We start from the raw sequence: 461,373 nt of genomic DNA on the forward strand, positions 1-461,373 counted from the left end.
AGCCACGGAAGAAGACATCACCTGCCACGACATGACGCTGGACGCGTTCGAAGCCATGATCCGAGACGGCGAGCTGAAATGCATGGTCTCGCTGGCGGCTTTCGCCCTGATCCGGGCAAAAGGCCTGATCTGAGGGGTTTTCCCCCGACCTCACGGAACCGGAGATGTGTCTGGGGCGCTAGCTGTTCTCCAGCACATCATGAAGGTCCCGATGGTCGAAACCGCATCGCCGTCTCCCGATACCAGCCAGATCATCGCGCGCGGCCATCCGACCGATAATGAGCTGCTGGCGTTTTATCGCTCGGAAATCCGGTTCGAGACGGAAGTCGTGAACGGCCGCCTTCAGGCGCTTCTGGGGTCGCAGGCCTTCCTCGTCATCGCCTATGCGACGGCCATGACCGGCTCTACAAAAAGATGGGGCGACAGCATGGTTCTCCTGCTGCCGCCCTTGTTTTCCATGCTGGGATTTGTCCTCGCCCTGATGGCGCTGCCAGGCATCCGCGCGGCTTATGCCGCAATCGGAAAATGGGAGGGCAAACAGCGCAATCTGCACACCCGCAGCCCGGACCTGACCGATTTCACACTGGCGCCGAACGAGGACGAAACCCGCGACATGATGCGCCGCGCCCAGCGTGGCGCACTCTTCGCCCATCAGGCCCCGTTCATCTTCATGATTGCCTGGGCAATTTTCGGGATCATCCCGTTCTATCTGTACCTGAAATAGCGTCAGATCACGGCGTCAAGAAAGACGACTTCCGATCCGCCTCCTTCAACCAGAGGCGTAATCGTCTGGTTGAATACCCTGCCGTGCTCCGTTGCCATGTGAGCCTCGAAGGCCGCATCATCCCGGTAGGTTTCTTCCACATGAAACAGGTGGGGGTCCGAGGCGAGCGTATAGACCATGAAGCGCTCACAGCCGGGTTCGGCGCGAACGTTCCCCGCCAGTTTCGTCAGCAGATCGCGCAGGGTTTCGCGCTTTCCGGGCAGCGCTTTGAGCGTGGCGTAAAGGGACTTGGCCATGACGCGGAACCTCGTGCTGTTGGAAGATCCATTATCATTGAGCCGTTAAGACCGATCCGCAACGGCACAGCTGCGTGAGGCTAGGATTTCTCCAGCAGAGCCTTGCAGCGCATCCACGACATACGGTCGCGGAAGATGAACAGGACGTAGTAGTCCAGTTCGCGGCTGCGGGTTTTCGTGGTGCGGGTATAGAAGGGATAGACGTCGAACGGCCCCTGAAGTCCGGCAGGGGCGGGTTCGGACGGCAGGATGCAGTTCACCCGGAACAGCGGCATATAGACTGCATCATCGCCGGGATTGCGCCGCACATGCCACAAGTTGCGTCGGAACTTCTTCAGCCGTTCAGGCAGAAGAAAGACCATCGATTTCTCGATGAATCCTTCTCCGAAATGCTCGGGCCGGTAATACCGCATGTCCTCGGGCATGTTGCAGAAATGGGGATGGTCCTGAACGATCATGGACCATCCTTTACGGCATTGTGCCGGCCGTTGGGAGAGGTACGCCGGTGTTCCTGCCTTATTCGGCCGAAGTCTTTTCGGCAGACGCCTCGTCAGCAGCCGGACCGCCGATTTCCGCAGCGGCACGGCGCAGGATCGCCACGATGCGACGCAGTTCGTCCGCATCCGCGCCACGGCGGGACTTCAGAGCAGCTTTCAGAGCGAATCTTGCGTCATGAAATTCCTGCCCCAGCGTCGGATCGAGGTCGTTGATGCCGGTAAAGGCTTCGCGGACATCGGCCATACGGGCGCCGATCCGGCTCATGATATCGAGGATGCGGGCTGCTTCCTCTTTATTGGCCTCGTGATGCGCCTTTCCTTCATCCGTCAGGCTGTAGAGCTTGCGATTGCCTTCCTGGGTGACGGCGGCAAGGCCGGTCTCTTCCAGATAGGTAAGGGACGGGTAAATCACGCCGGGGCTGGGCTTGTAGAAGCCGCCGGACCGCTCTTCGAGGCGCCGGATCAGCTCATAGCCGTGGGCCGGGGCCTCTGCGAGCAGGGCGAGGATGACGAGCTGAAGCTCATCGGCCGTCAGCTTGCGGCCGCGTGTGAAGCCTTCGCCCCCCAGATCACCGCCAAAGCCCTTGCCGAAGCGGCCACCGCCCATTCCTCCGCCACGTCCGCCATGCCGACGGCCGAAACCGCGTTCACCGCGTTCCATGCCCCGATGGCGCCCGCCGCGCCCTTCGCCGCGCGTGCGGTCTTTGTTGGGGCCATCTCCCCGCTCTGCGCCTTCTGCGATGGGACCTCCCATGCGGAAGAAACCGCGGCGATGGCCGCGATGGGAGCGCTGTCCGGCATCCGTACGGTCGGTGTTGAAGCGGTCAGTTTTGTGTTTGAACATTGTGTTCTCCTATTCGATATATCGAACGATATAGTATCTTAAGATATATCTTCAAGAGAAAAAGATGGCGGGTCGATTTTTTCTCCCGTCCCTGTTCCGGCGCCCGGGGTGCAGGCATGAAATGCTGTTTACGGTCCGGGCCGTAGCCGAAGGGCGCTCCGGCTGGTATCGGGCAGGGATGGGTAGCCCGATTTCTCTTCCCCCCGATCCGGAACTGCGTCGCACGCTGCGACAGCTTGTCCCCTGGCGCGCGGCCCTGACGATCGGCGCGATGCTGGTGCTGGTGGCGGCGCTCCAGCGCCTGCCGTTCATCCATCACCTTCTGGAAAACGCGCCGCACTGGCACGAGACGCCGGGCGCGCCGCTGTGGTTCCTGCTGCTGGCCGTGCCCTACAGCGCGTGCGGACTGCCGCGACAGGCGCTCTGCGTGGCGGCCGGGCTGGCCTTCGGACTATGGGGCGGCCTTGTTCTGTGTTCGCTGGCCTATATGCTGGGGGCGGTTCTGGCCTATGGATGGGCGCGCGCACTCGCGCCTGCCGCGTTTCGGGCGCGGCTGCATGACAGGCTGCAGGCGGATTACGCCGCCTTGGCCCGGACGCTCCACGCCAAGCCCTTCCGGGCGGTCCTGACGCTGCGCCTGATGCCGGTGGGATCCGCCCTGCTGGTCTCGACGGCGGCGGGACTGTTCGAACTCCCGCTGCTGCCGTTTTCGGTCGCGACATTCCTGGGAGGGCTCCCGCAGACCCTGATCTTCGTGCTGGTCGGCTCCGGGACGCGGATCGGGCATGTCCTTCAGTTGGGGCTTGCGGGAATCCTGTTCGTCGTGTCGGGTGTGCTGGGCGCTGTTCTGCTCCGGCAGCATGGCCAGACCGTCCCGAAGGACAACGCAGACCCCCCGGCTTCCTGAAAAAAGCTGCATACCACGCAACCTGAATTGAACAGGCAGACGCGCATGACAGATCAGAACATGACATTCAGACGGGGAGATCCCCTGCCCGCATGGCTGCCGGTTCTGCTGGGAATCTTTACGGCTGTCGGGCCGGTCTCGACGGATGTCTATCTGCCGGCCCTGCCTGAAATGGAGCGTCAGCTCCACACGGCGGCGGGGTCGGGCAGTGCCACGATGGCAGCCTGGGTGATCGGGCTGGCCATCGGGCAGATCACCATCGGCCCGATCTCGGACCGCTTCGGCCGTCGCTGGCCGCTGCTGCTCGGCATGCTTGGCTATACGCTGGGCGAGATCGGCTGTGCGCTGGCGCCGAGCATGACGTTCCTGTGCATCTGCCGTGTCTTCTCCGCCATCATGGCCTCGGCCGGACTCGTGGTGCCGAACGCCTGCATTCGCGACCTGACGGAAGGCGATGCCTCGTCGAAAATGATGTCCCGTCTGATCGTCATCCAGGGCACGGTGCCGATCCTGGCTCCCATGCTGGGGGGATTTGCGCTGAAATTCGTGGACTGGCGCGTCATCTTCTGGGCCACGGCCGTCTATGGCGGACTCTGTACCTTCCTGCTGATGACGATCTTCCCCGAGACGCTCGCTCCGGAAGACCGGCGGGACCTGCGTCCCGTCTCCATCATCGAACGTTACATCTATATCCTGCGCACCCGCAGCTTCGTCACGAACGGTCTGGTCTGGAGCTTTCTGGGCTTCGTGACCTTCACCTATCTGACGGCGGCGCCCATGCTGTTCGAGGACGTGTTCGGCATGTCGCCGTTCCATTATGGCATGCTGTTCGGCCTGTTCGCGATCTGCATGATCGGCGCGTCAGCCATCAATGGGCAACTCGTCGGGCGCGTCAGTACCGCGAAAATGCTGTTCTCCGCGTTGGGCATCAGTCTGGCGGGCTGTGCCATCCTGCTGCTGCTGGCACTGGTCTCGAACTATGATCTCGATCCGCAGGGACACATCAAGGCGATGTTCCTGTGGCCGCTCATCATCGCGCTCATCATCACGATGGGCCCGACTGGCATTATCGGTCCTAACTCCATGGTGGGCGTTCTCTCCGAACAGTCCGACCGCGCCGGTTCGGCCTCGGCTCTGGCGGGAACGATGCAGTATCTTTTCGGCGCCGTGGCGAGCGCCCTGTTCGGACTGATGCCGTCCGGAACGGCCGTTCCGATGGCAATCTTCATGTCCTTTGCCTTCGCCGCGGCCATGGGGTTCGCCCTGCTGCGCCCCAACCTGCCTGCCGTGGCAGAGCCGTCGAACCACTCCTGAGGAAATATCCATCATGAAGGCACTTCTGGTTGAAGACGACGCCGCCATCGCCCTGGTGGTCGAGACGGTTCTCCAGCGTGAGGGCTGGACGGTGCGGCATGTCACGGACGGGACTTCCGCACTGGAGGAGGAGGCTCCGGATCTTCTGGTGACGGACCTCAACCTGCCCGGCGCGCGGAACGGACTGGAGATTGCGCATCTGCTGCGCGAGCACCGCCCTCAGATGGCGGTCGTGCTCATGTCCGGCGACTACGAAGAGAGCGATATGGCCCCGCAGGGCATGGCCGTATTGCCTAAACCGTTCCGCAGGGCAGGGCTTCTCGCCGCCATCGCACAGGTCATTGGTCAGGTCCGGGATTAGGCCTGCCATTGGCCGCCCGGCGCAATCCGGGCTTGAGGACAGGGGTTGAGTTGGGGGGGAGACTCCCCTACATGCCGCGCTGTTTGCCATGACCAGATGAAAGCAGTGCCGCCATGTCGTTTCAGGATCCCCAGCCGCTCGATCTCAAGAACTACATTCGCGAGATTCCGGATTTTCCGAAGCCGGGCATCCTGTTCTACGACATCTCGACCCTGATCCGCTCGCCCGACGCCTGGCAGGTCGCCACCGCCCGTCTGGCCCGCGTGATCGCCGCCTGGCAGCCGGATATTCTGGCTGGTATCGAGAGCCGCGGCTTCCTGACGGCCGCGCCGCTCGCCCTGCGTCTGGGCTGCGGCTTCACGATGCTCCGCAAGCCGGGCAAGCTGCCGGGCAAGACCATTTCCCTGAAATACGGTCTCGAATACGGCGAGGACGAGCTGCACATCCAGGCCGACGCCATCAAGCCGGGCCAGCGCGTCGTGGTGCTGGACGATCTGCTGGCAACGGGCGGTACGCTTGCGGCCTCCATCGACCTTCTCCGCAAGGTCGGGGCCGAAGTCGTGGGTGCCTCCGTGCTCATCGAACTGGCAGACCTGAAGGGCCGTGAGAAACTGGATGTTCCCCTGAACGCTCTGATGACATACGACGAATAAAGCGACGAACAAGGAACGCGACATGTCGGGCACCTCTTCTGAACGGATTTCCACGCTGTGGCAGACACGGTACCGCACACCGGCACCGAAAATCCTGCCGGACAACGCGGTGCTCGACCTGCTGCTGTCGCATCATTCGGTCCGCGCCTATCTGCCTGACGACTTGCCGGAAGGCACGCTGGAAGCCGGCATCGCCGCAGCCTCCTCGGCCGCCACGTCCAGCAATCTTCAAGTCTGGTCCGTCGTAGCCGTTGAAAACCCGGAAACGCGCGCCCGACTGGCGGAACTCTGCGGCAACCAGAAGCATATCGAGGTTGCGCCGCTGTTTTTGGCCTGGATCGTCGATCTGGCCCGGCTGGAGCGGATCGCCGAGCGGGCGGGGATGGGGCATGAGGCGCTCGACTATCAGGAGACGTTCCTCATGGCGACGCTCGATACCGGGATCGCCGCCCAGAACGCCGTGACCGCGTTTGAATCCCTCGGTCTGGGCACGGTCTATATCGGCGGCCTGCGCAATCATCCCGAAGAAGTCGCCAACCTCCTGTCCCTTCCGCCGCGCTCGGTCGCGGTCGTGGGGCTTTGTGTCGGCAAACCTGATCCGGCAGCCCAGAACGGTCACAAGCCGCGTCTGGGACAGGAGGTCGTTCTGCACCGGGAGCGTTACAGCACGGACAACGAGGCCGAAGGCATCGCGGCCTATGACCGTATCGCGGACGATTACCAGAAGGAACAGGGCCTGACATCGCGGGCATGGTCGGAAACGGTCGCCAAGAGGGTCGACAACTTCAGGGGCCTGAGCGGTCGGCACGTCATGCGCACAGTGCTGCACAGGCTCGGCTTTCCGCTCCGCTAAAAGTGAATTGCAGGGATGCGGAAGAAATTATCCCTGACCTATAAAGTTCTTAAAGAGATTAAAGATTTCGTTTGTCAGGGCTTTGGCGCAGTTACTGGAACCGAAAAATAAACCTTTTTGATAAAATCTTCCCTGATGAAATATGCGGGGAGAGTTTTATTTTGAACTTGCTTCCTTCTGGATATTGCAGGCATATTCAAGTGCAGCTGTTTTTCCGGCTGGAGAATATCGCCCTGCGTTTATCCGCACAGGCGCACCTTTCCCCTCTGAAAAAACTGATTACGTGAATGTTTGCGCGTAAAGCTGCGTTATCAAAGGAGACCTGCGATGGCGACAGGTACAGTAAAGTGGTTCAACGCCACGAAGGGCTTCGGTTTCATCCAGCCCAGCGACGGCACCACAGACGTTTTCGTTCACATTTCTGCTCTCGAAAAAGCCGGGTTGCAGAACCTGAATGAAGGCCAGCAGGTCTCTTACGAGATTGAAGACGGCCGCAACGGACGCAAGTCCGCAGGAAGCCTCAAGGCGCTCTGACAAAATGGTGGCTTCGGCCACCATTTTTCGTTTCAGACACTTTTCCGCGCCATCGCTTTCGCGCAGACGCACGGTATAACAGAGGCTCTGACCTGCTGTGCCGGAGCCGCGCCCTGACTTTTACCTTCCCTCCCGAACTCCCCGTCACAGCCATCCTGCCGGAGCTTCTGGCAACATTGGAGACGCAGCCCAACGCCGTCCTCGTCGCCCCGCCCGGTGCGGGTAAAACGACGCTGACGCCGCTCGCGCTTCTGGATGCACCCTGGCTCGGAACGCAGCGCCTCATTCTCGTGGAGCCCCGTCGCGTAGCAGTCCGTGGCGCGGCCTCGCGCATGGCGTCGTCGATGGGTGAAAAGCCGGGCGGCATCGTGGGCTTCCGTACCCGCACCGACTCCGCCATGTCTGCCAGAACACGCATCGAGGTGGTGACCGAAGGTCTGCTTCTGCGTCGCCTGCTGACCGACCCGCTGCTGGACGGCGTGGGCGCGGTGCTGTTCGATGAAGTGCATGAACGCTCACTGGATCTGGATGCGGCGCTGGCGTTCTGTCTGGACATGCAGCGTGAAATGCGGCCGGATCTGCGGATTCTGGCCATGTCCGCCACGCCGGATGGCCGCGCTTTCACGACGCTGATGAACGCCCCGCTGATCGAGAGCGAAGGCCGCCAGTACTCCATCGACATCCGTCACACCCGCGACATTCCCCACATGCGGGACCTGCCCGAAGCCTGTGCCCGCGCGATCCGTCAGGCTCTGGCGGAAGAAGAGGGCGATATCCTCGCCTTCCTGCCCGGCGTGGGCGAAATCCGCCGTACACAGGCGCTTCTGGAGGGCACGGTTCCGGTCTTTCCGCTGCATGGCGAACAGACGACCGAGGATCAGGACCGTGCCATCGCCCCGTCCGACACGCGCCGCGTCGTGCTGGCGACATCCATTGCCGAGACCTCCGTCACTGTCTCGGGCGTGCGGATCGTCGTGGATGGCGGCCTGCGCCGGGCCCCGCGCCTTGATCCGAATACCGGCCTGTCGCGTCTGGAAACGCTGAAAATATCCCGCGCCACCGCGACCCAGCGTGCAGGCCGTGCGGGACGGCAGTCGCCGGGTATCGCCATCCGCCTGTGGTCGGAAATGACGCAGCGCAGCCTGCGCCCGCAGGACGCCCCGGAAATCCTCGTCGCCGATCTGACGGATTTTGCGCTCGTGACAGCGGCATGGCAGGAGGTCATGGGAACGGCTCCGGACAGTCTGCCGCTGCTGGACACGCCGCCGACGGGTGTTCTGGCGGGCGGCCGCGAACTGCTTCGAGAACTCGGCGCGCTCGATGACGCCAACCGCATCACTGTGCTTGGCAAGCGCATGGCGTCCCTCGGCACGCATCCGCGTCTGGCCGCCATGCTCTGCGCCGCCCGCACGCTGCCGGAGCGTGTGACGGCGGCCTGTCTGGCGGCTCTGCTGGAAGAGCGTGACCCGCTTCGCCCACGCCCGAACCGCCCGTCCGGTCCTGCCCAAGGAAATACGTCAGGAGCCGATATCCGCGTTCGCTTCGCCCTGTTCGAACGCGATGATCCGCGCGCGGATCGCGCCAGCCTGTTTCATATGCGTCAGTCCGCCAAACGCTTCCTGCGCCGTATGGGCGAGCGGGACGTGCCCCTGATGCCGCTGCCGGATCATGCAGGTGCGCTGCTGGCCGCCGGTTTCCCGGACCGTGTCGCGCAGGCGGCGGGTGAGTTGGGGCGTTTCCGTCTGGCGGGCGGGGGGAGTGCCCGCGTTTCCGCCAATGATCCGCTGGCGCGTGAAAAGCTGCTGGCCGGGGCAGCGTTCCATACCCGGACCTCAACGGAAATCACGCTTGCCGCCCCATTGGATGCTGAAAACCTGCCCCGGACCCTTCTGGACCGGACCCGCGAGCAGGTGGAAACGACACTGGACGGCACATCCGGCCGCATCATCGCCCGTCGCAGGCTCCGTCTGGGTGCGCTGGTCCTGCGGGATCGCAACGGCGAAATCAGCCCAGAGGAAGCGCAGACGCTCCTGATTCAGCAGGTCGCCGCGAATCTGGCGCAGGCCCTGACCTGGACGGAGGCCGGGCGTCAGTTCCAGGCCCGCGTGGCCCATGCCCGCGCGACCTATGCGCCGCATCTGCCGGACCTGTCCGATGACGGACTGGCGGCCTCGCTCGACTGGCTGGAGCCGTATCTTGCCGGATGCGACCGTCTGTCTCAGGTCAAAGCACTGGACCTGCTGTCCATTCTCCGTGCCCGTCTGGACTATTCCGATCTTGCCGCACTGGACCGCAAGCTTCCGCCGCGCCTGACGCTGAAGGCCAGCACGCACGACATCGACTATACCGGCGCGGTCCCTACGGTCTCCGCCCGTGCGCAGGCTTTTTACGGCACGGCCCAGACGCCGCAGCTTGCGGACGGACAGCTTGCCCTGCAATGCGCGCTGCTGTCCCCGGCGGGACGGCCGCAGGCGATCACGGCCGATCTCGCAGGATTCTGGAAAGGAAGCTGGGCCGACATGCGCCGGGACATGCGCGGGCGCTATCCCCGCCACGACTGGCCCGAAGATCCTGCGACCGCCGAGCCTCCCAAACCCCGTCCGAGACGTTGAATCGCCATGATCTTAGGATGTGGAACAATTCTGTGTTAGCAGCAGGGATATGACGATGTTCCTGTCCTGTTTCCCATGAAACGCGCCCTGCAGGCTGCTGCGATCGGTGCCGGAACAGCCACTGTCGTGACGGTGGGGCTGATGCTGGCTTTGCGCGGCCATGGGAATACTGCGCAGCCGGTCCCGCATCCTGCCGAACAGCCGCAGAAGCCGCTGGTCATGCAGGCCCCCGCGCCGAAAATGCTCCCGACGATCATTCCCGATCGCACGGTTGCGGGCGAAAACACGGACGCACAGGGCATCCCGACACAGCCGGCCGTCGTCCCGGCACCCGCGCCGGCTCTGCCACCGCTTCTGGTCAAATACGGCCCGCTGAGCTTCGCCCCGCTGGTGCGGCAGGTGATTCCGGCCGTCGTCAACATCGCCATTACGCAGAACAGCCCGGACGGGCACGACCACATCCCGCCCCAGATTCGCGGAACCCCGTTGGAAAAGCGCTACCGGGACCGGATGAAGCGTCAGCAGGAAGAAATGGTTGGCGCCGGATCGGGCTTCATCGTCGATCCGTCCGGCATCATCGTCACGAACCGCCATGTCGTGGGCGGCGCGGACAAGGTCGTGGTCTCGCTCTCCAACGGGCATGAAATGCCGGCGCGCCTGCTGGGGGCCGATCCGTTGACGGATATCGCCGTCATCAAGGTCGACAGCCCCGAGCCGCTTCCGCACGTCACCTGGGGTGACAGCCAGCAGACCGATATCGGGGACTGGATTCTCGTTGCGGGCAATCCGTTCGGGTTCGGATCATCCGTGACGGCGGGCATCGTCTCGGCGGTCGGGCGCGATCTGGGGATCGGCTCGCTCGATGATTTCATCCAGCTCGACGCCCCGATCAATCCCGGCAATTCGGGCGGTCCGGCCTTCAATATGCGCGGGCAGGTCGTGGCCGTGAACGCCGCCATCGTAACTCCGGCGGGCGGTTCGGTCGGGATCGGGTTTGGCATCCCATCCGAAATCGTTGCCCCGATCGTCGCGGAAATCGAGGCGACCGGCCATGCCGAACATGGCTGGCTCGGCATCACGCTTGATGACAGCGATACCGATATCGGTATCGCCGGCGTCGATAATGGTGGTCCGGGACAGAAGGGTGGTCTGCGGCGTGGCGATATCGTGACGCAGGTGGACAATGTGCCCGTTACCAGTGCGCGAATGCTCCTGCGCAGTATTGCTGCGGCCCGCCCAGGCATGACCCTGACGTTCCGGATCCAGCGCGGCAAGCAGTCCCTGACGCTGCCCATTCATATCGGCCCGCGCCCGCAGGATGCGGATGACTGAGCCGCTCCCCGGCAGAACGATCCGCCTCGGCCGGTGCGGTGTTCTGCTGCTGGGCGCTCTTGCCGGATGCAGTCCTGTCCCGCCTTCGCCGGGGCAGAACGGCTATCGGGACGGGCTTTCGGAAGCGTCTCCATTCTCATGGGGACCGATCAGTGCATCCTCCCTGCGTGATGCCCAGCAGGACGATTTTGACAACGCAATCCCCCGCTAGACGCGCCTTTCTGTAACAAGCGCCTTTGACGGCTTCTCTCAAGCCGGTATTCTTCCTCACAGGAACGGCAAGACTGCGTTCGGAAGGAAGAAAGACAACGATGCGTATCCTGCTGGTCGAGGACGATCCGACTGTCCGTGCTTTCGTGCTCAAGGGCCTGCGGGAGGCCGGGCATGTTGTGGATGAGGCGGATAATGGCAAGGACGGCCTGTTTCTGGCCGTCAGCGAGAATTATGACGTCGTGATCCTGGACCGGATGCTGCCGGGCGGCATCGACGGTCTGCGGATTCTGGAAACCCTGCGCGGGCAGAAGAACGCAACGCCGGTCCTGCTGCTTTCGGCGCTGGCGGATGTGGACGAGCGCGTGGCCGGCCTCAAGGCCGGCGGCGACGACTACATGACTAAGCCCTTCGCCTTCTCCGAGCTTCTGGCGCGTGTCGAGGCGCTGGGCCGGCGTGGCCGCCCCGAAAGTGCGCCGCAGACGCGTCTTGTTGTGGGCGATCTGGAAATGGATCTGCTGTCCCGCACCGTCAAACGCGGCGGCGAGAAGATCGACCTTCAGCCCCGCGAGTTCCGCCTGCTGGAGTTCCTGATCCGCCATGCCGGGCAGGTCGTGACCCGCACCATGCTGCTCGAGCGCGTGTGGGACTATCATTTCGACCCGCAGACCAACGTGATCGACGTGCATGTCTCGCGCCTGCGCCAGAAAGTGGACAAGCCGTTCGACAAGCCCATGATCCACACGATCCGCAACGCCGGCTACATCCTGCGGGCGGACTGAGGCCTGATGTTCCGGCGCAAGGTCCGCCGTCTCGGACTGTTCCTGAAACGGCGCCTGCGCTGGCCGATCCGCTCGGCCGGGCTGAACTTCGCCCTGGCTTACGGCCTCGTCTTCGTGATTTCGGCCGGAGCGTTCCTGTCCTTCATTTGGTGGAACACCACCGGCCAGCTTGACCATCAGGTCGAGGTCGCGGTGCAGGTCGATGCCCTCGATCTGTCCCATCGCTGGGCGCAGGGCGGCCCATCCGCCCTCAGCCTCGCCATTCAGGACCGGCTGGACCAGAACGTCGATGACGACGAGCTGTATCTTCTGGTTGACCCGGACGGCCGTAAATTCGCCGGCAATCTGCCAGGCTGGCCCGTCGTCATCACCCGGCTGGATACGTTTTACGAACTGGCCATCAAGCGCGATGGTTTCCGTACCAATGCCAAGATGCACGCCTATCCTCTGACGCATGGCTTCCGGATGATCGTCGGGCGTGACGTCCGTGGGCGACAGCTCGTCCGCCACGTCCTGACCGATACGCTGATCTGGGCCTGGATCATGGTGACATTGCTGGCAGCCGGTGGGGCGCTGGCGATCCGGCGCATTTTCCGGCAGGTCGTCCGCTCCATCGCCCGCACCACGGCGGCCGTGGCGCAGGGTGATCTGAGCCAGCGCATCCCGCTGACGGGCAACGAGACGGATCTGGTGGGCCAGACCGTCAACACCATGCTCGAGCGGATCAACCGCCTGATGGATGGCGTCAAACAGGTCTCCAATGCCATCGCCCACGACCTCCGTACCCCGATCGCCCGCGCCCGCGCCCGTCTTGAGGATGCCAACCGTACTGCCACCTCCGCCGAGGAGCTTCATGCGGCGATTGACCGCGCAGTCATGGATCTCGACCGGGTCACGTCGATTTTCGAGGCCCTGCTGAGAATCGCCCAGCTCGAAGCCGGGGCCAGACGCGCTGCCTTCACGGTGCTGGACATCCGCCCACTGCTGGAAGGACTGAGCGAACTTTACGAGGCTTCGGTCGAGGATGCCGGCCTGCATCTGGATTTCAAGGCAGGGACGGTCCAGCCGGTCAACGGCGATCCGCATCTACTGCAACAGGCCGTCGCCAATCTGCTGGACAACGCCATCAAGTTCGCGCCCCCCGGAACCACCATCACCCTGTCGGTGGACATGCAGGGCGAGCGTCTGGCCATCACCGTCGCCGATCAGGGGCCGGGCATGAGCGAAGACGATCTGAGCCGTGCTTCGGAGCGCTTTTTCCGTGCCGAAACGGCCCGCAACACACCCGGAGCCGGGCTTGGCCTCTCGCTGGTGCAGGCTGTGATGAGCCTGCATGGCGGCGCGCTGGAACTTAAGGCCGGCGAACTGCAAACCGGACAGCCCGGCCTGTCCGCGACGCTCCTGCTCCCGGTCGTGCCAGCCGTGTCCCGAAAGGGATGACGGAAGTTTCATCCGCGCCCCACTCTGCGCTTAGCTGGAATGAGCTACACAATCCGTGATGCGCTTCTCCCTGCCTTCACCGACCGTTCTTCCGGCCTTCTGTCTGCTCGGCTGTCTGGCCGCGTCGCCGGTCCTGCGTCCGGTGCAGCACCTGCCGGCAGGACATTCGGACGATGCCATCCCGGTAACGTCCGAAAACGCGGAATACTGCGCCCGCCTGCGCAGAAACGTGGATACCCGGCTGGCCGCTCCTCCCGCCGCCATCCCGCTGGGAATCATGGAAGACGCCCGCCATCTGCGCGCGCAGGGGGACCTTCTCTGCTCGCAGGGTCATGTCCGCGCGGGGATCGAACGCCTGCGCCGGGCGTTGGTCCTGCTGAAACACGCTCCGGAACCGCGCTGACGATATTCCGGACGTCCCCCGACCCCTGTTTTTCAGGAGATCCGATGACCCGTTTTTCCCTGCCCCGGTCCAAGGCGCGCCCTGGCCCGCTTCTGGCCGTCGCTCTGGCCGTTTCTCCCGTTGCTCTGTCTTGCACGGGAGCCTTTTCCACCGCACAGGCAGCCGACATGCAGCAGGATACGACGACCCAGCTCGATTTCAGCGTCATGGGCACCGCCCATGCGGTCCCAACGGAACTGACGGTGCGCCTTTCCGTCCGGTCCGACAGTCCGTCTGCGGCGGCGGCCCAGAAGGACGTGAACACCCGGATGGCTGCTGCCATGAAGCTGGCGGGCGGTCAGGACGGAATCGTGGCGAAGGCGGGCGGATACTCCATCTACGAAAACACGCCCGAACATGGCCCCAAAAGCTGGACGGCCCGGCAGGAGCTTGAACTCAGCGGGCAGGATTCCGTGCGGCTGCTCGGTCTGGCCGGACAGCTTCAGTCACAGTCCCTGATGCTGGAAGGACTCGACTGGTCGCTCGACGATGCCACCCGCGAGCGTCTGCTCCAGGAAGCCCGGACGGAAGCTCTCAAAAAGGTCCGCTCCCAGGCCGAACAGAGTGCGCAGACCTTGGGCCTGCGCCTTGCGCGCCTCAAGGAAGTCCGCATTTCCTATCAGGAGCCGGGTCCCCGCCCCGTGATGCTCATGGCGGCCCGCATGGCCGATTCTGCCCCGCCCCAGCGTAGCCCGGACGAGCAGACCCTTCGCGTGAATGTCTCCGTGCAGGCCGAACTGTCGCCATGATCCTCCCCCAGCCGGGACTTTGCGGATCATGGTGACGGTCTGGTTCGATGGTGCATGTCCGCTCTGCCGGCGCGAGATCGCGCTGATGAAACGGCTGGACCGGCGCGGTGCCATCCGCTTCATCAATCTGGAGTCGGCCCAGGGCTGTCCGCTGGACCGGGCCACCCTGCTGGCCCGGTTCCATGCCGAGGAAGACGGGCATCTTTATGAAGGTGCCGCTGCCTTCGCCGCCATGTGGCGCGCCATTCCCCTGCTGCGTCCTGTGGGTCTTGCGGCCCGCAATCCGGTCGTTCTGGCCGTTCTGCAATGGGGATATGGCAAATTCCTGCGCATCCGCCCGTTTCTGCAGCGCCTGACCCGCAGACTGGAAGGCTGAACCGCACAGCCGGACAGGAAAACGGAGGATTTTAAGGGTTTCTTAGGAGGCGTCCGCTACGACGGGAAAAAAAGGAGCCTTCATGCCCAACTCTTTCCGTTTGCTGGCGCAGGACATTCTCGCTCTTGGTGAGGCAGGTGACATCCCGTCTGCGCTCGAAAAGCTGCATGAAGGCATCCAGACCCTCCCTCAGGATCCCCATTCCACGTTTCTGGCAGGATGTCTTTATGAACGCTTCCGGGACTGGCCGCAGGCGCGGAGCTTCTATCTCCAGAGCCTGCACATGAACGTGCACGCCCCGAGAATCTGGCATCGTCTGGGCATCGTCTGTCTGGAGGCCGGCGATCTGGATGGTGCGGAGAGGGCGCTGAAAGTCGCGATCCAGCAGAAGCCGTCCGAGGCCCCCTATTACATCGATCTCAGTCTGGTTCAGGCCCGCAAAGGTCTTTTTGAGGAGGCCCTTGAGAACGCCGTAACCGGCGACGCCCTTTTCCCCGACCATGTCCCGGCCATCAACAATATTGCTCACGCCCTGCAGTGCCTTGGCCGAAGCGAAGAGTCCCTGCCGTATTATGACACGGCCATCGCGCTTGCCCCCGAAAATGGCGTCTGTCGTTTCGGACGCGCTGTCAGTCTTCTGAAAACCGGCAATTTCGATGCCGGATGGCGGGAATATGAATGGCGCTGGCGCTGCTGCCAGACCCCGCGCACAGACCTTACTGTCCCGCAGTGGGAAGGCGAAGACCTGAGCGGCAAGACCATCCTGGTCCATCACGAACAGGGCTATGGCGACACACTCCAGTTCATCCGCTTCGTGCCCCTCCTCAAGGCGCGCGGCGCCACGGTCGTGGTGCAGGTTCCCATCCCACTGGTCAGGCTTCTGGAACGGGTGGAAGGGATCGATCAGATCGTCTCGGTGCTCGACCCCGCGCTGCATCTGGACCTGCACTGCCCGATGGTCGGCCTGCCATTCCGTCTGAAGATGACGCCGTCCACAGCGCCCGGCTGTCCGTACCTGTCCGTTCCCGTCGAAGAGCAGGTCAGGGAAGGGGGCGCGCTTCGTCAGAGCCTGACAGAAGACACGGAGCGGCCCGATCTGATTGTGGGGCTCGTCTGGAACGGCGATCCACGGTCGCATGATCCTGTCGCCACACAGGTTGATCGCCGGCGGAGCGTGCCTCTGGAGAAACTCGCGCCCCTGATGGAAGTGGACGGCATCCGTTTCGTCAGTTTCCAGTTGGGCATGCCCAAAAACCAGATTGCCGAAACGGGCCTGCCCGTGACCGACATGACGGACGGGATTACCGATTTCGCCGATACGGCAGCCCGGCTTTACGGGATAGACCTGCTGATCAGCGTGGACACGTCCATCGTCCATCTGGCTGGTGGACTCGGCCTGCCAGTCTGGATGATCTCACGCAGCGATGCGTGCTGGCGCTGGGGCGAAACCGCTACGACGACGCCCTGGTATCCGAGCATGCGGATTTTCCGCCAGCCCCGCTCGGGGGACTGGGAAACCCCGGTCGCTGAGATCGCAGGAATGCTGCGGCAGTTCGTTGCGCTCTATCGGACGAATCTTGAAGCCGAGGCCGCCTGACGGACAGGCCATAAAAAAACCGGCCGATCCCGAAAGGGCGGCCGGTTTTTTTTATGTGCGGGCTGAAAGCGCCCCTTAGCGGGGTGCGATCACCATCAGCATCTGGCGGTTTTCAAGGCGGGGCATCTGCTCCACCTTCGCCTTTTCCTCGACTTCCTGGCGGATACGCTCAAGCATCTTGATGCCGAGCTCCTGATGGGCCATTTCGCGGCCCTTGAAGCGCAGGGAAATCTTGACCTTGTCGCCCTCGTCAAGAAAGCTGTGAATGGCCTTGAGCTTCGTCTGGAAGTCATGCTCGCCCGTACCGGGACGAACCTTCACTTCCTTGATCTCAATGACCTTCTGCTTCTTGCGGGCTTCGTTCTTCTTCTTCTGCTGCTCATACTTGAACTTGCCGTAGTCGAGAATCTTCACGACAGGAGGAACAGCGGTCGGGCTGATTTCCAGAAGGTCGAGACCCACCGAAAAAGCGCGCATCAGGGCATCCCGGGTCGTCATAACGCCCTGCATTTCGCCTTCTTCGTCAATCAGACGAACCTGCGGAACACGGATTTCCTCGTTGACGCGCGGTCCTTCACGGGTGGGCGCGGCCTGCATCGGCGGTCTAGCTATGGTCAGCTCCTGTCATCAGTTTCTCTCGGGCCCGGTCAGCAGCATCCGCCTTCACGAAGAAAGGCGGGATACGGCCATTTCCGATCCCGTTCCTTCTGCACATAGTCCTGCCTTACGCCCGGTGCAAGGGGATTACGTTCAATCCTTTGCAAAGCGCGCGATGTCGGGGGCCTGAGCCTCTTTCGCCAGCGCTGCAACGGCGTCGTCGAGCGACAGGATCTCCTGTGCCGCGCCGCCCAGACGCCGCATGGCGACCTTGCGCTCTTCGGCTTCGCGGCGACCCACGACCAGGATGACCGGAACGCGTGCAAGGCTGTGTTCGCGGATCTTGGCGTTGATCTTGTCGCTGCGGGTGTCGGTCTCGACCTGGAGTCCCGCGGCCTTGAGCGTAGCCGCGACTTCATTGGCGTAGTCGGCGGCGTCGGAGACGATGGACGCCACGACAACCTGCGTCGGTGCCAGCCAGAGCGGGAACTTGCCAGCATACTGCTCGATCAGGATACCGATGAAGCGCTCGAAGCTGCCGAGAATCGCGCGATGCAGCATGACCGGGCGATGACGGTTGCTGTCCTCGCCGATATAGGACGCATCCAGACGCTCCGGCAGGACATAGTCCACCTGAAGCGTGCCGCACTGCCAGTCACGGCCGATGGCATCGGTCAGCACGAATTCCAGCTTCGGGCCGTAGAACGCGCCTTCGCCCGGATTGTACTCGTATTCGACGCCTGCGATCTCGCAGGCCTTCTTGAGCGAGCCTTCCGCACGGTCCCAGACCTCGTCCGAACCCGCACGCGTTTCCGGACGGTCCGAGAACTTCACCCGGAAGCTCTCAAATCCGAGGTCGGAATAGACCTCCGCCAGCATCTTCACGAACTTCGCGGTCTCGTCTGCAATCTGGTCGTCCGTGCAGAAGATATGGGCATCGTCCTGCGTGAAGCCGCGAACGCGCATGATGCCGTGCAGCGCGCCCGACGGTTCGTAACGGTGGCATGCGCCGAATTCAGCCATCCGCAACGGCAGCTCACGATAGGAGCGCAGGCCGTGGCGGAAGATCTGCACGTGGCACGGGCAGTTCATCGGCTTCAGCGCAAGCGTCTTGTCCTCGTCCTCGACGGTCGCGATGAACATGTTCTCGCGATACTTGTCCCAGTGACCCGATGCTTCCCAGAGCGCACGGTCCACGAGCTGCGGGGTGCGGACTTCCTCGTAGCCGTTCCGCTCCTGCGCACGGCGCATGTAGTCCTGCAGGACCGTGTACAGGCGCCAGCCCTTGCGGTGCCAGAAGATCTGGCCGACGGCTTCTTCCTGAATATGGAAAAGATCCATCTCGCGCCCGATGCGGCGATGGTCGCGCTTCTCGGCTTCTTCAAGGCGCAGGAGATGGGCATCCAGCTCCTTCTTGTCGCGCCATGCGGTGCCGTAGATGCGGGTCAGCATGGGGTTGCGGTGGTCGCCGCGCCAGTAGGCCCCGGCCACGCGCATCAGCTTGAATGCCGTGCCGACATCGCCGGTGGTGCGCAGATGCGGGCCACGGCACAGATCGAGCCATTCGCCCTGACGGTAGATGGAGATCTGCTCGTCTTCGGGCAGGTCCTGGATCAGCTGCGCCTTGAAGTCCTCGCCCTTCTCCTCGAAGAATCGGATGGCGTCGTCACGGTCCCAGACCTCGCGGACGAACGGCGTATTGGCCGCTACGATCTCGCGCATTTTGGCTTCGATGGCCGGGAAGTCTTCCGGGGTGAACGGCTTCTCGCGGGAGAAATCGTAATAGAAGCCGTCCTTGATGCTCGGCCCGATCGTGACCTGCGTTTCAGGCCACAGGGACTGCACGGCCTCGGCCAGAACATGCGCCGCGTCATGACGGATCATTTCCAGCGCGTCCTCATCCTTGCGGGTGATGAACTTCACGGACGCATCGCTGCTGATTTCGGTGCCGATATCGACGGGCTTGCCGTCCACTTCCATCGCCATGGCGGCCTTGGCGAGACCCGGCCCGATGGAGGCCGCGATCGTCGTGCCCGTCACCGTCCCGTCGAATGTGCGGACGCTTCCGTCGGGGAGTGTGATGGCGGGCATGGAGATCGCTCCTGTGCGAGTGGGGACGGCAGAGTGCTCTGCCGAAAAACGAACCGGTAAATGGCCTCAATCCCCGCCGCGCTGCAACCCCCAGACGGACAGACAGGCCGTTTTCAGGTCGCTTTGTCCATCTGAAGCACAAGCGGCGGGACATTGCCGGGATCGGACTGCCGGCCTTCATCCCATCCACAGGTGAGATAATGGACGAGCGGCCAGATCCCGTAATAGGCATCCTGCGCCACATCCGGGTTGTTCGCGGCATAGAAAACCGGATCGAACACCCGGTATTCTTGCTGCTGCCCGTCCTCCCGTGCCCGATGCGCGAGAAAGCCGGAGGGAATGTTGAGGGACGGATGCGGAATGGTATCGCCGGTTCCAAGCAGGATATCCGGATCAATCCCCAGTTCCCGCAGGCGCTGTGCGATCACGGGAGCATAGATGTTCGGAACAGGCCGATACCCGGCGGCAAAATCCTCGGAGCCGGTTTCGAAATAGAAGTGAAGATGCGTTCCGTCCTGAGGGTGCTCCAGCGTCTCGCCGGTTTCCGAAGCTGCCAGTTTCTGCCGCGCGAAACGGCGGATTTCTTCATAGTCCGGGCGATTGTGCAGATGGAGATGCACGAACGGCGTGCGGACATAGCGCTCGGGATAGATGCTCTGCGGGTTGTGAAACCCGCGGTCCAGACTGACGATCGTCTGCGCGCGGAACAGTCCGCGCCTTACGATCTGGGGAAGATAGTAATCCGGAGCTTCCGGCACATTCAGCAGAAGCCGGTCCGTAATGAACGTGGCGTTTTCCTGCACCAGATAATCGAACTGCCGCCGGATGACCTCCGGATCGAGCGAAAGCTGGTCCAGAAAGACCGTCAGGAACTCGTCGCAATCCAGTGGCACGGCGAAATCGCAGGCATCGTCCGCGTCCCACTGCCGGATGATCCCGGCAATGACGTCTCCCTTGTGCAGAAAATCCGTGGGAGATGCATGATCCCGGACGATGTGGACACCTTTGCCTTCATACCGCGTCTGGATGTCCAGAACGGCCGGATCGGTCGAGCCGTTATCGATGACGGTCAGGTTTGAAAAACCGAAGATCGCCGCGTGCCACAGAATCCAGGGCTCCAGCAGCGTCGCCTCGTTCTTCTGCATCACAACGCAGCGGACCCGGGTCATCGGGAGAGCATCGCCTCCATGCAGGTCTCGACCCGGGAAGAGGGCAGCATCGCCAGATCAGGCACCACGATCAGATCCGTCCGGCCTGCCGTGGGGGTGAGGGGGGCCGTCAGGCGCGGGTCGCTGTCATGGCCGAAGAGCGTAATGCAGGGCGTGTCCATCGCGGCAGCCAGATGCATCGGTCCGGTGTCGTTCCCGATCACGATCTCCGCCCGGTCCAGTACGCCAGCCAGTTCCAGAAGCGTGGTCCGGCCCGTCAGGTCGAGGGCGGTGGGGCAGAGGCGCAGGATGTCCTGAGCCAGCGGCGCCTCGGCCTGCGTTCCCACGATGACCGGGCGAATGCCTTTGGCCACGAGGGCCTTGGCGATCTCGGCAAAGCGCGATGTAGGCCAGCGTTTCTGCGGGCGGTGGAACGCCGCACCCGGCACCAGAACGGCGTAGGGCGCGGTGATTTCAGGCCCAGGCCCCTGAAGCCAGCGCGGAACACTGCGGGGCAGGGGCGTGACACCGGCGTCATGAAGCTGGTCATCCAGTCGGGCCAGCGTATGCATGTCGTTGCGCGACGGATTGCCGTGCGGATGGCAGCAGCCGCCCGAGATGCCCGACCAGTTTGCGGGCTGCCCCGCGAGACGGAAATAGGTTTTCGAGCGCCCCGAGGTCTGAAGATCGAAGACCCGGTCATAGCCACGCAGTTTCCGCGACAGCCGCCACAGTCCCGGCAGGTTGCCCATCGACGGGCGGTCATCCGTCAGAACCTCATCAAACCAAGGCGCAGCACGGGCCAGATCCGCGAAGGGCGCGGTGGTCAGGAGGGTCAGTGTGGCGTGGGGAAAAGCGGCCCGGATGGACGCGAAAGCTCCGAAGGCCTGAACGAAATCGCCCAGGGCGCCGAGCTTTATGACAAGAATGCGACTCATGGGCCGACTTTAGCAGGGTGTTGCGGAACGCCAACCATTCACGATCGCCGTTCCGCAAAGAAATCCCGGACGTGGGATTTCGGTCCTTCGCCCCTCTGCTTGGGAGGGAGGGATCAGACCGTCTTGTCGACGCCCTGCGGAGCAGCCGAGGAACTCCCTTGGGCGCCACCCTTGGCCACAACAACCATGGCCGGCTTCAGCAGACGGCCCTTGAGCAGCCATGCGGGCGTCCAGGACTGCATGACATGGCCCGACGGATGCTGGTCGGACGGCTGTTCTGCCATGGCCTGGTGCAGGTTGGCGTCGAACGGCTTGCCGGTCGGGTCTTCGCAGGTGATGCCGTGGCGTTCGAGAATGTTGATGAAGGACCGCTCGGTTCCTTCGATTCCCTCACGCAGCTTGGTGATGAGGACGTCCTCGCCTTCGGTCTTTGCTGGCAGGGACGCCAGGCCGCGCTGAAGGTTCTCGGCAGCCTCGACCACGTCACGGGCGAATTTCTGGATGGCGTACTGGCGCGCATCCTCGATGTCGCGCTTGGCACGGGCGCGGATGTTCTGGCTTTCGGCTTCGGAACGGACCCAGCGGTCCTTGAGTTCCGCAACCTGTGCTTCAAGAGCCTCGATCCGGGCTTCGGGAGTCGTCTCTTCCAGCGTTTCACCGCCGGTTTCGTTCATGCCCGGCGTTTCGTGGCCGGAGGTCTCGACGCCCTGTTCAGGCACGTCGTGGGCCGTTTCCGGCGAGGCGTTGTGGTCTGTCATGTCACGACCTTCTTCTATGGGACGGGCCATCATGCGGCCCCGTTCTTCTTCAGGAGATAACGCTGATTGTCTCAAAGACAAGGGTTGCGCTGTCGCATAGCGACGCATCATGTCACTGAAAAGCCTATTTTCCGCCATCATGGATCATGGGTTATAGGTAAAAGGCCGCAACAGTTCTTAGCAGACGGACCCCTCATGGAGACGCCCCGAACCCCCTACGCGCCGCCCGCTTCTGCCTCGCAGACGCCGACCGGAGCCTCCGCCGCGCCGATCATCGCGCTGGTGGACGATGACCGGAACATTCTCGCCTCCGTCCAGATGACGCTCGAAGCCGAAGGATTTACCGTCCACACCTATACCGATGGCGAAAGCGCGCTGCAGGGCATCACCTCGCGCCCCGTCAGCCTCGCGGTTCTGGATGTGAAGATGCCGCGCATGGACGGCATGGAACTGCTCCAGCGCCTGCGCGCTCGCTCGAACCTGCCGGTGATTTTCCTGACGTCCAAGGACGAGGAACTGGACCAGCTCATGGGCCTGCGCCTGGGGGCTGACGACTACATCACCAAGCCGTTCTCCCAGCGCCTGCTGATCGAACGCATCCGCGCCCTGCTGCGCCGTCAGGATGCCAGCCGGGCCGAGGCCACGGGTGTTGCCGCCGTCGGTTCCGCCATCGTGCGCGGCCAGCTCTCTTTGGACGAGACGCGCCACCAGTGCCTGTGGGGCGGTCAGGACATTGCGCTGACGGTCACGGAGTTCCTGCTGGTCAAGGCGCTCGCTTTGCGTCCGGGCATGGTGAAGTCCCGCGATCAGCTCATCGACGCCGCCTATGGCGACAACATCTATGTCGATGACCGCACGATCGACAGCCATATCAAGCGCGTACGCAAGAAGTTCCGTCAGGTGGACGATGAGTTCAACCAGATCGAGACGCTCTACGGCATCGGCTACCGTTACCGGGACGAGTAAGCGCGCGTGGATGATGACTCCGCCTCCTTCCCGACAGGTCACGCGCTCGACGTCGACCGGCTCGAACAGGGCCGCGACCGGCGCCGTGCCGAATCGGCCCGTGCGGGGCTGGGCGAGTCCCTGCGGAGTGTCGGCGCAAAGATCCTGAGGCGTCTGCGCCCCCGCCGGGCGTCGGAGATCTCTCTGTCGCGCCGGCGTCTGGCTTCGCCGCTTCTGGTGCGGATCCTGCTGCTCAATGCCCTGCCGCTTGCGCTTCTGGCCGTCACGCTGCTGTTTCTGGACCAGTTCCAGAACGGCCTGCTGGAAACCGACGTCAACGCCCTGCGCGAGCAGGCCCATATCTATGCCGGAGCCCTCGGCCAGTCCGCCGTCCGGGTCAGCGCCCATGCGCCCGGCCATCCGGCGCCCGGCGGCAATCTGGAGCTGGACGTCGCGCAGGCCCGCCCCCTGTTGGCCCGTCTGACCGAGCCGAGCCCCAACGCCCATGCCCTGCTGTTCGATCCGGACGGCAAGCTTGTCGTGGACAGTCGCACCGCCTCGCGTGGCAAACAGGATCATGCCGCTCCCGACCCTGCCGATGGAGGATCGTGGCAGCCGCCACGGCATAATGTCCTCGAAAGTTTCTACGACTGGCTGCTGTCGCTTCTGCCGCTGACCTCCAGCGAGGAAGTGACGCTCGACACCAACGACACCGCCATGGATGGCCCGCATGATGCCCAGCCGTTCCATTCCCAGGCGGAGCTGCCGCCCTTCATCCGGCGCACCAAAGACCATCAGCTTGTCGTAACGGTCGTAGAGCCTGTCGTGCGCGATGGCGTGACGGTGGGCGAAATCCAGCTCACCCGCCATGCGCCGGAAGTGGACCGCACGCTCTTTGCCGTCCGCTCCTCGATCCTGTCGCTGGTTCTGGCGGCCCTCGTCGTGACGGTGCTGCTGTCCTGGTACCTGTCGCTCACGATCGCCCGGCCTCTGCTGACGCTGGCGCGTGCGTCCAACGACATGCGCGAGACGGATGGCCGCAAGGACCTCGTGCCCGAGCGGCTTCTGGCCCGGCGTGACGAAATTGGCGTGCTGGCCCGCTCGCTCCGTGGCAGTGCGCTGGCGCTGTGGGCACGGATGGACGACATCGAACGCTTTGCTGCCGATGTCAGTCACGAGATCAAGAATCCGCTCTCTTCCATCCGCTCGGCCATCGAGACGCTTCCGCGCATCCAGATCGCGGAGCGGCGCGAGAGACTGCTCGGCATCATCAACAGCGACGTCAAACGGCTCGACCGCCTGATTACGGATATTTCCGATGCCAGCCGCATCGACGCGGAACTCTCCCGTGTGCGCCCTGAACCCGTTTCGGTCGTGGCCCTTCTGTCCATTCTGGCGGAAATGCATCAGACGACGCGCCGGGAAAACGATCCCGTGCTCCGGCTCGATGTCCGCGATCAGGACCCGCCGCTGAAGGCGCTGGCCGTGGAAGACCGGCTGGTGCAGGTCCTGCGCAATCTGATCGGCAATGCAGTGTCGTTCTCGCCGCCAAAGGGCATCATCGCCCTGCATGCCAGCGCGCGTGACATTGCCGGGGAAGGGCCCGGGACCGGCAGCGTGGTGGAAATCACCATTACCGATCAGGGCCCCGGTATTCCTCCCGGAAAGCTCGACAGCATTTTTGACCGTTTCTATTCAGAGCGGCCCCAGACCGAAAACTTCGGCCAGCATTCCGGACTCGGCCTCGCGATCAGCCGGCAGATCATTCACGCCCTGCGCGGCAGTCTGTTTGCCGAGAACCGCATGGATACGTCCGGGGCGATCCGCGGCGCCTGCTTCGTGGTGCGGCTGCCCCGCGCGCCCTGAGGCTGACAGCCGAACCGGGGCCTGAACGGTGATGGCTGGCCCCGAGGACAGCCCGTCGATCACGCCCGGCACGAGCGTCGCCGCAAAAGGCAGGGCCAGGACCAGCAGCGGGAGGAGATGTCGGGCCATGACCGTTACTTCCTGGCGGACAGGGCGAGGAAGACATGCCCGTTCCTGCGGCTGGCCCGCTGCTGGTCGCGCAGGTCATACAGGCTGGTCCGGGCATCGGAGAGGGCGTCCTGTTCGCAGTCAGTCACGTCGGTTGCGAGCAACCAGTCTTCCTCCTGAAGCTGGTGGCAGACGGCGTGGGAGGCCTGGGTGACCTGCTGTGTTGCCGTTTTCCAGTCCTTCAGGGACGTGAGATCCAGCGAGGACAGATCAACTGTCATGCTGACCCTGCCAGTGCTGGCAGGCGTGGTGCTGGCCGAAGTGGTCCCGGCGGATGTCGGGATAGCCCGAGCGGCCTGAAGCGGCAGGATGACGCTGGCAGACAGGGCGCAAATCAGAAGGGAAGAAAAGCGGATCATGGCATGAAGCTCCTGAAGAGGAATCCGACGCTCGTGGCGTCTGGAAATCTTCAATGCAGGAAGCGTGCCAGTTTCTGTTTTCCACGCTTTAAATCCGTTCGGAAACGCTACCTAAAGCCCTAAAACCGTAAAAGCGGGCCGTTACGCCACAAAATGGCGTATTTTGCTGTTATTTATCCGGTGTGGCGGTCAGGCTGAGGGCAATGCGCTGCTCGGGCAGGGGAAAACGCTGCACGATCCGCAGGGTCAGCGCGGGTTTTGCCGCCGCCAGGGCCTCGTTCAGAGCAGCCTGACACTGGGCGAAGGTCTGGCCTTCGCGAATCATGGCGGCGACGTGCCGGGTGTGGCCCAGGGTGAGGCCATGATCGGCCAGAGCTTCGGAAATGGCGGAAAGTGCTGCCTGACATTCATCCGAAAGCCGGCCGGGACGGTCCCCGTCCGGACCGAAGCCGCTGAAATCGGTGCAGGTGACTTCGTCTCCATGTACGGTGACGGTCTGGTGAGGGGAGGATGCGCCCATGGGTTCGTGGTCCTGCTCCATGTCAGGGATCCGTCATGCCCCTGTCCGACCCAAGGTCTTAGTCCGCTCCCATGGAGGTCACAATCCCTCATGTCCGTCCTGTCATTTCTGCCTGAAGGCTCGGTCCATGCCTGCTGCGTGGCGTGTAACGGAGACGGCGTGCTGATTTCCGGCCCTCCCGGCTCGGGGAAATCCGAGCTGGCTCTGCGGCTGATGGACGTGGGTTTCGATCTCGTGGCGGATGACCGGGTCCTGCTGGACGGCGCCGTGGCGTCCGCCCCCGAACGCCTTGCGGGGCTGATCGAGGTCCGGGGGGTTGGAATCCTTAGGACATCTTTTGTCACAAATGCGACGGTGCGTCTGCGGGTCTGTCTGGGCGAGGGGCAGCCCCGTCTGCCGGAGCCCTGCCGGGACCCGTGGACGGGAGCGGTCATGCTACGTCTGGAGCCCGGTTTTCCGGGAACGGTGGCGCGGATCAGGGCGGCCCTGAAGGCCTGCTGCGGCACCTATGAATGGGTGGCCGGAGCAGGCGAAAATGTTGCGGAAACGTGAAGGTGCGAAATAGTTCCGCACAAAGGGAAAAACGGCTAGAGTGTGGCGCATGGCATCGGCGAACCATCCCGAGTCTGGCTCCATATCCGGATATGATCATGGTTCCCGCCGGATCCTGATCGTGACGGGTCTGTCCGGGGCGGGAAAATCATCCATATTGCGGGTTCTGGAAGATCTGGGTCATGAGGTCGTGGACAACCCACCCCTGAACCTGATCCAGGCGCTCGCCTCACGGGCCGGGCAGAATCTGGCCATCGGGATCGACGTCCGCAGTCGCGGGTTCGAGGCCTCCCGCGTGCTGGAAGAGCTTGAACGCCTGCGACTTCTGCCCGACTGCTCGGTCCAGCTCCTTTACGCCACCGCCGAACCCGAAATCCTTCTGCGTCGCTTCACTGCCACGCGCCGCCGCCATCCACTGGTCACCAGCGGCACCATTCTTCCCGGAATTGAACAGGAAACCGCCCTTCTGGCCCCGCTGCGGGCCAATGCGGATCTCGTCATCGACACCTCCGACCTGCCATCGCCGGAACTGCGCCAGCTGATCGAGACGCGCTTTGGCAGCACGGGCGGGGAAGGGCTGACGGTTGCACTGATGTCCTTTGCCTATCCGTCCGGTCTGCCCCGCGAGGCGGACATGGTTTTTGATGCACGTTTCCTGCGCAATCCCCATTATGATCCTGCCCTCCAGCCCATGACCGGACTGGATGAGGCAGTGGTGCAGTATGTGAAGTCGGACCCGGCCTATCCCGCATTTTTCGGCCATATCCAGAGCCTTCTGGAGCTTGTGCTTCCCCGCTTCGTGGCGGAGGGCAAGAAATACGCGACCATTGCCATCGGGTGCAGTGGCGGCCGCCACCGCTCGGTGACGATCGTGGAAGAACTGGCCCGTATTCTCCCGAAAACCGTACCGGTCGGACCGATGATGGTCCTGCACCGCGAACTCGCCCGCAAGGGTCTGGCGTCCTGGCGCTGGGCCGTTCCTCCCCAGGATCCCTCACAGGACACAACGGTATGATCGGACTGATGCTGGTAACGCACGGGCGCCTTGGGGATGTCCTGCTGGAAACGCTGGTTCATGTTGTGGGGCCCCAGACCCAGGTCGGCGTGGTGGGCGTGGCGGATGATGACGATCCGGCGATGCTCCGCCCGGCCGCCGAGCGTCTGCTCCAGCGCCTCGATACCGGGGACGGGGTGCTTCTTCTGACGGACATTTTCGGCAGCTCGCCGTCCAATCTGGCGCTCTCGCTGCGGGAGCCGGGGCATGTCGAGGTCGTGTCGGGCGTGAATGTGCCCATGCTGGTCAAGCTGGCGAAAACGCGGCGGGATCTGGACCTTGCAGGCTGCGTGGAAAAGGCCACAATGGCCGGGCGGAAGTATATCGCCGTGGCGTCACAGCTTCCCGACCCCTGTCTCCATGGCGGGCCGCGTGCCTGTACGCTGCCGGTTCATTGAATTGAGTTCACTGAATGAGCGACACGACCCTTTCTCCCGGTACAGTTGCCCCCCGCACCGTCACCATCGTCAATCATCTGGGCCTTCATGCCCGTCCCGCCGCCAAGATCGTCACCACAGCCGAGCGTTTTGACGCCGAGACCACGATCGCCCATGGCACCAATGTCGTCTCCGCCCTGTCGATCATGGGGCTGATGATGCTGGGCGCGGGAGAAGGGCAGGACGTCACGCTGCGCGCCCACGGCCCGCAGGCCGCCGAAGCGCTAGATGCACTGGCAGCCCTGATCGCGGACGGGTTTGGCGAGCGTGACTGAAGCCTCAGGGCGACCGACCCGCAGCCGTTCCGCCCGCTCCTCCCGCCGCAGCCCGCGCTCCGGCGTTTTCCTTCAGGGCAAGGCCATCACGCCGGGTATGGGGCTTGGCCCGGCAGGGCGTGTCGAGGAACTTCCCCTTCCCGACATTACCGAGCGCTACAGCGCGATCGGGCCGGAAGCCGAGGGCGTCCGGCTGGATGAGGCGATCGCACGGGCGCTTCATCAGATCGAAAAGATGCGGGACCGGCTGGTCGGGCTGCCGGAAGAGGGCCGCGAGGAAATCGCCTCCCTTCTGATGGTCTATGAGCGGATGCTCGGCCCGTCGCGGCTGCTGCGTCAGGTCCGCAGCCGGATTGCCGATGACGGACTGTGCGCCGAGGCCGCGGTTTCAGAAGTGACGCATGAGCTTGCCTTGCAGGTCTCGCGCATGGCCGAAGCCGTGGCGCGCGAGAACAACACGCAGGAAGCCGATGCCAATCTGCGTCTGGCGGGTGAGTTCGAGGAAATCGGCCGCCGTCTTGTGCGGAACCTGACCGGCATTTCCTATCGCGCATTTTCCAGCCTGCCTCCGGGGTCCGTTCTGGTCGCCGAGCAGCTTCGCCCGGCGGATGTCGCGATGATCGACCCGGCCCGGATCGCGGCCGTCGTGACACAGGGCGGCGGCGGTGCGGATCACACGGCGATCCTGCTGCGTGCGCTCGACATTCCCGCCATCCTCGCCGTGCCGAACCTCATGGCGCAGGTGCAGGAAGGCGAGATGCTGGTCGTGGACGGGCATCTCGGCACCGTCACGCTTTCCCCCAACGAGACCGAACTGCGTCTGGCGGCGGAATCCGCACAGCGTGAAGTCAAGGAAAAGCGGGCTTTCGGGCGCCTTAAGCGTCTGCCTGCCCAGCTTCAGAGCGGCGAGGACATCGAGCTTTCGGCCAATCTGGAACTTCCGGCGGAAATGCCGATGCTGATGCGCAATGGCGCAAAGGGCATTGGCCTGCTGCGCAGCGAATTTCTGTTCGGTGAACGCGAGGACCTGCCGGACGAAGACGGCCAGACGGAGGCCTATCGCGCCATCGTTCAGGCCATGGATGGACGGCCCGTGACGATCCGCGTGCTGGACTGGGGCGGAGAAAAAGGCCGTGCCTGCATGCGCAGACTGGGGCTGGCGGAGCAGGTCGCGGACGGAGACAATCCCGCGCTGGGTCTGCGGGGCGTGCGGCTCCTGCTCCGGGTGCCGGAGGTCCTGGAAACGCAGTTCGCGGCCATCCTGCGCGCCGCTGAGCCTGCGGAGGGCGTTCCCCCCGGTCGGGTGCGGATCCTGCTGCCGATGGTCACATCATCGGACGAAATCGTGGACGCCCGCGAGATTTACGATCGCGTCGTGCGCCGCCTCAAGCGCAAGGGACACAAGCTTCCCGATCCGCTGCCTCCGCTGGGGATCATGGTCGAGACCCCGGCGGCGGCGCTCACGGTGGACACGCTGGCCCGACACGCCGATTTCATGGCGCTCGGCACCAACGACCTGACGATGTACACGCTCGCGGTGGACCGTGCAGATTCCATGGTGGCGGACCGCTACAGCCCGCTGCATCCCGGCGTGCTGCGCCTGATTGCAGCATCTGCGGATTCGGCACTGCGGGCGCGGCGTCCGATTTCGGTCTGTGGCGAAATGGCGTCCGATCCCCGGGTGGTGGCGCTGCTGATTGGCCTGGGTCTGCGGTCCTTTTCCATGAACTCCGCGTCTCTGCCACGCGTGAAGAGGCTGATCCGCACCCTTACGCTCGAAGACTGCGACCAGCTGCGCCGTCAGGTCATGCTGGAAACCGATCCGGTCGTGATCCGCGATCTGGTGCGGCAGTTCGCGACCTGAGAGCTGTTTGTGGCGGGGTCTCTCGGCAAAGCGCGACGGGAATGCCATATTGACCCTCATGCCGGATTCTTCTGCCATTGCTGACACGCTCACCTTTTCGCCCGAGGTCACGGAACGCCTCGATCGCACGGCCGAATGGTGCCAGCGCAACGGACAACGCCTGACGGAAACCCGCCGACTGGTACTGGGTCTGATTCTGTCGAGCGAGAAGCCCTCCGGCGCCTATGACCTTCTGGCCAGGCTGCGCCCCGCCCATCCGAAAGCCGCGCCGCCCACGGTTTACCGCGCGCTGGAGTTCCTGCTGGAGAACAGCCTGATCCACCGTCTGGAGCGGCTGAGCGCCTTTGTCGGTTGTTCGCACGCCGTGGAATGTCCGCATGGCTGCAATCACCATGACGAAGGCGGGATGCACCGTGCGCAGTTTCTGATCTGCCGCGGCTGCGACCGGGCCTGGGAACTGGAACAGGACGCCATTGCCCCGGTCCTGACCCGCGCGGCGCAAAGCATGGGATTCCGTGCCGAAGCCGCCACCGTTGAAATCGAGGGCCTGTGCGCGGCCTGCCAGAAAGCCGGCGTTACACCGGTGCGGCGTCCCAAAACCGCAGCGGGCTGAGACATCATGGGCCGCCGTTCCCCGCCCCCGGCGTCCCTGTTTGAAAAGCTGCCGAAGTCTCGCCGCCCCCGGTCTTCCAGTGCGCCACTCCCCGTTCCCGCGCCTGTGACGGAGCAGCCGGACCTTCTGGACTGGAGCCCACCGCTCACGCATCTGGCCGCTGCGGATGTTGAAGCCTGTTTTCTGGATCCCGCCGGTTTCCGCCCCCCTGCGGGAGAGGCATTCGTGTATCACCTGACGGATGCCGGAACTGCCCGGAGCCTCGTGCGGGATGGCCTGCCGCTGGCGGACGGCCTCATGTTCCGCACGGCCGTCAATCTGGCGGAAGACCTCGCGGATGTTTCTGCCGCAGGCGAGATGGGCGTGGTGCGGGTGCGTCGCCGCCTGATCCAGCCCTGGCTGACAGAGGATCGCCAGGACGGCCGTCCGTGCTATGTGCTCGGACCACAAACGTCATCACAGACACCATGAGAGGCAGGGAGAGAAATTCATTATGGCAGCACAGTCGGGCCTTCTGGCCGAGGTCACGCGCGGTGGACGTGTGGAATCCCACCATCTGGGCCGGGCCGTCGTCGTGGATGCCGATGGTGGCGTGGTCTGGTCCTGCGGTGACGTGGATGCCGCTGTCTTCCCGCGCTCAACCGTCAAATCCCTGCTGGCGATCGAACTGGTGGAAAGTGGCGCGGCCGACCGGCTTGGCCTGAGCAGTGACGCGCTGGCTCTGGCCTGCGCCTCGCATGGTGGCGAGCAGGCCCATGCCGAAATGGCCGCTACGATGCTGGCTTCCGTGGGCCGGGATGTCGGGTCCCTGGAATGTGGAACGCACTGGCCGACCTATGAACCCGCGGGCCGCGCTCTGGCCGCTGCCCATCAGAACGCCTGCCCGCTGCACAATAACTGCTCCGGTAAACATGCGGGCATGGTGTGCCTGTCCTGCGATCAGGGTGTCGACCCAACCGGCTATATCGATCCGTCCCACGAGATCCAGCGCCGCGTGACGGATGTGCTGGCTGTAATGATGGATACGCCGCATGACGACAGCAATCGCGGCATGGATGGCTGCTCCATGCCGACCTATGCCGTTCCGCTGAAAGCGCTGGCGAAAGGCTTTGCAAGATTTGGCGCGGGAACCGGACTGTCCGAAGGGCGTTTCCGTGCGGCTACACGACTTCGTGAGGCCGTGGCGGCCAATCCGTTCATGGTGGCCGGGACGGGACGCTACGACACGAAAATCATGGATCGCTTCGGCACAAGGGCTTTCGTGAAGATGGGCGCGGAAGGCGTGATGATCGCCTCCCTGCCGGAGTTGGGCCTCGGTCTGGCGATCAAGACCGATGACGGCGCCAATCGTGCGGCGGAGGTTGCGATGTCCGCCCTGCTGCGTCGCTTCGGCGGGGAAACCCTGTGTGCGGACGCAGCAGACCGCGACATTCTGGACACGACATCCGTCCAGATGCTGCGGAACTGGAACGGCTTCACGGTCGGCGAAATCCGCAGTGCCCTGCCGCTGTAAAGGGTTTTGTGTTACAGATTACGGATATGGCATCCCGGCAACAGGGGGTGTCACTTTATGACTGAGTGAAAGGAACGCGCTACCAGATGAATGATCAGGTCGGAACGACAGAGACCCTGTTGCCGCAGGATGACAGCAGCACATCCATTTTCGATGCAACACGCTTCAAGATCATCGCCATCGGCGTGATCGCGGCGCTGGCGGGCCTCATGTCCGGACTTGATATCGGGGTCGTCGCGGGCGCACTGGATCTTTTCGGCAAGGAATATCACGCGTCCACCGTCGCGCTGGAATGGGTCGTCAGCTCCATGATGGCCGGTGCGGCGGCGGGTGCGCTGAGTGCGGGCTGGATGTCCAAGGCGCTTGGCCGCAAGCATTCCCTGATCGTGGGTGGCGCGATTTTCGTCATCGGGACGATCGGCTGTGCGATGAGCTGGTCAGTCGCCTCCATGATTTCCTTCCGGGTGGTCATGGGGATCGCGGTCGGTATTTCCGCCTTCACGGCGCCGCTCTACCTGTCTGAAATCGCCAGCGAGGACGCGCGCGGGGCGATGGTCTCGACCTATCAGCTTATGGTGACGATCGGCATTTTCATTGCGTTCCTGTCCGACACGTATTTTTCCTATAGCGGCAACTGGCGCTGGATGTTCGGCGTCGCCGGCATCCCGGCCGTGCTGTTCCTGATCGGCGTCCTGTTCCTGCCCTACAGCCCGCGCTGGCTGATGGCGCAGGGACGGCAGAAAGAAGCCAAGCAGATCCTCCTGGACCTGCGGGATGATCCGCTGGAAGCCGCCAAGGAAATCCGCGCCATCCGCGAGCAGCTGGAGACGAAACAGGAAGGCTTCAAACTCTTCCTGACCAACTCCAATTTCCGTCGTTCCGTGGCGCTGGGCGTGATGCTGCAGATGATGCAGCAGCTCGCAGGCATCAACATCGTCATGTATTACGCGCCCAACATCCTCGCGGCCGCGCATTTCGATGCACAGTCGCAGATGTGGTGCACGGCCATCATCGGTCTGGTGAACATGCTCGCGACCTTCGTGGCGCTGGGCCTGGTCGATCGCTGGGGCCGCAAGCCGATCCTCTATGCTGGCTTTACGGTCATGGCGCTCGGCATGGGCGTTCTGGCCATGCTGCTCCAGACCGGCATGACCACGCAGTCCTCGCAGATCGCGGCTGTCTTCCTGCTGATGATCTTCTGCGCTGGTTTCGCCATGTCGGCGGGACCCCTGACATGGGTCCTGTGTTCCGAAATCCAGCCGCTGGCCGGACGTGATTTCGGGATTGCCATTTCGACCTTCACCAACTGGATGACCAATCTTCTGGTCGGCGTGAGCTTCCTGACCCTCATGCAGACGCTGGGAACGGCGGGCACGTTCTGGCTCTTCGCCGGACTGAACGCGCTGTTCCTGCTGCTGACGATCCTCTTCGTCCCCGAGACCCGGGGCATGTCTCTCGCCGTCATCGAAAAACGGCTCATGCAGGGTGTGAAACTCCGCAAACTGGGCCGCTAGAGTTTTCCGGGCATCACCATCGAGTGACCATGCGCCCGGCCCCTCTGGCCGGGCGTTTTCATGTCAACCTTCACCAAGGAAACGCGCTTGAGCGAATTTTCCCCATCTTCCCGTGACATCAGCCGCGGCGGCGTCCTGCTCGTCTATGCGCTTTATATCGCCCGGTTTTTTACCGGAATCAGCCTGCTGGCGGGTGTCATTCTCGCCTATCTTCTGCGTCGTTCGAGCGTCGGGGTGGAGCGGATGCATCTGAACTGGCTGGTACGCCTGTTCTGGTACGATGTGGCTTTCATCATCGGCACAGCCGCCCTGTTCCTGGCCTGCTTCATGACGGAACCACCGGGAAGTTCAGGCCCCGGTCAGCTTCTCTTTCTGCTGCCGATCGGCATTTTCGTTGTCTGGAACATCGTCCTTTTGGTCGCGCTCATTGTGGGGCTGCGGGGCTTTCTGGCCGGACGTGGCCCACTACCGGAGCGCTTCCGGGCTTTGGCCGAGTAGGTTTCGTGGTCGAACTGGCGTAATTCGCCAGTTTTCCGGCTTTCAGACTGACCGCTCTTGCCAGAACATCGGTAAATCCGGTTTTGGCACGGTTCATGCATCTAGGTTGCTGTCGAGTTTTTCTCAGAGGAGCTTTCCCTCATGTACGCATCCTACGCCCCGTATGAACCCGCAAACCGCTACAGCCGCGGAGACGACGCCGAAACCGGGCGCGATCTGGTCCTGCTGGTTTATGCCCTGTACATCGCCGGCTTCTTCACGGGCGTGACCGCCCTGATCGGGGTGATGATCGCGCATTTAGGCCGCCGCTCCGCGACGGGTTTGAAGCGTGCGCAGCTGGACTGGCAGATCCGGATGTTCTGGTACGGCGTTCTGGCCCTGACGGTCATCGGGATGATCCATCTCATGGTCGCGGGTCTGGGCGCCATCACGGGCGGCCTCGGACTGGTGTTCATGGTGGTGCCATGGGGGCTCACGCTCGCCTGGGGAATCCTTACGGCCTGGGCGATTGCGCGCGGCGTTCATGCCGCGCTGCTCAACCGCCCCGTTGCTACTGCACAGTTCTGAAGCCGGAAAGATCCCATCCCATGAACCGTTTTATGCTCTCTCTTCCCGTCCTCGCCCTCGGGACCGCACTGGCCTTTCCGGTCTGTGCCGCGCCGCTGAGCCAGTCCTCAATTTCGGACGACATTTCCCAGTCCACCCTGCCCGAAGGCGGAAAGTTCTCCACCGTCAGCGGAGATGTCACCGTCGGGACATCGGACGGCCCCCTGTCCGTCCGGACCGTCAGCGGCGACATCCATGTCACGCAGTCCCACGGCCCGCTCGATGTTCATACGGTCAGCGGTACGCTGGATGTGGATCACGCTGCCGGAGCCGTCGAGGTCCGCAGCGCGAGTGGAAACGTCACGCTGGATCACGCGGACGGCGCCGTCTCCATCCGCACCATGAGCGGCGAGAGCACTCTCGATCACGCCGGCCGGGATATCATGATCCGCAGTATCAGCGGGGACATGACCCTGATGCTCGACGCTGCCTCCCAGATGCGCACGATCGATATTGGCACGATCAGCGGCGATATGACGATCCATCTGCCGCATGGTTTCGGCGGAACATTCGACATCCGCCTGAAACAGCGCCGTTCAGAGACGACGCTCCCTCTCCAGCAGTCCCTCGGCCTCACGGTGCAGATGGGGAACTGGGAAAAAGAATCCGGAAATTCGGAAGAGGTCCGGACGATTACAGCCACTGGCAAGGTCGGCGATGGCCGCGATCACATCATCGTCCGCAGCGTGGCCGGGTCCCTGAAGCTCGTTCAGGACTGAGCGTTGCTTTCAAAGCCCATCGCCCGCAGGCTCGCTGCCATGAACTCTGGTGGCGGGGCCTGTGCGCTGAGCGTGTCGGACGGCAGGCTCAGTTCCAGACTGCGGGCCAGAAGATGCAGCCCCGGCAGGGCTGAGCCGTCCGGAGCAGGCATTCCGTAAACCGGATCGCCAAGGATCGGCGTGCCCAGTTCCGCGCAATGGATGCGCGCCTGATGCGTGCGCCCCGTAAGCAGTTCCAGTTCCACCCAGCACAGACCCTTGCCACGCCCCAGAACCCGCCAGCGCGTGCGGGCTTCGTCGCCCTTCGCATCGACGACTATCCGCCAGCCCGAGGCATCAGACTGACGCAGAAGCGGCGCGTCGATCTCGCCGCTATCCTGCGGAAGATCACCCACCACAACGGCCCAGTACAGCTTGCGGACCTGCCGCTCCTGAAACGCCTTCTGCGCCTCGATCAGCGCCGTCTTGCGCCGTGCGACCAGCAGACAGCCGGACGTGTCCGCGTCCAGCCGATGCGCCAGCCACGGTCCCCCGCGTGGATGCGGGAGCAGCCGTGTCTCAACGGAATCCTGCGTGGAGGGACCGGGATGAACTGCCAGCCCAGCCGGTTTACTCAAGATAAGAAAGCGGGGTGTTTCCAGCAGGACGGGAATGTCCATGCCGGGGTGAAATGGGGTGCGCGGCCCTTCCGGGGCAGGGGAGGCGGCCTGTTGAGGCAGGCGCCGTGGTTTGTGTGCGTTGCGCGCGGCTTTTGCGCGCCGGATCCGGTCTTTCCGGTCAGTCTTCATGCTCTTCCTTGCGGCGGATCAGGATCTCGCGTTTGCCCACATGGTTGGCCGCACCGATGATGCCTTCCTTTTCCATCTGGTCGATCAGCTTGGCCGCGCGGTTATAGCCGATGGAGAGATGACGCTGGATGAAGCTGGTGGAGGCGCGGCCTTCACGCATGACGATGTCCACCGCCTGATCGAACAGGCTGCCTTCCCCGTCACCGCCCGAGCCGGACCCGGCCGTCAGGCCGCCCGCACTGTCGTCGTCCTGTCCGGAGACCACGTCGTCGTTATAGATCGGGTCGCCCTTGGAGCGCAGATCCGCCACCACGGCCTCAACCTCGTCATCCGCCACGAACGGGCCGTGGACACGCGTGATGCGCCCGCCGCCCTGCATGAACAGCATGTCACCCTGGCCCAGAAGCTGCTCGGCGCCCTGTTCCTGAAGGATGGTGCGGCTGTCGAATTTGCTGATGACCTGGAAGGAAATACGGGTCGGGAAGTTGGCTTTAATCGTGCCGGTGATGACGTCAACGGAAGGCCGCTGCGTCGCCATGATGACGTGAATGCCGGCCGCACGGGCCTTTTGGGCCAGACGCTGCACCGCCGTCTCGATTTCCTTGCCTGCGACCATCATCAGATCGGCCATTTCATCGATGACGACGACGATATAGGGCAGGTTTTCCGTCGCGACCTGCTGTTCGTCGAACACCGGGCGGCCCGTCTCGGGATCGAAGCCGGTCTGCACCCGCTTGGTGACCATTTCGCCCGTGGCGCGAAGCTGGTTTACGCGCTCGTTGTAGCCGTTGATGTTGCGGACCTGAAGCTGCGCCATCAGGCGATAGCGGCGGTCCATTTCCTGCACGGTCCATTTCAGCGCGCTGACGGCCTTGGCAGGTTCTGTCACGACCGGCGTCAGGAGATGCGGGATGCCATCATAGATTGAGAGTTCGAGGATCTTGGGATCGATCATGATCAGGCGGCACTCTTCCGGGCTGAGCCGGTAGAGCAGCGACAGGATCATGGCGTTCACGCCGACCGACTTACCCGAACCCGTCGTACCCGCGACGAGCAGATGCGGCATTTTCGCGAGGTCCGTATAGACCGGCACGCCGGCAATATCCTTGCCGAGCGCGATCTGCAGACGCCCGGTGCCGTTCAGCCATTCCGGCGTGCGCAGCAGTTCGGAGAAATAGACCGTCTCGCGCTTGGCGTTCGGGACTTCGATACCGATCACATTCCGCCCCGGCACGGTCGCGATACGCACGCTCAGCACCGAAAGCGAGCGCGCCACATCGTCGGCCAGTCCGATCACGCGGGACGAGCGGATGCCCGGTGCGGGCTCCAGTTCGTACAGCGTGACGACCGGACCGGCATGGATATCGCCGATCGTGCCCTGCACGCCATAATCGGCCAGAACGCTTTCCAGCAGACGCGCATTGGACTGAAGCGTCTCCTGCGACGGACCGGTTACGGCATGCGGCGGCGGCGGGTTCAGCAAGGCGAGGGGCGGCAGTTCCCAGCCGGTCGTCACGGCATTGCGCGGCGGGGCAGGGCGGGCCGGTGCGGGCTCGGGCGGGCGTTCGGGACGGCGCATCCCGAACAGGCCGCGCTTCTGCGGCTCGGGCTCGGGTGGCGTGTCGATGCTGCTCTGCGGCAGGTCCTCGTCCATCTCGTCGTCGATCTGGCGCCGCACGGGCGGCAACGGCGTGTCGCGCTGGCGGGCGATCTGGGCCAGACGCTCGGCATAGGGGTTGGACGGGACATCCTCTTCTTCGGGGGCGGCGGTCTGGCGTGCGCGGGCGGCCGCGGCTTCCGTCTGGCTGACCGCGCGCGTTTCCGCAGCAGGCTGGCTGTAGGGATCGTCCTGCGTTTCCATCGGCGGCTGCATCCAGCCGGTATTCTGCGGCACGAAGGGCGCGGGACGCGAGCGCGGATCGCTCTTGCCGAAGCTGCGGCGCAGGAAGGAGAGGGGGGCCGCATCCGCAGCCGGAGCGCCACCGGCGGGGCTCGGCTGGAATTCATACATCCGCGGATCCGGAGCCGGGCGATCGGTTGTCTGCGGACCGTTCATGCGTTTTGCGAGCGAGAATGGCTGGCGGCCCAGAAGCATGAGCGTCTGGCCCAGCGCGCGCCATTCGCGGGCTTCAAGACCCATGGCCAGCGGGAGCAGAAGCCCCATCAGCAGCAGGACCAGAATGACAGCAATCGCGTTCCCGGCGGCTCCGGCTTCCGCATGGGCCGCGTCCAGCAGGCGATGCGCGCAGGACACGCCCATTTCGCCGCCCAGACCGCTGGCGGTCGGCCAAGCGACCTCCAGTCCGGGAATGAGAAGCTGGAGCGTGCCGATAAACGTGGCGCTGGCGGGCAGGAGGGCGAGGGCGGCCACGATCCGCAGGATCGGCAGGCTCATGCCGTGATGACGGACCATGCGCCAGGCCCAGGCCAGAAGGATGACGATCGGCATGCCGCTGCCGAGGCCGAGCCACTGGATCAGCCCGTCCGAAATGGTCGCACCCGTGCGGCCCAGCAGGTTTGTCGGCTGTGTTCCGGTCGAGGTGTTGAAGGACGGATCGTGCGGATTGAAGCTCCACAGGGCGATCCCGACTGCCACGGCGAAGATCAGCAGGACAAGCCCGAGCAGCTCCATGCAGCGTGCGCGCAGGGCACTGCGCAGTTTTGGTGTCATGTGCCGGTCATGCGCGTCGCGGACGATGTTGCGCACTGTACTGGTCGATCGGCTGAACGCGGCCAAGTCTCGTCACCCCGTCGGTTTTCTGGATTAGCGGCTTGTAAAATTCACTCTGAACTATAGCCGACAGGGTACTGAATACAGAGGGAAAATTAAGGAAAAGTGGAGGAATGCTTCCAGATCGTCACCTTCGCGGCGCCGAAACGACGCTCGCAGAGGATTTCTGGCGTCAATGTGGGCATAAAGTGTTCGGAAGGTGGCACGATGGGCGTGAATTCTTCTGTGGCCCCCGTCTCGGCCACGATCAGCGCGCCTTCCGCCAGCCAGCCGGTCCGCGCCAGCGCCCGCAGACCCGACTCGACCAGCCCCTTGCCATAGGGCGGGTCCAGAAAAACCAGCGTGTACGGTTCGCTGGCTTTGGGCGGATGCGTGACGCTGCAACTCAGGACACGGGAGCGGTCCCGGGCCTTGCAGATGTCCAGATTGGCACGCAGGGCCGCCAGCGCGTTCCGGTCGCGTTCGATGAAGGCGGCTTTCTGGGCCCCACGCGACAGGGCTTCGAGGCCCAGTGCGCCGGTTCCGGCATAGCAGTCCAGCACGAGGGCCTGTTCCAGCTCGTCCTGCCCGTACCAGGGCGCATGGGCGAGCATGTCGAAAATCGCCTGTCGCGTGCGGTCCGATGTAGGGCGCGTGCTGGTTCCGGACGGCGCGGTCAGGGCGCGGCCCTTGTTGTCTCCTCCAACAATCCGCATGGATCAGCGCGTCCGGTGACGCTTCGGCGCGGGAAGGTCCGGCACCTGTTCACGCAGCGTCTTGCCCGGCACTTCCTCAAGCTCGCGCGCTTTCAGCGAACCAAGCTGGAACGGCCCGTAGGACAGGCGGATCAGGCGGCTGACATGCAGATTCAGCCCTTCCATGACGCGCCGGATTTCGCGGTTCTTGCCTTCGCGCAGACTGACCGTCAGCCAGGAATTGTCGCCTTTTGTGGAGTCCAGCGCGGCCTCGATGGAGCCGTAGCGCACGCCTTCATATTCAAAACCGTCGATCAGCGAGGCCAGACGCTTCTCGTCCACGACACCGAAGACGCGCACGCGGTAACGGCGAACCCAGGAATTGCCCGGTAGCTCAAGGCGGCGGGCCAGTTCGCCGTCATTGGTCAACAGCAGCAGACCTTCGGAATTGATGTCCAGACGCCCGACACTGATAACGCGCGGCATGCCCTCAGGCAGCGTGTCGAACACGGTCTGGCGGCCCTGCGGGTCCTTGTGCGTCGTCATCAGGCCATCGGGCTTGTGATACCGCCACAGGCGCGTGCGCTCGGGGGAGTCCACGGGCTTGCCGTCCACCAGCACGATGTCGCCCGGCTGCACGAAGGTCGCCGGATGCGTGACGATCTGTCCGCCCAGCTTGATGCGGCCATCCTCGATCATGCGTTCGATATCGCGGCGGCTGGCCACGCCGGCGCGGGCCAGTGCCTTGGCGATGCGCTCGCCTTTCGGGCCGGAGGTTTCCATCTCGGGGGCGGTGTTTTCGGTATTGTCGTCGGTCATCGTGCAGTCTCCACAAGCGCCGCATACAGGCGACGGTCGCCGGGGTCGAGGGAGAATTCGGGATGCCACTGCACGCCAATGGCAAAACCGGGGCCTTCAAGCTCGATGGCCTCGATCGTTCCATCCGGTGCGCGGGCGCAGATTCTGGCCGCTCCGGGGTCGCGCACGGCCTGATGATGCGAGGAGTTCACCGCCATACGGTCCGTTCCCACGATCTGCGCAAGTTTCGTGCCGGGAACGATTTCGACGTCATGTCCCGGTTCGTGGCGCGGGTTGGGCTGTTCGTGTTGCAGGTCCCCCGGTTGCTCTTCCGGCAGATGCTGGATCAGCGTGCCGCCGGCTTCCACGGCCAGAAGCTGCATCCCGCCGCAGATGCCCAGCACCGGCTTGCCCTGCGCCAGTGCAGCCCGCAGGAGCGCCAGTTCGGCGGACGTCCGGGCCGGGCGAGGGCTGGTCAGCGGATGGGGTGCCTCACCATACAGCGCCGGATCGACGTCAAACGCGCCCCCCGTGACGATCAGCCCGTCCAGCCGCGCCATCAGGGCTTCGGCATCGCAGTCATAGCCCAGACAGACCGGCATCCCGCCCGCATCGCTCACGGCCGTCAGGTAATTTTCCCGCAGCGCGTGGAACGGATAACGCGAGAACTGCCCCGGCCCACCGGCTTCATGATCCAGCGTCAGACCGATCAGGGGGGCGCGGCGCGAAGGGGATGGACGGGGAAGGGTCATGCGCTGCATCATCGCATCATGATTCAGGGTGAGACAAGGATTCAGACGGATATCGGCCCGGCCATGCAGACCGCGTTGCAGGCCGCACGCGAGGCGGCATCGTGTGGTGAAGTGCCGGTGGGCGCGGTCGTGCTCGCGCCGGACGGAAGCGTTCTGGCGGTTGCGCGCAATCATGTGGAAGGGGCACATGACGCTTCCGCCCATGCCGAACTTCTGGCCATGCGCGAGGCGGCCGCGCGATTGAAAAGCCCGCGCCTGACGGACTGCACGCTGGTCGTGACACTGGAGCCATGCCCGATGTGTGCGGCGGCGATTGTGCATTTCCGGATCGGGCGTGTCGTGTTCGGGGCCTATGATCCCAAGGGTGGCGGCGTGGAACATGGGCCACGTATTTTTGAGCGTCCGTCCTGTCTGCACCGTCCTGAAGTGATCGGTGGCGTGTGCGAGCGGGAGGCATCGGAGATGCTGAAAGCGTTTTTCCGCAGGCTGCGCGTCGCGTCGCAGAAGAGCCTTCCGGACGCCTGAATTCACAGTCCGTCATGAACTTACGGATGTTTCACACGCCGGTCAGCTTGCGGAACGGGAACGGGGTCCATAGTTCAACGCTATAGCCATGATGTTTTCGTAACCAGTCGGGATTGACATGACCTCACGTTTTCGCGCGTCCCTCTCCGCCCTTGCTGCCACCACCATGCTGGTTTCGGCGCCGTTCGCTTTCGCGGACACGCCCTCGGCCGCCCCCCAGGCCGGTGCCACGACAGCCGCCAGCGGAGCCATCAAGCCGCAGACGGGCGTTCAGACGCTTCCCAACTTCGTCAATCTCGTCAAACAGGTGAAGCCGGCCGTCGTCTCCATCACGTCCCACATCAAGGCGGATGTGGCCGATGAGGAGGAAAACGGTCCGGGCGGCGGTGGCGGCGGACAGGGTGGCGGCATGCCGTTCCCGTTTCCATTCCCGTTCCAGATGATGCCGCAGCAGCAGCCCAACCGCACGGTCGAGGCCCGCGGCTCGGGGTTCATCATCTCGTCTGACGGCTATGTCGTAACGAACAACCATGTCGTGAACGGTGCGACCAAGGTCACGGTCACGCTCGATGACGGCACGACGCTGCCCGCCAAGATCATCGGCCGCGACCCGAAGACGGATGTTGCCCTGCTGCGCGTCAAGCCGACCGGCAAGCTGCCGTTCATCGAACTGGGCGATTCCGATGAGGTCCAGCCGGGTGAGTGGGTCATCGCCGTTGGCAATCCCTACGGTCTGGGCGGCACGGTGACGGCGGGTATCGTTTCCGCGCTGGGGCGTGACCTGCATTCCGGCGCCTATAACGACTTCATCCAGGTCGATGCGCCGATCAATCACGGTAACTCCGGTGGTCCGCTGTTCACACAGGACGGCAAGGTCGTGGGCATCAACTCCATGATCATCTCGCCCAATGGTGGTGGGTCGATCGGCATTGGTTTTGCGATCCCGTCCGACACTGTGAAATCCGTCGTGAGCCAGCTTGAAAAGACCGGCCATGTCACGCGCGGCTATCTTGGTATTGAAGGGCAGGACATCTCGCCGACCATGGCGCAGGCTCTGAACCTCCAGTCCCCGGAACCGGGTGCTCCGCCGCGTGGAACGCTGGTGGCTTCCGTCTCCAAGGGCAGTCCGGCCGAGAAGGCGGGTATCAAGAGCGGCGACGTTGTCACCACACTGAACGGCAAGCCGATCAAGAATGGTCACGATCTGGCGGTGAAGGTCGTCTCCATCGCACCGGGAACCGCTGCGACGCTGGGACTGCTGCGTGACAGCAAGCCGATGACGGTGAACTTCACGGTCGGCAACCTGTCCGCCCAGGATCATTCCTCGGGTGATGCCACTGACAGTTCGCAGTCCGGTGCGGGCAAGCTGGGCGTGTCCCTGGCATCGCTGACACCGCGGGCGCGTCAGGAACTGGGTCTCGATGACAGCGTGCAGGGTGCAGTCGTGGCCGATGTCGTGCAGGGCTCCCCGGCCGATCAGTCCGGTATCCGTCCGGGCGACATCATCGTGGCGGTCGGCAACCACGTCACGCCGTCGCCCAAGGCCGTTGTGGCGCAGGTGCATGAGGCGCTGGGCCGCAAGCAGCCGCCGCTCCTGCGGATCCTGCGTGACGGACAGCAGCTCTTCGTCGCCGTCTCCCCGAATGGTTCGGACGACGACAGCTCCGACGACGGCCAGTAAGTCAGGCGTCCGGGCAGCAGTCCTGAAAGGCGGGAAGGGTCAGACCTTCCCGCCTTTTTCATGTTTGTATTCCATATCGAATCCGGAATATGTTCATCGTTCCGGATGGAATGGGATGTCACGCAATGGATCTGGCTACGGTCGCCGGCGGCTCTGTGCGATTGCATGGGCCGCGACCGGAGATGATGCGAAGATCAAGACCCGTTTCAGGGCGCTCTCAACACGCAAAAAGATCCTGCTCGCTCTGGAATTGATTTTCGTGGAAGCGGCGGTGACGGGTTATGCCGTCTTCCATCATGCCTCCCATGCCGGGCATCTCCCGCACTGATCCCAGCCTGGAATTCAGCGCTCCGTCTTGCCAATCCGGTCATAGAAGAACCACACGCCCAGCATCTGCGAGAGCAGGATCGTCGCATTACACGCCGCCGTCGACAGACAGGCGCCCGCCAGCCCGAAATGCCGGGTCAGGACGTAAAGCGCGGGGAAATAGACCGCCATGATGGCCGTGCGGTTGGTCATGAGGAACTTCACATGCCCTACGACGATCAGCAGCGGCTCCAGTGGGATGACCAGCAGGCTGAACACCGCCGCTAGCAGCATGATGGAAATATAAAGCGACGTGTGATGCACATGGACATGCAGTAGGAAGCGGAAAATCGTCGAGCCAAAGAACGCCGAGAGCAGCAGAAGCGCGACTGAAAGCCCGCTCAGAACGCCGAACATCTTCCAGGTCACGCGCTTGAGGCCGCGCCAGTCCTGCCGGTCCCGCATCCGGACCAGTTCGGGATAAAGGACCGGAGAGATGAGCTGCGCGGGGGTGACGATCCCGTCGGCGATCTGGCGGCAGACGCGGAACACGGCTGCCTCGGCCGGGCCCAGACCGTTGCCGACCAGTAGGGTTGCGACATGGCCGGACATGTTGCCCAGCGTCTGGTTGACGCTGGCGGCGCGCGTGAACTGCCACATGCCCGGAAGCTGCCAGCGCCAGTGCCGGAAGGCCCGGAAATACCGGAACTGGAATTTCCGGCGCAGGATATCCAGCGCGTAATGGATGTAGAAGCCGTAATCGATGACGATCGTCATTGCCCAGACGAACAGGAAATATCCGAGCTTGAGATGCAGCACATAGCCCAGCAGGACGCCGAACGTCTTCGCAAGGGCCGCACAGCTGTCGATGATCGGGACGAGATGGAATTTCCCCGCCATCCGCAGGATGCCGTTCGCCCAGCCTGAATACATCAGCGGGCTGACGAAGACATACAGGTCTGCCAGAAGCCGGACATGGGCGGACCAGTGTGCGGTGTGTCCGTAGATCTGCACGCCCACCAGGCCGAACATGATGGCGAACGCGGCCGAGAGCGTGTCGAGGCGGATGCAGAAATGGATCACCCGGTGCAGAAGGTCCGTATCGCCATTGCCGAAGCTCTCGCTGCCGAAACGGATCAGCGTCTGCCAGGACTGCATCCGCGACAGGACCGAACTGGTCGAGGCCAGCGAATGGATCAGGATCAGCAACCCGAAATCGGACAGGCCCAGCGCCCGGACAGCCAGGGCGATATAGATGAAGCTGCACAGCGCATTGGCGATGCGGCCGAGGGTGAGCACGCTGACGTTTCGGAAAATGGATCTGAAAACGGAGCGCTCGCCGGACATGCGGGCCTTACTGACCACAAAGCCCCGAAACTGTCCATGCTGCGTGTCCGTCCCACAGAGGAATGTTGCGGAAGGCGGATGCTTCTTGACAGCGAACGGTCAGGGATTATGAAGAAATTATTACACATCTCGTTGCCAGGGTTCCTGCAGACGGGATCTGGCAGCGATCCGTTTTTTCCTGAAGGCCACACCACGAAAAAATGCAGGTTTCAGCCTGTTTTTTCAGGCAGGACGCATCTCATCAGCCATGAAAATCGCCTTCATCTACATCGCTGAACCGTATCAGTGCTACCACACGGCTTCGGTCGCCAGTGCCCTTGCCGCAATTCCCGGTCATGACGTGGTGGAGTATTACAGCTTTCCGGAAACGGTAGAGCATCTCTCCCGCATCCGCCAGGCGCTGGACGTTCCGGCTCCACCGCTGAAGGCTTTTCCAAAGTCTCTCAAGGCCCGTCTACTGAAGCGCGCAAGACGCCTCGATCAGGAGCGCCTCGTGGTGCTGCGCGAGAACATTGCCGAGCTGAACCAGTACGATGCGGTGGTGGCGACGGAATACACGGGCGGTGTCCTGAAGGAGATGGGGCTTGCCGGCCCGAAACTCATCCTGCTCATGCACGGGGCCGGAGACCGCTACGTCAATGACGAGCATCTGGTGCGCGAGTTCGATCTGACGCTCGTGCCCGGTCCGAAAGTTGAGAGCTATTTTCAGGATAGGGGTCTGCTGCGTCCGGAGACCACCCGGGTTGTCGGCTATCCGAAATTCGACGTGTTCGAGGCCGTGCAGCGGGAAAACACGGTCTCATTCGCCAATGGACGGCCGTTCGCGCTGTACAATCCGCACTACCAGCGCAAACTGACCTCGGCCTCAGGCTGGATGATGCCGCTGATCCGGGGCTTCAAGGCCCAGAGCGACTACAATCTTGTAGTGGCCCCCCATATCAAGACCTTCCACAGGGGCTTCGGCATCCGCGAGCGTCAGCTCAAACGCCAGCGCAGTCCGGAAGTACTGGTCGATACAGGGTCGTCCGCCATGCTGGACATGACCTACACGTCCCAGGCCGCGCTCTATATCGGCGACGTCAGCAGTCAGGTTTACGAGTTCCTGGCTATCCCGCGCCCCTGCGTCTTTCTGAATCCGCGAAAGCTCCCCTGGCAGGACGATCCGTATTTCCTGCACTGGACGCTCGGGGAGGTGGTGGAGGATCTCGACGATCTCATGCCCGCCATCGCCCGCGCACAGGAGCGTCATGCGTTCTATCGCCCGGCGCAGGAAAAGCTGTTTCGCGAAACCTTTGGCGAGCCGCTTCTGGGGGCGTCCCAGCGTGCGGCCGATGCCATCGCCCAGTTCATGATTGCGGCCTGAGCGCCCTCAACATTCGGGAAAATTGACTGCCAGACCGCCGAGTGATGTTTCCTTGTAGCGGTGGTTCATGTCGCGGCCCGTTTCGGCCATCGTGCGAATGACCTGATCGAGCGACACATGATGCGCGCCATCGCCGTGCATGGCGAGGGACGCTGCATTGACGGCCTTGATCGCCCCGAAGGCATTGCGCTCAATGCACGGGATCTGCACCAGTCCGGCCACCGGGTCGCAGGTCATGCCCAGATGGTGCTCCATCCCGATCTCGGCCGCGTTTTCCACCTGAAGCGGCGTGGCATCCAAAGCCGCAGCAAGTCCGGCAGCGGCCATTGAAGATGCAACGCCGACTTCGCCCTGACAGCCGACTTCCGCGCCTGAAATCGACGCATTCAGCTTGAACAGTCCGCCAATGGCTGCGGCTGTCAGCAGGAACCGGCGCTGCCCGTCGAGCGAATATTCGGGGCAGAACTCGCGGTAATAGCGCAGTACGGCCGGGATCACGCCCGCAGCCCCATTGGTCGGTGCCGTAACGACGCGCCCGCCAGCGGCGTTTTCTTCATTCACGGCAATGGCGAACAGGCTGATCCAGTCCATGATCCCATGCGCGGAGGGCTGGTTGCTGCGGCTCTGTTCCTGAAGCCGTTCGTATAGCGCAGCAGCCCGCCGGCGTACGTTCAGCCGCCCCGGCAGTGTGCCGGAACGGTGCAGCCCGGCCTCCACGCAGTCCATCATCACGGAGACGATCCGGTCCAGATACGCCTCGACCTCGGCGCGCGGGCGCAGCACGCTCTCATTGGCCAGAACCACACCCGCGATATCGAGCCCCGTTTCCTGCGTGCGGGTCAGGAGTTCCGCGCCGCTGGTGAAGTCATATGGCATGTCGGGCTGGGCATAGGTCGCGGTTTCGGTCGCCTGTTCGGGGACGATGAACCCGCCACCCACCGAACAGAACCGCGCACAGGCCAGCAGGCGGTCTTCGGCATCGAACGCCTCGAACTGGAGCGTGTTGGGATGAACCGGCGGGATGGTCTTCGTATCGAGGACGATGTCTGTTTCCGGATCGAAGGACGTGGGATGTCCTCTGAACGGGATCAGATGCGTCTGGTTCACGGAGGTCACGATGCTGTCCGCCAGCATCGGGTCCATCGTGTCGGGCTTTTCTCCTGCCAGCCCTAGAATGACGGCGCGGTCCGTCGCATGGCCCCGCGCCGTCCAGGCGAGCGAGCCGTAAAGCGTGACGCGCAGACGCGCCACATCCGCCGCATGGGGCAGGGTGTCTGCGAAACGTGCTGCAGCGCGCATGGGGCCGACAGTGTGCGAAGAAGACGGACCGATACCGATTTTGAACAGGTTGAACAGGCTGATCATTCAGGCGGCAATCTCTGCAAGCAGTGCGTCAACGTCCTGCTCGCGGGTGTAAAAACTTGGCACAAGGCGGATGAGCGTGCCTGACACACCCTCGGGCGTCGGCCAGCGATAGAAGGCGTAGCCCGCGGCTTCCAGGTCCTTGACGAGAAGGTCCGGCAGGATGACGAAGACCTCGTTGCCCTGCGTCTCGAACGGAAGCTGCGCTCCGGCATGACGGCGCAGACCCTCGACGATCCGCTGCGCCATGGCATTGGCATGCGCGCTGTTCTTCAGCCATAGCCCGTCTTCCAGCAGGGCCAGAAGCTGTGCGCTCAGGAACCGCGCCTTGGACCACAGATGGCCGCTGCGCTTGATGCGCCGCTCGAAATCCTTCAGCGCCGGGCGCGTGCGCTCATTGACGAAGAACACGACCGCTTCCGCCGCCAGCGCTCCGCATTTAGTCCCTCCAAAAGACAGGACATCGATCCCGGCCTTCCATGTCGCTTCCGCCGGGGTGCAGCCCAGATGCGCGATGGCGTTGCTCAGCCGCGAGCCGTCCAGATGCACGGGCAGGTCCTGCTCATGGGCGATGCCGCACAGCGCCGCCAGATCCTTCAGGGCATAGACCGTGCCCCATTCGGTCGCCTGCGTCAGGGACAGCGCCTGGATAGGGGGCTTGAGAATCCCGCCCTGCGCATTGGCCCGCAGACCCGTCCGCAGGGCCTCAGGGCTCATCCGGCCATCGGCGGAAGGCAGCGTGACGAGCTTGGCGCCATGCATGAAGAATTCCGGCGCCCCGCCCTCGTCATTGCTGATATGCGCGCTCTGGTCGCACAGCACCGCGCCATAGGGCGCCACGAGCGCGGAGAGCGCCAGACTGTTGGCCGCAGTCCCCGTCACGACGGGGAAAACCGCGACTTCTGCCTCGAAGACCTCGCCGAACCGCGCATTCAGGGATCGGCTGAGGATATCATCGCCATAGGATCCGACGCTGCCTTCATTGGCGCGCATCATGGCCTCCATCACGGCGGGGCAGGCGGGGGAAACATTGTCACTGGCGAAGTTCTTGCGTATTTCGTCGGTCACGAGACCATCCTCAGTTCCTGCGGCCGTCACGGCCTGTTCGTCAGCGTAACTGAAATGACTGCCAGTTGTCATCCGGAGTGCCCATGAGCATGTTGTCCCCTGAGAAGCCTTCCGAACCGGCGAAGATCATTGACGGCAAAGGCATTGCCCGCGCCCTGACCGATCAGGTGGGCCGCGAAGTGGCAAAGTTCGTCGAGCAGGGCAATACCATTCCGGGCCTTGCCGTCGTTCTGGTGGGCAATGATCCGGCCTCTGAAGTCTATGTGAAAAACAAGGCGATCCAGACCCATCGCGTGGGCATGCGCTCCTTCATGCACATGCTCCCGCAGAGCACGTCGCAGGACGAACTGCTGGACCTGATCGCCCAGCTCAACGCCAACCCGAAAATCCACGGCATTCTGGTGCAGCTTCCGCTCCCCGCCCAGATCGATCCGGTTGCAGTGACGAACGCCATTGCCCCGCACAAGGATGTGGACGGTCTGGGCGAGGTCAATGCCGGACGCCTGTCGCTCGGGATCGACGGGATCGTACCCTGCACCCCGCTGGGCTGCCTGATGCTGCTCCAGTCCGTGCACAAGGACATGACCGGCATGCACGCCGTGGTGATCGGCGCGTCCAACCTTGTGGGCAAGCCGATGGCGCAGCTCCTGCTCAAGGAGAACTGCACGGTCACGGTCGCGCATATCCATACGCGCAACACGAAGGAACTGGCCCGGGAAGCGGACATTCTGGTCGTGGCGACGGGCAAGAGCGGTCTGGTCCGCGGCGACTGGATCAAACCGGGTGCGACCGTGATCGATGTCGGCATTACCCGCGTCCCGGCCGAGAACGGTAAGACCCGCCTGGTGGGTGACGTGGCATTCGACGAGGCGCTCCCGATCGCCGGTCACATCACGCCGGTTCCGGGTGGTGTTGGTCCGATGACGATCGCCTGCCTGCTGCACAACACGCTTCAGGCCGCCCGTGCGACGCAGGCGGTCGTGGACGCGTCTTCATGACCCGCGTTTCGGTCGAGCTGGTTCCGCGCTCCCCCGAGGCCCTGCTGACGGATGTGCAGACCGTCCGCGACGTTCTGCCGCAGGTCAGCACGCTGAATGTTCCGGATCTGATGCGCTTCGACCTGCGCAGCTACGACGCCGCTTCGCTGATCACAAAACAGGCGCCGTTCGAGGTCATACCGCATATCCGCGCCGTCGATATCGCGCCGGGCGCACCGCTGCCGGGTGCGGACCGTCCGGAGCTGACGTCCATCCTTGTGGTCGCCGGGGATCCTCCGCCGGCCGGAAGTGACTGGAAGGTCTATCCCAACACATCCGCCCAGATCATCGAGCGCTACCGTCGTGAAGCGCCGCATCTGAAGGTCTATGCGGTGTTCGACCCCTATCGCCGCGCCCCGTATCAGGAACTCGAGGATATCGCCCGCAAGCGCGACGCCGGGGCCTGCGGGTTCTTCACGCAGCCGCTGTTTGACATTCCGATGCTCGAATACTGCATGGACTGGCTGCGGGACGACACGGTGTTCTGGGGCATTTCTCCCGTTCTGGGCGATAAATCCCGCCGTTACTGGGAGCGCGTTAACCATGTGGTATTCCCCCGCGACTATGACGGAACGCTGGAGGGCAACATCGCTTTTGCGCGCCGGATACTGGATGTTATCCGCAGGAAAAACGACAATGCCTATCTGATGCCCCTGAAAGTTGACCTGGCATCCTATCTGGGAGCGCTCAGCGATATTATAACGGGATAACATCGAACCACGAATGGAGGGTCCGTCCCGGATGTCTGTGCGCCTTTTTCTGCTTCCCCTGCTGGGAGGCGTGCTCGTTCCCGCGGCCCTGCTGCCCGAGACCGTTACTGCAAAAACACTCGCCGATCCGGCAGCCGTCTTCGCGCCCCTGACCCTCCCCGATGCTCCGAACGCTTATCGCTCAGGGTCGGGTCTTCCGGGTCCGCAATACTGGCAGAACCGCACGGATTACGTCATCCATTCGCGGATCGACACACAGGCCCATGTCCTGCACGGCTCCGAGACCGTGACCTACAGCAACAACAGCCCCGAGGCGCTGGACGTCCTGTGGCTCCAGCTTGACCAGAACATCTATCGCTCCGATACGCGCTCTGCGATCGGTGCGGTCGCCACCAGTCATAATCTGGCCGGCAACCATACGGATGGCATGGCGATCGAGCGCGTTTCGGTCGTGCAGGGCGGGCGCGAAGTGGATGTGACGCCCCTGATCTCCGACACGCGGATGCAGCTCAAGCTGCCGCGCACGATCGATCCGCATGGTGTGGCTTTCGTGAAGATCGACTGGCACTACACGCTGCCCGGGCCGTGGGGCGGCCGCACGGCGGTCACGCCGACACGCGAAGGCGATATCTATGAAGTCGCACAGTGGTACCCGCGGCTGAGCGTTTATGATGACCGTCGCGGCTGGAACACGCTGCCCTATCTGGGGCAGGAGTTCTTCCTGGAATATGGCAGCTTCGATTACAGCGTCACCGTGCCCTGGAACTACACGCTCGTGGGCTCCGGCGCGCTACTCAATCCCGAACAGGTCCTGACTCCCGTCGAGCGCAACCGGCTGGCACAGGCGGCGCAGAGCGACACACGCGTCATGATCCGCACGCTCGATGACATTACCGACCCGAAAAGCCACCTGAAGCAGAGCGGCGAAGTTACCTGGCATTACGGCATGCGCAATACGCGCGACGTGGCATTCGCGGCCTCACCCGCCTTCGTCTGGGACGCTGCGCGGATCAACCTGCCGCCGATCGCGCCCTGGGCGAACTATCACCCCGTGCCCCGGCTTGCGATGTCGGTCTATCCGCGTGAAGGGATCGGGCCGCATGGCTGGGATCGTTCGACAGATTACGTCAAACACGCCATCGAATATTTCTCGTCACAGTGGTTCGAATACCCTTGGCCGAACGCCGTCAATCTGGGCGGTCATGGCGCGGGCATGGAATATCCGGGCATCGTCTTCGACGGCATGAGTGACCGCGATCCGGAACTGTTCTGGATCACGACGCATGAACTGGGCCATGGCTGGTTCCCGATGATCGTCGGCACGGACGAACGTCGCAACGCCTTCATGGACGAGGGCTTCAACACGTTCATCGACGTCTATGCGTCCGACCACTTCAACAATGGCGAGTTTGCTCCCAAACGGGATTCCGAATTCGCGCCCAAAACCGGCAATCCCGCGCAGGACATCGTCCCGGTTCTGACCGATCCGGACGCGCCCGTGCTTATGACGGCTGCGGACAGCGTGTCCGAAAAATACCGCCATAGCGTGACCTATTTCAAAGGCGCTTACGGCCTGAAGCTGTTGCGTGAACAGATCCTCGGCCCGGTCCGGTTCGACGCCGCTTTCCGGCGCTATATTTCCGAATGGTCGTTCAAACACCCATCACCGTCCGACTTCTTCCGTCTGATGAGCAGCGAAGCAGGTGAGGATCTGGGCTGGTTCTGGCGTGGCTGGTACTTCACCAATGCCGCCCCTGACTATGCGCTGGGCGATATCCATCACGATGCCGGAAAGCCCGCGACTGTGCAGATCCGTAATTACGGCGCGCTCCCGCTTCCTGTTCTTCTGCGGGCGGACTATGCGGATGGTAAATCCGAGGAAATCCGCATTCCGACAGAGGCCTGGCGCCAGAGCAGCGACATCGTTGTCTCGCTGCCGGTGCATGATGGGCTCAAAGCCGTCACGCTGGACCCCGATCACGTCATCCCGGATATTGACCGTTCGGACAACCGGATTGCCGTCACTCCCTGAGGTTACGGAAAAGTGCGGGGCACAAAATGCCTCGCACTTCTGTCGCGAATAGGGCACGAAAAAGGGCGCCTGGCTGAGCCGGCGCCCGGAAACAGCATATCAGAACCGAAAATGGCAGGACCAGACAGTCCTGCCGGATTTCAGCCCACGAGTTCCAGTGAGGATTTCGTCGGGCTCGTGGAATAGGCGCCGGGCATGGCGGGTGCCACGTTTTGCGGCGCCGGCGCTGTGGCCAGGCCCTCGATCATGTCGTTATTGATGTCGATGAGGGGCTTCAGATCCTTCGGCGCGTTGAAAGCGGAATTGGAATAACGCATCGACCAGGATCCGACCTTGATCAGATCGTCGCGCAGAACAGGCGGTAGCGGGCAGTCGACCCGCTCGACGCTCAGGGACAGCAGGCTCCAGAGCTTCAGATTGGCCGCCAGAGCCGCAACCTTTGCCGCGTGATCGGAAGCCTGCGTCAGCAGGGTATTGACGTGCCGGAACGCCATGACTTCGACTTCCCGGGAAGAAAGGTAGCTTCCGGACTGTTTCTGATACTGTGAGGATGCGTAAGTCACGAAGGCAAACTCCTTTCGGGAAAGACTGTTTCAGAAGCCGCTGCGGGATGAGGCAGCAGGTTTCTGAAGCAGTCCTGCGTATGGCGAGGGGGCTGAAGGGTGCCGGATAAACCGGCTCCCTTCAGAAACCTGATCAGCCGCGGAAGAGGCTGAGCAGGGTGGAAGACTGCGAGTTCGCAATCGACAGCGACTGAACGGCCAGCTGCTGCTTCGTCTGAAGCGAGGTCAGCTTGGCGCTCTCTGCTGCCAGATCGGCGTCCGTCAGGGCGCCAACACCCGTCGTCAGGGCGTCGGACAGGCTGGACGTCGTGGTCTGGAGGTTGGAGATCGTCGAGCTGGAGTAACCGATCGTGGAGGCCATCCGCGTGACGCTCGAAATTGCGGCCTGAACAACCGCACTGACGACCGAGGCGCCGGTGACTGCGGTTGCTGTTACGCCGGTTGTGGTGGTCGGAGTTGCAAACACACCTGCTGAGACTGTGCTCAGCTGGGTGCTTGTTGCGTCGATGGAGTTGCCGGCAATCGTCAGGTTGTTGCTGGAATCGCGGGACACGCCGAAGCCCTGGTATTCCATGGCTTGGGTTACCAGATCGACCTGTTCGACGCTCTGTGCGCTCGACGTGCCACCCGTGGTGCTCAGGGAAGATGCGGAAGATGTATTGACGTCCGTGATGACGGACTGGGTCGTCACGTTTCCGTTGGCGTCGAATGCCGTGTTGGCGGTGTAGACGGAGTTGCCGTTGCCGTCCGTGGACTGGACGATGCTCTCTCCGTTTTTCAGCGAGTAGGTAATCGATCCATCTGATGCCGTCGTCTGGGAAACGATCGCATCAGTCGAACCTGAAGAAGTCAGCTTGCCATCTGTACCGAGCGTGAAATCACCACTGGTTCCGCCAACCGCCAGGCTGACCATATCCAGAGCAGTGCCCTGTCCAGCGGTGCTCTGGTCATCCGCTATGAAGTCGTAGGTGACAGACGGGCTGGCCGCGGTAGCGGTCGCAGTGCTCGAAGCGGCTGTGGTATTCTTCAGCTGGAGGACGTTATTCGTCGCCAGTGCATTGTCGGTCGTGCTGCTGCCAAGAGCCAGGGAGGAGCCGGACATGTCCATGCTCAGGTTCGTCAGGCCGAGACCCGCAGACGTCGCATTGAAGCCGTTCTGCGTGAACATCGTGCCCTGGGAGTCCATGGCGGTCGACAGGCTCGTATAGGTCGTGCCGTTGCCCGTCGCGCCGGACAGCAGGTTCACGCCCTCGAACTTGGAACCCGAGGCGGCGGAATCGATGGAGGCCAGCGTCTGGGTGATGGCGGCATTCAGCGTTGAGTTGTCAACGCCCGTCGTGTTCGTGCCGAGTGTGGTTGCGAGGGACTGCAGGGAAGCTGCGATGCTCGACAGGCCTGTCGTCGCCGTGTTCAGCACCTGAGCGGAGAACTGAAGGCCCGTCGAAACGCCCGACAGGGTCGAGAGCTGGGCGGTCATGTTCTGGGCAATGGAATACATTGCGGGATTGTCGGACGCCGTGTTGACCGACTTGCCCGTGGAGACCGCGTTTTCGGTCGCGGTCAGGTCAGCCGTCGTCTGGTTGAGGCTCTGGAGTGCGGCCATTGCCGCAGTGTTCGTATTGATTGACAATGACATTGAATCTGTTCTCCGTCGGTGCAGGTTTGCGGAGTCAGGATAGGGGGGAGTGGTTAACGGAAGCTGAATCCGTACCGTTAAAAAAAGCCCCCCGGAAATAAGGGAAAACTGGGAAACAACTGGTTAAATTCACGATTTTTCTTGCGATTCATATTCTGGAACGAAATAAGAACACGCAATGAAGAAATCCCTCTCCCAGCGCCTGGCGATTCTGTCCGATGCGGCGAAATACGATGCGTCCTGCGCGTCGAGCGGATCGGGGCGCAGGGACTCGGCAAAAAGTGGCGGTCTCGGCTCCACGACGGGAAACGGCATCTGTCACGCCTTCACGCCAGACGGGCGCTGCGTGTCGCTGCTCAAGATCCTGCTGACCAATTTCTGCGTCTATGACTGCGCCTACTGCATCAACCGCTCGTCCTCGAATGTGGAGCGCGCCCGCTTCACGCCGGAGGAGGTCGTGTGGCTCACGCTGGAGTTCTACCGGCGCAACTGCATCGAGGGGCTGTTCCTGTCCTCGGGCATCATCCGCTCGTCCGATCACACGATGGAACAGCTCGTTCAGGTGGCACGGGATCTGCGGCTGAAGCACGGGTTCCGGGGCTACATCCATCTCAAGACCATCCCCGATGCGTCGCCGCGCCTGCTGGAAGAAGCGGGGCGTTATGCGGACCGTCTGTCGATTAATGTGGAAATGCCGACCGTGGCCGGGCTGGAGCAGTACGCACCGCAGAAAAAGGCGGCCGGTATCCGGCAGGCGATGGGCGAGATGCGCCTGAAAATCGACGCGGGCAGGGAGCGCAGCCATACCGGCCGCCGGGCCGAGCGCTTCTCGCCGGGCGGGCAGAGCACGCAGATGATCGTGGGGGCGGATGCGGCGTCCGATCAGGATATCCTTGCCAGCAGCGCCAATCTTTACGGCTCCTACGGACTGCGGCGGGTCTATTATTCGGCTTTCAGCCCTATTCCCGATGCTTCCGCACTGTTGCCGGCGAAAAGCCCGCCGCTTCAGCGGGAACACAGGCTCTATCAGGCGGACTGGCTGTTCCGGTTCTATGGGTTCGCCTTCGGGGAGCTGACGGCCGGGCGTGCGGATGGGATGCTCGATCTGGAGCTGGATCCCAAGCTGGCTTGGGCGCTGGACAACCGGGCGCTGTTCCCGGTTGATCTGAACCGGGCATCGAAGGAAATGCTGCTGCGGGTGCCGGGGCTGGGGGTCAAGGCCGTCGCTGCCATTCTCAGGGCACGGCGGCATCAGGCGGTGCGGCTGGAGGATCTGGCGCGGCTGAATGTCTCCATCCGCAAGGTGCGCCCGTTCGTGCAGACGCCGGGCTGGAGCCCCGCCCGCCTGACCGACCGGCAGGATCTGCGCAGCCTGTTCAGCCCCGCGCCACAGCAGATGAGCCTTCTGTGACCCGTTATGTCCTGACGCTTGAGGATAGTGCGGCCTTTGAACCTTGGCGGGAGATGGCGCGGGCAGCCTTGCAGCGCGCGATCCCGCCTGAGGCCATCGACTGGCGCATCCGGGGTGGCGAGACGGATCTTTTCGGCCAGATCACCGATGATGGCGATGGACTGGAAGCGCTGACGGCCCTGCCTGTCGTGAAAACCGTGACCTTGCGGGCATCCTGCATCGCGCTGCTGCGGGACCTGTTGTGCCATTCCGATCCCGGTCGGTTCGCGCTCGCCTACCGGATCGCCTGGCGGGTGCAGGGCAATCCGCATCTGCTGGAAGTGGTGACGGATGCCGACATCACCAGGGCGCGGATCATGGTGCGGCAGAACCGGGAGGACTGCCACAAGATGGCGTCTTTCCTCCGCTTCCGGGAAGAGCCGCTCCAGCAGGGCGAAGAGCAGGACGGGAGACGGAGGCGCTTCCTCGCCTGGTTCGAGCCGCAGCATCATATTCTCGAACGCATCGCCCCGTTCTTCTCCAGGCGCTTTACGGACATGGACTGGGTGATCCTTACCCCGCGCGGATCGATCCGCTGGGACGGGAAAGGGCTGGTCTGCAGTCCGGAACCCTGCAAGCGACCGGAACTGGACGACGGGTTCGGGGAACTGTGGGACACCTACTATGCCTCGACCTTCAATCCGGCCCGTGTGCGCACGAAAGCGATGCGCCGTGAAATGCCCGGCCGTTACTGGAAGAACCTGCCGGAAACCCGCCTGATCCCGCAGCTCGTCGCCGGAGCCGAGGCGCGGGTGCGGACGATGGCGGAACAGGAACTCCGGCCCGCACCGGCCTTTCATGAGCGTCTGCGGGCCCGGGAGCAGCTTCCGGCCGAACTGATGCCGGATGTGGCGGAGAACCTTGAGGATCTGGCCGCTCGGGTCCGGACCTGCACGGCCTGTCCGCTGCACTGCTCGGCGACGCAGGCGGTTGTGGGAGAGGGGCCGGCAGATGCGCGCATCATGGTCGTCGGAGAGCAGCCGGGCGATCAGGAGGATCTGGCAGGGCGGCCATTCGTCGGTCCGGCAGGGCAGCTCCTGCATGAGGCACTCGGAGAGGCCGGGGTCGATCGCGGCGCGCTGTATCTGACGAACGCCGTCAAGCATTTCCGCTTCCGCCTTCAGGGACGGCGACGCATCCATCAGAACCCGGAGGCAGGGCATGTGGCGGCCTGCCGTCCCTGGCTGGAGCAGGAAATCGCGCTGATCCGTCCGAAACTCATCGTCTCGCTGGGGGCCACGCCGCTCAGGGCGCTGGACGGACCGGGCATGGCGATGTCGGATGTGCGCGGAACGTCATGGACGGTGGGGCGTGGCGAAAATGCTGTCTGGCGTCTGGCACTTGCCCATCCGTCCTGGTTGCTGCGGCTGGGAGAGGGTGCGCAGGGAGACAGCGAGCGACAGCGCTTCGTCGAGGGGCTCGCCCGTCTGCGGGACTTTACGGATCAATCGGGGTCGTAAGCGACAGGACAGGGGACGCTGCCGGGAGAATGGAAACGGATCAGTTTTTTCCCGCTTGAAGCCCGTGAGACGATATGTCATGGATGACCGAACCGATCGGTCAGTAGAGGGTTTCCAGGCCCCGCACAGCACATCCGGTCACGATCTGACAGACCTGTTTTCAAAGCGAGACAAACATTATGGCGCAAGGCGATCAGGCCGATCACGCGCAGGGTGACACGACATCCGACAAGAACGGAAAGCCGCAGAAAAAGCGTCATCCCCTTGTCCGGATCGCGCTGATCCTGCTGGTGGTTCTGGTTCTCGTGGGTATCGGGGCCTATCTTTTCCTGACCCGCAACAACATCGAGACGGATGACGCCTATACGGCTGGTCGCAAGATCGCCATTGCGCCCCACGTCAACGGTTACGTCACGCAGCTTCTGGTGAACGACAACCAGTTCGTCCATGCGGGTGACCTGCTCGTGCGGATTGACAGCCGGGACTATGCGGCGTCTCTGAACAAGGCCGAAGCCGCCGTGTCGCAGGCGAAAGCCAATATCGACGCGTATCAGCTGCTGCTGGCCGTGGCGCACAAGAACTTCCCGGGACAGCTTGTCACGGCACAGGGCAATCTTGCCGCCGCCCAGGCGCAGCTCGTCAAGGCCGAAGCCGATTACCGCCGCCAGCGCTCGGTGGCCCGCGCCGCCACCTCGCAGCAGGATATCGACTATGCCCGCGCCGCGCTGGATCAGGCGAAAGCCCGCGTCCTTCAGGCCCAGGGCCAGCTGACGCAGGCCGAGCCGGTCAAGGAAAACGTGGCCAACGCCGATGCCCGCGTCACGCAGGAACAGGCTGCCCTGGCCTCGGCCAATGCCGATCTGACGCAGGCGCGCCTGAACCTCGAATGGACGGAAGTCCGCGCCCCGCACGACGGCTGGATTTCCCAGCGTAACGTCGAGCGCGGCAACTTCGTGCAGACCGGCCAGCAGATGTTCTCCATCGTCGAGCCGGAAGTCTGGATCGTGGCGAACTACAAGGAAACGCAGCTCACCCATATGCGTCCGGGCCAGAAGGTGGACATCGAGGTCGATGCCTATCCGCAGCTCGAACTGCATGGCCACGTGGACTCCATCCAGCTCGGCTCGGGTGAGTCCTTCAGTGCCTTCCCGCCGGAGAATGCGACCGGCAACTTCGTGAAGACGGTGCAGCGTATCCCGGTGAAAATCGTGCTGGACAGCGGTCTTGATCCGAACATTCCGCTGGCCCTTGGTCTGTCTGTCGTGCCGACGGTCTATGTGAAATGAGCGATACTGCCGGGCATCAGGACTGGAAACCCAGTCACAATCCGTGGCTTGTGGCCGTCACGGTCACGCTGGCGGCCTTCATGGAGGTGCTGGACACCACCATCGTCAACGTGGCGCTGCCGCATATCGCGGGATCGCTCGGCAGTTCGTATGATGACGCCACCTGGGCGCTCACGTCCTATCTGGTGGCGAACGGAATCGTCCTGACGATTTCGGGCTGGCTGTCGCGACTGTTCGGCCGCAAGCGCTACTTCCTGATCTGCATCACGATGTTCACCGTCTCGTCCTTCCTGTGCGGACTGGCGACGTCGCTGCCGATGCTCGTGGTGTTCCGGCTCATGCAGGGCTTCTTCGGCGGCGGCCTGCAACCCAGCCAGCAATCGATCATTCTCGACACGTTCCCGCCCGAAAAGCGCGGTGCAGCGTTCGGCCTGACGGCCATCGCCACCATCGTCGGCCCGGTTCTGGGCCCAATGCTGGGCGGCTACCTGACGGATAATTTCTCCTGGCGCTGGATCTTCTTCGTCAACGTGCCCTTCGGCATCATCACGGTCATGGCCGTGACGGCCTTCGTCGAGGACCCGCCCTGGGAGCGCCAGAAGCGCGAGAAGGTGGATGTGGTCGGTATCAGCCTGATCACGCTGGGTCTCGGCTGTCTCGAAGTCATGTGTGACCGTGGCGAGGATGACGACTGGTTCGGTTCGCCCTTCATCGTCACCATGGCCGTGCTGGGTGCGATCGGCGTCATCGGGGCGATCCTGTGGCTGTGCTATGCGAAGAACCCGCTGGTCCGTCTGTCCGTTCTCAAGGATCGCAACTTCGCGACCGGCATGCTGCTGATCTCGATGGTTGGCGCCACGCTGTATGCGTCCGCCATCATCGTTCCGCAGTTCGCGCAGCAGGTGCTTGGCTATACCGCGACGAATTCGGGCCTGCTTCTTGCCCCCGGTGGCGTGGCGGTGATCTGCCTGATCCCGATCGTGGGCCGGCTGATGAAGTTCATCCAGATGCGCTATCTCATCGCCTTCGGGTTCTTCGCGATGGGCATGGCCATGTTCCAGGCCTCGAACCTCTATGCCGGGACGGATTTCCGGCACCTGATGTTCTACCGCATCAGCCAGACGGCCTCGCTGGCCTTCCTGTTCGTGCCGATCTCGACGATCGCCTATTCGACCCTGCCGCGCGAGCTGAACTCGGATGCGTCGGCCCTGTTCTCGATGGCCCGGAACTATGTCGGCTCGCTGGCGATTTCGCTCGCCACGGCGGCCATTATCGAGACCCGGCAGCGGCATCAGACCTATGTGACGGACCACATGACCCCGGCCAACCCGGAGTTCAACAGCTATATCGCGACTGTCCAGCAGGCTGCGCAGGCGCATGGTATGGCTCCCGCGCAGGCGCATAACTTCGCCATTTACCGGCTTTTTCAGGAGTTTACCTCACAGGTCTCCATGCTGGCCTATAACGAGGTGTTCGACTGGATTGGCGTGATCGCGCTGTTCGTCGTGCCGCTGTGCTTCCTGCTGTCACCCAACGGCAAGAAGGCGGCCCAGGCCTCGGGCGGCGGTCACTGATGGCGCGGTTCGTAGATCTTCAGGAAGCTGTCGGCCGTGAAGGCGGCGAATTCCGCGATTGCGGCGTCGCTGTCATCGACCGGCAGCCCGAAACGGCGGCGCTGCACGATGCGGGCCTGGCACATGAGCATGAACTGCTCGGCCGACAGGCGCGGATCGGCAATGTCCAGCTCGCCGCGGGCCACGATGCGCGTCAGATATTCCGTGAGGTTGCTGAGCTTTCGGTCGAAGCCATAGCGCCAGAACGTGTCGGCCAGATTGGGGAATTTCTCGACCTCGCCCACGATGATGCGATACAGCCCCAGCGCCATTGGGGAAATCAGCATATGGACCGCCATTTCCGCAAACCGGATCAACGTGAGGCGGACGGACTGTTCATCGTTGCGCGACAGCGCCTCGATGGGCGCAAGACGGCAGCGGGCCTGCTCCTCGAAGAACGCGGAGAACAGGGACGCCTTGCCATCGAAGTGGTTGTACAGCGTCCCCTTGGACACACCTGCCATCTGCGCGATGCGGGACATGGACGCCCCTTCGTATCCGTTTGCCAGAAAAACCGTTCCGGCACCTTTCAGGATCTGTTCGCGCTTGGCGCACCCCGCAGGCTCGGCGCTGGCAGCCCCGTCGGCTCCGGCGGAAGGGCCCGCGCTGCCGTCGTCCATGATGCCCGTCATGTGAGCGAGAGATCCTTCTGTCCGTCAGGTCGAGTTCCTGACATGCTGACCGAACCGGTCGGTCACCGCAAGATCATTTCCGCCTCAGGAGTTTCTTTGTGAGCGCAGCCTTCACTTCCCGCGCGCTGCTTTGCGGCTGCGCCCTGTTCACCCTGTCCGGCTGCCTCATGGTGGGGCCTGAATACCACGCGCCCAAGCCCTGGTCGCCGGCGCATTACGCCGATCATATGGCGGGCGCGCCCGACAGCATCGTCAGCGAGATGAAGGCTGACAGTCACTGGTGGCAGGTCTTCCACGATCCCGAACTGACATCACTGGAAGACCGTCTGGTCAACCAGAACCTGTCCTTCCGCCTTGCGACCGCCAATCTGGCGCAGAGCCGCGCACAGCTCATCATGGCGGGCGCCGAGCGCTTTCCGGCCCTGAGTGCTTCAGGCTCCTACCAGCGCAGCCAGTACAGCACCAAGCAGTTGCAGGAAATCATCGGCCATGTCGCAGGCGGCATCGCGCAGTCCGAGGGCGGTTCGATCGGCAGCACCGTCGGTCCGATGCTTCAGGACGCCGCCGGTGGCGCCACCATTCCGCTGCTGAACCAGTGGCGCAGTGCGATCGACGCGACCTACGAGATCGACCTGTGGGGCCGCGTGGCGCATCAGTACGATGCCGCCAAGGCCGACCTTCAGGCGACGGATGAGGAGCGTCGCTCCGTCCTCATCGCCCAGCAGGCCGACATGGCGCATGGCTATATGAGCCTGCGCGGCGACCAGCAGCGCCTGAAGATCCTGCGCGACAACATCAAGGTCCTGACCCAGATCGCCACCATCGCACAGGACCGTTATCGCGGCGGTCTGGTGACGGAACTCGACGTGGATTCCGCACAGGCCCGCCTGCATGACACGCAGGGTCAGGAAGCGCAGCTTGAACAGGCTGTCGCGCAGGAAGAGAACGCGCTCGCCCTGCTTCTGGGTGCCCCGCCGGGCAGCCTGAACACCGAGCTGGAAAAGAATGCCGGTATCCCGGTCGTTCCGCCGGTCGTGCCCGTGGGTATCCCGTCCGAACTGGCCCATCGTCGTCCGGACATCCGCGAGGCCGAAGCCCGTCTGCGCGGTGCGGTCGCCGAAGTGGGCGAGGCCACGGCGGATTTCTATCCGAAGGTCACGATCAACGCCGATTTCGGCTTCCAGACCCTGTCCTTCCGTGATCTGGGCTTCTGGAACGCGCGCGCCTGGAACGTAGGTCCGTCCATCTCCCTGCCGATCTTCCAGGGCGGACGTCTGTACGGCCAGCTCGAACTGAAGAAATATGAGCAGAAGGCGGCGGCGATTTCCTATCAGCAGACGGTCATCAAGGCCTGGCATGACGTGGACAACGCCCTGATCGCCTATCGCGACGAACAACTGCACCGTCAGGGGCTTCAGAACGCCGTCAACGATAACAGCAAGGCGCTCATGCTGGCCCAGAGCCAGTATCGCAGCGGCCTGACGAATTATCTGAACGTCCTGAACGCTCAGGCGCAGCTCCAGTCCGCCCAGCTTGATCTCGCCAACAGTGACGCCATGCTGGCGACCAACCTGACGCGGCTTTACAACGCGCTCGGCGGCGGCTGGGAAGACGCCCTTCCCGACAGCCGCGATGTGGCCAAGGCACAGCTCGCTTCCGCCACGCCCGGCCCCTGAAATCCGGCAAACCCGTTCAGGAGGCCGGGGCCTCCTGAACGCTGGTCCCGTCAGGATTTGCGGGCGATGGACCGGCCCCTGGAGCCCAGGGTCTCGAAAGACTCGGTCAGGCGTTCGACGACGGATTTCTCGCCTTCGCGCAGCCATTTGCGGGGGTCGTAGAGTGATTTCAGGGGTTTTCCGGTTTCAGGCTCGATCTGATGCTGGAAGGCTGCCGGATGAGAGAGAACATAGCGGCCCGCACCATGGGCGAAGGCGAACTGGATATCGGTATCCAGATTCATCTTGAAGACGCCGTAAGAGACGGCTTCGCGGATTTCCTCCAGGGTCGAGCCGGATCCTCCATGGAAGACCAGCGGAAGAGGCTTGGGACCGCTCTGCGTTGCTTTCTGAACGGCATCCTGCGAGTTTTTCAGGATTTCGGGACGAAGCTGCACATTGCCCGGCTTGTAGACGCCGTGGACATTGCCGAAAGACGCGGCGATCGACACCGTCCCGATCGGGGAGAGCAGCTCCCACGCCTTCAGCACGTCCTCGGGCTGCGTGTAGAGATGCGCGTTATCCGCACCCTCTTCGAGGTCATGGCCGATGCCGTCTTCCTCGCCGCCCGTAACGCCCAGCTCGATTTCCAGCCCCATGCCCAGCGGTGCCAGCCGCTTCAGCATTGAGGCCGAGGTTGCAAGGTTCTCTTCCAGCGGCTCCGTGGAAAGATCGAGCATGTGGGATGTGAACAACGGCTTGCCAGTCGCCCTGAACTCGTCCTCGCTCATCGTGATGAGATCATCGAGCCAGGGAATCAGCTTGCGGTCGGCATGATCGGTATGGAGAATGACGGCGATGCCATATTCTTTCGCCAGAAGATGGACATGACGCGCCATGGACGCCGCGCCGAGCACACGGGCCCGAGCGGCATCGGGCAGACCTTCGCCGGCATAGAAACGTGCGCCACCATTGGAGATCTGGATGATGACGTCCGATCCGTTGCGGGCAGCCGCCTCCAGAACCGCGTTGACGCTGTCGGTGCCGACGACGTTGATGGCGGGAAGGGCATAGCCCCCTTCGTGGCAGGCCCTGATCAGGGCAAGATAACTGGCGCCACTGACGACGCCGGGAGAAACTTGTGACATTGGCGACTCCAACACAACGCATGAAACGGGCCAGCAGAACGGGCATGGCCGTGATGCGTTGTACTGTACGATGCTAATCTGTTTTCGTCATGAGCGCTAAAGTATCGGGAACAGTTGTTGTCAGGATTTGTTGCTTGTGATCCCTACCCTGTGGAGACTATGGAAAAGACATGGTGCCAAATCTTTCCGACCCCGATCTTCCCGCCCGTATCCTCGTCGTCGAAGATGACGCGGGCATGCGGACCCTCATTCTCCGCGCCCTCCAGGGCGGCGGTTTCCGTGCCCGTGGCGTGGCCTGCGGGGATGAGATGTGGGCTGCACTCGAAGTGGCGCCCGTCGATCTCATCATCATGGACATCATGTTGCCGGGCAAAAGCGGCATCGAACTGTGCCGGGCGCTGCGCAGCGGACAGGGTGCCACGCATGAGAACGAAACCCCGCCGGCCCAGGTGCCGATCATCATGGTCTCGGCCCGTGGCGAGGAGCGCGATCGCGTAAACGGTCTCGAATCGGGCGCGGACGACTATGTCCCCAAGCCCTTCGGCCAGCGCGAACTTCTGGCGCGCGTGCGTGCGGTCCTCCGCCGTGGCATCGCAACCGGCGCTCCGCAGGAGCGCGTGCGTCGTGAGACCCTGCGTTTCGCGGGCTGGACGCTCGACCTGCGCCGCCGCGAACTGACGGACCCGTCCGGGGCCACCGTCGATATTTCCGGCGCGGAACACGATCTGCTGACGAGCTTTCTGGACAATCCACAGCGGGTCATCGCCCGTGACCGGCTTCTGGAACTGTCGCGGACCCGTCTGGGTGATGTGTCGGACCGCAGCATCGACGTGCTCGTCAGCCGCCTGCGCCGCAAACTGGGCTCTGACGCCGATCAGCTGATCCGCACCGTGCGCGGTCTGGGCTACATCTTCGTGGCCGAGGTTGAACGGGTCTGAACATCCAGAATCGCATTCTGCTGTGGCCGCTGGGGCTGGTCGGGCGCGTCTGCGTTGTCCTGACCGTCGCAGTGACACTGGTGTTCCTGACGAACGCCATTTTCTACGGTCAGGCAGAGACCTACATCGTCGATGACGTGCGCATCGCCCAGCTGGGCGAGGCGCTGAGTACGGATTTGCGCGTTCTCGCCGCAGCCCCCGTCGGCCAGAGATCCTTTCTGGCCGTCATGCTCTCGGGTAGCGAACTCAGCGTGGCGTGGCAGCCCGCCTCGATCACGCCCGCGCTGCCGGGGCACCATCCGGTCGCGCTCACGCAGCTTGTCAGGCGCCTGACCGCTGACGATCCCATTCTCGAACAGGCCCATCTGGACCTCTACACGCTCGGCCCGGGAAGTGCCGACGTGCTGGGGTCCCAGCGCCTGCCGGACGGGAGCTACATCCATTTTCGCGTGCCCGGCATGCTGGGTCATCATCGCGTCACGCGCGGTCTGGCCTCGGCGGCCATTGCGGCGGGCGCGGTGGCCATTGCCGCGGCCATGCTGATCCGTGGCCTCAGTATGCCGCTCCGCGCGCTGGTCTCGGTCGCGGACCGCATCGGCTCCAGCGAGAAATGGGTGCCGCTGGCCGAACGCGGACCGCCCGAAGTCCGCGGTCTGGCCCACGCCATCAACGCCATGCAGGACCGTATCCAGAGCCTCATCAATGACCGGACGCAGGCTCTGGCAGCCGTGTCGCACGATCTGCGCACACCACTGACCCGCCTGCGCCTGCGCTGCGGCTTCCTCAGTGACGGAGAGGCACAGGCTGCCATCGAGGCCGATCTGGACGAGATGGAAGCCATGGTGAACGGCATCCTCGCCTATCTCGCCGGCGCGGATGATCCGGAAGTGCCCCGCACCATCAATATCGTCGCCACGCTTGAAACCCTCGTGGACGATCATGTCGATCGCGGGCACGAGGCCCGTTACGAAGGGCCGGACCGCGCGCTGGTCCATGTCCGTCCGCTCGCCATGAAACGCGTGCTGTCGAACCTGATCGAAAACGCCATCAATTATGGCGGCAATGTCCTCGCCACCCTCCGCACCCGCGAGGACGGCGCGCTCGAAATCGCCATCAGCGACAGCGGCCCCGGCATTCCCGAGAGCGAGTACCAGCGTGTGCTGACCCCGTTCTACCGTCTGGAAGGCTCGCGCTCGCGGGCCACGGGGGGAATCGGGCTGGGGCTTGCGATCGTCCAGCGCGAAATCGCGCGCGAGGGCGGCTCTCTGGTTCTGGGGCGCGGGGATGCTTCCAAGGGCTATGGCGGCCTGCGTGCGACCATCATCCTGCCCAAGGGACTCCCTTCTCCGGCAAGGAAAACCGAGGGGCAGGGCGAACAGGTCTGAAAACACCCGGCCTGCCGTTAAAAATACGGGAAGTCGGACCAATGCAGTCCCGACACTTGCACCTTGGGGAGAAGTGGCACATGTCAGGGCGGACTGGAACGCAAGGACATGACCACGATGTTCATCGAGACCGAAGACACTCCCAACCCCGCTACCCTGAAATTCCTGCCCGGCCGCAGCGTGACCGGTGATGCCCGTCCCGTCGATTTCGGCGATGCGGATGTCGCCGCCGGACGGTCCGAACTGGCGAGCGCCCTGTTCGACCAGCCGAACGTGCGCCGCGTCTTCCTCGGCGGCGATTTCGTCTCCGTCACCAAGTCCGACGACATCAGCTGGGGCGACCTCAAGCCCGTCGTCTTGGGCACGATCACGACCTTCTTCGAAAGCGGCCGCCCGGTCCTGTCGGGAACGCAGTCCGCTCCGGAGCATGACGTCTCCCCCGAAGACGCCGAAGTCGTCAGCCGTATCCAGGACCTGCTCGACACCCGCGTGCGTCCGGCCGTCGCCGGTGACGGCGGCGACATCGCCTTCCGCGGCTACAAGGACGGCGTGGTCTATCTGGCCATGCAGGGCGCCTGCTCCGGCTGCCCGTCCTCCCGCGCGACCCTGAAGCACGGCGTCGAGAACATGCTGCGGCACTATGTTCCCGAAGTCGCCTCGGTCGAACAGGTCGAGGACTGAACCATGGACGGCCAGACATATCCTGATTGCGGCCCGGTTCCGGGCGCAGAAGCCCTGTTCACGCAGGCCCGGACCCCGCGCAGCTTCTCGCCGCGCCCGGTCGGGGAGGATGTCCTGCGCCGTCTGTATGATCTGGTGAAGCTGGGGCCGACCTCCGGCAACTGCTCACCGGGCCGCTTCGTCTTCCTCACGACACAGGACGCCCGCGAGCGCATCCGCCCCGCCCTGTCCCCGGGAAACGTCGCCCGCGCCATGGCGGCCCCGGTTCTGGCAGTCGTCTGTCATGATCCACTGTTTTTCGAAGCACTCCCCCGGCTGAACCCGCAGCAAGGCCTGCGCGACTGGTTCGCGGCCGATGTGGGCCTGTCCGATGAGACAGCGTTCCGCAACGGCACGCTGGAAGGCGCCTATCTCATCATGGCCGCCCGGATGCTCGGCCTGTCCGCCATGCCGATGTCCGGCTTCGACAGCTTCATGGTCGAGGACACGCTGCTGAACGCCACCGGCTGGCGCGTGAACTTCCTCGTGGGTCTCGGCTACCCGGCGGAAAACGAACCCGCCCCCGATCACGCCGAGCCCCGCGCGCCCCGCCTGGACTTCGGAGAAGCGTGTCTGTGTCTGTAAAGGCGGGGTCTGTAAGGACAGTCGTTTTCAACGGGGCAGGGGCCGGCACCGGCCTGACCAGTCTGGTGGCGCTCGTTGAGGACGGGCATGTCGTCGCGGAAAAACTGATGGCCGGTCGCGGGGCCTCCGAACATTTCGCGCCCGCTATCCGAGAACTCCTGACGCAGAACAACTGGACCACGCCCCCTGACCGCGTCGTCGCCGTCATCGGTCCGGGTTCCTTTACGGGCCTGCGCTCGTCCCTGTCGCTGGCAGCGGGGCTGGCGGCAGGCTGGAACTGCCCCACGATCGGCGTCACGCTCGGTGCGGCCATCCGCGCCACGCTGGGTCGCCCGGATGCCGTCTGTGTCAGCATCGCCCGTCGCGGCCGGGTTTTCGTGGACCCGCCGCACGGTCCCGTCACAGCCAGCCAGACCGCCGATCTTGATGCCACAGGCTGGGCCTGCGTGACGGGCGACGCCGTTTCCGAAAAGACCGACTGGCCCTGTCCGGTGCTTCCCTGCGAGGCACCTTATGCGCTGGGCATCATACAGGCCGCGCAGGGCGTCACGCCCGGTCCGCTGATGCCGCTCTATGTCGATCCCCCCGAAGCGAAGCCCCCCGCCGCCGGTCTGAGGCCTGCGCCACTGTGAACAGTCCTGAAAAGGATTTCCAGTTAAGGGTCATGGGGATCGAATGTGCGCCGCTTCTTGCCGCGCTGCATGAAGTCACGTTTCGCGGCGGAGAAGTCTGGGACGCAACTTCATTTGCCTCCCTGCTTTCAGGTCACGGGACTGAAGCCACGCTTGCCGTGATCGACACTGTTCCCGTCGGCTTCATTCTTGCGCGGACAATTCTGGACGAAACGGAAATCCTGACCCTGGCCGTGCACCCGGATTTCCGGCGCCGCGGGATTGGAAAGGCTCTGGTGCAGAATGTTCTGGGCAAAGGGAAAGTATTTCTGGAGGTAGCAGTCTGTAACAATCGGGCCGCTGCTCTGTATGAGGCATGCGGTTTTGTAAAAGCGGGGCTCCGTCGCGGTTATTACAAAGATGGAAGCGACGCCCAGGTGCTTGTTTCTAGCGATGTTTAACGCTTAGGCAATAAAGATCCGGGCTGTCAGTAACAGGTGAATCCGCCAGAATTGCGTGACCGAGTGCCTTTACGGACGCGCCGACGTTCTTCCGTGTCTCTGTTCCGCGAAGCCGTACTTCAAGTGTCTGTCCGGAAGTCATGGTGTCGAGTTTTGCCCGGACATATACTGTGGTCATGGGGCATTTTTTTTCAGTTATATCTATGAAAAATGTTTCATTTTCTGTCACGCACATGTTTCTTTCTTTTTATGCTTGAACCGAGCAATTTATGACTGCTACATGCTCACTCGCTCAAGGATGAAGGACTTAACTACAATGTCGCAAGAGACAAATGCTTCCGAACTGCATCAGCTGACCGCGCAGATCGTTACGGCCTATGTATCGAACAACGATATTCCGGCTGACGCTCTTCCGGCCCTGATCCGGTCCGTCCATGACTCTCTTGCAACGGTGAACGTTCCGGAAGAGGCTCCTGTTGAAAAGCCGGTGCCGGCCGTTTCGCCGCGCAAGTCGGTTTTCCCGGACTACATCATCTGCCTTGAGGACGGAAAGAAGCTGAAGCTGCTGCGCCGTCACCTCAAGACCGCCTACAACATGACGCCGCAGGAATACCGCGAGCGCTGGGGGCTGCCGCCGGAATATCCGATGGTTGCGCCGAACTACGCGAACCACCGCTCGTCTCTGGCCCGCAAGATCGGCCTCGGCCGTCGTCGCGAAGACTGAGAGCCTCTTTTCCCTGCCGCCGGTTTCTTCATCCCGATGGCAGGGAAAGCCTGACAGGTTCCACAAAGTGGACAAGACGCCTGTTTTTCGGCTAGGCCGCAGATATGGTCGCAGATACGAAAACCGCTGAGAGACGCGTCGGCCCAGGGAATCGGAAGCTCCCGTCTTCCCCTGTGCCGGATGATTCGCACATTGCCCGCCTGTGTGTGGAAAGCGGCCTGAAGATGACTGGGCAGAGGCGAGTGATCGCCCATGTCCTGTCCGTGGCTGACGATCACCCGGACGTCGAGGAGCTGTATCGCCGCGCCTCCGAGATCGACAGCCGCATTTCCGTGGCAACGGTCTACCGCACAGTCCGTCTTCTGGAAGAAAAAGGCATCCTCGAACGCCGTGATTTCGGCGGCGGTCGTGCCCGTTACGAAGCCAGTGACAGCGGCAACCACTATCATCTGATCGATGTGGACAGTGGCCGCGTCATCGAGTTCGAGGACGAGGAGCCGGTCCGTCTTCTGGCCCAGCTTGCCCAGCGTCTGGGATTTGATCTTGTCTCGCATCGGATCGAACTGTTCGGCCGCCGCGCCGAACCCGATGACAGGAAAAAATCTCCTTCAGAAAACAGGAACAAGAGCGGATCATGACCACCAAACCGGCTGGCACACCTCTTTCCGTTCTGGATGACGCAAACGTCGCTTCAGTCTCGGCCCCGGCATCAGCTCCGGCAGCCCATACGCTCGCCAGCAGCGAAGAAACGCTGCGCCAGATGGAGACGCTCTCCACGCTTTCCCTGAACCGCGAAGGCGGCTTTCAGGAACTGCGGGGCGGCACGCTGGGTGTGCGTATTGCCGAAACGGCCGAGGAGCGCGACGCCGCACAGGCCCTGCGTTATCGTGTTTTCTTCGAAGAACTCGGTGCCCGCCCCGACGAACGTGCCTTCCGCACCAAGCGTGACGTGGATGAATTCGACGAGGCCGCCGATCACCTTCTGGTCATCGATCACGCCAAAGGCCCCGGTGCGGCTGGCGTCGTCGGCACCTACCGTCTGCTGCGCTCCGACGCCGCCGAGAAGGTCGGACGTTTCTACACGTCCTCCGAATACGACATCTCGACCTTGACGGAATTCCCCGGTCGCCTGCTTGAAGTCGGGCGTTCCTGCGTTGCCAAGGAATATCGCGGCCGGTCCGCGATGCAGCTCCTGTGGCGCGGTATTGCGTCCTACATCTTCCTGCACCGGATCGACGTGCTGTTCGGCTGTGGCAGCCTTCCGGGCACAAACCCGGACGCCCTGGCCGACCAGCTCACCTACATGCACCACAACCACCTGGCCCCGCCGGCCCTGCGCATCCGCGCGCTTCCGGACCGCTATGTGGAAATGCAGCGGACTGACCCGCATGTGCTGGACTACCGCGCCTGCCTCAACAAGCTACCCCCGCTGATCAAAGGCTATCTGCGACTGGGTGGCTATGTCGGTGACGGCGCGGTTGTGGACGAGCAGTTCAACACCACGGATGTGGCCGTTCTGGTGAAGAGCGAACTTCTGGCGGACAAGTATTACCGCCATTACGAACGTCGCCTGCGCGACGCTCTCGACTGACAGTTTTTTCGCAGCCGGATCTTCGAGGTCCGGCTGTTTCCTGTTTCAGCCTTTTCGTCAGCCGGACGGTTCCTTCATGATTTCGACGCTCCCTGTCCGTGGCTGGCGCCTGGCCGGACTGATGCTGCTCGCCGGTGGGCTGGCAGCTCTGTCCCTGCCACCGGTGCACGCCCTGTTCCTGCTGCCCGTGGGGCTGATGATCCTCTATCGCGTGTCCGAAGACGCGCGGTCGTGGAAACAGGCGGCCTGGTGCGGCTTCCTGTTTGGCATGGGCTTTCACACGGTCGGGCTTTACTGGCTGACCAACGCCATCCTCACCCGTGTCCATGAATTCTGGTGGGTCGTCCCCTTCGCATCCCCCGGCGTGGCGCTGCTGATCGCCCCCTTCATCTGCGTCCCGGCGATCCTGTGCCGCGTGGTGCGCCCCGGCTGGCGGCGCGTGCTGATGTTCGCGGGAAGCTGGACGGTCATGGATATGGGCCGCGTCTTCATGTTTTCGGGCTTTCCGTGGAACCCGCTGGGAAGTGACCTGGAGCTCCCGGGGTTCGCCGGAGACGTCATGATCCAGCCGGCTTCGGTTCTGGGCGTGGACGGCCTGTCGCTCGCTTTGGTCCTCGGCTCTCTCGCCCTGTTCCGGGGCAGACGCGCGGCTGTAGCCGTGCTGGCCGTATCCGTGCTGTGGATCGCCGCCGGAACCTGGCGCCTGTCCTCCGCCACGCCCCTGAACATCACCAATCCCCGCGCCGTTCTGGTGCAGGGCAACGTGCCCGAAGCCGAAGTCATCAGCCATGCGGACGCGGTCGGCAATTTCCGCCGCTATCTGAGCCTGACCGCACAGGGCGCACAGAAAGCCTTCGCGGAGGGCGGTCGTCCGCCCGTGGTGATCTGGCCGGAATCCGGCTTCCCCGGCCTGCTGGACGAGGACACACTGGCCCGGCAGATGATCGCCCGCGCCGCCGAGGGCGCACCGGCGCTGGTTGGCTCGGACCGTGAATCCGGCAAGGACTGGTTCAACAGCCTGATCGCCGTCGCCCCCGATGGCAGCATCGCGGCGATCTATGACAAGAGCCGTCTGGTCCCGTTTGGCGAATACCAGCCGTGGATCCTGCCCTTCAACGTCCTGCCAGGCGTCCTGACCCCGGGACCCGGCCTGAAGACATGGGACCTGCCGGGATTGGGCCGCGTCGGTCCGATGGTCTGCTATGAGATTATTTTCTCAGGCTCCGTCACGGCCCGCAATGATCGTCCGGACTGGCTCGTCACGATCTCGAATGACGCCTGGTACGGCAACAGCGCCGGCCCCCGCCAGCATCTCGCCACGGGACGGATGCGGGCAGTAGAAGAGGGGCTGCCGGTCGTTTTCGCCAACAATACCGGCATTTCCGCGATCTATGATGCCACCGGGCATGAAACCGCCCGTCTGGGCTGGGGCCGGGCGGACGTGCTGGTCAGCGACATCCCGTCACCGCTCCCGCCGACCTTCTTTTCCCGCTTCGGCCGCGCCACGCCGCTTGCGCTTTCGATCCTGTGCATGGTTCTGGCGCTTGTCCCCACGCAGCGGAAGAAGCGCGACTGGGACCTGGGGGTGTATAAAGGTTAACATTGACAATCCAGGGTTGTCTTATTAACCATTTACATGTGTCAGAAAAAGAATCCTCCCCGGATCGCGCCCGCCCTGAATCCCGCAGTTCTGCTGCGGCCGGACCGGTGGACGTCCATGTCGGCAACCGTATCCGGCTGCGTCGCACACTTATGGGGCTGTCGCAGGAAAAACTGGGCGAGGCTCTGGGACTGACCTTCCAGCAGATCCAGAAATACGAGCGCGGCGCCAACCGCGTGGGCGCCAGCCGCCTGTACGATCTGGCGCAGGTTCTGGACGTGCCGATCGGCTTCTTCTTCGATGACATGCAGGAGGTGCGCCCGTCCGCGCCGTCCAGCGCGCCACGGCCGTTTCCCGGTTCCGCTCCGACATTCAATCCGGCTTTCGGCCAGACGCCCGCCGCGCAGGCACCTGTCACGGGGTTCGCCGAAACGCAGTCGGCATTCGGTGCCCCACCGCCCCGTCCGGCTGCACCGCCGCCGCGTCTGTTCGATCTTCCGGTAGACGAGGCTGCTCTGTTCAGCCGCCGCGAGACGGTCGATCTGGTGCGCTCCTATTACCGTATTCCGGATCCTGCGGTCCGTAAGCGGATGCTGGACCTGATCCGCTCCCTCGGCCCGGCAGACGTCAAGCCGGATTGAGGCTTACTCCCGGCGCAGGATGCTGTCGTTCACAAAGGAGGCCAGCTTCCCGGCCTTGAAATCGGCCCGCAGACGGTCCTCGTCATACTCGTCCCGGACCCAGTCCAGAAACGGCAGACGCCCTTCGGCTTCCTTCTGATAGCGCAGGAAAAACGCATCCAGAATGCCGGTGCGCGAGCGGTTGAAATGCCCGAACCGCCAGTGCAGTTGCCCCAGCGCGTCCTGCGCCGTGCCGCCTTCAAACATCAGCACCAGACCTGACGCCAGACCCGCCCGGTCCGCACCGGACTTGCAGTGCATGAGCATGGGGAAGGCGAGCGTCTGGTACATGTCGTAAAAGCGCAGGATACGGTCCCGGTGCGGCGCCCCCCGGCTCTCGAAAGCCATGTCCAGATGCGTCAGCCCCAGCTTGGCGCTGGCGCCGCGGGACAGCGCGTCCGAGCCGCATTTGCGATGCCCGCGCAGGTTCACGAGCGTCTTCAGATGCAGGCGCCGCGTCAGGCTGCGCAGGCGTGCGGGCGTGGGATGGTTGCAGCGCCAGACCTTGCCCGGCACGACAGGCGCAAGATTGGTCCAGCCCAGCCGGAAGATGGAGTGGTCCACGAACAGACTGTCCCACCAGGCGCGGCGCCGCGCGGCGGGAGACGTGATCCGGCCTTCGAACATGGTGAATGCATCCTTGCTGGACATGCCGCTCGGGAGGGGCGGGCGGCGGGAAGAACGCGCTGTGTCCCATCCCGCAAAGGGATGCGTCAACCGCCGAAAAGTGCTATATTGCGTCTCATGCGCTTCGTTTCCCCTTTCCTCATGCTCTCGTTTCTCGCCACGGCGGGATGCGGGTCCATGTTCAGTGGGCCCGCGCCAGACATGGCCGCCCTCCCGCCGCCAGGCGCAGCCCCTGGCCACCATTCCCACAGCAGCACCCATCACCGTCAGGCCAGCGGCATGTCCTATGCCGACGACGCTCCGGTCATGCCGATGCCGCCGGGTGCGGAAAGCCCGTCCTCGGCCTCCCATGATACGGCCAGCAGTTCGTCCCCGGGCGGCATGTCCTTTGGCGGCGGTCAGGGCAACAGCGTCAATATCGCGCCTCAGCCCGCAACCCCCGATACCGAAGTCTCCTACGGACAGAACAGCGCGTCCAACTGACCCCGGGATCGTCGACCGTTCTTCATGATTGCGTAACTCTTGGTGTGTTACGGGCATTGCCCTGAACACGCGCCAAATCCACGCTCTGGAGACTCCGACTATGACTGAGCAGGTCAAGGCAGACATTGCCGAGCGGCTGCTGTTTCTTGGCATCGGCGCAGCTGAGAAAGCCCATCTGGCCAGAATCCGCCCTCAGGCGCTGGGGGTGCTCGGGCCTGCGCTGGACCGCTTCTATGGCCGGATTCACAAGACTCCGGCCCTGAACCGCTTTTTTGCCAACGAGCAGCATCGCATCGGTGCACGCAACCAGCAGGAAAAGCACTGGAAGCGGATTCTTCAAGGTGACTTCGGCGCCGATTACGTCGAGAGCACCCGCGCCATCGGCAATACCCATGCCCGGATCGGCCTCAAACCGCAGTGGTATGTCGGCGGTTATGCCCTGCTGATCGAAGGCATGGTGACGGACCTGCTTCGTCAGTACTGGCCGCAACCGCGCCGCAGTTTTCTGGATCGCCTCCTGCGACGTCCGGCCCGGGGAACCTCCGCCGAGGAGGCTGCCGCGCAGATCGGCCTACTGATCCGCTGCGGTCTTCTGGACATGGAACTCGGGCTGGAAACCTACACGCAGAATCTGGATGTCCGTGAGCGTTCACGCGCGGAAAGCGAGCGGATCCAGAGCCTCGCCGCCCTGTCGGACGCGCTGGCGGATGCGCTCGATCGCATGGCGGGCGGCGACCTGGTCCAGCAGATCGACCCGGCGCTGGAAAACGGCTCGTCCCGCATGAGTGGCGCCTTCCACCGGGCCTGCGAAGGGCTGGGGCGTATCGTCCATGCCGTCCGCGAGACCTCCGGGGTCGTGGAGCAGCGCGCCCGCGAAATCAGCGGTTCTACCGAGAACATCACCTGCCGCATCGCCGAACAGGTCGACGCCCTGGCGGCCGTGGCGCGCAACATCACGGAACTGACGTCCTCGGTGAAGGAAGTCGCCGACGAGGCCCGTCAGGCCGATACGACCGTGGCCGACTGCTGTCAGGAAACCGAGCAGGGTCGCGATATCGTGGGCAAAACCGTCGAGGCCATGGCGAAGATCTCCTCATCGTCCAACCGGATCGTGCAGATCATCGGCGTGATTGACGAGATCGCGTTCCAGACCAATCTTCTGGCGCTCAATGCCGGCGTCGAAGCCGCCCATGCCGGAGACGCGGGGCGTGGTTTTGCAGTTGTCGCACAGGAAATCCGGGCTCTGGCGCAGCGTTCCGCCACGGCCGCCAAGGAAATCAAATCCCTGATCGCCAGCAGCATGGAAGACGTCCAGCGCGGCGTGCAGATGGTCGACGAAACCGGCACGGCCCTGGGCAATATCAGCACATCGGTCGAGCGTCTGGGAACGGCAGTGGGGCAGATCGCCTCGGGGGCCGAGGCACAGGCCCGGCGCATCATGGATATTAACGCCAGTACGACGCAGCTCGAGGGCGTGACCAAGAGCAACGCCGCGATCGTTCACCAGACCAGCGGCGCCAGCCAGAAACTGGTCGGCGATGCTGGCGAGCTGACGCGTGTCGTGCGGAACTTCAAGATCCGCAAAGGCCAGCCGCGTCCGTCACAGCGGGCGCCGGAGGTCCGGAAAATGCCTGCGCCGACCGGCACCAAGGAAAAAGCCTGATCTTCCCGCGGGAATCAGGCGTCGATCTGGCGCGCCTCTTCAGGCAGCATGATCGGAATCCCGTCCCGGATCGGGAAGGCCAGCTTCGCCCGGGGGCTGATAAGCTCCTGGGTTTCGCGGTCATAGGTCAGCGGCCCTTTGGTCACCGGGCAGACCAGAAGGGACAGGAGGCGGGGATCGAGTTCTGTAGTCATGACTATTCCATGCCCCTCTCAAGCAGATCCAGCAAGAGCCCCGCGCGCTCATCCAGCGTCATGGCTTCCAGAAGCGACTGTTTTTCCACCGGCGTGAATGGTACGAGCATCGGCAGGACAACCAGCAGCGTTTCATCGTCCATATCCTCAATCAGCGGCCAGCTTGCCTGCAGGTCGCGGGATTCGAGATAGGTTTTCAGACCGTTCAGCAGAAGATCGCGGTTGATCGGTAGCGGATCTTCCTCGACGAGGTCTGCCGCGAAGGGCGTGGCATCTATGATGCCTTCGCGCCAGCCCTGGTCCGTCGGCGTCTCGCGGATCAGGCGGAAACGGGAAATGCCGAGCAGGGTTACGGAAAACGTGCCATCGACATGTTCGGTAAATTCCGTGATGCGGCCCAGCGTTCCGGTCCGGTAGAGCAGGGGGTGCTCGTCCGTGTCCGGGTCCATGAGGGGCTGGATCACGCCGATCATCCGCCGGCCGGCCAGTGCATCCTCAAGCAGGGCCACATAAGGCGGCTCAAAGACCAGAAGCGGCAGATGCCCGCCCGGCAGCAGCAGCGCGCCCGAAAGCGGGAACAGGCCGACGCGCGGCGGAATATCCGCGAGCGTCAGTTCCGTCAGAGGGGGCGCGCGGCGGGGGCGTTCGTCGGATGGAAGGTCGGGCGTTTCGGTCATCGGCTCACGAAAACAGAAGGGAAGAGAGTTTGCGTCGTGCCGCCAGCGTATCAGGATCCGTATGTCCCCACGCCTCGAAAAAGCGCAGAAGCTCGGTTTTTGCGGCGCCGTCGTTCCAGTTGCGGTCCTTGCGGAGGATATCGAGCAGGGTATTGGCGGCTTCCGCCCGCTCGCCTGCGCCGTTGAGGGCGGCGGCCAGTTTGAGGCGCAGGTCGAAATCGTCCGGTGCGGCAGCGCTCTGCTGGCGAAGCGTTTCAAGCTCCGAGGCGGCCTTTGCGCCTTCGGCATGGAGCGCCAACGCGGCCCGGGCGCCAGTGATCTCGGGATGGCTGTCCAGCTTTGCGGGCACCTGCGCGGAAGCGTCCTGGGCGGCTTCGGGTTCGTTCAGGGCAATGAGCGCCCGGATCATGCCGCCCCAGGCTTCAGGGCTTTCAGGCTCGGCTTCCAGAAGCTGCGAGAACAGACCGGCGGCCTGATCCGCGTGTCCGTCGGCCAGCGCCTGACGGGCTGCGGCCAGGATTTCCGTGGCGGGCATGACGTCACCGGCCAGTTTCAGAAGGGACTCCACGAAGCGGCGGACTTCGCTTTCCGGCTGGGCACCCTGGAAAAGATCCAGCACCTGACCTTTCCAGAAAGCCACGACAAGCGGGATGGACTGGAGCGGCAGACCCAGCTGGCCGAGCTGTGCGGCGAGGGCCTGATTGGCTTCCACATCGACCTTGACGAGTCTGACCCGCCCGCCAGCCGCACGGACGATTTTTTCGAGCACGGGTGTGAGCTGTTTGCACGGACCGCACCAAGGCGCCCAGAAATCGACCAGAACCGGGATTTCCCGGCTGGCTTCCACGACATCCGCCATGAAGTTCGTCTGATCGGCGTCAATGATGGTGGCGGCTGTGCCTGCCGGGGCCTTGTTGGAAGACTGACCAATCAGGTGTTCGTCGAATGTGCTGCTCATGGGGGCGGGAACCGTTCGCTGGAAAGACAAGTTCCCTGAAAGATCGGATGTGCGTGCCCCGTGTGCAAGTCCTGGGTGCAAGTCCCGGGTGCAGGGCTGGGACGTGGGGTGTTGTGCCGGAAAGAGGATATTGCTCCTGAATTGAAAAATCCCTCTTGCGCTGTGGCGTTGATTCGGTCATAAGCCCCACCACGGAGTGCGGGCGTAGCTCAGGGGTAGAGCACAACCTTGCCAAGGTTGGGGTCGTGGGTTCGAATCCCATCGCCCGCTCCAGAAGATTTCCAGAACATTGAAAATTACGGACTATTCCCTTCTGGGCAGGCTTTCTGATGCCCTGTTGAGCGGTTTTCGAGAACGTCTGTTACGAAACGTCCCGCTCAGTTTCCATTGTTTCAGCCATGCTCCGTTTCGCAGACGATCCTGTGGAGAAAAACGGCAGCATGTCTTCTTCAGACCGGCCTCTCATTGCCATCATCGGGGGCGGGGCCAGCGGAACGCTGCTGGCCTGGAACCTGCGCAGGCTGCATGTTCAGGCGCGGATCGTCGTAATTGATCCTGCGGAACGCCCTGCGGTCGGGCTGGCCTATTCCACGCTGTCTCCCTGCCATTTCCTCAATGTTCCAGCGGGCGGCATGAGTGCTGATCCCGATGATCCGGAGCATTTCCTGCGCTGGCTCCGCGCGCATCACGATCCGGACGTCACGCCCGGCCAGTTCATGCCGAGGGCCGTATTCGGGCAGTATCTGTCCAGCCTCTGGGCGGAGGCGCGTCCTGAGTGGCGGCAGACCAGCGTCCTGTCCTGCCAGCGCGTCGCGGGGCGGCTGGAACTGGCACTTGGGGATGGAGAGAGGCTCCAGGCAGATCAGATTGTGCTCGCGACCGGCAATTTCGGCCCCGCGCCTGTCGCCCGGGTCGACCCCGAGCTGGCCCGGAGTGGGCAGTATCATCCCTCAGGCTGGGATAACGGATTCTATGACCGGATTGCGCCCGATGCGGCCGTTGTCCTGATTGGAACGGGGCTGACCTCCCTCGACGTGCTGATGCGCTTGCGCGAAAACGGCCATCGGGGGCGGGTTGTGGCCCTGTCCCGTCACGGCTGGTGTCCCGAGCGTCATGCGCCTTCCGCTCCTGCAAAAACGGATATCATCCCTCCGGAAACGCCTGCGACGGCGCGGGCGTATTTCCGGGCGTTCCGGGACAGTCTGTCCGAAGGGATCGGCTGGCGCAGTGCGGTCGATGCGCTGCGTCCGCGGATCAATCCGCTGTGGCAGGCTCTGGATCTGGCGGAGAAAAAGCGCTTTCGGCGACATCTTCAGCGACGCTGGGACATCGTGCGGCATCGCGTCGCGCCGGAGGTGGCGGAGTTCATGGTTGCGGAACTGGAAAACGGCACGCTGGACTGTCGGCGCGGGCAGGTGACTCATCTGGGTCTTGAGGCCGGACAGGTGAAGGTTCAGGCGCGTGACAGGACGGGTCCGTTTACGCTGTCCGCCGATCATGTCGTGAACTGTACGGGACCAAGCCGGGCTTACCGGCAGATGGCGGACACTCTTCCTCACGGGCTTCTTGAGGCCGGGATGGTGCGGGAGACCGCTCTGGGCGGATTGCACTGCTGCGAGAATGGCGCGCTGACCGATGCGGCCGGGCGGTGTTCCGGAGATCTGTTCGCGCTGGGGCCGATGCGCTGGGGCACGTTGTTTGAGACGACGGCCATTCCGGAAATTCGCAGGCAGGCGGCGGATCTGGCCACCTTGCTGAAAGAACGTTGTGGCCGGAACGTCCGGGAAGCGTCGTGCGAGACGGTGCTTCCCGGATAGGGGCTCAGAAGAACTGGATGTGGCTCTTGAAGCCGAGCATCGCGGCGTCCTTGAGGGCCTTCTGGGCGCCCGGTCGGAAGAAATACTGGAAGTCCGGCGCGAAGGTGACACCGCGCATGACATGGATGCGGTAGGTCGCTTCGAGAACTTCGCCGAATGTCTGAGGTGTCAGGGATCCTGCCATGAGTGGCATGCCGTACAGGGCCTGAAGCCGCTCGGTTTCGGTGGCGCTCTTGGAGACGCGGACGTAGGTAAAGTTGATGCCGATCGTATCCAGCGGGCGCGATGCCCAGAATCCGGTATCGATCAGGCCCGCGAAATACTGCTGTCCACGAAGCTGCGTCCGCGGGCTGTTGGCGTACATGCCTCCCAGCAGGATCAGGCCTGCATCGGGATTGCCCTTGACGTGATGCCGCAGCACCATCTGGTCCGCAAGCGCCCAGGCCGACCATGAATAGTGCAGGATGCGGGCAGGCAGGCCACTGATGACATAGGGCTGCCCGTTGATGTCATAGTAGTTGTCCTTGTGCGGCGCGTTGTCGATGGAATAGCCGAGCTTGTAGTGTCCCGGCAGCTTGTCCTTGCCGAACAGCGGCTCCCAGCCAGCTTCGACGGGGATCGCCTCGCCATGGATATCGGCGCCGTTGAACTTGAAGCCCGTGCGGTACTGCGTGTTGGCGTAAATGCCGGCCTGCGCGAAATATACGCCGGTCTGGATATAGGTGCTGGTGGTCGGACGGGTCCGGACACGGAAGGCCCAGCTTGCATCCGGGTAGGACGAGTGTGTCGTGTTGTCGGAAGACGCTTTCGGGTTTCCGCAGAACGCATTGTTCTGGAAAGTGCAGTAGAGCGGGTTGGACGAGAAATCGTTCAGGAACGGAATACGCCCTCCCGCCAGGTCCACACGGCCCTTGGCGATCGTCTCTTCCGCATAGACGTAGACGAGATGGACGACCACATTGCCGCCGGCGCCGTAGATTTCGGAGCTCGGGTTGAGGTTGTCGCCGAACATGCGACTGCCGGGGATGCCGTACCGGCCCACGACGAGCGCATGGGTCGAGAAGCCGCGGACATTGGCGAGCTTTTCCCAGTCGATATCGTTCTCAAGGCTGTACTGGCCGGCATTGCTGCTGCCCTGCTTCAGGCCATAGCCCTTGGTCGGACTGGTGATGGCGCCGGAAAATTCGTTGGTCGTGTCCATCGTCAGGGCGACGCCACGATCGCGCAGCCATGTGTTCCAGCCGAACGGGTTGGTCAGGAGCGCTTCCGGGTTCGGGAGGGGCGGCACCCATTCATTGCCGAAATAGATCTGGTTCAGCGGCGTGTTGACGCGTTCGCTCGGGAGTTCCGAGTTTTCGGACGGCCAGATGACGGGTGGAATGATCTGCTGGGGCGCCGTGACCTGGATCTGGGTCACTTTTGCGTTGGGACTGTAGCTCTGGACGGTCGATGGCGTTGGGCTGGAAGCTGCTCCCGTGCTGGAGGGGGGAGAGTGCCGTGCAGTGCCATCCTGAGCTGTGGCGCTTGTGGCTCCAAGGCTCTGGGCGATTGCGCAGGACGGAAGAAATGTGACCAGGCAGAAAGCTGCGTGGAGATGGACTCGAGACAAGCCGCTGATTCCTTGGAAAGCAGGTTAGCATTGGCGAGATAACACACATTTACCGCTAAAGATCATAAAATAATGTTACTTGTATCATAAATAATCACAAATTCATGTGATATTGGGCAAGAAAAAACCCCTGCCTCCGGGGGGAGGCAGGGGTTTTTTGCAAAAGCATCAGACAGGGCCGTGAGCGGGGCGTATCCGCCCCGCCTGTGCCTGACTTGCCTGTTTACTTGGCGGCGGCGAGCGCTTCCATGATGACCTTGCCGGCTTCGGCCTTGTCAGCCCAGCCCGTGACCTTGACCCATTTGTTGGGTTCCAGATCCTTGTAGCGCTCGAAGAAATGCGTGATCGCCTTCTTCGTGATTTCCGGCAGGTCGTCCACGGAGTGCACGTTGGTGAACTGGGGATGCACCTTGTCGTGCGGGACGCAGATGATCTTCTCGTCCTGTCCGCTCTCGTCTTCCATCTTCAGCATGCCGATCGGACGGGCGCGGATCACGGAGCCCGGAACAACGGCAGCCGGCGTCAGGACAAGGGCGTCGGCCGGATCGCCGTCGGCGGCCAGTGTGCCCGGAATGAAGCCATAGGCGGCCGGATAGGCCATCGGCGTGAAGAGGAAACGGTCAACGACGAGCGCGCCGCTGTCCTTGTCCACTTCGTACTTCACCTGCGAGCCCTGCGGGATTTCGATAACGACATTGATGTCGTTGGGCAGGTCCTTGCCGGGCGAGATCTTGGAAACGTCCATGATGTCCATGTCCTGAACTGTTTGGAGAGGCGGGGATACTACCGGCGCCCGGAGCCTCTGCCCAGAGTGGAAAGGCAGAAGTCCGGTCCGGTGCGGGGAAGCAGACATAAAAAAGCTCCCCGTGCCTTCGGGCAGGGGAGCTTCTGGAGATACGGTCCTTGCGGAAAGGGCCTCAGAGCATCGGCTGTGCGGCCTTGACGGCGGCGTGACAGGCGGCGCGGCGATCGTCTTCGTTCGTGTAGGCCACGAGGTAGAAGCGCTTGCCGTTGCTGTCGAAATAGCCGGCGGTGCCGAGCGCATAGTCGAAGTTGCCGACCGTCTGTTCGGTGGCCTTGTACTTCTCGCTCAGCCCGTAGAGGACCGGGTTGCCTTCATCGTAGGAGACGTACTGCTGCTCGACGCAGTAGTTCATGATGCCTGCAAGGTTGGAGGGCGAAACGCCCGTGAAGTCCTTGCCAGGCGTACCCTGGACGGCCGGCGGGGGCGGGGGGGACTGTTCCTGTGCCATGGCAGCCTGGGAAGCCAGACCCAGCCCGAGGGCGAGGCCGAGGACGGGCACGATACGACGAAACATCACGGTATCCTTAGTTCTGAAACCCAGTAGGTCTTAAACCTGTCGTCCGCGGTTACCCGCGGCTGAAATCGAACAATTCTCCTGTTTCCCGGAAAAGGGAAGTGTGTTGCAGAACATTTCTTCGTGATCAGTTCGTGAGGATTGTATCAGCCGGGGAAATTTTCCGGGATCAGCCGGTGGACTCCAGCTCAGCGGGTGTAAGCGCAGGGTCGAAATACGGGCTGCGGGCATCGAAGAAGATGCGGTTCGTGTCCAGTTCCGTGGCGATGACGTCCAGACTGGTCAGGGCTGCGATGAGGACAAAGCGCTCCCGGGGGCGGTCTTCGTTGCGCTCGCAGGTGCGCAGACGGAGAATCGCGAGCTTGGTCGCCCGCAGGGTGCGACCGTAATGTCCGTGATAGCGGCCACTGAAATGGCTCATGCGTCCCATGACCAGTGCCAGCGCCTGTCCGGCTTCCGGATTCAGACGCGTGTCACGCCGGATGGCCTGAAGCCGCAGCAGGTTGAGCATGACGCGCATGCCCGACAGGATTCCCGTCAGATAGGCCTGGATGACCGGCGACGGTGTCGAGCCCGAATTGGTCATGAGCCGGACGAAACGGTCCACGTTGCGCGACACCACGCTGTCCACCGTTTCCTGCGCCCGGCCATCGGCGATGCGGTGCAGGTCCCGCAGGATGTGTTCGCGCATGGTCCAGCGCTGGTGTGCGGGATCGTAGGGCAGGAAGACGCGGTACATCCACGAGGCGTAAAGCAGGCCCAGAACCAGGGGCAGGGCCGTGTTGAAATAGACGATTTCGTCCGTCTTCGCCTGATTGGACGGCCCGATGAGGATGGGCAGGAACAGGTTGTAGGACACGGCCGGAAGGGTCAGGGGCGGGTAAGCGAAGGCCAGGCCGCCGATCATCATCGCCAGTCCGGACCACATGCCGAGCATCTCGAACGTCGTCGATTTGCCCATCAGCGCGAGATTGAGCACGCCGGCCGCGACGACCGCACAGCATGCGCCCCGCAGGAAGGCCTGTGTGGCCAGTGCCGGCCGCTCGAGCGTGGAGAACAGGCTGCACACGATGCAGACGAACATGATGAAGGTCAGTCCGCTGGGCCAGGCCGTGCAGATCCAGATCAGGCCCGCGCCGAAGACCGTGACGGAAGAGCGCAGGCTGTTGGTGATGGCCTGCTGCCAGTCGCGATAGGACCGGATGGGCGAATGGAAATGGTCATGGGGTCCCGGATGGCGGCTGGCTTCGAACTGGGTCAGCGCCATGCGCAGCGCGTCAATCAGCTCGACGAGGGCCTGCTGGAGCATGCCGTGGCGCAGGACGGCCTCGCGGGCCGCATCGTCCGGCTGTGCGGTGCTGAAATCCGAGACGACCTTCTGGCGGCACTGACGGCGCAGGGTCAGCAGGTCGGCCAGGATGGAGGCCATGCTCTCCGTCCCTTCGAGCCGCGCGGGCAGCTTCAGGAACATGTCGCGGATGGCTTCGGCTTCCTGGCGGAACATGTCGTCCTGACTGAGCGGCAGGCGCATGAGGGTCGCAAGATCGAGCGCGCGGGCAAGAAGCACCGCGATGTCGGCCAAGGCCGCGCGGGCGTGGTCTCCGGCATGGTCGTGACGGCCGAGCTCGACCTCCGCGAACTCCACCTGATCGCCGAGCGTCGTGATCTGGGTGAAGATGGCCTGCACGTTCTGCATGGCCCCTTTATTGCCGACCAGAATGCCTGCAATGGCGGTCAGGGCGGGCTTGAGCGTGTCCTCGAACGTGCTGGCGAGCTGGTGGCGCGTGCGTTTGGTCAGGCCGAGCTGGAACAGGCCCGAAATCGAGGCTTCGAGCACGATCCCCAGCAGGATGTAGGTGGCGCGCGACATCGAGATGGCGAAAATGTGGTGCGGGTCCGCGATGCCGTCGAGCGAGACGATGGCGTAGGTGAAGCCCGAGGCGCGCATGCCGTGGATGCGGTAGTTCGTCATCGATGCCGGACCGGGCATGAATGTGCCGATCATGCAGAACGTGCCGATCCCGACCGCCAGCAGGAGGATGAACATCAGCGGCGCCTGGGGGAAGGCCGCGACCAGCGTAATACCGCTGATGACGCCGACCACCATGCCGAACAGATGCCACTTGGCCTTTGCAAGGCTGCGTCCGCGCGTGCCCTGCGCGACCATCCAGACGGTCAGGGCGGCCCATTGCGGGCTGCCGAGCTCCATCCAAAGCGCGATGCCGAGGGCGAGCAGGGACGTGCAGGTGGTCCGGAGCGCATATCCGGCCATGACCGGATCGGGGGCGTAAAGCCATCGCAGTTTGCGGATGAGCGCGACCGGCCCGGCCTGTATCATGTCAGATGGGCACCGCTGTGCAGTTTTGCAGTATGTGCAGGCATCGGACATTCCTTCGGGCAATACGGACCACTGGCGCCATCTCGCAACGGCAGCAAAGGTCGCCTGAACGGCCTTTCAGGAACGGGAAGGCGTGACACACTAACTTAAAAAGACATGTTCCACCATGTCGGCCCTTGCAAAAAGACCCGAGTTGGGCGATTTCGGACTGCACCCGCGCGCCTGTAGCTCAATTGGTTAGAGCCGGCCGCTCATAACGGCTTGGTTGGGGGTTCGAGTCCCTCCGGGCGCACGGTGTGTCGACCTGATTCATGCGGGACGGATGTTCCGCTTCTTCCCCGCCCATCCACCGATTGAGGAGACCTCCCATGGCCGCCTACCAGTACGTCTATGTCATGAAGGACCTCACCAAGTCCTATCCGGGTGGGCGTGAAGTCTTCAAGGGCATTACCCTGTCCTTCCTGCCGGGCGTGAAGATCGGTGTCCTTGGTGTGAACGGCGCGGGTAAGTCCACGCTGCTCAAGATCATGGCCGGCATCGAGAAGGAATATGGCGGTGAAGCCTGGGCCGCCGAGGGCGCGCGCATCGGCTATCTGGAGCAGGAGCCGAAGCTCGACGAGAGCCTGACGGTTGGCGAGAACGTCGCCCTGGGTTTCGGTGAGCTGAAGAAGGCCGTGGACCGCTTCAACGAGATCTCGATGAAGTTCGCCGAGCCGATGTCCGACGACGAGATGACGGCGCTTCTGGCCGAGCAGGCCGATCTTCAGGAGAAGATCGACGCCGGCGATGGCTGGGAGCTGGACCGCAAGCTCGAGATCGCGCTCGATGCCCTGCGCTGCCCGTCCGCCGACAGCCCGGTGACGAACCTCTCCGGTGGTGAGAAGCGCCGCGTGGCCCTGTGCCGCCTGCTGCTCGAAAAGCCCGACATCCTGCTGCTCGATGAGCCGACCAACCATCTCGACGCCGAGAGCGTGAGCTGGCTCGAAAAGACGCTGCGTGACTATGCCGGCACCGTCATGGTCATCACCCATGACCGTTACTTCCTCGACAACGTCACCAACTGGATCCTCGAAATCGAGCGTGGCCGCGGCTATCCGTTCGAAGGCAACTACTCCTCCTGGCTGACCCAGAAGCGCAAGCGTCTGGCCCAGGAAGAGAAGGAAGAAAGCTCCCGCCAGCGTGCCCTTGCCGCCGAGCAGGAGTGGATTTCCAGCTCGCCCAAGGCCCGTCAGGCCAAGAGCAAGGCCCGTATCACGAAGTACGAGGAAATGCTGGCCGCCAACGCCGAGAAGGCTGGTGGTACGGCAGACATCGTCATCACGCCGGGCCCGCGCCTGGGTGGTACGGTCATCGAGGCCGAGAACCTCACGAAGGGCTTCGGCGACCGTCTGCTGATCGACAATCTCAGCTTCAAGCTGCCGCCGGGCGGCATCGTGGGTGTGATCGGGCCGAACGGCGCGGGCAAGTCCACGCTGTTCAAGATGATCACCGGCGACGACAAGCCCGACAGCGGCTCGCTGAAGATCGGTGAGACTGTGAAGCTGGGTTACGTCGACCAGTCCCGCAACACGCTCGATGACAGCAAGACCGTCTGGGAAGAGATTTCCGGCGGTACGGACGTCATCCAGCTTGGCAAGCGCACGGTTCCGTCCCGCGCTTATGTGGGGGCGTTCAACTTCAAGGGCTCCGACCAGCAGAAGCGCGTGGGCGTCCTGTCCGGTGGTGAGCGCAACCGCGTCCATCTCGCCAAGATGCTCAAGCAGGACAGCAACGTCATCCTGCTCGATGAGCCGACCAACGATCTTGACGTCGATACGCTGCGTGCCCTTGAAGACGCTCTGGCGGAATTCGCCGGCTGCGCCGTGATCATTACCCATGACCGCTGGTTCCTTGACCGTCTGGCCACGCATATCCTCGCCTTCGAGGGTGACAGCCATGTCGAGTGGTTCGAGGGCAACTTCCAGGACTACGAAGCCGACAAGCGTCGCCGTCTGGGCCCGGATGCGACCGAGCCCGGCCGTATCAAGTATCGCCCGCTGGCCCGCTGATCCGGCGTTTTCCCCTCGGCGGGCGGGATCTCCCGTTCGCCGAGGGTCTATGCTGAAGGGCTAGGGAGAGCTGCGTGCTGGGGCGTGAAATCCGTACCGCCCGGCTTGTCCTGACTCCGGTCAACTGGCCGGATCTCGAAGACATGGTGGCGCTCAAGGGCAATGCCGGAGCGTTCGCGCGGATGCTGGGCGGTGTCCGCAACCGCACCACGACCGAACAGGAAATGGCGGAAGACGTCAGTTTCTGGGCCAGACGGGGTGTCGGGATCTTTGCCATCCGCGAGAACGGTCGCTTCGTCGGCATTACGGGCGTGCATGAACGCCCTGACGGACGCGGTCTCGGACTGCGCTTTGCCCTGTTCCCCTGGGCCACAGGGCGTGGCATCGCCCGCGAAGCCGCAGCGGCCGCCCTACGCTATGTGCTCGACTGTGGCGAGAAACGGATCGTGGCGGTTGCGCGGGAAGACAATCTCGCGTCCCGCACGGTTCTGGGCAGTCTCGGCCTGCACCACACCCAGACCTTCGATCGCAACGGCGACACCATGCTGCTGTACGAAATCACGGCGGACTGACGTCCGGGCGCCCTATCGGGGGCGCAGGACGTGCAGGGACGGGAACCCCTCGACCGGCATGTAAAGGCTGGCCAGTCTTTCCCTGACGCAGGCGAAAAACGGCCGGACTGTCAGCGACGCGGGATCGGTCTCGGGTGTGTAGACGATCAGGGGCGGCGGGTCCTTCAGCAGGCTCTGGCACAGATCATGCGGATAGCCCGGGATGGAGTGTTGGGCATAAACCCAGTCCCAGGGTAGATACTCGTAATAGCCATAAGGCGGCCGCCGGTCGGCCATCCAGTAGAATTCGGGCATGTAGGGCAGCATCAGGATGGGCTGTCCCGGTGGGACGAGGGCGCGGACCTTCTGGCTGATGGCATCATTGAGCGGCTGATAGAGCGTGTAAGGGGGCCTGTGGGTGGTGTCCCGGTAGGTCCAGCCGAAGGGAGTGTTGGTGGCCAGGTGGCTGCTGCCCCAGAACGCCAGCACTATCAGGATGGCGCAGGGCAAAGCACTGCCGACCGTTCTGCCCGGATTCCCGCGCTGCCCGAAAAACGCCATGAGCCCCAGTCCTGCCAGCGCGAACGCCACGATCAGGGTCTGCCCGTCCTTGAAGCCCACGGCGGCACGGGCGTTGAGGAGGATAATGCCTGCGAAGCCGATCAGGATGGCGATCCTGTTCCGTCCCGGTCGCCGGTAGAGCAGCAGGAAAAGCGAGCCGATGAGCAGGGTGTGGGCGAGGGTGGGGTAAAACGCCTCACCCTGAAAAGAGGGCAGAAGCGAGAGCAAGAAGGTGCCCGGTCCGAAATGGATGAACGGGGCATAGGCGATCTGGTTGAAGAGGATATGGAAAACCACGAAACTTCCGAGATCCGCATATCTCAGGAACCACAGACCCAGCAGGAACACGCCAAGAAGGACACCCCCTGCGAAGGCCCGGATGGCCCGGTAGTTCTTCTGTCCGGCCAGAAGCCAGATGGCGGACGCCACGATCAGGAGGGCCCCCGGACCATAGGCGTAGGCGCATGCCAGGATCAGGATCAGGCACAGACCCGCAAGCGCTGAAGGCAGGGCAGGCGGAGTTCTGCCGAGCCACGCCGGGACGACGAACAGGGCCAGCAGTGCCACGGTCAGAAACCCGGCCACGGCGTAGAAACTGACCATGTAGAACGCGTCCATCAGCCAGTAGGACGCAAGCCCACCGACGAAGACCAGACTGGCGAGAAGACGCTGGCGGTGGCCGGGCAGGGCGGATGTGGCGCAGAGGGACGCGGTCGCCATGAGTGCCAGAACAGGCAGGAACAGCCGGGCACCCTGTGGGAAATGCCATCCGAAGAGGGCGCCATAGAGCTGGGACAGCATGAAGATGACCGGCCCGTGCGTATCTACATAGGACACATACAGCCTGCCACCCTCGTTCAGCATCCGGCCGCCCAGAAGATGTTCGCCCTCGTCGCAGAACGAGAGGAACCACAGACCTTTCCAGCAGGCCCACCCGAAAAACGTCAGACAGGCGAGCGTGAAGACCGCCAGAATGACGCCCTGAAGCCCGAAACCGGGAAAACCCTTTCTCCGTGCGGTTGTTCCGGCTTCTGGAAACGTCGGGTCTGTCATCCGGTCTTGTCTCATGGGGCGCTGGATAGCAGAACGGACGGCCTCCCGCTGGAAAGCCGTCCGTTTCAGGAGTTCACAACCGCCGAAGCAGTGCCTGGAGCGGTATCTTACTGGTGATGGATCAGCTGGCGCTCAAGGGCGGCGTTCAGCGCATCGACGTCGCCGTTATGGCGGGCCAGATAGGAGCTGTAATCGCCGCGCTGGTTCATGCGCAGGCTGGCACCTTCGCCATACATGTCCACGACCTTGGGCGGGTTACCGCCGATGATGAGCTGCATGTTGACTTCCGGCTGGCCCGGACGGTCGATCAGCGCGTTGACGCGCTCGCCTTCCGGTGTCGTGCTGGTCGTCGTGACGCGGAAGCTCACGCCCTGATAGTTGCCGATCTGGTCCGTGATGGTGTTGACCAGCACCTGATCGAACAGAGAGATGTACTTGTCACGCTGGGCGGGAGTGGCAGTCCGCCAGTATTTGCCGAGGCAGTAGCGGCCGATCCCGGTGATGTCGACGTTCTCTTTGAGCAGCGGGAGAACTTCTTTTTTCTTCTCGTCCAGTGACTTGCCCGAATTGACCACAGCAGCCAGACGGCCACCGAAGGAGTTCACGAAATCCGTCGCCGTGCTGGCGTGAGCGGCCCCCGTTGCAACGGCGAGGGAGACGACGGCACCAAGGATAGTGCGGCGCGAAAATACGTTGAACATGTCGTTCTCCTCAGTTGTACCAGTCAGGGGTTGTTGCGCGATCGTCGCCCTTGATGGTGTCGATCTGGCTCTGACGGTTCTGCTGCCAGGCACTCCGGATATAGGAGTACGGGTCCAGGCTGTCCTGTTCGAGATGGTCGATCTGGTCGATGGAGCTGGCATAGCCTTCCATCGTCCCGGCCACGTTGTAAGCCCAGTTGAAGGTTAGCAGATCATAGCCGCGAGGCACATAGTTGATCGGCGTGAGGCCCTGACTGATGCCGTAGCCGATGCCGTCGCGGATGTTGGTCGGGCCGACAAACGGAACGAACAGGTATGGCCCGCTGGCCACGCCCCAGGTTCCCAGCGTCAGGCCGGGATCGGTCTCATGCTGTTTGTAGCCGACGAGACCCGCGACGTCGAAGAAGCCGGCCACACCGGCACTCATATTGATGGCAAAGCGCATGAAGGCGTCTCCGGCGCGGCGCGGCTTGCCTGCGCCGACGTCGGAGAAGAACACTGCAGGCTCGCGCCAGGTTTCATTCACGTTTGCAATGGAATGACGCACGGGTTTGGGAACCGCCCAGATCCAGGCCTTGCCTACCGGACGCAGGACCTTGTGGTAGGCCCACATCTGGAGGTTGTACATCTTGCGGTTTGCAGGTTCGTAGGGGTCGTTGGCGGCCTTGTAGTCCGCCAGGTCGTCCGGATCCTTCGGCGGCGGGTTGCGCAGCGAGCCACAGGCTCCGAGCGTCAGCAGGGCGAGGGCCCCTGCGAGCGCCCTGCCGCGGCGTGACACACGACGTGAGCGCGTCTCCCGGATTTCGTTTTCGTCCTGCCGAAAGTCCATAACCATCCCCAAAATGCCCTTCCCGGCCCTGTGCTCACGAAGAAGTCACAGGAAAACGGAAATTTTCATAATCCGTTCCCTGCAGGACTCCATGAACCCCCATGGGCCACACGCCATCCGTCGCGGAAAACTGCGGAGGGGCGTAGTCATAACGTATCCTCCGATAGCGTGCATCCCTGTATGTCTGCAAATGCTGGTCGTTTGAAGAGGGGATCTGCTTTAACGATCCAGATGCTCTTCCGCCACTTTCCGGGCTTTGACCCCTCAGGGTTTTTGGGACCACTGTGGCCCCAACTCAACACCCGGGAGGTTTTCAATGTCCAGATTCTTCGGCTCCAGAAGCGCGCTTCTCGCGACAGTCGCGGCCCTCTCCGTGGGCGCTGGCGTGGCGCAGGCGCATCCCACCGTTGCAAGCCAGCCCTGGGGTAGCACGCCGGACGGCAAGCCCGTGCGGATCGTGACCCTGAAGAACGGCCTCGGCACGACTGCCCGTATCATCACCTATGGCGGCATCATCCAGTCCGTCGAGACGCCGGACCGTGAGGGGTATGTCCAGGACGTGGTTCTCGGGTTCGACAACCTGAAGGGTTACACGGTCGACAGCGCGAAGGGCGGCCTGTTCTTCGGCGCCATCATCGGCCGCTACGCCAACCGTCTCGCGGGCGGCAATTTCCCCGTTGAAGGCAAGGTCTACCACACCGACATCACGGCTCCGCCCAATGCGCTGCATGGTGGCAAGAAGGGTTTCGACAAGAACGTCTGGACGATTGAAAAGACCGGCACCAATGCCAGTGGCGCGTATCTGACGCTCAAGCTCGTCAGCCATGACGGCGATCAGGGCTTCCCCGGCACGCTGACGACGCATGTGACTTATACGCTTGGTACGGATAATGCCCTGTCGCTGCATTATGTCGCCACGACCGATGCGCCGACGGTTCTGAACCTGACGAACCACAGCTACTGGAACCTGAACGGCGAGGGCTCGGGCTCCATCGAGCCGGAAGTGCTTCAGATCAACGCGGATGGCTTCACGCCGACGGACGCAACGTCCATCCCGACCGGCCAGATCGCGCCTGTTGCCGGCACGCCGCTTGATTTCAGCAAGCCGACCGTCATCGGGGACCGTCTGCGCAGCAACGATCCGCAGATGATGTATGCGCGTGGCTATGACATGAACTGGGTCGTCAACGGGCCTTATGGCCAGGCACCGCGTCTGGCCGGCAAGGTCTATGATCCGCGTTCGGGCCGCAGCATGGAAATCCTGACGAACCAGCCGGGACTTCAGGTTTATACGTCCAATTCGCTGGATGGCGGTTATGCCGGTGTGTCCGGTCATGCCTATCGTCAGGGTGATGCGATCGCGTTCGAGGCCGAGCACTATCCCGACAGCCCGAACCACCCGTCTTTCCCGACGACCGAGCTGAAGCCGGGCCAGACCTTCGATTACACGACGACGTTCAGGTTCTCGAACAAGTAACAGCTCTCAGGGTCCGGGGCGCTGGCTCCGGACCCTGAAATGCACATCAGGCCGGCCGAGGCACGGTTCCGACGATCCGGGCCGGGTTGCCGACCGCGGTGGAATAGGCCGGGATGTCTTCTAGCACCACCGAGGCTGCGCCGATCCGGGCATATTCCCCAATGACGAGACGGCCCAGGACCTTGGCCCCCGATCCGATCATGACGCCGCGGCGCACGATGGGATGACGGTTGCCGGTCAGCTTGCCGGTTCCGCCCAGCGTGACTTCCTGGAACAGCGAGACGTCGTCCTCGACGATGCTGGTCTCGCCAATGACGATCCCCGTTCCATGATCGATGCTCAGCCGCCGTCCGAGACGGGCAGCGGGGTGGATGTCGATGGCGAAGAGTTCGTTGATCCGGCTCTGGAAATGATGCGCCAGATGCTGTCGCCCCTTCGTCCAGAGATGGTGCGAAATCCGGTAGGCCTGAAGCGCCTGCCATCCCTTGAAGAACAGAAACGGCGTGACGAGGTCCGGGCAGGCCGGATCGCGGTCATAGGTCGCGAGAATATCTGCCGCCGCTGCTTCCGCGATGTCGGGCTCGGCGCTCAGGATCGAGGCGACGAGGCGTGTGATCGTCGTTGCCGGGATGGAGCGGTCCGCCAGTTTCGTGCCCAGCAGGGAGGCCAGTGCAGACGCAAAATCCGGATGGTCGCCGATATTGGTGGAAAAAACATCCTGGATCAGCGGGTCATGGCAGCTGCATGCCTGGGACTGCATGTCCTTCCAGAAGGCCACGAGGTCCGATGATCTGTCGGTAATGGAGGTCTCCTCGGCCGCTCCCGTCATACGCCCATGGCCTTTCGCACGAAGGCCCGGCGCAGGGCGGGAAAGCGCTGGACGCCCGCGATGCCGATATCGCGCAGACGGCGCAGGACGGGGTTATCGTTGCCGAACAGGCGCTCAAGTGCATCCGTTGCGGCGAGCATGGCCATGTTGCCGGGGCGGGTGTTGCGCTGATAGCGGACCAACAGTTCGCGGCTTCCCATGTCCTTGCGGTTCCGGTGGGCCTCGATCAGCAGGTCTGCCAGCGAAATCACGTCCCGGAAGCCGATGTTCAGGCCTTGCCCTGCGATCGGATGGATGCCGTGCGCGGCGTCACCGGCCAGTGCCAGACGGGGGCCGATATAGCTCTGGGCGTACTGGGCGGAGAGCGGATAAATCCAGCGGCGTCCGACGGGCGTTATCTCGCCTAGATCCTCATCTGCCATGCGGGCCTTGATCTCCCGTCCGAAGATTTCGTCCGGCAGGGCATGGAAACGCTGGGCGCGGCCTTCGCCTTCGGCCCAGACAATGGCGGAGCGGTGCGGATGTTCGGCCGTGCCGGGCATGGGCAGACGCGCGAACGGACCTTCCGGTAGGAAATGTTCGAGCGCCACGCCGTGATGCGGCTTTTCATGCGCGATGGTCGCGACGATGCCGTACTCATTATAGGGGATCTTGGTCAGGCCGATCCGTGCCTGCCGACGCAGCGGGGAGCGCCGACCTTCCGCCGCCACGGCGAGCTTTGCCGTCACGGTTCTGCCCGACGCTAGACGGATGGAGACATGATCCGGATGGAACGTGAAGCTCCCCAGATCCGGCGCATGGACATCGAGGCTGTCATACTGCGTCAGCGTCCGGTTGATCGCCAGACGCAGATCCCGCGCCTCGACCATCCAGCCAAAGCTCTGGCCTTCGGGGGCGTCTTCGGGGCCGAAATGCAGCGTCAGCGGGGACGGTGCCTCATGCGGGCGCCCGTCCGCCACGAGGATCTCATGGATCGGCTGGGCCACGTTGGGCAGATTGTCCCAGATCCCGGCATCGGCCAGCATCCGGCGGGAGCCTTCCGCGATGGCATAGGCCCGGCCGTCCAGCGCAGGGTCTTCCATGCCGGGCAGGGCGCTACGGTCGATGAGCAGGACGCGCACGCCCTCTGCCGCCAGACGACACGCCAGCGTGGCGCCCACAGGTCCGGCACCGTTGATGCAGAGGTCGTAATGGGTTTTTTTCATCGTACTCATCTCCCTGCCCCTGTCCTACTCCTGCGGCGGTTTGAGCGGAAGGGGGCGCGCGTTACGACCCGCAGCGCGCCAGCCGCAACTGCAGTAATGCCAGAGCGGCCCGATGAAACAGCCGCTCCGGATGCTCCTGACAGTATTGCGCGAGAAAAATCTGATCTTCCCTGATGAATTCGGGTGTCAGGGGAAACGTCATGACCGATTTTCCGTCCTCGTATCGCATGGCATTCACGGCTGTGATCAGGCCAAGATACCACTGGTAGAACATGAGACCGTCCGGTGTTTTGGAAGCTGCCACGGCCTTTGTGAATTTTTCGCAGGGATTGCAGCCAATGCCATAAGTGACCGGTCTCGGAGACGGAGGAGGGGCACTTTCGTCATGGACGACCAGCTTCCCGTTTTCATCCAGATCATAGCGTTCGCCGTTGTCGCCTATGACGATCGCGTTCAGCTTGCGGCTGATCCGGACCATTTTGATCATCTGGTGTTCGTCCGGATATTTGCAGATGACGTCGCCTCCGCCCCACACGAAAAACGTACCATGCGGTGCCTCTTCAGGTTTGGGGTGGGCAAGCCACTCGGCATCACAGGACGGGTACTTCCGGGGTTCCGAGGAGAGGGCGAAGCAGAGTTCGTCATCGCGCTGGATGACGTTAAACCATTCTTCCAGTGTCAGGCTGCGGCCCGGACGTCCTGTCCAGATGGGGTCGCGGGTAATACTGAGGTCATAACCCATGAGTGTTCCTGAAATCCGCAAACTATAGCGTTAAAGAGGGGCGACGGAACGCATAATTTTCGAAGTCAATCATGATGCCGAGAGCATCTACGCTGAGAAAATTTCACTCAGGCTGCCATTGCTGTGCTTCACTGTCATCCTGCGGGAGAGATTTTTCTTCCGGTAATTTCGTATGAGGGCCGGACGGCAGGGAACAATTCATTCTCCCTGATGTTCTGTTCTGCGTCATCATGACCGTTCGCGGAAGAAAGGCCTGAGCCTCTGCCGCACATCTCCTTTTCCTGACAGCGTACCGGGAAGGGACAGATTTTGAATATGCAGAGGAAAGGGAACCGCACAGCGCATGATCGAACATTCCTACGTCAATTCCATGAGCCGGGTCGGGCATCTTCTGAGCTGGCTTCCCGCTCCGCTGGGTTCGATCCTGCTGCTGCTTCTGGCGGCGGGAATTGCGCTGCTGTTCAGCCGCGTCATTACGGAGGCCCTGCCTCGGCTGCCGGGCCTGCGTCGCATCCAGTTCATTCATGCGATCATTGCGCGTCTGCGGACGACCATCCGCAACTTCCTGATGATCATCGCCGCCAGTGCCGCCCTGCAGGCCACGACCGGATTCACGTCCTCGACGATGACCTTTCTGGAACAGGCGTTCCTGTGCCTGTTCATCCTTAATCTTGGCTTCGGCATCATCAAGACGTTTCGCCTGCTGACGGACCAGTATCTCAACCGCATCACGGCCAAGGAACATACAGACGACATCACCGCGCGCTCGCACCAGACGCAGATCCGCGTCCTGCGTCGTCTGATCGAAATCTCGTTCGGCGTGCTGACGGTCGCGTCCTCGCTGATGGTCTTCCATTCGGTACAGAAATTCGGCGTCTCGCTGTTTGCGTCTGCCGGTGCGGCCTCCCTGATCGTCGGTCTGTCCGCCCGTCCGGCCCTGTCGAACCTGATTGCCGGTATCCAGATCGCCGTCACCCAACCGATCCGCATGGAGGACATGCTGATCCTGAACGGGGACTGGGCCTGGGTTGAGGAAATCAACGCGACCTATGTCGTCCTGCGCACCTGGGACCGCCGCCGCTATATCGTGCCGATTTCGTATTTCCTGGAAAATCCGTTTCAGAACTGGACGCACAGCTCGCCGTCTCTGATCTGTTCGCTGTTCCTGTGGCTGGACTACCAGACGCCGGTCGAGCGCCTGCGGGAGATCTATTTCGAGGAACTGGCCAAGTGCCCGGACTGGGATCAGGACAAGACCTCCATCGGCTGTCAGATCGCGGATACCAACGCGCAGGTCATTTCCATCCGTCTGATCGCGGGTGCGGCCGATGCGAACGGGATGTGGAATTTGGGCTGCGACATCCGCGAGCGCATGCTGCGTCGCCTGCGCACCGAAATGCCGGAATGTCTGCCGCGTGGCCGCACCGCCATCGTCTCCGGGACGCCGGACCAGAGCCCCTGGCCGGACAATCTGGTCGCCCCGCCGGTCAACCGCCCGCAGGATGGCCCCTATCGCGGCCCGGACATGCCGGCTTCTCCGCCCGCAGCGATGCCCGGGCGCTCCTGAGGAGCAGCGTTTGGGCAACAGGCTCATTCGTTCAGGGAAAATTCACTGAAAACGGCACGGCCGGACTGCCAATATCATTATGAGACTGGCATGATCTGGGGCATACTCTGATACAGATTGCCAGACCGCAACGAGGATATGCCGTTCGTGAAGCTCGTTACTGCCATCATCAAACCGTTCAAGCTTGATGACGTCCGCGAAGCCCTGACCCCGCTTGGGGTGCAGGGTCTCACTGTTACCGAGGTCAAGGGTTTTGGCCGCCAGAAAGGCCAGACGGAGATCTATCGCGGCGCCGAGTATCACGTCAGCTTCCTGCCCAAGCTCAAGATCGAGGTCGCCGTTTCCGACACGATCGCCGAGGACGTGATCGAGGCCATCATGACCGCAGCCCGTACCGGCAAGATCGGTGACGGCAAGATCATGGTCTCCAGCCTCGACCAGCTCATCCGCATCCGTACGGGAGAAACCGGCGAGGGCGCTCTCTGATGGCCGCCCCTGCGCTGAGGCGCTCCGTACTTTCCCTTGCAGCCGGTGCCGTTGCGCTGCCCGCCATCGCCCATGCCGCTCCGGCTTCTGCCCCCATTGATACGGGTGACACGGCCTGGATGCTCGTCAGCACGGCCTTTGTCCTGATGATGACCATCCCCGGCCTGGCGCTGTTCTATGGCGGTATGGTCCGCAAGAAGAACGTGCTGGCGACGCTGATCCAGTCCTTCATGATCTGCTGCATCGGCAGTCTGGTCTGGATGGTCGCCGGGTACAGTCTGGCGTTCTCGACCGGATCGCCCTGGATCGGGGACCTGTCCCGCGCGATGCTGCGTGGCGTTGCGGACAATTTCCATGAGGGCGTCGATTCCGCCTTCACGCTTGGTGCCGGAACCCCTGCTGCCGTCACGATGACGATCCCCGAGAGCGTCTTCATGATGTTCCAGATGACGTTCGCCGTCATCACCCCGGCCCTCATCACGGGGGCCTATGCCGAGCGCATGAAGTTCTCCTCCATGTGCCTCTTCACGGTCGCCTGGCTGCTGCTCGTCTATGCCCCGGTCGCGCACTGGGTCTGGAGCCCGACCGGCTGGGTCGCGGGGCTTGGCGCGGTGGATTTCGCCGGTGGCACGGTCGTGCATATCAATTCCGGTGTGGCGGGTCTGGTCTGTGCGATCATTCTGGGACGCCGCAAGGGGTTCGGGACGGAAGACCTGTCTCCGTTCAACCTGACCTACGCCATTATCGGTGCGTCGCTGCTCTGGGTCGGCTGGTTCGGCTTCAATGCCGGTTCCGCGCTGGGGGCCAATGGCCGCGCGGGCATGGCCATGCTGACGACGCAGGTCGCTGCCGCTGCGGGCGGCGTGGCCTGGATGGTCGTTGAATGGGCGCGCACGGGCAAGCCAACGGCGCTGGGGATCATCTCGGGGGCGGTCGCCGGTCTGGTCGCCATCACGCCGGCCGCAGGGTTCGTCCTGCCGGGCAGCGCGGTCCTTATCGGTCTGATCGCTGGTGCTGGATGCTTCTGGAGCGCCACCTGGCTCAAGCACCGCTTCAATTATGATGACAGCCTTGATGCGTTCGGCGTCCACGGTACGGGCGGCATCATCGGCGCCATTCTCACCGGCGCGTTTGCCTATGGCCCGCTTTCGGCCACGGCGTCCAACCCGGAAGGGACGGTCGCCAGTGTCCATCAGGTCGTGGCGCAGGCCGAGGCCGTGGGTGTGACGGTGGTGTGGTGTGTTATCATGACGACGCTGATCCTGAAGGTTCTGGATCTGGTGATGGGCCTGCGGGTCTCGCCGGAAGAGGAGCTTGAAGGTCTCGACATGGTTCTGCATGGTGAGCGCATCAACTGACTGCGCCCATCCGGCGGTTATGCTGCGGGGGCTGTTTTCTCCCGCCGATTTCAGAATGAAGGTTCTTTCTGCATGACGTTTACAAAAGCCTTTTCCGGCCTCTCCCTCGCGGCGCTTCTGGCCGCCGGTCTGAGCGCTGCTCCCGCGCATGCCATGACGGCCAAGGAATGCCACGCCGCATTCAAGACGGCCAAGCAGAATGGTTCCCTGAACGGCCAGTCCTACAAGGCCTTCAAGGCCGCCAGCTGTGGTGAAACGACCAAGGCTGCCGCTGCTCCGGCCGCCGCGGCTGAAACTGCCCCGACCGCTGCTGCAACCCCCGCTGCTTCCACCAGCGCCGCAGCGCCGGACTCTTCTCCTGCCGCGACAAAGGCCCCGATCGCGCCCAAGGCAGCGGTTGCTTCGTCGGGCAATGTCGTGTTCCCGACGGCCATCTCTCCGGAGTTCAGCAAGCTCTCTGCCGGCAAGGCCCGTCAGAAGACCTGCGTGGCCCAGTACAACGCCAACAAGGCGAATGGCGGCAACGGTTCGCTGAAATGGATCCAGAAGGGCGGCGGCTACTGGTCGGAGTGCAATTCGCGTCTCAAAGGTGAATGAGCACCGCTTTCCAAAAAAGGCTCCTTCCTTCGGGAAGGGGTCTTTTTTATTTGATCATACGTCTCATAAGCACGGCTGTTTTGGGGGGGCGGAAAGCCCGCTAGCGGCATTGGGCGATCAGAAGCAGACACCGACACATCATTGAGATCCTCCTGACCATAAAGGTCTGAAGGAAGGCTTCATCTATCTTTCTGTTCGCTGCCGATCAGTTTCAGGCCTTCTTCATAGGTCGTGACAGAAAACTCCGGAAAATGACGCTTGAATTTCGCTGAATCAAAAAGATTGCCCTGTTCATAACGCGGGAGCAGTTCCCTGATCTCCCGGACCTGTTTTGAAAAAATGCCTGCGATGATCAGCGGCCACTTTCCAATGACGGAATAAGCAGGCGTCCGTCCGAAAACCCTGCTTGCCATGGTGACAAATGTCTTATAGGTCGGCCGGTCATCACAGCATGGCAGATGCCAGCTCTGCCCGAAAGCAACTGGTGTATTGCCCAGGGTTGCCAGCGCACGGCTCGCATCCGGCGTCCAGATGAGGGTGCGGCTCGTATCGTCGCGGACAGGAACCAGAGGCCTTTTGCCAGCCTTCAGCCTGTCGATAATCAGGGCATTGGTGAAGCTCTGTGTTTTCGCCGGGCCATAGAATTCCGGAGCGCGGGCGATGAGCACGGGAATGTCTCCCCGCGCCATTTCTTCCAGGACCATGGATGCCATTGCGGCGCGGACCCGGCCTTTCCGGCCAACGGGAGCAAAGCGGGTTTCCTCTGTCTGAAGCTGACTGTTCTGCGGATACATGTAAGTATTGTCGAAATAGGCAAAGCTGGCGCCAGAAGTCCGGCAGGCCTGCAAAGCATTCTTCAGCATGACGGGAAACCGGTCTTCCCAGAGTTTGCTGTCCGGAGGCAGACCGGCTGTAAAATAGACGATGTCGCTGCCTTTCACCGCTTCGGTTGTCTGTCGGACGTCCATCAGGTCCGCAGCCATAAGAGTGTCGTCTTCATTGACCTTGCGGGGATTGCGGCTCACCAGGCGCAGATCAGGCGTATGGTGATGATGCAGGCTCCGCGCCAGTTCGGTGGCGATCTGACCGTTCGCGCCAAGAATTGTCTGCATGTGTCTTAGTCTCTGCGTTGTCTGACAGATGAGGGACATGCAGCTTAACGTGCGAGTCAGATTTAAGGTCAAACAGGAGATTGACCTTCAGCCAGGCTCGAACGTTACAGGATGGGTGTTTGAGTACCCTGCCCCATGAAAGGGACCCGTCATGAACCGCCGTATCCTTCACGTTGCCACCAACGTCGCCCATTTCGACAATCCTGCTCATCCTACCGGATTGTGGCTGTCGGAACTGACACATGCCTGGGATGTGTTTGCCGACAAGGGTTTTGAACAGCATATTGTCAGCCCTCGGGGCGGGAAAATTCCGCTCGAGCCCAAGGCTTTGAAGTGGCCCATGTGCGATCAGTCGGCCAGGGCCTGGCTCAACGATCCGGCGAAAATGGCTTTACTGGACTCTACACTGAGCCCCGATGACGTTCGGCCCGAAAATTATGATGCGATCTACTTCACCGGTGGTCACGGGGTGATGTGGGATTTTCCGGACAGTGAAGGTCTTCAGGCCATCACCGGCGCGATCTGGGAGAAAGGCGGCATCGTATCCGCCGTCTGTCATGGATATTGCGGACTTCTGAATATCCGGTGTGCGGATGGTTCTTTTCTGGTCTCCGGTCGAAAGATCACCGGTTTTTCATGGACCGAGGAGAAACTGGCAGGTGTTGCGCGCGAAGTTCCTTATAATGCGGAAGCACAGGTGAAAGCACGGGGGGCGATTTACGAAAAGGCACTCCTGCCATTCATGTCCCATGTTGTGAGCGATGGCCGACTGGTAACAGGGCAGAACCTCTTTTCCGCCAGGGCGACGGCAAGGAAAGTCGTGGCGCTTCTGGATGGGGCTTAACGGGATGCCGTCTTTTTACGGTGGCCAGGGCTGACCGACTGACGGCGGTCCTTCGTATCCAGAAGGCGGATATCGCCTGATGTGACGTCGAGGGCTTCGGATTGGTCCGCAAGCATGTTCGTCAGGACACGATGCGCATTGGCTGCACAGTCCATGTCGTCGGGGCGCTCCTGAATATCCTCAATCAGACGGAGCAGATGCGCTCTGCTCTGGGCCAGGCGCGCCTGCAGCGCTTCGATATCCGCAATCTTGCGGGCCAGGGCCTCCATCAGCGCAGCATGATCCCAGTGTGTCAGATCAGAGGGCAGCAGGGTGCGGATTTCGTCCAGTGTAAACCCGGCCCGCTGCGCCGTTGTGATAAGACCCAGGATCATCACGGCCTGCTGCGGATAGGTCCTGTATCCGTTGGGACGACGCTCGACCGTCTTCAGGAGTCCGATGCGCTCATAGAAGCGGATGCGCGAGGGCGTAAGTCCGCTTTGCTGTGCCAGTTCTCCAATCTTCACGATTTACCTCCGGTCATGAACGCAGCTTGACCTTGAAGTTAGCTTCAAGGTTAGGCTCTGACCAGTATCCCGTTATTGATCGGCCAGGAGGCGTATCATGTCCTTTGTCACCACATCGGACGGTGTAGAGATTTTCTATAAGGACTGGGGATCGAAGGATGCCCAGCCGATTGTTTTCCATCATGGCTGGCCGCTGAGCGCCGATGACTGGGACGCGCAGATGCTGTTCTTCCTGAACAAGGGATTTCGCGTCATCGCGCATGACCGTCGCGGTCACGGACGATCGGCACAGGTGAGCGATGGTCATGACATGGACCATTACGCAGCCGATGCGTCGGCCGTTGTGGAACATCTCGATCTGCGAAATGCCATCCATATCGGACATTCAACAGGCGGCGGACAGGTGGCCCGCTATGTCGCAAAATATGGCCAGCCTCAGGGGCGTGTGGCCAAAGCTGTGCTCATCAGTGCAGTGCCACCTCTGATGGTGCAGACGGACCGCAGTCCTGAGGGTGCTCCGATCGAAGTTCTTGATGGACTGCGGGCCGGACTGGCAGCCAATCGGGCACAGTTCTTTCTCGATGTTCCCATAGGGCCATTCTACGGTTTTAACCGTTCCGGTGCTGAGGTTTCCGAAGGCACGATCCGCAACTGGTGGCGTCAGGGCATGATGGGCAGCGCCAAGGCCCATTACGAGGGTATCCGGGCCTTCTCCGAAACGGATCAGACCGAGGATCTGAAGGCCATCACAGTGCCGGTGCTTGTGCTGCAGGGCGATGATGATCAGGTCGTGCCTTACAAGAACGCTGCGGTCCTGCAGGACAGGCTGCTTCAGGACAGCACGCTGAAAATCTATCCCGGTTATCCGCATGGCATGCACACGACACATGCAGACGTCATCAATGCCGATATTCTGGCGTTTATCACCCGATAAAGCCTGTACCTCAGGCAGGTGAAGACTTTGTGGCTTTACCTGCCTGATGACCGTTGGGGAAATTTTCCCGGGATGGTCGGCATTTACCGGAAGAAGAGCTGCTGCGTGGCGTAGGACAGCCAGATCTCGTGATGGGCGAACCAGTCCGAGCCCAGCAGCATGTCTGCCTGATCGTGAACCGGGGCGACTGTCAGGACCGGTCGCGTCCAGACGGTGCCTCCCAGTTCAAGGCGCCCGAAATGGTGCCAGTGGTACTCGCGTTCCTTCATGTCCACGCCCGCTGTCAGGCCACCCGGGTCGAGCGCGAGCTGGTCGTCGGTCAGGCCCAGGCGATGGGCGAAATCCGTACTCACGATATGTGAGCGTGCGCCGCTGTCCAGAAGAGCCGTGCCACTCAGGCCGTCCAGCGCGAAGGCCACGGTCAGGCGTCCGGATTGCCGGTGTACGGGCGTGGTCGTCCAGTGTCCGGTCCAGGCGGGGGGCTGCTGACACAGGCGGGAGCCCAGGCGGATGGTCCACAAGGTCAGGAGCTGATGCGGGACATCGAATTCCAGATCGTAATCCGCCAGCACATCCGCGCCGAGCAGGCCCAGAACGGGGGGCGTGATCATGGGCGAACCCGGGAGCATCCCGACGGCCATTGTTCCGGGGCCAAGGGGAAGTTCGGCCGCAGGGTGCGTACCAAGCCGGAGATCCTGAATCCGGGCGTTCGGTACCAGGCGCGGGCTGCCATTTGGACCCTGCATCATAGTCCGGTGTTCGGGATCGGTCGGCAGGCGCAGGGCGGAAACTCCGGCCGGCGTTATGAGGCTGCCTTCGGAGCCCGTATCCACGATCATCGAGGCCGCCCGTCCGTTCACCGTCACGGACACGCTCAGATACCCCCCGTCATCGCGAAGCGGCAGCATGACGGCGCGGCTCATCTCGCAGACAGGGGCGGCATGAACTGTTGTTGCGTACAGCGCCATGCCCAGGATCAGGGCGGCTGGCAGAAGGCGTCTCATGACTCCTGACCCGCCCGCGGGTGGGCTTTGCGCCAGACATCAAGCAGGTGCTTCTCGTCCGCCAGCGTATAGGCCTGCGTGGTGGAGAGGCTGGCATGGCCCATCAGTTCCTGAATGGTGCGCAGGTCGGCCCCGCCTTCCATCAGATGCGTCGCGAAGGAATGGCGCAGGGCATGGGGCGTGGCGGAATCGGGCAGACCTTCGCCCTTGCGCCACGTCCGCATGGCGCGCTGGGCCACGCCGGGATTGAGACGCCCGCCGCGCACCCCGCAGAACAGGGGCGCATCAGGAGTCGGAGAGGGATGGGCCGCTTTCCAGCTTTCCAGCGCCTCGATCACAGCCGGAAGCAGGGGCACGAGCCGTTCCTTGCCCCCCTTACCGACGACCCGGAGCATGTTGTGCCCTGCATTGGTCAGATCGCGGATGTCGAGCGAGAGCGCCTCGCCGATCCGCAGCCCGGTGCCATAGAGCAGCGTGAACAGCGCGCGGTCCCGCAAGGCCGCCAGACTGGTTTCCGCATCATCGGAAATACCTTCTGCCGCCGCCCGGGCAGCGTCTTCCCCGAGAGGGCGGGGCAGGCGCTTTTTCGTGCGCGGCGTGGCGAGCAGTGAGGGGGCGGGATTGGAGAGATCGTGCCGCAGGCCCAGATACCGGAAGAACGACCGCAATGCGGAGACATGCCGCGCCCGTGAGCGTGCCCGCGAGTCGGCGCTGGTGGTGCGGCGGGTAGGCTGTTCGCTGCGGGCCGTTTCATGGGCGAGCCAGGCGCGCAGGTCCGCCAGCGAGAGTTTTCCCAGGTCCGCCAGCGTCACCTCGGCGCCCAGATGCTGCTGGAAAAACGTCAGCGCCAGCAGGATGTCGTGCCGGTAGGCTTCGACCGTGCGCGGGCTTGAACGCCTCTCGTGAGTCAGCCATTCGGTCCAGTCCCGCAGGGCATCGAGCGCCATTAATGTGGCCGTCATGGCATTTCGGAGCGTGGGAGGTTAGATACGGTCATGGCATCCAGCAGCCTATCCAAGCCTGATCCCCGGCGAAAGCCACCTTCCACCGGAACGCGCGTTTCGGTGCTCGTGCCGCTGCCGTTTCCGGGGCCGCTCGATTACCTCGCGCCCATGCCGCTTGAGCCCGGAGACCTCGTCACGGTCCCGCTGGGCCGGCGGGAAACCGTGGGCTGTGTCTGGGAAACCGATCGCACCCTGCCTGCCGATTTTGCGTTGCCAGTCGGCCGTGAAGTTCCGCTTGCGCGTCTGCGTCCCGTGGCGGGAAAGCTGGATGTCCGTCCCCTGCCGCAGAGCCTGCGCCGCTTCATCGACTGGGTCGCGGCCTATACGCTCACCCCGCCGGGTCTGGTGCTGGCGATGGCGACGCGGATTCATCTGAAGGACGCGCCGAAACCTGCTCTGGGCTGGGTGCGGACGGAAATGCCGGAGGGCGATCTGCGCATTACGCCGGCCCGTCGCTCTGTCCTCAATTTTGCCTCGTCCGTGCCCATGACGACTGCCGAACTGGGCTCCCAAAGCGGAGCAAGCGCCGCCGTGATCCGCGGCCTTGCTACGGCCGGTCTGCTGCGCGAGGCAGTTATTGCTGTGGCGGCCCCGTTCGCAACGCCGGACCCGAGCCATGGCGCGCCAAAGCTTTCCGAAGAACAGGCCGAAGTCGCGCAGGAACTCTGCGGGCCTGTCGAGGCGGGTCGGTTTCAGGTCACACTGCTGGAAGGCGTGACCGGGTCAGGCAAGACGGAGGTTTATTTCGAGGCCGTGGCAGCCTGTCTGGCCAAGGGAAAGCAGGTTCTGGTCCTGCTGCCGGAAATTGCGCTGTCCGCCCAGTGGACGGACCGTTTCATCCGGCGTTTCGGAGCCGAACCCGCCATCTGGCACTCCGATCTCGGGGCCAAGCGGCGGCGCGAGACATGGCGTGCGGTGGCGGAAGGCAGCGCCCGCGTTGTGGTGGGTGCCCGCTCGGCGCTGTTCCTGCCCTTTGCCGATCTGGGCCTCGTCGTGGTGGACGAGGAGCATGAGAGCGCCTTCAAGCAGGAAGAGGGCGTGATGTATCACGGCCGGGACATGGCGGTTGTGCGCGCGCGTCTGGCGGATGCGCCGGCCATTCTCGTCTCCGCCACGCCATCACTCGAAACACTCGCGAATGTGGAAAGCGGCCGCTATCGGCATGAACTCCTGACCGCGCGGCATGGCGGGGCCACCCTGCCGGATGTTTCACTCGTGGATATGCGGGCCGATCCGCCGGAACGCGGCCTGTTCCTGTCGCCCAAGCTCTGCACCGCCATTGACGAGACGTTGGAGAAGGGGGAGCAGGCCATGCTGTTCCTCAACCGGCGCGGCTATGCGCCTCTGACGCTGTGTCGGGCGTGCGGACATCGGATGCAGTGTCCGAACTGCTCTGCCTGGCTGGTGGAGCATCGGGCGCGCGGCCTCCTGACGTGCCATCACTGTGGCCATACCGAGCGGATTCCGAAGGACTGTCCGGAATGTCACGCCGAGAACTCGCTCGTGCCCATCGGGCCGGGAATCGAGCGCATTACCGAAGAGGCGAAGCTACGCTTTCCGGAAGCGAAACTGCTGGTGATGTCCTCCGATACGCTCGGCTCCCCCGCGGCTACGGCGGAGGCGGTCCGGAAGATTTCGGACGGGGAGGTCAACCTCATCATCGGCACGCAGATCGTCGCTAAGGGCTGGCATTTCCCGAAGCTGACGCTCGTGGGTGTCGTCGATGCCGATCTGGGGCTGGGAGGTGGCGATCTGCGGGCGGCGGAGCGGACCGTGCAGCTTCTGCACCAGGTGGCGGGGCGTGCAGGCCGTGCCGAGCATCGCGGGCGCGTGCTCCTACAGAGCTATGTCGGCGAGCATCCGGTCATGACGGCGCTGGTGTCCAACGATTTCCAGACCTTCATGGAACAGGAAGCCGAACAGAGACGCCCATCCTTCTGGCCGCCTTATGGACGGCTGGCCGCCCTGATCGTGAGCGCGCCGAGTGCCGAAGCTGCGGATGCACTGGCGCGGGAGATCGCGCTTTCCGCGCCGGAGCGGGAAGGGGTGCAGGTTCTGGGACCGGCTCCGGCACCGCTCGCCGTCCTGCGCGGACGGCATCGCAGGCGCCTGCTGCTGCGGACGATGCGGGGCATCGCCGTGCAGCCGATCCTGCGTCAGTGGCTTGGGGATATCAAACCCACCGGCGGAGCAAAGGTCGATATTGATATCGACCCCATTTCCTTCCTTTAGGGTTGGAAAATCAACCCTTGCGCTTGCGGAAGAACTCGACCGTGGCGGTGACGACCGCAATGACGGCAAGGATCTGCTGGAAGTAGGGGCGGAAGCGCTTGGGCCCGAAGGTTGCCATGGCCGTCATGCCGGCAAGGCCGATTTCGCGAGCACGCGTGGCCTTCTGACAGCAGGTCTTCATCTTGGAGCAGCAGCTCTTCTTGGCTTCAGCCTGGGGGATGGCGGTTGCATGGGCGGGGGACTGCTTTGTCATATAAAATCTCCTGAAAAAAGGAATCAGGGGATGAGCACCCGGCAATACAAGGGGGTGCCAGAGCAACAGGTGGGCAGCACCGCCTGGAGCGTCAGTCCTGCTGGCCGTCCCGGGCCTGTTCCAGCGTCTTGAGCTGCTTGTCGGAATCGGGCGATTTGGGATTCAGCAGCAGCATCTGATGGAACGCCTTGAGAGCAGCCTCGGGCTCATGCCGCTCATGCTCCGCTTCCGCGAGCATGCCCCAGGCTGTCGGATCACCGGGATCAGCCTGAAGCTCGACGCCCAGATCGGCGATGGCCCCGTTGCTGTCGCCTGCAGCCAGCCGGATGGCGGCGCGCTGGCGGTAAAGCACGGACTGGTCAGGCTGGATCGTGATTGCGGCCGTCAGATCGTCCTGCGCCTGCTGGAAATCATGTTTCTCCAGCGCATCATGCGAATCGCTGATGAGCATCTGCACGCTGCCGGTCAGGGCGCGGCTGCGGAGGGCCTCGGCACGTTCGGAAATTTCGCCGGCCTGCTTTTCATTCCCCGCCATGGCGAGAGCCTTTTCCGCATCCACAAGGCGGTCATGGAGCGTTTTGCGTGGCGGACGGGGGGAGGAAGCAGGGGGCGTGGCCTTTGCGGTTCCTGCCTGGGGGGCGGGAACGGCAGGCTGTGCAGCGGAAGGCGCTGCGGGGCCGGACGCGGCAGGATCTGCGGCGCGTGCAGCCTGAACTGGCAGAAAAGTCAGGGCCGGGCTACAAAGCAGAACGGCGCCAGCCATCAGCCAGCGCCGCCCGTCCGTTATCCGGCAGACCAAGGGGTTCAGCCCTGGCGAGCCTTCATGCGCGGGTTCTTCTTGTTGATGATGTAAACGCGGCCGCGGCGGCGGACAACGCGGCAGTCCTTGTCGCGGACCTTGGCGGACTTCAGGCTGTTGCGGATCTTCATGGTGACAGGCTCTCGACGGGTAAGGCCCTTGCGGACCGGACAGCGGGCCGGAACGCCCGCGAAAGAATGGCCCCGATTACCCATCCCGCCCTGCAGAGTCAAGCTGGCAAGCCACGCAGGCGGCGGAATTCCTCGCTGCGGTCTGTTTGCAACAACCTGCAACAGCCTCGTTCTGGGTCTTTGTCCGCTCCGGATTTTCTCCTAACGTAAGAGTCATGATCAAGCGCCATTCCCGTCCCGCCCTGCTGCTGGCTCTTCTTCCTCTCGCTGTCGCCCTTGCCAGCCCTGTCGCGGCCCGGGCCGATGACGACGAGGCCAAGACCAATGACGACGATCCCACGATCAACCAGCAGGGTTTTGCCATTAACAAGATTCTGCGGGTGCTGCAGACCAACCCGGACGCGGCGGGCGATTCCTGCATCAATGCGCTCAAGGAAATGCATCAGGCCCAGACGGCGCTGGGCAAGGAAGAGGGCGTCGATCCGGAACACAATCAGGATATCGGCGTCGCGCGTGATGTTCTTTCCTCGGAAATGGAGGATGTCACGAATATGTGTGGTGCCGATGCCCGAACCTATTGCCGCACGGCCACAGCCCATTCGGATCCCAAGCTGACTGCGGCCTGCAACGCTCTCCCGCCCGAGGAAGACTAGTCTCCCGGACGGCGCAGATCCGAAAACACCGTCTGTCAAAACGTGTCCAGAGGATTCGAGGACTAACTTTTCCGGGCAAGCGCTCCTAAGGTTGGACGTCTGATTCTGGTAATGAGGGCCGTGGGACTGTTTCTGATGAAGTCTGTGCCGGGTAAGGGGTATCGCTCTTGACCGCGGCACTACAGTCAGTTCTTCGCCCGGGGTGGCTCCAGTTCAGTCTCAGGACCTGGTTTGCACTTGTCCTGGCGCTCGGAACAGCCTTCTGGTCGCAGCTTGACTCTCCGGCCAGTGCGGGCGTGACCGTCATGATCCTGGCGCAGCCCCTGCGTGGTCAGGCGCTGTCCAAGGCGTTCTACCGCCTTGCCGGCACCGTGCTGGGTGTCAGCGTCTCCATCATTCTCGTCGCGATGTTCAACGAGGAACGCGCCCTGTCCCTCGGTGGCGCGGCCCTGTGGATTGCGGCCTGCGCGTTCGTAGGATCGCTGGAGCGCGACTTCCGCTCCTACGGGGCGCTTCTGGCGGGCTATACGGTCGCGCTGGTGGCCATCCCCACGATGGACGATCCGCAGAACATCTATCCCGTCAGCATCGCGCGTGCCTCTGACATCGCCATCGGCGTTGCGTCCATCGCGGTCGTCAATATCCTCTCGGGCTCTCCGGAAGCCTGGCGCAGACTGTCCACGGCGATGGAGACGCTGTCCCATCGTGTGCGGCAGACCGGCAAGTCCGCCATCATGGGCGAGCCGATCGCAACGCCGGAAGAGATGATCGGGCTGAGCGGCGAGATCCTCGCGCTCATGACCCAGATTTCCTATGCGCGGACCGAAGTCGAGCGCGGACGCCTGCGGATGGCGGGTGCGAGGCTCGGCATCATCGGCATGCTGACAGTCCTGACCACGAGCCGCGCCATTGCGTGGCTGCTGGAAACCGGCGGCATTTCCGATATCCTGATTCGTCATGTCCGGGCCTGGCATGAGCGCTCCGAGGACGGCACGACCCGCCTTGAGACGATGGACACGATTCTGGACGAAATCCGCGCGGAAGATCCGGATTTCGTTCCTTCGGCCCGTGAGGCCTGGTTTTTCGAGCGCTGCTCGACGCTTCTCAGTAACCGTCTGCATATCCGTACCGGCATGAACACGCTCCTGCGTGCGACACCCGCGGGCGATGCGCTCAAACTGGCGCAGCTCGAGAGCAATCCGGACTATGTGACGGCGTTCATCAATGCGATGCGTGTCCTGCTCGGTTTCAGTGTCGCGGCCGGATTGTGTCTGGGATCCAGTATTCCGGCTTCCGTCACGGCCCTGTCCCAGACTGCGCTGGTCCTGACGCTGGCGTCCACGGCCATCGATACGGCACAGTTCGGCAAGGGCGCGATCATCGGCATGCCCGCGGGCATTCTCGTGGCGGCGTGGTTGGACTTCATGATTCTGCCGCATGTGGAAAGCATGCTTAGTCTGGCACTGGTGCTCCTGCCGCAGACCATCATTTCCTGCCTGCTGTTGATGAACCCGAAAACGAGCGCCATCGGCTTCAATTACGGCGTGTTCTTTCTGGTGTTCATCGGGCTCGGCAATCACCACAACTACGACCCCCTGGCCTTCATCACGCGAAATACCTTCTATGCGATGGCGGCCGTCCTGTCCTTCGTGCTGCTGGTCCTGCTCTGGCCGCCCACGGCACGGCGGCATCGGTTCCGGCTGGCGGTGTCCATCGCTTATGATCTGGAAACGCAGCTTGCCGGGCATGGCGAGCGGATGGGGCCGCCGCTTCTCAGCCGGAAATACGAACGCCTGAGCCAGTTCCTGATGTGGACGGACCGGATGCATGATTCTGGCCTGCGCTCGCGGCGTGTCTTCAACCGCTTTGTGGCCCTGGAAGATTTTTCCAGTACGATCGCGCGGGTGCGGCACTATCTGGATCAGGCGGGACATCTTCACGGACTCAGACCCATGGTCCGTCATGTCCGCCGCCTGCTGGCCCATGACAGGCTCGGTCTGCTGGAAGCCGAAATCCCCGAACTTCAGGCCATGTTCTTCGAGCGTCTGTCCGACGGTATCCGCGAAGAGCAGTCCATGATCATCAACTGTATTGGCGGTCTTGAGGCCGTGCGGACCATGGTGCGCCTGAACCGCTCGGCGGTGCATCATTATGGGATAGGACGCAAACGATGGTGACGAGACAGGTCGTTGACCTCGATGGCGTGCTGGTTTCGGCGTTCGTCATCAATCTGGCGCTGGCGCTTCTGACACTGGCCATCCTGCGCTGGATCATGGGCTGGTTCGATCTGTGGCGTTTCGTCTGGGATCCGCCGCTGGCGCAGTTCGGCATCCTGATCTGCCTGATCGGCCTCTACACCCTGCTTCTCTGACCCTTTCCCCGAACCGAAAACCAAGGTGACCGTCCCGTGCTTGCCAGTGCCCATCGCCTGATCCGCTTGACCATCACGCTCTGCATTCTCGTGGTGGCGGCTCTCGTGGTCGTCATTCTGTGGGATTACTACACGGCCTCTCCCTGGACCCGGAACGGGCAGGTGCGTGCGCAGGTCGCCAATATCGCACCCCGCGTCTCGGGACAGATCCTCGAAGTGCGGGTGAAGGACAACCAGTTCGTCCACAAGGGGGACGTGCTGTACGTGATCGACCCGTTCGACTTCAGGGTGGCGCTCGATACCGCCAAGGCGCGTGTGGCCGAACGCAAGGCCGATCTGGAATTCCGTGTCGTTCAGGCCCAGTGGCGCAAGGCCATCCCCGGCACGGCTGTCTCGGTCGAGGAAAAGCGGCAGTACGAGGCCCTGTCCCAGCAGATGCAGGCCCAGTACGATGCAGCGCAGGCTGCCGAACGTCAGGCCGCGATCAATCTGGAGCGAACGGAAGTCCGCAGCTCCATCGACGGCATTGTGACCAACCTCATCATGCGTCCCGGTGACTTCGCAACGGCCGGCGTGGTCAACATCCACATCATTGACACCAGTTCCTACTGGGTGGACGGCTATTTCGAGGAAACCAAGGTTCATGACCTCGACGAAGGCGATCTCGTCCGCATGGATCTGATGGGCTATCACGATCCGCTCTTCGGCCATGTCGAGAGCATCACCCGTGGTATCGCCAGCAACAACGCCCTGGTGAACAAGCAGGGCCTGCCGGAAGTGGACCCCGTCTATACCTGGGTGCGTCTGGCGCAGCGTATCCCGGTCCGCGTGAAGATCGACAAGATCCCTGATGACCTGACGCTTGCCGCTGGCATGACAGCCACCGTGACGGTCGTGTCAGAAGAAGGCAACCGCCGCCACCGTTCCACCCATGCCGCCTTCCAGCACTTTGGCGACGACATCCGCCATCTGTTCGGTCACAGATAAGTATTTTGGAATAAAAGTTTTTGGTGAAGCTTTTTCCAAAAAGCTTTGAGGCTCTCCGCCTTTTTGGAAAAAGGCGGAACCCAAAAACTTTTATTCACTGGGTCTTTTCAGGCCCGGTCGATTGCCCAAATCGCAAAGGCCTGAACCAGAGCGACTTCTTCCAGACGTTTAAAACGGCCGGACGAGCCACCGTGGCCGGCTTCCATGTTGATGCGGCACAGGAACGGGCCGCCGGACGTGACTTCCCGCAGTTTGGCGATCCATTTCGCGGGTTCCCAGTAGGTCACGCGTGGATCGGACAGGCCGCCCATCGCGAGAACCGGGGGATAGGCCTTTGCCGCGATGTTGTCATAGGGCGAATAGCTGGCGATCAGGTCGTAGGCGGCGGGATCTTCCAGCGGATTGCCCCATTCCGGCCATTCCGGCGGCGTCAGCGGCAGGGACACGTCGGACATGGTGTTGAGCATGTCCACGAACGGCACCTGCGCAGCGATCCCCGCGAAAAGCTCGGGCGCCATGTTCGTGATCGCCCCCATCAGCAATCCGCCAGCCGAGCCACCCTGTGCGACGATGCGTCCCGCCGACCCATAGCCTTCCGCGACGAGGTGCCGGGCGCTGGCGATGAAATCGATGAACGTGTTGGGCTTCTTCGTCCCGCGCCCGTCCAGGAACCAGTTCCAGCCCTTTTCGGACCCGCCGCGCACATGGGCGATGGCATGGATCCAGCCCCGGTCCACCAGACTGAACACGGTCGTGGAGAAATCGGCGTCCATGGCAATGCCGTAGGAGCCGTATCCATACAGAAGCAGCGGTGCCGAGCCGTCCAGAACCTGCCCTTTGCGCATCAGGACTGTGATGGGCACCTGTGCACCATCGGGGGATGTCGCAAACAGACGCCGCGTTTCGTAGCGGCTGGCATCATGGCCGGACGGGACTTCACGGATCTTGCGCAGAACGCGCTCGCCGCTTGCCATGTCGTAATCGTACCAGTGCGCCGGATTGGTGGGCGACTGATAGATGTAGCGCAGGATCGGGGCGTTATATTCCAGCGTACCCAGCATCGTCAGGTCATAGGCGGGCTCGTCCATGCCGATGGCTTTGGCCTGCGCACGGATATCGCCTTCCGTGCCTTCGGGGACAACGAGAATATGGATGTTGCCGTCCCGACGCTCGGCCCAGGCGAGATGCCCGCGCGAGGCGCTGGCGCCCAGAAGATAATGCCCCTCACGATACGGCACGAAGGGTTTCCAGTTCTCGCGTCCCGTGGCTGTGTCGGGTGTCTGCATGAACTGGAAGTCCACGGCCCCGCCTGCATTGGTCAGGATGATGAAGCGGTTGTTCCAGTGCGTCAGGGAGTAGCGCTCGCCCCGCACCAGAGGGGCCGCCACGACGGGCAGGGCCGTCGGATTGGAAGCCGGGATGAGCAGCGTTTCGTTGGTATCATGGTCGCCGCGCTCGATGTTGATCCATTTGCGGGATGCGCTGACGCCGATGCTGAGGAAGAACCCCGGATCGGTCTCGTCAAAGACCAGAACATCCTCGCCACCCGTCAGCGGACGGCGATAGATCTTCGACGGGCGGCCATTGTCATCCCGGTAGATCCAGAACAGCCACTGGCTGTCGGGAGAAATGGCGAAGCTGCCCGTCGTGCTCGGCACTGGTGGGGCGCAGAGTTCGCCCGTCTCCAGATCCTCGACCTGAATGCGATAGACCTCGGAACCCTGAACGTCCTCGGCATAGACGAAATAACGGTGATCGGGGGAATGATCGGTCTGCGATAGCGCATAATAGTCGTGCTGCTTCGCCAGAGCATCGGCATCGAGCAGAACCTGTTCCTCACCCCCCTCGCGCGGACGGCGGACCCGTAGCGGATGCTGCGCTCCGTCCTCGAAGCGGACATAATACTCCCACGGTCCATCAGGAACGGGGACCGAGGATTCCGCTGGCGGAATACGGCCGATCATTTCCTGAAGCAGTGTCTCGCGCAGCGGCTCCATGTCTGCCAGCACGGCCTCCGCATAGGCGTTCTCCGCCTTCAGATGCGTGGCGATGTCCTCGCGCAGAACGGACGGGTCTCGCAGGACCTGCTGCCAGTTCTCATCCTTCATCCAGGCATAGGAATCCGTGCGTGTCCGGCCAAGCTGCGTTGTGGTCAGCGGCTCACGGCGGGCGATGGGAGGAACGGGTGCGGCGGAGGGAGCATCGGGGGTCTGTGACATGGGCAAACTGTGACGCAGAAACCGTCGCCGTTCAATCCGCTCCTGCGGGGGAAACAGAGGTCCCTGATGCATTCGGTAAAACGTGATGATCCGAAAGTTCCCACATGACGGCCATGAGGAAAAAGGACAGCTCTCAAGAAACCACGTCTGGCTTCAAGTGTTACTCAAGGCAACGGAGCATCCTTCAAGATGTTCCAGACCGGATGATTTCTGTATCTCCTTCGCAGGGATAAGCAGGACATTCTGTATATGGAAAGAAGAGTGCCATGATTTCGAACAAGTATTTCTCTGTTCTTGCTGCTGCCGGCCTGACCATTTCGGGTGCAGCCTTTGCCCAGACAGTGCCGCCGATCCCGCAGAGCAGCCCCGTCCCGACGATTCCGGCCGGAACGCAGGCAACCCTGCCGTCCGCCAATCTCCAGGCCGTTGCCGGTGGCAAGAACATCCTGACCGCCGCATCGCCGGGTACGCTGGGCGCGGATGGCCTTCCGTCCATCGGGAACGCCCAGGCCGGCAACGTCGCGGGATTGAGCTACTACTGTGTGCACCAGAAGCTGGTGCTCGGCACATCGCCGATCGTGGCATCCCGCACGCTGGCAAAACGTCCGGATGTCCAGAACGACCAGTTCTATTCGCTCGGTGGAAAGGGCCTGCTCCAGACGGCTGGCGGCAATGTGTTCGACATCAGCACCCTGCCCAAAGACAAACGCGTCATGACGTGTAACGACATTATCAAGAAGGCCCAGTCCCTCGGAGATTCCTCTGTCGTCGGACACTGAGGTCTCATCGCTTCAACGAAAAACGCCCCGGCTGTCATGGCCGGGGCGTTTTTTTTATGCCGTAAAGCGCTGGCGGTTTCAGGCCTTGAGCTGCTCCATGAGCTGGATGCCTTCGGGATTTCCCAGCACAGCGGCCTTCTCCTGACGGGAGAGGCGTTCCAGTGCGACCTGCAGGGATGGTGCCTCCCTCAGCTTGACCAGCCCGACGAGCAGATTGGCATCGATCGGGCTGCCCGGCTTCCGGGCAGGGGGCAGGGCGCTCTCATGCGCGGCACGCAGCGCAGCACTTTGGCGGAGTGCGGCAAAAGCCTCTTCCGGCGGAGCATTCGGCGCATGGGCCGCGCGTTCCCGCGCCGCGTCATTGGCCGCAGCGAGCTGAAGGATCGGCGGAGGTGCCGTTTCCTCTTCGATCAGCAGCAGACCGGCCCGGCGCAGGCCCAGCCCGACATCCCGGCTCGCTGTCAGCGCTGCCAGCGGAATGGCAAGGACCAGCCCCAGCAGCACGGGCGTCATCCACAGGAACAGCGCCTGCGAGACTGACCAGGCTGCGACCGCCAGAAGCAGCCCGAACACTGTGTAGATCCAGTAGCCGTGCGCCACTTCCTTCAGCGACACCCGGCCATCGTCACGGTTTTGAGCGTTCCAGCCGGAATCCCGGCCCAGCAGGATCGAGATGACGCCCGATGTCTGGATCAGCATGGCAATCGGCGCGATCAGGCCGCCGATCAGCGTCTCCAACACGATGGAAACCGCCAGCCGGAAAATCCCGCCAGATCCCCGCAGAGCCGCGCGGTCGAACATCATAGCGATGAATGCGAGAGCCTTCGGGGCCAGCAGAATCCCCATCGTCCCGATGAAGACGAGCTTCGCCTGAACCGGATCAACCCGCGGCCAGTGCGGATAAAGCGTGGGTTTCGTGCCGAAATATTCGGGATGATAGAAATGGGACTGAAGCGAGATCAGGATGCCGAACAGCAGGAACAGCAACCAGAGCGGCGACATGATGTATGACCCAATGCCGGTCAACATGTGCACGCGGCTGACCCAGTGCAGGCCTTTCGTGCCAAGGATCTTGCTGTGCTGCAGATTGCCCTGGCACCAGCGACGGTCACGGATGGCGACATCCGTCAGGGACGGCGGGCTTTCCTCATAAGAACCGAACAGACCCGGCACCATGTGAATGGCCCAGCCCCCGCGACGCATCAGCGCGGCTTCCACGAAGTCATGGCTCAGGATGTGTCCGCCGAATGGCGCACGGCCCTTCAGATGCGGCAGACCGGCCTGTTCCGCGAAAGCCTGCGTGCGGATGACGGCGTTATGGCCCCAGTAATTGCCTTCCGAGCCGTGCCACCAGGCAATGCCATGTGCGATCAGCGGTCCATAGACGCGGCCTGCGAACTGCTGCATCCGGGCAAAAAGCGTGCGGCCGCCCACGATGACCGGCAGGGTCTGGATCAGGCCCACACCGTCATGCTGCTCCATGGCTGCCGTAATACGCACGATCAGGCTGCCATCCATGACGCTGTCCGCATCGAGCGTGAGCATCTGCTGATAGGACGAGCCAAACCGCGTCACCCAGTCACCCAGATTGCCGGCCTTGCGGTCGATGTTCTTGTGACGGCGGCGGTAGAAGATCCGTTTGTCGCCGTTCGTGGCCTTGCGGAACTCCAGAAAAGCCCGCTCTTCCTGCACCCAGACATCCGGATTGGTCGTGTCGGACAGGATGAAGAAATCGAAGGCGTCGATCTGCCCGGTTGCGAGAATGCTGTCGTGAATGGCGCGCAGACCGGCGAGCACGCGCGTCGGGTCCTCGTTATAGGTCGGCATCAGGACGGCGGTGCGGCTTTTCAGCTCTGGCAGCGGTCCCGTGCGATGAATGCCAAGTCCCAGTCCGCCCCGCCGGATCAGCGACACGAAACCGCCCAGACAGGACGTGAAAGACAGGGCGATCCAGAAAGCCAGAATGGCGAACAGGATCAGGATGATGACGCCCAGTGCCGAAACACCGAGCGAGTTGAAGACCTGGTTGATCCTGTACATGCCGTAGCCCGTCAGCAGCAGCGCGCCACCAAAAACGAACAGGCGCCGCAGCCACAGGAAGGACGGCGTCGTTGGCAGGATACGGAAAGGTCTGCCGTGCCGGTCCGGCTGCTGGTGAAGATTCTGTGCCTTCATGGCCAGCGGGGCTTCCGGCGGCAGGAACGGCGCTGGGACCGGCCCGGCGGAAGGGGAGAATTCGGTCACGGCGTCCAACGATACATCCATTTTTCTGAAATCGGACCCTGATCGCCGGCGAGCTGGGCCTGGAGTTCACACATCTTCGCATCGCCCGGCACGAACTCGAATGTCGTGCGCCAGCCCTGGATTTCGGGGTTCGGCTCGACCACGACGTTCCGGATCGTGCCGGGTGTGGTCTGCGAGATCAGATGGAAAGTCGTGCCCTGCGGCACGTTCTGGAACGGAGCCCCCGTGAAATCGATCACGAAAAAGCGCGCATCCGCATGGTCGGTCAGTCCCCCGATCCGGGTCGCCGCGACGCGGGCCATCTGGGTCGGCCACGGCGTGTCCCAGCCCCAGTACATCCGGTAGATGTAGCTGTATTCCTGCCCGCCCTTCATGGGCTGCTTGGGGCGCCAGAAGGAGACGATGTTGTCGTTGACTTCGTTGGGCGTCGGGATCTCCACGAGATCGACCGCACCATCGCCCCAGTTGCCGATGGGCTCGATCCAGAGCGAGGGGCGCTTCTGGTAGTTGAGCGCCAGATCCTCGTAGTCGTGGAAGGACCGCTTGCGCTGCATCAGGCCGAAACCGTGCGGGCTGCTGTCCTCGAAGGCCGAGAACTGGAGATCGGTCGGGTTGATGAGCGGCCGGTAAAGCTGCTGCCCCGCCCCCGTCCAGATCTGGAGCGCCTCGCTGTCATGTGCGGCCGGACGCCAGTCATCGACGTGATTGCGCTCGTTGGCGTCGAAATAGAACATGCCCGTGAGCGGCGCGATCCCGGATTCCGTGATGTCCTGACGCGGGAATAGCGAGGACTGGACGTCGAAGACGGTCGTATCGCCCGGACGGATGGTGAAGCGGAAGGCCCCGGTCAGGGACGGGCTGTCGAGCAGCGCGTGAATGACGATGGACTCCACGCCAGGCTCTGGCTTTTCAAGCCAGAACTCGCGGAACAGGGCGAATTCCTCGCCCTTCGGATTGCCGGTGCCATCCGCGAACGCACGGGCGGACAGTCCGTAATTCTGGCCCTTGGCCACGGCGCGGAAATAGGACGCGCCAAGGAAGACGGCGCATTCTTCCATGACACCCGGCGTGTTGATCGCATAGCGCAGACGCAGGCCCGAGAAGCCGAGATCATCCGTGACGCGCAGGACGGGGTTGGAATAGGTGAAGAGATCGGGATCGTAGGGAATGGGCGTGGACTGCCCGCCCGTGACCTCGTTCATGCCGATCCGCGGCTTGTACAGGAAGCCGCGCGGGAAGAACTCCACGTCGAACGCCAGGTTCTGACCGTGCCACAGCGCCTTCTCGGGATTGAAGGCAATGCTGCGGAACTGGTCGAAATCCATGTTTGCAACGGCATTCGGCAGCGTCGGAGACGGCGGGGAATAGGGCTTCTTCGACAGGCGCTGCGCCAGAAGACGAACCGTGTCGTTGTCAAAAGGCGTCGATTCCGGCGTGGGGGCTACGGTCGGTGGAGAAGTGGCTGTGGACTGGGCATGGGCCATACGGGAGGCTGTTCCCAGAAGGGTCAGTCCGGCCCCAAGCTTGACCAGATCACGGCGCAGGATACTCATACTCTTCCCAATATCCCAGTTTCTGTCGGCATCTCCGAAACGAAGTCCGATCTTCCAGCGATACGCCGGAAGCCCTTCGTTGCGAAGTGCCCTTCTATGATGAGGATGCCATTTCACAAGGTCTGGCGCGGTCTTTTTATGGCATGCGCCCCGGATGACACATTATTGTGAAATCTGTTGCTGCAAGACATCAAGTAACGGAACATTGCCAGACAATTCGGCAACAGATGTTTCCGTTATTGCGTCGAGTTGCGGAACCCGGAACAGGATCTGTGTTTTGCCAAAGCGCGCCATGTCCCGCTCATTGCCGGAATTCGGCGGCCCGACAGGCACCACGCCAGCCACGGGAATGCCGCGCCGCCGCAGCGCCTCAAGGCTCAGAAGCGTGTGGTTGATCGTCCCCAGTCCGCTGCGCGTCACCAGCACGACCGGCAGGCCCAGACTTTCGATCAGGTCCACGATCATCATGTCTTCACGCACCGGCACCATCAGGCCGCCCGCGCCTTCCACGACCAGCGGCCCCTGCACCTGCGGCAGGACGAGCCGTCCCGGATTGACGGTCACGTTCTCCAGATCGCCCGCCGCCAGTGGGGCAAGCGGGGCCTGAAACGCATAGGCGGGGGGGATGATCCGCGCAGGAGACAGCCCCGCAAGGTCTCGGACCGTCAGCGTATCACCTTCCTCATCCGCAAGCCCGGTCTGAAGCGGTTTCCAGTAGGTGGCGTTCCAGGCGCGGCACAGAATGGCGCTGACCAGTGTCTTGCCGATCCCGGTATCCGTTCCCGTGACGAAAACCCCGCGTTGCCAGTGTGTCGAGATGTCCCTCATGGCCGTGTTTCCTCTCCGGATTTTACAAACGTCCCGATGCCGATCTGATAGGTCACGCTGGAATGCGTGCGGTCAAAATGCCGCATGGCCCGGCGCAGGGCCGCGGTACTGGCAGGCGTGCTGCCGGCGCGTGGAACCGATGCTCCGATCTGCCGCAGGCCCCGCAGGAAGTCCCGCGCACTGCCGACGGGATCCTGCAGCGTCAGGACATCCCATGTTCCCAGGCCGCCCGTGGGCCACTCGGTTTGAACCTTCTGCGCGGATGGATAATCCGGCACGCCACACGGCGCCCCTTCCGCCAGACAGGCCTGTTTCCATTCGTCCAGACTGCCCTGTAGCAGCGTCGTGACCATCAGACTCCCCTGTGGCGCCAGCAGATCGCAAAGGCGCCGCAAGCCGTCGCTCCGGTTCGAGAACCATTGCAGGCACAGGCTGGAGGCAATCAGATCGAACGGTCCGGATACGTCCGGATGTTCGGCGTCCATGACGTGAAAGCGGATGGTCTTACCCGAAAGCCGCTGACGTGCCCGGGCGATCATGCCGGGCGCCAGATCGGTTGCGAGGAGGCTGGCCTGCGAGAAATGATCCGCCAGCCGGGCTGTCAGGAAGCCGGTACCGCAGCCGAATTCCAGAATGGAGGCAGGGGCGTGGGCCGCTGTTGCGACCCGGATGCGGTCCATCAGCGCCGTGGCGCAGCGGCGTTGGATATGAGCGGCGGCGTCATAGTCCTCGGCCGCGTCAAATCGCGCGGCGATGCTGTTTCGGCGCAGGATGTCTTCGGGAGTATCAGCGCAGGTCATCAAGCCTCCGCCGGATAAAGGCCGCGCAGATTTTGGGTTGGGTCAACGGCAGAAGATGGCCCCCTTCAACCTTTTCTCCGGGTATCGCGAAACCCGCCTTCGCCGCGCCGAACGGATCGTCCGTGCCCGTCATCCAGTGCAGCCGGTCATTCCAATTTGCAGCCTGTGGGCGATGATCCAGAGTCTGAAGCGCTTCCAGCCCCCGATCCAGTGCATCCACATCCGGTGTGCCGGGAAGCGGCGCATCCGTTCCACAGAGAGCGCGGAAATCATGCAAAACGGCGGCAGAATCACGTTTCAGGCGTGCCCGCATCCGGGTCAGAACCCGCTCGGGTGTTCCATCCGGGAAATCTGGTGCGGCCGTGAAACGCGGAAAGCCGTTGAAGAACACCAGCCCCTCACATCCCGGTAGATCCTGTCCCAACAAGGCCAGTGATCCCGCTGAATGCCCCACTGCCAGATAAGGCGTATCTGGCAGGGCAGGGCGATGTTCCGAGCCGAAATACCCGCAATCCACGACCTGTGTGCTCACATCCGGCAGATGCGCCAGCATTGGCGTCCAGAAGGAGGGGTCAAATCCCCAGCCATGCACAAGATAAAGCGCCCGTGTCATGCGATGTCTCTTGTCAGCGCGATGACGGCCTGCCCCAGACGGTCGATTTCCGCATCGCTCAGCCCGGCATGGAGCGCCAGACGCAGCCGCGCGGTTCCGGTTGGCACTGTCGGCGGCCGGATTGCCACCGTCAGGAACCCGGCCTCTTCAAGCCCGGCAGCTACGGCCATGGCACGTTCGGACTCTCCGATCAGGACAGGAACGATCTGCGTTGTGGAGTCAGCCGTGGACAGCCCCGCTCCATGCAGCATGGTCCGAAGGCGTTCCGCCTGTCCGAGCAGCAGGGCGCGTTCCTCATCCAGACCCGGCACGACATCCAGTGCTGCGTCGATTGCGCCCAGAACCGCAGGGGGCAGGGCCGTGCTGTAAATGAAGCCCGACGCATGGTTCACGAGATAGTCGCAGAGTGGCTTTGAGCCCGCGACATAAGCGCCCATCCCGCCCAGTCCCTTGCTGCACGTCCCCATCGTCAGATCGGCCATCCCACAGGACAGTCCGCGACCCTTCGGTCCAAGCACGCCGGTCGCATGGGCCTCGTCCACATAAAGGAACGCTCCCGCCCGGTCCGCCAGCGCGCGCAGGGCCGGAATATCGGCGCGGTCTCCGTCCATGGAGAACACGCTTTCCGTCACGATCATCCGCAGGCCGGGTTTTTCGGCCTCGCGGGCCAGCAGAGTTTCCAGATGGGACAGATCATTGTGTCGGAACCGGATCTGCCGCACGCCTGCCGCCGCGCAGCCATGATGCAGGCTGGCATGGTTCAGCCGGTCCGAAAATACCAGCATTGGTGCGCCCGTCCGGGCCACGGACAGCGCACAGAGTGCAGGCATGACGGATGCATTAGCCTGCCAGCCCGAGGCGAACAGGATCGCGTCCTCACAGCCCTTGAAGGCCGCCATTTTCGTCTCGACCTGCCGGTGCAGGTCCAGTGTTCCGCTGACCAGCCGCGAGGCCCGCGCACCTGTCCCGAAGCGCAGCGCCCAGTCCGCTGCCCGTTCCCGCAGCAGCGGATGATCCGCCAGCCCCAGATAGTCGTTGGACGACACATCCAGCATCCGCCGCCCGTCGCGGACGATCATGCCGTCCTGCCGGACCACAGGGCGCAGGCTTCGACGTGTTCCGGCCGCCTCGCGTTCAGTCAGGGTGGCCGTGAAATGGCTGTCGAACAGGCTCATGCGTGCTCCCGCAGCACGTCCACGATGGCCGTTGTCAGGCAGGTGAGCTCTTCGGGGGTGATCGTGAAGGCAGGCGTCAGATAGACGATGTTGCGGAAGGGCCGGATCCAGACGCTACGTTCCACGAAGGCCCGGCGGAGCGCATCGGGATCGTTCAGCGTCTCAAGTTCCACCACGCCGATTGCACCAAGGACGCGTACATCCTTGACGCCGGGCAGCGTGCGGCAGGGCTCCAGCTCCCGCGCAAGCTGGACCGAGATGGCTGCGACCTGCTCCAGTCGTGGCTCGGTCTCGAACAGGTCCAGCGAGGCATTGGCGACCGCACAGGCCAGCGGATTGGCCATGAAAGTCGGCCCGTGCATCAGGGCGTGCCCGGCACTGTCGGACAGGAACGCTTCAAAGACACCCCGCCGGGCTACAGTAGCGGCCAGTGCCATGGTGCCGCCCGTCAGGGCTTTGGAGAGAGCCACGATATCCGGCACGATCCCCGCCTGCTCACAGGCGAACATCGTCCCCGTGCGGCCGAAACCGGTGAAGATCTCGTCCAGGATCAGCAGGATTCCGTGTCGGTCGCACAGTTCGCGCAGACGCCGCAGGACCTCGGGGTCATGGAACAGCATGCCCCCAGCCCCCTGAACCAGAGGCTCCGTGACCATGGCTGCGATGCTGTCGCCGCGTTCCGCCAGCAGGACTTCAAGCCGCGCCAGACTGTCCGTATCTACGGGCAGATCGGCCAGAACCTGCTCGGGCAGCACGCCGGCGAACAGGCTATGCATGCCTTCTTCGGGGTCGCAGATGGACATCATGCCCAGCGTGTCCCCGTGATAGCCGCCCCGGAAGGACAGGATTTTCGTTCGCCCCGAGATGCCGCGGTTGATGTGGTACTGCACTGCCATCTTGATCGCGACTTCCATCGCGACCGATCCGGAATCGGTGAAGAACACCCGTTCCAGATCGCCCGGCAGCATCGCCGCCAGCCGCGCGGCCAGACGGATCGCCGGTTCATGCACCATGCCGCCAAACATCACATGCGGCATCCGCTCCGCCTGCCGGAGCAGTGCCTCACGGATATGTGGATGGCTGTAGCCATGACAGGCCGTCCACCAGGCCGCCACGCCGTCCACAAGCTCGCGTCCGTCCGCAAGCGTGATCCGGCTTCCCGAAGTGCTGACGGCTTCCACGGGGAAAGGTGCGGTCTGCATCTGGGTATAAGGCAGCCACAGATTCGGCTGGTCAGCGGCGGTCAGGTGAGGGGCGGAAGGAGCGTTGCGAGACATGGTTTGCGTTTTCCCGCATGGTTTGGGGTGAGTCCATCCCCCCGCTCTCTGTGGCGCCATAGGGAAAGGGCGGGATCGTTCCGCAGACGGCACGCCCTATCATAAAAAGGTCACGTTCCATTAAGCAACGATGTGGCATGAGCCCCGTTAGTGACGCGTTCCAGATCGGTGGAGCCCTGAGGAGGGGCTCGTGTGGAACGTGGAAACATTCTGTGCTCCCGACGCGGGAGTCATGACGAGGTTGAAGACCAATGCTGAGTTCCAAGGTCATTCATGTTGATGGCGTCTTTCTGGGAACGGCCATCATGTGTGGAAGCCTGAACACCCTGCGTTTCTATGCCACGCATGAAAGCGTGCGTGCGCTGCACAATGCCTGCATGCCGGATTTCGGCGCGCTGTATGCCCAGGTCAGAAGCCTGTTCAATCGCAGCCGTCTGCTGACACCGAAAGTCGCCTGATCCGGCTGTTCTGATCCTTTTTTCTGCGGCGGCGTCAGGTGCCGCAGAATGTATTCATGACCCTTTCATGAGGCGCCGGGGGCGCCTCGAACCCGTCTGCTGCATCATCAAACGGGTGTGACAGCCCCTCAACCAGACGGTGGAACGGCGCGTAATCGCCCGCCACCGCTGACTGGATCATCTCTTCGATCCTGTGATTGCGCGGAATGATCCGGGGATTCGTGGCCTGCATGTCCATGTAACTGGCTTCGGCCGGACGCTCTTCCCGACCCAGCCGCGCCTGCCAGTCCCCGATCCAGTCTTCAATCCCCGCCCCCGGCCCGAACAGCGCCACGAGACTGTCCGTCTGTCCGGTCCGAACCACGTCGCCAAGCCGTCGGAATGTCAGCGTGAAATCTGCTTCACCGCGATGCATGGCGGTCAGCAGACGTCCCGTCAGCCGGGCATCACCGTTTTCTTCCTGCGCCAGACCCAGCTTCCGCCGCCAGCCGCCGAGATAGGTGTCGTTGAACACGTCATCAAAGCGCATCAGCGCGTCCCTGGCCTGTTCGATCGCCTTCTTGCGATCGCTGTTCAGCAGGGGCAGCAGCGTCTCCGCCAGGCGCCCAAGATTCCACAGCGCCATGTCCGGCTGGCTCCCGTAGGCATAGCGTCCGTTCTGGTCGATGAAGCTGAAGACCTTCGCCGGGTCATAGGCGTCCAGAAATGCGCAGGGACCGAAATCGATGGTCTCGCCCGCGATGGACATGTTGTCGGTGTTCATGACGCCATGAATGAAGCCGACCAGCATCCAGCGCGCCACCAGATCCGCCTGCTGTTCCGTCACGGCTTCCAGAAGCGCCAGATACGGATTTTCAGTCTCGGCCAGTTCCGGATACAGGCGCCCGATCACATGATCCGCAAGAATGCGCACCCCTTCGATATCGCCCTGCGCTGCGAAATACTGGAACGTCCCGACCCGAACATGGCTGGAGGCGACCCGCACGATAACGCCGCCGGGCTGCATCGTCTCGCGGGCAACGCTCTCGCCCGTCGTCAGGGCGGCAAGGGCGCGTGTCGTGGGAATGCCAAGCGCATGCATGGCTTCACTGACCACATATTCGCGCAGAACCGGCCCCAGAGCTGCCCGCCCGTCGCCACGCCGCGAAAACGGCGTCGGCCCGGAGCCCTTGAGATGGAGGTCCCACAGGCATCCGGACTGGTCCATTATTTCACCGATCAGCATCGCCCGCCCGTCGCCAAGACTGGGGACGAAATGCCCGAACTGATGCCCGGCATAGGCCATGGCCACTGGCAAGGCTCCATCTGGCCGCAGGCCTTGGCTCAGAAAGGCGATCCCCGCCGGGCTGTGCAGCCAGCTCGGGTCCATTCCGAGTTCACGCGCCAGAGGTTCGTTCAGCGCCACGATCTGGGGATTGCGAAACGGCGTCGGGCTGAGGGGGGCAGAGAAACGCTCGGGCAGGGAGGCATAGATGCGGGAGAATTGCATCAGGGGTCCAATCGGGACTTGTGGAGTCTGTCTTCACATGGGCCAGAGAGGCGCAAAAGGGAAGAGTCGCAGTCGGTTTGCGTGTTCAGGTTTCGGCGTCTCTGGGGAAACAGTGCGCGTCCAGAAGCCCGGTCAGCCACTCCGTAAAGACTTCCAGCCTCCGGGAGAGATGCGTTCGGTGCGGGTATAACAGCGTCATCGGAAGCGGGGCAGGCCGCCATTGCGGCAGGATATCAACAAGTTCGCCCCGGCGGATGTGAGGGAGCACGTCATAGGCAGGAAGCTGCGCCAGCCCGAGCCCCGCCAGGCAGCAGGCCACGGCCCCTTCCGCGCTGTTGACCGTCACGCGCCCCCGGACCGGTCTGCTGTCTTCCCGGCCATCGCGCTCCCATTCCCAGTCTTCGATACGGCCCGTGGTGGGCGAGGCGTAGAGCACGGCCTGATGCGCCGACAGATCGGCGGGACTCTGCGGGGTACCATGCTGCGCCAGATAGGACGGGCTCGCGACATTGAAGACCGGCAGCAGCCCCAGTTTTCGGCCGATCAGGCTCGAATCCTGCAAAGGCCCGACCCGCAGCACACAGTCCGTCCCGTCTTCAGCCAGGTTGATGCTGCGATCCGTCATGCCCAGCTCGATGTCCAGTCCCGGATAACGGTCCAGAAACTCAGGCAGGGCGGGCGCGACGATCAGCCGTCCGATGCGGCTGGGAAGATTGACCTTCACATGCCCGCGCGTCTGGGAACTGTGGAGCCGGAACCGGTTTTCAGCGTCTTCGAAGTCCCCCAGCAACCGCAGGGCAGTCTGCTGGAACATCCGGCCATCGTCCGTCAGCCGGACCGATCGCGTGGTACGGGCCAGTAGCCGGGTGCCAAGCCGGTTTTCCAGCTCCTGCACAGCGGTCGAAACCGTGGAGCGGGGCATCTGGAGCGTATCGGCCGCATGCGTGAAGCTGCCACTTTCCGCGACCCTGATGAAAATGCGGAGCAGGTCGATGCGATCCATGATGTCTCCGGCAGAAGAGGAGAATTTGTTCGCCCATCCTGACAGATGATGTCAGGTTTTCATGCTTTTTCCGGATTGTCTGACAAATCATAGTTCCTGTCATCATCCATACAGCGCTAGGGAATCCTCATCATGGTCGATCATAGCATCAAGGGAAAAACCGCTCTCATTACGGGGGGCGCCAAGAATCTCGGGGGGCTGATCGCTCTCGATCTCGCCGCTCAGGGCGCGACCGCCATCGCCATTCATTATAACAGCGCCGGCACGCGCTCCGATGCCGATGCCACGGTCGCGGCCCTGAAAATGCAGGGTGTGCGGGCGCAGGCCTTCCAGGCTGACCTGACGACGGCCGCTGCGAACGAAAAACTCTTCACTGACGTCGTCGCAGCGTTGGGAAAGCCGGATATTGCCATCAATACGGCCGGAAAGGTTCTCAAGAAGCCGATTCTGGAAACGTCCGAAGACGAGTATGACGCAATGTTCGCCGTCAACTCCAAGGCTGCCTATTTTTTCATCAAGGAAGCCGGACGTCACCTGAACGACAACGGTAAACTCCTGACTATCGTGACGTCCCTGCTCGGCGCTTATACGCCGTTCTATTCGACCTATGCCGGATCCAAGGCCGCCGTCGAGCATGTGACGCGTGCGGCGTCAAAGGAATTCGGAGCGCGGGGTATCTCCGTCAATGCGATCGGTCCGGGCCCGATGGACACGCCGTTCTTCTATGGTCAGGAGGCTCCGGAAGCCGTGGCCTATCACAAGACGGCCGCCGCTCTTTCGTCCCTGAGCAAGACGGGCCTGACCGATATCGAGGACATCGTACCCATCGTTCGATGCCTGGTTTCGGACGGCTGGTGGATGACCGGACAGACCATCCTCGTCAACGGAGGGTACACGACGAAGTAACGGTCCCTGAGGGTTCCGGCAGGAAAGCCAACGCTTTTCGAAAAGCTGGAACCCCCATGACGAAAAGGGAAAAGACAAAAACGTCTGCTCGGGAATAACAGGACACGGGATATGGTTTTCTCTGATCATATCCCGTGTTTTCAATAAAACGCTCTCGCGACGAGGGCGTCTATGCTTGAAGGCGTTAATGAGTTTTTGATCTGTCTGGACTATGCTGGCGTCAGGTATTTTTCAGTTCCTGCCTGCAGGGGTGGTGACGGAAAAGAGAGTCTTCTCTATTCATGAGAAGATGAACTGGCGTTCCTGCCTTTGGTGCCGCCCTTTGGTCCGCCTTGGCGCGACAACAGCATAGAGGACATTTCGTGGAGCATACCCAGAGCTTGTCAGGCCCCGACGGAAGAGTCAGTCCGACCGTCATCCGGCTTTACGCTGTCCTGGCCGCAGCCCGCTATCACGGCCTGGAACTGGATATCCGCGATTTTGCGGCGGAACCAGGTGAGGATTCGCCGTCTCCCGCCACTCTTGCACGCTGGCTGAACGAGCAGGGCGCCGTTGCCAAGGGCATGCGCCTGCGGTGGCGTTATCTCGTCAAGATCCGCAATTCCCCGCCTGTCGTGCTGATGTTCAAGGATGGCTCGGCCGGTCTGATGGTCCGCGCCGACGCCGAAAAGGGCGTGGTGTGGCTCCGTGACCCGATGGGTGGCGAGGGTGACACCCCGGTCCCCGTCGACGAACTGCGCCTCATGCAGGTCTGGACCGGCGATGTGCTGCTGGTCAAACGCCGGCGCGACGAATCCGAAGCCGACGCCAAGTTCGATCTGCTCTGGTTCGCGAAGATGGTGCTTCGCGAAAAGAAGGTGATGCGGGACATCGCCTTTGCCTCGCTGATTCTCAGTATCCTTCAGATCTTCCCTGCCCTGATCGTCATGCAGGTCGTCGATCGCGTGGTGAACTACCACTCCATGGCGACGCTGATTTCGCTGAGCGGCTTTGTCATCATCCTTTCGTTCTACGAAATCCTGCTGACCTATGCCCGGCGCGAGTTGTCCCTGATCCTTTCCACCCGGCTGGACGCCCGTATCTCGCTGCATGCCTTCAACAGGCTTCTCGCCCTTCCGCTTGAATTTTATGAGCGCGAACAGACGGGCGAAATCCTGGGGCGGTTCATGGCCGTCTTCAAGGTGAGGGATTTTCTCACCGGGCAGCTGATGAGCACTCTGCTGGATCTCTTCACCTTGATCGTGATCCTGCCCGTCCTGTTCGTGATGAGCCCGACCCTCGCATGGATGACGCTGGCTGGGGCCGGGTGCATCGGTCTGATTGTGGTGATGTTCCTGCCCTCGGTCACGCGTGTCATTGGGCGGCAGGTTCTCGCGGAAATGAAACGTGGCTCCATTCTTTATGAGACGGTTGCCGGTATCCGGACGGTCAAGACCCTGGCCCTGGAAACGACGCGGCGTGAGCTGTGGGATGAGCGAACGGCGGATGTCGTACGCTGGAAGCTTGCGGCTGGTCGCATGGCCAGCTGGCCGCAGACCCTGGTCATGCCGTTCGAAATCTTCATCAACCGGGGTATCATTCTGGTCGGGGCCTATCTGATCCTGACGAATGCCAGTTCCATGCAAGCTGGCGCTCTCATGGGCTTCATGATGCTCGGTGGACGTGTCGCCAGTCCGCTCGTCAATCTTGCCAAGCTGATGGAAGCCTTCAACGAGGTCAGTGTTTCCCTGAGCGAAGCCGGGATGGTGCTGAACCAGCCGACGGAAACCAAGGCCCTGACAACGGGCATGCGGCCCGTCGTCAAGGGCGCGCTGTCGTTCAGCCATGTCGATTTCTGCTATCCCGGCTCGACGACCAAGGCTCTCAATGACGTCACGTTCGACATTCCCGCTGGAACGATGCTGGGTCTCGTCGGGCGTTCAGGATCCGGCAAATCGACGATCACCCGCCTTCTGCAGGGCGTGAGCCGGAACTATACGGGGTATCTGCGGCTCGATGGCGTGGATCTGCGTGAAATCAACCTGACCCATCTGCGCCGCTCCTTCGGCGTGGTGCTTCAGGACAACTTCCTGTTCCGTGGAACGATCCGCGACAACATCACGGCGGGCCGTCCAGGACTGACGATTGATGATGCGATCCGCGCCGCGCGTCTTGCCGGTGCGGAAGAGTTCATCGAACGCATGCCTGCGGGCTATGACACCTGGATCGAAGAAGGCTCGACCAATATCTCGGGTGGCCAGCGGCAGCGGCTTGCCATTGCCCGTGCGGTAATCAGTGATCCGAAGCTGATGATCCTGGATGAGGCCACATCGGCGCTGGATCCGGAGTCCGAAGCGCTCGTGAACGCCAATCTGCAACGGATCGGCAAGGGCCGGACGATGGTCATCGTTTCCCACCGTCTGTCGTCTCTTGTAAACTGTCACCAGATCGCTGTCATGGACCAGGGCAAGCTGGTCGATATCGCGCCTCACCGGATCCTTCTGGAGCGCTGTGAAATCTACCGCATGCTCTGGCTGCAGCAGAACCGGCACATGACAGATAATGACGTTCCCGGTTCTGCCGGGCAGCTGACGGAAGGAGAGTAATCATGAGCTCTTCCGACATGATTCCCAATGAGGGCCAGCCTTCCGGCCAGTCCGATGAAGATTTCAACCAGCATGTTCCGCGGACGGCCACCGATCCTTTTGCGCCCAACGACATGCCGCTGGCGCTGCTTGAATTTCATTCGCCGACGGCAGGGCTGGTCAATCTTCCGGCCACGCCGGCAGCACGTTACATCATCCTGCTGATCGGTGGTCTGGTCGTGGCCTGTATCGCTGCCATGGCCCTGTTCCCGATCAATCGCGTTGTCTCGACGCCGGGCCGGCTGATTTCAACGCAGCCGACCATTGTCGTGCAGCCTCTTGAAACAGCTATCATCCGTTCCATTGATGTCCATGTCGGCGATTTCGTGAAGAAGGGCGATGTGCTCGCCCATCTCGATCCCACCATCACCAAGGCCGACATCACGAACATGCGCCTGCAGCGTGATGCCTATCAGGCAGAATATGATCGTCTGAAATCGGAAGCTGCGGGGCAGGACTATCATGTCAATCTGAACGATCCTGCGTCGGTCGAGCAGGGCGCAGCATTCCTGCGTCGTAAGACCGAATACCAGGCGCATGTCGAGAATTACGCCCAGCAGATCGCAGGACTCGAAAGTGATATTCAGGGCTACAGGGCCAATGCGGCCATGTATGGCAGCAAGATGCGTGTTGCATCCGAGGTCCTGCAGATGCGTCAGCGGGAACAGGCTGATCAGGTCGGTTCCCGTCTGTCGACCCTTGGTGCCCAGACGGAACTGATGGAAGCCGAGCGTGCGGAGATATCTGCCCAGCAGAGCGCCAACTCAGCAGAGAAGAAGCTGGCTGCCATGAAGGCCGAGCGCGACGGATATATCGGGAACTGGCAGGCCAAGATCTATTCGGATCTGACCGAAGCCGGGCACCATCTGGCCGAATACCGCAGCTCCTTTGAAAAAGCGCGTCTTCGTCAGGATCTTGTTCTGCTGCGCGCTCCGGAAGACGGTATTGTCCTGACCATTGCGCAGGGCTCCGTCGGCTCTGTTCTTCAGTCCGCTGGGCAGTTCATCACTCTCGTTCCCACAGGCTACGGTCTTGAAATGGAAGCCGTCCTGCGCTCGCAGGATGTAGGCTTTGTTCAGGTCGGCGATCATGCGCTGCTGAAATTCGCGACATTCCCGTACGATCAGTATGGCGGCGCGGAAGCGACGGTTCGCGTCATCAGTGCTGATGCTTTCACGCCGCAGTCACAGAATACCGGTGGTGGTGGCAACGGAAATGCACCGTCGGACGATGCCACCGCTTCGGGGGTCTATCGTGTCCGTCTGCGGATCGACCGTTACACCCTGCACGGCCAGCCTTCGTTCTTCCATCCGATGCCTGGCATGTCCCTGACGGCTGATATTGATGTCGGAAAACGGACCGTGCTGCAGTATCTGTTCAACAAAATTACGCCTGCCCTCACCAATGGTATGAGGGAGCCATAATAAAAGCATGGAGCGTCCCTAGAAGCGCTCAAAGAAACGCCCGGCGCAGACCGGGCGTTCTTGTATGACAGTTATTCAGGACCCGTGTCGCTCATGTCGTTCAAACGCCGCGTTGCCGCCCTTCTTTCCTCCAGGGGAAAGCTGGAATATGCGATCCATCTCACGGAAACCGGTCAGGCTGTTCAGGGCTTCGCGCTTCTCAGCCGTCTTGCCGCCGCAGGAGACACAGAGGCCTCATTCCGGGTTGGTCGCGCCTATCTGAACGGGCTTGGTGCACCACCCAGTCTCGAGGATGGCGCCCGGTGGATCTATCAGGCCGCCGAGGCAGGGCATATCGAAGCGGCCTTCGTTCTGGCCACGCTGTATACGGTAGGTCTGCCCGAGGGATTTGAAATCCGCACAGCCAGCGCAGGGCTGGATCTCTCGCACATGCCGCAGGTGGGCCCAAGACATCCGGATTTTCATCTTGGTCTGCGCTGGGCCAAAATTGCGGCGGAAGCCGGCTCTCCGGACGCACAGGCCCTTCTGGGATATATCCTGACCAATGGACCGGAAGACCTGCGCGACCTGACGCAGGCCCGGTCCTGGTACGACCGTTCCGCGGCCGCAGGGTGTTCGCAGGGCCATCTTGGCGTGGCGCTTTCTATCCTCCATGAAGCCCATACTGACGAGGACCTGTCCGCCGCGGCCCGGCATCTGACCGAAGCGACAAAAGGCGGCCTCGGCACGGCTTTCGATATCCTGGGCAGGATGTACGAGTCAGGCTCGGGTGTGCCCCGGGATCTCGGAAAAGCCGCCAGTTATTTCCACGAGGCGGCGGAACGCAATATTGTAACGGCCCAGGCGCGCTACGGGCTGATGCTGCTGGAAGGAACGGGCACGCCCCGGCATTACGGCCGGGCTGAAACCTGGCTCAAGCGCGCCGCCGCGAATGGTGACACGCAGTCCGCGGCCCTGCTGGGTGATCTGTGTGCCAATGGCGGCGATCTGCCCCCCAATCTGGTGGAAGCCGCCAAATGGTACCGTCTGGCGGCCGAGCAGAAACATGCCGGCGCAGCACGGGCCCTCGGGTTGCTCTATCTGACAGGAAATGGTGTTCATCAGGACCCCGACGTCGCGGCGCACTGGTTCAAGGTTGCGTCGGAAGCGGGAGACGCCCATGCGGATGCGGATTTCGGGAACCTCATTCTCGCCGGGGCGTCCGCAACTCCTGATGAAAAACAGGCCCTCCACGCCCGTTTCGAAAAAGCCGCCGAAAAAGGCGATCTGGTCGGGGCTTATAATCTGGGCGTGTGCTTTGCCGAAGGCGTAACCGGAACGAAGGACGGACGTGAAGCGGCCCGCTGGATGCAGAAAGCTGCCGATGGTGTTGTCAACGCGCAGTACTGGTACGGCAGGATGCTGCTGGAAGGACGCGGTGTGCAGCCCGATCCCACGCAGGCGCTCTACTGGATGGAAAAGGCCGCTGATGCGGGCATGGCCGAGGCACAGGTCACTGTGGCGGGGCTGCTCGTGGACGGGAGCATCAACGGTCGTCAGGACCACGAGAAAGCCCTGACGCTGTACCGGAAGGCCGCCGAGAGCGGCAATGTGGACGCCATGTTCTCGCTGGCCGCGATGTATGGCGGCGGTCATGACGTCCCCGAGAACCGCCCGCAGGCGCAGATGTGGTTCCGCAAGGCCGCCCAGCGTGGAAACGGCCTCGCCCAGATGATGCTCGGCCGCTATCTCGTGCGTGGACTGGCCGGCATGACGGACCCGGTGGAAGGCCGCATCTGGCTGGAGCGGGCAAAGGCGCAGAATATCAGGGACGCTGAAGCGGAACTCGCCCTTCTGGATGAAGCGCAGCCGGACGATGATGACTGATCTCCGTGTCTGCTGATCGTCCTCCCCCCGGTCCGAAGGCCCCTCGCGCAGCGTTTGCCGGGTTCGGATGGACTGTCAGCGACGAGGACCGTGCCCTGTGGCGTGAGGCCATGAGCCGCAGAGCGCAGGAAGCCTTTGCCCGGGGGCAGGCCGCCTTTCAGGCCGGCAACACATCGCTTAGCTTGTTCTGGCTGGAGCGGGCCGAACGGATGTCGCGGCATAATCCCAATCTGAAATGGTCCGTCGGGCTGGCCTGCCTTTCCGCGGGCAGACTCATAGACTGCCTGGTCCGCATGGAAGATCTGCGTCAGGATTTCGGGCTGCGGGAAGCAGCGTTTCTGGAAGTCGTCTGTCTTGCGCGGCTGCAGCGCATGGAAGAGGCCACCATCCGGATGCAGGCGGCCCTGTCCGCATTTCATGCGACCCCGGAAACCTATCCTCTGGCGGAGCAGATCGCAGTTTCCGCAGAGCTGCCGGGATGGATGACGGCGTCCAATGCGGGCACCGTCCATATCGGGACGTCGTGTCCGGTCCGTCTGTTTCTTGATGGACGGGAAATCGCACGAGGTATCACGGGCGGCACCTATGATCTTCCGGAAGGCTGGCGCGCAGCCCGGCATCTGTCGGTCCGCGTCGGTCGGCGGCATGTTCTTGGCAGCCCACTGGATATCGCTGCGCTGACCCGGTGCGAGTCCTTTGTCGAGGCAACGGCGGATGGCCTGAGGGGCTGGATCTGGACACCGGCCGAACCCGAGCATGTCCCGGTGATCACACTCTGGAACGGATCCACCCTCTGGGCTGAGGCTTTCGCGCAGGATGTGGACAGCGACGTCCCCCTGGCGCGCTACCGGGTGTTTCATGTTCCGGCCAGAGAGTGCCCCGAACGCGATGAGGGTCCCCTCGATCTGTGGAACGAAAACGGCCGTCTTCTGACGGGTGCTCCCGTTGATCCTCTGGTGGGGAAACTGGTTTCGGGACAGACACGGGGTCTGCCGGCACGCTTACGTCCTGTGAAGATCCAGCCGGGCAGGATGCGTCCGCATCTTCCGCGCCGGAGCCCAGGCTGTGCGGTCGTGATCCCGGTCTATGCCGACCGGGTCCGGACCATGGCCTGCCTGCGGAGCGTTCTTGCGACCTGCCCGGCAGATGTGCCGGTGATTGTCGTAGATGATGCGACCCCGGAGCCCTCTCTCGCACAGGCGCTCGATCAACTGGCGGAGGACGGACGGATTATCCTGATCCGTCATGAGCGCAACCGGGGCTTTCCGATATCCGCCAATGACGGAATGCGTGCGGCGGCTGGCCGGGACATCCTGCTTCTCAACAGCGACACGCTCGTGCCTGCAGGCTGGGTCGAGCGGTTGCGGGCAAGGCTTGCAGAATCGGATGTCGGCACGGTCACGCCGCTTTCCAACGATGCGACCATCCTGTCCTACCCGTCCACGGACCGTCCCAACCCGGTTCCGTCTCTTGCGGAAATGCGCGCGATGGACCGGCTGTGCCAGAAGAATGTCGCCGTCTCTAAGGAGATCGACCTGCCCACTGCCCACGGGTTCTGCATGGCGATTTCCGCTGACTGTCTGGCTGAAACGGGTCTGTTCTGTGAAGACCTGTTTGCCCAGGGCTATGGCGAGGAAAATGATTTCTGCCTCCGTGCGACGGCTAGGGGATTCCGGCATCTGGCCGCGCCGGAGCTTTACGTCGCCCATGTCGGATCCGCGTCATTCGGAACAGCCAGGAACGCGCTCGGGGTGCGAAATCTGGACATCCTCAATGCCCTGCACCCCGGCTATCATGCCCTCGTAGCGCGTTTCATCGCTGCCGATCCCCTGCACGAAACGCGGCGCAGACTGGATGCCGCACGGCTGCTCCAGCAGGGGGCGGGCCGGCCTGCCATTCTCATGGTCCAGCACGATGCCGGCGGCGGCGTCGGACGGGTCGTGCGCGAGCGATCGGAGGCTTTCGAGGCGGATGGCGTGCTTGCCCTAGCGCTTCGCCCGCATGAAAGCGGCTGTCTGCTCGAATACGCCCTTGATGGAAAACGCTTTCCCAACCTGAAATACCGTCTCCCGGATGAACTGCCGTCCCTGCTGGACCTGCTCGCCGCCCTGCGTGTCCAGGCGGTGGAGTGGCACCATCTGATCGGTCATGCGCCCTGCATCCGGACCCTGCATGAGGGGCTCGGCGTTCCGTATGACGTCTTCATCCATGATCATGTCTGGTTCTGCCCGCGAATCTCGCTCTGTGACGGGGCAGGGCGTTACTGCGGCGAACCGGACCCGGCGGGATGTGAACTTTGTGTGGCACGATGGGGAAGCTATCTCGGCGAAGACCTCTCCATTGCCGATCTTCTGGCCCGCTCCACCCGGGAGCTATCCGGCGCGCGCAGGCTCATGGCGCCTTCCGATGATACGGTCCGGCGCATCTGCCGGCATTTTCCCGGTCTGACTATCGAGGCCCTGCCGCTGGAAGATGACGCGGCGCTTCACAAAGACATCATGCCCCATCGTCACGCGACCCGGGGGCAGCCGCTCAGGGTCTGTGTCGTGGGGGGAATCAGCCAGTGGAAAGGCTATGACGTCCTGCTGGCGCTGGCGACCGAGATCCAGACCCATCGCCTGCCCATCGTGCTGTCCCTGGTGGGCCATACGCATGACGACGAGGCCCTGATCTCGCGGGGTGTCCGGGTAACGGGGGAATATCGCGAAGACGAGGTCCAGGCTCTGATCCGCCAGCAGCAGCCGGATGTGGGACTGATTCCCTCCATCGCGCCCGAAACATGGTGCTACGCCCTGGGCCAGGTCTGGCGCAGCGGGCTGGAAGCAGTCTGCTTTGATCTGGGCGCGCAGGGCGAACGGGTCAGAAGAAGCATGACCGGTCTTGCGGTGCCACTCGGTGTCGCACCCTACCAGCTTGCCATGATTCTGTTGGGGCGATGGGGGGCAGTATGATGACGGGTGATTTACCTTTTTTATCGAAACAGGCCCCTATAATGCCGAAACGGAAGCCGGTATTTATGAAAACTGGTGCAACGCATCGTCGGGCTGCTGCTTGCAACTGTCATGACCACTCGCGACAGTTTATGAAACATGCCAGTATTATTGCCCGCAAGAACGGACGCAATTGGGAGTAGGGAATGTCTAACGCCGCCGAAGCACCACGACAGAACCGGGTCATCGACCTCAAGGCCGGTGCACATATGATGGTTCTGGATGCAGGAATTTTCTGCATCTTCCATGCTGCCGGTCAGGCGCCCGCGGGACCAGCCGGACTGCCGGGAGTCCGGATTTCGCGCGCTCCCGGGACGCCGCCGGGAATCGTGACGATCAGCACCTTTGAGGAAGATGGCTGGATTGGCGGTTCGAACGGTGCTGCCCTGGTCCGGGTGATGCGGGGCCCGGCCGCGGTTCTCGTGACGACCTATCAGGAGCCGGGTAGTCCCCATGCGGCACCGCGTCTACAGGTGGCCCAGCTTGCCGGCCCCTTAACTTCGGCTCCCGCACAGCCTGCGCCCCAGCCGGCGGGGGTGCAGGCTCCTGTGGCCGCGTCGGCTGCCTCGGAAGCAGTTGAGACCGTTGCGGAAGAGATCTCGAAGGATATTTCCGCCCATATCCAGCGCCGTGGCGATGTCACGAGCGGTATCGGACACTGGATGGGTGTCCCCGGTAGCCAGAGCTGGATCGAGGGCTTCAGCGTCGCTCCCGAAGAGAGCATTCCGGCGTCGGACATCGAATATCAGGCTGTTCTCGGCAAGGGCTGGCTGTCTCCGTGGGCTGAAGGTGGCCAGTACTGTGGTTCACGGGGCATGGCGCTCCCGATTCTGGGTCTGCGCGTCCGCCTGAAGGGCAAGTCCGCCGAGACGCACCGGATCCGCCTGACGGCGACGTTCACGGACGGCACGCGTCTTGGGCCCGTGGACGGTTCCGAGGCGCTGGAAGCCGAAAGCCTGGCGCCGCTGGAAGCCTTCCTGCTGGAAATCCTGCCCGAGAGTGAGGAAACTGCAGAGCCCAAGGCTGCTCCCAAAGTAACCCGCGCCAAGGCAGCGACGAAGCCCCGCGCTCCGAAAGCCGCTGCAGCACCTGCCAAGGCGGCATCTCCCAGAAAGCGCAAGTCCACCCCGGCATCCTGATCCGTCGCTGATGCCCGACCAAGTGACCGGCGAGGGAACTTTCCCTTTCCGGTCGTCTTTGAAAACCGCTGTCATCTGCTGTCCTCTCCGTGTGCGAACAGGAAACCGCAGAGGCGTCCTGTCGCTCCGGAGAAGACGTGCGTTATCTATTCGTCCACCAGAATTTCCCAGGGCAGTTCCTGCATTTTGTCCGCCATCTTCTGGCTCAGGGCCATGAGATCGTCTTCATTTCCGAAGCGAACAGCAATCATATTCCCGGTGTCCGCCGCGCCATTTACCGGGTGCCGCGCCTGCCTTCGATGGAAACCCATCGCAGTCTGAGGGAGTTCGAATACGGCCTGCTCCGTGCCGAAGCCGTCGCAACGGCCGCCCGGACGCTCAAGGGACTGGGGTATGAGCCCGATATCATCATCGGCCATCACGGCTGGGGTGAACTGCTCAATCTGGTCGATGTCTTTCCGGACTGCCCAATTCTCGGATATTTCGAATTCTTCTATCACGCCGACCAGAACGACGTGGGGTTCGACCCGGAATTTCCGCCTTCACCGGAGCTCGCCGCTTCCGTGCGTGTCAAGAACGCGATCAATCTGCAGGCGCTCTGCCTTGCGAACGGATATGGTCAGTGCCCCACGCAGTTCCAGCTCGGAACCTATCCCGTCTGGGCGCAGGAGAAGATTTCCCTGTTGCGCGAAGGCGTCAATCTGGAGTTGTGCTCTCCCGAGCCGCAGGCCAGGCGCCGCAACCTTGTCATCAAGGACGCCCGGATCACGCCCAAAACGCCGCTCGTCACCTATGTGGCCCGTGATCTTGAACCCTATCGCGGCTTTCACGTTGTCATGCGCGCGCTCCCGCGCATTCTTTCCGAACGCAAGGACGCGCATGTCATTCTCGTCGGCGGAGACAGGGTCAGCTATGGCACGCTGCCGCCAGATGGCGGAAGCTGGCGCGAAGTCATGCTCCGCGAACTGGGAGATAGTCTGGATCTCGACCGCGTGCATTTTGTCGGCAAGGTCGAATACGATGATTTCCGTGCCCTTCTGCGGCGTTCGGATGCCCATCTGTATCTGACCTATCCGTTCGTCGCCTCCTGGTCCCTGCGCGAAGCCATGGCCACAGGCTGCCCGATCATCGGAAGCGACACGGCGCCGGTGCGGGAGTTCCTCACGGATGACGTTACGGGCCGGCTGGTGCCGTTTCTGGAGCCCGAAAAGATCGCCGAAGCCACGCTTGCGCTTCTGGACGACCGCAGGGCGGCCCGTCGTCTGGGGCAGGAAGCCCGGCGTTATGCCGAGGCTGAGCTCTGCCTGAACGACTATCTGCAGCGTTACGACGATCTGGTTGACCGGATCACGAAAACGCACCGGTCCTGAGAGAGGCGACAGGACAGTTCAGGCCGTCCTGTCGCCTCAGGCACTATGCCAGCTTGAGCCGAGATGTTTGTATGAGACTTCATATTCCTCGATCGTCTCATGGAACCGGTGCTGGTCGTCGATCTGAAGGTCGCAGAGCGGTCTGTGGCTCTGCAGCGCATTGTAGATCGCACGGCTGACAGCCCTGTTGAGGACGCCGGGGCCGGTCTTGAAAGCAATATATAGTCCGCAATGTTCAAAGGTGTTGACCAGCGCCATCATGGCGGCGTTGGAAACGATGGCATTGCTCGGGGCGGCACCGAAAAAATCATTATGCAGCACGTAATTATGCGTCGTGAAAAGATGACACTCCTTGATGCTGCCGGTGGTGAGCTTCTTCCAGGCGTCCAGCGACCGGATCCGCAGATCGGCATCAAGCCACCAGCCGCCATTGGCCATGATGACATAGAGGCGGAGCAGATCGGCGCCTTCGGCAGGATGGCGGACCTTCCGAAAGATCTCGGAAATTTCTCTGCCGTAATGATCGTAAAGCCATTTTGCGGCGGAGTCGCGATCGAAGATCGTAAACCGGGTGCCGAGCAGTTCCTGATGGTAACGGATATTGTCCCTGATTTCTTCCGGCGGGTTACAATCCCAGTACATGTAAAGATGAGAGGGGATCGGGTTCGTGCTGGCGATATCTTCCCCGGTCCTGAGGCCAACAGGCGGGTATCGCAGGGCCAGTTCCAGATAAAGCCTGTCTATTTCTTCTCCGGAATGAAATATCTCGAAGGCATTTCCGATGAGATCAAGCCCCTGTCCGACTTTCCCATCCTGCCATGCGGTCTGGATGCCACGGATGTAATCGGCGAGAGCCTGAGAATACGTCTCCAGTTCCCCAAGTTCTTCCGGTGGCGGCACATTGGAAGATTTCAGGAGGCACAGCAGTCTGACCTGAAGAAGTGACTGGGGCAGGGGGAATTCCGTCTGAGTTTTGCCGTGCATATCGAAAGCCACCCTGTAGAAATAGGAGGCTTCGAGAACGTTGCTGTGAATATGAAGGATATTAGCGATGGCAAAGGCATGCTCGACTGTCGATGCGCCATGTTTCTCGTAATAGGCAACCGCCTGATGGTCATGGCAGGAATGAAGTATATTGACATATGTCGAATTTTCTGAGCTTATATCTTCTGAATTAATCATTTAATAACCATTTATACTGTAATATCTAGGATTGTGATGTTGATCATAATGTAACGCCACTGTATCTATCAATGGTTTTGGTATGATTTCGTATATTCCCCGTCTTTTTCAGGATTTTTCTGTATCCCGAAGGTCCGACTGACTGACATCCGGGCAGGGAATCGGGCAAAATGAGGACAGGGAGAAGTTACAATGGCGAATGATGTCGTATCGCTTTTGAAAAGCGCGCTGGGCCGCTGGGTGTGCAGAAAAGACGTGTCATCCCATCCATCCCTGCTTACGGAACCGGATCTGCATGCTCTTGCCGTGGCGACCCAGGCAGGGCTATCGAGCCCGCCCTCGCCGGAGGGAGAACGGGAATGGGGCAATCTGAGGGAACTGACGAAGGACTGGATCGTACAGCAGAAACCAGGCGTCGCGCCGGGGCCGTTGCAGACCCATGATTTCGAACATCTTGCGGCCCTGATCACACCGGTACTTCCAGATGAGTCAACGCCTCAGGCGGTCTTGGAACCTGCCGTGTCACAACAGGAGCCGCCACAGACCGATATTCAGCCGAAGGTGGTGGTACGCTGGACGCGCGAGGCCCCGGAACTGGTGTTTGCCCGCGAGCATCTCGAACGCTGTCTCTGAACAGAAAAACGCCCCGCAGGAGACCTGCAGGGCGCTGGAAGGCTCAGTCGGTACCGGGGGTGATCAGCTCCGGCTTCCCTTATGATCGCCATCGCGCATCTGGCCCGTCGGCTCCTGAACATGGGCCTCAAGGAACCAGAGATGCTTGTCGAGGCCACGGGACACTTCCGTGAACACATCGGCCGTATCGTCGTCGCCAGCCTCGTCCGTCACCTTGATGGACTCACGCATGTTGTTGGCAACCGTCGCGTAACGGTCGATCAGTGCCGCCAGATGGTCGGCCACGCGATAGATGTTGTTCGGATAAGGCTTGCAGGCGCTGTTCTTGGCAACATCCTGCACGGTCCCCAGTGCCGTCCCGCCAAGCTGGACAGCGCGTTCGGCGACCGTGTCGGAGAAGCCATCGATGCTGGAGCGGAAGCCATCGAGCATTTCATGGACGCCGATGAACTGCGGTCCCTTGAGGTTCCAGTGGGCCTGCTTGGTGATCAGCGCCAGGTCGATCAGGTCGGAAAGACGGGCGTTCAGCGTCTCGATGGAAACATTCTTGGTGTTGTCCGCCGTGTTGTTCTGCGTCACGTGGCGGTCGGTTCTGGAAACCATGGGAATACTCCTGAACATCGAAATGCAACCCGAAGCTTGGATTCAGGTCGTGAAAATCTTCTCGCGCCCCTTAGCGTTTCGGGGCCGGCGTTCATTCAAACGTGTCATCCGTGCCACGGTTGCCTTGCGAATTCAGGTTTGGACCGGCAATTTCATGATCTGCCGTCGGACGCGGTTTTCGGCGCGGGTGCCTGCCCGTTCCATTGACCGTTCAGGGCGGTTTGTAACGGCCATGGCCTGCGGGGATGACATAAATCTTTCATCCCGTGTCGTTCCTGTTCCGGTTGTTCTTCCATGACAGGACGGCTAATGCACTGGTGTGGTGGCTGTAGCTGCCGGATAATGCCCGTTTTTCAAGTCAGAGCTCCTCACGCATGACCCTTGCCACAGCCACGCAGCCCGAAGAGGCCCGCGACAAGGCCGGTGTTTCCCACAGTGGAAGCCGCCGCAGCGGGCCCGATACCGTATTTCACCTTCTGGTCGCCGCTTCGGCGCTTCTGGTTCTGGTGGTGCTGGGTGGTCTCGTGGTCCTCATGGGCCTGGGGGGCAGTCAGGCTTTCCGGACCTTTGGCCTTGGATTTGCCTTTCATGATGTCTGGAACCCGGTTGCCGACGTGTACGGGGCGTGGGCGCCCCTGTTCGGTACGATCGTCAGCACCCTGATCGGCGTGGCGATTGCCCTGCCGCTGGCGTTCGGGACGGCGTTCTGGCTGACGGCGATGGCGCCTCCCAGGGTTGCCGCGATCGTTGGAACGGCTGTGCAACTTCTGGCTGCCGTACCCTCGATTATTTTCGGCATGTGGGGCTTTTTCACGATCGTCCCCTTCATGGCCCGGACGGTTCAGCCCTTTCTGACCCATCATTTCAGGCATGTTCCGGGGATCAGGTTCATCATTCATGGCGCGCCCTTTGGTACGGGGCTCATGACGGCCGGTCTGGTGCTGGCGGTCATGATCGCCCCCTTTATGACCGCCGTGATGCGCGACGTGTTCGCGGCCATGCCCAACATGCTGCGTGAAAGCGCCTATGGCTTGGGCGCCACGCGATGGGATGTGATGTGGAAGGTCGTGGTGCCATGGTCCCGTTCGGGCATGATCGGTGCGATCGTCCTCGGGATGGGGCGTGCCTTGGGTGAAACCATGGCCGTGACCTTCGTGATCGGAAACGTGACGGCGGTCGGCTGGTCGCTGTTTGCGCCCCGCAGCACGGTGGCGTCCCTGATCGCCCTTCAGTTCCCGGAAAGTCCAGCCGGGTCGCTGCGTCTGTCCGCGCTGCTGGCGCTGGGTTTCATCCTGATGCTGCTGTCCTTTGCCAGCCTGGCGCTGGCGCGGATGCTGCGGGGAGATACGAAATGAGCGGAACCGTCGTCTCCACAACCGGCTGGAAGCCCAATCCACGCGCGGCCCGCCGGCGCCGCGCCGATCATCTGGCGACCGCTTTTGGCATGGTGATGGCCGGCATTCTGGTGCTGGTGCTGGCGTCCATTCTGTGGACGCTGCTATCACGCGGCCTTGCCGGCCTGTCCGCTACCGCGATCATGAAGCCGATGGGACCGCCTGGCTCCTCCTCAGGGCTGGCGAACGCGATCGTGGGCAGTCTGATCCAGACCTTCATGGCGCTGCTGATGGCGACGCCGCTCGGTCTTGGATGCGGGATCTATCTTTCGGAATACGGGACAGAAACCAATAAATTCGCGTCCTGCGTCCGCTTTGTGTCCGACGTGCTGATGTCGGTGCCGTCCATTCTGGTGGGCCTGTTCGTCTATCAGGTCCTGGTGGCGCCGTTTGGCCACTTTTCCGCGCTTGCGGGCTCCGTTGCGCTGGCGATTCTGGCGGTGCCGATTATCGTGCGTACGACCGAGGATATGCTGCGGCTTGTCCCGACGTCCATGCGCGAGGCCGGAGCGGCTCTGGGCGCGACGCGCTGGCGGGTAACGCTTTCTCTGTGCCTGCGTTCCGCCAAGACGGGCGTTCTGACGGGTATTCTTCTGGCTCTGGCCCGGGTGAGCGGTGAAACGGCGCCGCTGCTGTTCACGTCGCTCGGCAACCAGAACTGGTCTTTCAGCCTCAACCGGCCGATGGCGAGCCTGCCGGTGACGATCTACCAGTATGCCGGTGCATCCTATGAAGACTGGGTACAGCTGGCCTGGGCCGGCGCGCTGCTGGTGACGATGGGTGTGCTGGCCATCAACATTGCCGTCCGCGTTTCGGCGCGACGCGGATGACCCCGGGAACAAGGCAGGGGATGATACAGGATTCCATGATGACCGAGACTGATCCGCAGGTGGCGAAAAGCCCTGAAGTGGCGCTGGCTGTCCGCAACCTGAACTTCTACTACGGCGAAAATCACGCCCTGCACGACATTTCGATCGACTTCCCGGCCCGTCGGGTCACGGCCATGATCGGGCCGAGCGGATGTGGCAAATCGACGCTGTTGCGGGTCTTCAACCGCATGTACGACCTGTATCCCGGCCAGCGCGCGACGGGCGAGGTGATTTTCGACGGGCGCAATGTTCTGGAGCGCGATCTGGATCTGAACATCCTGCGTGCCCGCGTGGGCATGGTGTTCCAGAAGCCGACACCGTTTCCGATGTCGATCTATGACAATATCGCCTTCGGCGTGCGGCTGCATGAGAAGCTGAACAAGGCGGAGATGGACGCGCGTGTTCAGGACGTTCTGACCCGCGTGGCGCTGTGGAACGAAGTCCGGGACCGTCTGCATGCGCCGGCTTCCGGTCTTTCGGGTGGCCAGCAGCAGCGCCTGTGCATCGCACGTTCGATTGCGACGCGGCCGGAAGTGCTGCTGCTTGATGAGCCGACCTCGGCACTGGATCCGATTTCCACGGCACGCATCGAGGAACTTCTCGATGAGCTTAAGGAAGAGTTCACGATCGCGATCGTGACCCACAACATGCAGCAGGCTGCGCGCTGCGCGGACCAGGTGGCATTCTTCTACATGGGACGGCTGATCGAAGTGGACAGCGCGGACCGGATGTTCACCAATCCGAAGCAGCAGCAGACCCAGGACTACATCACAGGCAGGTTTGGATAACGCGTCATGGCTGACAGATCTCACATCGTCAAAAGCTACGAGCAGGAGCTGGGCCAACTCCGGTCCATGATGGCGCAGATGGGCGGCATCGTGGAAAACCAGGTGGCCCTCGCGCTTTCCGCCATCGCGGATCGCAATGAGGAAGCCGCCGATGCGGCTGCGCGGCAGGACCCGGAAGTGGACCAGCTCGAACGCGAGGTCGAAAGCCTTGCGATCCGCCTGCTGGCGCTCCGAAGCCCCATGGCCGGCGATCTGCGCGAGATCGTGGCAGCCCTGAAGATTACCGGCGATCTGGAGCGGATCGGTGATTACGCTTCGTCTATCGCACGGCGTTCCCTGCGGATCAGGATGCCGGAAAACCAGATTTCGCTCTCGGGCCTGCGCAGCATGGGCCGTCTGGTGCAGGAAAACCTGCGCCGGTCGATCGATGCCATCACGCAGCAGGATTCCAACCGCGCCATGGAAGTCTGGCATTCGGACCGTGCCGTGGACGAGTATTACACGGCGCTGTTCCGTGAACTCGTGACGTACATGATGGAAGATGCCCGCAATATCCGCGCCTGCACGGAACTGCTGTTCATCGCCAAGAACCTTGAGCGGATCGGCGATCATGCGACCAACATCGCCGAACGCGTCTTCTATGCCGTGACGGGCGACAACCTGCCGTCCCTGCGTCCGCGCGGGGCTCCGGCGTCGGCCCTGACGGTAGCAGAGACGATGCAGGAGCCTGACGTCCGGTGAAGGGACCATCGTCTGCGCGCGCCAAGGGGCTTGTTCTTCTGGTCGAGGATGATCCGGCCCTGCTTCTGATGACCTGCTACAATCTCGAGCAGCGTGGATACCGCGTCGAGACGGCGGAGGACGGAGAAGCCGCCCTTCTGGCGCTGGAAACGTCCCGTCCGGACGCCGTAGTGCTGGACTGGATGCTTCCGGGACTGTCCGGGCTGGATGTGTGTCGCCGGATCCGCGCCAATCCCGCATTGCGTGATGTGCCGGTCCTGCTCCTGACTGCGCGTTCGGCCGAGCAGGATGCGATCCGCGGGCTCGATACGGGTGCGGACGACTATCTGATGAAGCCGTGTAGCATCGATACGCTCGATGCGCGTCTTCGGGCGTTGCTGCGCCGGCATCAGTCTTCCTATGACCGCCTGTCCTTTGCGGACATCACGCTGGACCCGGAAACGCATCGCGTGGAGCGGGCCGGGCGGATGCTCTCGCTCGGGCCGAGGGAATACCGCCTGCTGGACTTGCTGATCCGTAATCCGCGCAAGGTGTTCTCCCGCGAGGATCTGCTGCGCCGGATCTGGGGCCAGAACATCCATGTCGAGATCCGGACGATCGACGTCCATATCCGGCGTCTGCGCAAGGCCATCAACGGTCCGGGAGAGGTCGATCTGGTGCGGACCGTGCGTGCGGCCGGTTATGCCCTGGATGACGGCCCGACGACGGACGGCGGCTGAAGGTGCCGTCGGGGGGATTGCCGCCTGCAGCAGATACGCTGCCATTACAGGTTGGCATGGTCCTCGTCTGCGTGGCGCTGGCCGGGTGGGTGCTGGCAGTCTGGCTCCTGCTGCGCCAGCCCCGGGTTCCGACGTCTCCGCCTGACGATTATCTGAAACCCGTGTCTCCGGCCGACCTGCCGGTCGATCCGCTGCCAGCCTGCGCCGTGGTACTGGACGGGCTTGGAGCGATCGTACAGGTCAACGAGGAAGCCGCGTCGCAGTTCGGGGAGACGGTTGGCGCCATCCTGCGTCACCCCGCAGCGCGCGCTGCACTTTCCGCGGCGTTGCGGGCACCGGTTCCGGCCAGTCCATCGGGCAGCAGCAATCGGGGGGATCTGCCGCCGGTCTGCTCCACGACCTTTACGCTCGATGTGCCGGTTCCGCGCACGCTTCACCTGATGCTGCGCCGGCTCCCGGGCGGGAAGGGGCAGGACAGGCGTGTTCTGGTGGTGCTGACCGACCGGAGCGAGGCGCAGGCTGCGGACAGGATGCGTATGGATTTCGTAGCCCATGCCAGCCACGAGCTGCGCACGCCGCTTGCCTCGCTGAGCGGGTTCATCGATGCGTTGCAGGGGGCGGCAGGGGAAAACCCGGTCATGCGGCATCAGTTTCTCGACATCATGCGCCAGCAGTCCGAGCGGCTGAAACGGCTGATCGATCGTCTGTTGTACCTGTCGCGCGTGCAGGCGCATGAGCATCAGCGCCCCCGGGACGTGGTGGACGTGGCCGATCTCATGGCCGTGGTGCTCGGGGAAGTTGCGCCGCGTTTCGAGCAGGAAGGGCGTACCCTGAAGCTGGAGATCGAGGACGACCTGCTGGTCCGTGCTGACGAAGATGAGATGGTGCAGGTCCTGCTCAACCTGATCGAAAATGCCTTGCGTTATGGCGCGCAGGAGGGCGATCCGCTGACCATCACCCTGTCCGCGCGCCGTGCGGCCAGTCCGGATGATCGCTGGCCCGCGGATGGAGGCGTCATTCTCGGGATCGAGGACAATGGCTGCGGGATGGAAGCGCATCATCTGCCGCGCCTGACCGAGCGTTTCTATCGCGTGGGGGCGCCGACTGACGGGGCCGGGCAGGGGACGGGGCTGGGTCTGTCCATCGTGCGCCATATTCTGGACCGGCATGGCGGGCGATTGCGGATTGCGAGTGCGCCGGGAAAAGGGACGACCTGTCTGGTCTGGCTGCCGCCTGCGGGGGCGACACTTGCGGTTTCGCTGGTGGAATGACAGTTTCCTTCTGAAACAATCAGAAGGTGTTGCGACAGTGAGAGTTCTCCGCAGTTTCCGCCGTGTCGGTCTGGCCGCTCTGCTGACGGGCAGCATGTTCACGCCGCTTCATGCGGCCGATGCCCCCGACACCATCCCCGCCTGGCTGAGCGATATCAATGGCGCGCAGGCCATGTCCTGGGTGAAGGCACAGAACGACCGGACCCTGCGTCTTCTGGGTCATGGGCCGCTTTATCAGGGGCTGTATGATAAATCCCTGAAATTGCTTCAGACGCATGACCGTCTGGCCTCGCCGATCCAGATTGACGGGATGATCTATAATTTCTGGCGTGATGACCGGCACCTGCGGGGCATCCTACGTCGGACCACGCCGGACTCCTATGCGACCGAGCATCCGGAATGGACGGTGGCGCTGGATCTCGATGCGCTGGCGGCGAAGGAAAAGCGCAACTGGGTCTATGGAGGCGTGGACTGCCTGCACAGTCAGCAGAATCTCTGCCTGCTTTACCTTTCCGACGGTGGCGAGGACGCCAAGACCGTCCGGGAGTTCGATCTCCGGACTGGAAAGTTTGTCGAAGGCGGGTTCAGCCTGCCCCATGCCAAGCAGGATTCCAGCTGGCTGGACCGGGATACGCTTCTGGTCAGCTATCCCTGGACGGATGCCGATCTCACGGAATCGTCCTATCCGTATATCGTGAAGCTTCTCAAGCGCGGGCAGTCTCTGGCCGAAGCGCAGGCGGTCTTTACCGGCAACCGCAAGGACGTCGAGGTCGGGCCGGAAGTCCTGCATGATGGAGCCGGGCATCAGGTCACGCTGATCCGCGAAGGTCTGGATGCGTTTTCGTCGAAACTGTTCCTGTATCGCGATGGTCAGGTGACGCCGGTCGCCATTCCCCTGAAGGCGGACGTGGCGGGGCTGTTCAATGGCCGGCTGGTGGTACAGTTGAAGGAAGATTGGAAGGTCGGGACGCAGACTTTTCCGCAGGGGAGTGTGGTGCTGGTCGATCCGGTAGCCGCAACCGTCGCACCCCAGCTTCTGCTGGCACCGACCGGGAAGCAGATGATCGAGGAAGTGTCCACGAGCCACGGCCATCTGATCGTCACGCTTTACGATAACGTGCGGGGCCGGATCTCGATCTATACGCCGTCCGGTACGGGCTTCACGCACCGGGACCTGCCGCTGCCGCAGAACATGTCGGTGGATCTGGCCAGCGTCGACGAGGACAGCCCGTTGGCCTATGCCGTTTCGACCGGATTTCTGAGCCCGACCACCTTGTGGGAAATCAACAGCGATACGGCTTCGGTGCAGAAGATCCATACGCTGCCGGCACAGTTCGATGCTTCGGACATGACGGTGGAACAGCAGGAAGTACGCTCGACGGATGGAACCAGCGTTCCGTATTTCATCGTGCATCGTCGGGACATGAAGCTGGATGGCACCAATCCGACGCTGCTTTATGCGTATGGCGGGTTTGAAGTGCCGCTTTTCCCGTTCTATTCGGCCGGGATTGGCAATAACTGGCTGTCGCGCGGTGGTGTCTATGTTCTGGCGAATATCCGCGGTGGCGGGGAATTTGGACCGGCCTGGCATGATGCGGGACTGAAGACGCATCGCCAGCAGATTTATGACGATTTTGCTTCCGTGGCGAAGGACCTGATGGACCGCAAGGTGACGTCCCCGCAGCATCTGGCGATTCAGGGCGGCTCCAATGGTGGCCTGCTGATGGGCGTTGAGTTCACGCAGCATCCGGATTTCTGGAAGGCTGTTGATATCGAGGTGCCGCTGCTCGACATGATGAATTACGAGCACATGTCGGCGGGTGCGTCCTGGGTCGGTGAATATGGAACGGTCTCCATCCCGGAGCAGAAGGCGTTCCTGCGCGGGATTTCGCCGCTTCAGAACCTGAAGCCGGATGTGAAATATCCCGTGCCGTTCATTGAAACGACCACCAAGGACGATCGCGTTGGTCCCGTTCATGCCCGCCGTTTTGCGTGGCGCATGAGTGAGCTGAAGCTGCCGTATTATTACTGGGAGCAGGTGGCAGGCGGTCATGGTTTTGGCGCCAGCCAGAAGGAAATCGCCCAGACTCAGGCGCTGAGCTATGCCTATCTGTGGTCCGAACTCGGTCGGACGCATTGAGGTTTCGCCTCATGCGGATATGAAAAAGGGCGCTCCGAGGAGCGCCCTTTTTTGTGTGGGAAAAGAGGATCAGCCGTGGCGGCGACCGCGATCCAGCAGGCACCAGCCGCCAATCAGGATGGCGCCGATCAGGGGGATGGCGCCGATCGTGATCGTGCCGTCGGGGTAGTCGAAGGCCATCATGATCAGGACGAAGCCCAGAAAGCCCAGGGTAGCCCAGGTTGTGTAAGGCGCGCCGGGCATGTTGAAGCCTGTCGGCGCAATGTCCCCGCGGTTGATCGCAGCCCGGAGGCGGAGCTGGCACAGCAGGATGAAGCCCCAGGTGCTGATGATGCCCAGCGCCGAGAAGTTCAGGACGATTTCAAACACGCGCGACGGGATGAGGTAGTTCAGCATCACGCCGACCAGATAGACGGCCAGCGTGGTAAGGATGCCGACATAGGGCACGGAACTGCGGTTCAGCTTGCCCAGGGCCTTCGGGCCGGAGCCGCCAAGGGACAGTGCGCGCAGGACGCGGCCGGTGGAATACAGGCCGGAATTGAGGCTGGAAAGGGCGGCCGTCAGCACCACGATGTTCATGATGGTGCCGATGCCCGGGATGCCGAGCGCCTGAAAGAACGTCACGAACGGACTGGTCCCGGCATGGTATTCCGTCCAGGGCAGCAGGCAGACTAGCAGGATGACGGAGCCCACATAGAACAGGGCGATACGCCAGATGACGCTGTTGATGGCGCGCGGAAGGATCTCACGCGCGTCCTCGCACTCGCCTGCGGCCGTGCCCAGCAGTTCGATGCCCGAATAGGCGAAAACCACGCCCTGAAGCAGCATGAGGGCCGAAAACAGGCCATGCGGGAAAATACCGCCGTTTTCGGTAATCAGGTGAAAGCCGGTCGTATGGCCCGCCACCGGCATGCGTGTCCCGAGGATGACGGCACCGGCAATGAGAAAGAGCGCCAGTGCCACGACCTTGATGAGGGAGAACCAGAACTCCATTTCGCCGAAATAGCGCACGCCGATCATGTTCATGGTGCCGACGATCGCCAGGGCCGCGAGTGCGAAGGCCCATTGTGGAACCGGCAGGAACACCGCCCAGTAATGCATGTAGAGCGCCACGGCCGTGATATCGACGATGCCGGTCATGGCCCAGTTCAGGAAGGACAGCCAGCCCGCCATATAGGCGGCCCGCTCGCCAAGGAACTCACGCGCATAGGTCACGAAGCTGCCGCTGGTCGGGCGGTACATGACCAGTTCGCCCAGCGCACGCAGGATCAGGAACGAGAAGACGCCGCAGATCGCATAGATGATCGCAAGGGACGGTCCGGCCACCTGAAGGCGTGAGCCCGCGCCCAGAAACAGTCCTGTTCCGATGGCGCCACCGATGGCGATCATCTGCACATGACGGCGTCCGAGGTCCTTGTGATAGCCTTCCTCACTGATGGCCCCTGCATGGGTCGGGGTGTGATCGGGAGCCGGGCTTGTCGTCATCTGCGCGTCCTGGGAAGTCGTCGTAAAAGGTGTCGGTAAAGCTGTATGGGGCATGACGAGAGGCCGGGCCGTGAGGGCCTACGCTTCATGCGCGTCAGCTATGTGTGGCATGCATGGGAACATAGGCGAAAGTGACCGCATTGCCAACGCGGATTGCTTCTGAGGCCGAAACTGTTCCCCGGACTGTGCTTTCAATGTCCCGGCGGGACAGCCATGCAGGCCATTCCCTGTCCGGAAAGAGTCGAGCAGGCCTGCGCCGCTCCGACACGGCTGATCCCCGTCAGACGGGCCCGCCAGACCGTGGTGCCATGGCTGGGGGTGGGATGAACTTCGATTCGGGCGGACTGAAGCGATGTAAACGCGGCCTGTCGCGCCATGGTGGCCGCAAACTTCGCCTGTCCGATGCTGCCGAAGGCCCCCACCTGAACCGCCCAGGGGCCATAGCTTCCGGGACGCCTGTAGCCGACAACCATGGTGGTCGATTCTGTTGGTTGTGTCGGCAGCGTATGGGGCGTCGGAATGGCGGGGGCGGGCGGGAGCGGGCGTGAAGAGACCGGCTCCTGAATGGTCAGCGTATCGCCAGCAGGCCTGGAAACAAAGGTCGGGGACGGTGCGGCGAGGGGAGGCGTGCTGACGGGCTGGACGGCACACGGCACATCGGGATCGTAGGCATCGTCCGGGTTGCACGGAACGGCGCTGGGGGCTGCGATGGGTGTCTGGGCGGCGGCACTCGTGACATGCCGGCTGGCCCAGACCTGCCCCACACTGCGGGCTGACGCCGTCATGACCGGCGCAGGCGCTGTCTGGGCCGGGGCCAGACCTGCGAGGGCCATGCCGGACTGCGAGGCGTTCAGCTGATCGGCGGTGGCATAGGCCGCCAGCGGACCCGTCATGGCGACCTGCGTGCCGAGATGCGGCGTGATGCTCGCAACGTAATTGACGGTTTCGTTGGGCAGTTGCCGCCCTTCGTAGAGATAGTCCTCAAGCCGCTGCGGACCGGCATTGTAAGCGGCCAGAAAGGCCGGAGCCCCGTATTTCCGGGCGAGGATGCTGATATAGCCCGTGCCTGCCATGATATTGTCATGCGGCTCGTAAGGATCCGAACGCAGACCGTAGCGCGAGCGCATGTCGGCATAGGTCTGGGGCATGAGCTGCATCAGGCCCATTGCCCCGGAATGGGACGTGATGGGCCGCCCGTCCAGAAACTGGTGACCGCCCGATTCCTGATGGATCACGGCACGGATCCAGTCCTGGGGAATCGAGAAGCGGTTTGCGGCCTGAAGGATGTACGGGCCCCACGGATCGCTGGCCGGACCGGGCGCGCGATAAGCATTGCTTGAGGAATAGTACCGGTCGTACGGAGAACGCTGGGACGCGCAGCCTGCAAGGGCCGCAAGGCTCAGGATGATGGTTCCAGTCTGAAGGAAGACTCGCCTTTTCCTGAGCATCATAAACCCACTGTTAATCTTTTATGCCGATGATGAGCGCTGTCCGAAAGAGAAGGCAGACAAACGGTGACGACGGAGACTCCGGAAAACGAAACCCCGGTCAAGAAGGGGGGTAAGCGCAAGATCATCATCCTTGCAGTGCTGGCATGCCTGCTTCTGGCTGGTGGTGGAGCCTTTGCATGGAAGCATTTTCATCATGCGGCAACCCCGGTCGCCAAGACTGCCCCTCAGCCGGTGAAGTGGACCACCATCACCATTCCGACCATTCTGTCCAATCTCGACTCCGGTATGGATCGCACGCGATACGCCCGGATCGGTGCCCGGCTTGAGGTCGAGGACGGCAAGGACGCCGCCAATATCGCGGCCCTGATGCCGCAGATCCAGGATGCGTTCCAGACCTGTCTGCACGGAATGCAGCCTTCGGAGCTTTCCGGCAGCGGTATCTACCGGCTGCGCGAAACAATGCTGGCACAGATCACCAATATCGTGGCGCCCCTGCGTGTGAGGGATCTCTTTTTCGTAGAGGTGCTGGTGCAGTGAGTGACGACCGACAGGCTGATACCGCTTTCGCGGACCAGGGCACGGACATACCCGCCGCCGCCTTTCCCCTGTCTGGACAGGGCATGGCAGGGCTGGGCCATGACAGCGATGAAGACCATGTTCTCAGCCAGGCCGAGATCGACAGCTTTTTCGGCAAGGATTCTGTGGTCACGGGTGCTGCTGACAGCAGCGGTATCGAGCGCGTGGTCAGCACATCGGGTGTCTCGTCCGAGCGGCTGCCGATGCTTGAAGTGGTCTTCGACCGTTTTACCAGAATCCTGACGACCAGCCTGCGCAATTTCACCAGCGATAATGTCGAGGCGTCCATGGACCGCCTGGGCTCCCAGCGTTTTGGAGATTATCTCGAAAACGTGCCGGGACAGGCCATGTTCGCGGTCTTCAAGGCGGAAGAGTGGGACAATTACGGCGTCGTCGTACTGAGTTCCTCCCTGATCTACAGCATCGTCGATGCCCTTCTCGGGGGGCATATCCGTGGCGACAGTGCTCTCACCGCTCCGGCCAGCCGCCAGACCGGACGGCATCATACCGCCATTGAGCGCGCGCTGATCGAGCCGATGGTCAGGATTATCCTTGATGATCTGGAAACGAGTTTCAGCCCGCTCTGCGCCGTCAATTTTCATTTCGAGCGACTGGAGATGAATTCACGTTTCGCGATGATCTGCCGGGCCGGAAACGGGGTGGTTACCGCACGGTTCGGCATCGATATGGAAGGCCGCGGCGGAGACGTGGATATCGTACTCCCCCACGCTACGCTCGAGCCTGTGAGAGACATTCTGCTGCAGCAGTTCATGGGCGAGAAATTCGGTCATGACGGCATCTGGGAAAACCATCTCGCCCGAGAGCTCTGGCAGACGGATCTGACCCTGGATGCCGTTCTGGAAGAGCAGACCATGAATCTGAAAGATATCATGAAGCTCGCTCCGGGGGATCAGCTTGTCCTGCGCCGCAAACCGGATGCGTCCGTCAGTCTGCGGTGTGGCGAACATGTCCTTTTTACGGGACGTGTCGGGCGAAAGCAGGGGCAGGTCGCCGTCAAGATCGAAGACGTTCTTAACCAGAAACCCGGCACGGATCGTGCCACATCCTATAGCTGAGCGGAGCATATTTCATGGACAGATTTCAGCTTGGGATCGAGATCGCCCTGTCAGTGCTGCTGCTGGTGACGATTTTCTACAGTCTCTATCTGGGGCGTGCCCTCTCCGTCCTGCGGCGTGACCGCGGACAGCTTGATGCCCTGATCGCCAGTCTCCAGTCCAGCAGTGCTCAGGCGCAGTCGGGCATTGATCATCTGCGCCAGACGACGGAACTCGTCGGGCGTGCCCTGGGGAAAACCGTTGAGTCCGGCAAGAGCCTGAAGCGGGATCTGGCCATGCTGTGCGAACGCTCCGAGACGCTCGCCCAGCAACTGGAATCTCTCCTTCCCGCCGGGCGTGTCGCCACCGCAGGCATGAAGGCGTCTCCCCGTGTCGAGGAACGGCCCGAGGAAGCCCCGTTCCGCTCTGCGCTGCGCCTGAAGCCGGACGAAGTGCGGACCATGAAGCCCAGTGGCAGCAAGAGTGCTGCCGAGCGTGAACTTCTGCGCGCTCTTCGGCAGAAGCAGGGATAAGACGTCATGTTTTTCCGTATCCTGCATCTTGCCTGCGGTCTCATGATCGTTCTTCTCGGGGTCAAGATCTACGCGATCGCGGGTGATCTGATGGGCGACGCGGATTCTCCGTCTTCATCTCTGACAACTGTTGCGATGGCCCAGCCGCAGCCGCAGCCGCAGCCGCAGCCGCAGCCGCAGCCGCAGCCGCAGCCGCAGCCGCAAGTCCAGCCCGCTGCGCCGACAGAAGCTCTACCGGCGGCTCCTAAGCCCGCGGGAACTGCCCCCACCCTGGCGACGGCTGTTCCGAAAACGGATGATCTGTGCGCGCACGGGGGTTGCAAGGGACCCGTGCCAGCTGCGCCTGCACTAACGGTGCAGCCAGCAGATCCCACACTCGTGGAACAGCTCGCTGCCAGGGAAAAGGATCTGGATCGGCGTGATGCAGCACTGAATGATCGCCAGCGCCTTGTTGATGCGGCTGAGGAAGAGTTGCAGCGACGGATGACAGCGCTGGAAAATTCCCGGACTGCCCTTGAGAACAGCGAACAGCATACGGACCAGCTGCGGAATGATGATGCTGACAGGCTGGTCAAGATCTATCAGGCGATGAAACCCGAAGATGCCGCAGCAATCTTCAATATCCTTGATCTGCGGGTTGGCGTAGCGCTGCTCAACAGGATGAATCCGCGCAAGGCATCCGCAATCATGGAGGCCATGTCCCCCCAGCGCGCCATTCTCGCCACGCAGCTCCTTGTGAACTCTCATGCGCGGCCTGCCACGCGGATCGGTGGTAACGGATGAAACGGGCGTTTCTGGCCACTGCACTGAGCCTGTCGCTGCTCGAAACGGCTGTGGCTGCGCCTGCGCCTAAAGTTGTCAGCGCCAAGCCGGAAAAAGTAGAAACTGGGCCTGCAAAAGCCCCTGATGAGAAGCTGTTGCCTGCGGGCTGGGCTTTCCTGAACGATCCGTCGCCGCTTTTTCCGCATCCTGAAAAAGCAGTACAGGAAAAACGGGTTTCTGCAGGGCCGGCCTCAGTCACCGGAACTCAGTCACAGGTGACGATAGATCCCACTTATGGAACGTCCGTGCAGGTCCCGGGCGCAACCGGACTGTGGCTGCCTCTGGGTGAGCTGACGCCTGTCGCGGCGTTCCGCAATGGGCAGAATATCGTGCTCTTGGCAGCGGGGCGGCATGTCCTGGATACGGCGGGCCTGGCCGGGATCGGACCTTTCAAATCTGTTTCCAGCCGGATCCTGTCAGATGTGACAGTCATTACCGTAACGTTGTCCGACGAGCGCGATCCTGTTCTTCGTCCTGTCGGGGCCGGGTGGACGCTGTCAGTTGCGGCGGACGTAAAGCCTCAGGCCGATATGCTGCTCGGGCAGGATGCAAACGCCTTGACGTTCACGCCGCCGGTTGCGGAAGGTCTGCCCCAGGTTGTCGCGCTGGATGATCCTGATTCAGGGCGAAGGCTGCTGCTTGGAATGACGCGCTCAGGCCGCATTCAGCAGTCCATGCGGCGTCTGGGAACCGGGTTCGCGGTCCGGAGCAGTCTGATCGGTGTCGTGGTTGCGGCTGATTCCGACACCATAGAGCTGCGTCAGGCGGGTGGGAAACTGATCCTGGATACGATGGGGCCGGACAGTTTTCCGCTGATGGCATCCAACCGGCTTCAACCCTATGGCTCGTCCCTGAGCGGTGTCAGTCTGGGGCCGGGAACCCCAGAAGAACTGCGGGAAGCGCTCAGGCGGAGTGTGGCCTCTGCTGCCATGGCGTCTTCGGGGGATCGTTTTGGTGCCCGGATGCGGGTTGCGCAGGCGGCAGCACGGGCTGGCAATGGTCCACTTTTGGGCGAAGTCATGGACGTGGCTTTGCAGGACTGGCCTGAGGGTGTGGAAAAGCCCGAAGCACGCCGGCTGCAACAGATATCGGCGGTGCTCAATGCCCGGCCGGGTTCTTCCTCGCTGGCAGAAGATGGTGGGAGTACGCCGGAAGACCAGCTCTGGCGCGGAATGATGCGGATGCTTCTGCCATCTTCCCGTCGGGTTGGACAAAGCGCATCAGGGTCTCCGGAAAGCGACCGTCTTCAGACGGCAGATCTGATTGCGACAGGACTTCCTGTTCTTCAGGCCTATGCAGCTCCGCTGAAGGAGCGGCTATTGCCTTTGGCGACCCAGTGGATCGCGCGTTATGGAAGTGATGGCGCCACGAAAGTGCTCGATCAGTTTCCCAACGGACCGCAGGTGGCTCTGGCGAAGGCTCTGCTGGCAGCGCGACGGAATATGCCGGATGCAGAAGCGAAACTTTCTATTCTTGCACATGACCCATCGCCGCTGATCTGGCCGGTGGCTCGGGAAGCTTCGCTCCGGCGGGCATTGGAAAAAAAGACACTTCCCCCGCAGGCTGTTGCGGATCAGGTGGATGGCATCCTGCCTGCTCTTCGGATTGCGGAACGCGAGAAGGATGGGCGTCTTCTACAGATCAAAGCCCTGATGGAAGGCGGAAACCTCGAAGGGGCCGCTGCGGCAGTGCAGGAATGGGGGCGTCTGTATCCGGATGATGCTGCCCAGGTCGCTGTGCAGGAAACGGACATTATCCGGCAGATGGCCAGGGCTGCGTCTTCGGGCGCGCGGCAGAATATGAACGAGGTTGCCTTTCTGAAAGATGCGCTGCTCAAAGCGTCAGACAGTGCCTTGCGTGATGACATTCTCGATGGTCTGGCGCGCCGCTACGAGGCACTTGGTTTGCCGGATCAGGAGCGTGAGGCCCTGCGGGATCTTCTGGCGTCCGGGAGTAATACCCAGGAGATGAATGTTCGGATCCGGCTGGCGACGCTTGAGCTGAATATGGGAGACCTCAAGGCGGCACGACAGGATCTTGGGGGTTTTGCCGAGGGATCTCCGGATGCTGCCCTGGCGCTTCCGGGTGGAAGCAGCAGCCAGTCCGTGGAGGTGGCGCTTCTGAAAGCGCGTATTGCACTGGCGGATCATCGTCCGGAAGAAGCGGTGTCAGAGCTGGCGACCATTCGCGATCCGCGGGCCTGGACCTTGCGGGCACAGATGGCTGAAAAGGCCGGGGACTGGCCTTATGCGGTTGAGGCGCTTGTGCCCATGCTGGACAGTCTCCCGCGAGCCGGTGGCGCTTCGAAAGAAACGCTTTCGCCAGAACAGCAGGCTCTCGTCCTGCGAATCGGGGGGGATGCGTCGAGAGCGCAGGATCAGCAGACGCTTAAAAACCTGCAGATCCGGTTTGGGGCACTGATGAAAGGGACGCCGTCTGAAGGTGTTTTCCGTCTGCTGACAGGGGGGCGTGAGGATGCCTCGCCGCCGGTTTCCGCAGGGGGGTAAGTTTTTGTCAGGTCGGAGTGACCGGACGATGGCCTTCGAGGAAAACCCTGATGCCATACGCCATGAATTTTTCGAGGTTTTCTTTTGAACGGTGGGGTTTGCAGTGGGTGAGCCGTCCCAGCATGGGGCCGCCTAGCGTCATGCCGAAGAGCAGATCCGAAGCTTCGGTAATGTCGGGAATATCCAGTCTGCCGGCTTCGGACTGGGCAGCCAGCCAGTTCTGGATGGGCAGGACACGGCCCGAAAGCTGGAAGAGATCTGCGACGAGTTGGCGGACGGCCGGGTTGCGGCTGGTTTCCGTAATGACGGAGCGGAGCAGGCTCAGGCGCTCGTCGCAGAACATGCAGGCTGCGATGCTGGTCATCAGGCCCAGAAGCTGTTTCTCCATGGGATCTGTGGGCAGCGGCGTATAATCTATGGGGGCGAAAAGCCGTTCCAGAATCAGGGTCTCGAAAAGAACTTTCTTGGAGTCGAAAAACTGATAGAGGGTTTTTTTGGACATCCCCGAGCAGGCTGCGATGCTGTCCATCGACGCGGCATGATAGCCGTGGGTGGTGAGAACCGCACTGGCCGCATCCAGGATCCGGATGCGTCTTTCGGCTTCATCGAGCTGCGCTGGACGGCCACAGCAGGGCTGTTTCCGGTCTTCGGACTGGCTGCTCGACGGACTGTTCAAGATCAACTCCGATATTATTTCACAGACTGAATTGACGTCTGTCAAAGAAACCCGCTAGTTTCCGTCCTCGCGGGAAACTAGCGGGTTTCTGTATCACAGGATAGCGGCCGTATCATGCCTTCTTTTCAGAAAATGTCTTTGAATTCTTCTGCCGCCCTGTCTCCGGTCGGTCCGTGGGGTGGGAAGGGAACTTTTCTGGTGCCGCTTCTGGCACTGCCGCTGCTGGTGGCGGGATGTCAGAAAAAAACTCCCCCTCCCCAGATGCCGCCGCAGCCTGTCGATGTGGTGACGCTGAAGACGCAGCCTGTTACGCTTGAGACGTCCCTGCCGGGTCGGACGGATGCCTATGAGCAGGCACAGATCCGGCCGCAGGTGAATGGTGTCATCGTCTCGCGTGATTTCGAGCAGGGTGCGGACGTCAAGGCGGGGCAGCAGCTCTTCCAGATCTATATTGCACCGTATCAGGCAGCTTACGATCAGGCGAAGGCGCAGCTTCTCAACGCACAGGCCGCGGCTGCCCGGGCAAATGGTCAGCTGAAGCGGTATCGTCCGCTGGTGGCTGCCCATGCCGTGAGTTCGCAGGATTTCGACAACACGCTGGCGACGGCGCGTGAGGCTGAAGCCCAGGTGGCCCAGGCCCAGGCTGCCGTGGAAGCAGCGGCCGTCAATCTGAACTACACGCATGTTCGTGCACCCATCAGCGGCCGGATCGGCCGCACGCTCTATACGCCGGGCGCGCTGCTGACGGCGGGTCAGAGCCAGGCGATTGCAGTCGTGACGCGGCTTGATCCGATCTATGTGGACGTCAATCTTGCGGCGGCCGATATGCTGCGCCTCAAGCGGGAGCTGGCGAACGGGCAGGTCGAACGCAGTGGTGCGGATGCGGCTGCCGTCAGCCTGAAGCTGGAAGACAGCTCCGATTATCCGACGCGCGGCAAGCTCCAGCTTTCCGAAGTCACGGTTGACCCGTCGACCGGAACGCTTGTCATGCGCGCGGTTTTCCCGAACCCCGATCATCTGCTGCTGCCCGGAATGTTCGTTCATGCGCATATTCAGGAAGGCATTGATCCGAATGGTCTTCTGGTGCCGCAGGTTGCGGTCGCGCGTGACGCCAAGGGCAATCCTTACGTCATGATCGTGGATGGTGAGAACAAGGTCACCCAGCGTTCCATTCAGGTCTCGCGGACGGTGGGGGATTTCTGGCTTGTTTCGGACGGGCTGAAGGCAGGTGAGAAGGTGATCGTCAACGGTCTGCAGAAGGTGCAGCCAGGTGCGAAAGTCACGCCTCACGATGTCCCGGCTGACGCCCCAGCGGGAAAGGCGGAGTAACCCCGCATGTCATTGTCCCGCTTCTTCATTGACCGGCCCATCTTTGCTTGGGTCATCGGTCTGATCATCATGCTCGTCGGTGCCGTGTCGATCACGCGCATGCCGATCGCGCAGTATCCGAACATCGCGCCGCCGCAGATCGCCATTTCGGTCATGTATCCGGGTGCGTCTGCCGAGACGGTGAACAACACGGTTGTGCGCCCGATCCTGCAGCAGATGTACGGTCTGGATCATCTCGAATACCTGTCGGCCTCGTCCTATGCGAGCGGGCAGATGGAGATCGACCTGACGTTCGAGCAGGGCACAAACCCTGACATCGCGCAGGTTCAGGTCCAGAACAAGCTCCAGCTGGCCCAGCCGCGTCTGCCGTCGGAAGTGACGGCTCAGGGTCTGAGCATCACGAAGGCTACCAAGAACTTCATGATGGTTCTGGCCTTCATTTCCGAAGACGGCAGCATGTCCGGGCAGGACATCGCGGACTATGTGGCGTCCAACATCTCCGATCCGCTGTCGCGTGTGTCGGGCGTGGGCGATCACACGCTGTTCGGCTCCGAATATGCGATGCGCGTCTGGCTGGATCCGTCCAAGCTGTACAATTTCGGCCTGACGGTCGGGGATGTTCAGGCGGCGATCTCGGCGCAGAACATTCAGGTCTCGTCTGGTGAACTCGGCGGTCTGCCGGCCAAGAAGGGCATTGGTTTCGATGCCACGATCATTGGTCCGACACGTTTGAGCACGCCGGATCAGTTTAAAGAGATCCTGCTCAAGGTGCAGCAGGATGGCAGCCAGGTGCGTCTGAAGGACGTGGCACGGGTTGAACTCGGCGCGCAAAGCTATGCGTTGGGCTCGGTCTATAACGGCCATCCCGCGTCCGCGATGGCGCTCAAGCTGGCGCCAGGTGCGAACCAGCTCAAGACCGAGGCCGCTGTGCGGGCGCGTCTGGGTGAGCTGAGCCGGTATTTCCCCCCGGGGCTGAAGCTTGTCTACCCGCTCGACACCGAGCCGTTCATCACGCTCTCCATTCATGAGGTGGTCGAGACGCTGATCGAGGCCATTGTCCTCGTATTCATCGTCATGCTGATCTTCCTGCAGAATTTCCGTGCGACGTTGATCCCGACAATCGCGGTGCCGGTGGTGCTGCTGGGGACGTTCGGACTGATGTCCATCCTGGGCTACAGCATCAATACCCTGACGATGCTGGCCATGGTTCTGGCAGTGGGTCTGCTGGTCGATGACGCGATCGTTGTGGTCGAGAACGTCGAACGAGTGATGACGGACAAGGGGCTGTCTCCTAAGGAAGCGGCCCGTGTCTCCATGGATGAGATCTCGGGCGCGCTTGTGGGCATCGTACTGGTGCTGACGGCGGTGTTCCTGCCGATGGCGGCCTTTGGTGGTTCGACGGGTGTGATCTATCGTCAGTTCTCCATCACGATCGTTGCGGCCATGTGGCTGTCGGTTCTGGTGGCGATGGTCATGACGCCTGCGCTTTGCGCGTCCATGCTCAAGCCGACGCACAAGGGCAGTGAGCGTGGTCCCGCGGCCTGGTTCAACCGGACGTTCGATCGCCTGACGAACGGTTATATCGGTGGTGTGAAGTGGATGATCCGCGTACCGGCGATCAGCATGATCGGGTTCGTGCTGCTGACGGGGCTTGTCGCGTTTCTGTTCATTCGGGTGCCTGGCGGCTTCCTGCCGGATGAGGATCAGGGGATCATCTTCGGCCAGGTGACGATGCGTAACGGGGCGACCCAGGAGCAGACGGCGGCCGTCAACCAGAAGATCACCGATTACGTGCTCAAGACCTATGGCCAGTATGTGGAATCCGTCTTTACCATGTCGGGCTTCAGCTTCGCGGGTCAGGGGCAGAGTGCGGGTGCGTTCTTCATCCGCATGAAACCCTGGGATCAGCGGCCGGGATCGGCACATACGACCATGACCGTGTCGCGCGAGATCATGATGCATTTCTGGATGGACCCGGAAGCACAGATCTTCGCCGTCAATCCGCCGGCCGTGATGGAGCTGGGCAATGCGACCGGCTTCGACCTTGAACTTGAGGACACCGGGCATCTGGGGCATGACGCCCTGCTGGCGGCGCGAAACCAGATCCTGCGTGAAGCGGCACAGAACCCGCTCCTTCAGGCGGTTCGCCCGCTGGGTATGGAGGATGCGCCGCAGTTCAGTCTGGACATCAACCGCGAGCGTGCCAATGCGCTTGGTCTGACCAATGCGGACATCAACACGACCCTCGAAGGGGCTCTGGGCTCGATCTACGTCAACCAGTTCATGCGCAATGACCGCGTCAAGCAGGTCTATATCCAGGGCGAACCCTGGGCACGCATGACGCCGGAGGATCTGAACCGCTGGTATGTCCGCAACGCGATCGGGACGATGGTGCCATTCAACGCCTTCGCCTCAGGACACTGGGTCAATGGTCCGCAGAAGGTCGAGGACTATAACGGTCTGAACTCTTACGAAATTCAGGGCCAGCCAGCCGTGGGGGCGAGCTCGGGGCAGGCCATGGCGGAAATGGAGAAACTGCTGGCCAAGCTGCCGCGCGGTATCGGCTATGAATGGACGGGACTGTCCTTCGAACAGCTTGCTTCGGGGGGATCAACGGCGCCGCTTTATGCGCTGGCCACGGTGGTCATCCTGTTCTGTCTGGCGGCGCTGTATGAAAGCTGGGCCATCCCGTTCGCAGTGCTGCTGGTGCTGCCTCTGGGTGTGCTCGGGGCCATCGTGGCGACGCTGGGCCGCGGGTTGTCCAACGACGTCTATTTCCAGGTGGGGCTGCTGACGACGGTTGGTCTGTCAGTGAAGAACGCGATCCTGATCGTGGAGTTCGCCAAGGCCTTCTTCGAAAGCGGCGAAACTCTGGAAGACTCGGTTCTGGAAGCCGGGCGCGAGCGTCTGCGTCCGATCCTCATGACTTCGATCGCCTTCGTCTGCGGTGTGTTTCCGCTGGCGATTGCGACGGGTGCGGGATCGGCGGCGCGTGTGGCCATCGGCACCTGCGTGGTGGGGGGCATGCTCTCCGCGACGCTGCTGGCGATCTACTTCGTGCCGGTCTTCTTCGTGGTGGTGCTGCGTCTGTTCCGGGTCACGCGGGTGCGTGACCGCCAGGACCCATATGCCCATCTGGACAACAAGGCGGCGCCTGTCGCCGAAGGGGAGCACGGCGCATGAAGGCCCGTCTCGGACTTACTCTCGGGGTTCCCGGCCTGCTGCTGGTGTCGGGGTGCAATCTGGCCCCTACCTATCATCAGCCGACGCAGGCGACTCAAAACAGCTATCCTGCCGATACGGGCGCGAAGAACGTGGCGTCCGCGGCCAAGGTGGCTGATCTGGGATGGGAGGATTTCTATACCGATCCGCGTCTGAAGGCGCTGGTGCAGCTTGCGCTACGGAACAACCGCGATATTGCGGCGCAGGCGGCGGCCGTCACGGTGTCGCGTGGTCAGTACGAGATCCAGAACGCATCCCTTTTTCCGATCATTTCGACGGCTGGGCAAGGCATGTTCCTCGGCCCGTCCGATACGGCGGGTTTCTCCTTTGCGCCGGGTCTGGGCACGAACATTTCAACGCTGCGTCTGTATCAGACGTCGATCGGGTTTTCGTCTTACGAGGTCGATCTGTGGGGGCGTATCCGGAACCTGACGCAGCAGCAGAAAGAGACCGTCCTCAACAGCGTCGAGAACACCCGCAATGTTCTGCTCACGACGGTTTCACAGATCGGTACGACCTACATCCAGTGGCTTGCGGACCGTGAAGAACTTCGGGTGACGCGTGACACGCTGAAATCCGAAACCGACACGCTGCGTCTGACACAGCTTGCGTATGACAACGGGGAAGCGGATGCGCTGACGCTGGCGCAGGTCAAGACGCAGGTCGAGCAGGCCTCGGCCTATGAGGCACAATATGTCCGGGCAGTGGCGGATGACGAACATGCGTTGCAGCTTCTGGTGGGCACACCCCTGCCCGCCAATCTGCCGGCCCCGGCTCCGTTCGGTGCGCAGACCATGATCAGCGACCTGCCCGAAGGCCTGCCGTCGGATCTGCTGGCCCAGCGCCCGGATATCCGGGCGGCCGAGCATACGCTGATCGGTGCGAACGCCAATGTAGGTGCGGCCCGTGCAGCGTTTTTCCCGCGCGTGACGCTGACGGCATCGGAAGGTACGAGTTCGCTCCAGTTCCGCAAACTCTTCACGCCGGGCGCGGAAACCTGGACCGTCTCGCCATCCATCAGTCTGCCGATCTTCACCTGGGGGCAGAGCGAGGGAAACCTCATGATGGCGAAAGGGCAGAAGCTGCAATATGCCGCACAGTACGAAAAGGCGGTGCAGACGGCGTTCCGCGAAGTGTCCGACGCCCTGACGGCGCGGGAAACCTATACGGCGCAGGACCGTCATATGGTGGCACTGGTCGAGCAGTCCCAGAAGGCGTTCGATCTGGCCATGATGCGGTATCGGGCCGGAATCGACAGCTATCTGACGACCCTGACGCAGCAGCGCACGCTGTTTCAGGCGCAGCAGAACGCCATCACGGTCAAGGCCGCGCGGTTCCAGAACATTGTGACATTGTATCGCGCGCTCGGAGGTGGGTGGAGCCAGAAGACGGTTTCGCCTAAGGTGCCCTCATAAACGCACTGACCGGAGAGCCTCATGCGCAGGTTGATTGTCCCAGTACTGGCCGCCCTTGCCGTTTCCGGCGCGGCCCTTGGCACGGCTGTGGCGCAGGATGCGGATGACGGTCCCAAGAAGCCGAGCATGAACGACCTGTATCACAACTCGTCGCTGCCCAAGAGCCATGCCGACTTCAGCCGCTATCGGTATCGTCCGCCTGGGGACAGGGTGATCGAGCAGCCGGACGCGTTCCGGCTGCTGTTCCAGACGAAGGACGGGCAGCCCGACGGCTATGCCGAGCGGCGCGGAACTTCGGTTTTCTACTATGACCGCTACGGGAAGCTGCGTCAGATCCAGCCCTTGCCGGAAGATCCGGCTGTCGATTGATGATCTGACGCCCCGTTCCTGAAGCCCGGAAGCGGATTTTAGGAACGGGTCTCGGTTTCGGCCCGGGACGCGGCTTTTCCCGGCCGACTGCTTTCCCGGGGACTTTCATGAAAAATCAGCTCCTGCTCTTCCCGCTCCGCGCACTGGCATCATGTGCTGTTGTGGCGGATCCATCATGAGCATGGCTTCCGTGCGGGAGTTTCTGGAGACGCGTCAGATCGCGTTGTATTTCCTTGCCGTTCTTCTGGGCGGGGTAACGGCCTTTCTGGTGGCGGGAACGGCCTCGTGGGAAGCGGTTATCAACCCCGCGCTGGGCATGATGCTGTTTGTGACCTTCCTTCAGATCCCGCTTGCGGAACTGGGGCAGGCTTTCCGGAAAGTCCGGTTCCTTGCAGCCCTTCTGGTCACGAATTTCGTGGCCATTCCTGCAATGGTGGCACTGCTGCTCCCGTTTGCGCCTGCCGACGACATGATCCGGCTGGGTATTCTGATGGTCCTGCTCTGCCCGTGTATCGACTGGGTGGTGACGTTCGCCCAGATGGGGCGGGCAGATGCTGCACTCCTCCTGGCGTCTACGCCCGTCCTTCTGGCCGTGCAGATAGTGCTGCTTCCGGTCTGGCTGCGTCTCTTTCTGGGTGAGGGCATGTCCCGGCTGGTTCAGGCCGGGCCTTTCCTGCATGCTTTTCTATGGCTGATCGTCATTCCGCTTCTGCTGGCATGGCTGGTCCAGTTCTGGGCACATCGGGCTTCAACGGGCGAACGCGTTGCTTCGGCGCTGGGTTTGTTGCCGGTGCCGGTGACGGCGCTCGTCCTGTACATCGTTATTGCAGCCATGCTGCCACATCTGGGCCATGAGACGACTATCGTGCTGCATGTCGTGCCGGTGTATGTGGCCTTCGCTCTGCTCGCGCCATTTCTGGGCTGGGGAGTCTCGAAACTGTTCGGGCTGGAGGCGCCCTCAGGCCGGGCGCTCGCCTTCAGCGGAGCAACGCGCAACTCGCTGGTCGTGCTGCCGTTGGCGCTCGCCGTGCCCGGGGCTGCGCCTCTGCTGCCCGCCGTGATTGTCACCCAGACGCTGGTCGAACTGGCAGCAGAACTGCTTTTCATCCGGGTGATGCCCCGGCTGGGAGCACGCCGCGCCTAGTCTGCCTGGCTCGAAAATCCTGCTCGCATCTGCGCCATCAGGTCGGATAATGTGATCCTGTCCTGCGGACGGTCCCTGTCGCCGAAAATGTCCGGATTCGTCTGCGGTTTTTCTACAGATGCAGAGCGACACATCATGCCGAATATTCATTCCGTGTCCCGCTGGGCCTTTGCGGGCGCCAGCGCACTCCTGATCCTGCTGGCGAGCTTTCTGATCCTCTCGGGCGGCATTGGCCTGGTGGCCGCCTTCGTGGCGTCTCTGAGCGAAGGTCGGGAGGAAATCCTTCAGGCCATCAGCTATGTCGTGATCTCGATTGCTGTCTTCGACGTGGCGAAATACTTCATCGAGGAAGAAGTCCTGCGGCCAAAGGGCAAACAGTCCATCGCCGAGGCACGCGTCAGCCTGACCAAATTCATGACCACCGTCATCATCGCCGTCTTCATCGAAGGGCTGGTCGGTGTGTTCGAGCGCAGTGGTAAAGCGCCCAGCGATATTCTCTATCCCGCCGCCCTTCTCGTGGTGGCGACGGGTATGGTCGTTGCCCTGGGGATCTATCAGAAGCTCAGCATCGGGGCGGAGCGTGAAAAGAAGGAAAAGGACATGATCGGCTAAGGGTATCAGCCGAAGCCTGTTCCCTCAGTCGTGCTGGAGGCGACGGGGAAACGCGGCGGGATTGAAGGCCGCCAGCAGGATGCCGCCCAGCGCGATCACGACGGAAGCCGGGCACAGCACTGCAAATCCCAGTGTGCTCAGAAGATGTCCACCAATCGCAGATCCCAGGAGGATGCCAAAATTGCTGCTGCTGTTGATGGCCGCGCCCGCCACATCCGCGCTGGTTGCACGGGCGCGGATGGCGCCGGACATGACGAAGGGGATGATGGCGGCATAGCCCATGCACCACAGCCCGACGGCGCCGACGCTCGGCCATGCGGAAATCAGATGTCCGTAAACCAGGATCATGCCCGTGAGCATGGCCAGGCCGCCGCCGAACAGTCCGGCCGCCGGCCAGCGGTCCACCACCTGTCCCGCTCCCCACAGACCGAAAATGCTGACGCCGCCGGTAATAAGCAGCGCGACACTCAGCAGATGCTCCGGCAGGCCATGCACCAGAAGAAGCGGGGAGACATAGGTGTAGAGCAGGTTATGCGCGAAGAAAAACACGGCGTTCACACAGATTACCACGCCGAAAATGCGTGCGGCCTGTGGAGAGCGGATGGTCGGAACTTTGAGCGCCTTGGTATCGGCCCCGCGAACGGGCGGAAGATACAGCGCGATGAAGATCGTCAGGAGTGCCGCCAGTCCGGCAATGACGTAAAGCGCCACGCGCCAGCTTGCGAAATGGCTGATCGCCGCTGCGCCCGGAACGCCCAGAACCGATCCCAGCGACGTGCCGCCGAAGACAAAGGAAATCGCCCGTCCCGTCATGCGTTCGGGCACCAGATGGGCAGCATAGGCGGCCGCAATGGACATCAGCAGCGCGTGGGACAATCCGCCAAGGGCGCGTCCCGCGCAGACGATGACGAAGCTCGGCGCCAGGGCGGAAATCAGGTTGGAGATGACGTATCCGGCCAGGCAGAGCAGCATGAGCATCTTGCGGTCCATGCGGCTTGTGGCGATCGTGATGGGCACGGCTCCGAATGCGACGAGCAACGCATAGGCGCTGACGGCCAGCCCGGCGTGACCTTCCGTAATGTTGAAGGACTTGGCCATGTCGATCAGCAGACCAACCGGCGCGACCTCGGTTGTCACCGCAATGAAGGTCGAGGCGAACAGGGCGCAGAGGCCTGCGATCGCCGGACCGGAGAGCGTTTTGAACACGACGGACTTCCTGACTGGAACGGCGACCTGAGCGTCCCGAACGCGAGGGCTTTTGGCACTTTGGTCGCATCACGGAAACCCAAAAATTCAGGTCAGGACGATCATCGCTTCCAAAGAGGCGGAATGCTCCGGGAAAGTCTGTTTTTCAGGGAGTTACGAACATAATAATTTTCATTTTTCTGCCTGATATCACGGATTCGGGAAGTCGCCTCAGGCTCCCTCCAGAATGTCGTTTCGCCGTCCCAGCTCACTCGAAATGATGATGAGACATCCCGTAATGCTGGAGAGGAGCAGGCGGAGATTTCTGTTGGTCTCCACCGTCTCCATCGTGGAAAAACTTTCCAGGGCATCGCGGGACTGGAGTTCCAGAGCCTCGGGGCCGGTAAAGGGGCTGGCAAAGCTCTGGCACAGGCGCGAGAGGATGGCCCGTGCATTCTCGGGCAGGCTGTTCTGGCCGCGATAGGCCTGAATCTGGAGCAGGTTGCGCCCGACCGTCATCATCGAAAAAGCAGCGTGAAGCCATCGGTCGTTGGAGCCGGAACTGGTGGTTTTGGTGTGGGCGATCAGCTGCTCCATGCCGAGGACGATCCGCCCGACCCAGACGGCCTCAGTCATGGACCTGCGGTTCTTGCCGATCAGCCGCAGGTCGGACAGCAGGTCTAGCCGGAAATTCCGGTAAAACCGTGTCAGCTGGAACGGAAAGACATAGCGGAACACGAGAACGCCGAAGCCGAGCCCGCTCAGCAGTGCGAACACCGTGTTGAACCACTCGGCCTCGTTGATGCGGCTGTGGTTGTCCAGACCGATCAGATACGGGAAAAAGTTGCTGAAGGATGCCGCCCGCGCGGCGAGGGCGGGCGTGCGCGTTGCGAGCCCTCCGATCAGCATCGGAACCGAAATCGTCAGGCACAACATCGCATAAGACGCTGTGGCCGGCATGACCAGAAAGACGGGAATGATTGCCGCGACCGCGGCCCAGACCGCACCTGAAAAGAACGCGCTGCTCGCCAGCACGGTGTTGCTGAAGGACGCGAAACGCGCACAGACCACAGAGACGAACGTGATGAACAGCGGTCCGTCCGGCCATGCCGTCACTTCCCACACATAGGCCGCCATCAGGACTGCGGCGCAGGAGCGCAGCCCGTTATGGATGGCGGCGTACCAGTTGCGGGGACGGGCGAGCCTGTAGCTTTCGGCCCTGGGGTTTTCGCCGGGATCGCCCGCTAGGCAGCCCAGAAGATGCTGAAGCTCCGTCAGCGTCAGTTGCAGCCCCTGGATCAGGATGCGGTCGTTGAAAACGGTGCCGCTGTCACTCTCCTCGCGGGGCAGGCTCACGGTCTGTTCGACGTCCTCCTGACATCGTCCGATCAGGGCAAGAACCGCTTGGCGCAGGGTCTGAAGTGCCTTTTCGTCATCAATATCCGCACGCAATCGATCCAGAATCCCGGCCGCGTCATGCAGCAGGGTCTGGGTCCGTTCGGAACGCTGGGTCACGGCGCCCAGACGGCTGCGCATGCCAAGGGCCCGCGACATCAGGCGGGAGGCAAGGCCGAGCGTGGCCCGGGCGTAATCAACGATGCCCTTTGTGCGGCCGACCTCGATGGCGCTGAACTCGATCCGGTCGCTCAGGCTGAGGGACAGCGAGAAGATATTGTGCAGATCGCTCTCGGGTGTGCCGTGTTCGAGCAGGATATCGCGCGAGGCATTGGCCGCTTCGAGAACGATCTGTTGAAGCTGGCTGCGGATGGCGGCGCGGGCCTTGCCGGGAACATTGCTCCGGCATGCCATATCCGCCACCGTGCCACAGATCACGCCCAGAAGAATGTAGGTGCCCCGTGCCATCGCGATGCTGAACACCTGATCAGGCTGCGCCTGTGCGCTCAGGGAGACGATGGAGCAGGTATAGGCCGTCAGCACGAACGCGTAGCTGCGGAAGTTATGGACCAGCGTTCCCAGCGCCGTGCACAGCCCGATCCACACGGCCAAAGCCGGAAAGAACAGCCAGGGCGCCTGCGGAAAGGCCGAGGCCAGAACGATCGCCGAGACGATCCCGCCCAGTGTTCCGGCCACGCGCCAGCGCGCCTTGGAAAGACTTTCGCCCAGGGTGCCCTGCGCCACGATCCAGACCGTCATGGGCGCCCATTGGGGCTGCCCCAGTTCCATCCATAATGCGATGGCCAGGGCCACCAGGGCAGCAATTGTCGTGCGGATCGAAAAACCGAGAGCGGAAAGACGAGGGGCATATAACCAGGACAAATCACGAAAAAACACAGTAAATGATGACTGTATTTCCTGTGCCGCCCGGTTGAAGAATGGCCCCATGAAACCCCGCTTCCAGTAAAACAGATTGGACGGGCTGATATGTGTCCTTCGAGGACAGGAAAATCAATTGTAATAATTATTCATATTTCTGAACACATTTCTCCGGACCACTACCGCGGGCGTCCGGTTTCATGTCTGGTTTTCAGGCCTGATGAGCGGTCCTGTCGGCCAGGGGGATATGCTGGGCCGGGGCCGGCGTTTCGTCCCATGGGGCGTGAACCACACGGTTCCGGCCGGACTGCTTGGCGGTGTAGAGCGCATGATCGGCCTGGGCCAGAAGCTCCGTGCGCGGGATTCCCCGGCCGGGACACAGGGCTGCGCCGATACTGAGCGTTGCCGTAACGGCTCCGCCCCCGATCAGGCGCGTTTCCGTCGAAAAGGCTTTTCTGAGGCGCTGTGCGGTCGCGAGCATTTCATCAAGGCTGTCACACTGGAACACCACCACGAATTCATCGCCGCCGATGCGAAACAGGACCGTCTGGGGATAAAGGATGTCCGTACAGACACGGCCCATGGCGATGATGATCTGGTCCCCGACCGCATGGCCATGGATGTCATTGATGGATTTGAAATGATCGATATCGACCATGAGTAGGGCTTCGTGCGCGCAGATCTTGCCACCGTTTTCCAGCCAGGCCTGGAACGCCCTGCGGTTGCTGCCGCCTGACAGGGGATCCTGCAGGATCAGTTCCTGCTGCCGGAACGCCAGCTGTTCCCAGGGAATGGCAATCATCGCCAGTGCAAACAGCGCCACTTCAATGATAACCAGGAAATTGTAGGTCGCCACGGCCCAGATGGTGGCCGGCGCCGCACCGAGGGGGGCCGGCATCCAGAAGACCAAGGGCACCAGAAGGAGATGGAAGGCGGCATAAAAGTGAAGCAGCCTCAGCAGGCTGCGTCTTGCCGGGGTTCTGATCGGGGCCTTCTGCTGGAGGTCACGGGCCGCCAGAGCGTGAAAGGCCGCGATGATCGCCAGACGAAAGGCCGTACTGATCACATGGAACAGGCCAGTCGATCCAGCCAGCACCGAGAGTATGAAAGACAGCCCGCAGCCAGATACCAGCAGCACAAGGCGCGCCTGACAGCCCAGCATGACGCGCAGCGCCTGCCATGCGGCTCCATAGGCCATGATCATGCACAGGGCGCCCAGCCGCAATGGCCACAAGCCGGGAAGCATGGTCGGGACAATGAAAAACAGACCGGAAGCCGATCCCAGAAGAAACGGGGCCGCGTACCAGGCCATACGCGACCATCTTCCGCTGGAGAATTCAGACAGGATGAAATGAACGCCCAGAAGCAGGAAAATAACCGCGCTGCATCCAAGCAGGGTAGGTGGATCAGGAGTCATTGATGGCGCATAGGCTATTGAACAGGCTGTACAGGCCACTCCCGTTAAAGGCAGGCAGACGCTCGTCGACTCCCTGAACCGTAATAAACACAGCCCGACCTTACCTCCGGGTTAATGGCATTTTTCGGGCTGCCTCTGTCCTGCGCTCTCCATTGGAAGGGATGACGGGCCGGCTGTTGCCCGGCATAAGGGCATTTCTGTCATCTTCACCAAGATGAGTCGAATGTCTCCTGAAAAATACCTTTTTCCCTCGGTTCCGTCCCGATGATGACACGCCTGTTTCCCTTCTGGGCCATTCTGGTGTCCGGCCTGGCTCTTCTTCTGCCCGGACCGTTCCTGACGCTGGTCCCTGTCATCACGCCGCTTCTGGCCTTCGTCATGTTCACGATGGGCGTATCGCTGACGCCCGCCGATTTCGGCCGGATCCTGCGCCGTCCCGCGCCGGTTCTGGCGGGCGTGGGGCTGCATTATCTCGTCATGCCGCTCGCTGCCTGGGGGATTGCGCATCTGCTGTCGATGCCGCCCGCACTGGCCACAGGCATGGTGCTGGTCGGCTGCGTGTCGAGCGGGACAGCCTCGAACGTGATGATCTATCTGTCGCGGGGGGATGTTGCGCTCTCCGTCAGCATCAGCGCGTTCTCTACGCTTGTGGGGATCGTCGCGACGCCGCTTCTGGTGCGGTTCTATGTTTCGGCAGGGGTTGCGGTGGATAGCTGGGCGCTGTTTCGCAGTATCCTGACGATGGTGGCGCTTCCCGTGCTGGCGGGTGTCGTTCTCAATACTTTCTGCCACCGTGCGGTCCGCCGGGTCGAGCCTGCGCTCCCCCTGGTAGCCATGGTGTCGATCCTGCTTATCATCGGGGCTATCGTCGCGGGGGTGGGGCCCTCCCTAAAAGAGGCCGGTCCGGTCATGCTGCTGGCGGTCATCCTGCATAACGGGATCGGGCTTCTGGGAGGTTATTGGGGCGGCCGGCTGCTCGGATTTGACGAGACGGTCTGCCGCACGCTTGCGCTGGAAGTCGGGATGCAGAATTCGGGCCTCGCCGCCACGCTGGGGCGGCTTTATTTCTCGCCATTGGCCGCGTTGCCCGGAGCGGTTTTTTCCATCTGGCACAACGTCTCGGGGTCCATTCTGGCGTCGCTATGGGCGTCGCGGCCTATCGCGCGGAAAGACCGGTCGTGTTGACGAGGAACACCATGTCGGTGGCGCGCGTCACCGCCACATAGCAGAGCTGCTGCGTCTCCAGCGGGTTCTGCCGGGCGCGGCGGCCGATATCGCCGAGATCCACGAACACGTTTTTAAACGTGCTGCCCTGCGCCGTATGGACGGTCATGGCATAGATCGCCTGAAGCTGGAGCAGGGCATTATGAAACGCGAAACGATGGCTCCAGCGGCGGTGCTGCTGCTTCGCTTCCTGCACCAGACGCCGCTCCACGGCGTCCAGATCCTTCTGGTTCTGCACGATATGGCCGGTGATTTCCTCGCCCGCCATCGTCAGCAGCGTCACTTCCCATGATGCGAGATCCGCGACCCAGGCCGGAACGTCCTTGCAGAGCTCGAACTTGTAGGAAAGCCGCCCGGGTTTGATGTCCATGACGAGGACTTCCTCGTTCGTGGCGATGGCCTGACGCGGTCCGCCTTCTTCCTGCTGGACGGAGAAGGGCGCGCGGGACACGACACGCTCTCCGGGCATAAAGGGCGTCGGCGTTTCACCGCCATAACGCCAAAGGCGAACCATCCGGTTGATCTGATGCACGCGCGCATTCGTCCAGCACAGATAGCGGCACCAGTCGTTGTCTTCGGCGAAAGCGTCGGACAGGAACGCCTTGCGCACCCAGTTTTCCACGTCCTTGGGCAGGAAAAGCCCCGTTTGCTCCTGACGCGCATCGCGGACCCAGCTCCAGTCGGCTTCACCGCCCTGGCTCTGGCGGATGATGGTCGCGGCTTCGAGGATCGGATTGCCCGCCGCCTGCCGCACGACGGTCTCCAGATGGGAGCGTGACGGCACGGAAAAGGACGGGGACGCAGTTTCTCCCACGGGTGGAAGCTGGGCCGGATCACCCACGAACAGCACGAAGCAGTAACGCAGCAGATCGCGGATCCAGTTCATCAGCTCCGCGGAGAGCATCGAGCACTCATCGACGATCACAATGCCATCGGCAATCGTCTGCGGCCGCTTGGAGCGCACGAGGGTGGTCGTCGTGCCCTGCGAGGACGGCTGAAGGCTCAGCAGGCTCTGGATGGTCCGGCAGTCAACGTCCCGATCGACCTTTGAACGCAAAACGGCGGTGGCCTTGTGGGTGGGCGCCGTGATGACGACCACCTTCTTTTCAGCCATGAAATGGCGGGCGACGGCCTGCATTAGTGTCGTCTTGCCGCTGCCCGCATATCCCGTCAGAAGATGCGTCGGCCGTCCTGCGGCATGTGCGGCAATGATTTCATCAAGCGCCTGCCGCTGGGAGGGGGTGAGCATGACCATGAGCGGCTTTTCTCACATTTTCCCGACACATGCCATTGCCTCGCCAGCAGAACCCGGCACAGTCTCAGCCGGGAAAAGCAGGAAGAAAGCCGGACTTATGGATACAGCGTCGAATGCCGTTTTCTGGCAGGAAAAATGGGAACGCGGTGAGACGGGCTTTCATGAGCCACAGGCCAATCCTCTCCTGACCCGTCATATTGCGGCTCTGGATCTTGCGGCGGGAGCGCGGATTTTCGTGCCTCTGTGCGGCATGAGCCAGGACATGGTCTGGCTCGCGGGGCAGGGCTATCACGTGACCGGATGTGAGCTGAGCGATATCGCCGTGCACCGGTTCTTCAGCGACCTCGACCTCACGCCCGACATTGTGGAAGCCGGGCGATTACGCTGTTTTTCCGCCGGGACCATCCGTATTTTCGCAGGTAATATTTTCGACCTGATACCGGATCTGCTCGGCCCGATGGACGCCATCTATGACCGCGCCGCATTGATCGCCCTGCCGGAAGACCTGCGCTGGGCCTATGCGGCGCATCTCCTGTCCCTGACCGGCCCGGTGCCTGAGCTCCTTGTGACGCTCGACTACGACCAGTCCTGCCTGAAGGGACCGCCTTTCTCCGTCAGCGAGGCGTCCCTGCGCTCGTATTACGGGAAGGCTTACACGCTGACGCTTCTGGAAAGCCGGGCGGTCGAAGGCGGGCTGAAAGGCCGATGCCCGGCGTCCGAAAACGTCTGGCGCCTCAGCCCGCTCCCGCCATTGTCCTGACCGTTACTCCGCGGCTGCGGCTTCCGCTCCCATGCGGGTCTTGTCCACGAAGCCTTCTGTCGCATCGTCGAGTGCGCGCGTCCGGCGTCCGCCGGGGCCATGGACGTAAAGCGCCTTGCGGTCGATCTTGTCCACCACGTCCGGTTGGACCGGCATTTCGTAGCGCGGTTTGCGCATATGATCGGACAACTGGAGCTTCGGATCGAAGACCGAATTGAACTTCCACAGCATTTTCACGAAGTTCGTCTGCCCGTGCATCAGAAGACGCGTCGCAATGCCGACCGTACCCTTCAGCGCTTCCCAGCCCATATGCTTGGTGTTGAGCACCTGCTGCGTCTTGACCAGTTCCTTGTAGAACTCGGGCAGGGGCAGGGTGGTCGGCAGGACGGCGTGCTGGATATCGAACAGGCGATAGTCGCGCGTCGTCAGGCGACGGGCCTCGCGATGCCAGATCTCGGTGCCGGGATAGGGCGTCGTGACGGAAATATTCACGATATCCGGGATTTCGAGGCACCACTGACGCACGGCTTCAAAGCGTTCGCGGGTCCAGGACGGATCGGCGATGATATTGATCGCAACCGTCAGACCAAGCGAACGGGCATAGTCCAGTGCTTCGAAATTGGCATCCAGCGACACGCGCTTGCGGAACTGCTTGAGCCCTTCCTCATCCACGGCCTCAAGCCCGATGAAGATGTAGGTCAGGCCGATTTCGCTCCAGGTCTTGAAGACTTCCTTGTTGCGCAGCAGCACGTCCGCGCGGGTTTCAAGATAGTATTCCTTCTTGATGCCGCGCTTCTTGATTTCATTGGCGATGGCCATGCCGTGTTCTTCATGAACAAAGGCGACATCATCAACAATAAAGATCCCCGGTTCCTTCAGGGCTTCAAGCTCATCGGCAATGACCTGCGGGCTGACGGTCCGGTAGGAGCGGCCATAGAAGGTCCAGGCGCTACAGAACGTGCAGTCCCACGGACAGCCACGGGCGAATTCGATTGAAGCCGCCGGGTCCAGCGTGCCGATGAAATACTTGTTGCGATGGCGCAGCAGATCACGCGCCGGGCGCACGGTATCGAGGCTTTTCACGAAGATCGGTGGCGGTCCTTCGCCATCCACTGTGATGGCACCGGGGACCTTCAGCAGGTCCGTCTTCTTTTCGATGGCTTCCAGCAGCAGGCCGACGGTCGCATCGCCTTCACCCTTCAGGATGCAGTCGATGGCGCCTTCGGAAAGCTGGAGTACGTCGGGTGCAATGAACGAAACCGAATGACCGCCCACGAAGATGAACTTCCCGGGCATCCGCTGTTTCGTTTCCTTGCACAGGTCGAGGATCTCGGGAATGTTCGCAAGATAGCTTCCTGAAAAACAGATCGCATCCGGTTTGAAGTCAGCAAGACGCTTCCAGTAGTCTTCATGCGTCTCGACCTGGAGATCGATGATCTGAACGTCATGTCCTTCATTGCGCGCGGCACCTGCCACAAGTTCAAGACCAAGTGGTTCAAGCCTCAGGAACACGCGCGTGTACATCAGGGCACTTGGGTGAACGGCCAGAAGTTTCATGAAGTCATCCCATTCTCTTGTGGCGTGTCGCGTCACAACTTCGACACAGGGAGACATAGGCGCTCAATTTGCTGCAATCAAATGACACACTTCCGTGATGGCATCCTGTTGCGCTGATATGGGACGGAGAATGCACGCTTCTTCAAAAGAGCGAGATGTCCGCAGGCCCCGGCAAACCTGCATTCTTCAGACCGCCCTCGGGTTCAGAGGACAGCGGGAAAATTTCTGGCTTCACGACTGCGTGATCTTAGGTGTTCAGCAGGGGTGAACGGCGGGACTCTTGCCAGCATGAAAAAACCTCTCCCCCCACAGCGGGAGGCTGTGCTGGGAGAGGCTCTGGGCTTGATACGGGTAAAGTGCCGGGTTCAGAAGGCTGCGGAGACCGTTCCGAAGAACATGCGCGGTGCTGTCGGATAGCCGGTATAGGTGCTGGCATCGCCTGCGGAGATCGAGGACCACGACCGCGCATTCGTCAGGTTGCTGGCGTTGAACTGGAGCTTGAGGCTGTTCATGTGCGGGATCTGGCGGAATGTGTAGCTGGAGCTGAAGGCGAGCTGCACGCGGGGAGGCACCATAACGCTGTTGGTGATCGTGCCCGGACGGACACCCATATAACTGCCGCTGAACTGGGCATTGAAGCCGCCCTGATTGTAGTTGACGGCGAACTTGTCGGACCAGGCCGGAATGGCCGGAACCTTCTTGCCCTGCGTGGCATAGAGTGTCGCGCCATCCATGAAGTCGTTGCCGTAGATGCTGCTGACATAGGACACGGCATCATAGATCGAGAAATGCGGGCCAAAGCGCAGCGTGAAGGACAGGTCCATGCCGTTCGTCGAGACGCTGCCGAGGTTCGCCACCGTATTGCCGACGCCCGAAATGCCCTGACCCGGCGGGGAGATGGTGCCGAGACGGTTGTAGAAATCGACGTGATAATATTCGAGCTGTCCGCTGATCCCGGTCAGAATGCGCGTGTTGATCGGATGGCTGGTGCGGATGCCGGTTTCATACGTCCATGAGGACTCAGGCTTGCCGCTGCGCTTGAACTTCTCGAAATCCGCCTGACTGGAAACGGCCCAGGGAGAAGTCGAGCCGTATCCGGTGGACGCAAAGGAGTCCATGTTCTCCTGGATATTGGCAAAAAGCTGCTCGTGCTGCGTGAAGTTCCACAGCGCGCCGAAGGCTGGCAGGAACGGATTGTAGGACGGGATCGTGCCGCCTGCGATGGTCTGGGTGCTGGTATCGACGATCGTCTTCGCGCCCTTCACCGACGAAGCCAGGGACTGCGGCAGGGCAGCAATCGGCAGCGTGCCGTTCGTATAGACCAGTTCGGACTTGAAACCCGCCGTCAGGGTCAGGCGCGGCGTCACCTTCCAGCTGTCCTGCAGATGGGTGACGAACGTGTTGGTGTAGAAATTGTTCTGCCACTGCGTGAAAAGCGGGTTGGTGGGGCGTTCGTAGGGCGTCAGGGTATTGGTGGCGGTCAGCGGATACCAGCGACGGGCCTGCATGTTGTTGTTGCGCTCATACCAGCCGCCCAGCTCGATATTGTGATGGCCGAGGCGGTAGTGCAGCGTGCTGGTCAGGCCGCCGCGATAATCGCTGTATTCCGTGGTGCGGACAGCAAAACCCGTGCCCCCGGTGGCGTTCCAGACCTTCGGGTCGATCCCCGCGACACTGTAGGTGAACTGGCCGTTCTTGATGTATTTCGTGCCGGTCGGGTCGAGATAGCTTCCAAGGATCGTCAGGATCGCATTCGTGCGGATGGACGTCGCCACCACGCCTGCGCCGTCGTCGTAATGGAAGTAAAGCTGGTTGTCCCAGGTCAGGTTCGGGCTGAACCGGTGGGAAATTTTCAGATAGGTCAGGTAATCGGTCCGCTGTGCGGCGGAGAAGTAATATTTGTTGTTCGGCGTTGCCGGTCCGGCTTTGGTCGAGCTTTCAGCCGGATATCCCGCCATGGCGGCGTTCAGGTCCGGGTAGAAGGCGCCGCGGGCATAGAGATCCGTCGGAGCCGTCAGACCCTGCGTGTTCGGCTCGGCCTTGTTCTGCCAGTCGAAATAGGCGGTGATGGTGGTGTCCTCGCCCTTGTGGACGAATTTCCCGTTGACCTGATATCCGCCCTGACGGTTGGCGTTCCCGAGGTTCCACGGACGCGCATCCTGACGGGCGAACGCCATATAGGCCGAATTGCCGTTGCCGAAATTGCCCGTATCAACGCGCGCGAATGTTCTGAACGTGGAATAACTGCCGAAGGTCTGATTGATCGTGGCGCCAGCCTTCTGCTTCGGATCACGCGTGGTGAACTCGATCGTCCCACCCAGATTGCTGGTCGAGGCCGTGCCCAGCGCACCGGCGCCAGAGGACAGGGACGTCGATCCGATGTCTTCACTGATGGCCGCGCGCTGCGGGGACAGGCCGTTATAGTTGCCGTAAGCCCCGGCGCCGAGCGGCACGCCGTCCATCGTGTAGCCGAGCTGGTTCTGGTTGAAGCCGTGGACATAGATGCTGGAGTTTTGCTCGTTATTGCCCCAGGGATCGACGTTGGTGAACGTGACACCTGGCAGAAGATCCAGCGCCTGCATCGGGCTCTGACCCGGCATGAGCGTCTGCATTTCGTCACCGCTGACACTCATGACCGAACGTGTGCGGTGGCCGGTTGCGACGATCTGCTCGATCTCATGCGCCTGCGTCTCACGCAGGCGCTGCGGCTTTGGGCGGGGGGACGTGCCCTTGCGGATGATGACGCCGCCATCAGGCATGGCCTCGGCCTTCAGGCCGCTGCCGCGCAGCAGGCGCTTGACGGCCTCATCCGGCGACAGGGTGCCATCCACGGCCGGGGCGCGGAGATTGGCCACCGCATCGGACGTGAAGATGATGTTGCGACCGGTCTGCTGCCCCAGTGTCACGAGGGCCTGCCCCATGGGCTGCGATGCGATATGCACGCTGGATGCGGGGGCAGCGAAGGCGCTGGAGAGCGTCTGCGTCAGAATGGTCGCGCCTGCCGACAGAAGCAGGACGGTGCGGCGGGGGTAACGGGTGGGCGGGGTCATGGGGCTCGTTTCCTGTCGTCGGGCCTGAATGCGGTCTCGACAGGAAGACAGATGAAAAACCGGAACCCTCAGCGTGGTGTGACGGTTTTCATCGAAACGTCACAAAGCAATGATTTCGTAAGCGTTATGGGCGGGTCGGATGCGCAGTGGCAGCAGATAGGGAAGCATCTGCAAAAACGCATCGCCCTGCCGCACATGATAAACGCCGCTCAGACGCTGCGAAGCCAGACGCGGCGCGGAGAGTACGATCTGGCGCGAGGCATAGCGGTTGATTTCCTGGATCACGTCCGCCAGCGGCTGGTTGCGGAACACCAGTTCTCCGCCCTGCCAGGACAAAAGCGTTTCCAGATCGGGATAATCGATGTTCCATCCGCCATTGCGGTACATCCGCAGGCGCTGCCCCGGCATGACCCAGCGCCCCGCCGCCCGCAGAGCCGCGGCACTCAGGAACACCTTGCCCCGGACGGCCGTGATTTCCGTATCGCCGCTGTTGATCCGGATATCGGCGGCCGTCTGCCCGTGAAGCTGCACCGTCATGCCATCGGCGGACAGATGGAACGCATCCGGCCCCGACGTCGAAAGCATGACCTGCCCATGACACAGCCGCGCCTGCTGCCCGCTGCGCCCAACTACAAGGCGGGTCTGGGTGTCGAGGCGACAACGAGTGCGAGGTGTGATGTGGATATCGCGGATGCTGCCGGTTCCCGTTTCCTCGATCCGGCTGGCATGCGCACCTTCCCAGGGCGGCACTGCCAGAAAAACCGTCGCGACCAGCCCGGCCAGCGCATGGCGCCGGCTGAACGCACGACGACGATGTGCTGTCTGGTGCGCAATTGTAACGGATGGTTCTGCGACGCCACCTGCCAGTTCCCACAGTTCGGTCAGATGTTCGAAGACCGGACCGTTCCGGGGATCGCTCGCCAGCCAGTCCCGGAACCTGTCATGATCGAGTTCCGTGCAGTCCTCGGCATGCAGACGCGCAATCCATTCTGCCGCACGGGTTTTGGTGACATCCATCAGATCGGTATTTCAATGATCCATCCATGTTGAAAGGAAGACCAGCGCCTTTGCGATATGTTTTTCAACACTGCTTTCACTGATCGCCAGTGATTTCGCAATATGGCTGTACTTCATTTTTTCAACACGGTTCATCAGAAAGATCTGACGGGTCCTGTCCGGAAGCTGTTCGCAGCCCGCACGGAAATGCGCCAGTTTCTGACCCGATTCATAGATATCTTCCTGCGACGGCGCAGGGTCCGGGGTCTCGAGGAGCGTCTCGAACCCTTCCGCCGCCTGGACGTATCCCTGCTGCTCGCGACGGATCGCATTGAGCGAGGAATTGATGGCGCTGCGGGTGATATAGGCTTCCTGATGCTGCACGCTGCCTTCAGGCCGCTCGAAATAATTCACGAGCGCATTCTGAAGGTGATCATCCGCATCCTCCCGGCGGGTCCGGGAACGTACCCTGCGATAAAGACGCAACCATTCCTGCTGACAGCGCATCCATGTTCCCGTTGCTGGACGTTTCCGAATCACAGCCGCGCCGAGGAGCTTGTCCGAGCGGCGGCGGATCAGCGTTTAGGGAATTCATGCGCGCTCATTCGTGACAGTTTCATGAAATGCCGTTTCGGGGAGTGGGCAAAACCTTCTGCCATGTGTCCACAGAGCGGAGGGCGTGTGTCCCAAGACCTCTGGGAGCCCGGTTCCGCTGCGGACCGGGCTCTGTTGGAAAGAAGTGCTGCATGGTGTTCATGAAACGTAGAAGCTTGCTGACCGGCCTTGGCGCGGGTCTCCTCCTGTCCACGCGCGTCCGCGCCCTGCGGGCCGCCGTTCCGCGCGATCTGGAAAAAAATCCGAGCTTCAAAACGTCTCCGTTCCAGCTCGGCGTGGCCTCGGGCGATCCTGCGTCGGACGGGCTGGTGCTCTGGACGCGACTGGCGCCGAACCCGCTGGAAGAAGCGGGTGGGATGGAAGTTCTCAAGCCGGTTCTGGTGAACTGGGAGGTCAGCGAGGACGGGAGTTTCTCGAAACCCGTGCAGAGCGGACAGACGCTGGCGCATCCTGAGCTGGGCCATTCGGTTCATGTCGAGGTGGCAGGTCTGAAGCCGGACCGTCCGTACTGGTACCGCTTCTATATCGCGGGCTATGAAAGCCCCACTGGCCGGGGCCGGACACTGCCACTGCCGGGTGCGCCCCTGTCGCGCGTTCGCTTTGCCGCGGCTGGCTGTCAGCATTACGAATATGGCTACTACACCGCCTGGCGCGCCATCGCGAACGAGCCGATCGACTTCGTGTTCCACTATGGCGATTACATTTATGAAGGCCCGGACAGCGGCGATCATCTGCGCGAGATCGACGGTCACAAGGCCCATGTCCTGCGCCGCCATGTCGGTCCGGAATGTTATTCGCTGGACGAATATCGCCGCCGTTATGCCCAGTACAAAATGGACCCGGATCTTCAGGCCGCGCATGCGGCGACGTCCTGGATCGTCAGCTTCGACGACCACGAGATCGACAACAACTGGGCCGGAGATACGGATCAGGACGGCACGCCGCCGGAGATTTTCCGTCTGCGCCGGGCGTCGGGGCTGCAGGCCTATTACGAGAACATGCCGCTGCGGGCGACGTCCATTCCCGATGGCTGCCACATGCAGCTTTATCGCAGCTTCCGCTTCGGCGACCTGATGAACATGTTCGTGCTGGATACGCGCCAGTATCGCAGCGATCAGGCTTACGGCGACACGAATGCGCCGCAGGGCAAGGATGTCTGGTCGCCCGAGCGCACCATGATGGGCGCGCAGCAGGAGCAGTGGCTGTTCGATGGTCTGGGCCGGTCGGATGCGAAGTGGAACCTGCTGGCGCATCAGGTCATGGTCATGGATCTGGCGCATCGCAAATCCGCCCATTCCGAACTGACCTACAGCATGGATCAGTGGTCGGGCTATCTCTACAGCCGCAAACGCCTGCTGGATTTCATTGGCACGCACTGTCCCGGCAACGTGGTCAACGTGACCGGAGACGCGCACCGCCATTTCGCCGGGGATCTGCTTGTCGAACCGGGACGGGGCAAGCCGGTCTCGGTCGAGTTTCTGGCGACGTCTATTTCATCCGGCGCGGATGGGCTGGGCGATGATGATCATTTCAGCCGGATCGTCCGTAGCGAGAACCCGCATCTGAAGGTCACGACGGACAAGCGCGGTTATGTGCTGTGCGATGTGGGGCCGGATGTGTGGCATGCCGATCTGAAAATCATCGACCGGGTCATGGTGCGGGACGGCGCGCTGTCCACCTATGCCAGCTTTGCCGTCGAGCGCGGTAATCCGGGCCTTCAGAAAGCCTGAGGCCTGGAGGTGACTGCCCTAATGGCAGCCGCCCTTGCCGGAGCGGTCACAGCCCGTGCACCCGCCGCAGCCCTTGCCGATGGTAGGTTGCGGCGCGGGGGCGAAGCCCACGGCCGTGCGCAGGCGGCCCCAGCCCTGGGGGAAGAGGCGCGCATACCAGTAAATCGCGGCAACGCAGACAATCAGCAGGGCAACAGCAACTTCGATCATCAGGGAACTCCCGTAATGGCGCGGGTGATGTGATAGGTCAGGAACGCCGCCAGATAGGCCAGTCCGAACAGATACGCCGCAGCCCATAGAACGGTTTTGATGGACCCGGTTTCCCGCCGCATGACAGCCAGCGTGGAAATGCATTGCGGCGCATAAACATACCAGGCCAGCAGCGAAAATGCGGTGGCCATGCTCCACTGCGTCGAGAGCAGCGGCAGGAGCTTGTCGGCCGCGCCATCATCAGTGGCTCCGATGGCATAGACGGTGGCCAGTGAACTGACGGCCACTTCACGCGCTGCAAGACCGGGGATCAGCGAGACGCAGATCTGCCAGTTGAAGCCTATGGGCGCGAACACCCACTGCATCAGATGGCCAATTCGTCCGGCCAGACTGTAATCGATGGCGGCACCCGGAGCGCCTGCGGGCGGCAGCGGGAAGCTCGACAGCGCCCAGAGCAGCACGTTCAGCGAGACGATGATCGTCCCCACGCGGGAGAGGAACATCACCGCGCGCTGCCACAGACCGAGTGCCAGGCTCTTGAGGTTCGGGCGGCGATAAGGCGGCAGTTCGAGCAGCAGCGGGTGTTCTTCGGACTTCACACCCCGCGTCATGACACGGGCGGCAATCACGCCGCTGACGATGGCCACGGCATAGAGCCCGAACAGCACCAGCCCCTGAAGCCCGAAAATTCCTAGAATGGTCCGGTGCGGCACGAACGCGCCGATCAGCAGCGTATAGACCGGCAGGCGCGCCGAGCATGTCATGAGCGGCGCGATCAGGATCGTGACCAGACGGTCGCGCGGGTTCTGGATGGTCCGGGCTGCCATGATGCCCGGAATGGCGCAGGCGAAGCTCGACAGCAGGGGAATGAAGGATCGGCCGCTCAGCCCAGCCAGTGCCATCAGTCGGTCCAGCAGGAACGCCGCACGGGGCAGATAGCCGGATTCCTCAAGGGCAAGGATCCACAGGAACAGGATGAGGATCTGCGGCAGGAACACGATGACCGTGCCCGCACCAGCAATCACGCCATCGGCCAGCAGGCTGTGCAGGATGCCGTCCGGCAATGGCTTGAGGACGATTTGCCCGAACGTCGAGATCCCACTGTCCAGCCCGTCCATGAGCGGTTGTGCCCAGGCGAAAACCGTCTGGAACATGACGAACAGCACGACCAGAAGAATGACCGGTCCCCACACAGGATGCAGGAAGACGCGGTCCAGCCGGTCGGTCAGGCGATCCATGCCTGCGGAGGGGTCGACGACATACGCCGCCAGAAGCCGTCGCACTTCCATGTGGGGATCGATCCCCGCCGGGAGCGGGTCCGGTGGCGCGGGAAGGGGCAGATCGAGGGCCTGAAGAAGCGGCACGACACCCGCGCGGTTGAGACTGACGATGGGGATGATGGGCATGCCCAGATCGGCCTGCAATCCAGCGACGTCAATCTGAAGGCCGTTGCGCCGGGCCTCGTCCATCATGTTCAGCGCCACGATGACGGGCAGGCCGAGCTGCTTCAGTTCCAGCAGGAAGCGCAGATGCAGCCGCAGATTGGTCGCCGAAATGACGGCCACCAGCATTTCGGGCTGTGGTTCGGAGCGGTGGCGGCCCAGACAGACATCACGCGTGACGTCTTCGTCGGGGCTGGTTGAATCAAGGCTGTAGGCGCCCGGCAGATCCAGTACGCGGATCGCGCGACCGTTAGGCGTCGTGAAGAACCCTTCCTTGCGCTCGACCGTCACGCCCGCATAGTTCGCAACCTTCTGCCGGCTTCCCGTCAACTGGTTGAACAGGGACGTCTTGCCGCAGTTCGGATTTCCGACGAGGGCGATATGCAGGCTGGGGGCGGGCGTCTGCGTCGAGGCTGTCGAACTCATGGAGATCAGGCGGCAGGCCGCAGACCCACGCGGGCGGCTTCGCCCCGGCGCAGGGCAAAGCGCGACGTTCCCAGACGCACGGCGATCGGATCCCTGCCCATCGGTCCGGTCGCGACCACCTGAACGGCCTCGCCGGGGACGAAACCCAGCTCTTCCAGTCGTGTGGCGATCGGGTCCAGAGGCGCGCGCTGCTCGATCTTCTCGATTACGGCATGAGCGCCCTTGGGCAGTGTATCCAGATACAGCATCAGTTCGGTACCCCGGTAATATGGCGCGGGCTCAGCGGCCCGGACCTTTACCCTAGATAGGCGCATCCTGTCCGTCCGGGAAGGGGAGTGAGAATGATTTGCATCAAGAGCGCTCAAGACTGAACGAAATCGCCGGTTTTATAATAAATTTTATGAAAATCGGTGCCGGGTGGACAGGGAACGGCAGAAGCACCCCGAATAACAGGAAAGACCTGACTGTTCGGGCATGAGGGGGTATGTTTTTCCCGTCGGCAGACTCGGTTTTTTCCGATCCCGAAACACGAGCGGGTATCGTTGGACTGGAAATTCCGGACGCAGAGGGGCATACACCGGCCTGTGGGCGCCGGATTGGGCGGGCATGAACCCATGATGTTACGTTCGGAATGTCTGGCAGAGGGCGGATCCTGGAATGGCACTATCCCATAAAGAACATGCAGTGGATGTCTGCGAGAGCTGCGCGCCGCTGGACGATGACGGCCGGCGTGTCGAGCAGCCCCGCAAGAAGGCCCTGACGAACCGGGTCCGCCGGATCGAGGGGCAGGTTGGCGGTGTTCTCAACATGATCGAGAATGATCGCTACTGCGTCGATATCCTGACCCAGATCTCCGCGATCAAGTCGGCGCTGGATGGGGTGTCCATCCAGATCCTGTCGTCCCACGCCAATGGCTGTGTGCGCCGCGCGGTGCAGGAAGACGGTGGAGAAGACGCCATCGACGAACTTCTCCAGGTCGTTCGCCGGATGATGCGCTGAGAGAACCCTGCGCGCTCAGCGGTCCAGCGTTTCGCCGGGAGCGGACTGGCTCGTCATGCCCATGTCCATTTTCTGACAGGCGGCGAGTTGCTGCTTCATCTTCGGGGTCAGGGTGCTTTTCTGGCGGCTGAGCGTCTGCAGATGCGAGCACAGGACCATCTGCTGATCCATGCTCAGCCCGGCCAGCGGATTCTGGGTGCTGGATGACGGCATGGACATCTTGCCGCCGCTCATGTCCATGTGGCTCATATCCATGCCGGGCATCGACGGGTCGGCGGCGTGCGCCATGCCGGTGGCGAGAAGGACGGTCAGTGCGAGGAAAGTCTTGCGCATGATGTTGGGCTTTCGTTGTGATTGAACAGGGATGATCAGAACCAGCTTCGGACGCCGAGGCTGAAGCGGACGGAACCGGTGTCGTCGTGCTGGTCACGGGCGATCCGGCGGGCCTGGGTGAGATATCCGGAGTAGGTCACGGCCACGTAGGGCGCGAATTTCCGCCAGAGCTCGTATCGCAGGCGCAGACCTGCATCGACATCCGACAGACCGGCGCCAGCCTGCCGTCCCGCATCGGATTTCGTGTACAGGTTGAACTCGGCCTGGGGCTGGAGGATCAGGCGGTTGGTGAGGAGGAAGTCGTACGATCCCTCCACACGGGCGGCGAAACGCCCGCGATCGCTGACATAGCCCGTAGCCTCGAATTCGAATTCGTAAAGCGCCAGACCCTGCACACCGAACGCGCCCCAGGTACGGGTTGGACCGTCATCAAGATCCATGCGTACGCCGCCCTGAAGGTTCCAGTAGGGCGAGATCGAGCGGGTATAGAGCAGTTCGTGGTCGCCATCGCTCAGGCGGCCCTTTTCAAGCGTGCCTTCGGATTTGAGCCAGATCTTGTTGTAATCGCCACCGAACCAGGCCTCTCCATCCCAGCGGAAATCGGTGCCGCCGGGTGAATAGCGGCCTTCAAGCTCATTGAAGATGCCGTGCAGCCAGGTCCCCTGATCCATTGAAGGCTTGATGTTGCCGATATAGACGACGGGGGTCGCTTCCGGTGCATCGGCGGCGTGATAGACCGTCTGGTCGGCGCGGGCCGTGCCGGACGACACGACGAGGGCGGACAGGGTTGCGAGGGCCAGAACCGCGCGGGAAAGGGCGTGTTTCATGCCACGATCACCGTGCGGAACATGCCCAGATCCATGTGATACATCAGATGGCAGTGATACGCCCACATACCGGGGGTATCTGCCGTCACGAGATAGCTCAGCTTCGAGCCCGGCTGGGAAATGATGGTGTGTTTGTAGGGACGGTAGTCGCCCTGACCGTTTTCCAGTTCGCTCCACAGACCGTGCAGATGGATCGGGTGTTCCATCATGGTGTCGTTGATGAGTGTGAAGCGCACGCGCTCGCCGAGTTTGAGGCGGATCGGACCGGATTCCGAGAACTTCCGGCCATTCATGCCCCAGATATAGCGTTCCATGTTGCCGGTCAGGTGCAGGATGATCTCCCGCGTCGGTGGCCTCAGGTCCGCTCCGGGGCGCGTGGCACGGAGCTGTTTGTAGTTCAGGACGCGGCGGCCGTTGTTCTCCAGCCCGTCGCCGGGGCTGCCAGTGCGGTCGATGGGCATCATGGCGCGCATCTGGTTTTCGACATTGATGGGCGGCGGGCCGGGATCGTCCACTTCCATTTTCGGCATGGCCATGTGGCTCATATCCATGCCTTTCATGTCCATGCCGTGCATGTCCATTCCGGCCATGTCGCCATCCATCTTCATGCCGGACATATCGCCGGACATGTCCATGTCCTTCATGCTTTCGCCGGGCTTCATGTTCCCCATGCCCATATCCACCATGGTGCGGACGGGGCGCGGGTCCATCGGGGGCAGGGGGGCGATCATGCCCTCGCGCGGGGCGAGGGTGCCGCGGGCGTAGCCGGTGCGATCCTCGCTCTGGGCGAAAATGGCATAGGCGCGCTCGTCCTTCGGCTGGACGATGACGTCATAGGTTTCCGCTACGCCGATGCGGAACTCATCCACGGGGACGGGTTCGATATCGTTGCCGTCGGCCTGCACGACCAGCATTTCGAGGCCCGGAATCCGGACGTCGAAGAACGTCATGGTCGAGCCGTTGATGAAGCGCAGGCGCACTTTCTCGCCGGGCCGGAACAGGCCGCTCCAGTTCATGTCTGGCGCATGACCGTTCAGCGTGTAGGTGTAGATCGCGCCCGAGACATCCGCGATGTCGGTCGCGGCCATGCGCATTTTGGACCAGGCCAGACGGTCCGAGAGCGCAGCACCCGCGCTTCCGGCCTCGCGCGCTTCTTTCGGGAAGGAGGCTGCCGTGCGCTGGCGGAAGACGTAATAGTCGTCCTGCATCTTGAGGTTGCTGACGATGTCATCGGGCATGACATCCGTCCATTCGCCCAGGAAAATGACGTAATCGCGGTCGCAGGCGTTCGGGTCCGGGCGGCGTGGGTCGATGACCAGCGCGCCATACAGGCCCATCGCTTCCTGCATCCCGGAATGGCTGTGATACCAGTAGGTGCCGCTCTGATGGAGCTTGAAGCGGTAGGTGAAGGTCTCGCCTGGTGCGATGCCGCCAAAACTTAGCCCCGGTACGCCGTCCATGTTCGAGGGCGTGCGGATGCCGTGCCAATGGATCGAAGTGGGTTCGTTCAGCGTGTTGGTGACGTTGATGCTGACGGTATCGCCCTGTTTCCAGCGCAGGATCGGACCCGGCACCGTGCCTCCGGCGGTCGGCGCGTGCATGGTCTTGCCATCGAGCGAGATGCGCGTGTGGCCGATTTTCAGATCCCACCGGTCGGACGGCATGGGGGGTATGATGCCGGAAGAGGCCTTGGACGAGAATGCGTGCGAGGTGCGGGGCAGGGAAGCCAGAAGGCCCCCTGCGCCAAGACCCGTTACGAAACGTCGTCGTGTCAGGCCGCCCCGGATGCGGGACGGAAAAGTCATGAGGAAAATCCGCGAAAATGACAGAGGATCAGGCCCTGTCTGCCCCTTGAGCGCAGCAGGACGGGTCCACGCCTGTCAGGCGTGCGTCAGATTGCGCGGAATTTCGGCGGGGGAGAGGCGGGGATCCAGTCGGTGCCGTTGAAACGGTCGTGCCGTCCGGACGCAAAGGCCCGTGCAACGAGACTGACGGGACCGGAAGGCTGGATGGACGCCACGGTCAGCATGGGTTCGGTCGAGACCGCATGCGTATGGCAGCAGCCTTCGGAAGACTGCTGGGGATGGGGGATCGCATGGAACGCCGACGTGCTGCAGCAGTCCGTGTTGTCGGGCTTCTGGTGATGGGCCATGTGCTGCATCGCCATGGTCATGTGATGGGGTGCTTCAGTCCGGGCCTGCGCGGTGGACGTGCCAAGCAGCAGACCGACCTGCATCAGCAGGCAGGCCAGCAGGCCGATCCAGATCCGGGCATGTGTCCTGACCATCAGAAGTCCCCGCAGGAGGGTAAGAAACAGAGCGATCCATCGTTCGAATCTGATATGATCCTATACCCGCCGGGGGGATGGGGAAAGATTATTTTTCGAGACGCAGAAAAAATGACTTGTCGAATCTGTTTCGTAGGCAATATGAAAATTGCATACCCCAGTACGGTATATAAAACATAAACAAATGGTGGAATAAGGGATATTGCTAGAATCATTTATTGTGAATAGTTATATATACCCTACCCCCGTACCGTATTCTAATGTGCCATTGCAGGGGTGTGGCTCTCTATCTGAAGGATTTCATGACATGACAGAAACAGCGCACATGACGGTCGAGGGAATGTCCTGCAATGGCTGTTCCGGCAAGCTCCAGCGCGCCCTTGAGGCCGTAAACGGCGTGAAGGCCGTCGACATCGTGCTCGATGGCGGAAAGGTCACGGTGTCCTATGACCCCGCCCAGGTTTCGCCCGTCGCTTTCAGGGACGTTGTCGAAGACACGGGATTTGACGTCGTTTCCTGAGGCGCGACATGCCTCCTCCTGAAAAGATGGTGCGGCCAGGTCTGCCAGATTCGGAACAGGAGCGTTTCATTACCGGTCCCATGCCACGCGACGTCCCTTTCGGAACGCAGGATGTTGCATGGCGCCGGCATGTCTCTCTAGGACAGACACTATGACACAGCATGGCACTTCAGTTCGTCGTCGGCTCAGCCTTTCTGCCATTTCTCACAATGCCCTGATCTGGGGCAGCCTGATGGCAGGCGTCTGCCCTGCGGCCATGGCCGATACGGTCGCGGCGCGGACGAAAAATCACCCGCCCGTTTGCCATGCCACACACAGGACGCTGCATCCGGTGCGCTGTACTTCGCATCAGGCTGCGGCTCCGAACGTCCAGCAGTCTGCAAAGGCGCCTGTCGCCGGTTCCGTAGCAGCCGCTGCTTCTGCCACGGCCGTTGCGCAGTCCTCTGCCGATATGGACGGAACAGAGGCGGAAAATATCCAGGTTCTGGGGACCAACCACACCTATACGGCACCCGCCGTTGAAGCCTGGGGCAAGAGCCCCGTGGCGCTCAAGGACGTGCCGCAGTCTGTTTCCGTTATCACCCAGCAGCGCATGGAAGATTCCAACATGCTGACGATGGCGGATGCCATGCGCCAGATCAACGGAATCCGCGTTCTGCCCGGCTCGACGGCCAATTCGAATTACTATTCCCGTGGCTATCAGCTCACGACATCCGTGGACGGCACGCCCGATGCGTCCGGCACGCTGAACAACGCGGCTTTTGACCTGTCCATGTATGACAGGATCGAGGTGCTGCGCGGGTCGTCGGGTCTGTTGCAGGGCGGCGGTGGCGCGGGTGGTGTCGTCAATGAAGTCACGAAGAAGCCGGGTCGGGATTTCGCGGTCGATGGTTCCGCCATGGTCGGGAGCTTCAACAATTACCGTGCCGATGTGGATATGACCATTCCGCTGAACAGGTCGAAGACGCTCCGCTTCCGGACCGCCGATCTGTTCCAGGACAACGATTATTTCTACAAATACTCCCATTCGCGCAAATGGCAGGCCTATGGCGCGCTGGAATGGGACGTTACGCCGACCACGACGTTCCTCGTCTCCCATGCGGCCCAGCAGCAGGACATCACGGCACCGTATTACGGTCTGCCGGTCACGACGCAAAAGACGCTGTGGTATGGTGGGCGCGACGCCAATCCAAGCCAGGACTGGGGCTACAGCAATTACATGACGCAGCAGACGATCGCGTCCATCACCCAGAAGCTCTGGGGCGACTGGACGGCGACCGCGCGCGCCACGTTCTATGACCAGAGCTACAACACGCTGTATAACGAGCCCTGGACGACGATCGATGCCAATACGGGCCTGCTGCAGTATCAGGATGCCGGTATCGTGGGGATGCGGGGCAAGAACACGTCGCGTTCAGCGGATGTGTATGCCCAGGGCAGTTTCCGTCTTCTGAACCGGACGCATCACGCGCTGTTCGGCTTCAACTACAACTCCTACGAACAGCTGACGCAGTATGCGAATGTCAACTGCGATGCCATCTACAATAATGTCAGTATCAACAACACGGGCGTCGTGAAAGCACCGGCTGCGAACTGTATCGACTACAAGCAGAACGATGATGGTTACGGCACGGACGACTACGCCTATCAGTGGGGTTTTTACGGACAGCTCCGCCTTGAAGTGATCCGGCATCTCTCGCTGATCCTTGGCGGACGTGTATCGCGGTTCTACGAGAAGCTCCAGTATGTCTCGCCCGGTCCGAAGAGCGAATGGACGACGACCTCCGACATTCATGGCCAGCTCACCCCGTATCTGGGCACGGTCTATCAGATCACGCCGAACATCTCCTGGTATGCCAGCTATTCCAGTATCTTCACGCCGTCGGTCGGCCGGCAGACCTATCGGGGGGGCGGGCTGAAGCCGCAGGAAGGCAATCAGGTCGAGACCGGTTTCAAGGCGGAATATTTTCATGGCCGCCTGAACATTTCCTCCGCGCTGTTCCGGATGGAGAGCGTGAACCAGCCGGTTCAGGATCCGGAGCACTCGCAGTTCTACATGACCACGGGACCAATCCGGCGTCAGGGCTGGGAAGCGCAGATCGATGGCGAGATCCTGCCGGGGCTCGATGTCTCGATCGGCTATACCTATCTGGATACGAAGGTCTCGAACTCGAAGGTCAGCGATTTCGGCGGTGTCTATTCCCCGCACCATATGTTCAAGTCCTGGGTGCATTACAACGTGCCGAGCGGACGTCTGAAAGGGCTCAATTTCGGTGCGGGCATCGATGCCAACAGCAATCTGCGCGGCAGTTATGCGACGACCGTTCAGGGCGGCTACATGACGCTGGACAGCATGATCGGCTACCGGATCAACAAGCATCTGAAGCTGCAGCTCAACGCGACAAACCTGACCAACCGCTATTACTATGAGCGCGCCAGCGGCGTCTGGCAGTTCAACTTCCCCGCCGCTCCCCGCAGCTTCATGGCCACACTTCGTGCAAACTACTGACGAAACGACCCCGCCACATTCGCTTTCGGACTGGAAAGTCCTTTTTCCCTACTGGAAATCCGAAGAGAAGTGGTGGGCCTGGTCCCTTCTGGGAGGGACCATCGGACTGTCCGTGCTTTACGTTCAGTCCGCCGTCTGGTTCGGGGCCTGGTATCACCGGTTTTTCGATGCGTTCTTTGCCGGTCAGGTGGGGCATTGTCTCGGAATGCTGCCGCTTTACCTGCTGGTGACGGTCGGCTCTGTTGCGGTGCATGTGACGCAGACCTATCTGACGCAGGTCCTGTCCATGCGCTGGCGTCTGTGGAACACGCGGGTCTATCTGCGGCAGTACCTGTCGGAAGAGGCGTATTACCGGCTCGAACACGGTCCGAACCGGGCGGACAACCCGGATCAGCGTATCGCGGATGACCTGTCGCAGATGACGGTCCAGACGCTCAAACTCGGTCTGGATGCGATTGATGCCGTGACCACGCTGTTCTCCTTTGCGGTCGTTCTGTGGAACATCGGGGGGGTATTTTCTTTCAATTGGCATGGCCATCATTTCCACATTCCCGGCTATCTTTTTCTGGGCGCCGCGATCACGACCCTGACGGCCTCGGGGATTCTGGAGCGGTTCGGCTCGCCTCTGATCGGGGCGAATTACCGGCAGCAGCATTTCGACGCGGATCTGCGTGCGGGGCTGATGGATATCCGGCGCAACTCCGAACAGATCGCCTTTTATGGTGGCGAGGATGCCGAGCATCTGCGTCTGTCCGGCTATCTGGCGCATATCGCCACCAACTGGCGCAGCGTCGTGCGTTACACCTGGCGGGTCAATTTCATCGGTGAAATCTATACCGGAATCGCAACGGTGCCGTTGTGGCTGATGCTGGCTCCCAAAGCTATGGCCCATGCCCTGACCTTCGGGCTCTATTCCCAGATCAACTCCGCTTACACACAGGTCCGGATCAGTCTGGAATGGTTCATTTTCAATTATGCGGATCTGGCGACGCTGCGTTCGGTGCTCCAGCGTCTGGGTGAGTTCGAGCGGACGGTCAGCCAGCAGCCCGAGACAGGAATTGAACGTTTCGCATCGGAAATCCCTTCGGTGCAGATCCGCGATCTCACGCTCTGCCTTCCGGATACGAAACCGATTGCCCGGATCGGCAACCTGACGCTGGAAAGCGGGGAGCGCTGGCTGGTTCGTGGGCCGTCAGGTTCGGGGAAAAGCACGTTCCTGCGCGCGCTGGCCGGATTGTGGCGTCACGGGAGTGGGGCGGTGTCCTTCAACATGCGTCAGGCCATGTTCCTGCCCCAGCGCAGCTATGTGCCGTCCGGAACCCTGCGTCAGGCCCTGAGCTATCCCGCAACGCCGGACCGTTATGAAACAGCGTCCTGTCAGCAGGCTCTGGAAGCCGTGAATCTGGCGGGATACAGCCATAGACTGGATGAAATCGCCGACTGGGGAGAGGTATTGTCTCCCGGAGAGCAGCAGCGGCTGGCTGTGGCCAGAGCGCTCCTGTTCCGGCCGGCGATCCTCTTTCTGGACGAGGCGACATCCGCGCTGGACGAAGGCAATGAACGCCGTCTTTACGAGGCCCTTCTTTTCGCGCTGCCAGGCACCACCTTCATCAGTGTGGCGCATCGCGATGCGCTGTGCCGCTTCCACGATCACGAGATTGTTCTTGGCGATGGAAATGCCGTCTTTTCCGTGCTTGAAAAATAGGGTGGTGGGGTATATTTCTCACGAACCCTTTGCAGAATCCTCCTAGCCGACAGGACCCTTTCCAGATGTCAGAAACGATCAGTTTCCCCGTCGGTGGCATGACCTGCGCCGCCTGTGCCGCGCGGATTGAAAAAGTCCTCAACCGTCAGGACGGTGTGAAGGCGACCGTGAACTTTGCGTCCGAGCGCGCGCAGGTCGCTTTTGAAAACGCCTCGTCCTCCGTTGAAAGCGTCGTGGCGGCCGTGCGTCGTGCGGGCTTCTCCGTGGACGAGCAGAGCCTTGACCTGTCGCTGTCGGGCATGACCTGCGCGGCCTGTGCGGCCCGGATTGAAAAGATCCTGAACCGCCAGCCTTCCGTACAGGCCAGCGTGAATTTCGCGGCCGAACGGGCGCATATCAATTACATTCCCGGCGTAGTCGAGCCGGCTTTCCTGATCGGGAAGATCGAGAAGGCCGGATTTGGAGCGCAGCGTCTGGACGAAGGCACCCGTGAAGACCCGAAGGCCAAGCGGGCCGCCATCTGGAAGCGTGAGCGCAACCGCTTCATCCTGACGCTCATCCTGTCCCTGCCGCTCTTTGCCGAGATGATCGGCATGTTCTTCGGCCGCATGATCGTGCCGGTTCCGGTGCAGTTCCTGTTCGCCACCATCGTGCAGTTCGTCTGTGGCGCGCATCTGTATCGCAGGGCCTGGAATGCCGTGCGGGGTGGTTCCGCCAACATGGATGTGCTGGTTGTGCTCGGAACGTCCATCGCCTGGCTGTTCAGTGCGGTTGTCGTGGTGTTCGGACTGCACCAGCATGTTTATTTCGAAGCCAGCGCATCCATCATCACGCTGATTTCGCTCGGCAAGCTCATGGAGACCCGCGCCAAGAACAAGACGAGCGCGGGGATCGAAAGCCTGCTCCAGCTTCAGCCGCAGATCGCGCATGTCGAGCGTGATGGTGCGATCGTGGACCGTGCGGTTGCGGACATGCATGTCGGGGACATCTTCGTCGTGCGTCCGGGCGAAAGCGTGCCTGTGGATGGCGAGATCATCGAGGGGTCTTCCGAAGTCAACGAGTCCATGCTGACGGGTGAGAGCGTCCCGGTTCTCAAGGAAGTCGGGCAGGACGTCTTTGGTGGCACGATGAACGCCAACGGTGCGCTGCGTGTCCGGGCGACCGGCGTGGGTGCGGATACGGCGCTGGCGCGGATCGTGAAGATGGTCGAGCAGGCACAGGGCTCGAAGGCCAATGTGCAGCGTCTGGCCGATAAGGTTTCGGGCATTTTCGTGCCCACGGTTATCGGGATCGCCGTCCTTACCTTCCTGATCGGCTGGGCCGTAACCGGCTCCGCGACATGGAGTCTCGTTTCTGCCGTGTCCGTTCTGGTCATTGCCTGCCCATGCTCGCTGGGTCTGGCGACGCCGACGGCCATCATGGTCGGGACGGGGCGTGGCGCACAGTCTGGCATCCTGTTCCGTAATGCCGATGCGCTGGAGCGGGCCGAGAAGCTCAAGACCATCATCGTGGATAAGACCGGCACCCTGACACAGGGCCGTCCCACGGTGGCCGCCGTTCATCCGGCTGTGGGCATTCCGGTGGATACGCTTCTGAGCGTCGCCCATGCCCTTGAGCACAACTCCGAGCATCCGCTGGCCCGTGCCATCGTGGACTATACGGAAAGTCACGGTGTCAGGGCCGCTGTTGCCGCGGAAGGCTTTCAGGCGGTTCCGGGCAAGGGCGTGGTGGCGCAGGTTGGGGGACAGGAAACGCGTCTGGGCTCGCCAGCCTTCATGCAGGCGAGCGGACTGGACCTGTCATTCCTGCCGGTCGCGGCGCTGGAAAGCGAGGGCAATACCGTCATCGCCGTGGCGCAGGGCAGTCAGGTTCTGGGAATCATCGCATTGGCGGATGAACTGCGGGTAGATGCCGTGGCGACCGTGAAGGCCCTGAAGGCGCGGGGCATCCGGGTCGTGATGCTGACCGGCGACAACGAACGCGCGGCGTCGGTCGTGGCGCGACAGGTTGGCGTGGACGACTATCTGGCTGGCGTGCTGCCCGAGCACAAGGCGGATGGTGTTGCGAAATACCGGGCGCAGGGGGGGCTGGTCGGCATGGTGGGTGACGGCATCAACGACGCGCCGGCGCTGGCGGCCGCCGATGTCGGCTTCGCCATCGGCGCAGGCTCTGCCGTCGCTCTCGATACGGCCGATGTCGTGCTGATGAAGAGCGAGATGACAGGCGTTCTGGATGCGATTTCGCTGTCCAATGCCACCCTGTCCAAAATCCGGCAGAACCTGTTCTTCGCCTTCATCTATAACATTCTGGGTCTGCCGCTGGCGGCTTTCGGAATGCTGAACCCGATCGTGGCAGGCGCTGCCATGGCCATGAGTTCCGTCTCGGTGGTCAGCAACTCCCTGCTGCTCAACCGCTGGAAACCGATCTCCGGCAAGTCCTGAGGCAGACTCTTCCGGGTGCGGTTACTGCACCCGGAACGGGAGTTTCCTGCGGGCGAAATCGAGCATGGCCGTCGCACCATGCTCCCACAGGCCCAGCGGTTCGCTGCTGCCGATATGGCCGACAGCGCCCGCTTCCAGAAAATCCGACTGCCACTGACCAGCAAGTTCCCGCGCACGTGGCAGGGACAGCCAGGGATCGTTGCTGCTCGCCATGATCGCGGTGGGGACGGGCAGGGGCACGTGGGGAAGCGGCCCGAAAGCGCGGATGCGTTCGACCTCCGGATGGGCCGTCTGGTCGATATCCGCAGGCGCCACCAGAAACGCCCCGGCCACCTTCTGGCCACCATGCCGACTCAGCCATTTCGCACTCAGCACGGCGCCGAGACTGTGAGCGATCAGGAAAACCGGACGGGATGAAGCCTCGACCGCAGCGGTGAGTGCTGCTTCCCAGTCTGCGGGGCTGGGCGTTTCCCAGTCCGTCTGGTGCAGACGTTTCAGGCCATAAGCCTGTTCCCAGTGGGACTGCCAGTGATCCGGACCCGAACCGAAGAGGCCGGGAACCAGCAGCAACTCGACCTGCTGGCCAAGGCGCTGGAACGCGCCGGCGATCTGCTGGCGGCCCGTATCAGGCAGGCCATGCGTGGCCCAGGCGGGATCGAAGGATGTCGGACGGCCGGAAAACAGGTTCATGACGTTATCTCCTCTCAGCCGTCCCGACTCTTCTGCAGAAGAGCGGAACAGGACTTCGCGTTAATAACGAACACAAACGATTATTAAATAAAACAACTTTTGTTTGTGGTTGTTTTATTGACTCTCAGGCCAGCCCGTCGAAGAGCTGTGTGGAGAGGTAGCGTTCCGCAAAGGACGGGACGATGGCCACGATCGTCTTGCCACGATTTGAGGGCTTGCGGGCCAGTTCCATTCCCGCAAACAGCGCGGCCCCCGAGGAAATTCCGATGGGAATCCCTTCAACGGCTGCACAGAGCCGTGCGGTTGCCACAGCTTCCTGCTCGGAGACCTCGAACACGCCGTCCAGCGCCTTGAGATCCAGCGTGTCAGGTTCAAAACCCGGGCCGATGCCCTGAATGCCATGCGGTCCGGGCTCGTCGCCATGCAGCACGGCACTTTCGCGCGGTTCCACACCATAGATCTTGATGGATTTACGATGTTTCTTGAGCCCGTGGGCAATGCCGGACGCCGTACCGCCTGTTCCCAGACCGGCCACGACCATATCGACCTTGCCTGCCGTATCTTCCCAGATTTCCCGGGCCGTCGTGGCTTCATGGACTGCCGGATTGGCGTCGTTTTCGAACTGGCTCGGCATCCAGGCATCGGGCAGGGTGCGGTTGAGCTGTTCGGCGCGTTCGATGGCGCCGGCCATGCCGCGGGATGCAGGCGTCAGTTCGGTATCTGCACCCATCAGGCGCAGCATTTTCCGACGCTCGGTCGAGGCATTTTCCGGCATGGTGACGATCAGGCGGTATCCCAGCGCCACGGCCGCAAAAGCAAGCGAAATGCCGGTATTGCCCGAGGTCGGTTCGATCAGGACCGTGCGGCCCGGCGTAATCAGGCCGCGCGCTTCAGCATCCCGCAGCATGGCCACGCCGATCCGGTCCTTGACGGAGCCGAGCGGGTTGAAAAATTCCAGCTTGAGGAGCAGCCGCCCGTTGAGATGCTCACGCTGGGTCAGGTGTGGCAGCGCGACCAGCGGTGTGCCTCCCACCGTCTCCAGAAAGGAGTTGAAAACGCGGCCCCGGGGGGCGGCATAACCTTCGAACGGGGCGGGGGACAGCGGAACCTTCTTGCTCATGGCCTCACTTAACACGGGAAATGGGGGAAAGGGCAGACGGTAAATGATGATTTCCGTTACAACGAATTAATAACGTTGTTATGTGTTCTGCGTCGATATCACATCATGTTCATGCGTTATTTATTGACGGTGCCGTGTATGGTGTCGTATGTGATCCGCTCCAGTGGCATCCACAACAACAGGACCAGTCGGTCAATGATGTGTCGAATGTGTAGCTCGCAGCGCAAACGCTGCTCCGCTTCAGGTCCGGAGGCAAGTGTCTCCGGCGTGTCATAACGCCCGACAACTGGACTGTCGGGCTCTTTCTTCAGGGTCCGGCATCATGCTTGGTTCAACAGTCATCGAAATTAACGGCGTCTTCCTCGGCGCGGCCATTCTGGTCAGCGCGAGCGGGACGAGACGCTTCTATGCCGCGCATGACAGCGTGCGCGCGCTCCATAACGAACTCCTTCCCGATCTGGTCGCGCTTCAGCAGCGCATCCGTCAGCATGTGCGCAAACCTGGCCGTCAGATGGTCTGATTGACGAAGAGCCTCTTCTGTCCGGACGTATTCGTGCTGTAGAACGAAAAAAGATCACGAACCGGAACGGAATGGAGCAGGCGTGGAAGGAAGTTATCGGCGGATTATCCGCGCTGTTCTGACGCGCCGTGACGGCGCTTTCGCGGCCCTGCTTCTGGCTTCCATCATTCTCGCCTGTCTGTCTGCCCCGCTTTATGCGGCGCTCAACGGGATTGATCCGTTTTCTTCCGACATCGCGGGGACGACGATCCGGAACGGACAGCGCGTTGATCTCATGCAGCCCAACGACAATCCGCTGCATCTGGGGCTTAGTCCAATCGGGCCGGACTGGCGGCCGGGACCGTATGCGCTCGGGGCGGACTCGCAGGGGCGGGATGTGGCGGCGCGCGTCCTGTATGGGGGGCGCAATTCCCTGCTGATTGCGGCGGCGTCCGCGACGTTCTGCCTGTGTCTGGCGGCCTGTATCGGGATTTGTGCGGGGTATTTCGGCGGTTGGATTGATCTGATCCTGTCCCGCATTCTGGATATGCTCTGGGCGATCCCGGTCTATCTGTTTGCGATTTCGCTGTCCGTCGTCACGGTGGGGCATGGTATCCGGCTTGGACCTGTGACCATCGGGGCGGATAATCTGCTGATCCCGATCGGGATTATCGCGCTGGTTTATGTGCCCTATGCGGCGCGGCCGTTGCGGGCGCGGGCGCTGAGCCTGTCGCAGGCGGGGTTCGTGATGGCGGCGCGGGGAATGGGAGCGTCGGACTGGCGCATCCTGTGGCGGGAAATCCTGCCGGGGCTGACGCCGACCATGGCGGTTCTGGCACCGCTTGTGATGGCGCTGTGCATGCTGGCAGAATCCGCACTGTCCTTCCTGTCGCTCGGGGTGCAGGCCCCGGCGGCGTCTTGGGGGACGATCATTCAGGACGGGGAAGGGCTGCTCTATACGCGGCCCATCGTGGCCATTGCGCCGGGCGTTGCGATTGTTCTGACCGTTCTGGCACTGAATGTTCTGGGCAATGCGCTGCGGGATCATCTTGATCCGAAAGGCGGGGCCTGATGATCCGTAGCCTTGCGTCCCGGACCGGGCAGATGCTGCTGGTCATTTTCGGGATTTCCGTTCTGGTGTTCTGCATTTTCTTTGCGACACCGGGGGCAGACCCGACAGCGCGGATTGCAGGGCGGGGTGCCAGTCCGCAGGTCGTGGAACGTATCCGCGCGGAGTATGGGTTCGATCGCCCCTTACCCGTTCAGTACGTAAAAATGATGGAAAAGCTGTTCGTCAGCCGGGACCTGACGTCTTTCGTCAATCACGGGCAGCGTGTCGTGCCGGAAGTGTTGCAGGCAGCACCCGTGACGCTCTCGCTGGTGCTGTGGGCGGCATTTTTCTGGGTCAGCGGATCGCTGGTGTTCGGGATTGCCTCGGCCGTTCTGCGTGATAGCTGGGTGGACCGGCTGCTGATGGTTCTGGGGCTGATCGGGCTGTCCATGCCGGTGTTCTGGCTCGGCGAGGTCGTCAATCTCGTCACACAGAGCCGCTGGCATGACACGTTCCTGTTCCGCTGGGTGCCGCCGCTTGGATATGTGCCGTTTTCGCAAAGTCCGTGGGGCTGGGCGAAGGCGCTGTTCCTGCCGTCCCTGACGCTTGCGGTGTGTTTTATCGGTCTGTATGCGCGGGTCCTGCGGTCCGAACTGCTGACCGCTATGGGTGAGGACTCCATCCGCACGGCGCGCGCCAAGGGCGCGGGACCGGTGCGCGTGTGGCTGTGGCATGGTCTGCGGCTGTCCTGGCTGAGCTATATTTCGCTGTTCGGCTTGGATTTCGCGCAGCTTCTGGGCGGTGGCGCGCTTCTGACGGAAGTCGTGTTCGCCATGCCGGGCGTGGGACGGCTGACCTATCAGGCACTGGCGACGCTCGACCTGCCGCTCATCATGGCGACGGTCATGTATGCCGCCGTGTTCGTCGTCATCGCCAATGCGCTGGTGGACGGGCTGTATGCCCTGCTGGACCCGCGGATCATGGAGGGACGGCATGGGCGCTGAGGCTCTTTTAAAGCTGCATCACCTGCATCTGGAACTGCCGACCGGGACGGCACTGCTGGAAGATGTGTCCCTCACCGTAAAGCGTGGCGATGCACTGGGCGTGGTCGGAGAGTCGGGATCTGGAAAGAGCCTGACGGCCATGAGCGTCATGGGCCTGCTGCCGGGGCTGAAGGCTTCAGGGTCTATCCGTTTCGAGGGGCGCGAATTGCTGGGGATGAAGGATCGGGAGTGGCGGCGTCTGCGTGGTGCGGGCATGGCCATGATCTTTCAGGATCCGATGACGGCGTTCCTGCCGGTCCGCTCCATCGGTGCGCAGATCGACGAGCAGATCCGACTGCATGAGCCCGTCAGCCGCCGTGAAGCGCGAGCGCGGACGGTGGCTTTGTTGGGACGGATGGGTGTGCCTGATCCGGAAGCGGCGGCGAAGCGCTATCCACACCAGCTTTCCGGCGGTCTGCGCCAGCGCGCCATGATCGCAATGGCGCTGTCCTGTGGCCCCGCACTTCTGATCGCGGATGAGCCGACCACGGCGCTCGATGTCACGGTGCAGGCACAGATCCTGACATTGCTGTGCGAAATTCGCGACAGCGGGGCCGGTGTGATGCTGATTACGCATGACATGGGCGTGGTGGCGCAGACCTGCACGCATGTGGCGGTTGTCTATTCCGGGCTTGTGGTAGAGCAGGGGCCGGTTGCGGCGGTCATGGCGCTGCCGCTGCATCCCTATACGCAGGCCCTGTTGGAAGCGATCCCACCGCTGGATGGTCCGAGGCCGGATGCGCTGCCGACCATTCCGGGGCGTCCGCCAACTCCGGATGCGCGGCCGGAAGGCTGTGTTTTCGCGCCGCGCTGCCGGTACGTGCGACCGGACTGTGCCGTGCGTCCTGCGCTGCGGGAACCGGAAGAAGGGCGGCGCGTGGCCTGCGTGCTGTACAACGCATGACCATCCTGCTTGAAGCGAAAAATCTCAGCAAACACTACCGCCTGTCGCATGGGGAAACCCTGCGCGCCGTGAGCAATGTGTCGCTGGTCGTGCATCGTGGGGAGGCTCTGGCGCTGGTCGGGGAGTCCGGCTGTGGCAAGTCCACGCTGGGCCGGACGCTGATCGGGCTGGGGTCGCCGAGTTCGGGCGACGTGTTCTTTGAAGGTGAGCGGATTTCCGGCCTGTCGGACCGGGCACTACGGCGCTGGCGGCCCCGGATGCAGATGGTCTTTCAGGACTCGTCCTCGACGTTCAATCCGCGCCGCACCATCGGCGAGACGTTGGCGGAACCGATGCGGATCCATGGACGGACCGGCATTGCCGAACGGATCGCAACGCTGCTGGAACAGGTCGGGTTATCGTCTTCCATCCTGTCCCGTTATCCGCATGAGTTCTCGGGCGGGCAGCGGCAGCGTCTGAACATTGCGCGAGCCCTGATGCTGGGGCCGGATCTTCTGGTCGCGGACGAGCCGACATCCGCGCTCGATGTGTCGGTGCAGGCGCAGATCGTGAATCTGCTGCGGGATCTGCGCAATTCGCTGGGTGTGGCGTGTGTGTTCATCTCCCATGATCTGGCGGTCGTGCGGCAGATGGCGGACCGGATTGCTGTCATGTATCTGGGGCGGATCGTGGAGGAAGGGGACGTCCTGGCGGTTCTGGACGCCCCGGCCCATCCCTATACGCGGGCACTTCTGGACGCAGTGCCCCGTCCAGACCGGCCTTTGCCGCCGCCGCTTAAAGGCGATGTGCCAAGCCCGATCCATCCGCCGCAGGGCTGTGCGTTCCATACGCGATGTCCACTGGCCCAGCCGCGCTGCTCGCAGGAACGACCGCAACTGCGGCAGGTTGGGGAAGGACGCACGGTCGCCTGCCATTATCCGCTGCTCTAAAAAAGGCAACGGTTTGTTCCGATCTTGGATATAGACGGCAACGCCTGCCGTGAGGCACAGAGGGCTGCACACCCCTTAGTATTCCTTGCCCGAGATCCCGCCCGATGCGCCAGACTATCCGTTTTTATCTGGGGGAAGACCTCTGCACGCTCAGGGATGTGTCTCCGACGCTGACCCTGCTGGATTGGCTGCGTGAGGGCGGCCGGACCGGTACCAAGGAAGGCTGCAATGAAGGCGATTGCGGGGCCTGTACGGTGCTGGTCGTCCGGCTTGAGGACGGGCGGCTGAACTGGCGGGCGGTCAATGCCTGCATCCAGTTTGTCAGCATGCTGGACGGCGCACAGATCTACACGATCGAGGATCTCGGCACGCCGGATGCGCCGCATCCCGTGCAGAGCGCCATGGTCGAGCAGCATGGCTCGCAATGCGGGTTCTGCACGCCGGGTTTCGTCATGTCGATGGCGGCCTATCGCAAGACCGAAGGGGCCAAGGCGGACGATCAGGCTATTGATGATGCGCTGGCTGGCAATTTGTGCCGCTGCACCGGCTATGCGCCGATTGTGCGGGCCATGAAACAGGCGATGACAGCCGGGCCGGACCGTTTTGATGCGCAGGTGGAGGCGATTGCCGGGCGTCTGACGGCGTTGCAGGACGGCGAGAGCGTGCGGCTTGAAGGGGCTGAGGGCACGCTCAGTATTCCGGCATCTGCGGATGATCTGGCGGAGATCCTGCTGGTCGATCCGGAGGCGACCATCGTTGCGGGCGCCACGGACGTGGGGCTGTGGGTGACGAAGGGGATGCGTCGTCTGAAGCATGTCGTGCCCATCGGGCGTGTTCCGGAACTGCGTGCCCTGACCAGAACGCCCGAGGGACTGCGGATCGGAGCTGCGGTGACGTATCAGGACGCACGTTCCGCCATTGCGGAGCTGTTGCCGGATGCGGGGGAAATGATCCGCCGTCTGGGCTCCACGCAGGTGCGGAACAGCGCCACGGTTTGTGGAAATATCGCCAATGGCTCCCCGATCGGGGACGGACCGCCGATGTTCATTGCGGCCAATGCGACGCTGCATCTGCGGCGCGGGGCAGAGCGTCGATCCATCGCGTTGGAAGACTATTTTATTGCTTACGGAAAGCAGGATCGGCAGCCCGGCGAGTTCGTGGAGGCCCTGACCATTCCGACACCGGCACAGAATGCGCAGTTCCGGGCCTACAAGATTTCCAAGCGCTTCGATCAGGATATTTCCGCCGTTCTGGGAGCTTTCATGATCGAGACGGACGATCAGGGCCGGATTACTGCGGTCCGGCTGGCCTATGGCGGCATGGCGGCTACGCCCAAGCGGGCATCGGGTGCGGAAGCGGCGCTGCTTGGAAAGGTTTGGGACGAGAACGCGCTTGAGGCTGCGCGGTCAGCGGTTCTGAAAGATTTCGCCCCGCTGACCGATATGCGGGCGAGTGCGTGGTATCGGCAGACCGTGGCCGCCAATCTGCTGACGCGGTTTTTTGAGGAAACGACGGGATCGGGGCAGGCGCGTCTCGTCCGGACGGGAGGGCTGGCGCATGTCTGATCTCGTTCCGGGGGCTGCTTCGACCAGCATGAAGCATGAAAGCGCGCTGCTGCATGTGACGGGGCGGGCAACCTATATCGACGATATGCCCGAACCACGCGGGACGCTGCATCTCGTGCCGGGGCTGAGCACGAAGGCCCATGCGCGGATCGTATCGATGGATCTGGACGCCGTGCGCGCCGCGCCGGGTGTCGTGTGCGTACTGACGGCGCAGGATGTGCCGGGTGAAAACCAGATCAGCCCGGTCCATCGGGAAGACGAGCCGCTTCTGGCGACGGATCATGTCCATTTCTGGGGGCAGGTGATGTTCGCCGTGGTGGCGACGTCGCGTCAGGCGGCGCGTCAGGCCGTTCGGCTGGCGAAGATTGAGTATGAGGAAAAGCCTGCGATCCTGAACATCGCGCAGGCGCGGGAGAATGGCAGTCCGATGGTCTGGCGGTCCCTGACCATGCAGCGCGGCGATGTGGAGCGTGGCCTGAAAGCCGCGCCGCGCCGTCTGTCGGGGCAGATCGAGATTGGCGGGCAGGAGCATTTTTATCTGGAAGGGCAGGCCGCGCTCGCCCAGCCCGGAGAGGCCGGGGAAATGCGGATCTGGTCCTCCACGCAGCACCCGTCCGAGACGCAGCATCTGGTCGCGGCCGTGCTCGGGCGGCCGCATCATCTGGTTACGACGGAAGTGCGGCGTATGGGCGGGGCGTTCGGCGGAAAGGAGACGCAGGCCAATGCTTGGGCCTGTCTGGCCGCCATCGCTGCCGACCTGACGGGACAGGCCGTCAAGGCACGTCTGGACCGTGATGACGACATGATGGTCACGGGAAAACGGCATGATTTCCTGATCGATTACGACGTCGGCTTTACCGATGAGGGCGATATTCTCGCCGTGGATATGGTGCTGGCCGCGCGGTGCGGTTGGGCGGCGGATCTGTCCGGACCTGTGACGGATCGGGCGCTGTTTCACGCCGATAACGCCTATTTCTATCCCGATGTACGGCTGAAATCCGAGCCGTTGCGGACCAACACCCAGTCCAACACGGCCTATCGCGGTTTTGGCGGACCGCAGGGGATTGTCGCGGCCGAACGTGTGATTGAGGAAGTCGCGTTTGCGACCGGTCTTGATCCTGTAACGGTCCGACTGCGCAATGTTTACGGGACGGGAACGCGCAATCTCACGCCGTATCACATGACGGTTGAGGACTCGATTACGGCTGAGATCATTACGAAGCTGGTCGAGCGCTGTGACTATCAGGCGCGCAAGGCGGAGATCCGGGCGTTCAACCGTACCAGCCGCATCATCCGTCGCGGCATTGCGCTGACGCCGGTGAAGTTCGGAATTTCCTTCACCGCCACCCATTACAATCAGGCCGGTGCGCTGGTGCATGTCTATACGGACGGCTCGGTTCAGGTGAACCATGGCGGGACGGAAATGGGGCAGGGGCTGCACACCAAGATGGTGCAGATCGTCCTGCGCGAGTTCGGCCTGACGGCGGATCGCGTCCGCATCACGGCCACGACGACCGGGAAAGTTCCGAACACGTCCGCCACGGCGGCGTCTTCGGGGGCGGATCTGAACGGCATGGCGGTGCTGGACGCCGTTCGGAAGATCAAGGATCGGATGATCACGTTTGCGGCTGAAAAATGGGGTGTGGCGGCCGAAGACATCCATTTCCGGCCCGATGGCGTGCATGTTGGCGCGGAGGTCATGACCTTCCAGCAGATTGCCTGGCAGGCCTATTTCGCGCGGGTGTCGCTGTCTTCGAACGGGTTTTACAAGACGCCGAAGATTTCCTGGAATCCTGAGACCGGGCGCGGGCGGCCGTTCTTCTATTTCGCCTATGGCGCGGCCTGTGCGGAAGTGTCGGTCGATCTGCTGACGGGGGAGCACAGCATCGACCGCGTGGACATCCTGCATGATGCCGGGCAGTCCCTGAATCCGGACATTGATATCGGGCAGATCGAGGGCGGGTTCGTGCAGGGGGCGGGCTGGCTGACGACAGAGGAACTGGTCTGGGATTCGGCTGGCCGTCTGCGGACCCATGCACCCAGCACTTACAAAATTCCGGCCTGTTCTGATCGGCCGCGGATTTTCAACGTGGAACTGCTGGAAAACGCACCCAACCGGGAGGAGACCATCTTCCGCTCTAAAGCCGTTGGGGAGCCGCCTTTCGTGCATGGGGTTGCGGTCCTTCAGGCCATATCGGACGCGATCGCCAGTCTGGACGACTACCGCACCTGTCCGAAGCTGGACGCGCCGGCCACGCCTGAGCGGGTACTGAAAACCCTCATGGCGCTGCGGGCACAGGCCGGCTGACCATGCTGGCGGATGTTCTGCGCTGGCTGCGGGAGGGGCAGGAGATCGTGCGCCTGACCGTCATCCGCGCCCGGGGTTCGACGCCACGGGAAGAAGGCGCGTTCATGCTCCTGACCCATACTGAACAGACTGGCACGATCGGCGGAGGACGTCTGGAATGGGACTGCATGGCGGAGGGGCGTGCGCTTCTCGTATCGGGAGGTGCATCTGTAGAGTGCCATATTCCGCTGGGCCCGGCCATCAACCAGTGCTGCGGCGGCGCCGTGACGGTTCGCATTGAGCGTGTGGAAGACCCCGAGGCCCTTGAGGCGGAAATTCGTGCGGAATGGGAGAGACTGCCGCAACTGCTGCTGTTTGGGGCCGGACATGTGGGGCGCGCTCTGGCGCGTTCGCTGGCACTTTTGCCGCTGCGGCTGGTCTGGGTGGATGCGCGCGAGGAGGAGTTCGGGACCGTGCCGCCAGGCGTGGAGGCACATGTCACCGAGCAATGGGAGCCGCTTGTTCAGGGTGCTCCCGCCGGATCGGGCGTGCTGGTCCTGACCCAGAGCCATACGTTGGATGCGCTCATTACGGGGGCTGCGCTGGAGCGCGGGGACCTGCGCTATGTCGGCATGATTGGATCGCGGACGAAGCGCAAACGGTTCGAGAGCGCCTTCCGTCAGATCGATATTCCGCAGGAGCAGATCGACCGTCTTGTCTGCCCGATCGGGGATTTCGGGGTGCGCGACAAGCGGCCGGAGGTCATTGCGACCTTCGTGACGGCGGAAATTGCGGCCCGGATGCTGTGCCAGACAGAGTCGTGCAGGGGGGATGTGGTTTCGGATACGAGTATTTCAGATATCGGTGATGTTACATTCGCCCCAATCCTGTCATAAAGCATGACCCTACAAGGACGGAGTTCCTTCACTTTCCGGGTGTCACGGAAAGTTGATGTAACGGTGGGTGCGTCGGTGTCACTCCTTCTGCTTATCCTCCCCCGCATGAGCATGCAGCACCGGACGCAGCGGACTTCCGAAGTCCTGACTTTCTCTCCAGCTACCGGGAGTGGTCGAAGGAAAAAATCCCGGATTTCCTGCCTCTGTCAGATCGGTCTTGCACTGGGGGCTCTGGCGGGAACGTTTGGCATCGCACAGGCCGAGCCAACGGTCAGCACCGCGCTGACGCCGGCGCTTCAGCCTGCAAGCCTGCCTGCGGCCGATGCGGCTTTCGTTGATGATCTTGAAAAGCGCACGTTCAACTGGTTCTGGGAAACCGCCAATCCGAAGAACGGTCTCGTGCCGGACCGTGCGCCGCTTCCCAATGGCGCGGCGAGCATTGCCAGCGTCGGCTTCGGGCTGACGGCTTACGGCATTGGCGTGGAGCGGCACTACATCACCCGCCAGCAGGCCGTGGACCGGACCCTGACGACGCTGCGCTTCCTGGCCAGCCTGCCGCAGAACGATCACGTCTCGGGCGCTGCGGGGTATAAGGGTTTCTTCTACCATTTCCTTGATCCCAACACCGGCCTGCGTGTTGCCGACTGGTCCGAGCTGTCCAGCGTTGATACGGCGCTGCTGATGGGGGGCGTGCTGTTCTCGCAGTCCTATTTCGATCATGACACGCCGCAGGAAAAGGAAATCCGCGACGTTGCGGACAAGCTGTATCGCCGGATCGACTGGACCTGGATGAAGGCGCGTGGTCCCTGGCTCAGCATGGGCTGGATGCCGCCCCATACGTTCCTGCCGAGCGACTGGAAGGGCTATAACGAGGGTCTGATTATCTATCTTCAGGCTCTGGGTTCGCCGACGCATCCTCTCCCGGCCGAGACCTGGAAGGCATGGACCGCGACCTATGAGAACCAGTGGGGCGATTTCCAGGGGCACAAGCTGCTGAATTTCGCGCCGATGTTCGGCCATCAGTACAGCGAATCCTGGATTGATTTCCGGGGCGTTCAGGATGCCTGGGATCGGGCCCATAACGTCGATTATTTCCAGAACGGGCGTGAAGCCGCCTATGCCCAGCGGGCCTATGCCCAAGCCAATCCGGGCGACTGGAAGGATTACGGGCCCAATATCTGGGGTCTGACCGCCTGTGACGGTCCGGGCGATGCGCAGCAGGTCTATGACGGCAAGAAGCGCCATTATCTGGCCTATAGCGCGCGCGGTGCGGGTCGCGATTACATTCTGGATGACGGCACGATTGCGCCGACGGCCGTGGGTGGATCCATCGCCTTTGCGCCGGAAATCGCCCTGCCGGCGCTCAAGGAAATGCGCGCCCGTTACGGGGACCGGATTTACAACAAATACGGCTTCCTCGACGCCTTCAATCCGTCTTTTGCGGATCAGAAAAGCTACTGGGTTGATGGGCAGCAGTTGGGCATCGATCAGGGGCCGATCCTGCTGATGCTGGAAAACTGGCGCAGCGGCCTCGTGTGGAACACGATGAAGAAGAACGTCTATCTGCGGACCGGGCTGGAGCGTGCGGGTTTTCAGGGCGGATGGATGCGGACCAAGACGGCGACGTCCAAGTCGGTTGGCCAGTCGCTCTGAACTGTCGCTCCAGGCGTGCGGGGGCCTGCGTTTGCGGGTGCCCTCATGAACCGGAGTTGCATCCCGAGCGTTTCTCACCGATCACTGATGTCAGAGCATCTTTGTGAAAGGAGAGCACCATGCGTCTCATTCTTGCCCTGCTTCTGCCCTGGCTGCAGTTCTTCACCATCGGCCGCCCGTTTGCCGGGCTGGTGTGCCTGATCCTTCAGATCACGGTGATCGGCTGGATCCCGGCTGCCATCTGGTCGGTCTATGCGCTGAGCCAGTACAATACCGATCGCAAGATCGCCGCTGGTCGCGGCTGACGTAAAAAAAGCCCCCGTTCCGGCAAGGAACGGGGGCTTTTTTGTGCTGTAAGGGCCCGATTGAAGAGCCGGGTTCAGCGGCCGATATTGCGCAGGCTTACGCCCTGGTTGAGGCGGGTTTCGATGGCTTCAAGGGACACGCCCTTGGTCTCGGGAACGAAGAACAGCACTACGAAAATGAACACCGCATTCAGTCCGGCATAGAGCCAGAAGGTGTGCGAAGCCCCGAGCGTCGTGAGTAGCCCAAGGAACGTCGCACCGACCACCATGTTTGTGATCCAGTTGGTGACGGTCGAGCAGGTGATGCCGAAATCACGTCCCTGCAGCGGCATGACTTCCGAGCACAGCACCCAGACCAGTGGACCGGCCGAGAAGGCGAAGCCTGCGATGAAGCACAGCAGGACCGAGATCGCGAGGTAATGCGACAGGTCCGTATTGCCGACGGCACCCGACATGATGGTCGCCAGAACAGCAAGGCCGGCCGACATGATGGCAAATCCCGTGACCAGCATCGGACGACGACCCCAGCTGTCGGCGAAAGCAATGGCGATGAACGTGGCGAGCCAGTTGACTACGCCCACAATCGCCGTGCCCCACATCTGGCCGCTCGACCCGAAGCCGACCTCCTGGAAGATACGCGGCGCGTAGTACATGACCACATTGATGCCGGTGAGCTGCTGCATGACCTGAAGCACGATGCCGAGGAGGACGGCGCGGCGGAAGTTGCGGTTCTCCAGGAACATCGCCAGACCGCGCTGACGGTCATGGATCTGCCCTTCGATGTCGCGGATTTCCTGATGGGCGTGTTCGGGGTTGTGACGCAGTTCCTTCATGATCGACAGGGCTTCTTCATGACGGCCACGCAGCATCAGCCAGCGCGGGCTGTCAGGCAGGAAGAACGAACCGATCAGGAAGAACGTGCCGGGAATGGCCATGATTCCCAGCATCCAGCGCCATGAGCCGCTATAGGACAGGATGGCGTTGGACACGAAGGCCAGCAGGATGCCCAGCGTGATCATCAGCTGGTACATCGACACCAGACTGCCGCGCCGCGAAATGTCCGAGACTTCGGAAATGTAGAGCGGGGCCACGAAGCTTCCGATACCGATCGCCAGACCCAGCATCGTGCGTCCGATGATCAGTTCGGACACAGAGGACGCCAGGGCGCAGACGAGCCCACCCGCTACGAACAGGAAGGCGCTGAAGATCAGGGAGCGGCGGCGTCCGAACGCATAGGACATGCGGCCTGCGCCCACGGCACCGACGGCCGCGCCGAACATCATGGACGATACGATCCAGGACTGCTCGAAATCGGTGGCGTGGAACTCGTCACGGATGAAGCCGAGCGCACCGGAGATGACACCCACATCCAGCCCGAACATCAGGCCGGCAATGGCAGCCAGGACGACGGCGAACATCATGCGCCCGACCATGGGCGTTTTGACGGCGCCAGAAGAGTGGGCGCCAGCGGAAGCTTCGGAGGGGGCGGGGGAGGGGTTGAGCACTGTGTCGCTCATGACGGGAAAACTCCGGCGACCCGCAGGGCAGACCTGTCAGGGGAAAGGCAGAAAAAACCGGCCAGAACAGCCTGTGCCGGGGATCGAGGGGAAGGCTCTTCTGTGACAGGCACGATGATTCGCCATCTTGAGCCCTAAAGTATAACGCATAATTGGGAAAATATTCAAAACTATATGTGATAATCGGCTGGATTTTCTGTCCTGATGCAATCAGGTCACAGATGAGGAGGCAGGGACGCGCTTCCGCGCGGCCTGACGGATTGCCACGGACGGATCAGGGCGACACACTTCCTGCCCTTTCCGTGTTCATGGACAAGCCCTCGTGTTCCTGCGTCAGCTGACCTATCTCATCGCTCTCGACCAGTACCGGCATTTTTCCCGGGCCGCGGAGCACTGCAACGTGTCGCAGCCCGCGCTGTCAATGGCGATCCGTCAGCTCGAGCATGAACTTGGCGTGCCCATCGTCCGGCGCAACCGGCGTGTCCTGGGGCTGACGCCGGAAGGCGAGCGCGTACTGGCCTGGGCGCGGCAGACGATGGCGGCTCTGGATGGTCTGCGTCAGGAAGCCGATTTCGCGCATGAAGTCGCAGGCGGCACACTTTCGATCGGCACCATCCCGCCCGCCATCCAGATCATGCCGCTGCTGATGGAAAGCCTCAGGGCCGCGGTGCCGGCGCTCCATATCGAGCTGACGGTGTCTGCCAACACTGACATCCTGCATGACCTGACCGAACAGCGCCTTCAGATGGGGCTGATCTATCTGGATCAGGTTCCCGAAGACGGGAGTTTCGAGACGCACCAGCTTTATGCGGAACAGTATGTCTTCGTGGCGGGCTCCCGGATGGAATTGCCGTCCCGCAAGACGTTCAGCTGGGCGGATGCGGCCGAACATCCGCTGGGCCTTCTGGGCCATTCCATGCGGACCCGGCAGATCGTGGATGAGTGCTTTGCCAAGGCCGGGGTCAGGCCCAATGTCCTGCTGGAGACCAACGCGCTCGAACTGCTGTATGTGGAGCTGCTCGCCGGGCGTCTGGCGACGATCCTGCCCGTCGCGGCCCTGCCGGACCAGCGCGATCCGGCCAACCCGCTCCAGATCCGCCGGCTTGCATCCTGTCCTTCCCCGGGGGTCGGTCTGGTCCGGCTGAAACAGCCCGTGCAGACGGCCCTGATGTCCCGAAGCTGGGAAGTGGCGACGCAGCTTGTTCTGGAGGACGCCCTGACAGTCTGACGCGCATCATAAGCATGACTTATGATACAATCATGACAATGTCTTGGACAGGTCCGGCCCGTTCTCCGCAGATTGCGGCTTTTCGGACGGAAAAGTGCCAGGTTTGGGCGGGAGAGCGGCCGGTCTCGCGGTGTCGGGATCAACATTCGGATCGGAACTGCGGGATGTCCTGACCGAACGCTGGGGATGGCTGTTTGCGCCATCCGCGAAGGATCTGGGTTTTGCGGTCCGCACGTCGGTCGCGGCGATCCTGTCCCTGCTCATCGCCATGTGGATGGAGCTGGACAGCCCGCAATGGGCGCCGCTGACCGTCTGGGTCGTGGCGACGGCCTCGCGCGGGGAGAGCCTGTCCAAGGCGCGCTGGCGGTTTGCGGGCACGATCATCGGGGGCTGCATGGGCGTGGCCCTGATCGCAGCGTTCCCCCAGCAGGCGGGACTGTTCTTCATCGCGCTGGCGCTCTGGATCGGGCTGTGCTGCGGTTGGGCGACGTTTCTGGACGGCTATCGGCGCTACGGGTTTCTCGTCATCAGTTTCACCTCCGCCATCGTGGCGACCGGCGCGATCAGCCAGCCCGACGACGTTTTCAACGTTGCCATGGCGCGCGGCACCTACATCATGCTGGGCACGGTCTGCGAAGCGGGGCTGGCGGTCCTGTTCCTGCCGAATGTGCAGAAAGAAGCCCGCGCGCGGCTGCTTGGCAAGCTCCAGCAGGTCACGGCAAAGGTGGCGTCCCATGCGGATGTGCTGCGGGCGGGGCGGTTCGATCCCGAAACCGAAGGCCGCCTGCTGGCCGAACTGGTGGACGCCAATACCCGCATCGAGTTCGACGTTCTTGAAATGGGATCCGGCACCCGGCGCAGCGCGGATCATGCGAGGGCGGTTCTGGCGCGTCTGCTTGCCGTTCTGGCCCGGGCGCAGGGAGGGGCGACCGGCATTGATGTGGACCGGGACCTTGAGGCCGCGCGGAATCATATCCATGCCATCATCGCGCCCCCGCCTCATGACCGCTTCACGTTCCGCACGCGATCCCCGCGCCATATCCTCGAAGCGGTCCTGAACGGGCTGCGGGCCGCGACGGGCATCATGGGAGCCTGGCTTTTATGGGAAGTCACGGCCTGGCCTTCCGGGCCGGCCTTCGTGTCTTTCGTGGCGCTGGTTTATGGACTTCTGGCGACCCGCGAGATCCCCGCGCTGGCGTCGTCCGGTTTCTATCGTGGTGCGGTGTGGTGCGCGGGTGTGGCGGGGATCTATGCGTTTTTCGTCGTGCCCGCCGTCACGGCGCCGGAATATCTGGCGCTGCTCCTGCTGATCCCGATGGTGATCGGCGGCTTGGCTGCCCGGGCGCCGAAGCTCGTGAACCATGCGTTTTCGTTCAACATGTTTCTGCCCGTCCTGATCGGCCCGTCAAATCTCATGCGCTATGACGAGGTGTCGTTCCTCAACGGCGCCAGCGCTTTTCTGGGGGCAGTCATCTTCACGCGCGTCACGTTCGGCGTGGTGTTTCCGTTCCGCGCTGACAGCCATTTGCGGCGTACATCGGCCTGGGTCGAGCAGCAGCTCCGTTTCATCGCGCGGGGCGGCGGGCAGACGGTTCACCAGTGGCTGGCGATCAACGCCGCCAGCATGGTGCGCGCCGTGCGGAGCTGTCAGGGCGTCCCGCGGGATGTGATGCTGGCCTATATGGCGCGGCATCTCAATGCGATGGCGCTGGGCCTGTGGGTGATTGAACTGCGCGATGCCGCCGCACGGGAAACCACGCCCGTATCCATCCGCAGGCGCCTGCAGGTCTTTCTGCGGGCGTGGTTCCGCAAGGGCGATGGTGCGGCTCCGCTCGCACAGACCGTTTTCCTGTCCCTGCGCAGGGATCCGGCCGTCGAACCCGATGTCCGGACCGCGCTGCAGCGGCTTGCGGGGGACGTGCCCCCGTCTGCCTGATCAGCCGTCTTGATCAGATAGTGTCGACGGTGCCGCCATCGACGCGCAGGGCCGCGCCCGTTGTGGCGGACGCCAGAGGCGAGGCGGCATAGACCACAAGATTGGCCACTTCATCGACCGTGGCCATGCGGCGGAGGATGTTGCTCGGGCGGTGCTTCTGCACGAATTCCGCCGCCAGTTCCGCGACCGGGCGGGTGCTGCCGGGGTTCTGGGCCTTGAGCATGTCCTCGACACCTTCGGACAGCGTGGGGCCGGGCAGGACCGAATTGACCGTCACGTTCGTGCCGGCCATCAGCTTGGCCAGTCCGCGGGCCAGACCCAGCATGGCGGTCTTGCTGACACCGTAATCGACCATTTCGACTGGAATGTTCAGCGCGGATTCCGATGCAATGAACAGCACGCGGCCCCAGTTGCGCTCCTTCATGCCCGGCATATAGGCCCGGGACAGGCGTACGCCGGAGAACAGGTTGACCTCGAACAGATGCTGCCAGCTCTCATCCGTCGTCTGGAAGAAATCGTTCGGTGCGAAAATGCCGGCATTGTTGACGAGGACATCCACGCTGCTTTCGGCCTCAAAGAGCGCCTTGCAGCCCTCGGCGGTTCCGACATCGGCGACGACACTGCGGAAGGCGCCGCCCGGGACGGCCTTGGCCAGCTTCTCAAGGGCGCTATCGACGCCTTCCTGCTTGCGGCCGTTGATGATGACGGTGGCGCCCGCCTCGCCCAGCTTCCGGGCGATGGCAAGACCGATCCCGCCGGTCGAGCCGGTGACGAGGGCGGTGCGGCCGCTCAGATCGAGGTTCAGCATGGCAGACTCCTGAAAATGTGATCGCGTCCCGACAGGAACGTCAGGGATGCGGGAAAGTGGCACATTCTTTTGTAGAGGTTTCGTGACAGGATGCGAGACATACGGGATCTGCTATTGCTGTGACACACTTCCGAAACAGGATGTGTCAGGATACCGGCGCTGAGAGGGAGGAATGATGGATCTTGTGGAGGGCACTGAAGAGGCCTCCGGAGCGCTGATGCTGCCTCCGGCGTCTGCTGTCGGCCGTGCGTCCATCCTGTGTGTCCATCTTCTGGCCCTGGCCGCCGCTGAAGGCGGGGGAGAGGCTGCGCTTCTGCTGCGCGACGCCGATGGCGTGCGTATTCTTGGCGGTGAGGGAGGTGCGATCGCCGCGGAAGGCGCGGCCTGCCTCATGGATGGTCAGTCCCTTGATGCCTGCACCGTGCGGCTCCTGCCGGTGCGCTCCGGCGCGGTCGAGGTCTGGCTGTGCGTGCGGCGCAATGCGCCTGCGCTCGAGCATGTTCTGGCCCTGTGCGCCCTGCAGGTGGACGATCTGCTCCGTGAGCGTGCCGCGGCCCCGCAATCGGGGGAGCATGCGCTTGTGGAACGCATGCAGCTGCGGATGCAGCGGATGGCGGACACGGCGGATGTCGCGTTCTACCGCTGCGATTTTGCAACCCGCGTGGTGACGGGGGATGCGCGTTTCGCGAGCCTCTGGGGACTGCCTCCCGAGCGGCTGGCCGTGGGTGTGCCGATCGACGAGCTGCTGATGTTCCTGCATCCCGATGACCGGCTGGTCTATGACGGCAGTCTTGAGGACGAACTGCGGGACGAGGGCTGCTACGAGCTGCGGTTCCGGATTCTGGTCTCATCCCCGTCCATGCCCGGTTCCGGACAGGCGCAGTCACGCTCCCCCCGCAGTTCCAGGCTGCGGCATGTTCTGCTGCGCGGGTGGCGGGAAGATGAAAGCCGGCCCGACAGCCGCCGCAGCGTCGGCCTCGCGATGGACGTCTCTTCCGCCTCCATGACGGCGGAAGCCCTGCGGTCCAGCGAGGCATTCACGCGGCTGCTGCTGTCCAGTCTGCCGGACTGTATCCATATTCTCGACTGCGAAGGTTGCATCCGCTTCGTCAATGAAGGCGGCATCAGGTCCATGGAAATGGACAGCCCGATCATCATGCACGGCCTGCCCTGGGTCGATCTGTGGCGGGGGCAGCCACGCCGCCGGGCCGCCCTGGCGGTGCAGACCGCTCTGGCTGGCGAGACAGCGCGGTTTCAGGGTTATGCCATGACCATGCGGGGGCAGCGCCGCTTCTGGGACGTGGCTGTGACGCCGGTTTTTGGCGAGGACGGCGATGTGCGGCGTCTGCTGGCGATCGGGCGTGACCTGACGGAAGCCAACCAGTCCGCCGAGCGGCTCCAGCTTGCCCTTGATGCAGGTGCGATCGCCGGGACATGGATGTGGGATGACAGCGCGTCCCGGATGACGGGGGATGCCAGGCTGGCGCAGACACTCGGGCTGGACCCGGCCCGTCTGCGCGAAGGCGTCATGCCGAATGTTATTTATGATTCGGTGGACCCGCGGGACCGGTTCGCCGTGGTGCAGGCCGTCACGGCGGCGACGCGGCGGGGCGGGAAATGCCGGTTCGAGTTCCGGGTGGACACGCCGGAGGGGCAGCGCTGGTTCGAGGGTAACGGACGCTGCGATCTGGGGGACGAAGGGCGCGTGGTCCGCTTCCCCGGCATCGTCTTTGATATCGACCGGAGCAAGCGGCAGGCCCTGCGTCAGGCTGCGCTGGTCGAGCTGGGAGACCAGCTTCGCGCGCTGGATGATACCGGCATGATGGAAGAGGTCGCCGCCCGCATTATCTGCCGTGAACTGGATGCGAGTGGTGCGGGCTATGGCGTCGTCAACGATGACTGGACCGGCATGACCGTTGGCGGCACGCCTGAGGTCACGCGTCCGCTGGTGGGCGTGCGGATGTTCGCGGATTACGGCGCGTTCAGGCCGATCCTGGGACGGGGCGAACCCGTGGCCATCGCCGATGTCCATACCGACGCCCTGACGGCAGGTTATGACGCCCGCTATGACGCCGAGGGCATCGTGGCGATCCTCTGCGTTCCGATCTTCAAGTTCGGGCGTTTCGTGGGGCTGATGTTCGTCTGCCACGATGCGCCTCATACCTGGACGGACGAGGAAATCGTCTTCACCCGCGCCGTGGCGGACCGCACCCATGCGTCCATGCGTCAGGCCCGCACGCAGCAGCAGATCCGCGATCTCAACGTCATGCTCGAAGAGCGGATTCTGCAACGGACCCGCGAGCGCGACCGGTTGTGGAACATTGCCCGCGATCTGTTCATCATCATCGACCGGCGCGGTTATTACGTTGCGGTCAGCCCGAGCTGGGAAGAGACGCAGGGTTACAGGGCCGAGGAACTCGCAGGGCTGCGGCTGGATGCGCTGTGCCATCCCGATGACAGGCGCATGGTGCTGGACACGTTCGAGCGTCTGTTGGCGGGGACGCCCTGGCCGACGGCGGGGCTGGATGTCCGGATGCGGCGGTCGGACGGCAGCTGGCGGACCTATAACTGGAGCTGCAACGACGAGGGCGATGCGATCTATGCGGTCGGGCGTGACCTGACCGAGCGCAACGAACTGGAAGAGCAGCTCCGCCAGGCCCAGAAAATGGAGGCTGTCGGGCAGCTCACGGGTGGTCTGGCGCATGATTTCAACAATCTGCTCGCCGGAATCGGGGGCGGGCTGGAACTGATCGGGCTGCGTCTGGCGCAGGGGCGGACAGACGGGCTGGGACGTTACATCGCGGCCTCGCAGGATGCGGTCCGCCGGGCTGCGTCGCTGACCCATCGTCTTCTGGCTTTCTCGCGGCGTCAGACCCTCGATCCCACGCCCACGGACATGAATGCGCTCGTTCTCGGGCTGGAAAGTCTGCTGCGGGGGACGGTCGGGCCGGGCATAGAGCTCGTTTTCGATCTGGAGCCCGGCCTGTGGCTGACGCGCGTGGATGCCAACCAGCTTGAGAACGCGATCCTGAACCTGTGCATCAATGCCCGCGACGCCATGCATGATCGCGGGACGATGCTGCGGCTTGAGAGTGCCAACAGGGTTCTGGCGGCTGATGTTGCCTCAGACATGTCCATCCGGGCGGGCGATTATGTGGTCCTGACGGTGCAGGATGAAGGCTGCGGCATGGCGCCCGAGATCGTGCAGCGCGCCTTTGACCCGTTCTTCACGACAAAGCCGCTAGGGGAGGGAACGGGGCTGGGGCTGAGCATGATCTACGGCTTTACCCAGCAGTCAGGGGGGCAGGTGGAGATCCACTCCGCGCCGGGGCAGGGGACAGCCGTGTCGCTCTGGCTGCCGCGCTATCAGGGGCAGAAAACCATCCGTCCCGAACCGCCGCCTTTGCCTGTCGCGTCCCAGCCTCGCCTTCTGGAAGGGCAGCGGGTCCTCGTCGTGGATGACGAAGAGGCCGTGCGGATGATCGTGTCGGACATGGTGACGGATCTGGGCGGGATCGTGCTGACCGCGGCTGATGGGCCGTCAGCGGAGGCGCTGGCTGCGGAGAAAGGTGCGCCGGCGGTTCTCATCAGCGATATCGGGATGCCGGGTGGCATGAACGGCCGGGAACTGGGCGAGCAGATGCTCGGACGCTGGCCGGGGCTGAAGGTGCTGTTCATCACGGGCTATGCCGAGCAGAGCATTCTGGGCGATCAGGCCCTGGCGCCGGGTTGCGCACTGCTGGTCAAACCGTTCACGGTTGCGGCATTCAGCCGGAAACTGGCCGTTCTGCTGAGCCGGGACTGAACCCGGCCTTTACGATGGGCGTTGGTCAGTCAGCAGGCTTTGTACCCGTGGATTTTTTCATCTTTGCAGGGAGACAGACATGTCGTCACAGGTTCCATCCGCCGAGGCCCAGACCGTGATTTCCTTTCATGACGGTCACACCATGCCCCAGATCGGGCTGGGTGTGTGGGAAACACCGCCGGATGAGACGGCCGAGGTCGTGAAGGAAGCCGTGAAGCTCGGTTACCGGTCTGTCGATACGGCGCGTCTGTACAAGAACGAGGAAGGTGTCGGCAAAGGTCTGGAAGACCATCCGGATATCTTCCTGACGACCAAGCTCTGGAATGACGAGCAGGGCTATGACAGTACCCTGCGGGCTTATGACGAAAGTGCCCGCCTGCTGCGTCGCCCGGTACTGGACCTGTATCTGATCCACTGGCCGATGCCGGCTCAGGGCCAGTATGTCGAGACCTGGAAGGCACTCGTCGAGCTAAAGAAATCCGGCCGCGTGAAGTCCATCGGCGTTTCCAACTTTGAGCCGGAGCACCTGGAGCGGATCATGGATGCCACGGGTGTCGTGCCGGTCGTCAACCAGATCGAGCTGCATCCCGATTTCCAGCAGCGCGCCCTGCGGGAATTCCATGAGAAGCACAACATCCGCACCGAGTCCTGGCGCCCGCTGGGCAAGGGGCGCGTCCTGAGTAACGAGCGGATCGGGAAGATTGCTGAAAAGCACAGCCGCACTCCGGCGCAGGTCGTGATCCGCTGGCATCTTCAGAACGGGCTGATCGTCATTCCGAAATCGGTCAATCCCAAGCGTCTGGCTGAAAATCTGGATGTGTTCGGCTTCGTGCTGGATGCGGATGACATGCAGGCCATCGAACAGATGGATCGCAAGGATGGCCGGATGGGCGCTGATCCGAATACGGCCAAATTCTGAGGAATATTCCCCTTTAGCAACATTAAGTAAAAAATCAGGCCTGTGCTATGGGCTGCCTCATGCAACCGGAAGGTGGATGGCATGAGGCAGCGTTTCAGTCGGGGTTTTGGGGCGATACTGGCGGTTCTTGCGGGGCTCGGAGTCTCCGCTGCCGGCGCCCAGACCGTGGGGGAGCAGACCGCGACCGGGCAGGGCAAGGCCTGGATGGACCAGTGGTTTTCCGACGTCACCTTTGGCGCCCAGATCGAAGGTGGCGTGATGGGCAGTTCCAGCCATCCCGCCAGCAATCTCAATTTTGGCCAGCTCCTCTCCCCCTATGCCGATCAGGCAACGCTGAACCAGCTCACATTCACGCTCACCAAACCGGTCGATCCGATCGGCGGCGGATATGGTCTGGGGATAAATCTGCGGATGCTCTATGGCTCCGACGCACGCAGCTACACGATTGCCGGTGTTTCAGACCGCTGGATCAATGGCCGCTATCAGGCCATGCCGGTTTTCGCCAATGTCGCGATTCACATGCCCTGGTTCACGGCCAAAGGGCTGGACGGGCAGATCGGTATCCTGACCTCCCCCATGGGTGTGGAGGCGCTCGATCCCTCGACCCGCGCTTTCTATACGCTGGCCTATACGACGGAATATTCCACGCCGTTCGAGCATGTGGGCGGCATGTTCCAGCTCCATCTGGACGATCATTTCGATCTTCAGTTCGGGGCGGATACCGGCAACCAGACGTCTTTCGGGCGCGGCGACAACAATGGCCGTCCCGCCGGCTATATCGGTGTGACGGGCATCAATCTGGCGGACGGGCATCTGTCCTTCACCTATCTGCTGCGGGTCGGGCCGGAAAATGCCGTGCGGTCGCTTGGGCCGCGCGCAAATGGCGCCATGCGGTACTGGAACGATCTGAACGGGACCTGGACGTTCTCGAAAAAATGGAGCGTCACGGCGGAGCTGAACCAGCTTCATGACGAAGGCCTGCGTGCGGATACGTGGAGCGCGGTCGTGTGGGGCGGGTGGCACATTCACCCGAATTTGACCGTCAACGCTCGGGCAGAGCTGTATCGGGACAATACGGGCAGTTTTGTCGCCAGCTTTGCCGAGAACGAGGGCTATGCGCAGGCCATGCTCGGCAATCCGACGCGTTCGGAAACCGCGCCCGCCACGACTTATGGCGCGCTGACGCTCAACACGGTCTGGCGGCCGGATGTAGGGCATCACGTCAAGCTGCTCCAGTTCCGGCCGGAACTGCGCTTTGACCGTTCGCTCAATGGCACGCGCCCGTTCGATGACCAGCACCACATGGGGCGTATCCTGTTCGGGGCGGACATGACGCTGGGGTTCTGAGGAGCGCAATCCCTGCCATAGTTCGTTTCGGCAGGGGGAGGTGCGCTTGGCGTCGGATTATGGCAAGGAGATTGTCATGACGACTCCGAACGAAACCGATTTCCGCAAAGCCATGTCCCATTTCGCCACGGGTGTGGCTGTGGTGACGGCCAAAGGCAGCGAAGGCGAGCAGGGCGCGACCATCAGCGCCCTGACGTCCGTGTCCCTCGATCCGCTCCTGCTGCTGATCTGTCTTAACCGGGCCAGCGCGACCTATCGTGCGATTGCGGAAGCCGGGGTGTTCGGCCTCAGCATTCTGGGCAACGACCACAAGGACGTGGCGATGCTGTTCGCCAGCCGCACGGCCGACAAGTTCGGGTCGGACGTGATCGAGCGCGCGGCGGATGGCACGGCCTTCGTGCGCGACTCACTGGTCAAGATGCACTGCGAACTGGTCGAGACGTTCCAGGGCGGCACCCATGCCCTGTTCATGGCGCGTCCCGTTGCGCTGGAGCTCGATGAGAACCGCTCGCCCCTGCTGTATTTCCAGGGGCAGCTCGGCATCAGCCTTTAAGCTGCTTCGCTTCCCGTCCATCGGTCCGTGGCCATTTGGATGGCCGGAGCAAGGGGAAAGAGGCGTGAAGGTGCCGCGCCGACATGGCCGTGCCGGAGCAAGGCATTGCCATCCAGAGTGGCGCCGAAAGGCTGGAAACGCTCCGTGTCCGTCACGGGCAGGCAGAGCCGGATCCACCGGCGCTCTCCATCCACAGTGATGCAGGTTCCATCCTGAAAGGTCGGCCCCTCCGGCTGGGCCAGACGTTCGGCCAGATGCAGCGCCGTACAGGTTTCCCATCCCGTTCCGATCATCAGGACCTGCGCCTCCCTGTCCGACAGGGCGGCGAGGGGGGACTGGGGGCCGAACGGATCTTCCATTGGCTGACGCGCCAGAATATCCGCTGCCTGTGGTCCCAGAGCACTGAACGAGACCTGTGGATGCGTACTGCGCTGCACGCCGGTCCATGTCCTGAAGGTTTCGGCAATCTGCCCCATGCCGCGCGTGGGGGTGAGCTGCGGGTCATAGGGCGGCATGGTCGCACGGATCGTCTCCCACCAGCTTTCCGGTACCGGCGGATCGCACCAGCCTGACGGATCGCTCAGTTCGGAAGACTGCGCGGGCATGACGATCGTGCCTTCCGGCCCGACCGCCTGGAGCAGGCTCCCGATCACGGCAGGTGCCCCGCCGCAGACCCATCCGATCCGGCTCAGCGACGCATGGACCAGCAGCGTCATGCCGGGCGTGATCCCGAGACGCTGGAAGTCCACCACAAGTCGGGCCTGCGTGACGGGTCCGCTGGAGCGGGCGATGGCGGCGGCTTCGGTCATGGGCTGGTTCAGCCGCGGCCGCGATAGCCGGGAACGTCCTGCGCGGGAATCCACACGCCCTTCGGCGGTTCACCCGTCTGCCAGAATACGTCGATCGGAATGCCGCCGCGCGGATACCAGTAGGCGCCGATGCGCAGCCATTGCGGGTCGAGCAGGGCGACCAGACGTTCGGCAATGGCGATGGAGCAGTCTTCATGGAAGGCACCATGATTGCGGAAGCTGGTCAGGAAGAGCTTAAGGGACTTGCTCTCCACGATCCATTCGCCGGGGATGTAGTCGATGACGATATGCGCGAAATCCGGCTGTCCCGTGACCGGGCAGAGCGACGTGAACTCCGGTGCCGTGAAGCGCACGACATACTGCCGGCCCTGATGCGGGGAAGGGACGCGCTCGAGGATGGCTTCCTCGGGACTCTGCGGCGTGGTGGTGGCGCGGCCGAGCTGGCTGAGAGCGTCGGTACCGGGTGCGGACGGGCCGGTCGGGTGATGGTCGGACATGATCGGAATTCCTCAAAGGGGCAGTGTTTTGTGTGATGTGGCCCAGCTTTCCCGGAGGCTCAAGGCATCTTCAGGACGAAAAGACAGTGACAGAGTTTGCATATTGGCGGGATTCGGTGCAGAAGACGGCGCAAATCCTCTCTTCGATGCCTCCCGTCTGGAAGACCAAATGGAACTCCGTAATATCGCCATCATCGCGCACGTCGATCATGGCAAAACCACGCTGGTTGACGCGCTTCTCAAACAGTCCGGTTCTTTCCGTGACAACCAGCATGTTGCCGACCGCGCCATGGACAGCAACGACCTCGAGCGCGAGCGTGGCATCACCATTCTCGCCAAGTGCACGTCCGTTGTGTGGAAAGAAACCCGCATTAACATCATCGATACCCCGGGCCACGCCGATTTCGGTGGTGAGGTCGAGCGTATCCTGAGCATGGTGGATGGCGCGATCATCCTCGTCGATGCCGCTGAAGGCGCGCTGCCGCAGACCAAGTTCGTGCTTGGCAAGGCGCTGGCCCGTGGCATCCGTCCGATCGTTGTCGTCAACAAGATCGACCGTTCCGACGCCCGTCCGGACGAAGTGCACGAAGAGATCTTCGACCTGTTCGCGTCCCTCGGCGCCGACGAGCATCAGCTCGACTTCCCGATGCTTTATGCTTCGGGCCGTCAGGGTTGGGCCGATCTGGAGCTTGACGGACCGAAGAAGGATCTGGCTCCGCTGTTCGACCTGGTGCTGCGCCATGTGCCGACGCCGAACGTGGACAAGGACGCACCGTTCGGAATGGTTGCTACCATTCTTGAGAGCGACAACTTCCTGGGCCGCATCCTGACGGGTCGTATCGATCAGGGCCGCGCGAAGGTGAACATGCCGGTGCGCGTGCTGCGTCCGGACGGCACGATCGTTGAGACCGGCCGTCTGACGAAGCTGCTGTCGTTCCGTGGCCTTGATCGCGTTCCTGTGGAAGAAGCCGAAGCCGGTGACATCGTGGCTGTGGCCGGTCTGTCCGACGCGACGATTCCCGACACGATCGCCGATCCGTCCATCGACGTGCCGCTGCCGTCGCGTCCGGTTGATCCGCCAACGCTGTCCATGACCTTCCGCATCAACGATGGCCCGCTCGGCGGTCGTGAAGGCAAGAAGGTGACGTCGCGCCAGATCCGTGACCGTCTCTTCAAGGAAACCGAAGGCAACGTGGCCATCAAGGTCACGGAAAGCCCGGAAAGCGAAGCCTTCGAAGTCGCCGGTCGTGGCGAGCTTCAGCTCGGCGTTCTCATCGAGCAGATGCGTCGCGAAGGTTTCGAGCTGACGATCGGTCGTCCGCGCGTTCTCTTCCGTGAAAACGAAGAGACCGGTGAGCGTGAAGAGCCGTTCGAAGAAGTTCTGGTGGACGTGGACGAGCCGTATTCGGGCGTTGTCGTCGAGAAGATGTCCCTGCGTAAGGGCGTCATGCAGGATATGCGTCCGTCCGGTGGCGGAAAAGTCCGTCTGACGTTCCTGATCCCGTCGCGCGGCCTGATCGGCTATCACGGCGAGTTCCTGACCGACACGCGCGGCACGGGCCTCATGAACCGTCTGTTCCATGGCTATCTGCCGTATGTCGGTCCGATCGAAGGTCGTCGCAACGGTTCGCTGATCTCGGCTGAAGATGGTCAGACAACGCAGTATGCGCTGTTTGCCCTTCAGGATCGTGGTACGATGTTCGTCGATGCCGGTGAGAAGATCTACACAGGCATGATCCTGGGTGAGCATTCCCGCGAGAACGACCTCGACATCAACGCGGTTCGTGAAAAGAAGCTGACCAACATGCGTGCATCAGGCAAGGACGAAGCCCTGCTTCTGACGCCGCCGCGCCGCATGAGCCTTGAGCAGGCCATCGCCTATATCGAAGACGATGAGCTGGTCGAAGTCACGCCGTCTGCCATCCGGATCCGCAAGCGTTACCTGGATCCGCACGAGCGCAAGCGTGCTTCCAAGTCCCGCGAAGGCTGATCCGTCCTTTTCAGGGCCGGTTTGAAGGAAAAGGCGTGTCCCGGAGTTCCGGAACACGCCTTTTTTCATGGGCGCATAATGGAGTTTGTCTGAATTGAGGCGTCTTTGTGTATTGCACGGATACGGGACTGAAATTTCATAAAGTTAATGCGCGACCCTGCCAGACAGGAATGATAATGTTGCAGTCAAGGCCACTTCGGGGAAACTGAACGCTGGCTTGTCTTTATTCTGTTGTGGAGCTCCGTTTCCAGATGCGTCTTTTCAACCTCTCCCTGATCGCTGCCGTTTCCGCCCTGGCCCTGACGGCTGCTCCGGCGTTCGCCGATCCCACCACGACTGCTGCTCCCGCTGCGCCTGCCGCTGAAGCTCCCGCGGCTCCGGCTGCCGAAGCTGCACCTGCCGCCGAGTCCGATGCTGCCACGGAGACGGGCACGAAGAAGCATCACGGCAAGAAGCACCACCACAAGCACAAGCACCACAAGAAGACCTCCGCTGCCACGGATGCCGCTCCGACCGAAGCTGCTCCGTCCAACTGAGGATATGTTTTCCGGCCTTTCACAGGGCCACAGGACACGGAACGGGGTCTGCTCAGGCAGGCCCCGTTTTTTTTTATGACTCCGTCAGATTTCGGGGCGGGTTTTGCAGGCATTTGCATGTGCTCTCGCCCCTCACTACGCTGCTGGCATGACGTCCTGTCTTCTGAGCTTCCATGGGTCGATTGTCGCGCGGCGCGGGTTCTCGCTGTCTCTGGCGTCTTTGCCCGATGTGATCGCGGGGGTGGTGGATCCCGTCCCGCTGACCGGGAATGGCGGTCTCATGGAGCTTCTGCCGATCGATCCATCCGGGGGGCGTCTCCTGTATGCGGTGCGTGCCGGGAATGTCTTTCTGACAGCGGCGCCGGAGCGTGGATGTGGCACCGCATCGCAGATCCAGGGTTGGGAGCAGTTCCTCGCTCTGCCGGTCGCGCGCCTGCCGGAACTGCAGCGGCTGGTATCGCGTCCCTGGCATGTTGCTGCTGAACCCTTTTCGGTTCTGCGCCCTGCGATACAGGATTTCCAGCTCCGGGTCGGGGACTGGGCGGTTGCTCTGGAAACGCTCAATGTGCAGGCGCAGGAAGACGGGTCCGTTCTTCTGGCAGGCAAAAATGCGTCTCCCCTTCGGCTGGAGCCCTGTCCGTCACCTGAGGTGGTGGCTCTTCTGGAAGACGTCCGCAACGTTGTGCGGCGCGGAGATCAGGCGCCCTGGGCCCGTATCCGGGATTCGTTTGCGAGTCTTCAGTCGGAGACCTCCAAGGTTGCCCTGTATCCCGAGGATCTGTCCCGCCTGCGATATCTGGCGCTGATCTGTGTGGACTGCGGCGAGCTGGCGCTGGCGGAACGTGCGCTGGAACTGGCGCGTCGGGCCGATGATGGCGCGGACATGCTGTATTTCTTGGCTCTTCTGGCAATGCGCTGCGGTCATCACGTCCGGGCGGCTGACCTGCTGCATGGTGCCCTGCTGAAGCGCTTCCCGGAGGGCAACATTCCGCAGCGGACGCAGGATCTCGATGCACGGCTGCGTCAGGGTGAAAACGCCCTGTTCCTGGTGCCGGGTCTTCTGCGGCATCTCCGTCTGACGCCCTTTGACGTGCTGTTCGAACGGGTTCTGACGCCTATGCCACTTGCGGAACGGGACGGGTGGGACATTCGGCAGACTTATGGACATCGCTTCGAGGAGACGTCCCTGCGTCTTGGGGAAAAACCCCGCCAGGCCCTGCTGGAACTGGACCGGCGTTTTAACGGGGACAGTTACTGGAATGCTCTTTGCAGCGGGCATCAGTTTTGGCTCGCGGGCAATGCGGATGCGGCCGACAGCCAGTATGCGGTGGCCAAAGCCTTGGCCATTCGGACCGGGCTCATGCCGATCCACTATAACTGTGGCGTGCTGTCCTGGCTGGGTGGGGCCGCGCGTGAGGGTATGGAGCAGCCGGTTCCTGACCGTCTGGGCATGGGGGAATGGCACTGGGAGGCCAGTGTTGCTCCCGGCGATGTCCCGGGTGCTCAGCCGCCAGCGCTCTGTCTCGTTTTCGGATGCGATGCCGGGTATGTCCGCTTTCTCCCCAAGCTCCTGCTGTCGCTGCTCAGGGTTTGTGCTACTCGCCTGGACCCGGCATTCCGGATCCGGCTGTGTCTGGGGATCGATACGCCGACGCCGGAGCAGCTTGCGTTCATGCGCGAACTGGTCGATGCCCTCGCGCAAAGGGATTTCGGTCTCGATATCACTCTGGCGCATGGACAGCTTACATGGCGCGATGCCGCGACCTATACGGCGATCCGCTATCTGATGTTGCCCGAAGTAGTACGGCGCTATGCCTGCCCGGTCATCACCGCGGATTGTGACGGTTATTTCCCCGATGACTTCCTGGCGCTGTTTGATGATCTCAGGAATACCGCTGATTACGGTTTCCGGCTTTATGCCTATAACCATGAAGGACGCCAGACTTTTGGCGAGCCCTGGGGGTTTGGCGCGGGGATTTCATGGTTCGGGGAAGCTGACAGGCTGCCGGAGATCGCGGCGTTCCTGCATGATTATCTGCAGGTCGCCTATGACCCTGCCAATCCGACGAACTGGTGCATTGACCAGTGCGCGCTCGTCCAGTCTTTCCGGCGGTTCGTGGTGCCGCACTGGAGTGATCTGGGGATCAGGTTCATGGATGAAGGCACGCCGCTGATGGTCATGCCGCATCATGTGGGCGGCAAGGACGAACTCCTGCGCCGGGACGGGACCGTCTCGATGCAGGATGTCCAGGCGTTCCTCTCCCGTCCGTAAGACCCAACGGACGGGAGCGTGTCTCAGACGCCGTAGCGGTCTAGCGACAGGTCGAGGGACGGAATGGCCGTCTGGCGGCTGGAGATCTGGTCCGCGACGATCTGGCCGGAGCCTGCCGCCATCGTCCAGCCCAGCGTGCCATGGCCGGTGTTGAGCCACAGATTGCCGTAGCGCGGGGAGGGGCCGACGATCGGCGTGCCGTCCGGGGTGCAGGGACGCAGGCCCGTCCAGTATTTCGCGGACGACAGGTCGCCGCCGCCATACATCTCGCTGAAGGACAGCTCCAGCGTCTCGCGACGGTCCGGGCTGAGGCGCAGGTTGAAGCCGTTCAGCTCGGCCGTGCCGCCGATGCGGATGCGGTCGCCAAGGCGCGTGATGGCGACCTTGTACGTCTCGTCATTGACGGTCGAGACCGGGGCGCGGCTTTCATCCGTGATCGGCATGGTCAGGGAGTAGCCCTTGACCGGATAGATCGGCAGACGCAGTTCCAGCGGCTTGAGGAAGCGCGGTGAATAGCTGCCGAGCGCCAGAACATAGCGATCGGCGGTCATACGGCCGGCGCTGGTGCGGATGCTGACGATGGCATCGCTGGCAGCTTCCAGAGCCTCGATATTGACGCCGAGATGGAACTTCACGCCCTTCTCTTCGGCCATCTTGGCCAGACGGCGCGTGAAGAGATGCGCATCGCCCGTCTGGTCACCCGGCAGCAGCAGGCCGCCCTTGAGCAGGTGCCGCGCATGGGCAAGGCCGGGCTCGCGGGCAAGGATCTCGTCCACGGTCAGCAGCTTGTGCTCGACGCCGCTTTCGGCCAGCAGGCGCATGTCTTCGGCGGCGTATTCGATCTGGCTGTCGGTGCGGAACAGCTGGATCAGACCCTTCTGCGCACCGTCATAGGTGATGCCGGTGTCCGCACGTAGGGCGTCCAGACGGTCACGCGCATATTCCGCGATCCGCAGCATCCGGCCCTTGTTGATGTCATAGGCCTTTTCGGTGCAGTTCATGAGCAGTTCGCCCATGAAGCGGAACATGGCCGTATCGAAGCGCGGACGGATCACGAGCGGGCTGTGCTTCTCGAACATCCACTTCGCGGCCTTGAACGGCAGTCCCGGCATGGCCCAGGGGGTGGAATAGCCCGGAGAGACCTGACCCGCATTGGCAAAGGACGTTTCCAGGCCCACACCCGGCTGGCGGTCGATAACTTCGACTTCGTGGCCTTCCTGAGCGAGATACCAGGCCGTTGTCACGCCGATGACGCCGGCGCCCATAACGATGACTTTCATATCTGTCCTGCTGTGTTGTCGTTCGTGAAACCGCCCTGAAGCCATGAAAGTCAGCTCAGCGCTGCGAAAAAACTGTCCCGTCTTGCTCCGTCAGCCCGGCACGCCCTTGCTCGTCGAATATTCGAAATGCAGGGCCGTGTCGGGATGGACGATGGTATGGATGGCATGGGCCGCCATGGCGCCTTCGGAGAAGCCCTGAAGGATCAGCTTCAGCTTGCCCGGATAGGTCGCCACGTCCCCGATCGCGAAAATGCCCGGCGTGCTGCTCTCGAGCGTGGCCGGGGTGACAGGGACGGTGTTGCGATGCGTGTCCAGCCCCCAGAGCGCGATCGGCCCCAGATCGGTGGACAGGCCATAGAACGGCAGAAGCGCATCGGCCTCGATATGCCGGGACGTGCCTTCAAGTGTCGTGACTTCCACGGTCGAGAGCACACCGTCCATGCCGTGCAGGGCATGGAGCTGATAGGGCACGACCTTCTCGATCTTGCCAGCCGCAATCTGCTGTTCGATGCGCGAAAGCGTCTCGGGCGCCCCACGGAAGCGGTCCCGGCGATGCAGCAGATAGACCTGAGCAGCCACTTCGGAGAGGGACAGCGCCCAGTCCAGCGCGGAATCGCCACCGCCTGCGACCACGACGCGCTTGCCCGCAAAATCAACGCGTTTCTTGACGTAATACTGCACGGCCCCCGTGCGCTCATAGGCTTCAAGCCCGTCGAGCGGCGGACGGTTCGGCCCGAATGCACCTGCACCGGCTGCGATGATGATGGCCCTGGCGGTGATGACGTCGCCCCGTGCGGTCTTCAATGTGAACGCCCCGCGCTGGCCTTCCAGCGTCTCGACCCGCGAGCCCAGCAGGCGCGGCACGTCGAACGGTGCGATCTGCTGTTCGAGCGCCTCGATCAGGGCGCCGCCTTCGATGGCGGGATGGGCCGGGATGTCGTAGATCGGTTTTTCCGGGTAGAGCGCCGCACATTGTCCGCCTACGCTGTCGAGCGCGTCGATCAGGACGCAGGACAGCTTGAGCATGCCACATTCGAATGCGGCGAAGAGGGCGGTCGGACCGGCGCCGACAATCGCGACATCGGTGTTGAGGGTTTGAGGTGCAGTCGTCATGACCTGTTTCATAATCGGTTTGAAGAGGTTGGGGTAGGGCATTGAAGGCACGATATGCGTTTGTAATTCAGGATCTCAAAGGCCTCGGCGGCACTGAACGCTCGGCCTGTGCCGTCATGAACGGGCTGGTCCGTCAGGGCTGTGAGGTGCGGCTGGTGGAACTCGTCGGGGCGGGGGCTCCGGCCTTTCCGCTGTCGCCCGAAATCGCCGTCTCGTCCCTGTTCGACCGGCCGGTGAAGATCTTCAATTCCTGGTTCCGCATCGTCTGGCGGCTGTCCCGTCTGCTGAAACGGGAGAAGATCGACACGCTGGTGGTGGTGGAGTCCACTCATGCGCTCTACGGCGTGGCGGCCGCACGGCTTGCGGGCGTGCGCTGTGTCGTGTGGGAGCATTTCAACTTCAACGTGACGCTGAACCGCCGCAAACGCGTCTGGGGACGGCAGATCGCCGCGCGCTGGGCCGATGATGTCGTTGTCCTGACCCAGCGGGACACGGCGCTGTGGCGTGAAGGCACGACGGTCCGGGCGCGCCTGACCGCCATTCCGAACATGGCGCCGCCCGTGACGGACAGACCGTATCCTCAAGCGTCCCGTCTGGTTCTGGCGGCGGGGCGGCTGACCGAACAGAAGGGCTACGACCTGCTGCTTCAGGCCTGGCGGATCGTGGAGCAGGATCCGCGAAGTGCCGGCTGGGAGCTTCTGATCCGGGGGGACGGACCCGACCGTGAGGCCCTGCTTCAGCAGACGCTGGGACTGCATCATGTGACGATTGCGCCCGCAACCGGGGGCATCGATGCTGACTATGCCCGGGCCGCTCTGTTCGTGGCGTCCTCGCGTTATGAGGGTCTGCCGATGGTGCTGCTCGAAGCCATGGCGGCCGGGGTGCCGGTCGTGGCGTTTGACTGTGAGACCGGGCCAGCGGAAATCGTGCGCGATGGCGAGACCGGGTTTCTGGTTCCGCCCGAAGAGCCCGAGGCTCTCGCGGTTGCCCTGCTGGAACTGATGGGCGCTTCTGAGCAACGCCTAAGCATGTCGGACAAGGCGCGGCAGCGGGCGGCGGAGTTTCAGGAACGCTCCGTCATGGCGCGGTGGAAGACGCTGCTTCAGCACATGTCTGGCTGAACGGGCGCCGATGTTCCCCAAACGTGCTTGCTGGCACACGGCAGTCGGGCCACATTGGGCTCCATGCAGATACGCCTTGATGACCAGCTTGCAACCGAAACTCTGGCGGCCCTGATCGCCGATCGCTGCGGGCCCGGAGACTGCCTCGCGCTTTCGGGGGGCTTAGGTGCTGGGAAAAGCACGTTCGCCCGGGCCTTCCTGCGCCATCTGGCACAGGACCTGCAGATGGAAGTGCCGAGCCCCAGTTTCGCGCTCGTGCAGCCTTACGAGACGCCGAAAGGGTCGGTGCATCACTATGATCTGTGGCGTCTGGACGGCCCGGATGCGTTGTACGAGCTGGCCTGGGACGAGGCATGCGAGGGCATTATGCTGGTCGAATGGCCGGAACGGGCCGGGGACCTGCTACCCGAAGGCGCGTTGCATCTCACATTCGTCCCCGGTGACAGTGAGGATTCCCGCCTTGTGGAGCTGACGGGCTGGCCTGAAGAGCGCCTGACAGGACTGACCCCATGAGCGGCGTCGTCACCATTGCGGGCACGGAGCCGTTTCTGGACCGTGTGGCGCAGGAATGGCTTGAGCAGGACCCGGCAGCCGGAACGGATGGTCCCGGCCTGATCCTCGTTCCCAGCCGTCGCGCGGGCCGCGCGCTCATGGAAGCGTTCCTGCGGGTTCTGGACACGCAGGCCGCACTCCTGCCGCGCATCGTTGCGATCAATGACGTGGATGAGGATGCGCTGGCATCCATCGGGATCGATGTTGTTCTCCCGCCTGCCGTGGAGCCGCAACGCCGTCTGGCCGTGCTCTCGATGCTGATCCTTCAGACGCCGCTCGTGAGCGTCGGTGTGGACAGCACCAAGGGGATCGACCGCGCCTGGCCGCTGGCCAAGGCGCTGGCGGACCTGATGGACGAGGCCGAGCGCAGCGGCGTCGATCTGGCCGAGCGCCTGCCGGATGCGGTGGAGGAGCGCTTTTCCGATCACTGGCAGCAGACGCTGAAATTTCTGGAAATCGTGACCGCCGTCTGGCCAAAATGGCTGGAGGAAGAAGGGCTCTCCAATCCCGTGGCGCGGCAGATCGCGCGTCTGAAAGCGCAGGCGCAGGCCTGGGCGGAAAAGCCGCCGCTGACGCCGGTCTGGGGCGTGGGGTTCGCGGATGGCTCTGCGGCAGTGTCGGATGTGCTGGCCGTGGTGGCGCGACTTCCCGCCGGGCTCGTGATTTTGCCGGGTGTGGATCTGGGTATGGCGGGCGAGATCTGGGCCGATCTGCCGCCATCGCATCCGCAGGCAGGCCTGAAGGAAATCCTGACAGATCTGGGCCTGTCCCGCGAGGAACTGACGGACTGGGATGGCGGCCGGGATCGTGGGCGCGAACTGATGCTGCGCGAGGTCCTGCTTCCGGAACACGGAATCGAGCACTGGGGGCAGGACAGCCGTCCCAGGGATATCGACGGCCTCTCCATCCTGCCCGCGCAGGACCAGCAGCAGGAGGCACAGGCCATCGCCCTGATCCTGCGCGATGTCGTTTCCGAAGCCGGGAAAACCTGCGCGCTCGTCACACCCGACCGTGCTCTGGCGCAGCGTGTGGGTACCGAGCTTCTGCGCTTCGGCATCCATGCTGATGACAGTGCGGGCGAGTCCTTGTCCCAGACTCCGGCCGCCGTCTTCCTGCGCCTGATCGCGACCGCCGCTGAAGCCCGTCTGTCCCCGGTGGCGCTGCTCTCCGTTCTGAAGCACCCGCTCGCCGCTCTGGGCCGTACGCCGGGCGACTGCCATGCCTCTGCCCGGCGGCTGGAACGGCTGCTGCTGCGCGGGCCTGCCCCTGCGCCGGGCATCGCGGGTCTGAAAGCCGCGCTGCACGACTACACGCAGAAGAAACATGCCCCCGATCACGGCGCCAGCGCCGACGCCCCGGATGAGCCGGAAGGCCCCGCCGCTTTCATCGCACGCATCGAGCAGGCCTTTGATCCGCTCCTGTCCATCGAAGGTGCCATTCCGCTTCCGGAGCTGCTCGAACGCCTGATCCACACGGCGGAAGCTCTTGCGGCCACGGCCGAAGAGCTGGATTCACCGGAAGACGAACCGCGCCATCCGGGCGCGCGTCTGTGGCTGGGCGAGGACGGTGAGGCCCTGTCGCGGCATCTGGCAGCGCTGATCGTCAATACCGGCATTCTTCCGCCACAGCGCCTGACGCATCTGGACTCGTTCCTCAACACGTCCATGGCCGGGCAGATGCTCACCGGTCTGCGCGCGCATCGTGGCGGTGTGGAACTGGCGCATCCGCGTGTCTCGATCCTTGGCGTGCTGGAAGCGCGGCTTCTGGCGTTCGATGTCGTGGTGCTGGGCGGACTGAACGAAGGCGTCTGGCCACCCGCGACCGATCCGGGCCCCTGGCTGAGCCGCCCGATGCGCGTGCGGGTGGGGCTGCCCTCTCCGGAGCGGCAGACGGGTGTGAGCGCGCATGATTTCGTCTCGACCATTCTGGCGTCAAAGGAAGCCGTATTCGCCAGTTCGGCCCGGCGTGAGGGCGCGCCCGGCGTTCCGGCGCGCTGGATGGTGCGGATGGAGGCGTTTCTTGGCGGCCGCTCCCAGAGCCTGCCGCTGCATCCGGCGCTGGACTGGCAGCGCTGTCTGGATCAGCCGCTCGCAGGCGCCGAAGCTGTTGCGCCGCCCGAACCGCGGCCGCCCGTTGCCCTGCGTCCACGCGGCCTCAGCATCACCGAAATCGAAACCTGGATGCACGATCCGTATGCGATCTATGCCAAGCATGTCCTGAAGATCCGGGCGCTCAAGCCGCTGGAGGAAGGCGCGGAACATGCCGATTTCGGCATGATCGTGCATGATGCGATGGAACGCGTCCTTCACGACTTCCCCGAGCGCTGGCCCGCCAATGCCAGCGCCATCCTGCGTCGCGTTTTTGCCGAGGAACTGGCCAAGGCCAATATGCGCCCGGCCCTTGTGAACTGGTGGGGGCCGCGTCTGGCCCGGATCGCGGACTGGGTGGCGGAAAAGGAAGCGGCCTACCGTCTGGAGATGGAGGAAAGCGGCCCGGCACAGGGGCGGTTCGTGGAGGTCACGGCCTCTTTCAGTCTCAAAGCGGCTTTCGCACCGTTCGAACTGCGTGGCCGGGCGGACCGGATTGATATCGGAGCAGACGGTCTGGCGACGGTCTTTGATTACAAGACCGGGCAGCCGCCCAGCGGAAAGAATGTGGCGGAAGGCTGGTCCGTCCAGCTCGTGCTCGAAGGCGCTCTGCTGGCAAAAGGGGCGTTCAAAGATGTTCCGGCCGTGGAGACGAAGAAGCTGCTCTACTGGCACCTGACCGGCGGGGACGATCCGGGCAAGGAAAGCGAAGTGCCGGGCTCACGCTCCGGCACAGATGCGCCCACCCTGATCGGTGAGGCCATGGAAAAACTCCGGACCCTCGTGGACGAATACGACAACCCCGACCAGCCCTACCGCTCTCAGCCCTGGGCCGGGCATCTCCCGCGCTACACCGATTACGCCCAGCTTGCCCGCGTGGATGAATGGCGCGCGGCCTATGCGGAAGGAGAGGGCGAATGAACGACATGCCGCCTGTGACCCGCCCCGTTACCCGCGACGAAGTTATCGCCGCCGCCGATCGCACGCAGCGTCAGGCCTCCGATCCGCGCGCTTCGGTGTTTGTCTCGGCCTCGGCGGGTTCGGGCAAGACCAAGCTGCTGATCGACCGCCTGCTGCGCCTCATGCTGCCGCTCTATGTGCAGACCGATGATGGGAACACCATTCTGGCCGATGGCGCGCATCCTTCGCGCATCCTGTGCCTGACCTATACCAAGGCCGCTGCTGCCGAGATGGCCAACCGGCTTCAGCAGAAACTGGGAAGCTGGGTCTCGCTGCCGGATGCGAAGCTGGGTGCGGAGCTTGAAAGCCTCGACGTTCCCAACACGGACGAAACCCGCCGCCGCGCCCGTGCCCTGTTCCTGTGTGTGCTCGATCTGCCGGGCGGCCTGCGGATCGAGACGATCCACGCCTTCTGCCAGTCCCTGCTGCGGCGTTTCCCGCTGGAAGCCTCAGTCGATCCGCATTTCACGCTGATGGAAGACACCGACACCACATTGGCCCTGCGCGAGGCGATGGAAGACGGTCTGGCCCGTTCGCCTGAGCTTGCAGCCGATGTCGCGGGGACGGTGGGGCTGGACCGCTTTTTCCAGCGCATCCGCACGCTCAACATGGAGGAGAGCCGCGCCCGGCCATTGCTGGAGCGCTGGGCCACTTTGCCGGACAGTGTGGTCAGTGCGTATCGCAAGGCCCTGAAAGCCGGGCAGCAAAGTCTTGAAGACCTTGAAAGCCTCGCCTGCCAGCCGTCGAAGGAAGATGATCTGCGGGCTGGACTGCGGGATGTGCTTGGTTCTGTAACCGCATCTGGGCGTGTTTTCGTCGAGCAGATGCTGGCCTGGCTCGGGACGGAACCGGATGAACGTGTGCCCGCAGTCTGGGCAAAATGTCTGCTGACGGACAAGGGGACCGTGCGGCAGATGAACCGGATCGTCGCCAAAAAAGCGCAGGAAGCCGTTCCGGGCATTGTGCCTTTGCTGGAAGACGAGGCGCAGCGTCTTCTCGATCTTCAGGCCAACCTTAAAAGCGCGCGCCTTGTCCTGCTAAACCGCGCCCTTCTGGGTCTCGCCGCGCCGATGCTGACGGCGTTTCAGGACGGTAAGTCGGCTCGCGGTCTGGTCGATTACAACGACCTCATTCAGGAAACCCGCAATCTTCTGCGCGATCCGGGTGCGGCCTGGGTGCTCTACAAGCTCGATGGTGGCATTGATCATCTGCTGCTTGATGAGGTGCAGGATAATTCCGGTCTGCAATGGGAAATCGCCGGCGCGCTCACATCCGAGTTCTTCGCCGGAGAGGGCGCGTGGGACATGGGGCCGCGTCCGCGCACCATCTTCGCGGTCGGCGATTACAAGCAGTCGATCTACGGCTTCCAGGGTGCTCAGCCGGAAGAGTTTCACCGCTGGCGTCACGAATTTGCCAGCCGGGTGCGCAATGCCGGTCTGCTGTGGCGCGATCCGGAACTGAACGTTTCCTTCCGCTCGGTCCCGCCCGTTTTGTCGTTCGTGGACGCGGTGTTCTCCCAGCCTCTCGCGGCGCATGGCCTGCTTCAGGATGACGAGAAGACGCTCCGCCCGCATGTTTCGGCCCGTCCGGGGCAGGGCGGACGTGTGGAACTCTGGCCGCTCGTCCCCGTGGTGCAGGGCGAGGATGACGATGAAGGTCTCACGCCTTGGCGTGCGCCCTCCGCCAATACGGGACAGCGCAGCGCCCCCCAGCGTCTGGCCGAAGCGCTCGCGGAATGGATCGACCAGCAGATCGGTCGTCCGCCTCAGCCCGGACAGGCGCCTCTGACGGCAGGGGACGTGCTGATCCTCGTGCCCCGGCGCTCGCCGTTCCTGCGTTCGCTGATCCGGGCTCTCAAATCGCGTAATGTGCCGGTCGCAACGCTGGTCCGGGTCGGGCTGACACAGCAGGTCGCGGTCCGTGATCTCATGACACTCTGCGCGGCCCTGCTCCTGCCGCAGGATGATCTGACGCTGGCTTCGGTCCTGACATCCCCGCTGGGAGGGCTGACGGACGACTCGCTGATGGCGCTCGCCACCCGCAATGGCACGACCCATGCCCTCGGACCGAAAGGTCAGCCGCTCTGGACGGTTCTGCGCGAACGGCACCGGGAGCGCGAGGACTGGCGTGCCGCTTGGGAGATGCTGTCCACACTCTATGCGCGTGTCGATTATGCGTCTCCGTACCGTCTGCTTGCCGAGACGCTGGGCCAGCATGGCGGCCGGACGCGACTGCTGCGGCGTCTGGGGCCGGAAGCGGCTGAACCGGTGGATGAACTGCTGACGGCGGCACTGCGCTATGAAGGGCTGCACCCGCCGTCGCTTCAGGGCTTCCTGCACTGGCTCGAAGCCAGCGAGATCACCAGCAAGCGCGAGGCTGAAAGTGAACTCGGTGCCGTCCGCGTCATGACCGTGCACGGTTCCAAGGGGCTTCAGGCGCGTCTGGTCGTGATGCCGGACACGACGTCCAAGCCGCCGCCGGGTAGCGATTTCCTGTGGGAAGAGGCGGGCGCGCTCGAACTTCCGCTCTGGGTTCCGAAAAAGGACATGGGGACCGACGTCACGACCGCCTTGTCCGAACGGGACGCCGAAAAAGCCCGCGCCGAAAACAACCGCCTGCTTTATGTCGCCCTGACCCGCGCCAGTGACTGGCTGGTGATCTGTGGGGCCGGGGCCAAGCGCGAGCCTGCGGATACAAGCTGGTATCAGCAGTGCGAGGCCGGATTCCGGCAACTGGCCAATGCGCGTTCCGAACCGATGGATCTTGGCTGGGAAGGCGAACGGCTCGTGCTGGAAGAAGCGCGCACACTTGCCCCCGTTGTTTTCCAGCCCGGATCTGCCGAACCGCCCTGCGCGACGTTGCCGGACTGGATGGGCCGCGCGCCGGACTGGACGCCCGTCATCACGCCGCATGAGGACGCCATGACGCGCCCGCTCGCGCCCAGCCGTCCGGATGGGGCGGAGTTCGGCGAACTTCCGGCCGCGCGTTCACCACTGGAGCTTCTGGCCGGTCGTCCAACGCCGGTCCGTGAACAGGCCATGCGGCGCGGCACGATGATCCATCGTCTGCTCCAGCTTCTGCCCGAAACGCCGGCCGCCGAGCGTGAGGCCGTGGCCCGGCGCTGGCTGTCCCGCCGGGCTCTGGGCCTGACGGAAGCGGAAATCGATCGTCTGGCCCAGCAGGTTCTGGGCGTGCTGTCCCATCCTGATCTTGCGCCGCTTTTTGCGCCCGGAAGCCGCGCGGAGCAGCCGATTTCCGGTGTCAGCGCGGGTCGCGTGGTGCTCGGGCAGGTGGATCGTCTGCGGATCGGGGACGGGCAGATCTGGGTCTGTGACTACAAGACGAATCGCAATCCCCCTCTGCGGGCCGGGCGCACCCCCGTCGCCTATCTGCGGCAGATGGCGGCCTATCGCGCGGTGCTGGCGCAACTTCATCCGGGCTACGACATTCACTGTTCTCTGGTCTGGACGGAAGGACCCGCCGTTGTCACACTTCCGTCTTCGCTGCTGGATCAAGCTCTTCCCGGAGTTTGATGCAGATCAAAAGCCCCTTGCAGTGAGGGGCAGGGCAGCCGATATCCGTTCTCAGAAACATCATTCGCCACAAGGAACACCCTCATGAGCGCAAACACCGTCGCCGTCAGCGACAGCAGCTTCGAAGCCGACGTCCTGAAGTCCGAAGGTCCGGTTCTGGTCGATTTCTGGGCGGAATGGTGCGGCCCGTGCAAGATGATCGCACCGGCACTTGAGGAAATCGGCGCCGAGTATCAGGGCCGCCTGAAGGTCGCCAAGGTCAACATCGACTCCAATCCCGAAGCCCCGACCAAGTATGGCGTGCGCAGCATTCCGACGCTGATCGTCTTCAAGGACGGCAAGCCGGTTGCCCAGCAGATGGGGGCTCTGCCGAAGAGCCAGCTCAAGGCCTGGATCGACCAGTCTCTCTGATCGACCCGGAACGGGAGAGGGAAGGACGTTCAGAGGGCGTGGTCACGATCCGGCGCTTTGTGTAGGATCGTTTCATGCGCTCGAAAGCTCCGACCTTCCCGACCCCCGTTCTCCTGACCTCCAGTGAAGAGCTGGCCCGTATCTGCGAGAAACTGCAGAACGAGCCTTTCGTGACCATTGACACGGAATTCGTCCGGGAACGGACCTACTGGCCCGAGCTCTGCCTCGTGCAGCTCGCCGGAACCGAAGATGTCGTCCTGATCGACACTCTGGCGCCCGGTATTGATCTCGCCCCCCTCGGCGCCCTTCTGGCCAAACCGGACTGCACCAAGGTCTTCCATGCCGCCCGGCAGGATCTTGAGATCTTTCTCCATATTTTCGATCGCCTTCCGGTCTCGGTTTTTGACACGCAGGTCGCCGCCATGGTGGCGGGCTTCGGCGATCAGGTCGGATATGACAGTCTGGTCGGCGCAATCACCGGCCGCAGCATCGACAAGGCGCATCGCTTCAGTGACTGGTCGGCCCGTCCGCTCAGCGCGGCGCAACTGGCCTATGCCGCCGCTGACGTCACCCATCTGCGAACCGTCTATGCGGCTCTGCGCAAGCAGCTTGCCGAGCAGGACCGTCTGCACTGGGCCGACTCCGAACAGGCAATCCTGACGGAAGAAAAAACGTTTCGTCCCGATCCCCGTCGCCTGTGGGAAAAGCTCAAAGCCCGCACCAGCAACCGCCGGATGCTCGGCATCCTGCGTGAAGTCACGGCATGGCGCGAGCAGGAAGCCCAGAACGCCGATATCCCCCGCCAGCGCGTCATCCGTGATGAAAGCCTGCTGGAAATCGCGGCCGTTCATCCCGATACGGTCGAGGCTCTCTCCCGCATCCGGGGCGTGACCCGAGGTTTTGCCGAAGGAAAGATGGGCAAAGGCCTGCTCGAAGCGATCCGTATCGCCCAGGAGCTTCCGGAATCCGAACTCCCCAAGGCTCCTTCAAAATCCGATCGCCCACGGCCGTCCACAGCCCTCGTGGCGCTTCTACGGGTCCTGCTGGCCGCCAAGTGCGAGCAGCACAAGGTGGCGCCCCGTCTGGTGGCCTCTTCGGACGATCTGGACCTGATTGCTCTTGGCGAAACCGATGTCGGCGCACTGAAGGGCTGGCGTCGCGAACTTTTCGGTCTGGATGCCCAGGCGCTGGTCCGTGGCGAAATCGCTCTGGCCGTCGTGAACGGCCTTGTGGAGCTTCAGCGCGTCGCCGAACCGGTCGCATAAGAACCGCCTTCGACGTGGCGGGGAGTTTCTGGTAAGAAACGTCCCGAAGATGTTCCGGGTCCGGTGGGCCGGGATTGAAAATCAACAGGATATCGGGCCGGCTCAGGCACCGAAGCGGGACAGGGAAACGAACATATGGAGTGGACGGACGAGACGATCGCCAGACTTCGCGATCTGTGGAGTCAGGGACTTTCGACCGCCGAAATCGGCCGCCAGCTCTCCATCACCAAAAATGCCGTCGTCGGCAAGGCGCACCGTCTGGGCCTGCCGCCCCGCCCGTCTCCCATCCGCAACCGCAAGGTCAAGGACGGTGAAACGGGTACGACGGAAGCCACCCCCCGTCGTAAAAGCCCCTCTCGCGCCAAGGCTGCCGAACCTGCGGCAGCGGACCTGTTTACGGATAAGGAGGCAGCTTCCGCCAAGATGTCTGTGGGTGTTGCGGAAAAGGTGGCAGAAAAGCCTGCTGCTCCGCTCCATAAAGCACCGTCTATCGCCCCTGAAGCCGCGAAACCGACGCCCCAGCCGGCCGCTGTCTCACGTCCCCACTCGGCGGCCGCCAAGGAGGCCGTCACAGCCCGTCGGGAGCCTGCTGTAGCCCCCAAGCCGGAACCTCGCGTCGCTCCCGCGCCGCGTCCGGCCATGCCGCCCCGCTTTTCGACCGCTGGCATCGACCGCCCGACCCGCCGTGGCCCGTCCTGCTGTTGGCCCATCGGCGATCCTGGTACACCGGGTTTTCATTTCTGCGGCGCGACACCGCTTCCCGGAAAGCCTTACTGCGCTGAGCATGCGGCTATTGCGTATGTAAAGATCCGCGACCGTCGCGATTAAAAGGCGCACTAGCCGGAAAAGGCCGTCCTCTCCCTCGGAGAGGCGGCTTTTTTAATGCCTGTACTTCTGCACGGGCATCATTCATCGGATTGTGGGAAGTTTTGCAGAAGGCTGTAGTCAAGATGATCCACATCCCGCTTGCGGAAGTGATCCATGACAGCCATGTGCTACGGTCTGCGATAATAGGGGATCTGAGACTGCCCGAACTGCCAAGTCTCTGAAAAGAAGGAAAAATGGTGCTGCTGGACAGGATTGAACTGTCGACCTCTCCCTTACCAAGGGAGTGCTCTACCACTGAGCTACAGCAGCATACCGTTGCCTTGGCGCGCTTCGTAACGGGTCAGCGCGCCAAGCGCAAGCCTTAATCGTCCCGATGGACCTTTTCCATGCGCTCGTGGCGTTCCTGCGCGTCGATGGACAGGGTCGCGATCGGGCGTGCTTCAAGGCGTTTCAGGCCAATCGGCTCTCCCGTCTCTTCGCAGAAACCGTAGCTTCCGTCGTCGATGCGTTCGAGGGCCATGTTGATCTTGGTGATCAGCTTGCGCGCCCGGTCACGGGTGCGGAGCTCAAAGGCCCGGTCCGTTTCGACGCTGGCACGGTCGGTGATGTCTGATTCATGAATTCCGCCTTCCGAGAGACTCGCAAGGGTTCCATCCGCCTCTTTCAGCAGATCCAGACGCCAGCGCAGAAGCTTCTGTCTGAAGTACTCGACCTGAAGCGGGTTCATGAACTCTTCATTGTCGGAGGGTCTATAATCCGGCGGCAGCGTAATCATGCGCATCCAATCCCTGGCTGATCTGCCAACGTCCGCTTCCAACAGCCGCAGGCGATAACGCGCGGCTTATAGCCACCCCAGCCGCATCCGCCAACCCCGAACATGCTTTGCCCGTTTGTCGGAAAGCGCGGAAATCTGCGTCTCTGTTAGGGGTTTCTTTACCCTGTACGACCATCCTCAACACCTGAGACCCCCAGACCTGTCTTGCAGGCATCAGGATACACCCCGCCGCCCATGCGCTTTTTCACGCAATCTCCGTTCCCCCTCCAGACCCTGACGCAGCGACTGACTGCGTTTGTCTGTGTCGGACTGCTCCTCCTGCCGGGCTTTACGCTGGCAGCCAGCGTCCGCATCAAGGACATCACGGACATGGAAGGTGTCCGGAGCAACCAGTTGATCGGATACGGTCTGGTGGTGGGCCTGAATGGCACGGGCGATCGCCTGACGAACACGATTTTCACCCGCGAAACCCTCATTTCTATGCTGAACCGGCTGGGTGTGAATATCCGCGATCAGGAAACCCAGCTTCAGACGCATGACGTTGCCGCTGTCATGGTCACGGCCGATCTTCCGGCGTTTGTGCACGGAGGCAACCGGATCGATGTCACGGTCTCGGCGGCGGGCGATGCGTCTTCCCTGACAGGCGGAACGCTTCTCGTAACGCCGCTGATGGCTGCTGACGGTGAGGTCTATGCCGTTGCGCAGGGGTCTCTGGCGACCAATGCCTTTTCGGCCCGTGGTGCGGCTGCGTCCATTACCCGCAACGTGCCGACCAGCGGACATATCGCCAATGGCGGTATCGTCGAACGCGAAGTCCCCTTTGACCTCAGTCATCGTGCGAACCTGCATCTGAGCCTGCGTAACCCCGATTTCACGACGGCGAGTCGGATTGCGGCCATCATCAACCGGACCTTCGGGCCGATTGCGATCGTTCAGGATCCACGGACAGTCCTGCTGGATCTGAGCAATCATGATCCTGTCTCCACGCTCTCCCGAATCGGAGACCTTCTGGTCACTCCGGATACGCCGGCCAAGGTGGTCGTAGACGAAGCCAGTGGCACCATCATCATGGGGGCAGACGTCCGGATCAGCACGGTTGCCGTGGCGCAGGGCAACCTGACGGTTCAGGTGACGGAGACGCCCCAGGTCTCCCAGCCAGGGCCATTCTCCGGCGGCCAGACGGCCGTCGTGCCCCGTACGAACGTCAAGGTGGACACGGGCAAGACCCATCATCTTGCGGTCGTTCCGGGGGGCACCACGCTTCGGGAGCTTGTTTCAGGGCTGAACGTGCTGGGAGTGGGGCCAAGAGACATGATCAGCATTCTGCAGGCCATCAAGGCCGATGGCGCCCTGCAGGCAGAACTGGAGATGCGTTGATGACAGTATCCTCGACCACCGCCACGGTATCGCAGGGATTGCCACTGCACGGGCAGAAGGCAGATCCGGCCAAGACCCTGAAGTCAGCTCAGAGTTTCGAGTCGATGGCCATCAACCAGATGCTTCAGCCCATGTTCGCCACGGCTGAAGAGAGCGACAGCATGTTCAGTGGCGGGGCAGGGGAAAAACAGTTCCGGCCCATGCTGGTGGAACAGATCGCCAAGCAGATGGAAAATAACGGTGGAATAGGCCTGACGGACGCGATTGACCGTCAGATGCTGGCCATGCAGGAGCAGAAATGAGCGCTTCCATTATTCCGGCCATGCAGCGGCTGATCGCTATTCTCGAAGCGGAAAACTCTGCACTGGAAGAGGCGCGGATTCCGGACGCTCTGGCGCTTCTTCCGGAAAAGCAGGATGCAGCCAGAACGCTGGAGCAGGAAGTTTCTGCGGCTAATGACCGCAGGGAGAATCTTTGCCCGTGCTGCCCGGAGGAGGATGAGGCTGTTGCGCGGGGTGACTCGCCGGCCTTCCCCTATCGCGACCTGCTGGAACAGATGACGGAACTGGGCAATCGCAATGGCGAGCTTCTGCAAAGAGCCATTACAGCCCAGAAGCGCGTTATCGAACTGCTGACATCCACGCCGATGACGGCTCAGCCGCAGAACTACGGCAATCAGGGGGGATATGCCCCGGTGACTGACAGGCCGGCCCTGTTTGTCAGCAAGGTCTGAGCTGCAGGGTCAGTCTTCGGCGAGAACCTGATGACTGACCTTGACCCTTCCGACGCGTCGGCGATCCATTTCCAGAACCTCGAACAGCCAGCCCCCGAACGCCACCTTGTCTCCCCGGGCCGGAACGCGCCGCAAAAGCGCCAGCATCACGCCGCCGAGGGTATGATAACCGCCGGCGCCTGGTAGTTCCGGCAGGTCGAGACGGGAACGCAGTTCGTCCGCCGGCATGAAGCCATCGAAAATATATTCGTCTTCACCTTCGGCCGCCTGAAGTTCCGAAGACGAGGATTCGGTCTTTTCCTCGCCGACAATGGCTTCGAAAACGTCCGAGGGCGTCACGATGCCCTCGAAGGAGCCGTATTCGTCCAGGACGAAAGTAATGCCAAGATTGACGCCGCGCATGCGCTCAATCATGTCCTGGGCGCTGAGGCTGTCTGGAATGACCGGCGGCTCACGCAGGACCGCATCGACGGAAACCGGAAGCTTCAGCAGCAGCCGGTCCATGATGTCCTTGGCCAGAATCACACCGACGGGATGATCGACATCGCCCTCACAGACGACAATCCGGGCGTAAGAAGACTGGCGCAGTTTGCGGACCAGCGTTTCCTGATCCGCATGTCGGTCGATCCAGAAAAGCTCGTTGCGGGGAGTCATGATGGCGCGGACGGGGCGATCTGCCAGACGCAGAAGGCGTTCGATCATGGCCTGTTCGTCGGTTTCGAGAACGCCTGCGCGGGCACCTTCGGCCAGAACGGCTTTCAGTTCCTCTTCCGTTACCGCTGCGCGTGTCAGGGGGCCGACACGGAGCAGGCGGAGCACCAGCGAGGACGTGCCGCTGAGCAGCCAGACAATGGGCTGTGCGATCCGGGCCACGCCGACCAGCAGCCATGCCAGCCGCGAGGCAATGGCTTCTGGTTGCTGCAACGCGATCTGTTTGGGGATGAGTTCACCGAAAACCAGCATGGCGAAGGTGATCATCGCTACGACCAGCACGATCGAGACTTCGCTCGCAATCGGACGGAGCGAGGGAATATTGGCGATCCATGCCGTGACGGTACTTTCCATCTGGCTGCCGCCAAACGTACCTTCAAGGATGGAGACCAGCGTCATGCCCACCTGAACGGTCGGCAGGAAGCTGTGCGGATCTTCTGCCAGCCGGATTGCGGTCGTAGCCCCCCGGACTCCCTGCTTGGCCAGTACGTCCAGCCGTGGCCGCTTTGCCGAGATGAGTGCCATTTCTCCCATGGCAAACACGGCATTGAGGAAAATGAGCAGACAGATAACGAGGATAGGGGTCAGCATGATCCGGCCAGAATAATGAAGACACAATCATAACAGGACGACTGGCGGATGCCATGCCCTTGATTGCGCCCCCGCAGCGGAAAGACTTTCCCCATAAAAAAACCGGCTCGCGAAGAGCCGGTTTTCTGTTTCGTACCAAGGAGGAAGCGCGTCTTCAGTCTGCTGCGTCAGCCACATCCGAGACCGTGTTGGCCGGACGGCCATTCACGCGGACGCGGGGACCGCGGGCCGGCTTGGCGCCCGTGGAGATCCGCTCCATCTGCTGCTGGACCTGCTCCTCGTAGCCGTATTCGGCCGGGCGCTGGTTGGCGAGCGAGATTTCCGGGACCATCGGCTTTTCGGTTTCCGGTCCGAACAGGGCCACCTTGGCGATATGCCAAGGACGCGCGACGGCATCCATGACGGCCGTGGACTCGTAGCCGGAATGCACCATGCAGTCGGCGCATTTTTCGTAAGCGCCGGTGCCGTACTGCTCCCAGGCCGTATCGTCCATCAGTTCCTTGAAGGTCTTGGCATAACCTTCGCCGAGCAGATAGCACGGACGCTGCCAGCCGAAGACCGTGCGAAGCGGCTTGCCCCACGGCGTGCAGTGATAGTTCTCGTTGCCTGCCAGGAAGTTCAGGAACAGCGGAGACTGCGTGAAGCGCCACTTCTTGCCCTTGCCGAGGCGGAAGATGTCGCGGAACAACTGCTTCGTCTTCTGGCGGTTCAGGAAGTGTGCCTGGTCCGGTGCGCGCTCATAGGCATAGCCCGGAGCGGTCATGATGCCGTCCACGCCCATCGCCATGACTTCGTCGAAGAAGGCCGCAACGCGTTCCGGAACTGCGCCGTCGAACAGGGTGCAGTTGATGGAGACGCGGAAACCACGGGACTTCGCAAGACGGATCGCTGCGGTCGCACGCTCGAAAACGCCTTCCTGACAGACGGAGGCGTCATGCATGAGCTGGTCGCCATCCAGATGCACGTCCCAGGAGAAGAACGGGGAGGGCTCGTAATCGTCGAGCTTCTTCTCCAGCAGCAGGCCGTTCGTGCACAGGTAGACGTATTTTTTCCGCCCGATCAAACCTTTGACGATCTGGGGCATTTCCTTGTGCAGGAGAGGCTCACCACCGGCGATGGCGATGACGGGGGCACCGGCTTCCGTGTCGGCATCCAGGCATTCCTGAAGGCTGAGACGCTGGTTCAGGATCTGCGCAGGGTAGTCGATCTTGCCACAACCGGCGCACGCCAGGTTGCAGCGGAACAGCGGTTCGAGCATCAGGACCAGCGGATAGCGCTTGCGGCCCGTGAGGTGCTGCTTGACAACGTACCGTCCGACTCGGACAGCCTGCATCAAAGGAACGGCCATTATAATCCTCTGGTTCTAGCCGCCGGAAGGTGCGTCCATAGGGCGCCCGGGGCCTTGCACATCGTGGATGGCCCGTGGCTGTCTTCCTTGTCCCGGCTCCGGAAAGTCGGGAAACATGAAGGACCATCGAGCATTAGATTGACTGCCTATAGACCCATTGTCGTGTTCGCCTCAATGTCAGGCTGCATAATTCGCATCAGGGCTGTGGCTAATCGAGCACAGATCGATCTATGGATGCCAGAACTTGTTACAGGGAACTTGATACAGTGTGTCATGAACCTGATCTCTACGCACGGAACTGTCTACAGGACGAAAGCACGATCATGATTTGCCGTTTTTCCCCGAAAGTGACCCTGTCCCTTCTGTCAGCCTGTCTCCTGACGGGGCCTGTCGCCATGACGGCGCTCTCCTCCCCTGCCCTGGCCCAGACGGCCGGCGCGGCCGCACCGGCTGATGCGACATCTGCGGTGGCGCCGATCTCGGCCCTGTATGACGCCCTGAAAACCGCCCAGAAGACGGGAAAGACCGCCCAGCAGCGCGCGACGATGATCGCCCCGGCCGTGGATCGTGCCTTTGACCTCGAAGCGATTCTCCGTCGCTCGGTCGGCGTGCGTTACAACAGCCTGAGCCCTGCAGACCGGACCCGTCTGCTGGGATCTTTCCGCCAGTTCACGATTGCGCGCTATGCTTCTTCGTTCAAACCCGAAGCCCCGGCCGCCTTCACGGTCAACCCGCAGACGCGCCCCAACCCGACTGGCGGCCTGATTATCGATACGACGATCGGTGGCACGGATGGGGGTGATGTCACCCCGATCGACTACATCATGACGAATGGAGTGTCCGGCTGGCGGATCACTGACGTCCTGCTCAACGCCCATATCAGCCAGGTGGCCGCCCAGCGCGCCGATTTCGGCGGAGCTCTGAGCCAGGGGGGCGCCAGCGGTCTGGCTGATCATCTGGACAGCAAGACTGCCCATTTCCTGCATGACTGAGTCCGCCCCCGCGACGGCACCCTTTCCCAAAAACGTTCGGGAAGGCTAGAAGACCGTCGTGCCCTTACCTCTTACGATCGCGGCCGGTTTCTGCGCCTTTGTTTCCGCCGCCGGCAATCTGCAGGCGCTGGCGGGCGCAACCCTGCTCGCACGGTTCCGCCGGACGGAGCGAAGAGCGGACGAAGCCCTGCGCCTGTCGGACCGGACCTGGCCGTCAGTCACGGTTCTCAAGCCACTGCATGGCAATGAGCCGCTGCTGGAGGATGCGCTGGAAAGCGTGTTCACCCAGGACTATCCGGATTTCCAGATCGTCTTCGGCGTTCAGGACAGGGAAGATACCGCCCTGGCCGTCATTGAGCGCCTCCGGGCGCGTCATCCGCGGATTCCGGTCAGCGTGGTGATCGATCCGCAGGAACACGGTCCGAACCGCAAGGTCGGCAATCTGATGAACATGTACGGTGAAGCCCGTCATGACATTATCGTGATTTCCGACTCCGATATTCACGCCAGCCCCAACTACCTGCGTCACGTCGTGACGAGTCTGGAAGAGCAGGGGACGGGCCTGGTTACGACATTGTATGCAGGGCGTCCTGCCGCAGGCACGCTCGTGCAGCAGCTCGGCGCCTGCCAGATCAATCATAACTTCCTGCCTGGCGTCATGATGTCCCGCTTTCTGGGGCGTCAGGACTGTCTCGGGGCCACAATGGCCCTGCGGCGTCAGACCCTTGAGGAGATCGGTGGCCTTGAGGCGCTGGTCGATCATGTGGCCGATGATGCCGAACTGGGTCAGCTTATCCGGGCGCGGGGTGAGAACATCGCCATTGCGCCTACCCTGACCCATACCACCGTGGGCGAGCATTCCATCAGCGACCTGCTGGCCCATGAGCTTCGCTGGGGACGGACCGTCAAGAACGTCGCGCCTGTCGGCTATGGACTGTCCGCCATCCAGCTTCCCCTGTTCTGGGCCGTGACGGCTGTCCTGTTCCGTCCGAACGCCTGGTGGACATGGTTCATGCTGCTTCTGACATGGCTGGTGCGCGCCATCGGAAGTCGTATCATGGACCGTGCCACAGACTGTCCGCTTCCGGCCGCAATCCAGCTTCTGGTGGTCCGTGACTGGCTGTCTGCGGCCATTATGGTGGGCAGTGCGCGCGGATCACGCGTTGCATGGCGGGGCAGAACGGTCCATATCGCCCGAAGAAAACGAAATTCCGCGTCCTGCGCCACCTCGCTCCAGGCCGGCGCCACCCACAGGAGTGTCCGATCATGATGAGAACCCTTTTTCTCCAGCCTCCTTCCTTCGACGGCTTCGATGGTGGCGCTGGCTCCCGCTACCAGGCGAAGCGTGAGATCAAGTCCTTCTGGTATCCGACCTGGCTGGCGCAGCCTGCCGCGCTCGTTCCCGGATCGCGCCTGATCGATGCTCCGCCGGCCAAGATGGGCATGGATCCCATTCTCGAAGACGTGAAGAACCGTGACCTCGTCGTCATGCACACCTCCACGCCGTCCTTTGCGTCCGACGTCCGCGTTGCCCAGATGCTCAAGGATGCGAATCCCAAGCTGATGATCGGCATGGTGGGCGCGAAGGTTGCCGTCCAGCCGAACGAGAGCATGGAGAAGGGTGGTCCGATCGACTTCGTGGCCCGCAACGAGTTCGATTTCACCATCAAGGAAATCGCCGAGGGCAAGCCGCTCGCAGAAGTGGACGGCATCACCTGGCGCAATGAGAAGGGTGAGATCATCGCGAACAAGGATCGCGCGATGATCGAGGACATGGACAGCCTGCCGTTCGTGACCGAGGTTTATAAGCGCGACCTCAACATCAACGACTACTTCATCGGCTACCTGAAGCACCCGTACATCTCGATCTATACGGGCCGTGGCTGCAAGTCGCGCTGCACGTTCTGCCTGTGGCCGCAGACGGTTGGCGGTCATCGCTACCGGACCCGCAGTCCCGAGCATGTGGCCGCCGAAGTGCGTCTGGCCAAGCAGTACTTCCCCGAAGTGCAGGAATTCATGTTCGATGATGATACCTTCACGGACGACCTGCCGCGCGCGGAAGCTATCGCCCGTGAAATGGGCAAGCTCGGTGTCACCTGGTCCTGCAACGCCAAGGCGAATGTTCCTTACGAGACCCTGAAAGTTCTCAAGGAAAATGGCCTGCGCCTGCTGCTGGTCGGCTATGAGAGCGGCAACCAGCAGATCCTGCACAACATCAAGAAGGGCATGCGCGTCGAGACCGCCAAGGAATTCACGCGCAACTGCCACAAACTGGGCATCAAGATCCACGGAACCTTCATCGTCGGCCTGCCGGGCGAGACGAAGGAGACCATCCAGGAGACGATCAAGTTCGCCAAGGAAATCAACCCGCACACCCTGCAGGTTTCCCTTGCCGCGCCCTATCCCGGCACGTTCCTGCACAAGCAGGCCACGGAAAATGGCTGGCTGAACGAGGCGGAAGCCGAACTGATCGATGAGAGCGGCGTGCAGATCGCCCCGCTGCATTACCCACACCTGTCGCACACGGAAATCTTCGAGAGCGTCGAGGAATTCTATCGCAAGTTCTACTTCCGCGGCTCCAAGATCGCCTCGATCGTCAACGAGATGGTCCGCAGCCCGCAGATGATGAAGCGCCGCCTGCGTGAGGGTGTGGAGTTCTTCCAGTTCCTCAAGGACCGTCACGCCGCCTGAACGGTGCGCGCCTGACCGAAAACTACCCAGGGGTCATGGCAGATGTCATGGCCCCTTTTTCGTGAGACCTGCCATGACATCCAGCACCCTTCGCCGTGCCATCGTATCCGCCGATGATTTTGGCATGAGCCTCGAAGTCAACGAGGCCATCGAACAGGCCCATCGCAATGGAATCCTGTCCACGACCAGCCTGATGGTCGCAGGCGATGCCGCCGAAGACGCCATCCGGCGGGCGAAGACCATGCCGGATCTGAAGGTTGGGCTGCATGTCGTGGCGATCGAGGGCAAGTCCGTCCTTGATCTTCCCGCCATCACGGATGAGCAGGGCTGGTTCGGCCGCAACCAGTTGCGTCTGGGTGTGGAGTATTTCTTCTGCCCGGCCGCGCGTCATGCCCTGCGCCGTGAGATCGAGGCCCAGTTCCGGGCTTTTGCCGCGACCGGGCTCACGCTCGATCATGCCAACGCCCACAAGCACATGCATCTGCATCCGACCGTGGGGCGCTTCCTGATCGAGTCCGGGCTGGAGCATGGATTGCAGGCTGTCCGCTCGCCATTTGAGCCGCCCGAGCCGGTCGAGGCCAACGACACGCTCGGAGACCGTGCCCTGCGTCACTGGATTAGCGTCCTACGTCACCAGATCCGCAAGGCCGGTCTGAAAACCAATGACTGGTGTTTCGGTCTGCGCTGGTCCGGCCATATGACGCCGGACCATATCCGCGGCCTCATTCCGCGCCTGCCAGCGGGCACGAGCGAAATCTACTTCCACCCCGCCACGGCCCAGAACGCCATGATGAAGCGCTTCATGCCGGGCTATGAGCAGGAAAGCGAACTGGCCGCCCTTCTGGACCCGGCCGTCCGGGCGTCATTCGATCGGTATGGTGTCGCCCGCATCGGCTGGGCCGATCTGTAAGACCGGCCCTGACCGACGGGGGAGGGCGAGGCTCAGGCCGTCAGCGTAAACGCCTCGGTCGGGCGTGCGCCGTAACGGATGATGATCTCACCGGCGGCCTGGTTGCCCAGCTTCGCGCAGGTCACGAGGTCATGCTTCTTGCTCAGACCGGCAAGGAAGCCCGCGGCGAATGCGTCACCCGCGCCCGTGGTGTCCACGACCTTCACTTCGGTCGTCGGCACATCATGGCGCTCTCCGTCGCCGATGACGACCGCGCCCTTCTCGCCACGCGTGATGACGGCCAGCTTCGTCTCGGCGGAGACCTGCGTGATGGCTTCTTCGAAATCCGTGACTTCGTACAGCGCCAGAAGTTCGGCCTCGTTGGCGAACAGGATGTCCACATGACCGGCCACGAGTTCGTGGAAGGCGGCGCGGTGACGCTCCACGCAGAACGTGTCGGACAGCGTCAGGGCGACCTGACGGCCGGCCTTGCGGGCCAGACGGGCAGCGTGTTCGAACGCCTCCTGGGCATGCGGCTTGTCGTACAGATAGCCTTCCAGATAGGTGATCGCTGCATCGGCCACGACGGATTCATGCACGTCCTCGGGCGTGAATTCCGTGCAGGCGCCGAGATAGGTGAACATCGTGCGCTGGCCTTCCGGCGTGACCAGAACGATGCAGCGTGCGGTCGGGGTGCCATCGGCGGCCGGCAGCGGCTTGGACGGGAAGGTGATGCCCTGCTCGCGGATGTCGCGTGTGAAGTGGTCGCCGGCTTCGTCAGCCGTCACCTTGCCGAGATACGCAACCTTTGCGCCCATGCGGGCCGCCACGACGGCCGTATTCGCGCCGGACCCGCCGCCGGTCACGTTTTCGATATCGACGCGGCTTTCGATGGCATGCGCCGTGGGAGCGTCAATCAGGGTCATGCTCCCGGCAGCGGCGCCAAGCCCGTCGATCAGATCCTGACCCACAGGGGCGAGGACGTCGACGATGGCATTGCCGATACACAGAAGGTCATGCTGGGGTGCAGACATTGGAACTCCGGTCAGGTCGCTGAAAACTTCGGAAAAAAAACATCTAACGGGCAGACTGCGCCATTAAATCAACACGATCATAGGTCCCCTCTGGGTTCACGCCAACTCCCGGTCCGTCCGGCGCCGTTTTCATGCGTGGCCCTTCGCCACATTTATGGAAATGCGCGTCTTGTCCCGCCGGGTGGTGAGCGTGTAGCGTTGTCGAAAGGCCCGACCTGACTGTTCCGCCTTCGCGAGGGAGCATACGGGAGACGCCCTAGACAGAGAGTGTTCTTTACCAGATCCGCAGCGGGGTTTCCTTGTTCAGAAGACGCAAACCGGAAGATGACTCCAAACCTGCAGAGAACAGCAAACTCGCAGGGCAGCCCATTTTCCCCAACCGGCCGGACGCTCCCAGCCAGACGGCTCCCGCGTCAGGATCCGGATCGCCCACCAGTCCCCAGCAGCCCAACCAGCAGAAGGACCCCGCTCCCATGGGTCGTACCCCTTTCCCGGCGCCGCCGTCCCCCAACTCTCCGACGGGCGCGATGCCGGCAGGGGCTCCGCGCCCCGGTGCGGCCGCTGTTCCGGGCGCCCCGCGCCAGACCGGGCCGGAGCGCCGCACGCTCGTCGTGGGCCGCGGCATCAGCGTCCAGGGTTCGGTGCAGGATGCCGAGCGTCTCGTGGTTGAAGGAACCGTCGAGTCCAGCATGATCCAGGCGACCGAGCTTCAGGTCACGCATGGCGGTGTCTTCCGTGGTGGTGTTGAAGTCGAGGACGCGGAACTCGCCGGCACGATTGACGGGACCCTGACCGTCAATGGCAGCCTGACGATCCGCTCCACCGGCCGTCTGATCGGTAAGGTGAAGTGCCGTCGCCTGCAGGTCGAGGACGGTGGCCAGATCACCGGTCAGCTCGAAATGATCACGGATGGTGCGCCCGCGCGTCCGGCTGCCAGCGACGCCGCCAAGGCCGAGCCGGCTGCTGGTGAAGGCTCCAGCGAAGCACCCTGATCCGTTTTCCCGGACCAGCAGGAAAGCCCGTTCCCGTGCCGGGGCGGGCTTTTTTTGTGTCCGGGTCCTTTCCGCTGGCGGCAGAACATCGCACAGGGCCGCCCAGACAGGAGAAACTCCATGATATTCCGTCTGCTCCCCGCAGTTGCCGCAGCCCTGCTGTGCGCCCCGTTCGCCGCGTCCGCGCAGGGTCTTTTCGGTCAGGCCCTGACGGGCCAGGTCACCCACGACATGCCTGCTTCCTGCGATAATGCCCGCTTCCTTGCGGACCAGCAGGGGCTTGAGCAGTCCGGCCCCACCCGCATCGATCTTCCCGAGCATCTGTGCGGACAGGTTCTCGCCATTTCACCAAAGGCCAGACGGACCCGCAGCGGCTGGCATGGCTACTTTTATGTGTCGGTCGGGCAGGGTGTTTCCATCCGGATCGTCTCCGATCTCGATGAAATGAACGCTCCCCAATGGCCCTGGGTCAACAAGGGCGATCAGGTCGAGGTGCAGGGCCGTTACTATTACGACAGCCTGCGCCGTCAGGGCGTGGACTGGACCCATCATGGTACGAGCCGCAAATGGCGCTGGCCGGGCTATGTCGTCGTGAATGGTACCCGGTACCAGTAACGAAAAAGGCCCGGCGAGACAGTGTCTCACCGGGCCTTTTTCTTGTTGGAAAGGGCTTCAGTTTGTCGCTTCGTCTTTCTTCGAAGCGCCATCCTCGCCCTTGGCGCTGTCCCGGCCTTCGATGATGTCGAAGTCGAGCGCGCCGTTTTTCATGCCGATCTTCACGGCGCCGCCCTGAGCCAGCCGTCCGAAGAGCAGCTCTTCCGCCAGCGGCTTCTTGATGTGCTCCTGAATGACGCGGCCCAGAGGACGCGCGCCATACAGGCGGTCATACCCGCGCTCGGCCAGCCATTCCTTCGCGCCCGACGAGATCTCGATCGTGACGTGACGGTCAGCCAGCTGGGCCTCAAGCTGGAGCACGAACTTCTCAACCACGCGGCCCACCGTTTCCGGCGTGAGGTTGGCGAACGGAATGATCGCATCCAGACGGTTGCGGAATTCCGGCGTGAACAGGCGCTTGATCGCCTCTGCATCCTCGCCGCTGCGCACGGTCCGGCCAAACCCGATCGTCTCCTTGGACAGGTCCGCCGCACCCGCATTCGTGGTCATGATCAGGATCACGTTGCGGAAATCAACGACCTTGCCGTTGTGATCCGTCAGGCGACCATGGTCCATGACTTGAAGCAGGACGTTGAACAGGTCCGGATGGGCCTTCTCGATTTCGTCCAGCAGCAGGACCGCATGCGGATGCTGGTCGATGGCATCCGTCAGCAGGCCGCCCTGATCGAACCCGACATAACCCGGAGGTGCACCGATCAGGCGGGAGATCGAATGACGCTCCATGTATTCGGACATGTCGAAGCGGATCAGCTCAATCCCGAGCGAGTTGGCAAGCTGCTTGGCGACTTCCGTCTTGCCGACGCCCGTGGGGCCGGAGAACAGGTAGTTGCCAATCGGCTTTTCCGCATCGCGCAGTCCGGCACGGGACAGCTTGATCGCAGCGGCCAGCGCGTCGATCGCCTTGTCCTGCCCGAAGACCATGTTTCGCAGATCCCGCTCCAGATGGCGCAGGGTCTCGCGGTCATCGGCCGAGACGCTCTTGGGCGGGATGCGGGCGATCTTGGCGATGGCCTCTTCCACGTCCTTCAGCGTCACCGTCTTGCGGCGCTTGTTCTCGGGCACCAGCATCCGCGCGGCACCGACTTCGTCGATCACGTCGATCGCCTTGTCCGGCAGCTTGCGGTCATGGACATACTTGGCCGCCAGTTCGACGGCGCCACGCAGGGCCTCGTCAGTGTAGCGGACCTTGTGATGCTTCTCGTAGCTGCCCTTCAGGCCGCGCAGGATCTTGATCGCATCCTCGATCGAAGGCTCCGGCACGTCGATTTTCTGGAACCGGCGGACAAGCGCCCGATCCTTCTCGAAATGCTGGCGGAACTCCTTGTAGGTCGTGGAGCCGATGCAGCGCAGCGTTCCGGCAGCCAGCGCGGGCTTGAGCAGGTTGGACGCATCCATCGCCCCGCCCGACGTCGCACCGGCACCGATCACGGTGTGGATCTCGTCGATGAACAGGATGGCGCCAGGGGTCTGGTCCATTTCCGTCACGACGGCCTTCAGCCGCTCTTCGAAATCGCCGCGATAGCGCGTGCCGGCCAGAAGCGAACCCATGTCGAGCGAATAGATCGTGCTGTTCAGCAGCACTTCCGGCACGTCGCCTTCCACGATCCGCTTGGCCAGACCTTCAGCAATGGCCGTCTTGCCCACACCTGGATCGCCCACATAGAGCGGGTTGTTCTTGGTGCGGCGGCACAGGATCTGGATCGTGCGTTCGATTTCCTGATCGCGGCCGATGAGCGGATCGATCCGTCCCTCACGCGCACGTTCGTTCAGATCGACGCAATAGGTCGCCAATGCGCCTTCCTTGGCACTTTCCTTGCGCTCTTCACGCTCGGACGTGTCCTTGGAAGCCGCGGCCGGACGCCGTCCCGCGCCACGGTCCGGAGCCTTGGCAATGCCGTGAGAGATGAAATTGACCGCGTCGAGTCGCGTCATGTCCTGCAACTGCAGGAAATAGACGGCATGGCTCTCGCGTTCGGCGAACAGGGCCACCAGAACGTTCGCCCCCGTGACTTCGTCGCGACCCGTGCTCTGGACGTGAATCGCTGCACGCTGGATCACGCGCTGGAAAGCCGCGGTCGGCTTGGGTTCTGTCGGGCGTTCTGCCGCCAGTCCCGCCAGATCCTTGTCCAGGAAGTCCGTCAGGTCGGAGCGCAGCTTGTCGAGGTCGATGCCGCAGGCCCGGAAGACCGTCAGGGCATCGTCGTCCTCTGTCAGCGCGAGCAGAAGATGTTCGAGGGTTGCATATTCGTGACGCCGGTCACCTGCGAATGTCAGGGCGCGGTGGAGCGTCTGTTCGAGCGTACGGGACAGCATGTGATGGCGCTCCTCTCGACCTCTCGTAGGAAAGGTATCTTGTCGCGGAGTAACGTGTAACGCCAGCCAGAAACGCAGATGGAAACAAGAAAATATCCTGCGTCCGCGCTTTTCTGTCTGTCAGACGGATCAGTCTTTCTCGATCGTGCACTGAAGGGGGTGCTGGTTCTGGCGCGCCAGGTCCATCACCTGTGTCACCTTGCTCTCGGCCACTTCATACGTGAACACACCGCAGATTCCGACGCCACGCTGATGGACCTGAAGCATGATGGACGTCGCCTCATCGCGCGTCTTGGCAAAGAAGCGCTCCAGGACATGCACCACGAACTCCATCGGCGTGTAGTCGTCATTGAGCATCAGGACCTTGTACATGGAAGGCTTGCGCGTCCGGGTTCGCGGCCGCACCACCACCCCGATGTCAAGGTCCTGATCCCCGTCTCCGTCCCCAGGTCCGTTCCCGGGCCCATGGGGCGGAATGGAGTCGGGAGACTCCGGCCCCATGCGGGATGCGAGCCGCGGGAATACGGCACGGGGAAGGCCATTCAGACAGGGGGGAAGATCATAAGAAGACATGACTGGTATGATATGGTGCGAATTTCGGTCTTGAGAAGGGCCGCGCGCCTCTGAAATGAGGTTTTTATGCGCCCTCTGCCATGATGCTGCCGCGTTTGCCTCCTGCTTACGAAAAATTAAGGAAAGTCCTTCAAAGCTGGTGGACGGGAAGTTTTCAATGCGCCTAGAGTACCTGCAACGCCGGTGGCTTTAGAGCCCGAAACCCTTCCCGCGACGATGTTCCGTTCAGAGGCTGTCAGACAAATGCGTTTTCCGTTCCAGAAAGCTTTTCTGTTGTGCGCCATGACAGCCATGGGTCTGGGATCTGCCAAAGCGCAGTATGCCGGACATATCTCCAGCTATGTGATGGATGCCCGCACGGGTGCGGTTCTCTCGGCAACGGATGCCGAGCTTCAGCGCTATCCGGCCTCCCTGACCAAGCTCATGACCCTGTATCTGACCTTCCGCGCCCTTGAGGCCCATCAGATCACGCTTGACGATCAGGTTCCGGTCTCCATTCACGCATCCGTCCAGGCGCCTTCCAAGCTTGGGCTCGTGCCGGGGACGCGTCTGACGGTGGAACAGGGTATTCTGGGACTCGTCACCAAATCCGCCAATGACGCCGCCTGCGCCCTTGGTGAGTTTCTCGGCGGGGGGGACGAGGTCCGTTTCGCGCAGCTTATGACGCAGCAGGCCCGCGCCCTCGGCATGACCAACACGACCTTCCGTAATGCGTCCGGCCTGCCGGATCCGGATCAGGTCACCACGGCCCATGATCTTGCCCTGCTGTCACAGCATCTGATTTCGGATTTCCCGCAGTATTATCACTATTTCAACGTACCTTCGTTCTACTTCCATCGCCGCATGGTCCCGAACCATGACCCGATGCTGAAGATCTATGCGGGCGCGGATGGTCTCAAGACCGGCTATACCGATCTTGCAGGCCACAATCTCATCACGTCCGCCCAGCGCGGCAATGTCCGCCTGATCGGTGTGGTCATGGGGGCGTCGAACAATACCCGTCGTTCGATGGAAATGGTGTCGCTGCTCGACAAGGGCTTCGCGGATGAGGGCGTCGCGCCCCAGCCGCTCCTTCACCCGGTGGCACCGTCCGGTGTGCTGATGGCTTCTGCCCGTCGTCGCGGTCATTTCCGTCACTCTGTCCTGCTCGCGTCGTCGCGGCCGATGGAAGTGGCCGATGCCCCGACTGCTCCACGCCGTTATGGGCGGATTTCCCATCATGGCGCGGCCGTCCGGATGGTCAGCGCGCGTCATGTCGTCGCCCACAAAAAGCGTTCCCGGCACAGCTGATGCCGAAAATCTGACCTGCCGCCTTGCGATCCCGCCCGGACAGACGCATTTTGTCCGGGCTTTTTGAAGATTGAAGGATCGGGCAGCAGATATGGACAAGGCACGGGGCATCGTTCTCTACGATCAGGACGATTTCAAACATCTGCATCGCGTCGGTCGTCTGACGGCAGAGGCGCTGGACATGATCACCCCCCATGTTCAGCCTGGCGTCACCACGGAAGAGCTTAACCAGCTTATCCATGATTTCACGATCGCTCATGGCGCCACGCCGGCCCCGCTGAACTATCGCGGCTATCCGAAATCCTGCTGCATCTCGATCAATCACGTCGTGTGTCACGGCATTCCGGGCTCCAAGAAGTTGTCCAACGGGGACATCGTCAATATCGACGTCACCTCCATTCTGGATGGCTGGTATGGCGACAGTTCGCGCATGTATGTCGTGGGCAAGGCGCCCAAGAAGGCCGAGAAGCTGGTCGATGTGACCTATGACGCGATGATGCGGGGCATTGCCCAGGTTCGTCCCGGCAACACGCTTGGCGATATCGGCCATGCCATCCAGGAATATGCAGAGGCCAACCGCTTCTCCATCGTGCGGGATTTCTGCGGCCATGGCATCGGCCGCGATTTCCACTCCGAGCCGAACATCCTGCACTACGGCAGGCCGGGTGAGGGCGTGAAGCTCGTGGAAGGCATGGTCTTCACGATCGAGCCCATGCTGAACATCGGCCGCCCGGACGTGAAGATCCTTGATGATGGCTGGACAGCTGTCACCCGTGACCGCACCCTGTCCGCCCAGTTTGAGCATCAGGTCGGCGTGACGGCCGATGGCTGCGAAATCTTCACCCTGTCCCCCAAAGGCTACACCAAGCCACCCTACGGAGAGACTGCATGAGAGCGTTTCCGCTTCTTCTCGCCACGCTCCTGATCAGCAGCACGACGCTCGCCAATGCCGCGCCTCAGGCGCTCAGCTCCGCCCATGATCCGCTGGCCTTCGGTCCGGATCATGTCAGTGCCGGTGTTCTGGCTTCGGGGCGTCACGGCATGGTGGTCTCGGCCCAGCATCTCGCCTCCGATGCGGGCGCGAAGATTCTGGCGCAGGGCGGGAATGCGGTCGATGCGGCTGTGGCTGTCGGATATGCGCTGGCCGTGGTTTACCCCGCAGCTGGCAATATTGGCGGTGGGGGTTTCATGACCCTGCGCCTGAAGACCGGCCAGACTGTCTTCATCGATTTCCGCGAGCATGCGCCGGGTGCCGCAACGGCGACGATGTATCAGGACGCTTCGGGCAAGGTTATTCCGGGCCTGTCCACCGAGGGCTGGAAAGCCGTTGCCATCCCCGGCACGGTGGCGGGTCTGGACGCCATTCTTCAGAAATGGGGCCGTCTGTCCCGGGAAAAGGTCATGGCGCCTGCCATTGCGCTGGCCCGTGACGGCTTCATCCTGAATCAGGGCGATGCGGATCTCCTGCACACCTCCACGCGCTATTTCCAGAAGGACCCGTATGCCCGGGCGTTCTATCTGCGCCCCGATGGCACGCCGCTTCAGGCCGGTGACCGTCTGGTGCAGAAGGATCTGGCCAACTCCCTCGAACTGGTCGCGAAGGAAGGCCCCAAAGCTTTCTATGAAGGTCCGATCGCGAAAGAAATCGTGCGTGCCAGCACGGAAGGCGGCGGTCTGCTTCAGCCTGCCGATTTCACGTCCTATCACATCCGCCATCTCGAACCGATCCGCTGCACCTATCGCGGCTATACGATCGATACCGCCCCGCCACCGAGCGGTGGCGGCGTTGCGCTGTGCGAGATCCTGAACATCCTGTCCGGCTACGACATGCATGCGCTTGGCCTCCACACGGCGCCGTCCGTGCAGCGTGAAGTCGAGGCCATGCGTCATGCCTATTCGGACCGCCGGGACCTGGGCGATCCGGATTTCGTGCACAACCCTGTCGAGCACCTGATCGATCCGGCCTATGCCTACCAGATCCGTCAGGGCATCCCGACCGATCATGCCCTGTCGTCCAGTACGCTGAGGGCAGGGGAGCCGCTTCCCGCTCCCGTGGCGCAGGCGGCGCCTGACACGCAGGAAAAGCACGAGACGACGCAGTTCTCCGTTCTCGATCATGATGGCATGGCCGTTTCCGCGACCTATACCCTCAATGGATGGTTCGGTGCGGGTGTGATGGGCGGTCATACCGGCATCTGGATGAATGACGAAATGGACGATTTCTCGTCCAAGCCGGGTGCGCCCAACATGTTCGGCATTGTCGGTTCGGAAGCGAATGCGATTGCGCCGGGCAAGACGCCCCTGTCGTCGATGTCACCGTCCATCGTCTCGCGTGATGGTAAAACCGTCATGGTGATCGGTAGCCCGGGTGGCTCGCGGATTCCGACCATCACGCTCTCCGTCATTCTTGGTGTGATCGATTACGGGCTGGATATCCGGCAGGCCGTGGATCTGCCGCGAATCCACGAGCAGTGGGAGCCTTCGGCCGTCGAGCTGGAGCCGGGTGCGTTGTCTGACGAGACCATGCAGACCCTCAAAGCCGAAGGTTATGCCCTGTCGCCGCATCGCCCCTGGGGTGTGGCCGAAGGCATTCTTGCGGACCGCCCGAGCCTGTCTGCCGCAAAGACCGGCCTGATCTATGGCGCGGCTGATCCGCGGCACATGGGCGGGGCGGCTGTCGGAGAATAAGACGGGACAATGAGGGCGCACTCTGATGATTGGGGGTTGTCAGACACCCCTCTCTCCGTGTTAGGAGAGCGCCGGGAGGTCGGCTTTGGACGGATACCTTGCCAACCCGGTCAGGTCCGGAAGGAAGCAGCCGCAGTGAGTTTTATCCGGGTTGAATGTCCGGCCTCCTACCTCACACAGATCACCGGACGCTCCGGTTTGTTAAACGCAGCGTCCCGACCGTTCCTCCACGGTCCCATCCTCAGTGCTGAGGGTCAGACAATTCCATGACTGATGAAAACGACGATCTCCCCCTGCCGCCCGAAAATGGCGGCGGCTTCTTTGGAGACGCGCCAGAGCCGGAAATGTCTGCGCCTCCGGCTGCCGAGGCCACGCCCTATCGCGTTCTGGCCCGCAAATACCGCCCGCAGACTTTCGATGACCTGATCGGTCAGGATTCCCTCGTCCGCATCCTGCGTCGCGCTTTCGAGCTCAAGCGGGTGGCGCATGCTTTCATGCTGACCGGCGTGCGGGGCGTAGGCAAAACGACGACCGCCCGCATCATCGCCCGCGCCCTGAACTGCGTTGGCCCGGACGGCAAGGGCGGCCCGACGGCCGATCCCTGCGGCGTCTGCCCCAATTGCACGGCCATTCTCGCGGACCGTCATCCCGACGTTCTGGAAATGGATGCTGCCTCCCGTACGGGCGTGGATGATGTGCGCGAAATCATCGAGGCCACGCGCTTTCGACCGATGCAAGCGCGGATGAAGGTCTTCATCATCGATGAAGTCCACATGCTCTCTCGCAACGCTTTCAACGCGCTGCTCAAGACGCTTGAAGAACCGCCGCCGCAGGTCACGTTCATTTTCGCCACGACCGAGCTGCGCAAGGTCCCGGTGACGGTGCTGTCGCGTTGCCAGCGTTTCGACCTGCGCCGCGTTCCGCAGTCCCTTCTTGCCGGGCATTTCCACAATATCGCCGTCAGGGAAGGGGCAACCCTTTCCGAAGACGCGCTTGCCCTGATTGCCCGCGCGGCAGACGGTTCCGTGCGTGACGGGCTTTCGCTGCTCGATCAGGCCATTGCCCAGGGGGCCAGCGATGCCGATGCCGTGGCCGACATGCTCGGCCTGGCGGATCGCGGACTGGTCTTCGATCTTCTGGATGCCCTGATGGCAGGCAAGCCCGCCGACGCGCTGGACCTGACCGATCAGGCCTATGCCCGCGGTGCCGATCTCGGCGTTCTGCTGGCGGATCTGCTGGATCTGCTGCACCTGATTTCGCGCCTCAAGGCCATTCCGTCGTTGCGGGAAGGCCGGGATCTGCCGGAAGCCGAGCGCACACGAGGCGCGGCTCTGGCCGACCGGCTGTCCAATGCCGTGCTCGGTCGTGCCTGGCAGATCCTGCTCAAGGGCGTGCAGGAAGTCGAAACCGCTCCGGATCGCCGTCAGGCCGCCGAGATGGTGCTGATCCGTCTGTGCCATGCCAGCCTGCTGCCCACGCCGGATCGCCTGATCCGCCAGTTGACCGAAGGGGGGCAGGATCTGTCCCTCCCGGCTGGTCCATCCGGCACGACGGGTGGTACGTCTTCCGCAGCGCCATCCGGGCCGGTCAGCGGCATCGCGTCCAGCAGTGTCAGTGAAACCTCTGGCGGCCCCGCGCCCCGGGCCCATGTCCGGCTGGTCGCCAATGGTGGCGAGATCATCGAGCCCGGCATCGGTTACGCCGAACCTGTTCCGGAGCCAGAGCCCGAACCCGAGCTTCCGCCCCCGCCGCGCACATGGCGCGAAATGGTGGCGATGGTGGCACGTGAGCGCGAACCCGTGCTGCACGGTATGCTCCGCAATGCCGTCCATCTCGTGCGCTTTTCGCCGCCGGACGTGCAGATCCGCGCCGAAGAGCCGCAGGCCCGCATCGAACGCCAGCTTCAGAAACTGCTGGATCGCGTCTATCCCGGCCAGTGGCGCGTCAGTGCTTCCACCGCTCCGGGTGAGCCGACGCTGGATGAGCAGGGTGCTGAAGTCGTGGCCCTCAATCAGGCTTCGGTGGAGCAGCATCCGCTGGTGCAGGCCATCCTGAAGACTTTCCCGGGCGCGAAGATCGGGGAAGTGCAGGATCATTCCCTTGATGAATACGGTCTGCCGCCGGAAATCACCGTGCCGTTGACCGATGACGAACCGCCCGATCTGGAATTCGCGCCCCTGGATGCCGATTTCCTTGATGAAGACGATCTGAACCTGAACCGATAGGACGATACTGATGAAGAACCTTGCCGGACTGATGAAGCAGGCCAGCCAGATGCAGGCCAAGATGGAAGCCGCCCAGAGCAATCTGGCGTCCCTCATTGTTGAAGGCTCAGCCGGTGCCGGTCTGGTGACGGTCAAGCTGACGGGGAAGGGCGAGATGCGCGATCTGAAGATCGACCCGCAGCTTGCCGATCCGACCGATATTGAAACGCTGCAGGACCTGATTGTTGCCGCCTATACGGACGCCAAGACCAAGGCTGAAGCTGCAAGCGCCGAAGCCATGCGCGATGTGACGGGTGGTCTCGATCTCCCGGCCGGTCTGAAGCTGCCGTTCTGATCCGGCTGACAGGGACTGCACGCCCATGATGGGCCATGGCGATATCGACCAGTTGATCACCATGCTCGCGCGCCTGCCGGGGCTCGGGCCACGCTCCGCCCGTCGGGCCGCGCTGGCCCTTCTGCGTCAGCCGGAAAGCCGGATGCTGCCACTCGCCCATCTGATGGAGCGCGCCGCCACGAGCGTGAAGACCTGCAGCCTGTGCGGTAATCTCGATACGGTCGATCCGTGCCATATCTGCACGGATGCAGGGCGTGACCGGGGCCTGATCTGCGTGGTCGAAACCGTGGGCGATCTCTGGGCGCTGGAACGCGCGGGCGTCCATCGGGGGGGCTATCAGGTTCTGGGCGGCACCCTGTCCGCGCTGGCCGGGCTTGGCCCCGATGACCTGAATGTCCGCCCGCTGTTCGAGCGGATCGAGGAAGGTGGGGTGCGGGAAGTCATTCTTGCTCTCAGCGCCACTGTCGAAGGGGCGACGACCGCGCACTGGCTGCAGGAACGTCTGCTGCCTACAGGCGTGGCTGTGACGCGCGTGGGGCATGGCGTCCCCATGGGCGGCGCGCTGGATGTGCTGGATGACGGCACGCTGGCCGCGGCTCTCACGGCCCGTCGGTCTCTCTGACCATGGTTGCGCCTTTCCGGATTTCGCCGCGCGTCCCCCGTGTCGCACTCGTCACGGGAAGCGCGCGCCGTATTGGTGCGGCTCTCGTGGAGATGCTGGCGGAGCAGGGATTCGCGGTCGCCATTCACTGCCGTGACAGCACGAATGATGCTGAAGCCCTGCTGGAGCGGATCGGAGGCAAAGGCTGCGTCCTGCAAGCCGATCTGCAATGCGAAGAGGATGTGGAAGCGCTTCTGCCCCGCGCCAGTGCCGCGCTTGGCCCGGTTGGAATCCTCATCAACAACGCCTCCGCCTTTATCCGCGACGAAATGGGCAGTGTGACCCGCGAAAGCTGGGACCTCCATCTGGAAACCAATCTCCGTGCACCATTCGTGCTCTCGCAGGCGATGGCACAGGCGCTTCCCGAAGGTGCCGAGGGTCTGATCCTGAACATGCTGGACCAGCGTGTCTGGAACCTGACCCCGCATTTCGTCAGCTATACCCTGTCGCGCACGGGATTATGGACCCTGACGCAGACCATGGCTCTCGCACTCGCGCCCCGGGTGCGGGTGAATGCGATCGGTCCCGGTCCGGTCCTGCCGGCCGTGCGTCAGAGCCAGGAGCATTTTGACAACATGTGTGCGCGAACTCCGCTGCAACACGGCTCCTCGCCCGAGGAAATCGCTCAGGCCGCGCTCGCGCTGTTCGCGCTCCCGTCCGTAACAGGCCAGATGCTGGCGCTCGACGGCGGGCAGCATCTGAACTGGTCGCCCGCGTCCTGAAGTCTCAGGGGCGGATCGCGGCCGGAAGGTAATCTTCCACGACGAGTGAAATCGGCGCGTCATCGACCCCACGCCGCAGCAGCGCCCGGTTTTCCAGAACGATTCCCGATGCCTGGCCCGGAAAACGTGTTTCGAGTCTCTGACGCCTGAAAGCCGTCTGCTGCACAACGCGTCCGAACGGCGTGTCCGTCTGTTCCAGCAGGGTATTCATGGCGGGGGAGAGGCGCTCTGGCACATACCAGTTCCAGGCGTCTGATAGCACGGTCTCGCCGCACAGCAGCCGGACATGCCGTGTCATGACCTGATGCGTCTCGCTGACCTGCAGCAGGGTCAGGATTTCTTCCGTCACCGGCCGGTCCACGCTCAGGCGCAGTACCCGGATCGGGTTGGCGCAGCGGGCCTGAAGCACCGCCGTGGCACTGGACTGGCTGTCAAGCCGGGCCCTGAATGCGCGAACGGCTGCGCTGTCCGGGGCAAATACACCTTCCGGATCAGAACAGCCGCTCATCAGCGCCGCCAGAAAAACAGCGCAGAGGACTCTGGAGACAACCTTAGTTGTCGTCGCGGTCATCCTTGTCGTTCGGGACTTCGATGTCATTGCTGAGATCATCGTCATCGTCCAGATCGTCGTCCGGGGCGATCACATCATCATCGTCCTCGTCTTCGGCGACTTCCAGATCCACATCATCCTCATGCTCGTTGGCCTGGGGCTTGGGATCCTTCTCTTCCGGCAGCGGAACCTCGCTGCGCTTGAGACGGGAATCGTCCGGCTGCGTCGTGCCGCATTTCGGGCACACCGCAGGGACGCGGTTGAGGTCATAGAAGCGGGCGCTGCATTCAACGCATGTCCGTTTCAGACCGAGTTCGGGTTTTGCCATTGTGCGGAGCCTGCTAATGCCTCGAATAAGGAACGCGGCCATGCCATCTTGCGCGCGCCCTGTCAAATCCCGAAGCATGATTCCTGACAGTTTTCAGGCGCATGACTGTGCCACCCCGGCATGATTCACGAGGTGATTGACAGGCGAGGGGAGCCCCAGCAAGAACATTGCCATGCAAGTCTCGCGCCCCCTGACCGTCTCCGCGTCCCCCAAGGGACTTTCCGGCCGCACCCGTGTCCCGGGTGACAAATCCATCAGCCACCGCTCGCTGATGTTCGCCGCTCTCGCCTCAGGCCGGACCTATGTGACCGGCCTGCTCGAAGGCGAGGATGTGCTGCGGACCGCGGACGCCATGCGTGCGCTGGGCGCAACCATTACGCGTGAAGGCGCGGACTGGGTGATCGAGGGGCGCGGCGTGGGTGCCCTGACCGAGCCGGCGGATGTGCTGGACATGGGCAATTCCGGCACGGCCGCGCGTCTGCTCTCCGGAATCCTGTCTTCCCACGCCTTTAACAGCATCATGACGGGCGATGCGTCCCTGCGCTCGCGTCCCATGCGCCGCGTGACAGTCCCGCTGGCGGCCAACGGCTCCGAGTTCCTGACCCGCGAGGGCGGTCGACTGCCGATGGCGATCCGCGGTACGGGGGAGGCGAAGTCGATCGAATACCGCCTTCCCGTCGCATCCGCCCAGGTCAAGTCCGCCATCCTGCTGGCCGGTCTGAACGCCCACGGCACCACGGTTGTGGAAGAGCCCGTCGCGACCCGCGACCACACCGAGAACATGCTCCGCCATTTCGGAGTTGAGGTCGATGTCTCCCGCTTCGGTGCCGGCGGACGCCGAATCGCCCTGAAGGGGCCGGTGCGCATGACCGCCCGTGACGTGACCGTCCCCGGCGATCCGTCCTCCGCGGCTTTTCCGATCGTCGCGGCCCTGCTGGTTCCGGGTTCGGATATCTGGATCGAAGGCGTGGGGCTTAACCCGCTGCGTACGGGCCTGTTCACGACCCTGATCGAAATGGGCGCCAGCCTCTCCATCGAAAACGAACGCGTCGAAGGCGGTGAGCCGGTCGGTGATCTGCATGTGCGTTACAGCAAGCTTAGGGGCGTGGATGTTCCGCCTGAGCGCGCGCCGTCCATGATCGACGAATACCCGGTTCTCGCCGTGGCCTGCGCCTTTGCCGAGGGCGCGTCCCGTCTGCGCGGTCTGGAAGAGCTGCGCGTGAAGGAAAGCGACCGTCTGGCGTCCACGGTTGCGCTGCTGAACGTGAACGGCGCTGAAACCGAAGTGATCGGCGACGATCTCATCGTGAAGGGCTATCACGGCCCGCTCGGCGGCGGCACGGTCCAGACCCACATGGATCATCGTCTCGCCATGAGCGCCGTCGTGCTTGGCCTTGCCGCCCAGAAGCCCGTGAACGTGGACGACACCGCCTTTATTGAAACCAGCTTCCCCGGTTTCGTGGACCTGATGAACGCTCTCGGCGCAGGGCTGACGCCGTGACATCGCGCCCGCTTGTCATTGCCGTTGACGGTCCCGCTGCGGCCGGGAAGGGCACGCTCGCCAAGGCGCTCGCTGTGAAGCTGGGGCTGCCCTATCTCGATACCGGTCTGCTCTATCGCGCCGTCGCCCGCCGGATGGTGAATGCCGGGCTGGACCCGGCTGGCGATGCGTCGGCGGAGGCACAGGCCCTGCAACAGGCCGATCTGGCGCGCACGGATCTACGCGTTCCCGAGATCGACCGGGGCGCTTCCCTCGTGGCGGCCCAGCCCGCCGTCCGCGCGGCCCTGCTCGAACGCCAGCGTGTCTTTGCGTCCGAAACGGGCGCGGTCGTGGATGGCCGTGACATCGGCACCGTTGTCTTTCCGGATGCGGATGTGAAGTTCTTCATCACGGCCTCCCCACGCACCCGTGCGCTGCGCCGGCATCATCAGGTCCATGGCGGGACTCCGCTGGGCGAGGCCGCCCTGGAGGCTGCCGTGGCCGAGATCGTGGCGCGGGACGAGCGCGACTCATCGCGTGAAACCGCTCCGCTGGTGCAGGCTCCCGACGCCATCCTGATCGAGACCGACACGCTCTCTGCCGCCGAGGTCCTTGATAAGGCCTGCGAAACCGTTGCCCTGCGTTGCGCGCGAAACTGACCTGACGACGCAGCGCCCGAAAAAGCGCCTTTTTTTATTGACACCGCGCCCCCGCAGGGTGTTGGTGCACCGTATCACCCGGCCGCAAGGGCAGGGAGATGGTCTGTTCTGCGTCTGGCAGGCAGGTCAAACAACCAACAACCCGATCTGACCGTTCAGCGGCAGCGGGGAGACGTCCGGTCCGTCATGGATCTGGCGCAGACGTGGATATCCGCTCCGCCAAGGGAACGGGCATCCGGGAATATAGTATCTACATGGCTTCAGCCACTCAGACCCCCACGGCCGATCACGGCGTTGAGGATTTTGCAGCCCTTCTCGAAGAGACCCTGGGCCGTGACACCGGCTTTGACGGCTCCGTCGTCACGGGCCGCGTTGTCCGCCTGACCGACGAATTCGCAATCGTCGATGTCGGCCTCAAGAGCGAAGGCCGCGTGTCCCTCAAGGAATTCGGTCCGGCCGGCGTTGCTCCGGACGTGAAGCCGGGCGATGTCGTCGAGCTTTATGTCGAGCGTTACGAAGACCGTGACGGCTCCATCGTCCTGTCGCGCGAGAAGGCTCGCCGCGAAGAGGCATGGACCGCCCTGGAGCGTGCGTTCGCCAACAACCAGCGCGTCAACGGCACGATCTACGGTCGCGTCAAGGGCGGCTTCACGGTTGATCTCGGCGGCGCCATGGCGTTCCTTCCAGGCAGCCAGGTTGATATCCGTCCGGTTCGTGACGTCGGACCGCTGATGGGTCAGCCGCAGCCGTTCCAGATCCTGAAGATGGACCGCGCCCGTGGCAACATCGTTGTCTCGCGTCGTGCCGTTCTCGAAGAGACCCGTGCGGAACAGCGCTCCGAGCTGATCCAGGGCCTGAAGGAAGGCATGATCCTTGACGGCGTCGTCAAGAACATCACCGACTACGGTGCGTTCGTTGACCTCGGCGGCGTTGACGGCCTCCTGCATGTCACCGACATCGCCTGGAAGCGCATCAACCACCCGTCCGAGGCTCTGCAGATCGGTCAGCCGGTCCGCGTGCAGGTCATCCGCTTCAACCCGGACACGCAGCGTATCTCCCTCGGCATGAAGCAGCTTGAAGCTGATCCGTGGGAAAACGTCGCCATCAAGTATCCGGCTGGTGCACGCTTCACGGGCCGCGTCACGAACATCACCGACTACGGTGCATTCGTGGAGCTGGAGCCGGGCGTCGAAGGTCTGGTGCACGTTTCCGAGATGTCCTGGACGAAGAAGAACGTCCATCCGGGCAAGATCGTCGCCACTTCGCAGGAAGTCGACGTCATGGTTCTGGATGTGGACAGCGCCAAGCGCCGCATCTCCCTCGGCCTCAAGCAGGTTCAGCGCAACCCGTGGGAGCAGTTCGAGGAAGAGCACAAGGTCGGTTCGATCATCGAAGGCGAGATCCGCAACATCACCGAGTTCGGTCTGTTCGTTGGTCTTTCCGCAGATATCGACGGCATGGTTCACATGTCCGACCTGTCCTGGGACGAGCCGGGCGAAACTGCCATGTCGCACTACGAGAAGGGCCAGGTCGTCAAGGCCAAGGTTCTCGACGTGGATCCCGAGAAGGAGCGTATCTCCCTGGGCATCAAGCAGCTTCAGGAAGATCCGGCAGCTGACACCCTGTCCCGCGTCCAGAAGGGTGCTGTCGTCACCTGCGTCGTGACAGCTGTTCAGAGCAACGGCATCGAAGTGAAGGTCGACGACGTTCTGACCGGCTTCATCCGTCGCGCCGAGCTGGCTCGTGACAAGGCCGAGCAGCGTCCGGAGCGTTTCGCAGTCGGTGAGAAGGTTGACGCCAAGGTCGTCTCCGTTGACCGTGCGTCCCGCAAGCTGGCCCTGACGATCCGCGGCCGTGAGGTCGAGGAAGACAAGCAGGCCATCAACGAGTACGGGTCTTCTGACTCGGGTGCGTCCCTGGGTGATATCCTGGGTGCCGCCATCCGCCGCCGTAACACGGACGCCTGAGCTCCCGCTTTGGTGAACCGGGAGAGGATTTCCTCTCCCGGTCGGATATGAAAAGGGTCGCTTCGGCGGCCCTTTTTTTATTGAAAATTCATTCTTTCAGAGTGGGCTTTTTCTTAACGGCGCCATCCGCTACACAAGAGAATGCGCTGAGACGGAAATGTCGTGAACGGAAGGGCATGCCCTGCTGGAATCCGGACGACTGGCCAATATTGAATATGGGAGTGGGCATCCGAGCCCAAGAGATTGATGGCGGTCATTTACAACACAAACTATACCCACAATCCCAATTCCTATCTGACGCTTGCTGTTCAGCGGGCAGCCCAGACGCTCTTTGGCAAGGAGCATGTTGTTGTTGCGGACAACATGAGCCTGGCCGGTATCGCGGCATCAGGTGAGCATGATGTCCTGATCTGCCTGGATGCGCAGCGCATCAATTTGCCCCTGATCCGTCGTGTGCGCCCTGCGTTCAGGACCATGATTCTCTGGACTTTCGAAGACCCCTTCATGCGGGACTTCAATGTCGAGAATGCCGAACTCTTCGATTATGTCTTCACGAATGATCCGTCCTGTGCCGAATATTATCACGGCAAGGGGCATTATCTTCCACTGGCCGCGAGTCCGTCGATTCACGAGCGCGCTGTGCTTCCCGCAGCCGAACTGGAATATGATATTTTCTTTGCCGGTACGATGTGGCCCAATCGCGTCCATACCCTGCGCAAGGTCATCGCGGCGTTCCCCGATGCCCGTCTCAAGCTCGTCTGCCCGACCAACGAATTCCTGCCACCTCTCCCGGCCGATCTGGCTGCGCTGGCCATCCAGCGCCCGATCAGCCACGAAGCCTTCATTGATTTCGCAAATGTCAGCGCCGTCACCCTGACCATGTTCCGTGACTATGCCAGTCACGGGGATGTCAGCCAGGCTACGGCCCCTGGCCCACGTTTTTTTGAACTCGCGCTGGCGGGTGCCGCACAGGTTGTCGAAGCTCCGGAAAGCATGGCGGCTGAACATTTTGAGACGGTGAATGGTATTTCCCTTGCCCGGGATGCCAATCAGGTCGTCAATGCCATTGCCCGGCTGCTCCAGCAGAAGGGTGCACGTCGCAATGCGGCTCTGGCTGCGCAGAAATCCGTCGTATCGCAGCATCTGTACGAGCACCGTCTCGAAAAGATGCGCGATATTACCGGGGCCGATTTCGGGCGTCGGACCCAGGCTCTTGGGCCCCTGCGTCGTCGCCGGCGTCTGCGTGTGCTGATGTGCACGCATTCCACGATTCACGAGCAGGCATGGGGTGGTGTTGAAGTCTATCAGCAGGGCCTGTGCGCGCTTCTGTCGCGTGATGTGGAATATTTCTACTGGTTGCGTCGCGGCGGTTTCTGCCGTCTGACCACGGCCAATGGCCATGAACTGGAGCGCTTCGACGTGCCGGAAGTGGGCTGGCAGGACGCGATGTGTGATTCGCCGGAAGAAATGGCGTTTTCCAGCGTTATCAGCCAGTACAATATTGATCTCGTTCACTTCCAGCATCTGGGGCATCACGCCCTGTCGCTACCGATCATTGCGAAGGCCAATGGCGCGGGCGTGATTTTCTCCGCCCATGATTTCTGGCTGGTTTCTGCCCGTTACAATCTGCTGAATCACGAGCTCCGCTACGTCGAGGACGAGGTCCGCTCCGTTCTGGCCGCCGATATCACCCTCAAGGCCTCCGAAAATGTGGATCATGGCGGTGAGCAGACCCGTCGTGCCTTCGTGGCCAAGATGCTGCATTCCGTCGATGCCATCCTGTTCGGCACAGTCCATTCCCGGAACCTGACGCACGAAATCTATCCGGTGCTTGATACCAAGCGCAGCCTTGTGATGGGCATTCCCAGCCCGGACAACACCGTTCCGGTCGTGATGAAGCCCTACGAGCCTCTGGGGGACCGTCCTCTTGGCGTTGCGATCGTCGGGAACTTCCTGCGGACCAAGGGTGCCGATACGATCCTCAACCTGATCGATATCGCTCATCCGGACCATTTCGTCTTCCATATCTTTGGCTATGTGCATCCGGAATATGAAGCGGTCCTGACTGCGGTTCCGCGTCCGAATGTCAAGATTTACGGCCGTTATGAGATGGGAGACATCGAGGCGCTGAAGGTGGCCGATGTTGCGCTGAACCTGTCGATCTGGCCCGAGACCTACTGCATCTCCCTGTCCGAGGCCTGGCAGAATGGTCTCATCCCCATCGTGACCGATGTGGGCGCTCTGGGAGATCGCGTCGAAGACGGCGTCAACGGTTTCAAGGTTCCCATCAGCCGCCCGAGCATGGTGCTCGAGCGGCTGGAACTGCTGCGTTCGTCCGAACCCCTGCGGCGTCAGATCATGCAGAACATCACGCCTGCGCTCTGGACCCATGCCCGGGACTATGCTGATGAACTGCTGGCGCTCTATCACGATACGGCGCCGCGTCGCGAAATGGGTGTGTCGGAACTTCGTCTGGATGCCGGGCAGGTTCATCTTCTGGCCCATCCCACCTGGCGCCATCAGGCACCGCCGCGGCACATCTTCGATCCGCCGACCGCGCGCGATCTGTCCGTGGAAATGCCGGTCCCCGTTTCAGACTGGTTCTCGGTGCAGGGTGCCGAATGTTATATCGATGACATCTGTCACCATGTCTTCTCCGGTGTGGAAGAGAAGCCCTTCCCGGGAGCACTCGAGTTCCATATCCGCGGATGGATGATCCTTCCCGGAATCAGTTCTGCGGGGCAGATGTTCACGGTCCTGCTGGGCGAAGACCCCGACAGCGCCATGATCTTCCTGGAATGCCAGCGCGAGATCCGGGCGGATATCGCAGAGCTTTTCGTCAATGCTCCGCGTCGTGCCGGCTTCTCCGGTAAGGTTGCGCTGCGTGGGAAATGGTGTGAGGGACGTTTCCGCATCGGTTTGATCAACGTGGTCAACGGTCAGGGGGCGTTCCAGCTGACGTCCATGCAGATCGAAGTCGAAGGTGGCCAGATCCGGAAGATCATCCGCTCTGCTCCTTCCAATGACCTTATCCTGTCCGACTTCCGCCGTGTCTCCCATAGTGACGGTCTGATGCGTGGTGTGAAGCTGTCCGGTGTCGGCAAGCACCAGATGCATCCTTACACGTCCGGGGCACTGGATTATTCCATCGATGATTTCACGGGGCTGGCTGGCGATCCCCCCGCTGAGCTGACTCCGGATGGTCCTCTGGCAGTCCGGGGGTGGATGTTCTTTCGCAATCTGTCCCGTGCCGGCCAGGTCTATGGCGGGCTGGTTTCGGAAAGCCGTGATGAGATCGTATTCTTCGCGCTGGAACGTGTGCTCCGTGCCGATGTCGGGACAGCGCATCGCGATGCACCGATCTGTGCCGGATTCTGTGGTACGTTCATGCCGCGCGAAGGCTATGCCCGCCCGCTTGATGGCGTCTATCGTTTCATTCTGGTGAACGTCGTGGGAGACCTCTACGGATCGAGGATGACGAATATTGCCGTGACATTCGATAATGGTGCGATCCTGTCTGCGGAATATGTCGACCTGCACACCGAGAACGTCGAACGCGGGGAACGTCTTCTCGCGGGAAAAATCGTTTCCTGACCTGCGAGCAGGAGGCTTGCCCTGATGTCCGAAACTGTTTCAGCCCCGTTATCCGAGACGCGGGAACCCCGGTGGGCCCGCTTTGATACGCAGTGGTATCTGCTGCGCTATCCCGAGGTGCGGGACTGGATGCGGGAAGAAGGACAGGACGATCCGTATGCGTTCTATCTTCAGACAGGCCAGCGTTACGGACATTCCCCGAACCGGTATTTTGATGAGATCTGGTATCGTGACGCGCACAAGGATGTGCGTCAGGGACTGATCCGGGAAGAATGGGCGTCGGGTTTCGAGCATTATACTGCAACCGGATACAGAACCCATTCTCCGCACTGGCTGTTTGACGAACCGGGATACCGCCGCCGTTATCCGGAGCTCACGCAGCGTTTTCTGAGCGAGAACGGTTTTCGCAACGGCTACGACCATTATCTTGAGATCGGAGAGAGCCACTATTACCGAGGGCATCATTTCTTCGATGATGAACTCTGCCGCGAGCTTTCCCTGATATTTCCGGACTGTTTTGACAGCCGGATCGGGCTGTTCGGGTCATGGCTCGGACTGCCGGCCCATGTTGCAGATGCCGGACGCGTCTCGTGGTATTTCGACCCGGTCTGGTATCTGACGCGCTATCCCGAGGTCCGGCAGGAAATTGCCGCAGGTCATTATTCGAGCGCCCTGCATCATTACCTCACTAACGAAACACCGCGTCTTTTCGATCCCCAGGAGTTCTTCTCCGAAGAGTTTTATCGGCAGGCCCATCCGGATATGGTGCCGTCGCTGGAACATGGATATTTCCGCAACGGTTACGATCATTTCGTCCGTTACGGCGCGCTCGAAGGGCGTGCGCCGCAGGAAAACGTGGATCTTGCCGCCCACATGGCGCAGGCGCAGGTCCGCAATGACGTGCGCAATCGCCTGTATGACAGCGCCTTCGCCCATCTTGTCGCCGGCCGGACGGGGCTGGGCGAGGGGCGTATGGCGGCGCTTGCGGCTGTGTCCGAGATTCACGAGGAACAGTCCCGGGTACTGTTCGAGCGGGAAGCGGAGGCCATCCTGCCGTCACTGGTCCGGCATCCGCTGGACTTCACGGTTCACGGTGTTCCTGAAGTCAGCGTCCTCATGGTCGTCTATGACCGGATTGCCCTGACAGCGCAGGCCCTGGCTTCGCTGCGCGCCAACTACGCCGGTGCCGTCCAGCTCATACTTGTGGACTCGGGCTCGCATGACCAGACCCGCCATATCGGGCGGATGGTGCGGGGCGCCACGATCCTGCGGTACCGCTACAATATCGGGTACCTCCAGGCGTGTAATCTTGCGCTGGAAAAAGCGGAAGCGCCGTTTGTCCTGTATCTGAACAACGATATCCGCCTGTATCCCGATGCTATCGTCAACGCGCTGAAGCGTCTGCGCTCCGAGGCCGCGATCGGGGCGGTGGGCGGCAAGCTGATCCGCACGAACATGCGCCTGCAGGAAGCCGGATCGATCATCTGGCGGGATGGTGCGACTTACGGCTATCTGCGCGAGGATGATCCGAACCTGACGACGGCCAATTTCGTCCGGGACGTCGATTATTGTTCGGCCGCTTTCCTGATGGTCCGTACGACATTGCTGCGCCGTCTGGGCGGGTATGATCCGCGGTATACGCCAGCCTATTTCGAGGATGCCGATCTATGCGTGCGGATTCTCAAGGCGGGAATGCGCATTATCTATGATCCGGACGTGGTCATCGAACATCTGGAGTTCGGAAGCTCCGGTGCAGCCGGATCCCATGCCCTGATCCGGGGCAATCTCAAGACATTTGCCCGTCTGCAGCAGGATTTCCTGCGTCATCAGCAGCCGGCTCACATTCGCAACGCCGTTCTGGCGCGCGAACACCGGATCAGCCAGCGCAAACGGGTCCTTTTCATCGAGGACCGTCTGCCTCTGCGGCGTCTGGGGTCCGGCTATGTCCGCTCGAATGACATCATTCATGAGATGACGGCGCTGGGATATCAGGTCACGGTTTTCCCAGTGCTGCCCAGGGATCAGACGGCCATCGACCTGTTCGGGGACTTTCCGGAGACGGTGGAGCTGATCGTGGATCGGGATCTGTCCAGTTTCGCCGACTTCATTCAGGAGCGGGTCGGATATTACGATCTGGTCTGGATCGGTCGCACGCATAATCTGGCGCGCCTCCTGCCCCTGCTCAATGAATCGAGCCGCTATCTGCCTTCCGCCGGTCCGATCCTGGACACGGAAGTGATCGCCACGCCCCGCACGCTGGAGCGCATCCGCGTTCTGGACCTTCCGGAGCCGGATATCAGCTTCGATGATATGCTTCAGCAGGAACTGGACTGTGCCCGGTTCTGCCAGCAGATCATCGCGGTGACGTCCCATGACGCGGATCTGGTGCGTCGTGCGGGCTATGAGAATGTCTCGGTGCTCGGGCATGAACTGCAGCTCCAGCCGACGCCCGCACCGTTCGAGACCCGGCACAGCATCCTCTTTTTCGGCGCGATCCATGATGAGGGCGCTCCTAACCACGACAGTCTTGTCTGGTTTGTGGACAGTGTGCTGCCGATCCTCGACAGGGTTCTGCCGCCGGATGTCCATTTCACGATCGCCGGTTATGTGGGGCCGGATGTGGATATGACGGTTTTTTCGACGAACAGCCGGGTGGAAATCGTGGGGCCTGTGGGGGATCCGCGGGAACTGTTTGACCGGCACCGGGTGTTTGTGGCGCCGACGCGGTTTGCGGGCGGGATTCCGTTCAAGGTTCATGAAGCGGCGTCCTATGGTTTGCCGCAGGTCGTGACGACGCTGCTTCAGGAAGAAGTCGGCTGGACGGATGGTGCGGAGATCCTGGCGGCTCCGTCGGACGATCCCGAGGCGTTCGCGGCTGCCGTGGAGCGGCTTTATCAGGACGCGGAACTGTGGGAGACTCTGAGGGCTGGCGCGCTCGCGGCTGTTGAGCGGGACTGTTCTCCGGTCCATTTCCGGCAGGCGCTGTCAGGGATTGTTCAGGGCTGCATTGCATGACGTGCCGGGGAACTCCGGTTTGAAAAGTTTGGGAGAGCAGGGAAGGTTATGGACGCAGTGAATGAAACGATCGTGGAAGCCGGAAGCGCCAGCAGCGGGACGGCCAGCGGGATGAGTGGCCTGACAGGGCGCGTTCTTGTCTGCAGTGGTGGCCGGTATGAAAGCCAGGCCAATGCGCAGATCCGTGAGTCCATCATGGATGGCTGGGCGGACTGTTTTGGCGAGGACAACGTCACGGCCGTCCATATTTCGGCCGCGGCCAGTTCCATCCGGATCCTGAAGCCGACGATCGTATTCGCCATCGGCTCCTATCTTCCGGAAAGCACGTATTTCGGCGAGGTCTGCCGCGAGGCGAAGAAGATCGGCGCGGTGACGGTGTTCTGGGCGACGGAAGATCCCTACGAGCAGGACGCGAACTATCGCATCGCCGATGATTTCGACGTGATCTTCTCCTGCGATCGCTGGGGACATAATTTCTATCAGCGCGAACGGGTGTTCCATCTGCCGCTGGCCGCCAGCCCCAAGCTGCATTACGGCGAGATCGAAGCGGATTCCGAAAAGACGATCGACGTCCTGTTCTGCGGCGTGGCGTTCACGAACCGCAAGGACATCGTCCGCAACCTGCTGCCTGTTCTGCGGGACCTGAACATCAAGATCGTTGGTCCGGGCTGGGGTGAGCTTGGGATCGGGTTCTCCGATGCGCGGATCGAGAAGTCCCAGCTTGTGGAGCTGTATCGTCGCTCCAAGCTGGTGCTGAATCTTGGCCGTTCGCTGAGCTTCGAGAACAAGCGCTTCGTGATTGCGCCGTCCACACCGGGGCCGCGGACATTCGAGGCTGCTCTGGCCGGGGCGTTCCAGGTGTTCCACGAGGATACGCATGAGATCCGCCGCTATTACTCCGCCGACGAGATCCCGGTGTTCTCCAACCGCGTGGATTTCGAGCGGCTGGTGACGACGTATCTCGACAACAATGATCTGCGCGTGAAGATGGCCCGCAAGGCCCAGGCGCGGACGCAGGCCGAGCATCTGTACAAGCATCGCATCCAGTATGCGCTGCGCGTGCTCAAGGATGAGGGGCTGATCGGTTGAGGGCCGGTCTGACCTGACGCTCTTTCCTGCCTGATCCTGAAAAAGCCGGAGCGTGTCTCCGGCTTTTTTTGTGTCCGGGGTTCGAAGGACAGGTATGAAAAAAGGCCACGGAGCAGTCCGTGGCCTTTTTGCTGTTGTGTCGGAAGGGAAAGATCAGTTCGGCTGCGGGCCCATGACGATCTGGGCCAGGTCGGTCGGGCGGACCCATTTGCGGAAAGCGGCCTGCACCTGCTCGGGCTTCATGTCATAGATCGCCTGAGCGGCCTTGGCCGGGCTGTCGAGCGGCAGGTCCAGGGCGATCAGGGACAGGTAGCTTCCGGCCAGCGCGCTGAAGCTGGCGCGGGACATGGGCTGGCTGCGCAGCAGTGACGCCTTGGCGAGATCGAGGCTCTCCTGCGAGACGGGGGTGTTGCGCATGTCCTCGACATCCTTGACGGCGAGGGCACGGGCTTTGCCGACCTTGTCCGGATCGGCGCCGAAGGTGATGCCGAAGCCGCTGCGGGTGCGGGAATAGGTAAAGCCGCTTCCGGCGCCATAGACATAGCCCGTCTTTACGCGCAGGTCCTGCATCAGGCGCGAGGAGAAGCCATCTCCGAGGATCGTATTGCCGACGGCCAGGGCATGGCGGTCGGGGTCGGTGACTTTCATGCCGATGGTCTCGACGAGTTTGACCTCATCCTGCGAGCGGCCTGGATCGGCGACCACGGCCTGCGACGTGCGGCTCAGCGGGATTGCCGGCAGGTCGACGACGGGCTTGGGGCCCACGGCCTTCCAGATGCCGAACGCCTTTTCCACGTCCGCTTTCGCGGCTTCGGGGCTGATGTCACCGACGATGACGATGGTCGTCAGGTCCGGGCGGTAGGCATGGGCGTAATAGGCCTGCACGTCCGCAAGCGTGAGCTTGCCGATTGTGGCGGGAGTCGCTTCACGCAGGGTGGGATCCTGCGGCGGGACCAGCGCCTTGCGGGCGGCACGGCCGAAGCGGTAGCCGGGGGACTGGAGTTCGCCGGCCTGCGCCTGCGCGGCCTGCATCTGGGTGATGCGGAACGCCTTTTCCGGGAAGGCCGGGTTCAGCTCATGATCGGCCAGCAGGGCGAGGCCCTTCTCGAAGTTCGGTGTCAGGGTGCTGAGCGAGAAGGACGGGCCGGCTTCCTCGTCCGCCGAGATGTCGTCGAGGGCGCGGGCGAGGGCCAGACGGTCATGCGTCTTGCTGCCGTAGAGGAACATCTGCTCGGTCACATCCGCCACGCCTTCCTGACCGGCGGGCTGTTCGAGGTCCGCGTTCTGGCGGATGCGGCCGATCAGTTCGACGGTGTGGCTGACATGCTCGGGCTGGACCAGAAGATGGAGGCCGTTCGACAGCGTATAGGCGGCCGGGAGCGGGGCTGCGGCCGGGATGGTCAGGCGGGCGAGGGCCTGCTGTGCCCAGTCGGGCAGGGCGACCTTGCCGGAGGGCGGCGTGTTGAAGGATTCCGCGCCGCCAAAGCCTTTCTGCCCAACCGGCTTGCCCGAGGGGCTCGGCGTCAGGGTGGCGGTGATGGCGTGGGCAGGGTCGAGCAGCTTTTTCGCCAGAGCGTCAACCTGCTCCTTGGTCACGTTGCGGAAGGCGGCCAGCATGTCCTGCGGGTCGTTCAGGTGCTGAATGGCAACGGCCTGCGACCAGCTTTCCGCGAGGCCGGAAATGCTGTTGGCGTTGAATTCAAGCGAGGCGATTTCCTTGCGGCGGGCGGCTTCGATCAGCTCGGCCGGGATGCCGTGGGTGCGGAAATTTTCCATAATAGTGGCGACACTGGTCCGCAGGGCGTCCGGGTTCGCATCCTTGGGGAAGCCGGCATACACGACGCCCAGACCGGCCTGCGCTTCGGGGTCATACATGAAGCCGGTATCCAGCGCCTTGCCCGACGGCACGAGATCAAACAGGGCGGCGCGCTGGCTGCTGATGGCGTCGGCGAGCAGGGTGGTTGCGGCGTAGTCGGGGTCGCGCTGGCCGGGCATGCGCCATGCCATGGTGACGAGGCCGATCGGCAGGTCGGTGTCGAGCGCGATGCTCTGGGCCTTGGCCGGGGTGGGGGAGACGGTGCCGCGCTCCGGCAGGGTGGAGGCGGGGATAGTGCCGAAAGCGGCCTGAACCTTCTTCAGCGTATCCTGCGGGTCCACATCGCCGGTGATGACCAGCACGGCATTGTTGGGCGCGTACCAGGACTCATAGAACTTCTTCAGCAGGGGCGCGGTCGTGGCGTCGAAAGATGGGCGGGTGCCGAGGGCGTCCTGCTCGTAGGGCGTTCCGGCATAAAGGGCGGCGCGGATCTGCGAGAGATAGCGATAGATCGGGCTGGAAAGATCGCGCGAGACTTCCTGCTCGATCGCGCCTTTCTCATGCGCCCATTCGGCCTCGGTGATGTTCAGGTCGCGCATGCGTCCGGCCTCGATCCGCAGCAGGACGTCGAGGTCGCTGGCGGGGGCCTTGAAGTAATACTGGGTGACGTCTGACGTCGTGTCGGCGTTGTCGTTGTTGCCGAGCTGCGCGCTGATGGTGGAAAGCTGGTCGCGCGACAGGGTCTGCGAGCCGTTGAACATCATGTGCTCAAGCGCATGCGCCGTACCCGGAAAGCCTTTCGGTGCGTTCACCGAGCCCGTCTCATAGTTCAGCATCGTCTGCACCACCGGAGCGAGGGTATCGCGCACCACGATGACCCGCAGCCCGTTGGAGAGGGTCGCCCGCGTGACCGTCGCGGGGGCGGCACTCGTTGCTGCCGCATTCGTCGTGGAGGCCGTAGCCGGTGCGGCCTGGGCGCCCGCAAGGACCGGAGGCGCCAGCATGGTGGCTGCCAGCAGGGACAGGCGGGACAGACGGGAGAGTGCGGACATGTGTTCAGAACTTTCCAGAGGAGAAATGCATCTTCACAAAAGAGTAAACCGGTTGTGCTGGTCCCTGTCCAGCATGTGTAGCCTGTGTTGATCGGGCTGTATCTGACGGTCGGATGAAGAAAAAATTATGTGCAGGGGGACGTCTGGCCGGATAAAGTGTGTGTGATGACTTTACCTGAACGCATTGCCCATGTGGATGACTGGCTGCTCGACCGGCTGTTCCAGCCTGTGGCGGATCGCCTTCCCGCGCGTCTGACGGCGCTACAGCTTGGCCTGAGCTGTCAGCTCGGCGCGCTGATGCTGGACGGGCTGTCTCTCGTGCTGCCGATGCTGCTGTTCGGGGCCAGTCTGGCCAATATGATCGACAGCGCGCTGATCTGGTGCATCAGTCTGGCGTTCTTCCTCGGCATGAAACGTTCGGCGCCGCTGGTGCGTCCCGGGATGCTCAATCCGCTGCGGCCGCTGCTGCGGGCCATGCGCCTGCTGTCTCTGGCATTTCTGGTCTACCAGCTGTTCCGGGGCATGGGGGCGCCGGGCTTCATCTGGCTGCTGACCCAGATGACCACGATTTCCCAGCTCCTGTTCACGGTGGGCCTCTATCTCGTGGCCTGCCAGCCGCGCCCGCCGTATCAGCGCATGTCCACCCGCAGCGGCCCGATCATCGAGGGCGTCTGGGGCACCGGGGGCCGGATCAACTCCTGACGCCAGGTTCCCTCGCTACGCCCATCAAGGAAAAAGCGCGTGACTTCCCGACTGAGAATTCTGCATTGCCTCTCGACCCGGGAATTCGCGGGGACGGAGCGTCATCTTGCGGAACTCTCCGCCATTCAGGCACGGACCCATGACGTCACGCTCCTTCTGGACCGCAATACGGTCGATCCGCTGACGGGCGGAGACATCAGCGGGTTTCTCTGCCCCGAAGTGAAGGTCGTGCGGGCCGGGGTGGCAGGATATCTTCCCGCTCTGGCCTCCGAACTGCGCAGCGGCCGTCATGATATCGTCCATACTCATCTCGGCCGTGCCTCCGCCCGGGCGAGCTGGCTGCGCCGGGCTGGGCTTGCGGGGTCGGTTCCGGTTGTAGCCACGCTGCATACCTCCTATCGCAGCCGCAGCTATGGCGCGCATGACGGGCTGGTCTGCATCGCCTCATGGCAGCAGGAGACCCTTCCGGCAAAACAGCGTGAAACCTCCGCGCTGATCCCCAACTGGACGGTTCCGCCCGGATCAACCTTCGCAGCGCGCGCGGCTCTGCGGGAGCGGATGCGGCGGGAGTGGGAGATTCCGGATGGAGGCGTCGTGATTGGCGCGGCGGGACGGATGGTTGAGGAAAAGAATTTCGGGCTTCTGATCCAGGCCTGGAAGCAGGCGGAGCTGAAGCCCGGGACCCGTCTCGTTATGGTGGGCGACGGGCCGGAGCGTGGTGCACTGCAACAGGCTGCACAGGGGCGGCCGGACATCATCTTCACCGGGTATCGCACGGACATGCCCGATCTTCTGGCGGCGTTCGATGCGTTTATCGTGCCCTCACGTCATGAGCCGTTCGGGCTGGTGCTGCTGGAGGCCATGGAAGCCGGATTGCCGGTCTGCGCTACGGCCGCCGGTGGTGTGAAAGATATTCTGGCGGATGCGCCGGATTGTCTGGTAGCGCCGGACAGTCTGGGGGCTTTGATGGAAGGGCTGCGGCGTCTGGAAGGGGCCACGCCGCGCCAGTGGGACATGTCGCGCTACAGGATCGGTGTGGCGGCCAGCAAGGTCGAAGCGTTTTACCGCCGGTTTCGCTGAGAGCTTACAGCTCGTAGTAGCGGCGGGAGACGTAGCTGGAGAGGCCTTCGTCCGGCATGATGTGCCAGCCGTTGGTGATGGCGGGAATGAACTCGCACAGGAACACCAGCACCGACAGGAAAAAGAGCAGCATGCCGTGTCCCACGATCTGGATGCGGCGCCAGAAATAGAGCGGGGGCAGGAGGATCCACAGGATCGTGCCGGGACGGAAGCCCGCCGCCAGCAGGCTGCGGCGGTCCATGATCAGCGCGCAGTAGAAAATCCCGACACTGACGATCATGGATCCGATATTGCTCGCAAACTCCGGAACGAGACCGAATCCTTCCAGGATTCCGACCGCCATGCTGCCGAAGAACGGGCCGATCAGGCTGAGCCACAGCCAGCGGTTGGAGATCAGGCTGGCGGGAAGGGCCGGGGGAACGCCTTCGGGCTGGGGCGGCCAGAACACGCAGCTTCCGGCCGGGTGCCATTCACCGCCGAAATCTTCGGTCCAGCACAGGGTGGAATGCCCGATGATTCCTTCCGTGACGAGGGCTTTCATCCCGTCTGCGGATACAGGCCCCTTGCGGGTGCCATGTTCTTCGTAAAACCAGCTCACAGTTCGTCCTTATTTCCGGCGGCGCATCGTCGTTCCGGCTCCTGCTGGTTCCTGAACGGCTCAGTCTCTCACGACTTTTGGGGTTTTTGGCAAGACCTATCCCGTCCTGATTATGAGGTGCGGCCCTGTCGCCATGTATGAAAAAGGCCGCAGGTCCGTGTGGAGCTGCGGCCTTGTTTCATGATGTCCAGGCTGGATCAGCTTGTGTGCTGTTTCAGCTCGCGGCGGACATCGGCGGGGCGCATCGGCATGTGACGCAGGCGGACGCCGACGGCGTTGAAAAGCGCGTTGCCAATGGCGGGAGCGACGACCGTAACACCCGGCTCACCGAGACCCGTGGGCTTTTCGGTGTTCTGGATGAACTCGATGTCGATGTCCGGCACATCGGGGATGCGCAGCGGGGTGTAGGTGTTGAGGTTGCGGTCCTTGATCGTACCATTGACGATCTCGGTGCCTTCGAACATCGCCATGCTGAAGCCCCACAGTGCCGCGCCTTCAGTCTGGGCGAGCGCGCCGCCCGGATCGACGATGGTGCCGGCATCGAGCACGAGCCAGAGCTTCTGGCAGGTGATGACGCCCGTCTTGCGATCGACATGGACCTGCGCCGCACCGGCCGTCCAGGTCGGCATGCCGCGTTCCTGGCCGAAGCTGGTGGCGATGCCGATGCCGGTATCGGCCGGAAGCTGCTTGTTGGCGTAACCGATCTTGTCGGCCAGACGCTGGAGCACGGCGGCCTGACGTTTCGCGCCACCCACGGAGTTCGGAGCCTGACCGGCGTTACGGCCTTCAGCCGTGAACATGGACAAGCGGAACGCCAGCGGGTCCTGCTTGGTGGAATGAGCTAGCTCGTCGAGGAAGCATTCCAGAGCCCAGGGCGTCCAGCCCGCACTGACCGAGCGCAGCCAGCCGGGACGGAAGGTTGCGTTAGCCAGATCGTTGCTGATGGCGCGGACGCGGGTCGGCCCGGTTTCGTACCAGTGATCCGCACCGGCAATGGCGAACGGATCGTATTTCTTGCCGTCTTCGCCGGTGGCGAGGAAGGCCGGAGCCATGACCTGCGTCGGCCAGCCTGCGACCGCCACATAATCCATGCCCACGATCTTCTTGCGGTCGTTGTCGAGTGCGACCTTGATCGTCTGGATGGACGGCGAGCGGATCGAGTCCAGTTCCATATCGTCGGAACGGGTCAGGATCAGCTTGACCGGTGCGCCGCCGATGGCCTTGGAGGCGAGGGCCGCCGGAATGCAGTAATCGCCGTTCAGACGACGTCCGAAGCCGCCGCCGAGCATGTAGGTGCGCATGACGACCTGCTCTTCAGGGACCTGAAGCGCCTTGGCGAGCTGCGGCAGGATCAGGGACTGCCACTGGTTGCCGGTGTGGATTTCCCACATGCCATCAATGTGGCGCGCCACGGCGTTGACCGGCTCAAGCTGGTAATGCGCGACGGAGGCACAGGTATAGCTGCGCTCGAAAACCTGACCGGGGTGGATGGTCAGGGCTTCGTCCACGCCCTTGTCGTTGAAGACGCGGGTGCCGTTCTTCGGGTCGGCGGCCAGCTTGCGGCCATGCTCGATGATGTCCGCCTCGGAGACGTTGATCGTCGGACCGGGAGTCCACTGGACCTTCAGGGCATCGGCGGCGCGGATCGCGGCCGGATAGGTCTTGGCGAGCGCCACGACCCAGCCCGGAACGATGCCCGAGGGATCGTCCAGAACCACATAGCGCACATAGCCCGGGATCTTCTTCGCGGCGCTGTCATCCACGGAGATGACCTTGGCGGCGTAGCGGGTCGGCGGCATTTTCGGGCGGCCATAGACCATGCCGTCGAGTTTGACGTCGATGCCGTAGATCGCCTTGCCGGTCGTCTTGTCGGGGATGTCGAGGGCCGGAACCTGCTTGCTGATGAGGCGGCGGTTGGTCGTCGGCTTGAGCGGCAGCTTGGCCATCTCGTCCGGCGTGAAGGTCCGGGTCGGCTTGGCACGGGCAACGATGTCACCGAAGGAGACGCTCCTGCCACCAGCGGAGACGACGCTTTCACTGACCGTGCAGCGTTCCGGCGTGGTGCCGAGGAGCTTCGCGCCCTCGGTTACCATCACGCTGCGGGCGGCTGCACCGGCCTGACGGAATGTGTCCCAGGTATCCCAGACAGACCAGGAACCGCCGGTGACGTATTTACCGGCCCATTTCGGGGCGGTGTCGACCTGCGTGATCTTGATCTTGTCCCAGTCGGCGTCCATTTCGTCAGCGATGATGCGGGCAAGGGCGGTGCCGACATGCTGGCCCATTTCGGCGCGGACGATGTTGACGTTGATCGATCCGTCCGGGGCGATGGCGCACCAGATATTGGGCTCGAACGCGGCTTCCGGCGGCATGGCGGAGGGCAGGGTCGTTGCGGCGCCGGCCTTGCGGGCGAAACCGAACATCAGCCCGGCGCCAGTCGCCGTCATCAGGAAGTTGCGGCGGGAGAGGCGCGTGGCGTCGCTCTTTTTCGCAATCTGTTCGATTTTAGCCATTGTTGGCGCCTTCCTGCTGCCTTGAGGCAGCTTCCTTGATGGCCTTGCGGATGCGGATATAGGTCATGCAGCGGCAGAGGCTGCCACCCATCACGCCATCGATCTGGTCATCCGTCGGGTTCGGATAGTCTTTCAGGAGGCTCGCGGCCTGCATGATCTGACCGGACTGGCAGTAACCGCACTGCGGCACCTGCTGGTCACGCCAGGCGACCTGCACGACGTGGTTGCCTTCTGGGTCGAGGCCTTCGATTGTGGTGATCGAGGCGCCTTCGACGGCGGAAAGCGGCGTGATGCACGAACGCGTGGCGCGGCCGCCCACATGGACGGTGCAGGCGCCGCATTCACCGATGCCGCAGCCGAACTTGGTGCCGGTCAGGTTCAGGTCGTCACGGATGACCCAGAGCAGGGGGGTGTCTGCCGGGGCGTCGACCGTAACGGGCTGTCCGTTGAGTTCAAATTTCGTGGTCATGTCCTGTTTTCCCAGTCCTGCCCGGATCAGTGCGAAGCGTTGACGGGCGGAGCTTCGAGCGTGGCGCGCGCGCTGGCGGCCTTCTTCTCCAGATCCGTCCAGGGGGGCAGCGTGGTGCGTGTGCGACGCAGATACGCGGCGATGCGGGCCATGTCATGATCGGACAGGCCGGAATAGAAGCTCGGCATCGAGATGTGGTCCTGACCTTCCTCCGCGGTGATGCCATGCAGCATGACCTGATAGAGGTTGTTCGGCTCATCCAGCCACAGCGCGTTGTTCAGGGCCAGTTCCGGGCGACCCAGAACAGGGTTCGGGCCGGAATTGTAATGGCAGGCGCCACAGGCGCCCTGATACAGGCGTGCATCTTCGTCGAGCGGCTGCGGACCCGTCAGGTCACGGCCGGACATCTGCATGGCGCGGGAGATCGCGGCCTGATCGCCAGCGCTGCGCTGGGCGGCCTTGTCCACGTCCGCATAATAATGTGCGATGGCGTGCACGTCTTCCTCGGGGATCTTGGAGAGGAAGCGGTGCGGAACGGGCGACATCGGGCCTGCGGCGGAACCGTGCAGCGGAGCCACGCCAAAGCGCAGGTACTGGAACAGCTCGTCTTCGGTCCAGACGACGGGCGTCGGGTTATGCTCGTTCAGCGGCGGGGCGATCCAGCCGTCGATGACCGCACCGTCATAGACATTGCTCATCTTCTCGGCGCCGAGAAGGTTACGCGGCGTATGGCAGGCGCCACAGTGCTCGTTGCCCTCGGCGAGATAGGCGCCGCGGTTCCACTGTGCGTCGTGCTTCGGGTCGTTCTGGTAGCGGCCCGGTGTGAAGAACAGCAGCTTCCAGAAGCCCTGACCCGTCAGGCGGATGTTGATCGGGAAGGGGACCGTGTTGTCACGCGGCTTCATGTGGACGGCCGGGCGCGTCATCAGATAGGCGTACAGGTCCGAGACGTCCTGATCGCTGACCTTCGTGAAGTGGTCGAACGGGAAAGCCGGATAGAGCTGGGAGCCGTCGCGGGCGATGCCCTTGTTCATGGCGCGCTTGAACGCGGCCAGCGACCAGTTGCCGATTCCCCATTCTTCATCAGGTGTGATGTTGGACGAGAAGATGTCACCGAAGGGGGTGGCCATCTTGAAGTCGCCGGCCAGTTCGGGGCCGGGCTTGCCATCCACGCGGGTATGACATTCCGCACAGTAGCCGCCATTCGCCACGAGTTCGCCACGGCTGATGGCGTCTGCGGAGAATGACGATGCGGCGGGCCGCGGAATCGGGGCAATGGCGGGGTACCAGGCATAGGCAAGAAAGCCGATGCCTCCCACTGCGCCAAGGCCAATGACGGCGGCAGCTATCCGTTTGAGCATGCTTGAACTGTCCCGGCAGGTTTGAAATCATTTGCCACAAAAGGCGGCTGTTGCGTGCAACCTAGTGCACGGAGCCGTGAAAGGAAAGATTGCGTTATCTCAAAACGGTGTGTTTCCGGAAATAAATGCGGCCTTTGTCATGAAAATAACACAGGTTTCGCGATGTTTCAGCGTTAATACGGGATATTTTCGGTCCTGATTGCAGTATTCCCCGAGATGGACTCTCCATGGATATGGGAAGGATATTGACTGTAGGTCGCGAGAGTCTGTTACATTGTTTCCGGGAGCAAGTATGCCTCCTGATGAATATTTTGACACCGAGTGTCAAAAACCTCCTATGCTTCTGACGGACTTCCAGAGCCAGTTCCGAGGGGGGCGGCCTTCGGTTTCTCCCTTGGCCTATCCCCCGGTGGGGTTCTGGTGATGCGGGAAGGCTTGGCTTATGATTTCCCTGCGGCAGATTGGCCGTTCTGCCGAGAGGAAGCGCTATTTCCGCCCGTCCTGCCCTGATCCGGTCTCTCGCATTGGCCTGTGTCATGCTGAGCGTTCTGTGCGCGCTCTGCCTGGGGCGGTATCCGCTGTCGCCACTGCGCGTGGCGAGGGTGTTCGGGTCTCTGCTGCATCTGTCTCCCGCGAGTGATCCCGTGGCGCAGGTTGTCGTCATGCAGGCGCGGCTGCCGCGTATTCTGGCGGCGCTGCTGGTCGGAAGTGCGCTGTCCTGCGGGGGCGCGACCTATCAGGCGGTATTCCGCAATCCGCTGGTCTCGCCCGATCTGCTGGGGGTTCTGAGCGGGGCGGCGTTTGGCGCGGCGCTCAGTATCGTCAGTGGCGGCTCTGCGGTCATGGTGCAGATGGGCGCGTTTGGCGGCGGTCTGCTGGCGGTCGGGACGGGACTGCTGATCAGCAGGACGCTGCCGGGCGGGGGGATTCTGACGCTGCTGCTGGGTGGGCTGATCGGAAATGCGATCTTCACGGCGTTGCTGTCTTTAGTGAAATATCTGGCCGATCCGATGGATCAGCTTCCGGCCATCGTGAACTGGCTTCTGGGCAGTCTGGCGCCGAGCGGATGGCAGGAACTGGCCTGGATGTCGGGGCCGCTGATTGTTCTGACGGTGGCGCTTGTGCTGTGCGCGCCGGTGCTTGATGTGCTGTCGCTCGGGGATGACGAGGCGCGCAGTCTGGGCGTGTCGGTACGGGTTATGCGGCCGGCGCTGATCGTTCTGGCGACGCTGGCCTGTGCGATGACGATTTCGATGGCGGGCATCATTGGCTGGATCGGGCTTCTGGTGCCGCATGTCGCGCGGCTTCTGGCCGGAGCGGAGCATCGGAGCATGATGCCGGTGACGGCACTGCTGGGGGCGGCCGGGCTGGTGCTGGCCGATACCTGCGCGCGCAGTCTGACGACGGGGGAGGTTCCGCTCGGGATCGTCACGCAGCTTTTCGGGGCGCTGGCCTTCGTGCTGGTGCTGCGGCGTCTGCGGAGTGGGGTGGCATGACGCTGCTGTCGTGCCGGAACCTGGGATTTCGTCAGCCGCTGGGGAATGCTCCCGTGCTGGAGGGCATCGATCTCTCGCTGGAGAAGGGAGAGCTGGTCGGGCTGCTGGGGCTGAACGGGGCGGGCAAGAGTACGCTGCTGCGGTTGCTGATGGGGTTTCTGACGCCTTCGGTCGGGGATGTTTTCCTGGAAGGGCGCTCTTTGCGGGAGCGGTCGGCCTCCGCCATTGCGCGGCATCTGGCCTATGTGCCGCAAAGTCATGTCGCGACCTTTCCCTATACGGTGCGGCGGATGGTCGAGCTGGGGCGTGTGCCTTATTCCGGGCTGACGGGACGGCTGTCTTTGGAAGATCGGCTGGCCGTTGATGCCGCGCTGGAGCGGATGGGGCTGGCGGGATTTGCGGATCGGCCGGTGACGGAGCTTTCCGGCGGGGAGCGCCAGCGGGTCGTGCTGGCGCGGGCCATTGCGCAGGACGCGCAGGGCCTGCTGCTGGATGAGCCGATGACCGGGCTGGATTACGGGTATCAGCTGCGTCTGATGGCGCTGCTGGCGGATCTTGCGCGGGAAGGCCGGCTTGTTATGCTCACCTCGCACCGGCCGGAAGAACTGTATGTCCGCGCAAGCCGGGTTCTGGTCCTCGATCACGGCCGGATTGACGCGGACGGGCCGCCACAGGATGTTGTGACGGCGCAACGGATGTCAGCGCTTTACGGTGTGCCTCTGACCCAGACGGATCATGCCGGAAACCGCTTTTTCCATCATGGAAGGGACGAGACATGACACTCTCACAACTCTTGAAGCGGTTTTCGGTCCTGACGCTCCCGGTGGCCCTGCTGGGCGGGGCGCTGGCCATATCCCTGCCGGCCCCTGCGGCTCATGCCGCTCCGCCCGCGCGGATCGTGGAAGGCTGGTACGCGCATAATGCGACGCTCATCATGCTAGGTGCGCAGGACCGGATCGTGGGCACCGTGGCGCGTCCGGCGATGCTGCCCTGGATGTTCCGCCTGGTGCCGGAACTGGCAAAGGCCGAGACGCTGGACCCGGGCAATCTGAATGCGGAAGAACTGCTGGCGCTGCATCCCGATCTGGTGTTTGTCACCAACTCGGGCCATTCCGCCGAAGCCCTGACACGGGCAGGGCTGAATGTGGCGCCCGAAGGGTTCGACCGGTTCGATGCCATGCTTGACTGCGTGGACGGGACCGCGACCCTCCTTCAGACGCCGATTGCCGCCAAGCGGGCGCAGGCCTATCGCTCGGCGTTCCTTCAGGTCGTCTCGCAGGCCCCGACCAACCCGCAGGGACCGCGTGTGTTGCATGTGGAGTCCCTCAAGCCGCTGCGGGTGGATGGTGATGACAGCATCATCGACCAGTGGATCCGCAGTGCAGGCGGGCAGAACGCGGCGGACGGGATTCATGGCAACAAACAGCCCGTCTCCATCGAGCAGGTTCTGGCCTGGAACCCGGATATTCTGATCATCGCCGCCAATGCCGGTGATCCGGCAGCCCTGAAAAAGGACCCCGTCTGGTCGAAGATCAAGGCCGTGCAGTCGGGGCGGGTCTATCGCAATCCGACGGGTCTTTTCCCCTGGGACCGCTATGGGCCGGAGCTGATGCTCCAGGTGATCTGGGCCCGGCAGATCGTCCAGACCGGGCAGGTGGATGTCCCGGCGATGATCCGGTCGATCCGGTCTTTCTATCATGATTTCTATGGCATTGCGCTCTCGGCTGATGATGCGCAGCTGATGCTCGATGCGCTGCCGCCCGCCACCGATACGCACTGATCTTCCGATTTTCCAAGGAAAGCTCCGTATGACGCATACCGCCCCGCCTCGCGGCCTGAGTTCTTCCCGCAGGTCTGCCCGCGCGGCGTGGCTGCTTCTTGCGGGAAGTGTGCTGGTCGGGGGGCTGGGGAGTGTTGCGCGGGCGGAAGAGATCCTCCTGCCCGTGCCGCAGACCGTTTCGGTCTCCAATGGCGTGGCGTCGATCGGGGGCGGGATTCAGGTCGTGTGGGACACGCGGCCCTCGCCTCTGCTGTTGCGGGCGGTGGCGCGGTTTACGACACGTCTGACCGCGATCGCCGGGCCTGCGGGCCGGGGGGCGCCTTATGTGCTGCATATCTCGGCCGGGCAGGACCGGGCCTATCTGAGTGTGGACGAAAAGGAGCGTTATGCGCTCACGACGTCCGCCACTGGTGCGCGGCTGGAGGCGGATGGGCCGGCGGGGGTGATCCACGGGCTGGCGACGCTGCTTCAGCTTGTCCGGGTGACGCCGCAGGGGGCTCTGGTCGAGCGGGTGCATGTTGAGGATGCGCCCCGGTTTGCCTGGCGCGGTCTGCTGATGGATGTGTCACGGCACTTCGATACGGTCGAAACCATCGAGCGGCAGCTCGATGCGATGGAGCTGGTCAAGCTCAACGTCCTGCACTGGCATCTGAGCGACGGCGCGGGCTTCCGCGTCGAGAGCCGGATGTTCCCGAAACTTCAGACCGTAGCGTCGCACGGCCAGTATTACACGCAGGCGCAGATCCGCGAGGTTGTGGCCTATGCGGCGGATCGCGGCATCCGTGTCGTGCCGGAAATCGACGTGCCCGGCCATGCGCTGGCGATCGTTCAGGCCTATCCCGAGCTGGCGGCCCAGCCTCTGCCGGATGTGACCGCCAAGGGTCTGAACCTCAACAATGCCGCGCTGGACCCGACCAATCCGCAGACATTGCGCTTTGTGCGCGTGCTGTACGGAGAGATGGGCGGACTTTTCCCGGACCGGTATGTGCATACCGGGGGCGATGAGGTCGTCTCCTCCCAGTGGACGAAGAATCCGGCTATTGCGGCCTATATGAAGGCGCATGGCTTCGAGACGGCTGCTGCGCTTCAGGCGGCTTTTACGGGAGAGGTCGCGAAGATCGTTTCCGCTCAGGGTCATGTCATGATGGGCTGGGACGAGGTCAGCGAAGCGCCGATCCCGAAGAATGTCGTTGTCGAGCCCTGGCGGGCCTCGAAATGGACCGGGACGGCGACGCAGGCCGGCCATCCGGTTGTGGTGTCGGCGGGGTATTATCTGGATCTGCTGCGTCCGTCCGCCATGCATTATGCGATCGATCCGTTCGATACGAAGGCTGAGGGAATTACGGCGGAGCAGCTGGCGGAATATCCGCCCAAACATCCTGAATTTTCGGTGCCGTTCGCGATGGACGAGCATGCTCTGCCGCTGGATGACGGACAGAAGGCGCTGGTCATGGGGGCGGAAGGCACGCTCTGGGCGGAAATGGTGTCCGAGCCGATGCTGGATGGGCGGCTGTGGCCCCGGATGGCGGCGCTGGCCGAGCGGTTCTGGTCTGCGCAGGATGTACGCGACGTTCCCGATCTGGAACGGCGTCTGCCGCTTGTGATGGCGGAGCTTGAGGCGACCGGACTGCAGGCAACGCAGCATCGGGAGGCCATGCGTGAGGCGATGGCGCCGGGACATTCGGAGGCGCTGAAGATCCTGACCGAAGTGACGGTCCCGGTCCGCAACTACGCTCTCAACCATCTTGCTGCGCCCAGCGGGGATGCGATGCTGTCAGCGCCTGTTGCGGTGACGGACCCGGATGCGTTCGTAGCATTGCGGTTCAATGCGATGGCCGCGCGGTACGTCCGGGGCGAGCACGCGCTTGCTGCCCCGCTGCGGCAGATGCTGCAGCGCTGGTCGGACAATGACGCGGCGTTTGTGACAAGCGCGAAGGGTGTTCCGGTGCTTGAGGCTGTCGTGCCGGTGTCGCATGCCGTCGCTCTGCTGTCGCGGGCGGGGCTCGGGGTTCTGGACGGGCGGGATGGCTCGGCCTGGCGGATGGATGCGAACCGGCTGCTTCAGGAACAGCAGGCGGCCTTTGAAAACTCGGCCAGCATGCTGGCATCCGCCCATAGCCCGCAGCCGCCAGGGGGATTGCTGATTGCAATTCTGCCGGGACTCCGGGCGCTCCTGACGGGTGTGGCAGAGCGCGCGGAGTAAGACATCGGCCTGTTGTTGTGCAGGGGGATGGATTTCCGGCGCCGGGCAGGGGAAAAGGGGATATGACACGTTTTCCGATCCTTCTCCTCGACTATGACGGCACTCTGGCGGAGACGCAGCCAGCCATTCTGCGCAGCCTGAAAGAGGCCTTTGATGCGGTGGGTGTGACAGCACCTTCCGCGGACGTCCTCAAACAGGAACTGACGCGGGGCGGGACGCTCCAGACCCTGTTCCAGGCGATCGCACCCAAAAGCGACGAACGCGATGCCGCCTCATTCGTGCGGCACTACCGCGCGTTCTATCCGGCGGCCGACGAGGAAGAGACGGTCCTGTTCGACGGCGTGGTGGAGACGCTCACGGCCCTGAAGGAGCAGGGGAAAACCCTGGCCATTCTCAGCAACAAGCATGCGCCCACGGTCCATGCGAGCATGGCGCGATTTGGTCTGGAACCATTTTTCAGCGGTGTTGTGGCGTCAGAGCCGAATTTTCCGCACAAGCCCGATCCGCGCGTGATGGAAGAGCGCGTGCTTCCGCTTTTTCCCGATCTGCCGCGCTCGGCTTTCCTGATGGTGGGCGATACCGTGGCTGACCTCCAGTTCGCCCGTAATGCCGGGATCGCCTCATGCTGGGCCAGTTACGGTCATGGTTCAGCTATCCAGTGCGCGGCGCTGCAACCTGATATGCAGATCGATATTTTCAGCAACATCTTGGCCCAGGCCGTCTGACGGTAGGTTTCTGTCAGTTAGTTGCTTTCTGAGTTATCTGTGGACCAGCCCTCAAATGGTATCTGGTCACGGATTGACTGCATATAACTTGACATGGCTCGTGTTCGATCAGGTGTGCCCCAGAAATGGACAAAGCCAGTATAGAGCATCTTCGGTCGTTCCGATAGGTGGGAATCATTCATTCTTATAGCGTTATTCCAGTAATATGAAACTTTTTCTGTTAAAAATTTCAGATCTACTGATTGGGTTATTGTACATATATAGTTTGCAATACTTTGGTCAAAATGGCTTAGACTTTTCCTGTTTTGCATTTTTTCAGAAAATCGGTAGATGCAAGAGTGAATGATCTTCAAAATAAAATCAAAATCCTCAATGCGAGGAATTGAGATGATACCAGAATTAAAGCCAGGTTTATCGAGATCAAAATCCATGCTTCTCGGATCCATTTTAAATAGTTCTGATCCGACAGATGTGCCTTCTTGAATTGTGGAAAATGCTTCCATTTGTGCAGAGATGGAGTTGCTTTTGAATATAGTTTCAAAAGATGTGTTGATATCTTTGTCTACGACGATATCCGTGTCCATATAGAGCAGGGGACTAAACTGGTAGAGTGGCTTCCATTCTGTGATCCGGAAACGTGCGGCATAAAAATCCAGATTGGCCTGCCCGTGCAGATTCCAGATATGACACTTGAAAAATGCGGTGGAAGGGCAGTGCGCTCTTAGGGTGTCTTCCGTCAGGTCTGTGACAATGAGGATATCGCCGTCATATTTTCCGAATTCGGAAAGCGACTGCAGACTGAGTTCAAGAGTGTTCATATAGAACTCTCCGAACGAGCAGAAGTAGACAAGGGGCCGGAACAGGCGGTAGCGGTGTGGCATCCACCGGTCATGCCACAGAACAATTTCGCAAGGCTGGCCTTCCCGTGTTCTTACAACGGGGCTTCCGCTATCGGATGTGAAGCTTTCGGAAATACTGAAGATATTATCGCCGACTTGAATTTGGAAATCTTCGAGGATACGGATGTCAGTCCGTCCGATTTTTCGGCCTGTCTCGTCGATCCAGTCGTTTGTGATGAAAAGGTGAAGTTTTTCAAGCTCGGTTTGCCTCAGAACCAGGAAGCGTTCCCATGGATTGCTGTGTTCCTGAAAGATGCGGACGGTGCCGTCAAGATGAGCGGTTAGATAGCCGTCCCGATCTTTGAGATAGGTGTATTCTGGCTCATGGCGCGGAAGGAAAGGGCCGAAACCCTCGACGCCCGTCTGAATGCGAAGCCCGGTTGCGTAAAAAGAGCAGCAGTCATCAGGGGTTGCTAAAGATTCCAGCCTGACATGCTTCATGATACCAGGGACAGGGCCTCTGATGACGACAGTTCCCCATCTTGTGAGAAGGCCACAATACTCCAGCTCGTCAGGCATGCTCTTGTCTCTTCTTGTGCGTTCGGGTGAATGATATTCATCCACATTTTCAGGAATTATCAGACTCCCGGAGTAATGTCGATATACCGCCTCAAAAGCAAAGGAAGTCCGTGTGTCCAGTTTTGGAGGGGCGCAATATAGAATTTTCGGTTCTTATGGATTTATTGCGTTGAAGCCTTACTGATGCTGCCGCGCAGCACCAGTTCTGTGTCGAGGATGACGTTTTCGCTGCCTGTGGCGGCGCTCAGCAGGCGGACGGCTTCCGTGCCCTTGCGTTCGTGGGGCTGGCGGATCGTGCTCAGATCCTCGCGTGCGGCTTCGGGGATGTCGTCGAAGCCGAAGATCGACACATCCTGCGGGATGTTCAGGCCTAGGCCGCGGATGGTCTGCATGGCGCCGATGGCCACGCGGTCACTCATCGCGAGAATGGCGGTCGGGCACTGGGCGCGGTTGAGGAGATGGCGGACGCCTTCGGCCCCCATCTCCTCGGAATTGATCGGAATTTCCCAGGTCGGAACGTCTTCGGGAGCGATCCCGGCTTCCTGCAACGCGCGTACATAGCCTTCAAGGCGCATGGCGATGGTGCTGTGGGCGATATTGGCCCGGCGTTTGGCAGTCAGCGGGCCGAAATAGCCGTCATGGGCCGTCTTGAGTGACAGGATGCCGAAATGCCGGTGCCCGAGATCGAGAAGCGTCTTGGCCGCGCGGTAGGCGGAGCCGCGATCGTCGATTCCGACATAGGGTACGCCGTTGAGGCGGGGCTGATCCACCACCACAAGGGGGACATTGCGCTGCTGGGCCATCATGACGCAGCGGCTGTCGGGGGCGACGGAATAGAGGATGTAACCGTCCACGGCGGCGTTGCCGAGCGAGACGGGGGCCGTGCGGTTTCGCAGGTTGCTGCCCGCGGAAATCAGGGCGAGATCGGTTTCCAGCTCGTCGCAGGAGCGGGCGACGCCGTTGAGGACGCTGAGGATCGCGGGATCGGTGAAGGCATAGGGCAGGTCCTCGCTGAAGAGGAAGCCCAGTGCGCCGGCGCGACCGGTGGCGAGCTGCTTGGCGGCCGGATCGGGGCCGGTATAGCCGAGCTCCTGAGCGGCAGCGAGGATCCTCTCGCGCAAAGCGGCCGAGAGCTGGCCTGGACGGATATAGGCGTTTGAGACTGTTGTATGGGAGACGCCGACCTGCGCTGCCACATCCTTGAGGGTTACTTTGCGGCGGTCATGCTGTCTGGTCATGGGTATGGTCTGTCCAGTAACGACACCAGACCCGTCATGCCAGATCCTGACGCTCGCAGTATGGTGTCAGTGCTCTTCGAAAAATCACTGGCAACACCATACCCATTCTGCCGGACAGAAACCAGTCACGGGCGCGGGAGGATTTACGAAAATTGAAAATTTCCTATTCGCCTTTGCCCACAGTCTCCCTCGGGTCTCTCCGCAAGTGGCCCGCACCGGTCAGTCCGGAGGTCAGCCCTGTTTCGGCTTTGGCGCGGGTGCTTTCTTGGCCTGTGGCACCGGGGTGAACATCGCACGGCATTTCGGAGAAAGCTGGTCGATCTTCTTTTTCATGCAGGCGGTGATCTTGGCTTCGTTGGGAATGGCCAGGGTACAAAGGCGGATGGCGTCGCCCTGGCAGGCCTGCTTCTGTTCTTCGCGGGTGGCAGCGCCTGCGGCCTGCGTCAGTGCAAATGTCAGGCCGGTCAGAGCGATGAAATAACGGATCATATTCTTTCTCCTTACCTACAGGTAAGCGTATGGGACTTTTTACGGTTTCAGTCCCGAATAACTTTATCGCAACTATAGTTCCCTTAATGTCTTCAATAAGGACCAGACAATTCCTGATTAAGGACTGTCAGGGGTGAAGAATACGGGCGAAACGCGCTGAGGCTGCTGGTCCGGGTGTGGTTTCAGGTGCGGGAGAGGGCAGTTCTGGCGGCAGTGCGCCGGGTTGCAGGCTCATCAGCAGGGCACGGGCGCGGCGGGCGTCCGGCGTGTCGGTCCAGCAGTAATGAATGGCGCGGGATTCGCGCTGGGATTCGATCAATCCGGCGCGTCTGAGCGCGCCCAGATGCTGGCTTAGCGTGGGTTGTCCGATGCCGGTCATGGTTTCGATCTCGCTGACGGCATGGGTGCTGTCGAGCAGGGCCGAGAGGATCATGAGGCGCTGGGGCTGGGCGAGAATGCGAAGCCATTCCGCCAGTTCGCGGCTTTTCTCAAGGGGAAGCAGGACGGTCATGAACGCTCCCGGACCATGGGCTGGAAGAACCATTTCGCACCGGCCTTTTCCACGGCGGCCTGTGTCTGGAGCGGCGGCGCGACGGTTCGCTGTCCCGGCTGCCAGCTTTCAGGTGTCAGCGCGCCAGCGCGGTCCACTTCCTGAAGCGCGCAGAGCAGGCGCAGCAGTTCGGGGACGGAGCGCCCGACCGTGGCCGGATAGTTCAGGATGGCGCGGATGGTGCCGGTGGGGTCGATCACGAAGACCGAGCGCACGGTGGCGCTGTCCTGTGCGGCGCAGTCCAGCATGCCATAGGCGCGGGCGACGGCGAGGGACGGGTCTTCGATGATGGGGAAGGGGATCTGGATCCCGAACTGCGTTTTGATGGCCTCGACCCAGGCGAGATGAGCCGGGAGGCTGTCTGCCGAGATGCCGAGCAGGGCGCAGTCCCGCTTCTGGAATTCGTCCGCGCTGCGGGCCAGGGCAATGAACTCGCTGGTGCAGACCGGTGTGAAGTCGGCCGGGTGGGCGAAAAGCAGCACCCAGTGTCCGCGAAGGGCGCTCATGATGAATTCGCCATGCGTGGTCCGGGCGCTGAAATCCGGAGCCCGATCGCCAATGCGCAGGAGCGGAAGAGGGGATTCAGCAGAAGAGGATACGTTCATGATCCGGTTCCAAAAGCATCAGGGCGCTTGACATGCAACACTTACAATATTAACTTAACAGTTAATGAAAGTGTCGTAAAGGCATTCCACAGCCAGAAGGTGAACGCCATGCATGATGCAGCAGTCCAGGCCGCAACCGCGCAGATCCGGCGAACCGAGGAAGGCACGGCGCCCGCTCCCGTTGTCTGTACGTTTTTCGACGAAGCCACGAATACCGCGAGCCACGTTGTCCATTGTCCCGTCACGAAGCGCGCAGCCGTCATCGACTCTGTGCTTGATTATGACGCGGCCGCCGGTCGCACGTCCCATGGATCGGCGCAGGCGATTGTCGATTACGTGGAGCGCGAAGGCCTGACCGTCGACTGGCAGCTTGAGACGCATGCCCATGCCGATCACCTCTCCGCCGCCCCCTGGCTGCAGGAAAAGATCGGCGGGAAGCTCGGGATCGGCGCGGATATCACGCGGGTTCAGGCGGTGTTCGGCAAGATCTTCAATGCCGGGACGCGGTTTGCGCGGGACGGATCGCAGTTCGATCATCTGTTCACCGACGGCGAGACGTTCCGGATCGGGGACCTCCCCGTCACGGTGCTGCATGTTCCAGGCCATACGCCGGCCGACATGGCCTTCGTGATCGGCAATGCGGCATTCGTGGGCGATACGATCTTCATGCCGGATTTCGGCACGGCGCGGGCGGATTTCCCGGGTGGTGATCCGCGCCAGCTTTTCCGCTCCATCCGCCGTCTGCTGTCGCTTCCGGCCGAGACGCGGCTGTTCCTGTGCCACGATTACAAGGCGCCCGGCCGGGATGAGTATGCGTGGCTGACGACTGTCGGGCATGAGCGGGATTACAACATCCATGTTCATGATGGCGTGAGCGAAGAGGAATTCGTGAAGATGCGGACGGAGCGCGATGCCACGCTGGCGATGCCGCGTCTGCTGATGCCGTCCGTGCAGGTCAATATGCGCGGGGGGCATCTGCCCGAGCCCGAAGCTGATGGCGTGAGCTACATCAAGATCCCTGTCAATCGCGTCTGACCTGGGCGCGCCTGTACCTTATTCCCCGAGATTTTAGCCGTTTCTGGAGTTCCCATGCCAACCCGTCATCTGACCGACAGCTACGCCGTTTCCCCCCAGATTGCCGTGCAGGATATTGCGGATTTGAAGGCGGAGGGTTTTCGCACGATCCTGTGTTTCCGTCCTGACGGAGAAGCCCCGGACCAGCCGGAAATGACGGTGATTGAAGAAGCTGCCAAAGAGGCTGGACTGGCATTCGCCGCAATTCCCGTGAAGGCTGGAACAGTGCCGGATGAGGCGCAGGTCGCGCAGACGCGGACGGCTCTGGCCACGCTTCCGGGCCCGGTTGTCGGTTATTGCCGTTCCGGGACCCGGGCGGCGCAGATCTGGGCTCTGGCCGAGGCAGGCAAGCGTCCGGCTGCGGAGATTTTCGCGGCGGCGGCCAAGGCCGGGGTGGATATCAGCGGTCTGCGGGGAAGGATAGAGAGTGTTGCGGCACCGTCCGCCGCTCCGCGCAAGGGGGCGGCGCATTTTCAGGTTCTGATCATTGGCGGCGGCGCGGGTGGCCTGTCGGTTGCCGGCAGCCTGCTCAAGCGCAACAGCCACCTGTCCATCGGTGTGGTCGAGCCGTCGAACGAGCATTTCTACCAGCCGGGCTGGACGCTTGTGGGCGGGGGCGTCTTTCAGGCGGCCCAGACGCGCCGCAAGGAAGCGGATGTCATGCCGAAAGATGTCGTCTGGGTGCGTCAGGCGGCGAAGCTGTTCCGGCCGGATGTGCGTGAGGTCGTTCTGGGGGACGGGTCTGTCGTCTCTTATGATGCGCTGATCGTGGCGACGGGCATCACGCTGAACTGGAATGCCATTCCGGGTCTGGTGGAGACGCTGGGCAAGAACGGTGTGACGTCGAATTACCGCTTCGACCTGGCGCCCTATACCTGGCAGCTCGTGCAGCAGCTCAAGAGCGGGACGGCGATCTTCACGCAGCCGCCCATGCCGATTAAATGTGCCGGTGCACCGCAGAAGGCCGTGTATCTGTCCTGTGACGCCTGGAAGCGCCGTGGCGTGCTGGACAGCATTTCGGTTGAGTTCGACACCGCCACGCCGGGGCTGTTTGGCGTGAAAGAATTTGTGCCGCCGCTGATGGAATACATCAAGCGTTATCACGTCGGGCTGCACACCGGATCGAAGCTTGTGGAAGTGGATGGTCCGAACCGGACCGCCGTGTTCGAGCGCAAGGTTGGGGACGGTGTGGAGCGGGTCGAGCGGAAGTTCGACATGCTGCATGTCGTGCCGCCGCAGAGCGCGCCGCAGGTGATCCGCGAGAGTGTGCTGGCAGGTTCGGACGGGTTCGTCGAGGTCAATCCGGCGACGTTGCAGCATGTGCGTTTTCCGGATGTGTTCGCCATTGGTGACGTGATCGGCACGTCTTCGGCCAAGACGGCTGCGGCGGTCCGTGTGCAGGCGCCTGTGGTGGCGACCAATGTGCTGGCATTCCTGAAGCATCAGGCTCCGGTTTCGGAATATGAGGGCTATGGCGCCTGTCCGCTGACGGTGGAAAACGGGCGGATCGTGCTGGCCGAGTTCCGTTATGGCGGCAAGCTGGCGCCGACGCTGCCGAAATGGCTGCTTAACGGGCAGAAGCCGACGCGGCTGGCCTGGTGGCTCAAGAAATATGTCATGCCGCTGATGTACTGGGACGGGATGCTCAAGGGGCGCGAACTCATGGTTGCGCCAAAGCCGTTGAACGCGAAGAAGGGCGACTGAACCGGTTGTGCAGATTGCGCTTGAACTGGCCTGCGGTGTCCTGATCGGGTTCACGCTGGGCTTGATCGGCGGTGGCGGCTCCATCCTTGCCGTTCCCCTGATGGTCTATGTGGTGGGGGTGAAAAATCCCCATGTCGCGATCGGGACGAGTGCGATGGCCGTGGCGGTCAACGCGCTGACCGGACTGGTCAGCCATGCCCGGGCGGGGACGGTCAAATGGAAATGCGCGGCCATTTTCGCGCCCTGCGGTGTGGTGGGTGCGCTCATCGGGGCGGCGTTCGGCAAGGCGGTGAACGGGCAGAAGCTGCTGCTCTGTTTTGCGCTGCTGATGGTCGTGGTGGGCGTCCTCATGTTGCGGGGACGGCGCAACAAGGGTGAGGCGGGGGCAGCGTGCAATCGCCAGAACATGCCGCGCGTCATGATGGCCGGGGCCGGGACGGGTGTGCTGTCCGGGTTTTTCGGGATTGGCGGCGGATTTCTGATCGTGCCCGCACTTATTGCCTGCACGCGGATGCCCATTCTCAATGCGGTGGGGACGTCGCTTGTGGCGGTGGCGGCGCTGGGAGCAAGTACGGCGCTGAGTTACATGCTTTCGGGTTATGTGGACTGGGTGATGGGTGCGCTGTTCGTGGCGGGGGGAATTGTGGGGAGTTTCCTTGGAACCCGGGCGGCGAAGCGTCTGTCGGGTTCCGGCGCGGCGCTGACGACCTTCTTTGCCTGCGTCATCTTCACGGTCGCGGCCTATATGATCTGGAAGAGCCTTGCGGCCCTTTAAGAGCGGTTAGTCGAGGCCGAAATTCGGGAAAATCGTGAAGCAGACCATCGAGAAATAGAACATCACCGCCAGCAGGATGTGACACATATAGAGCGGCGCGATCATGGCACCACGCCTGCGGAAGAAGGCCATCAGCACACCGAAGGCCGCGATGGCCACGGCAAGCGCCACATTCAGCATGAGGCGGCTGTCGCCATTGCTGATGGCGATGACCAGAAAGACCGAGCCCACAATAGCCGAGCCGACATGCACGGGCGTTAGGAAGCTGAAGGGGCGTTTGTACCGGGCCGCGAAAATGGCGAGCCAGACGCCCATGATCACCGTGAGAGTGAAGCACCCCGTCGAAGCGTACAGCATCTGTAATCCACCCTGTTCCTGATGTCCCTGCGCAGATTCTCGGAGCCGTGACCAGAATATTCGGAAGTCTCCGTGTTCTTCGGGTCTTGCAGAACACGTTGCTCCGACTGCGTATTTACTCCAGAACGGCCTTTTGGGCCAGACGTTCCCGGATGCAGGGCGCTTTCTCCCCTGGGCGGCGCAGAAAAATTGTACCACCCCCCGGTATTCTGATTTTCAAGGTTTCCTTTCTGTTTCGATATGACATACTGGTGACACGCAAGAGGCCGGGGAGGATACAAAGGGATGGATCTGGGAGCACGCCTGCGATTTGTGCGGACGGCACGGAACCTGTCCCAGCGCGAACTGGCCAAGCGGACCGGTGTGACCAATTCCACGATTTCCCTCATCGAATCAGGCGACATGAACCCGTCCGTTGGGACGCTCAAGCGTATTCTGGACGGCATTCCCGTCACGCTCGGGGAGTTTTTCAGCCTTGCTCCGGAGGGAGGGGAAAAGACCTTTTACCGGGCGGACGAACTGATGACGTTCGAGCAGGGTGGTGTGATCTTCCGTCAGGTGGGTGCCCCTCTGTTTGGCCGGAGCCTTCAGATCCTGCGCGAGACCTATGCGTCCGGTGCGGATACCGGGGCTGCGGTCTATGCCCATGAGGGTGAAGAGGGCGGGTTCGTCCTGCACGGGCAGGTGGAAATCACGGTGGGAGACAGGCGCGAGATCCTGGGCCCTGGGGATGCCTATCATTTCGACAGCCGCCAGCCACATCGCTTCCGCTGTCTCAGTTCCGAGGGCTGCGAGATCATCAGCGCCTGTACGCCGCCGACGTTCTAGGGCTTCCGTTCCAGGTTTCCCGCCGAATTTTTCGTACCTTACATAAGCCCCGCGTTCAAAAGAACGGGAGGGGCGTGCTTTCCTGCGGGCTGCGGCGTTGTGTCAGGGGACGATGCCTGTCCGTATTGTGGTCCAGGGCGGGCGTGCCCAGCGGAGAACCACGGACATGCCAGACCGTCCGTACCCAGAAAGGAATGCGATGTTTCGCGCGCTTATCGCCTCTTTTTGCAAGAGGCTGGGCGCGGGGGCCATGGTCTGCGTCCTGTTGCTGAACGGGCCGGCTGCGGCAGAGAGCGTGACGCGGACGCGGGACATCTGCCCGGTTCAGCGGGCGATGCTTCAGATCGAAACGAAGACGCTTGCGGCCGCCGTGGCGGAACTGGCCCGCAAGACGAAATGCCCCGTGCTGATGGATGAAGGGCTTCTGCGCGGCGGCAACAGCATTGCCGTCGCCGGAGTTTATACGCCGCGCGAGGCTCTGATCCGGCTTCTGGGTAATGCCGAACTGGATGTGATCGAGACGGTTCAGGGGCTGGCCGTCATGCCGCTGAGCTATCGGGCCGCGCATCGCATGGATCATGCTGAACGGATGTAGTTCAGGACGGCGCGGTCAGCGGTGCCCTTTCCAGATGCGGCGTTGCAGCAGGAAGGTCAGGAGCGCCATCAGGGCGAGATAGGCGAGAACATAGACGCCGATCCGTCTGCGTTCGGCTTGATGGGGATGGGCAATCCCGTCGAGAAAGGCCGAGACGTCGCCGGCCATCTGTGCGGAGGTCGCAGGCGTGCCGTCGGGATAGGTCAGCATGCCGTCCTGAAGGGGCGGGGGCATGCCGATATGCTTCCATTTCAGGGCGGTGTTGTAATAGCGCCCTTCGTCGAGCGTCACGCCCGCAGGGGTGGGGGCATAAGAGAGCAGGATCTGCCGGATTTCTTCGGCGCCCCCGGGCAGCGTCAGGGCCAGCCGGGAGAGATCGGGCGGGAGCAGTCCGTGATTGGCGAGGCGCCCCATAGCCTCGTTGGGGTAAGGCGACAGGATGGGATCGGTGGCTGTGGCGGGGCGGGTTTTCGGATCGCCATTATCGTCCGTGCCGTTGGGCATCTGCTGGTCGGCGGCCCATTTGCGGATCTCATCCGGCGAGAGGCCGAGGCTGCCCATATCGCCATAAGTGACGTGTTCCATGCCATGGCAGGCGCTGCAGACCTGCTGGAAAACCATCCGGCCGCGCTGGGCGGGCGTGCTCGCACAGGCAGGTAGGGTTGTCAGGCTGGCGGCGAGTATGAGGTTCCGGGTCCAGCGCGTCATGACGACATCTCCCGTTCGGAAGTCAGCGGCATGACGAGCAGGAAATGGATGAACCACCAGGCCATCGCCACGCGGCTGACGAGCAGCCATGCCGGGGTGGGCGCGTGCATTCCGGCAATGCCGAGCAGAATGAAGGCCGCGAAGGCGAGGGGCAGCGACAGGCGCACCATCGGTCGCCGTGTTGCGGGGCGGATGGGGGAACGGTCCAGCCAGGGGAGCACGAACAGGACGGCGAGGCTCCCCGAGGCGAGGAGAAGACCACCGAGGCGTGAGGGTACTGCACGGAGGATCGCGTAGAACGGGGCGAAATACCATTCCGGCCGGATGTCGCGCGGTGTGACGAGCGGGTTGGCCTGAACGTAGTTGTCGGCCAGCGTCAGCAGGTCGGGCAGGAAAAAGACCAGCCCGGCATAGACCATCAGGAACAGGCAGAGCGCGAAGCCGTCCCGGCTGGTGTAATAGGGGTGGAACGGCAGGGTCTGGCTCGGGCTGACGGGGTCAATGCCCGAAGGATTGTTCGATTTCACGACATGCAGCGCCGCGATATGCAGGGCGATGACGCCGAGGATCGCAAAGGCCATCGTGAAATGCAGCACGAAAAGCCGATGCAGCGCCACGTTTCCCAAAGTGTCCCCGCCCAGCAGGAGTTCGGACAGCGGCTGTCCGATCAGGGGAATGGCATGGACGGCGTTCAGGATCACCGTGGCCCCCCAGTAGGACATCTGCCCCCAGGGCAGGACGTAACCGGCAAAGGCCGTGACCATCACCATCAGCATCAGGCCAAGCCCGGTCAGCCAGAGCAGTTCGCGCGGGGCCTTGTAGGAGCCGTACCACAGGCTGCGTCCGATATGGATGTAAAGGCAGGCGAACAGCATGGTCACGCCGCCCATATGCAGGCTGCGAATGAACCAGCCGGAAGGGATCTGCCGGTCGATGGCCTCGACGCTGGCAAAGGCCTGGGTGATGTCGGGCGTGTAGTTGATCGCGAGGAACAGGCCGCTGGCGATCATGAAGGCCATCGTGACGATCAGGAATGCGCCAAAGCTCCACAGGGCGTTGAGATTGCGGGGCATCGGGAAGGCAACGTACTGGCGGCGCAGCAGGCTCATGACCGGCAAGCGGCGTTCGAGCCAGCCAGGCGGATCTGTGTCGGGCGTTTTCAGGGGCGAAGTCATGCGGGCCGGTCTTCAGATCTGCTGGATGTCGGACATGCTGAAGCCCGGATCACCCGCGCTGTGGCCGATGCGGAGTTTCGTGTCGGAAAGGAACGTCACGGGCGGGACCGGCAGATTGCAGGGCGCGGGCGCGCGGCGTGCGACACGCCCCGCAGCGTCGAAGTGTGATCCGTGGCAGGGGCAGAAATATCCCCCCTTTGCTTCGGGCGTGGAGCCGGGTTTTTCGAAAGAGGGCACGCAGCCAAGATGGGTGCAGACCCCGATCAGCACGCCATACTCCGGGCGGACTGAACGGTGCCAGTTCGTCGCGTCCTTTGGCTGCTGGAGGACTTTCGAGTCTGCGTCCCGCAGGGTGGCCAGATGGTCCGGAGCCTGAAGCGCGGCCAGCATCTGAGGTGTGCGGCGCTGGATGAAAACAGGCCAGTCCCGCCAGCGCACGGTCATGTCCTGCCCGGGCGCGAGAGACGACAGATCGACGTCCAGCAGCCGGTCGGAGAGGGAAGTTGCTGTCGGGTTTTTCAGGCTCTCGACAAAGGGGACGGCCAGAGCGCAGGCCCCCGCACAGCCGAGCACCACGGTCCCGGTGGCCAGCAGATCCCGCCGTCTGGTGCCGTCCGGGGACGGGGGTGTCTCGCTCTGGGTCATGCGGAACCTCTGCCGACTGCGCCGGACACCCGGCAGGAAAGATGTTGGCAGGATAGGCGTCTTTGCGCTTTCGAGAAAGGCGGCGGCGGTAGCTTTCGGGGCGTTTGGGAGTTAGTGTTTTTCTGAACTGATGTAACGACGCGCCCCTCGAAAGGACCCGGACATGACAACGAAATCCCGCTTCAGGATCATGCTTGCGGCTTTTCTGGGAATGACGCCGTTGCTGGTGTCCCTAGGCCTGGCGTCCAGGGCCATGGCGGCGGACGGAGCAGCGCTGTATCGGGGAAAATGCGCGATGTGTCATGGACCTGCGGGCGCGGGGCATCCGGGGACTTTTCCCCCGCTTGCGGGACGGGTCGGGCAGATTGCGGGCAATCCGGATGGGAAAGCGTATCTGGCGGCGGTGCTGGTGAACGGGCTGCATGGCCCGATCACGGTGGACGGACAGTCCTATAAGGGATTCATGCCCTCATTCAGGGCGCTGTCGGACGAGGATATCGCAGCCGTCCTAGCCTATGTCAGCACTCTGGGTAACAGCGCGGCGCCCGCGGGGATATCCGCCCAGGATGTGGCCTCCGTCAGGGCCGCGCCGATGGATGCGGCTACGGTTCAGGCGAAAAGGGCTGCCCTTCAGACGGCTCACGTGATCCCCTGACAAAAGGTGACATATTTTGTCACCAAACAAACGTAAATGCGTCTTGTAACGGCGGGTCCATATCTGACTAGCTGCGTTCATTCAGGATGATACCAGCCGGTGAAATGGCCAAAGAGGGGAACGACCATGTCACAGACCATAGTGCCGCATACTTTACCGCTAAAGAACGTCCATGTTCCCGTTCGGGACCGGACCGCCGCCCGGGCACCGGGCCGGCCGGTTAATCTGAGGCTCAAGGACAATATTCTTGCGGCGATCGCGCAGGTTCTGGTGGACGAGGGCTATCAGGGCCTCACTATCAGCCGTGTTGCCAAGGCCGCCGGGGTGTCGACCGCGACGGTTTATCGCCGCTGGCCGACGAAACAGGCCATGTTCTTCGATGCGATGCGTCTGTGGCGTGACGATCTGACCCCGCAGATCGATACGGGCAGCTTCGCCGGGGATGTGGATGAACTCATCGCGGCACGCATCCGGTTTCTGGCTACTCCTCTGGGCCGCACTTACGGAACCCTGCTGGGTGAGGCCGTGCATGATCCGGAATTCGGTCAGGTCCTGTGGGAGGTGAGCGTGGTGCCGGCGCGCGCGCAGATGACGCTTTTCCTTGAGCGCGCAAGCCAGCGCGGCGAAAAGGTTTTCTGCCAGCATCCCGACACGGTCCTGGACATGCTGCTCAGCACGATCCATTTCCGCGCCATGAATCTTCTGGGGCGTGAGCCCATGGATGCGGAGAGCACCCTGCAGGAAATCCGGTCTCTGGCACACAGCCTGATTTCCGGCTGATCGTTACGCCGATCAGAAGCCGTACGACACGCGGCCGCCGATGAAACGGGGCGGTCCGGGGATGTAGAAATAGGTTGTCGTCGCCATGCCGCCGCTTTCGAAAAAGCTGCGGTTGAGCAGGTTGGACGCATAAACCGTAGCTTCCCACTTCCCCGATGAGGGACGCAGGGTCGCATGGGCGCCGAGCAGGAAATAGGGCGGCAGGCGATAGAAGCCGGTGCCGCCGACCGCGATGGCCTGACTGCCGCGATACGACCAGTCCGGCCCGATATCGAAACCCAGCCCCGGCGTCAGCGCCTGCCGCCATTCGGCCTGACCGTTGAGGGTCAGCTTGGGCTGGCCGTTATCCACGCCCGCGAAATTGCTGTTCACGGCCTGCCAGACGCCCGTCTTGGCATAGGCGGCATTGGTCGCAGCACGATTGACGTTCAGGAAGTCCTGATAATTGCCGCGCTGCCAGCCGATATTCTGCGTCACGAAGACATGGCGCACCGGGTGCAGTTCGATCGTGCCCTCGAAGCCCCAGCTCTCGGATTTGGGGACGTTTGTGATTTCGCTCAGCGGACCATAATTCGGGATCAGCACCGTGCCCACGACCTGCTGGTTATGGAAGTCATTATAGAAAGCGGCCCCGTTGAGGCGCAGGACGTTGGGGATCGGATCGCTCTTGAAGCCGAGTTCGTAGGTCAACACCGTCTCGGGGCCGAACGGGTCGAGCTGGGCCTGGATCTGGGTGTTGTTGGCGCTGAAGCCGCCGGGTTTGAAGCCTTTGCTCATCTTGTAATAGACGAGGGTGCTTTTCGTGGCTTGCCATGAGACGCCGACCTGTCCGGCGAACTGGGCCGAAGCGGTGCTTTCACCCTGAAAGGTCGTTGTTTTGCCGCCGAAGATTTCCGACGTGAGGCCGGGCAGGCTGCGATCGTCGATTTCGTGTAGCAGGCCCGCGAACAACGTCACGTTATGGGGCAGGCGGTAGCTGATATGGCCGAATTCGGACGTGCTTTCCTGGTTCATGGAAAAGGACGTAGCCATCATGTAACCGCGGGCCGCATAGTCGGTGTAATCGAAGAAGAAGCGCTGTTTCATGCGGCTGCGCTGGTAGAACGCGCCGATCACCCATTGCAGGCGGCTGTCAGGATTGCTGGAGCTCAGGCGCAGTTCCTGCGTGAAGGCATTGGCGCTGATGGTGCGATAGGTGTCTGCTTCGGAGCGGGACGTGCCGTCCTGATCGGTATATTCGCCCTGCCGTTCGGTTTCGAAGGCGGAGATGGAGGTGAGTTTCGCGAACCCGAAATCATGGTCCATATGCAGGTCCCAGCCCCAGAACTGGTTGTGTTCGCTGGGCTTGAGACTTTCCGGGCGTCCGATCAGGTTGGCAAATTGCGGGCGGACGGACCATTCGGCCTGTGTCTGGCCAAGCCTGGGCAGGCCGGTCGTGCCGATCAGGCGGTAGACAGCCTGGCTTGTCACGACCTGGCTGTTGTCCTGCACGAAATGGCCGGAGAGCAGGATCGTGGTGCGGTTGTCATCCGAATGCCAGCGCAGCTTGCCGCGCAGGGCGTAGGAATCCGCGTCTCCGAGATGGGCGCCGTTCTGCGGATCGGTCTGCCAGCCGCCACCCTGCCGGATCTGTCCGGCAAGACGGAAATCCAGCCCTTTGGCGATCGGGCCTGAAATATAGGCCTCGCTGCGGCTGCGGGCGTAGGAAGCGATGTCCTGACTGGCGCCGTAATGCAGGGTGCTGGTCGGGTCGGCCGTGCGGAGGCGGACTTCGCCGCCCGTATCGGATTGCCCATGCGTGGTGCCAACCGGGCCCGGGGTAACGGTCGCGTCCGCCAGATCGAACATCAGGCCGCTCGACATGGTCGATAACGCGAAGGGCACGTCATCGAAATAGGTCATGACAGTGGGGATGTTGTTCATGGTGAAGTCGTTGAAGCCGACGCCACGCAGATAGAAATTGGTCGAGGCCGTGCCGTTGATGGACTGGATTGTCAGGTTGGGCGCCACGCGCTCCAGATCACGCAGGGTGACGACACCGCGCTGGATCAGGCGGTCTGCGGTCAGGCGCGTGTCGGCGTCCGGGCTGTGCTGGGCTGCTGCAAAGGCGAAGTCCGTCCGGCGCGCGGTGACGGCAATTGTCTCGGTGTCACGGGCCTGGATGGACTGCGGTGCGGTCTTGCGAGGTGCTGCCTTTGCGGTCGGATGATGGGCGCTGGCGTGAGGGGACGCTCCGGCCTTGCCTGCCAGAGGCTTCGCCTTCTCCGACGGGGCCGCAAGGGCGAGGGACGGGCCAAGGAAGCCGGCGCTGAGACTGGCGCTCAGGAGAAGGGCCTTGCGAAGCGTCATGGAAAGGGCGGTTCTCCTGAAGAGGGGGCTTTGCGAGGGGGTAGCCTGCCTGAAAAAGGACAGCAAAGCCCGAAAAAACACCGTGCTTATATTGTACTCATGCAACACAGCCAACGCTCTATGCACAATGGTGCACAGGGGCGCAGATTTTGCTTGAACTGTTATGATATAACATAATAAGCATTCCGCTCTGACAATCTTTCGTCTCTGCCGTATCCCCCTGTCCGGAGGCTTCATGCCGTCTATCGTGTCTGCCCGTTCCTTTCTTCTGCTTCTGGGCTGCACTACCGCCCTTGCGGATTCCGCGTTTGCCCAGTCGGTGACTCCGTCCGTAACGTCTTCCCAGGCAGCTGCGGCCACCGCTGAAACCCAGACGGACGATGAGGCCACGACCGCCCGCGCCAGCTTCGGTCATGCCGACGACCAGCATGGTACGACAACGACGGAGAGCAGTCGCACGGGCGAAGATGACATTACCGTCAACGCCCATCTCGAACGGGCCCGGGCGGCCCTTCAGCCTTCGACGGGCGCGACGACCTACAATTTCTCGCGGCAGGCCATCGAGACGAATCCCGGCGGCGACAATGCAGGTCTGAACACGCTGCTGCTGCAGGCCCCGGGTGTGGCGCAGGACAGCTACGGACAGATCCATATCCGTGGCGATCATAACGAAGTGCAGTTCCGTCTGGACGGTGTGGCGCTACCGGAAGGCATGAGCGTGTTCGGACAGACGCTCATGACGCGCTTTGCCCATTCCATGTCGCTGACGACCGGCGCGCTGCCCAGTGAGTACGGCTTCCTTCAGGCCGGTGTGATCGATATCAACACCAAGAATGGCTATTCGGACGCCGGTGGTGATGTCTCGATCTATGGCGGCGCGCGCGACTATTTCTTCCCGTCCGCGCAGTTTGGCGGCCATCATGGCAAGTGGGACTGGTTTGCGACGGGTGATTTCGTTCACAACCGTGTCGGCATCGAAAACACCACGCCGAGCTTCAACGCGATCCACGATCTAACGAACCAGTATCACTTTCTGGGTCATGCCCGTTACACGGTGGATGAGAACACGCGGATCAGCCTGACCGCCGGTGTGTCCAATGCGGAATACCAGCTTCCCAACAATCCGGGACAGCAGCGCCAGTTCGCCAATCCGTCCTTTGCCAATAGTGACCTGTCGCAGAAGCTCTATGGCAATGGCGACAGCTCGAGCCTGACCGAACATCAGAAGGAAATCACGGATTTCGGCATCCTGTCCCTGCAGAAGGACATGGGCAAGCTGAGCTTCCAGACCTCCGCCGTGCTGCGTTACAGCTCGCTGCGCTACTCGCCCGATCCGCTGGGCGATCTGGTCTATAACGGTATTGCCCAGCGTGCGGCACGTTCGGTCTTCTCGACGGGAACGCAGTCCGACGCCACGTGGCAGGCAGCCAAGGATCATACCGTCCGTTTTGGATATCAGATATATGTGGAACGAAACGTTTCCAAATCGGATTCGACGGTCTATCCGCAGACTGGCGAGGATGCTGACGGTAATGCGGTCTATTCCGATAATCCGCTGACCATCCATGACGGCACGGGCCGGACGGGCTGGATGTACGGACTCTATGCGCAGGACGAGTGGCGTCCACTGAAGAACCTGACGATCAATTATGGTCTTCGGTTTGACGGTGTGGATGAATATACTCACGCCAAGCAGGTCAGCCCGCGCCTGAACATTGTCTACAAGCCCTGGCACGGTGGCACGTTCCATGCGGGATATTCGCGTTACTTCACGCCGCCGCCGTTCGAACTCGTGGGTGGTACGTCGCTCAACAAGTTCGCCAATACGTCAGCGGCTCCTGGGACGTTCCTGAACAGCAACGTGAAGGCCGAGCGTGATCATTACTTCGACGCCGGCTTCTCACAGACGATCCTGCCGGGCTGGCATGCGTCCTTCGATGCGTATGTGAAGCTCGCCAAGAACATGATTGATGAAGGGCAGTTCGGCTCCCCGGTCATCCTGTCGGCGTTCAACTACCGTCGCGGGCAGGTCAATGGCTACGAGTTCGCCACTGACTACACCCGTGGCGCCTTCAGCGTGTACGGCAATTTCTCCTGGTCGCGCGCCATCGGCAAGGACATCGTCACGGCCCAGTGGAACTTTGATCCGGATGATCTGGCTTATACCGCCAAGCACTGGATCCATCTGGATCATGACCAGCGCTGGACCGCGTCTGCCGGGGCAAGTTACTCGTTCTTCCACAAAACCGGCCATCCGCTGCGCCTGTCCGCCACGATGGTCTATGGCAGCGGTCTGCGGGCCGATGGCGCGACGCCAAACGGGGATTCCGTGCCTCAGTATGCGACGTTCAACCTGTCGCTGGTCCAGTCCTTCAAGGATCTGTTCCAGGTGCCGTTCCTCAAGCGCACGCAGCTGCGTCTGGACGTGACCAACCTGTTCGACCGGACCTATCTGCTGCGTGACGGCAGCGGCATCGGTGTGGGTGCGCCGCAGTATGGTCTGCGCCGGACGATCCTCACCGGTATTGACCAGCGTTTCTGACGCTGGTTCCTGACGGGTCGGACGATCCGTCAGGCTGATCCGGTTACCGGGGGCAGAAGCGCCTGGTAACGGATCTTTTCAAGGGCGGCCGGGATATCCATGACCGGCACGGCCTCGCACAGAAAATCTCCCTGCACGAAATCGCATTCCATTCCCAGAAGCGCGCGGACCTGCGTGGCGTTTCCGATCCCCTCGGCCACGACCTTGCGCCCGAGGCTGTGGACGATATCGATCACACCCCTGATGATCGCGGCATCCGTTCCATGGCGTTCCAGACCGGCCACAAATGCCCGGTTGATCTTCACCGCATCGAACGTGATGGTCTTGAGATGCGTCAGGGACGCAAATCCCGTCCCGAAATCATCGAGGGAAATCTGGATCCCTTTCCGGTGAAGAGTGTCGAGTTCCTGTTCGATCTGCCTGTGGTGTGGGCGCGAGAAGATGTTCTCGGTGATTTCGAGAGCCAGGGAAGTGAGCGGGATATTCATTTCCTCGGCAAGGAGAGCGACTTTCCGGAAGAAATCGCTGCCCTCGAAATCGCAGGACGTGATGTTGATGGCGATGCGTTCGAAGCGGATGTTCTGCTCGCGAAGTTTGCGCATGTCCTGCATGACCTGCCGCGTGACGAAGGTGTTCAGGGCCAGTGTCAGTCTGGGGTCTTCGAAGACTTCGGGGAAATGCTGCGGTGAGAGGACGCGGTGCTGCGGATGGTCCCAGTGCAGGAGCGCCTCGAAGGAAATGTTGCCGGGCATGCTCAGGGAAAAGATGGGCTGGTAAAAGAGCGCGATGCTCTGGTCGCGCAGGCCGGTCTGGACGCGCCTGCGCAGGCGGGCGGCATGGTCCAGTTTCTCTTCCATGACGGGATGATATTCCCTGATACGGTTCCGACCGCTGGTTTTGGCGGCATAGAGCGCGAGATCGGCGCATTTAAGCAGGGCTTTTTCCCTCGCATCGATCAGCGGGACGCGCACATAGCCGATGCTGACGGTACAGGCATGGGTCATGGTGCGGTTGCGGAAGCTGAAGCGCATCTGCTCGAGAATTTCGAGAAGGATCTTCTCGAACAGCGCAGGGCAGTCGCCCGTCATGAGGATAGCAAATTCGTCACCACCGATACGGGCGATGAAACAGCTGTCGTTCTGGAAAGACTGGAGCTTCTCGGCGACCTTGCGCAGTAGCCGGTCTCCGGAATCGTGCCCGGACGTATCGTTGATCGTCTTGAACGTGTCGATGTCGAGCAGGGCCAGGCAGATATAGCCTGCGGTACTTAAGCGCAGGGTTTTGCGCAGGGTGTGGGAAAAGTGCAGGCGGTTGGAAATCTTGGTCAGGAAGTCCGTATTGACGGCGTGCTGGAGCTTCTGACGGCTGGATTTCAGGTGGTTTTCCGCCTGTTTGCGCGCCGTAATGTCAAAGCGGATGGCCACATAACTGGTGACCTTTCCGCTTTCCGAAATATGGGGAACGATGGTGGTGTCCACCCAGTAAAGGGAACCGTCGCGCCGGCGGTTGCAGATCTCGCCGTGCCAGACATGGCCTGAGGCGATCGTCCGGTACATCTGCCGGAAGAACTTCCGGTCATGCTGGCCCGAACGCAGCATCCGGTGGTCGTTGCCGATGAGCTCATCCCGTGTATAGCCGCTGATTTCCTCGAACCGGCTGTTGACGGAAAGAATGCGGCCGCGGGTGTCTGTAATGGCGACAATGGCGGAACAGTCCAAGGCATGAAGAACGAAATCGTCGCGGGGGCCCTGAGGCCAGTTCTTCACATAATCCAGGCTTCTCCTGAAATCATCCTCTTGCTTTTCCATCACCCAGGCTGGCTCTCTCGATAGGAGATCTGGGTAATATCATAGAATAATTAAACGTTCGTTAAAAGGTATCCGGCTTTTTTTAGGTACATTTCCAGATCTGTTGCAGAGTTTTTCTTCCTTCCTGCTGGCGATGTCAGTTTTATTTTGACATGTAGAAATAAGGTTTCTTCACCAGGCTGAGGGGACTGTCCTTTAAGAGCCCTTAATGACATGCGTTTTGAGTTATAATTCGGCCCATTGGCGCAACAGGTTGTGATAGGTCGATGTGAGGCCGAGGACAGCGGGATGACTGTCGGGAAGCATCTTGCGGGTTTCGATGATGGAGCGGTCGAATTCATAGAGGAGGGTACGCTTCGTGTCGTCGCGGACCATGGACTGGGACCAGAAGAACGAGGCCCAGCGGCTGCCGCGTGTGATGCGGTTGACGCTGTGCAGGCTGGTCGAGGGATAGAGCACCATGTCTCCGGCGGGGAGTTTCACGCTCTGGGTGCCGTAGGTGTCCTGGATGACGAGTTCGCCGCCATCATACTCGTCCGGACCGGTAAGGAAGAGCGTGGAGGAGACGTCCGTGCGGATGCGCATTCCTGCCTCGGGGATGGGGCGGATGGCGTTGTCCACATGGGCGTTGAAATGCATGCCGGTGTCGTAACGGTTGAAGAGGGGCGGGTAGACGCGCAGGGGGAGGGCGGCACTATTGAAGGTCGGGTTCCGGCCCAGGGCGCGCAGGACGATCTCGCCGAGTTCGCGGCATTCGGGGGAGTCCTGGGGGATCTGGAGGTTCAGTTTGGCTTTGGCGGACTGTTCCCCCGCGGTGACGCGACCGTCCGTCCACTCGGCGGCTTCAAGTTTTTCGCGGCAGTAGCGGACTTCTTCGGGGGACAGGACGTTCGGAATGTGAAGCAGCACGGGATTTGGCCTCCAGAGCAAGTATGGCGCGGTATTGTAAATGATAATTACTCTTATATTGACCTTCATAGAACTGATCTGCAGGTTGCGCAATTGGGAAATGGCACGGAGCCTTTTGTAAAAGACGTGATTATTCTTACGAAAAAAACATGAGTTGTCGTATTTCCTTGCATTGACAGGGCGGGGGCGAGAGGGAATTAAACGGATATGGCATTTCATTTCATTTCCGTTGCGCGGTGTCTGGGGCTGCGGCGTGTCCGTCTGGCGCGTGTCTTCGGAATCGTGGTGGTGGGATGGATCGCGGGGGTGGGGCAGACTTTCGCTGCAGGGGGAATGGTGGCTCCGCTATCTGTTCATGATGCAATCGCCGCTGCCTGGAAGATCGATCCCGTGCGTGCAGAGCTTGAGACCAATCAGGATTCCGCCGATGCGCGGGCGAAGGCGGCGCAGTCCTGGTTTGCGGGCGGGCCGACGCTGACGGGTGACTACTATGATGACCGCATCAGCGGCTCTAATCATGGCTACATCACCTGGCAGGGCGGGGTTTCGGTGCCGCTCTGGCTGCCGGGGCAGGGGACAGCGACCGAGAACGTGGCCAAGGCCGAGGCGAAAACGGCAACCGTTCGTCTTGATGTAGAGCGGATGTCGGTTGCGGTACGGGTCGTGGATGCGACGGGGGCCGCGATCATGGCCATGCGTCGGCAGACGGCGGCGCTGGCGACGGTGGCCGCATTGCGGCGGATCGAAGCGGATGTGCAGCGTGCCGGGCATGTCGGCGAAATCGCAGTGTCGGATCAGCAGGCCGTGGAGGCGCAGCTGGCGCAGGCCCGCAGCGAAGCCGACATGGCGGCCGAGGAAATCGAGACCACGGCGAGTCAGTTGCGGACGCTGACGGGGCTGCCGGGGGTGCCGGATATCACGCAGGCGGACGAGCACTGGCTGGCGCTGACGCGGGCCAATGATGCGCGCTGGGTCGAGGACATTGACCCCCGGGTGCGGGCGACGCATCAGGCGGTGATTGCGGCGCAGAACCAGATGAAGCTGGTGCGAAAGAGCTTCATGCCCAATCCGGAAATTGGCGTCGATGCGATCGATCAGGGGCAGTATCAGAGTCCCTGGGATACACAGGTAGGGGTTAATCTGCGGGTGCCGCTGCCCAGTGCGGTGACGAATACGCCGCAGGAATCCGCCGCCCGCGACCGGATGGCAGCGGCGACGCGACAGGAAATCGAGGCGCGGCGGGCCGTGCGCAACGAGATGGCGCAGGTGCGGGCGCATTTGGTTGCGGCGACGGGATCGCTGTCCAATTCGCGCGTTGAGGCGAGTTCCATGCTGCGCCGGGCGGACGGGATGGAGCGGTCCTGGCGGGTGGGTGAGACGCCGCTGATCGAGGCTTTGCGCGCCCGGATGGATGCATATCGGGCGCTGCTGGATCTGAACCGTGCGGAAATCGCCTGGCATGCGGCGATCATCCGGATGGGCATTGCGACGGGGACCATTCCATGAGCCGGTTTGTGCGTTTTCTGGTCTGTGGAGTGGCGCTGTGCGCGCTTGGGCGTGCGGTTGCGGCGGATGCGCCGGGCTGGATGCAGCCGCTGACGCTCGGGGTCGAGGCGCGGGAGGATGAGCATCTCCAGACCGCAGTGGTGCGGCAGGGGGCGCTGCATGACACGGTGTCGGCGCTGGCGCGGGTGAGCGCGGATCTGTCGCGGACGGTGGTGATCCGCACGAGCGGGGACGGGAAGGTCACGGCTGTGCGGGTGACGCCGGGGCAGACGGTGGTGCCCGGGCAGGCGCTTATTGATTACACGGATCATTCACTTCACGTGTTGCATCTTCAGTTGGAGCAGGACGAGGCAGCCCTGGCGTCTGCGAAGGCAACGCTGGGGGAGGCCGAGCTGGCATATCGGCGCGGGCAGTCGCTTGTGGGCAGCACGGTGTCCGCCGGGGAAGTCCGGCGGCGTCAGGCGGCGGTGCAGCAGGCGCGCAGTACGGTCGTGGCGCGGGAAGCGGATATCGGGCTGATCCAGCATCGTCTGACAGAGGAGTTCACCTCCGTGACGGAAAAGATCGTGCAGGACGAGGCGTCCACGCTGATTTCGCCGGTGCGGGGTGTGGTGCAGTCCATTCAGACTTCCGTGGCGTCGGATGTGACGCCGGGGCTGGCTGTGGCGACGGTCGTGGATCTGTCGGGAGTGTGGATTGTTGCGGATCTGCGGCCGGATGAGGTGTCGCGGCTGGTGCCCGGCGGTGTCGTGACGGTGCGGCCGTCGGGGAATGCGCGGGCCAAGCCGTTCCGGGCGAAGATCACGACGATTGATGGTGTGGCCGATCCGGTAACGGGGCTGGTGCGGGTGGTCTGTGTCGTGGACCAGCCGGTGGCGTTCCTGCGGCCGGGAATCATGCTGGATGCGGCGCTTGAAACCAGTGAGGCCGTGGACGGCATGATCGTGCCGTCGAGCGCGGTGCAGACGATCGAAGGGCATGACCTTGTCTATGTGCAGACGGCCGAGGGGCAGTATGCGCCGCGCGAGGTGCGGGTGCGGCTGGCGACGGATGAGAGTGTCGTTGTGCAGGGTAATCTGAAGGCCGGGGACCGTGTGGTGACGGAAGGCAGCTTTGCCCTGAAATCCATGTCGCTCGTCAGCGGGCTGGATACGGACTGACCGGGTTTCATGCTGCATTTTTTCCAGTCCAACCGTTTTGTCCTGCTGGGCCTGCTTGTCGCGCTGATGATCGGCGGGGTGATGACCGTGCCCGGCCTGCCGGTCGAGCCGGTGCCGGATATCTCTCCTAAACAGGTCATGGTTTCAGTGACGGCGCCAGGGCTGGCGACCGAAGAGGTCGAGAAGCTCATCACCTTCCCGGTTGAGGCCAGTCTGACGGGTATTCCGGGCGTGACGGATCTGCGTTCCGTGTCGCGGACGGGGGTGTCGGCAGTCTATCTCCAGTTCGATGACGCGACGGATATTGATCTGGACCGGACGCGGGTTTCGGAGCGGTTGCAGGCAGCGCGGGACAGCATCACCATGCCGGGTGTGAGCGTCTCGATGGGGCCGCTGGCGACGGGCATGGGCGAGATCATGCAGCTCCAGATCCGTGGGGCCGGGCTCTCGCTGATGGAGCTGAACCGGCTCATGACCTGGACGGTCGTGCCGCAGCTCCGGCTGGTGCCGGGTGTTGTGGACGTCAACGTCAATGGCGGGGCGGTCGAGACGTATCAGGTGGCGGTCGATCCGGCGCGGATGCGGGCGTTCGGGGTCTCGGTTGGCGAGATCGTGCAGGCTGTCGATATGAACAATGCGTCCTCCGGCGGCGGCTGGATTGCGCATCATGCCGAGCAGAATGTCGTGGTTGGCCGCGCGCTCGTGGGCAGTCTGGCAGATTTCGGTGCCATTCCCGTGAAGATGGGGCTGAATGGGGATGTGATCCGGCTGCGGGACATGGGCGTTGTCTCCGCCGGGCCGAGGACGCGGCTTGGGGCCGTAACGCGGGACGGGCAGGGCGAGGCAGTCATCGGTGTCGTGATGATGCAGACCGGGGCGAGCTCGAATGCGACGCTGGCGGCGATCGGGCGGGCGCTGCCGGCGATCCGGCAGTCCCTGCCGCCGGGCGTGACGCTGGAGCCGTTCTACAGCCGGGCGAGCCTGACGGGACAGACCATCCATACGGTCAAGGAGAACCTGATGATCGGCGCGGCGCTGGTGCTGTTCGTGCTGGTCGTCGTGCTAGGGGACTGGCGGGCGGCGCTGGTGATCGTGTCCGTCATTCCGGCGTCTCTGGTGGCGGCGATGGCGGGGATGCGGCTGTTTGGCGTGTCGGCCAATCTGCTGAGTCTGGGCGCGATCGATTTCGGGATGATCGTGGACAGTTCGCTCGTCGTGGTGGAGCACATCATGGTCGAGCGTGGGGCTGTTCGCGGTGCGGGGCGAGGAACGCAGTCCTTTTCCGGGCTGACAGTGGATGCTGCGCGGGCCGTGGTGCGGCCGGTCAGCTTTGCGATTTTCGTCATCATCATGGTCTATCTGCCGGTGCTCACGCTTCAGGGCATCGAGGGCAAGATGTTCCGGCCGATGGCACAGACAGTCATCATGGCGCTGCTGGCCTCGCTGGCTTACTGCTTCGTGTGTGTGCCGGTTCTGGCAGCGATGCTGATGCGCAATGTCCAAGCGGATCGGGAGACCGCCTTTGTGCGGGTGGTGCGGCGGTATTATGAGCCGGCATTGCGCTGGACGGAGCATCATAGCGGGCGGCTTCTTGTCGTGACCGTGGCGGCGTTTCTGCTGGCAGTGGTAATCGGCGGCCGTCTGGGTGGGGAGTTCGTGCCGCAGCTTGAGGAGGGCTCGCTGGTTGTGACCTCGACGCGTCTGCCGGGAGCGTCTCTCGATACGGTGCTGCAAGGGGTGACGGCGGAAGAGAAAATCCTGCGGTCTTTCCCGGAAGTGCAGACGGTTGTCAGCAGCACGGGGACGGCGGCGATTCCGACCGATCCGATGGGGACGAACGAGACCGATACGTTCATTTTCCTCCGCCCGCATGAGGAATGGAAAACAGCGTCCACTCAGGCCGGGCTGGTTACGAAGATCAATGACGTGTTGCAGAAAACACGCCCGGATGCAGCGTATTCCTGGTCGCAGCCGATTCAGATGCGGATGGATGATCTGCTGGCCGGTGTGCGCACACAGCTTGCGATTTCGGTCTATGGCGATGATCTGTCGGAGCTGAACCGAATTGCCGGGCAGGTGGTCGAGACGCTGCGGACCGTGCGCGGCGCGGCAGATGTGGCGTTGCAGGGGAGCGGGACGGTGCCGTTCCTGCATATCGACGTGAACCGGGATGCGGCGGCGCGGCTGGGTGTGTCGGTGGCGGATATTCTGGCGGTCGTGGAAGCCGTGGGTGGGCATGTTGGCAAGCCGGTGACGGTGCAGGGCGCGATCATTCCGACGCAGGTGCGTCTGCGGGAGGATGCGGTCAGTTCGGCGGATCGGATCGGGCATCTTCAGGTGCGCCGGGCGGACGGGCAGGGCTGGGTCCTGCTGTCGCAGGTGGCGGATATCGTGCTTTCGGATGGGGTATCGCGGATTGACCGGGACAATATCCACCGCCGGGTAATCGTGCAGGCCAATATCCGTGGGCGGGATGTGAGTTCGTTCGTGGCGGCGGCGCAGCAGGCTGTGGCGCGGAACGTGAAGATGCCGCAGGGTTACCGGATGGTCTGGGCCGGACAGTTTCGCAATCTTCAGTCCGCGCTGCATCGGCTGTTCATTGTCGTGCCGATTGCACTGGCGCTGATTTTTCTGCTTCTGGTGGCGGCTCTGGGGTCGTTCGGTGCGGCGGCGCTGGTCTTTGCCAATCTGCCGATGGCGGCGACGGGTGGGATTTTCGTACTCGCGCTGCGGGGGCTGCCGTTCAGCATTGCGGCCGGGATCGGGTTCATTGCACTGTTCGGCGTGGCGATCCTGAATGGTGTGGTGTTGCTGAGCCAGATCCGGGTGTTTCGGCAGGAAGGGCTCGCGGCGGCGGATGCGGCGTTTCAGGCGGCCCGGAGCCGCTTGCGGCCGGTTCTGGCGACGGCCTCCGTAGCCAGTCTGGGGTTCTTTCCCATGGCGTTTTCGAGCGGGTCGGGCGCGGAAGTGGAGCGCCCCCTAGCGTCTGTCGTGATCGGAGGGCTGGTGTCCTCGACGCTGCTAACGCTGTTTGTATTGCCGACGCTCTATGCGCGGTTCTTTGGTCGCGAAGACGAAAGCACCCCGGACAAGGCATGAGCCTGTCCGGGGTCCGCGCCCTTACTGGAAGGGCAGGTAGCGGAAGTCGAAGAAGATCTGGCTCATGCTGGTATGCGGATCGCCGCCGATGCCGGCCCAGATCTGCCGCCGCGAATAGGCAAGCTGCGTGCCCGCTTCCACGGTGCCGAACTTGCCCTTGAAGAAGCGCCACCAGCCGCCGATCGTGATCTCCGAAACACTGCGGGTATTGGCGGTGCAGGACAGGGTGGAGAGTTCCTGCAGACAGCCCGCATTGGAATAGCCCGGGTTGCCGTAGCCGTAGGAATTGCCGTTTTCGTTGAAATAGGAATGGCCGACGCGCTGCGTGCCGAAATAGCCGTAGACGTCGATGCGCGGGTTGGGATGCGCGATGACACCGGCCTGGGCCTGGACGCCGAAGAGCGGATCGGGGCTGCCATTGGCCTTGAGCGTGGCATCGGGCAGCAGGACGGAGCCGTAGCGGTTGATGCCCCAGCCTGCGAGGCCGGCCATGCGCAGTTCCACCTTGCCGGGAATGAGCGGCAGGATCATCGAACCGCCCGCGCCGCCGCCGATGGCGGTGTTGTTATGGCCGGTATTGCCCATGGTTACGCGGTCATGCGGGAAGTGCAGGATGCCTTCCATTTCGTAATGGCCCCAGACGGGATCGTAGGCGACCTTGCCGATGACATCGGGCGCGATCTCGTTGGAGAACGTCGCCGTATCGTTGGTCAGGCCGACACCGTTCTCGCCGATCGTGACGGTGGAGCCGTTGGGCATCGATACGGTACCGTTGCTGGCGGAAAAGCCGGTCGTGTCATACAGCGTGGCGGGGTTTTCGATCGAAAGACCGGTCCACAGACGGTGATGGAAGAAATCCTTCACGATGCGGACCTGCCACTGGCGGGACCAGGTCTGGCCCGCCAGCATCGAGGCTTCGATCGTTTCCGGAAGGCTTTCCTGTCGTGCGACGATACCCGCACGGCCTGGCGTCAGAAGGCTCCAGGCCTGACCGCCGAGGAAATGCCAGCCTTCCTTGTTGTCGTCATAGGCCAGATAGGCCTGACGCAGACGGAAGGAGTAGCTGTTGCTTTCGTAAGGATCGGTCGTGACGGCGCCGGCACCGAAATCGGATTCAAAGAAGCCCGAGATCGTGGCTTCGGAATTGATGTTGCCGCGTGCGAGCAGGGACAGGCGGCTGTAGCGGGCGCCGCCGTCAAAATTGTTGGTGTGATAGCGCGGCTCGTTCGGATACGGCATGTCCTGCCAGTAGTTGAACGTATCGGATGCGACATGACGGTTCTCGAGCACGGCGGCCGTATCGACGAAACCGCCGAGCATGAGCGTGACCGGGCCGAGATGGAACACGCCGTGATCGCCGACGGCACCTGCGGCCTGTGCGCCCAGCGTTTCGCGTGGATGGGGGCCGACGCCGTTTTCGGCGAAATGGACGAGCACGTCTTCGGCGCGGTGGCCGACGACAGCGAGTTCCGACCCCTTGTCGGTATCGATCAGGCCGCGTCCGGTGGGGGAGAGGGAAACGCGGTCACGTCGTGCCACGGCTCCGCGGAGGGGTTCAGCTCCCCTGGCGGCGGTCATTTCGCCAGGGGTAGCCGTGAACTGGGGAGCTTCGGCGGTTTTGAGGCCATGACGGCGGGCGGATGCGGTGGTGATCCGTTCGCCATGGTCTGCGTGGACATCACTGCGTCCGTCCGGGCGGGCGGCGGCGAGTTGTCCGTCATGGGAAGGAGATGCGTGGGAGGCAGAGGTGCCCGAGGCGTGGTGTCGGGCGATTTCCGCTTTCAGCACGGCCATGTCGTGATTGATGGCGCGCTGTTCTTCCTGCACATGGGCCTGAGCTGCCTGAAGACGGCTCATTTCCTGTTCCATTCTTGAAACGATATCATCATCGGCCCGCGCCGTTGTGCCCAGTACAAGGGCGCTTAGTGTCGTGCCGAGAAACAGATATCCGCGTCCCGATAACCGCAGGGAGCGCAGCGTGCGGAAGGTGAGCAGTTTCAACTAATTCCCCCATGTCAAAAGATGTCCCGAACATGTGCATGAAGTCGTAAAGGATGGCTTTTAAAAAGATTTTCAGGTCGCCCCTGGCACCCTATAGACCGCAGAAAATCCCGGAGAATGCGCAATATTTCCACCCGGATTTTCGATAAAATGACGAAATCGTGAAGTTATTTTCCGAAAAGGGAGTGTTGCCATTTCAAGAAAAAGAAAAGGGATCGGGAAAATCGAATGTAAATATCTCAAGATATTTCTGAATATATTTTTGATTAATTATATTTTTATATTTATAACTTACATATCTTGATTTATTATATAATGAAAATTTTAGTTATTGTTTTATTTTATTCAATGGTATTGATTTTCTTTCTGTAAAAAAGCGTATCAGAGATGTTTTGCGGGCTGGAAGTGTACATCTTCCTCTGCAGGAAGACTGCATTCCATCTTCACCCCATCCTGCCGCTCAGGCATGCTGCCGACGGGCATGATGGTCCATGCGGCTTTTTGGAAATGGAATGCGGTGATGAGAGTTGCTCTGGGACAGTTTGCTGTTGCGCCGGACTGGGAAACCAACCAGCGGCAATGCCTCGATCTGATCGCACGGGCGCGGGAGGGAGGGGCCGAGCTTCTGGTTCTGCCCGAAGGGATTCTGGCGCAGGACATCAACAATCCGGAACTCCTGCCGCAGACGGCGCAGCCGCTGGATGGTCCATTCATGGAGGGACTGCGCAAGGCCAGTCAGGGCATTGCCGTGGCGGGATGTGTGAATGTGCCGGACGGGAATGGGCGGTTTTACAACACGCAGTTCGTGCTGCGCGACGAAGCCTTCATCGCAACATACCGCAAACTGCACCTGTATGACGCGTTCAGCATGAAGGAATCCCAGCGCACCTCGCCTGGGATGGAGCTGCCGCCCGTGGTGCAGATCGGGGACATGAAGGTGGGTCTGATGACCTGCTACGATGTGCGTTTTCCGGAACTGGCGCGTCATCTGGCACTGGCGGGGGCGGAAGTTCTGCTGCTGCCGGCTGCCTGGGTGCGCGGGCCTGGCAAGGAACGCCACTGGGAAATCATGTCTGTGGCGCGGGCGCTGGAAAATACCTGCTATGTCGTGGCGGTTGGGGAATGTGGCGCGCGCAATACCGGGTTCAGCATGGTGGTCGATCCGCTGGGCGTCGTGACGCTGGCTCTGGGCGAGGCGCCGGCTCTCGGTTTCGCCACGCTGGACCGGGAGCGGATCGCTCATGCCCGTCAGGTTCTGCCGGTGCTGGAAAACCGGCGGTTTGCGGCTCCTGTTCTGGCCAGTTTGAAAAACTGAAACGCGTCAGGGCCGAGGATCTATCTTCTGCGATCAGATATGTTACGGTAAGTTTCTACTGAACATTACTTCGTGGGAACAATGAAAAACGGTATCGCGTGGGGTGTAGGGGCCGGTGCTCTCATCATGGGGCTCGGCGTGCTTGGGCTGAGCCTGCGGAATCCACAGGGAATGCAGGCTGCGGCCACACGTCCTGATCCGTGCACTTCTGCGACCGCGCAGGCCCAGCGCCCCCAGAACTGTCCGGATTCCGGCCATTCCTCGGGCGCTGTGTATGTTCCAACATCCACCAGAAGGTCCGACGATAAGATTGGCGGCCGTGGAGGGGGAGACGAGAGTTCGGCGGGCCATGCCGGCTTTGGCGAAAGCGCGGGCGCCCACGCGGGCGGGGGCGAATAGTTTTCGCGCATGGTTCAGCTCCACCGCCTGACGTCTTCCGCAAGACCGGACTGGCAGGCTGAGGCGGACCGGCTCGGCTACCATTATTACCGCAACGCCGATGGCAGCTTCGCCTGGCGCGAGGACGTCCGTTACGAGTTCGATGCGGCCGCGGTCACATGGATCCGCGATGTCTCCGAAACGCTGCACCGGCTCTGCCTGTCGGTCGTGGACGAGGCCGTCAGGCAATCGGGCGGGCTGGATGCGTTTCACATTCCGCCTGCCGTGCAGGACGTGGTGCGCCAGTCCTGGGCGCGGCGTGATCCGTTCCTGATCGGCCGCTTCGATCTCGCCTGGTGCGACGGCCAGCCCCGGCTGATCGAATATAATGCCGATACGCCCGCGACCCTGCCCGAAAGCACGCGGATGCAGACCTCATGGCATCGGCAGAGAGGGCACCCGCATACTCATGTACCTCTGGATGCGCAGGCCATTGTAAATCGGCTGGCGGACCTGCGACGGAAGGGGCGGATTGATCGCACAATTCACATCGTGCCCTATCCGGACAATCTCGAAGACACGACCCATGCCGTCTATTACCGGCAATGGGCCGAACAGGCCGGACTTGAAGCGATCCATTGCGAATTGCGCGATCTGGAAATCACGCATGGCGGCCAGCTTCTGCATTGCGGGCGGATCGTCCGGAGCATGATCCGCATGTATCCATGGGAGTTGATGTTCCGCGATTCCGGCGCCCGGCACCTTCAGCACTGTGGCTGCACGTTCCTGAACCCACCCTGGACGGCGCTGCTGTCCAACAAGGCGCTCCTGCCTGCCCTGTGGAAGCGTTATCCGGGGCATCCCAATCTGCTGGCCGCCGGATATGCACCGCAGGACGTAACCGGCAGGCACGGGCAATCTTCTCCCCGCGCCTATGTGGAAAAGCCAATCCATGCCCGTGGCGGCGAGAATGTGCGCATCCTGCGCGACGGCCGCGTCCTTTGCGCCGAAAGCGGGACCTATGGCGCGTATCCGAAAATCTATCAGGAATTCGCCGATCATCGCGTTGACGGGGTGACGGCCTCGGTCGGGGCCTGGATTGTCGGGGACAGCTTTGCCGGTCTGACCATGCGGGAGAGCCAGGACCCGATCGTGCGGCACACGTCGCCGATCGTGCCGCATCTGGTCCGCAGGCGGGGCTTCATGCGCAGACTGCTGCGCTCGGGGTGAATGATCGCGGAGGATGTCTGAAAGCTTCACACAACACCGCCCCGGTTTTGCCACATGATGGGATCAGCGTCCTTTAGGGTGCCGACTTCCGTCATCGTGGGGATGCCATGCGACCTGTCAGTGCAATCAACAGATTTGGATGGGGCCAGCGGGACGGTGCTCGGGAGGGCGCGGGCCTGTCGCTGCATGACTGGCTCGCCCATCAGCTGACCGGGCCTGACACCGCTACGTTCAGAGGCGTGTCTTCCTGTGCGGATGGCCTGATTGCACTGCGGGAACAGCGCCGCACGAAGGTTCAGGGTGACCCGCTGGTCAAACCGATCTTCCAGGCGGAAGTCGCCACGCAGATGGACATCCTGCTGCTGACGGATCAGCCCTTCCGGGAGCGTCTGGCGTGGTTCTGGTTCAACCACTTCACGGTCAGTCTACGGCAGGGCAGCACGCGGGCTGTCATCGGCGCCTATATGCGCGAGGCCATCCGCCCGCATGTGACCGGGCGCTTTTCGGACATGCTTCTGGCGGTCATGCGGCATCCGGCCATGCTATTGTATCTGGACAATGCGTCCTCCATCGGGCCGGACAGCGCGGCCGGCCGCAGGAGCCATCACGGGCCGAACGAGAACCTAGCCCGCGAATGTCTGGAACTGCACACCGTCTCGCCCGCCGCCGGATACAGCCAGGGAGATGTGACGTCCTTCGCCGCGATCCTGACAGGCTGGGGCGTGGACATGAAGGCCGACCGGCCGGGTTTCGTGTTCCGGGAGAAGGCGCACGAACCGGGACCGAAAACGCTCATGAGCCATATTTTTCCGGAAGGCGAGGATGGCGGCGTGCAGGCCCTGCACTTTCTTGGCACGCATCCCGCGACCTACCGCCACATCGCCACCCAGATGGTCCGGCATTTCGTATCGGACACGCCAGCACCCGCTTCCGTACGGCATGTCGAGACCGTTCTGCGGGACAGTGAAGGCGATCTGCAGGCGGCCTCCCTCGCGCTGGCGGATTTGCCCGATCCGGGGCCGGGCGGCGGCAAGTTCCGCTCGCCCATGGACTACGCCACGGCCGTGCTCCGCGCATTATCCATCGGTGGAGAGCCCAGCCGGCCCGACGATCCACATTCCCCCGCCCATCAGCTGGCTTCGGCTTTCAGCACACTGGGGCAGCCGCTATGGACCGCACCGCTGCCCAATGGCTGGAGCGACAATGCCGCCGACTGGTGCGCGCCCGCGGACATGCTGGCCCGTGCGGACTGGGCGTGGCGGGTGGCCGCGCATGTCCGAAGCGGCGATCCGATGGACATCGCCGATATCGCCCTTGGCCCCGCCCTGCGTCCGCAGACCCGCACGGCCATGCATCACGCCGGGTCGCGTCAGGATGCGCTGGCCCTGCTGTTTTCTTCCCCCGAATTCCAGAGGCGCTGAGTCATGATGATCCCCCGTCGTACCGCTCTGCTCGGTCTGGCTGCCAGCTGGACACTGGGACGTTCCTCCCTGGCCTTTGCGGGCTCTTCCGGTGGGCCGGATGATCCGCGTCTGGTCGTCGTGATCCTTCGCGGCGCGCTGGATGGCCTGTCCGCCGTCACGCCTTATGGTGACCCCGATCTCGTGACGTATCGCCGGGCGCTCGTTCTCCCCGAACCGGGACAGGAGGGCGGATTGCTCGATCTGGGCGGCTTCTACGGTCTGCACCCGTCGCTTGCGACCCTGCACGGGCTGTACGGAGAAGGCCAGATGCTGCCGATCCACGCGGTGGCCGGGCATTATCGCAGCCGGTCGCATTTCGAGGCCCAGGATTATCTTGAGAGCGGCGCGGATGAACGTCTGGACAGCGGGTGGCTGAACCGGGCCGTTTCCGTGCTTCAGGGGAAGGCGAACCGGCCGGACGGATACGGGCTGGCCATGGGGCTGACAGTGCCGCTTCTGCTGCGGGGAGCGGCGCGGGTAGGCAGCTATGCCCCTGCCGGAAGCCAGCATCCGGACGCCGATCTTTACAGTCAGATCCTCGCCCTGAACGCCTCGGACCCCGTGACTGGCCCTGCTTTCCGGAGCGCGCTGAAGGCCCGGGGCTTTTCGGAAGCATCGCGGATGGACATGGGAGCCACCATCACCGCTGAAAAATCCCGCAAGCCCGATGCCTTCACTCGGCTCTCCACAGCGGCCGGGCAGATGCTGGCCACGCCGCATGGGCCGCGGATCGCCGCTTTGGAAATTGGGGGATGGGACACGCATGCCGGGCAGCTCGGACGGCTCGGCGGCCCGCTGGCACAGCTCGATCGCGGCATCGGGGCGCTGCGTCAGGGGCTTGGGGAAAGCTGGAAGCGCACGGTGGTTCTGGCGATGACGGAGTTCGGACGCACCGTGCGGATCAACGGCACGGGTGGGACGGATCACGGAACGGGCACGGTCGCCTTTCTGGCCGGTGGGGCTGTGGCGGGCGGGAAAGTCGGGGGAACCTGGCCGGGTCTGCGGAGCAGCCAGTTGTTCGAGAACCGGGATCTTGCCCCCACGACGGATCTGCGGGCGGTGGCGGCAGGCGTTCTCTGCGACCACCTGCATTTGCCGTCGCGTGCGGTTGCAACGGTCTTCCCGGGCCCGGCCGTGGACCCCGTGAAGGGGCTGGTCGTCCCGGTCTGAACGCGTTTCAGAACTCCGAAACAACCGCGAAGAACGTGCCCCGGCGCTGACCGTATTGCGCCTGATAAATGCCGACCCCGCTGCCATCCCGAAGCTGGTAGCGTTTGTCGAACAGGTTTACGACATCGGCACGGACTTTGATGTCATGTCCGAACGGTACATTTGTGAAACTATGCTGGTAGCCGATATTGAAGACGTCGTATTGCGGCTCCTTCTCCAGATTGGCAAAGCCGCTGCGCAGCCCATAGCCATAGACGAAATCGGCATAGGCCATGTCGTGTTTCGTGGTCCACGAGGCCCCGGCTGTAGCGGTGAATTCGCCTTGATGGTCAAGCTGGATCGCGTGATTGCGGATATAGGCCAGTTCGGCCGGATCGAACTGGTACTGCGCCGAATTGATGTCGCGGGCCGAGGTTTTGACGTAGGAAAAATTACCGAAAAGCGACCATGGCCCATGACGCCAGGAACTGCCGAATTCGGCGCCATAAACACGCCCGCGCCTGTAGCTGAAGGGGGCCAGAATGACCGCACGGCCGAACTGCCCGAGATCGGTAAGGTCATGCGCCCATTTGGCATAGGCATCGAGCGTGATCTGAAATTCGGGCGTGATGCGCTGAAGGATGCCGCCATCCACATAATGCGATTTCTCGACCTTCGTGGCGCTGTCGATCGTATTGGCCGCCGCGTTCGTCGTCCCGGCAAAGCGGGCCAGCGTGGACGGGTAGACATATTGCGGGGAAGGCGGGGCGAAATAGCGCGAATAGCCGAGATGCAGCGTCGTGCTGCGCGTCGGCTTCCAGACCATGTTCGCACGCGGGCTCAACTGGCCTTCATTGTCGAAAGATGAGGCGAAACGGTCGTAGCGGATGCCATAATTGAAGGTCAGGTTCCGGGTGATTTTGTACTCGTCCTGAATATAGGCCCCGGCCTCGACCGACCAGTTCCCGGTATTGTCGATCAGGCGCACAGGCGTGTTCACGGTCTGGTTGCCCAGGTCATCCACAGGGAAAGCGAGCGTATCGGTATCGAGACGTTCGGACGTGTACTGTCCCAGCAGTCCGGCCCGTAACGTGTGATGGCGTGCGATGTCATAGGACAGGTCAGCCTGCATGCCACCGGTCGTGAAATCGTTGACCTCATGTTCGGATACGCCCTGATAGATCAGGTCCCGGTCACGGTCCGGCGTGTAGTCGATCCGGCCGTAGCGGAAATAGGGGGAGACCTGAAGGTTCATTTTGTCCGTCGTGCGCTGATACGACAGGACGGCGTAGTAGTTCTGTTCGGTCTGGCTGTCGTTCAGGCTGGCCCAGTTCATGGCCGGATCCTGCGGGTTTACGCCTGCAACATCATAAAGCGTCGTGTAATCCGGGCTGTTCGTATCGAAGGTTTTGAAGGAGTTGGGGATCTCGAAATCTGCATAAGAGGCGCTGGTCAACAGCGTGAGGCGGCTCGTCTCGTCGAGATGCCAGGACAGATAAGAAAACGCCTTTTCCTGTTCCGTCACATCATGGATCGCGCGGAATGTGTTGCTCGGATTTTCAATGCCGATGTTGTTGCGGGTGAAGGACAGCGTGGTGAAATAATCCAGCTTTCCACGCTGCCCCCCAATCTGCACGGACGGGACAAACGTGTTGTAGCTCCCCCCGTAAAGCGAGACCTGATTGTGTTTGAGGCTGTCACCGGTCTTGGTGGTCACATCCACCACGCCAGCGGTACGAAAGCCGAACTGGGCGGGGAGCGTACCGGTCAGCAGGTCCACGGACTGGATGATGCGGGTGTCGAGTTCCTGGCCGAAACCGTTCAGCCCTTCAGGCAGCAGCACCCCGTTGACCCGATAGGTCAGCCCGCCATGCTCACCCCGCACATGCACCTCGCCATAGCTGTCGAGAACGACACCGGGGACGCGCAGGAGGATCTGGTTGAAGGCCGCGTTCTGGCCACCCGGTGTGGTCGTGATCTGGTGCTGGTCGATGGTGTAATCCACCGCGCCAAGGCCCGGGAAAATGCGGGCCCGTTCGCGGTTGAGATGCCCTGTGACGCTGATCTGCTCGGGGGCAGGGGGCTTTTCGGACGAGGCGGCTTTCCTGACAGTCTGCGGTTCTGTTTCGGGCACTGTTGGGTCTGCGAGCGCCGTCCCGAGAACGGTCAGACTGACGGTCATCCACGCACAGGAGCGCTTATTTCGCGATAGTAAACTGACTATTATATAGCTTATGCTATATCTGGTGGTGTGCATGGAAGGCGGCCTGCGAACGGGGTTTGGGGCATCACGGGTGATGGAAGTCCGTCAGGAGTAAAGCATCTGCGTTATGATATGCAATATGCTATATTGATTGGCATAGGGTTTTCTGGGCAGGGCGCTGATCGATGGGGCATTTCCTATCGGGGGGAGTGTCTGTAAGAGGGAACCTCGTTCCGGACTGTTTTTCGTCAGGGAATTTTCCTCAGGCCTATGACTGTTTCATCCCCTCCCGCTCCTGTGGTCGTCCGTCGTCGGACACAGGCTGATCGCAGTGCGGAGACGCGCGGCAAGGTCATTCAGGCAACCGTCATGCTGCTGCAGACGCAGGGCTATGCCGCAACGACCGTCCAGCGCATCGCCAAAACGGCGGGCGTCAGTCTGGGGGCGTTGCAGCACCAGTTTCCAACCAAGGCGCAGGTCATGGCGATGGTGCTGCGGCATTATGCAGTCAAGCGCGCGCGGCTGTACCGGCGGGCGCTGAGCATGAAAGGCAGTCCCGAAGCGCGCGTGGATGCCATGCTGGACACGATGTGGCGGCTGGTGACGGATGGCCCGGAATTCCTGGCGACCGTGGAGATCGAACTGGCACGGCGGAGCGATCCGGATCTGGAAGCAGTGACGGCACCGGTTCTGGCGCGGATCGATCAGTTCATGACTCACTGGCTTTCAGGGCGGCGCATGGCCCCGCCGGATCCGCGCTTCGTCGAGTTGCGGCTGCTCAATTCGGCGCTGTTGCGCGGGCTGGCGGTCGAGCGCGCGCGTGGTGTTCCGCTGGAGGATCTGGCGCGGTCCTTTGAAGTCTGGCGGCGCTTCTCCAGGGCGGAATTTCTCAGGATTGCGGACCCGTCAGCCTGAAGCCGTATGGTTCGGGAACGGAGGCTGCGGAGCCTCGGTGATCATTGCATTTTTAGAATAATTTTCTTGACGCTCATAAAACAAGTAGGTTGTATTGCTTTTATATTGGATTCACGAACGGCCTGCCCCGTAAGGGAAAAGGCGCTTGTTCCGGACAGATAAGGTCAAACATGACGATGCCGCCTCTGACTGCCGCACAGGTTTCCCCACCCGAGATCGCCGAACGTCATCGGAAGGTTCGTGAGAAAATGGAGAAGGCCGGGCTTTCGGCCTATGTCTCCTTTGATCCGAACAATGTCTATTACCTGACGAATTTTGCGAATTTCGTGCATGAGCGGCCGTTTGTGCTCGTGCTGACGATGACCGAGACGTTCTTTGTCGTGCCCGTGCTCGAAGTGCCGCATGTGCTGCGCCACAAGGTCGGGGACTTCAGACTGCTGAGCTATGCGGAGTTCCCGGCAGTCGTGGGATCACGCTGGTCCGACCGGTTTGCCGAGGCGCTGCCGAAGCAGGGAACAATCGGGATCGAGGGCGCCTGTCCGGCCTATCTGCAGGCGCAGATCCCCAATCCGGTGAAGATGCTGAACATCATTGACGAGGTCCGTGAGATCAAGTCGGCGCATGAGATTTCGCGCATCGCCTGGACGAGCGATGTGATGACGAAGGCGCTGGCGATGATGCTGGGCAAGGTGCAGCCCGGTGTGATGGTCGCGCATGCCATTGGTGACGTGACGCCGTATTTCTATCAGCGCTGCCTGACGGAATCCCCGCAGTACAACGTCATGTCGACCCATGCCGCCGGCCTGATCCAGCCGCCGGCCTATACGGATGATCCGCATAATTTCTCGTGCCTGACGGCGACCTGTGAGCCGGGCGGCCCGTTCCTCGGGCTCGTGGCTGGCAAGATCAACGGCTATGGGGCGGAAATAGAGCGCACGTTTTTCCTCCAGACGATCCCTGAAGAGGCGAAGCGGCCTTTCGATACGATGATGGAGATGCGTTACAAGGCCTACGACATGCTCAAACCCGGCGCGATCGGTTCGGAAATCGATGCCGCCTGTCAGGCGATCGCGCATGGGGCCGGCTATGAAACGCCGCTGCACCGGACGGGTCACAGCTTTGGCGTCACGAGCCATGAAGCGCCGTTCCTGGCGCTGGGTGAGGATAATGTCATCCAGCCGGGCATGATCTTCAGCATCGAGCCGGGGATCTACATCAAAGGAACGGCTGGATACCGTCATTCCGACACGGTTCTGGTGACGGAGACCGGCTACGAGATCCTCACGCAATATCCTGATAGAAAAGAAGATCTGATCGTCGGGTAAAGCCCTTCCGGCCTTGCGCCTCCTGCCGTGAAAGGTGGGGGGCGAAAGAACTGCCGGAAGAAATTGCATTCCTCTGCTGCCTTTCGTTCCGGGATAGAAACCTATGTCCATTGCAGATCGACTGGAGCGTCTTCCGTTCTCCGGATTTCACTACCGGCTCCTGTTGCTCGGGGGCGCGGGATACTGTTTTGACGGGCTGGATGGCGCCATCCTCGCCTTTGTGATGCCCGCCCTGCAGCATCTGTGGGGGCTGTCGATGACCCAGCTTGGTCTGCTGGGGAGCGGGGCGTTTTTCGGATATTTCATCGGTGCACTGTCAGCGGGGCTGGTAGCGGACCGGTGGGGCCGGCGGTCCGTGATGATGTGGGCGCTGGCGTGTTACTGCGTGGGCTCTCTCGTCTCGGCGCTCTGTATGAACTGGCATGGTTTTGTGCTGGCGCGTGTGCTGGCGGGGCTTGGGACGGGCGCTGAATCCGCGATTATTGCGCCGTATCTGTCGGAATTCGTGCCGCGGCGGTATCGTGGGGTGTTTACGGGGGCGCTGGCGGGGTTTTTCTCCTTCGGGTTCGTGGGGGCATCGCTGCTGGGATATGCGCTGGTGCCGGGTTCTGCGAATGGCTGGCGCTGGGCGGTGGGACTGACGGCGTGCCCGGTGGTCATGCTGCTGTGGTGGCGTCGGGCTTTGCCGGAATCTCCGCGCTGGCTTGAAGGCGTGGGCCGGGGTGAGGCCGCACATTCCGTTCTTTGCGATATCGAAAAGAGCGTTGGCGTTGTGTCGCCGGCTTATGAAGCGCGTGCGGTGGTGCTGGAACGCCCGTCGGTGGGCGGGCAGTTCGCGCGGCTGTGGGGCAGTGGGCTGCGGCGGGTGACGGCCATGAGCTGGGTTCTGTGGCTGTCGGTCACGTTCAGCTATTACGCGTTTTTTTCCTGGCTTCCCACGCTTCTGATCGCGCGCGGGTTCACCATCACGCACAGTTTCGGGTTTTCGATCGCCATCTATGTGGCGCAGATCCCCGGCTATTTCAGTGCGGGATTCTGCAACGAATATTTCGGCCGCAAGGCAACGGTCGTGACGTATCTCGCTGCTGCCATGCTCAGTGCAGTCGCGATGGCGCTCGTGTCGTCATCCGGAGGGATTCTTGCGGCAGGAATGCTGCTGTCCTTCTTCATGAACGGCGCTTTTGCCGGACTTTATGCCTACACACCCGAAATTTTCCCGACCATCCTGCGGGCGACGGGAATGGGAAGCGCCTCAGCTATCGGACGGACCGGCGCGATCGCCGCTCCCCTGCTGATCGGGGCGCTGTATCCGCGGGCCGGGTTTGCCGGGGTGTTCGGACTGACGGCGCTGATCCTGCTGGCTGGCGCGCTGAGCATCCTGATCTTCGGACCATCAACCGTGAACCGGTCTCTGGAAGAGATCGGGGACGCGTACTGAGTTTTTCCATGCTTTCCGCATGACTGCCACATCTTCTGAAACCGGAGTTGTCCCGGGGAGACCTGAAATGTTCCGACTTAACAATATTCTCCTGTGTACGAGTGCGCTGGTTCTGACACTGCCGGCTGTTGCGGCAACGACGTCGGGCAAGGCTGTGCATGGAACGAAAGGTCACCCTGCTGCCCCGCCTTCGGTTGTGCGGGTGCGGCATGTCGCGCCGTCTTCGGATCCGGAATCGATCCAGGTGTACCGCAGGAAAAATGCGTTCGGACAGATGGTAATGCAGCATCAGGGCGTGTCGGTCACGCATATCGATTCAACCGAACTGGCGCGGCATCAGGTGACGGATGTGAAGGGGCTGATGAACCTTGCGCCAAACCTGACAGTGCAGCCGCAGGGCTCGAGTTCGGCAGTGAACTTCACGCTGCGCGGTGTGGGGCTGAACGACTTTACGGCGAACAATACGCCGTCGGTCATGACCTATGTGGATGGGGTGGCGCTGCCGATCGGCTATATGGCGGGGGCTGCGATGTTCGACATGGCCGGGGTTGATGTGAGTACCGGGCCATCGGGCTTTACGCATGGTCAGACGGTGACGGCCGGTGAGATCAACATCAAGACCGCCGATCCGACGAAGACATTCCATTACGGGGCATCGGAAGACATCGCGACCTATGATCGCAGCATTACGAACCTGTATGTGTCGGGACCGCTGTCGTCGAATGTGCAGTACCGCATTGCGGGTTTTACGCAGCAGGGCGGGGGCTTTCAGAAGAACATCAATACCGGGCAGTCGCTGGGAAATGCGAACAAGGGCGGGCTGCGGGCCAAGGTCGCCTGGCAGCCGGATGACAGGACGAATATCGTCTTCAGCGGCAACTGGATGCAGGATGATTCCCAGGCGATGGGCGCCTACAATATCCAGGATCTGGCGCGCAATACGCCAACCTATCAGAACAACCGCAACACGGGCTGGGGCTTTACGCCGGACTTCCTGAAGATCACGGGCAATTCCGCGGGGACGAAGCCGTCCTACAACAACACGTTCTGGGGGGCGGGCGTCAATTTCACGCGCAATCTGGGCTTTGCCGATCTGAGCACCATCAGCGCGTTCCAGCAGATGTATGTGCATAATCTGATGGATCTGGATGGCACGCGCTATGCGATCTATGACGACGACGTCAATACGGATGCGAACCTGTTTTCGCAGGAAGTGAAGCTGGCGTCGCGTAATCCGCATGACCGGCTGCAATGGAATGTCGGCATGTACTATGATCGCACGCAGATGCATTCGGTCATTTACAACGACTATACCGGCTCGGGCTCGCGACCCTATATCCAGCGGACGAGCTACAATCAGGATCAGCAGGCGTTCAGCCAGTACGGGCATCTGCGCCTGACGGTCACGAAGCGTCTGCATCTTCTGGCGGGGATCACGCATGAATCCGATGACCGTGATCTCTATAACATGCAGACGATGCGCTATAATACGGCCGTCTATCCCACACCGTTTGACAACCATTACGGGCGTCGCGGGGCGCTGACGAACCAGTTTTCAGGAATGGGCGGGATCGAGTATCAGGCGCTCGACAACCTGATGTTCTATGGCTCCATCCGCAAGGGCTTCAAGCCGGGCGGCTTTACGGCGAACAATACGGTCGTGGCCTCACAGCTCAATCCGACCAAGCCGGAATCCCTGCTGGCCTATGAGGTCGGTTTCAAGTCCGATTACTGGAACCACAAAATCCGCCTTAATGGCGATGCGTTCTGGTACGATTATCACGGGCAGCAGGTGGCCGGGCTTGCCGTGGTGTCGAACTATGGTGTGGTCGGGCAGTACGTCAACATTCCCAAGAGCCGGATCTGGGGTGTGGAAATGGAGATCGACGCCAATCCCATTCCGGGGCTGCTGCTGCATCAGCACTTCGGGTATGAGCGCGGAAATTACGAGGATTACAGCGCGATCGACTCTACGGCTGTTGCGGCGACCTATATCAGGACGGGCAAGCTGGTGGCGCTGTATCGCAGCTATGCCGGAGTGGATATGGGGATCCCGAAACTGACGCTGGAGGGTTCGGCATCCTACAGGGCGAAGCTCGGGACGCGCTGGACGCTCACGCCGTATCTTGACTACAGCTATCGCGGATCGCAGCTTGATGTGCCGGGGAACAATCTGTACCGGATGCCTGCGTATTTCCTGATGGATGTCGGCCTGACTTTCGCGCCGAAAAGCGGAAAATGGTCTCTCGGGGCCTATGTCAACAACATCCTGGACCGGCGCTATGACGTGACGCGCCAGACCGGGCTGAACGGGATTTTCGGCATTCCGGGAACGCCGCGGATGGTGGGCGGACGGCTGCGGGTGGATTTCTGAACCTGCGTTCTGGCTGACAAGAAACCCGGTACAAAGATCGATCGTGCCAATCTCGAACAGGCGCGTCGTGCGGCTTCCATCGTAACCGTTCGCGGGATTCAGCGAGCGAAGGCGTTTTCCGGCAAGCGAACGCATAGTCTAAAAAGCCGACCCCGCCGATGGACTGTCGCAGGCTGGTCGTCATCCCGTCATTGCCTCTCGCCGGAGCCGACGATTCGGTCTGTCAGGGATGCCGGTCTGGCGATGGAGTTCTGAGCTCAAGGTCCGGTAAAGGGGCGTGGCAAAGCGCGATCCGCCCTCCTGTGAGGCTGGCGGAATGGACTGTCCCGGAGGCCATGACGGCAACAGTGCCCGCAAGGCCGTGCGTGATGGACCCCACACGATGAAACAGGCCTGATCAGGCTCCGTTCTGATACTCCGGTTGTCCTGTCCGTATCACTGTCGGAGGCGCCATGACCATTCCTGTTCCTGCCGTCTGGCGGTGTCCGGTGTGGCTGCGCGGCCACAGGATGACCATTACACAATATTGCTATTGAGAATCATTCGCATTAACATCTGGAATGCGGGAAACAGACCCCAGTCAGAACGTCGCGGCGGTTTCGCCTGACGCGTGGTCCCATCCGGATCAGGCGGAACCCGTCGGAAGATCTGTGAAGTTTCCAGAGTTCAGGTGCTGCATGCCTTCAGAAAACGATTTTTCGATCCCATCGCCATCGGGCGCATCTTTCAGGTCATCCCGCGACGGTTCGGGCCAGAAATGGTCGGCCCTCGTTATGCTGGCGCTCGGCGCAGGACTGGGTGTCGCAGAAACCGGGGACGCCGAGGCACAGGACGGAAGCGATACGGGCACGACCGCGACCGACAGCACGATCAACCTCTCCGCCGTGCGCGTTCACGGTCAGGTGGACGCTGACAGCAGCAATACGAACAACACGTCTCTCGATATCGGCCGGATGCCGGGCACGGTTCGTGATACGCCACAGACCATCAGTGTCGTGCCGAAAGATCTGATCATCCAGCAGCGCCTGTTCACGCTGGACCAGGCGCTCGCCAATGTTCCGGGCATCACCATGTCCACAGGCGAGGGCAATGGCGGCCTGAATGGCGATCAGTTCCGCATCCGCGGCCAGCAGGCGCGTGGCGACATCTATGAAGATGGCCTGCGGGACTTCGGAACCTATGTGCGTGACACGTTCAATACCGAGAGCGTCGAGGTCATCAAGGGGCCGAGCGGCGAGTATTTCGGCGCGGGCAATGTGGGTGGTGTGATCAACCAGACGCTCAAGAAGGCGCATCTGGGCAATCATTACGATCTGGACCAGACCTTCGCCAGCGGCATGCAGTACCGCGGCACGGCGGATGTGAACTACCAGCTTGGCAAGCATACCGCCCTGCGCGTGAACGGCATGTATAACAAGCAGGACGTGGCCGACCGCGACAATATCCGCACGGACCGTTATGGCGTGGCGGCGGATCTTGGTTTCGGTCTGGGGACGAAAACGACCTATCACCTGAATTACCAGTGGCTCGGCAGCCGTGGCACGCCGGATTACGGTGTTCCGATGATCCAGATCGGCGGCATCTATTCCCCGATCACAAGCCATGGACTGGCCCGTGATACGAGCTATGCGCGCAGCTTCAACATGGACAATTCGAACATCCACATGGTGACGTCGAAGTTCTCGTCGGAAATCGCGCGCTGGCTGACGTTCAACAACGATACGCGCTTTACGCACTACCATCGCGACTATTCCGCAACGACCCCGAATGCCTGTACCGGAACCTGTGTTACGTCGTTCCTGTCAGGCGGCAACCCGACGCTGCCTTACGGCGCTGGCGGTGGCGTGGCCTATCAGCAGGATGGCTGGGGCATCCAGAACGTCATGATGGCACGGGCGAAGTTCAACACGGGCTTCCTGCATCACGACCTCAGCGCGGGTGTGGACATCAACTACACCAAGGACGACCGGATCATGGGCACGTATGTGAACCGGGTGAACGACCAGACGATCCGCAACCCGTCCTATTCTTCGCCAGGCACTTATATCACCTGGCCCTCCAGCGGGCACCGGACGGCGGATTTCCGAGACCTGGGTCTCTTCCTGGCAGACAAGATCCATATCACCAAGCGTCTGTCCCTCTTCGGAACGTTGCGCTGGGACAGCTTCGAGAGCACATACTGGAGTGCGGCGGCAGCCTCCTCGGGCGTGCAGTCCCAATCGTCCAACAAGTTCAGCCCGTCCGCGAGTCTGATGTATGACGTGGACGACAACAAGACCGTCTATTTCACGTTCTCCCGCTCCTACAAGCCGGTCGGGACGGATGCGTCGTCTGAAATCACCAACCAGGCGAGCGTTGGAGACGTCCCGGTCAACGGCACCAACCTCAAACCGCAGCGCAGCGACCTGTTTGAAGTCGGCACCAAGATGGACTTCCTCAACAAGCATCTGGGCATGACGGCGGCGCTGTATCAGATCGAGCAGAATAACTCGTACACCTATGACGAGAGCGGCAATATCATCACCGGCTTCCAGGATGCGGGAACCGGCCGTGAGATCCGCGGTGCGGAACTGAGCCTGACGGGCAAGATCACGAAGGAATGGGAAATCTATGCCGCGTATTCCTACATGGGCGGCAAGGTAACGAATTCCACCACGACGGATGGCAAGCAGGCCCCGCAGCTCCCGCACAACAACTTCTCGGTCTGGACGTCCTATGATCTGTCGCCGGTGCTGCTCAAGCCGGGTCAGGGCAAGCTGAGTGTCGGCGGTGGCGCGCAGTATAGCTCCGGCTACTGGGCGAACGAGGCGAACACGGCCCGCATGCCGTATAACTTCTCGCTGAACACCATGATTTCCTACCAGTACGGCCGGTATCATGTGCAGTTCAACGCCAACAACCTGTCCGATCACCTGAACTATGCCTCGGCCTTCAGTACGGGCCGTGCCGTGCCGCAGTCCGGCCGGACCTTCATGGGCAATTTCGGCATCGGTTTCTGATCCGGGCCATTTCCCTGTCCTGCAGAACCCCCGGTTTTTCACCCCGCGTGAAAGACCGGACCAGAAAGGAACGCGATGTCATCAGTGTCAGGAGCGCATCAGGATAACGGGATTTCCCGGCCTGCGCCTTTGCCTGTTCCCGAACAGGTGAAGGCACAGCTGATTCTGGCGCAGACCCATCTGGATGCAGGGCGTCGGGAAGACGCCTTTTCCTGTTTCGGGATCGCCGCCCGCAGCGGACATCCCGTAGCGCTGAACATGCTCGGTCGTGCTTACGAGCGCGGCTGGGGCGTGAAGCGCAACCCGGCCATGGCGGCGCGATGCTTTGAAACCGCGATCGAGGGTGGAGACGGCTGGGCTATGTTCAATCTGGCCGATCTGTTTCTGGCCGGGGACGGGGTGCCGAAGAATACACAGCGGGCTTACCGGCTCTATGTGGATGCCGCCCGGACCGGTAACGCCAAGGCCCTGAACATGCTGGGGATCATGCACGAGGATGGCTCCGTCCCGGCGGGGGAGCCTGATCCGGATACGGCCCATCAGTTCTATCAGGCTGCGGCCGAGGGCGGGGACTGCTGGGCCTGGCTCAATCTGGCGCGTCTTGCTCTGGAGCGGGGCGTCTGGTCCGAGGCAGCGCTGGGGCTTGAAAAAGCGCTGGATTGCGCGATCGTCGGCGTGCCCGACGCCGTGCTGGCCCTGATCCGTCCCCATGCGCAGGAGCGGGTGTTTCAGGCTGTCATGATCCGCTGCCTGGCGCTGCTGGAGGCCCAGGCGGCGAGGGGTGTTTCCCATGCGGCCTGAGCTGAAACATCGCATTACAGACCGTGCGTTTTTCATACAGAATGGTGAGGTGACAGCGCCTGAAACCATGACAGGATATGGTTCCCAGGGAAGGATCGCGTTGCATGGATGATCGTGTCGCACAGGTTCTGGAGCTTTATCACGAGCGGATTCAGGCCGAGCGCGAAGAGCGTAACGCCGGGATCCATCGTCCCAATTCCGAACGGTTTCTGGCTGTGGGCCGCCGGACCGGACAGCTCATCAGCATTCTCGCGCGGGTGCTGGAAAAGCCGACCATTCTCGAACTGGGAACGTCCTACGGCTATTCCACAATCTGGCTGGCAGAGGCGGCACGGACTGCGGGCGGACGGCTCGTGACGATGGAGCTTGAGACTCACAAGATCGCCTATGCCCGCGACATGGCGGAGCGGGCCGGGCTGACTGGTTATGTCGATTTCCGCCACGGCAATGCGCTGGACCTGATCGGCCAGATGGACGACGGCATCGACTTCGTCCTGATGGATCTGTGGAAAGACCTCTATGTGCCCTGCCTTGAGGCCGTCCTGCCGAAACTCAACCCAGGTGCCATTATCGTTGCGGACAACATGCGCGTTCCCGGTGGCGAAGACGCGCGAAAGTACCAGCAGGCCGTCCGCGCCATCCCGCACATGCTGAGCGTGCCGCTGCCCGTGGGGACAGGGCTCGAAGTCAGCCGGTATCTCCCCGCTTAAATCCCTGTTTTTCTGACATCAACCTGCGGCCGGCGCTGTGCCGGCACAAGAAAGCAACATGTTCAAGACATTCATGAACCGATACGGAACCCCACTGACGACCGGGTTCTTCATTGTCTCCGGCGTCACGGGCGTGGCGCTGTTCTTCCACTGGGGGCCGACAGCGTTTCATCCCATCCATGAATGGCTGAGCATGGTGCTTCTCGCACCCTTCATCCTTCATCTGGTGAAGAACTGGACATCGCTGGTCAATTACGCCCGTCGCAAGACGCTGTATGTGCCGCTGATCATCGCGTTCGCGGGCTGCATCCCGTTCTTCTTTCAGGCGCCCAGCGGACATGCGGGCAACCGGCAGACGGCATTTATGGCGCTGCCGGTTCTGGAACACGCGCCGCTCACGCTGCTGGCACCACTGGTCCATACGGATGCGGACGCTCTCGTGCACCGCCTTCAGGCACAGGGCTATACGGTCAGCTCGGCGGATCAGACGCTCGACGATATCGCAAAGGCGTCCGGACATCCCGTCAATGATACGGTGGTCGCAGTCCTTCAGCGCCCGCATGACCATGCCGGTCCGGGTGACGGATCAGGCCATGGGGGCCATCACCAGCACCCCGAACAGCATCAGGACTGAGATACAAAAGCCCCGGTCTGACCGGGGCTTTTTCATATTCACCTGAAATCCGGCCCTTGGACACGAAACGACATGCAGGAGGATACGAATCATCCTTGATAGTGAGAATGACTCTCATTATCGTCGATTCAGTATTCCCGCAGTTCCAACAGGTGCCGTGATGTCCCTTAGCTTTTCCCCCTGGCAGATGTTTCTCGACGCCGGCCCGGTCGTGCGGGGCGTCATGACAATCCTTGCGATGGCCTCGCTGGTGACCTGGACGATCTTCATTGCCAAAACCATAGAACTGCAGCGCCTTCGCGCACGGCTGAAGAAATCGGAAATCACGCTCGAAGACGCCGAGACGCTGGATATCGGCGAGGAATGGACGCGCACCGGATCGGGCTCCGGCATCGCACATGCCATGGTCATGGCGGCCGAAGTGGAGCGTCAGCGCTCGCAGGACATTCCTGGGGACCGCGAAGGCATCAAGGAACGTATCGTCCTGCATCTCGAAAGGCTGGAAGCCGCCGAGGGCCGCCGCCTGATGCGGGGGACGGGCGTGCTGGCGACCATCGGCGCGACGTCTCCGTTTGTCGGGCTGTTCGGCACGGTCTGGGGCATCATGTCGTCCTTCACGGGCATTGCGGCCGCCCATGCCACCAGCCTTGCCGTCGTGGCGCCGGGCATTGCCGAAGCACTTCTGGCAACCGCACTCGGCCTCGTCGCCGCCATTCCGGCCGTGGTGATCTACAACCATCTCGCCCGCCAGACGGCAGCCTGCCGAGCCTGTGTCGCGGATCTGACGTCGCTCGTGATGCGCCTCGTCTCGCGGGATCTGGCGCGCGGGATCAGCGGCGGCAAGGTGCTCCGCTTCGGGCGCGATACGCTGGCTGCGGCAGAGTAAGCTTCCATGGCCATCCGGATCCGCCATGCGGACGAAACCGTGCTCGAAGCGCACGAAATCAACGTCACGCCGTTCATTGACGTCATGCTGGTGCTGCTCGTGATCTTCATGGTCACGGCCCCGCTCACCACCGTCAACGTCCCCGTCGATCTTCCGTCCTCCACGCAGCAGACGGCCCCCCGGCCGGACGAACCCGTCTTCCTGACCGTCAAGGCAGACCACAATCTGGCTCTTGGCGAAAATGACGTGCCCGCCGCGCAACTGACGGAAGCGCTCGCCGCCGCGACCAAGGGCAACCGCGACGAACGCATCTTCCTGCGCGCCGACAAGACCGTGGATTACGGCACGCTCATGGACGTCATGGATCATCTGCGCAGCGCGGGCTATCTCAAGGTGGCGCTCGTGACGCTGCAGGGCCAGACGACCGGAACAACGCCCTGATGTCGGACGGGCTGATCTCCGCGCAAGCGACGCTGCCGAGTTTTCGGGAATGGTACGCCGCAACATGCCGTCTGGAAGACCGCCGGAGCGCATGGCTCTGGGGCGGCTCGGCGTTGGGTGTTGTCGTCCTCACGGGTGCTGTCCTGTTCTGGGCGGTCACGTCTGCCCATCCCCAGCCCATTCTGGCGGCGGAACCGCCTCCGGCTGCGATTAGCATCGATCTTGCGCCTGTCCCCGCGCCGGTTCCGGCCCCGCAGCAGGATGTCGATCCCGGCCCGCAGCAGGCCGTGGCCTCCACGGAGCCGCAGCCGGAAGATCCGCCCAAGGTCGAAGCGCCGCCAAGCCCCGCGCCCAACCCGCCGGTCCCGGTGCCCAAGACGGAAAAGATCAGGCCGCACAAACCAAGTGTGCACAAGCCGCTCCCGCCCGTTCCGGTCAAAGCGCCGCCTGCGGAAAAGACCACGGCTCCGCGCAACGTGGAAGCGCCGCCCACGACCAGCCCGAGCGCCGCTTCGGCCACCACCTCCAGCCATGCATCGCATGATCCCGTGACCTGGCAGGGCGAACTCCTGGCGCGTCTGGAACGGTTCAAGCGCTATCCGCAGGAAGCCCAGTCCACGCATCAGGAGGGAACGTCCCTGCTGCATTTCGTCATGGACCGCAAAGGCCATGTCCTGAGCGCCAGCCTCAAGCGCAGCGCGGGGCATGACCTGCTGGATGCGGAGACGCTGGCCCTGATCCACCGTGCCGAACCGCTGCCCATCCCGCCCGACAGTGTGCAGGGCGATCCGCTATCCCTGACGGTTCCCATCGAGTTCTATCTGGAACACTGATCCACTTTACCCCTAAACAGCGTGCAGGGGGAAATGACATGGATATCGTTCTCGGCGCCTCAGGGCATGTGGGCGGCACGGTCGCCAGACGTCTTCTGGAACAGGGGCGGCCGGTTACGGTTGTTCTGCATCGTCCGGAACAGGACTCTGAGTGGTCTGCCCGTGGGGCCAGCGTGGCCGTGCTCGATGTTCACGACACGGCGGCCCTGACGGCAGCTTTTTGCAAAGCCCGGCGCGCATTTCTGCTGAACCCGCCTGCCAGCCCAACGCTGGATGTGGACCACGAAGAACGCCGCACGGTTCATTCCATCATCGAAGCCGTCCGGGGAGCGTCTCTGGAAAAGATCGTCGTGCAGTCAACCTATGGCGCGCAGGACAACCCGCATTGCGGGGATCTGGGGAGTCTGTACACTTTCGAGCAGGGCGCACGGGAAACGGGAGTACCGCTCTGTGTCGTGAGGGCGGCGTATTTCATGAGCAACTGGTACGGCGCCCTGTCCACTGCGCGGCAGTCAGGGGTATTTCCCAGCCTGCTGCCAAAGGATTTCAAAGCCCCGATGGTCGCGCCGCAGGATGTGGGCGAACTGGCGGCCCGTCTTCTGGTCGCGCCAGTGGAAGAGACGGGCACTTACAGCATCGAAGGCCCCGAAACCTATACGCCGGAAGACGTCGCGACCGCACTCGGCGCCGTGCTGGAGCGGGATGTGACAGTCGACGAAATCCCGCGTTCGCAATGGCTGAAGTTCTATCGCAGTCACGGCTTCTGCCCCGAAGCCGCGCAGTCCTATGCCACCATGACGGGGATTTTCGTGGACGGGCTGTATGACCGTCCGCGCACGCCCTTGCGGGGTGCGACGGACCTTCAGACCTGCCTGCGCGATCAGGCGTCGATATCGTCCAGATAATCGGCTGACGGGACGAAGAACAGCGTGCCCGTAACAGGGCGGCTGTAATCCAGCAGGCGGTCGTAATTCCCTTCCGGCTTGCCGACGAACATGTTGTGCAGCATTTCCTCGGTCACGGACGGGGAGCGGGCATAGCCGATGAAATAGGTGCCGAATTCACCCTTGCCGGCTTCACCGAACGGCATGTTGTCCCGCAGGATGTCGACCTGCTTTCCGTTGCGGGTCACGACATTCAGCGCGTTATGGGCGTAAGCGGGCTTTGTTTTGTCATCAAGCTCGACATTGGAGAGCTTTCTGCGGCCGATGATCTTTTCCTGCATCTCGATCGGCAGGGTGTTCCAGGCATCGAGATCGTGGAAGTATTTCTGGGTGATGACGTAGCTGCCGCCTTTGAAAGCCGGATCTTCATCGCCGATGATCGCGGCTTCGCATGCTGCGGCGTTTTCCGGGTTTTCCGTGCCGTCCACGAAGCCGATCAGGTCCCGGTCATCGAAATACTTGAAGCCGTGCACTTCATCGACAACCGTGCACACGCTGCGCAGGCGGTCCATGATCAGCTTGGCCATCTCGAAACACATGTCCATGCGCGTGGCGCGGATGTGAAAGAGCATGTCGCCGGGCGTGGAGACGGCGTGATGGACGCCTTTGATTTCCTGAAACGGATGCAGTTCCTTCGGGCGCGGACCGGGAAAGAGACGGTCCCAGGCGGCAGAGCCAAAACCCAGAACACAGGAAAGCTGCCCCTTCAGGTCCCGGAAACCGACCGTACGGCGCAGGCCTGAGAGGTCCGCGCAGAGGCCGCGGATGGTCTTTTCCGCATCCGTGCCGAGGTTGATGTTCAGGACCAGAAAAATGGCGGCCCGGGTCAGGGGGGCGGCAACGGGTTGGGGCGTGGTGTCGGACATCGGAACAGTCTTTCCATCAGCGTGGCAATATATGTCTGCCCCGTTGATAGCGCGCTCCATGTCGAACGAACAGATTACGAAAACGGGTGAGCTCCGTTTTGAAATACGGACTGCGTGCAGTAGTGTCCGGCCACAAACGGAAAAAGGTCATCATGGACAGTAATCTGAAATGCCCGGTCTGCGGGTGCGAACACGTTTATCCGGATGGTGCGCTGTGGATGTGCCCGGAATGCGCGCATGAGTGGAACCCGGCCGAGACGGCAGCGGAGAGCAGCGAGGCTTCTGCTGAAATCCGCGATGCCAATGGCAATGTCCTGGCGGATGGCGACAGCGTGACGGTCATCAAGGATCTGAAGATCAAGGGCTCGTCCATGGTCGTCAAGGGCGGCACCAAGGTGAAGAACATCCGCCTTTCGGACGGTGGCGACGGGCATGACATCGCCTGCAAGATCCCCGGGATCGGTGCGATGAACCTCAAGTCCGAGTTCGTCAGGAAGGCCTAACGGGCGACGGGGGCACAGCAATGTCCCCAAGGATCTGGTGGGCGGCTTTCAGCGCCGTATGCAGTTCGGCGTAGATATTGCCGTCCCCGAGCGCCGGAGTGATGTGGTGCCGGTCCATATCGGCGCGCAGATAGACGCTCACCCGCCCGAAGAGCAGCGCAATACCGCGCTGGTGCAGTTGCGCGATCAGGTCCCGCAGGTCGGCGGCAGCGGAATAATCGATGTCGGTGACGGGGCTCGCATCCAGCACGACACAGCGGACAGGATGGGGCGCATGCTCCACTAGATCCAGCAGATCCTGCCGAAAGCGCGTCGAATTGGCGTAGAACAGATCCGCGCAGAAGCGGAAGACGATCAATCCGGGTGCGCTTTCCAGCCCGTCCTTCGCGGGCAGGGCTTCCAGAACTCCGGCCGTCGGGGACTGTTGCAGCACCATCGTATGTGGCTCGTAGCTGTGCCGGACATGGCGGAACAGCGAGAGCGCGATGGCAAGGAAAATGCCTTCCTCGACGCCAACCCCCACAACGACAGCCGCTGTCGTGACGGCCAGCCAGAACTCGCCGGGGCTTTCCTGCCGGATCGCACGCAGGCTTTTCAGATCGATCATGCCGACCGCCACGGTAAAGACGATCCCCGCCAGAACGCAGCGGGGCAGGGCTTCGAGCGGTCGCGTGAGGAACAGCAGTACCAGGAGCGTCACGCAGGCGAAGGTGACCTGCGCCAACTGCGTGCGGGCACCGGATCGGACGGCCATGGCCGTCTGGGTCGGGCTGCCATTGACGGTGAAGGTCCCGCTTAGTCCCGCGGCAACATTGGCCGCCGACAGGCCCAGAAGATCACGGTCCTCATCAACGGTTTCATGAAACCGCTCCCCGAAGACGCGGGACGTGGCGGCGCTCTGCGCAATGATGACGAACACGCAGGACGCCGCGACGGGGAGCAGGGCGAGAAGCTCGTTCCACGAAACATCTGGCAGGCCGAAATGCGGCAACCCGCCCGCGACATGCCCCAATGTCGGGACACCGTGATGGGACAGGTTCAGCCCCATGCTCAGCGCAATACTGCCGATCACGACGCAGAGCCCGGCGGGCAGATGCGGGGCAAGGCGCTGCCCGGTCATGAGAATGCCGACCGTCACCGCCGAGAGACCCGCGACCATCAGGTTCCCATGCGGGATCTGGCGGAAGGTCTCATAGGCCTGCACCAGCGGATTATGCGCGCTGACCGAAACGCCCAGCATGTCATGCAGCATCGCGATGCAGACTTGCACGCCCACCCCGGCCAGAAATCCCGTCAGCACGGTGCGCGACAGGAAATCCGCCAGAAAGCCCAGTCGAAAGACCCGCGCCACCAGCAGAAGCGCCGCGCAGAGGAGTGCGGTCATGCTGACGAGCGCGATGTAATGCGCGCTTTCGGGCGGTGCCATCTTGCCGATGGCACTTGAGAAAATGGCAGCCGTCGCGGAATCAGCGGCCACAACCAGATGCCGGGACGAACCGAACGCTGCAAAGGCCACAAGTGGCAGCAGGACCGTATAAAGCCCCGTGACCGCTGGCATGGCCGCAATACGCGTATAACCCAGAACCTGCGGAATATTCACCGAGGCAAGGGAAAGACCTGCGACAATATCCGTCCACCCGCGACGGGGTCCGGTGGGGTTCTGCTGTTCCGACATGAGATGTGTTCTAGGCCTTTGCGGGAAGGATGTCTTCACAATGTCCAACAGGTGGTTGGGTCCGGCCCGAAAATGCCTCATGATCTGGCAGCTCAAAGACGGATCTTTCGTCAGTGCAGTCAGAAGGAACAGGATCATGACCCACAGAGTAGCGCTCATTACCGGTGGATCACGCGGTATCGGTGCGGCGATCGCGCTCAAGCTGGCGCAGGATGGCTTCGATATTGCCATCACCTATGCCCGCAACGAAAAAGCCGCGCAGAAAGTCGTGTCAGAAGTCGAGGCGCTGGGCCGCAAGGCCGTCGCCGTTCAGGCCGATGGCGGCAGCACGGACGGCAATATCGCAGCCATCACGAAGACGCATGAAGCCTTCGGACGTCTGGACGCCCTCGTGTGCAACGCGGGCATCTACCCCTACGGCCCGATTGCCCAGATGACCGTCACGCAGATCGAGGATGTTCTGAACCTCAACCTGCGCGCTGCGATGGTCGAGACGGTTGAGGCCCTGAAATACATGAAGACAGGCGGCCGCCTGATCTATATCGGCTCCGCCTTCGGTGAGCGTGCGCCGTTCCCGGGCATCTCGCTCTATTCGGCGACGAAGGCTGGCCTGATCGGCTTTACGAAGGGTGTGGCACGGGATCTCGGCCCACAGGGTATCACGGCCAATGTCGTCGAGCCCGGCCCGATCGCAACGGACCTCAACCCCGAGGACGGAGCGGCCGCAGCCGTCATCCGCAAGTTCACGGCCACGGAATCCTACGGCAAGGTCAACGACATTGCCCGCACCGTGTCGTTCCTCGCCAGCCCGGATGCGTCCTACATCACGGGTGCCTCCATCCTGGTGGATGGCGGTCTCGTCGCCTGAGACCGAAAACGGCTCCCTCGATATGAGGGAGCCGTCGTTGCTTCAGAAGCTGGTGGAGAGCGAGCCCATCATCGAGAAGGGCGGCTGGATGTAATAGGACGGCGCGGAATCCGCCGAGATCTTGTTGCCATACACACCCGTCGTGGCTTTCGCATTTTCCGCGAAGTAATAGACGCCACCCAGCTTGTACTGGCCGGTCAGGTTGGTGAAGTTCAGCTTGAAGACCGGGGCCTGCGCGATGAAGAACTTCGGCAGGTGATACCCCAGAGACAGCGAGTCCGAGAAATAGGACGGCATCGTCTGGTCGTTCATGAACGTCGAATACTGCTTGTCCGTGTAGCGGATGCTGGCATTCAGGAAGAACGGGCCTTCCGTATAGGTCAGGCCGATGCTGCCCATGAATTTCGGCGTCATGATCGGCGTCTTGCCGCGCGTCTTCAGATAGTCGATCGACCCGTTATCGGCTGCAATCGGCAGATTGTTGTCCATCGTGGCGTGCAGGTATTCGAACGACAGATACGGCCGGAAGCGATGGAACAGCGGCTTGGTGGACAGCATCAGGTCCACGCCGCGGATCGTCTCGCCACCCGTATTGAGCGTCTCGCTGACCGGCACGTCATTGCTGTACGTGTTGAGCGACAGCAGGCGGTTGGTGACGTTGAAGTTGTAGACGCTGACATCCGCCAGGAAGATGTCACCCGTATAGCGGTATCCCAGCTCTTCCTTGATCGAATACTGCGGCTTCGCATTGGCCCCCGAGGTCGTCATGGCACCCGTGCTCGTGCTGTAGCGGGTGATCAGATTGACGGGTGAGGGCGCGCGGAAGTCGCCTTCGGCATTGATGTAGACCTGATGGTGCGGAGCAAAGTCCCACGACCAGGACATGCGCGGCATCGGGGAGACGAAGGTGTGGTTCGAGCTGCTTGCCGTGCTGGCCAGGAAGTCCTGACCCCGCAGGGTTTCGGACACGACCTTGATACCGCCCGTCAGCGACATCTTGTGGTTCAGGAAGAACTGCGTGTCTTCCATGAAGCCGGAATTGAGGCTGTAGGAGCCGACATAGTTGGTCGAATAATAGATGTTGCCGCTCGTGGTGCGGTAATAGGCGGCCGTATCCGTGTCCGAAGGCTGCGCCCCCGTGACCTGGTTCATGCGCGAGAGAGGCGTCTTGAGGGAATAGGAATTCTCCTCGTGCCAGTAGCCAATCTGGCCGTCATTGTTCTCGCCATGCCAGTGCAGGCTGGCCACGACGCCGCCCTGCTGGTTCATGGACATGGAATTGGTCGAGACATCGGCGCGCGTGGCCGTGCTGATCTTGCCGTCGCCGTTCAGGTCAACCTTCTGCAGTGCCGTTCCCGCATAGGTATGGCCTTCCTGCAGACGCGAGGCACTGTTCAGCGTGATGGCCCCGCGCTGGTAATAGGGCGTGATGGTGACGCTGAAGAGATGGTTCAGCGCGAAGTTCATCGGCAGGGACGCGTAGAACTGGTCCTTGTCCGAGCCATGCACGCCGTAATAGCTGCTGGGGGAGAGCGGGTTGAAGGTCGCGGTATAGCTGATCGGGGTCGTAACCGGCAGCCCGTTCTTGTCCGCATAGAAATTCGCCATCGTCGGATAGCGGTTCTGGTAATAGAACGAGTGGTTATAGCCCACGAAGAGGTCGATCGAGCTGCGCTCGCCGATCTTCTTGGTCATCCGGAAATCCATGTGCTTGCGCTCGCTGGTGCCCGAACCGCGCCAGGCGTCCGAATGCATGTTCGAGAACGAGGCATAGCTCGTGATGCCGGAGTGGCCGATCTCGCCGCTGTCCAGCCGGATGAACTCGCGCGACGTGTTGAAGGAGCCGTAGCTTCCTGAGATGAAACCGCCGAATTTCTGCGATGGCGCGCGGGTGGTGATGCTCAGCGCACCGGCCGCGGCGGACGTCAGCGGATCTTCGACCGAGATCGAGCCCGGCGTCATGGATTCCGAGGCGATGTTGTTGCTGTCGATATAGTTCTGGATGAAGTTCGACGCGGCCGTCGAGGACCCGTTGGCGATCGGCATGCCGTTGAGCAGGAAACCGATGTCATTGTCATACAGGCCGCGGCTGCTGATGGAGCCGCCTTCGTTTCCGGAAGGATCTGGCGTCGAAATATTGACGCTGGGCAGGTTCTTGATCAGGTCGAGCGGTGAGCTGGTCGGGCTCTGCATCTCGATATAGGCCTGCGTGACCGACTGGACCGAGCGCGCCGCCGTTTCCGCCCGCATCATGCCGCCACCGGGCGCCTGGCTGCGCTGTCCGAGAACGCTGATCGATTCCTGACTACCTTTCGATTCTGTCGCGGTGGGCGCGGCGTGATGTGCGGCCTTGCGGGTATGTCTGGTCTTTGTGGTGTCTTCGGCCCAGGCGGCGTTGGCTGCAAGAACGGTTGCGCTGCTGAGGATCGTGGCAGCCGCCAGAATGGTTTTTCCTCGTCCGGCAAGAAAGGAGAACGCGGGCAGTCGGCAGGGACGCACGGGGTCTGACGGGGCGGGGATTGTGGAAGACATGTCTGGCGGGATCCTGAAAAAACTAACGCTACGATACCGTTATGAATCTGGGGCTGAAGATAAAGGAGATGATCATAAGAACATTCCGAAGAAATAATTGATAGTTTCATAGTCTGTCGTAAAGCAGGGATGTCCATTCCGGCCCGGAAATGTGGATGCACCGGAACATTCCCGGTTCAGAGCAGGCGTCTGGCCCCGAAAATCGCGCTCGCCGAGATCAGGGCGGTCAGGCCCAGATAGAACGCCGGGGCCTGTTCCGTACCGCTCCAGGACATCAGGGCCGCGTTCGTCAGCGGTGCGAGACCGCCGAACAGGACGACGCCGAAGGAATAGCCGATCGTCAGGCCACGCCCGCGCAGGCGGTTCGGGAACAGAAGGCCGATGAAGCCGTCCAGAGCCGCGAAATAGAGCAGCCCGGTGACGTTGAACAGAAGCGGCATGACAAGGATGCTCTCCGGCCATATCGAGACCAGCCGGAACATCGGCCAGGGCAGGCAGAACAGCAGGGCGCAGGACAGGAGCATCGGCGTGATGCTGCGGGTCCTGTCGAAATAATCCGCCAGCTTCCAGCGCAGGGGCGTGAACACAAGCTGCCCCCCATAAGTCAGCAGCGCCGACGCATAGGCCAGACGGGCCGCGACATGGAAGTGCAGCCGGGCATAATGGGGCATGTAGATGCCCAGATAGGTGATGCCACTTCCCAGCGCGACGGCGCCCATGACAGCGAGCGTGCGCAGCAGGTTCTCCCGCCTCAGGAACGGGGATGGGACCGTGACTGTCGCAACGGGGGGCGAGGGGCGCGTCCGGATCAGCCTGAAGCGCAGGACCAGCGCCAGCAGCCCCGCCAGGGCGCCCAGACCGGCTGCGATCCTGAAGCCATAGCTGTCAAAACCCTGCGCGGGCAGCAGCAGGGTCAGGGTCAGTGTAACGATCGCGGCGGCAAGGGAGGCGACGATCTGCCCGATGGCCTGCCAGCTTGCGGCCCGCGCCTCATGGCCCGGCGCCTGTTCGATCAGGAAGGACGTGGCACTTCCAAACTCTCCCCCCAGTGAAAACCCGTGCAGCAGGCGCGCCGTGACGATCAGGAGCGGGGCAGCCATGCCGATGCTCTGATAGCCGGGCGTGAAGGTAATCAGCAGACTGCCGATCGCCATGAGCGCAATGCACAGGATCATCGTGAAGGTCCGGCCCCTGCGATCCGTACAGATCCCGAGCACAACGGCGCCGACAGGGCGTGCGAGCAGGGTGAAGCCGAAGGTCGCAAGGGTCAGCGCGATCTGGGAAAAGGCCAGTCCGGCAGGAAAGAAGGTCTGCCCGATGGAGCTTGAGAACGATGCGTAAATAACGAAATCGTAATATTCTATGATGTTGCCGAGAATGGAAGCAATGACAGGCAGCGTCATCCTGAAACGCGTGGAAGGCCTGCCATCCGCGTTCATGATGCTCCGGCTCCACCAGCACCCGCTCCACCCTGTCCTGATCCGCCGTGTCCTGATCCTGTCGGGCGGTCCCCGAGATTGCGCATGATGAACCGGATGAAGGAATGCAGCGTCGGCGCGCTGTAGCGTTCTTTGTGATAGAGCAGATAGATTGGCCGTGAGGGCAGCGTGTAATCGGGCAGGAGCGCCTGAAGCGTCCCGGCTTTCAGATCGTCCTGCACCAGATCGGTCGGCAGCATCGCGATGCCCAGCCCGCCCAGAGCCGCGCGGCGCATGGCCTGCGTGCTGTTGAACAGCCCACGTCGGCGCATTTCCACCGTCACGCGGCCCTTGGGGCTTTCGAAATGCCACTCATGCCGCGCCCAGTGCCAGGGCGATGAGGACGTATAGGCAAAGGCCAGCGCATCATGCGTCGCAAGCTGTTGCGGAACCAGAAGCTCTTCCCGACGGTCGAGATAGTCCGGGGACGCACACAGCGTCATGCGGTAATCCGTCAGCCGGCGACACATGAGCGAGGACGGTTCAGGCACGCCCAGGCGGATGGCGATGTCGAACTTCTCATGCGTCAGATCCACGCTGCGTTCCGTTAGCACCAGATCAACATCCACGGACGGATTTTCGGCCAGATACCGCGCCAGACAGGGCGTGACGCTCTGGGTACCGTAAGTGACTGGAGCCGTGACGCGCAGGGTGCCGGAGGGCAGGGTCTGCGCGGCCTGTGCCAGATGTTCGGTTTCATCCAGCAGTTTGAGAATGGACTGGCATTTCTCGAAATAGACGGCCCCGAACGCCGTGAGGCTCTGCCGGCGCGTGGTACGGCGCAGCAGGCTCGTGCCCAGACGTTCCTCCAGAAGGCGCACGTAATTGCCCACCATGGTGGGGGAAATACCGCAGCGTTCTCCGGCAGCGGTCATGCTGCCGGTCTCGACGACCGCCATGAAGGTGGTCATGGCCTGAAAAACGTTCATTGCAAACCGCTGGTTGATAATGTTTCCATCATAGCAGCATTTATCGGGGCGATTGAAGGCCGTAACGATCCTGTTACGATGTTTTCCGTTCCGACCATGAAAGTGTGTGCTGCATCATGCATTCCAGAGCATTTCCTGCATCCCGTCCATTGGCTCGCAACCGTCTTTTCAGCCGGCGCCGGGTCAGCCTGTGCGGAGTGTTCGGCATGATGGGACTGATGCAGACACTGGCGCTGGGCGGATGTGCGCAGACGGATCATGCAGCCGTCAGCACGGCTCCGGTCGCGCAGCCCAGCACGGCCACGACCTCCATGGCTGCCACAGCCAATCCGCTGGCCTCGCAGGCCGCGATGGATGTGATCCGCCGCGGCGGCAGCGCGGTCGATGCCGCCATCGCGGCCCAGATGGTGCTGGCCGTGGTCGAGCCGCAGGCGTCCGGTCTGGGGGGCGGGTCCACGATCCTGTACTGGGACAAGGGCGCCGGAAAGCTCTCGTTCTATGACGGTTTGGCCGCCGCTCCTGCCATCGTGCCGCAGGATTACGCACATGACGCGGACGGGCACGCCATTCCCCACGCCCTGCTGGAGCGCAGCGGGCGCGTCGTCGCCGTTCCGGGCACGCTGCGGACGCTGGAGCTTCTGCACAAACGCTACGGCAAGCTCCCCTGGGCCGATCTGTTTCAGGCCGCCATCGCCACGGCCCGTAATGGCTATGCGATGCCCGGCTATCTGCACCTCGTCCTGACGGAACGCCCGGAACTGGCACAGAAAGCCAGCTTCAAGGCCTATTTCGACGCGGACGGTCATCCGCTGCCCAAAGGCACGATCCTGCACAATCCGGCGCTGGCCGGGACGCTGACGCAGGTGGCGAAAAAGGGTGCGGACTATTTCTACGGCCCCGCTTTCGCTCGGAAGATTTCCGCTGCCGTGGCGACAGGGCCGTATCCGGGCCACATCACACCGAAGGATCTCGCGTCCTACAAGGTCCGTGAGCGTGCGCCGCTCTGTGTCGAGGCGTTTGGCCGCCGCATCTGCTCCGCTGCCCCGCCGGTCGCAGGTGGGCTGTCCGTGCTCCAGCAGCTTGCGATTCTTGATCGTCTGAAGATTGGCCAGTACCGTCCCGGCAGCGTCGAGGCTGCGCATCTTCTGCTCGAAGCCTCGCGTCTGGCAGAGGCCGACCGCCGCAAATACGCTGCCGACCCCGATTACACGCCCGTTGCAACGGACGAACTGCTGAGCCCGGCCTATCTGGACGCGCGTGCGGCTCTCGTCTCGACGGGAGAAGCCGCAGGACAGGTCCGTCCGGGCGTGCTGAAAAGCCGTCTGGCCAGTCTTCCGGTGTCCGACGCCATGACAGTGCCCGCTACCACGCATCTGGCCATTCGGGATGCTGCCGGGGATGCACTATCCTTCACCACGACCATCAATCTCAACTTCGGGGCGGATATCGTCGTGGACGGCGTCGTCCTCAACAACGCGATCACCAATTTCGCGACACATCCTGTCGTGGACGGGCAGCCGGTCGCCAATATCGCGGCCCCCGGCAAGCGCCCCATCACGACGATGGCGCCGACGATCGTATTCGGCGCGGATGGCCAGCCTGAAGTGATCGTGGGCGCTGGCGGTGGCGCGCGGATCATTGATTCCGTGGTGCAGACGCTGGTCGGCCATCTCGCCTGGGGTCAGAACATCCGCACGGCCATCGAGCAGCCGCGCATCGGCGCGCAGAACCGCGCGGAAGAGCTGGAACACGGCACATCAGCCGCCGAACTGAAAACCGCGCTTGAGCGCATGGGCCATCATCCGCATGCTGCCGTGATGAATGCCGCCGTGCAGGCCATCACCATTGGCCCGGACGGGCTGAGTGGCTGGGGTGACCCGCATCGTGACGGCGTTGCCCTCGGCCAGTAAGTCTTTCCTGCCCGCTACAGATCCTTATTCCCGTCGCTGGAGAACATCATGAAGAAGTTTCCCGCCCGTCTTTTCCTGTGTGCCAGCGCATTTGGAACGCTCGCTGCCTGCGCCACCCCGCAGCCCGCACCGAAACAGCAGGTCGCTGTGGCCGAGCCGGACCGGCCGCACGGCGATGGTGGCGTCAGCGCCTTCTATCAGCCGCCGGCGCAGCTTCCGGCCGGGCCGGGCAACATGATCCGCACCGAGGAAATTCAGGGCAAGCACCTGCCGGACAATGCCGGTCTGGCTGTCCGCACGCTTTACACATCCGTCAGCGGTGTCGGCGAGCCCGCGCCTGTAGCCGTCTCCGGGCAGATCATCTTCCCGAAGGGCACACCGCCGAAGGGTGGCTGGCCGATCGTGGCCTGGGAACATGGCACGACCGGGATTGCCGATATCTGCGCCCCCTCATGGCGCGGCTATTTCTCGCGGGACCGGGCCTATCTGGACCGCTGGCTGGCCGCAGGCTTTGCCGTGGTCGCCAGTGACTATCAGGGTCTGGGAACGCCGGGACCGCACCCGTATCTGATGTATCGCCCCGAAGGCTATAGCGTTCTGAACGGCTTGCGGGCCTCGCTGCAGCAGTACAAGGGCACGCTGCGCAACCAGATTGTCCTTGTCGGGCAGTCGCAGGGCGGTGGTGCGGCTCTCGGAACCGGCTGGCTCGCTCCGCAATACGCGCCGGACCTGCATGTGCTGGGCACGGTGGCGACGGGCGTCGTGATCGCGTTCCATGTCCCGGCGAACACGGCCCACCCGCAGATCACGCGTGACAATCCGGAATCCCCGCATATGTCGGCGTCTTACGGCATCCTGACGGTCGAAGGCTCCATGACCAGCCTGCATCCGGAGGCGGATGTGCGGCAGTTCATGACGGAGAAGGGAAAAGACCTCTCCCATCAGGCCCGTCAGTCCTGCCTGGGCGATCTGTTCAAATACACCAACGCTCATGACATGACGGAAGAGAACGTCTTCACCGGCGATCGCTCACCGCTGGAACAGGGCTTCGATACGGCCTTCACCATTCCGGACGCGCATCTGAAAATGCCGGTTTTTGTAGGGACGGGACTTGCGGATGACGAGGCCGGCGTGTCCCAGCAGTATGATGCGGTCGCCGCGATGTGCGATGCCGGAACGCCTGTGACCTGGAAGCAGTATCCGGGCCTGACCCATAACGGCGCGGTCAATGTCTCCGCCGATGATTCCGTGCCCTTCGCGCTCAGCCTGCTCAAGGGCGTCAAACCGCGCGGCAACTGCCGGACCATCAAGCCGATCTCCAAGCTGGAAAAGCCGCTCGCCGGTGTCCGCTGGAACAACTGATCCGGCGCTGTTGCGGCAGGCATGAAAAAACCCGGGAAAGGCGAGGCCTCTCCCGGGTTTTTTCTGTCCCGCGGTATCCCGTGAAGGAACGCCGCGGAGCCTGAAGGATCAGGCGAACTGCGCGGCGGTCTCGACTGCGCGGTCTGCGAGATACGGGCCGGCGGCGCGGATCTCGATGGAGAGCAGGGCAAGGCTGTCCTGATCGCGCTCACCGAGCGCCAGCAGGCCATTGCCAGCCGTCCAGCGGCAGGTGGCGTCGTCGGCGGCCTGCCAGCCATCCAGATTGGCGTCCGTCAGATGCGACGTGATGGAGCGCGTGGCGCGGGAGTCGTACAGGACGACATCGCCGACCAGAACGCCCAGTTCACGACGGTCGTCAACGAACGGTCCAACCGTCTCGGACGGACGGGCCGTGCGGGAGACGACGCGAACTGCGCTCACTTCGGCAGGGATCATGAAGATCGCCCGGCCAGCGGCCTCACGGCTCTGACGAATGACCGTGCCGTTATCCGCCACGAGATGCAGGTCTGCATCCTGGGTCAGTTCGGCAGCAGCTTCATGGCTTTCCAGACCGGCAGCGATGGCGCGGTCCGCAATCTGGCGGAACATCGGCTCCACCGTTGCGCGGTCCACGGTCAGGGCTGCGGCAGCGTCCTGTTCCCAGCTCTTCTGACGGCCACCCAGACGTGTTCCGAGGCTTGCGACTTCACCGTGCTGGGTGAAGCTGCGACGGTTGCCGGTGTCGAGATAGCTCTCTGTCAGCATGCCGTCCGCCATGATGACAGAGTGGTTTTCCGTCTCGATGTGGAAGTAGTCATAGACGCTGATGGAGCGGTCGTAGAACACCGAACGGCCGTTGACGAGCATGCGGGTCGGGACGAAACGGCCATCGATGAAGAGGCAGTGTTCCGGCGTGACCAGCAGGTCCTTGTTCGGCACGTTCGCGGCAATCGCATCCTTGAGGATCCGCACCGGATGACCGGAGAGGTCAGCCGAGGCGCCACCCTGCGCACGGACGCGCTTGCTGCCGACCCAGGTGACCTTGCGGCTGACAGGGCTGCCATCGACCCAGGCCGTAACCGCGTCGCCGATGCGCAGATCCTCGACGGCCGCGCTGCCGGAAGGCGTCGTGATCATCGTGCCCGGCAGGAAGCAGATCTCGCTGCCCTTGGCGAGTGTGACAACCGTGCTGCCGTCGCCGTCTTTAGTCAGCTCGGCGTGGTAGTCGGAATAATCGCCTTCGAGATCGATGGTGTAGCTCGCATCGCCTTCCGTGACGACGAGGGTGTCACCATTGATGGCGGCCTTGGCCACGCCGGCATACTGCAGGCTGTCGATGTCGATATGACCGCCGACTGCAAGGACCGTCTCGTCGATCTCGCCACCGGCATCCACCGTCAGCCAGGCACCTGAAGCAACGGTGGTTTCGTCGGCCACGCCGCCGGACAGAACCGTCTCAAAAGCGCCCTGCTGCAGCGTGGTGTGATCGGTGCGACCAGCATCATACTGGATGGACCCGCTGCCGACCGTCGTCTCGCTCGCCGTGCCGCCCGCGCTGATGGACTGCTGGCTGCCGCCTTCGACCGTGGCACTGATGGAGGCGCCATACACGTAGTCCATGCCCTGCTGGTCAAGAACGGTGCCGACGGCGGTGCCGCCTGCGCTGACCGTCTCATGCGCATGACGCGTGACGGTGCTGCCGCTGGTGTAACCGCCGGACAGGACGTTGATCTTGCCAAGCGTGGTGGCGGTGTCACCGAAGGCCGAGCCTGCGACCGTGTCCTGACCGCGGATGATGGTCGCGCCGTTCTCGACGCCGCCGGCCTGAACTGTCTCGTAAGCCTGACTGCCGCTGAGCAGCGTGCCGACCGTCGAGCCGCCGGACTGGACGGTGATGTTGCCCTTGGTTTCGGTCGTGCCGCTGGCAAAGCCGCCGCTTGCAACCGTCATGGAACCACCCGTGATGGTGGTGCCTTCCGCAAGGCCGGCATCGAGGAGCGTTCCGCCGCTGACAGCCGTGTTGATGGCCTGGCCGCTGGCGCTGACGACTTCGCTGCCGCTGATCAGGTTCGTGCTGACGCTGCGGCCACCGGCCTCGACCGTTTCCGTCCCGCCGGTCACGCTGGCATTGTAGCTCTTGCCGTCGGACAGGACATCGAGCACGCCGCCCGCGTTGACGGTCTCGCTGGCGCCCGTGCCGCTGGAACCGATCTTTTCGACGCCACCACTGTTGATGGTGGTATCGAAGGACATGCCATACTGGCCGACGACTTCGGTGCCGCTTGCGTTCAGGACGGTGTTCTGCGAGATCCCGTTGTCGTACTGGACCGCGCCGGTGGACAGCGTTGCATGGTCGGCCAGGCCGTCAGCGTTGACGATCTGGAGGCTGTTGGTGGACAGCGTGGCGTCCTGCGACGTTCCGTCCACATAGTCCATGGCCTGATAGGACAGGGTCGTGCCGGAAGCGACGGCGCCTGCGCTGACATACTCATGGCCATGGGTGCTGACGGTCGTGTTGGCGGCGGTTGCGCCGGACGCGATATGCAGTTCGCCGACGCCGGAGACGACGTCATTGACGGCTGTGCCGGACAGCCATTCCTTGGCGCCGTTGGCGATCGTGGATGCGGAATCCACGGCGCCCGAAGCGACGCTCTGGAACGCGGCGCGGCCGCTGATGACGGCCCCGCTCGTCACGCCGCCGGAGTCGACGACCGACCACCCGCTGGTGTTCTGCGTGCCGACCGCGACGCCACCAGCCTCGACGGTCAGGGTGCCACCGCTGATCGTGGTGCCGAGCGCCGAACCCGCGTCATACAGATTGCCGCCGGAAAGGGTCGTGCCGCTGGCGACGCCATGGGCATAAACCTGCTCGTAGGCACCGGCATTGACGGTCTCGTTGACGGACTTGCCGCTCAGCACAACGTCGAAGCCGCCGCTGTTGACGACCGTGTTGTAGGACGAGCCGCCCTTGCCGGTCGTGTCGCCGGAGTCGCTGTACTCGACCATGCCGCCGCCATTGTTGATGACGGTGTTGGTCATCGTGCCGCCGTCGACATAGACCGCATAGTTGCCCTGCGAGTTCACGGTGACGTCGGTGGCCGAGCCCGTACCCTGGACCGTCATGCCACCGTCGTTGAGGACAACGCCCGAGGCGCTCGCGCCATTCAGGACGATGAACTGGTCATGGAAAACGGTCGTATCTACCGCGGAACCGCCGCTGCGGACGATGACGGCCTGGTTCTGCTCCTCGGTTTCGGCCGCACCGGAAATGGAGGTGGCGGAAATCATGCCTCCGTCGAGAACGTCAACCGAACCGCCATCGAGAACGGTGGTCGAAACCGCGCTTCCGCCGGAAGACACGATCAGGATGTCGCCACTGGAAACGGTTGATCCATTGACTGACTTGCCAGATGTAACTGTCTGTTCACTCATGAAATGTACGCCACGAAAGTGGTTAATAGTTTGTTAACTATGCACTCCATGAAAAAATTAACAATCGATTTTTGGCTTTTCTAACAAAACGTGACTGGTCGGGACATCTTTTGACGGATTTGTGGGAACGCCCGGCGCATGGTTTCATGACCGCGATCGCCCCTGCATGGCGGGAAAAGAGGAACAGGGTTCATGGCCGCATCCGTCACGATTTATGGAATTTCCAACTGCGACACGATGCGCAAGGCGCGCATATGGCTGGGCGAGCACAAGGTCGCGTTCACCTTCCACGACTATCGCAGGGACGGTGTGGATCGCTCACGTCTCGAAGGCTGGGTGGCCCGGCTGGGCTGGGAGAAACTGCTGAACCGTTCGGGAACGACGTTCCGCAAGCTGGTGCCGGAACTTCGGGAGGGCCTCGACGCGGAGCGGGCCATTGCGCTCATGCTGGAACATCCGGCCATGATCCGGCGTCCGGTGCTGGAAGGTCCGGGACTTCTTCTGGTCGGATTCCGCCCCGAGGACTACGCGTCGGGCCTGTCAGGCTTCAGCGCTCAAGACCCAGCGCCCTGATCTTGCGGTGTAGCGTGGCGCGGCTCACGCCCAGAAGACGCGCGGCAGCACTGACATTGCCGTGGACCGTCGCCAGCGCGGAGTGAATGACCTGCGTCTCGGCCCGGCGGAAACTTGGCTCTTCCTGCGCATCGAGCAGGGGCAGCAGGGCCGGAAGGTTCGACAGTTCACCTTCGGGCCAGTTCATGTGCCGGCGGCTGGCATGTGTCGCACCCCGGACATGACCGTCACGGTCGAGAGCGACCAGCATCGACGAGGATGACGTGGACGGCCCAAGGGTCACGATCATGTCCTGCCCGAAGCGGTCATGGAACAGTTTTTCCTCCACGCGCCGGGCGGTCGTCAGGAGGGCGTCCATCAGCAGCGGTGCGGCCGGCAGGACGTTTTCAGCCGTGAACGAACTGATATCCATCGCGCCTGCCAGTTCCCCGATGGAATTATAGACCGGCACGGCCATGCCCGTGAGCTTGCGGAAGCACAGCCGCCAGTGCTGGTCATGCACGACCATGACCGGGCGTTCTTCGCGCAGGCAGGTGCCGATGGCATTGGTCCCGGCATTCTGCTCGTCCCATACTGCCCCCGCCTGGAAGCGCCAGCGCCGGCAGCCGCTGAGCTGGCTGCGCTGCGTATGGCGGGAGAGGACGATGCCCGTGGGGTCGGCCAGCATCACCGTAAAGTCCAGCGGATCCACCAGCCGGTGCAGATGCTGCATTTCGGGTATCGCGCTCTGGATCAGGCGCTGCGTGCGGCCGCTGACGAAGCGCAGTTCCGGCTGGCTGAGGACCTGTGTTTCCCAGCGTTCGGACGGATCCAGATTGTAGTTCGTGGAGCATCTTGCCCATGAATCGGACAGGCAGGTGCGGGATGTGGTGGTGCTCATCGCGCCCCCCAGGCCGCGACATAAGACACCGGGTGCCGAAAACCTGTCGCAGTTTTGCGACAGGTGCAGCGCGGAAGGTCACAATCGGGTGAGGGTTCAACGATGTGGGATAGCCCGCGGCGAACGGAATCAGGAATGACGGATCCCGGAAAAGGTGAAACGTTGTGTGTCAGGTGGTTTTTTTCGCAAGCCATCGGTAACGCAGCGCTCCTTGTCTTTTCCGGTTCAGTGCTGTGGGTCGGAAGGGAAGCAGGCATGAAGCCGGAGCTTTTGCAAGCGCCGGTCACTGTCCTTCCTGACGTACGAACAGGGCTGACCCGTCCGCCACAGCCATGACGGAACGCCAACGGTATCGCGTTCCGCCGATGATCAGGAAAGACAAATCATTTCAGAGAGAATGGTTTTCGTTTTTCGCAAGAACGAGGTGTCATGTCTGCTTCACTCCAGAGGGTAATGTCTCCATTAACCTCTATCCTGCTCGCGCTTGTCGGGCTTTTCCTGCTGGGAGGGGGGGGATATCTCCTCATTCTCGGCGGTTCGTGGTTCTACGCCCTTGCGGGCCTCGTGATGCTTGCCGCGGCGGGCATCAGCTTCAGGAATCCGCTGCTGGGCGCGCGTCTGTACGCAGCGCTTCTGCTGGTGGCGACCATCTGGTCCGTTCTTGAAGTCGGCTTCGACATCTGGGGCCTGGAAGTCCGTCTGTTCACGCTCGTCGGCATCGCGGCCTGGATGCTGCTGCCATGGGTGTGGCGCACCGGTCATAACTGGGTTTCGGACAAGCGCGAACTGCTCGGTTCCGCCGCCCTCGCGATGGTTGCGATCATCGCAAGCTGCTTCACGTCCTACTCCATCAACGGCACGCTTCCCGCAGACCGCATGGCGGCTACGGGTCAGTCCGACCTGACGGCCAAGGACACCCCGGAAGCCGACTGGCCGGCCTATGGCCGCACGGTGGGCGGTGACCGCTACAGCCCGCTGGCACAGATCACGCCGGCGAATGTCAGCAGCCTCAAGCGTGCCTGGGTGACCCGTACGGGTGACGTCCAGAAGGCCGATGAAGGTGTGGTTGCCGGACCGGATCAGGGCCACGAGTTCAACCTCGAAGTCACCCCGATCAAGGTCGATGACACGCTCTATCTCTGCACGCCGCACAACTGGGTCATGGCGCTCGATGCCCGGACCGGCAAGGTGAAGTGGAAGTTCGATCCCAAGCCGGCTGCCGCCGATCTGGCCGCGAACGTCTATCTGGCCTGCCGTGGCGTGTCCTATTACAAGGCGCCGGACGACTATCAGGCTCCGGACGGGTCCAAGGCCTGCCAGAAGCGCATCTTCTCCCCGGTCGGCGACGTGCGCCTGCTGGCTGTCGATGCCGAAACCGGCAAGCCCTGCGAAGACTTCGGCGAGCACGGCTTCATCTCCCTGCGCCAGTATCTCGGTCATGTTCCGCATGGCTTCCACTTCGTGACGTCGCCGCCGCTGGTGGTGAAGGATCGTGTGGTTCTTGGTGGCTGGATCTTCGACAACCAGGCGAATTTCGAGCCGTCCGGTGCAATCCGTGCGTTCAACCCGATTACGGGCGAGATCGAATGGGCCTGGGACGCCGGTCACAACCCGGAAAACTGGAAGCCCGGCCCGAACGACGAGCTGACGCGTGACACGCCAAATGCCTGGGGTGTTTACACAGCCGATCCGGATCTGGGTCTGCTCTATCTGCCGATGGGCAATTCCCCGCCGGACAACTGGGGTGGCTCGCGCCGTCCGTTCGACGATGCAACCTCCAGCGCCACGATCGCTCTTGATATCGAGACGGGTGAGCGCCGCTGGACCTTCCAGACCGTGCATCACGATCTGTGGGACATGGATCTGGCCATCGGACCGTCCATGGTCGATCTGCCGGGCCCGAATGGCGAGAACATCCCTGCTCTGATCCAGAGCACGAAGCGCGGTGAGTTCTTCGTTCTGGACCGTCGCACCGGCAAGCCGGTTCCGGGTTACCCCGTTGAGGAACGTCCGGTTCCGACCGCAGGCGTTGCAGCGGATGACCATGTTTCTCCGACGCAGCCTTTCGCTGTCGGTCTGCCGTCCCTGACGCCGCCGGACCTCAAGGAAAGCGACATGTGGGGCGCGACGCTGCTGGATCAGATGATCTGCCGTATCCAGTTCCGTCAGTCCGCTTACGAAGGTCAGTTCACCCCGCCGCATGTTGGCAAGACGACGATCGTCTATCCGGCATTCTATGGTGTGGTTGACTGGCAGGGTGCCTCCATCGATCCGCAGCGCAAACTGCTGATCGCCAATGCGAGCTACCTGCCGTTCCGGATCCGTCTGGAGCATCGCCAGAAGGCCGAAAACGCCGGCATCCTGCCGAAGTGGAACGGCCAGGGCGACAAGCCGGAAGCCAAGGGCGACGCCCTGAGCGTGTCCCCGGATTACGGTACGCCGTACATCGCCTACACCAGCCCGTGGCTGAACCCGCTCGAGATCCCCTGCAAGGGGCCGGTCTGGGGCACGATCACGGCCATCGATCTGGTGACGAAGAAGATCGTCTGGCAGCACCCCGTCGGCACCACGCGCGACACGGGTCCTTTCCGGACGCATAACAACCTTCCGCTTCCGACCGGTATGTACAACATCGGCGGCAGCGTCCTGACCAAGGGCGGCGTTTCCTTCATGGGTGCGACGGCCGACGATTACCTGCGCGGTTTCGACATGTCGAACGGCAAGGTCATCTGGCAGGACCGTCTTCCCGCAGGCGGACAGGCCACGCCGATGTCCTATCAAATTGACGGGAAGCAGTATGTTGTGATCGCCGCCGGCGGCCATGGGGGCCTTGGCACCCGCAGCGGTGATTATATCATCGCTTATACCCTGAACGGAGAACAGGGCGCAGCCGCGCACTGATCGCCGGATCATGGATGGAGCGTGCCCCCTGAGGGCACGCTCCACACCCCCCATTAATTTCTATGGAAATTCACGTCATGCGTCGCAAATTCACGCTCGGAGTGCGCCTTGGTGCCCTGGCAGCCTGCATGCCTGCTGTTGCCCTTATTCCGGGCGTTGCCGCGCATGCCGCCGATATCCCCCTGGCCATCATCGGACCGCACGAATACGACCTTCCGGTGGACTTCAAGCCGTTCAACGTGGTCGTGCAGTATGGTGACGGAAACGCCGCCGGTTCGGTCTATGACAGTGGCGGCCAGCGCCGGGCGCGGGGCGGCAGTCATACCTGGAGCGGCATGACGAAATACGTGCATTTCCGCAGTTTCGACGCGATCCCGCATGTCAGCTTCGCCTTCGAGCTGATCCAGTCCGAGGCCTACACACTCGCTAACGGGCAGAACTGGGGCGGTCTGGGCACGACGATTGTCGGACCGGCGGCCTGGTTCAAGCCCAACAAGCACAGTACGCTCGGCATCCAGACCTTCATGGAAACCCCGTCGGGGACGCGGGATTCCTTGGCGTCTCATTACTGGGCCAACCTGTCGAGCATCATCTTCGATTACGAATGGAAGCATTTCAGCTTCGATGGCGATCTTGGCAGCGTCGTGAGTTCGACCAAACACCGTAACGGCGAGCACAGCTATTCAGCCGGCAATGTGTTCTACACGAACCTGCGTTTCAGCTGGAAAGCCTCGTCACGCTTTGAGCCATTCTTCTCGCTCGACTGGCAGAACAGCGGCGGTATGCATGACAACACGTCCAACCTCTGGGTCGCCAATTCAAGCAGCCGCGAAACCGCGCTGGGTGTCGGTGCGATGATCTACGTCACCAAGCGTCTGTCGATCACGCCACGCTATTCCCATTCCGTCGAAGGCCGCAACGTGGCGGAGACGAACGCGTATTATATGAAGATCGCTTATCTGTTCTGAGACCGTGTCCGCGGCCTGCTTCAGGCCGCTGCTTTCGGGCGGAAACGCGCCGTGGTGATGTCGCAGTCATACTGCGCCGCCGTCTCGCAGGGGTTGCTGGCGAGTTCGTTGACGGCGTTCAGGATGCGCTCGATCTTGCCGTCATCCATCAGCACGCTGAAATTCAGGCGCGTCCAGCCGGGCTTCTCGATTTCCTGACCCGAGAGAATGGCGCTGCGGATCAGGCCGGATTCATCCTCGTCAATTCCCAGCAGACGATGCGCATACGGCCCCGCGCAGGCACAGCCACCGCGGACCTGAATGCCGTAACGGTCCGACAGCATGCGCGTGAAAAGCTGCTGGTGAATGAAGCAGCCATTCTTCACATCGCGGATGCGGAATGAGAAAATCGGAAGGGCATTGGCGGTCGGATGGCCAAGGATCTCGATGGCCGGATTGCCACTCCAGGCCTTCACGGCACGCGCGCGCAGTTCGGCGTTGCGCTGCGCCATGTATGCCTCACCGATGACGTCCTTGACGATGAACGCCAGCGCCGCGCGGATATCCCCGATCACGTTCGGCGTCCCGCTCTCTTCCCGGGCGGCGAGATTCGCGGTGTAATCGTGGTTCCAGGGCGAGACGAAACGTACCGTGCCGCCGCCCGGAAGGACAGGCGTCGTGCGGGGCATGGCGGCATTGCGCACGATCAGCACGCCCGACGCTGCCGGGCCACCAATGAACTTGTGGCAGGACACGACGACCGCATCTTTTTCAAACGGCGTGCCGGGCTGCATGTCGATCGGGCAGTACGGGCCAGCCCCGGCATAATCCCAAATGGACAGCGCTCCGTAACGCTTGAGCAGGGCCGTGACGGCATTCACATCCGTCAGGATACCCGTCACGTTGGACGCAGCCGAGAAGGAACCGATCTTCAGCCGATCCGCCGGGCAGGCCTTCAACGCCTGTTCCAGAACACCCAGAGCCGGCCCACCTTCGGCCGCTTCGGGGATCTCGACGATCTCCGCGCCGCTCTCACGCCAGGGCAGGATGTTGGAGTGATGTTCGTAAGGGCCGATGAAAACGGTCGGACGCTTTCCGGCCTCGCACAGGGCCGGGATTTCCAGCAGATGAACAAGGCGGTTCAGCCCGGCTGTGGCGCCATTGCCCATGAAGATGGTCGTGAAATCGGGGGAGGGGGCATGGCAGAACTGTGCGATCATGGCGCGGGCGCTGTTGCGCAGGCGCGTCATATAGGCGCCGCAGAAAGACGCTTCGGTATGGCTGTTGGCGTAGAACGGCAGGATCTCGTCCATGATGAACGTTTCGATCTGCTTCAGCGCACGACCGGAAGCGACGTAATCGGCATAAAGCAGGGACTGCGTGCCGAACGGCGTCGAGAACTTCGCGCCATCCCCGATCACACCCTTGGCGAGCGCGGCCAGCCCGTTGTTGCGCAGCGTCTGCTCGAACTGTTCGAGAATGGCGGTACTGTTGTCGAGATTGCCAATCGTTTCCATGGCGCGATGTTTCCCCGTCCGTGATGGCCCTGCGTGATGACCCTCGTGATGAAAAGACGATAGACCGACGGAAAGAGTAAAAACCGCTGCTTTTTTGAGGATTAAAAATCCTTTTTGTGGTCATATGATGCGATATGGCCAGAAAACTCGATCAGACGGACAGGGCGATCCTGAGAATCCTGCAAAAGCAGGGCACCCCCTCCCAGCGCGAACTCGCCGAGAAGGTCGGTCTGTCGCAGAATGCCTGCTGGCGGCGGCTGAATGCCCTGCGCGAGGACGGCGTGATTGCCCATGACACAGTGCGGCTCAACGCCTCCGCGCTGGGCCTGACCCTGACGGTCTTCGTGCTGATGCGCACACGTCATCATTCGCGCGAATGGTTCGAGACATTCCGCAAGGTGGTCGGTTCGATACCGAACATAGTTGATTTTTATCGGATCGCGGGTGAATACGATTATCTTCTGAAGGTGGTGGCCTGCGACATGAACGATTTCGATCGTGTCTATCAGCAGATCATCAGCAAGGTGGAACTCGATGCCATCACCTCGTACATGACCATGGAAACCCTGGCGGACAACAGGGACCTTCCGGTCTGAAGCGTCCTTCTTCCAAAACGCCTCTCCCGTCCACAGCAGGAACCCCTTGTCCATGAGCCAGCCCGACCAGCTTGCCCACAGTCTGCGTACGCGCCATGTCGTCATGATCGCCCTGGGAGGGGTGATCGGGGCGGGATATTTCATCGGGGCGTCCGCGGCACTCTCGCTGGGTGGCCCTGCGGTGCTGCTGTCCTATGCGCTCGCCGGAACGCTGGTGTTCCTGGTCAATCTGATGATGCGCGATCTGGCGCTGAAGGTGCCGGGACGTGCGTCGTTCCTGCGGCAGATCCAGTATGCGCTCGGCAACCGCGCGGCCTTCGTCGCCGGCTGGGCGTATTGGCTGACCTGGATCATCGCGATCGCCGTGGAAGTCATTGCGGTGGCGACGATGCTCGCGCCCTATATTCCGCTGCCCTATGCCGTGCTTGAAATCCTCATCATGGCGATCATGACCGGTGTGAACCTCATGTCCGTTAAAGGCTATGGTGAGTTCGAATACTGGTTCTCGGCCATCAAGGTTCTGGCGATCGTCTGCTTTATCGGGATCGGCGTCTGGGCGCTGCTGAGCCGTCCCATTCCCGTGCATGACAACCTGTTCGCCCATGGTGGTCTTCTGCCCCATGGCTGGCTGGCGCTTCTGGCCGTGATTCCGACCATCCTGTTCTCGATGGGCGGCAGCGAAATCTCCACCGTCGCAGCCGTTGAATCCGACAACACCGAGCAGAACATCGTCCGCGCCACGCGCTCCATCGCGCTGCGGATCGGCGGGTTCTATCTCGTCTCCATCGCGCTCGTACTGTGTCTGGTGCCGTGGAGCGACGTGGTGTCCGGTTATTCCCCGTTCCTGCTGGTGCTGCACCGCCTGCATGTCCCGTTCGCGGATGTGGCGCTGGCGGTCGTGGTCATGACTGCGGCTCTCTCCAGCCTCAATTCCGGGATCTATGTGACGTCCCGCATCCTGTACGAACTGGCGGAATCCGGCTCTGCTCCGGGCTCGTTCCTGACGGTGGATGCCTCCACGAAACTCCCCCGCCGCGCCATTCTGGTCAGTGCGTTTGCGTCCATTCTCGTGGCAGCCGTGGCCGTGCTCTCGCCGACGCTGATCTTCGGCCTGCTGGTCAGTCTCACAGGCGGGTTCATGGTGTTCAACAACACCATGATCGTGGCGGGGCGTCTGAAACTCGTGCCGGAATCGCCCTGGAAGGCCTACGCCGCTCTGGTGCTGATCGGATGCACGCTGATCGCCATGCTGATCCAGCCCGAAACGCGCTCGCAGATCGTGCTGGGTGCGGCGGCACTCCTGCTGATCTTCCTTGCGGAGCGGTTCGTGCCGCGCCGTCAACCGGACTGAGGCTTCAGAAAAGCGCTCCCTGCGCCGGGCTGCTGGGTACGGTCCGTCCAAAGTCCCGCTCGATCCAGCGTCGCAGCACAAGCAGGATCTGCGCCTGCTGCTCCGCCGTCAGCGCCTTGCCCGGCGCCATACCATGCCATTTGGACAGACAGCTCCGGCAGCACGCACCGGTGGCGTGCTGTGCGATAAAGACCGGATGCCCGCGCATGGGCGTCTGCTTGCCATCGCGGGGCGGATGGGCCGGAGCCAGACGCTCGGCTATGAAAGCCGCCCCATGTTCCATGACGGCATCAAGACCCCGGCTTTCGAGATAGAGTCGCGCCTGATCGTCCAGATGAAAGCGGGTTCGGAACCGGGACCGGGCAAGACGTTCAAACAGCTCTTTGGGATCAAATCGGCTCACCAGCCCACAACCTTCTGAAAAACAGGCAAAAAATCGCGTGAGAGGGCCTCAGCCCCCTGTAAGAACATTTGTTCTTTCTCCATATGGTGACGGATGGACGCTTTTCCGAGACGCTCCCGCTCATCTTCCGCGGCGGGAGATACAACAACACTGACAGTCCTCTCTCCGCTTCAGGTGCAGGACCTGTTCTCTGCCCGGCTGGACGAGATCTGCGCCGCTTTCGACGAATGGGGCTTTCCGCTGATCGTGGCGGGACAGCTCGGCGATGCTGCGCCCAATGCCTATCCCAAATATTACCAGCTGCCCCTGACCGATCCGCAGTTCGGAACCACCCTAGCCCTTGAGGTGCAGAAATCCATTCTGGCGCGGGCAGAAGTCGGCCCCGGCGACCATGTCCATGTCACCGGCATGCTGCGCGCCCGACAGTATCGCGGGCAGGTCGTCCTGCGCTTCGAGGTCGTGGCCGTGGAACTTCACGATCCCGGCCGCCAGAAAGTCGAGCGCGTTGAGCGTTCCGTTCTGGACGTCCTGCGCGGACTGCCCTGCGCGTTTCATCCCTATCCCACCCGGCCTGATGCGCGGCTTCTGCTGATCCACTCCGCGGCGTCCAGTGCTCTGGTGGCCGCGGATTTTCTTCAGGCCCTCGGCGGTGCCTGCCGCCCGGAACGTGTACGAAGCCTGCCCACGGCCATGAATGATCCCGGCCGTCTGGCAGAGGCAATCCGGACCTGCCGGGAAGACATCATCGTCCTGATCCGCGGGGGCGGCGATGTGTCCGATTTCGTGGTGTTCGAAAATCCGCAGGTGCTGGAAGCTCTGGCCGTTTGTCCCGCGCATCGCGTTCTGGGGCTGGGTCATACGGCGAACCGGACCCTGGCCGAGCGCGTCGTGGACCATGCCGCGACAACGCCCGCCGATGCCGGGCATTACATCCGCCGCATGAGCGGCCGGGTCTGGCAGGAACAGGAAGAAGCCCGGGCGCAACTCGAAGAAATGGCCGCACTTCGGGATAGCGCAACGCTCAACGTCACACCCGAACGCGCACCGATCGGCGCGCGCCTGCGGAACGGGCTGATTCTGATTGTGGCCGGTGTGGCGCTCGGGCTGTTGCTGAGCCGACTGCTTTAGAAGCCGGAAGATTTATGCGGCGGATGTTTCCCGGAAGACGCCGGTCATGCGCAGAATGGCCAGCGCCATCGCTCCAAGAAACATGCACAGTCCAAGACGGGGATATCCGTGCCCCTGTAGCAGCATGGAGTTCAGGGCAAGAATATAGGTAAAGAGCGTAACCTGACCACGCACACCGAGCGCGCCGCACCGGAGTGCGAAAACAGTGCAAAGAATACCAAGCGCCAGTTCGGCACCGATCATGCCCCCTCTGTAACCCCATACGAGGCCGACGATAGTTGTCAGGGCAAGCAGAGACTCTGTTCTGGACATGGCTTCGGGCTTCTTTTCCCTAAGTAACAGAATGATTCGTAGTGCAACGGGCAAGTCCGCGTCAATTCGAAACCGACATGGATTTGATGATGCTACGCACGCCTCCCTGAGGATAAGTCATATCCGCCGGGTCCGACTTCTACCAAAGCGGCTTTGACTGTCAGGCTCCTGTGAGCTTCATTTTGATGAGCAAGCCAAGCGTTGTTATGGCGACAAGTGCAAGCGCAACGAACCCATGCCCGTGCGTTACCGCGTAGGTTGTCACCGCAACTGTAAGAAACAGGTCCGGACGGTTCAGGCGGGAGAGAGGCATTGTGCCCAGTCGTGAAATAATAAGTCCCGATGTCCTTTGGTATGTTTTTTTGTTTAAGTGCCAAAGTCCTAGAAAAAGAAGCATGAGCGCAGTGACCTGGGCCACGACTGCAAAGTCAGGCGCCTGAAGCAGACCGTAAATAAGGGTCTGCACTCAGCCAATACCCGCCATCGCGACGATGATTTCAAGAAAAACGCTGGATGCCACAAATCCTGCCTCACGACTTTGCGCGACAGGAAAAACGGTATCATTCCACCACGAGCAGGGTCAATATTTGAACGGAACAAGTCGTGGCGTATGCCAGTCGTCTGTGGCCTCAGCGCACGTCCACGCGGACGGATGGTTTGGTGGCGGACGGATCGGTGATGGCGTGCATTTCGATCTGGATGGGCTGCGCGCCGGCCCTTTCGATATGGGAGGCGATGACCGCCGCCAGATGGTTGGTCACGTCCGTCAGGGCCTGCGCCTGCGCGTCCGGGGTCGGCTGCGGCGGGGCAAAGGCCTGCACGGTGAAAAGCACGTTCGGCTTGCGTGACAGCGCGGCCTTCGCAGCACGCTCGACGATGGGGCCGTATTCGGATTCCGGGGTTCCTTCGGAGACCGATAGGAACGGGGCATGCGGCGGCGGCGCAGGCGGCGCGGGCGGAATATAGGGGTGAGGCGGCTTGCCCGCATTCGGGTTGAACGTGCGCTGGTCCAGCAGCTTGCACCCCGAGAGCAGGGGGGCAGCCAGCAGCAGCCCTCCCATCAGGAGGGCGGACCGGGGCACAGGACCCCGCGGCGAACGGAAATGTCGGACAAAAGGTGCCATATCGCGCGGAACCGTCGCAGGAACGGAGGCTTTGAGCAAGATTATAGAGTCAACTTCATGAAAAACTGTTGATGCCCCCTGTTGCTCCGCTGTGGCGGTGCTATGGAAGATGCCCGAGTTTTCAAGGAACGGAGTAGGGCAGGTCATGGCTGTAAAAATCGCGATCAACGGTTTCGGACGGATCGGACGGCTGGTGCTGCGTGGCATCATCGAAAGCGGACGTACGGATGTCGAAGTTGTCGCCATCAACGATCTGGGTTCGGTTGAGGCCAACGCGCACCTGCTGGCCTATGACAGCACGCATGGCCGCCTTCCCGGAACGGTCCGCGCCGAGGGCAACAGCCTGATCATCGAAGCCAATGGCCGCACCTATGGTCCGATCAAGGTGTCGGCCGAGCGTAACCCGGCACAGGTTCCCTTCCAGGGCGTCGATGTTGCGATGGAATGCACGGGCCTGTTCACCTCCCGCGAGAAGGCGTCAGCCCTGCTGGAAGCCGGTGCCAAGCGCGTCGTCATCTCCGCTCCGGCCACGGACGTCGATGCGACGATCGTTTACGGTGTGAACAACGATGTCCTCACGCCGGACATGAAGATCATCTCCAACGCGTCCTGCACCACGAACTGCCTCGCCCCCGTGGCGTCCGTTCTGGACAAGGCCTTCGGAATCGAATGTGGCTACATGGTCACGATCCATTCCTACACGGGCGACCAGCGCACGGTGGACACCCTGCACAAGGACCCGCGCCGCGCCCGCGCCGCCGCCCTGAACATGATCCCGACCTCCACCGGCGCCGCCAAGGCCGTCGGTCTGGTCCTGCCGCATCTGAAGGGCAAGCTGGACGGAACCTCCATCCGCGTTCCGACGCCGAATGTCTCGGTCGTCTCGCTGGATTTCGTCCCGACGCGTGCTCCGGCTTCTGCCGATGCCGTCAACGAAGCCATCCGCGCCGCCTCGCTCGAAGGCTCCCTGAAGGGTATCCTCGAGTACAACGCGGCCCCGCTCGTCAGCTCCGACTTCAACCATGACAAGGCGTCCTCGATTTTCGATGCGACGCAGACGGTCCTCGTTGACGGTGGCAAGATGGTGCGGGTCTGCTCGTGGTACGACAACGAATGGGGCTTCTCCAACCGCATGGCCGACACGGCCGCCCTGTTCGGGAGCCTCTGAGTGATGGCCTTCCGCACCCTTGATGGTGTGGACGCACGCGGCAAGCGCGTGCTGGTCCGCGCCGACCTCAACGTTCCGATGCATGACGGCGTCATCACCGATGACACCCGTCTGCAGCGGGTTGCCCCTACCATCCGCGAACTCGCCGACAAGGGCGCGCGCGTCGTGGTGTTCAGCCATTTCGACCGCCCGAAGGGGCAGGTCGTGCCGGCCATGTCCCTGCGTCCGATCGCGCTGAAGCTCGGCCAGATCCTCGGCCAGCCGATCGGTTTCGTAGCCGACTGTGTTGGCCCGACCGTGGAAGCGGCTGTGGGCGCCATGGCCGACGGCGATATCATCGTCCTCGAAAACACACGTTTTCATGCGGGTGAAGAGGCCAATGATCCCGAGTTCGCCAAGGCTCTGGCGCAGAATGGCGACATCTTCGTCAACGACGCGTTCTCGGCCGCGCACCGCGCCCATGCCTCGACCGAAGGCGTGGCCCGCGATCTGCCGTCTTTCGCCGGACGTCTGATGCAGGCCGAGCTGAGCGCGCTGTCCGCTGCTCTGGAAAACCCGGAGCGCCCGGTCGGTGCGATCATCGGTGGTTCCAAGATCTCGACGAAGCTCGATCTGATCGGGAACGTCATCGAGAAGGTGGACACGCTGTTCATCACGGGCGCGATGGCCAACACGTTCCTCGCGGCTGAAGGCATGAATGTGGGCAAGTCCCTGCAGGAAGCCGAGATGCATGAGACGGCGCGCAAGATCGCTCATCTCGCGCAGGAAAAGGGCTGCGAGATCATCCTGCCCGTCGATGCGGTTGTGGCGCGCGAGTTCAAGGCCAATGTCCCGACCGAGACCTGTCTGATCGGCGAAGTCCCGGACGATGCCATGATCCTTGATGCCGGTCCGCGCACGGTCGAACTGATCCGGGACCGTCTGGACACGCTCAAGACGCTGGTCTGGAACGGCCCGCTCGGTGCGTTCGAGATCGCGCCGTTCGATAAGGCGACGGTCGAGGTTGCGCAGTATGCCGCGCAGCTTACGGAAGAGGGCAAGCTCAAGACGATTGCCGGTGGTGGCGATACGGTCTCTGCCCTGCGTCATGCCGGGGTTGTGGACAAGATGACCTATGTCTCCACGGCAGGCGGGGCCTTCCTCGAATGGCTGGAGGGCAAGATCCTTCCGGGGATTGAGGTGCTTCGATCCGCGGGCCACGATCTGGGGCTCGAATAAGACAGAAGCCGGGAAGGATCACCTTCCCGGCTTTTTTTGTGCTCTTTTGAAAAGTGGCGCTGATGTTGCGGAAGTTGGTGTCGGGCTGTTTTCTACTCTGTGGTCTCAGCGCCTGTCAGGCCTATGACCGCCCCCCGACACCCCCTGCTGCGCCTTCGACAGGAGAACCTGTCCTGAGCGGTCGTCCGGAGGGAATGCTGCTCTCTCCCTCAAGAACTGAATCGCAAGCCGCTTATTCCGATCGGTTCAACGCTGACGGAAGCCAGAACCACGGCTTCTGACACCAGCGTTCCGGTCTGAACCGGAGTCCGACTGGTGTTCCAACACTAAAAAAACCCCGCTGGAGCATGGCTCCGGCGGGGTTTTTCGTGAAAGACGTTTCCTCAGGCCTGAAGACCGTTTTCGCGGCGGCGATGCTCGACTTCAGCGGCCATGGCCTTCTGAAGCTTCTCCATCGCACGGGCCTCGATCTGGCGGATACGCTCACGCGAGACGTTGTAATGATGGGACAGTTCTTCCAGCGTGGAAGGTTCTTCCTTCAGGCGACGCTCGCTCAGGATGTGACGCTCACGCTCGTTCAGCGTCATCAGGGCCTGATCCAGCAGCGCCTTGCGGCCCGTGAACTCTTCGGACGCGGCGTAGGTCTGTTCCTGGTTCTCGTGATCGTCCACGAGCCAGTCCTGCCACTCGCCTTCACCGTCGATGCGCAGCGGCGCATTGAGGCTGTGGTCGGGCGCAGCCAGACGCTGGTTCATCGAAACCACATCCTGCTCCGGCACGCCGAGCGTGGTGGCAATGGAGTTGACCTGTTCCGGCTTCAGATCGCCGTCATCAATGGCCTGCATCTGCCCCTTGAGGCGACGCAGGTTGAAGAACAGCTTCTTCTGCGCGGCGGTCGTGCCCATTTTCACCAGCGACCAGCTGTGCAGGATGTATTCCTGCATGGCAGCACGGATCCACCACATGGCATAGGTGGCAAGACGGAAGCCACGCTCCGGATCGAACCGGCGCACGGCCTGCATCATGCCGATATTACCCTCGCTGATGAGTTCGTTCACCGGCAGGCCATAGCCACGATAGCCCATGGCGATCTTGGCCACGAGACGTAGATGGGAGGTGACGAGGCGGTGTGCCGCGCTCGTATCTTCGTCCTTGCGCCAGCGCCGGGAGAGATCGAGCTCTTCCTGCGGCGTCAGCAGCGGGAACTTGCGGATTTCCTGAAGGTAGCGGGTCAGGTTGTTTTCGGGACCCACTGAAATGACGGCTGGGGATGCCATGATCTTCGACTCCTTTCGCCCGGGGCTTAACCCGCATCCGGATGAGATGGAGACTCATACGGACCGGCGACGGGATAGTTCCGTCTGACCCAGGTGACGCATTGGGAAGGACTTTCACGTCCCCGACCGTCAGCCCCCGGACTGGGCGACCTCTGGTGGTACGATCCATTCCGGCGGCGCGTCAGCTCGTCGGATGAGCTGTTTATGACAGGCTCAGCCAAAAAAGTCAATGGCCTTTGAAGGTTTAGCCGATCAGTCGCTTTTTCAAGGTCTGGAAGTCTTCGGGAGGCGCAGTTTCGAAAGAAAGCTGCTTTTTCGTCCGCGGATGGATGAATCCGAGTCGGGTCGCATGGAGCGCCTGACGGGGGAAATCAAGGGCCGCTTCCTTCGCATCCTGCGACAGACCGCGCGCTGCTGCGGGAATCCGGCGCAGATAGACCGGGTCACCGAGCAGGGGGTGGCCTGCATTTGAAAGGTGAACACGGATCTGATGGGTCCGTCCAGTGGCCAGACGACATTCGATCAGGGAGACGGCGGCCTGATAGGGCTCGATCAGCTTGAACCGTGTCAGGGCAGCCTTGCCGCCACTGCCCACAACCGCCATGCGTTTGCGGTCCCGCTTGTCGCGACCGATATTGCCGTCGAACTCGCCCTCGGCGGGCAGCAGTCCCCAGGCGAGCGCCAGATAGGCGCGGTCTATGTCACGGGCGGCAAAGGCTTCGGACAGCGCGTTATGGACCATCGCCGTCTTGGCCACGACCATCAGCCCGGACGTATCCTTGTCCAGACGATGCACGATTCCCGGACGCTTCTCTCCGCCAATGCCCTCGAATCCTTCCCCGCAATGCCCGAGCAACGCGTTGACCAGCGTGCCGGTCTCGTTTCCGGGAGCGGGATGCGTGACGAGCCCGGCCTGCTTGTCGAGCACGATCAGGTCGCCGTCCTCGTACAGGATATTAAGCGGAATCTGCTCGGCGATCGGCCGGGCAGGGGTGGGGGCGGGGAAAGTAAGCACCATTTCCATGCCATCGCGCAGCGTTTCCGCGGGCTCGCAGACCGTCTTTCCATTGACGGAAAGATTGCCGCTTTCAATCAGGGCCTTGACCCGGGAGCGGGAAACCGTGCCGATGGCGTCCGCCAGCGCCCGGTCGGCCCTCTGGCCAGCCGTGGACGCATCGACAACAAGACGGAATGGGGAAACAGGATCAGACATGACACAGGGTGTAGCCGAGGAAATGGCGAACAGCGAGTCGCAGACACCAAAAGCGCTTCTGGCCGCCGTGATTTTGATGGGCGTGCTGATCATCGCGGCCGTCTTCGGGCTGATCGGCGTGATTGCCTACCGTTTTCTGCATCCGCGCCCGAGCGTGACGGCCACCGTCCCGCTGGCTGAGGGCGGCTTTTCCCGTCTCGCGCTTCCACTGGGTCCGGGCGAGCACATCACGGCAGTCACATCCCGTCCCGATGGTCTGATGGCCGTGACGTTGAGCGGTGCGGGAAGTGACCGCGTCCTGCTGTGGAATCCGGAAGCCGGAAAGATCGCTGCCGAGCTTGATTTCGGCACGCCTGCACCGTCCACGCCCTGACCTGACGGCGAGACCCTCTGAACCGTGAGCCCTGCTGCCGCGTTAAGGCGGCAGGATTTATGAAGGATCAGGGATTATGGGACGTCTGGTTGATGCGGTTATCGCCGCCGGCACGGTTTTCGGAGTTCAGTACGCTGCCCGGGAAATCAGCCCGGCCGACGATCAGTCCACCCGCCGCTGGTACGAGCATCTGAACAAGCCGCATTTCAATCCGCCCGGCCCGGCCTATGCCGTGATCTGGACGATGCTTGACGGGCTGCTGGCCTGGTCGGGCTATCGGCTCCTGCGGGCCGAGAAGTCCTGTGCCCGCACGACAGCTCTGACATTATGGGCCCTGTGTGTCGCAGGCGTGGCCGGCTTTCCGTTCTTCGTCTTCCGCAAACGACAGCTCGGGACGGGTCTGGCCATCTGTATCGGCCTGATCATGACGTCGGGCGCCTCGATCCGCACGGCGCACAAGGTGGACTGCAAGGCCGCCGCGATGCAGGTGCCGTTCTTCATCTGGCTGATCTTCGCAACATGCATCCACGAACAGATCTGGCGCCGGAACTGAAATCCGGCCTCCGCGTCGTTTTTCAGGGGGCGTTGAGGACAGCCGTCAGAAGCCCGGGGAACCGCGTGTCGAGTTCCTCGTGGCGCAGGGAATTGCGATGCTGGACGCCCTCGATGCGGGTCCGCAGGATCCCGCTGTCCCGCAGAACCTGAAAATGATGCGACATGCTGGATTTGGGCCGCGTTCCGATCAGCGTGGCGCAGTTCGCTTCCCCGACCCGCGCCAGATGCCGCACGATCTCCAGACGCGCGGGATCGGCGAGGGCGCGCAGCACCAAAGTCAGTTCGAACGTCGCGGGATCAGGATGGTCGTAGGCAGCCATGGGGGTCTTATCCCTTTCCTGAGATTTTATCGCAACACCTGCTTTGTTCGACTCGCATCAAACAAAAAGCTTGCCTTGTTCGACTGTTATCGAACAATATGAGGGCCTGTCCAGAGGAGACAACTGATGCCAACCCTGTTCGATCCCATCGATTTTGGTCCCATTCACGCGAAAAACCGGATTGTGATGGCTCCGCTGACGCGCGGACGTGCCGACAAGGCGGCCGTTCCGACCCCCATCATGGTGGAATACTATGCCCAGCGCGCCAGTGCCGGGCTGATCATCACGGAAGCCACGGGCATTTCCCGCGAAGGTCTGGGCTGGCCGTTCGCACCGGGAATCTGGTCCGAGGCGCAGGTCGAGGCCTGGAAGCCGATCGTGGCCGGCGTGCACGCAAAGGGCGGAAAGATCGTCTGCCAGCTCTGGCACATGGGCCGCATGGTCCACTCGTCCGTGACCGGTACGCAGCCCGTCTCGTCGTCCGCGACCACGGCCCCTGGCGAGGTCCATACCTATGAAGGCAAAAAGCCGTTCGAGCAGGCCCGCGCAATCGATGCCGCGGATATCAGCCGCATTCTGAACGATTATGAGAACGCCGCCCGCAATGCGATCCGCGCCGGTTTCGACGGGGTTCAGATCCATGCCGCCAATGGCTATCTCATCGACGAGTTCTTGCGAAACGGCACGAATCACCGCACGGATGAGTACGGCGGCGTCCCCGAAAACCGCATCCGTTTCCTGAAGGAGGTCACCGAGCGCGTGATCGCTGCCATCGGTGCCGACCGTACAGGCGTGCGCCTGTCTCCCAACGGCGATACGCAGGGCTGCATCGACAGCGCACCGGAGACGGTTTTCGTCCCGGCGGCAAAGCTGCTTCAGGATCTGGGCGTGGCCTGGCTCGAACTGCGTGAACCCGGCCCGGACGGCACGTTCGGCAAGACGGACCAGCCCAAACTGTCCCCGCAGATCCGCAAGGTATTTACGCGCCCGCTGGTGCTCAATCAGGACTATACATTCGAGACTGCGCAGAAAGCCCTGGCGGAGGGCCACGCCGACGCAATTGCGTTCGGCCGCAAGTTCCTCTCGAACCCCGACCTGCCGGAGCGCTTCGCCCGCGGCATCGCCCTGCAGCCGGATGATATGAAGACCTGGTACAGCCAGGGTCCGGAAGGATACACGGACTACCCGTCCGCCACCTCCGGCCCCAACTGACGGTCAGATTTCCGGGAGCATCCAGTGCTCCCGGAACATGGCTCAGACCGGGCGAACCAGCTCGTAAAGTGCGACGGCCGCGGCATTGGAGACGTTCAGGCTCTCCATGTCGCCCGGCATATAGACGCTGGCGATCTCGTCACACGTCTCTCGCGTCAGACGACGCAGACCCGCCCCCTCGGCTCCCAGAACCAGAGCCACACGACGCCCGGCAAAGCTTTTGCCATCCAGTCGCGTACCTCCGGCATCCAGCCCGACAACCCAGAAATCCTCGGCCTGAAGTGCCTGAAGCGCCCGGGAGAGATTGACCTCGCGCAGAATGGGCACAACGTCCAGCGCGCCCGAAGCCGCCTTCGCCATCGCACCGCTTTCCTGCGGCGCATTGCGATCCTGCACGAGCAGCGCCGCCGCACCGAAGGCCGCAGCAGAGCGCAGAATGGCGCCGATATTGCGCGGATCCGTCACTTGATCCAGCACCAGAACCGGCCCCTTGCGCTCGACGATATCGGGAATGGCCAGCGTTTCCAGCGGCTCGACCCGCAGGCAGACGCCCTGATGAACGGCATCGCGCTCACACAGCCGGTCGAGGCGCTCACGGTCCACGATCTGCGGCTTGCGGGACGCATTCTCAAAAGATGCCGCAGCTTCGCGCGTCGCCAGGAAATCGTGAATCACACGTTCGGGATTGGCGAGAGCGGCCTGTACGGCATGATGACCGTAAATCCAGTAGCCGGGGCCGGAGCTGGCCGCATGGCCACGACCGGAACGCCCGCCCCGTTCCCTGGTGCGACCACCAGACGGGGAAGAGCCGTGGTCGGCATTGCCGGCGTGAGGAGCGGATCGGTCCGTGGAACGATCGGGAGCGGAACGGGAGGGAGATCTTCTGGCCATAAAAAAGCATATAATCGACAACTGGCAATTGACATAGCCGTCAATCCGCCATATCCCAACCGCCGACCCGGAGAGGTGCCCGAGTGGCTAAAGGGGGCGGACTGTAAATCCGCTGGCGTACGCCTACGTTGGTTCGAATCCAACTCTCTCCACCAGGTCCCCTCCATCTAACTGATTGTTTTGACTGTTTTTTCCCTGATGGGTCAGTCTGTGCTCATTGTAGCACGGGGCTGTAGCACCAATGGGTATTGGCAGCTTTGTCTATCGTCGCGGCGATACCTATTCGTTTAGGTGTCGTGTGCCTGCCGATCTGCGGAGCCGTGTGGCAAAACAGGAGGTCGTGTTCGCGCTCGGAACGCGGGATAAGGATGTTGCGCGCGTTCTGTGTGCTGCGCTTGGTCTGCGGATCAAGCAGCTTTGGGTGGAGTTGGAGCGTGTGTCTGGTTTTGAGGAAATGGACCGGATCATTCGGGAATGGTTCGGAGCTACCCTTCAGCGAGCCTGGGCTGATAATTTCTTAGACCCTTATCGTGATGAGATCATTTCCGAACGGATCGCGGCCCTCAAACATGACAGGCCCAGCGCTAATTTTGATTTCACGGAAGAGAAGGCGAGGTTCGCGGCTGACTGTGCGGATCATACGCTTCGGCAACTTGAGGAAGGCACGCTGAATGTCTCTTCCTTTAGGAATGTTGCGCGGCTCTTGGCAGCCAAAGCGGTTCCTCCCATTCTAGAAAATGACAGACGGGTCGAAGTTATCGCCGGGCAAATCTTGGCTGGCGAGAGCGAGGTTGCCGAGACAGTGCTTGAATGGGCGTCTGGAAGAACGGACTTTCATCCTTCATGGAAGCCGTCGCTGCCCCATGACCTGTTTCCGCGCACGGCCACCACCCAAAAGCCAGACGAACCTAAGAGGAAACCGAATGGCAAAGATCATTTGCCAGTGGAAACGTCTGGCTTGACGATCTCCGGGGCTTTGCAGCGATACATTGATGAGCGAAAACCTGCGGTCTCCACTGCGGCGAGTTTCCAGACGTCCATCCGGCGCTTTGTTGAAGTGTTTGGGGATTTGGATGTTGCGCGCATCACGAAACGGCAAATCGCTGGTTTCAAAGATGTGCTGCTGACGATACCTGCACGGCTGAAGCCATCGGAGCGGCTGCTGACGGTGCAAGAGGTGGCGGCACTATACAAAGACAAGCCTGACATCCCGCGTCTGTCATCAGCCACGATTAACAGTAAGCACCTTGCCGCCGTATCCATCGCTCTGAAATGGGCTTCTGATAACGGTTACGTTGATCGGGTAGTTTCGCGAGAGGTTCGCGCAAAGGGTGGAGCACCCAAAGCCAAGGCGGCACGTCTGCCATACAGTCTCGAAGACCTGAAGGCCATTTTCGCGCTGCCTGTGTTCGTAAAGGGCGAGCGGTCTATTGCTGGCGCGGGTGAGGCAGCCGTGTGGCTTCCGATCTTGGCCTTGTATTCGGGAGCGCGCTTGAACGAGCTTGGCACGTTGAGGATCGGAGATGTCATTCGGGAAAACGGTATCGACGCGATACGCATCAGGACCGGGAAGACCGTCAATGCCGTCCGGCGCATCCCCATTCATGACGAGGTGAAGCGTCTTGGCTTCCTACGGTGCGTCGAGGAAAGGCGTTTATCTGGTGATGGTCTAGACGGCCTTCTCTTCCCTATGATCCGTGCCGAGACATCCAAGGGCAAAAAACCCACCAGTCCCTTCTCGAACTGGTGGGGTCGCGAGGCAAGAAAGGCGGTTCCCGAACTGAACAAGTCCTTTCATTCGTTTAGGCACACGGCAAAGCGGGCCTTACGCAATGCCAGGGTGGACAAGACGTTGCGGGATGCCGTCATGGGTCATGATGCCGAGGACGTTGCAGAGACTTACGGCCTGGATGAAACCGGAAGCGGCTTCGATCTCGCGGCTTTGAATGATGCCATCCAGGCAATCTCTTACCCTGGGCTGACAATCACACTTGCCCCGCCTGGCAAGATGTCCATGCGTGGCGCAAGGAAGGTCCATCTTGATCCCGCCAAGCCGATGCGCCGGGCTATCTTTCCCAAGGTCAGATAGATCATACTCTTTTCGGCATGATGCTGACGATCAGGACGGCAGCCGCTCCCTGTCTGTCCTGACGCGGGCGGGCTGGTATGGGTTCGGGAAAGCTCCGCCGCAATAATCCATATCAGCGGACGCTGGGCCACCGATCAGGACGAGAACCGGCGTTGTCGAGTGAATGAACACAATAGGCACATCGGTCTCTGGTTCGATGGCGGTTCCGATGATCGGCGTGTCGTCATCGGCGCTGGTGCTGGTTATCAGCTTGAAATTGTCGAGGGCGTCGGGAAGGTCCGCGAGCGTTTCGGTTTTGATGCGGCGGACGTAAACAGTCATTCGATTATCCTTTCAGGGCGTGCTTGATGTTTTGCTGACGTGCCCACGTGAGGATCTCAAGAAGATCTCCCTTGAGGACTTCAAGGCGTCCATCTGTGGCTTGCGACAGTTCAAACTCAGCCAATCGACCTACTGCCTCGGCGGTCATTTCAATGTCCTTGATTTCAACGGCTCCGAAGCAAATTACCTGACTCGCGGTTCCGTCCGACAGGTCGATGGGGTAACACCGCGATCTGCTGAACGTGCCCTTGAGGATGATGGGTTTGACCTGTTCGTTTCCATGTTTCGAGAAACCATTGGCCCGGTGTGCGGCATACAAGGCCGCATGGCTGATTCTGTCAGACCAGAAGACGGCGTTTTCCTGTCGCATAGACAAGCCCTTGCTGGCCGTCTCTATACTGCCGTAACTTCCCCTGTAGACGGTGATCGTGCCGCTTTGGTATTGAACTTGCGGGAAGCAGTAACGAAACACTGCTTCCGTGTTCGTGTGCTGAATCTCGGCTGCTTGATCGAAAGAGACGTAGGCTGCCTGATAGATTTCGATCAGAACAGTCGCCACACTGATGGGTGGAAGCCCCAAAGATGTAGCAAGACAGGTCGCCAGCGCAATCATGCGTCCGTCTATGGCATATTCAGCTTCTCTGCCTGTTTGCTTGACCCAAGACGCGATACGGGCGGCGGATGTCAGGCAGCCATTATCAAAGAATGATCGGAGATCGTTCCGGATTTGCGGCGAAGACCTATTTACTATCTCGTTCCGCAAGAGTTCGTTTCGGACGTTGAAGCGGGCCGCGACTGCGGCGAGCGGATGAGCGCGTGCGATCAGCATGCCGCGATCTCCTCGGGCTGGTGGCACGAGCGGATCGGTCTGGGGAAATCGGGGCCGTGCGCGGTCGTGAAGGTTGCCTCTGCAAGCGCGGACAGGATGCGGCTTGAAATCCGGCATCCTTGGTCGGCGCGGGCTATGATGGCCCGGCGAAAGTCCTTCTTATCGAAGATCAGGGCAGTCTTGCCGTCAGCGACTGCCCAGTGGGCATGTCGTGCTACCGTGAAGCGATAGATCGTGACGCCCTGTCCGGCGTCGAGCGTGCGAAGTATCTTTGCGGCGATTAGAAGATGATCGAACTGTCTCCGCGTCAACGCTAGAGGGTTTCCGATGTGCGGAACTGTATTCGTCCCGGCTTTGTTGTGGGTCATGGTGGAATTATAGCACGCCATGACCTGTGGTTGTTCGATTCTATGCCAGCCTGATGAACTCTTCCCCAATACCGATTTCCGCGAACGCTTCATCTTCCCCATCGATTGAGCGACCGAATACTACCGTGCGACCCGATGAACGGCGCACCGTGCGGAACGTCCCAGCTTTTAGGGCGCGATCCATTGATTCAGAGACGATTTCGGCGCTTGCGAAGTAAGAGTCGATGTTATGCACTGATTAATTCCTTGTTTGTTGGCAAGGGAGAGCAAAACACTGCGAATCTATCGTGGTCAAGAAATAGTTTAGTTATCTATTACTAACTAACTATTCAATGTATCTGATTAAAAACCCGCCTATGTGAGGATTTGAATAGATATTTATTGTTTTTCCGCCTCTTTTTACCATCCTGACGGCGTAGTGAATACCCTCAATGGTTTCAGGGAATAGACGGATCGTCTTGCTTTGCGCGATCAATTCGATTCCGGCGTTCTTGGTCATGAAAAGAACGGGTGGGACGGGATATGGCGCTGGGCTGGTGATATCCACGCTCATGGGGCAGCTTTCGCTCTGGGGCGCTTTTTGATCTTTTTGGGTGCCATCTGCCGGACGATGGCTGGGGCGCATCCAGCGGCTCGGAAAACAGTTCCAACGCCGTGTCTCCGAAGAATACGGCGGCTCCTGCGATCTCCAAAGGCGACTTGATGGCGTTAAGCTCCGCCTTCAGGGTTTCCCGGTGCCAAGCGAAACCCCCTTCAAACGGGGTGCCTTGGATTGTCCTGATGTGGGCGAGAATGTGTGGCTGATTCTCGATGGTGCAGGACAGGATTTCAACGTCCCCCCATTGCTTCGATGCCACGCGACCCTGATGCTGGACGTCGGATGCAATGTGCATGATTTCGGGCCATCCGAACGGCGGGATGAAATGCGTCTCTTCGTCCGATGCGCCGGTCGGTGATGGTAGGATCGTATTGCAATAATGCTTGATGAATGGCGTCACAAATGCTCCTCTCTTTCGAGAGTTATTATAGCAGAAATGGCAGATTTTGGCGAGTTTTCAGGCTCTCGGGGAAGGAATGATGGTGCTCGCGACGAGTAGGCTGGAAGGGCGCGCCGATGGATACCGTCCCGCCTGTTGCGTTCGGACTTCAGGAGCCACCCGGCATCACCTGCCTTGTCTGGTGTGAAGCCATCCACTGCCAGTGCGGCCCATCCCAGACACCTGCTGAAGCGGACACGCTTTGTGATCGATATATCGGCGTTCTGCTGCTGATAGGCTCTGATGTCCTGCATGTGACGGAGGTGTTTTCGTTCGTCCACCTCTGGCCTGATGGCTCCGAGACTGGTTGAGCGCCCGGCGATGGTGGCCTCTATGTCCTGCGCGGCGCTCTTGCAGAGATATGCGGCGCTTTGCCATGACCGCTTCTCCGAGGCAAAGCGGGCGTCGGGATTGCGGACGAAAGACTCTTCTCCTCTGACGTCGAACGGCAGGTGGTTGCTGTCCGCAAGACGCTGGAAGTTCTGAACCATCTCCGGCGTTGTATTCGTGAACTTCGATAGCCTCCGGATGAGGATCTGCACCGCTTCGCGATCCGGCAGGTGGGCCTTTATGTGGACGTGGAGTCCTGAACCTCCTTTCGCTGGAAGCTCATAGACGGCGATGTATGGGACAGGAGCGCCCGTATCTCTGCCTAGTGCTTCGAGAAGGCGCGACAATGCGTTCGCTGAGGCCCTGCGGGCCTGCGCTCTCGCCTGTCTCTCGCCTTCAGAGTTCGGGCTTCGTATTTTCCCTTTCGAGTCCGGGGATGGGTTCCAGAATTTTCTGTATGCGGATGTCTTCTCCAGACGAACCATGATTTCGATGTTGAGCGGCTTTGATCTGGCTTGGGAGGCGAGCATGGCGAGCCGGACATGGGCGATCTCTTCCGCCGTCATGTCTGATGCTCTCTTGCGGTGCTTTCTTGCCGGGCTGGCTGGTAGCGTCTTGGACGCGCTGGGCGCGTCCTCGGCGCGGATAGCCGGTGTGGCGGGCCGCTGGCTTTCTTGCGGTGATGAGGCTGTCAGAATTGGATCTGAAACTGAAGCTAGGGGAGGGGACACTAATGGTCCATGCGTTTTTTCTCCCTCGCTCATGCCCTGATCGGCAGTATTCCGGGCGGCAGGAAACTGCGGATTTTTTGATGCGGCCTCATCGGATGAAATGAGGGGCGAATCTCCCATGAAATTGCAGGGCGAATCTCCCATGAAATGAGGGGCAAATGTCCCATCGAATGAGGGCGAATGTCCCTCAAAATCGAGGGGCGAATCTCCCACCGATTTTCCATTCCGCTTGGTGTCGAGGTGGTGCAGGTAAGACGCTAGGGCGCTCATGTCGGCGTCCTCGCCCATACCCGTTCGGCCGGGCACATTGAGGATTTCCAGAGCGGCTTCTGGGTCGCCATCAGCCTTCTTCATCAGCGCATCCACGATACGGGCGCGGACCTTCTGGGATGGCAGGGTCTCGCCGATACGCATTACCCGTCGCTTCGCTTCTGGGGCGCCCGGCAAATGGTGGTGACGTGCGAAATCCAGCACGGCGCGCGCAATCAGGTCGCGGCTCTCATGCTGGCAGACGTTCTTGATGAATTCTTGGAATGACGGTGCTAGTTCGCGGTGGTGTGCGCTGATATGCGCGATTACCGCCTTCGCGGCCTGTCGATAATGGTGGTCCATATCCTTGCTGGGGTTCGGGGTTTCAGAGGCTCCTTTTGCCTCTAACCCCCTCCCGGCTGTGCTGTAGGAGAGGGGCATGTTTGAACTAACCCACTTGCAGGCTGGCGGGTGGGACAGTCCTGCAAATTCAAACCTGCCCCTCTTGGAGCCCTGCAACCCAGCCCATAAGGCTATCGGCGCGGTGAGTGTAACAATATAGGCAATTTAGATTCCAGTAAAAACGATCGATTCTAGATGTTTTAATTTGCAGATTTTCGAATTTATGGCCGATTTTGTAGGCTATCCTTAGCCGAATTCTGGCAGTTTTCTAAGACTTCGCGCCTATTCTTCAGTTATAACTAATTTTTCTTCGTCTGACTCGTCGTTAGATGCCTCTTCCTTGAGGGCTGCCAGTTCTGCTGGGTCCAGGTCTCCATTCTCCAGACGCTGTTTGGCTCGGATCGCCGCGACCTCTTCCGGGGTAATCTCTCGGACTACCAGTTCAGGGATGATCTCGTCGGCTGCGTGTTTGTCCACTTCCAGAATGTCAGCACCTATCTTGATGAGATTGCGTAGAGCGTCGGCGCCTGCTGTGAAGGCCCGGATTGCGCGTGCGTCTGGTGCTGGTTTGCTCATCTCTTCGCGTAAACGCGCCTGAATCGCCTGACTGTCGGCCCATGCTGTCGCCCGCCAATGCTTCGTGGCTTCTTCGCGTTCGGTCACGTTCGGGACAGAGGCGGTGGCGATAGAGGGAACGGGCGACGTTGCCGCTGTTCCTGTCACACTGGCTGCCAGTGCTGCGCGTCGGCGGTCTAGCGCGTCATGTAGGTTGTTCGCGACAGAGCGCACGGAAACATTCAGTCTTTCTGCAATATCGTCCTGAGTCAGCCCTCGGCTATATAGCTCGGCGGCTTCATCCCACGTGGCTGTGGTGGGTCTCACATATTTTCGGGTCTTCATTGTTTCGTTGGTCCTGCAATCTCGGATATGTTGAGAGACCAATTATACCATATTATATAGTGATAATGGTGAATTGCAGGTTCCGTGCAGCAGTGAAGAGGCGGAACGTCCGCGACGCCCACTATCCTCAACGGAATTATCGTGATGGTATTTCCCAACGGCGCTTTGGATACGAAAAGACCGGCACTGGGGGCCGGTCTACGTTGCGATTCAGACTTTGGCTTTGGCGGGTTGATCCCAATAGGCATATAGAGTGGCGCGGCTTATCCCGAGTGCTTTTGCGATCTGTGCCTTGGGTTCCTTAGCATCAATCCGGGCATGTAGTTCGTTGATCTGCTCCGGTGACAGGGTCTTCTTTCGGCCCGGCAGCTTGCCTTTCGCGCGGGCAGCGATCTGCCCTTCCTTCTGACGTTCCCGGATCATGGAGCGTTCAAATTGCGCGAAAGACCCCATGACCTGAAGGATCATCGTCTGCATTGGGTTCTCATTGCCGGTGAAGGTCAGGTTCTCGTTCATGAACCGGACGCCAACGCCACGGGCCGTCAATTCCTTGACCAGTTCCATCAGGTCTTGCAGGTCCCTCGCGAAACGGTCGATGGAATGGCAGACGATGGTGTCGCCGTCTCGGACATATTCCAGCATCTCTGTGAGTGCCGGGCGGTTGCGCGTTCCGCCGCTGCACTTGTCGGTAAAGGTCTTGTTGATTTGCACGCCGTCGAACGTCTGGCGGTCGGTGTTCTGATCTGCTGACGATACCCGGACGTATGCGACGGTCTGACCTGGCATGATTAGGCTCCCTAGTGTGTATTGGAATATCTAGGGAATGCTGTGCATGTGTCAATAAACTAAAATCGCATATTTTCTGGACGGTCAAAAAGCGCGGTTTCTCGTTGGCGGCCAATCTGACCAGAAAAGTATGCAATCTGGACATAAGCTATGCCTTAGGTCGGTAGCGGGAGTGCACTTACCCGCAGCATCGCTTCTCCATAGTCGCGCGCCGATTTTTCATGTTCAGGGGTCAAATGAGGGGCATGTAAAAGCATGAGCCAGACTGCTGGAGAAAATCTAAGGATCATTTCTCGCAACCAAGCATCCAAACGATGTTCCACGAATTGTGGACCAGCCATAGGAGAATCCGTATCCAGGAGCATGTTAAATCCTGCTGGAGTTGGATGAACTGCAATATCACATAGCGTCCAATATGCTATGGATAGGTTATTATTTTCAATATTATGTTTACTCTTTATTTTATTTCTAATTTTTTGTGCTGAATATTTATTTCTTCTGTCCTCGCTATTGGATTTTGCCCAGACTAAAACTTCTTCTGGGAGTAGTCGAAAATACTCTAGAAGGTTTCCAGTCTCTATCATGTCTCTGATTATTGAAAGTGACGCTTGAGGATATCCCTGCATTATGAGAGAAACACTCGATAATGAAGAATTTAGAAGACGTAATCCGAGCATCTGCTTAACGTGATCAGATTCGTTATTGTTTTCCCAATCCACTATGCAAAGGTGGAGCAAGGTAATTCCCCATTCTATTAATGAGAAACACTTGCGTCTCCATTCGTTAGACAGGATTGCTTTTTTGCTTTCCTCTTCATTCGTTCTTTCTAGATTTCTTATGTCCCCGTATGGGCCAAATGTTGGCCATGTGTTTTCGTCCACGCATCGCCCTCTTTCTCTGTGGTCGTGTTCAATGCTTCAAATTGTATGTTCAATTCTGTCAGAGCGTTTCCCCTCCATTCTTTCCTTGTGAATCTAGAAGAGCGCGAAGTTCGTCCACGCTCAGCCAGGGCCGCTTCGCGTGGATCATCCTGTGGCAATTTGCACAAAGAAGCGCCAGGTCGGCTAACCGCGTATTTCCTGCTTCGGCCAAGTCTGCCAGCGGCTTTGTATGGTGGCACTCTATAAACCCATCCCCGCGAGCACCGTATCGTTCGGCGAAATCAAAGCTACAAGCCTCGCAGGTCAGGCGGCCCGCCTTTTTCAAGACGTCCTGCTTCTTTGCCTTAACGATCTTTCGCGACCGCTCCCGGCGATGATGCATGACTGTCAGAAGCCGTCCTTCTGGAGCTTCCACCTCGTTTGGATCCAGAACTTCATCGCTTTCGACCTCAATGTGGATAGCTTTTCCCGACACAATCGCTTGCCGAATTGCATCAGCCGTCTCTTTGAGATGTCGAGGATCATCTGCGAAGTCAGTCCATACCTCACGTTCTATATGATTTCCTGCTTTCAGGCCTGCCTTGTCAGCATGTGCGGGATCATGGGCGCGAAGGTTCATGAGCTTCATTTTCACGCCATTAGCATTGCGCAGTGTCGCTCCTTCATGGCCCTGGGCGCGCCAGAAGCTATTAAGGGTATCGCTGAGCGCAGCGACGCGAGGATCACTCTCCCGGGGCCAGGCCCCTTCAACTTGTCGATAGAGGTCCAACGCCAAGATGATCTCGTCACGGGTCCAAGGTGGGTTGCGCTTCTTTTCCGCCATTATTCAGTTAGCCGCATACTATCTTCAAAGATGTCCCAGGATACGTTCTGCGGGGAGAGAAAACTATTCCGCAGATTGACAATTCGCCTCTATCACGAGACCGTCCGCGACGGCTGATATGCTGCTCGCCGGGCTGTAGCACCACGAGAGTCAATCTTCGGATTTTTGAGACGATAACTGTATGTTTTTTATGGTGTTTTATGATGAATGAGAGCTGTTTCCAACTCTCTCCACCAGGTCAGCTCATTCTTTAAAATCGGTGTCCTTTAGCTGCCTTTCCGGACATCCCGGACAGGAACGGGTTGTCGGGCACCTGTCTGACGTGACAGATGCCCGAAGTGGCTTATCCGATCCGGACAAGCTTGCGGTTGATGAATTCCTCGATGCCGAGGAAGGACAGTTCCCGTCCGAAGCCGGAATTCTTGATCCCGCCGAAGGGGAGTTCCGGGGCGGCTGCGGTGGCCGTGTTGATGAAGACCATGCCGGTCTCGACCTGCTCGGCGACCTTTTCCGCACGCGCGATATCCCGTGAGAAAACCGCACCTCCAAGCCCGTAAGGCGAATCATTGGCCAGATCGATCGCGGCCTGCTCGGAGGCGACCTTGTGGACAACCGCCACCGGGCCGAAGATCTCCTGATAAAAGACCGGATTGTCCTTTGACACATCCGTCAGGATGGTCGGCTCCATGAAGAACCCCTTGCGGTCCATCCGCTTGCCGCCGGCCACAAGCGTCGCGCCGCCCTTGACCGCTTCCGCCGTCTGATCGAGCGCCAGTTCCATTGCCCGCAGACTGCTCATCGGACCATGGGTGGTGTCCCTGTCGAGCGGGTTCCCGATCCGGAAACGGGTGATGGCGGCTTTGAGCCCATCGAGAAAGGCATCGTAAACCTTTTCATGCACGATCATGCGCTTGGCCGCAGTGCAGACCTGTCCGTTATTGGCAAACCGTCCCCAGACGGCCCATTTCACGGCCAGATCAAGGTCGGCGTCGTCAAGCACGATGAACGCATCGCTGCCGCCCAGTTCCATCGTGTCCTTCTTGAGCGCAGCCCCCGCCTGGGCCGCCACGGCCTGACCGGCGCGTTCACTTCCCGTCAGTGCCACGCCACGGATACGCTCATCTTTGATGAGTTCTGCGGACTGGTCATTATCCAGAAAAATATTGGCATAGGCCCCGACGGGCGCGCCTGCGTCGTGAAACAGTTTCTCAAACGCCAGGGCGCATTGCGGCACGTTGGGGGCATGTTTGGCAATGACGACATTGCCCGCCATGAGATTGGGGCCCGCGACACGCGCCAGCTGGTAATACGGGAAATTCCATGGCTCGATACAGTAAATGATCCCAAGCGGCTGGTTGATGATCTTCGCCTGGCCGGTCTTCACCTTGAGAGGCGTGGGAGCAAGAAACTCTTCCGCGCCGTTTGCATAGAACGACAGGATATCAGCCGTAACGTCGATTTCCTCAAGCGCGTCGGGCAGGGCCTTGCCCATTTCCGTGGCGATCAGGCTGGCATGATGCTGCCGGTCCCGGCGCAGCAGATCAGCGGCCCTGGACACGATCTCCTTGCGTTGGGCAATGCTCCGCAGCTTCCAGTCCGTCTTCCAGACATGCTCGGCACGGTCCGTGATGTCCTTCATCTGCGCCGGCGTGTGCAGGTCAAAGCTGCGTTCGACGGTTTCCGTCGTTGGATTAAGAGTCTGATAGACGATCATGTCGGCTTTTCCTTTCCATGAAATAACTGGAACTGTAGCCAGGCGCTTCTTCACTAATACGTGTGGTCAGGGCAAAGAAAGCAGGTGATCAGGCCGGGTTTAAAACAGGAAAATGTTCTCTGTCCTGTCATTCAGGATTGTCCCGTTGACTTTGCCGCGCAAGAACGCACATAAACCGCCATTAGTGTCAGGAATGATACCATGCCGCGAACACGTCACACGACCCTCAACTGTAGTCCGGGCTGCACAGTCGAAGCCACGCTCGAATTGTTCGGCGGGAAGTGGAAAGCCCTGATCCTGTATCATCTGTTCGAAGAACCGGTGCTGCGTTTCGGAGAATTCCGCCACCGCCTGCCCAATGTCACGCAGCGCATGCTGACCAACCAGCTCCGTGAACTGGAAGCGGACGGTCTCGTTTCCCGGACCGTGTTCCCGGTCGTCCCCCCGCATGTCGAATACCGTCTGACGGATCTGGGAAAGACCCTGAAACCCGTCATCCAGGCCCTCAAGACATGGGGGGACCAGTATGCCCATTCCGCCGAAAGAGAAAAAAGACTGAAACAGGATCAGTCTGCGCAAATCACCGCATGAACCGGTAGATTTCTGCGGCACCTTCCGGATGTAGTTCCCAAATAATCGTACCCGGGACGATCAGGATGAATTTACTTCCTGACCAAGCCGGTGCGCCGTCATTCTGGATTCCGGTTTTCATTGCCTGAAGACAGGAGACACCCCATGCCTCTCATCCGCTTTGACCTGCTGGAAGGCCGTTCCGAAACGGAACTGGCCGCAATCCTCGATACGGCCCATCAGGCCGTCCTCGACGCGTTTCACGTGCCACCGCGTGACCGCTACCAGATTGTTTACGAACACAGGAAAAGCCGGGTGCGGATCGAGGATACGGGGCTGGGCATCCCCCGCACCGATGACGTCATGATCCTCTCGATTACGACGCGCCCGCGCAGCGTGGAGGAAAAGACTGCCTTCTTCCGTATCCTGACCGAAGCATTGTCCGAAAAATGCGGCATCGCCCCCAGCGACGTAATGGTGAATTACGTTGAAAACACGGATGCCGACTGGTCTTTCGGCAACGGGGAGGCCCAGTTCCTGAACGGAAAGCTGGGCACTCCCAAGGAGTCCTGACCGGAACGCGCTGATCCGTGATCCGGACGGGGAAAACCCGTCCGGATCTGCTGGATTCAGACGGCTTTCTGCAGGGCCGGCCTCTCGCTGAGGGCAAGTTCCAGCGCTGTGGTAACAGCCCGGCTGGAGTAGCCTTCGTCTGCAAAGGCCTGACCGGCTTCGACCAGTCCGGACAGGTCCGGGCTGTTGTGCAGGGCCACAATCTGTGCGGCCAGAGCCGCCGCATCCCCCTGCACGAGGCCCTCAAGCGCACCCGGAAGGCCGAGCCCTTCGGCTGCGACCGGCGTCATGACGCAGGGCAGGCCGGAGGCGAGACTTTCAACCACCTTGCCCTTGATGCCCGCCCCGAAACGCAGCGGAGCGACGCTCAGGCGATGGGCCGCCAGAACCATGCCGAGATCCTGCGCATGTCCAAGAACCCGGATGCGGTCATCCGTGAGCGCATGGAGGCTCTCGGGCATGTCCGCTCCGACCAGCGTGCAGCAGATGGTCGGATCAGCCGCCCAGACGGCCGGCATGATCTCGTCCACCAGCCAGCGGGCCGCATCGGCGTTGGGCGCATGGGCATAATTACCCACGAACACCACGCCATCGCGACGGACGGAAGAACCACTCTGCGCAGGAATGGCCCAGGGCACAACATGCACATTCGCCTGCGGCAGATCCTTGCGAAGCTGTGCGGCCTCGGCTTCGGAATGCGTCAGGACAGCATCCGCCTGAAGGGCCGCCCTGTATTCGGCAACACGGATCTGATTGGCCTGCGCCATCAGTTCGGGCCGTCCCTGAACGGCGGCCTGACGGGCAAGACGCAGGAAGTGCAGATCCGCGACGCTGTACAGCACGCGGGCCCTGCGCTGGTTGCGGCGCACCAGCGCCATGTAGCGCGTCGCGATGTCCTCGCGATGCAGATACACGACGTCGAAGCTGTTGGCCTGACGCCGCAGCACGTCTTCCACCGACGCAAAGAACGGCTGCCCGAGGACGGTGACGCCGGGCAGCGTGTCCAGTGGGAACACCCGGTCCATCTGGTCTGCGGCGACGAAGCAGACGTCGTAGCCGAGTGCTTCAAGAGCCGCCATATGCGACAGGATGGCCTGTGATCCGGCATCGCGTTTCGCGTCCGGATGCTGCCCGTCGATGACCAGCGCCCGTTTACGCGTGACAGAGCCTTTCGCGGACAGCCCACGGCGACGCAGGGCCGCATCGAACGTGGCCGTCGCCGTGCCACTCGCGGCATCCGAGCGCCCCTGACGGAGCTTTTCCACCTGTGCCAGCAGGAAGGACAGGACCTGATCGCCGTCCTGATCCTCCGCAGCAGCAGCCACGGCGCGCGCGACACTGCGGGTCATGTCGGCGTCGAAAGCGTTCGCCGGTTCGATGACCTGCGGTTCGCCAAGAAGCGCACCGTCAGAACTGCGCCGGACTTCCAGAACATGGCGCGTCATGGGCGACAGGCCCCCAGGCAGCAGGACATCGAAGCCGCACAGCACCGGCCGCCCGGTGCGCGCCACGTCCGGACGACGCCCGTTGGCGACGACCGAAGCAAGAACGGCACCGTTATCAACGATCTGCAGCGTCACGGCCTCATCGGGCGTGGCCGGGTTGCAGACCCAGCCTGCGATGCGGTTGCGCGTTGCAATATCGATGCAGCCCTCCAGCGGTGCGGCGGGGACGGTCGCGACAATGGCCTGGCGCGGCTGCTGCGCGGCCTGATCCATCATCCAGGGGCAATGGCCGAGCACGGCATGATCATCGGCGCGGCGGATTTCCAGAACGTGACGTTCCACAGCGGACAGGCCACCCGGAATGTCGAAATGAAAACCGCAGGCACTGCCGACATCGTCCCGCATGCGATCGGCCAGAACCTCGCCCAGAACCACACCGTTATCGACGATCTGCAGCCGCACGAGCCGGTCACTACCGGGCACGCGGGCCCAGCCCCCGACATGGCTGTGGGTGGCGACGTCCAGATACCCTTCAAGCGGCGCCAATGCCGTACTTTTTCGGGCAGAAGGGTTCAGGCGGTTGCGGATGGCCTCAAGCTGTGCGCCTTCCTCGACGCGCGGCGCACAGTAGCGGGCTGCCACCGTACCGGCATCCGGATAAAGGACGTCATATTCGCAGGCATTGTGGAACATGCCGCGCGAATGATCGTCCACGAAGGTTTCGGACTGCGTGCCGTTGGCGATGATGATGTCGTGCTGTTCCAGCTCGACATGGAAATAGGCCACTTCATCCATGCGCTCGGCCTGCACGATGGTGCTGCCATTGACCAGCAGGACAGCCGGAACCAGCACGCCATCCAGATACATCGCATGCAGCGGCGAAACCGACAGATCCTGATGCGGCAGACCATGCCCGAGTGATCCCCGACGGAACACGACCGGCAGGATATCGCGGTTGCCGTTCGCGAACGTGCCGGAATAGCTGCGGTGGCCAATCCAGCGGATCGGGCGCAGACCATTGGTGGTGGTCTGGACCAGGTCGCCGATCTGCAGCGTCTCGACAGGCACTTCGCCACGATCCGTAAGGATCAGCGTCCCCCGGCAATAGCAGGGCGTGCCTTCCGCCAGCAGCATCGTACCACCGGACCCATCGGCGGCCAGGCTGAAGAAATCGGCGTCATACGAACCGTCGAAGCTGATCGCATAGGTGCTGCTTCTGCTCGTGACAGTGAGTGTTGACGCATCCGTCAGGGTCGCGGTGGCATCGCTGGACCAGGCCATCTCCGGCAGATCGATCTTTGCTCCGCTGGCAAGAGTGATGCCGCTGGCAGTGCTACCCGCATACAGGGCAAGGCGGCTGCCATCCCCGACCGTGATCCCGGAGGCCGTGCTGCCGCTGTGAACGGCGGCAGTCTGCCCGGAAGTCAGGCTGACATTCGACAGGGCCGCACCGTTCGTTGCGCTGTAATCCGTCATTTCCAGCAGGGTAACGGACGGATCATGATCGGACTCGCCCGTCAGCGACCCCGTGTTGACGTGGATCGTCTCGAACTTCCCGGCGCTGGCAAAAGCCGAACTGCCGATCGTGTGATCCAGCGATTCCGCATTGCCTTCAAAGATATAGGTGTAGCGGTTGGACGGATCTTCCGTGGTGCTCATGTCCGTCAGGCCGGCATTGGCATAGACCTGCTGGGCGTCGCTCCATTCGGTGTCGTTGAAATCGCCGAGGATGCCCACCTTGGCGGTCGGATCACTGGTCAGCAGTCCGTTGACGTAGTTCGTGATGTACTGCGCCTGCGCGATGCGGTTGTTGACCGTATCCGTCGTGCCGCCATGGTTCACGGGCGGCTGCGTCGAACCATAAAGCTCGCTGCTGCCAGCCTGTGAGGACAGATGCACGTTGACGAGCGTGACCGACTGGCCATTGAACTCGAACGTGCCGACCAGCGGCAGACGGGTGTTCTTGAACGTGCCGCTGGCCAGTTCCTCGTCACCAATGGTCGTGACAGGCGCGGCAAGGGTGACGCGCTCGGGATTGTACAGAAAGACGCTGCGGATATTGCCGCCCGAAACGCCGCCCGAGGCATTGTTGGTCGGGTCCACCTCCGCCCAGGAATAGGTCGGGCCACCCGCATCCGCGATGGCCTTGACGATGGCCGCCAGGTTCTGTTCCGCGCTGACGGTGCCGTCATTGGTCGTGCCGCTGTCGTCCTGGATTTCCTGAAGCGCCAGCACGTCCGGGCTGTCGAGATTGTTGACGATGATCTGCGCGACCTGCTTCAGACGGTCGGCATTCGCAGGGTCCAGCGCGTTGAAGTTCTCAATGTTGTAGTCACTGACCAGCAGGTTCTGGTCGTCCTTGTGCAGGGACGTGACCGGCGCTGGCGTGTCGGTATGCAGAACGGTGACCTGCGTGGTCGGGACCAGCTCATAGACGCCATTATAATAGGTCAGCACACCCGTGATATCGCCGAGCTTGTCCCCGACTTCCGCACTGATGGCAGACCCCGGCGTGACACCGCTGTCATAATAAAGCTCGATCCGCTGCGTATTGACGCTGTCGGCCGTTTCCTGAAGCGCGCCGGTTGGCGTCAGCAGACCATCGCCACCATCGGGCACGACCCAGGTCGCGTTCGAGGCCGTGGCACCGACGGCCACGGCATCATGGATCGTGATGACCTGACCAATCAGGTTGCGGTAGAAATCGAGCGCATTGGTGTCGGGGCTGAGAGAGGCTGTGCTTTTGTTCAGATCGATCGCCTGCGTCAGATCGCCCAGATAGGACGCCGCCGGAACCGTCAGACCGCCCTGACCAACAACCGTCGGCGTCACGTTCACATAGGCCGCGCCGGTGTCGGTGTAGGAGACAAGGTTGATTTCCGGCAGGGTGAGGGACTTGCTCCATGATGTGCCGGAATAGTTCGTGACCGTTCCCGTAACGGACACGGTCTCGCCCACCGTCGGCAGCGTCGCCGTCTTGCCCGCATAGATGAAGATGCCCGCACTGCCGATCGTGTTCTTGTCGGCATTCGTCTGCTGGATCCAGAAACCGATGCTGCCATTCGTGTCCACACCCGTCACAACACCCGTGGTCATGACGGAGGTGTTGGCATACGGGCTGTAATAGCCGGTGCCGTTGATCTGCTGGATCGTCAGGTCCTGCGGCGTCGTATCACTGCCCGAGCCGGAGCCGCTTCCCCCAGTGTCACTTCCGCCCGTATCCGAACTGCCCGATCCACCAGTGCTGTCCCCCGAAGAGGTACCGTCATTCGCCGCCCCCGGCGTGACCAGAACCTTGCCTGCCGCGGCAACGGTGCCATAGCCGTCGATCCCGGCGAGGGACGGGTCATCCGCAACCCAGTCCGAGGTGCTGTCCGTATCCGTCCCGTCGGGGATGCGCGAGGCGCCGTTGATGATCGAACCCGTCAGGACAGGCGCGCCGGCATAGGTCGGATCGCCCTTGCCGCCATCGGACACGGCGATCGTGTCCCCGATTTCGGACCAGGGGGTGGATGTGAACGTCCCCGCATTGGCCGTATCGAGGTCATCGCCGACCTTTCCGGTGAAATCCTTGACGAGAAGAACAGTCTGCGTGCCGTTCTGCAGCGTGTTCGTCTGGAAAGGCGTGACCCAGTAACCGGCGCTGTTCGTAACGCCCAGTGTAAAGACATTGTCGATCTTGCCCGCCGCCGTGCCGTCACCATCGACGACAATCAGGGACCAGGCGCTGTAATCCGTGCTGGCGTCGCCCTTTACTTCAATAAATTCGTCAGGATCACCGGCTACACTTGGGTTGAACATGAACTCATTTATGAGAAGCTTTGACGCCATTGCACATCATCCTGACGAAAGGGGTTTTCCGTAAGTGTTACTAAACGGTAAACGCCTATTCGGAGGAATGTGAAGTAAAGAGTCAATATGTTTCATTTAAAATACGAAAGGAATCACATAACCTTCATTATGTAACTTTGTATTTCAAATATATGATCCTGTGTGTCACGTTCCGGCATGGTTTCTGACGCCGGGACATCTGTTGCCGTAAAGCTGTGTCATTGTTCGTTGCTGTGCCAACGGTTCATGTCGGTTATGACAGACGCCCCGTATCAGCCCCGGTCCGGGAAGGAGCAGCGTGTGACACAGCGGATTTTTGTCGTGATGATTCTGGCAGGTCTGGCGGGATGTTCCCATCCGCGCCCGCAACCGGCCGACAGCCGCTCGGCGCTGCTGCGCCCCCTCGCGACCAGCGGTTCGGACAACCAGAAAGACACCACCAGGTCGGATCACAAAATCCATGGCGCCGTCAGCGTCGGAACAGGTTTCGGCGGCGGGGGAAATTACGGCCTTGGCCCCCAGTCCGGCTTGCAGTCCGGTCTGGGGACCATGACCGGAACCGGTACAAGCGGAATGGGGCTGACGCCGGAAGGCTGGTAAAGCCCCCGGCGTTGCGCGCCCTCAGTCCAGAGGGGCGATCTTCACAACGATATACGGCATGACTTCCAGGTCCTTACCGCCGTGGAAAACCGGCAGCCGCGCCCACTGTCCGATCGTGCCATACAGGGCGCCATTGGCGTAGGTCAGGCCATCGGGCTCGGTCATGCGCGGATCATGGGCCACGACGGACATTTCGCCATCCGGCTTGCGGCGCAGGATGGCATGACGCTCGTCATCCGTGATGTAGAGCGACCCGTCCGGCCCGGTCGCCATGCCGTCTCCCATGCCGGTTTCGCCCTCATCCTTCACGGCCCGCTCCAGCGTCGCTTCGCTGGCTTTGGGATCGGACAGCACGGCCGTCGGTGCGGAATAAAGGCGGCGGCTGGTCTGCGGCTGCCAGTAGAGCGTCTGCTGGTCCGGGCTGATGGCAATGCCGTTCACACCACCCTGCGGCACCACGGCATGGTTCGGATCATAACGCCCCGCAACACCGTCCATCACGGCCACAAAACCCTGAACCGGCATGACGGAAACCGTATCGGCCAGAATACGCCGCTGATGCCCCGTCGCGAGATCAACAACGACCAGCGCCGGATGCACATCCGTGGATGTATCGGTGATGAACGCCGCCCCCGCCGCACCATGCGTCAGATCGATCCGCACGTCATTGACGTGGCTGTCCGGCAGCAGGGCCGGTGCCCCCAGCGGAATGACCTGCGCGATCTTCCCGCTTGCAGGATCGATCCGGAAGAGCTTCTGCGCGCCCGCAACAGTCCCCGTTCCCGCAACCATGCCTTCATCCAGAACCCAGAGCTGCCCCTTCGCATCAACCGTCATGCCAAGCGGGGAGACAAACTGCTCCTGCGCGGCCGCATCGGGGAAGGGCGTCAGCCTGCCATTGGCATAGAGCGCCAGACGCGGCCCGGAATGTTCATGCGCACTGCGCGGAAAGCCCAGCACCAGACGGCCATCGGGCAGCACGGCAATGCCGGACGGCTGGGCATTGGAAAACCGCCCGATGATCTGCACATTGCCCGAAGGGAGCGTGCCCTTGTCCACCGTCTGGGCGGCGAGGGCAGGGGACGCAGCGGACAGCGCTGCGAGACCGGCGCTGAAAGTGAGGGCCAGAAGTGTCTGACGGGGCATGGTTGAAATCTCCTTTGCCGCACAGGACCAGAGCGGCTGCATGATGACAACTCACGCAAACGCGAGCACAGAGGTCAGGTTCGCAGCAGCCGCTCACGCAGGGCGGGATCATGGGCATACAGGAACAGCCCGTGGATGCCGCGTGTGAGGATGACATTCAGCGCATTGAGAATGACGCGCTTCTTCGCGTCTTCCGGCGTCGCAATCCCGTCGCGTCCCTGAAACGCCGCACTGTCCTCATAACGCTCCGGCCGCACCCCGATCCGGTCGTTCTTCGCATCATAGAACAGCGACGGCCCGAGAATGACGCCCGCATAATTCAGATCGAAGCCCTGGATCGTATAGACCGACCCCACCTCGTCGATCGTATCCGGACGCTCGGCCCAGGGCAGTTTTTCGCTCGGCAGGGACCGGTCCCAGCGCAGACGGAACGCGCCTTCGGTGATGAAATGATCCTCACCGTTGAGCGTGTAGGGGTAGTCATAGGTCGAAAGCAGGCGGCACAGGCCGTATTTCGCATTGCACGCACACAGATCCGCATAGAGCTTCGCGCAGTCATCATAGATCCGCAGATCAAAAGACGGATCTTTCGGGCGCGGCAGGATCTCCCCCTGGCCCAGCGCATCAATCCACGAACATGTCACCGGACTGGCCGAAACGCGGAACTGCGTGTCGAGATGGAACGTCTCCGAAGGGCGCCCCTTGCGGAAACTCTCCAGAAGATCGGTGGACCAGTGGCTCTTGAACTTCAGGACCTGCAACGGATCGAACACCACCACCACGATCCGCGCCCAGCGCAGGATTTCTTCCAGATGGTTCTGCTGCGCGAAATGGTTGTAACGGTCCGGCCGCGTCAGCAGCAGATGCGCCTCGTCCACCAGAACGATATCCGCGCGCTTGCCGGTTTTGGCTGATTTGTTGATGAACGTCGTCGGGCGCTCGTAATCGCTCTTGCGCAGGTTGGGCATGGTGGCCGCGATGTTGCGATAGAGCTTGAGCATCTCCGGATGGTTGACGATCACCATGTTCCGCAGACCGCGCAGCGGATCATCCGCCGCCCCACTCCGCGCCCGGGTCTGGAGCGTATTGAAGATCGCGTTCAGGACAACGCTTTTCCCCGTCCCCGCCGCACCTTCGATCACGAAGAGCGCGCTGTCATCCGACTGATGCCGCTCGCAGAACGACACCACCCGATGCAGCAGCTCCGTCTGCGGTCCGGACAGCGCAAGCTCGGGGGAGAGCTTGTGCGTCGCGGCATTGTCCAGCGCCATGGGGGAAGCGGTCACGCGGATCAGTCCGCGGCGATATCGGCCACTTTGGCATCCGTGGCGCGCTGGGCATCCGCCGGCGTGATCCGCACGACAAAACCCTGACCGCCCGCATTGATATAGACATGCTCGCGCGGCATGGCGTCCTGCGAGATCACCACGGGGATCGGCGTTTTCGAGCCGAACGGGCTGGTCCCGCCGGACTGGAACCCCGTCAGTTCCTGCGCCTTCTCGGGGTTCATCATCCGCGCATTGCGCCCGTCAAACAGCGCCGCGACCTTCTTCAGGTTCATCCGCTGATGAGCCGGGGCCACCACGCACACCGGCTGCTTCTTGTCCACTTCGACCACCAGCGTCTTGAGCACGTCTTCAGGCGCCACGCCGATGGCCTCGGCCGCCTGCATCCCGATCAGCCCGCCATTGGGGGCGTATTCGTAATCATGGACGCTGAAGGGAATGTTTTTCGCTGCCAGAAAGGCCGTTGCAGCTGTTTCGCGGGTCATGTGAGCGCTCCGTTGCCAGAAACAGGTCTCCACGGGCCGGGCGGCTGACACCGGTCAGGATCAGTCCCGGCAGGACCTGCAATATTCTGACATCTGTATGGAGGCCTGGAACCGGATTGGCAACACGACGCTTTACTCAGGGAGCATCCCCGCCCCGGGCCCTGTTTCAGAGGCGGAGAGATGTATCGTTATTCATGGGACGGGTGCCGTTTTTTCTGTTATGGTTTAGCGGTAAAGATATTCCGGAGAAGTCGGGATCCGGGAGAATCGGCATGAGTGCCCGGCCAGTTGAAACCCTGTCGTGAGGTTAACCGTGGATCAGAAGACCGTCTGGATCGGGACGAACTGGAAAATGAACAAGGGCCCCGCCGAAGCCGTTGCGGCGGCCCGGGCCCTTGCGGCCTTTCGTCCCCCCGAGGGCGTTCGGACCTTCGTGAATCCGCCGTTCACGTCCCTGAAAGACGTGAGCGCGGTCCTTCAGGACAGCCCCATGATCGTGGGGGCGCAGAACATGTTCTGGGAAGACAGCGGCGCCTGGACGGGGGAAATTTCCGCCCCGATGATCGCCGAATGTGGTGCGTCCATGGTGGTGATCGGCCATTCGGAACGCCGGCAGCATTTTGGCGAAACCGACTGGACGGTGAACCTCAAGGTCCGTGCGGCTCTGAAGCACGGTCTGCGGCCGCTGGTCTGCATCGGCGATACGCTGGACGAGTTCGAATTCGGGGTTTCGCAGGAAACACTGGCTCGGCAGGCGAAAATCGCGCTGCACGAGCTGTCGCAGGAGGATTTCGCCCGGGTTCTGATCGCCTATGAGCCGGTCTGGGCCATTGGTGCGGCAGGCCGCCCGGCAGAAGCCCCGTTCGTGTCGCAGATCCATACGAAACTGCGCGCCGTGATGCAGGACATCACCGGCCCCGACAGCACCGTCCGGATCCCGCTGCTCTATGGCGGCAGCGTGTCGCAGACCAATATCCGCGACTATGTCGCCCTGCCGGACGTGGACGGAGTTCTGATCGGCCGCGCAGGCTGGGAGCCTGCGGATTTCATGAAACTGATCGACAGCGTCAGCACGCTCGTCTCTGCCAGGGTGGATGCCTGATGAATGCCGTGCTCGTGGAAGGGCAGGTTCTGTCTGGCCGCCGGCGCGGGATCCTTGACTATGTCACGGAGCGGGGCGTGGTGCCGGTTGGTGACCTGCTGGAGCGGTTTTCGTTAAGCCGGGCCTCGATCAACCGGGACCTTCTGGCCCTGTCCGCGCAGGGACTGCTCCGCCGGATCGGGCCGGACATCACGGCCCTGCCGAGCGCAAGTTCATCGGGGAGCGTGGTGTACCGCGCGCGGCAGGCCGTTGCGCAGAAACAGGCCATCGCCGCGCTCGCCGCCTCCCTGATCAGCCCGGGCGATACGGTGGCGCTCGATGATTCCACAACGGTGCGGGCGATGGCAGACAGCCTTTCCGCCATCGCGCCGCTGACGGTCGTGACCAACAGCCTGGGGCTCGGGACGCGTCTGGGAGCTTGCGAGACGCTCGGCCTGATCGGTCTGGGTGGACGGTACAGCCCGACATTCGAAGCCTTCGTGGGGATGGTCTGCGAACAGAGCGTGATGTCCATGCGCATCGACCTGGCCTTCGTCTCCGCTGCCGCCGTCCACGGTCTGACGGCCTATCATCAGGTCGAGGAAGTCATCCGCGCCAAGCAGGCCCTGATGGCGGTGGCGGACTCCCGCGTGCTTCTGGTGGACAGCGGAAAGTTCGGCAACTCGGCCATGAGCCGGCTGGCGTTACTTTCCGAGTTCGACGTGGTCATCACCGATGACGGCATTGATCCCGCTTACGCCGCAATGCTGCGCGACGCGGGCGTAACGCTGAAAATCGCGGCCGTGTCCCCGCCTGTGGAGAGCGCCCTTACTGCGGGGTAAGCGTCTCCTCGCGCGTCATGACCGGGGCCGCGGGCCAGAATGTGACCGAGACTTCCGCCTGCAGGGCCGCCAGCTGATCCTGGATATAGGTCATGTATTCATGCAGCCCGCGGGAAATGATGTCCTCGGCCGTCTGGTCCTCAAGCGTGGCGCGCAGATTGATGATGCGCTCCTGAAGCGGGCTGCACTGATGGCGCAGGTTGTAATGGGTGGACAGCGCGTTGAGCGTGTTGTCCACCTGCCGCAGATTGAGCATCAGGGAGCGCGGAAACCCCTCGTTCTTGAGCAGGAATCCCACCACATTGGCAGGCGTCGTCGTAACGGGCTGCAGACGCCGGAACGCGTGATACGCCGCTGCGGAGCGCAGGACAGACCCCCACTGCGTGATATCCATCTGCGACCCCGAGGTTTCACCGCCGGGCAGAAGCGTATGGTAGCGGATGTCGATCAGACGGGTAATCTGGTCGGAACGCTCGAGATATTTTCCCAGCAGATAGAAAAGCCAGGCCTGATCGCGGTACAGCGTGCCTTCCGTGACGCCGAAATGGGTCTGACAGTCCTGTTTGAGACGGTTGCACAGCCCGGACAACCCGTTGCGCCGGATGTCGGGGGTGGAGAGCTCCATCATGCTCCGGGTGAAGACATTGAGCTGCATCCACATCTCGGTGGAAATCAGCGGCCTCGCCGAGCGTGCATTCTCGCGGACCATGTGCGCCATGGCGCGGATGGAGGTCGGGTTCGCGCTTTCGGTGATGTAGAAGGCGAGGATGTTCTCTTCCGTCGCGGGAAGGGGATAGATCGCGGCGTAGCGCTCCTCGTCCGAATTGATCTGAAGGATCGAATCCCAGCCAGGGCTGCCATCGGGGTTGCGGACGAAGGCTTCCGTGACTTCCAGAAGGCGCGCGAGGTTCTCGATCCGCTCCATATAGCGGGCAAGCCACATCATGCTCTCGCCATAGCGCGACAGCAGCATGTTCAGATTGGCGAGCATGGCGGGAAAACGTGTGCTGGTCTGTGTCATCGGGCCATCACCCATGTATCTTTCGAGCCGCCGCCCTGAGAGGAATTGACGACCAGCGAGCCCTTGCGCAGGGCAACGCGGGACAGTCCGCCGGGGAGAACCCATGTGTTGTGTCCGGTCAGGGCGAACGGCCGGAGATCCACATGCCGCGCCTCGACCCCGCTGGGACACAGCGTCGGGGAGACGGACAGGTCGATGACAGGCTGGCTGATATAGTTGGACGGGTCCTCCAGCAGTTTGGCGCGGAACTCGTCCAGCTCTGTCTGCGTGGCCTGCGAGCCGATCAGCAGGCCATAGCCGCCGGACTCGCCAACCGGCTTGATGACCAGCTTGTCCATATTGGCCAGCGTGTAAGCGAGACCTTCCTCTTCGGCGCAGATATTGGTCTGCACGCTGTCGAGAATGGGATCTTCGCCCAGATAATAGCGGATAAGACGCGGCATATAGGCATAAACGGCCTTGTCATCCGCCACCCCCGTTCCCAGCGCATTGGCCAGCGTGACATTCCCGCGCCGATAGGCTTCCACAAGGCCGGGCACGCCGAGCATGCTGTCGGGGTTGAAGGCCAGCGGGTCCAGAAACTCGTCGTTGAGACGGCGATAGATCGAATGGACCGGGCGAAGCCCTGCCACGGTCCGCATATAGACGCGATGGTTCTCAACGATCAGGTCCCGCCCTTCAACAAGCGGCACCCCCATCTCGCGCGCCAGAAAAACATGCTCGAAATAGGCAGAATTATAAATGCCTGGCGAGAACAGCACGACCTGCGGATCGCTCACGCCCTCGGGTGCGACCTCGCACAGCGTCTGGTGCAGCTTCAGCCCATATTCCTCGACCGACCGCAGAGGCATGCCCGACGCCAGATCCGGCATCAGCCGCAGCATCATGTGCCGGTTCTCGATGACGTAAGACACACCCGACGGCGTGCGGGCATTGTCTTCGAGCACCATGAAACGCCCGCTGCGGTCGCGGATCAGATCGGTCCCGTTGATATGGACGTAGACGTCGCCGGGCACGCGCACGCCGACCATCGCTTCGCAGTAATTCGGATTGTTGAGCACCAGACCGGCAGGGATGATGCCGTCCCGCAGGACATGGCGCTCATGATAGATGTCCCGCAGGAACAGATTGAGCGCCTTGACGCGCTGCTGCACGCCACGATCAATATGATCCCATTCCGCAGCCGTAAGGACACGCGGGATCATGTCGAAAGGCAGGATGCGGTCGATCGCTTCGCGGTCGGAATAGACGGTGAAAGTAATGCCCAGACGATAGAGCTGCGCTTCCGCCGTATTGGTGCGGTGGCGCAGTTCGGCAAGATCGAACCCCGCGAGACGGTCACGAACGGTCTGAAGGCTCGGAGGGAGCACATCCGTCCGGTTCATGAGTTCGCAGAAGAAATCCGGCGTGTCATAGGCGGCGAACATCCCGGCCGCACTCTTGGCAGAGGCGCCGGAAGCCGGGGCGGCACTGGCTGGAGAAGTGCTGACGGGGGCGGGACTGGGAGACTGCAAAACCGGCCTGTTCATTCTCTGCCTCACAACCCTGTTCATCGCCGACCTTGTGCCGATGGAAAACCCGATCAGCCGTGCCGGTTCATTACGATATTTTATTAACGGAGCAAGATTCCAGCGCTTTGCCAAGCGTGAAATTTTCCATTTGGACGGATCGGGAAAAGTCCGGCGGAAATTGTTGCGGTTCCCGGGAAGACTGATAGGGTAATGTTTCGACTGCTGTCAGACCCAATGGTTGCCGGAACGGGATGGCCCGAAAATCACGTGTCTGAATACGAGTATCTGAAACCGTTTCCACAGGGCCTCCTGAGCATGAATTCCCGCGTCATACTGCGCCACCAGACCCGATATCAGTATGACCGGCCCGTCTTCCTGGGGCGTCAGACCGTGCGTCTGTGCCCCGTACCGCAGGTGCGATCCGCGATCCGCGATTATGCGCTGGAGGTCTCCCCGGAGAACGCGGATGTAACCTGGCGGCAGGACGCCTATGGCAACCGGGTAGCGGAAGTGCGGGTTCCGGAGCGTGTGACGGGCTTCGACGTTTCGGTTCGCATGGATGTGGATCTGGGCGCCCGGCCAACCCTGTCCGCGCTTGCGGAAGCGCCGGTCTGTACCGCCTATCGCGATGTGGACGCGGCCGGCGCGCAGATGTCGCGCTTCGTCGAATCCTGGCGGATGGCGGGAGCGGAAAAGACCTCGGAAGCAGTGGCGGATCTCAACCGCGCCGTGGCGGAGCGCCTGACCTATCAGCGCCGGCTTGAGCCGGGGGTCTGGACGCCCGAAGAGACGCTGCAGCGGCAAAGCGGGTCCTGCCGGGACAGTGCGTGGCTGCTGGTGACGGTCCTGCGGCATCTGGGATTTTCGGCGCGCTTCGTGTCCGGCTATCTGATCCAGTCGGACACGGCGGATGGCCTGAGCTGCGATCTTCATGCCTGGGCGGAAGCCTGGATCCCCGGAGACGGCTGGGTTGGCTTTGATACGACATCGGGGCTGGTGGTGGCGCAGCATCACATTCCGCTGGCGGTGACCGGCCGGCCCGAGGAAGCCGCGCCCATTTCCGGAATGCTGGACCGCTGTCGCGCCACGTTCGACGTGACGATGCACGCGGAGCCCCTTCTGTCCGGGCGCGAGGCCCCGGAACTGGCCCCGGAACTGGCCCCGGAACTGGCGATGATCGGGCAACCCGGTGTAATGCGATCCCATGAAGCTCTTTGAGTGCCAGTCCTGCGGCCAGATCCTCTTTTTTGAAAATACGGTTTGCGAGCATTGCCGCCACGCCGTCGGCTATCTGCCCGAACAGTCGCTGCTGACGGCGCTGGACCCGGCCGGGGACCGGCTGTGGCACCCGCTGGCGCCATCGGTGAAGCACGAGCAGGTCCTGTATTGTTCCAATCATGACGATGACGTCTGCAACTGGCTGACGACACCGGGTGCGACAGGGGGCAGGTCGTTCTGTCTGGCCTGCCGGTTCAACCGGACGATCCCGAACCTCGACATCCCCGGAAATCTTGAGCGCTGGCGGAAGATCGAGGTCGCCAAGCACCGTCTCTTCTACACGCTGCTGCGCCTGAAACTGCCGCTGAAGGACCGGCGTCAGGACCCCGAAAACGGGCTGGTGTTCGATTTCCTCGACGATGCGCCGGACGGATCGTCCTCCGTCATGACCGGACATGCCAACGGCGTCATCACCATCGCCATGCGCGAAGCCGATGATGCGTCCCGTGAGCGCATGCGCGTCGAGATGGGCGAATATTATCGCACCCTTCTGGGGCATTTCCGGCACGAGATCGGGCATTATTACTGGAACGTCCTTGTGCGCGACGCCGGACGCCTCGACGAGTGCCGGGCAGTGTTCGGGGATGACCGCGCGGATTACCAGAAGGCGCTCCAGGTCTATTACGACAGCCCCACACCGCCTGACTGGCAGGACAGCCATGTCAGCGTCTACGCCACGTCCCACCCCTGGGAGGACTTTGCCGAGACCTGGGCGCATTACCTGCATATCGTCTCCACGCTGGAGACGGCCTGTGCGTTCGGCGTGAGCGTGGATCCGCGGGTGCCCGGGATCGGCCATGCCTCGGGCCGCACACTGGGTGACCCGTATACGCAAGCGTCCTTCGAGGACATCATGCAGGCCTGGCTGCCGCTGACCTATGCGGTGAACAGTCTGAACCGCTCCATGGGGCTGGCGGATTTCTACCCGTTCGTGCTGACGGCCGGGATCATGCACAAGCTGGCCTTCATCCACCGCCTGATCCGTGAGAGCCAGCCGGCCTGAAGGCCGGGTTTATTCAGGGCGCGTGCCGTCCGGTTGCGCAGCGCATATCGTGTCTTTTTCGGGATCGGGCCCAGTGTGTCCCGGAACGACCCGCCTCCGGCTTTCGATACTGATCCGAACCCGTTTCCGCGCCATTCCTGCTGGCCTGCTCAGGTGGACTGTCTATGTGTAAACGATCCGGCGTCCTGCACTTCGCACTTTCGGTGACGACGATGCTGTCTGCCGTTTTTTCCCCGTCCCTCATGGCCGCGACCTGTCATCCGGCCGTTGCGCATACACATGTTTCACGGGCTACGGCGCTGGTGCTGCGGTTACGAGCGGGGAAAGCCTGACGGTAGCCAAGCCGTTCCTGCCGCATATCAGCGCGGACTGGCATTTCCTGAAGGATCACGAGCTGTATTTCGATATTTCGGAAAACACCCGGACCTATGCGGAATCCGGCTACAAGCTCTCGAACTCGCCGTTTGCAGTGTCCCAGACGGCGTATGACGATACGAAATCCTCGATCCGTCCCGAGACAGCCTGGACCTATGCGATCGGCTATCGCTACACGGGAGACGTCAAAAGCCCCGGTTACTGGCTGACGAATGTGGGCGTGCAGTACAGCTTCGGGAACATGAAGAAGTACAATCGTTATCTGGGCGCCATCAAAAACCTGACGGTCGCGTTCAACGGCTCCAACCTGACGAACAAGCGCTATATTTCCACGATGGGGCAAAACGGCAATCCGGCGGATATCGCCTCGGGCGCGCTGACGGATCAGTCCATGCAGATCGGAGCACCCCGGATGTTCTTCGGCAGTGTACGGGCGGACTTCTAGGACAAAAAGCCCGTGGCGTAGGCCGCGGGCTTTTTTGCTGTCAGGCGGGTTTCTCAGGCGCGGATGATGCTCAGTCCAGGCGCACGGAAGGCCGGACGAAGGTTTCGACCCAGTCGGAGTAAAAGGACATCAGCCCCCGGTAATAGCCAAACAGTTCGATCTGGTGCTGGCGATAGAGCATGAGATGGGCCATCCGCGCTGAAAAGCCGTGCGAGATGCCTCCCCCCCAGACCGTACCGCCGGGCAGGGCCGCCCAGCCATTGTATTTTCCCAGAGCCACGATTGCGCCCTTGTTGTGGAAAATACAGCCTGGAACCTTCTGGCCATGCTCGATCCAGGCCGGCAGATGGCGCGCAAGATGCCGGGCCTGCTGGCGGGCGACCTGCGCCGTGGCGGGCAGGGGATCGTCCTGGATGAAGGAGCAGTCTCCCATGGCGAAAATCCGCTCGTCATCAATGGAGGACAGGTTCGGATTGACGAGGATCTGACCGGTCCTGTTGATCGTCAGCCCACCATAGGCAGTCGTGACCTCAGGGGCTCGGACGCCAGCCGCCCAGACGCGCAGCTTGGCCGAAACATAGGACCCGTCCTTGAGCGTGAAACCATGCTCATCGGCCGCCGCGACGCGCGCATTGGTGCGGACGGTAACGCCGATATGTTCGAGTTCCTGCTGTGCCGCAGCCGAGACGGATTCCGGAAAAGCGGGAAGAATGCGCGCGCCGGACTGCAGGAGCGTGACATGGAGCTTGGGCGGGGCCTTGCCAAAAGCATGCAGGTTGTACGGCCCCACGATTTCCAGTGCCTTGTGAAGCTCGGCGGCGAGTTGCACACCGGTCGCACCGCCGCCGACGATCGCGATGTCCAGTTCGGAATTGTTGGCGAAGGCGCGGAGCAGCTCCATCCGGAACTTCTCGTTGAACGCATTGGCGTCCACGAGATTGTCGATGGACATGCAGTGTTCCTTGACGCCGGGCGTGCCGAAATCATTGGCGGTACTGCCGATCGCGATGACGATCGTGTCATATTTCATGCGCCGGCTTTCCAGAATGACGGTGCCGTCGGCTTCCAGAAGCGGGCTGAGAACGACCTCGCGGTTCTCGCGGTCAATGGAGGCAACCTCGCCGGGCCAGAACTCGAAATGGTGCCCGCTGGCCTGGGAGATGAAGTTCACCTTGTCGTTTTCGTTGCTGACCGTGCCGGAGGCAAAGCAGTGCAGCATCGGTTTCCAGACATGGGAAAAGCTCTTGTCGATCAGCGTGATGCGCGCCTTTCCGGATTTTCCCATCGACTTGCCGAGGCGGGTTGCAAGGGAAAGACCGGCAACACCGCCACCGACAATCAGAATTTCAGATCGAGACGCCATCGGTTTTCAGGCCTCCGTTCAGGGGGTGGGCAACAGAAAAAGACACGAGGGAAGAGACGTTTACCGCGCACGGCGGCAGTAAACGCGCTTATTAAACGGTAGAGTCCGCACAGACTGTTATGAGGATTCCGGATATGCCGAAAATCATATTCAGGTGACTGTAATAAAGACCGGCGAATTCTTTCCGGAATTCAGTAAAGAACTCAAATCAACGTGATGCGTCAGGGGCGGGATGTGCCGGGAAGGAGTCTCCCGGCACATCCCCGCTGTCCTCAGATCGGGGCGTCGATATCCACGATGTTGATGAGCTTGTGGTTCACGAACTCCTTGATCCCCAGCCCCACCAGCTCGCGGCCATAGCCGGAACGGGCGATGCCGCCGAACGGAAGATCGGCCTTCGGGATCAGGGGATGATTGATGTAGACCATGCCCGTGCGGATCTTCGACGCCACCCGTGCACCGCGGCTCTCGTCCTTCGTGAAGACCGCACCACCCAGACCATAGGGGGAGTCATTGGCGATGCGGATGGCATCGGCTTCGTCCTTGGCGCGATAGAGCTGCGTGACCGGCCCGAAGAATTCCCAGTGACGGGCTCCATTATTCTCGTGCAGGTTGGTCATCAGCAGCGGCTGGAAAAAGGAACCCTTCGTGGGAACCGGGGCTCCAATGGCCTCAACCTTCGCGCCATGCTTCTTGGCTTCCTCGACCTGTTTGCGTAGATCATCCGCCGCACCCTGCGAACAGAGCGGAGCAAGCGAGGTGGACGGATCCATCGGATCACCGGCTTTCAGCTCGGAAACGCCCTTCCTGTAGATCTCCAGAAAGCGGTCATAGACCGCATCCGCCACGATGATGCGCTTGGCCGAAACGCAGACCTGACCGGCATTCCAGTGGCGGCCCATGACGGCCCATTTCGCAGCCTTTTCGACGTCCGCATCATCCAGCACGATGAAGGCATCGGCGCCGCCGAGTTCCATCGTAGCCTTCTTGAGCGCCTTGCCAGCCGTGCCAGCGATGATGACACCTGCACCCTCGGAACCCGTCAGCGCCACGCCGCAGACGCGGGGGTCATTCAGGATCATTTCCGTATGGGGACGGGCAAGATAGAGGTTGCGGAACAGACCCTTGGGCAGTCCGGCCTCGTTCATCAGGTCCTCGCAGATGGCGGCACACTGCGGCAGGTTGGATGCGTGTTTGAGCAGCACAGCATTACCGGCCGAAAGCTGCGGCGCGATGATGCGGACGACTTGATAGAACGGGAAGTTCCACGGCTCGATAGCCAGCACGATGCCGAGAGGTTCGTGGACCAGCGTGGCCTTGCCCTCGGCCGGATTGGCGACCGGAAGCGTCTCGGGCTTCAGCAGTTCTTCGGCATATTTGGCGTAATATTCAAAGATCTCGGCGGAGAGAATGATCTCCAGTTTCGACTCTGTGAACAGCTTGCCCATTTCCAGCGTGCCGAGGCGGGCGTATTTGTCGATGTCGCGGCGCAGGATGGCTGCGGCAGCGTTCATGATCTTTGCCCGTTCGGCAAAGGGGGTGTCGCGCCAGCTTTCGAAAGCCGCATGCGCTTCGGAGAGGGCCGCCTGGACTTCTTCATCCGTTGCGTTGGGGAAGGTCTTGAGGACTTCGCCAGTAAGGGGATTTGTCGTTGCGTAGGCCATTTTTACCTCGTTACCGATTGGGAGAAGGCGACAGGGCGCAGGGCGTCCGGGCGTGAGAGGCTCTGTTTCTGGATTTCGTGCTGGAAAAGGACAGTATACGCGGCACAGGATGGAATAATGGAGTGACGAAAATCAGGTCGTGGGCAAAAGTATTCCACGGGATTACGGCCGATCTTCAACATCCATTTCGTCCTTTATCCGGATTGAAAACAGATAGACTGTCGAGAAACAGGTTGTCGTCAAAATATGGCACCGAGTGCCAGAAACGGGTATTATCCAAATCTCGGATGATGACCAGAGCGCGAGCATCACATGGGTGTGAGGTTCAGCGGCAGGACCGGGGCCCGGAAGTGGTGCAGGAAATGCAAGACCGCTGAAAATGCGCAGAAAATCCGATCGTCCAGTCATGCGGGATTTTCTCATCGCAGGGGAGGATCGGGTTGCGCCTTCAGAGGGCGCGGGACAGGTTTTCAGAGTCGAAAAGGGGAGTCGCCGGTCTGCGGAGATGCAGGCGCGCGATCAGGCAGGGGAGACCCGGGACATGCGTCATGTCCCGGGGATGGCGTGATTTAAGAAGCAAAAACCTTGGAGATGGCGTCCTGCGCTTCCTGCTGGATCGCGCGCAGATGCTCCTCGCTGACGAAGCTCTCGGCATAGATCTTGTAGACATCTTCAGTGCCGGACGGACGGGCGGCGAACCAGCCGTTCTCGGTCACGACCTTCAGCCCGCCGATCGGCGCGTCATTGCCCGGCGCACGGGTCAGCTTGCTGATGATCTTGTCGCCTGCCAGCGTCTCCAGCGGGAACTGTTCGGGCGTGAGCTTGCTGAGCTTGGCCTTCTGTTCCGGATTGGCGGCGGCATCGATGCGTTCGTAATAGGGCGTGCCGAGGCGGGCGATGATCTCGTGATAATGCACGCTCGGGTTCTTGCCGGTCTTGGCGGTGATTTCCGCCGCCAGCAGACCCAGGATGAGACCGTCCTTATCCGTGGTCCAGACGGTGCCGTCACGACGCAGGAACGTGGCACCCGCGCTTTCCTCACCGCCAAAACCCAGCGAGCCATCCATCAGCCCTGGGACGAACCATTTTAGCCCGACGGGTACTTCAACGAGCTTGCGGCCCATGTCTTTTGCCACGCGGTCAATCAGGCCACTGCTGACGAGCGTCTTGCCCACACCCAGTTCCGGGCTCCACTCCGGACGGTTCCGGAACAGGTAGGAAATCGCCACCGCAAGATAGTGGTTCGGGTTCATCAACCCGTCGGGCATGGCAACGATGCCGTGACGGTCCGCGTCGGTATCATTGGCGAAAGCAACGTCGAAGCGGTCGCCCATCTCGATCAGGCGCGCCATGGCATAAGGCGAAGAGCAGTCCATGCGGATCTGTCCGTCCCAGTCGGCGGTCATGAAGGAGAACGTCGGGTCAACCACGTCACTGACGACGGTGGCGTTCAGGCCGTAGCGGTCGATGATGGGCTTCCAGTAAGCCACGGCAGCCCCGCCCAGCGGATCAATGCCGATCTTCACGCCCGCGTCGCGGATCGCCTTCATGTCGATCACGGAGTCCAGATCGTTCACATAAGGTGTAATGAAATCGTAGCCCTTGATGCAGGCTTCCTGCCGCGCCTGTTCGTAAGGCAGGCGTTTGACGTCCTTCAGATCGTTGGCAAGGAAGTCATTGGCCATGTCCTGAATGGCTTTGGTGATGGCCGTGTCAGCCGGTCCACCATTGGTCGGGTTGTATTTGAACCCTCCATCGGATGGCGGATTATGCGACGGCGTGATGACCACACCATCGGCCAGACCCGTGGTGCGGCCCTTGTTGTAGGTCAGAATGGCATGGGAAATGACGGGCGTCGGCGTGTAGCCGCCATTTTCGTCAATCCGGGCGTCGATCCCGTGGGCTGCAAAAACCTCGATGGCGGATTTCTGCGCCGGGCCGGACAGGGCATGGCTGTCCATGCCGATGAAGAGCGGACCGTTGATGCCCTCCGCCTTGCGATGGCGGCAGATGGCTTCGCAGATGGCGAGGATATGGTTTTCATTGAAGCTGGTATGGAACGAAGAGCCCCGGTGGCCGGAAGTGCCGAACGAAACGCGCTGCGTGGCAATCGAAGGGTCGGGCTTGCGGTCATAATAAGCCGCGATCAGGGCGGGAATATCGGTCAGTTGGTCGGGGGAAAGCGTTTTGCCGGCCAGGGGGCTGAGATGGGCCATTGCTTCAAAATCCTTGCATTCGCCGTTGGGCATTGCCGTCGGTTAACGGCCGTAACGCATGAACGCCCGGTCGGGGCGCGTCGTTCGGGCAGGAAAACTTGTATCCGGGTCGATGTCCAGAGAGGCGCGTCAGTTCTGTGAAGATTGCACCGCGACCAGCCCGGCTGGAACGGACGCCATGCAGGGTGCATGATAGCCCCGCGAAACAGCCAGAAGCGGAGACGGACTGATGCGACACTCCTGTGGGAATGTTTTTGGCGGACTGCGCAGTCTTGTGCCGGTCTGCTCCATCCCGCCCGCTCTGGAAGCGTTTTTCCGGGCCCTCAGAGACGTGATCCGATCCGAGATTACTCCCCGTGCTACGGAAAACGACCGGCTCGGACGCTATCCCCGCGCCTCCATTCAGGCGCTGAAAAACTGCGGCCTGATGAAAGCGCCCCTGCCCGTGGCGCTCGGAGGCCTCGGTCTGTCCCAGGCGCTCTCGCAGGAGATTTTTCTGGAACTCGGCATGGCGGACCCGTCCGTGGCGCAGATTTACAAGGTGCATGACGACGCGGTGCGGGAACTGCTGTCCGTGGCCACGCCGGAAATGTGCCGCCATCTGGCGGAGCGGATCTGTGCGGATCAGGCCATGATCGGCATGGCACTGGCGGAAAACGGAAAGCGGGCGGTCGATTTCGGGCATGTCGTCTCCCGGCCCGAAGGCGAAGGGCACCTCATCGACGGCCGCAAGATCTATGCGACAGGCGCCGTAGGCGCGGACCTGCTGCTGGTGTCGTCCTATGACGTGGTCGCGCAGACGATGCGTCTGGACCTGCTGCCCTCCGGAACACCGGGCGTAAGCTTCGGGGAAGACTGGAACCGGCTGGGGCAGCGGGCAACGGAGTCCGGCAGCGTCGTTCTGGACCGTGTCCAGACCAGACCGGAATGGTCGGTACTGACCGCACAGTCCGCGCCGCAGGTCCATGCGCCCCTGCGCTATCAGAACGGATTTTCGATGATCCTCGTGGGGATCGGACTGGCCGCGCTGGAGGCGGCGGCGGCCTTCGTGCGCGAACACAGCCGTCCCTGGGCATCTGCCGGGGTGAATGAAGCAGCGGATGATCTTCTGGTCCGTCGCCTGTTCGGAGAGATCGGTGCGGAACTGGCCGCGGCCTGCGCAAGTGCGCGGACAGCAGCCGGACTGCTGGATGTTTTCGAACATGGCGGCTGCTCGCGGACGGATGTGGCCATCCCCGTCTACGCGTCGCGCTCCTCGGCATCCCGGGCCTCCCTGCGGGCAGGGTCAGACCTCATGTCCGCCCTCGGCGCGCGCGTAACGGATGCGAGGTACGGGTTCGACCGCTACTGGCGCGATGCACGAACACTCTCGCTGCACGATCCCGTGGAATGGAAACACGAAGAAATCGGCCGCCACCTCCTGACCGGCTGGGACCCAGCGCCGGGGCTGTACCAGTAAGGGGGCTGTGCTGAATTCCGTCTTTTCAGCTTAGGGGAACGGGAAGACCTTGGTCTGAGTTACGAGTTGGGCAGCGGGCGCGCGTTCGGCCAGTCTGCCCTGTCTCGTTTCAGGATGAGGTTTCTCGTAAACGGTCTTGCATGTAATGCCGATTATGCGGTTCTGTATTCTCGCGGCCACATTCAGTATCTGAAGTGCAGCAGGGCATCCCAGAAATCCTTTGGACCGGTTTTTTTAAATATCTTCTGAACTGGATAATATTCCTAATCGACAGCATCCGTCCCAGACGAAAGATCTGATAGCGAAGAGGGCGTGGTCGCTTCTGAGTTCCGGGCACTCCTGGATTAGTACAGCAGGAAGGGGTGGCGCTGCCGATTGAACTCTGCTTCGTCTGCTTTCCAGGTCTCCAGAATATCGGGAACTGGCATGCCCTGTGAAAGCTGTCGGCGGAGAGCGCTGCTGCCAGCCAGGATGTCGAAGGTTGAACCGGATTTTCTCCATATCGGGTTATCCGATATTTTCAGCACAGTCTGAAGCATCGTCACGCCCGTCAGCAGGGGATCGAAGGATTTCCGGTCGGTGATGGCAAGCTGGAGCCCGTGGCATAGCTGGTCTTTTGCGACTTCAAACCCGGGAGTGAACCAGTCTTCCCTGAAGAGGCAACCCGGCAGGCCTGCGTTGCTCAATTCTTCTACCCAGCGGGTTGCGTCGAGATGGGGCGCGCCGAGTGTCAGAAAGGGCGAGGCCGTGCCACGCCCGACCGAGAGGGTCGTGCCTTCGAACAGGCAGGTTCCCGGATAGGCGACGGCCGTTGTCACGTCAGGCATGTTCGGGCTTGGCGGAACCCAGACGAGATCGGTGTCGTCCTGATAAAGGTCACGGTGCCAGCCGGTCATGGAGATAATGCTCAAGCGGACGGGGCGTCCTGCCAGCTGGGGCACATACCGGCTGTTGAACAGGCGTGCCAGTTCGCCAACGGTCATGCCGTGTCGCAGCGGGATCGGGACTCTCCCTACGAATGATGAAAATGCCGGATCAAGGGTGGGGCCGCTGGCGTGCAGGCCCGTGATGGGGTTGGGTCTGTCCAGCACCATGAACGCGATGCCGCAGCGTGCGCAGGCGACGAGGGCGTCGAACATGGACCAGATATAGGTGTAGAACCGTGCGCCGATATCCTGAATATCGAAGATGAGAAGATCGATGTCTGCCGATTTCAGGAGCGCATCCAGCTTCGGGCCGGAGAGGGTGTACATGTCGTAAACGGGGATGCCTGTGCGGGGGTCGATGCCTTTGGCCTCGGAATGGCCAGCCTGCGCCGATCCGCGGAAGCCGTGTTCAGGTCCGAAAATGGCTTTCAGGTTTACGCCCGGGGCGGCGTGCAACTGGTCTGCAATATGGCGCAGGTGGCGGTCCACGCTTGTGGGGTTGGCGATCAGGCCCAGTTTCCGGCCTTTGAGCGCCTGATAGCCATCGGCTTCGAGAGCGTCATAGCCGGTTCGGACTTTGACCGGGGAAGGGCATCCCGCGGGCATTCCTGAAGCGGTTGCCCAGGATGATACGGCGGTTCCTGCGCACAGACCCATGAAGGTACGGCGGCCGAGGGAGGTTTTGCGGGCAGGGGTTGCGGAAGGACGGTGGGGCATGTCGTGCGGGCTCCCGGGATTTAGCTATTCGGCTTCGGCGACGGCAGTAACCAGATCATCCATGATTTTGGTCGGATGCGGCAGATCGTCCGGGATGTCGTTTGCGAAGATGGTGATCAGGAGGATCTGGTCGCGGGTGGTCTGAAGGTAGCCGGACAGGGAATGGGTGGCTGCGAGTGTGCCGGTTTTTGCATGCAGGTGGCCCGCGACGGGGGTGCCGATGAAGCGGTGCGCGAGCGTTCCGTCTCGGCCTGCGAGAGGGAGGTCGTCCCGCCAGTCTGCGCCCCAGGGTTGGCGGTCGGCGAGGCGCAGAAGCTGGATGACGGTCTGGGGTGTGACGCGGTTGTAGGGGGACATTCCCGAACCGTCGTAGAGCGAGAAGCCGGCGGCGGGCAGGCCCAGAGCAGTCAGTACCTGTCTGCGTTCGGTGAGGCCGTCTTCAGCAGAGCCGTTGCCGTGAATGAGAGCCAGGCGGCGCAGAAGAAGTTCGGCATGGAGATTCTGACTGACTTTCAGCAGATGGCGGATGTCGTCTTTCAGATCCGGGGCGGGGAGGGTGGCGAGGATGCGGGTGTCTGGCGCAGGAGTATCGGCAGCGGTTTTTGTCAGGCGGTGCCTGACCTGTATGTCCTGGACCCGGATCCCTGCTTCGCGCAGCAGGGACCTGAAGTGTCGGGCGGCTGAGAGGGCCGGATCGTCGAGCCCGATTTTCAGTGTCTGAACGGGCACGCCTGCCGGAAGCGTTCCTGTCAGGACGACGCGGGTGTCGCCGGGCTTCTTTTCAAGACTCAGTTCGGGTTTGCCGTCCGGTACCGTCAGGGCCTGATTGACCAGCGTCAGTCCTTCGTCGGGTGCTGACCATTTGGGCAACGGGCGATCGCCGGGATGTGTTCCTGGCTGGACGGCCAGTCCGGCGACGTTGTCGTTCAGCGTCAGCGCCGAGACTGCGGTTCCCCACTGGGTCGGCAGGTTGTTCCAGCTCCAACCATCCCCCCAGCGTTCGTCCGCAAAAAGCTGGTCATCCGCGATGATGGCATGGATGCGTCTGAGCCGCTTGGCGGAGAGGGCGTCTGCCAGTGTTTTCAGGCAGTCGGTCTGGCAGGCCGCATTATCGGACAGGACGGCATCGCCCGAGCCACGCAGGATGAGGTCTGGGGCTCCATGAGGGCGGGGGGCGAGCAGGAGTGTCGTGGGGTGTTCGGCTGCTTCTTGGTCCAGTTTTGCAAGCTCTGCCATTGCGGCGGCTGTCGTGAACAGTTTGGTATTCGAAGCCGGGATGAAGCGCCCGTTGGGATTGCGGGAGAACAGGACTTTTCCGTCTTGAGTGGCAATGACGATCCCCCAGCGCATGCCCTGCTCCTGTGAGGCTTGCAGGATGGGAGAAAGGCGTTCTGCAAGCGCATGTGGCCCGAGCGGGGGCGGGGAGTTCTGGACGGCGCAGGCACTCAGGGCGATGGGAAGTCCGGCGGCGGCGCGGGGGAGCAGCTCCCGGAAGAGCCGGGGCAAACGTTGCGAAACATGGCTGGAAATCTGACGCATGACGGCCCTGGCTGAGTGGAGAGTGTGACGTGTCCGTCGGGATGCTGAAAAGACAGAAGGCTGCCTGTGTCGGGGGAACAGGCAGCCTCGTCGTGGGCAGGACAGGTGTGAAAGACTGCGTTCAGAACTCCATGCGGATGCCGCCGCGATAGGAGCGGCCCAGCAGGCTGCTATAGGTTTCGTCGGCCTCAAGTCCCCCTTCCGGCAGCAGGATCGGGGAGGTGTTCGCGAGGTTGGTGACAGTCAGGAAGAGCTGCATCTTGCCGATTTTTTCGACGGGCAGATTATAGGTCGCGTTCATGTCGAAGTAAAAAATGCCCGTGACATGGTCATTGTTGATCGTAGGATAGTTGGCGTTATAGGCCGGGCATGTTCCCGAGCACTGGATGTAGCTGTTGGAGTAATTTCCCGCGCTGATACCCCGGGCAATGGCCGTGAGGCTGTATTTTGACGTCCTGTACGTGGCCGAGAAACGGTAGATCCAGCGCGGTGGCCCGGATGCGATGTCTCCTGACGTATCGACTGTATAGCCCATGCCGGAATCAGAGATATATTTCAGGTAGTTCGTGGCCTGTCCATGGATCGTAAATGTCCCGTCGGCATCGCGCAGAAAGCGGCTGAGCGGGAAGCTGTATGAGGCGTCGATGTCGATGCCGCTGGTTTCGAGCTTGGCAAAGTTGAAGGGAGAGGCGCTGATCAGAAGATCACGCGTGCCGGTCGGGTCAGCGCGTATGGCCGAGCAGAATGTGGTGTATCCCGAATAACATTCATCAATGATGGACTGCGGATAGAACTGTTCGATTGCGTTCTTGATCTTGGTATGGAACCAGTCGACCGAGATAGCCAGACCAGACACATATCGCGGCGTGATGACCGCACCAACGACGGTCGTATTCGCCGTCTCGGGACGCAGTTTCGTGTTGCCCGTCGTTGTGGCGAGAACGGTATCTGTCTGGCCCGTGACCGGATCGAGCACGGTTGTCGTCTGGGATGTCCCGGCATTGTAGAGTTCGTTGATGTTGGGCGCGCGGATGTCATGCGACTGGGTGGCACGGAACAGGACGTCTCTGATGGGCTGCCAGGTCCCACCGATTTTCCATGTCGTGACATAACCGGAGGTCGAGTAGTCCGTTCCGCGAACGGCGCCGTTGAAGGACAGGCCTTTTGCCAGAGGGACTGCGGTTTCGAGATAGGCCTCCTTGACGTTGTAGTGGCCAAATGTCGGCAGGTAATTACCGACAGACCAGCCTGACTGGTATTCCGTCGGAACGTATCCTGAGGAACGTTCGTCACGATATTCGCCACCGACAGCGACGTTCACGTCTCCAGCCCATGTTGCAAACGGGATCATTGAGAGGTTCACGCCCGAGACGATTTCCTGAAACCGCTGGTTTCGCCATGGCGAACCAAGAACGTAATCAATGGCCGAGGAGGACATGACGCCCGTTCCCAGCCAGTCGATCGGGGAACAGCCATTCCCGGGGTCCGTCAGGGATGAGCGGCAGACAATCTGTCCGGCCGAGTTGCGCACGGCATCAGTCGCGTTGGCGATCTTCGCCGTGTTCATGACGTTATAGATCTGCTCATGCGTATGGGTGACGCCATACTGGGCGTAGGCACTCCATGACGCGCGTTTGTTGAACATCTCGAAATTGCCTTCGCCACCGAACGTATAACGCTGGACGTTGCGGCGGTTGTCGGTCCGGCGGTAAGGCATGTCGAGCGCGGTCGTGCCGACCGTGACGGACGAGACGTCCTGCAGGGCGTCGGCGCCCAGAGCGTCCACGAGATAGGGGTTTGTTCCCTTCAGCGAGATCGAGCTGAGATACTGGGGGCCGGAGTTGTAAACGTATTCGCTATCGTTGTAGGCGCCTTCCGCATAGAGGGTCATCCAGGGGGCGACGTCGTAGCTCAGGCGTCCGAAGAGATTTTTGCGGTCGCTCTGGGGTTCCAGGCCGATGTCCTTGTTGTTGTTGGCCAGGTTCTGGTCGCCACCGACGGAAACGCTGGATGTCGAGAGGGAGCCATAATTGTAATGGTTAATGCTTCCGCCAGGGCCAAAATAGATCCCGCGCAGGGAGTTGGTTACACCGCCCGTGGACGCGTTGATGATGCCGCCGGGCATGACGTTGTTGGTGCCGGCATCGCTGACACGGAGATAGTAAGGCTGACCATTTCCGGCGACATAGTCAGGATTGTTGACAATACGGTCGCCGTTCACATTCCAGCTTCGGGAGACCTGGAAAATGCCGTCCTGATGGGCAATGTCGCCGCTGAGGAGGACATGTCCTTTTCCGTGGGCAAAGCCGAAGCCACCGGCGATGGCGGCATGTTCGTTCTCTCCGTCCCCATAATCCGAGATGCCGGAATCCGCCGTGACCTTCAGGCCCGTATAGGTCTTGTCGAGCACGAAGTTCGTGACACCCGCAACGGCATCGGAACCGTACTGCGCGGAAGCACCGCCCGTTACCACGTCCACGCGTTTGATCAGCTGCTGGGGGATCGTGTTGATGTCGACGATGCCGGTGATGGCAGAGGGCGTAATCCGTCGGCCATCCATCAGCACGAGCGAACGGACGGCGCCAAGATTGCGAAGGTTGAGCGCGTTGATGCCGGCTGTGCCATCGCTCAGGGAATATGCCGAGTTCTGGGGCGTCTGGCTGCCCGCGAACTGCGGCATCTGATTGATCAGGTCGGCAATGTTGTTGCTGGGCGCCTGATTCAGGATTTCCTGCTGGTTCAGAGAGCTGATGGGGGTCGGGGATTTGATATGGGAGTTTGCAATATGACTGCCCGTAACGGTGATGACTTCCCGGTTGGATTCTGTCTGCTTCTGTGTCTTTTTATGACTTGCGGCAGGTTTGGAAGGCTGCGCAGATGAATGCTTGGTATCGGCAGGCTTGGCCACTGTTGCTGCGGCGTAAGCCTGCTGCGGCATGAGGAATGTTGCGCCCGACGACAGGGCGGCAAAGGACAGGAAATAAGACTTTAGGGGCAGTCTGACCGTCATACCCTGGTTCCCTCGATAAGCGCCGATGGGCGGTGATGTTGCGATATCGAACTAATGTTGCATATCTGTCATGCCGTCGTCGATTTTGAAACTGCGCGCGCCATATAACCTGAAGTTATGTCTGCGTCGTTTCCTGGCGATTCAGGGATTGAAAAGAGATCAGCGAGGCTGTTGAGCCTGAAGTTTTGTGTCAAAGAAATGCAGCGTCCACAGATAGGCGTTCAGCCAGTCCTGCGTGCGCAGGAAAGCGTGGCGTTCGCCGGGGAAGACATGATCCTCAAACGGAATATTCCGCTCCACGAGCATGCGCGCCAACAGGACGGATTGTTCGAATTCGACGTTGAAGTCATCATCCCCGTGGATCAGCAGGACCGGTGAGCGCCAGTGGGCGATGTCGGCGATTGGGGAGGAACGCCATTCGCTGTTCTTTTCCCGCTGCTTTTCTTCGGGGGACAGGCCGGAATGATCGGGTTCCGTCATGTCGTGGACGCCGTGGAAGTCCGCTCCCGCCACGAACAGGTCGCTGTTGCGGGCCAAGGCCAGGGCCGTAAGATAGCCACCCCAGCTTCCGCCCCAGATGCCGATCCTGCCCGGAGCTACGTCGGAGCGGCTGCGCAGGAACAGTCCGGCTGCGTGGACGTCCTTGTATTCGCTGGCGCCAGCCCGACCGATGCCGGGAGCGGTCCGGAAGGCGAGGCCATAGCCGGTGCCGCTGCGATAATTGACGGCCAGCACCACATATCCGCGCGATGCCAGAAACTGGTTCATGGCATAGGCATTGGAATAATAGCCCATCGGATTAAAGGCCGGGAGCATCTGCCGGTGCGGACCGCCATGCACGAAGACCAGCGCCGGATGCGGGCTGGCTGTTTCGGCGGGAGGCAGAAACAGTTGTCCGTGAATGTCGCGGCCATCATCGCTGCGGATATGCACGATCTGAGGGGCTGTGAATGTAAAGCCGTCCGGGACAGTGGCTGTGACGGGCAGGTACCGGGTATTGTTCTGGAGCACGACCGGGTGGGCAGGCAGGTCTTTACCCGTGGCCATCATGGCGAGGGCCGGCCCAGCCATTGTGAGGTCCATGACCTGTTCGTTCGGGTCGCTGAGGGCAACGGGCTGGCCGTTATCGAGGGGCTGCGACCAGGCGCGCCAGTGATCCGGATCGCCGATATTGGCGGTGTAGAGCAGACGGGTTTCATCCGCCGACAGACGGTAGGACGCGATTTCGGCACCATCCGGCGTCAGGCAGCGTGGCGTTGTCGCAGGGGTAGCGACGGGCAGGACGCAGAGCCTGAGCCAGCCACTGCCTTCCCATGGAAAAAGAAGCTGTCCGTTGCGGGTCCATGTCAGGCCCATGCCTTCCGGGGCCCAGAAGCGGTTTCCGGGCCCTTCCGGTGCGGTCCAGAGCGTGTGTTCTGCGCCGGATGCGGTGTCATAAACCTGAACGGACCAAAAATGTCCCTTGTCGCGTTCGGCCGTCAGCAATGGTTGATAGGCTCGGACGAAGGCGATGGAGCGACCGTCCGGCGAGAATGTCGCTTCCTGATCGTGTCCCAGTGCGGCGGGCAGGAACACGGGCGCGGCGCTGCTGTTTCTGGCGTCCCAGAGTGCGATCAGGCTGTGGGAGCCACGGTCGATTTCGAGTGCAAGGCTGCTGCTGTCCGGGGACCAGTGCAGGGCGGTGATCTCGCCCGGTGTGGTCATGACGACATGTGGCGTCTGACCCGGTTGGCCGACCAGAAGCGCGCCGCCCCGCATAAAGGCCAGCAGGCGTCCGTCCGGGGAGAAGACCGGGCTGTGTCCTTCCCCGGCGGTGACGGTCCGGCCATTGGGCAGGATGACGCGCACGGTTTCCTTGCCCGGCACGGCTGCGTTGCCTGCGTTCGGGGCGTGGTCGTTGGGATATTCTGCGTCGCCGCCTTCGACGAAGGTCAGTGTTCGCCCGTCCGGGCTGAGGGCGAGGCCCCACAGATCGGTTCCGTCATCCTGCATATAGGCGGTGACTTTGCGGGGGGCCGCGCCTCCGTCGGAAATCAGGATATTGCGGATGCCATCCCGACGTTCCACCCAGGCCAGACGCGCCGTTTTTGCGGCGCCTGTCAGGCCGTTGGCATAGGGCATGGCCAGCAGGGCGCCCAGTTGGGTTGTGTCCTGCGTGGAGGCTGCGTTTGCGCCTGAACAGCCGATCGCGAGCAGTGCTGAGGCGGCGAGAAGGGACAGTCGGATGGTCATGGGGCTGATGTCCCGGCTTCGGCGAGGGCGGTGAAGATTTCTTCCTCGACGCGGGTGAATGAGGAATAGGCGCCCGGCCGTTCCTGCCCGGCGTCAGAGAAGCCGTCTGCGGCAAACAGGAAGCCGTCGCCAGTTGCGGGGTCGTACCAGAAGCCTGAATGCAACGAATAGGCGTCTCCGAGATGGCCGGCCAGATCGCCGGAATAGCCTTTATAGGGCCGGGTTTCGCGGCCGGAAGAATCCCGTGCTCCAGTCAGGCGCGCCATGCTCAGGCCATAGCTGGCGATCGGGTAGGGGCAGTCGCCGTTCCTGCCGTCATACTGCCAGGTGGGGGTCTGCATCAGGTCGATGCTGCGTTGCGAAAGCAGTGTTCTGCCGTCCAGTGTGCCGTGGCCGAGCATGAAGCGGGCAAGACGGGTCAGCCCTTCCATGGAAATGCGCAGGCCACCCTGCGGGGAGAACAGCGTGCCGTTTGTGCCCGGCATGTAGCTGGCGAGGGCTGCGGCGTTCCAGCTCGGGGTCAGGGGCTGGGTGTCCGTCTCGGCTTCCCATCCTTTGGGCTGGTGGCTGTAGAGCGTGGCCAGACGGTCGGGATGGGCGAGGGCCATACGGTTATAGCCGCCGTCGATCCCGAGTGGATCCAGCACATGCGTCTGCTGGTAGTGGTCGAAGCGTTCGCCGCTGACACGTTCCATGATCGTGCCCACGAGGCCGTAGCAGAGATTGCAGTACTCGAACCATGTGCCCGGCGCGTGTCCGTCTCCATGCGCGAAGTGATAGCCGGGATCACTGGGTTTGCGGGTGGCGTCGAAGAACTCGCTGATCCTGTGCTCCGGCGGGAGCGTATAGCCGTCGGCGTCGCGGATGCTGGAGGTGTGGTTGAGCAGCATCCGCACGGTGATGGGTGTCTGCGGGAAATCCGGGTTCCGGAGCCGGAAGCCCAGATAGTCGGAGGCGTCGTGGTCGAGGTCAATTTTGCCCTGCTCGACCAGTTCCATCAGCCCGATGGTTGTGACGACTTTCGAGACTGAGGCGATGCGGAAAAGCGTCTGCGGACCGACGGGGACGGCTCCATCCGGGCTCTGCCGGGCAAATCCGCCGTAATAGCTGTAAGCGACGCGACCGTGCCGCAGACGGACTGCGGCGATGGCAGCCAAGGGGCGGACTTCGCCCTGCGTCAGGACGCGATCCAGCGCGTGGGTGGTCTCGGTGGGCGTCTGGGCGTGTGCGGCTGAAGACAGGACCGTGAGGGCGGCCAGTGTGAGGCCCCGGATGGTCAAGGTTGAGCCTCCGGGCGGAGCGTTATGCGTCGGACGGCGGCTGCATCGACACTGCGGGTGCTGAATGACAGAGGCTGCATGGCGCCGCGCAGCCAGACGGGCAGAAAATCGGCGTAATGGGGTGATTTCGGATCCGCTGACTGACCGGGGAAGTTGAGATACAGCGAGCGGTCCCAGTTCCCGACATCGCACACCATCAGATAGCTGGCCCCGCCGGTGCTGGCATAGGCATTCACACCGCCTTTCTGGGGGCTGTACCAGCGGGCCATGACGGTATAGGGGTCTCCGCCGCTCTGGGCTGACGGGCCGCCGATCGTGGGGAAAGCTGCCGCAACAGCCGGGACGACTGCGAGCGGGTGACGCAGCGTGATGGTGTGGAGCGCGCCCCAGCGCCAGGCGGCGGGGAGAGGGCCGAGCCGTTCCCGCAGTTCCTGAACGGCCTCCCGGAACTGTTCGACGAGCATCCTGTTCCGCGCGCTCACCGGATCGGCGCCAAAGCGGGCATCGGGGGACTGGAACAGGGCGAGCTGAACGGTGGCGTTTACAGGGCCCGGAAGCAGGTCGTGCAGGGTGGGCGGTATGATGAGGGCGTGCAGCGCGCGTTCGAGACGGGTCCACCAGACTTCATATAGCGCGGCCGCCGCACTGCTGGCATCGACGCGGCCATTCCATGCCTTCAGCAGAGCAGCCTCTGCGGCGAGATCGGGCGGGACGTCGGGCAGGAGCCGGACCATCTGCAGGGCCAGAACGGATAATGTGTCGTGTTGCAGGGCCACGCTGTCCGCAAGGGTTGCACGCGGTGTTGCATCCAGCATCTGGGCTACGCGTTCGTGGCGGAAGCCGTCACGCCATTCGAAACTCACGCGCCGTTCCTCGACCGGATAGCCGCGGGGCAGGTTCATTTCGTTGGATGTTCCGAACCAGCCGCGTGCGGGATTGAAGCTGCTGGGCAGGGCTTCGAGCGGCTGAAGACCCTGCCAGTCATATCGTCCGTCTCCCGGTGCAGGCATCAACCCGTCATGTCCCGGAGCGCGACGTGGCAGGCCACCGGCGGCCTGCCAGCCGATATTGCCGCTGGTATCGGCATAGGTGAAGTTGGTCGGGCTGGTATGGACGCGCAGGGCTTCGCGGAAGCTGGGCCAGTCATGCGCCAGATTGATGCCGATATTGGCCAGAAGCCCGTTCGCGCCGGGGGCGAGCCAGGTGGCGGAGACTGCCGTGGCGCGATTGCGGGTTGGATCACGTGAGACGACCGGGCCGTGGACCGAGTAGAACAGGTTCACCACCTGCTCGGCTTCACCACGGACCGCGATCCGTGTCTCGACCTGCTTCATGCGTTTCCAGCCGCCCTGATGGGCGTAGCGCAGCGGATCGGCGGGGTCGGTGCGCAGGATGAACAGGTCTTCCTGATCGATATGGAAATTGGTCCGGCCGAAGGCGATCGTTGCGTTATGGCCCTGCATAACGCCGGGCATGCCTGCGCCACCGCCGCCGATCACATCCAGTCCCGGGGCCGTCAGATGGATGACGTGACGCGGACCCGGCACGCCGAAGGACAGATGCGGATCATTGGCCAAGATCGGGCGGCCAGTGGCGGTGCGGGAGGGGGCGATGACCCATGAATTGCTGCCCTCGTTCCGCCGCCGCGTTCCGTCTTCGGCTGTTGCATGGAGGTCGTGTCGGGGCAGGGGGGCCTGAAGGACGCCAAAAAGCCCGAGGTCGGCTTCGCTGATGGCGGCGGTGTCCAGCCCTTCCGGGACATGCAAATCATGGACGGGTTCCAGCGGCGTGATGAGCGCGTCATAGGCGAGCCCCCCGCGTGCTGCCAGTCGGGCCCGGCGGATTTCGGTCTGCGTGTTGCCTGTGACTTCGGCGCGGACGCGGATCAGGTCCAGCACGTCCCAGTGCAGCGGTGTGGTAGCGAAAATGCCGAATTCCGGCGGCAGGAGCGAAGGCGTGGCGGTAACTTCCGCGATGCGCGCATTGATCCCGGCGACATAGGCGCGTGCGCAGTCCTGCGTCAGCGAGGGGAAGGCTGCGAGTTCGCGTTCGGCGTCTCCGCGGAACAGCACCAGCCGGTTGGCCGTATCGGACGGGACGAAGGCCGGGCCAAAGACTTCTGCCAGTTGTCCCAGAGACCTGCGATGTCCGAAATCCAGTTCCCACAGCCTGTCCCGCGCGATCAGATAGCCATCGGCAAAGAAAGCATCGGGGATGCTCTGTGCGCGGACATGGGGGACGCCCCAGCAATCTTCCAGAACCTCGACCGGCTGGCCAAGACCGGGCAGGCCCTGAAGGGGAGCCGTGGCACGGGCGCGGCGTCCCGGCGCGGACAGGGTGGCGGCGACGCCGCCAAGAAGAACCGTGCGGCGGGTGGCCTGCATAAGAACCTGTTCCTTTCTCAGCTGACGGCGCGGGTGTCGAACCCGGCCACGATCTCTTTCAGTCTCAGGCCCGAGCCGACCGAGAGTGTGAAGCCAAGGGCACCATGCCCCACATTGAGCAGAAGATTATCATACCGGGTGCGGGCGATGATCGGAACGCCGGTGGGGGTGGCGGGCCGCAGTCCGGCCCAGGGTGTATCGTCGCCCTGACCCAGCGCGCCGGGAAGCGTCTCCGCTACGAGAGTGCGCAGCTCTCCGAGGCGTTTGGGGTTCAGGTGGGTGTTTTCGGAACCGATATCGACCATCGCGGCGATCCGCAGGCGATCGCCCAGCCCGGCATAGACCACGCGGTTATCGTAATCCGTCACGCTGACCGAGGGCACGAGGCCGGGACGCGGACGCGTGGTCAGGCTGTAGCCTTTCAGTCCATAGAGCGGCAGGTTGAGCCCGAGAGGTCGCGCCAGTTTCCGGGAGCCGATCCCGGCTGCGAGAACGACGAGATCGGTTTCGAACGGCTTGCCATCCAGCTGGACTTCGCAGCGGTTTTTCGGGCCTGTCGTGAGCGTGGCGTCGCCCTGTATGAGACGGAAGTTCGGTGAAGCGGTGAGGGTTTCGCGCAGGGCCTGGCAGAACAGGAAGCAGTCCCCGACTTCGTCTTCGGGCGAGAAGATGCCGCCTGCGATCTGTTCCCGCAGGCCTGCGAATGCCGGTTCGACATCCCTGCATTCGGAAGGAGAGAGTGCGCGCTGACGTTCCGGGTCGCTGACGGATTTTGCGGCTTTGCGGAAGGTGGCGGCATTGCGGTACAGGACGAGCTTCCCTGGTCGGCGCCACAGGAAATCGCTCAGTCCCTCCTCGCGATATTTCTCAAGCTCGGCCTGTCCGCTGAGGGCGAGATCGAGCAGGACTGCGGCATTGCGGCGGTTTGTGTGCCGGTTGCAGGCGCACAGGAATGCCAGCAGCCAGCGCCACTGATGCGGATCGGCTTTCAGCCGCAGCGAGATCGGGGAGTTCGGGCGGAACAGCCAGCCCAAAGCCTCCTGCGCGATGCCAGCATCGGCCAGCGGGCTGACATAGCGATAACTGAGCTGGCCGCCATTCGCAAAGCTGGCTTCCCGCCCGACGTCGTCGCGGCGTTCGATCAGGGTGACGTCATGTCCGTCCCTGACAAGGGTGTAGGCGGAGGTCAGGCCGATAACGCCTCCGCCAATAATGGTGATGGTCCGTCTACCGGCCATAAGTGTCCCAAGCGTCCAGAGGCTGGGCGCAGGGAAAAACTGCGTTCTCCTGCGCCGTTATCAGGAACAAAACCTACATTTCCCAAACGGATCGGCCTAATGCAAAGAGACCCGCTTCCCATAACCTGCGGTTAACACATGGTGTCTCTGCGAACACGACATGCGGGGCCGCAGAAAGGCTTTTAGCCCATTTCGGGGAGACAAATTTCCATCCTGTCCGATGGCCTTCAGAATGGATCAGGGAGTTTGGGTTCCTTCAGCTACAGAAGTACTGACCTTCTTCGGGTTCAGATCCTGCGCGTCAAAGCTGAAATCGGAGCCGATCACCTGCATTTTGATGCCCGTGACCTGACCCGAGACATTACGTTCGAACTGTACATAAGAGTCGTCTTCGGCATCCTGTCCCCGGTCATCCCAGCGGACAACAAACAGATCATGCGGCAGGGCGGAGAGCGTTCCGGTCAGGCCATCGGCGTGGCTGAAAGACATCCGCAGGTCTGTTCCCCGCCGGCTGATCGTGATCGGGCCGCGCCAGTCATCGCGATAGGTCCCGACATAATCCTGTTGTGCATCGTGTGAGAGCGTGATGAAGGGGCGTGTGGGGGAACCCGGGCCCGTTTCGGCGGCTTTTTTCGCGTTTGCGGCCTGTCTGGCGGTTTTTTCGTGCAGGAAATGCGTAACCCAGTCCGCACTTTTTCCGGTTGCGACATAGGAACTGAGTGTTGTTGCGATGGCGTATGTCGCGGCATGGTCATCGTGGTTGGTCAGAATGACAATGCCTGAGCGGCGTTCGGGCAGGAAGGTCACATAGCTGACCATGCCGTCGATGGTGCCGGTATGCCAGACACGCTTCAGGCCAAAGAAATCTTCCATGAACCAGCCGTACCCATAAGCGCGGAAATGCGTTTTTGTGGCGTCCGCCGTATCGGGCAGAGGCAGCAGTCCGTGCGGACCCCAGAGCGCATCGCGGCTGGCCTGGCTGAAGATCTGTCGGCCGTTCGGGGCGCGGCCGCCATTGAGATAGGTCTGGACCCAGCGCGCCATGCCATCGGCGCTGCACCAGATACTACCGGCGGGTGCGACCGCTGGCAGGCGGAGGGCGCTTTTGCCAGGCAGCACACTGCTTTCGCCTTCACCGGTGGCCACGTTCGTCTGGCCTTTGACCGGCGGTGTGCTCTGGCAGGCTGGCAGATCCGCGGCATTGATCAGGCGCTTCTGCACCACGTCTTCCCAGCTCTGCCCTGTTATGCGTTCGACCAGCGCGCCTGCGACGACATACAGAAGATTGTTATAGGCGTATTCGCTGCGAAACGGGGCTGTGAACGGCATGAACGGCAGCCCGGCCAGGACTTCCGGGCGGGTGAACGTGCTGTGTGAAAACAGCATCAGGTCCCCGGCACCCTGTCCCATGCCGCTGTGATGCGTCAGCAGATCCGAGACGCGGAAGTCCCGCGTGATGGACGGGTCGGCCACGCGGAACTCCGGCATGTGGTCGATGACGCGATCGTTCCAGCCCAGTTTGCCCTGATCGACCAGTTGCGCCAGTGCTGTGGTAGTGAATTCCTTGGTGTTGGAGCCGATTGCAAACAGCGTGCGGCCGTCAACCGGGGCGCTCGTCTTGTCCTGCGCGCGCCGCCCATAGTCACGGCTGAACACGACCTCGCCGTCCTGCACTACCGCGACCGCAATTCCCGGCACGTCGAAGGCCGAGCGTGCATGTTCCACTGTCGTGCCGATTTCCTGCTCGGTCAGTCCTGACGGAAGCGTCGCGGCTTGGGCGACGTATGATGTGGAAAGAAGGAGTGCTGCCGGGAGGGCGAGCATAAGTGACTGTCTGGGAAACTGGATCATGGACGGCTCTGAATACGAATTTCCGGCTCCGGATTATGGGAGGACCGTAAGGAAGACTGAGTCAGAGCACGAAACGTTCCGCCTGTCCTGTCTCAAGATGCAGGCTGTCCTTAACCTTGGATTAAGTCCCGGCCATTATTTTTTCAGGCTGAGCAGGTCCACGTCCAGTTCGCTGCGCAGCAGGGTAAGGATGCTCTGGGAGATATGAGACAAGGCATGATCGGCGCGGAACAGGACCGTACAGGTCACGCTCAGGGGGGGAGAAAGAGGGCGTGGGCGAGGCAGGCCCGGATGATGCAGGGCTGTGACAGCATCCACGATGGCACACCCGCCACCGAGACGTACGAGTTCGGCTGCCATGAAATGGGTCCGCACCCGCACATGCGCCTTGATGGGAATGCGGGCTTCTTCCATTACCATATCAAGCATGCGGGCCGTAGGATCGTTCTCACTGAGCCCGATATAGCGTTCAGGGTTGATTTCGGTGACACTGACCGGCCCTTCTCCTTCTTCCGCATCAATCATCATCAGCGGAATATCTGCGATATGCAGGGCCGTCAGTCCGTCATATGTGTAGTCGCCGAACACAATTCCGAGGTCGAGATCATGATTCATGATGCGTGACACGATTTCGGGTCCGTGCATGGCATCGATCGTCAGTTCCATGCCTGGATGATCGGCCCGATAGCGTTGCACGACACGGGGTACGAGGCTCAGCCCCAGACTCGGTACGCATCCGATACTGATCGAATGTCCGTCGCGGGCGTAACGCAGATTGTCGGTCAGGCGTTTGAGGTCGGACAGTTTCTCGAAGATCGCGTTGACATGGGGCAGCATGATGCGGGCCTCGCGGGTCGGCACCAGTCGTCCTCCCGCCCGTTCAAACAGCGCAAATCCCAGGGACTGCTCGGCATAGCGCAGAACCTTGCTTGCCGCCGGCTGCGAGACATGAAGCAGCTCGGCAGCGCGCCGGAGTGAACCCGCCGTCATAATCGCATAAAAAACTTCGATCTGGCGCAGGCGCATTGGAGTTCCTTGCTTTGAAAGATGGGTTTCTGAACTGTTCGCAGGTGAAGTGGGGGAATGAAATCCTTTTTGTCACCCTTTTGCAAAAGGTGATGCAAATAGCGAAGCCAGATCTGCTACCCGCAGAGCCTCATAACCTGAAGCTATGTTTCACGAGCTTTTTGAGAATTCCATTCCGGCTCGGATTTTCCGATGGTTGATATCCGTTCGGAATGAAACTTGTGGCTTCCCATGTTGCGACAGAATGAGGGGTTATCCTGATCGTATCAGGTCCACACAAGTGAAGTCATGCGGTTCCAGCCGCCCCCGCGTCTGTCTGCGGATCACTCTTTTTCCAAGCCGGAAGATTTTTACAATGCCTCTTCTTTCCCGTCGGCGTGCCATGACAAGGGGAGCATCCCTTTTAGGCCTCTCCAGTCTTTCCGGATGCGCGGGCGAAACCCTTCTTCAGCCTGATCTGGATGCGGATGTCCGTTCCCTGCCTGTCATCCGGGCGCGGACTGACAGAATTGACCGGATTACGGTCTGTCTGCGCCCTTTCCGGGCGGCGGGTCCCCGCCTGGATGTCGAGCAGGTGGAGCGTAAGACGGTTGTTCACAACTATGGACATGGGGGAAGTGGCTGGTCGCTGTCCTGGGGAAGCGCAAAGCTGGCTGTAGAACGGGCGTTGCCGGTCAGTTCCCGGAATATCGGTGTCATTGGATGTGGCGCGATTGGCCTGACAACGGCCATTGTCGCCCAGCAGGCCGGGGCGCAGGTTACGATCTATGCAGAGGCTCTTCCACCATTCGTCCGGTCTGCACGGGCGTCGGGAAGCTGGACACCATCTTCCCGTATCGCCCGTAAAGACGCCGTGACGCCGGAGTTTGCCACACGATGGGAGAGCATGGCCCGGTATTCGTTTTCCTGTTACCAGAATCTTCAGGGACTGCCCGGCCATCCCGTGGAATGGGATACGTTCTATGGCCTGCATTCCCGTGAACCGTCGGCTCCTCATACCGATCCCATCGGGTTCGCCAGCCTGGACGACCGTATTCAGGATATTGAACCTCAGGGGAATCTGATCCGGATAAACAACAGTCGGCTCCCGTACTCGGAAGTCCACAAGAAACCCAATCTGATTTTCAACGTCACCGGCTATGCGGATTATCTGCTGCGACAGTTTCTGGAGCGGGGCGGCAGGATCAAAATCCTGACCCTCCATCATCCCTCGGACCTGACGGCTCTGCCGGAGCCGGTTTTTATCAACTGCACCGGCTATGGCGCACGGGCTCTTTGGAGCGACAATACGATTGTTCCCATACGTGGGCAGATTGCATGGCTGATTCCCCAGCCCGAGGCGCTGTGCAGCATGAGTTTCGGGAATGTGTATGTCGTTTCACGAAGAGACGGCATTGTTATTCAATGGATGGGTACTGATATGGGGTTTGGCTATGACAATACAGATGAAAAGCCTGACCTGACAGAAGCCAGGCGCGGTGTTTCGATAATCAACGGATTATACAGAAACATGGGATATAATATTTAATCTGCTTTCTATCATATCCACGTCAGGAGAGGGGCCTGTCCTGACTGGAGGGAGGCAAAGGCCAACATTCGTCAATGGTTCTGCAGTTTTCCATCCGCCAGGAAGGATAAGAACAGCTTACGGTAGGATAGAAAAAAACATACATTCCGTTATCGTTCTGAAGTTCGTTAGATTTTCCCTCAAGGTGATCGGCTGAGTGCGGGAGGTCACCGGGAACATTCAGAACTTCCGGATGCCTGGATTGAGCGACAGGCACGCGGGAGACGAGCGGGAAGAATATCAGCCGATGAAAAAGGTCTCCATTCCTCTAAGTGCCCTTCTGCTCACCTGCGTGGCGAGCCAGCTGGTCTGTCTGCAGGCCTACGCGGCAGATCCCGCACCGGAAAAAGGCAGCGTCCCAGCCCGCAAGGCGGCAGGTATCCGTGCAGCGTCAAAACAGAAGGCGGCGTCGCTCCCCAAGGAAGACGAAACCGTCATCGTGACCGGAACGCGTGACCCGCACCAGACGGTCCGCAAAAGCGCCAGTCCGATCCAGGTCGTGACCTCTGCCGAAATTTCCCGCACGGGCCAGTCCGATCTCCGTGATGCCCTGACACAGCTGACACCCTCCCTGACGCGCGCGCCGCTTCTGATCGGCAATGCCAACATGGTGGATGTGCTGCGTCTGCGCGGGCTGTCCCCCAACCACACCCTGATCCTTGTCGACGGAAAACGCCGTCACGCGACCTCCGTGCTGTCCAACAATTCCGGGCCGCAGCAGGGATCGAACGGTGTTGATATCGACATGATCCCGATCTCCGCGATCGATCATGTGGAGATTCTTCAGGACGGTGCTGCTGCCCTTTACGGCTCCGATGCCGTGGCAGGCGTCATCAACATCATTCTCAAGCACCGCAAGTCCGGCATCACGATGCAGGCCACCAATGGCGGACGTTACGCTGGAGACGGTTTCCAGTCAGGTGAGTCCATCAATGCGGGCTTTGACCTGATGGGACGCGGCTTTTTCGATCTGAGCGCGGAGTACAAATACCAGGATCACACCATCCGCAATTCGGCCGACAGCCGGAACGGCAAGTATGACTTCAAGGATGAGGGCGATCCGCGTCAGCAGCGGGGCACCATTTCCTACAATATGCAGTATGACTTCCTGCCGGACCTGTCGCTGTATTCGTTTTCGACTTACGGCCATCGCTATGGCGAGAGCTATCAGGATGCGCGCGTCGCCTCTTCGGAATGGCCCATGTATCCCAACGGTTTCAGCCCGAAGGAGAGCGTTTCGGAAGACGATTACAGCGTCACCCTCGGCCTGAAGGGCGAGAAGTTCGGCTGGAACTGGGATCTCAGCACGACCTATGGCAGCGACCATACGTCGATGGATCTCTTCAATACCGTCAATCCGTCGCTTTATGCGGCAACGGGTGCCTCTCCGACGAGCTTCCACGAAATGGCGTTCACCAACACTCAGTGGACAAATGATTTCGGCATCCACCGCAGCTTTCACACGCCGATCTTCGCAGGCCCGATCAACCTCGCGATGGGCGCACAGTACCGCTACGACGAGTTCGACATCATGTCCGGTGACGCCAACTCGTATTACGGCACCGGCCCACAGGGTCTGCACGGTCTGAGTCCGCAGAACGCCAGTGAAAGCAACCGTGATGTCACGGCAGGTTATGTCGAACTCTCGATGCGCCCACTGAAGAACTGGCAGGTCGATTTCGCCGGGCGCTACGAGTACTATACAGATGCCGGAGACACGAAGACCGGCAAGGTCTCCACGCGCTACGATTTCAACAAGTATTTCGCCCTGCGCGGGACGATCTCAAACGGCTTCAGTGCTCCCTCCCTGCTTCAGGAACACTGGTCCAACCTGTCCGTCGCGCCGACCTATGCAACGGGTTATCTGCCGGTCAATTCCGCCGGTGCACGCCTGATCGGGGCCAAGCCGCTCCATCCGGAACACACGATGAGCTACAGCGCGGGCTTCACGCTGGACCCGCTGCCGCGCCTGCATATCAGTGTGGATGCGTATCAGATCACCATCAAGAACCGCATCCTGGCGGCAGGCGTCTATAACGGCGCGAATGCGATCGAAGCCCTTCGTCTCGATGGCTTTACGGTGCCGTCCACGCTCCAGTCCAACGCCGTCACCGCCTCCTATTACGCCAATGCGGCCGACACGCGGACGCGGGGCCTGGACGTAACCGCACGGTACGAAACCCGCTTCCGAGACTGGGGTAAGATCGACTGGGACGTGGCCCTGAACCTCAACGAGACCGATCTGACCCATACCGGCAAGGACGGGAACGGCAACAGTCTGCTGAACTCCCAGCAGGCCGCATACATCACGAGCTATACGCCCAAGAACAAGCTGATCTTTGGCGGCACCTGGCAGTATAAAAAGCTCGGTGTCTCGGTCCATGAAGTCCGCTACGGCCACGCGACCTCGTCCCTGACCTATTACGAAGGCCCGCTGGCCTATTCGAATACCGACTTCATGCGCTACGTGAACAAGGCCCGCTTCGAAACCAATCTGGCCGTGTCCTATCAGGTTCTGCCGCAGCTTGGGCTGACGCTCGGCGGAAACAATGTCGGCAACGCAAAGCAGCGCCGTATTCCCAAGGAATTCCGCTACCTTGGTGCGTTCCAGTATGACTATCAGATTGAACAGCTCGGCTATAACGGTGGATACTACTACCTGCAGGCCAATCTGAACTTCTAGGAAACGCGCTTCATGAGGGTGCCAGACACGGGAGAAAGCTCCTGACAGGGAAGGATCTCCCCCATCGTTCCGGAGCACTGCGCCTGATCGGACCTCTGATTGGAGCCAACGTTCTGGCGTGGCTTCTGGCAGTCCTGCTGTTCCATGGAAACGCCCTTCTTCTGGGCGCCGCCTCCCTGGCCTACGGGCTGGGCCTGCGTCACGCCCTGGATGCGGACCATATCGCCGTCATCGACAACGTCACCCGCGCCGCCCTGCGCAAGAACCGGCAGGCCCGTGCGGCCGGACTTTTCTTCTCGCTGGGTCACTCCACCATCGTCTGTCTGGCCACACTCGTGATCGTCCTCGCCGGACAGCATTACCGCACGCAGATCGACACTTTCGCGACCCAGGGCGGCCTGTTCGGAACATGGATCTCTGTCTTGTTCCTGCTTGTCATCGCCACCCTCAACGCCACGACCTTGCATGATCTGTGGCGCAGACGGCGCGGCGCAGAAACCACTTCCCCCGAAATGCCACCCCGCGGCCTCGCCCGCCTGCTCACCCCGGTCCTGCGTCAGGTCTCAGTCAGCTGGCACCTCTATCCAGTCGGGTTTCTCTTCGGCCTGGGCTTCGATACCGCTTCGGAAATCAGCCTTCTGGGCATTTCCATCGTTCAGAACCAGCACGGCCTGCTGATCTGGCAGATCATGATGTTCCCGCTGCTTTTCACCGCCGGAATGGCCCTGCTGGACACTGCCGACAGCGTCCTGATGCACGGCCTGTACCAAAGGGCAGGGCGCAGGATGAACTGGAATCTGGCCCTGACCACCATCTCCGTTATGCTGGCGCTCGTCATTGCGGGGATCGAACTGGTGAACCTTCTTGCGGACCATCTGCCGGGACTGGAAACGCTCACGTCTCTCGCCAGTCTGCTGTCCGATCATTTTGAACTGATCGGCGCCGCCGTCTTCTGCGCCTCCGTCCTCGGATGGTTCCTGCTGCGATCCTGCCGGGAGGAACCTGCATGAGTACCGCAGTTCTTCAGCGCGCCCGGGGCTGGTTCGGCCTGACGGCAAAACTCCGTGACGGGCAGACCGTCCGCGGCGATCTGGAGCAGGGCGGATGCTGCCGCCTCCTTTTCCCGCGCGTGGATGGCGCTTCTCTGGAAGCCGTCACCGTCAATATTTCCGGTGGCATCGCAGGTGGGGACCGGATTGAAGGCCGTATCGCCTGCGCTCCGGACACGGAACTTCTGGTCACATCGCAGGCCGCAGAACGCATCTACCGCGCCCGTGCCAGCGATACCTCGCCCGAAATCCTCACATCCTGCCACATCGCAGACGGAGCCCGGCTGGACTGGTTGCCCCACGGAACAATCTTCTTCGATGGCAGCCAGCTCCGCCGACACATGACGGTGGACATGGACGCCTCGTCCAGCTTTCTTTTTCTGGAAAGTCGGATGTTCGGCCGCACCGGATCCGGCGAAATCCTGCAAACACTGGCACTGCGGGACCGGCTGACAGTCCGGCGGGACGACCGCCTCATTCTGGAAGACCTCGTGCGGCTGGAAAGCCCCGACGTCTCCGCCCTGATGGCCCGCAAAGCCATGAGCGCGGACCAGTTCGCGGTCGCCACGCTGGTTCTGGTCTCACCGCTCGCGGAAACGTATCTCGACGCCGTGCGCGCCGTGCTGGACGCCATCGCGCCGCATGAGTTTGCAGCATCGGCGTGGAATGGCATGCTGGTCATCCGCGGGGTGGCATCGGGTGGCTGGCCGCTGGAAAAGACGATCAGACAGATCCTGCCGGTCCTGCGGGACGGGCGCCCCATGCCGGCCACATGGCGGTCATGACACAGAGTTCGGAACGGAGCAGGACATGAAGCTTACCCCACGGGAAAAGGACAAGCTGCTGGTGGCGATGGCGGCAAACGTCGCGCGCCGACGGCTGGAACGCGGTGTCGTGCTCAATTATCCGGAAGCCGTGGCCCTCATCACCGATCACGTCGTCGAAGGCGCACGGGACGGCAAAAGCGTGGCCGAACTCATGGCCAGCGGCGGCCGCGTTCTGACGCGCGACCAGGTCATGCAGGGCGTGGCTGAAATGATTCATGACGTGCAGGTGGAAGCGACTTTCCCCGATGGCACAAAGCTGGTGACCGTTCATGACCCGATACGCTGAATCCCTCACAGCCGGTGCCATTCCCGGCGAAATCCTGCCCGCCGAAGGCGAGATCGTCCTCAATGAAGGCCAGCCGCGCCGGACGCTTCTGGTGACGAATACCGGCGACCGTCCGGTGCAGGTCGGCAGCCATTATCATTTTGCCGAGGTTAATCCGGCCCTGAAATTCGACCGCTCGCAGGCCACAGGCTGGCGTCTGGACGTTGCGTCGGGCGGGGCCATCCGGTTTGAACCGGGGCAGGACCGCGAAGTTACGCTCGTCCCCCTGCGTGGCCTGCGGCGCGTCGTGGGCTTCCGGGGCGATGTCATGGGGAGTGTGGATCAGTGATGCGTCTTTCCAGACATGACTATGCCGGACAGTTCGGCCCCACGGTCGGCGACCGCCTGCGCCTCGCCGATACCGCGCTGCTCGTGGAAATCGAGCGTGATCACACGATTTATGGCGAGGAAGTCCGCTTCGGCGGCGGCAAGACCATCCGTGACGGCATGGGCCAGTCGCAGGTCACGCGGGCCGAAGGGGCAGCGGATACGGTCATCACCAATGCCGTAATTATCGATCACTGGGGGATCGTGAAGGCCGATGTCGCACTCCGCGACGGACGGATCGCTGCCATCGGCAAGGCGGGCAATCCCGACATCCAGCCGGGCGTGGACATCATCATCGGCCCGGGCACGGAAATCATCGCGGGCGAGGGCAAGATCCTGACCGCCGGCGGGATCGACAGCCACATCCATTTCATCTGCCCGCAGCAGATCGAGGAAGCGCTGGCATCGGGCATCACGACCATGCTCGGCGGCGGCACCGGCCCCGCCACCGGCACGGCCGCCACAACCTGCACACCCGGCCCATGGCATCTGGCGCGGATGCTTCAGGCAGCAGAGGCCTTCCCGGTCAATCTGGCGTTCGCGGGCAAGGGCAATGCCTCCCGCCCGGACGGGCTGGAGGAAATGGTGCGCGCCGGGGCCTGCTGCCTCAAACTGCATGAAGACTGGGGCTCAACCCCCGCCGCCATCGACTGCTGCCTGAGCGTTGCGGACCGCATGGACGTGCAGGTCATGATCCATACCGATACGCTGAATGAAAGCGGCTTCGTCGAAGATACGATCGCCGCCTTTCAGGGCCGCACGATCCACGCTTTTCATACGGAAGGCGCGGGCGGGGGCCATGCGCCGGACATCATCCGCGTGGCAGGCCTGCCCAACGTCCTGCCGTCCTCGACCAACCCCACACGCCCGTTCACCGTCAACACGCTGGACGAACATCTGGACATGCTGATGGTCTGCCATCATCTGGACCAGCGCGTGCCGGAAGACATCGCCTTCGCCGAAAGCCGCATCCGCCGCGAGACAATCGCCGCCGAAGACATTTTCCATGACATGGGCGTGCTCTCGATGATGTCTTCGGACAGTCAGGCCATGGGCCGCGTGGGCGAAGTTCCGCTGCGCACATGGCAGACGGCCCATAAAATGAAAATCCAGCGCGGCTCTCTGGCCGGGGATGGTGCGGCGGATAATGCCCGCGTGAAGCGCTATATCGCCAAATACACCATCAACCCCGCCATCTCGCATGGCCTGTCCCATGAAGTCGGATCCATCGCAGTCGGCAAGCTGGCGGATCTGGTGCTGTGGGAACCCGCTTTCTTCGGCGTCAAACCCGATCTGGTCATCAAGGGCGGGGCCATCGTCTATGCGATGATGGGCGATCCCAACGCCTCGATCCCCACGCCGCAGCCCGTGCATGGCCGCATGATGTTCGGCGGCTATGGCGGCGCGCTGACCCATACCAGCCTGACCTTCGTGTCACAGGCCGCGCTCGAAGACGATATCGGCAAAAAGCTGGGACTGCGCCGGCCGCTCTCGGCCGTCTCGAACGTGCGCGGCGGGATCGGCAAGCGCAGCATGATCCATAACGACGCCATGCCCCATATCGAAGTCGATCCCGAAACCTATGAAGTGCGGGCCGATGGCGTGCTCCTGACCTGTGAGCCCGCCGAAGTCCTGCCCATGGCCCAGAGGTATTTCCTGTTCTGATGACCCAAATCCTGGATATCCTTCCCGCCGGAAGCTGGCCCGAAACCGAGGCCAGCGGCACCTTCGCCGCCGATTACGAAGGGCGGCACCGTCGCCGGATGATGCTGACCCTGCAGAACGGTGAGAAAATCCGGCTGGAGCTGGAACATGCCCGCCTGCTTCAGGCCGGGGAGGGGCTGCGTCTGGAGGACGGCCGCATCATCCGCGTGGAAGCCCTGCCCGAAGAGCTGATGGAAGTCACGGCCCACAGCCCCCTGCAACTGCTTCAGCTCGCCTGGCATCTGGGCAACCGCCACCTGCCCGCCGCCATTGCGGAACACGCCATCCTCGTGCGCCGCGATCACGTCATCGCCGACATGATCCACGGTCTGGGCGGGCATGTGCGCATGGTGGAAGCACCGTTCGACCCGGAAAGCGGAGCCTATGCCTCCCGCGCGGGCGACCACGAGCCGCACCACCACGGGGACGGGCACCATCACCACACGCATGACTGAAACCCCGCTCCCGCAGACAGGGGCCGCCTTCCTGCGCCTCCTGTCATGGGTGTCGCCCGCTTTTCCAACGGGCGGATATGCCTACAGCCACGGTCTGGAATGGGCGGTGGAAAGCGGGGACGTCACGGATGTCGCAACGCTCTGCGACTGGATCGGCTGCCTGCTGGAACACGGCGCGCCGGGCAGCGACCTGATCGTCCTTCAGGAAGCATGGAAGACTGCGCACGACATGCCCCGTCTGCGCGAACTTGCGGAATTTGCCTGCGCCTGCGCCTCCTCGCGGGAGCGCTATGACGAAACAGTCTATCAGGGCGAAGCCTTCCTCAAGGCCGCGTCCGTCTGGCCGGTCACGCCCGATCCGTCCGAACTGCGCGGCACGCGCTGGCCGCTGCCGGTCGCGCAGGGACTGGTGTTCCGGCGCGGCGGTCTGGCGCTGGAACAGGCACTGCTCTCGGGCGGATACGCCATCATCGCCGCCCTCGTCTCCGCAGCCGTGCGCCTCGTGCCGCTCGGACAGACGGACGGCCTGCACGCTCTGGCCCGGCTGGAACCGCTTCTTTCGCGCGCCGTGACCGTTACGAAAAGCCGGACCCTGGACGATGTCGGGGGCGCCTGTTTCCGCTCCGACCTCGCGGCCATGCATCACGAAACCCAGACAACAAGGTTGTTCAGAACATGACAAAAGCAAAACACGGCCCGCTGCGGGTGGGGATCGGCGGCCCGGTCGGAACGGGCAAGACAGCCCTGATGGATGCCCTGTGCCGGACCTTCCGTGACGACTACAACATCGCTGCCATCACGAACGACATCTACACGCGCGAAGACGCCGAGTTCCTGACCCGCGCGGGTTCCCTCCCGCCGGAGCGGATCAAGGGGATCGAGACGGGCGGCTGCCCCCACACGGCCATCCGCGAAGACGCCAGCATCAATCTGGCGGGCATCGCCGAACTGACGGAGCGCTTCGAGGGCCTGGATCTGGTTCTGGTGGAAAGCGGCGGCGACAATCTGGCCGCGACCTTCAGCCCCGAACTGGCCGACCTGACGATCTATGTGATCGACGTCTCGGCCGGCGACAAGATCCCCCGCAAGGGCGGCCCCGGCATTACCCGGAGCGACCTGCTGGTCATCAACAAGATCGATCTTGCGCCTTATGTTGGTGCCGATCTGGGCGTGATGGACCGCGACAGCAAAAAGATGCGCGGCACACGACCCTTCGTCTTCGCCAATATCCGCGCGGGCGAAGGTGTGCCTGAAATCGCCCGCTTCATCGTCGAACAGGGCGGGCTCTAAGAACCTGTTCCGGCTGCCCCTGCGAGAAGGGGCAGCCGGAGTGGCGTTTCAGGCCTTGTCAGTGCCCTTGGAGCGCTGGAGCATCCCGAACAGATCGCGCGGATCATCCGGATCGGCGAGCATGTCCAGCTTCTCGTACAGGCCGGTTGCGTCCAGCTTGTCGCGCACATAGCGCAGCGCCGAGAAATCCTCGATCGCAAAGCCCACGGAATCAAACAGCGTGATCTGGCTGTCACTGGCGCGGCCCTTCGCCTCGCCGTTGATGACCTGCCACAGCTCCGTCACCGGATGGTCTTCCGGCAGCTGCTGGATCTCGCCTTCGATGCGCGTCTGCGGCGGATATTCCGCAAAGATGGAGGACCGCAGCAGGATATCGCGCTGAAGCTCCGTCTTGCCCGGGCAGTCCCCACCCACCGCGTTGATGTGAATGCCTGCGCCAACCATGTTGTCGGACAGGATCGTCGCGCACTGCTTGTCAGCCGTAACGGTCGTGATGATGTCCGCCCCGTCCACAGCCTCTTCACTGCTGTCGCAGATCGTGATGTCGAAGCCCTGTCCGCTCAGATTGCGGGCGCATTTCTCCGAAGCCGCCGGGTCCAGATCATACAGCCGCAGCGCCCGGATCCCGACGATCTCGCGGAAGGCCATGGCCTGGAACTCGGACTGTGCACCGTTGCCGATGATCGCCATCGTCTTCGAATTTGCCGGTGCCAGATACTTTGCCGCCATGGCCGACGTCGCCGCCGTGCGAAGGGCCGTCAGCAGCGTCATTTCGGACAGAAGCGTCGGATAGCCCGAAGCCACATCCGCCAGCATGCCGAACGCCGTAACCGTCTGAAGGCCTTCCTTCGTGTTCTTGGGATGGCCGTTGACGTATTTGAACCCATAGAGGCTGCTGTCGCTCGTCGGCATCAGCTCGATGACGCCTTCAGCCGAATGCGCGGCCACACGCGGCGTCTTGTCGAATTCCGGCCAGCGCTTGAAGTCGGCCTCAAGATACTCCGCAAGCTCGCGCAGGAAAGTTTCGATCCCGATGGTGTGGACCAGCGCCATCATGTTCTCGACCGAGACGAACGGCACGAAGGCGAGATGGGAAGGGGCAGGGGCGAAGGAAGTCATCTCAGTAGGTCCTTGTCTTGCGTTCGAGAACACGGCGGCCAAAGAGGCTGGCAGCCAGATCGGTCATGAGCAGGGCGGTCTTGGCGCGGACGTCGAGGAACGGATTGAGTTCCGCCAGATCCAGCGACGTCACAAGCCCGCCGTCATGAAGCATCTCCATGATGAGATGCGCCTCACGGAAGGTCGCGCCACCATTGACGGTCGTGCCCACGGCCGGTGCGATGTCCGGGTCGAGGAAGTCCACGTCCAGGCTGACATGTAGCCGGCCATTGGCTGCGCGAACGCGGTCCAGAAAGCTGTTCAGCGGTCCGACGATGCCCTGCTCGTCAATGGCGCGCATGTCGAAGACGGTGATGCCGATTTCCGCAACATGACGCTTCTCGGCCTGATCGACCGAGCGGATGCCCATCATGCACATATTGCGCGGATCGACGGGCGCGACAGGCGGCGGAAAGCCTTCGAACCCCGACTGCCCCGTGAAATAGGCGACCGGCGTGCCGTGCAGATTACCGCTCGTCGTCGTATGAAGCGTATGCAGGTCGGTATGGGCGTCCAGCCAGAGGACGAACTGGGGCTGCCCCAGATCCTGCGCATGACGCGCCACACCCGAAACCGTCCCGGCAGACATGGAGTGATCCCCGCCCAGGAAAATCGGGAAATCGCAGGCTTTCGCCATCTCATAGGCCCGCTCACCGACGCTTTTCGTCCAGGCGATGATGGCGTCCAGATTGCGCACGGCAGGGTTGGAATGGCTCACATCCGGCATCGCAGCCGGCACGGCGTCTCCCACATCCTCAACCTGCCATCCGAGTTCCTGCAGGATTTCGGGTAGTCCCGCGATGCGAAAGGCCGTCGGGCCCATGATGCAGCCTCTTTCGGAGGTTCCGCTCTGGGTGGGGACTCCCAGAATCTGGCACGTCTTCATCTCAACTCCTTTCCGATACTCTGCGCCGGGGCTTCAGCCCTGACGCGAAAAATGGCTGACAAACCTGTCGAAGCGCTCATCCATACCGCCTTTGAACAGATCCTGCGGGGCACCCTGAACGCGGACGGTTCCTTTTTCCAGAAACACGACCCGGCTTGAGACATCCCGCGCGAACGCCATTTCATGCGTGACAATCAGCATGGTCCTGCCTTCGGCCGCCAGCCCCTGCATGACTTTGAGCACTTCCCCGACCAGTTCCGGGTCCAGCGCGGAGGTCGGCTCGTCGAACAGCAGGACGCGTGGGCGCATGACGATGGCGCGGGCAATCGCGGCCCGCTGCTGCTGTCCGCCGGAGAGCTGGGACGGATAATAATCCGCCCGGTTCAGCAGACCGACACGGTCCAGCGCCTTCTCGGCTTCTTCACGCACCTCGTGGCGGTTGCGTCCCTGAACATGGACCGGGCCTTCCATGACGTTCTGTAAGACCGTCCGGTGGCTCCACAGGCAGAAGTTCTGGAACACCATGCCGACCTGCGACCGCAGGCGGTTGACCTGCCGCGCATCCGCAATCTGTCGCTCTGCGCCCTTCATCCGGAAGCGGACATCCTCGCCCAGCACGTTGAGCGTGCCGCCCGAAGGAACTTCCAGAAGGTTCAGACAGCGCAGGAACGTGGATTTTCCCGAGCCGGAAGCCCCCAGGATCGAAATCACCTCGCCTTCATGCGCGTCCAGATCAACGCCCCGCAGGACGTCCAGGGCGCCATAGCGTTTCGTCAGGCCGGTGGCGCTGATGACGGGGGAGGCGGACAGGGCCCCTGTGGCGGACTGGATCGGTTCCATGGAAACTCCGGAAAAGACGGGGGCGTCAGGGTCAGACCCGGCGACAGGGCGTGAGGCGGCGTTCAAGGAGATGGACCCCCGTGGCAATCACAAAGGTCAGCGCAAGATAGATCAGACCCGCGACCGTGAAGATTTCTTCCGAACGATAGGTCTTCGAGACCAGCCTGTAAGCCAGACCCGTAACATCCATCAGCGTGATCACACTCGCGAGCGACGTTGCTTTGAGCAGCAGGATGGCCTCGTTGCCGTAATTGGCCAGCCCGTATTGCAGAGCCTGCGGCCAGATGATCCGCCGGCGCAGCAGCAGCCCGGACATGCCCATCGCGCGCGCCGCCTCGATCTCCCGCGCGGGAACAGCCGCAATGGCGCCACGGATGATTTCCGCACCATAGGCCGAGGTGTTGAGCGAGAGCGCAAGAACGGCGCACCAGTACGCCTGCTGCAAAAACGGCCAGGCAAAGGATGCCCGCAGAAAATCGATCTGCCCGAAGCCGTAATAGACGATGAAAATCTGCACCAGCAGCGGCGTGCCCTGAAAGAGCATCACATACAGCGCAGCCAGCCAGCGTGCCGGAGCAAACCGGCTCCCGGCCAGGGCAGCGATCCCGACCGCCAGCACAAACCCCGCGCAAAGCGACGTTGCTGCCAGTCTGAGCGTTAGCGGCACGCCCGTGAGGAGCGTCTTTGCCGTTGCGAAAAGAAAAGGCCAGTCCATCCTATCGCCCCCAGCAGCGTGCAAGACGTTTCTCGACAGTCCGGATGCCCAGCGCCGTGATCTGCCCCATGACAAGATAGAGCAGCGCAGCCACACCGTAGAACAGCAGCGGCTGCCGTGTCGCACCCGACGCAATCGTGGACTGCCGCAGAAGCTCGACAAGCCCGATGATGGACAAAAGCGCCGTCTCCTTGAGAACGGACTGCCAGATATTGCCCAGCGCAGGCAGCGCAAACCGCAGGGTCTGGGGTGCTATGACACGCCACAGCAGGACAAACCTAGACATACCGCAGGCCTTGCCCGCCTCGATCTGCCCACGCTCCAGCCGCAGATAAGCACTGCGATAGGCCTCGGTTTGATAGGCCCCCGAAACCAGCCCGATGGCCACGACACCGATAATGAAGGAGGGGAGGGAGAAGAACCCCGGAAACCCCGCCAGATGCATCAGTCGCGTCAGGGCAAGCGAGCCCCCGAAATAGAACAGATAGACGACGAGGATCTCCGGAATCCCCCGGAAAACCGTCGTGTAAAAAGTGCCAATCCCCCGCAGGCTCCGCGACGACGCCAGCTTGAGCGCCGCCCCTGCCGCTCCCAGCAGACTGCCCAGCGCAAAGCTGCACACCGCCGCCACGAGCGTCAGCCCGGCCGCCAGCAGCAGGAGCTTCCCCCAGCCTTCCGGGCCAAACCCGATGAGCGTGAAGGCCGGTGTGCTCACGCGGCGTCTCCCGCGTCAAAGCGCCTGCCGCTGAACGGCGCAAGCAACGGATCGACCGTCCCGCTGACCAGAGAGCGCCCAACAACATCGCCCACCGCCGGCGAAAGCTGGAACCCATGCCCGCAGAACCCGAAGACATGCCACAGATCCGGCGTGCCTTCGCCCGGTCCGATCACGGGAATCCCGTCCGGCGTCGCACCTTCAAGCCCGGTCCAGGTCCGCAGGACAGGCACATGCGCCAGAGCGGGGAACGCCTCAAGCGTGGCGGCCGCGCCCTCGGGCATCCGGTCCATGACGGTAAAGGATGTGTCATGATCCGCGTAGGGCTTCCCAAGAATGCCCCCGCCGATTACCAGCGATCCAACAGCGCTCTGCTTGAAGGACAGCGGTCGGTCGATCCCGATGACAACGGGCTCAAGGAACGGCTGCGTCCGCGCCGTGACCATCATGGAGGGGGCGACCACCTTCAGCGGCAGCGTCTGCCCCGCCATGGCCGCCACCTGCGCCCCCCAGGCCCCGGCACAGTTGACCAGCACGCCCGCTTCATACTGCCCCGACGCCGCCGCAACGGACCATCCGCCGCCCGGCAGACGCTCCAGCCCCAGAACGCGGCAGTTCTCGACGATCTTTGCGCCCGCCGCCATGGCTGCCTGCCTGAAAGCCCGGGTCGACGCGGCCGGATTGGCATGTCCGTCCCCGCGCGAAACAAGCCCGCCCAGAGCCTGATCCGTCAGACCGGGCAGCATCTTCCGGACTTCCGTGGCGGAGAGAAGCTCTTCCGCCCCCAGTCCCCGCCGTTCCATCTCCTGCACACGGCCCAGCGTCCAGGACATTTCCGCCTCATCGAGCGCCACCGCGATCTGCCCGACGCCGAGCCGAACCTCACAGCTTTCCGCAGCCCCCGCACCAACAAGCCGGTCGAGATGCCGCCAGTGTTCCATCGCCAGTTCGGACAGCGGATATTCCCGCCAGTCCCGCATCAGCGTGCGCAGGCCCCCGGCATTGACGCTGGAGGCATGACGCCCGGCGACATTCTTGTCGAGCAGCGTGACACGCCAGCCCGCACGCGCCAGGAACAGGGCGATCGAACAGCCCTGAAGTCCGGCACCGATGATCAGGGCGGTTTCATTCTGCCGGGGCATCGACCGTATCCTCTGATGCATTTTCGGGCTTGTCTTCAAGTGTCAGCCGGATGGTGGCCCGGGGATCAAGACCTGACAGCGTCGCCACCGCCCCAAGCGGGATCGGCCGGATCGGCGGCCGTCCCCGGAATGTCGGCGGACAACCCGCAGCACGCGTCTCATTCTGAAGCAGACGTGCCGCCGTCACCATGCAGCTCCGGCCCTGACACGGCCCCATGCCGCAGCGTGTTTCGCCGCGCAGTGCATCCATGTTCCGAAAGCCCGAGCGGATCTTCTCCCGCAGTTCCCCGGCCGTCAGCTCCTCGCAGCGGCAGACGATCGTGTCATCATCCGGCAGTGCCTGCGCTAAGCCGGGCGGAAACGCCGCATCCAGAAACGGACGCACGGAAAGCGCCTTGCCAACCGCCCGCAGAGCGTCTGCCGATGGTCCCGCACCGTGATCCAGCGCTGCCAGAATGGCCTGCGCGGCCACTCTGCCATGCGCCATGGCGGCATCCGCGCCCCCGATCCTGCGGGCATCGCCCGTAACGCGCAGCACGCACGGCCCTGCGGACATTTCCGGCGGAAGGGTGGATGCGCCCAGCCCGTCCGGCGTCGTCGCCGGACGCCAGCTTGCGTTGGGCCCGTCCCATTGCAGACGCAGCCCCGCCGCATTGGGGATATCGATCGCAGGCACGATCCCGTCATGGACGATCAGCAGATCACAGGGCAGCGTCTGCCGTTTGCCCCCAACCGTAAAGCTCACGCTCTCGACGTTCTGCGTCCCATGCGCGGCCAGGTTCTCAAGCCCCGTCACGGATTTCACACCCGCCAGCTTCAGACGCCCCAGCCAGCCCAACCCCTTCACAAGCGGCACAAGCCCGCCCGGGCGCAGATGCCGCGCAGCCCGCACACTATCGGAAAGCCGGTCGGTCCGGCCCACCAGCGCCGGTTTGACGCCAAGCTGGTGCAACTGGTTGGCCAGCAGCAGCAGCAGCGGACCCGTCCCCGCCAGAACGATCCTGCCCGAAGGCTTCAGATGCCCGGCCTTGAGCAGCGTCTGCACCGCACCGGCCGTCATGACGCCGGGCAGCGTCCAGCCCGGGAACGGCACAGGCCGCTCCATCGCCCCATGCGCGAGCAGAACCTGTCGCCCCCGCACATAGCCGGCGTTCATGCCCTGCAGCCAGCCCACGGTTCCATCAGGCCGCACTTCCCACACGGTGGTCTGCGGCCGGTAATCAATTCCGGGACAGGCCCCCGAAAATGCCCGGAAACGCCGGATCAGATCCGCACCCGCCCGATAGGCAGGCCCCAGCGCGGCCAGAAGGCTCTGGCCTGCGGGGCTCGTGTCGCACAGATTGGCTTCAAGGCTCCGGAAAATCTGGCCGCCGGGCGCAGGCTGCATGTCCAGCACGATGACGGAGCGACCCGCCTCCGCCAGCGTCACCGCAGCCGCCATTCCGGCCGGCCCGCAACCGACGATGATGACATCCGCATCAGGGAGAGGCGCGTTGATGCTCATGGGACGGACGGCTCCAGCGCCGGTGGTGCCCCGTCCTGCCGGCGCACTTTCATGCCGTCGCGCACCAGCGTCAGGCAGGCCTGCCGGTTCCCGATGCCGTCGATTTCGACGAGACATTCAAAGCAGTGCCCGATCATGCAGTAGGGCAGGCGTGGCGCGCCGGAAACCGGTGTCAGGCGGTTATACGGCACCCCGGCCCGCAGCAGACAGGCCGCAACGGTCTCACCCGCACGGGCTCTGACCGGCTGCCCGTCAACAGACAGGGTGACCGCATCGGTGAGGGGGGCGAGGTCTGAAAACATCTTCGGTCCCGGTTGAAGGCCAGGGGAATGGGCAAAGGCGGGGCGCGTTACGGACTCATTCATGGATCGAGATATCCGTGCCGAACCATTTTTCTGACAGCTTCTGATTGGTGCCGTCGCGGTTGACGGATGTCAGAGCCGCGTCAAAGGCATTGCGCAGCGCATCATCATCCGGGCGGAACGCGATATTGGTCGTGTTCGACCCCAGCACCCCGCCCGAGAAGGTTGGCCCCGTCATGACGAGCGCCCCTTTGGGGGCCGCCTCCATCATCGTCCCGAAGGTGGTGACATTGGCGATGGCAATATCAATGCGCCCGGCAATCAATTCCAGTCCAAGCTGGTCCACAGAGGGATATTCCATGATCTCCAGGCCCTGAAGATAGGCATCGGCAAACCCCGCCGCCGTCGATCCGGTCTGCACCCCGATGACCTTCCCGGCCAGGGCGGTCTTCAGCTCGGCAAGGGCCGCCTGCGCCTCCTGCGGCCCGCGCGTCAGATCAAAGGGCACACCCGTATGGGCCAGACGGGTCAGGGATCCTGTGCCCGATGTCAGAAAACCGTTCGGCGCCCGGGTATAGGGATGCGAGAACGAGACAACTTTGCGCCGCTCGTCCGTAACGCCCATGGACGCAATGATGGCATCGTACTGCCCCACGCGAAGTCCGGGGATAAGCCCGTTCCAGTCCTGCGTGACAACCCTGCAGGTCGCATGCATCCGCTCGCAGAGCACTTTTACGAGGTCCATTTCATACCCGGCATAGGACCCGTCCGGTTTGGCAAAGGCCCAGGGCGGATACGTGCCTTCCGCACCGATGGTAATGTGGTGGGGAAAGTCTTCTGCAACGGCAGACGCCTTAAACGTCCCGAACAGGCACGCCCCAGACAGGACCGGAAGAAGCAGACATGTCGCACGAACAGCCATTCATGAAGTTCCCGCCAGGGTGTGAGGGAAAGGATCACTCACCTGCTTTATGGCCTTGAGTTCGATATCGGAATATATTTCTTCTTGGCAGAAAGCGTAAGCTGAGCTTACGCTTTAGGGATGCAGCCCCACCGTATTCCGTCCCTGAACTGGCTTCGCGTCTTCGATGCCGCCGCACGGCACCAGAGTTTTGCCTCCGCTGGACGCGAGCTGAACATGTCCGCCGCCGCTGTCAGTCAGCAGATCCTTGCGCTGGAAACCTATCTCAAGAAACCCCTGTTCCTCCGAAGCGCCAACAAGGTCCGCCTCACGCTGGAAGGGAACGAGTTCCTGCCGACCATTCAGGTCTCCCTCCGCGCCATCGAGGCTAAATCCGCCTCCCTGTTCCCCAGACGGGACGTGGAACGTGTCTCTCTCGTCGCCAGCCAGCTGATGGCCATGAGCTGGCTGCCCCGTCGCCTGTCGGCTTTTGAAAAAAAGCATCCCTCGGTGCGTGTGGATCTCATCACGGAAGACTCCCAGCGCAACGGAGAGCCGGACCTCGCAATCCGTTTTGATTACGTCATGACAACGCGGGAGCATCCGGGCTGGCTGATGGGGATCAGCCATGTCGTGGTCGGACAGCCGCAGGATGTGGAACGCATCACCACGGCAGAAGCCGTCATGGACTACAAGCTGCTTGATGTCCGCTCGCATGCCGTGGGCTGGAATACGCTACTGTCGCGCTATTCCGGTATTTCTGGTGACTCCGCACTGATGGTTGAGTCTGTAGATACGACGCCCCTGGCTCTCATGATGGTCAAGGAAAGCGCGGCTCTGGCTCTTGTTCCGTGGCCAGCGGCCCAGAATCTCGTTGAAGCATTGGGGCTTGCTGTCTGTAACACTCTTCCCGCTATTCCAGGTCTTGGAAACTATTATATCGAACAGTTTTCAGGTCACGGTATTCGCCCTGTCATCCGGACATTGTTCAACGAACTGCGCAGGAATTAGGTGTTTTAATTCTGTTCGCAGATAGCATGCTATTTTGCCTGGTATGGGACCCAGATGCGCAAGAAGACGATTGGACATCTGTCGCAGCGTCTGGCGACACGTCATTTTTTTGATGGAAAGGTGTCCATTCTTCGGGAAAAGTGGTCGAAGACCATACCGTTCGCCGTCTCGTCTCACGACCCGTTTTGAGATGCGATGATGAGAGTCGTTCTGGAGCCCTGCTGTTGCCGGTGGTGCGGATGCGAAGGAAAAGTATCCCGTTTCTTTACGCGGGCTTGGAATGCGTAGGGGGCCGCATCCATCGTCATGCGTCAGACCGAACTCAGCATCAGGCTGGTTTCTGAATTGAGGACGCCGTCGGTCATGCGGACTTCCCGAAGGACACGGTCAAAGTTCTGAAGGGTATCGGTGCGGATTTCTGCGATGAGATCCCAGGCGCCGTTTGTGGTGTGCAGTCTGTAGAGTTCAGAAATGGCGCGCAGGGAGCGGATTACGGATGTCGTTGATTTCCCGGCGACTTCGATCAGCATGATGGCCCGGATATCGTCGTGATGTTCCCGTGCCCGGACGGTGAAGCCGAGGATGGCGCCGCTTTGCAGCAGCCGGTCCAGCCGTGCCTGCACGGTGGCGCGCGATATGCCGATGATGGAGGCCAGTTTCGCAACGGGTGCGCGTCCGTCTTCACGCAGGATGGCAATCAGGCTGCGATCGATGTCGTCAAAAATGTGCATGATGCGTTCTGCCATGAATGGATCAGCAATATGGATAATATTACCATATATTATGGACAGAGCGCACATTCATCCTGACAGATCGTCGGGGCACGATCCTCCTGTGGCAGAGAGCAGGAGGCATTATGGTTCAGTATGTTGGCGTTGAAAATCTTGTCCGGCTGGTGCGCGCAGTCGGGCTGGAAACATTTCTGACGGAATTGGCTGGATATGTTGAGGAAGACTTCCGCCGCTGGCCGGAATTCGACAAGACGCCCCGTGTGGCCAGTCATTCTTCCAATGGTGTGATTGAACTGATGCCAACGGCGGATGATGTGCTTTACAGCTTCAAATATGTCAATGGTCATCCCTGCAATACCCGTGAAGGACTGCAGACCGTGACGGCATTCGGAGTTCTCGCGGATGTGAAGTCCGGCTATCCGCTCATGCTGTCCGAAATGACGCTCCTGACGGCTCTTCGGACGGCTGCCACCTCCGCAGTTGCAGCGCGATATCTGGCGCGTCGGGACAGTCGGGTTCTGGCGATCATTGGGCTTGGGGCGCAGTCGGAATTCCAGGCAACGGCTTTTGGGGCGCTGCTGGGGATCACGCGGGTGCAGGTCTATGATGTTGATCCTGTCGCAACCGAAAAATTCTGTGAGAACATGCGGGGGCGTGGTCTGGAGATCGCAGTGGCACGCAGCAGCCAGGATGCCGTGACGGGGGCAGACATCATCACGACAATTACGGCTGACAAGCTGAAAGCCATGATCCTGTCCGACAACATGATCGGGGCGGGTGTGCATATCAATGCCGTTGGCGGGGACTGTCCGGGCAAGACGGAGTTGCAGGCGACGATCCTGAACCGGGGCCGGGTTTTCGTGGAATATCCGGAACAGACCCGTATTGAAGGGGAGATCCAGCAGATGCCGGACGATTTTCCGGTGACGGAGCTGTGGCAGGTTATTGCCGGTGAAGCCCAGGGCCGTCGTTCCGAAGTGGAGATCACGATCTTTGATTCCGTAGGGTTTGCGACGGAAGATTTTTCTGCTCTGCGCTACCTCAGAGACAGGGTCCATGGGACCGCTTTCTATACGGATATTGATCTTGTGGCCGAGCCGGAAGATCCGCGGAATCTTTTTGGTCTTCTCAACCAGAACTGAGTGCACTCAGTTTTTACGGGAGCGCTTCCATGATGTCTTTCTCGGTTCAGGCTCCGGGAGCCGTGGTCATGATCCGTCCGCATCATTTCCATCCCAATCCGGAGACGGAACGGGATAATGTCTTTCAGACCCGGGACGGGACGCGGACAACTGTCGAGATCGCGGCGCAGGCCCATGCCGAAGTGACGCGGGCGGCTGAAACGCTCGAACAGGTGGGCGTGAAAGTGCATCTATTCGAGGACAAGACCAGGGAGACGCCGGATTCCGTGTTTCCCAACAACTGGTTTTCTACGCATGCAGGGGGGCATGTCGCGATTTATCCGATGTTTTCTCCCAACCGGCGCAGGGAGCGTCGGGGGGATATCATCGAGATGCTCAAGCACCGGTATCGCGTGCAGGATGTCATTGATTATTCAGGGCTGGAGCAGGATGGGCTGTCGCTGGAAGGGACGGGGGCGATGGTGCTCGACCATATCAGCCGGATTGCCTATGCGGCCAAGTCCAACCGGACCAATGAAGTTGCGATGGAGCGTTTCTGCACACATTTCAATTTTGAACCGATTGTGTTCGATGCGGCGGATGAGGCGGGGCGGCTTATCTATCATACGAATGTCCTGATGTGTGTCGGGACCAGTTTTGCGATGATCGGGCTGGAAACGATCGGCAATATGCGGCGTCGGCAGGAAGTGCGGGATCGTCTGGCGGAGAATGGTCGTGACATTGTTGAGCTGACCTTTGGGCAGATCAATGATTTTGCCGGGAATGCGCTGGAGCTGTCCGGGGCGCAGGGGCGTGTTCTGGCGCTGTCAGGCCGCGCGCTCAGGGCCCTGCGGCCGGATCAGGTCCGGGTGATCGAGCGTTCTGCGACGCTTCTGCCGCTGGATGTGCCAACGATTGAGCTGGCTGGCGGCTCCGTTCGCTGCATGATGGCAGGCATTCATCTGACGCCTCGCCTTGCCCGCAGGGGCTGAAACCGGGCGTATCAGGCCGGGGTACCGGCTGTTTTTTCCTGAAAGGACAACAGGTCGGCGTGCAATGTGGGCCAGTGACGGTCGCCTGAATTGATGTTCACTTCACGGTCGAGCGTCAGGCGTGTGCCGGAGAACCGAAGGGTTATCGTGTCGCGGAATGCCGTTTCCGGAAAATGCCAGACAAGTTCAAGGCAATCTGTGGAGAGCCAGCGTGCTCCGGCGACGACCGGGGTGTCGCGCAGGAGATAGCCGTGATGCAGGGAGGCACCCGGCATCGTGGAAATACCGTGGATCCAGTCTGTGAGACCACATTGGATGCTGTGTGCGCCAGTGGAGTCCACAAGGGTGAAACGGATCATTTCCGGCGTGGTGTCGAGCACGATCCCGCTGATATCCAGGGGGTTGTCGTGCATGTGCCACCGTGTTTCGCCCTTCTGGGAAGGGAAGTTTTCGCACGGCGCGATCGGGGGTGGTTTTTTCCAGGAAAGAAGCCGGTTCCGCAATGCGACGTCTTCGGACGCCTTGCCGCCTGCGATGAGAGCATGCGGGAAATATTGCCTGATATGCGGCAGGATCGCGGCGCTGTTTTCCATGGCGCCCTGGAGGACCAGTACGCTTTCCTGCTCTGGGAAAACAAGGACTGCCTGAACGAAGACGCCAAGGGCGGCGTAGTAACCGTCTCCGACAACCCAGTGATAACCGTAGGTTGGCGTGCCCTGTGGCTGTGTGGCTGCCGTGACCCATGAGGCCGGCAGGAGTGTGCGGCCGTTCCATCGTCCGTTCTGGAGATGCAGGATACCGAGGCGGAGCATGTCTTCGGTCGTCAGGCTCAGGCCGTTGCCCCCGGGATTGATGCCATCAGGGCCGATATCCCAGTGTTCTCCATGAATTCCGAGCGGAAGGAAAAGGCGGGGCCGCAGATAAGCGTGGAGTGTCTCGCCGGTTACTCTCGTGACAATGGCTGAAAGCATATAGCTCGCGGCGCTGGAATACACGTAAGTCGTTCCGGGATCGTTCACAACGGGGATACGAAAGAATTCGTCGGTCCAACTGGTTCTGATGCCACGCCAGATGGAGCCGGACACTTCCGAAGCGTGTCCTGTCCGCATTTCCAGAAGATGTTTGACGGTGATTTTTGCCGTTCGTTCACCTGAGGTCGCCTTTGCTTCGGGGAAGAAGCTGGTGATCCGGTCGTCCAGCGACAGGCGGCCTTCGTTTACAAGGAGGCCGATCGCGCAGGCCGTCACGCTTTTGGTGACGGAATGGGTCATGCGTCGGGACTGTGGCTGGTAGGGCCATCGCCAGCCTTCCGCGACAACGGCGTCCTTTCGCCATAGCATCATGGCATGGAGTTCGAGGCCGGCTGCTTCGATGCTGTCGAGCCACGCGGAAATCGCGCCGGCATCGACATGTCTTTCAGAAGGCGTCGCCCGGGGAAGCGCAGAGGCCGATACGGCATACGGGTGAGGTGTGTGAGAACTCTTATTCAACAGCCTACAACCCACAAAATCTGGAAAACCGTCTGCCGCCTGGACATGTTTGCCTGTTACGCGCGAAAGTGCGACAAGTCAATGTGTTGTATTACTGAACAAGATAATACAAATTATCCTGTGTGGTGAGCACTGCCCTCCCGGCCTTCCTGTTTCTATCGGGGAAGTGTTTCTGGTTTGACGGCCTGTCGCAGCTGTGGCCACATCCGGGCATAGCCGGATGGCGTCAGATGCAGTCCGTCGAGGGTCAGATCCGCGGGCAGGGTTCCTTCGGCATTGGCCAGAGCGGAAAAATAATCCGCATATGCGTCATGACGGCTTGCAGCGAAACTGCGCAACCAGGCATTGGCGGCTTTGATGGTTTCTGGGTCCCGGTCGAGGGCAGCGCAGCTCTTGCAGGGGGTAATCGCAGCGATGATGACCCGGATATGATGCGATTGCGCAATATCTGCCATGGCGGTCACGTTGCGTGTGATCCGTGCGAGCACGGCGCTGCGTGCGGCTTCTGGCGGCCCGGCATAGACGCGGGCATCGTTTGCGCCACCAGCGATGACAACCGCAACGGGATCAAGCGCGACGACGTCATCTTCGAACCGGAGCAGCATCTGATCGGTGTTCTGGCCGGGGACACCCCGGTTGAGGACATTGACCGTCTGGGGGAAAGGACGTTCATCCGGTTTCCAGTGGAACGTGATGGAATCACCGATCATGACGATGCGCGGGCGCCGGTCGGTGCCGGATTTCAGGGCGGCGTTTGCCTGTTCGTAGACGTGCAGGTCGGCGAGGTCGGCCTGTTGCATCAGATATTTGGCGGCGAAATCATGCACGGAAAGCTGTGGCAGGCCGTGGCGGTCTTCTGCAACGGGCGCAGCCGTCGCGGGGTGCTGTGCCATGAGCAGGACAAGGAGGCCTGCTGCAATCGTGTTCACAGGACGCATGGGGCTGTTCCTTGTCATCAGGGAGAAAGTTGAAGCCTGTTTGTCCGGATGGAACCGGTCGCTGGGGCCGGTTATTCGGAAGCGTAATCCTTCACCAGCCGATAGAGAAAGGTCCGGCCGTTATAGAGCGACTGTGTGCGGACCCGCTCGTCGAGCCCATGGATGCCATTTCCGTCCGGATCGAGAAAAATGCCACTGACCCCGTAGGTTGGCGTTCCGGCCGCAGTCAGGAACCGCCCGTCCGTCGCGCCGGGGGCGATCGAGGGAATGACGGGAACGCCCGGCCAGAGTTGTCCGGCAATCTGTTCGATCGGTGTCATGATGTCTGGCGTGAGAGGCGGCGCGATGGAGCGGGGCGCCGGGGATGAGCCGAGCGTGATGACGATCGACGGGTCGGCGATTTCCGCTGTCAGGCGTGCCTGTATGGCCTGTGGATCTTCGCCCGGCAGGATGCGGCAGTTGACGTTGACATCCGCTGACTGGGCCAGGGCATTCCGGGCGTGCCCGGCAGTCATCATGGTGGCGACGCAGGTTGTGCGGATCATCGCGTTCCAGACGGGATCTGCGTCGGCGACCCGGTTGATGATGGCGGGGTCGTTCGATCCTGCGCCGAGGGCGCGCATGTCGGTGGCGATCGTTCCGGTCTGCAGGGTTGCCGAACGCGCGAAGAAACGCCGCGTTACCGGGCTGATATCGGCCGGGAAACGATAGGCGCCCAGCCGGACCAGGGCGGCGGACATGCGGGTGATCACATTGTCCTTGCCGGGGCGGGAACTATGGGCGCCGGGACCGCTCGCTGCCAGGTGATAGTCCTGATAGACTTTCTGTCCGGCCTCGATGCTGAACAGGCGGGGTTTGCCCCCGGCGTCGAGATAGCCCGACCCACCTTCGTTGATCGCAAAGGCCGCTTTGACCGTTTCGGGACGGTGTTCAATCAGATAGCGGATGCCGCGCAGCCGGCCCCCGGATTCCTCTCCACAGGTCAGGGCGAGTTTGATTGTCCGTTTCGGTCGAAAGCCGTCCTGCCGGAAGCGGGCCAGGGTGTCGACGAAAATGGCGGCCATCGCTTTGTCGTCAACGGCACCACGGGCATAGAAATAGCCGTTTTCCTCAACCAGCCGGAAGGGATCGCGTTTCCAGTCCGATGCTTTCGCGTTGACGACATCGATATGGGCGAGCAGCAGGATTGCAGGGGCCGTCGCGTCCGTGCCGGGGAAGCTCGCGACAAGATTTCCATCCCGGGGCAGATCGGGCGCGAGAATGATCTCTGTGCTGTTTGCGGGATACCCGGCTGCGAGCAGATGTGCACGGGCCTCTTCCGCGACGGCGGTGCAACTGCCTGTGGCGGCGCTGGAATCCGTTTCGAGGATCTGTTTGTAGAGATCGTGAAACTGTTCCCGGTCGTGGTCTTCTGGCGCGGCGTGGGCTGTGCTCCATGCTGTCAGAAACGTTCCGAGGGCGAGGACCAGAGATCGGGTGACCGTTCGCTGTTTGTTGGGGTGTTTCATGTCTGGACTGCTCCTGCCGGTGAGATCCTTCAGACTACGGCAGGGAATATTGTATCATAAAAATCGATAATACAAGATGGATGGCAGGAGGACGAGAGTTGCCAGAGGCGCTGTCCAGTCGGGCCTCAGGCCGGTATCTTCGGGGAGGGCGCCATCGGGGAGAATGTCCGCGAGGAACTGGCCAGATGATCGAGCATCAGCTGGCTGGCCCGGTCGTTCCGTCCGTCCGCCAGGGCGTCCATGATGGCCAGATGTTCCTCGATTGAGGCGATGACGCGCGGTACGCCGTGGACCCAGTGGTAATTCAGGAACGAACGCAGGCGGTTCTGGCCCTGCACGGCGCCCAGAAGGTAACGGTTTCCGGAGCAGCGGGCGAGCTGCTCGTGGAAATCGGCATTCATCTGGAAAAATTCGACGGCGAGCGTATCGCGCCACCGGCGCTTTCTGAAGGATTGATGCTGGGCGCGTGATCGTTCCAGCCACTGCCAGTCCAGCTCGAAAGTGGGGGCAAGCAGTCCCGCCGGTTCAACAACCCGCCGGAAGGCATAGCTCTCTTCCTGTGCCCGTGTTGAATCGATCGCCGGCAGGAAGATCCATCCTTTTCCCGGTTTGCGCTCGACCAGTCCCAGATCCGCAAGCTGGCGCAGGACCCGCAGCAGTGTCGCCATGGTTACGTCCAGATGGCGGACCATTTCCTGCTGGCTGCATTCGTCGGGCAGCAGGCCGCTATTGCGGGCGCGTGCGATCCTGACGAGCAGTTCCCGGTCTTCCTCGCCCTGCTCGGTCAGCGCAGGAGGTTCTGGTGCTTCGCGGACGGGGTGAAGAAGGACATAGCCGCGATTGGCGCGTGCTTCGACGGTGCCAGCATTGGCCAGCAGTTGCAGGGCGCCGCGAATCGGAGTGCGGGAAACGCCGAAATGGCGGCAGAGTTCGCACTCGACGAGGCGATGCCCCGGTTCGGCCTTCTGGTCCTTGAGCAGGTTGAGGATGCGGCTGGCGAGGTCAGCGCGAAGACGGCTGGTGGCGCTGACATCGGATGGGTCGATGGCTCCAGCGGATCGGGACACTCTAGGCTCCATGTCTCATGGACGGGATGGGATCGGGACAGCGACACATGCCTTTAATGGTTACGAAGAAACCCTTTTCGTCAATCCCAATCGGGCTTTGGCGGGAGTGTCTGATTTTGTCTTTCCGATACCAAAAAAACAGTGTTATTGATGTCGGGTCGCAACGAAAGGCAGGATGGCTGATGGTCGAACGGGAGGCAAATATGCGTCGGAGGACTGTCAGGATTCTGGTGGTGCTTCTGGCCCTGCTGTCGATCGTAACGACCGCTTCTGCTGAAACGGTGCTGCGCAGCCGCCTGAATTCGGATATCGCCTCGACCGATCCGGGTATGAAACGTGACGAGAATACGGATGCCGTTCTGCTGCATGTGGTGGAGGGGCTCGTGGCCAGCCGCGAGGATGGTACCGTCGCGCCGATGCTCGCGTCCGGCTGGACGGTTACGCCGGATGGGCTCACCTATCGTTTCACGCTTCGCCAGGGGGTGCGTTTCCATAACGGGGCGCCGCTGACGCCGGCTGATGTTGTCTGGTCGCTGCAGCGTTATCTGGCGCCGGACAGTCACTGGCGCTGCAAGTCCGAATTCGGTCCGCACGGGATTGCGCGTGTGCTTGCGGTGCAGGCTGCCGGTGCGGATGGTGTGACGGTCACGCTGGACCGGCCTGCTCCCATGTTCCTCAGGATACTGGCGCGGTCTGACTGCGGGGGAACCGGCATTCTCCATCCGTCTTCGGTTGACGCCGGGGGGCACTGGATTGCACCCGTCGGTACCGGGCCGTTCCGCTTTTCACAATGGCGGCGGAACCAGTTCATCGATCTGCTGCGTTTTCCCGGTTACCGCAGCCTGCCCGGTGCGCGTGATGGCAATGGCGGTGGCAAACATGCGCTGGTCGATCGTCTGCATTTCGAAGTCATTCCCGATGGGTCTTCGGCCACGGCCGCCCTTCTGCGGGACAGTCTCGATATTCTGGACAATCTGGCGCCGAACGAACTGGGGGGGCTGACGGGACGGACGGATATCCGGTTCAGCATCGCGCCCACGATGGATCTGTATGCCCTGCTGTTCCAGACCCGGGACCCCGTTCTGTCCGATCCGCGTATCCGGCAGGCCATTGCGCTGAGCCTGGATGTCAGGGCGTTGACCCGTGTTGCGACCCATGGGACGGCAACACCGAACAGTTCCTTCATTCCCGCCGCCAGTCCCTATTTCAGTGCGGCCGTTCAGCCCGTGATCCGGCAGGATCTGGCGCGTGCCCGGGCGCTGGTCCGTGAAAGCGGTTATCGGGGGGCGCCGATCGAACTTCTGACGAATCGCAGATATCCGCAGGCGTTCGATTCCGCCATCATCATTCAGGCGATGGCGCGCGAGATCGGCCTCAGAATGGAGATCGTGACGCTCGACTGGGCCACCCAGCTCGCGCGATATGCGCATGGTGACTATCAGGCGATGGTGTTCCTGTATTCCTCGCGCCTTGATCCGGCGCTCATCCTGGATTCCCTGCTGGGGGACAAGAAGGCTGATCCGCGGAGGGTCTGGGACGAGCCGGAGGCTATCTCCCTGCTGGAGCAGTCCATGTCCGTGGACGACCGTGAGGCCCGGCAGCATATTTTTGACGCGCTGGACCGTCAGTTTCGTGAGGACGTGCCTGCGGTGGTGCTGTTCAATACATCCCGCATCGCGGCGATGCGCGCGCGCGTTTCCGGCTATCAGGGATGGGCGGGCGGTCTGCAGCGTCTGTGGGATGTCGATCCCGGCCGGAGAATCGATCCATAATGTCTGGCTATATCATCGGGCGGCTGTCGCTGGCTGTTCCTACACTGTTTCTGGTTTCTCTCGCTGTTTTCTTCCTGATCCGTCTCGTGCCCGGAGATCCGGCGCTGGTGATGCTGGGGGAAGGTGCTGATCCGGCGACGCTGGCAGCCATGCACCGGGAACTGGGGCTCGATCGTCCGCTGATGACACAGTATCTCCTGTGGCTGGGTCATGCCCTGCGGGGGGATCTGGGCATTTCGATCGTCAGTGGCGAGCCGGTCGGGGGGCTTGTGCTGTCGCATTTCGCCCTGACGGTTGCAGTGGTTCTGCCTGCGGTCGCGTTTGCCACGGTGCTTGCGGTTGTCTTCGGGATGATGGCCGCCTGGAAACATGGCCAGCCCATCGATCTTGCCGTTTCGGCTACGACCGGGCTGTTGCTGGCCGTGCCCGGTTTCTGGCTGGGGCTGGTGCTGCTGATCGTGTTTGGCGTGAAGCTGCACTGGCTGCCCATTGTCGGCTATATTCCGTTTTCAGAGAGCGCGGGGGCCGCCCTGCTGTTTCTGGTGCTGCCGATCGCGACGCTGACGCTGACTGAAACCGGCACCCTTACCCGCATGATGCGGGCCAGTGCGATTGATGTTTTCGCGCTCGATTACATTACGCATGCCCGTGCCAAGGGGCTTCCTGAACGTCTGGTTCTGGCCCGGCATGTCTTTCCCAATGCCTTTGCGCCGACGCTGACCCTGATCGGGCTGACGCTGGGCCATCTGCTGGGTGGCGTTGCGGTCGTGGAAACGGTTTTTACGCTTCCCGGGCTTGGACGGCTGATGGTGGATTCCATTCTGGCGCGCGACTATCCCGTGATCCAGGGATGTCTGCTGCTGACGGCGCTGGTGTTTGTCCTGGTCAATCTGGTCGTGGATCTGATCTATCCTGTTTTTGATCCGCGGGTGAAATCATGAAACCATCCCATCTCGGCAGTCTGGTGGGGGGCGTGCTTGTGGGGCTGCTGCTCGGAGTTGTCGTGCTCGGCTTTGTCTGGCTGCCTTACGATCCGCGCGCCATCGATCTGGACCATGTGCTTCAGGCGCCTACGGTGGCGCACTGGCTTGGGACCGATGCCTTCGGGCGGGATGTTGCGTCGCGTGCCATGCTGGGCGCGCGGACCAGTCTGCTGATCGCGCTTCAGACCGTCTGTGCGACGCTTGTCGCGGGGGTGCCGGTCGGGGTGCTGGCGGGCTACCTGCGGGGATGGACGGACAGGCTGATCATGATCGTTGCGGATGCGATCCTTGCCTTTCCGGCGATGCTGCTGGCGTTGACGCTGGTTGCGGTGATGGGCGGCAACCGGAGTGCCATCGTCATTGCGCTGGCGGTATCCTACCTCCCGGCTGTCGTGCGGGTCGTGCGGTCCAGTGTGCTGTCGATCCGTGAGCGCGAGTATGTCGAGGCGTCGAAAGTTGCCGGAGACGGCGCGCTCTACACGATGTGCCGTCATATCCTGCCGAATGCCCTGCCGCCGATCCTGATTATTGCGACCAGCCTGTTCGG

At 62.0% G+C, this 461,373-nt stretch carries 400 protein-coding genes, 4 tRNA genes and 1 other RNA gene (2 of these 405 only partly in view); 236 read left to right on the forward strand and 169 right to left on the reverse strand.

Features of this window, described 5'->3' with window-relative positions; genetic code table 11:
• Together HKD31_RS00505 and HKD31_RS00510 are read left to right on the forward strand one after the other, a co-directional pair.
• Positions 1-133, forward strand: the 3' end of a protein-coding gene (locus HKD31_RS00505) for an NUDIX domain-containing protein (RefSeq protein ID WP_041111402.1). 446 nt of this gene lie to the left of the window's left edge; only the last 133 of its 579 coding nucleotides appear in the window; its start codon lies beyond the left edge, outside the window; the stop codon is at positions 131-133.
• 33 nt (positions 134-166) lie between these two features.
• Entirely contained in the window at positions 167-724 is a 558-nt protein-coding gene (locus HKD31_RS00510) for a hypothetical protein (RefSeq protein ID WP_194263995.1), read from the forward strand.
• Positions 725-726: 2 nt separating this feature from the next.
• On the opposite strand, the gene HKD31_RS00515 is transcribed toward HKD31_RS00510, so the two are convergent.
• From HKD31_RS00515 to HKD31_RS00525, 3 genes are all read right to left on the reverse strand, one after another.
• The gene (locus tag HKD31_RS00515; protein ID WP_194263994.1) at positions 727-1,020 is read right to left on the reverse strand and encodes a putative quinol monooxygenase; all 294 of its coding nucleotides are present in this window, start codon (positions 1,018-1,020) and stop codon (positions 727-729) included.
• A gap of 80 nt (positions 1,021-1,100) precedes the next feature.
• On the reverse strand, positions 1,101-1,478 hold the full coding sequence (locus HKD31_RS00520; protein WP_024716682.1) for a hypothetical protein: 378 nt from the start codon (positions 1,476-1,478) through the stop codon (positions 1,101-1,103).
• 58 nt (positions 1,479-1,536) lie between these two features.
• Entirely contained in the window at positions 1,537-2,361 is an 825-nt protein-coding gene (locus tag HKD31_RS00525) for a PadR family transcriptional regulator (protein ID WP_194263993.1), read from the reverse strand.
• Between the two features lie 64 nt (positions 2,362-2,425).
• Between HKD31_RS00525 and HKD31_RS00530 the strand changes: the two genes are divergently transcribed.
• The 15 genes from HKD31_RS00530 (at position 2,426) to HKD31_RS00600 (ending at position 16,523) form a co-directional block, all read left to right on the forward strand.
• A complete protein-coding gene (locus tag HKD31_RS00530) occupies positions 2,426-3,268 on the forward strand; it encodes a TVP38/TMEM64 family protein (protein WP_228120096.1) in 843 nt (280 codons plus the stop codon).
• A 45-nt stretch (positions 3,269-3,313) separates the two neighbouring features.
• Entirely contained in the window at positions 3,314-4,582 is a 1,269-nt protein-coding gene (locus tag HKD31_RS00535; RefSeq protein ID WP_194263992.1) for a multidrug effflux MFS transporter, read from the forward strand.
• Positions 4,583-4,595: 13 nt separating this feature from the next.
• Positions 4,596-4,943 (forward strand): response regulator, encoded by a 348-nt coding sequence (locus HKD31_RS00540; RefSeq protein WP_194263991.1) that lies wholly within the window; start codon positions 4,596-4,598, stop codon positions 4,941-4,943.
• Between the two features lie 113 nt (positions 4,944-5,056).
• Positions 5,057-5,596, forward strand: a complete 540-nt coding sequence (locus HKD31_RS00545) for an adenine phosphoribosyltransferase (protein ID WP_041111400.1) — start codon at positions 5,057-5,059, stop codon at positions 5,594-5,596.
• 22 nt (positions 5,597-5,618) lie between these two features.
• Complete coding sequence (locus HKD31_RS00550) at positions 5,619-6,449, forward strand: NADPH-dependent oxidoreductase (protein ID WP_194263990.1); 831 nt, start codon at positions 5,619-5,621, stop codon at positions 6,447-6,449.
• 327 nt (positions 6,450-6,776) lie between these two features.
• Positions 6,777-6,983 carry a cold-shock protein gene (locus HKD31_RS00555; protein ID WP_041111398.1) on the forward strand — a complete coding sequence of 69 codons (207 nt, stop codon included), beginning with the start codon at positions 6,777-6,779 and terminating at the stop codon, positions 6,981-6,983.
• A 92-nt stretch (positions 6,984-7,075) separates the two neighbouring features.
• Positions 7,076-9,595, forward strand: coding sequence for an ATP-dependent helicase HrpB (gene hrpB / locus HKD31_RS00560; protein ID WP_194264118.1), 2,520 nt, complete (start codon positions 7,076-7,078; stop codon positions 9,593-9,595).
• Positions 9,596-9,670: 75 nt separating this feature from the next.
• A complete protein-coding gene (locus tag HKD31_RS00565; protein ID WP_194263989.1) occupies positions 9,671-10,927 on the forward strand; it encodes a S1C family serine protease in 1,257 nt (418 codons plus the stop codon).
• Positions 10,920-11,138, forward strand: coding sequence for a hypothetical protein (locus tag HKD31_RS00570; RefSeq protein WP_194263988.1), 219 nt, complete (start codon positions 10,920-10,922; stop codon positions 11,136-11,138). The genes HKD31_RS00565 and HKD31_RS00570 overlap by 8 nt, the downstream gene beginning before the upstream one ends.
• Positions 11,139-11,238: 100 nt before the next feature.
• Positions 11,239-11,919: a winged helix-turn-helix domain-containing protein gene (locus tag HKD31_RS00575; RefSeq protein WP_011252400.1), complete on the forward strand. Its 681-nt coding sequence runs from the start codon at positions 11,239-11,241 to the stop codon at positions 11,917-11,919.
• Positions 11,920-11,925: 6 nt separating this feature from the next.
• The gene (locus tag HKD31_RS00580; RefSeq protein WP_194263987.1) at positions 11,926-13,359 is read left to right on the forward strand and encodes a HAMP domain-containing sensor histidine kinase; all 1,434 of its coding nucleotides are present in this window, start codon (positions 11,926-11,928) and stop codon (positions 13,357-13,359) included.
• Between the two features lie 58 nt (positions 13,360-13,417).
• Positions 13,418-13,762 (forward strand): hypothetical protein, encoded by a 345-nt coding sequence (locus HKD31_RS00585; RefSeq protein ID WP_062496927.1) that lies wholly within the window; start codon positions 13,418-13,420, stop codon positions 13,760-13,762.
• Positions 13,763-13,806: 44 nt separating this feature from the next.
• Positions 13,807-14,550: an SIMPL domain-containing protein gene (locus tag HKD31_RS00590; RefSeq protein WP_194263986.1), complete on the forward strand. Its 744-nt coding sequence runs from the start codon at positions 13,807-13,809 to the stop codon at positions 14,548-14,550.
• Positions 14,551-14,578: 28 nt separating this feature from the next.
• The gene (locus HKD31_RS00595; protein ID WP_194263985.1) at positions 14,579-14,926 is read left to right on the forward strand and encodes a thiol-disulfide oxidoreductase DCC family protein; all 348 of its coding nucleotides are present in this window, start codon (positions 14,579-14,581) and stop codon (positions 14,924-14,926) included.
• An 82-nt stretch (positions 14,927-15,008) separates the two neighbouring features.
• On the forward strand, positions 15,009-16,523 hold the full coding sequence (locus HKD31_RS00600) for a tetratricopeptide repeat protein (RefSeq protein WP_194263984.1): 1,515 nt from the start codon (positions 15,009-15,011) through the stop codon (positions 16,521-16,523).
• Between the two features lie 75 nt (positions 16,524-16,598).
• Here HKD31_RS00600 and infC read toward each other — a convergent pair whose 3' ends face one another.
• The 5 genes from infC to HKD31_RS00625 form a co-directional block, all read right to left on the reverse strand.
• On the reverse strand, positions 16,599-17,120 hold the full coding sequence (infC, locus tag HKD31_RS00605; protein ID WP_011252394.1) for a translation initiation factor IF-3: 522 nt from the start codon (positions 17,118-17,120) through the stop codon (positions 16,599-16,601).
• A gap of 153 nt (positions 17,121-17,273) precedes the next feature.
• Complete coding sequence (gene thrS / locus HKD31_RS00610; RefSeq protein WP_194263983.1) at positions 17,274-19,211, reverse strand: threonine--tRNA ligase; 1,938 nt, start codon at positions 19,209-19,211, stop codon at positions 17,274-17,276.
• A gap of 113 nt (positions 19,212-19,324) precedes the next feature.
• Positions 19,325-20,380, reverse strand: a complete 1,056-nt coding sequence (locus HKD31_RS00615) for a glycosyltransferase family 2 protein (RefSeq protein WP_194263982.1) — start codon at positions 20,378-20,380, stop codon at positions 19,325-19,327.
• Positions 20,377-21,297 carry a glycosyltransferase family 9 protein gene (locus HKD31_RS00620; RefSeq protein ID WP_194263981.1) on the reverse strand — a complete coding sequence of 307 codons (921 nt, stop codon included), beginning with the start codon at positions 21,295-21,297 and terminating at the stop codon, positions 20,377-20,379. Before HKD31_RS00620 ends, HKD31_RS00615 begins: the two co-directional genes overlap by 4 nt.
• A 113-nt stretch (positions 21,298-21,410) precedes the next feature.
• Positions 21,411-22,088: a nucleotide exchange factor GrpE gene (locus HKD31_RS00625; protein WP_194263980.1), complete on the reverse strand. Its 678-nt coding sequence runs from the start codon at positions 22,086-22,088 to the stop codon at positions 21,411-21,413.
• 162 nt (positions 22,089-22,250) lie between these two features.
• Between HKD31_RS00625 and HKD31_RS00630 the strand changes: the two genes are divergently transcribed.
• Together HKD31_RS00630 and HKD31_RS00635 are read left to right on the forward strand one after the other, a co-directional pair.
• The gene (locus HKD31_RS00630) at positions 22,251-23,021 is read left to right on the forward strand and encodes a response regulator transcription factor (RefSeq protein ID WP_011252389.1); all 771 of its coding nucleotides are present in this window, start codon (positions 22,251-22,253) and stop codon (positions 23,019-23,021) included.
• 141 nt (positions 23,022-23,162) lie between these two features.
• A complete protein-coding gene (locus tag HKD31_RS00635) occupies positions 23,163-24,866 on the forward strand; it encodes a stimulus-sensing domain-containing protein (protein WP_370543885.1) in 1,704 nt (567 codons plus the stop codon).
• 134 nt (positions 24,867-25,000) lie between these two features.
• Here the strand turns inward: HKD31_RS00635 and HKD31_RS00640 are convergent, their stop codons facing one another.
• Together HKD31_RS00640 and HKD31_RS00645 are read right to left on the reverse strand one after the other, a co-directional pair.
• Entirely contained in the window at positions 25,001-25,393 is a 393-nt protein-coding gene (locus HKD31_RS00640) for a UrcA family protein (protein ID WP_194263978.1), read from the reverse strand.
• Between the two features lie 169 nt (positions 25,394-25,562).
• Complete coding sequence (locus HKD31_RS00645; RefSeq protein WP_228120097.1) at positions 25,563-25,934, reverse strand: endoribonuclease L-PSP; 372 nt, start codon at positions 25,932-25,934, stop codon at positions 25,563-25,565.
• A gap of 69 nt (positions 25,935-26,003) precedes the next feature.
• Between HKD31_RS00645 and HKD31_RS00650 the strand changes: the two genes are divergently transcribed.
• The 12 genes from HKD31_RS00650 to HKD31_RS00705 all read left to right on the forward strand — a co-directional run bounded on the left by HKD31_RS00650 (position 26,004) and on the right by HKD31_RS00705 (position 35,558).
• On the forward strand, positions 26,004-26,465 hold the full coding sequence (locus HKD31_RS00650) for an HPr kinase/phosphorylase (protein WP_194263977.1): 462 nt from the start codon (positions 26,004-26,006) through the stop codon (positions 26,463-26,465).
• Positions 26,466-26,514: 49 nt separating this feature from the next.
• A complete protein-coding gene (gene rapZ, locus HKD31_RS00655) occupies positions 26,515-27,480 on the forward strand; it encodes an RNase adapter RapZ (RefSeq protein ID WP_041111387.1) in 966 nt (321 codons plus the stop codon).
• Positions 27,477-27,917: a PTS sugar transporter subunit IIA gene (locus tag HKD31_RS00660; protein WP_024716673.1), complete on the forward strand. Its 441-nt coding sequence runs from the start codon at positions 27,477-27,479 to the stop codon at positions 27,915-27,917. The genes rapZ and HKD31_RS00660 overlap by 4 nt, the downstream gene beginning before the upstream one ends.
• Before the next feature lie 14 nt (positions 27,918-27,931).
• A complete protein-coding gene (locus HKD31_RS00665; RefSeq protein ID WP_011252383.1) occupies positions 27,932-28,231 on the forward strand; it encodes an HPr family phosphocarrier protein in 300 nt (99 codons plus the stop codon).
• Positions 28,224-30,095 (forward strand): phosphoenolpyruvate--protein phosphotransferase, encoded by a 1,872-nt coding sequence (gene ptsP, locus HKD31_RS00670; RefSeq protein ID WP_194263976.1) that lies wholly within the window; start codon positions 28,224-28,226, stop codon positions 30,093-30,095. The genes HKD31_RS00665 and ptsP overlap by 8 nt, the downstream gene beginning before the upstream one ends.
• Before the next feature lie 58 nt (positions 30,096-30,153).
• Positions 30,154-30,708, forward strand: coding sequence for a Fur family transcriptional regulator (locus HKD31_RS00675; RefSeq protein WP_024716671.1), 555 nt, complete (start codon positions 30,154-30,156; stop codon positions 30,706-30,708).
• 6 nt (positions 30,709-30,714) lie between these two features.
• Positions 30,715-31,179 carry a hypothetical protein gene (locus HKD31_RS00680; RefSeq protein WP_194263975.1) on the forward strand — a complete coding sequence of 155 codons (465 nt, stop codon included), beginning with the start codon at positions 30,715-30,717 and terminating at the stop codon, positions 31,177-31,179.
• A 22-nt stretch (positions 31,180-31,201) separates the two neighbouring features.
• Positions 31,202-32,221 carry an asparaginase gene (locus tag HKD31_RS00685; RefSeq protein ID WP_194263974.1) on the forward strand — a complete coding sequence of 340 codons (1,020 nt, stop codon included), beginning with the start codon at positions 31,202-31,204 and terminating at the stop codon, positions 32,219-32,221.
• Between the two features lie 86 nt (positions 32,222-32,307).
• Positions 32,308-33,735: a sugar porter family MFS transporter gene (locus HKD31_RS00690; protein ID WP_228120099.1), complete on the forward strand. Its 1,428-nt coding sequence runs from the start codon at positions 32,308-32,310 to the stop codon at positions 33,733-33,735.
• Between the two features lie 87 nt (positions 33,736-33,822).
• Complete coding sequence (locus HKD31_RS00695; protein ID WP_194263973.1) at positions 33,823-34,233, forward strand: hypothetical protein; 411 nt, start codon at positions 33,823-33,825, stop codon at positions 34,231-34,233.
• Positions 34,234-34,374: 141 nt separating this feature from the next.
• Positions 34,375-34,800: a hypothetical protein gene (locus HKD31_RS00700; RefSeq protein ID WP_194263972.1), complete on the forward strand. Its 426-nt coding sequence runs from the start codon at positions 34,375-34,377 to the stop codon at positions 34,798-34,800.
• 20 nt (positions 34,801-34,820) lie between these two features.
• Positions 34,821-35,558: a DUF4097 family beta strand repeat-containing protein gene (locus HKD31_RS00705; protein ID WP_194263971.1), complete on the forward strand. Its 738-nt coding sequence runs from the start codon at positions 34,821-34,823 to the stop codon at positions 35,556-35,558.
• Here the strand turns inward: HKD31_RS00705 and HKD31_RS00710 are convergent.
• The 5 genes from HKD31_RS00710 to HKD31_RS00730 all read right to left on the reverse strand — a co-directional run bounded on the left by HKD31_RS00710 (position 35,549) and on the right by HKD31_RS00730 (position 41,313).
• Positions 35,549-36,346, reverse strand: a complete 798-nt coding sequence (locus tag HKD31_RS00710) for an RluA family pseudouridine synthase (RefSeq protein ID WP_194263970.1) — start codon at positions 36,344-36,346, stop codon at positions 35,549-35,551. The genes HKD31_RS00705 and HKD31_RS00710 overlap by 10 nt on opposite strands.
• A complete protein-coding gene (locus HKD31_RS00715; RefSeq protein WP_194264115.1) occupies positions 36,336-39,053 on the reverse strand; it encodes a DNA translocase FtsK in 2,718 nt (905 codons plus the stop codon). Before HKD31_RS00715 ends, HKD31_RS00710 begins: the two co-directional genes overlap by 11 nt.
• A 119-nt stretch (positions 39,054-39,172) precedes the next feature.
• Positions 39,173-39,772 carry a 16S rRNA (guanine(966)-N(2))-methyltransferase RsmD gene (gene rsmD, locus HKD31_RS00720; protein WP_194263969.1) on the reverse strand — a complete coding sequence of 200 codons (600 nt, stop codon included), beginning with the start codon at positions 39,770-39,772 and terminating at the stop codon, positions 39,173-39,175.
• A 3-nt stretch (positions 39,773-39,775) separates the two neighbouring features.
• Complete coding sequence (locus HKD31_RS00725; RefSeq protein WP_062496960.1) at positions 39,776-40,570, reverse strand: pseudouridine synthase; 795 nt, start codon at positions 40,568-40,570, stop codon at positions 39,776-39,778.
• Positions 40,567-41,313 carry a gamma-glutamyl-gamma-aminobutyrate hydrolase family protein gene (locus tag HKD31_RS00730; protein ID WP_194263968.1) on the reverse strand — a complete coding sequence of 249 codons (747 nt, stop codon included), beginning with the start codon at positions 41,311-41,313 and terminating at the stop codon, positions 40,567-40,569. Before HKD31_RS00730 ends, HKD31_RS00725 begins: the two co-directional genes overlap by 4 nt.
• A 51-nt stretch (positions 41,314-41,364) precedes the next feature.
• Between HKD31_RS00730 and HKD31_RS00735 the strand changes: the two genes are divergently transcribed.
• The 3 genes from HKD31_RS00735 (at position 41,365) to HKD31_RS00745 (ending at position 43,835) form a co-directional block, all read left to right on the forward strand.
• Positions 41,365-41,826, forward strand: coding sequence for a nucleoside deaminase (locus HKD31_RS00735; RefSeq protein ID WP_255520117.1), 462 nt, complete (start codon positions 41,365-41,367; stop codon positions 41,824-41,826).
• 118 nt (positions 41,827-41,944) lie between these two features.
• Positions 41,945-43,507 carry a Do family serine endopeptidase gene (locus HKD31_RS00740; RefSeq protein ID WP_194263966.1) on the forward strand — a complete coding sequence of 521 codons (1,563 nt, stop codon included), beginning with the start codon at positions 41,945-41,947 and terminating at the stop codon, positions 43,505-43,507.
• Positions 43,508-43,622: 115 nt separating this feature from the next.
• The gene (locus HKD31_RS00745; protein WP_194263965.1) at positions 43,623-43,835 is read left to right on the forward strand and encodes a hypothetical protein; all 213 of its coding nucleotides are present in this window, start codon (positions 43,623-43,625) and stop codon (positions 43,833-43,835) included.
• 14 nt (positions 43,836-43,849) lie between these two features.
• Here HKD31_RS00745 and HKD31_RS00750 read toward each other — a convergent pair whose 3' ends face one another.
• Positions 43,850-45,112 carry a lipopolysaccharide biosynthesis protein gene (locus tag HKD31_RS00750; protein ID WP_338085506.1) on the reverse strand — a complete coding sequence of 421 codons (1,263 nt, stop codon included), beginning with the start codon at positions 45,110-45,112 and terminating at the stop codon, positions 43,850-43,852.
• 295 nt (positions 45,113-45,407) lie between these two features.
• On the opposite strand from HKD31_RS00750, the gene HKD31_RS00755 reads away from it, so the two are divergent.
• Positions 45,408-46,523, forward strand: a complete 1,116-nt coding sequence (locus tag HKD31_RS00755) for a CDP-glycerol glycerophosphotransferase family protein (protein ID WP_194263964.1) — start codon at positions 45,408-45,410, stop codon at positions 46,521-46,523.
• A 6-nt stretch (positions 46,524-46,529) separates the two neighbouring features.
• On the opposite strand, the gene HKD31_RS00760 is transcribed toward HKD31_RS00755, so the two are convergent.
• Entirely contained in the window at positions 46,530-47,888 is a 1,359-nt protein-coding gene (locus tag HKD31_RS00760; RefSeq protein WP_194263963.1) for an L-serine ammonia-lyase, read from the reverse strand.
• Positions 47,889-48,953 carry a threonine aldolase family protein gene (locus HKD31_RS00765; RefSeq protein WP_338085507.1) on the reverse strand — a complete coding sequence of 355 codons (1,065 nt, stop codon included), beginning with the start codon at positions 48,951-48,953 and terminating at the stop codon, positions 47,889-47,891. It abuts the gene before it with no gap.
• Between the two features lie 83 nt (positions 48,954-49,036).
• Between HKD31_RS00765 and folD the strand changes: the two genes are divergently transcribed.
• From folD to HKD31_RS00780, 3 genes are read left to right on the forward strand one after another with little or no spacing between them, the layout of a single operon-like run.
• Positions 49,037-49,951 (forward strand): bifunctional methylenetetrahydrofolate dehydrogenase/methenyltetrahydrofolate cyclohydrolase FolD, encoded by a 915-nt coding sequence (gene folD, locus HKD31_RS00770; RefSeq protein WP_194263961.1) that lies wholly within the window; start codon positions 49,037-49,039, stop codon positions 49,949-49,951.
• Positions 49,948-50,700, forward strand: coding sequence for a methylenetetrahydrofolate reductase (locus HKD31_RS00775; protein WP_194263960.1), 753 nt, complete (start codon positions 49,948-49,950; stop codon positions 50,698-50,700). The genes folD and HKD31_RS00775 overlap by 4 nt, the downstream gene beginning before the upstream one ends.
• A gap of 31 nt (positions 50,701-50,731) precedes the next feature.
• Positions 50,732-52,732: a M1 family metallopeptidase gene (locus HKD31_RS00780; protein WP_194263959.1), complete on the forward strand. Its 2,001-nt coding sequence runs from the start codon at positions 50,732-50,734 to the stop codon at positions 52,730-52,732.
• Between the two features lie 140 nt (positions 52,733-52,872).
• On the opposite strand, the gene HKD31_RS00785 is transcribed toward HKD31_RS00780, so the two are convergent.
• Together HKD31_RS00785 and HKD31_RS00790 are read right to left on the reverse strand one after the other, a co-directional pair.
• On the reverse strand, positions 52,873-53,295 hold the full coding sequence (locus HKD31_RS00785) for a flagellar biosynthesis regulator FlaF (protein ID WP_194263958.1): 423 nt from the start codon (positions 53,293-53,295) through the stop codon (positions 52,873-52,875).
• A 133-nt stretch (positions 53,296-53,428) separates the two neighbouring features.
• Positions 53,429-54,931, reverse strand: coding sequence for a flagellin N-terminal helical domain-containing protein (locus tag HKD31_RS00790; RefSeq protein WP_062496979.1), 1,503 nt, complete (start codon positions 54,929-54,931; stop codon positions 53,429-53,431).
• A gap of 178 nt (positions 54,932-55,109) precedes the next feature.
• On the opposite strand from HKD31_RS00790, the gene HKD31_RS00795 reads away from it, so the two are divergent.
• The 4 genes from HKD31_RS00795 (at position 55,110) to HKD31_RS00810 (ending at position 60,701) form a co-directional block, all read left to right on the forward strand.
• On the forward strand, positions 55,110-56,342 hold the full coding sequence (locus HKD31_RS00795) for a putative DNA modification/repair radical SAM protein (protein ID WP_194263957.1): 1,233 nt from the start codon (positions 55,110-55,112) through the stop codon (positions 56,340-56,342).
• On the forward strand, positions 56,339-57,841 hold the full coding sequence (locus HKD31_RS00800; protein ID WP_194263956.1) for a UdgX family uracil-DNA binding protein: 1,503 nt from the start codon (positions 56,339-56,341) through the stop codon (positions 57,839-57,841). The genes HKD31_RS00795 and HKD31_RS00800 overlap by 4 nt, the downstream gene beginning before the upstream one ends.
• Positions 57,842-58,020: 179 nt before the next feature.
• On the forward strand, positions 58,021-59,127 hold the full coding sequence (locus HKD31_RS00805; protein WP_062496983.1) for an HlyD family secretion protein: 1,107 nt from the start codon (positions 58,021-58,023) through the stop codon (positions 59,125-59,127).
• A complete protein-coding gene (locus HKD31_RS00810) occupies positions 59,124-60,701 on the forward strand; it encodes a DHA2 family efflux MFS transporter permease subunit (protein WP_062496985.1) in 1,578 nt (525 codons plus the stop codon). Before HKD31_RS00805 ends, HKD31_RS00810 begins: the two co-directional genes overlap by 4 nt.
• Here the strand turns inward: HKD31_RS00810 and HKD31_RS00815 are convergent.
• Positions 60,695-61,372: a TetR/AcrR family transcriptional regulator gene (locus tag HKD31_RS00815; RefSeq protein ID WP_194263955.1), complete on the reverse strand. Its 678-nt coding sequence runs from the start codon at positions 61,370-61,372 to the stop codon at positions 60,695-60,697. The two genes, HKD31_RS00810 and HKD31_RS00815, sit on opposite strands and share 7 nt — an antisense overlap.
• Before the next feature lie 98 nt (positions 61,373-61,470).
• Here HKD31_RS00815 and HKD31_RS00820 point away from each other — a divergent pair, with 98 nt between their 5' ends.
• Complete coding sequence (locus HKD31_RS00820; RefSeq protein ID WP_194263954.1) at positions 61,471-63,048, forward strand: efflux transporter outer membrane subunit; 1,578 nt, start codon at positions 61,471-61,473, stop codon at positions 63,046-63,048.
• Between the two features lie 50 nt (positions 63,049-63,098).
• On the opposite strand, the gene fbaA is transcribed toward HKD31_RS00820, so the two are convergent.
• Positions 63,099-64,175 carry a class II fructose-bisphosphate aldolase gene (gene fbaA / locus HKD31_RS00825; protein WP_194263953.1) on the reverse strand — a complete coding sequence of 359 codons (1,077 nt, stop codon included), beginning with the start codon at positions 64,173-64,175 and terminating at the stop codon, positions 63,099-63,101.
• A 170-nt stretch (positions 64,176-64,345) separates the two neighbouring features.
• Here fbaA and HKD31_RS00830 point away from each other — a divergent pair, with 170 nt between their 5' ends.
• From HKD31_RS00830 to HKD31_RS00855, 6 genes are all read left to right on the forward strand, one after another.
• Positions 64,346-65,113, forward strand: coding sequence for a response regulator (locus HKD31_RS00830; RefSeq protein ID WP_041111363.1), 768 nt, complete (start codon positions 64,346-64,348; stop codon positions 65,111-65,113).
• A 20-nt stretch (positions 65,114-65,133) separates the two neighbouring features.
• Positions 65,134-66,498 carry an ATP-binding protein gene (locus HKD31_RS00835; protein WP_194264113.1) on the forward strand — a complete coding sequence of 455 codons (1,365 nt, stop codon included), beginning with the start codon at positions 65,134-65,136 and terminating at the stop codon, positions 66,496-66,498.
• Between the two features lie 117 nt (positions 66,499-66,615).
• Positions 66,616-67,179 (forward strand): NifU family protein, encoded by a 564-nt coding sequence (locus HKD31_RS00840; RefSeq protein WP_194264112.1) that lies wholly within the window; start codon positions 66,616-66,618, stop codon positions 67,177-67,179.
• Between the two features lie 3 nt (positions 67,180-67,182).
• On the forward strand, positions 67,183-67,803 hold the full coding sequence (locus tag HKD31_RS00845; RefSeq protein WP_194263952.1) for a malonic semialdehyde reductase: 621 nt from the start codon (positions 67,183-67,185) through the stop codon (positions 67,801-67,803).
• Positions 67,788-68,435: a tRNA (adenosine(37)-N6)-threonylcarbamoyltransferase complex dimerization subunit type 1 TsaB gene (gene tsaB / locus HKD31_RS00850; protein ID WP_338085508.1), complete on the forward strand. Its 648-nt coding sequence runs from the start codon at positions 67,788-67,790 to the stop codon at positions 68,433-68,435. The genes HKD31_RS00845 and tsaB overlap by 16 nt, the downstream gene beginning before the upstream one ends.
• The gene (locus tag HKD31_RS00855) at positions 68,432-68,875 is read left to right on the forward strand and encodes a GNAT family N-acetyltransferase (RefSeq protein ID WP_338085509.1); all 444 of its coding nucleotides are present in this window, start codon (positions 68,432-68,434) and stop codon (positions 68,873-68,875) included. The genes tsaB and HKD31_RS00855 overlap by 4 nt, the downstream gene beginning before the upstream one ends.
• On the opposite strand, the gene HKD31_RS00860 is transcribed toward HKD31_RS00855, so the two are convergent.
• A complete protein-coding gene (locus HKD31_RS00860; RefSeq protein ID WP_194263950.1) occupies positions 68,862-69,110 on the reverse strand; it encodes a sulfurtransferase TusA family protein in 249 nt (82 codons plus the stop codon). The genes HKD31_RS00855 and HKD31_RS00860 overlap by 14 nt on opposite strands.
• Positions 69,111-69,191: 81 nt before the next feature.
• Here HKD31_RS00860 and HKD31_RS00865 point away from each other — a divergent pair, with 81 nt between their 5' ends.
• The 5 genes from HKD31_RS00865 (at position 69,192) to HKD31_RS00885 (ending at position 73,431) form a co-directional block, all read left to right on the forward strand.
• Complete coding sequence (locus tag HKD31_RS00865; protein WP_062496999.1) at positions 69,192-69,599, forward strand: Ros/MucR family transcriptional regulator; 408 nt, start codon at positions 69,192-69,194, stop codon at positions 69,597-69,599.
• Between the two features lie 104 nt (positions 69,600-69,703).
• Entirely contained in the window at positions 69,704-70,237 is a 534-nt protein-coding gene (locus HKD31_RS00870; RefSeq protein ID WP_062497001.1) for a Fur family transcriptional regulator, read from the forward strand.
• 122 nt (positions 70,238-70,359) lie between these two features.
• Positions 70,360-71,190: a GNAT family N-acetyltransferase gene (locus tag HKD31_RS00875; protein WP_011252341.1), complete on the forward strand. Its 831-nt coding sequence runs from the start codon at positions 70,360-70,362 to the stop codon at positions 71,188-71,190.
• A gap of 76 nt (positions 71,191-71,266) precedes the next feature.
• Positions 71,267-72,790: an apolipoprotein N-acyltransferase gene (gene lnt, locus HKD31_RS00880; protein ID WP_194263949.1), complete on the forward strand. Its 1,524-nt coding sequence runs from the start codon at positions 71,267-71,269 to the stop codon at positions 72,788-72,790.
• A 2-nt stretch (positions 72,791-72,792) separates the two neighbouring features.
• Complete coding sequence (locus tag HKD31_RS00885; RefSeq protein WP_228120100.1) at positions 72,793-73,431, forward strand: helix-turn-helix domain-containing protein; 639 nt, start codon at positions 72,793-72,795, stop codon at positions 73,429-73,431.
• 3 nt (positions 73,432-73,434) lie between these two features.
• Here HKD31_RS00885 and HKD31_RS00890 read toward each other — a convergent pair whose 3' ends face one another.
• Positions 73,435-74,097, reverse strand: a complete 663-nt coding sequence (locus tag HKD31_RS00890) for a protein-tyrosine phosphatase family protein (RefSeq protein ID WP_011252338.1) — start codon at positions 74,095-74,097, stop codon at positions 73,435-73,437.
• 177 nt (positions 74,098-74,274) lie between these two features.
• Here HKD31_RS00890 and HKD31_RS00895 point away from each other — a divergent pair, with 177 nt between their 5' ends.
• Positions 74,275-74,580, forward strand: a complete 306-nt coding sequence (locus HKD31_RS00895; RefSeq protein ID WP_226986635.1) for a hypothetical protein — start codon at positions 74,275-74,277, stop codon at positions 74,578-74,580.
• A 100-nt stretch (positions 74,581-74,680) separates the two neighbouring features.
• Positions 74,681-76,243, forward strand: coding sequence for a globin-coupled sensor protein (locus HKD31_RS00900; RefSeq protein WP_194263948.1), 1,563 nt, complete (start codon positions 74,681-74,683; stop codon positions 76,241-76,243).
• A gap of 14 nt (positions 76,244-76,257) precedes the next feature.
• On the opposite strand, the gene HKD31_RS00905 is transcribed toward HKD31_RS00900, so the two are convergent.
• From HKD31_RS00905 to HKD31_RS00915, 3 genes are read right to left on the reverse strand one after another with little or no spacing between them, the layout of a single operon-like run.
• On the reverse strand, positions 76,258-76,437 hold the full coding sequence (locus HKD31_RS00905) for a Trm112 family protein (RefSeq protein ID WP_011252335.1): 180 nt from the start codon (positions 76,435-76,437) through the stop codon (positions 76,258-76,260).
• A gap of 2 nt (positions 76,438-76,439) precedes the next feature.
• Positions 76,440-77,114 (reverse strand): LON peptidase substrate-binding domain-containing protein, encoded by a 675-nt coding sequence (locus HKD31_RS00910; RefSeq protein ID WP_194263947.1) that lies wholly within the window; start codon positions 77,112-77,114, stop codon positions 76,440-76,442.
• A gap of 4 nt (positions 77,115-77,118) precedes the next feature.
• The gene (locus tag HKD31_RS00915; RefSeq protein WP_194263946.1) at positions 77,119-78,072 is read right to left on the reverse strand and encodes a thioredoxin family protein; all 954 of its coding nucleotides are present in this window, start codon (positions 78,070-78,072) and stop codon (positions 77,119-77,121) included.
• Between the two features lie 198 nt (positions 78,073-78,270).
• On the opposite strand from HKD31_RS00915, the gene HKD31_RS00920 reads away from it, so the two are divergent.
• Positions 78,271-78,345 (forward strand) — tRNA-Gly (locus tag HKD31_RS00920).
• 167 nt (positions 78,346-78,512) lie between these two features.
• On the forward strand, positions 78,513-79,889 hold the full coding sequence (locus HKD31_RS00925; protein WP_194263945.1) for an FAD/NAD(P)-binding protein: 1,377 nt from the start codon (positions 78,513-78,515) through the stop codon (positions 79,887-79,889).
• Between the two features lie 4 nt (positions 79,890-79,893).
• Here the strand turns inward: HKD31_RS00925 and HKD31_RS00930 are convergent, their stop codons facing one another.
• The 4 genes from HKD31_RS00930 to HKD31_RS00945 all read right to left on the reverse strand — a co-directional run bounded on the left by HKD31_RS00930 (position 79,894) and on the right by HKD31_RS00945 (position 85,155).
• The gene (locus HKD31_RS00930; protein ID WP_081107317.1) at positions 79,894-81,498 is read right to left on the reverse strand and encodes a carbohydrate porin; all 1,605 of its coding nucleotides are present in this window, start codon (positions 81,496-81,498) and stop codon (positions 79,894-79,896) included.
• A 223-nt stretch (positions 81,499-81,721) separates the two neighbouring features.
• The gene (gene ppa / locus HKD31_RS00935; protein WP_062497205.1) at positions 81,722-82,243 is read right to left on the reverse strand and encodes an inorganic diphosphatase; all 522 of its coding nucleotides are present in this window, start codon (positions 82,241-82,243) and stop codon (positions 81,722-81,724) included.
• Between the two features lie 172 nt (positions 82,244-82,415).
• A complete protein-coding gene (gene adhS / locus HKD31_RS00940) occupies positions 82,416-82,817 on the reverse strand; it encodes an alcohol dehydrogenase subunit III (protein WP_062497149.1) in 402 nt (133 codons plus the stop codon).
• A 169-nt stretch (positions 82,818-82,986) separates the two neighbouring features.
• On the reverse strand, positions 82,987-85,155 hold the full coding sequence (locus HKD31_RS00945; protein WP_194263944.1) for an FUSC family protein: 2,169 nt from the start codon (positions 85,153-85,155) through the stop codon (positions 82,987-82,989).
• A gap of 218 nt (positions 85,156-85,373) precedes the next feature.
• Here HKD31_RS00945 and HKD31_RS00950 point away from each other — a divergent pair.
• From HKD31_RS00950 to HKD31_RS00960, 3 genes are all read left to right on the forward strand, one after another.
• Positions 85,374-85,447: transfer RNA gene (locus HKD31_RS00950), tRNA-Ile, on the forward strand.
• A gap of 76 nt (positions 85,448-85,523) precedes the next feature.
• Positions 85,524-87,203, forward strand: a complete 1,680-nt coding sequence (gene ettA / locus HKD31_RS00955) for an energy-dependent translational throttle protein EttA (protein WP_062497151.1) — start codon at positions 85,524-85,526, stop codon at positions 87,201-87,203.
• A 74-nt stretch (positions 87,204-87,277) separates the two neighbouring features.
• Positions 87,278-87,775, forward strand: coding sequence for a GNAT family N-acetyltransferase (locus tag HKD31_RS00960; RefSeq protein WP_194263943.1), 498 nt, complete (start codon positions 87,278-87,280; stop codon positions 87,773-87,775).
• A gap of 12 nt (positions 87,776-87,787) precedes the next feature.
• Here the strand turns inward: HKD31_RS00960 and HKD31_RS00965 are convergent, their stop codons facing one another.
• The 3 genes from HKD31_RS00965 to HKD31_RS00975 form a co-directional block, all read right to left on the reverse strand.
• Entirely contained in the window at positions 87,788-89,368 is a 1,581-nt protein-coding gene (locus tag HKD31_RS00965) for a hypothetical protein (RefSeq protein WP_194263942.1), read from the reverse strand.
• 107 nt (positions 89,369-89,475) lie between these two features.
• Positions 89,476-90,069, reverse strand: a complete 594-nt coding sequence (locus HKD31_RS00970; protein WP_062497157.1) for an MlaC/ttg2D family ABC transporter substrate-binding protein — start codon at positions 90,067-90,069, stop codon at positions 89,476-89,478.
• A gap of 10 nt (positions 90,070-90,079) precedes the next feature.
• Positions 90,080-90,898 carry an MlaA family lipoprotein gene (locus HKD31_RS00975; protein ID WP_062497159.1) on the reverse strand — a complete coding sequence of 273 codons (819 nt, stop codon included), beginning with the start codon at positions 90,896-90,898 and terminating at the stop codon, positions 90,080-90,082.
• Between the two features lie 316 nt (positions 90,899-91,214).
• Between HKD31_RS00975 and HKD31_RS00980 the strand changes: the two genes are divergently transcribed.
• On the forward strand, positions 91,215-92,375 hold the full coding sequence (locus tag HKD31_RS00980) for an aldose epimerase family protein (RefSeq protein ID WP_194263941.1): 1,161 nt from the start codon (positions 91,215-91,217) through the stop codon (positions 92,373-92,375).
• A gap of 46 nt (positions 92,376-92,421) precedes the next feature.
• Here the strand turns inward: HKD31_RS00980 and cysE are convergent, their stop codons facing one another.
• The 3 genes from cysE to HKD31_RS00995 are packed head-to-tail and all read right to left on the reverse strand — an operon-like array spanning position 92,422 to position 95,151.
• Complete coding sequence (gene cysE / locus HKD31_RS00985) at positions 92,422-93,204, reverse strand: serine O-acetyltransferase (RefSeq protein WP_052327459.1); 783 nt, start codon at positions 93,202-93,204, stop codon at positions 92,422-92,424.
• Positions 93,201-94,418, reverse strand: a complete 1,218-nt coding sequence (locus HKD31_RS00990; RefSeq protein ID WP_194263940.1) for a UbiH/UbiF/VisC/COQ6 family ubiquinone biosynthesis hydroxylase — start codon at positions 94,416-94,418, stop codon at positions 93,201-93,203. The genes cysE and HKD31_RS00990 overlap by 4 nt, the downstream gene beginning before the upstream one ends.
• Before the next feature lie 52 nt (positions 94,419-94,470).
• Positions 94,471-95,151: a hypothetical protein gene (locus HKD31_RS00995; protein WP_194263939.1), complete on the reverse strand. Its 681-nt coding sequence runs from the start codon at positions 95,149-95,151 to the stop codon at positions 94,471-94,473.
• Positions 95,152-95,494: 343 nt separating this feature from the next.
• Between HKD31_RS00995 and HKD31_RS01000 the strand changes: the two genes are divergently transcribed.
• The 4 genes from HKD31_RS01000 to HKD31_RS01015 all read left to right on the forward strand — a co-directional run bounded on the left by HKD31_RS01000 (position 95,495) and on the right by HKD31_RS01015 (position 99,159).
• Entirely contained in the window at positions 95,495-96,718 is a 1,224-nt protein-coding gene (locus HKD31_RS01000) for a mechanosensitive ion channel family protein (RefSeq protein WP_024716651.1), read from the forward strand.
• Positions 96,719-96,865: 147 nt separating this feature from the next.
• On the forward strand, positions 96,866-97,204 hold the full coding sequence (locus HKD31_RS01005) for a P-II family nitrogen regulator (RefSeq protein ID WP_024716650.1): 339 nt from the start codon (positions 96,866-96,868) through the stop codon (positions 97,202-97,204).
• A complete protein-coding gene (locus tag HKD31_RS01010; RefSeq protein WP_276529674.1) occupies positions 97,204-98,562 on the forward strand; it encodes an ammonium transporter in 1,359 nt (452 codons plus the stop codon). The genes HKD31_RS01005 and HKD31_RS01010 overlap by 1 nt, the downstream gene beginning before the upstream one ends.
• A 72-nt stretch (positions 98,563-98,634) precedes the next feature.
• A complete protein-coding gene (locus HKD31_RS01015; protein WP_062500343.1) occupies positions 98,635-99,159 on the forward strand; it encodes a hypothetical protein in 525 nt (174 codons plus the stop codon).
• A 179-nt stretch (positions 99,160-99,338) separates the two neighbouring features.
• On the opposite strand, the gene HKD31_RS01020 is transcribed toward HKD31_RS01015, so the two are convergent.
• Entirely contained in the window at positions 99,339-100,271 is a 933-nt protein-coding gene (locus tag HKD31_RS01020; protein WP_194263938.1) for an SDR family oxidoreductase, read from the reverse strand.
• A gap of 151 nt (positions 100,272-100,422) precedes the next feature.
• Between HKD31_RS01020 and HKD31_RS01025 the strand changes: the two genes are divergently transcribed.
• Entirely contained in the window at positions 100,423-101,115 is a 693-nt protein-coding gene (locus tag HKD31_RS01025; RefSeq protein WP_194263937.1) for a type 1 glutamine amidotransferase domain-containing protein, read from the forward strand.
• Here HKD31_RS01025 and HKD31_RS01030 read toward each other — a convergent pair.
• Positions 101,112-101,621, reverse strand: a complete 510-nt coding sequence (locus HKD31_RS01030; RefSeq protein ID WP_194263936.1) for a MerR family transcriptional regulator — start codon at positions 101,619-101,621, stop codon at positions 101,112-101,114. The two genes, HKD31_RS01025 and HKD31_RS01030, sit on opposite strands and share 4 nt — an antisense overlap.
• 97 nt (positions 101,622-101,718) lie before the next feature.
• Here HKD31_RS01030 and HKD31_RS01035 point away from each other — a divergent pair, with 97 nt between their 5' ends.
• Positions 101,719-102,555: an alpha/beta fold hydrolase gene (locus tag HKD31_RS01035; RefSeq protein ID WP_194263935.1), complete on the forward strand. Its 837-nt coding sequence runs from the start codon at positions 101,719-101,721 to the stop codon at positions 102,553-102,555.
• An 83-nt stretch (positions 102,556-102,638) separates the two neighbouring features.
• On the opposite strand, the gene HKD31_RS01040 is transcribed toward HKD31_RS01035, so the two are convergent.
• Both HKD31_RS01040 and HKD31_RS01045 read right to left on the reverse strand, forming a co-directional pair.
• Complete coding sequence (locus tag HKD31_RS01040; protein WP_194263934.1) at positions 102,639-103,559, reverse strand: retroviral-like aspartic protease family protein; 921 nt, start codon at positions 103,557-103,559, stop codon at positions 102,639-102,641.
• On the reverse strand, positions 103,556-104,521 hold the full coding sequence (locus HKD31_RS01045) for a tyrosine recombinase XerC (RefSeq protein WP_080691890.1): 966 nt from the start codon (positions 104,519-104,521) through the stop codon (positions 103,556-103,558). Before HKD31_RS01045 ends, HKD31_RS01040 begins: the two co-directional genes overlap by 4 nt.
• Before the next feature lie 33 nt (positions 104,522-104,554).
• Here HKD31_RS01045 and HKD31_RS01050 point away from each other — a divergent pair, with 33 nt between their 5' ends.
• Positions 104,555-106,795 (forward strand): primosomal protein N', encoded by a 2,241-nt coding sequence (locus HKD31_RS01050; protein ID WP_194263933.1) that lies wholly within the window; start codon positions 104,555-104,557, stop codon positions 106,793-106,795.
• 10 nt (positions 106,796-106,805) lie between these two features.
• On the opposite strand, the gene HKD31_RS01055 is transcribed toward HKD31_RS01050, so the two are convergent.
• The 3 genes from HKD31_RS01055 to ykgO all read right to left on the reverse strand — a co-directional run bounded on the left by HKD31_RS01055 (position 106,806) and on the right by ykgO (position 107,978).
• Positions 106,806-107,048 carry a hypothetical protein gene (locus tag HKD31_RS01055; protein WP_194263932.1) on the reverse strand — a complete coding sequence of 81 codons (243 nt, stop codon included), beginning with the start codon at positions 107,046-107,048 and terminating at the stop codon, positions 106,806-106,808.
• A gap of 91 nt (positions 107,049-107,139) precedes the next feature.
• A complete protein-coding gene (locus HKD31_RS01060) occupies positions 107,140-107,811 on the reverse strand; it encodes a tetratricopeptide repeat protein (RefSeq protein WP_194263931.1) in 672 nt (223 codons plus the stop codon).
• A gap of 41 nt (positions 107,812-107,852) precedes the next feature.
• Entirely contained in the window at positions 107,853-107,978 is a 126-nt protein-coding gene (ykgO, locus tag HKD31_RS01065) for a type B 50S ribosomal protein L36 (protein ID WP_007281615.1), read from the reverse strand.
• A 215-nt stretch (positions 107,979-108,193) separates the two neighbouring features.
• Between ykgO and HKD31_RS01070 the strand changes: the two genes are divergently transcribed.
• From HKD31_RS01070 to HKD31_RS01085, 4 genes are all read left to right on the forward strand, one after another.
• The gene (locus HKD31_RS01070) at positions 108,194-108,631 is read left to right on the forward strand and encodes a hypothetical protein (protein WP_062493636.1); all 438 of its coding nucleotides are present in this window, start codon (positions 108,194-108,196) and stop codon (positions 108,629-108,631) included.
• 167 nt (positions 108,632-108,798) lie between these two features.
• Positions 108,799-110,808 carry an FUSC family protein gene (locus tag HKD31_RS01075; RefSeq protein ID WP_194263930.1) on the forward strand — a complete coding sequence of 670 codons (2,010 nt, stop codon included), beginning with the start codon at positions 108,799-108,801 and terminating at the stop codon, positions 110,806-110,808.
• Positions 110,802-111,002: a DUF1656 domain-containing protein gene (locus HKD31_RS01080; RefSeq protein WP_062493633.1), complete on the forward strand. Its 201-nt coding sequence runs from the start codon at positions 110,802-110,804 to the stop codon at positions 111,000-111,002. The genes HKD31_RS01075 and HKD31_RS01080 overlap by 7 nt, the downstream gene beginning before the upstream one ends.
• A 36-nt stretch (positions 111,003-111,038) precedes the next feature.
• Positions 111,039-111,989, forward strand: a complete 951-nt coding sequence (locus HKD31_RS01085; protein ID WP_194263929.1) for an efflux RND transporter periplasmic adaptor subunit — start codon at positions 111,039-111,041, stop codon at positions 111,987-111,989.
• Positions 111,990-112,096: 107 nt separating this feature from the next.
• On the opposite strand, the gene HKD31_RS01090 is transcribed toward HKD31_RS01085, so the two are convergent.
• Complete coding sequence (locus tag HKD31_RS01090; RefSeq protein ID WP_194263928.1) at positions 112,097-114,208, reverse strand: S9 family peptidase; 2,112 nt, start codon at positions 114,206-114,208, stop codon at positions 112,097-112,099.
• A 266-nt stretch (positions 114,209-114,474) separates the two neighbouring features.
• Here HKD31_RS01090 and HKD31_RS01095 point away from each other — a divergent pair, with 266 nt between their 5' ends.
• Positions 114,475-114,987, forward strand: coding sequence for a YjjA family protein (locus tag HKD31_RS01095; protein ID WP_194263927.1), 513 nt, complete (start codon positions 114,475-114,477; stop codon positions 114,985-114,987).
• 78 nt (positions 114,988-115,065) lie between these two features.
• Here the strand turns inward: HKD31_RS01095 and mdoH are convergent, their stop codons facing one another.
• From mdoH to HKD31_RS01130, 7 genes are all read right to left on the reverse strand, one after another.
• Positions 115,066-117,252, reverse strand: a complete 2,187-nt coding sequence (mdoH, locus tag HKD31_RS01100) for a glucans biosynthesis glucosyltransferase MdoH (RefSeq protein WP_194263926.1) — start codon at positions 117,250-117,252, stop codon at positions 115,066-115,068.
• Positions 117,228-118,784, reverse strand: a complete 1,557-nt coding sequence (locus tag HKD31_RS01105; protein ID WP_194263925.1) for an OpgD/OpgG family glucan biosynthesis protein — start codon at positions 118,782-118,784, stop codon at positions 117,228-117,230. The genes mdoH and HKD31_RS01105 overlap by 25 nt, the downstream gene beginning before the upstream one ends.
• 162 nt (positions 118,785-118,946) lie before the next feature.
• Complete coding sequence (gene bioD, locus HKD31_RS01110) at positions 118,947-119,612, reverse strand: dethiobiotin synthase (RefSeq protein ID WP_228120101.1); 666 nt, start codon at positions 119,610-119,612, stop codon at positions 118,947-118,949.
• Positions 119,609-120,412, reverse strand: a complete 804-nt coding sequence (locus HKD31_RS01115) for a methyltransferase domain-containing protein (RefSeq protein ID WP_194263924.1) — start codon at positions 120,410-120,412, stop codon at positions 119,609-119,611. Before HKD31_RS01115 ends, bioD begins: the two co-directional genes overlap by 4 nt.
• Positions 120,399-121,025 carry an alpha/beta hydrolase family protein gene (locus HKD31_RS01120; RefSeq protein WP_194263923.1) on the reverse strand — a complete coding sequence of 209 codons (627 nt, stop codon included), beginning with the start codon at positions 121,023-121,025 and terminating at the stop codon, positions 120,399-120,401. Before HKD31_RS01120 ends, HKD31_RS01115 begins: the two co-directional genes overlap by 14 nt.
• Positions 121,022-122,200, reverse strand: coding sequence for an aminotransferase class I/II-fold pyridoxal phosphate-dependent enzyme (locus HKD31_RS01125; RefSeq protein WP_194263922.1), 1,179 nt, complete (start codon positions 122,198-122,200; stop codon positions 121,022-121,024). The genes HKD31_RS01120 and HKD31_RS01125 overlap by 4 nt, the downstream gene beginning before the upstream one ends.
• Positions 122,197-123,477 carry an adenosylmethionine--8-amino-7-oxononanoate transaminase gene (locus tag HKD31_RS01130; protein ID WP_194263921.1) on the reverse strand — a complete coding sequence of 427 codons (1,281 nt, stop codon included), beginning with the start codon at positions 123,475-123,477 and terminating at the stop codon, positions 122,197-122,199. The genes HKD31_RS01125 and HKD31_RS01130 overlap by 4 nt, the downstream gene beginning before the upstream one ends.
• A gap of 251 nt (positions 123,478-123,728) precedes the next feature.
• Here HKD31_RS01130 and HKD31_RS01135 point away from each other — a divergent pair, with 251 nt between their 5' ends.
• Entirely contained in the window at positions 123,729-123,935 is a 207-nt protein-coding gene (locus HKD31_RS01135; protein WP_062494333.1) for a hypothetical protein, read from the forward strand.
• 34 nt (positions 123,936-123,969) lie between these two features.
• On the opposite strand, the gene HKD31_RS01140 is transcribed toward HKD31_RS01135, so the two are convergent.
• Both HKD31_RS01140 and HKD31_RS01145 read right to left on the reverse strand, forming a co-directional pair.
• Positions 123,970-125,424 (reverse strand): protein adenylyltransferase SelO, encoded by a 1,455-nt coding sequence (locus tag HKD31_RS01140; protein ID WP_194263920.1) that lies wholly within the window; start codon positions 125,422-125,424, stop codon positions 123,970-123,972.
• A gap of 85 nt (positions 125,425-125,509) precedes the next feature.
• Positions 125,510-126,427: a LysR family transcriptional regulator gene (locus HKD31_RS01145; protein ID WP_194263919.1), complete on the reverse strand. Its 918-nt coding sequence runs from the start codon at positions 126,425-126,427 to the stop codon at positions 125,510-125,512.
• 132 nt (positions 126,428-126,559) lie between these two features.
• Between HKD31_RS01145 and HKD31_RS01150 the strand changes: the two genes are divergently transcribed.
• The 7 genes from HKD31_RS01150 (at position 126,560) to HKD31_RS01180 (ending at position 138,746) form a co-directional block, all read left to right on the forward strand.
• Positions 126,560-127,333 (forward strand): SDR family oxidoreductase, encoded by a 774-nt coding sequence (locus HKD31_RS01150; RefSeq protein WP_194263918.1) that lies wholly within the window; start codon positions 126,560-126,562, stop codon positions 127,331-127,333.
• Positions 127,334-127,767: 434 nt separating this feature from the next.
• Entirely contained in the window at positions 127,768-129,918 is a 2,151-nt protein-coding gene (locus HKD31_RS01155; RefSeq protein ID WP_194264107.1) for a peptidase domain-containing ABC transporter, read from the forward strand.
• A 2-nt stretch (positions 129,919-129,920) separates the two neighbouring features.
• The gene (locus HKD31_RS01160; RefSeq protein WP_062494341.1) at positions 129,921-131,381 is read left to right on the forward strand and encodes an HlyD family type I secretion periplasmic adaptor subunit; all 1,461 of its coding nucleotides are present in this window, start codon (positions 129,921-129,923) and stop codon (positions 131,379-131,381) included.
• Between the two features lie 93 nt (positions 131,382-131,474).
• Entirely contained in the window at positions 131,475-133,247 is a 1,773-nt protein-coding gene (locus HKD31_RS01165; protein WP_194263917.1) for a tetratricopeptide repeat protein, read from the forward strand.
• Positions 133,248-133,252: 5 nt separating this feature from the next.
• Complete coding sequence (locus HKD31_RS01170) at positions 133,253-136,198, forward strand: glycosyltransferase (RefSeq protein ID WP_338085510.1); 2,946 nt, start codon at positions 133,253-133,255, stop codon at positions 136,196-136,198.
• A 185-nt stretch (positions 136,199-136,383) separates the two neighbouring features.
• Positions 136,384-137,376 (forward strand): hypothetical protein, encoded by a 993-nt coding sequence (locus HKD31_RS01175; protein ID WP_194263916.1) that lies wholly within the window; start codon positions 136,384-136,386, stop codon positions 137,374-137,376.
• A 137-nt stretch (positions 137,377-137,513) separates the two neighbouring features.
• The gene (locus tag HKD31_RS01180; protein ID WP_194263915.1) at positions 137,514-138,746 is read left to right on the forward strand and encodes a glycosyltransferase; all 1,233 of its coding nucleotides are present in this window, start codon (positions 137,514-137,516) and stop codon (positions 138,744-138,746) included.
• A 36-nt stretch (positions 138,747-138,782) separates the two neighbouring features.
• Here HKD31_RS01180 and HKD31_RS01185 read toward each other — a convergent pair whose 3' ends face one another.
• Positions 138,783-139,730: a glycosyltransferase family 32 protein gene (locus HKD31_RS01185; protein WP_194263914.1), complete on the reverse strand. Its 948-nt coding sequence runs from the start codon at positions 139,728-139,730 to the stop codon at positions 138,783-138,785.
• A 390-nt stretch (positions 139,731-140,120) separates the two neighbouring features.
• Between HKD31_RS01185 and HKD31_RS01190 the strand changes: the two genes are divergently transcribed.
• Complete coding sequence (locus tag HKD31_RS01190; RefSeq protein ID WP_194263913.1) at positions 140,121-140,561, forward strand: hypothetical protein; 441 nt, start codon at positions 140,121-140,123, stop codon at positions 140,559-140,561.
• A 63-nt stretch (positions 140,562-140,624) separates the two neighbouring features.
• Here HKD31_RS01190 and dps read toward each other — a convergent pair whose 3' ends face one another.
• Complete coding sequence (dps, locus tag HKD31_RS01195) at positions 140,625-141,164, reverse strand: DNA starvation/stationary phase protection protein Dps (RefSeq protein WP_041111318.1); 540 nt, start codon at positions 141,162-141,164, stop codon at positions 140,625-140,627.
• A gap of 374 nt (positions 141,165-141,538) precedes the next feature.
• Here dps and pstC point away from each other — a divergent pair, with 374 nt between their 5' ends.
• From pstC to HKD31_RS01230, 7 genes are read left to right on the forward strand one after another with little or no spacing between them, the layout of a single operon-like run.
• Positions 141,539-142,519: a phosphate ABC transporter permease subunit PstC gene (gene pstC, locus HKD31_RS01200; RefSeq protein WP_194263912.1), complete on the forward strand. Its 981-nt coding sequence runs from the start codon at positions 141,539-141,541 to the stop codon at positions 142,517-142,519.
• Positions 142,516-143,388 (forward strand): phosphate ABC transporter permease PstA, encoded by an 873-nt coding sequence (gene pstA, locus HKD31_RS01205; protein ID WP_062494362.1) that lies wholly within the window; start codon positions 142,516-142,518, stop codon positions 143,386-143,388. The genes pstC and pstA overlap by 4 nt, the downstream gene beginning before the upstream one ends.
• Before the next feature lie 38 nt (positions 143,389-143,426).
• On the forward strand, positions 143,427-144,215 hold the full coding sequence (gene pstB, locus HKD31_RS01210; RefSeq protein WP_062494365.1) for a phosphate ABC transporter ATP-binding protein PstB: 789 nt from the start codon (positions 143,427-143,429) through the stop codon (positions 144,213-144,215).
• 6 nt (positions 144,216-144,221) lie between these two features.
• The gene (gene phoU, locus HKD31_RS01215) at positions 144,222-144,956 is read left to right on the forward strand and encodes a phosphate signaling complex protein PhoU (RefSeq protein ID WP_194263911.1); all 735 of its coding nucleotides are present in this window, start codon (positions 144,222-144,224) and stop codon (positions 144,954-144,956) included.
• Positions 144,953-145,675 (forward strand): response regulator, encoded by a 723-nt coding sequence (locus HKD31_RS01220; RefSeq protein ID WP_194263910.1) that lies wholly within the window; start codon positions 144,953-144,955, stop codon positions 145,673-145,675. The genes phoU and HKD31_RS01220 overlap by 4 nt, the downstream gene beginning before the upstream one ends.
• 17 nt (positions 145,676-145,692) lie before the next feature.
• Positions 145,693-146,946, forward strand: a complete 1,254-nt coding sequence (locus HKD31_RS01225; protein ID WP_228120102.1) for a sensor histidine kinase — start codon at positions 145,693-145,695, stop codon at positions 146,944-146,946.
• A 37-nt stretch (positions 146,947-146,983) separates the two neighbouring features.
• Positions 146,984-149,086 carry a prolyl oligopeptidase family serine peptidase gene (locus HKD31_RS01230; RefSeq protein ID WP_338085511.1) on the forward strand — a complete coding sequence of 701 codons (2,103 nt, stop codon included), beginning with the start codon at positions 146,984-146,986 and terminating at the stop codon, positions 149,084-149,086.
• A 69-nt stretch (positions 149,087-149,155) separates the two neighbouring features.
• Here HKD31_RS01230 and HKD31_RS01235 read toward each other — a convergent pair whose 3' ends face one another.
• Entirely contained in the window at positions 149,156-150,571 is a 1,416-nt protein-coding gene (locus HKD31_RS01235; RefSeq protein WP_194263909.1) for an amino acid permease, read from the reverse strand.
• 191 nt (positions 150,572-150,762) lie between these two features.
• Entirely contained in the window at positions 150,763-152,022 is a 1,260-nt protein-coding gene (locus tag HKD31_RS01240) for a lytic transglycosylase domain-containing protein (protein WP_194263908.1), read from the reverse strand.
• A 63-nt stretch (positions 152,023-152,085) separates the two neighbouring features.
• Between HKD31_RS01240 and HKD31_RS01245 the strand changes: the two genes are divergently transcribed.
• The 5 genes from HKD31_RS01245 to HKD31_RS01265 all read left to right on the forward strand — a co-directional run bounded on the left by HKD31_RS01245 (position 152,086) and on the right by HKD31_RS01265 (position 157,515).
• Positions 152,086-152,559, forward strand: coding sequence for a flagellar basal body-associated FliL family protein (locus HKD31_RS01245; RefSeq protein ID WP_194263907.1), 474 nt, complete (start codon positions 152,086-152,088; stop codon positions 152,557-152,559).
• The gene (gene fliM / locus HKD31_RS01250) at positions 152,556-153,674 is read left to right on the forward strand and encodes a flagellar motor switch protein FliM (protein WP_338085512.1); all 1,119 of its coding nucleotides are present in this window, start codon (positions 152,556-152,558) and stop codon (positions 153,672-153,674) included. Before HKD31_RS01245 ends, fliM begins: the two co-directional genes overlap by 4 nt.
• 14 nt (positions 153,675-153,688) lie before the next feature.
• Positions 153,689-154,186, forward strand: a complete 498-nt coding sequence (locus HKD31_RS01255) for a DUF6468 domain-containing protein (RefSeq protein WP_011252270.1) — start codon at positions 153,689-153,691, stop codon at positions 154,184-154,186.
• 6 nt (positions 154,187-154,192) lie between these two features.
• Positions 154,193-154,969 (forward strand): MotE family protein, encoded by a 777-nt coding sequence (locus HKD31_RS01260; protein WP_194263906.1) that lies wholly within the window; start codon positions 154,193-154,195, stop codon positions 154,967-154,969.
• A 254-nt stretch (positions 154,970-155,223) separates the two neighbouring features.
• Complete coding sequence (locus HKD31_RS01265) at positions 155,224-157,515, forward strand: tetratricopeptide repeat protein (protein ID WP_194263905.1); 2,292 nt, start codon at positions 155,224-155,226, stop codon at positions 157,513-157,515.
• 7 nt (positions 157,516-157,522) lie between these two features.
• Here HKD31_RS01265 and HKD31_RS01270 read toward each other — a convergent pair whose 3' ends face one another.
• Entirely contained in the window at positions 157,523-158,191 is a 669-nt protein-coding gene (locus HKD31_RS01270) for a TetR/AcrR family transcriptional regulator (RefSeq protein ID WP_228120103.1), read from the reverse strand.
• A gap of 114 nt (positions 158,192-158,305) precedes the next feature.
• Here HKD31_RS01270 and HKD31_RS01275 point away from each other — a divergent pair, with 114 nt between their 5' ends.
• From HKD31_RS01275 to HKD31_RS01300, 6 genes are all read left to right on the forward strand, one after another.
• Positions 158,306-159,520 carry an efflux RND transporter periplasmic adaptor subunit gene (locus HKD31_RS01275; RefSeq protein WP_062497658.1) on the forward strand — a complete coding sequence of 405 codons (1,215 nt, stop codon included), beginning with the start codon at positions 158,306-158,308 and terminating at the stop codon, positions 159,518-159,520.
• 6 nt (positions 159,521-159,526) lie between these two features.
• On the forward strand, positions 159,527-162,703 hold the full coding sequence (locus tag HKD31_RS01280) for an efflux RND transporter permease subunit (RefSeq protein WP_276529675.1): 3,177 nt from the start codon (positions 159,527-159,529) through the stop codon (positions 162,701-162,703).
• Positions 162,700-164,157, forward strand: coding sequence for an efflux transporter outer membrane subunit (locus HKD31_RS01285; protein ID WP_062497660.1), 1,458 nt, complete (start codon positions 162,700-162,702; stop codon positions 164,155-164,157). The genes HKD31_RS01280 and HKD31_RS01285 overlap by 4 nt, the downstream gene beginning before the upstream one ends.
• Positions 164,158-164,178: 21 nt before the next feature.
• Positions 164,179-164,526, forward strand: a complete 348-nt coding sequence (locus tag HKD31_RS01290; RefSeq protein ID WP_062497661.1) for a hypothetical protein — start codon at positions 164,179-164,181, stop codon at positions 164,524-164,526.
• A 175-nt stretch (positions 164,527-164,701) separates the two neighbouring features.
• The gene (locus HKD31_RS01295) at positions 164,702-165,670 is read left to right on the forward strand and encodes an arsenic resistance protein (protein WP_228120104.1); all 969 of its coding nucleotides are present in this window, start codon (positions 164,702-164,704) and stop codon (positions 165,668-165,670) included.
• A 135-nt stretch (positions 165,671-165,805) separates the two neighbouring features.
• Positions 165,806-166,282 carry a hypothetical protein gene (locus HKD31_RS01300; protein ID WP_062497792.1) on the forward strand — a complete coding sequence of 159 codons (477 nt, stop codon included), beginning with the start codon at positions 165,806-165,808 and terminating at the stop codon, positions 166,280-166,282.
• A gap of 24 nt (positions 166,283-166,306) precedes the next feature.
• On the opposite strand, the gene HKD31_RS01305 is transcribed toward HKD31_RS01300, so the two are convergent.
• From HKD31_RS01305 to HKD31_RS01315, 3 genes are all read right to left on the reverse strand, one after another.
• Positions 166,307-167,488, reverse strand: coding sequence for an MFS transporter (locus tag HKD31_RS01305; protein ID WP_062497663.1), 1,182 nt, complete (start codon positions 167,486-167,488; stop codon positions 166,307-166,309).
• Between the two features lie 210 nt (positions 167,489-167,698).
• Positions 167,699-169,744: an FUSC family protein gene (locus HKD31_RS01310; RefSeq protein WP_194263904.1), complete on the reverse strand. Its 2,046-nt coding sequence runs from the start codon at positions 169,742-169,744 to the stop codon at positions 167,699-167,701.
• Positions 169,745-169,952: 208 nt separating this feature from the next.
• Positions 169,953-171,158: a GGDEF domain-containing protein gene (locus tag HKD31_RS01315; protein WP_194263903.1), complete on the reverse strand. Its 1,206-nt coding sequence runs from the start codon at positions 171,156-171,158 to the stop codon at positions 169,953-169,955.
• A 264-nt stretch (positions 171,159-171,422) separates the two neighbouring features.
• Between HKD31_RS01315 and panS the strand changes: the two genes are divergently transcribed.
• The gene (gene panS / locus HKD31_RS01320; RefSeq protein WP_194263902.1) at positions 171,423-172,343 is read left to right on the forward strand and encodes a ketopantoate/pantoate/pantothenate transporter PanS; all 921 of its coding nucleotides are present in this window, start codon (positions 171,423-171,425) and stop codon (positions 172,341-172,343) included.
• On the opposite strand, the gene HKD31_RS01325 is transcribed toward panS, so the two are convergent.
• The gene (locus tag HKD31_RS01325; protein WP_194263901.1) at positions 172,315-173,637 is read right to left on the reverse strand and encodes an ATP-dependent DNA helicase; all 1,323 of its coding nucleotides are present in this window, start codon (positions 173,635-173,637) and stop codon (positions 172,315-172,317) included. The genes panS and HKD31_RS01325 overlap by 29 nt on opposite strands.
• 97 nt (positions 173,638-173,734) lie before the next feature.
• Here HKD31_RS01325 and tmpT point away from each other — a divergent pair, with 97 nt between their 5' ends.
• Positions 173,735-174,397 (forward strand): thiopurine S-methyltransferase, encoded by a 663-nt coding sequence (gene tmpT, locus HKD31_RS01330; protein ID WP_194263900.1) that lies wholly within the window; start codon positions 173,735-173,737, stop codon positions 174,395-174,397.
• 3 nt (positions 174,398-174,400) lie between these two features.
• Here tmpT and hpnR read toward each other — a convergent pair whose 3' ends face one another.
• The 4 genes from hpnR to HKD31_RS01350 all read right to left on the reverse strand — a co-directional run bounded on the left by hpnR (position 174,401) and on the right by HKD31_RS01350 (position 180,507).
• A complete protein-coding gene (gene hpnR, locus HKD31_RS01335; RefSeq protein WP_194263899.1) occupies positions 174,401-175,954 on the reverse strand; it encodes a hopanoid C-3 methylase HpnR in 1,554 nt (517 codons plus the stop codon).
• A 365-nt stretch (positions 175,955-176,319) separates the two neighbouring features.
• The gene (locus HKD31_RS01340; protein ID WP_194263898.1) at positions 176,320-179,004 is read right to left on the reverse strand and encodes a TonB-dependent receptor; all 2,685 of its coding nucleotides are present in this window, start codon (positions 179,002-179,004) and stop codon (positions 176,320-176,322) included.
• A gap of 99 nt (positions 179,005-179,103) precedes the next feature.
• Positions 179,104-180,021, reverse strand: coding sequence for a FecR family protein (locus tag HKD31_RS01345; RefSeq protein ID WP_194263897.1), 918 nt, complete (start codon positions 180,019-180,021; stop codon positions 179,104-179,106).
• Positions 180,022-180,033: 12 nt separating this feature from the next.
• Positions 180,034-180,507, reverse strand: coding sequence for an RNA polymerase sigma factor (locus HKD31_RS01350; protein ID WP_194263896.1), 474 nt, complete (start codon positions 180,505-180,507; stop codon positions 180,034-180,036).
• Between the two features lie 239 nt (positions 180,508-180,746).
• Here HKD31_RS01350 and HKD31_RS01355 point away from each other — a divergent pair, with 239 nt between their 5' ends.
• Positions 180,747-182,345 (forward strand): alkaline phosphatase D family protein, encoded by a 1,599-nt coding sequence (locus tag HKD31_RS01355; protein ID WP_194263895.1) that lies wholly within the window; start codon positions 180,747-180,749, stop codon positions 182,343-182,345.
• A gap of 18 nt (positions 182,346-182,363) precedes the next feature.
• Here the strand turns inward: HKD31_RS01355 and HKD31_RS01360 are convergent, their stop codons facing one another.
• From HKD31_RS01360 to HKD31_RS01370, 3 genes are read right to left on the reverse strand one after another with little or no spacing between them, the layout of a single operon-like run.
• Positions 182,364-182,555: a hypothetical protein gene (locus HKD31_RS01360; RefSeq protein ID WP_194263894.1), complete on the reverse strand. Its 192-nt coding sequence runs from the start codon at positions 182,553-182,555 to the stop codon at positions 182,364-182,366.
• A complete protein-coding gene (feoB, locus tag HKD31_RS01365; RefSeq protein WP_194263893.1) occupies positions 182,555-184,423 on the reverse strand; it encodes a ferrous iron transporter B in 1,869 nt (622 codons plus the stop codon). Before feoB ends, HKD31_RS01360 begins: the two co-directional genes overlap by 1 nt.
• Positions 184,424-184,428: 5 nt before the next feature.
• On the reverse strand, positions 184,429-184,671 hold the full coding sequence (locus HKD31_RS01370) for a FeoA family protein (protein WP_081107367.1): 243 nt from the start codon (positions 184,669-184,671) through the stop codon (positions 184,429-184,431).
• A 409-nt stretch (positions 184,672-185,080) separates the two neighbouring features.
• Here HKD31_RS01370 and HKD31_RS01375 point away from each other — a divergent pair, with 409 nt between their 5' ends.
• Positions 185,081-185,422 (forward strand): metal-sensitive transcriptional regulator, encoded by a 342-nt coding sequence (locus HKD31_RS01375; protein WP_062497675.1) that lies wholly within the window; start codon positions 185,081-185,083, stop codon positions 185,420-185,422.
• A 15-nt stretch (positions 185,423-185,437) separates the two neighbouring features.
• On the opposite strand, the gene HKD31_RS01380 is transcribed toward HKD31_RS01375, so the two are convergent.
• The 4 genes from HKD31_RS01380 to HKD31_RS01395 form a co-directional block, all read right to left on the reverse strand.
• Positions 185,438-185,755 (reverse strand): hypothetical protein, encoded by a 318-nt coding sequence (locus tag HKD31_RS01380; protein WP_194263892.1) that lies wholly within the window; start codon positions 185,753-185,755, stop codon positions 185,438-185,440.
• A 35-nt stretch (positions 185,756-185,790) separates the two neighbouring features.
• Positions 185,791-186,582, reverse strand: coding sequence for a copper resistance protein B (locus HKD31_RS01385; protein WP_194263891.1), 792 nt, complete (start codon positions 186,580-186,582; stop codon positions 185,791-185,793).
• Positions 186,579-188,387 carry a copper resistance system multicopper oxidase gene (locus HKD31_RS01390; RefSeq protein WP_194263890.1) on the reverse strand — a complete coding sequence of 603 codons (1,809 nt, stop codon included), beginning with the start codon at positions 188,385-188,387 and terminating at the stop codon, positions 186,579-186,581. The genes HKD31_RS01385 and HKD31_RS01390 overlap by 4 nt, the downstream gene beginning before the upstream one ends.
• Before the next feature lie 86 nt (positions 188,388-188,473).
• On the reverse strand, positions 188,474-188,869 hold the full coding sequence (locus tag HKD31_RS01395) for a hypothetical protein (RefSeq protein WP_194263889.1): 396 nt from the start codon (positions 188,867-188,869) through the stop codon (positions 188,474-188,476).
• Positions 188,870-189,176: 307 nt separating this feature from the next.
• On the opposite strand from HKD31_RS01395, the gene HKD31_RS01400 reads away from it, so the two are divergent.
• From HKD31_RS01400 to HKD31_RS01415, 4 genes are all read left to right on the forward strand, one after another.
• Positions 189,177-189,389, forward strand: coding sequence for a heavy-metal-associated domain-containing protein (locus HKD31_RS01400; protein ID WP_081107369.1), 213 nt, complete (start codon positions 189,177-189,179; stop codon positions 189,387-189,389).
• A 451-nt stretch (positions 189,390-189,840) separates the two neighbouring features.
• Positions 189,841-191,898 (forward strand): TonB-dependent siderophore receptor, encoded by a 2,058-nt coding sequence (locus tag HKD31_RS01405; protein ID WP_370543886.1) that lies wholly within the window; start codon positions 189,841-189,843, stop codon positions 191,896-191,898.
• A complete protein-coding gene (locus HKD31_RS01410; RefSeq protein WP_338085514.1) occupies positions 191,885-193,603 on the forward strand; it encodes an ABC transporter ATP-binding protein/permease in 1,719 nt (572 codons plus the stop codon). Before HKD31_RS01405 ends, HKD31_RS01410 begins: the two co-directional genes overlap by 14 nt.
• A 65-nt stretch (positions 193,604-193,668) precedes the next feature.
• Positions 193,669-196,044 (forward strand): heavy metal translocating P-type ATPase, encoded by a 2,376-nt coding sequence (locus tag HKD31_RS01415; RefSeq protein ID WP_194263887.1) that lies wholly within the window; start codon positions 193,669-193,671, stop codon positions 196,042-196,044.
• A 21-nt stretch (positions 196,045-196,065) separates the two neighbouring features.
• Here HKD31_RS01415 and HKD31_RS01420 read toward each other — a convergent pair whose 3' ends face one another.
• Together HKD31_RS01420 and cysK are read right to left on the reverse strand one after the other, a co-directional pair.
• On the reverse strand, positions 196,066-196,734 hold the full coding sequence (locus tag HKD31_RS01420; protein ID WP_194263886.1) for an RBBP9/YdeN family alpha/beta hydrolase: 669 nt from the start codon (positions 196,732-196,734) through the stop codon (positions 196,066-196,068).
• A 124-nt stretch (positions 196,735-196,858) separates the two neighbouring features.
• Entirely contained in the window at positions 196,859-197,854 is a 996-nt protein-coding gene (cysK, locus tag HKD31_RS01425; protein ID WP_062497682.1) for a cysteine synthase A, read from the reverse strand.
• Positions 197,855-198,176: 322 nt separating this feature from the next.
• Between cysK and HKD31_RS01430 the strand changes: the two genes are divergently transcribed.
• The 10 genes from HKD31_RS01430 to HKD31_RS01475 all read left to right on the forward strand — a co-directional run bounded on the left by HKD31_RS01430 (position 198,177) and on the right by HKD31_RS01475 (position 208,986).
• The gene (locus HKD31_RS01430; RefSeq protein ID WP_194263885.1) at positions 198,177-198,374 is read left to right on the forward strand and encodes a hypothetical protein; all 198 of its coding nucleotides are present in this window, start codon (positions 198,177-198,179) and stop codon (positions 198,372-198,374) included.
• Between the two features lie 82 nt (positions 198,375-198,456).
• Complete coding sequence (locus HKD31_RS01435; protein ID WP_370543875.1) at positions 198,457-199,425, forward strand: ABC transporter permease; 969 nt, start codon at positions 198,457-198,459, stop codon at positions 199,423-199,425.
• Entirely contained in the window at positions 199,425-200,408 is a 984-nt protein-coding gene (locus HKD31_RS01440; RefSeq protein ID WP_194263884.1) for an ABC transporter permease, read from the forward strand. Before HKD31_RS01435 ends, HKD31_RS01440 begins: the two co-directional genes overlap by 1 nt.
• Positions 200,398-201,351 (forward strand): ABC transporter ATP-binding protein, encoded by a 954-nt coding sequence (locus tag HKD31_RS01445; protein WP_194263883.1) that lies wholly within the window; start codon positions 200,398-200,400, stop codon positions 201,349-201,351. Before HKD31_RS01440 ends, HKD31_RS01445 begins: the two co-directional genes overlap by 11 nt.
• Complete coding sequence (locus tag HKD31_RS01450) at positions 201,348-202,280, forward strand: ABC transporter ATP-binding protein (protein ID WP_194263882.1); 933 nt, start codon at positions 201,348-201,350, stop codon at positions 202,278-202,280. The genes HKD31_RS01445 and HKD31_RS01450 overlap by 4 nt, the downstream gene beginning before the upstream one ends.
• Before the next feature lie 104 nt (positions 202,281-202,384).
• Positions 202,385-203,845: a xanthine dehydrogenase small subunit gene (gene xdhA, locus HKD31_RS01455; RefSeq protein ID WP_194263881.1), complete on the forward strand. Its 1,461-nt coding sequence runs from the start codon at positions 202,385-202,387 to the stop codon at positions 203,843-203,845.
• Positions 203,838-206,153, forward strand: a complete 2,316-nt coding sequence (xdhB, locus tag HKD31_RS01460; protein ID WP_194263880.1) for a xanthine dehydrogenase molybdopterin binding subunit — start codon at positions 203,838-203,840, stop codon at positions 206,151-206,153. The genes xdhA and xdhB overlap by 8 nt, the downstream gene beginning before the upstream one ends.
• 2 nt (positions 206,154-206,155) lie before the next feature.
• Positions 206,156-207,028, forward strand: coding sequence for a xanthine dehydrogenase accessory protein XdhC (gene xdhC / locus HKD31_RS01465; RefSeq protein ID WP_194263879.1), 873 nt, complete (start codon positions 206,156-206,158; stop codon positions 207,026-207,028).
• 105 nt (positions 207,029-207,133) lie between these two features.
• Positions 207,134-208,681 (forward strand): glucoamylase family protein, encoded by a 1,548-nt coding sequence (locus HKD31_RS01470; protein WP_194264097.1) that lies wholly within the window; start codon positions 207,134-207,136, stop codon positions 208,679-208,681.
• A gap of 119 nt (positions 208,682-208,800) precedes the next feature.
• On the forward strand, positions 208,801-208,986 hold the full coding sequence (locus HKD31_RS01475) for a YqaE/Pmp3 family membrane protein (RefSeq protein ID WP_062497689.1): 186 nt from the start codon (positions 208,801-208,803) through the stop codon (positions 208,984-208,986).
• 74 nt (positions 208,987-209,060) lie between these two features.
• Here the strand turns inward: HKD31_RS01475 and HKD31_RS01480 are convergent, their stop codons facing one another.
• Positions 209,061-210,503, reverse strand: coding sequence for a sugar porter family MFS transporter (locus HKD31_RS01480; protein ID WP_276529676.1), 1,443 nt, complete (start codon positions 210,501-210,503; stop codon positions 209,061-209,063).
• A gap of 322 nt (positions 210,504-210,825) precedes the next feature.
• Between HKD31_RS01480 and HKD31_RS01485 the strand changes: the two genes are divergently transcribed.
• Together HKD31_RS01485 and HKD31_RS01490 are read left to right on the forward strand one after the other, a co-directional pair.
• Positions 210,826-211,731, forward strand: coding sequence for a LysR substrate-binding domain-containing protein (locus HKD31_RS01485; RefSeq protein WP_194263878.1), 906 nt, complete (start codon positions 210,826-210,828; stop codon positions 211,729-211,731).
• A 94-nt stretch (positions 211,732-211,825) separates the two neighbouring features.
• Positions 211,826-213,667 carry an FUSC family protein gene (locus HKD31_RS01490; RefSeq protein ID WP_338085515.1) on the forward strand — a complete coding sequence of 614 codons (1,842 nt, stop codon included), beginning with the start codon at positions 211,826-211,828 and terminating at the stop codon, positions 213,665-213,667.
• Positions 213,668-213,680: 13 nt separating this feature from the next.
• Here HKD31_RS01490 and HKD31_RS01495 read toward each other — a convergent pair whose 3' ends face one another.
• Entirely contained in the window at positions 213,681-214,475 is a 795-nt protein-coding gene (locus HKD31_RS01495) for an SDR family NAD(P)-dependent oxidoreductase (RefSeq protein WP_194263876.1), read from the reverse strand.
• A 172-nt stretch (positions 214,476-214,647) separates the two neighbouring features.
• Between HKD31_RS01495 and HKD31_RS01500 the strand changes: the two genes are divergently transcribed.
• The 4 genes from HKD31_RS01500 (at position 214,648) to HKD31_RS01515 (ending at position 221,099) form a co-directional block, all read left to right on the forward strand.
• Entirely contained in the window at positions 214,648-218,280 is a 3,633-nt protein-coding gene (locus tag HKD31_RS01500; RefSeq protein WP_194263875.1) for a PAS domain-containing protein, read from the forward strand.
• Between the two features lie 79 nt (positions 218,281-218,359).
• Complete coding sequence (locus HKD31_RS01505) at positions 218,360-219,199, forward strand: aldo/keto reductase (RefSeq protein WP_194263874.1); 840 nt, start codon at positions 218,360-218,362, stop codon at positions 219,197-219,199.
• Positions 219,200-219,280: 81 nt separating this feature from the next.
• On the forward strand, positions 219,281-220,546 hold the full coding sequence (locus HKD31_RS01510) for an outer membrane beta-barrel protein (RefSeq protein ID WP_194263873.1): 1,266 nt from the start codon (positions 219,281-219,283) through the stop codon (positions 220,544-220,546).
• 76 nt (positions 220,547-220,622) lie between these two features.
• Positions 220,623-221,099 (forward strand): flavin reductase family protein, encoded by a 477-nt coding sequence (locus HKD31_RS01515; RefSeq protein ID WP_062497803.1) that lies wholly within the window; start codon positions 220,623-220,625, stop codon positions 221,097-221,099.
• Here HKD31_RS01515 and HKD31_RS01520 read toward each other — a convergent pair.
• Both HKD31_RS01520 and queF read right to left on the reverse strand, forming a co-directional pair.
• Positions 221,096-221,908 carry an AAC(3) family N-acetyltransferase gene (locus HKD31_RS01520; RefSeq protein ID WP_194263872.1) on the reverse strand — a complete coding sequence of 271 codons (813 nt, stop codon included), beginning with the start codon at positions 221,906-221,908 and terminating at the stop codon, positions 221,096-221,098. The genes HKD31_RS01515 and HKD31_RS01520 overlap by 4 nt on opposite strands.
• A gap of 8 nt (positions 221,909-221,916) precedes the next feature.
• Complete coding sequence (gene queF, locus HKD31_RS01525) at positions 221,917-222,405, reverse strand: preQ(1) synthase (protein WP_194263871.1); 489 nt, start codon at positions 222,403-222,405, stop codon at positions 221,917-221,919.
• A gap of 169 nt (positions 222,406-222,574) precedes the next feature.
• Here queF and typA point away from each other — a divergent pair, with 169 nt between their 5' ends.
• From typA to HKD31_RS01540, 3 genes are all read left to right on the forward strand, one after another.
• A complete protein-coding gene (gene typA / locus HKD31_RS01530; RefSeq protein ID WP_062497804.1) occupies positions 222,575-224,395 on the forward strand; it encodes a translational GTPase TypA in 1,821 nt (606 codons plus the stop codon).
• A 251-nt stretch (positions 224,396-224,646) separates the two neighbouring features.
• Positions 224,647-224,931: a hypothetical protein gene (locus HKD31_RS01535; RefSeq protein ID WP_062497805.1), complete on the forward strand. Its 285-nt coding sequence runs from the start codon at positions 224,647-224,649 to the stop codon at positions 224,929-224,931.
• Between the two features lie 148 nt (positions 224,932-225,079).
• Positions 225,080-227,203 (forward strand): tetratricopeptide repeat protein, encoded by a 2,124-nt coding sequence (locus tag HKD31_RS01540; RefSeq protein ID WP_194263870.1) that lies wholly within the window; start codon positions 225,080-225,082, stop codon positions 227,201-227,203.
• Positions 227,204-227,226: 23 nt separating this feature from the next.
• Here HKD31_RS01540 and HKD31_RS01545 read toward each other — a convergent pair whose 3' ends face one another.
• Together HKD31_RS01545 and HKD31_RS01550 are read right to left on the reverse strand one after the other, a co-directional pair.
• A complete protein-coding gene (locus tag HKD31_RS01545; RefSeq protein WP_062458184.1) occupies positions 227,227-228,483 on the reverse strand; it encodes a D-amino acid dehydrogenase in 1,257 nt (418 codons plus the stop codon).
• A gap of 90 nt (positions 228,484-228,573) precedes the next feature.
• Entirely contained in the window at positions 228,574-229,596 is a 1,023-nt protein-coding gene (locus HKD31_RS01550; protein WP_194263869.1) for an NAD(P)/FAD-dependent oxidoreductase, read from the reverse strand.
• A 41-nt stretch (positions 229,597-229,637) separates the two neighbouring features.
• Here HKD31_RS01550 and HKD31_RS01555 point away from each other — a divergent pair, with 41 nt between their 5' ends.
• The 7 genes from HKD31_RS01555 (at position 229,638) to HKD31_RS01585 (ending at position 240,353) form a co-directional block, all read left to right on the forward strand.
• Positions 229,638-230,717, forward strand: a complete 1,080-nt coding sequence (locus tag HKD31_RS01555; RefSeq protein ID WP_194263868.1) for a glycosyltransferase family 4 protein — start codon at positions 229,638-229,640, stop codon at positions 230,715-230,717.
• Positions 230,718-230,780: 63 nt separating this feature from the next.
• The gene (tsaE, locus tag HKD31_RS01560; protein WP_194263867.1) at positions 230,781-231,230 is read left to right on the forward strand and encodes a tRNA (adenosine(37)-N6)-threonylcarbamoyltransferase complex ATPase subunit type 1 TsaE; all 450 of its coding nucleotides are present in this window, start codon (positions 230,781-230,783) and stop codon (positions 231,228-231,230) included.
• On the forward strand, positions 231,227-234,277 hold the full coding sequence (addB, locus tag HKD31_RS01565) for a double-strand break repair protein AddB (RefSeq protein WP_194263866.1): 3,051 nt from the start codon (positions 231,227-231,229) through the stop codon (positions 234,275-234,277). Before tsaE ends, addB begins: the two co-directional genes overlap by 4 nt.
• Positions 234,274-237,849: a double-strand break repair helicase AddA gene (addA, locus tag HKD31_RS01570; RefSeq protein ID WP_194263865.1), complete on the forward strand. Its 3,576-nt coding sequence runs from the start codon at positions 234,274-234,276 to the stop codon at positions 237,847-237,849. The genes addB and addA overlap by 4 nt, the downstream gene beginning before the upstream one ends.
• An 84-nt stretch (positions 237,850-237,933) precedes the next feature.
• On the forward strand, positions 237,934-238,260 hold the full coding sequence (trxA, locus tag HKD31_RS01575; protein ID WP_011252202.1) for a thioredoxin TrxA: 327 nt from the start codon (positions 237,934-237,936) through the stop codon (positions 238,258-238,260).
• A gap of 74 nt (positions 238,261-238,334) precedes the next feature.
• Positions 238,335-239,525, forward strand: a complete 1,191-nt coding sequence (gene rnd, locus HKD31_RS01580) for a ribonuclease D (protein WP_194263864.1) — start codon at positions 238,335-238,337, stop codon at positions 239,523-239,525.
• 135 nt (positions 239,526-239,660) lie between these two features.
• The gene (locus tag HKD31_RS01585; protein WP_194263863.1) at positions 239,661-240,353 is read left to right on the forward strand and encodes a GcrA family cell cycle regulator; all 693 of its coding nucleotides are present in this window, start codon (positions 239,661-239,663) and stop codon (positions 240,351-240,353) included.
• 234 nt (positions 240,354-240,587) lie between these two features.
• Here the strand turns inward: HKD31_RS01585 and HKD31_RS01590 are convergent.
• Positions 240,588-240,662, reverse strand: a tRNA-Thr gene (locus HKD31_RS01590).
• A 52-nt stretch (positions 240,663-240,714) separates the two neighbouring features.
• The gene (dksA, locus tag HKD31_RS01595) at positions 240,715-241,128 is read right to left on the reverse strand and encodes an RNA polymerase-binding protein DksA (RefSeq protein WP_041112617.1); all 414 of its coding nucleotides are present in this window, start codon (positions 241,126-241,128) and stop codon (positions 240,715-240,717) included.
• 234 nt (positions 241,129-241,362) lie between these two features.
• Between dksA and HKD31_RS01600 the strand changes: the two genes are divergently transcribed.
• From HKD31_RS01600 to HKD31_RS01610, 3 genes are read left to right on the forward strand one after another with little or no spacing between them, the layout of a single operon-like run.
• Positions 241,363-242,505 (forward strand): flagellar basal body P-ring protein FlgI, encoded by a 1,143-nt coding sequence (locus HKD31_RS01600; RefSeq protein ID WP_194263862.1) that lies wholly within the window; start codon positions 241,363-241,365, stop codon positions 242,503-242,505.
• Positions 242,505-242,807: a rod-binding protein gene (locus tag HKD31_RS01605; protein WP_194263861.1), complete on the forward strand. Its 303-nt coding sequence runs from the start codon at positions 242,505-242,507 to the stop codon at positions 242,805-242,807. The genes HKD31_RS01600 and HKD31_RS01605 overlap by 1 nt, the downstream gene beginning before the upstream one ends.
• Complete coding sequence (locus HKD31_RS01610) at positions 242,804-243,238, forward strand: flagellar protein FlgN (RefSeq protein ID WP_194263860.1); 435 nt, start codon at positions 242,804-242,806, stop codon at positions 243,236-243,238. Before HKD31_RS01605 ends, HKD31_RS01610 begins: the two co-directional genes overlap by 4 nt.
• Positions 243,239-243,247: 9 nt before the next feature.
• On the opposite strand, the gene HKD31_RS01615 is transcribed toward HKD31_RS01610, so the two are convergent.
• Positions 243,248-244,540 (reverse strand): hemolysin family protein, encoded by a 1,293-nt coding sequence (locus tag HKD31_RS01615; RefSeq protein WP_041111211.1) that lies wholly within the window; start codon positions 244,538-244,540, stop codon positions 243,248-243,250.
• Between the two features lie 154 nt (positions 244,541-244,694).
• A complete protein-coding gene (hpnH, locus tag HKD31_RS01620; RefSeq protein WP_011252194.1) occupies positions 244,695-245,888 on the reverse strand; it encodes an adenosyl-hopene transferase HpnH in 1,194 nt (397 codons plus the stop codon).
• Positions 245,889-246,211: 323 nt separating this feature from the next.
• On the opposite strand from hpnH, the gene HKD31_RS01625 reads away from it, so the two are divergent.
• From HKD31_RS01625 to hpnK, 4 genes are all read left to right on the forward strand, one after another.
• Positions 246,212-246,880 (forward strand): ABC transporter substrate-binding protein, encoded by a 669-nt coding sequence (locus HKD31_RS01625; protein ID WP_194263859.1) that lies wholly within the window; start codon positions 246,212-246,214, stop codon positions 246,878-246,880.
• Between the two features lie 58 nt (positions 246,881-246,938).
• Positions 246,939-248,150, forward strand: coding sequence for a bacteriohopanetetrol glucosamine biosynthesis glycosyltransferase HpnI (gene hpnI, locus HKD31_RS01630; RefSeq protein WP_194263858.1), 1,212 nt, complete (start codon positions 246,939-246,941; stop codon positions 248,148-248,150).
• Positions 248,147-249,571, forward strand: coding sequence for a hopanoid biosynthesis associated radical SAM protein HpnJ (gene hpnJ, locus HKD31_RS01635; protein WP_194263857.1), 1,425 nt, complete (start codon positions 248,147-248,149; stop codon positions 249,569-249,571). The genes hpnI and hpnJ overlap by 4 nt, the downstream gene beginning before the upstream one ends.
• A 73-nt stretch (positions 249,572-249,644) precedes the next feature.
• On the forward strand, positions 249,645-250,481 hold the full coding sequence (hpnK, locus tag HKD31_RS01640; RefSeq protein ID WP_194263856.1) for a hopanoid biosynthesis-associated protein HpnK: 837 nt from the start codon (positions 249,645-249,647) through the stop codon (positions 250,479-250,481).
• Between the two features lie 32 nt (positions 250,482-250,513).
• Here the strand turns inward: hpnK and HKD31_RS01645 are convergent, their stop codons facing one another.
• On the reverse strand, positions 250,514-251,494 hold the full coding sequence (locus HKD31_RS01645; RefSeq protein ID WP_194263855.1) for an adenosine kinase: 981 nt from the start codon (positions 251,492-251,494) through the stop codon (positions 250,514-250,516).
• A 299-nt stretch (positions 251,495-251,793) separates the two neighbouring features.
• Here HKD31_RS01645 and HKD31_RS01650 point away from each other — a divergent pair, with 299 nt between their 5' ends.
• Positions 251,794-252,486 carry a bactofilin family protein gene (locus tag HKD31_RS01650; protein ID WP_228120107.1) on the forward strand — a complete coding sequence of 231 codons (693 nt, stop codon included), beginning with the start codon at positions 251,794-251,796 and terminating at the stop codon, positions 252,484-252,486.
• Between the two features lie 120 nt (positions 252,487-252,606).
• On the forward strand, positions 252,607-253,101 hold the full coding sequence (locus tag HKD31_RS01655) for a DUF3465 domain-containing protein (protein WP_194263853.1): 495 nt from the start codon (positions 252,607-252,609) through the stop codon (positions 253,099-253,101).
• A 57-nt stretch (positions 253,102-253,158) separates the two neighbouring features.
• Here the strand turns inward: HKD31_RS01655 and clpA are convergent, their stop codons facing one another.
• Both clpA and clpS read right to left on the reverse strand, forming a co-directional pair.
• A complete protein-coding gene (gene clpA / locus HKD31_RS01660; protein ID WP_194263852.1) occupies positions 253,159-255,474 on the reverse strand; it encodes an ATP-dependent Clp protease ATP-binding subunit ClpA in 2,316 nt (771 codons plus the stop codon).
• Between the two features lie 129 nt (positions 255,475-255,603).
• Positions 255,604-256,047 (reverse strand): ATP-dependent Clp protease adapter ClpS, encoded by a 444-nt coding sequence (clpS, locus tag HKD31_RS01665; protein ID WP_194263851.1) that lies wholly within the window; start codon positions 256,045-256,047, stop codon positions 255,604-255,606.
• 243 nt (positions 256,048-256,290) lie between these two features.
• Here clpS and HKD31_RS01670 point away from each other — a divergent pair, with 243 nt between their 5' ends.
• The 8 genes from HKD31_RS01670 to HKD31_RS01705 all read left to right on the forward strand — a co-directional run bounded on the left by HKD31_RS01670 (position 256,291) and on the right by HKD31_RS01705 (position 263,967).
• Complete coding sequence (locus HKD31_RS01670) at positions 256,291-257,337, forward strand: D-alanyl-D-alanine carboxypeptidase family protein (protein ID WP_194263850.1); 1,047 nt, start codon at positions 256,291-256,293, stop codon at positions 257,335-257,337.
• Between the two features lie 91 nt (positions 257,338-257,428).
• The gene (gene map, locus HKD31_RS01675; protein WP_041111196.1) at positions 257,429-258,229 is read left to right on the forward strand and encodes a type I methionyl aminopeptidase; all 801 of its coding nucleotides are present in this window, start codon (positions 257,429-257,431) and stop codon (positions 258,227-258,229) included.
• On the forward strand, positions 258,226-260,025 hold the full coding sequence (gene ggt, locus HKD31_RS01680) for a gamma-glutamyltransferase (protein WP_194263849.1): 1,800 nt from the start codon (positions 258,226-258,228) through the stop codon (positions 260,023-260,025). Before map ends, ggt (HKD31_RS01680) begins: the two co-directional genes overlap by 4 nt.
• Before the next feature lie 74 nt (positions 260,026-260,099).
• Positions 260,100-260,196, forward strand: an RNA gene (gene ffs / locus HKD31_RS01685) — signal recognition particle sRNA small type.
• A 95-nt stretch (positions 260,197-260,291) separates the two neighbouring features.
• Complete coding sequence (locus tag HKD31_RS01690) at positions 260,292-262,250, forward strand: DNA polymerase III subunit gamma/tau (RefSeq protein WP_194263848.1); 1,959 nt, start codon at positions 260,292-260,294, stop codon at positions 262,248-262,250.
• Between the two features lie 10 nt (positions 262,251-262,260).
• A complete protein-coding gene (locus tag HKD31_RS01695) occupies positions 262,261-262,584 on the forward strand; it encodes a YbaB/EbfC family nucleoid-associated protein (RefSeq protein WP_194263847.1) in 324 nt (107 codons plus the stop codon).
• A gap of 25 nt (positions 262,585-262,609) precedes the next feature.
• Positions 262,610-263,206, forward strand: coding sequence for a recombination mediator RecR (gene recR, locus HKD31_RS01700; protein ID WP_194263846.1), 597 nt, complete (start codon positions 262,610-262,612; stop codon positions 263,204-263,206).
• A 2-nt stretch (positions 263,207-263,208) separates the two neighbouring features.
• On the forward strand, positions 263,209-263,967 hold the full coding sequence (locus tag HKD31_RS01705; protein ID WP_194263845.1) for an SDR family oxidoreductase: 759 nt from the start codon (positions 263,209-263,211) through the stop codon (positions 263,965-263,967).
• A gap of 4 nt (positions 263,968-263,971) precedes the next feature.
• Here the strand turns inward: HKD31_RS01705 and HKD31_RS01710 are convergent, their stop codons facing one another.
• Both HKD31_RS01710 and HKD31_RS01715 read right to left on the reverse strand, forming a co-directional pair.
• Positions 263,972-264,475, reverse strand: a complete 504-nt coding sequence (locus HKD31_RS01710; protein ID WP_194263844.1) for a chorismate--pyruvate lyase family protein — start codon at positions 264,473-264,475, stop codon at positions 263,972-263,974.
• 43 nt (positions 264,476-264,518) lie between these two features.
• Complete coding sequence (locus HKD31_RS01715) at positions 264,519-264,845, reverse strand: TIGR02300 family protein (RefSeq protein ID WP_062507949.1); 327 nt, start codon at positions 264,843-264,845, stop codon at positions 264,519-264,521.
• A 172-nt stretch (positions 264,846-265,017) separates the two neighbouring features.
• Between HKD31_RS01715 and aroA the strand changes: the two genes are divergently transcribed.
• The 6 genes from aroA (at position 265,018) to HKD31_RS01745 (ending at position 276,649) form a co-directional block, all read left to right on the forward strand.
• Entirely contained in the window at positions 265,018-266,346 is a 1,329-nt protein-coding gene (gene aroA, locus HKD31_RS01720; RefSeq protein ID WP_194263843.1) for a 3-phosphoshikimate 1-carboxyvinyltransferase, read from the forward strand.
• Positions 266,343-266,984 carry a (d)CMP kinase gene (gene cmk, locus HKD31_RS01725; protein WP_041111181.1) on the forward strand — a complete coding sequence of 214 codons (642 nt, stop codon included), beginning with the start codon at positions 266,343-266,345 and terminating at the stop codon, positions 266,982-266,984. Before aroA ends, cmk begins: the two co-directional genes overlap by 4 nt.
• 254 nt (positions 266,985-267,238) lie before the next feature.
• On the forward strand, positions 267,239-268,951 hold the full coding sequence (rpsA, locus tag HKD31_RS01730) for a 30S ribosomal protein S1 (RefSeq protein WP_062497811.1): 1,713 nt from the start codon (positions 267,239-267,241) through the stop codon (positions 268,949-268,951).
• A gap of 246 nt (positions 268,952-269,197) precedes the next feature.
• The gene (locus HKD31_RS01735; protein WP_194263842.1) at positions 269,198-272,545 is read left to right on the forward strand and encodes a glycosyltransferase family protein; all 3,348 of its coding nucleotides are present in this window, start codon (positions 269,198-269,200) and stop codon (positions 272,543-272,545) included.
• Between the two features lie 24 nt (positions 272,546-272,569).
• Positions 272,570-275,560: a glycosyltransferase gene (locus HKD31_RS01740; protein WP_194263841.1), complete on the forward strand. Its 2,991-nt coding sequence runs from the start codon at positions 272,570-272,572 to the stop codon at positions 275,558-275,560.
• 48 nt (positions 275,561-275,608) lie between these two features.
• The gene (locus HKD31_RS01745; RefSeq protein ID WP_370543876.1) at positions 275,609-276,649 is read left to right on the forward strand and encodes a CgeB family protein; all 1,041 of its coding nucleotides are present in this window, start codon (positions 275,609-275,611) and stop codon (positions 276,647-276,649) included.
• 153 nt (positions 276,650-276,802) lie between these two features.
• Here HKD31_RS01745 and HKD31_RS01750 read toward each other — a convergent pair whose 3' ends face one another.
• Complete coding sequence (locus tag HKD31_RS01750) at positions 276,803-279,517, reverse strand: M16 family metallopeptidase (RefSeq protein ID WP_194263840.1); 2,715 nt, start codon at positions 279,515-279,517, stop codon at positions 276,803-276,805.
• A gap of 165 nt (positions 279,518-279,682) precedes the next feature.
• On the opposite strand from HKD31_RS01750, the gene HKD31_RS01755 reads away from it, so the two are divergent.
• On the forward strand, positions 279,683-280,219 hold the full coding sequence (locus tag HKD31_RS01755) for a hypothetical protein (RefSeq protein WP_194263839.1): 537 nt from the start codon (positions 279,683-279,685) through the stop codon (positions 280,217-280,219).
• Between the two features lie 39 nt (positions 280,220-280,258).
• The gene (locus tag HKD31_RS01760; protein ID WP_194263838.1) at positions 280,259-281,299 is read left to right on the forward strand and encodes a glycosyltransferase; all 1,041 of its coding nucleotides are present in this window, start codon (positions 280,259-280,261) and stop codon (positions 281,297-281,299) included.
• A 4-nt stretch (positions 281,300-281,303) separates the two neighbouring features.
• Here HKD31_RS01760 and HKD31_RS01765 read toward each other — a convergent pair whose 3' ends face one another.
• From HKD31_RS01765 to HKD31_RS01780, 4 genes are all read right to left on the reverse strand, one after another.
• A complete protein-coding gene (locus tag HKD31_RS01765) occupies positions 281,304-281,897 on the reverse strand; it encodes a DUF4339 domain-containing protein (protein ID WP_194263837.1) in 594 nt (197 codons plus the stop codon).
• Between the two features lie 197 nt (positions 281,898-282,094).
• Complete coding sequence (locus tag HKD31_RS01770; RefSeq protein WP_194263836.1) at positions 282,095-284,410, reverse strand: xanthine dehydrogenase family protein molybdopterin-binding subunit; 2,316 nt, start codon at positions 284,408-284,410, stop codon at positions 282,095-282,097.
• On the reverse strand, positions 284,403-284,879 hold the full coding sequence (locus tag HKD31_RS01775) for a (2Fe-2S)-binding protein (protein ID WP_062497722.1): 477 nt from the start codon (positions 284,877-284,879) through the stop codon (positions 284,403-284,405). The genes HKD31_RS01770 and HKD31_RS01775 overlap by 8 nt, the downstream gene beginning before the upstream one ends.
• A 26-nt stretch (positions 284,880-284,905) precedes the next feature.
• On the reverse strand, positions 284,906-286,240 hold the full coding sequence (locus HKD31_RS01780) for a cytochrome c (protein ID WP_194263835.1): 1,335 nt from the start codon (positions 286,238-286,240) through the stop codon (positions 284,906-284,908).
• A gap of 536 nt (positions 286,241-286,776) precedes the next feature.
• On the opposite strand from HKD31_RS01780, the gene HKD31_RS01785 reads away from it, so the two are divergent.
• The 5 genes from HKD31_RS01785 to HKD31_RS01805 all read left to right on the forward strand — a co-directional run bounded on the left by HKD31_RS01785 (position 286,777) and on the right by HKD31_RS01805 (position 292,444).
• Positions 286,777-287,736 carry a FecCD family ABC transporter permease gene (locus tag HKD31_RS01785; RefSeq protein ID WP_228120108.1) on the forward strand — a complete coding sequence of 320 codons (960 nt, stop codon included), beginning with the start codon at positions 286,777-286,779 and terminating at the stop codon, positions 287,734-287,736.
• Positions 287,733-288,515: an ABC transporter ATP-binding protein gene (locus HKD31_RS01790; RefSeq protein WP_194263833.1), complete on the forward strand. Its 783-nt coding sequence runs from the start codon at positions 287,733-287,735 to the stop codon at positions 288,513-288,515. The genes HKD31_RS01785 and HKD31_RS01790 overlap by 4 nt, the downstream gene beginning before the upstream one ends.
• Positions 288,512-289,516 (forward strand): ABC transporter substrate-binding protein, encoded by a 1,005-nt coding sequence (locus tag HKD31_RS01795; protein ID WP_194263832.1) that lies wholly within the window; start codon positions 288,512-288,514, stop codon positions 289,514-289,516. The genes HKD31_RS01790 and HKD31_RS01795 overlap by 4 nt, the downstream gene beginning before the upstream one ends.
• A gap of 28 nt (positions 289,517-289,544) precedes the next feature.
• Positions 289,545-291,719, forward strand: coding sequence for a family 20 glycosylhydrolase (locus HKD31_RS01800; RefSeq protein ID WP_194263831.1), 2,175 nt, complete (start codon positions 289,545-289,547; stop codon positions 291,717-291,719).
• 62 nt (positions 291,720-291,781) lie between these two features.
• Positions 291,782-292,444, forward strand: a complete 663-nt coding sequence (locus HKD31_RS01805) for an HAD family hydrolase (protein ID WP_194263830.1) — start codon at positions 291,782-291,784, stop codon at positions 292,442-292,444.
• Positions 292,445-292,461: 17 nt separating this feature from the next.
• Here the strand turns inward: HKD31_RS01805 and HKD31_RS01810 are convergent, their stop codons facing one another.
• The 5 genes from HKD31_RS01810 to HKD31_RS01830 form a co-directional block, all read right to left on the reverse strand.
• The gene (locus tag HKD31_RS01810; RefSeq protein ID WP_194263829.1) at positions 292,462-293,862 is read right to left on the reverse strand and encodes a glycosyltransferase; all 1,401 of its coding nucleotides are present in this window, start codon (positions 293,860-293,862) and stop codon (positions 292,462-292,464) included.
• 161 nt (positions 293,863-294,023) lie between these two features.
• Positions 294,024-295,100, reverse strand: coding sequence for a LacI family DNA-binding transcriptional regulator (locus HKD31_RS01815; RefSeq protein ID WP_228120109.1), 1,077 nt, complete (start codon positions 295,098-295,100; stop codon positions 294,024-294,026).
• Positions 295,101-295,331: 231 nt separating this feature from the next.
• The gene (locus HKD31_RS01820; RefSeq protein ID WP_080691885.1) at positions 295,332-295,589 is read right to left on the reverse strand and encodes a hypothetical protein; all 258 of its coding nucleotides are present in this window, start codon (positions 295,587-295,589) and stop codon (positions 295,332-295,334) included.
• Between the two features lie 127 nt (positions 295,590-295,716).
• Positions 295,717-296,100, reverse strand: a complete 384-nt coding sequence (locus tag HKD31_RS01825) for an ArsR/SmtB family transcription factor (RefSeq protein WP_194263828.1) — start codon at positions 296,098-296,100, stop codon at positions 295,717-295,719.
• Positions 296,097-296,744, reverse strand: a complete 648-nt coding sequence (locus tag HKD31_RS01830; RefSeq protein WP_194263827.1) for a peroxiredoxin — start codon at positions 296,742-296,744, stop codon at positions 296,097-296,099. The genes HKD31_RS01825 and HKD31_RS01830 overlap by 4 nt, the downstream gene beginning before the upstream one ends.
• A 108-nt stretch (positions 296,745-296,852) precedes the next feature.
• Between HKD31_RS01830 and HKD31_RS01835 the strand changes: the two genes are divergently transcribed.
• Genes HKD31_RS01835 through HKD31_RS01845 form a run of 3 tightly spaced genes read left to right on the forward strand, consistent with a single transcriptional unit; the run spans position 296,853 to position 300,297 of the window.
• Positions 296,853-297,779, forward strand: coding sequence for an MBL fold metallo-hydrolase (locus HKD31_RS01835; RefSeq protein WP_194263826.1), 927 nt, complete (start codon positions 296,853-296,855; stop codon positions 297,777-297,779).
• Between the two features lie 54 nt (positions 297,780-297,833).
• Entirely contained in the window at positions 297,834-299,522 is a 1,689-nt protein-coding gene (locus HKD31_RS01840; RefSeq protein WP_194263825.1) for a bifunctional protein tyrosine phosphatase family protein/NAD(P)/FAD-dependent oxidoreductase, read from the forward strand.
• Between the two features lie 7 nt (positions 299,523-299,529).
• Positions 299,530-300,297, forward strand: a complete 768-nt coding sequence (locus HKD31_RS01845; RefSeq protein ID WP_194263824.1) for a TSUP family transporter — start codon at positions 299,530-299,532, stop codon at positions 300,295-300,297.
• A 6-nt stretch (positions 300,298-300,303) separates the two neighbouring features.
• Here the strand turns inward: HKD31_RS01845 and HKD31_RS01850 are convergent, their stop codons facing one another.
• Positions 300,304-300,654 (reverse strand): hypothetical protein, encoded by a 351-nt coding sequence (locus HKD31_RS01850; protein WP_011252147.1) that lies wholly within the window; start codon positions 300,652-300,654, stop codon positions 300,304-300,306.
• A 285-nt stretch (positions 300,655-300,939) separates the two neighbouring features.
• On the opposite strand from HKD31_RS01850, the gene HKD31_RS01855 reads away from it, so the two are divergent.
• Both HKD31_RS01855 and HKD31_RS01860 read left to right on the forward strand, forming a co-directional pair.
• A complete protein-coding gene (locus tag HKD31_RS01855) occupies positions 300,940-301,482 on the forward strand; it encodes a cupin domain-containing protein (protein WP_062497733.1) in 543 nt (180 codons plus the stop codon).
• Positions 301,483-301,681: 199 nt separating this feature from the next.
• Positions 301,682-302,077, forward strand: a complete 396-nt coding sequence (locus HKD31_RS01860; protein ID WP_194263823.1) for an STN domain-containing protein — start codon at positions 301,682-301,684, stop codon at positions 302,075-302,077.
• Positions 302,078-302,092: 15 nt separating this feature from the next.
• Here the strand turns inward: HKD31_RS01860 and HKD31_RS01865 are convergent, their stop codons facing one another.
• The 3 genes from HKD31_RS01865 to petA are packed head-to-tail and all read right to left on the reverse strand — an operon-like array spanning position 302,093 to position 304,605.
• Positions 302,093-302,785: a cytochrome c1 gene (locus tag HKD31_RS01865; protein ID WP_194263822.1), complete on the reverse strand. Its 693-nt coding sequence runs from the start codon at positions 302,783-302,785 to the stop codon at positions 302,093-302,095.
• Positions 302,782-303,960, reverse strand: a complete 1,179-nt coding sequence (locus tag HKD31_RS01870) for a cytochrome b (protein ID WP_194263821.1) — start codon at positions 303,958-303,960, stop codon at positions 302,782-302,784. Before HKD31_RS01870 ends, HKD31_RS01865 begins: the two co-directional genes overlap by 4 nt.
• 12 nt (positions 303,961-303,972) lie before the next feature.
• Positions 303,973-304,605, reverse strand: coding sequence for a ubiquinol-cytochrome c reductase iron-sulfur subunit (petA, locus tag HKD31_RS01875; RefSeq protein WP_194263820.1), 633 nt, complete (start codon positions 304,603-304,605; stop codon positions 303,973-303,975).
• A 163-nt stretch (positions 304,606-304,768) separates the two neighbouring features.
• On the opposite strand from petA, the gene HKD31_RS01880 reads away from it, so the two are divergent.
• A complete protein-coding gene (locus tag HKD31_RS01880) occupies positions 304,769-305,260 on the forward strand; it encodes a c-type cytochrome (RefSeq protein WP_228120110.1) in 492 nt (163 codons plus the stop codon).
• Positions 305,261-305,386: 126 nt separating this feature from the next.
• Entirely contained in the window at positions 305,387-306,040 is a 654-nt protein-coding gene (locus HKD31_RS01885; protein WP_194263819.1) for a TetR/AcrR family transcriptional regulator, read from the forward strand.
• Between the two features lie 12 nt (positions 306,041-306,052).
• Here the strand turns inward: HKD31_RS01885 and HKD31_RS01890 are convergent, their stop codons facing one another.
• Complete coding sequence (locus HKD31_RS01890) at positions 306,053-308,389, reverse strand: TonB-dependent receptor (RefSeq protein WP_194263818.1); 2,337 nt, start codon at positions 308,387-308,389, stop codon at positions 306,053-306,055.
• A 235-nt stretch (positions 308,390-308,624) separates the two neighbouring features.
• Between HKD31_RS01890 and HKD31_RS01895 the strand changes: the two genes are divergently transcribed.
• Positions 308,625-310,931 carry a TonB-dependent receptor gene (locus HKD31_RS01895; RefSeq protein ID WP_194263817.1) on the forward strand — a complete coding sequence of 769 codons (2,307 nt, stop codon included), beginning with the start codon at positions 308,625-308,627 and terminating at the stop codon, positions 310,929-310,931.
• 29 nt (positions 310,932-310,960) lie between these two features.
• On the opposite strand, the gene HKD31_RS01900 is transcribed toward HKD31_RS01895, so the two are convergent.
• Both HKD31_RS01900 and HKD31_RS01905 read right to left on the reverse strand, forming a co-directional pair.
• A complete protein-coding gene (locus HKD31_RS01900; protein ID WP_338085518.1) occupies positions 310,961-312,697 on the reverse strand; it encodes a putative bifunctional diguanylate cyclase/phosphodiesterase in 1,737 nt (578 codons plus the stop codon).
• Between the two features lie 267 nt (positions 312,698-312,964).
• Positions 312,965-313,648, reverse strand: a complete 684-nt coding sequence (locus HKD31_RS01905; protein ID WP_194263816.1) for a Fe2+-dependent dioxygenase — start codon at positions 313,646-313,648, stop codon at positions 312,965-312,967.
• A gap of 207 nt (positions 313,649-313,855) precedes the next feature.
• On the opposite strand from HKD31_RS01905, the gene HKD31_RS01910 reads away from it, so the two are divergent.
• From HKD31_RS01910 to HKD31_RS01920, 3 genes are read left to right on the forward strand one after another with little or no spacing between them, the layout of a single operon-like run.
• Positions 313,856-315,154 (forward strand): TolC family protein, encoded by a 1,299-nt coding sequence (locus tag HKD31_RS01910; RefSeq protein ID WP_228120112.1) that lies wholly within the window; start codon positions 313,856-313,858, stop codon positions 315,152-315,154.
• Positions 315,151-316,314 carry an efflux RND transporter periplasmic adaptor subunit gene (locus HKD31_RS01915; protein ID WP_194263815.1) on the forward strand — a complete coding sequence of 388 codons (1,164 nt, stop codon included), beginning with the start codon at positions 315,151-315,153 and terminating at the stop codon, positions 316,312-316,314. Before HKD31_RS01910 ends, HKD31_RS01915 begins: the two co-directional genes overlap by 4 nt.
• 9 nt (positions 316,315-316,323) lie before the next feature.
• A complete protein-coding gene (locus HKD31_RS01920) occupies positions 316,324-319,413 on the forward strand; it encodes an efflux RND transporter permease subunit (protein WP_194263814.1) in 3,090 nt (1,029 codons plus the stop codon).
• A 21-nt stretch (positions 319,414-319,434) separates the two neighbouring features.
• Here the strand turns inward: HKD31_RS01920 and HKD31_RS01925 are convergent, their stop codons facing one another.
• Positions 319,435-321,414 (reverse strand): hypothetical protein, encoded by a 1,980-nt coding sequence (locus HKD31_RS01925; RefSeq protein WP_194263813.1) that lies wholly within the window; start codon positions 321,412-321,414, stop codon positions 319,435-319,437.
• A gap of 520 nt (positions 321,415-321,934) precedes the next feature.
• Here HKD31_RS01925 and HKD31_RS01930 point away from each other — a divergent pair.
• The 5 genes from HKD31_RS01930 (at position 321,935) to HKD31_RS01950 (ending at position 326,970) form a co-directional block, all read left to right on the forward strand.
• A complete protein-coding gene (locus tag HKD31_RS01930) occupies positions 321,935-322,729 on the forward strand; it encodes a deaminated glutathione amidase (RefSeq protein WP_194263812.1) in 795 nt (264 codons plus the stop codon).
• An 81-nt stretch (positions 322,730-322,810) separates the two neighbouring features.
• The gene (locus tag HKD31_RS01935; RefSeq protein WP_194263811.1) at positions 322,811-323,128 is read left to right on the forward strand and encodes a hypothetical protein; all 318 of its coding nucleotides are present in this window, start codon (positions 322,811-322,813) and stop codon (positions 323,126-323,128) included.
• Between the two features lie 9 nt (positions 323,129-323,137).
• Positions 323,138-324,337, forward strand: a complete 1,200-nt coding sequence (locus HKD31_RS01940) for a glutathionylspermidine synthase family protein (RefSeq protein ID WP_194263810.1) — start codon at positions 323,138-323,140, stop codon at positions 324,335-324,337.
• 107 nt (positions 324,338-324,444) lie between these two features.
• Entirely contained in the window at positions 324,445-325,758 is a 1,314-nt protein-coding gene (locus HKD31_RS01945) for a DUF1800 domain-containing protein (protein ID WP_194263809.1), read from the forward strand.
• A 3-nt stretch (positions 325,759-325,761) separates the two neighbouring features.
• On the forward strand, positions 325,762-326,970 hold the full coding sequence (locus HKD31_RS01950) for a DUF1501 domain-containing protein (protein ID WP_194263808.1): 1,209 nt from the start codon (positions 325,762-325,764) through the stop codon (positions 326,968-326,970).
• A gap of 7 nt (positions 326,971-326,977) precedes the next feature.
• On the opposite strand, the gene HKD31_RS01955 is transcribed toward HKD31_RS01950, so the two are convergent.
• A complete protein-coding gene (locus tag HKD31_RS01955) occupies positions 326,978-329,131 on the reverse strand; it encodes a TonB-dependent receptor (protein WP_228120113.1) in 2,154 nt (717 codons plus the stop codon).
• A gap of 291 nt (positions 329,132-329,422) precedes the next feature.
• Between HKD31_RS01955 and HKD31_RS01960 the strand changes: the two genes are divergently transcribed.
• The 12 genes from HKD31_RS01960 to HKD31_RS02015 all read left to right on the forward strand — a co-directional run bounded on the left by HKD31_RS01960 (position 329,423) and on the right by HKD31_RS02015 (position 343,413).
• Positions 329,423-330,067 carry a TetR/AcrR family transcriptional regulator gene (locus HKD31_RS01960; RefSeq protein WP_194263806.1) on the forward strand — a complete coding sequence of 215 codons (645 nt, stop codon included), beginning with the start codon at positions 329,423-329,425 and terminating at the stop codon, positions 330,065-330,067.
• A gap of 170 nt (positions 330,068-330,237) precedes the next feature.
• A complete protein-coding gene (locus HKD31_RS01965; protein ID WP_194263805.1) occupies positions 330,238-331,392 on the forward strand; it encodes a M24 family metallopeptidase in 1,155 nt (384 codons plus the stop codon).
• A 103-nt stretch (positions 331,393-331,495) separates the two neighbouring features.
• A complete protein-coding gene (locus HKD31_RS01970) occupies positions 331,496-332,830 on the forward strand; it encodes an MFS transporter (protein ID WP_194263804.1) in 1,335 nt (444 codons plus the stop codon).
• Between the two features lie 67 nt (positions 332,831-332,897).
• On the forward strand, positions 332,898-335,204 hold the full coding sequence (locus HKD31_RS01975; RefSeq protein WP_194263803.1) for a TonB-dependent receptor: 2,307 nt from the start codon (positions 332,898-332,900) through the stop codon (positions 335,202-335,204).
• A 677-nt stretch (positions 335,205-335,881) separates the two neighbouring features.
• Positions 335,882-338,203, forward strand: a complete 2,322-nt coding sequence (locus tag HKD31_RS01980; protein WP_370543878.1) for a TonB-dependent receptor — start codon at positions 335,882-335,884, stop codon at positions 338,201-338,203.
• 75 nt (positions 338,204-338,278) lie between these two features.
• Positions 338,279-339,004 (forward strand): tetratricopeptide repeat protein, encoded by a 726-nt coding sequence (locus HKD31_RS01985; RefSeq protein ID WP_194263802.1) that lies wholly within the window; start codon positions 338,279-338,281, stop codon positions 339,002-339,004.
• A 104-nt stretch (positions 339,005-339,108) separates the two neighbouring features.
• Positions 339,109-339,714, forward strand: a complete 606-nt coding sequence (locus HKD31_RS01990) for an O-methyltransferase (RefSeq protein WP_194263801.1) — start codon at positions 339,109-339,111, stop codon at positions 339,712-339,714.
• 58 nt (positions 339,715-339,772) lie between these two features.
• A complete protein-coding gene (locus tag HKD31_RS01995; RefSeq protein WP_011252111.1) occupies positions 339,773-340,348 on the forward strand; it encodes a hypothetical protein in 576 nt (191 codons plus the stop codon).
• A gap of 160 nt (positions 340,349-340,508) precedes the next feature.
• Complete coding sequence (gene exbB / locus HKD31_RS02000; protein ID WP_062497754.1) at positions 340,509-341,234, forward strand: tonB-system energizer ExbB; 726 nt, start codon at positions 340,509-340,511, stop codon at positions 341,232-341,234.
• A 6-nt stretch (positions 341,235-341,240) separates the two neighbouring features.
• Positions 341,241-341,675 (forward strand): TonB system transport protein ExbD, encoded by a 435-nt coding sequence (gene exbD, locus HKD31_RS02005; RefSeq protein ID WP_041111108.1) that lies wholly within the window; start codon positions 341,241-341,243, stop codon positions 341,673-341,675.
• Entirely contained in the window at positions 341,675-342,508 is an 834-nt protein-coding gene (locus tag HKD31_RS02010; RefSeq protein ID WP_194263800.1) for an energy transducer TonB, read from the forward strand. The genes exbD and HKD31_RS02010 overlap by 1 nt, the downstream gene beginning before the upstream one ends.
• Positions 342,509-342,546: 38 nt before the next feature.
• Positions 342,547-343,413 (forward strand): NmrA family NAD(P)-binding protein, encoded by an 867-nt coding sequence (locus HKD31_RS02015; protein ID WP_194263799.1) that lies wholly within the window; start codon positions 342,547-342,549, stop codon positions 343,411-343,413.
• Here the strand turns inward: HKD31_RS02015 and HKD31_RS02020 are convergent.
• Entirely contained in the window at positions 343,389-344,318 is a 930-nt protein-coding gene (locus HKD31_RS02020; protein ID WP_194263798.1) for a Dyp-type peroxidase, read from the reverse strand. The two genes, HKD31_RS02015 and HKD31_RS02020, sit on opposite strands and share 25 nt — an antisense overlap.
• Before the next feature lie 152 nt (positions 344,319-344,470).
• On the opposite strand from HKD31_RS02020, the gene HKD31_RS02025 reads away from it, so the two are divergent.
• Positions 344,471-344,821: a zinc ribbon domain-containing protein YjdM gene (locus HKD31_RS02025; RefSeq protein ID WP_194263797.1), complete on the forward strand. Its 351-nt coding sequence runs from the start codon at positions 344,471-344,473 to the stop codon at positions 344,819-344,821.
• Here HKD31_RS02025 and HKD31_RS02030 read toward each other — a convergent pair.
• The gene (locus tag HKD31_RS02030) at positions 344,808-346,496 is read right to left on the reverse strand and encodes a SulP family inorganic anion transporter (protein ID WP_228120114.1); all 1,689 of its coding nucleotides are present in this window, start codon (positions 346,494-346,496) and stop codon (positions 344,808-344,810) included. The two genes, HKD31_RS02025 and HKD31_RS02030, sit on opposite strands and share 14 nt — an antisense overlap.
• Positions 346,497-346,632: 136 nt before the next feature.
• Between HKD31_RS02030 and HKD31_RS02035 the strand changes: the two genes are divergently transcribed.
• Entirely contained in the window at positions 346,633-347,364 is a 732-nt protein-coding gene (locus HKD31_RS02035; RefSeq protein ID WP_062497758.1) for an SDR family NAD(P)-dependent oxidoreductase, read from the forward strand.
• Positions 347,365-347,406: 42 nt separating this feature from the next.
• Here HKD31_RS02035 and HKD31_RS02040 read toward each other — a convergent pair whose 3' ends face one another.
• The 3 genes from HKD31_RS02040 to HKD31_RS02050 all read right to left on the reverse strand — a co-directional run bounded on the left by HKD31_RS02040 (position 347,407) and on the right by HKD31_RS02050 (position 352,285).
• Positions 347,407-349,896, reverse strand: a complete 2,490-nt coding sequence (locus tag HKD31_RS02040; RefSeq protein WP_194263795.1) for a TonB-dependent receptor — start codon at positions 349,894-349,896, stop codon at positions 347,407-347,409.
• 176 nt (positions 349,897-350,072) lie between these two features.
• Positions 350,073-351,335, reverse strand: a complete 1,263-nt coding sequence (locus tag HKD31_RS02045) for an MFS transporter (protein WP_228120115.1) — start codon at positions 351,333-351,335, stop codon at positions 350,073-350,075.
• The gene (locus tag HKD31_RS02050; protein WP_228122122.1) at positions 351,332-352,285 is read right to left on the reverse strand and encodes a LysR family transcriptional regulator; all 954 of its coding nucleotides are present in this window, start codon (positions 352,283-352,285) and stop codon (positions 351,332-351,334) included. Before HKD31_RS02050 ends, HKD31_RS02045 begins: the two co-directional genes overlap by 4 nt.
• 224 nt (positions 352,286-352,509) lie before the next feature.
• On the opposite strand from HKD31_RS02050, the gene ggt (HKD31_RS02055) reads away from it, so the two are divergent.
• Positions 352,510-354,213 (forward strand): gamma-glutamyltransferase, encoded by a 1,704-nt coding sequence (gene ggt / locus HKD31_RS02055; RefSeq protein ID WP_194263793.1) that lies wholly within the window; start codon positions 352,510-352,512, stop codon positions 354,211-354,213.
• A 48-nt stretch (positions 354,214-354,261) separates the two neighbouring features.
• Positions 354,262-355,575 carry a lipase family protein gene (locus tag HKD31_RS02060; RefSeq protein WP_194263792.1) on the forward strand — a complete coding sequence of 438 codons (1,314 nt, stop codon included), beginning with the start codon at positions 354,262-354,264 and terminating at the stop codon, positions 355,573-355,575.
• A 108-nt stretch (positions 355,576-355,683) separates the two neighbouring features.
• On the opposite strand, the gene HKD31_RS02065 is transcribed toward HKD31_RS02060, so the two are convergent.
• Positions 355,684-359,007, reverse strand: coding sequence for a Hint domain-containing protein (locus HKD31_RS02065; RefSeq protein WP_194263791.1), 3,324 nt, complete (start codon positions 359,005-359,007; stop codon positions 355,684-355,686).
• A gap of 192 nt (positions 359,008-359,199) precedes the next feature.
• Between HKD31_RS02065 and HKD31_RS02070 the strand changes: the two genes are divergently transcribed.
• Positions 359,200-359,580 carry an ArsC family reductase gene (locus HKD31_RS02070; RefSeq protein ID WP_194263790.1) on the forward strand — a complete coding sequence of 127 codons (381 nt, stop codon included), beginning with the start codon at positions 359,200-359,202 and terminating at the stop codon, positions 359,578-359,580.
• Here the strand turns inward: HKD31_RS02070 and HKD31_RS02075 are convergent.
• Positions 359,555-360,460: a helix-turn-helix domain-containing protein gene (locus HKD31_RS02075; protein WP_062497766.1), complete on the reverse strand. Its 906-nt coding sequence runs from the start codon at positions 360,458-360,460 to the stop codon at positions 359,555-359,557. The two genes, HKD31_RS02070 and HKD31_RS02075, sit on opposite strands and share 26 nt — an antisense overlap.
• Before the next feature lie 429 nt (positions 360,461-360,889).
• Between HKD31_RS02075 and HKD31_RS02080 the strand changes: the two genes are divergently transcribed.
• Both HKD31_RS02080 and HKD31_RS02085 read left to right on the forward strand, forming a co-directional pair.
• On the forward strand, positions 360,890-363,361 hold the full coding sequence (locus tag HKD31_RS02080; protein WP_194263789.1) for a membrane-bound PQQ-dependent dehydrogenase, glucose/quinate/shikimate family: 2,472 nt from the start codon (positions 360,890-360,892) through the stop codon (positions 363,359-363,361).
• 77 nt (positions 363,362-363,438) lie between these two features.
• Positions 363,439-364,329 carry a transporter gene (locus HKD31_RS02085; RefSeq protein WP_062497823.1) on the forward strand — a complete coding sequence of 297 codons (891 nt, stop codon included), beginning with the start codon at positions 363,439-363,441 and terminating at the stop codon, positions 364,327-364,329.
• A 20-nt stretch (positions 364,330-364,349) separates the two neighbouring features.
• Here HKD31_RS02085 and HKD31_RS02090 read toward each other — a convergent pair whose 3' ends face one another.
• Positions 364,350-365,825 (reverse strand): aminotransferase class V-fold PLP-dependent enzyme, encoded by a 1,476-nt coding sequence (locus HKD31_RS02090; RefSeq protein WP_194263788.1) that lies wholly within the window; start codon positions 365,823-365,825, stop codon positions 364,350-364,352.
• A gap of 134 nt (positions 365,826-365,959) precedes the next feature.
• Here HKD31_RS02090 and HKD31_RS02095 point away from each other — a divergent pair, with 134 nt between their 5' ends.
• Positions 365,960-366,421 (forward strand): Lrp/AsnC family transcriptional regulator, encoded by a 462-nt coding sequence (locus HKD31_RS02095; RefSeq protein WP_011252091.1) that lies wholly within the window; start codon positions 365,960-365,962, stop codon positions 366,419-366,421.
• A 52-nt stretch (positions 366,422-366,473) separates the two neighbouring features.
• Entirely contained in the window at positions 366,474-367,772 is a 1,299-nt protein-coding gene (locus HKD31_RS02100; protein WP_228122121.1) for an amino acid permease, read from the forward strand.
• 4 nt (positions 367,773-367,776) lie between these two features.
• Here HKD31_RS02100 and HKD31_RS02105 read toward each other — a convergent pair whose 3' ends face one another.
• Positions 367,777-368,175: a DUF4186 family protein gene (locus tag HKD31_RS02105; RefSeq protein WP_194263787.1), complete on the reverse strand. Its 399-nt coding sequence runs from the start codon at positions 368,173-368,175 to the stop codon at positions 367,777-367,779.
• A gap of 93 nt (positions 368,176-368,268) precedes the next feature.
• Here HKD31_RS02105 and HKD31_RS02110 point away from each other — a divergent pair, with 93 nt between their 5' ends.
• On the forward strand, positions 368,269-369,303 hold the full coding sequence (locus HKD31_RS02110) for an exodeoxyribonuclease VII large subunit (protein ID WP_194263786.1): 1,035 nt from the start codon (positions 368,269-368,271) through the stop codon (positions 369,301-369,303).
• Positions 369,304-369,315: 12 nt separating this feature from the next.
• On the opposite strand, the gene HKD31_RS02115 is transcribed toward HKD31_RS02110, so the two are convergent.
• Together HKD31_RS02115 and HKD31_RS02120 are read right to left on the reverse strand one after the other, a co-directional pair.
• Positions 369,316-369,615 (reverse strand): hypothetical protein, encoded by a 300-nt coding sequence (locus tag HKD31_RS02115; protein WP_194263785.1) that lies wholly within the window; start codon positions 369,613-369,615, stop codon positions 369,316-369,318.
• 629 nt (positions 369,616-370,244) lie between these two features.
• Positions 370,245-370,697 carry a hypothetical protein gene (locus tag HKD31_RS02120; RefSeq protein ID WP_338085519.1) on the reverse strand — a complete coding sequence of 151 codons (453 nt, stop codon included), beginning with the start codon at positions 370,695-370,697 and terminating at the stop codon, positions 370,245-370,247.
• Between the two features lie 187 nt (positions 370,698-370,884).
• Here HKD31_RS02120 and gap point away from each other — a divergent pair, with 187 nt between their 5' ends.
• The gene (gene gap, locus HKD31_RS02125; protein ID WP_062497772.1) at positions 370,885-371,907 is read left to right on the forward strand and encodes a type I glyceraldehyde-3-phosphate dehydrogenase; all 1,023 of its coding nucleotides are present in this window, start codon (positions 370,885-370,887) and stop codon (positions 371,905-371,907) included.
• 3 nt (positions 371,908-371,910) lie between these two features.
• Complete coding sequence (locus tag HKD31_RS02130) at positions 371,911-373,125, forward strand: phosphoglycerate kinase (protein WP_194264088.1); 1,215 nt, start codon at positions 371,911-371,913, stop codon at positions 373,123-373,125.
• 383 nt (positions 373,126-373,508) lie between these two features.
• On the opposite strand, the gene rpoH is transcribed toward HKD31_RS02130, so the two are convergent.
• Positions 373,509-374,402: an RNA polymerase sigma factor RpoH gene (gene rpoH / locus HKD31_RS02135; protein ID WP_011252084.1), complete on the reverse strand. Its 894-nt coding sequence runs from the start codon at positions 374,400-374,402 to the stop codon at positions 373,509-373,511.
• 244 nt (positions 374,403-374,646) lie between these two features.
• Positions 374,647-375,615, reverse strand: coding sequence for an RluA family pseudouridine synthase (locus HKD31_RS02140; RefSeq protein WP_194263783.1), 969 nt, complete (start codon positions 375,613-375,615; stop codon positions 374,647-374,649).
• On the opposite strand from HKD31_RS02140, the gene HKD31_RS02145 reads away from it, so the two are divergent.
• Both HKD31_RS02145 and HKD31_RS02150 read left to right on the forward strand, forming a co-directional pair.
• Positions 375,614-375,988, forward strand: coding sequence for a hypothetical protein (locus HKD31_RS02145; RefSeq protein ID WP_024716560.1), 375 nt, complete (start codon positions 375,614-375,616; stop codon positions 375,986-375,988). The genes HKD31_RS02140 and HKD31_RS02145 overlap by 2 nt on opposite strands.
• Positions 375,989-376,064: 76 nt before the next feature.
• On the forward strand, positions 376,065-376,541 hold the full coding sequence (locus tag HKD31_RS02150) for a TspO/MBR family protein (RefSeq protein ID WP_194263782.1): 477 nt from the start codon (positions 376,065-376,067) through the stop codon (positions 376,539-376,541).
• Positions 376,542-376,563: 22 nt separating this feature from the next.
• On the opposite strand, the gene HKD31_RS02155 is transcribed toward HKD31_RS02150, so the two are convergent.
• Positions 376,564-376,863 carry an ArsR/SmtB family transcription factor gene (locus HKD31_RS02155; RefSeq protein WP_062497775.1) on the reverse strand — a complete coding sequence of 100 codons (300 nt, stop codon included), beginning with the start codon at positions 376,861-376,863 and terminating at the stop codon, positions 376,564-376,566.
• A gap of 126 nt (positions 376,864-376,989) precedes the next feature.
• Here HKD31_RS02155 and HKD31_RS02160 point away from each other — a divergent pair, with 126 nt between their 5' ends.
• A complete protein-coding gene (locus tag HKD31_RS02160; protein ID WP_194263781.1) occupies positions 376,990-378,075 on the forward strand; it encodes an alkene reductase in 1,086 nt (361 codons plus the stop codon).
• A gap of 42 nt (positions 378,076-378,117) precedes the next feature.
• Here the strand turns inward: HKD31_RS02160 and rlmB are convergent, their stop codons facing one another.
• Positions 378,118-378,966 carry a 23S rRNA (guanosine(2251)-2'-O)-methyltransferase RlmB gene (rlmB, locus tag HKD31_RS02165; RefSeq protein ID WP_194263780.1) on the reverse strand — a complete coding sequence of 283 codons (849 nt, stop codon included), beginning with the start codon at positions 378,964-378,966 and terminating at the stop codon, positions 378,118-378,120.
• A gap of 69 nt (positions 378,967-379,035) precedes the next feature.
• Between rlmB and HKD31_RS02170 the strand changes: the two genes are divergently transcribed.
• Positions 379,036-379,121 (forward strand) — tRNA-Tyr (locus HKD31_RS02170).
• Between the two features lie 86 nt (positions 379,122-379,207).
• Entirely contained in the window at positions 379,208-381,055 is a 1,848-nt protein-coding gene (locus HKD31_RS02175; RefSeq protein ID WP_194263779.1) for a site-specific integrase, read from the forward strand.
• A 30-nt stretch (positions 381,056-381,085) separates the two neighbouring features.
• On the opposite strand, the gene HKD31_RS02180 is transcribed toward HKD31_RS02175, so the two are convergent.
• The 11 genes from HKD31_RS02180 to HKD31_RS02230 form a co-directional block, all read right to left on the reverse strand.
• On the reverse strand, positions 381,086-381,376 hold the full coding sequence (locus tag HKD31_RS02180) for a hypothetical protein (protein WP_194263778.1): 291 nt from the start codon (positions 381,374-381,376) through the stop codon (positions 381,086-381,088).
• Positions 381,377-381,380: 4 nt separating this feature from the next.
• Complete coding sequence (locus tag HKD31_RS02185) at positions 381,381-382,205, reverse strand: hypothetical protein (protein WP_194263777.1); 825 nt, start codon at positions 382,203-382,205, stop codon at positions 381,381-381,383.
• A complete protein-coding gene (locus tag HKD31_RS02190; RefSeq protein WP_194263776.1) occupies positions 382,199-382,516 on the reverse strand; it encodes a hypothetical protein in 318 nt (105 codons plus the stop codon). The genes HKD31_RS02185 and HKD31_RS02190 overlap by 7 nt, the downstream gene beginning before the upstream one ends.
• Before the next feature lie 97 nt (positions 382,517-382,613).
• Entirely contained in the window at positions 382,614-382,808 is a 195-nt protein-coding gene (locus tag HKD31_RS02195) for a hypothetical protein (RefSeq protein WP_194263775.1), read from the reverse strand.
• Positions 382,809-383,010: 202 nt separating this feature from the next.
• Positions 383,011-383,571, reverse strand: coding sequence for a hypothetical protein (locus HKD31_RS02200; RefSeq protein ID WP_194263774.1), 561 nt, complete (start codon positions 383,569-383,571; stop codon positions 383,011-383,013).
• Complete coding sequence (locus HKD31_RS02205) at positions 383,568-385,283, reverse strand: hypothetical protein (RefSeq protein ID WP_194263773.1); 1,716 nt, start codon at positions 385,281-385,283, stop codon at positions 383,568-383,570. Before HKD31_RS02205 ends, HKD31_RS02200 begins: the two co-directional genes overlap by 4 nt.
• A gap of 321 nt (positions 385,284-385,604) precedes the next feature.
• Positions 385,605-386,222 (reverse strand): hypothetical protein, encoded by a 618-nt coding sequence (locus HKD31_RS02210; RefSeq protein WP_194263772.1) that lies wholly within the window; start codon positions 386,220-386,222, stop codon positions 385,605-385,607.
• Between the two features lie 210 nt (positions 386,223-386,432).
• Positions 386,433-387,008, reverse strand: coding sequence for a recombinase family protein (locus HKD31_RS02215; RefSeq protein ID WP_194263771.1), 576 nt, complete (start codon positions 387,006-387,008; stop codon positions 386,433-386,435).
• A gap of 155 nt (positions 387,009-387,163) precedes the next feature.
• Positions 387,164-387,889 carry a hypothetical protein gene (locus HKD31_RS02220; RefSeq protein ID WP_194263770.1) on the reverse strand — a complete coding sequence of 242 codons (726 nt, stop codon included), beginning with the start codon at positions 387,887-387,889 and terminating at the stop codon, positions 387,164-387,166.
• A 58-nt stretch (positions 387,890-387,947) separates the two neighbouring features.
• A complete protein-coding gene (locus HKD31_RS02225; protein WP_194263769.1) occupies positions 387,948-388,712 on the reverse strand; it encodes an HNH endonuclease in 765 nt (254 codons plus the stop codon).
• A gap of 343 nt (positions 388,713-389,055) precedes the next feature.
• A complete protein-coding gene (locus HKD31_RS02230) occupies positions 389,056-390,426 on the reverse strand; it encodes an NAD-dependent succinate-semialdehyde dehydrogenase (RefSeq protein ID WP_194263768.1) in 1,371 nt (456 codons plus the stop codon).
• 201 nt (positions 390,427-390,627) lie between these two features.
• Here HKD31_RS02230 and HKD31_RS02235 point away from each other — a divergent pair, with 201 nt between their 5' ends.
• Both HKD31_RS02235 and HKD31_RS02240 read left to right on the forward strand, forming a co-directional pair.
• Positions 390,628-391,017, forward strand: coding sequence for a winged helix-turn-helix transcriptional regulator (locus HKD31_RS02235; RefSeq protein ID WP_062457941.1), 390 nt, complete (start codon positions 390,628-390,630; stop codon positions 391,015-391,017).
• 144 nt (positions 391,018-391,161) lie between these two features.
• Complete coding sequence (locus HKD31_RS02240) at positions 391,162-391,569, forward strand: tautomerase family protein (protein ID WP_194263767.1); 408 nt, start codon at positions 391,162-391,164, stop codon at positions 391,567-391,569.
• 56 nt (positions 391,570-391,625) lie between these two features.
• Here HKD31_RS02240 and HKD31_RS02245 read toward each other — a convergent pair whose 3' ends face one another.
• A complete protein-coding gene (locus HKD31_RS02245) occupies positions 391,626-396,845 on the reverse strand; it encodes a Hint domain-containing protein (RefSeq protein ID WP_194263766.1) in 5,220 nt (1,739 codons plus the stop codon).
• A gap of 300 nt (positions 396,846-397,145) precedes the next feature.
• Here HKD31_RS02245 and HKD31_RS02250 point away from each other — a divergent pair, with 300 nt between their 5' ends.
• A complete protein-coding gene (locus tag HKD31_RS02250; protein WP_062457931.1) occupies positions 397,146-397,445 on the forward strand; it encodes a hypothetical protein in 300 nt (99 codons plus the stop codon).
• A gap of 21 nt (positions 397,446-397,466) precedes the next feature.
• Here the strand turns inward: HKD31_RS02250 and HKD31_RS02255 are convergent, their stop codons facing one another.
• From HKD31_RS02255 to ybaK, 3 genes are all read right to left on the reverse strand, one after another.
• Positions 397,467-398,591: an SMP-30/gluconolactonase/LRE family protein gene (locus tag HKD31_RS02255; RefSeq protein ID WP_228120117.1), complete on the reverse strand. Its 1,125-nt coding sequence runs from the start codon at positions 398,589-398,591 to the stop codon at positions 397,467-397,469.
• Positions 398,592-398,665: 74 nt separating this feature from the next.
• Complete coding sequence (locus HKD31_RS02260; protein ID WP_194264087.1) at positions 398,666-399,862, reverse strand: DUF2075 domain-containing protein; 1,197 nt, start codon at positions 399,860-399,862, stop codon at positions 398,666-398,668.
• A gap of 20 nt (positions 399,863-399,882) precedes the next feature.
• Complete coding sequence (ybaK, locus tag HKD31_RS02265) at positions 399,883-400,362, reverse strand: Cys-tRNA(Pro) deacylase (protein ID WP_062500700.1); 480 nt, start codon at positions 400,360-400,362, stop codon at positions 399,883-399,885.
• A gap of 313 nt (positions 400,363-400,675) precedes the next feature.
• On the opposite strand from ybaK, the gene HKD31_RS02270 reads away from it, so the two are divergent.
• A complete protein-coding gene (locus HKD31_RS02270) occupies positions 400,676-401,464 on the forward strand; it encodes a triose-phosphate isomerase (protein WP_194263764.1) in 789 nt (262 codons plus the stop codon).
• Positions 401,464-402,285, forward strand: coding sequence for a DeoR/GlpR family DNA-binding transcription regulator (locus HKD31_RS02275; RefSeq protein WP_194263763.1), 822 nt, complete (start codon positions 401,464-401,466; stop codon positions 402,283-402,285). The genes HKD31_RS02270 and HKD31_RS02275 overlap by 1 nt, the downstream gene beginning before the upstream one ends.
• Here the strand turns inward: HKD31_RS02275 and HKD31_RS02280 are convergent.
• Positions 402,272-403,321 carry an alpha-E domain-containing protein gene (locus tag HKD31_RS02280; protein WP_194263762.1) on the reverse strand — a complete coding sequence of 350 codons (1,050 nt, stop codon included), beginning with the start codon at positions 403,319-403,321 and terminating at the stop codon, positions 402,272-402,274. The two genes, HKD31_RS02275 and HKD31_RS02280, sit on opposite strands and share 14 nt — an antisense overlap.
• On the reverse strand, positions 403,303-404,733 hold the full coding sequence (locus HKD31_RS02285) for a circularly permuted type 2 ATP-grasp protein (RefSeq protein WP_194264086.1): 1,431 nt from the start codon (positions 404,731-404,733) through the stop codon (positions 403,303-403,305). The genes HKD31_RS02280 and HKD31_RS02285 overlap by 19 nt, the downstream gene beginning before the upstream one ends.
• Before the next feature lie 399 nt (positions 404,734-405,132).
• Between HKD31_RS02285 and HKD31_RS02290 the strand changes: the two genes are divergently transcribed.
• The 4 genes from HKD31_RS02290 (at position 405,133) to HKD31_RS02300 (ending at position 407,918) form a co-directional block, all read left to right on the forward strand.
• Positions 405,133-406,035, forward strand: a complete 903-nt coding sequence (locus tag HKD31_RS02290; RefSeq protein ID WP_194263761.1) for a transglutaminase family protein — start codon at positions 405,133-405,135, stop codon at positions 406,033-406,035.
• Positions 406,022-407,098: a zinc-binding metallopeptidase family protein gene (locus HKD31_RS02295; RefSeq protein ID WP_194263760.1), complete on the forward strand. Its 1,077-nt coding sequence runs from the start codon at positions 406,022-406,024 to the stop codon at positions 407,096-407,098. Before HKD31_RS02290 ends, HKD31_RS02295 begins: the two co-directional genes overlap by 14 nt.
• A gap of 164 nt (positions 407,099-407,262) precedes the next feature.
• Positions 407,263-407,430 carry a hypothetical protein gene (locus HKD31_RS15995; RefSeq protein WP_228120119.1) on the forward strand — a complete coding sequence of 56 codons (168 nt, stop codon included), beginning with the start codon at positions 407,263-407,265 and terminating at the stop codon, positions 407,428-407,430.
• 137 nt (positions 407,431-407,567) lie between these two features.
• Positions 407,568-407,918, forward strand: a complete 351-nt coding sequence (locus HKD31_RS02300; RefSeq protein WP_338085521.1) for a hypothetical protein — start codon at positions 407,568-407,570, stop codon at positions 407,916-407,918.
• Between the two features lie 70 nt (positions 407,919-407,988).
• On the opposite strand, the gene HKD31_RS02305 is transcribed toward HKD31_RS02300, so the two are convergent.
• The 3 genes from HKD31_RS02305 to pgm all read right to left on the reverse strand — a co-directional run bounded on the left by HKD31_RS02305 (position 407,989) and on the right by pgm (position 413,161).
• Positions 407,989-409,281, reverse strand: coding sequence for an NAD(P)/FAD-dependent oxidoreductase (locus HKD31_RS02305; RefSeq protein ID WP_194263759.1), 1,293 nt, complete (start codon positions 409,279-409,281; stop codon positions 407,989-407,991).
• 272 nt (positions 409,282-409,553) lie between these two features.
• The gene (locus tag HKD31_RS02310; protein WP_194263758.1) at positions 409,554-410,945 is read right to left on the reverse strand and encodes an NAD-dependent succinate-semialdehyde dehydrogenase; all 1,392 of its coding nucleotides are present in this window, start codon (positions 410,943-410,945) and stop codon (positions 409,554-409,556) included.
• 569 nt (positions 410,946-411,514) lie between these two features.
• Positions 411,515-413,161 carry a phosphoglucomutase (alpha-D-glucose-1,6-bisphosphate-dependent) gene (pgm, locus tag HKD31_RS02315; RefSeq protein ID WP_194263757.1) on the reverse strand — a complete coding sequence of 549 codons (1,647 nt, stop codon included), beginning with the start codon at positions 413,159-413,161 and terminating at the stop codon, positions 411,515-411,517.
• Positions 413,162-413,390: 229 nt separating this feature from the next.
• On the opposite strand from pgm, the gene HKD31_RS02320 reads away from it, so the two are divergent.
• Complete coding sequence (locus tag HKD31_RS02320) at positions 413,391-414,620, forward strand: acyl-CoA dehydrogenase family protein (protein WP_194263756.1); 1,230 nt, start codon at positions 413,391-413,393, stop codon at positions 414,618-414,620.
• Between the two features lie 344 nt (positions 414,621-414,964).
• Here the strand turns inward: HKD31_RS02320 and HKD31_RS02325 are convergent, their stop codons facing one another.
• The 9 genes from HKD31_RS02325 to HKD31_RS02365 all read right to left on the reverse strand — a co-directional run bounded on the left by HKD31_RS02325 (position 414,965) and on the right by HKD31_RS02365 (position 430,823).
• Positions 414,965-416,263, reverse strand: coding sequence for an exo-beta-N-acetylmuramidase NamZ family protein (locus tag HKD31_RS02325; protein ID WP_194263755.1), 1,299 nt, complete (start codon positions 416,261-416,263; stop codon positions 414,965-414,967).
• Positions 416,264-416,287: 24 nt separating this feature from the next.
• On the reverse strand, positions 416,288-417,802 hold the full coding sequence (dacB, locus tag HKD31_RS02330) for a D-alanyl-D-alanine carboxypeptidase/D-alanyl-D-alanine endopeptidase (protein ID WP_194263754.1): 1,515 nt from the start codon (positions 417,800-417,802) through the stop codon (positions 416,288-416,290).
• Positions 417,803-417,923: 121 nt separating this feature from the next.
• Positions 417,924-420,812, reverse strand: a complete 2,889-nt coding sequence (locus HKD31_RS02335) for a TonB-dependent receptor plug domain-containing protein (RefSeq protein WP_228120120.1) — start codon at positions 420,810-420,812, stop codon at positions 417,924-417,926.
• A gap of 159 nt (positions 420,813-420,971) precedes the next feature.
• Entirely contained in the window at positions 420,972-423,044 is a 2,073-nt protein-coding gene (locus tag HKD31_RS02340; protein ID WP_194263753.1) for a prolyl oligopeptidase family serine peptidase, read from the reverse strand.
• The gene (locus HKD31_RS02345) at positions 423,041-424,324 is read right to left on the reverse strand and encodes a serine hydrolase domain-containing protein (protein ID WP_194263752.1); all 1,284 of its coding nucleotides are present in this window, start codon (positions 424,322-424,324) and stop codon (positions 423,041-423,043) included. Before HKD31_RS02345 ends, HKD31_RS02340 begins: the two co-directional genes overlap by 4 nt.
• On the reverse strand, positions 424,321-426,708 hold the full coding sequence (locus tag HKD31_RS02350) for a penicillin acylase family protein (protein WP_194263751.1): 2,388 nt from the start codon (positions 426,706-426,708) through the stop codon (positions 424,321-424,323). The genes HKD31_RS02345 and HKD31_RS02350 overlap by 4 nt, the downstream gene beginning before the upstream one ends.
• Before the next feature lie 17 nt (positions 426,709-426,725).
• Entirely contained in the window at positions 426,726-427,946 is a 1,221-nt protein-coding gene (locus HKD31_RS02355; protein ID WP_194263750.1) for an FAD-dependent oxidoreductase, read from the reverse strand.
• A 237-nt stretch (positions 427,947-428,183) separates the two neighbouring features.
• Complete coding sequence (locus tag HKD31_RS02360; protein WP_194263749.1) at positions 428,184-429,797, reverse strand: serine hydrolase; 1,614 nt, start codon at positions 429,795-429,797, stop codon at positions 428,184-428,186.
• A 135-nt stretch (positions 429,798-429,932) separates the two neighbouring features.
• A complete protein-coding gene (locus HKD31_RS02365) occupies positions 429,933-430,823 on the reverse strand; it encodes a LysR family transcriptional regulator (protein ID WP_194263748.1) in 891 nt (296 codons plus the stop codon).
• Positions 430,824-431,178: 355 nt separating this feature from the next.
• Between HKD31_RS02365 and HKD31_RS02370 the strand changes: the two genes are divergently transcribed.
• Positions 431,179-432,351 carry an FAD-dependent oxidoreductase gene (locus tag HKD31_RS02370; RefSeq protein ID WP_194263747.1) on the forward strand — a complete coding sequence of 391 codons (1,173 nt, stop codon included), beginning with the start codon at positions 431,179-431,181 and terminating at the stop codon, positions 432,349-432,351.
• Between the two features lie 241 nt (positions 432,352-432,592).
• Entirely contained in the window at positions 432,593-435,073 is a 2,481-nt protein-coding gene (locus HKD31_RS02375; protein WP_228120121.1) for a TonB-dependent receptor plug domain-containing protein, read from the forward strand.
• Here HKD31_RS02375 and HKD31_RS16225 read toward each other — a convergent pair.
• Complete coding sequence (locus HKD31_RS16225; RefSeq protein ID WP_255520111.1) at positions 435,070-435,381, reverse strand: hypothetical protein; 312 nt, start codon at positions 435,379-435,381, stop codon at positions 435,070-435,072. The two genes, HKD31_RS02375 and HKD31_RS16225, sit on opposite strands and share 4 nt — an antisense overlap.
• On the opposite strand from HKD31_RS16225, the gene HKD31_RS02380 reads away from it, so the two are divergent.
• From HKD31_RS02380 to ureG, 8 genes are read left to right on the forward strand one after another with little or no spacing between them, the layout of a single operon-like run.
• Positions 435,295-436,083, forward strand: coding sequence for a HoxN/HupN/NixA family nickel/cobalt transporter (locus tag HKD31_RS02380; RefSeq protein ID WP_338085527.1), 789 nt, complete (start codon positions 435,295-435,297; stop codon positions 436,081-436,083). The two genes, HKD31_RS16225 and HKD31_RS02380, sit on opposite strands and share 87 nt — an antisense overlap.
• A complete protein-coding gene (locus tag HKD31_RS02385) occupies positions 436,080-436,907 on the forward strand; it encodes an urease accessory protein UreD (protein ID WP_194263746.1) in 828 nt (275 codons plus the stop codon). The genes HKD31_RS02380 and HKD31_RS02385 overlap by 4 nt, the downstream gene beginning before the upstream one ends.
• A gap of 25 nt (positions 436,908-436,932) precedes the next feature.
• Positions 436,933-437,235 carry an urease subunit gamma gene (locus HKD31_RS02390; RefSeq protein ID WP_041111843.1) on the forward strand — a complete coding sequence of 101 codons (303 nt, stop codon included), beginning with the start codon at positions 436,933-436,935 and terminating at the stop codon, positions 437,233-437,235.
• Positions 437,219-437,563: an urease subunit beta gene (locus tag HKD31_RS02395; protein WP_228120122.1), complete on the forward strand. Its 345-nt coding sequence runs from the start codon at positions 437,219-437,221 to the stop codon at positions 437,561-437,563. Before HKD31_RS02390 ends, HKD31_RS02395 begins: the two co-directional genes overlap by 17 nt.
• On the forward strand, positions 437,560-439,266 hold the full coding sequence (gene ureC / locus HKD31_RS02400) for an urease subunit alpha (protein WP_194263745.1): 1,707 nt from the start codon (positions 437,560-437,562) through the stop codon (positions 439,264-439,266). Before HKD31_RS02395 ends, ureC begins: the two co-directional genes overlap by 4 nt.
• A complete protein-coding gene (locus HKD31_RS02405; protein WP_194263744.1) occupies positions 439,266-439,760 on the forward strand; it encodes an urease accessory protein UreE in 495 nt (164 codons plus the stop codon). The genes ureC and HKD31_RS02405 overlap by 1 nt, the downstream gene beginning before the upstream one ends.
• Positions 439,753-440,439: an urease accessory protein UreF gene (locus HKD31_RS02410; RefSeq protein WP_194264080.1), complete on the forward strand. Its 687-nt coding sequence runs from the start codon at positions 439,753-439,755 to the stop codon at positions 440,437-440,439. The genes HKD31_RS02405 and HKD31_RS02410 overlap by 8 nt, the downstream gene beginning before the upstream one ends.
• Entirely contained in the window at positions 440,436-441,050 is a 615-nt protein-coding gene (ureG, locus tag HKD31_RS02415; protein WP_077803555.1) for an urease accessory protein UreG, read from the forward strand. The genes HKD31_RS02410 and ureG overlap by 4 nt, the downstream gene beginning before the upstream one ends.
• Before the next feature lie 48 nt (positions 441,051-441,098).
• Here ureG and HKD31_RS02420 read toward each other — a convergent pair whose 3' ends face one another.
• From HKD31_RS02420 to HKD31_RS02460, 9 genes are read right to left on the reverse strand one after another with little or no spacing between them, the layout of a single operon-like run.
• Positions 441,099-442,169 (reverse strand): ornithine cyclodeaminase, encoded by a 1,071-nt coding sequence (locus HKD31_RS02420; protein ID WP_194263743.1) that lies wholly within the window; start codon positions 442,167-442,169, stop codon positions 441,099-441,101.
• A 1-nt stretch (position 442,170) separates the two neighbouring features.
• Positions 442,171-443,094, reverse strand: coding sequence for an arginase (gene rocF, locus HKD31_RS02425; protein ID WP_194263742.1), 924 nt, complete (start codon positions 443,092-443,094; stop codon positions 442,171-442,173).
• Between the two features lie 33 nt (positions 443,095-443,127).
• A complete protein-coding gene (locus HKD31_RS02430) occupies positions 443,128-443,934 on the reverse strand; it encodes an ATP-binding cassette domain-containing protein (RefSeq protein WP_194263741.1) in 807 nt (268 codons plus the stop codon).
• A gap of 31 nt (positions 443,935-443,965) precedes the next feature.
• Positions 443,966-444,649 carry an ABC transporter permease gene (locus HKD31_RS02435; RefSeq protein ID WP_194263740.1) on the reverse strand — a complete coding sequence of 228 codons (684 nt, stop codon included), beginning with the start codon at positions 444,647-444,649 and terminating at the stop codon, positions 443,966-443,968.
• A gap of 1 nt (position 444,650) precedes the next feature.
• A complete protein-coding gene (locus tag HKD31_RS02440) occupies positions 444,651-445,364 on the reverse strand; it encodes an ABC transporter permease subunit (RefSeq protein WP_194263739.1) in 714 nt (237 codons plus the stop codon).
• A complete protein-coding gene (locus tag HKD31_RS02445; RefSeq protein ID WP_194263738.1) occupies positions 445,361-446,506 on the reverse strand; it encodes an NAD(P)/FAD-dependent oxidoreductase in 1,146 nt (381 codons plus the stop codon). The genes HKD31_RS02440 and HKD31_RS02445 overlap by 4 nt, the downstream gene beginning before the upstream one ends.
• The gene (locus HKD31_RS02450) at positions 446,490-448,010 is read right to left on the reverse strand and encodes an FAD/NAD(P)-dependent oxidoreductase (protein ID WP_194263737.1); all 1,521 of its coding nucleotides are present in this window, start codon (positions 448,008-448,010) and stop codon (positions 446,490-446,492) included. Before HKD31_RS02450 ends, HKD31_RS02445 begins: the two co-directional genes overlap by 17 nt.
• On the reverse strand, positions 448,007-448,375 hold the full coding sequence (locus tag HKD31_RS02455; RefSeq protein ID WP_370543880.1) for a (2Fe-2S)-binding protein: 369 nt from the start codon (positions 448,373-448,375) through the stop codon (positions 448,007-448,009). Before HKD31_RS02455 ends, HKD31_RS02450 begins: the two co-directional genes overlap by 4 nt.
• A complete protein-coding gene (locus HKD31_RS02460) occupies positions 448,368-449,234 on the reverse strand; it encodes a transporter substrate-binding domain-containing protein (protein ID WP_194263736.1) in 867 nt (288 codons plus the stop codon). The genes HKD31_RS02455 and HKD31_RS02460 overlap by 8 nt, the downstream gene beginning before the upstream one ends.
• Before the next feature lie 120 nt (positions 449,235-449,354).
• Here HKD31_RS02460 and HKD31_RS02465 point away from each other — a divergent pair, with 120 nt between their 5' ends.
• Entirely contained in the window at positions 449,355-450,224 is an 870-nt protein-coding gene (locus HKD31_RS02465; RefSeq protein ID WP_194263735.1) for a LysR family transcriptional regulator, read from the forward strand.
• A gap of 311 nt (positions 450,225-450,535) precedes the next feature.
• On the opposite strand, the gene HKD31_RS02470 is transcribed toward HKD31_RS02465, so the two are convergent.
• On the reverse strand, positions 450,536-450,970 hold the full coding sequence (locus HKD31_RS02470; RefSeq protein ID WP_228120123.1) for an Lrp/AsnC family transcriptional regulator: 435 nt from the start codon (positions 450,968-450,970) through the stop codon (positions 450,536-450,538).
• Between the two features lie 110 nt (positions 450,971-451,080).
• Between HKD31_RS02470 and HKD31_RS02475 the strand changes: the two genes are divergently transcribed.
• Positions 451,081-452,097: an ornithine cyclodeaminase gene (locus tag HKD31_RS02475; RefSeq protein WP_194263734.1), complete on the forward strand. Its 1,017-nt coding sequence runs from the start codon at positions 451,081-451,083 to the stop codon at positions 452,095-452,097.
• A 29-nt stretch (positions 452,098-452,126) separates the two neighbouring features.
• Complete coding sequence (gene ctlX, locus HKD31_RS02480; RefSeq protein WP_194263733.1) at positions 452,127-453,068, forward strand: citrulline utilization hydrolase CtlX; 942 nt, start codon at positions 452,127-452,129, stop codon at positions 453,066-453,068.
• Between the two features lie 11 nt (positions 453,069-453,079).
• Here ctlX and HKD31_RS02485 read toward each other — a convergent pair whose 3' ends face one another.
• From HKD31_RS02485 to HKD31_RS02500, 4 genes are all read right to left on the reverse strand, one after another.
• On the reverse strand, positions 453,080-454,558 hold the full coding sequence (locus HKD31_RS02485; RefSeq protein WP_194263732.1) for a serine hydrolase domain-containing protein: 1,479 nt from the start codon (positions 454,556-454,558) through the stop codon (positions 453,080-453,082).
• Between the two features lie 155 nt (positions 454,559-454,713).
• Entirely contained in the window at positions 454,714-455,496 is a 783-nt protein-coding gene (locus tag HKD31_RS02490; RefSeq protein ID WP_194263731.1) for a GDSL-type esterase/lipase family protein, read from the reverse strand.
• 71 nt (positions 455,497-455,567) lie between these two features.
• On the reverse strand, positions 455,568-457,004 hold the full coding sequence (locus HKD31_RS02495) for a M20/M25/M40 family metallo-hydrolase (protein ID WP_194263730.1): 1,437 nt from the start codon (positions 457,002-457,004) through the stop codon (positions 455,568-455,570).
• 125 nt (positions 457,005-457,129) lie between these two features.
• Positions 457,130-458,071 (reverse strand): GntR family transcriptional regulator, encoded by a 942-nt coding sequence (locus tag HKD31_RS02500; RefSeq protein WP_194263729.1) that lies wholly within the window; start codon positions 458,069-458,071, stop codon positions 457,130-457,132.
• A 203-nt stretch (positions 458,072-458,274) separates the two neighbouring features.
• On the opposite strand from HKD31_RS02500, the gene HKD31_RS02505 reads away from it, so the two are divergent.
• The 3 genes in view from HKD31_RS02505 to HKD31_RS02515 are tightly spaced (each overlapping or abutting the next) and all read left to right on the forward strand, a layout consistent with a single transcriptional unit that may run on beyond the window.
• Entirely contained in the window at positions 458,275-459,843 is a 1,569-nt protein-coding gene (locus tag HKD31_RS02505) for an ABC transporter substrate-binding protein (RefSeq protein ID WP_228120125.1), read from the forward strand.
• Positions 459,843-460,784, forward strand: coding sequence for an ABC transporter permease (locus HKD31_RS02510; RefSeq protein ID WP_194263728.1), 942 nt, complete (start codon positions 459,843-459,845; stop codon positions 460,782-460,784). Before HKD31_RS02505 ends, HKD31_RS02510 begins: the two co-directional genes overlap by 1 nt.
• Positions 460,781-461,373 carry the 5' portion of an ABC transporter permease gene (locus HKD31_RS02515; RefSeq protein WP_194263727.1) on the forward strand. Its footprint extends 220 nt past the window's final position, so 593 of the gene's 813 nt are visible here — the first part of the coding sequence; the start codon lies at positions 460,781-460,783; the stop codon falls past the right edge of the window. Before HKD31_RS02510 ends, HKD31_RS02515 begins: the two co-directional genes overlap by 4 nt.

This window comes from Gluconobacter potus (assembly GCF_015244705.1).
Taxonomy (GTDB): Bacteria; Pseudomonadota; Alphaproteobacteria; order Acetobacterales; family Acetobacteraceae; genus Gluconobacter; species Gluconobacter potus.

What these genes read in the sequence shown, in the direction of transcription:
- HKD31_RS02285 (WP_194264086.1), bottom strand. Translation starts at nt 404,733, where the DNA reads ATGTTCGCCGCCTATGACACGCCGGATTTCTTCTGCGAACTCATGAAC.
- HKD31_RS00815 (WP_194263955.1), bottom strand. Translation starts at nt 61,372, where the DNA reads ATGACGGGCATCATGGACGACGGCAGCGCGGGCCCTTCCGCCGGAGCC.
- HKD31_RS01740 (WP_194263841.1), top strand. Translation starts at nt 272,570, where the DNA reads ATGTCCGAAACTGTTTCAGCCCCGTTATCCGAGACGCGGGAACCCCGG.
- thrS (WP_194263983.1), bottom strand. Translation starts at nt 19,211, where the DNA reads ATGCCCGCCATCACACTCCCCGACGGAAGCGTCCGCACATTCGACGGG.
- HKD31_RS01480 (WP_276529676.1), bottom strand. Translation starts at nt 210,503, where the DNA reads ATGAGCGACACAGTGCTCAACCCCTCCCCCGCCCCCTCCGAAGCTTCC.
- HKD31_RS01880 (WP_228120110.1), top strand. Translation starts at nt 304,769, where the DNA reads ATGACAACGAAATCCCGCTTCAGGATCATGCTTGCGGCTTTTCTGGGA.
- HKD31_RS02045 (WP_228120115.1), bottom strand. Translation starts at nt 351,335, where the DNA reads ATGAACGCGGATGGCAGGCCTTCCACGCGTTTCAGGATGACGCTGCCT.
- HKD31_RS01190 (WP_194263913.1), top strand. Translation starts at nt 140,121, where the DNA reads ATGGCGAATGATGTCGTATCGCTTTTGAAAAGCGCGCTGGGCCGCTGG.
- HKD31_RS02420 (WP_194263743.1), bottom strand. Translation starts at nt 442,169, where the DNA reads ATGACTTCCTTCGCCCCTGCCCCTTCCCATCTCGCCTTCGTGCCGTTC.
- HKD31_RS01835 (WP_194263826.1), top strand. Translation starts at nt 296,853, where the DNA reads ATGCATGATGCAGCAGTCCAGGCCGCAACCGCGCAGATCCGGCGAACC.
- HKD31_RS01430 (WP_194263885.1), top strand. Translation starts at nt 198,177, where the DNA reads ATGCTTGGTTCAACAGTCATCGAAATTAACGGCGTCTTCCTCGGCGCG.
- HKD31_RS00690 (WP_228120099.1), top strand. Translation starts at nt 32,308, where the DNA reads ATGAATGATCAGGTCGGAACGACAGAGACCCTGTTGCCGCAGGATGAC.
- HKD31_RS00520 (WP_024716682.1), bottom strand. Translation starts at nt 1,478, where the DNA reads ATGATCGTTCAGGACCATCCCCATTTCTGCAACATGCCCGAGGACATG.
- ybaK (WP_062500700.1), bottom strand. Translation starts at nt 400,362, where the DNA reads ATGACCCGCGAAACAGCTGCAACGGCCTTTCTGGCAGCGAAAAACATT.
- HKD31_RS01840 (WP_194263825.1), top strand. Translation starts at nt 297,834, where the DNA reads ATGCCAACCCGTCATCTGACCGACAGCTACGCCGTTTCCCCCCAGATT.
- pgm (WP_194263757.1), bottom strand. Translation starts at nt 413,161, where the DNA reads ATGGCCCATCTCAGCCCCCTGGCCGGCAAAACGCTTTCCCCCGACCAA.
- HKD31_RS01955 (WP_228120113.1), bottom strand. Translation starts at nt 329,131, where the DNA reads ATGACCGTCAGTCTGACCGTTCTCGGGACGGCGCTCGCAGACCCAACA.
- HKD31_RS01115 (WP_194263924.1), bottom strand. Translation starts at nt 120,412, where the DNA reads ATGACCTGCGCTGATACTCCCGAAGACATCCTGCGCCGAAACAGCATC.
- HKD31_RS00565 (WP_194263989.1), top strand. Translation starts at nt 9,671, where the DNA reads ATGAAACGCGCCCTGCAGGCTGCTGCGATCGGTGCCGGAACAGCCACT.
- HKD31_RS01830 (WP_194263827.1), bottom strand. Translation starts at nt 296,744, where the DNA reads ATGAACGTATCCTCTTCTGCTGAATCCCCTCTTCCGCTCCTGCGCATT.
- HKD31_RS01475 (WP_062497689.1), top strand. Translation starts at nt 208,801, where the DNA reads ATGCGTCTCATTCTTGCCCTGCTTCTGCCCTGGCTGCAGTTCTTCACC.
- HKD31_RS01080 (WP_062493633.1), top strand. Translation starts at nt 110,802, where the DNA reads ATGGTGACGAGACAGGTCGTTGACCTCGATGGCGTGCTGGTTTCGGCG.
- HKD31_RS01995 (WP_011252111.1), top strand. Translation starts at nt 339,773, where the DNA reads ATGTTCAAGACATTCATGAACCGATACGGAACCCCACTGACGACCGGG.
- HKD31_RS02075 (WP_062497766.1), bottom strand. Translation starts at nt 360,460, where the DNA reads ATGAGCACCACCACATCCCGCACCTGCCTGTCCGATTCATGGGCAAGA.
- HKD31_RS01810 (WP_194263829.1), bottom strand. Translation starts at nt 293,862, where the DNA reads ATGCCTGACGAGCTGGAGTATTGTGGCCTTCTCACAAGATGGGGAACT.
- HKD31_RS02110 (WP_194263786.1), top strand. Translation starts at nt 368,269, where the DNA reads ATGGACGCTTTTCCGAGACGCTCCCGCTCATCTTCCGCGGCGGGAGAT.
- HKD31_RS01300 (WP_062497792.1), top strand. Translation starts at nt 165,806, where the DNA reads ATGCCGAATATTCATTCCGTGTCCCGCTGGGCCTTTGCGGGCGCCAGC.
- HKD31_RS01145 (WP_194263919.1), bottom strand. Translation starts at nt 126,427, where the DNA reads ATGGATCGCATCGACCTGCTCCGCATTTTCATCAGGGTCGCGGAAAGT.
- HKD31_RS01605 (WP_194263861.1), top strand. Translation starts at nt 242,505, where the DNA reads ATGACAGTATCCTCGACCACCGCCACGGTATCGCAGGGATTGCCACTG.
- HKD31_RS00730 (WP_194263968.1), bottom strand. Translation starts at nt 41,313, where the DNA reads ATGATGCAGCGCATGACCCTTCCCCGTCCATCCCCTTCGCGCCGCGCC.
- map (WP_041111196.1), top strand. Translation starts at nt 257,429, where the DNA reads ATGGACAAGGCACGGGGCATCGTTCTCTACGATCAGGACGATTTCAAA.
- HKD31_RS01860 (WP_194263823.1), top strand. Translation starts at nt 301,682, where the DNA reads ATGTTTCGCGCGCTTATCGCCTCTTTTTGCAAGAGGCTGGGCGCGGGG.
- HKD31_RS00615 (WP_194263982.1), bottom strand. Translation starts at nt 20,380, where the DNA reads ATGACCCGGGTCCGCTGCGTTGTGATGCAGAAGAACGAGGCGACGCTG.
- folD (WP_194263961.1), top strand. Translation starts at nt 49,037, where the DNA reads ATGAGCATGTTGTCCCCTGAGAAGCCTTCCGAACCGGCGAAGATCATT.
- rpoH (WP_011252084.1), bottom strand. Translation starts at nt 374,402, where the DNA reads ATGGCATCCCCAGCCGTCATTTCAGTGGGTCCCGAAAACAACCTGACC.
- HKD31_RS01050 (WP_194263933.1), top strand. Translation starts at nt 104,555, where the DNA reads ATGGCATCCAGCAGCCTATCCAAGCCTGATCCCCGGCGAAAGCCACCT.
- HKD31_RS00550 (WP_194263990.1), top strand. Translation starts at nt 5,619, where the DNA reads ATGTCGGGCACCTCTTCTGAACGGATTTCCACGCTGTGGCAGACACGG.
- dksA (WP_041112617.1), bottom strand. Translation starts at nt 241,128, where the DNA reads ATGATTACGCTGCCGCCGGATTATAGACCCTCCGACAATGAAGAGTTC.
- HKD31_RS02385 (WP_194263746.1), top strand. Translation starts at nt 436,080, where the DNA reads ATGAGTACCGCAGTTCTTCAGCGCGCCCGGGGCTGGTTCGGCCTGACG.
- HKD31_RS01260 (WP_194263906.1), top strand. Translation starts at nt 154,193, where the DNA reads ATGTTTTTCCGTATCCTGCATCTTGCCTGCGGTCTCATGATCGTTCTT.
- clpA (WP_194263852.1), bottom strand. Translation starts at nt 255,474, where the DNA reads ATGCTGTCCCGTACGCTCGAACAGACGCTCCACCGCGCCCTGACATTC.
- rocF (WP_194263742.1), bottom strand. Translation starts at nt 443,094, where the DNA reads ATGAAGACGTGCCAGATTCTGGGAGTCCCCACCCAGAGCGGAACCTCC.
- infC (WP_011252394.1), bottom strand. Translation starts at nt 17,120, where the DNA reads ATGCAGGCCGCGCCCACCCGTGAAGGACCGCGCGTCAACGAGGAAATC.
- HKD31_RS00700 (WP_194263972.1), top strand. Translation starts at nt 34,375, where the DNA reads ATGTACGCATCCTACGCCCCGTATGAACCCGCAAACCGCTACAGCCGC.
- dps (WP_041111318.1), bottom strand. Translation starts at nt 141,164, where the DNA reads ATGGTTTCCAGAACCGACCGCCACGTGACGCAGAACAACACGGCGGAC.
- HKD31_RS01690 (WP_194263848.1), top strand. Translation starts at nt 260,292, where the DNA reads ATGACTGATGAAAACGACGATCTCCCCCTGCCGCCCGAAAATGGCGGC.
- HKD31_RS00745 (WP_194263965.1), top strand. Translation starts at nt 43,623, where the DNA reads ATGTCACGCAATGGATCTGGCTACGGTCGCCGGCGGCTCTGTGCGATT.
- HKD31_RS01715 (WP_062507949.1), bottom strand. Translation starts at nt 264,845, where the DNA reads ATGGCAAAACCCGAACTCGGTCTGAAACGGACATGCGTTGAATGCAGC.
- exbB (WP_062497754.1), top strand. Translation starts at nt 340,509, where the DNA reads ATGTCCCTTAGCTTTTCCCCCTGGCAGATGTTTCTCGACGCCGGCCCG.
- HKD31_RS00775 (WP_194263960.1), top strand. Translation starts at nt 49,948, where the DNA reads ATGACCCGCGTTTCGGTCGAGCTGGTTCCGCGCTCCCCCGAGGCCCTG.
- HKD31_RS02460 (WP_194263736.1), bottom strand. Translation starts at nt 449,234, where the DNA reads ATGGCTGTTCGTGCGACATGTCTGCTTCTTCCGGTCCTGTCTGGGGCG.
- rapZ (WP_041111387.1), top strand. Translation starts at nt 26,515, where the DNA reads ATGGCATCGGCGAACCATCCCGAGTCTGGCTCCATATCCGGATATGAT.
- mdoH (WP_194263926.1), bottom strand. Translation starts at nt 117,252, where the DNA reads ATGGATGTATCGTTGGACGCCGTGACCGAATTCTCCCCTTCCGCCGGG.
- HKD31_RS00515 (WP_194263994.1), bottom strand. Translation starts at nt 1,020, where the DNA reads ATGGCCAAGTCCCTTTACGCCACGCTCAAAGCGCTGCCCGGAAAGCGC.
- xdhC (WP_194263879.1), top strand. Translation starts at nt 206,156, where the DNA reads ATGCTGGCGGATGTTCTGCGCTGGCTGCGGGAGGGGCAGGAGATCGTG.
- HKD31_RS01930 (WP_194263812.1), top strand. Translation starts at nt 321,935, where the DNA reads ATGAGAGTTGCTCTGGGACAGTTTGCTGTTGCGCCGGACTGGGAAACC.
- HKD31_RS01350 (WP_194263896.1), bottom strand. Translation starts at nt 180,507, where the DNA reads ATGCGCTGTCAGCAGGAATGGTTGCGTCTTTATCGCAGGGTACGTTCC.
- HKD31_RS00975 (WP_062497159.1), bottom strand. Translation starts at nt 90,898, where the DNA reads ATGGACTTTCGGCAGGACGAAAACGAAATCCGGGAGACGCGCTCACGT.
- HKD31_RS02465 (WP_194263735.1), top strand. Translation starts at nt 449,355, where the DNA reads ATGCAGCCCCACCGTATTCCGTCCCTGAACTGGCTTCGCGTCTTCGAT.
- HKD31_RS01400 (WP_081107369.1), top strand. Translation starts at nt 189,177, where the DNA reads ATGACAGAAACAGCGCACATGACGGTCGAGGGAATGTCCTGCAATGGC.
- HKD31_RS01610 (WP_194263860.1), top strand. Translation starts at nt 242,804, where the DNA reads ATGAGCGCTTCCATTATTCCGGCCATGCAGCGGCTGATCGCTATTCTC.
- HKD31_RS01795 (WP_194263832.1), top strand. Translation starts at nt 288,512, where the DNA reads ATGACACTCTCACAACTCTTGAAGCGGTTTTCGGTCCTGACGCTCCCG.
- HKD31_RS01070 (WP_062493636.1), top strand. Translation starts at nt 108,194, where the DNA reads ATGATCAAGCGCCATTCCCGTCCCGCCCTGCTGCTGGCTCTTCTTCCT.
- HKD31_RS01010 (WP_276529674.1), top strand. Translation starts at nt 97,204, where the DNA reads ATGGCCGCCCCTGCGCTGAGGCGCTCCGTACTTTCCCTTGCAGCCGGT.
- HKD31_RS01275 (WP_062497658.1), top strand. Translation starts at nt 158,306, where the DNA reads ATGCCTTCTTTTCAGAAAATGTCTTTGAATTCTTCTGCCGCCCTGTCT.
- HKD31_RS01370 (WP_081107367.1), bottom strand. Translation starts at nt 184,671, where the DNA reads ATGCTGTATCTGGATACACTGCCCAAGGGCGCTCATGCCGTAATCGAG.
- HKD31_RS02295 (WP_194263760.1), top strand. Translation starts at nt 406,022, where the DNA reads ATGAAGCTCTTTGAGTGCCAGTCCTGCGGCCAGATCCTCTTTTTTGAA.
- ctlX (WP_194263733.1), top strand. Translation starts at nt 452,127, where the DNA reads ATGATGTCTTTCTCGGTTCAGGCTCCGGGAGCCGTGGTCATGATCCGT.
- HKD31_RS02240 (WP_194263767.1), top strand. Translation starts at nt 391,162, where the DNA reads ATGCCTCTCATCCGCTTTGACCTGCTGGAAGGCCGTTCCGAAACGGAA.
- HKD31_RS00845 (WP_194263952.1), top strand. Translation starts at nt 67,183, where the DNA reads ATGGACGGCCAGACATATCCTGATTGCGGCCCGGTTCCGGGCGCAGAA.
- HKD31_RS01150 (WP_194263918.1), top strand. Translation starts at nt 126,560, where the DNA reads ATGGTCGATCATAGCATCAAGGGAAAAACCGCTCTCATTACGGGGGGC.
- HKD31_RS00810 (WP_062496985.1), top strand. Translation starts at nt 59,124, where the DNA reads ATGAGCGATACTGCCGGGCATCAGGACTGGAAACCCAGTCACAATCCG.
- HKD31_RS02505 (WP_228120125.1), top strand. Translation starts at nt 458,275, where the DNA reads ATGCGTCGGAGGACTGTCAGGATTCTGGTGGTGCTTCTGGCCCTGCTG.
- HKD31_RS02365 (WP_194263748.1), bottom strand. Translation starts at nt 430,823, where the DNA reads ATGCGCCTGCGCCAGATCGAAGTTTTTTATGCGATTATGACGGCGGGT.
- HKD31_RS02215 (WP_194263771.1), bottom strand. Translation starts at nt 387,008, where the DNA reads ATGCCAGGTCAGACCGTCGCATACGTCCGGGTATCGTCAGCAGATCAG.
- recR (WP_194263846.1), top strand. Translation starts at nt 262,610, where the DNA reads ATGATGGGCCATGGCGATATCGACCAGTTGATCACCATGCTCGCGCGC.
- aroA (WP_194263843.1), top strand. Translation starts at nt 265,018, where the DNA reads ATGCAAGTCTCGCGCCCCCTGACCGTCTCCGCGTCCCCCAAGGGACTT.
- HKD31_RS02320 (WP_194263756.1), top strand. Translation starts at nt 413,391, where the DNA reads ATGCGACACTCCTGTGGGAATGTTTTTGGCGGACTGCGCAGTCTTGTG.
- HKD31_RS02395 (WP_228120122.1), top strand. Translation starts at nt 437,219, where the DNA reads ATGACCCGATACGCTGAATCCCTCACAGCCGGTGCCATTCCCGGCGAA.
- HKD31_RS01775 (WP_062497722.1), bottom strand. Translation starts at nt 284,879, where the DNA reads ATGACCACGAAATTTGAACTCAACGGACAGCCCGTTACGGTCGACGCC.
- HKD31_RS01020 (WP_194263938.1), bottom strand. Translation starts at nt 100,271, where the DNA reads ATGCAGACAATTCTTGGCGCGAACGGTCAGATCGCCACCGAACTGGCG.
- HKD31_RS00735 (WP_255520117.1), top strand. Translation starts at nt 41,365, where the DNA reads ATGCAGACCGCGTTGCAGGCCGCACGCGAGGCGGCATCGTGTGGTGAA.
- HKD31_RS02445 (WP_194263738.1), bottom strand. Translation starts at nt 446,506, where the DNA reads ATGCCCCGGCAGAATGAAACCGCCCTGATCATCGGTGCCGGACTTCAG.
- HKD31_RS00725 (WP_062496960.1), bottom strand. Translation starts at nt 40,570, where the DNA reads ATGACCGACGACAATACCGAAAACACCGCCCCCGAGATGGAAACCTCC.
- HKD31_RS00575 (WP_011252400.1), top strand. Translation starts at nt 11,239, where the DNA reads ATGCGTATCCTGCTGGTCGAGGACGATCCGACTGTCCGTGCTTTCGTG.
- HKD31_RS00805 (WP_062496983.1), top strand. Translation starts at nt 58,021, where the DNA reads ATGGCGCAAGGCGATCAGGCCGATCACGCGCAGGGTGACACGACATCC.
- HKD31_RS01820 (WP_080691885.1), bottom strand. Translation starts at nt 295,589, where the DNA reads ATGATCCGTTATTTCATCGCTCTGACCGGCCTGACATTTGCACTGACG.
- HKD31_RS01015 (WP_062500343.1), top strand. Translation starts at nt 98,635, where the DNA reads ATGACGTTTACAAAAGCCTTTTCCGGCCTCTCCCTCGCGGCGCTTCTG.
- HKD31_RS02150 (WP_194263782.1), top strand. Translation starts at nt 376,065, where the DNA reads ATGGGACGTCTGGTTGATGCGGTTATCGCCGCCGGCACGGTTTTCGGA.
- HKD31_RS02185 (WP_194263777.1), bottom strand. Translation starts at nt 382,205, where the DNA reads ATGCTGATCGCACGCGCTCATCCGCTCGCCGCAGTCGCGGCCCGCTTC.
- HKD31_RS01960 (WP_194263806.1), top strand. Translation starts at nt 329,423, where the DNA reads ATGACTGTTTCATCCCCTCCCGCTCCTGTGGTCGTCCGTCGTCGGACA.
- HKD31_RS00760 (WP_194263963.1), bottom strand. Translation starts at nt 47,888, where the DNA reads ATGATCAGCCTGTTCAACCTGTTCAAAATCGGTATCGGTCCGTCTTCT.
- HKD31_RS02430 (WP_194263741.1), bottom strand. Translation starts at nt 443,934, where the DNA reads ATGGAACCGATCCAGTCCGCCACAGGGGCCCTGTCCGCCTCCCCCGTC.
- HKD31_RS01420 (WP_194263886.1), bottom strand. Translation starts at nt 196,734, where the DNA reads ATGAACCTGTTTTCCGGCCGTCCGACATCCTTCGATCCCGCCTGGGCC.
- HKD31_RS01130 (WP_194263921.1), bottom strand. Translation starts at nt 123,477, where the DNA reads ATGTCTCGCAACGCTCCTTCCGCCCCTCACCTGACCGCCGCTGACCAG.
- HKD31_RS02160 (WP_194263781.1), top strand. Translation starts at nt 376,990, where the DNA reads ATGCCAACCCTGTTCGATCCCATCGATTTTGGTCCCATTCACGCGAAA.
- HKD31_RS01405 (WP_370543886.1), top strand. Translation starts at nt 189,841, where the DNA reads ATGGACGGAACAGAGGCGGAAAATATCCAGGTTCTGGGGACCAACCAC.
- HKD31_RS00755 (WP_194263964.1), top strand. Translation starts at nt 45,408, where the DNA reads ATGAAAATCGCCTTCATCTACATCGCTGAACCGTATCAGTGCTACCAC.
- gap (WP_062497772.1), top strand. Translation starts at nt 370,885, where the DNA reads ATGGCTGTAAAAATCGCGATCAACGGTTTCGGACGGATCGGACGGCTG.
- HKD31_RS01625 (WP_194263859.1), top strand. Translation starts at nt 246,212, where the DNA reads ATGATTTGCCGTTTTTCCCCGAAAGTGACCCTGTCCCTTCTGTCAGCC.
- HKD31_RS02130 (WP_194264088.1), top strand. Translation starts at nt 371,911, where the DNA reads ATGGCCTTCCGCACCCTTGATGGTGTGGACGCACGCGGCAAGCGCGTG.
- HKD31_RS01585 (WP_194263863.1), top strand. Translation starts at nt 239,661, where the DNA reads ATGGAGTGGACGGACGAGACGATCGCCAGACTTCGCGATCTGTGGAGT.
- HKD31_RS02065 (WP_194263791.1), bottom strand. Translation starts at nt 359,007, where the DNA reads ATGAGTGAACAGACAGTTACATCTGGCAAGTCAGTCAATGGATCAACC.
- ppa (WP_062497205.1), bottom strand. Translation starts at nt 82,243, where the DNA reads ATGGACGTTTCCAAGATCTCGCCCGGCAAGGACCTGCCCAACGACATC.
- pstC (WP_194263912.1), top strand. Translation starts at nt 141,539, where the DNA reads ATGACCCTTGCCACAGCCACGCAGCCCGAAGAGGCCCGCGACAAGGCC.
- HKD31_RS01600 (WP_194263862.1), top strand. Translation starts at nt 241,363, where the DNA reads ATGCGCTTTTTCACGCAATCTCCGTTCCCCCTCCAGACCCTGACGCAG.
- HKD31_RS15995 (WP_228120119.1), top strand. Translation starts at nt 407,263, where the DNA reads ATGTGTAAACGATCCGGCGTCCTGCACTTCGCACTTTCGGTGACGACG.
- HKD31_RS02230 (WP_194263768.1), bottom strand. Translation starts at nt 390,426, where the DNA reads ATGATCGTCTATCAGACTCTTAATCCAACGACGGAAACCGTCGAACGC.
- HKD31_RS01550 (WP_194263869.1), bottom strand. Translation starts at nt 229,596, where the DNA reads ATGACGACTGCACCTCAAACCCTCAACACCGATGTCGCGATTGTCGGC.
- xdhA (WP_194263881.1), top strand. Translation starts at nt 202,385, where the DNA reads ATGCGCCAGACTATCCGTTTTTATCTGGGGGAAGACCTCTGCACGCTC.
- HKD31_RS01750 (WP_194263840.1), bottom strand. Translation starts at nt 279,517, where the DNA reads ATGTCCGCACTCTCCCGTCTGTCCCGCCTGTCCCTGCTGGCAGCCACC.
- HKD31_RS00840 (WP_194264112.1), top strand. Translation starts at nt 66,616, where the DNA reads ATGTTCATCGAGACCGAAGACACTCCCAACCCCGCTACCCTGAAATTC.
- HKD31_RS02390 (WP_041111843.1), top strand. Translation starts at nt 436,933, where the DNA reads ATGAAGCTTACCCCACGGGAAAAGGACAAGCTGCTGGTGGCGATGGCG.
- HKD31_RS01160 (WP_062494341.1), top strand. Translation starts at nt 129,921, where the DNA reads ATGAGCTCTTCCGACATGATTCCCAATGAGGGCCAGCCTTCCGGCCAG.
- HKD31_RS01910 (WP_228120112.1), top strand. Translation starts at nt 313,856, where the DNA reads ATGGCATTTCATTTCATTTCCGTTGCGCGGTGTCTGGGGCTGCGGCGT.
- HKD31_RS01290 (WP_062497661.1), top strand. Translation starts at nt 164,179, where the DNA reads ATGCGCAGGTTGATTGTCCCAGTACTGGCCGCCCTTGCCGTTTCCGGC.
- HKD31_RS01655 (WP_194263853.1), top strand. Translation starts at nt 252,607, where the DNA reads ATGATATTCCGTCTGCTCCCCGCAGTTGCCGCAGCCCTGCTGTGCGCC.
- HKD31_RS00530 (WP_228120096.1), top strand. Translation starts at nt 2,426, where the DNA reads ATGGCGGGTCGATTTTTTCTCCCGTCCCTGTTCCGGCGCCCGGGGTGC.
- HKD31_RS00680 (WP_194263975.1), top strand. Translation starts at nt 30,715, where the DNA reads ATGGGCCGCCGTTCCCCGCCCCCGGCGTCCCTGTTTGAAAAGCTGCCG.
- HKD31_RS01395 (WP_194263889.1), bottom strand. Translation starts at nt 188,869, where the DNA reads ATGGTCAGGACACATGCCCGGATCTGGATCGGCCTGCTGGCCTGCCTG.
- HKD31_RS00965 (WP_194263942.1), bottom strand. Translation starts at nt 89,368, where the DNA reads ATGACAGACCCGACGTTTCCAGAAGCCGGAACAACCGCACGGAGAAAG.
- HKD31_RS01865 (WP_194263822.1), bottom strand. Translation starts at nt 302,785, where the DNA reads ATGACGCGCTGGACCCGGAACCTCATACTCGCCGCCAGCCTGACAACC.
- cysK (WP_062497682.1), bottom strand. Translation starts at nt 197,854, where the DNA reads ATGAGCAAGAAGGTTCCGCTGTCCCCCGCCCCGTTCGAAGGTTATGCC.
- HKD31_RS01825 (WP_194263828.1), bottom strand. Translation starts at nt 296,100, where the DNA reads ATGACCGTCCTGCTTCCCCTTGAGAAAAGCCGCGAACTGGCGGAATGG.
- HKD31_RS01025 (WP_194263937.1), top strand. Translation starts at nt 100,423, where the DNA reads ATGAACCGCCGTATCCTTCACGTTGCCACCAACGTCGCCCATTTCGAC.
- HKD31_RS02210 (WP_194263772.1), bottom strand. Translation starts at nt 386,222, where the DNA reads ATGAAGACCCGAAAATATGTGAGACCCACCACAGCCACGTGGGATGAA.
- HKD31_RS02145 (WP_024716560.1), top strand. Translation starts at nt 375,614, where the DNA reads ATGACACAGGGTGTAGCCGAGGAAATGGCGAACAGCGAGTCGCAGACA.
- HKD31_RS01440 (WP_194263884.1), top strand. Translation starts at nt 199,425, where the DNA reads ATGATCCGTAGCCTTGCGTCCCGGACCGGGCAGATGCTGCTGGTCATT.
- rnd (WP_194263864.1), top strand. Translation starts at nt 238,335, where the DNA reads ATGCGCTCGAAAGCTCCGACCTTCCCGACCCCCGTTCTCCTGACCTCC.
- HKD31_RS01040 (WP_194263934.1), bottom strand. Translation starts at nt 103,559, where the DNA reads ATGAGACGCCTTCTGCCAGCCGCCCTGATCCTGGGCATGGCGCTGTAC.
- HKD31_RS00915 (WP_194263946.1), bottom strand. Translation starts at nt 78,072, where the DNA reads ATGAGCAGCACATTCGACGAACACCTGATTGGTCAGTCTTCCAACAAG.
- adhS (WP_062497149.1), bottom strand. Translation starts at nt 82,817, where the DNA reads ATGTTTCGTCGTATCGTGCCCGTCCTCGGCCTCGCCCTCGGGCTGGGT.
- HKD31_RS00900 (WP_194263948.1), top strand. Translation starts at nt 74,681, where the DNA reads ATGACTGAGCAGGTCAAGGCAGACATTGCCGAGCGGCTGCTGTTTCTT.
- HKD31_RS01805 (WP_194263830.1), top strand. Translation starts at nt 291,782, where the DNA reads ATGACACGTTTTCCGATCCTTCTCCTCGACTATGACGGCACTCTGGCG.
- HKD31_RS00685 (WP_194263974.1), top strand. Translation starts at nt 31,202, where the DNA reads ATGGCAGCACAGTCGGGCCTTCTGGCCGAGGTCACGCGCGGTGGACGT.
- HKD31_RS02455 (WP_370543880.1), bottom strand. Translation starts at nt 448,375, where the DNA reads ATGAATGAGTCCGTAACGCGCCCCGCCTTTGCCCATTCCCCTGGCCTT.
- HKD31_RS01670 (WP_194263850.1), top strand. Translation starts at nt 256,291, where the DNA reads ATGCGTTTTCCGTTCCAGAAAGCTTTTCTGTTGTGCGCCATGACAGCC.
- HKD31_RS01780 (WP_194263835.1), bottom strand. Translation starts at nt 286,240, where the DNA reads ATGCTCAAACGGATAGCTGCCGCCGTCATTGGCCTTGGCGCAGTGGGA.
- phoU (WP_194263911.1), top strand. Translation starts at nt 144,222, where the DNA reads ATGGCTGACAGATCTCACATCGTCAAAAGCTACGAGCAGGAGCTGGGC.
- HKD31_RS01500 (WP_194263875.1), top strand. Translation starts at nt 214,648, where the DNA reads ATGATGGATCTTGTGGAGGGCACTGAAGAGGCCTCCGGAGCGCTGATG.
- HKD31_RS00990 (WP_194263940.1), bottom strand. Translation starts at nt 94,418, where the DNA reads ATGAGTACGATGAAAAAAACCCATTACGACCTCTGCATCAACGGTGCC.
- HKD31_RS02360 (WP_194263749.1), bottom strand. Translation starts at nt 429,797, where the DNA reads ATGATCCAGTTTCCCAGACAGTCACTTATGCTCGCCCTCCCGGCAGCA.
- clpS (WP_194263851.1), bottom strand. Translation starts at nt 256,047, where the DNA reads ATGTCTTCTTATGATCTTCCCCCCTGTCTGAATGGCCTTCCCCGTGCC.
- HKD31_RS02410 (WP_194264080.1), top strand. Translation starts at nt 439,753, where the DNA reads ATGACTGAAACCCCGCTCCCGCAGACAGGGGCCGCCTTCCTGCGCCTC.
- HKD31_RS00925 (WP_194263945.1), top strand. Translation starts at nt 78,513, where the DNA reads ATGTCTTCTTCAGACCGGCCTCTCATTGCCATCATCGGGGGCGGGGCC.
- HKD31_RS00645 (WP_228120097.1), bottom strand. Translation starts at nt 25,934, where the DNA reads ATGGAGCAGGACCACGAACCCATGGGCGCATCCTCCCCTCACCAGACC.
- HKD31_RS01175 (WP_194263916.1), top strand. Translation starts at nt 136,384, where the DNA reads ATGTCTAACGCCGCCGAAGCACCACGACAGAACCGGGTCATCGACCTC.
- HKD31_RS02370 (WP_194263747.1), top strand. Translation starts at nt 431,179, where the DNA reads ATGCCTCTTCTTTCCCGTCGGCGTGCCATGACAAGGGGAGCATCCCTT.
- HKD31_RS01385 (WP_194263891.1), bottom strand. Translation starts at nt 186,582, where the DNA reads ATGAAACACGCCCTTTCCCGCGCGGTTCTGGCCCTCGCAACCCTGTCC.
- HKD31_RS01695 (WP_194263847.1), top strand. Translation starts at nt 262,261, where the DNA reads ATGAAGAACCTTGCCGGACTGATGAAGCAGGCCAGCCAGATGCAGGCC.
- HKD31_RS02085 (WP_062497823.1), top strand. Translation starts at nt 363,439, where the DNA reads ATGCGTCGCAAATTCACGCTCGGAGTGCGCCTTGGTGCCCTGGCAGCC.
- HKD31_RS02060 (WP_194263792.1), top strand. Translation starts at nt 354,262, where the DNA reads ATGAAGAAGTTTCCCGCCCGTCTTTTCCTGTGTGCCAGCGCATTTGGA.
- HKD31_RS00860 (WP_194263950.1), bottom strand. Translation starts at nt 69,110, where the DNA reads ATGTGCGTGACAGAAAATGAAACATTTTTCATAGATATAACTGAAAAA.
- HKD31_RS02450 (WP_194263737.1), bottom strand. Translation starts at nt 448,010, where the DNA reads ATGAGCATCAACGCGCCTCTCCCTGATGCGGATGTCATCATCGTCGGT.
- HKD31_RS01510 (WP_194263873.1), top strand. Translation starts at nt 219,281, where the DNA reads ATGAGGCAGCGTTTCAGTCGGGGTTTTGGGGCGATACTGGCGGTTCTT.
- HKD31_RS02225 (WP_194263769.1), bottom strand. Translation starts at nt 388,712, where the DNA reads ATGGCGGAAAAGAAGCGCAACCCACCTTGGACCCGTGACGAGATCATC.
- ykgO (WP_007281615.1), bottom strand. Translation starts at nt 107,978, where the DNA reads ATGAAGATCCGCAACAGCCTGAAGTCCGCCAAGGTCCGCGACAAGGAC.
- HKD31_RS01645 (WP_194263855.1), bottom strand. Translation starts at nt 251,494, where the DNA reads ATGTCTGCACCCCAGCATGACCTTCTGTGTATCGGCAATGCCATCGTC.
- HKD31_RS02260 (WP_194264087.1), bottom strand. Translation starts at nt 399,862, where the DNA reads ATGGCGCTGGACAATGCCGCGACGCACAAGCTCTCCCCCGAGCTTGCG.
- ureG (WP_077803555.1), top strand. Translation starts at nt 440,436, where the DNA reads ATGACAAAAGCAAAACACGGCCCGCTGCGGGTGGGGATCGGCGGCCCG.
- HKD31_RS02255 (WP_228120117.1), bottom strand. Translation starts at nt 398,591, where the DNA reads ATGCCCCGTCAGACACTTCTGGCCCTCACTTTCAGCGCCGGTCTCGCA.
- ggt (WP_194263793.1), top strand. Translation starts at nt 352,510, where the DNA reads ATGATGGGACTGATGCAGACACTGGCGCTGGGCGGATGTGCGCAGACG.
- HKD31_RS02340 (WP_194263753.1), bottom strand. Translation starts at nt 423,044, where the DNA reads ATGACCATCCGACTGTCCCTTCTCGCCGCCTCAGCACTGCTCGCGATC.
- HKD31_RS01935 (WP_194263811.1), top strand. Translation starts at nt 322,811, where the DNA reads ATGAAAAACGGTATCGCGTGGGGTGTAGGGGCCGGTGCTCTCATCATG.
- HKD31_RS01800 (WP_194263831.1), top strand. Translation starts at nt 289,545, where the DNA reads ATGACGCATACCGCCCCGCCTCGCGGCCTGAGTTCTTCCCGCAGGTCT.
- HKD31_RS01870 (WP_194263821.1), bottom strand. Translation starts at nt 303,960, where the DNA reads ATGACTTCGCCCCTGAAAACGCCCGACACAGATCCGCCTGGCTGGCTC.
- HKD31_RS00665 (WP_011252383.1), top strand. Translation starts at nt 27,932, where the DNA reads ATGAGCGACACGACCCTTTCTCCCGGTACAGTTGCCCCCCGCACCGTC.
- HKD31_RS00995 (WP_194263939.1), bottom strand. Translation starts at nt 95,151, where the DNA reads ATGGGTTATGACCTCAGTATTACCCGCGACCCCATCTGGACAGGACGT.
- HKD31_RS00585 (WP_062496927.1), top strand. Translation starts at nt 13,418, where the DNA reads ATGCGCTTCTCCCTGCCTTCACCGACCGTTCTTCCGGCCTTCTGTCTG.
- HKD31_RS02435 (WP_194263740.1), bottom strand. Translation starts at nt 444,649, where the DNA reads ATGGACTGGCCTTTTCTTTTCGCAACGGCAAAGACGCTCCTCACGGGC.
- HKD31_RS01850 (WP_011252147.1), bottom strand. Translation starts at nt 300,654, where the DNA reads ATGCTGTACGCTTCGACGGGGTGCTTCACTCTCACGGTGATCATGGGC.
- HKD31_RS02490 (WP_194263731.1), bottom strand. Translation starts at nt 455,496, where the DNA reads ATGCGTCCTGTGAACACGATTGCAGCAGGCCTCCTTGTCCTGCTCATG.
- HKD31_RS02015 (WP_194263799.1), top strand. Translation starts at nt 342,547, where the DNA reads ATGGATATCGTTCTCGGCGCCTCAGGGCATGTGGGCGGCACGGTCGCC.
- HKD31_RS02510 (WP_194263728.1), top strand. Translation starts at nt 459,843, where the DNA reads ATGTCTGGCTATATCATCGGGCGGCTGTCGCTGGCTGTTCCTACACTG.
- HKD31_RS01470 (WP_194264097.1), top strand. Translation starts at nt 207,134, where the DNA reads ATGAGCATGCAGCACCGGACGCAGCGGACTTCCGAAGTCCTGACTTTC.
- HKD31_RS00795 (WP_194263957.1), top strand. Translation starts at nt 55,110, where the DNA reads ATGAAGAAATCCCTCTCCCAGCGCCTGGCGATTCTGTCCGATGCGGCG.
- HKD31_RS01035 (WP_194263935.1), top strand. Translation starts at nt 101,719, where the DNA reads ATGTCCTTTGTCACCACATCGGACGGTGTAGAGATTTTCTATAAGGAC.
- HKD31_RS00740 (WP_194263966.1), top strand. Translation starts at nt 41,945, where the DNA reads ATGACCTCACGTTTTCGCGCGTCCCTCTCCGCCCTTGCTGCCACCACC.
- hpnR (WP_194263899.1), bottom strand. Translation starts at nt 175,954, where the DNA reads ATGAAACTTCTGGCCGTTCACCCAAGTGCCCTGATGTACACGCGCGTG.
- rlmB (WP_194263780.1), bottom strand. Translation starts at nt 378,966, where the DNA reads ATGGCCAGAAGATCTCCCTCCCGTTCCGCTCCCGATCGTTCCACGGAC.
- HKD31_RS01770 (WP_194263836.1), bottom strand. Translation starts at nt 284,410, where the DNA reads ATGGCTAAAATCGAACAGATTGCGAAAAAGAGCGACGCCACGCGCCTC.
- HKD31_RS01790 (WP_194263833.1), top strand. Translation starts at nt 287,733, where the DNA reads ATGACGCTGCTGTCGTGCCGGAACCTGGGATTTCGTCAGCCGCTGGGG.
- HKD31_RS01235 (WP_194263909.1), bottom strand. Translation starts at nt 150,571, where the DNA reads ATGACGACAAGCCCGGCTCCCGATCACACCCCGACCCATGCAGGGGCC.
- HKD31_RS01375 (WP_062497675.1), top strand. Translation starts at nt 185,081, where the DNA reads ATGGCACTATCCCATAAAGAACATGCAGTGGATGTCTGCGAGAGCTGC.
- pstA (WP_062494362.1), top strand. Translation starts at nt 142,516, where the DNA reads ATGAGCGGAACCGTCGTCTCCACAACCGGCTGGAAGCCCAATCCACGC.
- HKD31_RS00870 (WP_062497001.1), top strand. Translation starts at nt 69,704, where the DNA reads ATGGTCGCAGATACGAAAACCGCTGAGAGACGCGTCGGCCCAGGGAAT.
- bioD (WP_228120101.1), bottom strand. Translation starts at nt 119,612, where the DNA reads ATGAGGGACATCTCGACACACTGGCAACGCGGGGTTTTCGTCACGGGA.
- HKD31_RS01815 (WP_228120109.1), bottom strand. Translation starts at nt 295,100, where the DNA reads ATGACCAGACAGCATGACCGCCGCAAAGTAACCCTCAAGGATGTGGCA.
- trxA (WP_011252202.1), top strand. Translation starts at nt 237,934, where the DNA reads ATGAGCGCAAACACCGTCGCCGTCAGCGACAGCAGCTTCGAAGCCGAC.
- HKD31_RS01135 (WP_062494333.1), top strand. Translation starts at nt 123,729, where the DNA reads ATGCTGAGTTCCAAGGTCATTCATGTTGATGGCGTCTTTCTGGGAACG.
- HKD31_RS00675 (WP_024716671.1), top strand. Translation starts at nt 30,154, where the DNA reads ATGCCGGATTCTTCTGCCATTGCTGACACGCTCACCTTTTCGCCCGAG.
- HKD31_RS02050 (WP_228122122.1), bottom strand. Translation starts at nt 352,285, where the DNA reads ATGACCACCTTCATGGCGGTCGTCGAGACCGGCAGCATGACCGCTGCC.
- HKD31_RS01990 (WP_194263801.1), top strand. Translation starts at nt 339,109, where the DNA reads ATGGATGATCGTGTCGCACAGGTTCTGGAGCTTTATCACGAGCGGATT.
- HKD31_RS02030 (WP_228120114.1), bottom strand. Translation starts at nt 346,496, where the DNA reads ATGTCGGAACAGCAGAACCCCACCGGACCCCGTCGCGGGTGGACGGAT.
- HKD31_RS00630 (WP_011252389.1), top strand. Translation starts at nt 22,251, where the DNA reads ATGGAGACGCCCCGAACCCCCTACGCGCCGCCCGCTTCTGCCTCGCAG.
- HKD31_RS01785 (WP_228120108.1), top strand. Translation starts at nt 286,777, where the DNA reads ATGCTGAGCGTTCTGTGCGCGCTCTGCCTGGGGCGGTATCCGCTGTCG.
- lnt (WP_194263949.1), top strand. Translation starts at nt 71,267, where the DNA reads ATGATTTCGACGCTCCCTGTCCGTGGCTGGCGCCTGGCCGGACTGATG.
- HKD31_RS02350 (WP_194263751.1), bottom strand. Translation starts at nt 426,708, where the DNA reads ATGCAGGCCACCCGCCGCACGGTTCTTCTTGGCGGCGTCGCCGCCACC.
- HKD31_RS01975 (WP_194263803.1), top strand. Translation starts at nt 332,898, where the DNA reads ATGTTCCGACTTAACAATATTCTCCTGTGTACGAGTGCGCTGGTTCTG.
- HKD31_RS01735 (WP_194263842.1), top strand. Translation starts at nt 269,198, where the DNA reads ATGGCGGTCATTTACAACACAAACTATACCCACAATCCCAATTCCTAT.
- addA (WP_194263865.1), top strand. Translation starts at nt 234,274, where the DNA reads ATGAACGACATGCCGCCTGTGACCCGCCCCGTTACCCGCGACGAAGTT.
- rsmD (WP_194263969.1), bottom strand. Translation starts at nt 39,772, where the DNA reads ATGCGGATTGTTGGAGGAGACAACAAGGGCCGCGCCCTGACCGCGCCG.
- HKD31_RS00640 (WP_194263978.1), bottom strand. Translation starts at nt 25,393, where the DNA reads ATGATCCGCTTTTCTTCCCTTCTGATTTGCGCCCTGTCTGCCAGCGTC.
- HKD31_RS01495 (WP_194263876.1), bottom strand. Translation starts at nt 214,475, where the DNA reads ATGCTGAACCTCGATCTGAGCGGCCGCACCGCCCTCGTCACCGGCTCG.
- HKD31_RS00865 (WP_062496999.1), top strand. Translation starts at nt 69,192, where the DNA reads ATGTCGCAAGAGACAAATGCTTCCGAACTGCATCAGCTGACCGCGCAG.
- HKD31_RS02080 (WP_194263789.1), top strand. Translation starts at nt 360,890, where the DNA reads ATGTCTGCTTCACTCCAGAGGGTAATGTCTCCATTAACCTCTATCCTG.
- HKD31_RS01360 (WP_194263894.1), bottom strand. Translation starts at nt 182,555, where the DNA reads ATGATCGAAGTTGCTGTTGCCCTGCTGATTGTCTGCGTTGCCGCGATT.
- HKD31_RS02095 (WP_011252091.1), top strand. Translation starts at nt 365,960, where the DNA reads ATGGCCAGAAAACTCGATCAGACGGACAGGGCGATCCTGAGAATCCTG.
- HKD31_RS00895 (WP_226986635.1), top strand. Translation starts at nt 74,275, where the DNA reads ATGTTCAGTGGGCCCGCGCCAGACATGGCCGCCCTCCCGCCGCCAGGC.
- HKD31_RS02280 (WP_194263762.1), bottom strand. Translation starts at nt 403,321, where the DNA reads ATGGGTGATGGCCCGATGACACAGACCAGCACACGTTTTCCCGCCATG.
- HKD31_RS01965 (WP_194263805.1), top strand. Translation starts at nt 330,238, where the DNA reads ATGACGATGCCGCCTCTGACTGCCGCACAGGTTTCCCCACCCGAGATC.
- HKD31_RS00535 (WP_194263992.1), top strand. Translation starts at nt 3,314, where the DNA reads ATGACAGATCAGAACATGACATTCAGACGGGGAGATCCCCTGCCCGCA.
- HKD31_RS02040 (WP_194263795.1), bottom strand. Translation starts at nt 349,896, where the DNA reads ATGTCTTCCACAATCCCCGCCCCGTCAGACCCCGTGCGTCCCTGCCGA.
- HKD31_RS01515 (WP_062497803.1), top strand. Translation starts at nt 220,623, where the DNA reads ATGACGACTCCGAACGAAACCGATTTCCGCAAAGCCATGTCCCATTTC.
- HKD31_RS01615 (WP_041111211.1), bottom strand. Translation starts at nt 244,540, where the DNA reads ATGCTGACCCCTATCCTCGTTATCTGTCTGCTCATTTTCCTCAATGCC.
- HKD31_RS01855 (WP_062497733.1), top strand. Translation starts at nt 300,940, where the DNA reads ATGGATCTGGGAGCACGCCTGCGATTTGTGCGGACGGCACGGAACCTG.
- HKD31_RS01285 (WP_062497660.1), top strand. Translation starts at nt 162,700, where the DNA reads ATGAAGGCCCGTCTCGGACTTACTCTCGGGGTTCCCGGCCTGCTGCTG.
- HKD31_RS01060 (WP_194263931.1), bottom strand. Translation starts at nt 107,811, where the DNA reads ATGGCTGGCGCCGTTCTGCTTTGTAGCCCGGCCCTGACTTTTCTGCCA.
- HKD31_RS01890 (WP_194263818.1), bottom strand. Translation starts at nt 308,389, where the DNA reads ATGACGCTTCGCAAGGCCCTTCTCCTGAGCGCCAGTCTCAGCGCCGGC.
- queF (WP_194263871.1), bottom strand. Translation starts at nt 222,405, where the DNA reads ATGTCCGACCATCACCCGACCGGCCCGTCCGCACCCGGTACCGACGCT.
- HKD31_RS01940 (WP_194263810.1), top strand. Translation starts at nt 323,138, where the DNA reads ATGGTTCAGCTCCACCGCCTGACGTCTTCCGCAAGACCGGACTGGCAG.
- HKD31_RS00875 (WP_011252341.1), top strand. Translation starts at nt 70,360, where the DNA reads ATGGAGACGCTCTCCACGCTTTCCCTGAACCGCGAAGGCGGCTTTCAG.
- HKD31_RS01095 (WP_194263927.1), top strand. Translation starts at nt 114,475, where the DNA reads ATGATTTCGAACAAGTATTTCTCTGTTCTTGCTGCTGCCGGCCTGACC.
- HKD31_RS02325 (WP_194263755.1), bottom strand. Translation starts at nt 416,263, where the DNA reads ATGCCCCACCGTCCTTCCGCAACCCCTGCCCGCAAAACCTCCCTCGGC.
- HKD31_RS00600 (WP_194263984.1), top strand. Translation starts at nt 15,009, where the DNA reads ATGCCCAACTCTTTCCGTTTGCTGGCGCAGGACATTCTCGCTCTTGGT.
- HKD31_RS01120 (WP_194263923.1), bottom strand. Translation starts at nt 121,025, where the DNA reads ATGACACGGGCGCTTTATCTTGTGCATGGCTGGGGATTTGACCCCTCC.
- HKD31_RS01445 (WP_194263883.1), top strand. Translation starts at nt 200,398, where the DNA reads ATGGGCGCTGAGGCTCTTTTAAAGCTGCATCACCTGCATCTGGAACTG.
- HKD31_RS00660 (WP_024716673.1), top strand. Translation starts at nt 27,477, where the DNA reads ATGATCGGACTGATGCTGGTAACGCACGGGCGCCTTGGGGATGTCCTG.
- HKD31_RS02245 (WP_194263766.1), bottom strand. Translation starts at nt 396,845, where the DNA reads ATGGCGTCAAAGCTTCTCATAAATGAGTTCATGTTCAACCCAAGTGTA.
- HKD31_RS01920 (WP_194263814.1), top strand. Translation starts at nt 316,324, where the DNA reads ATGCTGCATTTTTTCCAGTCCAACCGTTTTGTCCTGCTGGGCCTGCTT.
- HKD31_RS01380 (WP_194263892.1), bottom strand. Translation starts at nt 185,755, where the DNA reads ATGCGCAAGACTTTCCTCGCACTGACCGTCCTTCTCGCCACCGGCATG.
- HKD31_RS01885 (WP_194263819.1), top strand. Translation starts at nt 305,387, where the DNA reads ATGTCACAGACCATAGTGCCGCATACTTTACCGCTAAAGAACGTCCAT.
- HKD31_RS01055 (WP_194263932.1), bottom strand. Translation starts at nt 107,048, where the DNA reads ATGACAAAGCAGTCCCCCGCCCATGCAACCGCCATCCCCCAGGCTGAA.
- HKD31_RS01045 (WP_080691890.1), bottom strand. Translation starts at nt 104,521, where the DNA reads ATGACGGCCACATTAATGGCGCTCGATGCCCTGCGGGACTGGACCGAA.
- HKD31_RS02355 (WP_194263750.1), bottom strand. Translation starts at nt 427,946, where the DNA reads ATGGCCGGTAGACGGACCATCACCATTATTGGCGGAGGCGTTATCGGC.
- HKD31_RS00890 (WP_011252338.1), bottom strand. Translation starts at nt 74,097, where the DNA reads ATGTTCGAAGGCCGGATCACGTCTCCCGCCGCGCGGCGCCGCGCCTGG.
- hpnJ (WP_194263857.1), top strand. Translation starts at nt 248,147, where the DNA reads ATGATGAGAACCCTTTTTCTCCAGCCTCCTTCCTTCGACGGCTTCGAT.
- HKD31_RS00570 (WP_194263988.1), top strand. Translation starts at nt 10,920, where the DNA reads ATGACTGAGCCGCTCCCCGGCAGAACGATCCGCCTCGGCCGGTGCGGT.
- HKD31_RS02140 (WP_194263783.1), bottom strand. Translation starts at nt 375,615, where the DNA reads ATGTCTGATCCTGTTTCCCCATTCCGTCTTGTTGTCGATGCGTCCACG.
- petA (WP_194263820.1), bottom strand. Translation starts at nt 304,605, where the DNA reads ATGACCCAGAGCGAGACACCCCCGTCCCCGGACGGCACCAGACGGCGG.
- HKD31_RS01105 (WP_194263925.1), bottom strand. Translation starts at nt 118,784, where the DNA reads ATGAGTATCCTGCGCCGTGATCTGGTCAAGCTTGGGGCCGGACTGACC.
- addB (WP_194263866.1), top strand. Translation starts at nt 231,227, where the DNA reads ATGAGCGGCGTCGTCACCATTGCGGGCACGGAGCCGTTTCTGGACCGT.
- HKD31_RS02305 (WP_194263759.1), bottom strand. Translation starts at nt 409,281, where the DNA reads ATGGCGTCTCGATCTGAAATTCTGATTGTCGGTGGCGGTGTTGCCGGT.
- HKD31_RS01945 (WP_194263809.1), top strand. Translation starts at nt 324,445, where the DNA reads ATGCGACCTGTCAGTGCAATCAACAGATTTGGATGGGGCCAGCGGGAC.
- HKD31_RS00525 (WP_194263993.1), bottom strand. Translation starts at nt 2,361, where the DNA reads ATGTTCAAACACAAAACTGACCGCTTCAACACCGACCGTACGGATGCC.
- HKD31_RS01970 (WP_194263804.1), top strand. Translation starts at nt 331,496, where the DNA reads ATGTCCATTGCAGATCGACTGGAGCGTCTTCCGTTCTCCGGATTTCAC.
- HKD31_RS01980 (WP_370543878.1), top strand. Translation starts at nt 335,882, where the DNA reads ATGCCTTCAGAAAACGATTTTTCGATCCCATCGCCATCGGGCGCATCT.
- HKD31_RS00970 (WP_062497157.1), bottom strand. Translation starts at nt 90,069, where the DNA reads ATGTTCAACGTATTTTCGCGCCGCACTATCCTTGGTGCCGTCGTCTCC.
- HKD31_RS01545 (WP_062458184.1), bottom strand. Translation starts at nt 228,483, where the DNA reads ATGAAAGTCATCGTTATGGGCGCCGGCGTCATCGGCGTGACAACGGCC.
- HKD31_RS02025 (WP_194263797.1), top strand. Translation starts at nt 344,471, where the DNA reads ATGGACAGTAATCTGAAATGCCCGGTCTGCGGGTGCGAACACGTTTAT.
- HKD31_RS01090 (WP_194263928.1), bottom strand. Translation starts at nt 114,208, where the DNA reads ATGTCACAGACCCCCGATGCTCCCTCCGCCGCACCCGTTCCTCCCATC.
- HKD31_RS01390 (WP_194263890.1), bottom strand. Translation starts at nt 188,387, where the DNA reads ATGACTTTTCCGTCCCGCATCCGGGGCGGCCTGACACGACGACGTTTC.
- hpnK (WP_194263856.1), top strand. Translation starts at nt 249,645, where the DNA reads ATGACATCCAGCACCCTTCGCCGTGCCATCGTATCCGCCGATGATTTT.
- rpsA (WP_062497811.1), top strand. Translation starts at nt 267,239, where the DNA reads ATGGCTTCAGCCACTCAGACCCCCACGGCCGATCACGGCGTTGAGGAT.
- HKD31_RS00650 (WP_194263977.1), top strand. Translation starts at nt 26,004, where the DNA reads ATGTCCGTCCTGTCATTTCTGCCTGAAGGCTCGGTCCATGCCTGCTGC.
- HKD31_RS01985 (WP_194263802.1), top strand. Translation starts at nt 338,279, where the DNA reads ATGTCATCAGTGTCAGGAGCGCATCAGGATAACGGGATTTCCCGGCCT.
- HKD31_RS00710 (WP_194263970.1), bottom strand. Translation starts at nt 36,346, where the DNA reads ATGAAGACTGACCGGAAAGACCGGATCCGGCGCGCAAAAGCCGCGCGC.
- HKD31_RS00705 (WP_194263971.1), top strand. Translation starts at nt 34,821, where the DNA reads ATGAACCGTTTTATGCTCTCTCTTCCCGTCCTCGCCCTCGGGACCGCA.
- HKD31_RS01755 (WP_194263839.1), top strand. Translation starts at nt 279,683, where the DNA reads ATGACTTTACCTGAACGCATTGCCCATGTGGATGACTGGCTGCTCGAC.
- HKD31_RS01520 (WP_194263872.1), bottom strand. Translation starts at nt 221,908, where the DNA reads ATGACCGAAGCCGCCGCCATCGCCCGCTCCAGCGGACCCGTCACGCAG.
- HKD31_RS00590 (WP_194263986.1), top strand. Translation starts at nt 13,807, where the DNA reads ATGACCCGTTTTTCCCTGCCCCGGTCCAAGGCGCGCCCTGGCCCGCTT.
- HKD31_RS00595 (WP_194263985.1), top strand. Translation starts at nt 14,579, where the DNA reads ATGGTGACGGTCTGGTTCGATGGTGCATGTCCGCTCTGCCGGCGCGAG.
- HKD31_RS01280 (WP_276529675.1), top strand. Translation starts at nt 159,527, where the DNA reads ATGTCATTGTCCCGCTTCTTCATTGACCGGCCCATCTTTGCTTGGGTC.
- HKD31_RS01295 (WP_228120104.1), top strand. Translation starts at nt 164,702, where the DNA reads ATGAGCATGGCTTCCGTGCGGGAGTTTCTGGAGACGCGTCAGATCGCG.
- HKD31_RS01140 (WP_194263920.1), bottom strand. Translation starts at nt 125,424, where the DNA reads ATGCAATTCTCCCGCATCTATGCCTCCCTGCCCGAGCGTTTCTCTGCC.
- HKD31_RS02470 (WP_228120123.1), bottom strand. Translation starts at nt 450,970, where the DNA reads ATGGCAGAACGCATCATGCACATTTTTGACGACATCGATCGCAGCCTG.
- HKD31_RS01240 (WP_194263908.1), bottom strand. Translation starts at nt 152,022, where the DNA reads ATGATGCTCAGGAAAAGGCGAGTCTTCCTTCAGACTGGAACCATCATC.
- HKD31_RS02090 (WP_194263788.1), bottom strand. Translation starts at nt 365,825, where the DNA reads ATGGAAACGATTGGCAATCTCGACAACAGTACCGCCATTCTCGAACAG.
- HKD31_RS01505 (WP_194263874.1), top strand. Translation starts at nt 218,360, where the DNA reads ATGTCGTCACAGGTTCCATCCGCCGAGGCCCAGACCGTGATTTCCTTT.
- HKD31_RS00580 (WP_194263987.1), top strand. Translation starts at nt 11,926, where the DNA reads ATGTTCCGGCGCAAGGTCCGCCGTCTCGGACTGTTCCTGAAACGGCGC.
- HKD31_RS02155 (WP_062497775.1), bottom strand. Translation starts at nt 376,863, where the DNA reads ATGGCTGCCTACGACCATCCTGATCCCGCGACGTTCGAACTGACTTTG.
- HKD31_RS02020 (WP_194263798.1), bottom strand. Translation starts at nt 344,318, where the DNA reads ATGTCCGACACCACGCCCCAACCCGTTGCCGCCCCCCTGACCCGGGCC.
- HKD31_RS01000 (WP_024716651.1), top strand. Translation starts at nt 95,495, where the DNA reads ATGATCGAACATTCCTACGTCAATTCCATGAGCCGGGTCGGGCATCTT.
- HKD31_RS01915 (WP_194263815.1), top strand. Translation starts at nt 315,151, where the DNA reads ATGAGCCGGTTTGTGCGTTTTCTGGTCTGTGGAGTGGCGCTGTGCGCG.
- HKD31_RS02180 (WP_194263778.1), bottom strand. Translation starts at nt 381,376, where the DNA reads ATGACTGTTTACGTCCGCCGCATCAAAACCGAAACGCTCGCGGACCTT.
- HKD31_RS02275 (WP_194263763.1), top strand. Translation starts at nt 401,464, where the DNA reads ATGAATGCCGTGCTCGTGGAAGGGCAGGTTCTGTCTGGCCGCCGGCGC.
- HKD31_RS02405 (WP_194263744.1), top strand. Translation starts at nt 439,266, where the DNA reads ATGACCCAAATCCTGGATATCCTTCCCGCCGGAAGCTGGCCCGAAACC.
- ettA (WP_062497151.1), top strand. Translation starts at nt 85,524, where the DNA reads ATGGCCGCCTACCAGTACGTCTATGTCATGAAGGACCTCACCAAGTCC.
- HKD31_RS00555 (WP_041111398.1), top strand. Translation starts at nt 6,777, where the DNA reads ATGGCGACAGGTACAGTAAAGTGGTTCAACGCCACGAAGGGCTTCGGT.
- HKD31_RS01325 (WP_194263901.1), bottom strand. Translation starts at nt 173,637, where the DNA reads ATGGTCATGCTCACCCCCTCCCAGCGGCAGGCGCTTGATGAAATCATT.
- HKD31_RS01535 (WP_062497805.1), top strand. Translation starts at nt 224,647, where the DNA reads ATGCGTCTTTTCAACCTCTCCCTGATCGCTGCCGTTTCCGCCCTGGCC.
- HKD31_RS00905 (WP_011252335.1), bottom strand. Translation starts at nt 76,437, where the DNA reads ATGACTACAGAACTCGATCCCCGCCTCCTGTCCCTTCTGGTCTGCCCG.
- HKD31_RS02495 (WP_194263730.1), bottom strand. Translation starts at nt 457,004, where the DNA reads ATGAAACACCCCAACAAACAGCGAACGGTCACCCGATCTCTGGTCCTC.
- HKD31_RS01450 (WP_194263882.1), top strand. Translation starts at nt 201,348, where the DNA reads ATGACCATCCTGCTTGAAGCGAAAAATCTCAGCAAACACTACCGCCTG.
- HKD31_RS02175 (WP_194263779.1), top strand. Translation starts at nt 379,208, where the DNA reads ATGGGTATTGGCAGCTTTGTCTATCGTCGCGGCGATACCTATTCGTTT.
- HKD31_RS01340 (WP_194263898.1), bottom strand. Translation starts at nt 179,004, where the DNA reads ATGACCCCGCCCACCCGTTACCCCCGCCGCACCGTCCTGCTTCTGTCG.
- HKD31_RS02335 (WP_228120120.1), bottom strand. Translation starts at nt 420,812, where the DNA reads ATGACGGTCAGACTGCCCCTAAAGTCTTATTTCCTGTCCTTTGCCGCC.
- HKD31_RS02290 (WP_194263761.1), top strand. Translation starts at nt 405,133, where the DNA reads ATGAATTCCCGCGTCATACTGCGCCACCAGACCCGATATCAGTATGAC.
- HKD31_RS00620 (WP_194263981.1), bottom strand. Translation starts at nt 21,297, where the DNA reads ATGAGTCGCATTCTTGTCATAAAGCTCGGCGCCCTGGGCGATTTCGTT.
- HKD31_RS00540 (WP_194263991.1), top strand. Translation starts at nt 4,596, where the DNA reads ATGAAGGCACTTCTGGTTGAAGACGACGCCGCCATCGCCCTGGTGGTC.
- HKD31_RS02100 (WP_228122121.1), top strand. Translation starts at nt 366,474, where the DNA reads ATGAGCCAGCCCGACCAGCTTGCCCACAGTCTGCGTACGCGCCATGTC.
- HKD31_RS02070 (WP_194263790.1), top strand. Translation starts at nt 359,200, where the DNA reads ATGGCCGCATCCGTCACGATTTATGGAATTTCCAACTGCGACACGATG.
- exbD (WP_041111108.1), top strand. Translation starts at nt 341,241, where the DNA reads ATGGCCATCCGGATCCGCCATGCGGACGAAACCGTGCTCGAAGCGCAC.
- HKD31_RS01355 (WP_194263895.1), top strand. Translation starts at nt 180,747, where the DNA reads ATGGTGTTCATGAAACGTAGAAGCTTGCTGACCGGCCTTGGCGCGGGT.
- feoB (WP_194263893.1), bottom strand. Translation starts at nt 184,423, where the DNA reads ATGAGTTCGACAGCCTCGACGCAGACGCCCGCCCCCAGCCTGCATATC.
- HKD31_RS00910 (WP_194263947.1), bottom strand. Translation starts at nt 77,114, where the DNA reads ATGACCGAAACGCCCGACCTTCCATCCGACGAACGCCCCCGCCGCGCG.
- dacB (WP_194263754.1), bottom strand. Translation starts at nt 417,802, where the DNA reads ATGCGTCAGATTTCCAGCCATGTTTCGCAACGTTTGCCCCGGCTCTTC.
- tmpT (WP_194263900.1), top strand. Translation starts at nt 173,735, where the DNA reads ATGGATACAGCGTCGAATGCCGTTTTCTGGCAGGAAAAATGGGAACGC.
- HKD31_RS00790 (WP_062496979.1), bottom strand. Translation starts at nt 54,931, where the DNA reads ATGTCATTGTCAATCAATACGAACACTGCGGCAATGGCCGCACTCCAG.
- HKD31_RS02235 (WP_062457941.1), top strand. Translation starts at nt 390,628, where the DNA reads ATGCCGCGAACACGTCACACGACCCTCAACTGTAGTCCGGGCTGCACA.
- HKD31_RS00980 (WP_194263941.1), top strand. Translation starts at nt 91,215, where the DNA reads ATGTCCAGATTCTTCGGCTCCAGAAGCGCGCTTCTCGCGACAGTCGCG.
- HKD31_RS01125 (WP_194263922.1), bottom strand. Translation starts at nt 122,200, where the DNA reads ATGAGCCTGTTCGACAGCCATTTCACGGCCACCCTGACTGAACGCGAG.
- HKD31_RS02205 (WP_194263773.1), bottom strand. Translation starts at nt 385,283, where the DNA reads ATGGACCACCATTATCGACAGGCCGCGAAGGCGGTAATCGCGCATATC.
- fbaA (WP_194263953.1), bottom strand. Translation starts at nt 64,175, where the DNA reads ATGTCACAAGTTTCTCCCGGCGTCGTCAGTGGCGCCAGTTATCTTGCC.
- HKD31_RS01315 (WP_194263903.1), bottom strand. Translation starts at nt 171,158, where the DNA reads ATGACTCCTGATCCACCTACCCTGCTTGGATGCAGCGCGGTTATTTTC.
- HKD31_RS02010 (WP_194263800.1), top strand. Translation starts at nt 341,675, where the DNA reads ATGTCGGACGGGCTGATCTCCGCGCAAGCGACGCTGCCGAGTTTTCGG.
- HKD31_RS01895 (WP_194263817.1), top strand. Translation starts at nt 308,625, where the DNA reads ATGCCGTCTATCGTGTCTGCCCGTTCCTTTCTTCTGCTTCTGGGCTGC.
- HKD31_RS02035 (WP_062497758.1), top strand. Translation starts at nt 346,633, where the DNA reads ATGACCCACAGAGTAGCGCTCATTACCGGTGGATCACGCGGTATCGGT.
- ggt (WP_194263849.1), top strand. Translation starts at nt 258,226, where the DNA reads ATGAGAGCGTTTCCGCTTCTTCTCGCCACGCTCCTGATCAGCAGCACG.
- HKD31_RS01540 (WP_194263870.1), top strand. Translation starts at nt 225,080, where the DNA reads ATGACGTCCTGTCTTCTGAGCTTCCATGGGTCGATTGTCGCGCGGCGC.
- cysE (WP_052327459.1), bottom strand. Translation starts at nt 93,204, where the DNA reads ATGACGGGAGCGGCCGAGGAGACCTCCATTACCGACAGATCATCGGAC.
- HKD31_RS01345 (WP_194263897.1), bottom strand. Translation starts at nt 180,021, where the DNA reads ATGGATGTCACCAAAACCCGTGCGGCAGAATGGATTGCGCGTCTGCAT.
- panS (WP_194263902.1), top strand. Translation starts at nt 171,423, where the DNA reads ATGATGACACGCCTGTTTCCCTTCTGGGCCATTCTGGTGTCCGGCCTG.
- HKD31_RS00780 (WP_194263959.1), top strand. Translation starts at nt 50,732, where the DNA reads ATGTCTGTGCGCCTTTTTCTGCTTCCCCTGCTGGGAGGCGTGCTCGTT.
- HKD31_RS01950 (WP_194263808.1), top strand. Translation starts at nt 325,762, where the DNA reads ATGATGATCCCCCGTCGTACCGCTCTGCTCGGTCTGGCTGCCAGCTGG.
- HKD31_RS02475 (WP_194263734.1), top strand. Translation starts at nt 451,081, where the DNA reads ATGGTTCAGTATGTTGGCGTTGAAAATCTTGTCCGGCTGGTGCGCGCA.
- HKD31_RS01745 (WP_370543876.1), top strand. Translation starts at nt 275,609, where the DNA reads ATGGACGCAGTGAATGAAACGATCGTGGAAGCCGGAAGCGCCAGCAGC.
- tsaE (WP_194263867.1), top strand. Translation starts at nt 230,781, where the DNA reads ATGCAGATACGCCTTGATGACCAGCTTGCAACCGAAACTCTGGCGGCC.
- HKD31_RS00830 (WP_041111363.1), top strand. Translation starts at nt 64,346, where the DNA reads ATGGTGCCAAATCTTTCCGACCCCGATCTTCCCGCCCGTATCCTCGTC.
- pstB (WP_062494365.1), top strand. Translation starts at nt 143,427, where the DNA reads ATGACCGAGACTGATCCGCAGGTGGCGAAAAGCCCTGAAGTGGCGCTG.
- HKD31_RS02310 (WP_194263758.1), bottom strand. Translation starts at nt 410,945, where the DNA reads ATGGCCTACGCAACGACAAATCCCCTTACTGGCGAAGTCCTCAAGACC.
- HKD31_RS01710 (WP_194263844.1), bottom strand. Translation starts at nt 264,475, where the DNA reads ATGAGCGGCTGTTCTGATCCGGAAGGTGTATTTGCCCCGGACAGCGCA.
- HKD31_RS01705 (WP_194263845.1), top strand. Translation starts at nt 263,209, where the DNA reads ATGGTTGCGCCTTTCCGGATTTCGCCGCGCGTCCCCCGTGTCGCACTC.
- HKD31_RS02115 (WP_194263785.1), bottom strand. Translation starts at nt 369,615, where the DNA reads ATGTCCAGAACAGAGTCTCTGCTTGCCCTGACAACTATCGTCGGCCTC.
- HKD31_RS01165 (WP_194263917.1), top strand. Translation starts at nt 131,475, where the DNA reads ATGTCGTTCAAACGCCGCGTTGCCGCCCTTCTTTCCTCCAGGGGAAAG.
- HKD31_RS00625 (WP_194263980.1), bottom strand. Translation starts at nt 22,088, where the DNA reads ATGATGGCCCGTCCCATAGAAGAAGGTCGTGACATGACAGACCACAAC.
- HKD31_RS01415 (WP_194263887.1), top strand. Translation starts at nt 193,669, where the DNA reads ATGTCAGAAACGATCAGTTTCCCCGTCGGTGGCATGACCTGCGCCGCC.
- HKD31_RS00945 (WP_194263944.1), bottom strand. Translation starts at nt 85,155, where the DNA reads ATGATACAGGCCGGGCCGGTCGCGCTCATCCGCAAACTGCGATGGCTT.
- typA (WP_062497804.1), top strand. Translation starts at nt 222,575, where the DNA reads ATGGAACTCCGTAATATCGCCATCATCGCGCACGTCGATCATGGCAAA.
- HKD31_RS01185 (WP_194263914.1), bottom strand. Translation starts at nt 139,730, where the DNA reads ATGCACGGCAAAACTCAGACGGAATTCCCCCTGCCCCAGTCACTTCTT.
- HKD31_RS00545 (WP_041111400.1), top strand. Translation starts at nt 5,057, where the DNA reads ATGTCGTTTCAGGATCCCCAGCCGCTCGATCTCAAGAACTACATTCGC.
- hpnH (WP_011252194.1), bottom strand. Translation starts at nt 245,888, where the DNA reads ATGGCCGTTCCTTTGATGCAGGCTGTCCGAGTCGGACGGTACGTTGTC.
- HKD31_RS01255 (WP_011252270.1), top strand. Translation starts at nt 153,689, where the DNA reads ATGGACAGATTTCAGCTTGGGATCGAGATCGCCCTGTCAGTGCTGCTG.
- xdhB (WP_194263880.1), top strand. Translation starts at nt 203,838, where the DNA reads ATGTCTGATCTCGTTCCGGGGGCTGCTTCGACCAGCATGAAGCATGAA.